This is a genomic window from Rhizobium sp. TAL182, assembly GCF_002117725.1.
GTDB classification, from domain to species: Bacteria; Pseudomonadota; Alphaproteobacteria; order Rhizobiales; family Rhizobiaceae; genus Rhizobium; species Rhizobium esperanzae.
Map to the genome: position 1 here is coordinate 1185671 of NZ_CP021024.1, position 450510 is coordinate 1636180.

Here is a 450510-nt window from a genome sequence, read left to right on the forward strand (position 1 = left end):
GCGTCGGGCCCGTATCGTCCGCATGTCGCCGCGCAGCATCGTCGTCGAGGGGATGACGCGCCGCGGGCCGGATCGGATGGTCTTCGCCAACCGGCGCGGTTGCCCGGAAATCTGACCGTACCTTCAGACAGTCGAACAGTGCCACCGGCTCGGGCCGTTCTGCCCGCGGGTGGGGAGCTTTCTACGATTGTGAACATTGCGCCCATTCAGCACTCCGGCCGGCGTGAACCCCCGGAGCACCACAGGAGGATTTCATCATGATGAGCGGTCAAATGAAGGCGCTTCTCGCCGTTCTTGCCGTTGCCGGTTACCAGAACAGGGACAAGATCCGGGAGCTCCTGCGGGGCCTCCAGAACCCGCAGCAGGCAGGCGCCGGAGGCCAGCCGTCAGGCGGGCTCGGCGGCATTCTCGGCGGACTGGCCGGCTCCGGCGGTCTCGGTGGCCTTCTCGGCGGCTTGAGCTCCGGCAGCATCGTCAGCGGCGGCATCGGCGACCTCCTGAAGACCTTTCAGCAGAACGGCCAGGGCGACAAGATGGAGTCCTGGGTGCGCCGCGGGCAGAATGCCGGCATCAATGACGGCGAACTTGCCACAGCCCTCGGCCCGGATGTCCTGGACGAGATCGCCAGGAATACCGGCCTCTCGCATCAGGAGATCCTCGGCCGGCTGAGCCGCGATCTTCCCAAGGCCGTCGACGATCTGACGCCGGAGGGGAAAGTGCCGAGCGCCGAAGAGGCGTTTTCATCGTCCAGCCAGGCGACGCCGTCAGGGGGGCCGAGCAGCGTTTAGTCCTGGTGCAAACGCACCGTCAGTGTTTGCCGGGAGATCACCGAAGCTTTAGTTCGCCAGGTACTTTCGAAGAAAGGCGTAAACGCTGCGCATGGACTTCGCCGCAGCGTCGGGGTCGTATTTTTCGATATGACCCAGCACCCTCCTTCCCACCGTGAACTCCGGCGCGTCGAAATTGTGATAAATGCCCTTGTAGACGTTGAGCTCGACGGGCGGGGCATTGTCGCTGAGGCGGGCAAGCCTCTTCTGGCATCGTTCGGCCCGGCTCCAATTGTCTCTCTCGCCGGTCATGATCAAGGTCGGCACCGTCGGATCGCCCCGATCTGCGTCACAGGCGGGATAATAGGCAACCGCCGCCCTGAACTTGCGCTCCATGAGCTGCTCGTATCCTTCGATTTTCGTCGCATCCAATGTCGTGGTGCCGCCGGCGGCGAAGCCCATCAAGGCGACGCGCTGCGCGTCGACAAAGCCTGATTTCGACAGGAAATCCAAAGCGCCATAGGCATCGAAGGCGCGGGCAGGAAGATGGCTTCGACACGGGTCGGCAAGGTTGCGGGTGGTGAAGCTGTCGACAACAAGCACGACATAACCCCATCTGACCAGCCGTTTGGGCCAAAGCTCCCTGACGCTCGAACGCAGGTGATCGCATCCATGCATGACGACGATTGCCGGGAAGGGGCCGTCGCCTTCGGGGCGGGACAAATATCCGAGCAACGGCGTGCCTTGCGGCTGAGGCAGAGTTTCCCCCAATTCCCGGGCTTTGCGGATGCGAAACGGGCTGAGTTTTACCGGCACGCTTTCGAACCGCACCAGTTCCTCGGCAGTGGCCGCGGCCTCAGGCACGGCGACGGCCAAGGCGACAAGGCACACCAAAAGTCTTGCGGTTTTCACAGGCTCCTCCACCCGTGTGATCGACAGTCTGCTGCCACTATAATCCTCGATCTCCATGGATGGTATTGCTTGCCGTCCGAGGATCCACGCTGGCTTTGCTGGGCGGGCATGGATCCCAGGCTCAAGGCCTGGGATGACGGAGTGTGGGGTAGCGTTTTGCCAAACCTGCCGGAGCAGCGCGTGGATTCTGGCGTCCACCTGGTCGCGCAGGGCTCGATTTCGCATGGGAGCGGGACCGACGATCTGGCCCTTGATCACCCCCCGGCAGATCATTTATCACTACCGCAAATCCAAGCTGCGAATATTGAATCAAGAGGTGATGTTGACGATTACGTCGATACCGCTCTTCGACCGCCTGCGTCATTCCGAAGGCTTTCCAGCCGGCTTTGCCGAGCAGGTTTGCCACAGAGCCTACCTCTTGCTCCGTCATCCCAGGGCTTGACCCTGGGATCCACCCATTCGATGGGGATCCGGCATGGATCCCAGGGTCAAGGTCTGGGATGACGGAGGGTGGGGTAGCGGTTTGCCAAACCCGCTTGATTGCGCCGGCTTGATACAAACTCCATTCCCCTCGGGTCAGGCCTGGCGGGGCGGAGGTCGGCGGGCAGGCCCGGCAAAATGCCGAGGCGGCGTGCTGCCGCGTTCCGATCGAAGACCCCTCACAAGGAGAAGTGCATGGACCCCTCGATTGCTCCGGCCTCGCGGGCCGCTGTGGTGACGCCGAACGATAGCGCCATTGTCGGCGCCCGCGCGCTCTATATCGGGACGGCCGGCGATGTGGCGATTGCGCCGCGGCGGGATGTGGATCCCGTCATCTTCAGGAGCGTGCCGGCCGGGACGATCCTTCCCGTTCATGCGGCGATCGTGGCGCTGACCGGGACAACGGCCTCCAACATAATTGCCTTGTTCTGAACGTTAGACCCCGACCGATGGGCAGGCCGACCAAGTTCAGCCAGGCGCTGGCGGAAAAAATCTGCGCGCGCATCGCCGACAGGGAGAGCCTGCGCTCGATCTGTCGGGATGAGGACATGCCGTCGAAATCGACGGTGCTGTCCTGGCTGGCGGACGAGGAGAAGGCGTCGTTCCGGGCGCGATATGCGCTGGCCCGCGAGATCATGGCCGACAGCTTCGTCGACGAGATGGTCGAGATCGCCGACAACAGCAGCGACGACTGGATCGAAAAGAAGAATGCGGCCGGCGAGACCACCGGCTGGCAGGAAAATGGCGAGGCGATCAGGCGTTCGCAGCTGCGCATCGCCACCCGCCAATGGGTCGCCGAAAAGCTCAGGCCGAAGAAATATGGCGCCAAGGTCGAGCCCGAACAGAGCGTGACCGGCGAAGTCTCGCAATTGCTGGAGGCGGTCAATGGCAGGACGCGCGGACTTCCAAACGGCGGTTGACCAGTTTTCCGACTGGCGCTGGCGGCTGAACAATCTCTACTGGATCACCGACAAGGCGGGCAGGCGCGTCAGGTTCGAGATGAACGTGATGCAGACGAGCCTTTTCGAGGAGATGCATTATCTCAACGTGCTCTTGAAGGCCCGCCAGCTGGGGCTGACCACCTTCATCCAGATCTTCATGCTCGATGCCTGCGTCTTCAACCGCGATATCAGGGCCGGCACCATCGCCCATACGCTCGGCGACGTGCAGACGATCTTCCGGGACAAGATCAAATATCCCTATGACAATCTGCCCGAAGGCATCCGCAACGCCGTGCCCGTCATCAGGACCAACCAGAGCGAATTGCTGCTCGCCAACAATTCGAGCATCCGTGTCGGCACCTCGCTGCGCTCGGGCACGCTGCAATATCTGCATATTTCCGAATATGGAAAGCTCTGCGCCAAATATCCCGACAAGGCGCGGGAAGTCAGGACCGGCGCCTTGAACACGGTACAGGCCGGCCAGATGGTCTTCGTCGAAAGCACGGCGGAAGGCCAGGAGGGGCATTTCTACGCGCTCTGCGAGGACGCCCAGGTCAAGCAGCGCCAGGCGCTTGGGCTGACCGAGCTCGACTTCAAGTTCCACTTCTTTCCCTGGTGGAAGGAGCCGCAATATTCGATCGCGCCCGAGGGCGTCATCATCGGCGACGCCTTCGTCAAATATTTCCGCCAACTTGCCGAGCAGGGGATCATGCTGACGGCGGGGCAGAAGGCCTGGTACGTCAAGAAGGCCGAGACCCAGCTCGGCGACATGAAGCGCGAATATCCCTCGACACCTGCCGAAGCTTTTGAGGCGAGCGTCGAGGGCGCTTATTACGCCCACCAGATGGCGATCGCCGACGCCGAGGAGCGCATCGGCGTCTTCCCGCATGTGGAAGGTTATCCCGTCCACACCATCTCCGACATCGGCATGGACGATGCCAACAGTGTCTGGCTGTTTCAGGTGCTGCCCGGTCGCGTCAGGATGATCGGCTATTTCGAGCATACCGGCACCGGCATGGACGGCATGCTCGACGAGCTGGAGCGGCGCGCGCGCGACAATGGCTATGTCTATGGCGTCCACAACATGCCGCACGATATCAAGGTGCGGGAATGGACGCGCGGCGGCATGACCCGCATCGAAATCATGCTGAAAGAGGTGAGGGCGCGCGGCCTCGGCACGGTCCGGAAGGTCGAGCGCGCCTATGTCCATGACCGCATCAACGGCACCCGGCGCATCCTGGCAAAAGTCGAGTTCGACCAGGCCGGCTGCGCCGACGGCATCAAATGCCTGCGCAATTACCGCAAGGACTGGGATGAGGATCTCGGCGTCTTCCGCGACGAGCCTCTGCACAACTGGGCCTCGCACGGCGCCGACGCTTTCGGCGGTCTGGCAATCATCTTCACCGGCCTGGCGCCCGAACCGCTGAAGCCCGAGCGTAAGCCGCTGCCGACCTTCCAGACGATGACCTTCAACGAATTTGTCGATTCCACCCCGAGACATAGCGAGCGTGTTTGATGGAAGACGAGACGATGGCCTTGGAAGGCGGGCAGCACTGGGATCCGGCCAAGGTCGGCGCCCATTGGCAGCAGGAGCTCGAACGCGCCCAGCGCTATTTCAAGTCCTGGCACGACCGCTGCGTCAAGATCGAGAAGATCTATCTCGACCAGCAGTCGGACCAGACCAGCGCGGCCAAGCGCCGCTTTCCGATGCTCTGGGCCAATACCGCGGTGCTGCAGCCGGCCGTCTATGCCCGGGTGCCGCAGCCGGTCGTCGAGCGCCGCTTCAAGGATGCCGAGCCGGTGGCGCGCATCGCCTCGGAAATCGTCGAACGCAATCTTGCTTACACAGGCGACGAGGCCGATCTCGACTCCATCATGCGGGCGGTGCGCGACGATTTCCTGCTCTGCGCCCGCGGCACGGTGTGGCTGCGCTACGAGGCCGATTTCGAGCCGCTCGACATGGGCGTCGAACCCTCGAACCCGCCGGCCGATGGCTTGCCCGGCGAGATGGGTGCAGCCCTCGAAACGATCGCCGACGAGCGCGTCTGCATCGATTATGTCCACTGGTCGGATTTCCTGCATTCGCCGGCCCGCCGCTGGAAGGATGTGACCTGGGTGGCGCGGCGCGTGCCGATGACCGGCGAGGAGATGGAAAAGCGCTTCGGCCGTGCGGCGATGGCCTCGGGCGCCGATGCTGCCGGCGCCCGCAAGGGCGAAAGCCAGGCCGAGCGCGCCGAGAATGAGGGCAAGACCCATGTCTGGGAGATCTGGTGCAAGAGCGAGAACTATACCGTCTGGATCGCCGACGGCTCGCCGGTCGCATTGGAGGTCTCCGAGCCGCCATTGGAGCTGACGCATTTCTGGCCATGCCCGCGCCCGGCCTATGGCACCATGTCGACGAGCTCGCTGATCCCGGTTCCCGACTATGTCTATTATCAGCAGCAATGCGATGAGATCGACCTGCTGACCAGGCGCATCAACAAGCTGACCGACCAGCTGCGCCTCAAGGTCTTCTATCCCTCCGGGGACGGCGCCATTTCGCCGGCGATTGAGAAGGCGATGCGGCCGGAAAACGACATGGTGATGGTGCCGATCCCGGAATGGGCCGCCTTCACCGACAAGGGCGGCTCCAAGGCGGTGGTGACGCTGCCGATCGACGAGGTGCAGAAGGTGATCGTCGCCTGCATGGCGGCGCGCAAGCAGCTGATCGAGGACGTCTACCAGATCACCGGCATCTCCGACATCGTCCGCGGCGACACGCAGGCATCGGAGACGGCGACGGCGCAGCGCATCAAGAGCCAGTGGGGCTCGATCCGCATCCGCGACCGCCAAGCCGAGCTTGCCCGTTTTGCCCGCGACATCATCCGCCTCGCCGGCGAGATCATCTGCGATCAGTTCCAGCCGGAAACGCTGATGCTGGTCAGTGGCATCAAGTTGCCGACGATGGCTCAGAAGCAGCAGGTCGAGATGCAGATGCAGCAGATGCAGATGGCGGCGCAGCAGACGGCGATGCGGGCCGAGCAGATGGGCCAGCCGGCCCAGTCGTCCCCAGGAATGGCGCCGCCCGAAATGCCGCCGCAGCTGCAACAGATGATGGGGCAGCCGACGATCGACGAGGTGGTGCAGCTGCTGCGCAATGACAGCATTCGCGGCTTCCAGATCGACATTGAAACGGATTCGACGATCGAGCCGGACGAAGATGCCGAAAAGCAGCGCCGCATGGAATTCGTCCAGATGGTCGGCGGCTTCATGCAGCAGGCCGGCGCGATGGCGCAGCAGAGCCCGCTGCTGGTGCCGGTCATGGTCGAAACACTGCTCTTTGCCGCCCGCGGCTTCCGGGCCGGCCGTCAGCTCGAGAGCATGCTGGAACAGGTGGGTGGCCAGCTTTCCCAGGCGGCAAACGCACCAAAACCGGAGCCGCAGCCTTCGCCCGCCGAGATGCTCAAGCTGAAGACCGCTGAAGTGAAAGCGGGCGCCGAACAGCGGAAAGCCGAGCTTGGCGTCGCGCAAGCCGAGATCGAGCATCGCGCCGCCGTCGAGCAGGCACGCGGTGAAATGGCGGCGCAGGCTTTGCAGCAGATCCCGCAGCGGCTCCAGGCTGAGCCGGCCTATCAATAGTTTCGAGGATCAGAGATGAGAGAACGCTATTGCCGCGTCTGCGGCGTGGCACGCACTCGACAGGTGGCCGCACAATTGCCTGCCGGCGCAGATCCTGGCGCGGTCGGATCTGCCGGCGCCGCATTTCGTCAGCGACAGCATCGAGATCCAGTCGATGCATGACGGCCGGCATTACACCTCGAAGGCCAAGCTTCGTTCCGCCTATCGGGAAGCCGGGGTGGTCGAGATCGGCAATGAGACGCCGCAGGCGATCGAAAAACCCAAAGCGGACCGGAAGGCGATCCGCAACGAACTGCGGCGGGTCCACGCCGAATACAACGCCTGACGCATGTCGCCCGGAAGTGTGCAGCGGTTCCGGGATAACGACATGCACAAAGGATGAAGCGGGCATCAATCCCCGAAATAGGAACTTTCCCCATGGATATGGAAGACTTCAACGAGGCCGGTAACGGCGGCGACGATTTTGACTCGTCCGGCGATAAGCCGGTCAGCATCCGCGACAGCCTGCAGGCGGCGATCGACACCGTCGACGGCAATGGACCGGGCGATCTTGCGGCCCAGCCGCGCGACGGCGAAAACGGCCGTTTCCTCGCCAAGGGGCAGGGGCAGGCCGGCGTCGACCGGCAGCAGACGCCACAGGCACAGAGCCGGGTGCAGGGCGACGAACAGCCGGCCGCCATGGCCAACCGGGTTCCGCCCGGCTGGTCGGCGGAGGCCAAGGCGCAGTTTTCAAGCCTGCCGAGCGAAGTGCAGGCGGCGATTGCCAAGCGGGAGCAGGAGGTCGATCGCGGCTTCCGCGTCCTGCAGGATTACAAGGGGCTCGAAGAATTCACCCCGATCGTCCGCCAGGCCGGCATGACCCATGCCGATGTCATGCGCCGGGCGATCGACTGGGAAAACGCGCTGATCCGCGATCCCGTCAACACCGTGCTTCATGTCGCCAAGGTGGCCGGGGTTAATCTTCACGCCCTGGTCAACGGCCGGGCAGGGGAGGCCCTGCAGCGACACGAGCAGGCAGCGCCGCAACCTCGGCCGATCAATGTCGAGGCCACGGTCGAACATGTTTTGCGCAAGAGAGACACCGAAACTCAGGTCGATGCCTTTCTTTCCGATCCGGCCAATGCGCATGCCGAAGACGTTCTCGACGACATGGTTGCCCTCATCAATGCGGGGCGGGCATCGACGCTTCAGGACGCCTACGACGCCGCATGCTGGATGCGACCAGACATTCGCCAGCAGTTGATCAGCCAGACTGCGCCGGCCTTAGTCCGAGAACAGCATGCCCAGAGGGTCGCAGCGGCAGATCAAGCCCGCCGCGCCTCGCGATCCATCTCTGGCTCTTCCGCCCCGGGCCCGACCCGCGATGCGGCAAGAGGCCAGCCCACCTCCATCCGCGACTCGCTGCGCGACGCCATGCGTTTTTCGCGCGGCCAAGTCTGATCACAGGCCAAGTCTGATCAAAGGAATGATCGATGCCCATTTCGCCCAACCTCTCTGAAATCGTCACCACGACGCTGCGCAACCGCAGCGGCACGGTCGCCGACGACGTGACGAAGAACAACGGTCTTCTCACTCGTCTCAACAGCCGCGGCCGCAAGAAGCCCGTCTCCGGCGGCCGCACCATCGTCCAGGAACTGCAGTATCAAGAGAATAGTACCTTCAAGCGCTATTCCGGTTACGACATCCTGAACGTCCAGCCCTCCGACGTCATCACCGCCGCCGAATACGACCTGAAGCAGGCCGCGGTCGCCGTCTCCATGTCCGGCCTCGAACAGCTGCAGAATTCCGGCGAGGATGCGATCCTCGACCTGCTCGAGCAGCGCATCGAGAACGCCGAAACGACGCTGAAGAACAACATCGCGCTCGACTGCTATTCCGACGGCACGGCCGATGGCGGCCGGCAGATCGGCGGCCTGCAGCTGTTGATCTCGACCTCGCCGACATCGGGCACGGTCGGCGGCATCTCGCGCGCCACCTGGGGTTTCTGGCGCAACCAGAAATTCTCGGCCTCGGCCGATGGCGGCGCGGCCGCCACCAACGCCAACATCCAGAGCTATATGAACCGGCTCTACATGTCCTGCGTGCGCGGTTCCGACGCGCCCGATCTCGTCGTCGCCGACAACAACTTCTTCCGCCTCTACTGGGAATCGCTGCAGGCAATCCAGCGCATCACCTCCGCCGACAAGGGCATGGCCGGCTTCCAGTCGCTGCAGTACATGGGCGCCGACGTGATCTTCGACGGCGGCTTCGGCGGCGGCGCGCCTGCCAACCAGATGTTCTTCCTCAACACCAAATACCTGTTCTACCGCCCGCATCGCGACCGCGACATGGCCCCGATCGGTGACGAACGCATGAACACCAATCAGGATGCCTTCGTGCAGCTGATGGGCTTTGCCGGCAACCTCACCATGAACAACGCCTTCCTGCAGGGCGTGCTGTTCGCCTGATCGAACGAAAGGATCAACATCCATGACCATCGCAATTTCCCAGACCGATCGTCTTGGCGCGAACCCGTTCGTCGTCGAAGGCCCGATCGTTGCCGGCTCCGGGATTCCGGGGCCGAACTTCGCCCTCGGCGCAGTCGCCGGCGGCGAGCGCGAATCCGAATGGGTCTATTGCCAGCTGGTGCTGGCGTCGCTGACGACCCTGCAGCCGGGCCAATGGTTTCAGTGGAGCCGGGATTATGTCGCTTCGCTGCTGACCACGGCCGCCGCCGTCGTCGGCCAGCGCTGCGGCGTCTTCTCCGGTGCGGCCCAGCCGCCGACGCTGACCGGCGGCCCGGTGGGCGCCGTGACGCTTCAGCCCGGCACCTATTACATCTGGCTGCAGCGCAATGGCCAGGCGCCGTCGCAGGTGGCGAGCGCAACGGCGGCCCTCGTCGTTGCCGAAACCACCACCACCGCAGGCCAGGCGAGCGCCCCGGCCTCCGCCACCGTCGGCACCAAGGCGATCGCCAACGTCAACTTCGCCGCCGCCAACCAGACGTTTACGGCCAACACCGTCAACGGCTCCAGCGTTTTGACCGGTTTCGCCGGTCTCAGCGCCGGTTCCGGCCCGTTCATCGGCGCGGCCGTCGCCGGCACGGGGATTGCAGGCGGCACGACGATTTCGGGCATCACCTACAGCCCGAACGGCGTCGTCCAGGCCATCACGCTCTCGGCCAATGCTACGGCCAACGGCACGGGTATCACCATTACGGCGACGGGCGTGCTCGAGGCGACGCTGATGCGGCCGTTTCTGTCGAAGGTGAACTAAAGCAATCGGCGGGCGTTTCGGCGCCCGCCATGGCTACTTTTCAACGCTTGCACACTTCTCTTCCGTCATGCTCGGGCTTGTCCCGAGCATCTGCTGCCGGTCGATGCGTAGCAGATCCTCGGCACAAGGCCTGGGATGACTAGGAGGGGATGCTTCCCCCGCCGACACCTCTTTTCCCCGCCATCAACAGCGAGACCAGCACATGCCCGACAACACCGGAATCTACGCCTCCTTCAGCCTCGAACCGGTCGAGCAGACCTTCCTGACCGAGAAGGAAGGCCGGCCGATCTTTGCCGACAAGGAATTCGTCCGCATCTTCATCGCAGGCGACAAGCACACCGAAGTCTACCGCGAGGTGACGGACAACGACAAACAGCGTTTTGCCGACGCCTATAAGCGCTTCAAGGACGGCGCTGCCGCCCGCGAGCAGCTGACCGGCACGCCGCTTGCGCAATGGCCCTATCTGAAGCCCAGCCAGATCAAGGAGCTGGAGGCGGTCAATATCTATACCGTCGAGCAGTTGGCGGCGCTCTCCGATACCGCCAAGCAGAAGATCGGCATGGGCGCCAACGAGCTGACCGCCGCCGCCCGCGCCTATCTGGCGACCGCCGAAAACTCCAGCGCCGCTTCCGCCTTTGCTGCCGAAAACGAGCGGCTGAAGGACGAGGTGAGCCGTCTGCAGGCGCAGATGAAGGAGATGGCCGCGCGCTTCGAGGCACTCGAAAGCGAGAGCGGCAGCAAGTCCCGCGGTCGCGCGGCCGCCTGAAGAGGCGCTAAAGCAAGCCGCCCCCTCATCCGCCTGCCGGCACCTTCTCCCTGCTGGGGCGAAGGGGTTATGCCGCGAGGTCTCGATTCCCTCTTCTCCCCAGCGGGGAGAAGGTGCCCGTAGGGCGGATGAGGGGGCGACACGGCACAACCATTAAGCAAATTCACCTTACGCCCACAGCACTGCTCTGAACCGGAGACCCCGCATGTCGCTCCTGACCATCATTCAGAACGTCTGCGCGGAGATCGACCTCGATCCGCCGACGGCCGTCATGTCCTCGGCGGATCCGCAGATCATGCAGCTGCGCATCCTCTCCACCCGCGCCGGCCGCGACCTGATGCGGGCCCATGACTGGTCGGCGCTGATGGTGCGGCGGCAATTCCAGGCGACCGGCGCCAACCCGGAGCCGGACGAGCCGCCCGGTGACTGGGACCGTTTCGCCGCCAATGCGCGGATCTGGAACGTCTCCCGCCTGTGGGCCCTCAACGGCCCGGTGGAGCCGCAGAGCTGGCAGCGCCAGGCCATCCTCAACGCCAACCCGGTGCCGCAGATCTGGCGCATGGCGGGCGGCAGGCTCGACATCTATCCGAACGTTGCCGGCGAGACGATCGAATATGCCTATGTCTCCGGCTTCTGGGTGGCGGTGAATGGCGGCGCCACCGCGGCCGGCAACTGGGCCAACGACACCGACACGGCGCTCTTTCCCGAAGAGCTTCTCGAACTCTCGCTGATCTGGCGCTGGAAGCGGGCCAAGGGCCTCGATTACGGCGAGGAGCTCGCCAGCTTCGAACGATCCAAGGAAGCCGCGATCGGCGCCGACCGCGCCGCTGGGCCTGTCGACCTCTCGCTGCCGGCGAGGGGACAAAGCCCTGAAAATTATTGGCCCGGCACGATCACGGTGACGCCATGACCCGCAGACCTGTCCCCCCGAACGGCCGCACCCGCCGCGTTTCGCCCGGCATAGACTGGATCGCGCCGATCGGCGGCTGGCGAACCGATGTCGAGATGGCCGATATGCCCGAGGATGCCGCCTTCCAGCTCGACAATTTCTTTCCCGAGGCAAACAGGGTGCGCGCCCGCTACGGTTTCCTCGCCTTTTCCACCGGCCTCGGCGCCGATGTGCAGACGGTCATTCCCTATTCCGGCGTGAGCAACCGGCTGTTTGCCGCCGCCGGCGACAAGATCTTCGACGTGACGGTGGGCGGTGCGGCCGGCGCGCCCGTCGTCTCGGGCCTGGCGAGCGCCCATTGGTCGGTGCAGCAATATACCAATCCGGCCGGCCAGGAATTCCTGCGCCTTGTCAACGGCCTCGACACGCCGCTGATCTTCAACGGCACCTCCTGGACGAACAATTTCCTGGTGGGCACGGCAGCACTCGCCACCCAGAATGTCGCGGTGCGCAACACGGCCTATACGCTGAGCTTCTTCGGCACCGGCTCGGTCACGCTTTCGGGCGCCTTCTCGGGCAGCTTGAACGGGACCGGCGCCGGCAACCGGGTGTCGCTCTCCTTCACGCCGGCGGCCGGCACGCTTGTCGTCACCGTCACGGGAACGGTCACCAATGCGCAGCTCGAAAAGGGCTCGGCCGCAACGCCCTATGTCGCCTCGACGATGATCACAGGCATATCCGACGCCTCGCTGCTTGCCGCCGTCACCGCCTATCGCTCGCGCCTGTGGTTCATCGAGAAGAACTCGACCAATGTCTGGTATCTCGCGACCGACGCCGTCAGCGGCGCGGCGACGGTGCTGCCGGTCGGCGGCACGATGAAATACGGCGGCACGCTGGTGGCGATCAATGTCTGGACGATCCCGGTGTCGACAGGCCTGCAGCAGTGCCTGGTGCTGATCTCCTCGGAGGGCGAGGCGATCGTCTTCCAGGGCTCCGATCCTTCGAACGCGGCGAATTGGGGCCTGATCGGCACCTTCAAGCTCGGCCGGCCGCTCGGCAGCGACCGCTGCCTGCTGTCGGTCGGCGCCGATCTGGCGATCATGACCACCGACGGCATCGTGCCGATCACCAAGGCGGTGCAGCTCGACCGCGGCGCCACCAGCCTCGGCGCCATTACCGCCAGGATCGGCCCGACATGGCGCGCGACCGTGGCGGCGACCGGAACCACCTCTGAGGAGTGGCAGCTTTCGAGCTTTCCGGCGCGGCAGATGGCGATCGTCAACCTGCCGTCTTCCTACGGCCCCTATCAATATGTGATGAACACCGAGACCGGCGCCTGGTGCCGCTTCGTCGGCATGCCCGCCTCCTGCTGGGCGACCTGGCAGGACCGGCTGTTCTTCGGCGCCGCCGACGGCACGCTTTACGAGGCGGAGGTCGGGGCCAACGACAATGGCGCGGCGATCGACGCGCTGATGGTCGGCGCCTGGAGCCGATATGGCGACGGGCTCTCGACCAAGCTTTCCAAGCTGATCGGGGTGACGGCCGAGATCGGCGTTTCGACGCTGATGTATGGCGGCATTTCGGTCGACTACCAGACCAAGGTGCCGACAGCACTGCTGTCGTCGGTCGAGAACAGTGCGGCGGCGAAATGGGGAACGGCGGTCTGGGGTGTTTCGAAATTCCCCGGCATCTCGCTGGTGCGCAAATTCGCCTCCGCCGGCGGCGCCGGTTCGGCCTTGGCGCCGACAATCCGGGCGCTGATCTCCGGCTCGTCGGGCTCCGTCTCGGAAGCCGCCGTCGTCGGCGGCTCGGTGCTTTACGAGAGGGGCGCGCCGATTTGATCGTCTCAGAACCCGGCGCCGAAATCGCCGCCTGGGTGGGCGCCAGGATCGGCGTCACCTTTCACCCGCCCTACACCACGCTTGCCCAGGTCGACCGCGGTCGGATTCTCGCCGGCTTCGTCTTCAACGTTTGGACCGAGCACGATATCGAGATCTCGCTTGCCGCCGACCGGCTGTCGCTGACGCTGATGCGCGCCGTCTCCGACTATGTCTTCAACCAGCTCGGCTGCCGCCGCGTCACCTGCCGCACCCGCGCCGACAACATCAGCGCCCAGAGACTGCTCGCCAGAGTCGGTGCTGAGCCGGAGGGCCGCCAGCGCGGCTATTTCGGCGATTGCGACGGCCTGCTTTACGCCATCATGAAGGAGGATTTTCCCTATGGTCTCCACGCCAAAGGCGCCTAAGGCGCCTGATCCGACCCAGACCGCGGCGGCGCAGACCGCCACCAACGTCGACACCGCCATCGCCAATGCGGGGCTCAGCCACACAAACCAGTATACGCCCGACGGCTCGCTGGAATACAAGGTCAGCGGCTATCAGACGATGACCGACCAGAACGGCAAGACCTACAAGCTGCCGACCTATTCCGCCTATCAGACCTATTCGCCCGAGAACCAGGCGATCTACGACCAGACGCAGCAGACGCAGCTCGGCCTTGCCAGGCTCGCCAACGACCAGACCGCCAAGGTCTCCGGCATCCTCGGCACCAATGTCGACCTCAGCGCCGGCAATGTCGACAAATATGTCAACGATCACTGGCGCTCCGGCTTCGACAATCAATGGAACCGCGACCAGGCGAGCCTCGAACAGAGCCTCGCCGATAAGGGAATCGCCATGGGCTCGGCGGCTTACGACAACGCCATGCGCGATTTCTCCACCCGCAAGCAGGCCGCCTCCGACCAATATCTCGGCGATATGTATTCCAATGCGCAGAATTCGATCCTGACCGAGCGCAACCAACCGCTGAACGAGATTTCGGCACTGATGTCCGGCTCGCAGGTGCACCAGCCGAGCTACGTCAACACGCCGACGACTGAGCTGCCCACCGTCGATCAGGCCGGGCTGATCAACGAGAACTTCAATCAGAAGATGGGCCTCTACAACCAGCAGCTCGCCCAGTCGAACGCCGCCTTGGGCGGCCTCTTCGGCCTCGGCGGCTCGCTGCTCGGCGGCTGGGCAATGAAATCCGACCGGCGGCTGAAGCAAGACATCAGCCGCGTCGGCACGCTGGATAACGGCCTGCCGGTCTACGCATTCCGCTACAAGGAGGGCGGCCCGATTCAGATCGGCCTGATGTCCGACGATGTGCGCAAGATTCACCCCGACGCGGTGTTCGAACATGCCGACGGCTTCGACCGCGTCGATTACGAAAGGGCATTGGCATGAGGGGTTTCCTCTTCGGCGGCGATACCGGCAAGACACAAAATAAGATCAGCGACGAGCGCAAGCGGCTGGCCTATGCCATGCTGCTGCAGGGCATGGAGACGAGCCCGGTGCAATCGCCGTGGCAAGGGGCGGCGCGTCTCGTCCAGGCCCTGATGGGCGGGCTGGCGCTCAGGCAGGAGGATAAGGAGCAGCGTGCGGGTGCGGCTGAAGCTCCCCCACCGATCATCTCCTCCGACGAAGCATTCGATCGCAATGACAAGCTCAACCCGGCCGGTGCCACTCCCGTAGGGTCAGGACAAGCGAAAGCGGTAACTCCGCCGGTCGCTGCCTCGGTCGTTCCGAGACAACAGGCTACCCCTGTCGCCATTGCCGGGACCACGCCTTCGCGCATGCGCAAAACACCGAACGGCACCTTGTGGAGCATTGAACAGTAATGGCGACAATCCAGGTTAATGGCCAGAATTTGACCGTCGACGACAGCTTTTTGAGCCTCTCTCCGGACGACCAGAGTCTTCTGGTTGATAAGCTATTGCGGAGCCTCCCTCAGCCCACAGATAGCGCCCCTCCACCTGTAGACAAGAGTCATATCGGCCAACTTTGGCCGATCAGCCGGGACCGCGACGGGAACAGATATTTCGATAGCGACGCCGGCATTCTGGGGATGGCAAAACGCGCCTTCATGCTTCCGGGTGACGTCTACAGCGGCAAGGTACAGATGTTTGGCCCGGATGGCAGGCCGACCATGGAGGGCATTGGCCGCTCGTTGGAATTTGCGTCGATCTTCACACCGGTAACGCCGGGGCTTCGCTCAGGAGAGGCGATCGTCCCAGGCGTGAGCAAGAGTTTGCGAAAGCCAGATAAGCTGGAGCCGCCATCCGGCGACGCTCTCCATGCCGAAGCAAATCGCAACTTCGAGATGATGCGTGACAGTCGTGTTGATTACTCAGCCGATGCCGTAAAAACAATGGCAGAGGCAGCCAAAACGAAGCTCGAAAAAGAGGGTTTCGACGCAGACATCGCCGGGAAGACTCATAAAATTCTCGCCAAGCTCTCCACTCCTCCGGAAGACAGCTTCGCGAGCATCGAGGGATTGGACGCAGCCCGCAAGACGTTCGAAAAAATAGTCCAAAACGTCAAAGATCCGAACGATCAAGCTGCAGCGTCGCGAGTTATTCGAGAATTGGACGAGTTCATTGAGGCTGCCGATCCGGCGACGGTCGTTGCCGGAAAGGCCACTGACGCGGCCGACGCCCTTAAGGCTGCAAGCGGCAATTCCGCAGCCGCAAAGCGTTCCGATATCCTGAACGGGACTGACAGATCCCCAGATTCCCGCGCTGTACCGCATAATTCGGCCGAGAATGGTGCCGATGCGATTCGTCAACGTGTGGCCTCGACGCTTCTTCAGGACCAGGAGATGTTCGGTTTTTCTCCCGAAGAATTGGCAGCGCTCAAAACCATTGCCGAGGGAAGCGCGGCCCAGAACGTCACGCGTCGGATAGGAAAATTTCTGGAGGGCGGAAGCGGTATGGCCAGGATGCTGGGGGCAGCGGCCGGCGGCGCCGCGGCAGCGGTGGCGAGCAAGACTGGCGGCGCCGGAGCCACCGCCAGCGGCGCGGCTGTGGGTGCTTTGGTCCCGACGGTCCTGGGCCAGGGCAGTAAGGAACTGTCGAATATCCTGACATGGCGGGCGTTGTCTGCCGCTGATCGAATGGTTCGGCAGCGTTCCCCGCTTTACGAGGCCACGCTGAATGCGGCGCCGAAGGAAGTCGTCCGCCAACCGAAGGCGGAGGCACTCGTAAGAGCTTTATTGCTTTCTCAGCAGCCGCAGCAGCAAAATGGCGGGGGTGGGTGGTGATGGGGCTATCCCCGCATATCTTCCCACAAAATGGCAACCCCCAATGCCATCACGCTTATCGGCATGGCCCAAATAATCATTTTGACCGGTTGGCTGGCATACAGGAACATGTAACCGCCGACTGATGCACCGCCAATCGCCATCATCGTCCCCAGTGTCATCGATATGAATTTCCTCATCAAAAATCTTTCCTGAGCGCTTGGGAGCCTGTGGAGTTCATAATGGCAGCCACCCGCAGGCGATCTGCATTGGGATGGCCATCGGCAGCAATGTTGCGAGCGTCATTATCAAACCAAGTGCGCCGCCCAAGAGTCAATTCCCGGGGCCCTTTTTGTTTGGAGATTCTCAGGGACAGGTCATCGACCCCGCGCCCTGAATGCGCTGACCACCGACTTCGGAATCGAAATCACCAACTTGCTGCCGCGCGACGGCTCGGCACCGATGGCCGCGCCGGAATAAACAGGCCACCTCGAAATAAGAGACTTGTTAGTACCTTAAATTGAGATCACGCAGAGGTAAAACTATTGGTGGCGGGGCGCCCGTTAGTGCTGTAGACGGTCAGTTTGTCCTCGACTGTCACTTGCCAATATTTGAAACGCAGGTCTTTATGCTCAAACGTCTCGTCAAAAAGGTTCTACCTGGTTCCGCAGTTGTAGCCGTAAATCACTGGCGGATGCGTGAGAGGTTATACAAATCATGGAACCAAGCAGCGACGGCGGCTCCCGCGTATGGGGATAAGCATCTGACAGCATTCCGGATAGAACGGTCGCGCCAGTTAGTTGGTCAGGAAGAATCCTATGTCCAACTTCCTGCGGATCTCCTGCCGGCTATGGATGTTCCGTCCGGCCGATTCGTTGATTTCGGCGGATCCGCTGGGGAGTTCTGCGCCGTTTTGCGCAAGCAGTTCCCAGCCTGGTCATTCACAATCGTGGAGACAAAATCCATGGCGGAGGCCGCGAAGGCCCTGAGGCCGGGGCTATCGTACTCTGACCAGTTGCCGGCCGAGTTTGACGTATTCTACAGCAGCGGGACGCTTCAATACCTTTCCGATCCGGAACAATTGTGGCGCGAGGCTCTGAGCAGGACAACTCGTTACGCTTATTTGGCGCGGAATGCCTTCTCGAACAGAAAACTTTTCACCGTTCAGTCGTCCCGGCTTTTCGATAATGGCGCCGGCCCGGTTCCTGAAGGATTCGACAACATAGAGATACGTTATCCGCACCAGACCATTTCAGAAGCATCATTAAGGGGAATTGCCGATGAGATGGGCTTCGACCTCGCTGCTCGCTTTGAAGGCCGCAACAGTGGCGTGATCGGTACCCGCGCGGACGTCTATGGAGCCGACCTCTTGTTCAAGAGACGATAGGCCGACGCAGTTTAGAAAGAAAGAAAGCCTAAAACAGGCGGTCTCTTTCGAGTCGTCTTTTCCCCGTTGGCGATCTCAACAACGGAGAAATTCAAGTGCAGGGAAGCGACTATATCCACGATCCTGAGGTGGCAGATCTAGACTGTCGATCTGCCGGGTTGATCAACCCGCGCAAAATGCGGCCGCCCATCAATCCTGTAGAGCTACACACACCCAAATGGCCTCGCAATCCGCGGGGCCATTTTCTTTTGGAGAAGACCAATGCCCAGAAACCCATCGACCGGCGTCTATTCGAAGCCAGCCGGCACGACCCCTGCTGTCGGCCAGGTCATCGACCCGGCACCCTGGAATGCGCTGACCACCGACCTCGGCAACGAAATCACCAACTCGCTGCCGCGCGACGGCTCGGCGCCGATGACCGCGCCACTCAAAGCGGCAAGCGGCACGGTTTCGGCGCCCGGCATCGGCTTCGCCACCAACCCCCAGACCGGCCTTTATCTGAAGGGCGGCGGGCTCTTGGGGTTCACGCAGAACGGCGTCGACGTCGGATTCGACAAGGCATTGGTTTATGCGGCGAAGTCAGGCGATTACACGGCGCTTGCGTCCGACGACAATGCGGTCCATCGCTTCACCCAGGCCGCGACGCTCACGCTCAGCACGGCGGCAGCGCTCGGCGCAAACTGGCACTATTGCGTCATTGCCGATGGTGGTGACGTGACGATTGATCCCACAGGCTCGGAGACGATCGACGGCGCGGCCACGCTTGTCCTCAAGAACGGCTATAGCGTCAACATCATATGTTCCGGTGCCGCCTTCTTCACCAATAAGCTCGCGGCCAGGATCGAGAGTAAAGCCGACAGTTCGGCTGTGGGCGATTTCGTCGTCGGCCTAATCCTTTCCAACAACGGCGCGAGCCCGAACACCCATATCGACTTCACCTCCGGCTCGGCCAGGTCGGGGTCGAGTTTCGTTTCCAGCCCAGCGGCGTTCACCAAGAGGGTGACGGGAACATTTGCGGCCGGAACGGGCTCCGGCGGCCTCGATGCCGGTGCCGTCGCAGCAAATGCGACATACTTCGCATATGCCTTACGCAAGGACGCCGATCTGTCTTTCGACGTGGTTTTCTCGACCTCGCCAATCATCGGCGGCATCACTACGACACTGCTTACCGGCTATACGATCGTGAAATGCATCGGCGTCGTGCTAACAGATGGAAGTTCGAACATTCGGCCATTTGTTCTGTATCCACGTGACGAATATACCTTTGTGACGCCGGTCAAGGATGCTGCCAATGCCGCTATCTCTACAACCTCGACATTCCTGGCACTGACAGTGCCGAATGGAGCGCGGGTGAAGGCAAAATTGAGATTCCAGTATACTTCCTCCGCCACGACGGCCGCCGCGCTTTTTTCAGATCCCTCACAGGGAATACTGGCTGCAAGCATCGGCAATGACGGTGGCAACGTCGGCTCTGTCCAGGTCGCCGGCAACTATGCCATCGGCTCAGCGGATATATGGACAAACACGAACAAGCAAATCCGCCAAGTCGCGGGCGCAGCCGGCAATATATGGATGTGGACCGATGGCTTCTGTTTCCCGTGTGGGAGGGCTGCATAGTGCCTTTTGCAATTCCGGCTAACGCTTCGCCAGGCCGATCCGCCGAGCTAGTGGTGTTATAAGTAGCCTAGCAGGACGCGAAACGCCGGATGCCTTCGACTATAGCGGAACCTTCGTCCAGGACAGCCACATGATGGCGGCGGGGTTTGCGGCATACGCTTCTCGGCGGCGCAGATCAGCGCATTTTTTCAGGAGGCGGCAAATTGTAAGCTTGAGACCGCCATTATTGATGCCACGTCTTTTGCAATGATTACTCTCGTTTCGGTTCGCGGTTCCGACACGCCGAGAGAAATCGTTCATCTGCTGAGAGGTCCGCTTCGGCCCCGGCTTTTACGCAGGACAACCGCACATCCGCGTTGAACCGCGTTGCCTTCCATCGTATAGCATAGGGATGAAATTAGCGATAGCGGTGATCAAGTGACTTCGATTTTAGAGCAGTTGTTGAGCGTGTTCTGGCTCCGGCCTGAGACCGCTATCTGGAGGTATTTGGATATCGAGGCGATGAAGGGCTTCGAATTCGAAGGGAGATCGCTAGACTTTGGATGCGGAGACGGCGTCTTTTCGTTCATTAGAGCGGGGGGGCGGTTTAGCGCAGGCTTCGATGCATTTCAAAAGACGGAGAAACTTGACCGATTTTATCAGAACGTAGACGTGTATGACTCCTATGATGAGAGTTACGATCCCCTCGTGGCGAGCTCTCCTTCGTACCAGATAAGCGTAGGCTTCGATCATAAAGCTAATCTGCTTCGAAAAGCGGCGGCGCTGAATTTCTATAAGGAAACGATCAAGGGAGATGGAAACGCGCCCCTACCTTTCGACAGTAATTCGTTTGGTTCGATCTTTTCTAACATCGTCTATTGGCTGGATAACCCGGCTGAGGTCATGTCTGAGCTGGGAAGAATTTTGGTGCCCGGCGGCAAGATCTGCCTGATGCTACCGAATGAAACCCTTCCACAGTTCAGCTTCTATAACTCCTTATATGCCAAGACCAAGGATGAGCAGTGGAAGTGGCTTGAATTGCTAGACCGCGGAAGACTGAGCGATAACATAAAGCAGTCAAAATCAGATGATGCTTGGCGGGAGATTTTTAGAAGCGCAGGCCTTTCGGTTTCTCACCATTCACAACACCTGCCCAAAGTGGTAATCCAAGCATGGGATATTGGCTTTCGACCGATGTTTCCGGCGCTCATGAGCATGGTTGCGAGCGTCGATCCTCAGAAGTTGCCAAGCATAAAAGCAGAGTGGGTAGATGCGCTCCGGATGTTTGCAAATCCTCTCACTGCTATAGGCCAAAAAAATGATAGCAGCAGTGCATTTCACTGCTATATCCTTACCAAGTGATCGATCCGTTAGCGGCCTTCCCAATTCAGCCGGCCAGTTCAGCAGTTTGGGCCATTTTGTGGGATCATACCTGCTGGTGAATGTTTGGCGCGATGAATTGTAGCTAGTCGGCGCAGCATTCTTCATTAGCTTGCGCTTTTACAGTTGCGTCAGTTTGGCATTTCGCTGCCGCAGGAATCGGTCCTCAGCACCTTCGAGCGACTACGCACCGTCCCTTATCGCGATTCCGTCGCGTTCTTCCAGGCGATGTCTGGCGGCTAGCTGCTCCATCTTTGCTTTGGCACGGCGTGCGGCGGCATGGCACGGCTTCTCGATCCATCGGTAGAACGGATAGGCGAGAGCCAGCGACAGGGCGCAAACGACGATCGGCGTCGTCACCAACCATCCAATTGCCGCGGCCGCGATGACGTGGACGAGGTAAATTGAAAAGCAGGCCTCACCGATGGTCTCCAAGACATTGATGGGGCCTCTTTCAGAGGCGTTCCTGATCTCCACCAGTATCCAGCAAGCGGCGAGCGCCGAGAACGGCACCATGGTCAGGTAAAAGCCGGCTGCGGTGTTCATCGTCGCCCAATAGAGAGCAGAAGCAGTTGCGGCAGTCGCGGCGCGCCAGCCCCAAACATTGCCTGGCAGCTTCAGACGGTGAAGATTTTCAGCAAGGTAGCAGCCGAGGAGCCATGCGGGGAGCCCGACAACCCAATTGAGTTGTGGTCCGTAGGCTTTGGCGTTTCCGAATTGGTCAGAGCCAACGCCTATCGCTACGCCATATGCGGCCACGACAGATGCCACGATGAGCAAGGGCCAACCAATCCGGCGAGAGATGGCTAGGATAAGGGGATAAAGGCAGTAGTAAATTGCCTCGCAAACGACGGACCAGAGAATATAGCCGTCGATCGGATTGTAGGCTCGCATACCCAGCGCTTGCGCCAGGATGAAGGCTGCGGCGGCTGGCGGCACTATCCGAATAAAGCGGCCGGCAAGGAATGGCCCGACCTGAAGCATGCGCGCCTGGTACGGATAGTGGATGCAGAAGCCCGAGACTACAAAGAAGGCAATTACCGCCGGATGGCCCGTGAAGAGGTATTTCGAAAGTCCGGGCATCGCCGGGCCAAGAAGGTGCGCGAATACAACAGACAGGGCGGCAACCGCTCTGACGGTATCGATACCTTCGACTTTGCCCGAATTTTGAAGTGAACGCATGCGGCCAAGTAACCTCGGCGCGAACACTTTATCAAGAGACAACTATTAGTGTACTTGCGAGTACTCTAATAAGCCGCAGACACTGAGGCAAAAACCCCATGAAATTGATCCGCAACAAGCGCCGCGGTGCTCACGTGGTCGCTGTCCATGTGGTGCGTCTACTTGGCTTGTTGGAGCTGCTGCCTTATGTCGTGCCGCACCTCGATGACTTCATCCCGAAATGGCTGTCGATCGGCATCCTTCTGATGTCCCCCATCGCGCGCGTCATCCACCAGAAGAATCTCAAAGATGAACAGGCTCAAGAAAGGTAGCGCCGCAGCCGCGATGGCCGTTGCATTTGGTCGGGTCCTTCGAAAGGCTCCCGCAGCATGCTTTATCCAGAACCCGGCCACTTAAGGTCAGCCGTGGACGATCTGCTATGGCAGCGCCCGCAATGCCTGGACAAAAGACCCGTCAATCTTCAAAATCAATCCGCACCAGCCAATTCCAAGACCAAACACCTAAGCAAATTGCGGACGCGTCCGATTTCATTGTAGGGGAAAACCGTTGAACCGGTACAGTTCCCACCCAAATGCGTCTTTCAGCAGCAAAGTCGATTCCGGCAACATTCGCGATATGGTTTTTTCCGCCAACGCAAACTTGGCGGCGCCGATGCGATCGGCCACTATATGCTGTTTCTCTGTTAACCGGATAAAGTACCGGATGTGATTGCGCTCGATAAAGGCGTCCACATCGTTTTCGGATTCAGGAAAGATATAAGGCGGCAGCAACCACCCTTTATCTCTGCCTCCCGTATAGGCGGCGGCAATTAAAGTACTACCCGTATCGAATGGTTGAAATACGATCCTCAAATCATTTGCCGCGACATAGCGATAGACGGTGTAACCTTCACGCTGGGCTCCCAGAAAATCATCGAGTTTTTGCCGGCCAATCAGGACATCCATGACGCCCTGCTCCATCCAGGAATAGGGTTGGCGTTTGGGGCGAGACATGTATTTAACGGCAGGATGACAGAACGCAACGACAGTAACGAGCGCCACCGCAAACGCGAACAAATGGCCGTTGACGGCCCTCTGTCCTTTCCGCAGACGTGCCGACTTTTCGAATAAAATTCCACCCGGCCGGGCAGCACTGCTCGCTGCAATTTTCTCGACTATCAAGCTCGCGCCGATATACGCCGTGGAGTAATACAATAGGTAAGCGGGCGTTGCCCATCGTATGTGGTTGAACATGACGGCGTACCAGATGATGAACATCGCAGCAGTCATCGCGACGAGCAGGAAAATCCTTCTAAACGACGCAATCAACGCACCGACGATAAGGATGAGAGCGACGATTGCATATTGGCGGCGATCCAGAAACCAATCATGCAGTATGAAGAAAAAGTCATGCCAGCCTTGAAGGGTTGTCAGATCGGTGACGAAAACCCGGTTTGCCGGATCGAATGCACGGCCGACTTCAATGCGATAAGCCGCCATCCACTGGTCCGAAAGTCCGGGATGCCCGAAGAAGAAAGGATAGATCGGATTCCCGAGCACAATGAGATTTTTGACGTACCAGTAGCCCGCAAGGGATAAAAACGCGGCCAGGCAAGTCAAAAAAAGCGAAAATGGCAATTTGCCGCGAAAGATCGAAGGCAAGAGCGCCAAGCCGATCAATCCAACCATCTGAAGCTCGGTATATTTGCCACCGACTGCCCCACCCAAGAGCAAAGCACAACAGACAATCTCTGAAGGCCTGCGGGTCTCAAGGTAACGCCAAAGATAAAGGACGGCGGCAACCGAAAAACAGGATCTGGGAAGGTCTGTCAGAGGAACTGCGGCGCCTGGCGTAAAAAAGGGCTGGAACGCGATCAGGAAGAAAACCAGCAATAATCCGGCCGCCCGCCAACGGTGCGCACAACTTGTGAGCAGCAGCAGGAATCCGAGGAATATCGCCACATTCATCAGACCCGCAGCGAGCCAATGGTCGACGAACAATAGTGCACAAGCAAAAAGTACATTGAAGAAAAGCGGTATGTTTCCGTAAAAATTGCTGTTCATCTGCGGCGAGACGAATCCGCCATGGGAAACGATGCTTTGGGCGAGTGGGATCTGAAAAGCCCAAACGTCAGCTGATCCTGCCGGGAAAAGCGCTGTAACCGACATTACCCCCGTCAAGGCAATAAATGCAGCTGAGGCCAAAAGCGGGAATGGATTGCCCTTGGCGGTCGCCCGCACACCCGTTACGGCCCAAATTGCGCAAATCGCCAAAGATCGCCCGCACATCATCCCGGCGCCAGATCATCAACATGGCAGCAAGGGGCAGCACGATTTCCGCGCGCAACAAATGAATTGCCCCAAGAGCAGTTGCCAAACCGCCGACGAGCGCAAGTCCCGGCAAGACGCCGCTGAGGAGCAGATCCGTCCCGTCACGAAAAGAAGGATTAATGCCGCGGTTCAACCGAAGCACAAGCGCACGATGAAGGGTCAGGCCGAATAGTAAAATCGCTGCAATGACAAGCCAGGCGGCGAGGACAGTCATGACCGGATGTTTCCCCTTGTGCGTTCCCGCTCATGGGCGGCACCGATGCAAGCTCGCGAACCATCAGATCGGAAATAAAAAACTCGTAGCAGCAAAGACCCGCCACGGAGCAGTCTCAACTCCGATCGCCAAGACCGGATAGGGATCGGTCTCCCTGCCGCCGCGGGCAACGCCCGGCATAAATGAAAATTTTTCCTCTTTGTCAATTGCCAGCGAGGATGGTTCGAAGACACGGCGTTGTGCGGGCGCTGCCGTGAAGAGCATTTCCCATAGTGCATCCTCTTCCAGACGGCTCAGGATCAATGATGCACTATCACACTCAGGAACTACACACCCCTTTTTCCGCTCGGCGGAAGACCACCACGTACCATTGAACGTAAAACTCTCGCTGCCGTCTCCACGCAGGGGCCGAGTGCCTCGCCACATTCAGAATCTGGAGCCTACCCCATGCTCGTCCATAACTGGCGCGCGGTGCTGAGGCGCGCCTGGAGCGTTCGCCTCATGGCGCTGGCGCTGCTCTTCATCCTCCTCGAGCCCGTCTCCAATGTCCTCGCGGCAACCTGGGTATCCGGCAATCTCTACATCCAGCTCGCCATGTCCACGGCATCGGGGCTCTTCGCCGCGGCGGCGATCGTCGCCCGCATCTTCGTCCAGCAGAAAATCTCAGGAGAACTGAATGGCAAACCGCCTGCAGAAAGGTAGCGCCGCGGCCGCGATGGCCGTTGCATTGGTCGGAAGCTTCGAAGGGCTCCGACAGCATGCCTATCCTGACCCGGCCACTCAAGGTCAGCCGTGGACGATCTGCTATGGCAGCACCAATGGTGTGAAGCCGGGCGATTATAAGACGGTGGGAGAGTGCAGGGCGCTGCTTTCGCTCGAACTGCAGCAGTATGCCAATGGCATAGAGCAGTGTGTCACGGCCCCGCTTCCGGATGCCCGCTTCGTGGCGCTGACCTCCTTTGCCTATAATGTCGGCGTCGGGGCGGCCTGCGGCTCGAGCGCGGTCAAGCTGATCAACCAGGGCAGGACGGCCGAGGGCTGCGAGGCTCTCCTCAAATGGAACCGCGCCGCCGGCATCACCTTTCCCGGCCTGACGCGCCGCCGGCAGAAGGAGCGCGCCTTCTGCCTGGAGGGCATCTGATGTTCGGCCTTCTCGACGCGCTGAAGATGGGCGCCGGCATCGCCGCAGGCCTCGTACTCTATCACCTCTATGCCGCGTCGATCGGCTATCCCTCGGCGGCGCGTCAGGCGCGCGCCGGTTACGTCCTCATGTCCGAAAAGACCGCGGCCGAAGCCAGGGCGGCCGAGATGGAGCGCCAGCGGAATGCGGCCGCAGGCGCCGGTGAGGAGCACCGCAGGCGCCTGGAGGCCGCCAAGGCCGCCGAGCAGGCCGCCAGAGACACATTGGAAAACGAGATCCGATCCTATGAATTCGAGCTTTCGCAAACGAACCGCGCTTGCGCTGTCACTGCTGCTGATCGTGACTGGCTGCTCCGCCACTGAGCGCCTGAACAAGGCGGCGGTCGCGAGCGGGCAGGCGGCGGCCGGCATCGTGCTGCCGCCGCTGCCCGACGATCTCAGAAAGCAGGAAGCGCATGCGCCTGTCCGCGAGGGCGAGCCGCTGATTGCGGTCCTCGCGCGCGAGCGCCAGGCGCTCGACCGCGCCAACGCCCGCCAGGAGCGTAGCGTCAAATTCTATGATGACCTCACCAGCCGATACGGAACACGCCGATGATGAATGCCATTTCGCTCGCCCTTGCCAATCCGATGCGGACCGGCGCGGGCGGCAGTGCCGGAGACCCCGACCGCTACATGTTTTTCGCCACCCGCAACCGCATGCCGTCGGGCGCGATCGTCACCGCCGCCTCCGGCACGAATTATGTCTGCACCAAGATCGTCGTCAACACGCCGCAATACAAGACGCGGACCTTCCGCTTCCATCTCTCCGGCTTCGCCTCGACCGAAGGCGGAAATTCGCCGCAGGAAACCGTCGTCACCAGCACGATCGGCACGCCAGGCAATTCCGTGATCACCGACGCCATGTTCATCCGCGTCGCCGGCGTCTTCTACCAGTGCAGCTTCGCCGGGGCGAACACGGTGACCGTCGCCGACCAGACGAACGGGGCCTGGACCGACGAGCTCACCATTCCCGATGTCGCGCCGGAAAGCGAAATCGAAATCTGGCTGTTTTATCACACCGCCGTCGGCGAGAAGATCTGGCCGGTCTACCGCATCCAGAAGCATCGCGGCGAACGCGTCTGGGGCGCCGGCGATCTCGCCACGCTTCTTGCCTTCAAGGATAGCCCGCTCGCTGACAGCACTGCCGCGCTCGATACCGGCTATGGCACACAGGCTCAGCCGCAATATTGGGGGGCCGATTTCATGGTCGCCAAGGGCGACTGGGATGGAAGGCCGGTCGCGCTGGCGTTCGTCGACAGCATCGGCGAGGCGCGACAGGAATATTCTTCCGCTGCCGATGCGCGCGGCAATCTCGGCTGGCTGCGCCGCTGGCTCGACAGGGACGGCGGCCCTGGCCGCATTCCCCATTGCCTGATCGGCATGCCCGGCGCCGGTTCCGTCCGCGAATACACCGGCAGCGGCTCTTCGATCGCCACCAGGCGCCGCGACATCATCCGAGAAATCCAACGCCTTCAACGGCAATAAATGGCCGTTCACGGTCATAACAAATCAGATGGGGCAGAACGACACGGCCTCGACCTATACGCAGTTCTTCACCACCAATTACCGCTCGCTGGTCACCCGCCTGCGCGCCGAATATGCCGGCGTCAGAATCGTCGCCTTCCCGCCGCTCGGGCGGACGACGATCACACGCAACGTCACGCTGACCTCGGTCGGCACGGTCGCCACGGCGACCATCGCAAGCGGCCTCAACGGACTGGCGACCGGCCAGACCGTCAGCATTTCGGGAGCGACGCCGACCGCTTACAATGGAAGCTATGTGATATCGGTCGTCGACGCCAACACCTTCACCTACAATTTCGCCGGCGGCACCTCGCCAGCGACCGGGACCATCACCTGCAACGATCTCGGCCTCAGGGCCGAGTATCAGGTCTATGGAACCAACAACAGCTGGCCGTCGGACGGAACGGACGCTTCGGGAAAATGGCGGCTTCGCGATGATATCCTTGCGCAGACATCGGCTTGCTGCGACGCGGCAATCGATACCTATGCAGCATGGGTCTCCCCCTCCAGAGGCGGTGTCTGGCCCGGCATGCTGGAGCTTGCGAGCACGACATTGACCGCGCAGGCCGGAACGGACGGCGTTACCACCTATAACCAGATCGTCGTCGCGGATGCGAGCATCTTCAGGCCCGAGCAGACGCTGCACATCTATTCCGGTCCGGACGGCCTGGCTCGCTTGAGCACGCAGGTCGTCGCCAGCATCGCCGGCAACCTTATCACCTATCAAGGCGTGAGCGCCGTCATTCTGCCGGCCGGCTCTGTGGTGCGTCCGGCGCCGTCCGTCGGGGAGCTTTCGCCGGTCTCCTTCATCCACCCGCAGCCGGTCATGATCGACCGGATATCGAACGGCGTTGCCCAGTCCGAGAAGCTCAAATTCAATTCCTGAGGTGGCCCCGCCATGACATCCAACGACGATATCCTGCGCGCTCTCGGGCGCGTCGAGGGAAGGCTGACCGGCATCGAGGAAAATGTCGCGCTGCTGCGCCAGGAGATGGGCGACGAAAAGGCCAATGCCCATGAGAGCCGTACGGTGATCCACAGACGGCTCGACGAACAGGCAAGGCAGATCGCCCATCTCGATACCAGGGTGGCAATCACAGGCGGCGCCGACGCGCAGATCCGCGCCGAGATCCTGACGCTCAAGGAAACCGTCGAGAAGAACCAGGAGACGGTCGGCCCGGCGCTCGAAGAGTGGAAACGGATGAAATCGATCGGCTATGGCATTTCCGGGCTGATTGCCTTCGCAGGCCTGACGACGGGCGGGGTCATTGCCTATGCGAGCGATGGGGCTGTGGCGGCGCTCAGGCATTGGTTGAAGATCAGTTGAGCGGTGCGCCACTTTGCGCTGTTTGGCGACTGACGGCGACTGCCGGCAGGTCAAACGCAGCAAACGGAGTCAGCTCGGCTGATATATTGCTCTCTCGCACGGCTTACTAAAATTAGACTTTTCTAACGAACAAAACCGCCGCCTGTTTGTTACCCTTTCAAGGAGGAAGCAGACATGAAGAGCATGAGCAATCGCCAAGTTCGTATTCCCGGGCCCCGGGAACATGATGTTGCCGAGCATTGCCGCAAGTTCGGGATTGGTCCGGCGGAGGAGAAGAAGCTGAAAAAGCTGCTCGGGTCTCATGCGCCGCTGCACGAGATTCAGGCCAACGCGCCGCCACGCCTGCCGAAATGGCGATAGCGCCGGAGCCGGAACTTCCGGCACTATCCGGCGTTTGGATCGCCGGGCCGCGCGGCTGGTCTCGTCTCCTGTACCCCTGCTACCCCGGCAGGCGCTGCGCGGTCCACTGATTCCCTGGCTACCGGCTATCGCACGCACTCAGAGCCTTCAATGGCGCAACTCGCGCGACAGCATCAGGATATAGTCGTCGGCGATGTCGGCGACCACCATGGCCGCTTCGGCCGGCGGATAGCCCCTGCCGACGGCCTCGGCAATGATCTTCATCACCTGCGGTTCAAGCGCTTCCCGACAGTCGGCCAGGCTTTTGTCGTCCGGGCATTTGGCACGAAATTCCACAATGTTATTCATGGCATACCCCTCCGTTTGATGTTGCGGCGCTCCTTGATGCATGAAGCCGGTCCCTCTCGGGAAAGGCGGGTCACCGTTCCGGGGCGCCGTGCCGGAACAAATTAGCGATCATGAAAATACGATGTCACAGGGCGGGATGTATTCAAGTTGATGCTGATATTAAGGTAAGGCAGTAGGGTTAATTCGTCCAGCGGCAGTTGACGGCCCGTCTGCGGGAATGTCATGCAATAAGGCAACGTCGTGGTTTTGTGTTGTTTCCCGGCATACAATGCAGGCGGTTTGTTTGGATTTTCGCGGGAAATGCTGCCTTTATATTGCGAGGTCCGGGCGCAGCTCTGTCCCGGAGCCGGACAGCCACGACGGGACGATCCTCGGCCTTGTGCCGAGGATCTGCGCACGTCCAATCGGGCATTTGATAATTAGCGCTTTTACGGCGGAACAATTGCGGTGGTCAGATGCTCGGCACAAGGCCGAGCATGACGGAAGAGATTTTGTCAGCAAAGTGAGCCCGCTTTCGCAAGCTTTTGCTGGATTGCTTCACGCCGCGGCAAAAGGCACGGCGACGAAGGTTTTATTCCCGTCGCGTTCGACGAGCAGCAGCACGGATTTGCGGCCGGCCTTGCCGGCTTCGGCGATTGCGGCCTTGACGTCGCGGGCATTGTGCACCGGCCGGTCGTTGACCGAGACGATGACGTCGCCCGACTGAATGCCGGCGGCAGCGGCCGATTTGTCCGGATTGACGCTGGCGACCACCGCGCCGCTGACCGAGCGCGGCAGGTTGAGCTGCTGGCGCACATCCGGCGTCAGCTCGGCAAGGCCGATGCCGAGGCTCGGCTGGCCGGAGGCCCGACCCGGCGCTTCCGGGCTTGTCGCTGCGGCCTGCTTCTGGCCGTCCGCATTGGCGCCGACGGTGACGTTGAGATCGATCGGCTTGCCGTCGCGCCAGACGCCGAGCGATTTCTGCGTGCCCGGCGAGAGATCGGCGACGAGACGCGACAGGTCCTTCGGCGTCTTGACGGTCTCGCCGCCGACCGACGTGACGATGTCGCCGGGCTTCAGGCCGGCATGGGCGGCCGGCGTATCGGCGGAGACGGCGGCCACCAGCGCGCCGCCCGTCTTGTCGAGGCCGACGGCATCGGCGACGTCTTTCGTGACCGGCTGGATCTGCACGCCGAGGTAGCCGTGATTGATCGAACCGTCCTTCTCGAGCTTGGCGACGATTTCCTTGGCCTCGTCGGAGGGAATGGCGAAGCCGACACCGACGCTGCCGCCGTTCGGCGAATAGATGGCGGTGTTGATGCCGACGACCTTGCCCTCACGATCCACCAGCGGGCCGCCCGAATTGCCGTGGTTGATCGGCGCATCGATCTGGATGAAATCGTCATATGGTCCGCTGTGCAGGTCGCGGCCGCGCGCCGAAACGATGCCCGCCGTCACCGTGGTGCCGATGCCGAAGGGATTGCCGATCGCCAGGATCTGGTCGCCGAGCTTCAGCTTGTCGGAATCGCCCCAGGCGATGGTCTGCAGCGGCTTGCCCGCCTGGATCTTCAAGACGGCGACATCGGATTTCGGATCGGTGCCGATCAGCTTGGCCGGAAGTTCCGTGCCGTCGTCGAGCGTCACCTTGATGCCGACGGCATTGTCGATGACATGGTTGTTGGTGACGATCACGCCGTCGGGACTGACGATGAAGCCGGAGCCGAGCGCCATCGCATGCTGGGAGCCGCGCTGTTGCGGCGCCGGGCGCGGCAGCGGAATGCCCTGATCCTCGAAGAACTGGCGGAACTGCTCGTCCATCGGCGATTGCTGATCGGCGCTGACATCCGTTGTCTTCATCGTCGTGGTGATGGTGACGACGGCAGGCTTGTCGGCGTCGACGACGGAGGCGAAGGAGCCGCTCGGGGCGAGAATACCGCCCGTGTCCGATGGCGCGGCAAAGGCGCTGGACGAATTGATGGCGTAGGGCAGGCAAGCCGCGCCGGCGATGATGGCGGCCCCGACAAGCGCTGCTGTGCGATGTTTGCTGAGAATATGTGACATGGTGGTGATCCCTTGCGAGAGCGTTGGCTTGTGATGGCGTCGTAGTTCCATGTCTGGGACCTGGCGTCGGATGAGGTGCGCCAATTCCTTCGCTCGCCGGCGCGGATCGTCGGGAAGCGACGATCGGGGAGGGCAAGAAGAATTCGCGCTCGGGATTAATATGATCGCGCCGAATGGCTTTACAAATTAAATATTGATCATGTTTATATTTCCGATTTGTAAGACATTACTGAAGTTTAACCTTCGTCGCCCGGTGTCGGCGCCGGCCGCCGCGCTCTCTGCCAAACTGCCGGTCGTTTCGCCTGATAAAGGCGATCCCGCTCTCTTCGGCAAGTCGGATCTGGAACCCGTTGCGGCCATAAAAGTTAGTAGACTCTAAAATATTTCTTCGTCAGGAAGTAATGACCGGGGAATCAGCCGCAGGCGCGTCTCGCCCACGGTATATGAGGGGCGATGAAGAATTCGGGTGAGCGGGGGCGGAAAGCCAAACGCGGGATGCAGGTGAAGCTGAGCGATGTGGCGAAGAAGGTGGGCGTCAGCCCGATCACCATTTCGCGTGCGTTGCGCAATCCGGAAATCGTCTCGGAGGATCTGCGCGAGGAGATTCTGCGCACGGTCGAGGAGATGGGCTATATTCCCAATCTTGCCGCCCGGGCGCTGGCCGGCCGCCACAACGGCATTATCGGCGTCATCACGCCCGCCCTGCATCAGTACGGTTTTGCCGGCCTGATGATCGGCATCGAGGATCGCTTCCGCGGCACCGAGTTCACTGTGCAATATTCCAGCACGCTGCACCATGCCGAGGGCGAGGCCGGCCTGCTGAAATCCATCCTGACCCAGAAGCCGGCCGGCGTCATCATCGCCGGCGCCGAATCCTATTGCAATCTTCTGCCGCTGATCGAGAACGCCGCCTGTCCCATCGCCCATATCACCGATCTCAGCCAGGAACCGCACAGGCTGGTCGTCGGCCTCGATCATTATGCGGCCGGCGCTGAGCCGACCCGCTTTCTGTTGTCGAGGGGCTATAGTCGGATCGCCTTCATCGGCCGCGGCGGCGACGTCCGCTCGCGCCGGCGCATTGCCGGTTATGAGGCGGTGATGCGGGAAGCCGGCCTTTTCCAAGAGGATCTCATCATCGGCGGCGATGCGCCGAGCCGTATCGGCCTCGGCAGGGAGTTGTTCTCCCGCCTGCTCGAGCGCGTGCCCGATGTCGATGCCGTTTTTGCCCAGAGCGATGAACTGGCCTTCGGCGTGCTGATCGAATGCAAGGCGCGCGGCATCCGCGTGCCGGAGGATGTCGGCATCTGCGGCTTCAACGACCTGGAATTTTCGCCCTTCATCGAGCCGTCGCTGACGACGGTGCACCTACCGCGCCAGGATATCGGCCACCGCGTCGCCGACATGCTGCTGCGCGCCATCCACGATGAGCCGCCCGGGGAAGACAGGGTCGATTGCGGCTTTTCGATAGTGCCGCGCGGTTCGACGCGGTGATCTGGCACGTGCCGGGCCTGGCCACAGTCAGGATTATTCCGTATATGGAGCGGATGGCGACCACTGTGCTGAAAAATGGATAACACGGGATTGTCTTTTGACAGGATGCGCACCTTTGTTCGGGTGGCCGAGCGCGGCAACCTGTCGATGGTCGCAAAGGAGCTCGGCTTCGGCCAGTCCACCGTGACGCGGCACCTCAATGAGCTTGAGGAGGCTGTCGGCGTGCCGCTTCTCAGCCGCACCACCCGCCGCGTCACCCTGACGGAGGAAGGCAGTCGCTATTATGCCAACTGCCTGCAGATCCTGCGCCTGGTCGAACAGGCTGCCGAGGAAGCCAGAGATGCCCGTCAGGCGCCGGCGGGCGCTGTCCGGCTTTCCTGTACGGCAGCGCTCGGTGTCATGCATGTCACGCGAATGATCTTTGACTTCCAGGACAGGCATCCCGACATCCGCATCGACCTCAACCTGACGGACGAGCGCATCGACCTGGTTCGCGAAGGCGTTGACGTGGCGCTTCGCCTTGGACCTCTCGCCGACAGCTCGATGAAACTCCACGCGGTCGGAGAGAGCCAGCGGCTGCTGGTCGGTGCTCCGGCCTATTTGTCCGCCCGGGGGCGGCCGGAGCGCCCGGCCGATCTGTCACGCTATGAAACCATCGTGATGTCCAACGTGGTTGGCAGCAATCAGCTCCTTCTTTCCTCTCCCGATGGCGCCAGCCTGGTCATCCCGGTCGGCGGCCGGCTGCGTGTCGATCACGGGCTTGCGGCGCGCGAAGCCCTTGCTGCCGGACGCGGCATCGGTCCAACACATCTCTGGCTGGTTCACGATCTGCTGGACGACGGCCGGCTGGAGGTGGTGCTTGGAGACTATCGGCCTTCGCCCGTTCCGCTGAGCTTGCTGATTGTTCCGGAGCGTTCAGCCATTGCCCGCGTTCGGCTCCTCGTCGACTTTCTTGCCGCCGAGATTGCCAAGCTGCCGGGAATCCGGCCGTCGTAAGACTTTGCTTTCAAGCATGTCGTTGCCACGCAGGCGCTGCGGCACTTGTGCGAGACAGCTTCAATCTCCGAAAGACCTCTTGTCGCCGCGCCATCCCGTCGTCCGCAGAAACTGCTCCCAGTTGAGCGTCTGGGGATTGAGCCGCCGGCTCCATTCGAGATCGTGCTCCTTGCCGAAATAGCCATATTCGACCGCATACTCGACCATCCCGAGAAGCTCTCGAACGAAAAATTCGTTGGCGGCAAATTCCGGAAAATGGCGCAGCAGCCCATCTCTGGTGAAAGCATTTCGATACTCGGCCTTGCGGCCGGTGACGCGCCGGAAGGTTTCGACCATCTCCCGCGGAGAAATGATATCGCCGACGATCGGCAGCGTTTTGCCGTTGTAGCGCTCGGGGTTCGAAAAAATCTCGAGGACAACAGGCCCGGTCGCCGTCAGCGGATCGACGAAAGGCGCCCGGAAATCTTCCGGAAGATAAATCGGCAAGAGCAGGGTGTCGCCTTCCATGCGCGGCGCATAATACTCGATAAGGTTTGTATAGAAGAATGCCAGCATGACGAAGGAATGAGAGATCGGCAGGCCGCGAATATGATCTGCAACGCGCGCTTTGTCGGTAAAATGCGGCGCATATTTCGTCCCACCGGTGATCTTGTCCACATTCTCCAGCGTGCTGAAGACAATGTGCCCGACGCCGGCCTCCACGGCCGCATCCGCCAGCTGCCGGCCGAGAGGCGCTTCGGTCGTCTCCGGCGGGGCGATCGGCGGCGTCATCAGAAACGCGCCGTCCGCGCCCTTGAATGCCGCAACGAATTCCTTCTGAAGGCCGAGTGCGAGGGGTGCGGCGACGATTTCCGCGCCGAGTTTCTCGAGACGCAAAGCTTCGGGCGAATCCCTTCTTCGAGTGAGAGCGCGGACGCGGAAACGCTGGCTTTCAAGAAGCGTCGCAACGACGCTGCGCCCCTGTTTGCTCGTTGCACCGGTGACCGCGATCAGTGGCTTGTTGTCTGTAGACATGTCTTTCATCCTTTTCCGTCACTTGCCGCCGGCCGGACGGGCCGGCGTCCTTACGAGGTGGCTCGGGCCGGTCCATTGCCGATCGCCCACCTGGCGGCAGTCTACCGAAACACGCTTTGTCGCTGTAGATAGACGGAATGGATAAGATAATGCCATTTTTCTGATAAGTGGGCTGCCGGATCGCCCACCCGGATCAGCCCGTCGAAAGCCGCCGCTCGGATCGGAGCGCAGGCAATCAAGGTATCAGCAGGATACTGCCCGCCGCGCGCCCCGATTCCATCTCTTCGTGCGCCTTGGCAACCTCGGACAAACGGTATTCGGCACCGATTTGCGAAACGATGCCTGTCTCCATCGCCCTGATCGCAGCGACTGCAGCCTCGCGATATTGTTCGACGTCGGCGCACCAGGCCATGATGCTCGGATGGCATAGCGCCTTGCCCGGGCGAAGTTCCTCGACAGCCACGGGTGGAATGGCGCCGGCCGCCTGACCGATGGTGACAGCCATGCCGAATGGGCGGACAGAGCGTATGCTTTTGAGAAGCGTCTCGCCGCCGATCCCATCATAGGCGACGTCGACGCCGAGCCCGTTCGTCAACCGCTTCACTTCAGCGACGATATCGGCGCCGCGTCCAACGATCAGATGATTGGCTCCACAAGATGCGGCGAGGGCTGCTTTTTCGGAGGAGCCGACCGTCCCGATGACCGTGGCTTGAAGCGATTTGGCCCAGCGAACCAGGATGCTGCCGAGCCCGCCCGCGGCCGCATGGATCAGAACCTGATTTCCTGCACGCACATTATAGGTCTTCTTCAACAGCATGTAGGCGGTCATGCCTTTGAGCAGCGAACTCGCGGCCGTTCTTGCCGAAATGGCGTCGGGCAGCTTGATCGCCCTTTCGGCGGCGATGTTGCGTGCGGAGCGATAGGCGCCAACCGGAGGCCCGGCATAGGCAACGCGATCACCTCTCTCGAACATCGAGACGCCGGGGCCGACGTCCTCGACGATGCCAGCCGCCTCGGCGCCAATCACCGTGGGGTAGGACGGCATCGGGTAGATACCTTTTCGGTGATAAACATCAAGGAAGTTCGTTCCGATCGCCTCATGACGGATTCGGATCTCGCCATCGCCGGGGCCCTCACACTGGTACTGCTCAATATGGAGCTGGGTGCTGTCGCCGGGGGCGTTCAGCCATATGATCTGGTCAGTCATCGCTCGTGCTCTCCTTATTTCGGACAAATTAAGCGATGGCGAAATGGGTGAAAATTCCCTATTACTGCACAATGATTGGGAGAGATTTCACAAAACTGGATTGGGACGACCTTCGGCATTTCCTGGCCCTCGCGCAATCGGGAACGTTGCTGAGCGCAGCAAAACAACTCGGCGTCGAACATGCGACCGTCAGTCGGCGCGTTTCGTCGCTTGAAGCCAGTCTCGGACGCAGACTCGTCGACCGCCGCGGACGCCGCATCATCTTGACTTCGGACGGAGAGCAGGTCGCCAGGCACGCGGCTCTCGTCGCCGTCCAGACAGCCGCAATCGAGCAGCTTGGTCGCAGCAGCGCCACGGAATTGCGCGGCCATGTCCGGATCAGCGCGCCTCCCGCACTCTCAAGCGTGCTGCTCGCAAAACCGATCGCGACCGTCAGGCGAGACCATCCCGGCGTCGAGATCACGCTTGTCGGAGAAAAGCGCCTCGCCTCGCTGAACAGGCGGGAGGCGGACGTCGCCGTGCGAATGTCGCGTCCGGAGGACGGAGATTACGCTATCGCCAAGCTCGGTGAGACAAGCTTTCATCTCTACGCATCGAAGGCCTATCTCGAAACGGTTCCACCGGCGGACTGGACCTTCATCGGTTACGACGAAACCATGAACGCCTCACCGCAACAATTGCGGCTTGTCGAACTGGCCGCCGGCCGGCCGATCACCGTGAGGTCGTCCGTTCTGGAGTTTCAGGCCGCAACTGCAAGCCTTGGTGCTGGTGTCGTCATGCTTCCCGATTTCGCCGCCCTGGAGTCGAGCGGTCTCCAGCGCATCGAGACCGAACAGCCGTTGACGAGAGAGGTCTGGCTTGTGGTCCATGCCGATATCAAAGACGTCCCCTCCGTCCGTGTCGTCGTCGATGCGCTGAAAAACGCTCTGGGCAGGTAGTCCCCGCGGTTGGATATCTCCCGAACCCGATCACTTTTCGCAAAGCCGTCGGCCGCCGGAATAGGGCTGATAGGTACAATCGGACGGGCGGAAGGATCGGTAACTGCGCGAGCAGGCGCTGATGTTGCAGGACTGCGGTGCGCCTTGACCATCGTCGACTATTTCGGTCGATCGCACGCCGTTCAGGCTTGGTGCGGTCGTCGCCTCGCGGATGAAGTCGCGCCAGATATGGGCCGGCAGGGCGCCGCCCGTCACTCCCTTCATCGGCGCGTCATCATCATTGCCGACCCAGACGCCGACGACGAGGTTGTCCGTGAAGCCGACGAACCAGGCATCACGATTGTTCTGGCTGGTGCCGGTCTTGCCGGCCGCAAAGGTGCCGGGATCTGCTCCACGTCCGGTGCCGCGCTCGACCACCAGCTGCAGCAGCCCGAGAAGATCGGACTGGTAAGGCGAAAGATCGACACTCGGCTTGGATTGCGCGCCAACGCGAAAGGCCTTGGGCTGCCCTGCCGCCTGGAAATCGATGATGCCCCAGGGCTTGACGGGGGCCTTGCCGACTTGGACGGACGCATAGGCGCTGGTGAGATTGAGCAGATTGACTTCGGAGGTACCGAGCGCCAAAGACGGCGTGTCGGCCAGTGGCGCATCGATACCGAGTTCGCGCGCCGCGGCAATCACATTGTCCAGACCGACCTCTTGGGTAAGCGCCACCGACGCGGCATTGAGCGATCGCGCAAATGCCTCAGCGAGCGTAACCCACCCACTATAGTTGCCGCCGGAATTTTCCGGCGACCAGCCGTCGATTTCGATTGGCGCGTCCAGAACCTGGTCGGACAAGGTGAGCCCAGCCTTCAATGCTGCGTAGTAGACGAATAGCTTGAAGGTGGAACCCGGCTGGCGCATCGCAGTGACGGCGCGGTTGAACTGGCTCGCCTTGTAGTCGCGCCCGCCAACCATCGCTACGACCGCGCCGTCCGGCGTCATCGCAACCAAAGCGGCCTGCGATGCCCCCACTGTTTTTCCTTCGCCGTCCAGGGACCGTTTCACGACGCGCTCGGCCATCTGTTGCAACTGCGGCACCAGCGTGGTGCGCACCGTCGTCGAACCTGGCGACGAGCCGGCGATTTCGCTCGCCTGCGGCGAAATCCAGTCGGCAAACCAGCTTCCCGAGCGCGGCGTCGGCGTCGTTGGATGCAGCTTGGCAAAGCTCCCCTTGGCCTCCGCCGCCTCCGGCGCGGTGATCTTGCCATTGGCCGTCATCGCGTCGAGAACGACCATGGTGCGCTGCCGGGCGCCTTCGAAATTATCGATGGGGTTCCATTGGCTGGGCGCCCGCAACAACCCCGCCAGCATCGCCGACTCCGGTAGGTTAAGGTCGCCGATATCCTTGTTGAAATAGATGCGCGCGGCCGCAGGCATGCCGGTAGCCCCCGCGCCAAGATAGACGCTGTTGAGATAGCGCGTCAGGATTTCCCGCTTGCCGAGCTTCCATTCCAGCCAGACGGCGATGACAACTTCCTGTATCTTTCGTTTTATCGTTCGATCGCTGTCGAGATATTGCAGCTTGATGAGTTGCTGGGTGATGGTGCTGCCACCCTCCACCACCGAGCCGGCCTCCAGGTTCCGCAGAAACGCCCTGCCGATGCCCCTGGGATCGACGCCGAAATGATCCATGAACCGGCGATCCTCGATCGACAGGACGGCGTCGATCAGATGGGGCGGAAACTGGTCGTAGCGCGCATATGGCCCTTGATAAGGTCCCTGCCTGACCAGAGGCGCGCCGTCGGCAGTTTCCAGCACCACGACCGGCTTTAACGTTCCATCCCGGATTTCGCTCCAGGGCACGTCTTTCAGTGCCCACACCAGCACGCTTCCGACGAGGAGGCAGACAAGAAGGGTCAGCCCGAGAGCGAATTTCCACCAGCCCGCCAGACGCGACCGGCGCTGGCTGCTTTGTGCCGGATTGATACGCCGAACGCGAGTTCCGCCTCCGGCTCTGGCTAGAGCAGTGGTCATCCACCTGATTGGAGCTGATGTGGCTGCCAGCCGCATCGACCGCCGCAGCTTCCGCCTCAAAACCGAAGCGGCCGTCCTGCTCTTCGCCAAGGCAGAACTTGCCTGCAAATCGTGACGTAGCGCCCGGAATAGATTGCTCGCGGCCCGTCTGGTTTGGCCGAAGGATCCGTGGGGCGGTTGCGGGTCGTTGACTTGGGCACTGTCTGGTGAATCCGAGGCAGCCGCTTGCGCCGCCAGATCTGCTGTCTGATTGCGACCCGAGATCGAGCTGCTAACGCTTTCACCTGAGGAATCGGGAGAATTGGGCATCGGTAACCGCTAAAAAGCCAACGCAGCATGACCTATATATCCGCGTGATGCGGAGTGTTCCACCTCAAAAGGCCGCAGCAGTTCCGCAACTCACTGAGCACCACCCGGGCGGTGGGCGTCGAGCCAGTTTTTCTCTCAAGGTGCGACCTGGGAAGCTACCGACATCAATTCCTGGGAATTCGGTGCCTTGAATGTCTGGAGCCCAGCCTCCAGCACCTCGGTGAAGCTCCAGCGCACGATTCCCTGCCGGTCTATGAGGAACTGACCGACAAGCTGCCCGTGGTCGGCGGTCATCATCCGCTCATCGGCTTCCGTCATTTGATATCCTTCTTTCTTGTTAAGAAATTCGCCCATTGCCACCACGCTCATGGGCTCGGGCAACTCGCCCGGAAGATCGATCCGTATCGCCATCACCGTGTCGATCCCGACCTCGCGTAAGCCGAAGGCTTGGTGCGAAGCCCGTACCGGGTCCGAAGCAGCAAGAAGATCGGGTATCGGATGGTAACGGAAATAGAGCCGCGCGCGTTCGACCGGGGTGTTTACAACAGCCAGGGATTGGACACCTTTCTCACGCAGCATCGGGTTGAGATATGCCATGGCGGCGACATGGCGCCGGCAGAACGGACAATGCAGGCCCCGAAACAAACCGATCAACAACGGGCTGCGGCCACGAAAATCGTCAAGTGCGATCTTCCCCTCGCGCGAGATTGCATCAAACACAACGTTCGGGACCGGGTCGCCCGGTTGTAGCGGGTGGTCGATATAGGGCGTGGACATGGACACCTCCTCGCTCGGGATCAGTCAAGCAAATGCGCCACGTGAAGTACTGCGAGGTCGAGATTGAGCGTTGCAGGCCTGACCTCTCGTCTTACCGCACCGCCAGGATCAAATTTAAGAATGTGCTCATATGAGCCCGCGGGCAAGCGGCAAACAGCGAATCGGAATTGAAAAAGTCCGTTTTCTGCAAACGCTGTTTTTTAGCGGCCAATCTGTGAATTATCGCACGCTGACCGGCCGCAAGCCTGTCAACGGCAGCGACCCCACCCGATTTCTCTGTAGAGTTTTAGCAACTCTGCGCATCGCGACCCCTTCGGGACGGCGAACGGTGCGACGGCCCTTACTTTACCGTGATGGCAATACCGCTGAGATCGGCGTTGACTTGCAGGCCTACCTGCTTGCCTGAGAGTTCGAGTTGGGCGCCCTTGTCATTGGTCATGACGATCACCTGGGCCCCCTTGCCGACGGCGCCGCCACCGCCCGCCGCACCGTAGACCCCCGTCACATCTCGAGCGCGGCGAATATGGCGAACGGTACCATGAAAATTGGTCTTAGAAGCCCCGAAGGCGAGGCCGCCCGAGATGCCGCCGACAGTGATGGGATAGCGGCGACCATGGAAGGTCAGCGTACCCTCGCCTCCGGAACCACCCACGAAGAAGGCAGCCTTGTAGACTGAGAAACTGATCGTACCGCTGTCGGCATGCGCGGAGCCGGCAAAGCTGATTCCCGCTGCAGCGATAACCGCAGCCGCGACTGAACGAATTGTGGACGAATTCTTCATGATGCAAGTCTCCTCAAAATCGAGGCTTACCCAGCCAGGAGGGCGTGTCAGCGTCATGCCAAAGTCACAGCTGAAACAGTCTCGCCCGTCATTAGTTCCAAGCACGCCGCCAGAATCCGGCCGGGAGAGGGCCGCCACGAAACGAGGCTGATAGCAAACATAATCTCGGTGACAGGGCAGCCGATGGCAGCCCGTCATGCACAAGGAAGGCGCAAGAAAGACAATCGCAGCGCCTTCAAAATCGATCTACCTAAGCCTAATTGCAATTCGCCTGAGTGACTGTTGGCCTTCTCAGCGGGGCTTCACGTTGGCGTGCTCGTTGGCGGCATCCGTGTCAGTGGCCGGCGTCTGGGTGTCGTGTCCGGTGAACGGACTTCCCTGGCCGGGCGCCAATGTACCGCTGTGACCGGCACTGTTGGTGGTAAAGGCGTGCGTCGTGGAAGCCGCCGTGCTGCCGGACTTCAATCCATGCTGTTCCGCCTGGAAAAGATGGTCATCCGCCTGGGCAACGCCGCAGGTGGAAATCAGCAAGAACGCCGCGGTAATCAAGTGATGGATTTTCATCGCAAGAACTCCTTCGTTTTCTGCCCTGGACGACAACACGCTAGCCACCGCCGATATTCGCCAATTCGTCATCACATCCTCGTGAGCCACCGCCTGCAGAACAGGTGTGACTATTTCTGGGAGTCAACTCTGAGAGCGGGTCTTGCGATTAATCTGGTCCCGCCTAAGTGGCTTGGAAAATGCCGGACAAGGCAATGCGCTTAAGCCCGAGGGCTTTGGCCGCTTCCGGCCGAAAGCGGGCGTGCAAAACGTCCGAGGATCGGATCGATTTCATCACTGAAGTTTGCGACAGCGCCTTTCGCGAGGAATCCGCCAGCCCTTAGCCAGCGGGTTCGGCCTCGCATAAGGGGCCAGTCTTGCTGGCCCCCTATCTCTTATCAGATATCGCTCGCAGCGCTCGACCAGAGGTCGGCCGCTTCGGCTGCCGTCATCCGCCGCACTTCGGCTTCATGGCTGCGGCTCGCGAAGAGTTCGCTCGCCATGATCTGCTCGGCAAGATCGGCCGGCAGCGAGAGGATGACGCGGGCGTCGCCGGTGTGCAGCCCGCCGAGCTCGCTACGCTTGCCGGTCACCATGCCGCCGGCGACCGTGTTGTTGGTCTCCGGATCGATCAGGATGAAGGAGCCGGACTGGCGGTTCTGCTCGTAGGGGTCGAAGATCGCCGCCTCGTCGAAGGAAAGCCGCACCTTGCCGATCGCATTCATGTAGAGCCGCTGGGCGGCGTTCCACGTGCCGGTCTTCAATTCGAGCTGGCTGAGCGGCTGAACCTGGACGCGCTGGCGGCGCGAGCCGCTCTTCAGCCAGTAGCGCTTGCCGGGCTCGATGCCCTCGGGCTGCAGCGCGACGATCTGCGCGTCGAAGGCAAGGCCGACCTGCGGCTGGGCGTCGATCGAGACGATCATGTCGCCGCGTGCCACGTCGACCTGGCGGTCGAGCACCAGCGTGATCGCGTCGCCGGCGACGGCGGCGTTGCGCACGAGATCGAAGGTGACGATCTTGGAGACATTGGCGACCATGCCCGACGGCAGGATCATGACGCTGTCGCCGGGCTTGACTGAGCCGCCGGCGACCGTGCCCTGATAGCCGCGGAAGCTTTCGCCCGGACGCGACACGCGCTGCACCGACAGGCGGAAACCGACCGTCTGCGACGAGCGCACGGTGGCAAGCTCCAGCGTCTCCACCAGCGTCGGGCCGCTGTACCAGGGCATGGCGGCCTGGCCGGAATAGACGACGTTTTCGCCCTTCAGCGCTGACATCGGAATGGCGGTGATCTGTTTGACGCCGAGCGACAGCGCGAATTCCCGGAATTCATGGCTGATCTTCTCGAAGCCGGCGCGGTCGTAGCCGGTCAGGTCGATCTTGTTGACGGCAAGCACGAACTGCTTGATCCCGAGCAGCGAAGCGATGGTCGCATGACGGCGCGTCTGTTCCAGAATGCCGAAGCGCGCGTCGACGAGCAGGATGGCGAGATCGGCGGTCGAAGCACCCGTCGCCATGTTGCGAGTATATTGCTCGTGGCCGGGCGTGTCGGCGACGATGAAGGAGCGCTTGTCGGTGGAGAAATAGCGATAGGCGACATCGATGGTGATGCCCTGTTCCCGCTCGGCCTGCAGGCCGTCGAGCAGCAGGGCGAAGTCGGGCAGGCCGAGATCGTTCTGCTTGCCGGTGGAATCGCGCTGCAGCGTGGCGGCCTGATCTTCCTTGACCGCCTTGGTGTCCCAGAGCAGGCGGCCGATCAGCGTCGACTTGCCGTCATCGACGCTGCCGCAGGTGATGAGGCGCAGCGGGCGCGAGTCGCGCTGAGCCTTCTGCGGCTCGGCCGCGGGCGGGCTGACGGCGGTTGCGGCCGAGACGGCGGTGTTGGCTGCGGTCATCTCAGAAATATCCTTCACGCTTCTTCTTTTCCATGGAGCCGGACTGGTCGCGGTCGATGGCGCGGCCCTGGCGTTCGGACACCGTTGCAATTTCGAGTTCGGCGATCACCTCTTCCAGCGTGGTCGCCTGTGAGCGGATGGCGCCGGTCAGCGGGAAGTCGCCGAGCGTGCGGAAGCGGATCATGCCTTCCTGGCGCACTTCGCCGGGCAGGAGTTCGAGGCGCGGATCCTCGGCCAGGATCATCATGCCGTCGCGCTCCACGAAAGGCCGCTTCCTAGCGTAATAGAGCGGCACGAGCGGAATGTCCTCGGCCTGGATGTAGCGCCAGATATCGACCTCCGTCCAGTTCGACAGCGGGAAGGCGCGCACGCTTTCGCCCTTGCGGATCATGCCGTTATAGACATTCCAGAGTTCCGGCCGCTGGTTGCGCGGATCCCAGCGATGGTCGGGCGTGCGGAAGGAATAGATGCGTTCCTTGGCGCGGCTTGCCTCCTCGTCGCGTCGCGCACCGCCGAAAGCGGCGTCGAACTGGCCGGCATCGAGCGCCTGGCGCAGGCCCTCGGTCTTCATGATGTCGGTGAAGGCGGCCGATCCATGGGTGAAGGGCGTGATGTTTTCGGCCGCACCGCGCGGATTGATGTGCTCGATCAGGTCGAGATCATACTTCTTCGCGGTTTCGTCGCGGAAGGCGATCATCTCGCGGAACTTCCAGCCAGTGTTGACATGCAGGAGCGGGAAGGGCACGCGGCCGGGATAGAAGGCCTTGCGCGCCAGGTGCAGCAGCACCGAGGAATCCTTTCCGATCGAATAGAGCATGACGGGACGCTCGAATTCGGCCGCGACCTCGCGGAAAATATGGATGGATTCGTTTTCCAGCGCCTTCAGATGCGGGTCGAGCGGCGCCTTGGCGCTCTGGGGATTGCTGAGTTCCGTATCCGGACGGCTATCGGGCATGTCTTACTCCAGACTGTCGATCTTTGCGGCTGCCCGCAAACAATTCCTTGATGTAGGCTTCCCCAAAGGCTGCAGCGGCCGCCGCGCCCTGATTGGGAAAGCCGTGAGGGTTGATTATTGTGCGGCGACCACCGCGGAGGCCTCTTCGGCCACGTGCAGACCGCATTCGCGCTTCTCGTCCTGCTCCCACCACCAGCGCCCGGCGCGCTCCGGCTCGCCGGGCTTGATCGCCCGGGTGCACGGCTCGCAGCCGATCGACGGATAGCCGCGCGCATGCAGCGGATTGACCGGCACGCCGTTTTCCGAAACGAAGGCCTTGATCGCCTCGATGTCCCAATCGGCGAGCGGATTGACCTTCACGAGGTGCCGCTCGGCGTCATATTCGGCAAAGGGCGTTTCGGCGCGGTTGGCCGATTGCCCGCGGCGCAGGCCGGTGATCCAGATCGTTGCACCCTCGAGAGCGCGCGCAAGCGGCTTCAGCTTGCGCACGCCGCAACAGGCATGCCGTGCCTCGACGCTTTCGTAGAACCCGTTGAGGCCGTATTTCGCTGCGTAGGCGTCGATATCGGCCTTTTCGGGAGTGAAGCGCTGGATATGGATGTCGTATTGGGCTTCGGTCTCGTCGATCAGCGCCAGCGTCTCGGCAAACAGCCGGCCGGTCTCGAGCGTCGCGATGTCGATCGGCAGGCGGTGCGTGCCGATCTCGGCGCTGATCACCTGATCTTCGATGCCGAGCGAGGTGGTGAACACCACGCGCCCGCCAAGGCCCGCCACCAGGGACAGACGTCCGGCAAGGTCGAGACCCGCCAGCTTGTCGTTCAGCGCCTTGGCTTCCGCAATCGGCCCTTCCGCAATCGTATCGATAACAGTCATGAGAATCCTGTCCTTTGTTGACCGGAGTATCGCAGTTCAGTCCCCGATCGGACAGAAAAAGGGATTTCGAAAGCTGCGGCCACAGGAGCAAATATCTCTCCGAAGCTGCCGCAATGCAAAAAAACAGCCGCCCGCGGATAAAGATCCCCGCCGCCAGCTTGTATGTCTATAAAAATAGTAGAGTTACACGCAGCCTGTCAATTCGAAATCTGAAGTGATGCCGAAAAAGGTGCGGAAGGCGGGGTTTTGGCGTAAATTGCAAGGGGTTGGCCAAGGGTGAAAAACAAGGCCAAAAATGCTTGTCCCTCAAGGCTTTCTCTAGCGCGTTCAAATTCCGTTCATGCTGGTTGTGCCATAGAGGCGAATGTACTCGTGAAGCGGCGCGGGAATACGCGCCGCCTGTGTGTTGACGGTCTGAGATGATTACGCAAAAGGCGAAATATGCGCTGCGGGCGCTCACGGCTCTGGCGGATGCCGATGCCGACGAACCGGTGATGATTTCCGATATTGCCGCGCAGCAGAAGATCCCGAAGAAGTTCCTCGAACAGATCCTGCTCGACCTGAAACATCACGGCATCGTCGTCAGCCGCCGGGGCAAGCAGGGTGGTTATCTCCTACTCAAGCCCGCCCACACCATCACCTTCGGCGAAATCCTGCGCATCATCGATGGTCCCATCGCACCGCTGCCGTGCCTGTCGATCACAGCCTATCGCAGGTGCGACGATTGCGACGGCGAACAGACCTGCGAAATCAGGCACGTCTTCGCCAAGGTGGCCGACGCCACACGCAAGGTGCTGTTCTCGACGACCATTGCCGATGCCGTCGGCCCGAGGCAAGGCGCCGAAGTCACCCGCCTGCTTGCCTGATCAGCTCTCAGCCGTTTCCCTGGCGCGCCGGGCCCGGATCGCCGCGGCGATGAAGACGCGCGACAGGCCGTGATAGAGCGGCTCGCGCGACAGAATGCGCGAGGTGATGTAGCCGATCATCGATACCGCCATGATCGGAATGACGGCCTGATGGTCGCCGGTCATTTCGAGGATGATAACAAAGGCGGTCATCGGTGCCTGCACCACGCCGGAGAAATATCCAGCCATGCCGAGAATGGCCGCAAGCGCGATACTGCTGCCCATGATCTGGCCGATCGTGCTGCCGAAGCCGGCGCCGACGGAGAGCGAGGGCGCGAAGATGCCGCCTGGAATGCCCGACATCATCGACAGAAAACCGGCAAGCAGCTTTTCGAGGAAGAACAGCAGGGGCAGGGGATTGCCCTCGACGGCGCCTTTCGCCTGGACATAACCCGTTCCGAAGGTCATGCCGCACGAAAGGATGCCGATGACCGCGACGGCGAGGCCGCACGCCGTTGCCAGCAGCATCATCCGCCGCAGCGGCTGCGGATGCGCCCATCGGCGAACGTGCTGACCGAAATGGAGCGCAAGCCCGCTGAAAGCCGCACCCAGTGCGCCGCCGCCGATGCCGCAGACGAGCACCAGTTCCCAATCGCCTACCGAGGCGGGGGCGACGGCGGTGGAGCCGAAATAATTGTAGCTGCCGGCAAGCCCGAGGGCGGCAAGGCCTGAAAGGATGACGGCCGTCAGCACCAGCCCGTTCGCACGGGACTCATAGGTCCGGCTCATTTCCTCGATGGCGAAGACGATGCCGGCGAGCGGCGTGTTGAAGGCCGCGGCGATGCCGGCCGCCGAGCCGGCGAGGATCAGGCCGCGCGCCTGCGCCATGCCGCCGAAGCTGGCGACGGCCAGCATGATCGATGCGCCCACCTGCACGGTCGGTCCCTCGCGGCCGATCGATGCGCCGCTCGCGAGCCCGAGCACGGTCAGCAGGATCTTGCCGAAGACGAGCCGCAGCGACAGCAGCCGCGAGCGGTCCTCCGGATCACGCAGATGCCGCGCGGCGATCGCTTGCGGAATGCCGCTGCCCTGCGCGTTCGGGAAGAATGTTGCGGCGAGATAGGCCGACAGTATGAAGCCGAGCGGGGTGATGACGAGCGGCAGCAGAAAGCCCCATTGCCCAGAAGCGGTCACGCCGGCAAAGCCGCGCTGCGCCAGATCCGCAAGCCTGGCGAAGCCGACGCTGATGATGCCGATCGCAAAGGCGCCGAACCAGAAGATCAGCCGCGGACGCCAGAGGGAGAAGGAGCCCCAAAGGACACGCGATCTACGGAGAAGTCTGGATTTGCGATGAAACACTGGCGGGCCGGATCCGATGCGAGATAGGAGCTCTTCCTAACCCCGTTCGAGTGAAAAGGACCACCCCTTTCTTCAAAAATGGCTTCCTTGCCGCGGCATGCGCAGCCCGCCCGTCCAACCGGACAGGGGCATCGGTTTCAGCGGTGACCGGCGCCGATGCACTCCGCTATATCATGGAGGAGCGGAGCCTTGGCCAGGCCGATCTCCCGGAAGTGGGCGCTCAGTCCGTCGTGTCTGAGATCTTGAGCGGTAAACGGCAAATCAATGTCCGACAAGCTCGCGCGCTGAGTGAGCGGTTTCTGACCCCGGCATCCGTATTTCTATCTTTCTGACGATAGATGTTCACCCCGAATATCACCGGTCGCTCACCGCCGCCCGCGGGTTGATCCACGGCTCCTGGTTGGAGCGCGCCAGCGGCTGCTTGCCGAGAATATGATCCGCCGCCTTCTCGCCGGTCATGATCGACGGGCCATTCAGGTTGCCGTAGGTGACATGCGGAAAGATCGAGCTGTCGGCGACGCGCAGGCCATCGACGCCGATCACCCGGGTCTGCGGGTCGACCACCGCCATCGGATCGTCCTTCGCCCCCATCTTGCAGGTGCCGCAGGGGTGATAGGCGCTTTCCAGATGTTCGCGCAGGAAGGCGTCGATTTGCTCGTCGCTCTGGACGCTTTCGCCCGGCTGGATCTCCGGGCCGCGATAGGCGTCGAACGCCTTCTGCCCGAAGATCTCGCGGGTCAGCCGCACGCAGTGGCGAAACTTCTCCCAGTCTTCCGGATGGCTCATATAATTGAAGCGCAGCACAGGATCGGCCTTCGGGTCGGGCGATCGCAGCGTCACGCTGCCGCGCGATTTCGACAGGTTGTAGCCAACATGCACCTGGAAGCCGTGGCTCTTGGCCGCCGCCTTGCCGTCATAGCTGATCGCCACGGGGAGGAAATGATACTGGATGTCGGGCTGCTTCAGCCCAGGTGCGGAGCGCAGGAAGGCGCAGGCTTCGAACTGGTTTGAGGCGCCGAGCCCGCCCTTCGATAAGAGCCATTGCGCGCCCGCCACCCCCTGCCAGAACCAGGGCAGCCAGGAATAGAGCGACACCGGCTTGGTGCTGACCTGCTGGAAATAGAATTCCATATGGTCCTGCAGATTGGCGCCGACACCCGGCCGGTCGGCCTTCACCGCGATGCCCATTTCCTTCAGATGCTCGCCCGGGCCGATGCCGGACAGCATCAGAAGCTTCGGCGAATTGAAGGAGGAGGCCGCGACGATCACCTCGCGGTTGGCCTTCACCACCTCTGTCCTGCCGCCGCGTTCGATCTCGACGCCAGTCGCCCGCCCGTTCTCGATGACGATCCGGCGCGCCATACCGTAGACGATCCCGACATTGTCGCGCTTCAGCGCCGGTTTCAGATAGGCATTGGCGGCAGACCAGCGGCGCCCGGCAAAGATGGTCTGCTCCATCAGCCCGAAGCCTTCCTGCTTGCTGCCGTTATAATCCTCGGTCGTCTCGAAGCCCGCCTGCTTGCCGGCCTCGACGAAGGCCCGGAACAGCGGATTGGTGAAGCCGCCGCGCTGCACGTGCAGCGGCCCGTCCGTGCCGCGCCAACCCTCTTCGCCGCCATGCGAATGTTCCATCCGCTTGAAATAGGGAAGAACGTCGGCATAGGCCCAGCCGCTGGCGCCGAGCTCTTCCCAGCGGTTGAAGTCTTCGGCATGGCCGCGCACATAGACCATGCCGTTGATCGAGGAAGAGCCACCGATCACCTTGCCGCGGGGCGCGGTGATGCGCCGGTTGTTGAGATTCGGCTCCGGCTCGGAGAGATAACCCCAATTGTAGCGCTTCATGCTCATCGGCCAGGCAAGCGCTGCCGGCATCTGGATGAACGGCCCGAAATCGCTGCCGCCCGCCTCGATGACGAGCACGCTGTTCTTGCCGTCCTCGGAGAGGCGGTAGGCAAGGGCGGAGCCGGCCGAGCCGGAGCCGATGATGACGAAATCTGCTTGCATGGTTTTTCTCTCGTGTTTTGCTTCAGCCGTCGCGCCGCGTCGCCCCCTCATCCGGCTGCCGCCACCTTCTCCCCGAGGGGAGAAGGGACGTGCCGCGGCCTCTCGACTCCCCTTCTCCCCTGGGGGAGAAGGTACCCGGAGGGCGGATGAAGGGGCTGCTTGCGCCGACTTAGTAAGGCGCCGCCACCGGCCCCAGGCCGACGTAAACCGTCTTCAGCTCGGAATAATGCTCGAGCGCCGCCAGCGAATTCTCCCGGCCGAAGCCCGATTGCTTCGAGCCGCCGAAGGGGATTTCCACCGGGCAGAGATTATAGGTGTTGATCCAGAGCGTGCCGGCCTCCAGCCGGTCGACGACGCGGTGGGCGCGGGTGAGATCGGCGGTGAAGACGCCGCCGGACAGGCCGAATTCGCTGGCATTGGCGCGTCTGATCACCTCGTCCTCATCGTCGAAATCGAGCACCGACATGACAGGCCCGAAGATCTCTTCGCGGGCGATCGTCATCTCGTCGGTGACATCGGCAAACACGGTCGGCTGCACGTAATAGCCTTCGCCCGAGACATTGTTCGGAATGCCGCCGCCGGCAATAAGCGTTGCACCCTCGGCCTTGCCCTTCTCGATATAGCCGACCACCTTCTCGCGCTGCGCCCAGGAGACCATCGGGCCGATCTGCGTCGCCTCATCAAGCGGATCGCCGATCAGCATCGCCTCGGTGCGCCCTTTCAACCGCTTCAGGAATTCGGCCTTGATCCCCTTCTGCACGAAGACGCGGGTGCCGTTCGAGCAGACCTGGCCCGTCGAATAGAAATTGCCGAGCATCGCGCCGCCGACCGCCGAATCGAGATCGGCGTCGTCGAAGACGATCAGCGGCGACTTGCCGCCGAGTTCCATCGTCACGTGCTTGAGATTGCCGGCGGCAGCCGCTGCCACCCTGCGTCCGGTCGGCACCGATCCGGTCAGTGATACCTTGGCGACATCGGGGTGGTTGACGAGCAGCGGCCCAGTGTCGCGGTCGCCTTGGATGACGTTGAAGAGCCCCTTCGGCAGCCCCGCCTCATGCAGGATCTCGGCGATCTTCAGGGCGCCGAGCGGCGTGTTCTCGGAAGGCTTGAACACCATGGCATTGCCGCAGACAAGCGCCGGGGCAGCTTTCCAGCAGGCGATCTGCTGCGGATAGTTCCAGGCGCCGATACCGACGCAGACGCCGAGTGGTACGCGCTTGGTATAGGCAAAATCCTGGCCGAGCGGGATATGGGCGCCGTTGAGGCCGGCGGGTGCGACGCCGCCGAAGAATTCGAAGGCATCCGCACCCGAGGTCGGGTCGGCCACGATCGTTTCCTGGATCGGCTTGCCGGTGTCGAGCGTCTCCAGTTCGGAAAGCTCGCGGTTGCGTTGGCGCATGATCTCGGCGGCGCGCTTGAGAATGCGCCCGCGCGCCATCGGGCTCATCGCCGCCCATTCCGGCTGGGCGCGCTTGGCCGCAGCAATCGCCTTTTCGACAATTGCGGGCGTTGCCGCATGCAGCCGGGCGATGACCTCGCCGGTGGCGGGATAGAGGCTCTCGATGACGGTGCCGTCGGTATCCTCGACATATTCGCCGTCGATGAAGTGCGAGGCTTTCGGCTGGGCTTTCATATCATTTGTCCTTGGGGTGTTCGATGTGGTCGTCCCTTCTCCCCTCGGGGAGAAGGTGGCCCGCAGGGCCGGATGAGGGGGTGGCAATCTCGGCCTTTCGGCCGTTCGCTCCTGCGTCGCTCACCCCCTCATCTGTCCTTCGGACATCTTCTCCCCGCTGGGGAGAAGGAGAGGTGGCGGCTAGAAGCGCGTTCAGATAATCCTCCGTCAGCGCGATCGAGGCATCAATGCCGATCGGCGCCGATTTCAGACTTTGCCTGATATAGAGCCCGTCGATCATCGCCGCAGCGCCCTCGGCGATGCGTTCTGCGGCGTCGGCCGGCAGCAGCGCCTTGAGATCGGCAAGCAAGTTCGAACGCAGCCGGCTGGCATAGATCACCAGAAAGCGCCGCGTCTCCTCGGAGCGCTGCGCTTCGGCATAAAAGGCAAGCCAGGCGGCAATCGTCTCCGGCGCGAACTGGTCGGCGTGGAAGCTGACACGGAGCACCGCCGAAAGCCGTTCGCGCGGTGTCTTCGCTGCCTTCAGCGCTGCCACCGTATCGCTGCGCAACTGCCTCAGCAGCGAGCGGATCGTCTCGATCAGCAATTGTTCCTTGCTGCCGAAATAATGATGGGCAAGGGCTGGCGAGACGCCGGCCTGGCGGGCGATGTCGGACATGGTGACGGCAAGCGAGCCGTGATCGCCGATGACCCGCAGCGCCGCATCGACAAGCGCCTTGCGGCGCACCGGCTCCATTCCGACTTTCGGCAAGGCCGCAACTCCCTGAAAACGGCGCCATGTTACTTCTGGCCATATTATCTCTACCCATATTATTTTTGATTGACTGATCAATCAATAAAAATCTTTCTTGCGTGCCGCCCGCGGCCGCATCTTCCCCCGGGCCATTGCTGCAACATATTCAAAGCTACGGGGAGGTGCGTTTATGGCCGATGTCTTCAACGAAACGCCGGCATCCCAGTTGCAGTCGAAATGGATCTGGTTCGTCGGCCTCGGCGTGCTGCTCTTGGTCTGCGGTCTGATCGCGCTCGGCAACCTGATGTTCGCCACTGTCGTTTCAGTCTATTACGTCGGCATGCTCATGCTGTTCGGCGGCGTGACCTATCTCGTCCATGCCTTTCAGGTCCGTGGCTGGGATCATGTGCTCTTCTGGACCCTGAGCGGCCTGCTCTATGTGTTTGCCGGCATCGCAGCCTTCGTCAATCCGATCCTGACATCGGCGGCGCTGACGCTGTTTCTATCGCTCGCCCTCGTCATCGCCGGCGTCTTCCGCACCTGGGTCGGAAGGCGCATGAAGCCGGCCAAAGGCTGGGGCTGGATCGTCGCAAGCGGCGTCATCACCGCGCTTGCCGGTTTCGTCATCGCGCTCGGCTGGCCGGTCAACAGCCTCTGGGTCCTCGGCCTTTTCCTGGCCGTCGATCTCATTGTCCAGGGCTGGACGATGATCGCCTTCGGCCTCGGCATCCGCAGCTGAAACGGTGGAAAGCCGTTTCTTTTTTGACAAGGACATGACGGGGGATTAGACTTTAGGGATTAGGGCCGATCCGGGTTATGCGGACGGTTTCCGTGCGAATGCACCACAGCACCGGCGCACTCGCCGAGATGCCGAAAATGGTCATGCGTCCCCCAAAGGCAGGGTACTGCCTGAAGAAAAAAAGGGAGGAAGTTCATGCCGATGGTCACCGTTTCCCTCTCTCCGCAACAGGCGGCGGGCATCCGTGCCGCCGTCGACACGGGTGGTTACGCCTCGAGCAGCGAGGTCGTCCGCGAGGCGCTTCGCCTCTGGGATACCGCCCGCAAGCTCGGCGAAATCAAGGCAGATCTCCTCGACGACGAGAGCGTCGCCTCCGGCGGCAGATGCGTCGCCGACATGTTTGCCGATCATGAAGCGCAGCGCCGTCGCTCCGCCTGAACAAGCGCCTGATTGTACTGGATAATTCGAATTCACGCGGAACGCGTGTCGGGGATTCGCGTCTTTCACAAAACTTTCATATTGGCGAAAGGGTTCATTGATCCTTCTGCGGCAAGTTCCTGAGCAAGAAGAACAAGTCGCAGTGGAGATCGGCCCACAATGAAGACTGCAATATCTTTGGCTGGCGCCGTCGAGCCGGGCGTGCTCCGCCGTTATGCGAGCGATCAGATGGTAACCCTTGCCAAGCTCGTCCTCGAGAACGCCTTCCAGCCGATAGTCGAAGCCGGCACCGGTACTGTCTTCGGTTACGAGTCCCTGATGCGCGGCCAGGAGCGCATCAGTTACGAAACGCCGGCCGACATTCTGGACGAGGCGCATCGGACCGGTCAGCTGCTGCAGCTCGAACAGATGGTTGCCAGCCGCGCGCTCGCCAAGTTCGCGACGCTGTCGAATTTCTCCACCGCGACGCTGTTCCTCAATCTCGATGTCCGGCTGATCCCCGATGGTGAGCGCCTAGTCGAGAGCCTGCTGCAACACCTGCGGACGGCCAATATTCCGCCGTCCTCCATCTGTTTCGAGTTCTCCGAACGTTTCGACAATACCAGCGTGCCGGAATTTGCCGCCCTGGTTTCCACGCTGCGCAAGGCCGGCTTCAAGCTGGCGATCGACGATTTCGGCGTCGGTCACGGCGAGATGAAGCTGCTTTGCGATCATGCCGTCGACTATCTGAAGATCGACCGGCATTTCGTCGCCGAGATCGACCGCAGCCCGCGCAAGCGTCATCTGCTGAAGAGCATCGTCAACATTGCCCATGTGCTCGGCACCCGCGTCATCGCCGAAGGCATCGAGACCGAGGCCGAATTCATCGCCTGCCGCGAATATGGCGTCGATCTCGTTCAGGGCTGGTTCGTCTCGCGGCCGACCACGCATATGTCGGAGCTGGCGCCATCCTTCCCGCATCTGCAGGAGCTCGGCAAGAGCAAGCGGGCGAGCCAGTCGCTCGACGAAATCCTGATCCGCAAGCAGATCGAGCTCCTGCCGACGGTCTACGAAAACGACAGCATCGACAGCGTCTTCGAACTCTTCCGCCGCAATCCGCGTCAGGCCTTCTTTCCGGTCCTCAACGCCAATGACGAGCCGCGCGGCATTATCCATGAGCATCACCTCAAGGAATATATTTATCAGCCCTTTGGCCGCGATCTCTTGAAGAACAAGATGTACGAGCGCTCCATTTCGCATTTCGTCGAGATGGCGCCGATCGTCGGCCTCGACAGCGATGCCGAGCAACTGATGGCGATCTTCGCCAATATGGAGGGCAGCAACTGCCTGATCCTGACCGACAATATGCGTTATGCCGGCGTTGTTTCCGCCGCTTCGCTGATCAAGGTCATCAACGAGAAACAGCTGAAGACCGCCCAGGACCAGAACCCTCTGACCGGCCTGCCGGGCAATCGCGCCATCCGTGATTTCATGCGCCAGTCCGGGCGCGACGGCGATGAGGTCCGCCATTTCTGCTATTGCGACTTCGACAACTTCAAGCCGTTCAACGATGCCTACGGCTTCCATCTCGGCGACCACGCGATCTCGCTGTTTGCCGCGCTGATGCGCCGCTATTTCTTCGCCGAGCGGCATTTTCTCGGGCATGTCGGCGGCGATGATTTCTTCATCGGCGTCGTCGGCTGGACGAAGGAGGAGCTGACCGAGATCCTCGACCGGCTGATCAGCGATTTCCACGACGACGTGCTCGATCTCTATTCCGACGAGCACCGCGCCGCCGGCCGCATCCTCGGCCACGACCGCACCGGCACTGAGGCCCTATTCCCGCTGATGCGCTGCTCGATCGGCGTTCTCGAACTGCCGGAAGGCCTCGTCATCGACGATATCAACCGCGTCAGCGCCGAAATCGCCGTCATCAAGTCGGCCGCCAAGGAGAGCGAGGAGGGCCTCGCCTTCCATTTCCTGGGCGAGGCGAATTGACGCCCTTGCCGCTTCCAGCCTTCCCAAGCCGGCCGGGCTGATCTATTCCGAACCTTCTGGATCAGGAGGGTCGCGCCATGTCATTGCCTCAGGAAATGCGTTTCGTCGATCTCAAGTCCTTCGGCGGGCCTGATGTGATGGTGATCGGCAAGCGTCCGCTGCCGGTGGCCGGCGAAGGCGAGGTCCTCGTGCGCGCCGAGGCGATCGGCGTCAACCGTCCCGATATCGCCCAGCGGCAGGGCAGCTATCCTCCACCCAAGGATGCGAGCCCGATTCTCGGGCTGGAGCTATCCGGTGAAATCGTCGGCATCGGGCCTGGCGTCAGCGGCTATGCGGTCGGCGACAAGGTCTGCGGCCTCGCCAATGGCGGCGCCTATGCCGAATATTGCCTGCTGCCGGCCGGTCAGATCCTGCCCTTTCCCAAGGGATACGACGCTGTAAAGGCCGCGGCGCTTCCCGAGACCTTCTTCACCGTCTGGGCAAATCTCTTCCAGATGGCCGGGCTGACCGAAGGCGAGAGCGTGCTGATCCATGGCGGCACGAGCGGTATCGGCACCACCGCCATCCAGCTCGCCCGCGCCTTCGGCGCCGAGGTCTATGCCACGGCCGGCTCGACGGAAAAATGCGAGGCCTGCGAAAAGCTCGGCGCCAAACGAGGGATCAACTATAGGAGCGAGGATTTCGCCGCGGTGATCAAGGCCGAAACCGGCCAGGGTGTCGATGTCATCCTCGACATGATCGGCGCCGCCTATTTCGAGCGCAACATCGCCTCGCTTGCCAAGGACGGCTGCCTGTCGATCATCGCCTTCCTCGGCGGGGCCGTCGCCGAAAAGGTCAATCTCTCGCCGATCATGGTCAAGCGCCTGACGGTCACTGGCTCCACCATGCGCCCGCGCACCGCCGAAGAAAAACGCGCCATCCGCGACGACCTGCTTTCCGAAGTCTGGCCGCTGCTGGAGGCCGGCACGGTCGCCCCCGTGATCCACAAGGTCTTCGCCTTCGAGAATGTCGTCGAGGCGCACCGGCTGCTGGAAGAGGGCAGCCATGTCGGCAAGGTCATGCTGCGCGTCAGCCGAGCATGATGCCGAAAAGTGTGAACGGTTTTCGGGCAACATCATGCTCTAACTCTTTTAATCTAGAACAGGATTCAGGTTTTAGGCCGACTCGGCCTAAAATCATCCTGTTCTGAGGGTCAGCGAGACGCCGACGGCGAGAATGCCCGGCAGTGCCATCAGCAGATAAAGCCAATGCGCCGCCGACAGCGCGCCCGACATGCCGCCCGAATCGACGAGGCCGGCGCCATTGGCGATGACGCCGGCGAAAGCCGCACCGAAGGCGCCGCCAAGCGAGCTCATCGTCGGGATTGCCGCCGAGGCCTTGTCTTGTTCGTTGCTGGCAACAAGCTTCAGCACCATGGCGACGAGATGCCCCCAGCCGAGACCGATACCGAAGCCCATCATCAACATGGCGGCCGCTGCCGGCAGGATGAGCGGCAAATCCCCCTGCGGATTTTCGTTGGCGAGAAACACCGCCAGCGAAGCGGTCGCCGCCGCCTCGATCAACGCGCCGGCGACGATCGCCAGATAGGCCTGTCGGCCACTCAACGAACTGCCGAGGAAGGCGGCGAAGGTCCAGCCGACGGCGACCAGCGCCACGAGATAACCGGAGATCAGCGGCGTTACCCCGTGCAGCACCTGCAGGAAATAGGGAATGAAGACGTCGCTGACGAGCACGACGGTCATGGCGAGCATTGCCAGGTAGACGCGGCAAATCGGCCGGGAAAGGCTGACGGCGCCGGACGGCAGCAGCCGGTTGCGGCTTCGGCCCTCGATGCCGAGCATGGCCGAGACCGCGATGACCGAGGCGATGATCAGCAGGGCTTTGATGGCCGTCACGTCGATCGCGCCGGCCGCACTGACCATCAGCACGGCGGTAAGCAGCAGCCCGATCTGCAGGACCGGTGTTCCCGCCTGGTCGCGCTCATCCCTGACCTCGGGCAAAAGCCGCGGCGCCAGCGCCGCCATCGCAAGGCCGAGCGGTACGAGCACGATGAAGGCGTAGCGCCAATTGCTGCCTGACGAAAAGAAGCCGCCGAGCGTCGGCCCGATGACGGTCGCCACACCCCAGATCGCCGCATACAGCGTCGAGGCTTTCGGCCATAGTGGTTCCGGGTAGACATAGCGGATGAAGGCATAGCCGAGGGCAGCCAGCGCGCCCGTCCCGAGGCCCTGGACGGCGCGGCCGATCAGCACCACCGGCATCGAAGGACCGATTGCCGCGACCATGCTGCCGACGCCGAAGACCAGCGCCGCGATCACATAGACCACGCGGAGCCCGATTCCCCGCGGGCGCATGGCGACGAAGATCGAACCGAGAATGGCGGCCGCCACGAACAGGCTCGTCACCCAGGAAATCAGGGCAAGGCCGCCGATATCGCGCACGATCGAGGGGGTGATGGTGGCGGTGATATAACTCTCGACAGCATAAAGCGTCACGCCGCCGGCAAGCATGAAGGTCGCCGGCAGGTGTGCGGGCAGGAACAGGCGGAAGACGGAACTGGCGTTCGGAATGGCAATGGTCTGGTCGATATCGGACATGGGATGCTCCCGATGTTTTTGCTGGCGGATTATTATTTTCCAAGTTATAAATTGGAAAATTGCATGTCGCTGCGATTAAAACAAGACTTCACTTGGAGAAATATGCGTCAGTCCCCGGCCAACCGAATTCTGATCCTGCTCAAGACCGAGGGCCCGCAGCTTGGCTCGGCAATCGGCGATGCGCTTGGCATTTCCGGCGAGGCCGCCCGCCAGCAGCTGGCGAAGATGGCAGAGGAGGGGCTGGTGGAGCCGGTCACCGTTGCCGCTGCCGGCAGGGGCAGGCCGCGTCAGCTCTGGCACCTGACTGCGGCCGGCAATCGCCGCTTCCCCGATGGCCATGCCGAACTGACGGCCAATCTCCTCGGCACCCTGGTCGATCAGCTTGGGGCGGGAGCGCTTGACACCGTCATCTCCGCCCGCGAGGCCGAGACGCTGAAGCGCTATCGCCACGAGCTCGAAAACGCCGGCGACCTTGCCGCGCGCGTCGAGGGCCTGGCCGCGATCCGCACCCGCGAGGGTTATATGGCCGACAGCTGGCAGGAGGCGGACGGCTCCTTCATGCTGGTTGAAAATCACTGCCCGATCTGCGCGGCTGCCACCGCCTGCGCCGGCTTCTGCCGCTCCGAACTCGAAACCTTCCGCGCCGCCCTCGGCGCAGACGTCGAGCGTAGCGAACATATCCTCACCGGCGCCCGCCGCTGCGCCTACCGCATCAGGGCGCGTTAAGGCATGGCGAGTGAACGTTGATCTTCCTGCGCCGCCTGCAATCAGGCCGGCTGCCGCGCCTGCCGCCTGCTGCTTTCCAGATGGAGCAACGCCCCAATCGCCCCCAAACCCGCGCCGGCGCCGACGAAGGCGGTGCCGGAATAATCGGTGAGCGATGTGCCGAAGGCGAAGAGCCCGGCGGCGATGCCGGTGCCGATGAAGGTGTTGAGCGAGAGCAGCGAGGTTCCGAGCCCCGGCCGGTCGGCGATCAGATCCTGCAGATAGGTGATCGGCACGCTGAGAATTGCCGCCGCGCCGCAGGCGTTGACAAGCAGCAGCGCATAGATGTGCCCGGGCGCGGAAGCAAATCCGAGCAGCAGCAGATAGGCGCAATAGATCAGCGCGCCGAAGGCGAGCACATGCGCGGTGCGGAAGCGCCGCTGCGCCATGCCCCACATCATCATGAACGGCATTTCGAGAAACGCCGTCAGCCCGGCGATGAAACCGACGTCGGCGACGTTTCCGCCCGCCGCACGGGTGATGATCAGCGGCAGAAGCATGCCGTTCAGCCGCTGCAGCGCGAAAAGCAGCGACATGATGACGACGCGGATCAGCACGTTCGGCATGAAGATCCGTTTCAGCGAAGCGAGGAAACCCACCGGATCGGGAGCAGGGCCGGTGCTGCCGTTGCCGGGGGCGAAGAAGAAATACAGGCAGAAGCAGGTGCAGCTGGCGAGTGCCGCGATCCCGTAGGCCGGCGTCATCGATGACGAATTGACGAGATAAAGGCCGATCAGCCCCGGCGCCAGCGCCCAGGAGCCGGAAAACAGCGCCCGCACCGTTGCCGTCACCGCCGCGCCCTCGCCACGCTCCATCTGGTTGGTCCTGGCGCGCAGGCTGGCGAAGAGCAGCGAATAGGTCGAGCCGCTCATCGGCACCAGCAGCAGCGTCGAAAAGATGAAGATTGCCGGGCTGTGGATGATTGCGATCGATCCGAAGCCGAGCATGCCGGCGACCGAAAGCGCCAGCACCAACGGCCGGCGCTCCTTCAGCCTGTCCGACCAGATGCCGAGCGTCAGGCTGGTCGTGACGTTGACGATCGCCGAGAAGAACACCAGCGCCGAATAGGCGCCGTTGCTTAAGTCCAGCTCGTTGATCCCGATGATCGACTGGTACGGCACGGTCGAGGCGTAGGTAAAAGCAAGCGCGACGAGCGTCACGGCGGGAATGCGGATCCTGTTGTCGCGCAGAATCAAGGAAAGAGTGGATGGCATTGGGGCGATTCCTGACGCACCATCTTTAGCCGCGTCCGATGCATCAGAAAAACGATAGTTTTCGATCTGTTCAGTCAATTCCGGTGATGATTGTCTGCGTCAGATCTGCGCTGTCAAACTGGAGAGCCAGAAATCGATTTGCCCCATGGGAAGAACGTTTCCGAGGAAACCGGTCAGAATTGACGCGATCGACATCAAAGCCAACCCCAGAAGCGCTCCGAGGATGATTCCAACGCTTGTCCTTTTGGGCCGGCGCGCCAACCAGCACGCCAGACCGAGAGAGGCGAGCGTGAAAAATACCCACAATATGGACGCTGAAATAGATAGACTTGATTGCAAGATGATACCTTCGAATGTGACTCGGTTGCAGGATAGCGTCGCTACGCGTCCGATCTCAAGGCTTGGGTTCACACCGGGCGCGGACATCAATACGGTTGGAGCCAGGCTCAAGATCTGGGATGACGGAGGTCAAGGCCGAATTGGCATGCGCAATTATCCTCCTCCGCCCGGCATTGCGGTTCTGCTCCACAAGCCGTCTCACCCTCCGTCATGCTCGGCCTTCAGCCGAGCATCCATGCTGGCCCCCGTTAGCAACGGACATGGATCGCCGGCTCAAGGCCGACGATGACGGAATGCGACGTGACGTCTTCGCCGAACATCCGCCGCCGCGTCGCGGCACCGTCAGCAGCCCTAACCCCGTTGGCTTTCGCGCCCTGACGCGTTATGCCTGCCGCATCCCGCCAGCACCAGGATGAGAGCCCATGACCAATCCCGTCGCCGTTGAAGTCACCCGTGGCCTGCTTGTGGAAAGCCGTCATCGCGGCGCGGTGGCGGTCGTCGATGGCGACGGCAGACTTGTCTTTTCGCTCGGCGACATCGACGCCGCGGTCTTCCCGCGCTCGGCCTGCAAGGCGATGCAGGCAGTGCCGCTCGTCGAGAGCGGCGCGGCCGATGCCTATGGCTTCGGCGACAAAGAACTGGCGCTCGCCTGCGCCTCGCATAATGGCGAGGAAGAACATGTGGCGCTTGCCGCCTCGATGCTGTCGCATGCCGGCCGGAATGCCGAAGCGCTGGAATGCGGCGCCCACTGGTCGATGAACCAGAAAGTCCTGATCCATCAGGCCCGCACGCTCGACGCACCGACGGCGCTGCACAACAATTGCTCGGGGAAGCACGCCGGTTTCATCTGCGCCTGCTGCCACCGCGATATCGACCCGAAGGGTTATATCGGCTACGAGCATCCGCTGCAGGTCGAGATCCGAGCAGTGATGGAAAGTCTGACCGGCGCCGTGCTCGGCGCCGAGAGCTGCGGCACCGACGGCTGCTCAATCCCGACCTATGCCGTGCCTTTGCGCAGCCTGGCCCACGGCTTTGCTAAAATGGCGACCGGCATCGGCCTGGAGCCCCTGCGCGCCAAAGCATCCCGCCGCCTGATCGAAGCCTGCATGGCCGAGCCCTTCTATGTCGCCGGCTCCGGCCGCGCCTGCACCAAACTGATGCAGATCGCTCCCGGCCGCATCTTCGTCAAGACCGGCGCCGAGGGTGTCTTCTGTGCCGCGATCCCGGAAAAGGGCATCGCCATCGCGCTGAAATGCGAGGATGGCGCCACCCGCGCCGCCGAGGCCATGGTGGCGGCCACACTCGCCCGCTTCTTCGAGACGGAAGAGACGGTGCATGCCGCTCTGATGGCCTTTGCCGCAATGCCGATGCGCAACTGGAACGGCATCCATGTCGGCGATATCAGAGCGACCTCCATCTTCTCGGCATGATGCCAAAAACTGTGTGCGTTTTCGCACGATGATTAGGCTGCAGTGATTGTGCCATTGAGATCGCGATAGGGCTTCAGCCGCTCGGCCGGCATCTCGGCCGGCACGATCAACCCGGCCACCTCGGCAACGCCGAGCACCGGGCAGGGCGAGACGAGGTCGAACTTCTCCTCCGTCAGCAGCACATGCGTTTCGGCCGCGCAGCGGGCGATATGGCGTTTGATCGCCGCTTCCTCGAAATCGCCGGTAGAAAGGCCATGCACGGGATGGGCGGCGGTGACGCCGAGGAAGAAGAGATCGGGGCGCAGCTGCGAAATCGCCGCCATCGCCGCAGCGCCCGTCGCCACCATCGAATGTTTGTAGAGCCGTCCGCCGGCCAGGATCACCTCGGCCGGATGGTGCTCGAGCTCGGCGGCGATCGTCGGACTGTGGGTCGCGACCGTCAGCGCCATGTCACGCGGCAAATGCCTGGCGATCTCCGCTGTCGTCGTGCCGCCGTCGAGGAAGATCATCTGCCCCGGCTTGATCATCGCCGCCGCCGTGGCTCCGAGCCGCGCCTTGACCTCGGACGAGACGCTACGCCGCGCGGTGAAATCGGGCAAGTCGGGCGAAAGCGGCATCGCCCCGCCATGCACCCGTTTCAAGAGCCCTTCCGCTGCCATTTCCCTGAGGTCGCGCCGAATCGTGTCTTCCGAAAGCGAAAAATCTTCGGCGACGCGCTTGGCGATCACCTGGCCGTCACGGCGCAGAATGTCGAGGATCAGAGTCTTGCGTTGCGTCGTTAGCATTGTCTTTCCGCACGAAAATTCACGAGATGGCATGATATTGCACGAAATGACTCGACATTCAAGAAATATCGTGCATTTTCGGGAAATCCCGTGCATGAGGCCGGGAGAGTGATGGAGTGGATCATGTTGATTTTGATTGCCGGGCCTTATCGGTCCGGAACGGGCGACGACCCGGAAAAAATGGCCGCCAACCTGAAGCGGCTGGAGGAACCCTCCCATAAGCTGTTTGAAGCCGGCCATGTGCCGATGATCGGCGAATGGGTGGCCCTGCCGATCTGGCACGCCGCCGGCGGCAGATCGGTCGGCGATGCGCTCTACGAGCAGATCTTCCACCCGGTCGCCGGCCGGTTGCTGCAGCTCTGCGACGGCGTGCTGCGCTTGGCCGGCGAGTCCAAGGGCGCCGACAACGACGTGCGCATCGCAAGAGAACGCGGCATCCCGGTCTGGCATCGGCTGGAGGATGTGCCGGGTTGCGGCTGAGCGGCGAGCTTGTGCCGGTGATTTGCCCCTCACCCTAGCCCTTGCCGGGGTCGAGCCGCTGGTCTCGACCCGTCCTGCGGACCCCCGTTTTGACGGGGAGAGGGGACGTGCCCTGCGAGAGGCCCGAGGGGACCGAGAGGTCGCGGCATATTCCCTTCTCCCCGTCAGAACGGGGAGAAGGTGGCGGCAGCCGGATGAGGGGCGACTCCGACGCAAGCAAACCCATCTCCCCCGTTCCGGCGCAGCCATCCCTGCGCTATATCTCGTGCCGAACGGGAGACGACAACCATGCTGACATTATATTACGCGTCCGGAACCTGCGCGCTTGCAAGCCTCATTGCCCTGGAAGAATCCGGCCTTGCCTTCGAAACGAAGAAGCTCAGCTTCGCCAATGGCGAGCAGCGTTCGCCGGACTATCTGAAGATCAATCCGAAGGGCCGGGTGCCGGCGCTCGTCACGGATCGCGGCGTGCTGACGGAAACGCCGGCGATCCTCGGCTTCATCGCTGAAAGCGCCCCGACCGCAAAGCTCGCGCCGCTCGGCGATGCCTTCGAAATGGCGCGGCTGCAATCCTTTAACAGCTATCTCTGCTCGACCGTACATGTGAACCATGCCCATCGCCGGCGCGGCTCCCGCTGGGCCGACGAGCCGGCGGCACTCGAGGCGATGAAGGCCAAGGTACCGCAGAATATGGCCGATTGCTTCACGCTGATCGAAGAGACGATGTTCAAAGGCCGGTGGGTGATGGGCGAGACCTATTCGCTCGCCGATCCCTATCTCTTCGTCATGACCGACTGGCTGCCCGCTGACGGCGTCGACCCAGCCCGTTTTGCAAAAGTCAGCGACCACCACGCCCGCATGCTGCAGCGCCCCGCCGTTCAGCGGGCGCTGGCCTTCGACCGGGGCTGAGGCGGGGTCAGCCCCATCAGCCGCCCGCACCCTGGTACTTGCGGGTGGCGTAGCGCCAGTGGGCCATGGCAATGAGCACCCAGACCGGGCCGGCGGCGAGCGTTACGGGCGCGGCCCAATCGCCGAGGATAGGGATGGTTTTGCCGAGCAGGGCGCCGACCGGGACCGAGCTGGTCAGGGCCAGGGGAACAGCGGTGATCAGCGTCAGCTGGATGCTGCCGGGAAAGATGTTGAGCGGATAACGCGTCAGCTCCCAGAAGCCGAAGAAGATCGAAAACAGGTGGTTCGACCGCACCCACATCAGTGCGGTCGCACCGATCATGGCGATCATCGCGCCGGTCAACAGCGTCGCGCTGACGATTGCGGCAAGCAGGAACGCCACGGACGCGGCAGACCAGGCGAAGTCGACCGACAGGACGGCCCAGCAGAGCAGCGGCACCGCCAGGATGATGTGGCCGGCATAGCCGATATTGAGGCCGGAGAAGACGAGATAGGCCCAGGGGCTGAACGGCTTCACCAGGAGCGTATCGTAGGTGCCGAGCCGCACCAGCTCCTCGAGGTCGCGCAATTGCACGAAGCTCATCGCTGCCCCCAGCGAATAGGCGAGCAGCTGGAAGCTGAAGAGCAGCGCCAGCTCCGGCCAGGTCCAGCCGCCGAGCGTCTGAAAGCGGGCAAGCAGGATGCCGATCGTGGCAAAGACGCTACCATAGGAGAGGATCTGCGCAAGCCGGTCGAGCCAGAAGGCGCCGCGATATTCCATTTGTGAGCGCACATGCATGCGCACCAGGAGCGGAATGACGCGGAGGTGATGGATGAACACGATCAGCCTCCCTGCACGGTGATGCGGCGCGACGCCAGGCGCCACAGCCAGAGCACGCCCAAAAGGAACAGTCCGGCCCAGCCGAGGCCGAGGCCGAGGTGTAGCCAGGTGTCGGGCACCGAAAGCCTGCCGAGATAGACGGCATTGGGATAATAGACGACCCAGGCGAAGGGCAGGTGGCGGGCGATCGTCGCTAAGGGCTCGGGGAAGAACCAGAAGGGCACCAGCAGGCCGGAGAACAGATGCAGCAGGGCGCCGAGGATCCAGTCGAGCGAGAAGCTCGTCATCAGCCAGAAGGCGATCAGCCCGAACAGCGCCGACATCAGGAAGATCAGCACGAAAGACAGCGCCCAGAAGACGGCGAACATCAGGCCATGGAACAGGCTTGCCGGCGCCAGCATGCCGTAGATCAAGGCGGTAAAGGCGACGGTCGGGATGACCTGCGTCGCCAGGCGATAGGAAAAGCTGCCGCATTCATTGGCGAAGAGATAGAGCGGATAGGAAAGCGGCTTCAGCAGCCAGACGGCGATATCGCCTGTTTTGAGCGACCGGCCGATCTCCCCGATGACCCTTTCCGGACGGGTGGCGCCCATCACAGCCCCGCCGAGCAGCGCATAGGTCACCATCTGCTGCAGCGAGACGCCGTCGACCACGGTCGCGCCGGCGCCGCCATAGACGGCGAGCCAGATGGCGACGCGGGCGACGACCTGCACCAGCTTGCCGAAAATATTGGCCCAGACCTCGTTGCGATAGGCGAGCTGCGCGTGGAAGGCGCTGCGTGTAAAGGCAAGATATGCGCTCATAGCGTGGGCGCCCGGGCCTTGCGTGTGAAGGCGAGATAGGCGCTCATGAGGCCCGGGCTCTGGCATTGCGACGCTGGTAGAAGGTGCGGATGACCTCTTCGATGTCGGGCTCGTGCAGCGCCACGTCCTTGAGGTCGCGGTCGCTGCCGACCTCCGAAAGGATTTTGACCAGCGACACGTCCTCGCGCTCGATCAGATATTCCTTGCGCAAGCCCTCGTCGTTGACGAGCGACGCGGTGCTGAGCCGCAAAGGGCCGGGGTCGCTGGCAAATTCCAGCGTCAGCCGCCGGGCCGAGCCGAGGGCGGCTCGCAGGCTGCGCAATTCGCCGTCGAAGATCAGCCTGGCGTGATCGACCATGATCAGCCGCGGGCAGATGGTCTCGATGTCCTGCAGGTCATGGGTGGTGAGGATGATGGTGACGCCGCGTTCGCGATTGATCTCGGCGAGGAAGCGCCGCACGGCATCCTTGGCGACCACGTCGAGCCCGATCGTCGGTTCGTCGAGAAAGAGGATCTTCGGATCGTGCAGCAGCGACATGACGATCTCGGCGCGCATGCGCTGGCCGAGGCTGAGCTGGCGCACCGCCCGGTCGAGGAAGGGTGAAAGATCGAGCAGCTCGCTGAAGTGACGCAGGTTGTCCGCATAGCGAGAAGCCGGGATATCATAGATGCGCTGGTGCAGGGTGAAACTGTCGATCAGCGGCAGATCCCACCACAGCTGGCTGCGCTGGCCGAAGACGACGCCGATCTCGCGCGCATTGTCCATGCGGGAGAGATGCGGCGTGCGGCCGAGCACCGAAAGCGTGCCGGCGCTCGGCACCAGAATGCCGGTCATCATCTTGATCATCGTCGATTTGCCGGCGCCGTTCGGGCCGAGATAGCCGACGGCTTCGCCGGCGGCAATATCGAAGCCGATATCGGAAACCGCCTGAACCTCGGTATATTCGCTCGTCACCAGCGTCTTGAAGGCGCCGAGCAAACCCGGAAATCTCTTGTGCTGCCGGAAGCGCTTGCTGACGCCCCGTGCTTCGATCAAAGCCGGCATATCTATTCCCTCGGATGTGAAGCGAGCCGACTCGGGCGCCGATGGGGCTTGCGAACGCAGGCTAGCGCGAAGTAGGATTCGTTCAAGCTGAAGTTGCGTTTCGGCCGTCATCTCGGCCTTATGTCGCCACCACCTCTGACCGATTTCCGCCTGCGCTACATTGAAGGCATGGGCAAAATCTATGCCTTGCTCATCATCGCTGCGGACATCGCGATCATCGCTCTTGCCGGTCGATGGAACACCTCGGATGCCGATCACTATCTGGGCTTCCACAATCTTCGTTCGCGCGGCAAGCCGCAGGCCTCTTCTCCACAGCTGCGGGTTTCAGCTTGTCGGCCGTGACGGGAACAAACCAGGCCGTCTGGATGTTTGACGCATACTCTGCTGCATCTGACGAGTTGTGCGACATGGCCAAATTTGCTCGGGGAGATCACGTCACCTGGAATTCAGAGGCCGGGCAGGTCTCCGGCCGTATCATCGCGATCCACACCCGGGATTTCGATTACAAAGGCCATCGGCGCCGGGCGACGGAGACATCGCCCCAGTACGAGATCAAAAGCGACAAGAGCGATCATATCGCTGCCCACAGGCAAGACGCATTGAAAAAGGTCGGAGGACAATAGGATGAACCCGAAAAGCACCTTGAGCATTGCCGGTCATCCGATCCATCCGATGTTGATCCCGTTCCCGGTCGCCGCCTTCGTCGGCACGCTTGTTGTCGACATCGTCTACGCCAGATCGGGCGATCCGGCCTGGGCAGTAGCGACCAACTGGATGCTCGGCGCCGGCCTTGTCATGGCGGCGCTGGCGGCAGTTGCCGGATTGACCGACTTTCTCGGCGACAGCCGCATTCGCGACCTGCGCGCCGCCTGGTTCCATATGATCGGCAATGTCGTCCTCGTCCTGATCGAGGCCGTCAACCTCTGGCGCCGATTGGCCGAAGGTGGCGACTTCATCGTGCCGACCGGATTGGTGCTGTCGTTGATCGCCACCGCCCTTCTTCTGTTCAACGGCTGGAAAGGCTGGGAAATGGTCTATCGCCACCGCGTCGGCGTCAGCGAGGATCCGGCCAATCCGACGAGATCATGAACGGCATGCATCCCCGCCGCACGACCCAATCATACACCAACGGCAACGTACAAGGATGAGGCTCTCGAGGCGCTGCGTTCGGTGATTTGCTGGCAGGCATCTGCCGTTTAACGGGCGCCGGCATAACGCAAAACCAGCAAAAGCGCGGGAGCGGTGCTCACGCGCATTTCGCCAGCGGCGGCCTGGCCTCGGCATGAAAACCGGTCTCCGCTCCCAGCGGCAGATCGGCGATTTCGCGTAGCGACATGCGCTGGACCTCGGGATGCCGCAGCGGGTCATCCTTCCAGTCCGGGTCGATCTGCGTCCCCGCGGCAGACCTCAAGAAAAACTTCAGCCATGACATGGCAAGCCTCGCATTCTCCAGCGGCGCGGAAAGGTGGTCAAACGGCGGCTGGTGCCGAACAAGCTCTCCCGCTCATCGTGCCATAGCCGGTCGAGTGGGATCCTGTATGCTTGCAATGTCTGCCTGCGCCGGTGCTTTTTCAATTGAGATTACCACGGCGACATTATAGAAAAACTATATGAAGAACCTGAATAGCGTCCATCTCAACGGCCTCAGGGCGCTGGAGGCCGTCGGTCGTCTCGGCTCATTGCAGGCGGCCGCCGACGAGCTCGGCGTCTCGGTCGGCGCCGTCAGCCAGCAGGTGATCAAGGCCGAAGCCCAACTCGGCCAGGTGATCTTCGAGCGCACCGCCCGGGGTATGATCGCCACCGAAGCCGGCCGGCCGGTGCTCGCAGCGCTCGACGAGGGCTTCGCCCGCCTTTCGGCGGCGGTTTCGATCGCAAGCCGCAAGGACGATACGATCCTGACCATCTCGGTGGCGCCGGTCTTCGCCGCCCGCTGGCTCGTCTGCCGGCTCGATCGCTTCGCCGAGCGTTACCCCGATATCAAGCTGCGGCTTGATGCAACAACCAATCTCGTCAATCCAGCGCTCGGCGACGTCGATATCGGCATCCGCGTCGGGAATGGCCGATGGCCCGACGTGAAGGCTGAACTGCTGCTGGAACAGGAGGTCTTTCCCGTCTGTTCGCCTGAGATGGCGGCGAAACTATATGAACCCGCGGATATCCTGCGATTGCCAGCGGTTATCGACGGCCGCGCCATGTTCAGCTGGGAAGTCTGGATGCGCGCGGCCGGCCTTTCGGGCGCGACGCTGTCGACCCGCCACGTCTTCAACGACGCCTCGCTCTGCCTCGATGCGGCGATCGCCGGCCAGGGCGTGATGCTCGCCTGGCAGACGCTTGCGCACTTTGCGCTGGCGGAAGGCCGGCTGGCGGCGCCCTTCGGCATTCGCGCAAAGACCGGCTTCGGCCATTATTTCATCACCGCCGAAGGCGCGCGCGAACCGAAGAAGGTCAAGAATTTCAAGGCCTGGATCCGCGAGGAGATGGCCGGAACGGTGGCGCTTTTCGAGTAGGTGTTAAACCTCGACCGGCTCCTTGCTGCGGGCCGCCTGCATCGCTTTGTAAGCCGGGCGGGACTGGCAGCGTTCGATCCAGGCCTTGATGTTCGGATGCGCGTCGAAAAGATCCGTCTCGCTCTGGGCATAGCGCAGCACCTCGGCGATGTTGAGATCGGCGACGGTGAAGCGATCGCCGACGATCCACTGCCGGCCGGAAAGATGACCTTCGAGCGCCGCAAATGGCCGGCGCAGCCCGTAGCACGCGGCGGCGATCGTCTGCTTGCCATCGTCGCTGTTCTCAAGCTCGTTATCGTAGGTCAGGACGATCCGCACCGAATGCGGCTCGACCTGCGAGGCCGCCCAGATCGTCCACATTGTCAGCAATCCGTCTTCCTCGACGGTTTGGCCGGAAAGCGGCCCGCCATGCTTGCGCGCGAGGTAGAGATTGATCGCCAGCGACTCGTGCATGACGAGGTCGCCGTCGCGAATGCTGGGGATCTGCGCCATCGGGTTGAGGGCGGTAAAATCGGGCGAATGCGTGTTGAGCGGCGCCTCTTCGGCGAGCGGGTCGGCGAGCCGCCTGGCCTGCAGCACGGGGATCGAGCGGAATTCGAGCCCGAGTTCCTCCGCCATCCAGTAGACGCGCGAAGCGCGCGATCGATAAACCCCATAGATTGTCAGCATGACGATATCCCTCGCTGTGTCGCAGAAACCGTAAACGCCGGATCACCCTCGGAAAAGTCCTCGCCGCTGATGGGACGATGAAAGCTTTTGATGCGGCCGGGGCCTTCCCGACCGGATCGAGCACAATTGGGAACAATGAGAGAGCCGGCGGGTTGGACCCTGAGATTGGCGCCGTCCAAGCGCCGAAAAGCGATGAGCCGCGTGCGCAACGCGGGCCAGGCAAAGGAGGAACTCATGACGGGCAAGAAGACGCATGAACAACAGCTTCGTGTCATCGAGAAACGCGAGAAAACCGCAAGTGCCGGCAAGGATTTCGACGCCAAGGCAGATCTGCAACGCAATGAGCAGGCGAAGGAAGCCTATCGCAAAGGCAATGATCTGAAGGCCGACCCGGACCCCCACAATGACGACAGGGCCATAATGCGCGGCCGCAATCAGGAGAGCGAGCATAAAAAGGGGGGTGGTCGTCCATGACGATGAAGGAGCCCCGAACATCAAGGAGCTCCCGATCAGAAAGGAGCCCCGATTAGAAAGGAGCCCCCTTGGAAAGGAGCCCGCTTAGAAAGGAGAATGTCATGACTTTGACATTGATCAGCAAGGCTTTTGCCCAGGATCAGCCGATCCCGAAGAAATATGCGCGCGCCGGCGAGAATCTCTTTCCGCCCCTGACCTGGAGCGGCGCGCCCGAGGAGACCAGGAGCTTTGCTCTGATGGTTGAGGATCCGGATGCTCCGCATGGCACGTTCCGCCATTGCGGCATCGCCAATATCCCGGCTGAGTGGTGCGCACTTGCCGAAAGCGTCGATACGGCGCCGGAGCAGGCGCCGCGCTTCTACAAGAACGATTTCGGCAATGCCCGTTACGATGGCCCGCAGCCGCCGGCAGGCGATCGCCCGCATCACTACATCTTCCGCCTCGCGGCCCTCGACGTGCCGAAGCTTTCTACGCCGGATGCCGCCGGTATCAGCGCGATGTGGGCGGAGGCAAAGAAACACGCATTGGCGGAAGCGACCGTCACCGGCACCTATCAGACGCACTGAGCAAAGACGGAGCCGCGTGTCAGGACACGCGGTTTCGCTCGACGGTCAGCTGCGCATAGGGCGCGTTGCCGCCCGCCATTTCGGCCGAGACTTGTCTGTCCCACTCAAAGCCGAGGACCGCCCCTTCGCCAACCTCCTGGAAGATGTTGTCGGTGATGATGGCCGTGCCGGCCCCCTCGGCGACCGAGACCGCGCATCCCACAGGAGCCTTGCGCACCACATTGCCGCTGACGACGACATTTCTGAGATAAGCCCCCCATCCGATCTGCAGGCCCCAGCGTGGCGCGCCCTCGATCACATTGCCGGACACCAGCGTATCGGCTTCCGCCGCAATGCCGATGCCGAAGCCGACCTCGTGCTTGTAGGGGCCTTTCAGCGTCAGGTTGCGCACGACATTGCCGGTGACGCTCGCGAGCCGCCCGCCCTCGTCGAAATTGGCGATCGAAATGCCGTTCGCCGCCCCGTCGATCATATTGGCGGAGACCACGGCACCCTCGAAGGCGAATTCGACATAGATCGCCGTCTCGCCTGAGCGCCGGCACTGATTGCTGCTGATCTGGATGTCCGAGGCCGAGTTAGCGCGGATCGCCGTAAAGGCGCAGTCGGAAATCTGGTTGTTCACCACCATCACCCCGTCGGCGCGAAAGACATTGATGCCGTTGCCGTTCTGGCCGGTGCCGCCGTCGTTGGCGCGGATGTTGAAAATCCGGTTGCCGGAAACGACCGTGCCGTCCTCGGCCTTCTTCCAGCGATGCACGAGGATGCCGCCATTGCCGCAATCCGAGACGGTATTTGCAACGATCGAAAGATTGGTGGAATCGACGGCGTAGAGGCCGGATTGGGCCGCGCCCGAAATGCGGCTGCGTTCGATCCGCCCGCCGCAGCGCTCCAGCTGCAGGCCGTGCTTGCGGCTGCCGCCGATCTCGCAATTGTCGATCAGCACCTCGTCGATACCGGTAAATTGCAGAAGCCCGCCGGCATAATCGCCGAGCCAGCGGTTGCCGCCGTCGATGACGAGATTGGAAAGCTCGATGCGCCCGATGTTTTCGGCCGCAAACAGATGGCCGTCGCCGGTATAGACGATCCGCGAGGCGCCGGGCACCCCTGATATGCGCGTATTGTCGGGCAGGGTGAGGTTGGAGACCTTATAGGTGCCGGGCGGCAGGAAGACCGGCACGTTCTCGGCCGCCGCCTGTTTTATCATCTGCTCCAGGTTGCGGGTCTTACGGTCGCCGCCTTGGGGAACGGCGCGATATTCCACCGCGTCGATTGCACCGCGCAGATTGGGCTGGCTGGCAGCCGTCAGGGGCGAGGCAAGCGCACGCGACGTCCCGCCCGCCAGCGCCGAGGCGGCGAGAAAGAGAAGCATGTCGCGGCGAAAGGGCAGTCCGGGCTCTCCTGTCATGACGCGCCCGTAGCAGAAAACGTGCCAGCCCGCCTGTCTTCTTTTGGCACAGGCCCTACAAATCAATCGAAAATTCTTGCTGGGACAGGGGCCGATGGCAGGATCTCGCCGCTTATATTGGTGTGTCGTTCACCCTTTCATTTAAGCAACCCGAAGGGAATGCGGACTACTTTGACGTGAAAATACATTGGGTGTTGCGGAATGGGCCTTCAGCCGCTGGAGGAGAATGGCGTCATGCAAGAAGCGAGTGCCAGGCAACGGGAATCGGTCGATTCCCTGACGGCCGAAACGCGGCGTTTCGTTGCTGCGACTGAGGCGATGATGGCGTCGACCGCTCATCACCTCTCGGAAGGCGTTGAGAACCTGCGCCTGAAAGCAATCATCCACGAACTTCCGGACTTCCTCTATGTCAAGGATCGTGACAGCCGCTTCGTTTTCGCCAATGCCGTCACCGCCAGCCACCTTGGCTTTACGCGCGCCGAAGAGATTACCGGCAAGCGCGATTTCGACCTCTTCGATTTCGAGGTGGCGCGCCGGCATTTCGATATTGAGCAGCAGATCATGGCGAGTGGTCAGGCCCGGATCGACATGGAGGAAACTGTCGTTCTTCCAGGCAGCCCCAGGCCGGTCTGCCGGCTGACCTCGAAGATACCGCTACGCAACGATCGCGGCGAGGTCGTCGGCCTGATCGGCGTTTCCCGCGATATCACCGAGCGCAAGCTGCAGGAGGATCTCCATCGCGGCCAGGCGAAACTGCTCGAGATGATCGCCCGCAACGAGCCGCTGCCGATGATCCTCGAGGCGCTGGTGCTGATGATCGAGGCGCAGCTGACCGGCATCGACGGATCGGTGCTGCTGCTCGACAGCGAGGGCACCAGGCTCTATCACGGCGCGGCGCCGAACTTGCCCGGCGGCTACAGCCGCCTGATCGACGGCGTCACGATCGGCCCCAAGGTCGGCTCCTGCGGCACCGCCGCCTGGCGCGGCCAGCCTGTCATCGTCGAGGACGTGATGAGCGACCCGCTCTGGGAGGATTTCCGGGGCCTGGTCGCCCCCTTCGGCTTCCGCTCCTGCTGGTCAACGCCGATCGCTACCTCTGAGAATAATGTGCTCGGCACCTTCGCCCTCTATTCCAGGGAGGTGCGTCGTCCGACGGAGCATGAAATGAGGCTGGTGGCGCTCGCCACCCACATCGCCGGCATCGCCATCGAACGAAAGCTCGTCGACGATCGCATGCATTTCATGGCTCATCATGATGATCTCACCGGCCTGCCGAACCGCGCCTTTCTGAAGGAAAGGCTGGCCGGCATCCTTGACCAGGCCCGGCGCAACAACCGCAAGGTCACCGTCGCCTATATCGATCTCGACAATTTCAAGGACATCAACGACGGCCGCGGCCATGCCGCCGGCGACGAGGTGCTGAAAGAGATCGCCACCCGCATGGCCAACAGCATCCGTCCCTCGGATATGGTAGTGCGGCTCGGCGGCGATGAATTCCTGGTCGTGCTGGTCCACCAGTCGAGCCACGATGCCGGCATCACCCGCCGCCTTCGCGATCTGCAGAAGGCGATCACTCGGCCGATGCGCGACGAGAGTGGTGACATCACCATCACCTCGAGCATCGGCGTCGCCGCCTTTCCCGTCGACGGCGTCACCTCGGAAGAGCTGCTTGCCAATGCCGACCGCGCCATGTACCGCGCCAAGCAATTCGGCCGCAACACGCTGCAGCATCATGATGGCGACAGCAGCGGGGTCGGCATGCCGCGCGGCGAGCAGGACGAGCTCCACCAGGCGATCACCGGCGATCAGCTGTTCCTGGAATATCAGCCGCAGGTCGATGTCGCCACCGGCCGCATCACCGGCGTCGAGGCCTTGGTCCGCTGGAACCATCCGGCCAAGGGCAGGGTGCCGCCCGTCAATTTCATTCCGCTCGCCGAAGAGACCGGCCTCATCGTTCCGCTCGGCCTCTGGGTCCTGAACGAGGCCTGCCGCCAGGCCCGCAGCTGGCAGGATATGGGCCTGACGCCGCTGACAATCGCCGTCAATGTTTCGGCCAAGCAGTTCGCCGATCCGGATTTTGCCAGCCACGTCGCCGAGGCGCTGGAGCGCAACCGCCTCCAGTCCCGCTGGCTGGAGCTGGAGGTCACCGAAAGCGTGGTGATGCAGGATGCCGAGCGTGCGCTCGCCATGATGGAGCAGCTGAGGGCGCTCGGCGTGCGCCTGTCGATCGACGATTTCGGCTCCGGCTATTCCAGCCTTGCGGCACTGAAGACCTTCCCCTTCGACAGGCTGAAGATGGACCGTTCGCTGGTCGAGGCCCTGCCGGGCGACAAGACGGCCGTCGCCATCGCCTCGGCGGTCATTTCGCTGGCGCAGACGCTGAAGCTCTCGGTGCTTGCAGAAGGCGTCGAGACCGACGCTCAGATGGCTTTCCTGCGGCAGGCCCACTGCGAGCAAGCGCAGGGCTACCGTTTCTCGAAGCCCGTTTTACCGGAGGAGGCTACTCTGTTGCTGCAGGCGCAGCTCCTCTGACTTGTTTCTTTGGCCTGCCGAGTTCGTCGACCGGCCCTCAAACCCGAATGATATTGAGACGCAGAGCGCTGACCACTGCCTGCGTTCTCGTCGTGCATCCCAGCTTCCTGACCACGCTGCCGATCTGATTGTTGACCGCGTTTTCCGACAGATCGAGCAGCTTCGCAATTTCGCTGCTCTTCCTGCCGCCGGCCGTCAGCCTCAGGCAATCCAGCTCGCTCTCAGAGAAGGCAACCGGCTTGTGTTTCTCGTTTAATGTCAGCTGGGAGAGCCGATCATAGATGTGCGTGGCGATGAACAGGATTTTCGCCATTTCCGGCATGCTGAAATTCCGAGCCCCCGAAATCGACATCGCACCGCGTCCGCCCGCGGCATCATGGACGGGAAAATAGGCCCCCTTTTCCATGCCGTACCGCTTGAACAGATCGATGACGGTGAGCTTCTTGCCTTCTCCGCGATCGATATTGATCGCCTCGACATCATAGTTGAACGGGCTTGTCGATCTCAACATCCGGCGAATGACCGGACTATCGACCATCAGGTTATGGCTGTCATAATAATCGACCATCTCCGCCGGCCAGTTGGTGATAATCTTTGTTGCGCCGATTTCAACGAGCTCGACCGCGGGCAGCATCATGATCAGGAAAGCGCTCATCCCCAGATCCTGAGTGAGGCCCTTCATATATTTGAAGACTTCGTAATGCGTATTAAAGCCTGCGGCGATTTTCTCAATTCGATTGCACTCGGCCTCGAGCTTCATGTCCTTCTCCGATCCCCGGCAGCATCCGGCGCTTGGCGGCTGATGTGTCCAGCTTGTCCGCTCGTATCGGAAGTTGATTCTACACGCTCGAAGGACAGTGAAATCTGCCTGCAGAGGAAAGACAGTAAAGCCCTCCGGCTGCCGGGCACGCGAGCATAACCGGCAATTGATGCTTAATAAAGAGTAAACCTATTGTGGCGCCTCCCGGGTAGGCTGCGGTAAAAAAAGCTATGCTGACGGCTGGAAGTCTGCGCCGGAAGATATTCTCCCGACGCGGGAGGCTCATTCAAGTGGCTGATTCTATTCGGTTATTTGTTTGCTCGGCCCAAATGGGAGGAAGCAAATGCCGCAATGACCCGGTTAAAGGAAGCTTAAAGAATTTATCGGATTTTATTTTCGGGGTGCCCGTCCAGCGCAAGCCCGCGGTGGGTGGCGGCAGTCATGCGCTCGATTTGAGCTAGGGGGAACAGCATGAAGAAGATAGGATTCGGCTTCGGTTCGGATGCCAAGGCCGTAATGGCCGCGATGAGCAGGTCGCAGGCCATTATCGAATTCGACCTTACCGGCAGGATTCTCACGGCCAATGCCAATTTCTGTGCTGCCCTTGGTTACGAATTGTCTGAGATTGTCGGCCAGCATCACCGGATGTTCGTCGAGCCGGCAGAAGCCTCGTCTGGCGATTATCGCGAGTTCTGGGCGAAACTCAATCGAGGCGAGTTCGATCAGCGCCAGTACAAACGCATCGGCAAGGGCGGCAAGGAAATCTGGATCGAAGCCTCCTACAATCCTGTCTTCAGCGGCGGGAAACCCTACAAGGTGGTGAAGTTCGCGACCGATATCACCAAGCAGAAGCTGCAGAGCGCCGAGGATGCCGGCAAGATAGGCGCACTGTCGCGCGCCCAGGCGGTTATCGAATTCACACCGAAGGGCGAGATTCTGACGGCGAACGAGAATTTCCTGTCGGCGCTCGGTTATCAGCTTGCCGAGATCCAGGGGCGCCACCATTCGATGTTTTGCGACAGCGCTTACGTTAACAGTGACGATTACAGGCGGTTCTGGACGCGCCTGTCAGGTGGCGAATTCGTGGCTGATGAGTTTCTGCGCATCGGCAAGGGCGGCAGAAAGGTCTATATCCAGGCCTCCTACAACCCGATCTTCGATATGAACGGCAAGGTGTTCAAGGTCGTCAAGTTCGCGACCGACGTTACTGCCCGCGTCAATAATGTCGATCAGTTGGCGGCATCGTTGATGGGCCTCTCTGGCGGCGATTTGACCCGGGAAGTCGCAACCCCGTTCATTCCGACCCTGGAAAAACTCCGAACCGATTTCAACGCCGCTGTCGGCAAGCTGCGCGCAGCAATGCAGGCCGTGGCCGAAAACGCAACCGGCATCGCGGCCGGAGCTCAGCAAGTTCGCTCCGCCTCGGATGATTTGTCGAAGCGCACGGAACAGCAGGCGGCCTCCGTCGAGGAAACCGCCGCCGCCCTGGAAGAGATCACCACAACGGTCTCCGATTCCAGCAACCGCGCTCAGGAGGCCGGCCAACTGGTGAGAAGGACGCGCGAGAATGCCGAGCGTTCCGGGGCGGTGGTCCGCAGCGCCGTCGAAGCCATGGGAAAGATCCAGACATCGTCGGCCGAGATCGGCAATATCATCGGCGTGATCGACGAAATCGCGTTTCAGACCAATCTGTTGGCGCTGAATGCAGGCGTCGAGGCGGCACGCGCCGGCGACGCCGGCAAGGGTTTTGCAGTGGTCGCGCAGGAAGTTCGCGAGCTTGCTCAGAGATCGGCCAAAGCGGCGAAGGAGATCAAGGAGCTCATCAGCGCCTCCAACGAGCACGTGAAGAGCGGAGTGACGCTGGTCGGCGAAACCGGCAAGGCTCTGGAAGAAATCGTCGCCCAGGTTCAGCAGGTCAACGGCAATGTCCTTGCGATCGTCGAAAGCTCCAAGGAGCAGGCGACGGGATTGAAGGAAATCAACACCGCGGTTAACACCATGGACCAAGGCACGCAGCAGAATGCGGCCATGGTGGAGGAATCGACGGCTGCCGCCCACAGCCTTGCCAAGGAGGCCGATGCACTCTTCCAGCTGCTGGGGCAGTTCAACATCGGAAGCGCGGCCTTGCGCCAATCACGCCCCGCCGCGGCTACCGCTGCTTCCAGACCCGTCCCATCGGCACCGCGGGCAATGGCCGCGAAGGTGAGCGCGGCCTTCCACGGCAATGCGGCAGTCGCCGGCGGCGATTGGGTGGAGTTCTGAGGCGCGCGAAGACTCCGCCTCATTTCATGAGCTTGCCGATCGTCTCGATCTCATTGGTCCATAGCCCTGCCGCATAATCCTGCGGCAGCCGCGCCAGTTGCGCGGCATCGTCGATGCCGGTGGAAAAATCGGCGCCGCGATAGGGGCCGAGCACGAAAACCTCAGTGCCGGCATCCTGCATCCGGTTGAGAAAACGGTCCGGCCAGCCCCAGAGCCAGGGTGCGATATTGATCGGCACCAGCATCATTCGGTGTTTGCAGGCCTCAGGCAGGAGGCCGGTCCAGCCATAGCCGATATAGCTGAACAGGCAGCCCTTCAGGCTCTTGCGCGAGGCGGTTTTGATATCGGGTGTCAGCCGGCCGAGCACGTCGATCGGCTCGTCGCCGCCATAGACGATGACGCCGGCCCGCCGTGCGGCCGGAAGCCCGTTCAGCACGGCGGCGAGCTTTTCCCCCTCGGACGGATCGCGGCTCTTGATGTTGATGAGGAAGCGCCGATCCGGAAAGGTCGAAAGCACTTGCGCCAGCGTCGGCATCATGCCGACGCCCCGGCCGCGAAAGGGAAAGGTCTTGCCGCCATCGGCGGTATAGCCGTAGCCGATGTCGAGCCTCCTCATCTCAGCCATCGAATGCTCCCGCGTCACGCCGTGTCCGTCGGTGCGGCAGTCGAGCGTCCAGTCGTGAAAGACGGCGAATTCGCCATCCGTCGTCGGATGCACGTCGATCTCGACGATATCGGCGCCGGCGGCAAAGCCCGCCCGCATCGAGGCAATAGTGTTTTCCAGATAGTCGTGTTTCGGCGGCAGCATGCGGCTTGCCGTGCATGTGTCGTTCTTCAGATCGGTCTCGTCGAAGCGCTGGGCGATGCCGCGATGGGCGAGCAGCACCGGCTTTCCCGGCCGATGCTCGGCAATGAGGCTGGTATTGTTGAGATAGATGCCGGCGGCTGCGAGCGCGATCGCCGCCGCGCAATAGAAAAGCTTCCTGCCCATCTCTCTGCTCCTCCTGATTGCATCGAAGGAGGCAACAGCTAGAAAGCGATTCTGGTTGTTCTTGGACTGTTTTCCGGCTTTTCTATGCGCGGGGTTATTCGCTGGAAAGGATTGGCATCGCGATGGAACGACAGGACGACGAACTCATCCATTTCGAAGCGCAGGGGGCCGCGCCGTTGCCGCCGGCTTCTGTCGAAGGCCATGTCGGGCGGGCCGGCGCCCGCATCTGGTATGCGAGCTACGGGACGGGCCCTGCCGTCATTCTGCTGCATGGCGGTCTCGGCCATAGCGGCAACTGGGGCTACCAGGTCCCGGCGCTGCTCGGCCGCGGCCGCCGCGTCGTACTGATCGACAGCCGCGGCCATGGCCGAAGCACTCGCGATGACCGTCCCTACACCTATGAGCTGATGGCTGCCGACGTGCTGGCGGTGATGGACGAACTGCGGCTGGAAACGGCGGCGTTCGTCGGCTGGAGCGACGGCGCCTGCATCGCGCTGATCCTCGCCATGACGGCGCCGTCGCGTGTCGAGGGCGTCTTCTTCTTCGCCTGCAACATGGATCCGAGCGGCACGCTTGAATTCGTTCCGACCCCGATCATCGACCGATGTTTCGCTCGCCACGCCAAGGATTATGCGGCATTGTCCACCACCCCGGACGATTTCAATTCGTTCGTCGAGGCGGTCGGCCTGATGATGCGCACCGAGCCGAATTATGGGGCGGAGGACCTCGGCCGCATCGGCGTTCCGGTCGCGATCGTGCTCGGTCAACACGACGAATTCATCAAAGCCGAACATGCCGAATATCTTGCCGGCAGCATCCCGGACGCTCAGATGATCTACCTGCCCGGCGTCAGCCATTTCGCGCCGCTGCAGCGGCCCGCGCAGTTCAACGCCGCAATCATATCGTTCCTCGACGGGATCAGGTGATGACGATCGCTTCCTCTGGCCTCGCGCCCATTTCCCGCTATCTCTCGGTCTATGAGAGCTGATGCGCTGCTTTATCCTACCCCGGAAGGGCTCTATTGCCCGGAAGGCGGCTTTTATGTCGATCCGGTGCGGCCTGTCGAACGGGCGCTCGTCACCCATGGACATTCCGATCACGCAAGACCGGGTCATGTGAACGTGCTTGCCACCCGCCAGACGCTCGACATCATGCGCCTGCGTTACGGCGAGGGCTTCTGCGCCAGCGAGCAGGTTGCCGATTTCGGCGAGGAGCTGCTCATCAATGGCGTCAAGGTGAGTTTTCACCCCGCCGGCCATGTGCTCGGCTCGGCCCAGATCGCCATCGAGAAGAACGGCACCCGCATCGTTATCTCCGGCGATTACAAGCGCCGCCCCGACCCGACCTGCGCACCCTATGTGCCGGTCGCCTGCGATGTCTTCATCACCGAGGCGACCTTCGGCCTGCCGGTCTTCCATCATCCAGATCCGATCGACGAGACCGGCAAGCTGCTGGCCTCGCTCCGGCAATTTCCCGAACGCACTCATCTGGTTGGCGCCTATGCGCTCGGCAAGGCTCAGCGCGTCATCCGACTGCTGCGCGATGCCGGTTATGCCGAGCCGATCTATATCCACGGCGCCATGGAAAAGCTCTGCGACTATTATGTCGGCCAAGGCATCGATCTCGGCGAGTTGCTGCCCGCAACGATCGAAAGCCGCGACAAATCCACCTTCCGGGGCGCCGTCGTCATCGGCCCGTCCTCGGCCTTTGCCGACCGCTGGGCCCGGCGCTTCAACGAGCCGCTGCCGGCCTTCGCCTCCGGCTGGATGATGGTGCGCCAGCGCGCCAAACAGCTCGGCGTCGAACTGCCACTCGTCATCTCCGACCATTGCGACTGGCCGGAACTAACCGAAACGATCCGCGAACTGCGCCCGGCCGAGGTCTGGGTGACCCATGGCCGCGAGGAGGCGCTGGTGCGCTGGTGCCAGCTGCAGGGCATCAAGGCGAAACCGTTGCATCTGGTGGGCTATGAGGATGAGGCGGATTGAGATGAGCTATGTGCTGGATCAAAACCCCTCCCCAACCCCTCCCCACAAGGGGGAGGGGCTTAACGCGTCGCACCGTCCCACCGCAAAATCTCTGCTGCGAACGCTGAGGTCGAAAGAGGGCAGGGCAGCGCCACGAGTTAGTCCCTCCCCCTTGTGGGGAGGGGTTGAGGAGGGGTCATCTTCCCTGGATCGGAGGCCCACATGAAAGCCTTCGCCGACCTCCTCGACCGCCTGGTCCTGACCCCCAGCCGCAACGGCAAACTCAAGCTGCTGACCGATTATTTCCGCGACACGCCCGACCCGGACCGCGGTTACGGCCTTGCCGCCATCGCCGGCACGCTTGACGTGCGCAATGTCAAGCCCGCCATGCTGCGCGACCTGGCGCTGGAGCGTATAGACGAGGTGCTGTTCCATTATTCCTACGATTATGTCGGCGATCTCGCCGAAACCATTTCGCTTGTCTGGGACAATGAGCGGGATATCGACCGCTCGGCCCTGGCTCAGCCGCGCCTGGGTGAGGTCGTCACCCGCATGAACGGGCTCGGCCGTACCGAAGTGCGCGGCTATGTCCGCGATCTGCTCGACCGGCTGGATTCCTCAGGCCGTTTCGCCTTTATCAAGCTTGCAACCGGCGCGCTGCGCATCGGCGTTTCCGCCCGTCTTGCCAAGCAGGCGCTCGCCGATCTCGGCGGCAAGGATGTCACCGAGATCGAGACCCTCTGGCACGGCCTGCAGCCGCCTTACGAGGCGCTGTTCCAGTGGCTGGCGGGCGACGGCGACAAACCGGCGCTGACGACACCGGCGATCTTCCATTCCGTCATGCTCGCCAATGCGGTGGAGGAGGGGGATCTGGCAGGTCTCGACCCGGCCGACTACGCCGCCGAATGGAAATGGGACGGCATCCGCGTCCAGCTGTCGCGCTCCGGCGACAGGCGCAAGATCTATTCGCGCTCCGGCGACGACATATCGGGCGCCTTTCCCGATATTCTCGAGGCGATCAATTTTTCCGGCGTCGTCGACGGTGAGTTGCTGGTCGGCGGCACTGCCCGCTCCAACAGCCCGACCCGCACCTTCTCCGACCTGCAGCAGCGCCTGAACCGCAAGACGGTGACGGCGAAGATGCTCGACGACTACCCCGCCTTCATCCGCGCCTATGACATGCTTTTTGACGGCGAGGAGGATATTCGCGGCCGCACCTACGTCGAGCGCCGCGGGCGTCTTTCCGAGATCATCGACCGCGCCCCCCATGACCGGTTCGACCTCTCGCCGCTCGTGCCTTTCTCCTCATGGGAGGAGCTCGACGCTCTGCGTGCCGCCCCGCCCGATCCGGTCATCGAGGGCGTGATGATCAAGCGGCGCGACAGCATTTACCAGGCCGGTCGGATGAAAGGCCCCTGGTTCAAGTGGAAGCGCAACCCCTATAATGTCGATGCGGTGCTGATGTATGCCCAGCGCGGCCACGGCAAGCGCTCCAGCTATTATTCCGATTTCACCTTCGGCGTCTGGGCCGATGACGAGGACGGCGAACAGTTGGTACCGGTGGGAAAGGCCTATTTCGGTTTCACCGATGCCGAACTCGAGCTGCTCGACAAGTTCGTGCGCAACAACACCACCGAGCGTTTCGGCCCGGTGCGCGCCGTGCGCGCCGACAGGGATTTCGGCTTCGTCGTCGAGGTGGCCTTCGAGGGCATAAACCGCTCGACGCGGCACAAATCGGGGGTCGCCATGCGCTTCCCCCGCATCGCCCGCCTTCGCCCCGACAAGCCACCTTACGAGGCCGACCGCCTGCGCACGCTGGTCGCCATGATCGATGCAAAGCCCGGCTGACCGAAGGCATGTTCCAACGCTTGCAGCGGCTTGGGAAAGTCATCGGCCGGCCCACTACTCATCCCAGGGGACGATTTGAAGATCCGGCCACAGTTTGCGCCAGCGCGCGATCTTCCTTTCGTATGTCTCCCGGCCAATCTGTTTCTTGTTGGCGCGGACGAGCGGCGCCAATAGATCGGACAAGCCGTAGGGCGCGTATAGATCCAGCCTGTTGTCCACCGGCCGAATGCCGACGGCAGCGGCCGTCGTCGGGAAGGTGGTGATCGCATCGTCCGTGGATGTGTAGGGCGCGATCGAATGTCCGAATTTTTGCCCATACCAAAGATGAACTCTGGCCTGGTTCTTCACATCGATCCAGACAGGCAGATCGGAGAATAAGCTCCGGATACGGACCGAGTGGTCTGCTTCCGCGCTTTCGGACAGGTCATTGTCGTCGAAATAGAAAGATCGATGTCGTTGATGCCGTGATCATGGGCGAAGTCGAAGGCGTGGTTCCAGACTGTTTGAGCGATCGCGCCGGCGACAAGGCGCCCATCCGGCAAGCCGATTTCGTCCCAGTGTCCGAGCACTGTCGAGAGCAGCGGACTCTGCGAAATGATGGCCTGCAGTTCCATCTGCGGCTTCGGCATTGATTCCCTATTTCGCTTGCGACCGGACTTCGGGTGCAGACTGCTGCGATAAGCCTTGCGTTGCAACCTGTGCAACAATGACGCAGGGCAATATTTTCAACATCATTTGTATTGGCGGCGCCGATTTTCCGATGCAAATCTGGCGTGCCGGGGAAATGATTTAGGTGCTGCGTCATGAGCTCGCATGAACAAAATTCTTTTCTCCGCCAACGCCGCGCCGTCCTGGCGGGGCTCGCCGGCGCACTCGTCCTGCCGCGCATGGCGGCCGCCTTCGATGTCCCGGACGAGCCGCGCCTTGCCAAGCACGACTATGCCGCGGTCCGCCGCCGGTTCCGCACGAAACTCCTGCAGAAGGGGCCGGCGCCGGACAAATACGAACCGCTGACCGCGCCTGCCGACGCCGAGAAGATCTTCTACCGCTCCGGCTATGGCGGCGAACTGGAATTGGCGGCCTGGGTCTCCAGATACAAGCGCGAGCGTACCGCCAGGCCGGCCGTGCTCTTCCTGCACGGCGGCAATGCCATGGGTGTCGGCCACTGGCAGCTGATGAAGCCCTATATGGATGCGGGTTATGTTGTGATGATGCCGTCGCTGCGCGGCGAGAACGGCCAGAGGGGCAATTTCTCCGGCTTCTACGATGAGGTCGACGATGTGCTTGCCGCCACCGAGCGCCTGGCGCATCTGCCGGGCGTCGATCCCGGCCGCCTGTTCATCGCCGGCCACAGCATCGGCGGCACTCTGACCATGCTGGCGGCGATGAGCACCCAAAAATTCCGTGCCGCCGCGCCGATATCGGGCAATCCCAACGCCTTCCGCTTCTTCAGCCGCTATCCCCAGGACATCCGTTTCGACGACAGCAATGCGCATGAATTCGAGGTGCGTTCGGCGCTCTGTTACGCCCACAGCTTCAAATGCCCCATCCGGGTGGTTCACGGCACGGAAGAGTCGCATTTCAACGACCGCGCCGATCTGCTCGCCCGCCGCGCCCGCGCCGCGGGCATCCATATTGAAACCGACACCGTCGCCGGCAACCACACTTCGGCGCTGCCGGCCGAGATCGAACAGAGCATCCGCTTCTTCCACGGGGTGGCGGCGTAAGCTCTGCCGATGCCGGCAAGGCTGGCGGAGCATGATGGACGGTTGATTTCGCATGAGCGCGCCGTCCCCGATCCTGGTAGCGGGTTGATCATTCACTCGTCTTGGTCTTTTTCGCTCCAACGCCAGCCTCGCGCCAGCCGCGGGTGCCATCTTGACGGCAGATATCGCTGTCTTGCCGATCGTTGATAGGGTGGTCCCATGAATTTTCTGCGCCGGGTTTTCCCGATTGCCGGGCTTATGATTGCTGTCGCGCCGCTCAGTGGCTGCAACATCCTGATCCCCGATGTCGCCGCAGATTCGCCCGCCCGCTTCGTCCAGGAAACCTCGCCGGTCTTCTACCAGCCGCCGGGCGTCGATCCGCGCCGGGTGCGGCCGATCCCCGATCAGCCGGTGCCGCAGACGCGCGAACTCTACAAGACCCAGTTCCACCAGACCTACGGCCTGCCGGTCACGAACCCGCTGCATATGGCGATGTATGGCGAGCTGCGCGACGAGGATTTTACCCTGCCGGCGATTCCTGTCAGCCGCGTTCAGCCACAATTCCTGCGTCAGGAGGTCGACTACCAGACGACCGAACGCCCCGGCACCGTCGTCGTCGATACCAAGGCGCGTTTCCTCTATTTCGTCGAGGCGAACGGCAAGGCGATGCGCTACGGCGTCGGCCTCGGCCGCGACGGTTACGCCTGGTCGGGCCGCGGCGTCATCCAGTGGAAGCAGAAGTGGCCGCGCTGGACACCGCCGGTCGAAATGGTCTCGCGTCAGCCGGAAGTTCGCGTCTTTTCGGCGGAAAACGGCGGCATGAATCCCGGACTTCAGAACCCGCTCGGTGCGCGCGCCATGTATATCTTCAGGGACGGCCAGGATACGCTCTATCGCATCCACGGCACGCCCGACTGGCAGTCGATCGGCAAGGCGACGTCGTCGGGCTGCGTGCGCATGCTGAACCAGGATGTCGTCGATCTCTACGACCGGCTTCCCCCCAAGGCTGAGATCGTTGTGATGTAGCGCTGCAACAGCGCTCTTCATATCGTCGGCTCCATCAGGAACACGTCTGCGTGAAGCTATGGTTTATTTGGCGCAAGCCGATAGATTTCCTCATGTCGCCACCCCGGCGTCACGCATCAAAGGAAATCAGTCCCGCGTCATGAGCTTCGATAGACATCTTTCCCGCCGCAGCTTTCTTTCCTTTTCGGCACTGACCGCAGCCTCGGCGCTCACCGGCTGCGCCTCCACGGTCAACACGGTCACCTCGGGCGACACGTCGATCATCTACCGTTCGCCGGGCCGCCTGTTCCAGTCGCCGGCAGCCTCGAGCGTGCCGAGCGGGCCTGAGCTTGCCGTCATGTACGGCCCGATTGAGGACGGCGGCTTCCTCATTCCCGCCGTTCCCTATGAACAGATTGATCCGCGCTACTATCGCCAGCGTGTCCTCGACCCCACCGGCCAACCGCCCGGCACCATCGTCGTCGATACGCCGTCGCGCTTCCTCTATCTCGTCCAGGCCGATGGCATGGCGATGCGCTACGGCGTCGGCATCGGTCGCGAGGGCTTCGCCTGGCAGGGATCGGGCGTCATCCAGTGGCGTCAGAAATGGCCGCGCTGGAAGCCGCCGAACGAGATGGTCGCCCGCCAGCCGGAACTGGTCAAATATTCGATCGATAACGGCGGCATGGAGCCGGGCCTGAAAAACCCGCTCGGCGCCCGCGCCCTCTATATCTTCTCGAATGGAGAGGATACGCTCTACCGCCTGCACGGCAATCCCGACTGGCGCTCGATCGGCAAGGCCGTTTCCTCGGGCTGCGTCAGGTTGATGAACCAGGACATCATCGATCTCTACGACCGCGTTCCGACAAAGGCGCCGATCGTCGTCTGGCAGTGATGCTGCCGGGGCGGTCGCCAGCCGGCCGCCTCAGGCAATTTTTCTCGGCAAATGCTTTCTCTTTCGCTGCCTGTAAAGGAATTTATTTTCGAAAATCCATTGCTTAATTCGATAAACCCCCTACATGGGGCGTATCGAATATTGCTTGTGACCCTTTGTCCATGCGCTTCCGTGCGCTTCGTCAGATCTCGTCTCAACATCGATATTGCCCGCGGAATCGGTCCCGGGCGCACTCAAACGGTTGAAAAGGAGATCGTTATGAATTCAGGCGTCGTCAAGTGGTTCAATGGCACCAAGGGTTTTGGCTTCATCCAGCCCGATGATGGTTCCACGGACGTTTTCGTCCATATTTCGGCAGTCGAACGCGCCGGCATGCGCGAACTCACCGAAGGTCAGAAGGTCCGTTACGATCTGGTCCGCGACAAGCGGTCCGGCAAGAATTCGGCCGATAACCTTCAGGCCGCATGATTGTCGTTCGCCTGGGCTGACCAGAGATTGCGGCGAGCTGACCACGGATGTACTGGCAGCGCGCTGACCATCAAAGGCAGCTTTGTGGCTGAATGACTGAAAGAGGTCGGGTTCAAGCCCGGCCTTTTTGTTTTGAAATTGAGCAGCCGAAGAGTTGAGGGACGCTGAATGAGCAGATCAAGCTATAAAGTCGGCGACATGATCGTGCTGAAGTCCGGCCTGACCCGCACGGCAAAGGCAGACAAGCGGTGCCGGATCGCCAGCATCCTGCCCAACGATCATGGGCACGTGCAATATCGCGTTCAGTTCACCGGCGAGAATTTCGAGCGCCGCATCACCGAGGACGATATCGACATCGGGGAATCGCCACGGCGGGCGTCACTCGAGGCGGCTGCCAAAGCCGATGACGCCGAGCCATGGCTGAAATTTTCGGGAATCCGCATGGGCAAGTAGCCCGCCATTTTCATCACATGACAGCGGCCTCGCCGCCAACAGGAAGGATATTCGTTTGCAGGTACTCGTCAGGGATAATAATGTCGATCAGGCGTTGCGCGTGCTTAAGAAAAAGATGCAGCGCGAAGGACTTTTCCGGGAAATGAAAGCGCGCAGCGCCTATGAGAAGCCGTCGGAGAAGCGTGCCCGCGAAAAAGGGGAGGCCGTTCGCCGCCAGCGCAAGCTTGCCCGCAAGAAGCTGCAGCGCGAGGGCCTGCTGCCGGCGCCGAAAAAGGCTGTCCGCGCTCGCTGATCCGGCCGTGGCATGCCGGCCGTGATGTCACGGGCCGGTCGCCACATCTCGGCTTTGTCGAATCGCGTCCTGGCCGTAAAATGATGTTGGCAGCCGCAATGCAAGGATCAAACGCCGCCATCATCTGAGAAAGGGGGCACATGACCGCCACCAAGGGAGAATTCTTCAACCCCGCCAAGCTGTCGTCCCGCGACAAGGCGGAGGCCACCGATCACACGGCGCGCGCCATTATCGCAGCCGAAGCATCGGCCCGTGACAAGAAGACGGAGAAGCTGAGGGCGCTGCGTCTGCAGCAGGCCGCCGAAGAAGCGGAAGCCTCACCTACGCCTGCAAAAAAGCGGCGCTCAACTGCGAAGATCGCCAAGCGGCGCTCCTGATCCCGCCATAGCCGCCAATGGGCTCGGGGCAGGGGCTTTCAGCCCTCGCCGGCCCGGCCGAGATTGGCCCGCAGCCGGTGCAGCATGTCGCGCATCTCGGCCATTTCCTCGATCGTGCAGCCGGCGGCTTTCCCGATCGCCGTCATGATCTTATCGACCTCTCCCTTCATCGCCTCACCTTTCGGCGTCAGCGACACGATCACCTGTCGCTCGTCGCGCAGATCGCGGATGCGCTTGATCAGCCCGCTCTGTTCCAGCCGCTTCAACAGCGGCGACAGCGTGCCGGAATCGAGGTCCAACTGCTCGCCGATCGTCTTCACCGGCAGCGCACTGCGCTCCCACAGCACCAGCATCACGAGATATTGCGGATAGGTGAGGCCGACCCTGTCGAGGATCGGTTTATAGGCGCGTGTAAAAGCATGCGCTGTCGCATAGACCGCAAAGCACAGCTGCTTTTCCAGCCGCTTCTCCTCCTCAGGTATCTCCATCGTCTTTGCCGTTAGCGCTTTCATATCCGTCATCCCCGAGGCTGCGATTGTCTTCTTTCCATCCGTGAAATGCAATTCGCAAAATTCACTTGTGTGCAATTTAATTGTGCGATAGTAAAACCCCAGCCCGATCGAAGGGCCAACCAAAGGAGATCGTCATGCCTATTCTTTATACGACCAAAGCCTCCGCCACCGGCGGCCGCGCCGGCCGCGCCGCTTCCGAAAACGGCGTTCTGGACGTGACGCTGACCGTTCCCAAGGAACTCGGCGGCGACGGCGCGACCGGCACCAATCCCGAACAGCTCTTCGCTGCCGGCTATTCCGCCTGCTTCCTCGGTGCCTTGAAATTTGTTGCAGGCCAGCAGAAGGTCAAGATTCCGGAAGAGACCACCGTCTCGGCCAAGGTCGGCATCGGCCCGCGCGAAGACGGCACCGGCTTCGGCATCGAAGTGGCCCTGACAGTCAATATTCCCGGCCTCGACCGTGAAACCGCCGAAAAGCTCGCCGCCGCGGCCCACATCGTCTGCCCCTACAGCCACGCCATGCGCACCTCGACCGAAGTTCCGGTCACGGTCGCCTGATCCCGGCGATTCAGCGCCTTGGAATTGCCCCTCACCCTAACCCTCTCCCCGTTCTGACGGGGCGAGGGGACGTGCCCTGCGAAAGGCCGGCATGGGACGGAGAGGGTGTGGCATATCCCCTTCTCCCCGTCAGAACGGGGAGAAGGTGCCGGCAGGCGGATGAGGGGCAGGTCGCCCTAAGCGCCCCTTACCCGCCCGCTATAACGCCGCCGGCGCGACCCCTCAGCCGGTTTCGGCGCTTCCACCCCCGACAGCGCCTGCAGATCCTGCCGCAGCCGCGTAACGCCGCCGCCCGGCAATCCGTCGTCGAGGGCCGCATGCGTGCTTTCCCAGATCGGCAGTGCCTTTGCCAGCACCGCCTTGCCTTCCGCCGTAAGGCTGAGCAGGCGGCCACGCCGGTCCCTCGGGTTCTCCACCACCGTCACCCAGCCCTTCCGCTGTAAGGGCTTCAACGCCGCCGTCAGCGTCGTCTGGTCCATGGCGAGCAGGGCGGCGACCGGCCCCATCGGCGGCGGTTCCGGCCGGTTCAGCGACATCATCAGGGAAAACTGCCCGTTGGTGAGGCCGGCCGGCCGCAGCGCATCGTCGAACAGCCGGGCAAGCGCGCGGGCTGCCCGCTGCACATGCAGGCAGAGGCAGGTGTCGCGCACCAGCAGCGTCGTCGAAAACGGAATCTCGATCGAATTTGACATGCGCAATTTATATTGATATCAATGTAATTAGTCAAGGAGAAGGAGATGAGCCGGCTTCACCGGCAGGCGCCGGAGGAGGGCGCATTCCATGCAGAATGAGGTTGTGTCCCGCGAGGAATGGCTGGAGGCCCGGCGTGCCCTGCTCTTGAAGGAAAAGGAGGCGACGAAGCTGCGCGACAGCATCAATGCCGAGCGCATGGCGCTGCCCTGGGTGAAGGTCGACAAGGATTATGTCTTCGAAACGCCCGAGGGAAAGAAGTCGCTCGCCGATCTCTTCGATGGCCGCAGCCAGCTTTTGATCTATCATTTCATGCTCGGTCCCGACTGGCAGGCCGGCTGCCCCGGCTGCTCCTTCCTGTCGGATCACGTCGATGGCGCCCTGCCGCATCTCAACCATCACGACGTCACCTGGGTCGCTGTTTCGCGTGCCCCGCTCGAGAAGATCGCCGCCTACAAAAAGCGCATGGGCTGGAAATTCCCCTGGGTCTCGTCCTTCGGCAGCGATTTCAATTTCGATTATCACGTCTCTTTCAGTCCGGAGGACCTTGCCAAAGACAAAGTCTTCTACAATTTCACTTCTATCGAGCCGGCTGAGGCCCATGACGAACTGCCTGGCCTCAGCGCCTTCTACCGCAGCGACAAGGGCGAGATCTTCCATACCTATTCGAGCTATGCCCGCGGCCCGGAGGAACTGATCGGCACCCTGATGATCCTCGACCGCGCGCCGAAGGGCCGCAACGAGGAAAGCACGATGAATTTCGTGCGCCGCCATGACGAATATGAGGATGCTCCGAAGACATCGTCCTGCTGTCACTGAGCCATCAAACATCTGGAATATCGTCACTCGAAGGGAGAAGAGAATGATGAAGACGGCCGAAGTGCTGAAAGAGCATTCTTTTTTGGAAAGACTGGTCGGCGACTGGAGCGTCACCGCACCCGAAATGTCCGACGGCAAGGACTGGACGGAGACCGTCCGTTCGCTGCACGGCATCTGGTTCGTCGCCGAAGGGACCGGACCCATGCCGAATGGCAAGCAGGCCTCCACGATCCTGACGCTCGGCTACAACGCCGGAAAGGGCAAATATGTCGGCAGCTGGATCGGCAGCATGATGGACTATATGTGGGTCTATGAGGGCGAGGTCGACGCCTCCGGCAATGTGCTCGACCTCTATACGACTGGACCCGACTTCAGCGGCGATGGCTTCGCCGATTACCGTGAGCGCATCACCTTCGTCGACGACAATCACCGCACTTTCACCTCCAGCGCCAAGCAGGAGGACGGCTCGTGGAAGCAGTTCATGGAAGCACAGTACATCCGCAAAATCTGACAATCACGGCGCCCCCAAGCGAAAGGGCGGCGTCAGAAGAGGGAGAGCATGATGTCCAAGACGCACGGAAAGTTCATCTGGTGTGAGCTGATGACCCCCGACACCTCAGCCGCCGCAAAATTTTACAGCTCCGTCGTCGGCTGGACCACCTCCGAAATGAAGGTGGAAGGCATGCCGACCTATACGGTCTTCGAAGCGAACGGTATTGGCGTTGCCGGTCTGATGGAGTTTCCGCCCGAGCTCGCAGGCAAGGGCATACCGCCGAACTGGACGGGCTATGTCGGCGTCGACGATGTCGACCAGACGGCAAAGGATTTCGCCGCCAATGGCGGGGCGGTGCGCCGTCCGCCGCAGGACATCCCGACGATCGGCCGCTTCGCCGTGGTCGCCGATCCGCATGGCGCCGTCATTTGCATCATGACGCCGGCGCCGATGGAGCAGACCCGGCCGGAACTGGCCCCCGACGCGCCCGGCAATATCGGCTGGCGCGAGCTCTACGCCGGCAACGGCAAAGAGGCGCTGGACTTTTATTCCAAGCGATTCGGCTGGACGAAGGACAGCGAAATGGACATGGGGCCGATGGGCGTCTATTACATCTTCGCCCATGAAGGCCGGCAGACCGGCGGCATGATGACGAAGCCGGACAACCTGCCGACGACCTTCTGGTGCTACTATTTCATCGTGCCGGCGCTCGATGCCGCGATCGAACGCGTCACCTCAGGCGGCGGCAAGGTCGTCAACGGCCCGATGGAGGTCCCCGGCGGCAGCTGGATCATCCAGGCCACCGACCCCCAGGGCGCCTTCTTCTGCCTGGTGGCGCCGAAGCGGTAGTGTTTGGGCTGCTTTTGGGGTCGTGCCGCCGGCCCCCTCATCCGCCCTACGGGCACCTTCTCCCCGCTGGGGAGAAGGGGGGTCGCGGATGCTGTCCCGCGGCATAGCAACGAGTCTCTTCTCCCCAGGGGGGTCCGAAGGACGGGCCGAGACCCCTGGCTCTACCCAGGCAAAGGTGGCGGCAGCCGGATGAGGGGGCTGCACGGCACGCCGCCGCCATCCATCACCCCGCCACAGAAGCAAAAAACCCCTCCGGGCTCTCCACCTCCACCAGCCGCTTCTTCTCGATCAGCCAGAAGCGGTTTCCCACCGCCCGCACGAAGCTGCGGTCGTGCGAGACCAGCAGGCAGCTCGCCTCGTGCGCCATCAGCTCGTTCTCCAGCGCTTCCTGCCCCTCGATATCGAGATGGTTGGTCGGCTCGTCGAGCAGATAGAAGTTCGGCTCCGTCAGCCTCAGCACCAGCATGCCGAGCCGCGCCTTTTGGCCGCCGGACAGCTGGCCGATCGGTTTTGACTGCATGTCGATCGTTATGCCGGCTCCGGCGAGCAGCGCCCGCGCCCGCTGGTCGCCGACATCGAAGCGGCGGATGATCGTGCCGATCGGCGTGTCCCTGTCGGCAAGATCGGCAAGCGCCTGGTCGCCATAGCCGAGAACCAGCGACGGCGTCGCCTTGATCCCGCCCGGCGCCGCCTCCGGCCTTTCGATCGCCTGCTTCAGCATCGTCACCAGCCGCGACTTGCCGGCGCCGTTGTGGCCAAGGAGTACGATGCAGTCATCCTGGCAGATAAATTGCCGGCCGGTCCTGAAGAGCAGCGTTCCATCCGGCGTCGTCACCGCGGCGTCCTCCAGCGTCAGCAGCACCTTGGCATGCGTGCCGCGGTTGGCAAGCCGGATGGCGCCGGCCGAGCGTTCCAGATGTGCCGGTTTTACCGCATCCTCCAGCTTCTCCGCCCGCTGCTTCAGCTGCTTCGTCTTGACGACGAGCAGGTCGCTGCCGGAATTGATCCCGATGTTCTTGAGCTTGGCCGCCTGCTTGCGCAATTGTTCCGCCGTTTTCATGTCGCGCTCGTAACGCCGCGCCTCCGAGGCATCGATCTCGTCGAGGGCGGCGCGTGCGCTGCTATAGGGGAGCGCAAAGACCGGCGATTGCTCCGGCCGCAGGAACAGCGTCCTGTTCGTCGTCGCATCGAGGAAGGCGCGGTCGTGGCTGGAGAGGATGACCGGCACCTCACGCGGCAGCGCATTCAGCCAGCTTTCCAGCTGCGCGATCTTTTTGAGGTCGAGATGGTTGGTCGGCTCGTCGAGGAGCAGCACGTCTGGCTCGGTGACCCAGCTGCGGGCGATCATCGCCAGCCGCTGCCAGCCGCCGCTCAACTGCTTCAGCGGCCGGCCGCGCATCATCTCCGGCACTTCGAGCGATTCCAGCACCACGTCGACGCGCCAGCTCTCGCTTTCGGCCTGATCGGCCGGCAGCGCCTGCAGCACCGCATCATAGAATGGCGTGTCGAACAGGGCGGCCGGCACATTCTGCGCGACATGGCCGATCGTGAGCCCGCGGGCCTTGGTGATCTCGCCCTCGCTCGGCTCCAGCGCGCCGGTGATACAGGCAAGCAGGGTGGATTTCCCGCGGCCGTTGGCGGCGACGAGACCAATGCGGTCGCCTGAATTGACGACGAGATTGAGGTTGGAAAACAGCGGATTGGCGAGCGTCACGCCGAGATTGCGGATAGCGATGAGGGTCATGTTCGTTCTCTGGTCCTGACCGGGGGCAGGCGCAATCGGCGGCATCAGCCCATCACGGATTGCGTCCTTGAGGTCCGGGAATAAAAGGAATGCGCGCTGTCATCTGACGGCGGCGCATCGGCCACGAAGGGCAGACCAGGAAGAGATGTGAAAGCGTCTCTGGTCAGCCCTGCAAACGCATTTGCAGGGCGTCGACGGGACCACGCTGGCGATGATGCCGGAAATAATACTGCATGACGTGATCCTCCTTTCTCGAAAGAGTTGCAGGAGGGAAATACCATTGCCGGCAAAATAAGGCAAGGGAGGCGACGTCGGAGGGATGCAGGAAGCAATGTTGCGGCGTGCTTCGAGGCTACGCCTCTCGGGCTTCGCACCTCAGCATGAGGGACGTTGGAGGATGCCGCGCTCCTGAAAGGCGGGCGGGAATGGGGAAAGGCAGCTCCCCCTAAAATCACCCACCCACATAGCCGCCCGGCAATTCCAGCCGCCGCGTTATGCCGATGTTTTCGAGAAACGTCTCGTCGTGGCTGACGACGATCAGCGCCCCGTCATAGGCGCCGAGACCCGCCTCGACCGCCGATATCGAGTCGATGTCGAGATGGTTGGTGGGCTCGTCGAGGATCAGCAGCGGCGGTGGTGCGGCGCCGAGTGTGCAGGCAAGGCCGGCGCGCAGCAATTGGCCGCCGCTGAGCGTCGAAACCGTCTGTAGCGCCGCATCGGCCCTGAACATGAAGCGGGCCAGCGCGGCCCGGCAGGTGTTTTCATCCGCTTGCGGATTGATCCGGCGGAAATTGTCGCGGATCGAGGCTGACGGATCGAGAAGGCCGACCTTCTGGTCGAGCATCGCAAAACCGGTCATCACCGCGACCGTGCCGGCCCAGGCTTTCAGCTCGCCGGTAATGAGTGCGAGCATCGTCGTCTTGCCCGAGCCGTTCGCCCCGGTAATGGCGATGCGTTCCGGTCCCGTCACGTCGAAAGAGAGATCGCAGATGACGGGTTCATCAGGCCGGTAACCTGCCGTCACGCCGTCGATCTTCAGCACGATCTTGCTGGTCGGCAGTCCCGTCGGCGGCAGGCGCACCGATAGCGGCTGCAGGATCTCGATCTTCTCGCGCGCCGCCTTGGTCTCTTCGAGGGCCTGGGCGCGCCGGCGTTCGGCAAGACGTGCATTGTCGCCGCCGGTGGTTTCGCTCCGCTCCTTCATGCCGCCGAGCATGATGCGCGGAATGCCGCCCTTGGCGGCCATTTTTCGCCCGGCGCTGTCCCTGTGTGCCTGACGCTCCACGTTCGCCTGCGCCTTCCTGGCAATCTCCGCCGTGCGCTTTTCGGCATCGGCAAGATCATGCCGGGCGGCGGCAAGCTCGAGGGCCTTGCGCTCGCGGTAGTGGCTCCAGTTGCCGCCGTAGCGTGTCGCGCCGAGCGAGGTCAGTTCGATGATCTGATCGACGCTTTCGAGCAATTCCCGGTCATGGCTGACGATCACCGCGCCGGCCCGCCAGCCTGAAATCAGCGTGATCACCGCTTCACGGCCTTCGCGGTCGAGATTGTTTGTCGGTTCGTCGAGCACCAGGAAATCCGGCTCGCTGAAGATGAGCGCGGCAAGCGCGGCGCGTGTCCGCTGCCCGCCGGAGAGTGCGGCAAGCAGCGTCTGCGGCTCCGCGTCGAGTCCCGTCCGGTTGAGCGCGGTTGCGATGCGTGGCTCCAGCACCCAGTCCGCCGAGGCAAGCTCGTCGGCCGTTGCCGCGCCGGCTTCGGCACGACGCAGAAGCTCGAGCGCCGCGGCCACGCCGAAGAGATCGACGATGGTTTCGTCAGCCGCGACCTGAACGCTTTGACGCAGCACCCCGACGCTGCCGCTGACGGCTACCGTTCCAGACTGCGGCCGGATCTGACCGGAGATGAGCTTCAGCAGCGTCGTCTTGCCGACGCCGTTGCGCCCGACGAGACCGCTGCGGTCCCTGCCGAAACTGAGATCGAGATCGGAAAAAAGCGGCCGCCCGTCAGGCGTGGCCCAGGAAATTTGCGAGAGGGTGATAGATGCAGGCATGGATATGGATTTCCCCGTTGGCAAGGCGAACTGGCATTGCGATCGGGTTGAAATCCATTGCGGCACACATCCTGTTGAATGGTCGATGCCGGGTAATTTAGGGAAGAAAGGCTGAAGGTTCAAGGCTGGGCAGGTGCCTTACACCAGGGCAAGGAAGCGCAGGAATTCGGCGCCCCCTCATCTGCCTGCCGGCATCTTCTCCCCGATGGGAGAAGAGAGATGTGGCGATGTTCTGCCCTGTTAAACCACCTGTCGTCTACACAAAAGCTCTCGGCCTGCTTCCCTTCTCCCCAGCGGAGAGAAGGTGCCGGCAGGCGGATGAGGGGGGGCGCGGCGCAGATGGAGAACCGGCCCTCAAAACAGTCAGGATTGCAATTCTACCGCTTCAGGCTCCCCAATATCCCCCGCACCAGCGCCCGGCCGACCTGGGTGGCGACCGTGCGCGCCACGCTCTTCATCGCCGCTTCCACCACCGTTTCCCGCTGGTAGCCGGATCGACCGCGCGATGTGCCGCGGCCCTGACGGTTGTCGTCATCGCCGCCGAAGCCCGGCAGGGTCCAGCCGGAGGTCGTGCCCGGCTGTTCGGCCGCGTCTTCCTGCGCCCGCTTGGCGGCCTCGGCATCTGCCGCCTTCTTGGCACGCGCCGCCAAGATCTCGAAGGCGGATTCGCGGTCGACGTCTTCGTCATAGATGCCGAGAACCGGGCTCCTGTCCATCACCTGCTGGCGTTCGCCGTCGCTCAGCGGGCCGACGCGGCCCGACGGCGGGCGGATCAGGGTGCGCTCGACGATCGACGGCGCGCCCTTGGCTTCCAGCGTCGAGACCAGCGCCTCGCCGGTGCCGAGATTGGTAATGACGGTGGCGCAATCGAAGGCCGGGTTGGGGCGGAAGGTTTCGGCCGCCGTCTTCACCGCCTTCTGCTCGCGCGGCGAATAGGCGCGAAGCGCATGCTGGGCGCGGTTGCCGAGCTGGGCGAGCACCGTTTCCGGCACGTCGAGCGGGTTCTGCGTGACGAAATAGACGCCGACGCCCTTGGAACGGATCAGCCGCACCACCTGCTCGACGCGTTCGACCAGAACCTTCGGCGCGTCGTTGAACAGCAGATGCGCTTCGTCGAAGAAGAAGACGAGCTTCGGCTTTTCCGGATCGCCCACCTCAGGCAGTTCCTCGAACAGCTCCGACAGCAACCAGAGCAGGAAGGTGGCGTAAAGGCGCGGATTCATCATCAGCTTGTCGGCGGCCAGCACCGAAATCTGGCCGTAGCCATTATTGCTGGTGCGCATGATGTCGGAGATCTTCAGCGCCGGCTCGCCGAAGAAGTGCTCGGCGCCCTGCTGTTCGAGCACGAGCAGCGCCCGCTGGATCGAGCCGACCGAGGCCTTGGAGATCAGACCGAACTGGCTGGAAAGCTCGGTGGCATTCTCGCCCATATAGTTGAGGAGCGAGGTGAAATCCTTGAGATCGAGCAGCGGCAGGCCGGCCTGGTCGGCGATCTTGAAGGCGATGTTGATGACGCCTTCCTGCGGCTCGGAAGCGTCCATCAGCCGGGCGAGCAGCAGTGGCCCCATTTCGGCGACGGTGGTGCGCACCCGGTGGCCCTTCTGCCCGAACAGATCCCAGAAGATCACCGGAAACTGGTCGAATTCATAATCGCTGAAACCGATCTGCTCGGCGCGCTTGGTGAGAAAATCCTTGGCCTCGCCTTTTGCGGCGATGCCGGAAAGATCGCCTTTGATATCGGCGGCAAAGACCGGAACGCCGGCCCGGGAAAAGCCTTCCGCCAGCACCTGCAGCGTCACCGTCTTGCCGGTGCCGGTGGCGCCGGTGACGAGGCCGTGGCGGTTGCCGAATTTCAGGTCGAGATATTCCGGCTTGTTGATGCTGTCGTCGGGATTGCGGCTCGCGCCGATGAAAATCTTGCCGTCCTCGATCATCCCCATGCTCCCTTCGGCTCTGCCGCCGTTTGTTGAGAAGGTCCGGCTTGCGCCGCCTTCATCGAACCATCGTTTCCCTGTTATAAGCAGGCAGGCAGATGCGGACAACTGTTCGCATGGGAAGCGAAACCGCTGGCTTGAGTTGCACTCGAATCTCGAATAACGTTGACGTTAACGTCAAAATATCAGGAGGCTGACAATGAATGAAATTGTGACGGAGATTGCTGATCGCGTGGGTATTCCCCCGGAGCAGGCGGAGAAGGCGCTCGGCATGATGCTCGGCTTCCTGCAGCGCGAGGCCGCCGACGGCCCGGTCGCCCGGATGATCGAGGCGATCCCGGGCGGCGCCGATCTCGTCGCCCAGTTCAATGGTGCAGGTGCCGGCGGCGGCGGTTTGCTCGGTGGGCTGATGAGCTCGCTCGGCGGCGGCGGCATCATGGGTCTCGGCCAGCAGCTGATGGGCGAGGGCCTCGGCATGGGCGAGATCACCTCGCTCGCCAAGGAAACTATCGCGATTGCCAAGCAATATGCCGGCGAAGAGGTCGTCGACGAAGTCGTCGCCTCCGTCCCCGGCCTCAGCCAGTTCGTCTGAACGACGGCCGAAAACAGGAGCCTCGCGGTAATCGCTGCGAGGCTCTTCTATTTGTCCGCGCCCAGAAGGAGAGCCGCATGACCGTCTGGCGCCCGCCGCAGCAGATCAGGGTGAAAGTGATCGGGCTTGCCTGGCGAGAGAACCGGTTGCTCGCTGCAGAAGTGGAAGATGACAGCGGCCGCATCAAGGGTGTCCGGCCGCTCGGCGGCTCGATCGAATTCGGCGAGACACGCGAACAGGCCCTGCACCGCGAAATCCGTGAGGAGATCGAGACGGAAATCCGCATCGTCGGCCCCTGGCATCTTCTCGAAAACATCTTCGAACACCATGGCGCAATCGGCCACGAATTCATCTTCGCCGCCGATATCGAGCTGGCCGACAAAACCCTCTACGATCGCGATGAGATCCGCTATTCCGAGCTCGACGAGACGGCGGCGACGGCACGCTGGTTCGGCCGCGACATGCTGCGTGATGCCGGGCTCGATCTTTATCCGACTGGCCTCGAGAGGGTGCTGTCGCGCTGGCTTGATTGAGTCCCGGGGACGTTTTTAATCTGCTCGCCAAACTTTGAACGTCCGGGCCTGCCCGATAGGGAACAAGGGGCGTAGAATGGCTGTTTCTGCCGCATTGCCGACATCAGAAGGAACAGCATCATGCGCAGGTTCATTGCAGCAACGTCGATCGCTCTCCTCAGCCTTTCCGCCCCGGTTCTGGCCCAGTCGAACATGGGCATGGATGCCAGCGGCCGCATCGACGGCACGCCGCCGCTCGGCACCGCGCCGGGCGCCGAGCCGCAGACCGGGCTGGTCATCCCGCTCGACTCGATAGAAACCGGCAGCGTCGTCAACAGTGCTCCGAGCGGCCGTGTCGACTGGGCGCGCTGCCCGCCGCGCAAGGCCCGCGGCGCGCTTGCCACGCAGGGCGGCAATAGCGGCGCCTCTGTCAGCCCGGCATGCCGCGAAGGTCAGTAATTCAGGCAAGCCTCTCTTTGCCGTTCTGGCCATCCTGGTGCAGGACGACGCCGAGTTCGTGCCATTTGCGCCCGTCGCGCTCGATGAGCGCGTCGGCGCAGGCCGGCCCCATGCTTCCCGGCGCGTAAGCTTCGGGTGTGCTCGTATCCCCAGCCCAGATGTCGAGGAAGGGCTGCACCGCCGCCCAGCCGGCCTCGATGCCATCGGCGCGCTGGAACAGCGTTTGGTCGCCGATGAAGAGATCGTAGAGCAGCGATTCGTATCCGGTGGTTTTGCCGATGTCGAATTTGTCGGCATAGCGGAAGTCGAGGGAAACAGGCGTCGTATCGACCGAAAGCCCCGGTGACTTGATCGAGATTTCCATGCTCATGCCCTCGTCCGGCTGCACCTGGATCACCAGCCGGTTCGGCGGCAGGCGGCGATTGACCTCGGTCTCGCGAAACTGAGCGAAAGGCACCGGCTGGAAGGTGATGACGATCTCGGTGTCGCGCGCCGTCAGGGCCTTTCCGGTTCTCAGATAGAAGGGCACGCCGGCCCAGCGCCATGTATCCGCATAGAGCTTCAGCGCCACATAGGTCTCGGTGCGGCTGTCGGGCGAAACATCCTTGGTGTCGGGGTAAGCGGGAAGATCGACGCCGTTGAGCGGGCCGGCCGTGTAGGCGCCGCGCACACCATGCGTCTTTGCCTCCTCGGGCGTATAGATGCGCAGCGCCTTCAGCACCTTGCTCTTCTCGTTGCGGATCGCTTCGGCATCGAAGCTGTTTGGAGGTTCCATCGCGATCATCGCCAAGAGCTGGAAGAGATGGTTCGGCACCATGTCGCGCAGCGCACCGGTGGCATCGTAGAATTTGCCGCGGCTGCCGACATCGACGATCTCGGCGGCGGTGATCTGCACGTGGTCGATATAGCGGCTGTTCCACAAGGACTCGATGATCATGTTGGCGAAACGCGCCGTCATCAGGTTCTGCACCGTCTCCTTGCCGAGGAAATGGTCGAGCCGGTAGACTTGGCTTTCGTCGATCTGCGCGAGGATTTGCGCGTTGAGCGCGCGGGCCGAGGCGAGATCGGTGCCGAACGGCTTCTCGATGGCGACGCGGCGGAAGACGCCCTCGCTTTCATCGGTCAGCCCATGAGCGGCAAGCTTCTCGACGATGGTCCCGAAGAAGGACGGCGGCACCGCCAGATAGAAGGCCGCATTGGCGTTCGGCCCCAGCCGCTTGCCGATCTCGACGAAAACATCCTCCTTGGTGAAATCTCCGGCCATATAGGAAATGCGTCCGCGCAGGCTTTCCCATGCCTCGTCCTTGACCGTCTGCTCCTCGCCGTTCAGATGCTCGAGGAAGGCATCGAGCCGGCCGCGCAGGAACTCGTCGTCGCCCGCTTCGATGCCAATGCCGAGAATGCTGAGGTCCTCACCAAAGAGGCCCTGGCGCGTCAGGTTGATGATCGCCGGCACCAGGAGACGACGCGTCAGATCGCCGGTGGCGCCGAAGATGACGAGGGTGACCGGCGGGGTAGGGGCAGCGTGCATATGTGTCATCTCCGAGATTGTGCGGCCGACTATAATGCCTGCCGGCTTCGCCGCAACATAGGCGGCGAGAGGTAACGCCCATTTGACACACTGGGGCGGCGGGAGTGCCGAGAACCGGCGAGTTGCAAGGGGCGTGGCGATGTCAATGTGGGCGCTCAGCCAAGCAGCCTCAACCCATACTCAGTTGCGGACTAGCGAAGCATAGAACCACTCGATGAAGACGCGGACGATTGGCGTCGCTTGAGCCTCGGATCGGCAGGCCACATAGACCGCGTCATTGGCCGGAACCGTAAGGTCGAATGGCGCGATCAGTTCGCCACGCGCGATCATGTGCGCGGTGGTGATATTGTCGCCGAGCGCCACGCCATGGCCGTGCATGGCCGCCTCGATCGACAGGCGCGCGTCGCTCATCATGTGCTGGCGCGCCGGCATCGCAACGCCGGCGGCGGCGAGCCAGGTGTTCCATTCATTGCCGCGATCGGCGTTCAGGAGCATGTGGTCGCGCAGATCGCGCAGGGAACGCAGCGGGCGCCTGTTCATGAGTGCCGGGCTGACGACAGGGAAGAGCTCCATCCGGCTCCACAGGCGCGACCAATAATTGGGCCAATTGCCGCTGCCATAGAGAATGCACAGGTCGACATCCGGGGAGCTCAGATTGTTCGGGTCATTCGAGGCGCGCAGGTCGAGCTGGATGTCGGGATATTGATCGGTGAACTCCTGCAGCCGCGGCATCAGCCAGAGCGACAGCACTGCCGCAACGCAGGTCACCCGTAGCGTGCCGCCGGTCGCTGGCCGGGTCATCGCGGCTTTCGCTGCTGCGATCTCCGAAAACGCGTTTGAGACGACCGGCATCAATAATGCGCCCTGGCTTGTCAGCTTCAGCCATTTGCCGCCGCGCTCGAACAGGCGCACGCCGAGAGATTCCTCCAATGTGCGTATCTGATGGCTGATAGCGCCGTGGGTGACATTCAGCTCGCGGCTCGCGGCGGAAACGGATCCGTGGCGGGCAGTGGCCTCAAAGGCGCGTAGCGGGTTGAGTGGCGGAAGGCGGCTGGACATGATGGACCTGTGAGAAAAACTCGCACGAAACTGCATATTAATATCAATTGATTTTCCAGCAAGCTTGCCATTCAATAACGAAAGAAGCCGTCGGAGCTCTGCCGCAGAGCTGCAGCCGAGGACCGGCTTGCCACGCACCTGATAGCAGCATCGTCACCGTCAAGAAGGCCGGCCATGTCCTGGAATGAAACCAAGCTTTCCGAACTGCGCACCAAATATGGCGAGAGCCACGGCGGTGAGCTGCACGACCCCGAGTTCCGCAAGGTGGCCGAGAAGATCTTCAACAAGAGCGGCACCCGGCTCGCGCCCTATTCCGGCATCCCGACATTCCTTTCGGCCCCGCTCATGCAGGTCGACAACGACAACCCGGATTTCGGCGACCTGCAGGTGGCCATCCTCGGGGTGCCGATGGATCTTGGCGTGACGAACCGCCCGGGCTCGCGCTTTGGACCGCGCGCGCTACGCGCCATTGAGCGCATCGGGCCTTACAATCATGTGCTCGGCTGCGCGCCGGTTCAGGAACTGCGCGTGGCAGACATTGGCGACGTAGCGTTTCAGAGCCGCTATCGGCTGGAATTGTCGCACGAGGATATCGAAAAACGCGTGGCGCAGATCGTGGCGGCAGGCGTGCTGCCGCTCTCCGTAGGCGGCGACCACTCGATCACCCATCCGATTCTGCGGGCCGTCGGCAAGGAGCGGCCAGTCGGCATGATCCATATCGACGCCCATTGCGACACCGGCGGCGCTTACGACCTGACCAAGTTCCACCACGGCGGACCGTTCCGCAACGCGGTGCTGGACGGTGTGCTCGACCCGACGCGCGTGGTTCAGATCGGCATTCGCGGCTCGGCCGAATATCTCTGGGAGTTTTCTTACGCCTCGGGCATGACGGTGATCCATGCCGAGGAGATCTCAGGGATGGGCATCCCTGCGATTATCGCAAAGACGAAGGCCATCGTCGGCGACGGGCCGACCTATCTTTCCTTCGATATCGACAGCCTCGATCCGTCCTTTGCCCCGGGCACCGGCACGCCGGAGATCGGCGGCTTCACCACCCGCGAGGCCCTGGAGCTGATACGCGGCTTCAAGGGCGTGAACCTGGTCGGCGGCGATGTCGTTGAGGTCGCGCCGCAGTATGACGCGACCACCAACACGGCCCATGCCGGCGCGCAGATGCTGTTCGAAATATTGAGCCTGATGGCATTCAGCCCGGCAATCCGCCGCGCCGCCTGACAGCCTTGGCCGCAGCTCAAGGCGGCCACAATGACAAGAAGGCTGCAAAGGCCACGGTTACATTGAAAGAGGGAAGCGGCGGCGCCGCATCGGTGAGGAGAAAGACCATGACGAAGTTGATAATGAACCGCCGCACCGTGCTCGGCGTCGGCATCGGTGCTGGTGTAGCCATGCTGGCAATGCCGAATGTGCTGCGCGCCCAGGACAAGTCGCTGAAGGTCGGCGTTTATGGCGGCTACTTCAAGAACTCGTTCGACAAGAACATCTTTCCGGAGTTCACCAAGGCGACCGGAATCGCGGTCGAATCCGTCGCAGAGCCGACCGGCGAGGCCTGGCTGGTGCAGATGCAGCAGGCAGCCCAGGCAGGCCAGGCGCCGGCAGACGTTTCGATGATGTCGCAGGTGGCGATGCGCAAGGGCCAGGCCACAGAATTATGGGCTCCGCTTGACCTTGCCAAGATCAAGAATTCCAGCAATCTGCTTGAGCGCTTCATCAACAAATATCCGGATGGCCGCGTTGCCGGCATCGGGGCTGTCTCGTGGTTCATCACCCTGGTAACCAACACCGATGTTTACAAGGAAGCGCCGACAAGCTGGACAGCGCTGTGGGATCCCGCCAATGCCGACAAGCTTGGTCTGCTGGCGCTCGTCTCCAATTCCTTCTTGCTCGACGTGACGGCAAAGACCTATTTCGGCGGCGCGCAAGCGCTCGACACCGAGGAGAACATCCTCAAGGTGTTCGCCAAGCTGGCCGAGCTGAAGCCGAATGTCCGCCTGTGGTATCGCGACGAGGCGCAGTTCGAACAGGCGCTAAAGTCGGGCGAAATCCCGATGGGACAGTATTATCATGACGTGACCGGCCTCGCCGCCGCGGACGGCCAGCCCGTTCGCTCGACCTTCCCGAAGGAGGGCGGCATTCAGGACGCAGGCTCCTGGGCGCTGTCGAAGGCGTCGAAGAAGACGGAAGAGGCGCATATCTTCATCGACTATATGTGTCAGCCGTCTGTCCAGGCTGTGCTGTCACGCAAGGTAGGCACGTCGCCAACGGTCAAGCGCGAAACGACCGACCTGAACGAGAAGGAATTTGCGGCGGTTTCTTCCGACATCGAACCGATTATTCCGCACTACGATATGTACACCTCCAAGGCCGACTGGCTGAACGAGAAGTGGACGGAAATGATCGCCGGCTGACACTGATCGTTCTTTCGCGGGCCTCGTCGGGGGCCCGCCCATCCGGTTAGGAAGAGGCATATGTCGGGACTCACGCTACAAAATATCGTCAAGGAATTCGGCGCCTTTCGCGCCGTCGACAATGTCGACCTGACGGTGCCGCACGGCGCGTTCGTCTGTCTGCTCGGCCCTTCCGGCTGCGGCAAGACAACCTTACTGCGCATGATCGCAGGTCTCGATCTGCCGACAGCGGGCCGCGTCACGCTCAATGGGAACGACATCACCAGGACGCCGACGCACCAGCGCGAGCTTGGCATGGTCTTCCAGTCGCTGGCGCTGTTCCCGCACCTGACTGTTGGCGAGAATATTGCCTATCCACTGCGGATTCGGGGCCGTTCCAAGGAAGAGCAGGCGAAGCGGGTCGAAGAGCTGCTGGCGATGATCTATTTGCCGGGTTACGCTGATCGCGCCGTGTCGAAACTGTCTGGCGGCCAGAGGCAGCGCGTGGCGATCGCAAGGGCACTGGCGATTTCGCCAAAACTCTTCCTGCTCGACGAGCCGCTATCGGCGCTCGACGCCAAGTTGCGCGAAGCGATGCAGGTGGAGCTCCGCCAGCTTCATCAGCGGCTCGGCATTACCACGATTGCCGTGACGCACGACCAGCGCGAGGCGATGACCATGGCCGATACGGTCGTGGTCATGAACGGCGGTCAGATACGCCAGGCGGCGTCGCCGACCGAAATTTATCGTCGACCGGCAGACAGCTTCGTCGCTGATTTCATCGGCCAGACAAATCTGGTCGAAGCCAGGCGAGAGGGCGGCGCGGTCAATATACTGGGGCAGCCAGTCGCCGCCCTGTCGCTGTCGGCGGGCGTCGAGCGCGCCACGCTCTCGATCCGGCCGGAAGATGTACGCCTGGGCCCGCCGAAGGCCGGTGCACTGACGGGCGAGGTCACCTTTGTGCGCGATCTCGGCGGGGTCATCGAAACCTTTGTCAATGTCGGCGGTCAGCAGTTCATTGCGGTCTCTACGCCGCGCGAGCGCCCTGACGTCGCGGTGGGTCAGAAGGTGGGCATTGTGCTCACCGACAAGGACTGCGTGGTGCTCGAGCAATGAGACGCGATGCCCCGCGGACACTTGGCGACTATGCCCCACTAGCCTTCCCGGCGATCATGCTGATCGTCTTCTTTGTCGTGCCTTTCGGCACGATGATTTCCGTCAGCTTCTTCAAGCGCCAACAGGGCGGCTTCTACACGCCTGATTTTGTCTTCGACAATTATGTCCGCTTCCTCTCGACCTTCTTCGGCGGCGTGCTCAGCTTCTCGCTGATCCTTGCGATTGCGGTGGCCGTTATGTGTGTCGTTCTGGCCCTGCCTTTCACATATCTGCTGATCCGGATGAAGCGGAGCACCCAGGTGGTCTGGCTGGTCGCACTCCTTTCGATCCTGTCCCTGTCCGAGGTAATCATCGGTTTCGCCTGGTCGACGCTGTTTTCGCGCACGGCCGGCATCACCAACCTGTTCGTGTGGCTCGGCCTCATGCAGCAACCAGTCGCCCTGACGCCGAGTGTCGGCGCCGTATTCACCGGCATGGTCTATCAGGCCTTCCCCTACACGGTTCTGGTGCTCTATCCGGCGCTGGTGCGGCTTGATCCGACGCTGTCGGAGGCCGCCCGCACACTCGGCGCTTCGCCTATCAGGGCCTTCTTCACGGTCGTTGTGCCTGCGCTGCGTGATACGATCCTCGCTACGCTGATCATGGTGTTCATCTTCGCGCTCGGGTCCTATTTGTTGCCGCAACTGCTCGGCCGCCCGCAGCACTGGACCCTTTCCGTGCACATTACCGACCAGGCGATCTATCAATCGAACATGCCCTTCGCGGCTGCGATGGCGGTGTTCCTGGTGTTGGTGACGCTGGCTCTGGTAGCGCTGACTCTGCTCGTTGGCCGCCGAGGAGGGGCCATCGCATGACCAATCTCCGTAACGTTTTTTTCGGGCTGGTCGGGCTGTTTCTCGCTCTGCCGCTGATCGTTGTCGCCGGCGTGTCGGTCAATGCCAAGCAGAGCCTCACCTTCCCCCCGCAAGGCTTCTCGCTCGGCTGGTACGGTCAGATATTTCTCGACATGGAATGGCGCAACGCCCTGATCGCATCACTTGTGCTGGCGCTGTCGTCGGCGGCGCTGGCGGTGCTGATCGCCTTGCCACTGGCCTGGTTCCTTTGGCGCCGCTACGCGCCCTGGGCCAATATCTTCCAGTTGCTCGGCGTGGCGCCCTTTACCCTGCCGCCGGTTATCACGGCGCTCGGCCTGCTGACTTTTTGGGCCACGACCGGATTTTACGGCCAGCCCTGGACGGCGGTGATCGGCCACGCCATCTTCTTCGTCACGCTGCCGCTGGTGACCATTTCGCTCGGCTTTTCGGCGATCGACCGCTCGCTGGTAGAGGCCGCCTCGACCTTGGGAGGCGACGACCGTACGGTGTTCCGAACCGTCGTTTTGCCACTGATCTCGCCTTACATCGTGTCGGGCTACGCTTTTGCCTTTGTGCTGTCGCTCAACGAATACATCGTTGCCTACATGACGATCGGTTTCACGCTGGAAACGCTGCCGATCAAGATCTTCAATTCGCTGCGTTACGGCTACACGCCGACCATGGCGGCGGTGACGGTCCTGTTCGTGGCGACGGCAGCGATCGTCTTCAGTCTCGTCGCGCGGTTCGGCGACCTTCCAAAACTGCTAGGCGCGATGACGTCAAACGAACCCTGATCGAAGCAACCAGTCCCCGCCACGCAACGCCAGGACGATCAGCCGTCCCTTCCTCCTGAACATCGAAGCACCGAGATGGACCTAGCGCTAGAACGACGCTTTCCCTGCGTCGCCGACATGGAAAAAGCCGCGCAAAGACGCATGCCGCGTTTCGCTTGGGACTATCTCGCCGGCGGGCTCGGGCGCGAAGCTTCCGTGCGGCGCAATCTGGCCGCTATGGAGGAGGTGGTGCTTATGCCGCGCTACCTCGCCGACGGTGACGAGCCCGATATTTGCGCGAGCCTGTTCGGTCATCGTTTCAACGCCCCGTTTGCCGTGGCGCCGCTCGGGCTGGCCGGCCTTCTGTGGCCCGGATCCGAGTTGCCGCTGGCAGAGGCTGCCATGCAGCATAATGTTCCCTATATCCTCAGCACGTTCGCCAATACCTCGCTTGAGGCGATCCGTCCTGCGGGCGGTGAGCACAGTTGGTTCCAGTTCTATCCGCCCAACGATCCCGCCATGGAATACGACATGCTGGATCGGGCGCGCAAAGCGGGCTACGACGTTCTTGTCGTGACCGTCGACATTCCCGCGTCCACCCGGCGCGAGCGCGATATCCGCAATGGTTTGACCATCCCACCGGTCTATGGCCTTTCAACGATCATGCAGGTGGCGATGCGGCCGTCATGGGCGATGGGCATTTTGCAAAACGGCGTTCCCGACTTCGCCAATCTCTCGCCTTACTACCCGAAGGGCTCGAGCCTCTCCGCAGCCGCCGAATTTGTCGGCAGGGTGATGACCGGTGACGTCACGCGCGAGCGCTTCAAGAAAATCCGGGACGCATGGCCAGGCAAGATCCTGGTCAAGGGCGTACTTCGCCCCGACGAAGCGGAGGAGTATGTGTCCATGGGCGGGGATGGCCTGATCGTCTCCAATCACGGTGGACGGCAACTCGACGCCGCGCCATCGGCGACGGAGGTCATCGGTGAAATCCGCGCACGACTGGGCCCTGAGACCTTGCTGCTGGCAGACGGCGGCGTGCGCTCCGGCCTCGATATCGCCCGGATGCTGGCGCTCGGCGCCGATTTTGTCCTGATTGGCCGGGCCTTCCTGTTTGCCTCCGCCGCCATCGGGCGTCGCGGCGGCGATCATTTGATGAACGTCCTCAAAGCCGAACTGACGGCAACGATGGCGCAACTGGGCTGCAGGACGGTTGAAGACTTGCCCGCGTGTCGGTGGCGAGAGGCAGGCGGGCGAAGGCCGAACTTAACCTCGGATGGAGATTCGCGTGACTGAAGCCGTTACGATCAGCGTCGAAGCCCTGCAAAATCGAGTCGTCGCCATCTTCGAGCGCGCAGGGTTGAACAAGATCCAGGCGGCGGCTCTGGCGCATATCATCGTGGCCGGAGAACGCGATGCTTGCAAGTCGCACGGCATTTACCGCATCGAGGGTGCGCTGCGCACGGTAAAGGCGGGCAAGGTGATGCCTGATGCCGCTCCTGTCCTTGCACCGGATGACGGCAGCGCCATCGTCAGGGTCGATGCGCGGGGCGGTTTCGCCAGCGCGGCGTTTGAACTCGGCGTACCCGCCCTGGCGGAACGCGCCAAGCGGCTTGGCATCTCCGCGATGGTCATCAACGATTGCTCGCACTTCTCGGCCCTGTGGCCCGAGGTCGAGGCGCTGACCGCGCACGGCCTGGCGGCATTGGTGATGTGTCCGAGCTATGCGACAGTTGCCCCATCCGGAGGCAGCAAGCCTCTGCTCGGCACCAATCCACTTGCCTTCGGCTGGCCTCGCAAAGACCGGCCGCCCTACGTGTTCGATTTTGCGACGTCGGTGGCGGCGCGCGGTGAGATCGAACTGCACCGCCGCGCCGACAAGCAACTGCCGGAGGGTTGGGCGATCGACGCTGACGGCAATCCCACCACTGACCCGACTGCCGCGCTTGAAGGCGCAATGATGCCTTTTGGCGGCCACAAAGGGTCCGCCATCGCCACCATGATAGAGCTGCTCGCCGGCATCATGATCGGCGATCTCACCAGTCCCGAGGTCTTAGACTACCTCGGCACGACGACCTTGGCGCCGTTCCATGGCGAACTGATCATTGCGATGTCACCCGAAGCCTTCGCCAGGGGCCGCCCCGGCGATCCGTTCGCACGCGCCGAAGCGCTCTTTGAAACGATCGTCGGGCAAGGCGCGCGGCTTCCGTCGCAGCGCCGCTTCGCCGCGCGCTTCAAATCGGAAGCCGAAGGAATCAGCCTGACCGCAGCGGAGATTGCCCAACTGGATGCGCTGTTGGCTGGCGGACTGGCCGCCGTCAAATAAAGCACGTCGTTCGGAAATGTGCAGTGGTTTCGTGGCCACGACAGAATGATCGACACAAGCTTCGAAACCATTGGTGCGAAGTCATCATCGGGCCGCAGTCGGTCATTTCTTCACCGCTACGATGAAAATCCGTGGGAACCGCAGCAGCACCCGACCGTCCGACAGCTTCGGATAGGCCTTTTCCACCCGTTCTAGATATTCGGCGAGAAAAGCCTCGCGATGTCTCTCGCCGGCATGGGCGAGATAGGGCATCAGCCCGGTTCCCTTAACCCATTCGACGATCGCCCCCGCATCGGCCATCGGGTGATTGTAGATGGTGTGCCAGATATCCACGCGCGCCGCCTTGGCAATCAGCCTGGAATAATAGGTGGACGGCGGTGCCAGCGGCTGGCGACGCACGCTCTTTGCCTCGAAAGCGGCCTTCCACGGGCCAGCATGGGCAGTCTCTTCCATCGCCAGGTGCGAGGGTTCGCCGAGATTGTCGGGCATCTGCACGGCAAGGACCCCGCCTTCGGAAAGTCCGTCCATCAGCCGCTCGAAAATGTCGAGGTGATCGGGCAGCCATTGGAAGACGGCATTGGCAAAGAGCAGATCGGCGGGTTCCGTCGGCTGCCAGCTGCCGAGATCCGCCTCGACGAAGGCGGTGCCGGGAAGCCGCTTGCGGGCCGCCTCCAGCATGTTGATGTCGCTGTCGAGGCCGGAGACGCCGCCAGCCCCATAACGCGCGATGATAAGCTCGGTCGAGTTGCCTGGGCCGCAGCCGAGGTCGACGGCGCGGCGAAGGCTTTGCAGCGGCACCTGCGCCAGAAGATCGCGCGCCGGCCGCGTGCGCTCGTCCTCGAACTTCACATATTGGCTGGCGGACCATGCCATGGCGATACCTCCTGATGTCGAGCCACGTCTTCCATGTGGCGGATGCGGATCGTGTCGATGTTGCGCCCCGTCGAGCTCAGTCGCGCACTTCAGAGACAAGGATTTTGTCCACGCGCCTGCCGTCGAGATCGACGACCTCGAAGCGCCATCCATCTCTCGTGAAGCTCTCCCCCAGGTCCGGCAGATGTTTCAGCTCCTCCAACACCAGGCCGGCCACGGTCTGATATTCGAGATCGTCCTCGAGCTTGAGATTCAGGAATTCGGCGAATTCGTCGATCGGCGCCCAGCCGGAGACGAGATAGGAACCATCGTCTCGGCGAGCGATGGCCTGCTCGTCGACCGGTCCCTCCTGCAGCGCGCCCATGATCGCTTCCAGAATGTCGCCCGACGAGACAATTCCCTCGAAATGGCCGTATTCGTCAAACACCAGCACCATGTGAACAGGCGATTTCCTGATCGCTTCAATCACACTGGTAGCAGTTGCAAGGTCCGAAACGACGGGGACATCCTGCGTCAAAGCCTTGATGTCGGCGCTGCCGTGTTCGGATATCGAGTCGTAGAAATCCTTGACCGGAAGGATGCCGATCACCTCGTCGGAGCTGCCTTTGCGAACCGGCAATCGAGACCGTTTCGTCCGGTGCAACTGCGCCCGGATTTCATCGAGGCTGTCATCGATATCGATAATTTCGACGTCCCGCCGCGGCGTCATCAGCGCCCGGGCGGTGCGGTCCGCCAGCCGCATGACGCCAGAGATCATCGCGGACTCTTCGCTCTCGATGACGCCCGCCGACTGCGCCTCGGCCAGAACGGTCTTGATCTCTTCGTCCGAGACGTTATCGCCGGCTTTTCCTGTCTGGCCGAGCAGCTTGAGCATCAGATTTCCCGAGGCGTTGAGAAGCCAGACGAGAGGCAGCGCAATCTTTGAAAGCATCGCCATGGCGGGTGCGACCCTCGCCGCAACCGCTTCGGGTTCCCGCAATGCGATCTGCTTTGGAACAAGTTCGCCGACGATCAGGGAGAGATAGGTGATAGCCACGACGACGGAACCGACGCCGATGGCGTCAGCAGCCGTCGATGACATCCCCTGCGCCTCCAGCCATGCTGTCAGGCGGCCGCCGAGCGTGGCCCCGGAGAAAGCGCCGGAGAGAACACCGACCAGCGTGATGCCGATCTGAACCGTGGAGAGAAAGCGACCGGGGTTTTCGGCAAGTTTGATGGCTTGAGCTGCACCCTTGCTCCCATTGTCGGAGAGAACCTTCAGGCGTGCCGTTCGAGAAGACACGACGGCGAGCTCAGACATGGCGAGCACACCATTCAGGATGGTGAGAAACGCCACAATGCCAATTTCCAGAAACACAGGGACCCTATTCGTTGAGGTTTTAATGCCGCATAAGGCAAGGCGGCGGGGCTTTCGCAGAGACGCTATATATGCGCATCACCCATCGGCAAAGCTTTCTGTGCGAGCCCGGCTGGGTGCGAGGCGGACATCGCCACACCGTCTACAGTCAGCGCCGGCATCTTCTGCCGCGGCTTTCCGGCTTGAGCGGGCGGAGCTTGTACTGGATGGGTCGCTATCGGGCATGGCGCAATTTTGGCGGTGAAACGGGTCCGGCGCAAGAGGCGCTGGGCGAATTCCCTATAGCGTCTTGATGTGACAGTTTCGAAAACGGCGGCGAACATGGCTTCCGGCTGGGAATTTCGGGGCGATTCACATGTCTGCGTGATGCCGAAGATGCTCGAACGTACCGGCATCACGCGCTCGAACCGTCAGGCCGCCAGAATGGTGATCCCATAAGCATTGGCGGCGGCCGTCATCCGGGCGATGGTCTCGGGCGAGGGGGCTTTCAGCGGCTCGCTCGTGCCTTCCGCTTCGATGAATTCGGCCATGTCGCGATCGACGATCGCCGAAAACACCGCCGGAACGGTTCCCCGGTTGGCATAGCCATGCACCATGAAGGGCGCGATCGTGACGATGTCGCCAGCACCGGCCTCGATCTCTTCTGGGCCGCTGTCGGTCAGCCGCCAGATCGTCAAAAGACCCTCGAGAATGCGGAATACTTCCGGGCTTGCATGCGCGTGTTTCGGCGTCCGGCTGCCGGGTGGTACGGTGACGTCGAAAATATTGAGCCAGGTTCCGCGGATACGGACCTGTCGTTCGATGCGGTCGCCGAGGACGAAAAAGCGCTTCGCCTCTTCGCCCGCAGGCTTTGTCACAAATGAGTTGGACATCATGTCTCTTTCTTCTTCTTCTTATAGGCTTTTTCCAGCGGGCGCAGCCGTTAGACCTTTGCGCGGCCTTTGACAACCGCCCCGTTGTGGGGGCAGATCGCCGGATCACGCGACAACATACGCCTTATGAGGGCGTCGCGGCTGATATCGGTGTGCCCGGCCACTTCCGCAAGGCCCGGCAACGCCTCGCCGGCTGCGTGGAAATGACCCGGATCCCGTAATGCCGCCGACACAGAAGCGGCGCATAGACCAAGGCGACCCTTCCGGCCGCCACCGGCAGGCAGGGCCCCGTTCCCTCACGAAAACCGCGTAATCACGCTGATCCCCGTGCCCTCGGCCTTGTCGAGCGCCATCAACGCCGGTACGGCCTCTTCCAGGCTGATCCGCCGTCCGATCAGCTTCTGCGGCGCGATCTTGCCGGCGGCCAGCATCGACAGCATGGCGTCGTAGCGCCAGGCCTGCATGCCGTGGCTGCCGTAGATCTCCAGTTCGTTGCTGATCACCTGCGCCATCGGGATTTGCGGCGTCGCATATTCGCCGAGCATCAGCCCAACCTGCACATGCCGGCCGCGCCGGCGCAGATTCTTGATCGAGTTGAAGCAGGTGGCGGGATGGCCGAGCGCGTCGATCGAGACATGCGCGCCGCCTTTGGTGATTTCGCGCACCGCCTCGGCCACATCGGCAACGCTTGCGGCATTGACCGTCGCCACCGCGCCGCACTCTCTGGCGAAGGCAAGTTTCTCCTCCGATATGTCGATGCCGATCGCATTGGCGCCGAGCGCGGTGGCGATCATGATCGCCGACAGGCCGACGCCGCCGCAGCCATGCACGGCGATCCATTCGCCGGGACCGGTGCGTGCATGGTCGGCGACGGCGCGAAACGAAGTGGCGAAGCGGCAGCCGAGGCTTGCCGCCGTCGCATCGTCGATCGTCTCCGGCAGGTGCACCAGATTGGTGTCGGCATAGTCGATCGCCACATATTCGGCGAAGGAGCCCCAATGGGTGAAGCCCGGCTGAAACTGGTTCGGGCAGACCTGCTGGTTGCCGGAATGGCATTCGCTGCAATGGCCGCAGCCGGAAACGAAGGGCACGGTGACCCGGTCGCCGACCTTGAAGCGCATCACGCCGCGGCCGGTGGCGACGACCCGCCCGGCAAGCTCGTGTCCAGGCACATGCGGCAGCCGGATATCGGGATCGTGTCCCATCCAGCCGTGCCAGTCGCTGCGGCAGAGGCCGCTGGCGCCGACGGAGATGACGACGCCATCCTCAGTCGGCGTCGGATCGGGCAGGGTGCGGATTTCGGGCGCCTGCTCGAAGGCTTCATAATACATGGCTTTCATCGGCGTTCTCCCTTGCTGCTGTCCGGCGATTTCTCCTCATGATCGCATGCGCCAGCCCGCCATTCCAACAGAGATTCGATCATTTTTGCTGATGCACCCATCGCACACGCCGCAGGTGTCGCGCACGAATATTGCGGCCGGACGCTGTCCCCCGGCATTTTCTTGCTTCCGTATTTCCGGCCGGGATTTGTCCTTGACCCGGCTTGCCACCGGGGTTTTTGCTTTCCCGGATTCTGAAGGGAGAACAGCAATGGCCGTCGATACATCACCGCGTTCCACCACCTGGACTCATGTCGACGGGGAATGGCTTCCCGGCAATCCGCCGCTGATCGGGCCGACCTCGCATGCCATGTGGCTCGGCTCGACGGTCTTCGACGGCGCCCGATGGTTCGACGGCATCGCCCCGGATCTCGACCTGCATTGCCAGCGCGTCAACCGCTCGGCGCTCGCCATGGGGCTGAAGCCGGTGAAGTCAGCCGAGGAGATTGCCGCGCTTGCCTGGGAAGGCGTTGGCAGATTCGATGGCGCGACGGCGATCTACATCAAGCCGATGTATTGGGGCGAACATGGTTCGGCCGGTAGCATCGTCTCCGTCGATGCGGAATCGACCCGTTTCGCGCTCTGCCTGTTCGAGGCGCCGATGGGCGGTCATGCCGGCACCAGCCTCACCGTCTCGCCCTATCGCCGTCCGTCGCCGGAAACGGCAATGACCGAGGCGAAGACCGGCTCGCTCTATCCCAATAGCGGCCGCATGATCGCCGAGGCCCGCAGCCGCGGTTTCGACAATGCGCTGGTGCGCGACCTCAACGGCAACGTCGTCGAAACCGCCTCGTCGAACGTCTTCCTGGTGCGCGACGGCGTGGTGATGACGCCGGCCGCCAACCGCACCTTCCTCGCCGGCATCACCCGCGCCCGCGTCATCGGCCTGCTTCGCAAGGCCGGTTTCGACGTCGTCGAAGCAACCCTCTCCGTCGAGGATTTCCTCGCCGCCGACGAAATCTTCACCACCGGCAACTACTCCAAAGTCGTCGGCGTCACCCGCCTCGACGACCGCAACCTCCAGGAAGGCCCGGTCACCCGCAAGGCGCTGGAGCTCTACATGAACTGGGCCCACGGCAGAACCGAGAGCGAGGAGTGAGGAATGGTCCCGCGCAGCGGGAGCAATCGATCCAGTGAATCGATTGCAATGACGAACGCCCGGAGCGCAAGCGCAGGGCTGGCGCGGTCGTTCCCCTTGGAGCCATCTGTAAAGCCACCAATGACAACTTCAAACCGATGGGGCGTCACCAGTACTCATCTCGCCTGTAGAAATTGCCGTAGAGGTGCGTCAGCACCGAATTGGATGCCAGTTTTTCTTCATCGCTGTCGCTATAAACATGTTTGTGTGGATCGCCTTCGCTGTAAATGAGAGCGACGAAATGATTGAGACTCACGCCGGCGATACCCGTCGAAACGTCGCGCGCATCGATGATGGCAAACTTTGGACTGTTCTGTGAAGAAGCACTCGTGGCTGCGGCAGCTTCGAAACTCGATTTATTGAAAATGGCGTACCACAGCCAAGGATCGAAGAGTGGCACGGTGACGATCGTCCCAAAGCAAACCGGAACAATGATGATGGCGATGAAGCTACTCGCCGTCCCACGGAGTCGACGTCGACATAGGGCAACAATGGCGCTAATAAACCAAACGAGCAGTATGCCCACGACCGAAAGAACGAGCAGCGGACCGCCCAACAGATCAAAGAGTCCTCGTAGCCCATTGGCAAAACCAAGCGGCCAAAAATCCAAGGCGCGATCGTAGGCGGCATATGCGGTGCCAAGAAAAGCGGCGATGACCATTCGCCGAACATTCCAAATGTCTATGTGCTCAACCGACACATTCACCTCGTTGTTTCTAAACGTCGAATGATGTCCAGCGAGTCGAGGCATTTTGATGTCCGATCGGCATTGCTGCCGAGCTCCGCTGTGTTGAATCACCCCGTCACGTCATCCACTTCCGATGTTCCGCAAATCTCTCCGCCAAGAGATCGATAAACAGCCGCACCTTCGTCGGCAGATGGCTGCGGTTGGGATAAACGGCGTTGATGGTGAATTCCACCGGCCGATAATCCGGCATGATCTTTATCAGCCGCCCTTCGGCAATGTCGTCGAACACTACGAAGCTCGGCGCCAGGAAGAGGCCTCGTCCGTTCAGCGTCAGGAAGCGCAGCATCTCGGCATTGTTCGAGACGACATTGCCGCCGATCTTGACGCTCTCCTGCCGGCCGTCGCCATCCTCGAAGCGCCATTCATCGCCATAAGGGTAATAGGCATATTGCAGGCAATTGTGATCGGCGATTTCGGCCGGCTTCAGCGGGATCGGATGGCTGTCGATATAGGCAGGGGAGCAGACGAGCATATGGCGCCACGGCGTTAGCTTGCGGGCGATGAGCGACGAATCCGGCGGCAGGGTGCGGATGACAAGGTCGTAGCCATCCTCGATCATGTCAACCATCCGCTCGCCGACGCTGAAATCGACCGAGATCGACGGATAGAGCTCCATATATTCGCTGAAGACGGGCAGCAGGAAACGCACGATGGAGCCGCTGGTATAGACCTTCAGCGTGCCGCGCGGCGTCGTGCTCAGCGCGCTCGCCGTCCGGTCCGCTTCGTCGAGTTCGGCGAGAATCTGCGCCGAGCGCTCATAATAATATTTGCCGGTTTCGGTGAGGCTGACCTTGCGCGTCGTGCGGTTGAGCAGCCGCACGCCGAGCCGCTCCTCCAGCGATTGCACATGATTGCCGACCATGGTGACCGACATGTTCAGCCGGCGCGCGGCCGCGGAAAAACCGCCGCATTCCACGACGCGGCCAAAAACTGCAAGGCTTGTCAGCCGATCCATATTGCCCTCGGATTATCCGCTGAGAGTTGATGATCCTTCCTGATTTAAGCAGATTATCAAAGTGAATGGCAGAGCGCATTTTCCTTCGCATTGAACAGGCCTCGCCTAAGCAGGGCGACAGACGAAGGAAAAGGACGATGGTCGAGCTACCCCGCAAGCAGGTTTTCGAAAGTGCTGGAGAGGCCGAGCGCATCTTGGCCGAGGAGGCCGCCAGGGCGCCCGCCGCCGAGGCACCCGCAACACCCATGACCGGAACCCCGGTCGCGCAAGCGCCTGAAAAGACCGGCCGCCGGATGCTCAAGCGTGCGGTCATCGCCGCAGCACTGTTTGCCGGCGCCGCGTTCGCGGGCGATTTCGGCTATCGCTACTGGACGGTTGGCCGTTTCATCGAATCCACCGACGACGCCTATGTGAAGGCCGACTATACCACTGTCGCGCCAAAAGTTGCCGGCTATATCAAGCAGGTTCTCGTCAACGACAACGACGTGGTCAAATCAGGCCAGGTTCTCGCCCGCATCGACGACCGCGACTTCCAGGCGGCGCTCTCGCAGGCGAGAGCCGACGTCAAGGCAGCCGAGGCCGCCATCACCAACATCGATGCCCAGATCGCGTTGCAACAGTCGGTCATCGCGCAGGCCAAGGCCACGATCGACGCTTCGCAGGCCTCGCTGGACTTTGCCGTCTCCGATGCCGCTCGCTCCGCCCGCCTGATCACCAACGGCGCCGGCACCCAGTCGCGCGCCGAACAGACCCAGTCGGCACGCGACCAGGCCGCTGCCGCCGTCGAACGCGACCGGGCAGCGCTCGTCGCGGCAGAGAACAAGGTGCCGGTGCTCCGGACTGAGCGGGAACAGGCGGCGGCCCAGCGCGATCGGGCTGCGGCCGCCGCTCGCCAGGCCGAACTCAACCTCTCCTACACGGATATCGTCGCCGCCGTCGACGGCACGGTCGGCGCCCGTTCGATCCGCGTCGGCCAATATGTCACCTCGGGCACCCAGCTGATGGCCGTCGTGCCGCTGCATTCGGTCTATGTCGTCGCCAATTTCAAGGAAACGCAGCTGACCTATGTCCGTCCCGGCCAGTCGGTCGAGATCAAGGTCGACAGTTTTCCCGATATCGCCATCAAGGGTCATGTCGACAGCGTTTCGCCGGCAAGCGGTCTGGAATTCTCGCTGCTGCCGCCGGACAATGCCACCGGCAACTTCACCAAGATCGTCCAGCGTATCCCCGTCAAGATAGTCATCGACGACGAGGCTTTGAGCGGGCTGCTGCGCTCGGGCATGTCGGTCGAGCCCCAAGTCGATACCAAGGCTGTCCAGAGCGAGGCTTCCCAGGCCTCTGGACAAGCCGAGGAGGAATTGTCCAGCCACGCTGGATGATCCTTCTCCTCCCGAAAGATCGCAGAACCCATCGTCAGAAAGTTTCCGCAACAGCCGGAAGGAGATAGGGCATGGCCACGCTTCAGATCGCCGCAAACGGCAATTCGCTTGCGCGCCCCGCCGCGGCAGCGCCCGCGACGCCTGCCGTCACGAGCCCGCTCCGCATATGGTCGGCCGTGGTCGGCTCGACACTCGGCGCCTTCATGGCGGTCCTCAACATCCAGATCGTCAATGCCTCGCTTGCCGATATCCAGGGCGCCATCGGCGCCGGCACCGATGACGGCGGCTGGATCTCGACCTCCTATCTGATTGCCGAAATCGTTGTCATTCCGCTCAGCGGCTGGCTGGCGCGGGTCTTTTCGCTGCGCAACTATCTGCTGGCCAACGCCATCCTCTTCCTGATCTTCTCGGTGGCCTGCGCCTTCGCGGCCAATCTGCAGCAGATGATCGTCCTGAGGGCGGTTCAGGGTTTTGCCGGCGGCGTGCTGATCCCGATGGCCTTCACCATCATCATCACGCTGCTGCCCAAGGCCAAGCAGCCGATCGGCCTTGCCCTCTTTGCCTTGTCGGCCACCTTCGCACCGGCGATCGGCCCGACGATTGGCGGGTACCTCACCGAGAACTGGGGTTGGGAATATATCTTCTATGTCAATCTGGTGCCCGGCGCCTTGATGGTCGGCCTGCTCTGGGCCTCGCTCGATCGGACGCCGATGAACCTGAAACTGCTCGCCAAAGGTGACTGGCCGGGCATCGTCACCATGGCGATCGGCCTGGCCGCCTTGCAGACCGTGCTGGAAGAGGGCAACAAGGAAGACTGGTTCGGCTCCGATTTCATCCTGCGCCTGTCGGTTATATCAGTCGTCTCGCTGACCCTGTTCATCGTCATCGAGCTGAGAGCGGCTCATCCGCTCTTGAACCTCCGTCTGCTGCTGCGCCGTAATTTCGGCTTCGGCATCGTCGCCAATTTCCTGCTCGGCATCGCGCTTTACGGTTCGGTCTTCGTGCTGCCGATCTATCTCACCCGCATCCAGGGCTATAATTCCGAGCAGATCGGCATGGTTCTCGCCTGGACCGGCATTCCGCAGCTGCTGCTGATCCCGCTGGTGCCGCGCCTGATGAAGCGTTTCGACGTCCGCCTGCTGATCGTCGTCGGCTTTGCCCTCTTCGCCGCCTCGAATTTCATGAACGTGCACATGACCGGCGATTATGCCAGCGACCAGCTCTTCTGGCCGAACATCGTCCGTGCCATCGGCCAGGCGCTGGTCTTCACCCCACTCTCGGCGATCGCCACTGCAGGCATCGAGCAGGAGAATGCCGGCTCGGCGTCGGCGCTGTTCAACATGATGCGCAATCTCGGCGGCGCGGTCGGCATCGCCTTGCTGCAGACCTTCCTGTCGAAGCGCGAGCAGTACCATTCGAACATCCTCACCCACTCGGTCTCGGTTTTCGAGGAGGCCACCCGCGATCGTATCGCTCGGCTGACCGCCTACTTCATGAGCCATGGCGTCAGCGACCAGGCGCTCGCCAGCCATAAGGCCATGGTCGCCATCGCGCTCAAGATACGAAAGCAGGCCAATATCATGGCCTTCAGCGACGCTTTCTTCCTGCTCGGCGTTGCGCTCGTCGTCGCCTTGCTTGCGATCCTGCTACTGAAGAAACCCGGTCAGCTCTCGGGCGGCGGCGCCCATTAGCGCCACCGGGTCAAGGAGAAGAAGCCATGACAACCGCAATCTATGCTCCAGCCGCCGAACAGCAGACCAATGCCGTCGGCACCGGCGCGCTGCTTGCCATCATCGAATGGCTCTCCGGCGATGAATGCCACGCGCTCGACGAAGCAGGCCTCGTTTCCGGCCTCGGCCGCAGGCTTCAGGCGCTCGGCCTGCCGCTCGACCGGCTGACCTTGCATCTGATGACGCTGCATCCCGAGCTCGTCGGCCGCACCATTGCCTGGGCGCCGGGCGAGCCGGTCGAGATCCACGACCGCGAACATGGCGCACGGGTCGCGATTTCAAACACGCCGCTGCGCAAGGTCATGGAAACCCGGGAGCCGCTGGTGGTTGGCCCCGGCGAAAGCGTGCACGGCCGCTGGCAGCATATCGACGTTTTCGCCGATCGCGGTCTGATGCAGCTTGTCATCGCGCCGCTCTGCAATATCGACGGGCCGGTCGGCGCCGCCGTCTTCGGCACGAGGCGGCCGGCCGGCTTCACAGCCTCCGAACGTCAGGTGATCGAGCGCATTCTGCCGGCGCTGCGCAACACCAGCGAGCTGCGCATTCTTCGCCAGGTCGAGCTCAGCCTGCTCGACACCTATGTCGGTCCGCTGACCGCAAGCCGGATTCTGGCCGGCCGCATCCGCCAGGGTGAAATCGAATCGATGGAGGCCGCCCTGCTGCTCTGCGATCTGCGCGGCTTTACCGAGCTGTCGAATAAACTCGCCGGCAGCACCGTGCTTGGTCTTCTCAACGCCTATTTCGATCGGGTTGTCCCGGCCATTACCCGGGAAGGCGGCGAAGTGCTGAAATTCATGGGCGACGCCGTGCTTGCCTTCTTTCCCGGCTACGCTGCGGCCCATGCCTGCGGCGCGGCCCTGGCATCGGCCCGCGCCATCCTCGATGAGATCGACCGTTTCCAGTACAACGGCATCGGCGTGAAGGCCGGCATCGCCCTGCATTACGGCGAGGTCAGCTACGGCAATATCGGCTCCGGCCGCCGCCTCGACTTCACCCTGATCGGCCGCGACGTCAACCTGGTCAGCCGCATCCAGACCGCCTGCAGTGAATTGGGCGAGGCCTTGCTGATGTCTGAGCCATTCCGCGAAAAAGCCGGGGCAGGGGATGTGATGTCGGTCGGGGCACAGGGGCTGAAGGGGTTTGCCGAGCCAGTGGAGCTGTTTACGATTGTACGGTAGGTGTGCGGTAGCCGGCGAAACCAGTCTATCCGTCTTTGACCTGTTCGAGCCTCGCCGCCCACTTGCATAAAACGCATGGCAGGTCTGCCGGAAACGGCTTCGTCTTCCCCCATCTTTTCGCCATAGTGGCGCCGGAATTCCGTAAGCCGGGAGGAGGAGCTTAATGACTGTGCTGTTCGACGAACAAGCCGAGATCATCCGCGAACTGGGTGTCGCCACCGAGATCGATCCGGAGCGGGAGATCCAACGGCGAACCGCTTTCCTCAAGGATTATCTCGTCGGCTCGGGCATGCGCGGCTACGTCCTCGGCATCAGCGGCGGCGTCGATTCGCTGACGGCGGCTTTGCTGGCTCAGAAGGCGGTGCGCGAGCTGCGTGATGGCGGCCATGCGGCCGAATTCATCGCTGTACGCCTTCCCTATGGCGTCCAGGCAGATGAGGCCGATGCGGCGAAGGCGCTTGCAACGATCGACCCTGACCGCTCGATGGTGGTCAACATCAAGGCGGCGGCGGATGCGATGCTGGCCGCCGCTCAAGATGGCGGCCTTGCCTTTGCCGATGCCGGCCGGCAGGATTTCATTCTCGGCAACATCAAGGCCCGCCAGCGCATGATCGCCCAGTTCGCTTTGGCCGGCGCGCTCGGCGGCCTCGTCATCGGCACTGATCATGCGGCCGAAGCGGTCATGGGTTTCTTCACCAAATTCGGTGATGGCGCCGCCGACATCCTGCCGCTCGCCGGCCTCAACAAACGCCGCGTCCGCCTGCTGGCAAAGCGGCTCGGCGCGCCCGACGAGCTGATCTTCAAGGTGCCGACCGCCGATCTCGAAGACCAGCGGCCGCTGCGCCCCGACGAGGAGGCCTATGGTGTCAGCTACGACGAGATCGACGATTTCCTCGAAGGCAAGCCGGTCGGCGAGATCGCCCGCCGCCGGATTCTTGCCGCCTATCGGGCAACCGCCCATAAGCGCGCGCTGCCGGTGGCCGTCAACGCGCTCTGAGGCGCGCGTTCAGGGCTGCACCGGCGAACCCGTCCAATTCGACGAGGCGAGATAGGCATTCGGCGCAAAATAAACGCCGTCGACGTCGAAGGCCTGGAGATCTTCGGCCCGCAGTGCTTCGCGCACCTTCGGGCGGGCCGCCACACGGGCCATGAAACCGTGCAGCGCCGGCCATTGCTTGAGATTGATCTCCGTCCAGGGCGACCAGTTCAGGCAGACGAAGAGATAGGCGTCCGCCACGGTGAAGGCCTCGCCGGTCAGATAGGGTCCGGCAAAACGGCCACTCAGCCAGGAAAGCCGCTTTGCGACCTGGGCGCGGATCTGCGCATGCACGCTGGCATAAGCCGGCTCGAACAGCAGCACCATCGGCTTGTGCAGTTCGGAGGATATGAAATTCAGATAGGATTGCACCTCGTTGCGTCTGAGGTTGCCGACCTCGGGCAGCATCGCCGCGCCTTGCGGCACGCTGTCGGCGAGGAACTGTGCGATCGCCGGTCCCTCGGTCAGCACCTTGCCGTCGTCGAGCACCAACGCCGGCACATAGCCGTTGCCGTTGATGGCGAGATAGTCCTTGCCGTCGCTTGCCCGGTGGGTCTCCCTGTTGACCTCGACAAGCTCGATGTCGAGCCCCAGCTCCCGGCAGACGATATGCGGTGAAAGCGAGCAGGCCGCGGCGTTCATATAGAGTTTCATGGCAATTTCCTCTCTCCTGCAGGCGGTCGACGCCGCCTGCGCGATATCATTGAACATCTGTACTGTTTCGCATAAAATAGCCTTCGTCAAGAATTTAATGCGAAACGGTACAGAATATGAAGGATGAGAAGAAGCGCGGCCGCCCGAGGGCTTTCGACGCCAAGGCAGCGCTCGGCAAGGCGCGCGACGTGTTCTGGGACCGGGGCTTTGCCGCCGCCTCGCTCGATAATCTGAGTGCTGCGACCAAACTCAACCGCCCGAGCCTCTACGGCGCCTTCGGCGACAAGGAGGATCTCTATCTCGATACTTTGGAGGCTTATCGCCGAGACGGCATGGATGCTCTGGCCGAAGCGCTCGACCCGTCGCTGCCGCTGCGCGACAATCTCGCCCGCGTCTATGAAAGCGCGCTGGCGATCTATCTGCACGGCGAAACCGCCGCCCGCGGTTGTCTGCTGATCGGCACGGCGACGGCCGAGGCGGTCGAGCGTGAGCGGGTGCGCGAGGTGCTTGGCCGCAGCCTCAGCGATTTCGATGGCGAGATCGAAAAGCGCATGCGCCTTGCCGTCGAACGCGGCGAGCTTCCCGAGAGCGCCGATCCGCAGATGCTGGCAAGGCTCGCCTCCGCCGTCATGCATTCGCTCGCCGTGCGCGCCCGCGCCGGCGACAGCCGCGAGACGCTGGAGGCAATCGCCCGCTCAGGCGTCGAGCTGATCTGCGGACGCTCCTAAGCTGAGCCTGGTGTCTTCTGATCGCGCGGCCGCACTATCCAGGCATAGGCCGCCCCGGCGAGAAGCAGCACCGCGGTGCCGAGGAAAACCGCCCGCATGCCGATATGGCCGCCGACAAAGCCGCCGAGGACGGGACCGGCCACCTGGCCGATATATTGCGAGGAGACGGACAGGCCGAGAACGCCGCCGGCCGCGCTGTCCGGCACGCTGTGACGGATGACGGCGGTAATACAGGGCAGGAGCCCGCCGAGCGCGGCCCCCATCAGGAAGCGCAGGACGATCAGCTGCCAGGAACTGGTGACGAATGCCTGCGGAATCAAAAGCAGCCCGGCGACGGCGAGCGCGCCCGATATGACCGGCCAGTGGCCGATCCTGTCGGCGAGCCTGCCGAGCCGGGAGGCGGAAAGAATGCTGCCGAGTGCGGCGGCCGACATGACGAGACCCGAGATCTTCGTCACTTCAGTGGCATCAGGCACGATCTGCGCGACATAGACGGTGATGATCGGTTCGATCGACATATTGGCGAACATCAACAGCATGCCGGTCGCCAGCATGGCAACGACAGGGCCTTTATCGGGAATGGATTTCCAGCCGCCGCTTGCCTTGGCCGCCTGTTTACGGGCCGGCGACTTCTCCTCCTTGATCAGCAGGGCGGTGGCGAGAAAGGCGAGGAAGATCATCGCTCCGGCAGCGAGAAACGTGCCGCGGATGCCGATAACAGGCGGCAGCAACCCGCCGATCAGCGGCCCGACGAGATTGCCGGCCATGATGCCGCAAGAAAGCACGCCGAGCGCCCAGGCCGAGCGCTCCTTCGGCGTCTGCGTCGCCACCAGCACCATCGAGCCGGAGGAGTAGCCCCCGGCGAGCCCGACGAAGAGGCGCAGCGCCACCAGCTGCCAGACATTGCCGGCCATGCCCATCAGTGAAATCGCCAGCGTCATGCCGAGGCTGGCGCGCACCAGCATCAGCTTGCGGCCGTAAATATCGCCGAGCCGCCCCCAGAGCGGGGCCACGAGGGCGGCGGCCAGGAAGGTGGCACCATAGGCGATGCCCGACCATTGCACGATCGCCGCATGGTCGGCCACGCCGAGCTCCTCGATATAGAGTGGCAGGAAAGGCAGCAGCAGCGTCATCGCCACGATGGTGGTGAAGGATCCGATCAGCGAGACGGTGAGGTTGCGCTTCCAGTGGATCGAGCCTGCCTTGACGCTCACCGCGTCCAATTGCGTATCGGTCATTCCCTGCCTCGACTTCGATCACGGGGCGCAATTGCGCCGAAACTGGATCATTTGAGGTAAATGTGCTAGAGGTACTGATTGCGTGATGCAATCGGTTAATCGGAGGATATGCCATGAACGATATGCGCACGAGGCAGCAGACCGTCCGTGATCTCTACGCCGCCTATCTGGATGACCGCAAGGATATTGTCGGCGCCATGCTGACCGAGGATTTCACCTTCTCCAGTCCGCGTGACGACCATATCGACCGGGCTGTGTATTTCGAGCGCTGCTGGCCGAAGGAGCCGTTGTTCCGCCGTATCGACATCGAGTTCCTGGCTATCGACGGGAATGAGGCCGCTGTTCGCTACCGCGCCGAAAAACTGGACGGCGCAAGCTTCGGCAACATGGAGAGCCTTCGCTTCCGCGGCGGCAAGATCGCCTCGGTCGAGGTTTATTTCGGGCGGGATCTGTAGTTAGAAAATTCGTAGCGCCGACGTCGTGATGATGACCATCGAGACCGCTACCATCAGCGGCCGCACCGGCAGCCGCTTGACGAGGATGGCGCCGAAAGGAGCGGCGATGACGCCGCCGATGATCAGGCCGATCGCCGAATTGAGTTCCGACCAGCCGAGCGTCAGGATGAAGGTCAGCGAAATCGTCAGCGTTACCGCAAATTCGGTGAAGTTGGTCGAGCCGATCACCCGCTTCAGATCATGGCCGCGCCCGATCAGCGTGCTGGTGACGACGGGTCCCCATCCGCCGCCGCCGATCGCATCGAGCATTCCGCCGCAAAGTCCGACAGGCGGCACCGCCCAGTCGCGCACTTCGCGCCTGGATGGCGGCCGGAACGCCTTGTAGAGGATCAGCAGGCCGATGGCGAGCAGATAGGCCGACACGAAGGGCGCGATCACCTTGCCGTCGATATTGGCCAGCAGATAGGCGCCGACCGCCCCGCCGATCATGCCGGCAGGCGCCAGCCGCGCCACCAGCCGCCAGTCGACATTGCGATGATAGGCATGCGAAATGCCGGATGCTGCCGTTGTGAACATTTCCGTCACATGCGTCATGGCGCTGGCATTGGCCGCAGGCACTCCGAAGGCCAGCAGGCTCGTGGTCGACAGTACGCCGAAGGCCATGCCAAGCGCGCCGTCGACGATCTGCGCGCAGAAGCCGACGGCGATGAAGAAGAAGATATCCGATGTCATATAGTCCCCTCAGACGAACGATAGCATCAGAATCCGCGATGCGTGAGAAACTTTTGACCTCAGGCCGAAAGTCCGCGCTGCTTCAGCCGGACGATCTTGAAAAACCCGTTCGGAAAGACCGGCAGAATATCGGTCGTGGAAAAATCGCCGCGACGGTCGGCCCAGGCGAGGATGCGGTGGATGCGGAAGGCGGAGGACCAGCCGATGTGACGCACCAGCGGCGCCACCGCCGCCTCGATCGCCCCCTGCAGGCCGGCGCCGTCGCCGAGCTTGCTGGCGAGAATGATCTCGCCGCCCGGCCGCAGCACCCGGGCGCATTCGTCGAGCGCCCGCTCCGGCTCGGGAATCAGCGTAATGACGAAGGGCAGGCAGACCGCGTCGAATGACTGGTCGGCGAAGTTCAGCGCATGGGCATCCATCACCTCGAGCGCCTGCACATGCTGGAGCTTCTCGCGCTGCACCTTCTCTCGCGCCCGCGCGATCATATGTTCGGAAATGTCGATGCCCGTCACCCGGCAGCGGCTGGGATAGTGGGTAAGCGTCAGACCGGTGCCGACGCCGATTTCAAGAATATCGGTGCCGGCCGCGGCGGCAAGCGCGGCCAGCTTGTGGTGGCCGTCGCGCAGAATGCCGCGATAGACGCGATCATAGACCGGTGCCCAGCGCTGATAGATTTTCTGCTGATCTTCCGCCCGGTTGCGAAGCTCCGACATGCCTGAACCTCCCTGCGCATGAACCCGAGAATCGGAATCGATTCTCGGCAAGGATCATGCGTTTATCGCAAACATAGAGCGCCTTAGCGCCCCTCACAGAGGCGCGGCGCTCTAAAAACCCCGGACTTCAACTCCTGAGAGCGGATTTGGGTTCCGCTCGGAATGTGACTGAAGTCACAAAACGCCACGGTGGGCGGCTATTTCGCCGGCGTGAACCCGAGCTTCTCAGCATCCATCGCGCTGCCGATCTCGACCGATTTCTCCTGCTTGTCATAGACGCAGATCTGGACGATGAGCCCCTTGGCCCCCTTCGGCTTCCCCGTCATTAGGGCCAGCCCGTAATGCAAGGTGCCGAAGGGATCGACGACGGCCTTCGGCTTCTCGATCGCGACCGCCGCTTTCCTGCACTTGGCTTCTACGTCGGCGGCCAGCTGTTTCCACGCTTCGTCCGAAGAGGCATGCGCCGCAGGGACAAGAAACGGAAGCGCGGCAATGGCGAGATGCGGGATTATATTCCTGTTCATATCGGATCTCCATTGGTGTCGGTCGCCGGTGAAGCGGTTTTCGGGGCGGTATGCCGGGCGATTTTCCACGCCCGAATCCCGCCCTGAAACTGAGGCAAATTTTCCTCCGTCCGGTCGTTTTTTGATATTTCGCCGGTTGCCTCTCCCCCGTTCCCCTCCTATGTTCCGCCTCACCTGCCGATGACGCAATCTATTGCCAAGAGGAGATCTGACATGGCTTTCGAATTGCCTGAACTTCCCTATGATTACGAAGCCCTTGCCCCCTTCATGTCGAAGGAAACGCTGGAGTTTCACCACGACAAGCACCACAAGGCCTATGTCGACAACGGCAACAAGCTCGCCGCCGAAGCCGGCCTTTCGGATCTGTCGCTCGAAGACGTCGTGAAGAAGTCCTTCGGCACCAATGCCGGCCTCTTCAACAACGCCGCGCAGCACTACAACCACATCCATTTCTGGAAGTGGATGAAAAAGGGCGGCGGCGGCAACAAGCTGCCGGGCAAGCTGGAAGCGGCTTTCGCCTCCGATCTCGGCGGCTACGACAAGTTCAAGGCCGATTTCGCCAATGCCGGCGCCACCCAGTTCGGCTCCGGCTGGGCCTGGGTTTCCGTCAAGAACGGCAAGCTCGAAATCTCCAAGACCCCGAACGGCGAGAACCCGCTCGTCCACGGCGCCACTCCGATCCTCGGCGTCGACGTCTGGGAACACTCCTATTACATCGACTATCGCAACGCCCGCCCGAAATACCTCGAAGCCTTCATCGACAGCCTGATCAACTGGGACTACGTCCTGGAGCGCTACGAAGAAGCCACGAAGTAAGCGGTGCGAGGCTGCCGCCATCGGCGGCGATCTCTCAGCTACCTTGATTTGCACCCGGCGTTCCCCGAACGCCGGGTGTTTGTTTTCACATCCCGGCGTCACATTCCTGTCACGGGCCGATCCTAACCACGCCTCATGTCCATGTCCGCTCATCCTGTCTTCCGCTTCGGTATCATTGCCGATCCGCAATATGCGGCCATTCCTCCGCATGCGGCCATGGACCGCTACTATGCCAACAGCCTCGCCAAGGTCGCCGAGGCGATCGAGGTCTTCAACGGCTGGGAGTTGAGCTTCGTCATGACGCTCGGCGATGTCATCGACCGCAGCTTCCAGAGCTTCGACGATATCCTGCCGGTCTATGAGAGGCTCCGGCACGAGGCGCTCTTCCTGCTCGGCAATCACGATTTTTCCGTCTCCGCGGGGCATCTGTCCGAAGTTGCCGCACGTCTCGGCATGCCGTCGCCCTATTACAGCTTTTCTCGCCACGGCTGGCGCTTCATCGTGCTCGACGGCAACGAGGTCAGCACCTTCGCGCCGCCCGAAGGCCATTCGCACCGCGCCCTTGCCGCGCAAATGCTGGCCGCGCTGGAGGCGAAGGGCGCCAGGAATGCGCATCGGTGGAATGCAGCGCTGAGCGACGCGCAGTTCGCCTGGCTTGGCGATCAAATCGCAGAGGCGGCCGCGACTGGCGAGAAGGTGATCGTCATGAATCACTATCCCGTGCATCCGCCGAGTGAGCACGGCATGTGGGACAGCGAGCGCATCGTCACGCTGCTCGCCTCGCACGACAATGTCGTCGCCTATCTCAACGGCCACGACCACGTCGGCAATTACGGCAAGGCCGGCGCCTGCCACTTCGTCAATTTCAAGGGCGTGGTCGACACCGAGAACGAAAACGCCTTCGCTATCGTCGAGGTCCATACAGACCGCATCGCTGTCCGCGGCTTCGGCCGGGAAGAGAGTCGAACGCTGGTTTATTAGGCTGGGAGAGACTGCCGATAAAGGTCGGCCAACTCCCCCTTATCTCATGCTCGGGCTTTACCGGCTCTATAACAGAAATTGACCGAGATATGCGGAGTGCCTCCGCGAAGAAGCGCCCAACCCGCCAACGGTGAGTTTGGCGGAACGCACCCCCATTCTCCGTCATCCTCGGCCTTGAGCCGAGGATCCATGCCCGCTGCTAATAGGGGTCGGCGTGGATCCTCGGGTCAAGCCCACTGCTGTCCGGTTTAAATTCGTTACCATTGGAGGCTCATCTGGTGGAGATGGTGTGGCGGAGTGGCGGTGGGTTGCAGCAGGCGGTCGATCCTGCGGCGGTGCATGAGATTGGCGCGCACCAGGCGGGCGAAAGCGAGCGGGCTTGTGACGGTGGTCTGGTCAGCCTTGGCCATCTGCAGCAGCAGGTAGGCGATCAGGGCAACGGCGATCTGGATGCGCACGGCATTCTCGCTGTTGCCGAGGAAATGGCGGATCTTCAGCGTCTGCTTGACCCAACGGAAGAACAGCTCGATCGCCCAACGGCGCTTGTAGAGCGCGGCGATCTCCTCTGCCGGGGCATCGAGATCGTTGGACAGGATGCGCAATATCTTGCCGGTTTCGATCTGCACGCAGATCTCCCGCACCGGCCCGCTCATCGGATTCCTGCGGCTTTTCGCCATGCGCTGCGGCAGGAGGCCGACCCGATCCGACATGATGGTTCCATCCGGGCTGACCGCTTTTTCCTCTGTGACGGCCAATCTGGTATGGGATTTGAGGCGCGTGACGATGCGGCAGCCGGCGGCATTGAGCTTCGCCCACCAGCCGAAATCGTAATAGCCGAGGTCGAAGACATAGGTGGCGCCCGCCTCGATCGGCATTACCTTGGCGGCGGTGATGTCGTTGACATTGGCCGGCGTCACCGCCGCATAGATCGGCCGTTCGGCATTGGCATCGTAGACGACGTGAACCTTGGCGCCGCAGGCCTGATCGGAAAAGCGTGCCCAGTCCGATCCCGCTCCGGAAAGGCGCAGACTGCTGCTGTCGATCAGATGGACCGCCTCGCCGACGGCCCGCTTGAGCCCACGCCCGGCGCGTGACACCATCTGCGCGAACAGCTCGGCGAAAACCGCACTCGAGCGCCGGCCATTGGCGTCGGCAAGGGTCGAGCGTGACACCGGTTGGGCGCCGAGATGGTAAAGACCGCTGCGGTGGCTTTGCAGGCCGCCGACGATTTCGCGCAGGCTGACAGCCCCGGAAAGCTGGCCGTAGAGCAGCGCGACCAATTGGCTCTTCGTCGACAGCCGCCGCACGTGCTTGTCGGCCTGATGCTCCTCCACAAGTCTTTCGAAGGCCGCCCACGGAATCCGCTTCAACAGATCATGAAAGACGCTATTCTGATGCCGCACGGTGTTGTTCCTCTTTCGTGTCCGGGATTGTCGCCAAACATCCGAATACGAGTAGAATCAACACCGTGCGCCATGTCCACCAAATTTAAACCGGACAGCCGTGGGTCAAGCCCGAGGATGACGGAGGAGGGGGCAGATGTCGGCGGTCCTTTGGCGGCGTCGAGGATTGCGCCAGGCAAGAATGCGCCTTCCCGGGCCGCATAGCGCTGACTTCTTGCTCGTGCCTCAAGGGTTGCCAGACCTGTTCGCACAAACGCCCAATATTACCCCACCGCCGCCTTCTCCGCCCACCCACTCGTCCACAGCTCCCGCAGCCGGTCGCCGTCGCCCTTGAAGAAAGCCTCGGCGGCCGTGCAGCGCTCCACCCGGTCGCTGCGGAAATTGCGGATCGCCTGGCGCAACTCGCACCAGGCGACGATATTGGCGGTCTGCGAATAGTAGATCAGCGCGATTGGCTGGATCGTCCGCTCGCTCGCGCGGCCGAGTTCGTCGCGATAGCCGAGCGTCAGCTTGCGTTCGTCGCGGATCGCCCGGCGCACGATTGCAAGGTCGAAACCGGCCGGCTGCGCGGTCGAGCCCCAGGCATAAAGCGCCTTGGTGTCCATTGCCTGTCGCAGCGGCGGCGGCACGGCGCCTGATATCTTCCGGTTGACGCGGCGCGCTGCCTGCTTCAGTTCCTCGTCGGCCGTGCGTTCGAGCAGCGCCAGCGACAGCACGATCGCCTCCATCTCCTCGATCGAAAACATCAGCGGCGGCAGGTCGAATCCCGGCCGCATGATATAGCCGATGCCGCGACCGCCCTCGATCGGCACGCGCATCGCCTGGAGCGCGGCGATATCGCGATAGATCGAGCGGACCGTCACTTCGAGCGTCTCGGCCATAACAGCCGCCGTCATCGGTTTTCTGGCGAGCCGCAGGATCTGAATGATCTCGAAAAGCCGTGAGGCCTTGCGCATTTTGCCTCTCCCATCCCTCACGCTCCTGACAATACACTGTCAGTTGGGTTTGCGTATAGAGCCGCTTATCGATTTGAAATCTATCAGGGTCTTTGGAAACGACCCCGAGACGAAAAGGCGGTAACTGACATGAATTACCACGAAAACCTCTGGCTTTTCTTTACCCTTCTCTTCGGCATCATCATCGTGCCGGGCATGGACATGCTTTTCGTGCTCGCCAATGCGCTGACCGGCGGTATCCGCCGGGGACTGGCGGCAACCGGCGGCATCATGGCCGGCGGGGCCGTGCATTCGGCCTATGGCGCGGCCGGCGTCGGTGTGCTCGTCACCATGCTGCCGCAGCTCTTCAATGTGCTGCTCTTTGCCGGCGTCGCCTATATGATCTGGATCGGCATTTCGCTGATGCGCAGTTCGATCACCGTCGAGGCGGTCGGGCCGGCAACAGCGCACTCCGGCTGGCGCGCCTTCCGCCAGGGCGCCGTCACCTGTCTGATCAATCCCAAGGCCTATATCTTCATGTTTGCCGTCTATCCGCAGTTTCTGAGGCCGGAATTTGGCCCGGTCTGGAAGCAGGGCCTGATCATGGGCGCCATGACTGTTGCCACCCAGTTCGCCATTTACGGCACGCTGGCGATGACCGCCGGCCGCAGCCGCGATCTTCTCGTCGCCAATCCCGATGCCACGGCCTTTGTCGGCCGCTGCGCCGGGCTGCTCCTGGTCGCAGTCTCCGCGCTCAGCCTCTGGCAGGGGTGGAAAAGCGCCTGAGCCGGCTGTCCTGATCGTCGTCACTGATATTGGAAAGCAAACTTCGCTCACGGACGCCTCCACGGCGGCCACGGCGGGACTCGCGGCTCGGATCAGCCGCGAGTCCCGTTGTTGTCACTGCCAGGTCATCTCGCCCTTGGCGACTTTCGCCCCAAGTTCCAGCGAAATTGGCATGGCGGCGTCGGGATAGAGCTTTTTCATAGCTGCGATCAATGCCTTGGAGTCTGCGGCCTTGGCCACCTCGGCGTCAAATGCGATCAGGTAATCGCGCGTGTAGCTGACGCCGGAAGCATCCATCGGCCAGCTGGGAGTGCCGTGACCCGGTACGACGATCTTGGGCTTGCGGGCGAGGATGGCGTCAAGCGCCGCCACCCAGGCTTTTCGTTCTTCGACGGTCGGGAGATCGGCGACCCAGGGATACATCCCGCCGAAGACAGGCACACCGCCGAACACGGCGCTGAGCGACGGAACCCAGATATAGCGGCCGCGATCCTTTAGACCCGGCGCGGTGACGATTTCGAGCTTCTCGCCGTCGACCGTCAGCGTGTCAATGTCGCTTGCTTCCGGGAAAATGAGCTCGGAGACCGCCTTCGGACCGTTGTCGCCCAGAACAGGCGACCAAGCCTTGATCTTGCCTTCGGCCTTCTCCCGCATCAGGTCGACGGTGTCGCGCGCTGCGAGGATGCGGGCATCAGGGAAGGCCTGATGGACGGGTGCGAGACCGAAATAGTAGTCGGGATCGTTGGTGGTGATATAGATCGTGGTGAGGTTTTTGCCGCTGGCCTTGATGGCATCGGCGACGAGCTTGCCGTCCGAATAGCTGAAGCTCGAGTCGATGAGGACGGCCTGCGTCTTGCCGGTCACAAGGACCGGCGCGCGCAGGAAGCCCGCCTCAGTCGTCCTGAACGCCGTCCATGACAGTGGAGACTTCTCCTGCGCCACGCCGGATGTGGCGAGCGGGATCATGATGGCCGCGGCTGCTGCGATCGTCTTGAGAGTGGTGCGTCTGGTGATCATCGTAGGTTTCCGAGGTTTTGGGATGAGTCTAATTCCGCCTTCGAGGCAGAGAGGACCTGCCGCAGCCGGCACCCGAACGGTGTCGACCACGCTGCGGCAAGGAATTCGGTCTGGGGAGATCGGATTAGTAGCCGACGGTGAACCGCTGCCTGACGTGGGCCGGAGCTTCGATTTCGTCAGCCAGCGCAATGGCGAAGTCTTCGAAGGAAATGCTGCTGCCCTGTTCGTTCGTCAGCAGTTCGTCCTTGCCGAGGCGGAAGGCGCCGGTCCGTTCGCCGGGGCCGAACGCGGCCGAAGGGGACAGGAAGGTCCAGTCCAGGTCTTTTTCACCCTTGAGCTTGTTGAGGTAATCGACGCCGCCCCGCGCTTCGGATTTGTAGATCTCCGGAAATTTGGGCGTGTTCACGAGGAGAACACCCGGAGCGACTTCGAGGCTGCCCGCCCCGCCCACCACATAGTAGCGGCGAACGCCGGAGGCCTTGACTGCGCCAAGCAGCTTGTCCGGATCGCTGGCGGAGAAATGCACCGAGCTGATGACGGCGTCATGCCCCTCCAAGAGTTTTGCCAGAGCGTCAGGCGCCTCGATGTCGCCGGCGGCGGCGGTGACATCAGGCAGAGAGGCGACCTTGGCGGGGTCTCGGGCAATCGCGGTGACGCTATGGCCGCGAGCCGACAATTCGGACAGGATGCGGGAGCCGGCCTGACCGGAGGCTCCGATGAGAGCGATTTTCATGATGGTGCTCCTGGTTGGGATTGATGTTTCAGGCGACGGCGCAGAGCTCGTCGAGTGCCGCGACGAGATGAGCCGGACCTTGATAGAGCACCTCGCCGCTCAGCACGTGCGCATGGCCGTTGATGCGGGCGACGAGCTGCGGAACGCCGCGAATGCCGAGGATATTCATCCGACGCTGGGTCTCTTCCATCCGCTCCAGCGTGCGCTCGCTGAGAGCCGGGTCGTTCCGGAGCTTCTCGGCAAAGATCTCAGCGCTTAGTTCGACGCCATGCCCGGCAGCCACCTGAACGGCGACCGTCGCCACTTCCTGAACGTTGGAAGTGTCGCGTCCGTCGACATAACGCGCGATCTGGACGGCATGCAGGAAACGAGGCTCGAGGTGCGTGGCGTGCTCGCCAAGTGCGGTGAGCGCAAGCGTCGCGGGTCCCGAGTCGAAAACGCCGTTCGGCGCCAGCAGGACGTTCTGGTGGTACTCCTTGGAGAAGCGCTGTCCGGTGAGAACCTCAATCCTCTGGTCGTTGCGCCAGGCATGATCTGATATCGACGAGATCGGCCTTGCTCCGACGAAAAGGCCGGAGGGGAGCATCCTGAGGCGATCTGGAAATCTGTCGGCAAGACCAGCCAGGGCCGGGGCGCTTGCGTAGCACCAGCCGCAGAAAGGGTCGAAGAAATATTGAAGTTCGATATCGGTGGTCACTGCGATCTCCCTGTGTTTGAGAGAGATATAATGTTGCGCGGATCAAAGATAAACGTCACTATGGTCGACAGAATGTTGCATAAATCGAGCGAATAGATGGATCGGATCATTGCCGCGAAAGTGCTCTTGAAGACTGTCGAGCGCGGCAGCGCTTCGGCTGCAGCCGAAGAATTGGGCATGTCCCGAGCGATGGCCTCGCGCTACATCGCGGCCATGGAAGACTGGTCGGGAACACGGCTGCTCCACCGCACGACGCGACAGCTCAGCCTGACATCGGCGGGCGAACGCGTTCTCGACATGTGTCGGGACATCGTCCGTGTTGCCGACGCAGTGACGGAGGTCGCAACTCATGCGGAGACGCCGCACGGTCTTCTCAGGGTGACGGCGCCCGCCATCCTCGCCGAGGCGCAGCTCATTCCCCTTCTTTCCGATTTTGCCGACCTCTATCCGCGCATCAAGGTCGACTTACAAATTTCCGATCGAGCGATCGATCTCGTGCAGGACCGCATCGATCTGGCGATAAGGATCGCCAACCGCCTGGATCCATCCTTGATCGCAAAGCGGCTCGGACAGTGCTCGTCGCTGCTCTATGCCTCGCCGCAGTATCTCGAGAAATACGGAATTCCGACAGGACCGGAGGATCTCGACCGCCACAGGTGCCTCACTTACACCCATCTTGGAGGGAGCGAATGGTCGCTGAGGAGTTCCGAATCTCAGATCGTTATTGCGGTAGAAGGAACCTTCCAGACAAATGACGCTGTCGCCCTGCGCCGGGCCGCTCTGTCCGGTCTCGGCATCGCCATGCTGCCGCGTTTTGCCGCCGATCAGGAGGTTCAGGCCGGCAAGTTGATTGTCGTCCTGCCGGCATGGCAGCCGGCCACGCTTGGCATCCATGCCCTGTATGTTTCCCGTAAGCACCTGCCGATGGCTGCCCGAGTCCTCATCGACTTCCTGGCAACGAAGCTTGCCGATGGGTAGGGTTGCCGGGCGCGAGACTATTCGTGCCGGTGTCGGTCTGTCCGGCTCGCCCCGCCACGGGTCTGTTCGCTGGTTATCACATTGTTTTTATGATGATCCGGCAAAACGTGACTGTCTTGCGCCATGGATTTTGTCATGCTCCCGGTGCAGATTGGCCAGCGGCCGCCTTGGCCTTCAGAAAATTGGAGAGGAACAAATGAATTGGAAAGCAGTAGCTGCCGCCGCAGCGATGGCAGGAATAGCCTTCGGTTCGGTGACCGCCGCCGATGGCACCCATGATTCGCGCATTGCGCTCATGAAGAAGATCGGCGGTTCGGCGGGCGCACTGGCCGCCATTGCCAAGGGCGAGAAACCCTATGATGCCGAGACGGTAAAGACGGCGCTGACGACGATCGCCGCAACGGCCAAGGTTTTCCCCGATCAGTTCAAGCCGGGCAGCGATATGAACGATCCCGAGGTCAGCCCGAAGGTCTGGGAAAACATGGACGACTTCAAGGCGCGCGCCGCGAAGCTCTCCGCCGATGCCGAGACCGCGCTGGCGCAGCTTCCGGCCGATCCCGCCGCCGTCGGTGCTACGCTGAACACCCTCGGCGCCAATTGCGGCGGCTGTCACAAGGCCTATCGTATCAAAAAGGACTGATAGGGCGTCCACAGCAATTCCAGCAAGGGCGATCCGTGCCCGACTTGCCGGCGGCGCGGATCGCCTTATGTGGGATCGACCGGCGCGGGTGTCGGCAAGAGGGGAGGCGGCGCATGGTCCGCAGGTTCATCCGGTTACTGCTTTGTCTGATCGGCGTCGCGGTCCTCGGCGGCGGCGCTTTCTATCTCGTCACCGCGCCAGATCCGCTGCCGGAGAGCCATTGGGCCGGGCTCGGCGCGCCGGATCCGGCAAATGGTCAGATGGTGTTCTGGGCGGGCGGCTGCGTCAGCTGCCATTCGGCCCCCGGTTCCGAAGGCGATGCCCGGCTGACGCTTTCGGGCGGTCTGGCGCTGAAGAGCCCTTTCGGCACCTTCCACGTGCCGAACATCTCGCCCGATGAAAAGGCCGGCATCGGCGGCTGGACGCTCGCCCAGTTCGGCAACGCCATGAAGCGCGGCGTCGGCCCCGGCGGCGAACATCTCTACCCGTCCTTTCCCTATGGATCCTATAGCAGGATGAGCGACAAGGACGTCAACGATCTCTTCGCCTTCCTGAAGACCCTGCCGAAGAGCGCCAACGTCGCGCCCCCGCACGAACTGCCCTTTCCCTACAACATCCGGCCTGCACTCGGCGGCTGGAAATTCCTCTATTTCAATGATCAGCCGCGGGTCGCGCTCGCCAAGAACGATGACAAGATCAAGCGCGGGCAATATCTCGTCGAAGGCCCGGGCCATTGCGGCGAGTGCCACACGCCGCGCAATGCGCTCGGCGGCTTCCAGGCAGATCAGTGGCTTGCCGGCGCGCCCAATCCGGAAGGCAAGGGCCGCATCCCCGATATCACCCCGGCTTCGAAGAGCACAAGCAGCTGGAGCGCGGCGGATATCGCCAACTACCTCGAAACCGGCTTCACGCCCGATTTCGATTCCGTCGGCGGTTCGATGGTCGACGTGCAGCAGAACATCGCCCGCCTGCCGGCTGCCGACCGCGAGGCGATCGCCGCCTATCTCAAGGCCGTGCCGGGGCGTTAGCACCTTTGCAAAACCGACGCCTCTTTACAGGGAGGTGGGGCCTGGCATCAGATCATAGGGATGGCGCCAGCCGGGCATGTTGCTGATCCGGTCTTTCCAGGCTGCGATGGCCGGATAAGCGCTGTGATCGATCCCGGTTTCCTCCGGCATGAAGACGTAGCCTGCCAAGGAGAGGTCTGCGATTGTCAGCCGGTTGCCGACCATAAAGGCCCGGTGGGCAAGGTGGCCGTCGACAATTGCATAGGCAGCCTTGGCCCGCAGCCTCAAAAACTCGACGACCGGTGTCTCGCCGCTCTTCTGAAGGCCGTAGATGAACCGCAACGTCGCGTAATAGCTCGTGAATTTATGGTTGTCGAAAAGGATCCAGCGCATGATCTCGCGCCGTTCTTCGGCTGTCTGCGCCCCAAACTGCCCCGTTACCTCTGACAAGTAGTCGAGAATGACCCCCGATTGGCTGATCTTCGTTTGCCCATGTTCGAGCACGGGTGCCTCGCCCTGTTCGTTGATGGTTTCTCGCCATTGTTCGGTTCGCGTTTCACCGCCGAGATAATCGACGAAAATGCTCTCCCACTCGATGCCGGCAAGGGCAAAGAAGAGGGCGACCTTGTAGGCGTTCCCCGAGAGAGCAAAGCAATGGAGTTTGAAGTCAGGCATGAAATCTCCTCGTAACAACAAAGACTTAGACCCGCAACGCGGTTAAGCGATCGACTGCATGTAACGCATGCCGGTCACCGGCCTCGGCGTGAAATCCATCTGTTCGTAGAAGCGGTGGGCGAGCACATTGCCGGTCGCGGCGCTGACGGAGAGGTAGCCGCAGCCGGCATTGCGCGCCGTCTCGCGGGCGCGGTCGACGAGCAGCTGGCCGGTGCCGTGGCCGCGATGGCCGTCGCGCACGAAGAGATGGTGCAGGTCCATGCCCCGTTTGCCTTCCTGCGCCCTGTAGAGCGGCACGAGAATCGCATAGCCGATCAGCCCTTCGCCGGTTTCGGCGACAAGCGCGGTGATCCACGGCAGCGGGCCGAACAAGTCGCGCTCCAATTGCTCCGGCGTCGCGGCGGCCGCATCGCCGTGATGGGCAGCAAGCAGGGCGATCATCTCGTTGAGCTCGGGCAGATCGCGCGGCTTGGCGGCGCGGATCGTCACTACCGATGGGCGCATCAGTGAGATTTCGCTGTCTTCAATTTCGGTCATGGTCTTCGCGTCCTTTGATAATCTGCCGTCAGGACGCTGCCGATACAACAAAGCCGCCTGACGGCGGCTTGTTGACAATATGATCTGTCCGGCCGCCCTTTACAGGTACAGCCAAAAATACGAGCGGCTCTGGTGCACGTTTTTGATCATGGAGCATCCATCGCCGCAAACGCGGCATTTGTCAATGGCGTGAGCGCATGACGCTGAAACATGTCAGACCCTTGAATCCAGCCGAGAGCCTCAATAGGATACCCCCCTATGCTACACGAAGGTCTGCGATGTCTCACACCAGCCTGCAGAAGAAGAAGCTTGTTGCCCGCGTCAGCCGCCTGAAGGGGCAGCTCGAAGCAGTCGAGCGGGCGCTCGAGGCTGAACGCCCCTGCGGCGAAATCCTGCAACTGCTCGCCTCCATTCGGGGCGCGCTGACCGGGCTGACTGGCGAGGTTCTGGATGATCACCTGCGCGAGCACGTGCTCAATGCCGAGGACGACAGAGCCCGGGGCGAGGCGGTCGAAGAAATATCTGAAGTGCTGAGAACCTATATCCGCTGATGAGAGAAGGACCCTGGGAATGAATGCCGGGATCGGGAAAGTCGAAGTGAAAACCCTCGAACACGATCATGTGTTCCTCGGCGCCGATCATCTGCGCAATGAGCGGCGTGTCTGGCTGGTGATTGCGCTGACGACGGTGATGATGGTGGCGGAAATCGCCGCCGGCACCGTCTACGGCTCCATGGCCCTCGTCGCTGATGGCTGGCATATGTCCACCCATGCCAGCGCTCTTTTGATTTCCGCGCTCGCCTATCTCTTTGCCCGCCGGCAGGCGCGCAATCCGCGCTTCACCTTCGGCACCGGCAAGCTCGGCGATCTCGCCGGCTTCGCCAGCGCCATTGTCCTTGCCCTGATCGCCTTGCTGATGGCCTGGGAGAGCCTTCTGCGCCTGTCCAATCCGGTGCCGATCGGCTTTGCCCAGGCGATCGCCGTCGCCGTCATCGGCCTTGCCGTCAATCTCGCCAGCGCCTGGCTGCTGGCGAGCGGCGGTCATGCCGCGCATGCTCATCATGCGCACGCGAATGGGCACCACGCGCATCACCACGGCCATGGCAGCCACGGCGACCATGCCCACCACGGCGAGACCGGCGACAACAATATCCGCGCCGCCTATCTGCATGTGATGGCCGATGCTCTCACGTCAGTGCTCGCCATCGCGGCACTCACTCTCGGCAGCCTCTATGGCTGGCTCTGGCTCGATCCCATCATGGGCATCGTTGGCGGCCTGGTGATCGCCAACTGGTCCTGGAGCCTGCTGAAATCATCCGGCGGCGTCCTTCTCGACGTCGTGCCCGGAGGCGAGACGCTGCCCAGCGAAATCCGCCGGGCGATCGAGACCGAGGAGGATCGGATCACCGATCTGCATGTCTGGCAGGTCGGCCCCGGCAATCATGCGGCAATCGTCGCCGTCGTCACCTCGCAGCCGCGCGACCCGGCCTTCTACAAGGGCCGGCTTTCAGCGCTGGAAGAATTGTCGCATGTGACGGTCGAGGTCACGTGCGCCGCCTGATCGGCTGCGGTGGAGCACGAAATCGCCGCCACCCAACAAGGCTGCAGCGGCTGACAACAAGTTGCAGCGGCTGACAACAAGTTGCAGCGGGGACGAGATGCCGCCGCAATCGGTCCTTAGCTCTATTCTCCGAATCGTCGGAGGAATTCATGGATCTCAGCCTTACCCGCCGCACGCTGATCGGCACGGCACTCTGCCTGCCTGCTTTGGGCCTGTCCACGCTGGCGCTTGCGGCCAATGCACAGGAAACTGCCGGGGAGGGCGACGACAATATCGAGCATCGCTTGGCCGCGCTGGAAAAACGCACCGGCGGACGTCTCGGCGTCTCGGTGCTCGACACCCAGACGAGCATTTCCTTCGGCTATCGCGGCAGCGAGGCCTTTCCGATGTGCAGCACCTTCAAGGCGCTGGCCGCAGGCTTCGTCCTTGCCCGCGTCGACAAAGGGCAGGAGAGCCTCGAGCGGCGGGTGACCTATGGCAGGGACAAACTCGTCGACTATTCGCCGCTCAGCGAAAAACACGCCGATACCGACGGCATGACGATCGCCGAACTCTGCGAGGCGGCGGTGACGGTCAGCGACAACACCGCCGGCAACCTGCTGCTCGAGAGCTTCGGCGGCCCGCCGGCGCTGACCGACTGGTTGCGCTCGATCGGCGACGGCACGACCCGTCTCGACCGCACCGAACCGACACTGAACGAAGGCCGGAAGGAGGATCCGCGCGACACGACGGCACCCGACGCGATGCTCGATACGCTTGGCAATCTGACGCTCGGCTCAGTGCTTGCCGAACCCTCCTCGGAGAGACTGATCGCCTGGCTGGTGGCAAGCACAACAGGCAAGGAGCGGCTGCGGGCCGGCCTGCCTCAGGACTGGAAGGTCGGCGACAAGACGGGTACCGGCCAAAACGGCTCCCTCGGCGACATCGCCGTCATCTGGCCGCCCGACCGCGGCCCGATCGTCGCGGCCGTCTATATCGCCGAGGCGACCGCGCCGGTGAAGGATCTCAACCCGATCTTTGCCGAAGTCGGCAAGATGATCACCGAGATGGTGTGACGCCGGAAATCGCTTCAGCAGCAATCGATTACCGCATCGACATCAAGTTCGTGATCAGACCCGCTTTGATGTCGAGCACCGGCCGATTGGCCTCCGGGTGACCGATGTCTCTCAGCTGATAGGGTGTCAGCTCTGCCAATTGTCTCCGACTCGCGACCGCCCGTTGCCATGTCCTCAGGGCAGCCAACAAAATCGTTATGACGTTCATGAGACCAGCCATCCGCCTTGTCGGCGCGCTGACGATGGTCTGTGTTTCCGTATGGGCCATTTTCCGATCTCCCATCTGTGATGTGTGGGTGGAAATCTGCCATGCGGGCGTTTTCGGCCTGTTCGGCTGAGCGTGAAAGGAGAAGAAAACTTCGATACGCCGCCGCTAAATCGGTGTTAAATCCGTCTTCCCAAATGTTATTCTGCCAGCGGCGGTCCAAAGCTGGAGGCTTTCTGTGCGCATCAGGTTGCTAGGCGGTCTCGAGGTTACCTCCGGAGAAGACCGGCAAGTCCGCTTCGCCACGCGCAAGGCGTCGCTGCTGTTTGCGGCCCTGGCCCTGGCAGGCCGCCGCGGCTGTCGCAGGGAGGTGCTTTCCGAAGTCTTCTGGCCGGCACGAAGCGATGAGCAGGCCCGCAATAGTTTGCGGCAGGCGCTGGTCGATATCAGGCGGTCGTTCCCGGCAGGCAGTGACGCCACCGCCTATATCGAAGGGGATCAGGAGACCGTGGCGCTGATTGTCGCTCCTGCTGAAGTCGACATTTCACTCTTCGACCGGAAGCTGGGGACGGGCTCGAGCGCAGATCTCGCCTCCGCGGCGGATCTCTACCGCGGCGACCTGCTTGAAGGCGAGTCCATTCCGGATGAGTTGGGTGAGTGGTTCGCACCTTACCGGAGCACATATCAGCGCAAGGCGCTGCAGCTCGTGGAACGTTTGAGCCTTGCCCTCTTGGAACCAGGCTCCGCGGAAGAGTTGACCTGTGAAGGACTTGCCGAGAGACTTCTCGCCTCCGACCGCACGGCGGAGGCTGCCCACAGGGCGCTGATGCGGATCCACACTCTCCGCGGCCACGAGAACATGGCCTTGCGCCAGTTCGAGACCTGCCGAGCTCTCCTGAAGAAGCATTTGGATGTCGAACCCGAAGCGGAGACGTCGTCCCTGGCCGCCTCGCTGCAACCGCGGCAGCGATCCGGTGATCCGCGGGCCACGCCCGCAATCGAGTTGCCGCTGCAGAGCTTCTTCGCTCCGGCGAAACATCATGATCGGCCATCCCTCGCGGTGCTGCCGTTTCAGAATTTGAGCGGCGATGCGGAACAGGAATATTTTGCCGACGGCATCGTGGAGGATATCACCATCGCTCTCGCGCAATTCCGCCACCTCTATGTCATCGCCCGCAATTCGAGCTTCACTTACAAGGGGCAGGCCGTCGACATAAAGCGGGTCGGGCGCGAGCTGGACGTGGATTATGTGGTCGAGGGGAGCGTGCGCCGCGCGGGTGACCGGCTTCGTATCGCCGGACAACTCATCGACACCTCGACCGGCGCGCATCTCTGGGCAGACCGTTTCGACGGGACGCTGGCGAACCTGTTCGATCTGCAGGACCAGGTCGCATCGAGTATTGTCGGCGCAATAACCCCGAAGGTGGAGGAGGCGGAGATCGAGCGCGCCAAACGCAAGCCGACCGAAAGCCTTGACGCCTATGACTATTATCTCCGTGGGCTGGCGGCCTTCGACCGGACGGTGACCAACAGATCGGTCGTCGACGAGGCCTTGCGGCTGTTCATGAAGGCGATCGAGCGCGATCCGGATTTTGCCATCGCCCATGCCCGGGCTGCGCGCTGCTACGCGACCCGCAAGAGCAATGGCTGGATGGTCAATCCCGCCAGCGAGATTGCCGAAGCGACCCGACTGGCGAGAAGAGCCGTTGAACTCGGCTGGGACGATGCAGTCGCGCTCTCCTACGGCGGATATGTGCTCGGTTATGTCGGTGGCGACCTCGATGACAGCGCGGCTTGTATCGATCGCGCTCTCTTCCTCAACCCGAACCTGGGCGCTGCGCTCGGCGTCAGCAGCTGGGTGCGAGCCTGCCTGGGCGAGCCGGACATTGCTATCGAACACGCCGCCCTCGCCATGCGCCTGAGCCCCTTGGATCCGCGCCTGTTTGCCTGGCAATTCAACACCGGGCTGGCTCACTTCTGTGCCGGTCACTACGACGATGCCGCCGCCTGGGCGGCAAAATCCCTGCGTCACCAGCCAAACTACCCGAGCGCGATACGCGTGATGGCGGCCGGCCAAGCCATGGCCGGGCGGAGCGCGGAAGCAGGGGAAACGATTGCGCGCCTGCGCCTGCTGGATCCGGCGCTTCGGCTTTCGAATCTCGCCGACATTCTCCCACCGTTCCGGCGACCGGATGACCGCAACCGCTATATAGAGGCCCTTCGTATGGCGGGGTTGCCGGAGTAGGCATGCGGCGAAGGAGACCTCGCCATCACGGCAGCGTATAAGCAATCACATAATCACCGGGCTTGGTGCCGACCGAGCCGTGGCCGCCGGCGACCATGACGACATATTGCTTGTTGTCGTCGGTCGTATAGGTCATCGGCGTTGCCTGGCCGCCGGCCGGAAGGCGTGCCCGCCAGAGTTCCCGCCCGTTGGTCACATCATAGGCGCGCAGGTAATTGTCGACCGCAGCACCGAGGAAGGCGACGCCGCCCTTGGTCAGCATCGGGCCGCCGATGCCCGGCACGCCGACCTTGAAGGGCAGCGGCAGCGGCGTCATGTCGTGCACGGTGCCGTTCTTGTGCATATAGGCGATCTTGCCGGTGCGCAGGTCGACGCCGGCGACATAGCCCCATGGCGGCGCCTGGCAGGGGATCTGCATCGGCCCGAGGAAGGGGCCCATGAAGACGCCGTAAGGGGCGCCGTCATTGCGGTTCAGCCCCTGTTCGCTGCCCTTCTCGTCCTGGCCTCGCGGCGGAATGTCGGCGGCCGGCACCAGGCGCGAGGTGAAGGCGAGATAGGTCGGCATGCCGAACATGATCTGCCGCTCGGGATCGACCGCCACCGAGCCCCAGTTGAAAGTGCCGAAATTGCCGGGATAGACGATCGTCCCTTTCAGCGACGGCGGCGTGTAGCGGCCCTCATAGCGATAGCGGTGGAAATCGATGCGGCAGAGGAGCTGGTCGAACAGCGACACGCCCCACATGTCCTTTTCCTTGAGCGGCTCGGGCGAGAAGGTGAGGTCGGAGATCGGCTGCGTCGGCGACGTATGATCGCCCGTGACCGCGCCGCCGGGCGCCGGAATTTCCTTGACCGGGATGATCGGCTCGCCGCTGCGCCGGTCGAGCACATAGAGATCGCCCTGCTTGGTGGGGCCGATGAGGGCGGGAACCACGCTGCCGTCAGGCTTGGTCAGGTCGATGAGCGCCGGCTGCGCCGGCACGTCCATGTCCCAGAGGTCGTGATGCACCGTCTGGCGCACCCAGCGCAGTTGGCCGCTGGCGATATCGAGCGCGACGATCGAGGAAGAGAATTTCTCGACATTGTCGCTGCGGTTGATGCCGAGCTGATCAGGCACCTGGTTGCCGAGCGGGATGTAGACCATGCCGAGCGCCTCGTCGACGCTGAAGACCGACCAGCTGTTCGGCGAGTTGGTCGTGTAGGTCTGGCCTGCGGCGATCGGCGTCGTCACGTCGGGTTTGCCGGAATCCCAATTCCAGATCAGGGCGCCGGTCTTGATGTCGAAGGCGCGGATGACGCCGGATTGCTCCTCGGTGGAATAATTGTCGTTCACCGCCCCGCCGACGATGATCTTGCCGGCCACCGCCACCGGCGGCGAGGTGGAATAATAATAGCCGGCCGGATTGAAGCGCATGCCGGTTTCCAGATGCAGCACGCCCTGATCGGCAAAGCCGGTGCAGACCTTGCCGTCGGCCGCATCGAGGGCGATCAGCCGGGCGTCCGAAGTCGGCAGATACACGCGTTCGGCGCAGGGCTGGCCGGCGGCGACATCAGGATCGGCGTAATAGGTGACGCCGCGGCAGGTCTGGTGCTGCCGGTTGGGGTTCATGCCGGAATTGGCGTCGTATTTCCATTTCTCCTTGCCGGTCTTGGCGTCGAGCGCGATCGCCCAGTTATGCGGCGTGCAGAGATAGAGCGTGTCCTTCACCTTGAGCGGCGTCACCTGATAGGTCGTCTCGCTGATATCCTCCGGCCGCTTGACGTCGCCGGTCTGGTATCGCCACGCTTCCGTCAGCGTCGAGACGTTCCCGACATTGATCTGATCGAGCGGCGAGTAGCGCTGGCCGAAGGGCGTGCGGCCATATTGGTGCCATTCGCCATCCGGCACGCTGCCGCCGAAAGCCGGATTGGCGGCGACCGCATCCTTCGGCAGATCGCCGGCCAGATCATGCGGATCCGTCGTCATCGAATAGACGGCGACGAGGATGGCGAGAATGACGGGCACGGCGAGCGGCCAGGGATTGGCGCCGTAGACGATGCCGGTTGGGCTGCGAAAGCCGAGCGGCCGGCGGATCCAGGGCGTCAGCAGCCAGAGCCCGAGAAGAATGATCACCCCGCCGCGCGGGCCCAGCTGCCACCAGTCGAATCCCACCTCCCAGATCGCCCAGGCGAGTGCGGCGACGACGAGCACCGCATAGACCCAGAGCGCCACCGCCTTGCGCATCAGCAGCAGCGCTGCGGTGACGAGGAACATCAGCCCGGCAAACAGATAGAAGACGCTGCCGCCGAGCGTGACGAGCCAGAGCCCGCCGCCGCCGAGCGCAACCCCGATGATGATGAAGAGAATGGAGGTGATGACGAGCGCCATAAGGCTGTCTCCCGCGTGGGTTAGCCGGGTGGGAACGGCGGGAAAAGGCCCGCCGGTCAGGCAGATAGAGCGAGGGAGATGCCTTTCAACGGCCGCATTTGCCGCAGCCGGGCGTCACGGTACGGTTGTATTGAAGCCGCTTACGTCCCGCAGAAAGTCTGCAGCACCCGTTCCTCCGGCTTCGGCGGCTCCATATAGGCGGCCAAATCCGGCTGGTCTTCGTAGGGCTTCGACAGCACGGTGAGCAGCGCCTCGAACAGCGAGAAATCGCCGTTCTCGACCGCCGCCTCGATCGCCTGTTCGACCCGGTGATTGCGGGGAATGAAGGCTGGGTTGACGCGGCGCATGGCGCCGGCGCGTTCGACCGGCGTCTGCGGATCGCGCGACAGTCTCTCGCGCCACTGCATGAGCCAAGGGCGACAGGCCTCCGGCTCCTGGAAGCTCCCGGCAAAGGCAGGCTCTGCATCGTCGTTGCCGGCAAGATCGGAGAGTCGCCGGAAGGCCAGGGTGAAATCGGCGCCCTGTGCCTGCATCAGTGAGAGCAGCGCTTGAACCAGCTCGAGATCGCCATCCTCTTGCCCGGCAAGGCCGATCTTTGCCCGCATGCCGGCCAGCCAATGCGCCTGGAACCGCTCGCCATAGGCGCGGATCACCGCATTGGCCTTGTCGACCGCCTTGTCCGGTTCGGTATCGATCAGCGGCAATAGCGTTTCGCCGAGCCGCGCAAGGTTCCACTGGCCGATGGCCGGCTGATTGGCATAGGCATAACGGCCGTGCTGGTCGATCGACGAGAAGACGGTTGCCGGATTATAGGCATCCATGAAGGCGCAGGGACCGAAATCGATCGTCTCGCCGGAGATCGTCATATTGTCGGTGTTCATCACGCCATGGATGAAGCCAACATGCAGCCAACGGGCAATCAGCGCAGCCTGGCGCTCCGAAACTGCCTCGAACAGGCGGAGATAGGGTGCCTCGGTCTCCTTCAGCGCGGGATAGTGCCGCTCGATCACGTAATCGGCGAGCGCCCGAACACCGTCCGTGTCGCCCCGTGCCGCGAAATACTGGAAGGTGCCGACCCTGATATGGCTTGCCGCGACCCGGGTGAAGACCGCACCCGGCAGCACTTCTTCGCGGTAGACCGGTTCGCCCGTCGTCACCGCCGCCAGCGCCCGCGTGGCGGGAATGCCGAGCGCGAACATCGCCTCGCTGATGATATATTCTCTGAGCACCGGCCCGATTGCGGCCCGGCCGTCGCCGCGACGCGAAAAAGGTGTCGGCCCCGCGCCCTTCAGCTGGATGTCGAAGCGCTTGCCGTCGCGGTCGACCACTTCGCCGAGCAGGATCGCCCGCCCGTCGCCGAGCTGCGGCGAGAAGCCGCCGAATTGGTGCCCGGCATAGGCCATCGCCAGCGGCTCGGCCCCTTCGGGAACGAGATTGCCGGAAAAGATCGCCGCGCCGTCGCGGCGCAGTGCCTCGACGTCGAGCCCGAGCTCGGCGGCCAGCGGCTCATTGAGCTTGATCAGCCATGGCTCGGCCACCGGCGTCGGCGTTTGCGGCGCAAAGAAGCGCTCGGGCAAGCCGACATAGCTGTTGTCGAACGGAAAGGCCGCACCGGACCGGATTTTCTGCGGGGTCGAGGTCATTGTTCATAGGTAGGGTCGGGGTGCCCCGCGCGCAAGCCGGTCTTGCGCGCCGGATCCATCGGCCGTCACGCAGATCGCGCCGATGCAAGGAATCGTGATCCGCTTTTACCTCTCGTCAAAGCTGCTTTGCCATAAAGGACATAGCCCCGCCATGATCTCGGGCGTATAGCAGATCGTCTCCCCTTGGCCTTGCGCCATGTCATCCCCGCGGCCTTGCTGCTTCCTCTGCTCCGCCGCGCCACCGCGAGTGATTCCGCACGATGTCGGATCAGATTTACCAGGCGCCGATGGTTCGGCGCGCCGCGCCCAATTTTCGGGTGATCGCGATGATCGTCGCGAGTGCGATGCTGATGGAAAATATCGACGCGACCGTGCTGGCGACCGCGCTGCCCACCATGGCGCGCGATTTCGCCGTCAGCGCCCCGGCCATGTCGATCTCACTGACCTCCTATCTCCTCAGCCTGGCGATCTTCATTCCGGCCAGTGGCCGGATCGCCGACAGTTTCGGTTCGCGCACCGTCTTCCGCGCCGCCATCGCGGTCTTCGTCATCGGCTCCATTCTCTGTGCGCTCGCACCGACGCTGCCCTTCCTGGTGCTGGCCCGGCTGCTGCAGGGCATGGGCGGCGCGATGATGATGCCGGTCGGCCGGCTGGTGCTGATGCGCAGCGTCGCCCGCAAGGATATGGTCAGCGCCATGTCCTGGCTGCTGGTGCCGGCGCTGATCGGTCCGATCGTCGGTCCGCCGCTCGGCGGCTTCATCGTCACCTATCTCGACTGGCGCTGGATCTTCTACATCAACGTGCCGATCGGCATCATCGGCATGATCTTCGTCTCGATCTACATCGACGAGGTGAAAGGCAAGGCCACCGGCCCCTTCGATACGGTCGGCTTCATCCTCTCGGGCATTTCGCTCGGCTCGCTGCTCTTCGGCTTCGAAATGTCGAGCCATGACGGCGAGGGCGCCTTCTCGATCTTCCTGATCGCTGTCGGCCTGCTCTTCGGCATCGGCTATTTGAGGTATGCCCGCCGGCATCCGTCGCCGATCATGGATTTTTCACTGATGAAGGTGCCGAGCTTCGGCACCTCCGTTATCGCCGGTTCGCTGACGCGCATCACCCAGGGCGCCCAACCTTTCCTGCTGCCGCTGCTGTTCCAGATCGGCTTCGGCCTTTCCGCCGCCGCAGCCGGCCAGATCGTCATCGCCACCGCGCTCGGCGCGCTCGCCATGAAGCCGATGGCGCGGTTCGTCTTCAGCCGGCTCGGCTTCCGCAGAAGCCTCGTTCTCAACGGCATCCTCGGCACGGCTGGTTATGCCCTCTGCGCCGCCTTTCGGCCGGATTGGCCGATGCCGCTGATCTTCGTCGTCCTGGTGCTCAGCGCCTTTTTCCTGTCGTTCCAGTTCACCGCCTACAACACCATCGCCTATGACGAGATCGAAAAGGAGCGGATGAGCTCGGCCACCAGCTTCTACACCACTTTCCAGCAGCTGATGTTGTCGCTCGGAATCTGCATCGGGGCCTTGGCGCTGCACGGTTCCATGGCCTTGTCAGGCACCGAAACGCCTGATCTCGGCGATTTCTCCGCCGCCTTCGTCGTCGTCACCCTCATCTCGATCACCGCTACCGTCTGGAACCTGCGTTTCTCGCCGACAGCAGGCGAGGAGATCAGCGGCTATAAGGCCAGACGCACGAAGGTGCCTGGAGAAACAAAGGCTTGACGCGCGTCGCTTGAATCAAATTCTGCGCGTCGCACTCAGTCCTTGTTCTCCATGTCGGCCGCCATGTCCGCGAGCTTGCGCACGGTGTTGAGATTGCGCGAGGTCCCGGGCTTCAGCGCCGGCAGCTTCAGCTTCGAGCGGCCGGATCCATTCGGATAATGCACATAGATCTCCCGGCCGGTGAGCTTCGCCTCCTCGCCATCGGGCGCCGCCATTTTATCAAGCGCATCGGCGGGCGGCTTTTCGGGCAGGAAATAGACGAGCAGGAAGTTCGGCTTGGCGTCCGGGAAGGGCGCGTTGGCGGCAATCGCGTCGAGCTCTTTCCGGCTGCGCACCATCACGCCCGGGCGCTTGCCCATCTTCTGTCCGAGCGCCTCGTCGAGCTTTTCCTCAAGGGTTTTCTCGGCTTCATCCGAGCGGAACAGCACATTGCCGCTCTGGATGTAGGTTTTCACGTCGGTAAAGCCGAGACCTTCGCAGATCGCCTTGACTTCAGCCATCGGCAGCGAGCCGGTGCCGCCGACATTAACGGCGCGGAGGAGGGCGATATAGACGGGCATTTCTGTCTCCCTTGACCTTGTGCCGTGCGGCACCCCCTCTGCCCTGCCGGGCATCTCCCCCACAGGTGGGGAGATTGGCTGGGGGCGATGGCTTCCCCAAACAATCAGCGTTCAGCACGGCGAAACACTAGGTGGACGGCAAGGTTAAGCCACTTGTGATCTCCCCCCTTGTGGGGGAGATGCCCGGCAGGGCAGAGGGGGGTGCCACACGGCACGCCTCACCCATTCAGCCCCACCAAATCCACTCCCTCACATCTTCCCCGCCACCTTGATCGCAAACGCATACTCGAACGCAATCTCCTCCAGCCGCTGGAACCGCCCCGACGCCCCGCCATGGCCAGCGTCCATATTGGTCTTCAGCAGGATCGGCGCTTCGCCCGTTGTCTTGTCGCGCAGTTTCGCTACCCATTTGGCCGGCTCCCAATAGGTGACACGCGGGTCGGTCAGGCCGCCGAGCGCCAGAATCGGCGGGTAGGGTTTTGCGCCGACATTGTCATAGGGCGAATAGGCGGCGATCTGCTCGTATTCTTCGCGGCTTTCGATCGGATTGCCCCATTCCGGCCATTCCGGCGGCGTCAGCGGCAGGGTGTCGTCGAGCATGGTGTTGAGCACGTCGACGAAGGGAACGGCGGCGATGATGCCGGCGAACTTTTCCGGCGCCATGTTGGCGACGGCGCCCATCAGCATGCCGCCCGCCGAGCCGCCCTCGGCGATGATCTTCGCGTAAGAGGTGAACTTCTGTTGATTCAGATAGTCGGCCGCGGCGACGAAGTCCTTGAAGCTGTTGGTCTTCTTGTCCATCTTGCCGTCTTCGTACCAGGCAAAGCCCTTGTCCTTGCCGCCGCGGATGTGAGCGATGGCATAGACGAAGCCGCGATCGGCGAGCGACAGGCAATTGGTGTTGAAACCGGCCGGAATGGTGATGCCGTAGGCGCCGTAGCCGTAAAGCAGGCAGGGGACGCTGCCGTCGAGCGGCGTATCCCGACGATAGAGCAGGGTGACCGGCACCGTCTCGCCGTCCCAGGCCGGGGCGAAGACGCGGCGGGTGACATAGTCATCGGGATTGTGGCCGGACGGCACTTCCTGCGTCTTCAACAATGTGCGCTCGCGCGTCACCATATTGTAGTCGTAAAGCTGCGACGGTGTCGTCATCGAGGAGTAGGAGAAGCGGATGACATCCGTGTCGTATTCCGCCGCGCCCGAAAGCCCCAGCGAATAGGCTTCCTCGGCAAAGGCGATCGCGTGTTCCTCGCCGGTCTTCCGGTCGCGGATTATGATCCGCGGCAGCCCGTCCTTGCGCTCCAGCCACAGGAGATGGCGGGCATAGGCCATGTGGCTGATGATGAGCGTGCCGGGCTTGTGAGCGACGACTTCGCGCCAGTTCTCCTTGACCGGATTGTCGACCGGCGCTTCCATGATCTTGAAATCCTTGGCGCCGCCGTCATTGGTCAGGATGTAGAAGACGTCGCCGCCCTCGGTCAGCGAATATTCGATGCCTTCCTCGCGCGCCGCCACCAGCTTCGGCTCGGCCGTCAGATCCTTGGTCGACAGCAGCCGGTATTCGCTCGTCTCATGATCGTGAATGTCGATATAGATGAAGTCGTCGAGCAGCGAGCCGCCGACGCCCATGAAGAAGCCGGCATCGGCTTCCTCATAAACCAGGCGGTCTTCAGACTGAGGCCGGCCGACAATGTGGTGGAACACCTTCGAGGGCCGGTGGTTCTCGTCGAGCGCCGAATAAAAGAAGCTCTTGCCGTCCGGCGCCCAGACGCCGCCGCCGCCGGTATTCTCGATTCGATCCGCAAGGTCCTCGCCGGTCGCGAGATCGCGCACCTGCAGCGTGAAGAACTCCGAGCCCTTGTCGTCATAGCCCCAGATGCCGCGGCTGTGGTCGCTCGAATGGTCGAGACCGGCGAGGCGGAAATAGGCCTTGCCTGATGCCTCCTTGTCGCCGTCGAGCAGCACGGTGCGGATCGCCTCGTCGGCAACGTCGCCGTCGCGGGGAATGCGGAAATAGCGCGGCTGTTCGCCGCCGGTCACAAAGAACGTGCCGTAGGCATAGCCGCCGTCCTTCATCGGCACCGAGCTGTCGTCTTCCTTGATGCGGCCGCGCATCTCGGCAAACAGCGCCTTCTGCAGCGGCTTGGTGTCCTCCATCGCCGCGTTCATATAGGCGTTTTCGGCTTCCAGATGCCGGCGGATCTCGGGATCGAGGATCGACGGGTCCTTGAACATCGCCTGCCAGTTGTCGGCGCGCAGCCAGGCGTAATCGTCCGTGCGGGTAATGCCGTGGCGCGTATCGGAGAGAGGCTTTTTCGGTGCGGCGGGCGGCGTCGGCAGGCTCTTGAAAACGGACAAAGGAATTGGCTCCGGTGGGAATGTCGGGTTGGCAACAGATAGAGGCGCACCGCCGCCGGATCAAGCGCCAAGGGTGCAGGTGACCGTCCACAGTCGAGGAGACGGCAGCGCCCGGCTTGCCTTGATGTCACCACAATATTTAAGGAGGTCCGCTATCACAGAGCGAATTTTGCACGTGCCCAGCCCCCGGCAAGCCGCCGGCGGCAGGATGAAGACTGTACAACAGTAAGGGATTTCCTCCGCAATGCCGAAACGTCTGCTCCTGTTTGTATCTCTGGCCGGCTTGGCTGCCCCCGCTTTTGCCGTCGACCCGGCCATCAAGAAGCAGCTGGAAAAACTCGATCCCTCCACCCGCCTGGAACAGAGCTGCGACACGGAAGCGATGAGCCGGATCAACAACGACAGCACCGGCTTCAAGCCCGATAAGGTGATCGCCTATACCTTCAAGGACCCGATCGCCGGCGACAATTCGCTGAAGGCGCCGGGCGCGGTCTTCCGCAGCAAGGGCGACTGGTACCATCTTTCCTACAATTGCATCACCGGCCCACAGCATATCAACGTGCGCGAACTCGACTATCAGATCGGCGAGAAGGTGCCGCGCGAGAAGTGGGACAAGTACTATCTCTACGATTGATGCTGTTGCATGTGCCCGGGCGGCTGCGGTGACATCCGGCCACATGGCGTGTGGCAAGGCGAGCGACTAGAGTCGCGGCGCTCGAATCGTAAAGTTGATGACATGAACCGCATCCTACTCACATCGGCCCTGCTTCTGGCCTCGGTCTCCGCTGCATTGGCGGACGAAATGCCGCCGCCGATCGCTTCGGCCCCGGCCGCAATTGGTCCGGCCAAGGCGCCGCCGATCAAGCTCGTCGAACCGCATCTGCATATCGGCCGTTCCAACATACCGGGCCATGCCCGCATCGCGTTGACCTTCGACGCTTGCATGGGTCAGGCGGATGAACGCATCCTGTCGACGCTCGTGCGCGAGCGCATTCCTGCAACGATCTTTGTCACCGCCCGATGGCTGAAGCGTAACCCGCAAGCCCTTGCCGTCTTCCTGCAGAATCCGGATCTCTTCGAGCTCGAAAACCATGGCGAGAACCATATTCCGGCCGTCGATACGCCGACGCTCGTCTATGGCATTGCCTCGGCCGGTTCGCCGCAGGCGGTGAAGCAGGAGGTCGAAGGCGGCGCCGCGGCCATGGTCGCATCCGGCATTCCCGCGCCTCACTGGTTCCGCGGATCCACGGCCAAATACGATCTTTCCGCCATCGGCGAGATCCGCACCATGGGCTATCGCATCGCCGGCTACTCGGTAAACGGCGACGGTGGCTCGCTGCTCGGCGCAGCAATCACCGAAAAGCGCATCGCCTCCGCCAAGGACGGCGATGTCGTCATCTCCCACATCAACCAGCCCACCCATGCCGCGGGCGAGGGGGTGGCGAAGGCGCTGATCGATCTGAAAGCCAAGGGCACGGAGTTCGTTCGTCTGCAGGACGTCGAGGATATGGGCGACGATCAGACGACGGAGTAGTTCTGCGGCCACGGCACGACAGCAAACGCAAGGCCTCTACCGCAACTCATCCGCAGCCCGCACTGCATCCTCTCCGAACCGCCGCATCCCCGGCCCCTCCCTGTCGAGCGCGAAATCCTCGAACCAGTCGCGATGCATGCCGGCAATCATTGCACCGATCATCTGGGCTGCGAGATAGGAAAAGGTGATGCCGTTGCCGCCGTAGCCATAGGCGGCGAACACATGCGCCACACCAGGCATCGGGCCGATCAGCGGCAGGCCGTCGGCCGTCTCTCCGAAGGTTCCGCCCCAGGCATGGGCGACGCGGGTATCGGCTGCCGGCCATAACCGCTTCATCTTCTCCCGAATCGCACTGATCTTGGCCGGCAGCTTGTGATTTCGCCCCGCGGGATCCGTCGTGCCGTCATCCTCGCCGCCGGCGACGATGCGGTTGTCCGCGGTTGTGCGCATGTAGAGATAGGGATGGCTGTTCTCCCAGATCAGCGCCCTGTCGCGCCAGAGCCGCGCCGGGTCCTGAGGCACGGTGGCGAGCGCCCAGCTTGAACTGACGCGGTGCAGCTTCGGCATGTTAAGCCCCGGCATCGAATAGCCGGTCGCCAGCACCGCATGTCGCGCTTCGATGGCGTGCCCCCCAGCCGTCTCTGCCGTGACGCGATCGCCTTCGCTGTGCAGCGCGGTCACCGAAGCGCTGACGAGCTGCGCTCCGCGTCCCACAGCCATCGCGATCAGCGCCCAGGTGAGCAGCAGCGGATCGGCCTCCGCCGAACCCGGCGAATAGATCGCGCCGTCGCGATCGAGCTCGAACTGGGTGAAGAGATCGGGATGTTCGAGATAGACGCCGGGCAGCCCCGCCCGCCGGCGCAGCTGGCGCTCCTCCTGCAGGTCGCGCGCACCTTCCCGATTGGCGGCGAGGTAGAGCGTGTTGCGCGGCCGGAAGCCGCAGACGATGCCGTTTGCGGCGATCAGCTTGGAAAGGCCGGCGACGGCAGCGGCGCTGCGGCGATAGATTCCGGCCGCTCGTTCGAAGCCGTAATAGGTCTCGAGCTCGCTGAGCGTGCTGTCGATTTCCCATTGCAGCATCGCGGTGCTGGCGGCTGTGCTGCCGAAGCCCGGCTCCTCCCGGTCGATGATAACAACGGAAAAGCCGCGCGCCGTCAGATGATCTGCGATCAGCGCGCCGGTGATGCCGCCGCCGATCACCGCGACATCGGTGGAAAAGCTCTGCGCCATCGGCCGCCATTGCGGACGTATGGCATTCTTCCCCCAGAACGAACGGCCACTGACCATCTGGTCATGATCGGATTCGTCGAGATCGAGATCGGACGCCACTGATGTCTCCTCGCTTGATCACTTCGGCAATTGCGGCTGCGGTTTTTCCTCGATCAGCAGTTCCTCGATGATGGTCATGACGATCAGCGACAGCGGCAGCGCCAGCATTGCGCCGACGGCGCCCCACATCCAGGTCCAGAACAGGATGGCGAGAAAGACGATAAAGGGATTGATTTCCAGCCGCCGCCCCATGACCGCCGGAAAGATCAGGTTCTCCATGACGAGATGCACCGTGAAGAAGGCGGCCGCCGGCACCAGACCGACGATGAAGCCGTCATAGGTGATGATGCCGGCAATGGCGACGGAAAGCGTCATCAGCGTGATGCCGAGATAGGGAATGAAGCTCGACAGGAAGGCGAAGAAGCCCCAGAGCACCGGCGCCGACAATCCGCCTGCATAGGCGATGATCGTCATGACGACGCCAAGCCCGACATAGATCAGCGAGGCGGTGGCGAAATAGAAGCCGAGCACCTGCTCGACCGCGTTGATGACACGGATCGCCGCCAGCCGTTGTGGGCGGGTGCGGAAGGTCATGATGATCGTCTTGCGAAGATTGACCCGGCTGGCAAGGAAGAGCAGCAGCGCGGCGAAGAAGATTAGCCCCTGTACCAACGCCGGCGTCAGGCTTGTCGTTACCACATGCAGCACGTTACCGGTGTTTTCGAGCAGCGCGCCGATTGACATCGGCCCGCTTTCGAACGTCGCCGGCGTGATGTGCAACCATTCGATGCGCTCCAGATAGGGCATGATGCGGCTGATCATCCGCTCGACGAAAGCCGGGGCTTCGTTGGCAAGCGTCGCCAGCGGATCGGCAAGCGAGCTGACCAGCAGGACGATGACCAAGGCGACGCTGCTTGACAGAAGGAAGGCGTTGGCAAGCCTTGGCACGCCCATTTTGCTGAGGTTTTCAGCGGCAAGGCCGAGGATCATGCCGACGACGACGGCCAGGGTGATCGGAATGAGGATCAGTGACATCATGTAGACGGCGGCAAGGCCGAGGATGGCGAAAATGCCGATGATCGCCCAGGCCATGCTGATGTCGAGCCCGTCCTTCTCGAGTCGATGCACCGGCGGGGACGGTAGCTCCTCCGCCGTCTCCTGCAACGACTTAGCCCAGGCGCTGGTTTGGCGTTCGCCGATGGCGATCTTCTTTGCGTGTTTGCGGATGCCGTTGGCGATGCCCATGCGGTGAGGTCCCCGAAGCCAGATTGCTTCGCCACAAAAACGCGCTGATGCGGTTCCGGTTCCGCCGGCCCATGGCGCTGTCGTAGAGACATCGGTCAGCCTGCGGGCAAGGACGCTGAAGCGCCCGCCCTTTCATCGGCTCGCGCGCCGATTTGATCCTGCCGCCGGAACAAGCTCGCCGTCACTGGCGTTCGACCTCGGAAGGAGAGTGCTCATGATTGCAGATCCCGATCAGATGAAAACCACCGAGACCTATTCGACCGATCCCCCCTATGCGGACGAGGCGAGGCTGAAAGCCGCCGATCAGCGGCGTTGGTGGGTTTGGACCGTTCTTGTGGCGGGCGCGGCAGTTCTCATCGTAGCCGGCGTGAGCGTTGCGATCTGGCCCAATCCCAGCAACAATGATCCGGCGGCAACGGCTTCGACCAAGCCGGATCCGATCAATACGCAGCCCTCCGGTCCCGGCGCGTTCAACAACGACCCGGCCTCCGGCCCTGCACGGCCGCCCGAAGCGACAGACCGGTCGCCAACGCCGAGCGGAAACGGCGGCGGACCGACGCAGGTGACGACGCCCTCAGGAACCGAGAAGGTCCAATAGCAGGTTCAGGCCGAAAGCGTCAGGCCAATGCCCCAAGGATCCTTGAGGAAAACGCCGCCATCGCGCTTCTCGCTGTTGATCTCCAGCGCGTCGAACCTGGAGACCGCCGCGTCGAGCGTCGCCTTGTCGTTGAAACGGATCCGGTAATCCGACAGCCCGGTCATATTGTCGGCGCGGGCAGTGGCGCCCCGGCTGTTCCAGATGTTGGCTGCGAGATGGTGGTGATAGCCGCCGGTGGCAAAGAAGCTCGCGCCGGGATAACGGGCCATCAGCTCGAGGCCGAGCACGTCCCGATAGAAGGCGTCGGCCTGCGGGATATCGCCCACCTGCAGGTGCAGATGGCCGATCGCTGTTCCCTCAGCCATGCCGTCCCAGCGATCCTCCGATGCGCTGTTATAGAGCGCCTGCAGGTCAAGGCGCTGCGTCGCCATTTCGACCATGCCGTCCTCAAGGAATTTCCATCCCTTGTGCGGCCGGTCGGCATAGATTTCGATGCCGTTGCCCTCGGGGTCGGAAAGATAGATCGCCTCGCTGACGAGATGGTCCGAGGCGCCGTCGAGCACGACGTTGTTGTGGGCGGCATGGCGTAGCCATCGCGCCAGTTCGGCGCGGTCGGGCATCAGGAACGCGGTGTGGAAAAGGCCTGCGGCATTGCGTGGCGCGACTGCCGCGTCCTTTGTCGTCGTCAGCGTCAGCAGCGGATGCCCCCCGACACCCAGCACTTCGCCGCTCGTCGTCTTCTCGATGACCTTCAGGCCGAGCATCGATTGATAGAAGCCGGAAACCAGGCCGAGGTCGGTAACGACGAGATGCGACTGGTCGATATAGGCAGGCCGCGTCAGCGCATAAGATGTTTCTGTCGTCATCAATGGGTCTCCTGCCTTGGCAGTTGAAGGCGTACCGGCGGGGGCGGCAACCCTGCCGCCTGTAGCAAATCCGAGGAGGTGACGCCGTTCATGCGCCTGGTCTCCTCGGTGCCGTACTTGGTCTCTATATGGCCCATCCCGATTGTTCACAGAAGGCTTGTTTTTGAGGATGAAGCGTTGAGCAGATGTTGACGATGACCTGCACCGGCTTGATCGCAGTCAATGCGTGCATATCTTCATCAGAGCAAGCTTATGCATCGCAGTCATGGAGGGAAGCCATGTACAGGAAAATCATCGTGGCGGTCGCGCTCGGCAGCCTCGACAGGGGAGAGAACATTCTCCGCAAGGCCGCCTCGCTGCTCGACACGGGCGGCCAGATCGTCGCGCTCAACGTCGTCGAGGATGTACCGACCTATGTCGCGATCGAACTGCCGGCCAATATGCTCGAAGACGCGATGAAGGACGGCCGCGACAAGCTGGAAGCGCTGGTCGCCGCAACCGGGGTCGCGGCAACGATCGACATCCGCAACGGCCCGCCGGCCAAGGCCATCATCGCGGCCGCCGAAAGCCACGGCGCCGACCTGATCATCCTCGCCTCGCATATTCCGGACTTTTCCAACTACTTTATCGGCGCCACGGCCGACCGCGTCGTGCGGCACGCCAAGTGCTCCGTGCTGGTCGAGCGGCAGAAGATCTGAATCTGTGCCGCCGTCGAGGGGGCGGGGCCTGTGCGGTCTGTCACGAAGATTTACTGCCCGCACGATGCGCCGCAGTTGCGCCCCCGCCGGTTCGGTGCGACCATCGCGATCGGGTACGAAACGGGTTGGCGTGCATGGCCGAGTTCAACGGTATTCGCTGGGCTTACGACAGATATGAGCTGATCGCCGACGGCATCGTCCATGGCGTCGGTCTCGTGCTGGCGCTGATCGGCGCCACTGCTCTGATCTTCTACGCCACGGTCTGGAGCTCCCACGGGGCGCTCGCCGCCGCCTGGATCTATGGCGTCGGACTGGTGCTGACGCTTGCCATCTCCTTTTCTTACAATGTCTGGCCGGTCTCGCGCACCAAATGGTTCCTGCGCCGCTTCGATCATTCGGCGATCTTCATCCTGATCGCCGCCACCTATACGCCATTCCTAGAACGCGGCGCCGACGATCCGCTGATCTCCTTCATGCTGGTGGCGATATGGCTGTTCGCTGCCGTCGGCATCGTCCTGAAATGCGCCTTTCCAGGGCGATACGACCGTCTCGCCATCCTGCTTTACCTCGCCATGGGCTGGAGCGGCGTGCTCGTGGCGGGGCCTGTCGCCGCGCGCATTCCCTCCGCTTCGATGCTGCTGATCGTCATCGGCGGCGTCATCTATTCGCTCGGCGTCATCTTCCATGTCTGGGAGAAACTGCGTTTCCAGAACGCCATCTGGCACGGTTTCGTCGTCATCGCCGCGGCCGTGCATTATTCGGCCGTTTTCACCTGTTTCAGCCTGCCGATGCCAGAGTTCTGAGCTGCCGCCCGCCCGAGGCGTCCCGCAAGCCTTTCTCTGCTGTATCAGCAGTTTACATCTTTTGAACCGCGGCGTATGCCAACCCGCGCAGTCAATCCGAACCGGGCCATCATGACAGACGCCATCCTTCTCCGCGACGCCACCGAAGCCGATCTTCCCGCCATCCGGGATATCTACAATCATGCCGTCGAGCACACGACGGCGATCTGGAACGAAACGCTCGTCGATCTCGAAAACCGACGGGAATGGCTGAGTGCGCGCAAGGGCCGCGGCTTTCCGGTCATTGTCGCCGAGATGTCGGGCAAGGTTGCGGGCTACGCCTCCTATGGCGACTGGCGCGCCTTCGAGGGCTATCGCCACACGGTCGAACATTCCGTCTATGTCGACAAAGATCATCGCGGCGCCGGCATCGGCGAGGCCCTGATGCGCGAATTGATCGCGCGTGCGGCGGCCGCCAATATCCATGTGATGATCGCCGGCATCGAGGCCGACAACGCTGCTTCGATCCGGCTGCACGAAAAGCTCGGCTTCCGCATCGCCGGCAGATTTTCCGAGGTCGGCACCAAGTTCGGCCGCTGGCTGGATCTGACCTGCATGGAACTCCGTCTGCCCGGCGAGGCCGATTGACCTGCCTGCTCGGGCAAGGCCGACGGCCTACCGGGGCAAGGAGGATGAGCGCTCGCCGGATGGAGTGAACCGGCAAATCATTGCCGGAGCGGTCACTATCTTTTTATTGTATTCTGAGCTGTGTAGAAAAGAGAGGCCGCCTGCTTCGCGAGAGGCGGCGTGATAAGCGTCATGGAGATCAACAGTTCAATGGCAATGCATCGATCGCCGCTCGGCCTCCTTGCCCTCATTCTTCTCGCCTCCGCTCCGATCTCCACACGCGCTGCCGACTGCAGCAGCACGGCCTCACCGAAGCTCGACTGGCAGGAATGCACGAAGAAAAACCTGATGCTGCAGGGCAGTGATCTCCAAAGCGCCAACCTCTTCAGCACCGATTTCTCGCTGACCGATCTCAGCGGTTCGAATTTCAAATCCGCCAATCTGGAAAAGGCGAGCTTGGTGCGTGCCTCGCTTGAGGGGTCACATGCCGAAGGGGCCAACTTCGCCAAAGTGGAGGCCTATCGCGCCAGCTTCGCCAACATTGCCGCCGAAGGCGCTTCCTTTGCCGGCGCCGAGCTGCAGCGGGCCAATTTTGCCGGCGCCCGGCTCTCCGGCGCGAGCTTCGAAAAGGCCGAACTCGGCCGCGCCGATTTCGACAAGGCGGTGCTGACGGGAGTGAAATTCTCTTTCGCCAATCTCTCCCGCGCCGATCTCTCCAGCGCCGTCTTCGAGGGCCCGGCAACGTTCGAGCGCGCCTTCATGTTCTTGACCCGCATCGAAGGCCTGGACCTCTCGGCTGCCGCTGGGCTCGAACAGGCGCAGATCGAGCTCGCCTGCGGCGATGCCTCGACCAAGCTGCCGTCCGGCCTCTCGACACCGGCAACTTGGCCATGCCCTGCCGAGCACGAGTGATTACCCGGGCGACATCGTACGTGTTGAAAAAACGCTATGGCAACTGCGCCCGGCTGGCTTGGGAATGTCGGGTTCGACCTAGTGCAATTTGAACTCGCCCATGACGCGACGCCATTCGTTCGGTCCGATCAGCCGCTGGTGAGTGTAGCGGACAGAATGCAGCGGCCCGTCGAGCGTGGACTGCCAGAAATCCAGGAACTTGTGCATTTCCGGAAAGTCCGGAGCGAGGTCGTAATCCTGCCAGACATAGGTCTGCAGCACGGATTCAAAATCAGGAATGCGATAGAGGATATGGGCGGTGGTCAGTCCATAGCCGTTCAGCTGACGCTCCAGATCTGATGAAAATTGCATGCTTCATCTCCGTTTCATGACGCTCGAAAGGTGGCGCAAAATTTGGCGGCCATCAACGGATTTCTGAACGCGTCCACCCCGTTTATTGTTCCTTTACAGGATGTTAGCAGCCACTTCGAGTGAGTGCTAATTTTTTTATGGTGCCCTCTTGAAATGGAAAAAGCGCAAAACCAGATCATTGCGCGCAGAACGCTCGATCGAGGTTTTGCACCCGCCCGGACTGGTCATCCGGTCCGGCCAGGGGAACAACATCATTATTGTTTGTCCATTGGAGGAAAACATGTCGTTCCGACCGCTTCATGATCGCATTCTCGTCCGCCGCGTCGATTCCGAAGAAAAGACCAAGGGCGGCATCATCATTCCCGACACCGCCAAGGAAAAGCCGCAGGAAGGCGAGGTCATTGCCGTCGGCCCCGGTGCCCGCAACGATGCCGGCCAGATCCAGCCGCTCGACGTCAAGGTCGGCGACCGCATCCTGTTCGGCAAGTGGTCTGGCACCGAGATCAAGATCAATGGCGAAGACCTGCTGATCATGAAGGAAAGCGATGTCATGGGCATCATCGAGGCCCGGGTCGCCGAAAAGATCGCCGCCTGAGGCGATTTCCGCGCATTAGTCAAAAAAGCTACCTATCGAAGGAGTAACAGAATGGCTGCGAAAGAAGTCAAATTTCATAGCGATGCCCGTGAACGCATGCTGCGTGGGGTCGACGTGCTGGCCAATGCAGTGAAAGTGACGCTCGGCCCAAAGGGTCGCAACGTGGTGATCGACAAGTCCTTCGGCGCGCCGCGCATCACCAAGGACGGCGTTTCGGTCGCCAAGGAAATCGAACTCGAAGACAAATTCGAGAATATGGGTGCCCAGATGCTGCGTGAAGTAGCATCCAAGACGAATGATCTCGCCGGCGACGGTACAACGACGGCGACCGTTCTCGCCCAGGCAATCGTCAAGGAAGGCGCCAAGGCAGTCGCCTCCGGCATGAACCCGATGGATCTGAAGCGCGGTATCGATCTTGCCGTCGACGCTGTCGTCACGGAGCTGAAGAACAACGCCCGTAAGATCTCCAACAATTCCGAAATTGCCCAGGTCGGTACGATCTCCGCCAATGGTGATTCCGAGATCGGTCGTTACCTCGCGGAAGCCATGCAGAAGGTCGGCAACGAAGGCGTCATCACCGTTGAAGAAGCCAAGACCGCCGAAACCGAACTCGAAGTCGTCGAAGGCATGCAGTTCGACCGCGGTTATCTCAGCCCCTATTTCGTCACCAATCAGGACAAGATGCGGGTCGAGCTTGAGGATCCCTATATCCTCATCCATGAGAAGAAGCTGTCGAACCTGCAGTCGATGCTGCCGGTTCTCGAAGCCGTCGTTCAATCCGGCAAGCCGCTCCTCATCATCGCTGAAGACGTCGAAGGCGAAGCGCTGGCAACGCTCGTCGTCAACAAGCTACGCGGCGGCTTGAAGATCGCTGCCGTCAAGGCCCCTGGCTTCGGCGACCGCCGCAAGGCCATGCTCGAAGACATCGCCATCCTGACCGGCGGCACCGTCATCTCCGAAGATCTCGGCATCAAGCTCGAGAATGTGACGCTCAATATGCTCGGCCGCTCCAAGAAGGTGGCGATCGAGAAGGAAAACACCACCATCATCGACGGTGCCGGTTCGAAGGCGGAACTTGACGGTCGCACCGCTCAGATCCGCGCCCAAATCGAAGAGACCACCTCCGACTACGATCGCGAGAAGCTGCAGGAACGTCTTGCCAAGCTCGCCGGCGGTGTGGCCGTCATCCGCGTCGGCGGCTCGACAGAAGTCGAGGTGAAGGAAAAGAAAGATCGCGTCGACGACGCGCTGCATGCAACAAGGGCAGCGGTCGAGGAAGGCATCCTGCCAGGTGGCGGCGTGGCGCTGCTGCGCGCGGTCAAGGCGCTAGACAATGTCAAGACCGCCAATGACGACCAGCGGGTCGGAGTCGACATCGTCCGCCGGGCGATCGAGGCACCGGTCCGCCAGATCGCCGAAAACGCCGGCGCGGAAGGTTCGATCATCGTCGGCAAGCTACGGGAGAAGAGCGACTTCTCCTATGGCTGGAATGCCCAGACCGGCGAATATGGCGATCTCTACGCGCAGGGCGTCATCGATCCGGCAAAGGTCGTTCGCACAGCACTTCAGGACGCAGCTTCGGTTGCCGGCCTGCTGGTGACGACAGAGGCGATGATCGCCGAGAAGCCGAAGAAGGAAGCTGCTCCGGCCATGCCGGCCGGCGCCGGCATGGACTTCTAAGCGATCGCTCGGCCCGCTCTGCCATCGGGGCGGGCCCCACGCTATCGAATGAATCAAGTTCCATCGGTCGACATCAATGGAGCCAAGCTATGAGAAAGGAAAACATCAGCAATTCCATACAGCAGAATGCCGTGGCAGCCATCAGCGCGGCGCATCTGCTTCATCCGGCGAAGCATTTCGGTCACCCGCGTGACGTGCTTGCCACCGCCGAGATCGACAACGACGAGAAGCGGGCAATTCTCGCTTCATGGGCATCCGATATCTTCGCAGTCGAATCCGTACCAGCCCTCCGCCTTTACCCCGGGGCCGAAAGAGCTGTATCCTACGACGAGATCCTTGAAGCGCTGAAGGCTTTGGATAATGGCGATCAACCATCCGCGAGGCAGGATACGTCCGCTTCCCTGAGTTGCCATAGGATCCGCCGTCGAAAACCGCCCGCACGCCGGCTTCCCGGCCTTGGCTTGTGCAGCTACTGGAAAGGAGGACGGCGTCGACCGCTGTTCGAAACCTGACCCTCGTCTGGCCTGCCGTGTGCCTCTCGAGGACGCGGGCATGATTTTTGCCGACGGCTCTTTGCTCAACTGAGGAGGTTTGCCGATGAAGATCGCTCAGATTGCACCGCTCGCCGAAAGCGTTCCGCCGAAGCTCTACGGGGGAACCGAGCGGATCGTTTCCTACCTTGCTGAAGAACTCGTGGCCCAGGGGCATGAGGTCACGCTCTTTGCCAGCGGCGATTCCGTCACCCAGGCGACACTCGTGTCGTGTGCGGACGTCGCCTTACGGCTCAATCCGGCGGTCAGGGACCATCTTCCACATCAGGTCTTGATGTTGGAGGAGATCCGACAGCGGGCGCACGAGTTCGACGTGCTGCATTTCCACATCGACCTGCTGCATTTCCCGCTGATCCGCGATTTCGCCGATCGGACGGTGACAACGCTGCACGGGCGACTCGACTTGCCGGATCTCAAGCCGTTCTACGGGACGTTCCCCGATATTCCACTGGTGTCGATCTCCAATGATCAGCGCCGTCCGATGCCTCCGGTCGACTGGCGCGGAACGGTCTATCATGGTCTGCCGGCCGATCTTCTTCCCTTCACGGAGAATCCAAGGGGCAATTACCTTGCTTTCCTTGGTCGGATTTCGCCAGAAAAACGCCCGGACCGCGCCATTCAGATCGCGACAAGGGTCGGAATGCCGCTGAAGATCGCCGCCAAGATCGATAATGTCGACAAGGCCTACTGGGAAACGGTCATCGAGCCGATGGTTAAGAGCCATCCGCATGTGGAATTCATCGGCGAGATCGATGAACGTGAGAAAGCTGACTTCCTTGGGAATGCAGGCGCTCTGCTTTTCCCGATCGACTGGCCGGAACCGTTTGGGCTGGTGATGATCGAAGCCATGGCCTGCGGCACGCCGGTCATTGCTTTCGGCTGTGGCTCGGTTCCCGAGGTCATTGACAACGGCATCTCCGGCATCCTGGTCGACAGCGTCACCGAGGCGGCCGAAAACGTCGAATGGGCACTCCGCCTCGATCGTCGCAAGGTGCGTGCCGCGTTTGAAAAGCGCTTCACCGCACAGCGAATGGCGTGCGATTATCTCGACATCTATCGCAACCTGCCTGGCGTTCGCATCAAAGCCGCGCCGACCCGCCGGTCGAATGGTCAAGCGCTCGACCTGCAGGCTGTCGCCTGAGGCAAGGAGGAGACCATGTCGAAACTGTCTGCGGACAGCAACCCCGCCACAGCATCGTCAGGCCTGGCAGCGCCGGTCGCTCAGTTCTTCATTCCGGCCGCCGCATCGCTGCAGGAGCGCCGGCCGCGTACCTTGAAGCACGGCGATACTTTCGCCGTCTTCGACCATAATGGCGATGCTCTTTCCGGTCCCGGCAGCCCGGAAGGCCTTTTCCACCAGGACACTCGTCATCTCTCGCATCTTTATCTGACGATCAACGAACAGCGGCCGATGCTTCTGTCGTCGACGCTGCGGGATGACAATGCCACGCTGACCTGCGATCTCACCAATCCTGATCAGTTCGATGAGAAGGGAAGGCTGGTTCTGGGCCATGACGTGATTCATCTGCGCAGATCGCGCTTTCTCTGGAATGCCTGTTGTTATGAACGGCTGGCCGTGAGGAATTATGACGAGCGGCGGCAACATGTTCGCATTCAGATCTCTTTCGGGGCCGATTTCGCCGATCTTTTTGAAGTCCGCGGCACCGCAAGAGCAAGAAAAGGGCGCCATCTTCCCGCCGTCGTGGAACAGGATTGGATCCTGCTTTCCTATATTGGCCTGGACGATCGCAAGCGGTCGACGCGCCTTTCCTTCATGCCCGAACCGGCCGAAATTCGTAGCGATCTGGTTACTTACGACCTCCACCTGGAGCCGCACGAGACCAAATCGCTCTTCATGCAGATCGGCTGCGACCATACCTCCGCCGATCGACTGAGCCGCCTTTCCTTCTTCCTTACCTTGAGGGATGCCCGCCGTGCGTTGCGCGCCTCCTCCTCGCGCGCGGCGTCGGTCACAACCTCCAACGAGATCTTCAACGAAGTCGCGCGACGAAGCGCCTCCGACCTCTATATGCTGATCACCGACAAGCCGGAAGGCCCCTATCCTTATGCAGGTATTCCCTGGTTCAGCACCGTTTTCGGCCGCGACGCCCTGATCACGGCGCTTCAGACACTTTGGCTCGATCCGGAGATCGCTCGCGGGGTTCTCGGTCATCTTGCCGCCAATCAGGCGACGAACGTCGATCCTGCTTCAGACGCCGAGCCGGGCAAGATCCTGCACGAAGTGCGTTGCGGCGAAATGGCCGAGCTCGGCGAGGTTCCATTCCGGCGTTACTACGGCAGCATCGACTCGACGCCACTCTTCGTGATGCTGGCCGGCGACTATCTTAAACGAACCGGTGATCTTGCGACCATCGACCGTATCCTGCCTCATGTCGAAGCGGCACTGACCTGGATCGACGAACATGGGGATCGCGATGGTGACGGCTTCGTCGAATACGGGCGGCTGACGGAAGAAGGACTGATCAATCAGGCGTGGAAGGATAGCAACGACTCGGTTTTCCATGCCGATGGCACGTTGGCCCGGGGCCCGATCGCGATCGCCGAAGTCCAGGCCTATGTCTACGGCGCTTGGCAAAGTGCTGCCGAAATCTTCCGGTGGAGGGGCAAACCGGAACGCGCGGCGAGCTTTCTCGCGCGCGCGGAGGGACTGCGCCGCGCCTTCGACATGAGCTTCTTCGATGAGGAACTGGGCACCTATGTGTTGGCTCTCGACGGGGATAAACGGCCTTGCCGGGTCCGATCCTCCAATGCCGGCCATGCTCTGTTCACCGGAATTGCTTATCCTGAACGGGTCGCACAGGTGACCCGCACCCTTATGAATGCTTCGTCCTTCTGTGGCTGGGGCATCCGGACCATTCCCTCGACCGAAGCACGTTACAATCCGATGAGCTACCACAATGGCTCGATCTGGCCACATGACAATGCCATGATTGCCAGTGGTCTTGCCCGCTATGGCTATCGCGCCGAAGCCGCACGAATCTTCGAGGGGCTGTTTGCCGCTGCGACCTATATCGACCTGCGGCGGCTTCCCGAACTCCTCTGCGGCCTGCCACGTCAACGCGCACGCGGACCGACCTCTTATCCGGTTGCCTGCTCGCCGCAAGCATGGGCAGCAGCTGCCCCTTTGTCGCTGCTGCAATCCTGCCTCGGCCTCGACTTCGATCCGAATAGTTTGCAGATCAGCTTCAGCGTGCCGCGGCTTCCCTCGTTTCTCGACGAGGTGATCTTGCGGCGTCTGCTGATCGGCAATTGCTCGGCTGACGTGGCTATCCGTCGGTCTCGACACCAGGTCGTGGTCGATGTCATCAATCGACAGGGCAATGTCAGCGTGCTCACCACGGCCTGATGAAGGACGGTGCAGGGAAGGCGGGTCAACCGCCTTTTCTAATCCGGTTCCTCTTCGTCCGACCTCAGCAGGTCAACAAGCGCAGCAACCCTGCCGGTCGGTAGATGCCGCCCTTCGCCCACCAGGGCCTCGTCGTTGTTGGCCCATGCAAACGCCTCGGCAAGCTCGGCTTGGGTTGCACCTGTCGCGATGATCTCGGCCACAAGCGTTTTGTCGGCGGGCCCAAGGACGGCGACGACATCGTGTGAAGTCAGTGTCATAACCATTGCTCCTCGCTCAAGCTCCAAAACATATGGTGGCGTCTTCGAAAAGATCAATTTTTCTCGTTAAGAAATTCGATCCCCTTGAAACTGTAAGACACTGAATTATATCAGTATTGTCGATCGCCCAAAAGGGGTCGACAGAAAGTCCAGGAGACGCCGGTCGCTCTTGGCGTCTCCTTGTGTCCATGTTGCTTGCAAGGAGGATATGGCTATGAGGACAAACCTCGATTTCTCTCCCCTGTTCCGGTCGAGCATCGGCTTCGAGCGGATGTTGAACGCGCTTGAGGCTGCCGGCCGCGCCGAGACAATCGACAACTGGCCGCCCTACGATATCGTCAAGGCTGGTGAGAACGACTACCGCATTGCCATGGCTGTGGCGGGCTTCTCGCAGGACGAGCTGGCAATCACGCAAGAGCAGAACATGCTCATGGTATCGGGGCAGAGGGCAGACAGCGAAGATGTTCAATACCTACATCGCGGAATTGCCGGACGCTCGTTCCAGCGCCGGTTCGAACTGGCCGATCATGTCAAGGTTGTCGACGCCGGTCTGGTCAACGGTCTGCTGACCATCGATCTGAAGCACGAAATTCCTAAAGAGATGAAGCCGCGCCAAATCGAGATCGGAACTGGTCACGCAATGCCGAAGGCCGAGACCAAGCAGATCGAGGGTGGGACACAGGCGGCCTAAGCGTGGCGCCAGGCGCCGTCTAGCGCCCATGAACCATCAGAAAGGAGTAGAGCCATGAGTGTTCGTGATTTGATTCCCTGGGGCCGCAACAACGGCAATCAGATGCCGAGTGTCCTTCGCGACGACGACCGCGATCCTTTCCTGTCGCTCCACCGCGAGGTCAACCGGCTGTTCGACGACGTTTTCCGTGGCTTCGGTTCCAGCTTGCCGTCACTTCGCGGCGCCAGCGGCTTTGGTGCCGGCTGGCCGAGCGTGGAGATCTCGGACACCGACAAGGACATTAAGGTGACGGCCGAAATACCCGGCCTTGAGGAAAAGGACATCGAAGTCTTTCTCAATGACGGCGTACTGACCCTGAAGGGTGAGAAGCGTTCGGAAACGGAAGACAAGGAAAAGCAGTTCTCGGAGCGCTACTACGGCCGCTTCGAACGACGCATCCCGCTCGGCACCGAGGTCCAGGAAGACCAGGTTGACGCCACCTTCAAGAACGGCGTCCTCACCGTCACTTTGCCCAAGACCGAAAAGGCGCAGTCACAGGTCAAGCGCATCGCCATCAGAAGCTGACGAGCGCGGCGGCCGACACTTGGCCGGCCGCCGCTCATCCTTCACCAGGTTGGGAAGGATAAACGATGAAGATTATCGGACGTACACAACGCGAAAACACAGCACCGATCTCCCGCTTCCGCGCCTCGAACGACGACCGGCAGCCGTCTTCCTTTCACAGTTCCGCAGTTCCAAGGGAACGGCGTCGCCCGCATCTCATTTCTGGCGTCCCACTACACGATGACCGAGCTTTGCGGCGATGGTGGTTCGAACCGCTGCCGCCGCAACCGTCTTCTGCCCGCAGGAGGCGGCCATTGATGATGCAACCAACTAAGAAGGAGAAATGATCGATGCTGAAGTCTCTGTCTTCCAACAACCGGACGGCTTTCGATATCGTCAATATCGTTGCCGGTCTTGGCCTTTTCATCTCGCCCTGGCTGTTCGGTTTCGCCGCTGAGACCTATGCCGCCTGGAACGCGTGGATCGTTGGCGCGGCCATCACCCTGATCGCCGTTGCCGCTCTCTACGCTTTCTATGAGGCCGAGGAATGGTGCAACCTGGTCCTCGGGCTATGGGCTGTGATCGCTCCGTGGCTCCTTGGCTTTTCAGCCGTGACAGCGGCCATGTGGGCGCATGTGATTGTCGGCCTGGTCGTCGCTGCCCTCGCAGCGGGCAGCATCTGGTTCAGTCATAACCATCCGTTGTCGACCGCATGACTGAGTGCGAACGGGCTCGGACGTCCGGGCCCGCTCGCCTTATTTCTTCGCCAGCCGCCCCCGAAGGAGAGGCCCGGCGGCCGATCAGACTGGTTGACGACCGCGACGCAATGATCGCCATGAATGGGTGCGCGGTCGCGGCAGGACTAACCTCGCAGCCAGCAGCCGCCTCGACAGCATAGCCCTTGCCCCAATGGTCGCGCCAAAGATGATATCCGATCTCCGGTTCCAGGCCCCGCGAGGTTTCCTGCAGCGTAACGCCGCAATCGCCGAGCAGTGCACCGTTCTGCCGGTCCGTTACCGCCCAGAGGCCGAATCCGTGACTGGCGTAGCTGTCGAAGGCAAGCCATTGAAACCAGCGGGCGGTTTCGTCAAAGCTCTTAACCCTGGGATAGTACTGCATACATTCAGCGTCGCCGAAAATGCGGTGGAGAAACGGCAGGTCGTCAGGCGTGATCTCTCGTAGAGTGAGCCGGTCGGTCTCCAGGACGGCGCGCGCCATTGGATCCTCCTGTCTGCAGGTCGGCGGATAGCCGATCATTGCCTCAGCGCCTATTCCCCCGGCTCGAACACCATGGCATGACCGTTGATGCAGTAGCGCAGGCCGGTCGGCGGCGGGCCGTCCGGGAAGACGTGGCCGAGATGGGCATCGCAGGTGCCGCAGCGGATTTCAGTACGCACCATGCCGTAGCTCGTGTCGCGATGCTCGGTCACGGCATCGGGAGAGACCGCTTCGAAATAGCTCGGCCAGCCGCAGCCGGCGTCGAATTTCGTGTCGGAGCGGAAAAGCGGCGCGTTGCAGCCGACGCAGCGGTAGAGCCCCGTCTCGAAGGAATCCCAGTAGGGGCCGGTGAAGGCGCGTTCGGTGCCGTGCTGGCGGGTGATGCGGTATTGCTCTGGCGTGAGCTGCTCTTTCCATTCGGCGTCTGACTTATGGATCTTGGCGGTGGTTGCAGTTTCGGACATGACGTGCTCCTTTCGCCGAGGGGCGGTTCCGTTTCGCGAGAAATGTGGTGCGCCATCTTTGTTTCATCAAGCCTCCGGCGCCGGGCCGCGGAATCGCGGCATGCAGCTATCAGGGAGGACGTCTGCTTTTACATCTATTAAGGGTTTTCTGTTAGGGTTAATGTTACGTGCATTGAGGAGCCATTGGTGTTTGAAGCCGCAATCGTCCTGCTCTACGGCCTCGTGGCCGTGACCGCCATGGCGGTCACGCTGCTGGAGGGCTGGGCCAATCATGCCGGTTTGACGTTCCATCGTCTCGCCGGACTTCTCGCCTGCCTGCTCTGGCCGCTGACGCTTCTGCTCTTCGTCCTGCACGGCTCGGTCGTCCGGCTGCTGACGCGTCTCTCCCGATCGCCGGCCTGAGCACGGCAACTCTCTGAGCCCATGCTATTGGCGTCTTAACCTGTTTTACGCCGCACTTATGCACAGGAAGCTGTGAGTAAAGCTTGGCCTAAAGTCCTATAATTCTTCATCAGCCATTTTTTCTCAAGAAAAACGACAAATAATAATTGGCCTTTCGGCCAAACGATGGTATTTGAAAATGCAAGTAGAATTCTGATTGTGAATTACAATCGTACTGCTTCCAAGTCCCTCAGTTTTGATTTTTCAATGTCTAACTGGGGCCATCGCCTGGAGCAAGACGGTAGTGGTTTTCGGTCAGGCAGTATAAGAACAGGTCTCGGACTTCGGAATCTAGGGGTGGATTTCACGTTTTTCGAAACAGAAGATTGCTTCCTGTGCTTTTGCTGTTCGCTTCTACGAGGCGGGTCTTTGGCGTGACAGTCAAAGATCGTTTGAGCATGCTAACAGGAGAAAAAATATGACGGATATGGCGACCGGCAATGGGCCGGAGCTGCTTGTGGAACTGACGGCCGACATCGTCGCGGCTTATGTCAGCAACCATGTTGTCCCGGTCAGCGACCTGGCAAATCTGATTTCCGACGTGCATTCGGCACTGAGCAACACGTCCGTACCGCAGCCCGCTGCGGCTGTCGTCGAAAAGCAGAAGCCTGCAGTCTCTGTCCGCAAGTCCGTACAGGACGAGCAGATTACGTGCCTGGAATGCGGCGGCAACTTCAAATCCCTCAAGCGTCACCTCATGACGCATCACAGTCTCTCGCCGGAAGAGTACCGTGAGAAATGGGACCTGCCGACCGACTACCCGATGGTAGCGCCCGCCTATGCCGAAGCGCGTTCGCGCCTGGCGAAGGAGATGGGCCTGGGTCAGCGCCGCAAGCGCGGCCGCGGCTGAGCTTCTCGGAGCAGTCAACGACAAAAGCCGGGTCTTGTGCCCGGCTTTTCTGTCTGTACCGCAAACATGATGCCGAAAACCGGAAGCGTTTCCCGGCGCTGTCTGTCCCGGCCTGTTAAAAGAAAGCACGATTCAGACTTTGGTCCGAACGGCCCAGAGTTCATCCTGTTCTGAATGAGGATAATACCTCCCTGACTATTCCGCCGCTATCGCAAGTCATGCACTGGGGGAGACGGGATATTATCAGGAAGCCTCTCTTACGCTTGGGAAGGCGGCGTAGAATGTATTCCTATACTATAAGCAAGTGTTAATATAGTCGATTAGCCGTTTCCGCAAATGCGCAATCGGCCGCGCTCGCCGACCGAATCAATCGCGTTCAGGCCGCGGCGCGGACTTTCGCCTCTTCCCGGATTCGCTTCACCATCGAGCGCAGCCCGTTGGAGCGCTGCGACGACAAGTTCTCCACCAGACCGATCTTCGAGAAGATCTCGAAGGCATCGAGCGCAGCGATCTCGGAAGCCGGCTTGCCGGAATAGGTGGCAAGCACGATGGCGACGAGGCCGCGCACGATATGCGCGTCGGAATCGCCCTCGAAACTCATGATTGGGTTTTCCGGATCGCCCGACGTATGCGTCACCAGCCACACCTGGCTGGCGCAGCCCATCACCTTGTTCTCCGAGGTGCGTTTTTCCTCGGCGAGCTCGGGCAGCGCCTTGCCGAGTTCGATGACATAGCGGTAGCGGTCTTCCCAATCGTCCAGGAAGGCGAAGTCATCGATGATCTGGTCGAGGGATGCCATAAAAAGCCTTTCACGTTTTGGCATGCTGGCAAAACGACACGGCAATTTTGCGTCCGGACATGCTCTAGGACTGCATATAGGTGATAGACCTGCAGATTTGAACCGCTAAAGCGAGCCATCTTAGTGATGCCGCGCTCCGGCTTTTGTTTTTACGCATGTCGTTATCGAAAACCACTGCACATTCTTGTGCGACATGCTCTCAAAAAGAAACGCCGTGAGGGATGGGCATCCTCACGGCGCAGCAATCTGCAGATTAAACAGGGCAGGCACGTCAGGCATGGGGCATTTCCGCGTCATGCGGACCACCGATGCAAGCTGTAGAATTCTAGTGAGACGCGTCCGATCGTTGCTTATGTGCGGCGGGCCGGTTGCCCGCGCAATTTCGTCAGATCGCCGGCTTCGGCGTCGGCAGTGGGATCGCGCCGGTTACCACGGTCCCGGCTTCATCGTCGACCGGCGGACGATAAGGCATCGGTTGGTTGAGCGCAGCCTTTGCCTCGCGGTCCTTCTCCTGGACGGAAGGAGAGGCGAGGGAGGGGGCGGCGGCTGCCACCCGGTTCGCCCGTTCGGCGGGGCTTGCGGTCGTCGTCGGTTCGTTCGTGAATTGGCTGTCGAGAAGTTCGTAAGCGACGCGGGCGCCCTCACGGGCCCGATAGCCGAGCGCCGTCAAGGTCTCGGCGCCTTTGGCGCAGACCTCCGGCTTTTCCGAGCACATGCCGGTGAGATAGTCATAAGCGCCGCTCGCCGCCGTAAAGGCGTCGGAGAGCTGCAATTGCGGGCCGCCGGCGAGCTTGTCGGATCCCTCCGTGCTGAAGACGGAAAGAAGCACGAGCACAAGGCCAAACCAGAAGGATCCTTTGATCAGAAACCACATTGTCGTTGCCCATCCTGTTTTCCCGTCCGGTTCTTATCGCCGAATCAGGCCGGTTGTCCGGTGTGCTTTCACCCTATCGGCAAGTTGCGAATGCCGCTTTTCGAAACTCGTGCGCATTTGCGGCAAATTTAATTCAAATTTTAGCGAAGCGCATTTGAGCGGCATTCAAGTCGAATGCGAGCGATTGTTGTTAAGCATCAGGGCAGCACCTGCCTGCAATTGCAGGGCTTTTGCCGGCTCGCCTTGCCACAGGAGTTAACGCGATGCTGAAATATGAAGGAAATCCGCCGCTTACCCGCCATTAACCACAAAAAGCAAAGGGGCTCTCGGATGCTCCAAAACGGGAATTTCTGCTCTTTCTGGCTGTGAACAGCGCCTTTGCCTTATCCTTTCCTTAAGTCGCGGGGGCCTATTGTCCGGATCGACAGACAGCCTCTTTGGGCGGGTATTGCGTGCGAGTATTGAGTGACATTGGCGGCTGGGTGACGACCCTCGTAGACCGGGCGGCGACAAGCTGGCTTTCCCGGACGGGTGGCGGCGAAGCCGTGCGCCAGCGCGAGCTTGCGATTCTGCGCCGCCTCGTGCTGCTCTCCTCGGCCGCTCTCGTCGCCGCGCCTATCGGCCTCTCGGCGGTCACCAGCCCGGCCGTCGCGCTGCCGGCCGGCGTCGCCATGGTCTGCGCCGCCTTCCTCTTTTCCGCCGTCGGAAGCATCGCGTTGGCCCGCCAGGGCTCGTCCGCCGGCATTGCCACACAGTCGGCCGAGGATTTCTTCCTCGCCGTCACCCCCGGCCTCGTCTTCTTCCTGGATCCGCACGGCAGCGTCGCCACCATTGGCGGCCGCGACCGGCGCGATTTCCTTGGCTGGATGCGCGATCCGAAGGGCAGGGGCTTCCTGGAGCAGGTGCATGTCTCCGACCGTATCCTGTTCTTGCAGGCGCTCGATGAGATCAGGCGCGGCGAAGATGCTGCAAGCGTCGATCTGCGCCTCGATCGGCCTTCGGTCTCGCGCGATCAGCGCCAGTTCGCCTATCTGAGAATGGACATGACGGCGCGACGCGATGCCGATGGCGAGCTTGCCGCCGTCATCGCCCAACTGCGCGATGTCTCCGTCGAGCAGCAGCTGCGGGCCGAAGCCCAGAACCGTGCGGCCGACGCCGAATCGGCAAATGATGCCAAGTCGCGCTTCCTCGCCGCGGTCAGCCACGAGCTGCGCACGCCGCTGAACGCTATCCTCGGCTTCTCCGATATTCTGATCGGCGAATATTTCGGCAAGTTCGAAAACGATCGCCAGCGTGAATATGTCGGGCTCGTCCGCGAATCCGGCGCGCATCTGCTCTCCGTCGTCAATACCATGCTCGACATGAGCAAGATCGAAGCGGGGCGCTACGAGCTGATTCTCGATGCCTTCGATATCTCGAGCTCCGTCAGATCCTGCGAATCGATGCTGGCATTGCAAGCCAAGACCAAGGGCGTCACGCTGACGAGCCGGATTCAGCGCGGGCTTGGCGAGATCGTCGCCGATCAGCGCGCCATCCAGCAGATCCTCATCAATCTCGTCGGCAATGCCGTGAAATTCACCGAAGCCGGCGGCGTCGTCTCGGTCGATGCGGCTGCGCGTGACGGCATTCTGAAGCTGACGGTCAGCGATACCGGCATCGGCATTGCCGCCGACAAGCTGGCGATGCTCGGCCAGCCTTTCGTCCAGATCCAGAACGATTACACCCGCCGCTTCGAGGGCAGCGGTCTCGGCCTCTCGCTGGTCAAGGGGCTGGTGGCGCTGCATGGCGGCAATTTTGCCATTGCCAGCCAGCCGGGCGAAGGTACGATCATCACCGTCGAGATCGCGGTGGATGGCTCGGGCGCCCGGCGCGCCGATAATGCCGGCCATGGCGCAACCGTCGAATTTCCGCCGCGGCTGAAGGACGCGGTCGGTACCGGAGCAGAATTGGAAGAGGGGCTTTTCGATGGCCGCGCGCAAGCGAAAATCGCCTAAGGGAAAGCGGCGGCGGCAGCAGCCGGGCCTTGTCGTGTCGGGTGCGGCCGCTCTCGGCGGCCTCGGTCTGCAGGGCGCATCCGCGCTGGGTGGGCTCGGGCTGCAGGGGGCGTCCGCGCTCGGCGGCGTCATCGGCCGCAATCCGTCGGTCGCCGGCGGCGCGATCGCCTTCTTCGTCATCTTCTCCTTCGTTGCGGCCAACGCCCTCTGGTATCAGCCTGGCTTGCATCCGCACCCGATTTTCCGCACCCGCGACCCGCAGTCTCCAAACGTGCTCGGTGCGCGCCGTCCAGCCGACGAACAACCAGGCGATGTCACCACCTTCCGGATCGAACGGCCGGAGGATGCCGCCGCCACCACCAGCGGGACGCCGGCGCCGGCCGCACCCGCTCAGCAGCCGAGCGAGCTGGTCATGGACATCCAGCAGCAGCTGGTGCGCCGCGGCCTCTATAACGGCACCGCCGACGGCATCATCGGCCCCCGCACCAGCGCTGCCATCCTGTTCTTCCAGGAGACCGTCGGCATGGCCCAGACTGGGGAAGCGACGCCGGAGGTGCTGGCCGCGCTGAAAACCGAAGCTGCCGGCCCCTCGACCGTGCCCGTGGAAAAACCGCGTGAGGATGTCACCTCGAAGGCGGCGGCGGAAGACCCGGTCGCCGCTGCTATCCGTAGCGCCGAAAAGACCGTCAAGACGGCTCCATCCGCGGCAAAGCAGCTTCCATCAAGCGAGCTCGCCACCGTCGACCTGGTGCTGAAGATCCAGAAGGGCCTTTCCAACATGGCCTATGCCAATGTCGGCGTCGACGGTGTGGCCGGCGAGCAGACCCGCGCTGCCATCCGCCATTTCCAGAAGCACTACAATCTCCCCGAAAACGGCGAGCCGAACGAGGCTGTGCTGAAGAAGTTGAGGGAAATCGGCGCGATTTAAGGCATACGCGCCAAGCGGCGCAGCCGCAGGGTCGGTCTTTGGGTTACAACCTAAGTCTAAGATGCCGGCGCCGTTTGCAACTTGTTAACCATGTTGTCCGAAGCTTTGCCCATTGCGGCGGGGGAATGTCGGTCATGCATGCGCTGAAGGCGATAGACGATCTGGCCGCAGAACCGGCGGTCGAAGCGGAAAGCCCGGATCGCGAGGCATTGCGCCACATCCTGCAGCGCCTTGCCGAAGAAGCCTCCACTCTTGGGATCGATCTCGTCGACATTGCCGGCGCCATTCAGGACATGGCGGCGATGTCGGCGCGCCATGCGTCAGCCTTCGATCATGTCACCAGCACCGCACTTTCCATCGCCGAGACCAATCGCTCGGTCGCCCTGTCGCTGCGAGAGACAGACCGGACGGCCGCCGAAGCTCGCCAGATGCTCAAGGAATCGGCCGACCGCCTGTCCGGCTCCGTTGCCGAGATCGGCCATATGGTTCAGGCTTCAAATGTCATCGGCGCCGAAATCGCCGGCTTCTCGAAATCGCTTGCCGATGTCGACAAGATTGCCGACGAGATCAGCACCATAGCCCGCCAGACCAACCTCCTGGCGCTGAACGCCGCGATCGAGGCGGCGCGTGCCGGCGATGCGGGCAAGGGTTTCGCCGTTGTCGCCGCTGAAGTGCGCGCACTTTCGCTGCAGACGTCAAAGGCGACCGGCTCCATTCAGGACACGCTGGATGAGCTGCGGGTGAAGATCGACCGGCTGTCGGCGGTCGGCGGCGATGCCCACGACAGTGCCGCCGGCGTGCGTGACAAGTCGGACGCGATGCGCGGCGCCTTCGATAGCATGGAACATGTCATCACCCGCATTCTCGACAGTTCGACGGTCATGGCCAACACCACCGAGGCGGTCGACCAGCAATGCGCCGGTTTCGTCCAGAAGCTCGGCGAGATGTCCGGCGAGGTCGCCGGTTCGAATGTCAGGCTGCAACAGGCGGCAAACCGCGTCGACAGCGTCGTCGGCCTCTCGGAAACGCTGATCCAGCTGACGGCGAGCGCCGGCGTCAAGACCGCCGACAGCCGTTGGATCGAGGAAGCACAATCGGTGGCAAGGCAGATATCAGGCGCTTTCGAACGCGCCGTCGCCGAGGGTCAGATCGGTTTCGATGCCCTCTTCGACCGACGCTACCGGCCGATGCCTGGCACCGATCCGGTTCAGATGATGGCCGCTTTCACCGAACTCACCGACCGTCTGCTGCCGCCGATCCAGGAGCCCGTCGTTGCCCTTGACGAGCGCGTCGCCTTCTGCGCGGCGATCGACGAGAACGGCTATCTGCCGACCCATAACCGGAAGTTTTCGCAACCGCAGCGGCCTGGCGATATCGTCTGGAACACTGCCAATTGCCGCAATCGCCGTATCTTCGCCGATCGCGTCGGTCTTGCCGCCGGCCGCAGCACTGCGCCTTCCCTCGTCCAGACCTATCGCCGCGACATGGGCGGCGGCAATTTCGTGATGATGAAGGATATCTCCGCTCCCATCACCGTCAGGGGCCGCCATTGGGGCGGCTTGCGGCTGGCGATCAAGGTCTGACGTATCCGCCAAAACTTGGCTGCCGATTGCCGGCGCCCGCGCGCCGGTTTATATCGCGCCGATGAGATTACGCGCTGACATCTTCGTTTCTTCGCTTCTGCGCCGCGTCTTCGCAAGCGGCGATTTCGCGGCTGTGGAGAAGAAGGGCGCGGAGGAGGCGGGCGCGATCTTCATCCGCCAGCACTTTCGCGACGGCCTGGAGACGCTCTATGCGCCGGCGCCGCAGACCGCCTTCGATGAAGACGAGATCCGCGACCGGCTGTTCGAAGTCCGTCTCGCGCGCAGCGAGCCTGAAGCGGTGCGGGCGATGCTGGATCGCGAACGCCGCTTCGACCCCGACCTCTGGATCGTCGAGCTGGAGGCGGAGGAATTGGGGGACATGATCCCCTTGGCGGGGGATCGCTGAGTTCAGGTCTTGTTCAACTCAACGTGACCGCCGCCCTAGCGCGCGCATGTCGCGCCGCGCCGGCGCCTGGCGGGCGAAACGGTGCGTTTCAGTCTCCCGAGATGTGCGCGAATCGGATGCCTCGGCCTTATAGGTGTAGCGATCGGCGCGCCGCCAGGCCTCCACTCTTTCGTGGCATTCTTCCGGATCGAGCGCATCGAGCACCATCCAGCCGCGCGTCACATTGTGCTGTTGTTCGGCAAGATGCGGATAGAATCGTTCCAGCACGAAGACGGCGTCGAGAAAGCCCATGCCGAGGCTCGTCAGCGTCGTGGCGAGTTGCTGGCCGGAGAGGTCGAGCATGATGCGTTCGGCAAGCCAGCGGCTGGCGGAAAGCGCATCGGCGAGTGCGGTGGCGAAATGCGTCGCCTCATGCGAGCGGGCGAAGCGCACCAGCAGCGCCTCCTGAATGTCGGTGAGGGTGCGCAGGCCGAGCCTGTCTTGATCGTCACGGCCGAGATGGCCGGCAAGATCCAGAATGCGTCCGCGCAAGGCTTCCTCATTGGCGATGCGCTGTTCCTCCAGCGCTTCGGCCTCGTTGCTCTCCACCTGGACTGGCGAAAGCGGGACGGCCACCGATTCCGTGATCGGCGCCGAAGCGGTCGCGGAACGCGGCTGGGTCTGGCGCAACGCCACCAGCGCGTCGATGACCTTCGGCGAGAGCGAGTCGCGGCTGACGATCGCCTTGACATGCGCCGCACCCTGCATGCGCGCGATGGTGATCAGCGTGTCGTCGGCAATGGCCTTCGAGGCGATAAGGAAAGGCGCGGCGATCTCGATCGGCTGATTGCCGATGAACAGCGCCACGGCTGCCGGCATGGTCTGGCATTGGGAAAGGGCGGCGACTGCCTGGCGCTTGGCCTCGTCGGAGGAAGCCTGGAACAGCGGTGTGAAAAGCTCGGCGAATTGGCGCAGCTCGGATCGTGTCGGATGAGACAGGCTCTCGAAACTGCTCACAGTCGCCATTAACACCACGTCCTTTTTCCTGACGGCCAACGGGCCCTCTAGGTCTCGAAACCGGTCACGCACAAGCACACCCTGAAAACGCAGAACCAAGGGAAACCACGGGCCGATAGCGCTGGCGGGGACGCCTCTCGGACCACACGGATATGAACAAATCCTACACCGGTACGGTTAATGGATGCTGAAGATTTTATTAAAATGATACAGAAATATACCTGCGGAACGCGCGGCGAATGGTTAGCCGGCAATGGAAAGGCGATCGGTTTTAAAAAGGCGCTGCGGCAATTTCCACCGCCGGTGCGGCGGCTGAAGCAGCTCGTTGCTTCCTCCGGATCGGGTCCGGCGCTTCGAACATGCCGCATCGAGAAAGATGAAAATCGGGCCGCTGCAGCCGTTTCAAGTGTGGCGGGAACTGCAATCGGTCCCTCTCCCGAAACGCGTGGCCGACGCAGGACAGACCAAAGCCGATCCAGATCTGCCGCAACGAATATTTTTGTGCCGCATATTTGCAACACCGGCACTGCCCGCGGCAGACAGATACCGTCAACCGTATGAATTGTTTCTAATTTTATATTATCGGCCGCCTTCCGTTCTTTCAGCGGAGGCATGAAACCAAATCGACTCCTCAAGCGTTGAAGAGGAAGTTACGGAAACTGTATTTGGCATCCGCCGAATATTAGTAAACTGTTAACTGTCATGTGTCTCAATTCGGACAGGAACGACGCGATTTGAGTGTTTGGATCGTCGAAACTCCGCATCACGGTATTTCAGTCAGGTGCCGTGGGAAAGGCGCGAATGCCCTCGGTTCGGCCATGCCGGCACTGCAGGACGCGCCGGCCCGCAGATTGGCGGGCAGGGTGAAATCCGTCGCAAGTTCATCCGTCTCGGGCAGTGCATGGAGACGAGAATGGCAATAGTAGTCGCATTGGCGGATCGGCGGCCGCGGGCGCCGCGTCGCCCGGACAAGGAACCGCGCGAAGCCAAGATCCTCTGGTTCACCGGGGTCCGCTACGAGCGGCTCGCCGAGAATCCGAAACATCGTCCGACGCCCTCGCAGCGCGCCAGGAAGAAGTAAGCGCTTCTTCAACCCCAGAGCGTGATGCCGAAATTGAGAACAGACATCCCGCTTAATTGCCGGGGGTGAATTGCTCGCAGCCCGCTTCCGTCAGGAAGCTGCGCGCTGCTTCGTCGAAGCTTGCCTGCGGTGCCAGCGTCCGTAGCACGGCATAACCGTCCGGCCGCGCCATTTCCACCAGGATCGCTTGATCCAATTCCTTCGGCAGGTTCTTGCGCAGGTCCGTCAACTGGATCGGGCCGCCGGCCAGGACGTCGAGCGCGCCGCCGACAGATGTCCGGTCGTTCATGCTGAACACCTCATTGGAGGCGCTGTCGTAAATGGCGATCGACCAGAAGGGCACATTCCCCTTGGCGGTGAAATGCACCGGCGCATCCTCGACATCGAAGGAGCAGACGGCGGTCCGCAGGAAGGGGTCGCCATTGGCAAGGCCGGCCTCGTCGTACTGCTCGCCGAGCAGATAGAAATTGTTGAGATCGCCCTCTGCCGCCACGCGGGTCGCCGCATCCCTGCCGGTGAAATGCGGCAGCGACAGGATGATGACGAGATGCAGCAGCGCCGCACCGAAAAGCCCGGTCAGGACGGCGAAGAAGATCCTAAGCATTGCCGCACCCGGTCTTGGTGAGCTTCGGCATGGCGAGATCGATCACGCCGGAGCTGCCGGCGGTCGGCGTGTCGAACAGCGTCAGCACCAGTCGGAAGGTGCCGGCCTGCGGCAAGGCCAGCCAGTTGCCCGGCTGAGCGGCGGCAGAGATCTCGATCGAAAAGCTGCTGTCGGGCTGGCGCAGCACCGTCCAGGAATTGAGCGCCGCCGGAAGCCCGGTTTTCACCGCCGCCGGATTGCCGCCATTGTCGGCGGTAAACAGCGTCCAAAGCCGGGCGGGCGGGGTCTGCCCGCTGAGGCGGTAGCGGCAGCCGGCATTCAGCCGCGCCCCGTCGTCGTCGACGCTCGCCGTGAAGGTCAGCCCCTCCGCGCTGCCGTAGAGCAGCTTGCCGGCGCGCGCCCGGTGCGACTTGGCGTAAGGGTCGGCATCGACCGTCTGCAAAGCCGGAAAGGCCTCCCAGGCGCCAAGCTTGATCGCCCCGAAACCCTGCGTCGCATCCAGCGCGTAAAGCGAGATCATGATCCCGCCGCCAAAGGCGACAATCAGCGTGATCAGGATGAAAAGGGGGAATCGAAACACGTCATGACCTTGGAAACCGGGATGACAGGGTTAGCATTGATTCTGGCAGGGTGGAATGCCGGGTGGCGAATGAACGCCGATCTGTCCAGAGGCGGTGGTCTCGTCTGCATGCTCGCGGAGAGAGAGAGAAAGCGACACTTCCACGCAGCGTCTATTCCGCGCTCGCCACCTTCTGCGGCGTCAGCGGCGTGGCGGCCTTCAGCTTCTCTCCGAGCTTCTTGAGGATGTTTGTCGATTGCACCGAGAGCATGCGGGGCCGGATGAGCTGCGGCGGTCCATCCTGCGGTTTGGCGGCGGCGGTCTTGGCGACATCCTTCTCCGAGGGCAGGGGGTTTTCGACGCCGGGGATGGGGCGCAACGTCACACCCTGATGGGCGTAGTCCATGGCGCGCTTGAAGGTCATTGCCGGCAGTGAGCCGCCCGTCATGTTGTTGGTCGAGGTATAGTCGTCATTGCCGAACCAGACGGCGCAGGTGTAATTGCCGGTAAAGCCGACGAACCAGGCATCGCGATAGGCCTGGGTCGTGCCGGTCTTGCCGGCGGTCAGGATGCCGTTGTCGAGTGCCGCCTTGCGCGCCGTGCCGACATAGGGGACGCGCGACAGCATCTGGTTCATATAGGTATCGGCCTGTTCGGACAGCACGCGTTTCGGCGCCGGCTCGTCGCGGTCGAAATCGTAGAGCACATCGCCTTCGTAATCGAGGATCTGGGTAATGCCGTGGCGGCGCGACTGATAGCCGCCGGCCGGGAAGGTGGCATAGGCCGTCGCCTGGTCGAGCACCGTCACCTCCGATGTCCCGATCGGGATGGTGACGTCGTCGCGGATCGGCGTTTCGACGCCGAGGTTCTTCGCCATTGCCCGGATCGGCTGGATACCGAGCTTCTCCTTGGCGAGCCGCACCGGCACGGTGTTGATCGACTGGGCGATGGCGGTCTCGAGCGTGATGCGGCCGACATAACGGTTGGCGTAATTGTGCGGGCTCCAGTTGCCCCAGGAAATCGGCGCGTCGACGATCGTCGTCTGCGGCGTCATCCCGCTCTCCATCGCCAGGGCATAGGTATAGACCTTGAATGAGGAGCCCGGCTGGCGCAGCGCCTTGGTGGCGCGGTTGAACTGGCTTTCGCCATAATCCCGCCCGCCGACCATGGCGCGTACGGCGCCGCCATTCTCGATCATCACCATTGCGCCCTGCTTGGCGTGATAGGCCTCGCCATATTCGCGCAGCGACGTCTCGACCGAATCCTCGGCCGCCTGCTGGATGCCCATGTCGATCGTCGTGCGCACGATCAGCGAATGCTGGTGGAAACGCGGCGAAAGCCGCTGCACTTCGTCGAAAGCCCAGTCGAGGAAGAAATCCGGGGATTCTACCTCGTTGCGGTCGACGACGGTGGCCGGATTGCGTCGGGCGGCGATCACCTGGCCCTCTGTCATCAGCCCGCTTTGCACCAGGTTGGTCAGCACTTCGTTGGCACGCGCACGCGCGGCCGGCAAGTTGACATGCGGCGCATATTTGGCCGGCGCCTTGAACAGGCCGGCAAGCATCGCGGATTCGGCAAGGTTCACATCGGTGATATTCTTGCCGAAATAGAACTGCGCCGCTGCCGCCGCACCAAAGGTGCCGCCGCCCATATAGGCGCGGTCGAGATAGGTGGACAGGATCTCCTTCTTGGAAAGGTTGGCTTCGAGCCACAGCGCCAGGAAGGCCTCGGTGATCTTGCGGTCGATCGAGCGCTCGTTGGAGAGGAACAGATTCTTGGCGAGCTGCTGGGTCAGCGTCGAGCCGCCCTGCACCACTTCGCCGGCCTGGGCGTTGGTGACCATGGCGCGGAAGAGGCCGATCGCATCGATGCCGAAATGGTCGAAGAAGCGCCGGTCTTCGGTGGCAAGGACGGATTTGATCAAGGAATCCGGCAGCTCGTCGATCGGCACGGAATTCTGGTGGATGACGCCGCGATGGCCGATGACGTTGCCATAGCGGTCGGTGAAAGTGACGGCGAAATCGCCGCGATTGCGCCAGTCCTCCTTGGTCGCCTCGAAGGCCGGCTGGGCAAGCACCAGCATCAGCACCGCGCCGACCGCCCCCAGGGTCAGCCCTTCGCCGGCGAGTTCGAAGACCATGCGTTTCCAGCCGCGCACGCGGAAGCGGCGGAAGAAAATGGTGGTGTCTTCCCAGATCTCGGCGGCGCGGAAGCCGGCATTCCAGACGGTCGAGTCGATCCAGGAATCGATGCGCAGCAGAATATGACGGCTCTTGGCCGGCCGCCGGTTCGCTGGGTCACCCGCCTCTTTTCCTGGCCCCTTTTCTGGCTTGTCCGGATCCTGCACGTCCTGTATTCCCGCCTGATCGCGCGTCATTCATGTCCGGTCGCCGGAAAGCGATGAAAGCGCGAGGCCCGATGGGCCTGTAGCGCTCCAATACCAGGAGCATGCTGAAGAATTGATTGATTTTGTCGCGGATAACAAGAGAGATAGAGTGGCGGTCACGTGAATTTGCGGGCCGCTGTTGCAAGAAACGGACGATGAACGATCTGCCCTTCTGGAAGAGCAAGACGCTTGCTGAAATGACCACCGCCGAATGGGAAAGCCTCTGCGACGGCTGCGGTCTCTGTTGCCTCAACAAGCTCGAGGAATGGGAGAGCGGCGATATCTATTTCACCTCGGTCCGCTGCAAACTGCTCGACGGCCAAAGCTGTCGCTGCTCCAGCTATGAGAACCGCTGGGATTTCGTGCCGGACTGCGTGCAGCTGACCAAGGAGAACGTGCCCGAGATCGCTTGGCTGCCGCCGACCTGCGGCTATCGGCTGATAAATGAGGGCCGCGATCTCTACTGGTGGCATCCGCTTGTCTCCGGCGATCCCGGGACCGTTCACGCCGCCGGCATTTCCGCCCGCGGCCGCACGATCAATGAAAACGAGATCGATATCGACGATCTCGAGGATTACGTCGTTGACTGGCCGCTGACCGTGGGCGCGGAAAAGGATGAAGAAGAAGCGTGAGCGGCGGTCATAATTCCACTGCTGACAGGAAGCGCCGCAATTCCGTCTCCACATAGGCTGCCACCGGGCCGCCTGCGCCAAACCCCCACCAGGTGAGCGATCCCTGCCATTGTGACAGCATCAGCCGGGCGATCGTTTCCGGCGCCTTCGCCGAGCCGAAACATTGTGCGACCGCCGCCGTCAGCGTCGTTCCCCAGGCCGCACCTCGGGCGCGCAGCACCGGATCGCGAAAATCCTCGCGCAGCACCAGCAATCCCTCGCCATAGGCGGCGGCATCGTCGCCGTAATCCTGCGACAGGCCGACCAGCAGCGCGACGGCGCCCTCCGGCGTTTTCGCCACACTGTCGGCGAGATGCGCCGTCTGTGCATCCAGCCGGTCCCAGGCATGGAGCAGGGCGGCGCGCAGCATGGCGGCCTTCGTCGCGAAGCGCTGCACCAGCGTCGAACCGGAAAGCCCGCTCGCTTTCGCCACCGCGGCAAAGGTCGCCGCATCCGGCCCTTCGGCATGGATCAGCGCCAGCACCATGGCGAGAAGCTGTTCGTCAGAAAGGGTGCGGCGGCGCGGCATGAAATTCCTCTTGCGTTCATTTTGAATATGAACGAACATTCGTTTATATTCAACTAGGGCCAATCACAGTCGGCCGGCTCTCGGTTCTAGCGTGGAGGATGGAGACGTGACAGCGGATTTGCGGGGGAAGGTGGCCTTGGTAGCGGGCGCGACGCGCGGTGCCGGTCGAGGCATTGCGGTCGAACTCGGCGCTGCCGGCGCCACCGTCTATGTCACCGGCCGCACGACACGCGCCGAGCAGTCCGATTATGCCCGGCCGGAAACGATCGAGGAGACGGCCGAGCTGGTGACGTCGGCGGGTGGCAAGGGCATTGCCGTGCAAGTGGATCATCTCGTTCCGCATGAGGTCGAGGCGCTCGTCGCGCGCATCCGGGCGGAAGCCGGCCGGCTCGACATCCTCGTCAACGACATCTGGGGCTGCGAGAAGCTGTTCGAATGGGACAAGGCGATCTGGGAGCATTCGCTGGACAAGGGCCTGCGCATGCTGCGGCTCGGCATCGAGACGCACCTGATCACGGCCCATTACGCGCTGGCGCTGATGATCGAGCGGCCGGGCGGGCTGCTGGTGGAGGTAACCGACGGCACGGCTGAATACAATGCCACGCATTACCGGCTCTCGCCCTTCTACGACCTCGTCAAGACGGGCGTCACCCGCATGGCCTGGGCGCATGCCCAGGACCTGGCCAAACACGGCGCCACCGCCGTTTCGATCACGCCCGGCTGGCTGCGCTCCGAAATGATGCTGGAGGCCTATGGCGTTGGCGAGCAGAATTGGCGTGACGCGACCAGGGCACAGCCGCATTTCGCCATTTCCGAAACCCCGCGCTTCGTCGGCCGTGCGGTCGCGGCCCTGTCAGCCGATCCCGACCGCGCCCGCTGGAACGGCCAGTCGCTGTCGAGCGGCGGACTGGCCGAGGCTTACGATTTCGACGACATCGACGGTTCGCGGCCGGATTGCTGGCGCTATCTGGTGGAAGTGCAGGAGCCGGGCAAACCGGCTGATGTAACCGGCTACCGGTGAGGCTGACCGCCGCTCTTGGGCGCGCTGCTGCCGTGAGGCGCGGTTTGGGCCGCCGTCTTCATCTGTCCGGCGAAGCTGGTTTCCGGCTTTGTCGCCAGCTTGTCCTTCTTCGGCTTGCGGGCCTCGCGATTGCTTCTCAATTGTCCCTTTGCCATGGATAGATCTCCCTTTGGATCGGAATTGAAAGCCGCGCGCTACCGGCCCGCGGAATTGCCCCGCCGCGTCGTTCGGCGCTCGCGCGGCAATCCCTGGATCGCATAGCGGTTACAGACGGGGGTGACCGGTTTCGGTTGCTTCTTCGGTTTACCGAAATGGTATTCGAGCGCCCGCAAGAGCATGGCCGGCGAGGTGACGCCGTCCTGGAACAGCTTGATCAGCAGCATGGCTGCGGCGTTGCAGGTCTGTTCGTCGCCGGCCGGGATTCTTGCTTTGTAGCCGGCGGCATCGAGCACGCCCTGAAGCATGTCGAGATCGGATGACGTCAGATAGGGCTTATCGGAAGTGGAAGACATCGAAGTCCTCCTTTCGTCGGGGCGGGGTTATGAAACCCTCAGTCGGCAGCGCCCCTGCGATGGCTGCCGAAGCTCAGACAATGCGCCTTTCGCCGGGGCAACGCAACGGGATTTTTGCGGCTGGCGGACGGGCGAGGGCTGCCCTCGGACCGACGGCCGCAGGCAGGTGATGGCGATCCCAGAGCTGCGGCCTGACGGCCGTTATATCTCGCCTTTGTGGAAGTAGGCTTCGAGGCGGTAGCCGTCCGGATCGATGACGAAGGCGGCGTAATAGAAGCGGCCGTAATCCGGCCGGATGCCCGGTTCGCCGTTATCCGTGCCGCCGGATTCAATCGCGGCCGCAAAAAACGCGTCGACCGCGGCCTCGTTCGGGGCGACGAAGCAGAAATGCAGCCCGGACCGCATGTCGGCGACAACGGGATGCGCAACCTGCATCACCCAGAGGCCGACCTGTTCGGAACCGTAGCCGATCATGCCGTCGGAATTCGACAGGCGCTCATATCCGAGCGGCGCCAGCGCCGCGTCGTAGAAGCGGCGGGCTCTTTCGAGATCTTTGACGCCGATGGAGATATGATCGAACATGGACCGCAGACTCCGTTCATCCCAGGATTGCCGGCAGCATCTTTCAACGGCCGCTCCAAGTCAACGAACGAACTTGCCTCGTTCATAGGTGCGCCGGATGACCGGCCCGGCCTGCGAAGCAGCCGTGATTTCAGCCTTCGACGGCAGTCACGCGATACGGCCCTACTGCAGTTGCGGCTTTTTCAGAAAACTGTTGCGGTCGGCGGATTTGATCCGCAGCCAGGCTTCCCGGCCGTTGCGCAGAATTCGCATCGGAATCTCGGCGCCGGCCGGGCCGCTGCTCCAGAGCTTGCGGTAGAAATCGGCCAGGCCATCGACCTCTTCGTCGCGGATTTCCGAAATGATATCGCCCTGACGCAGGCCGGCCTCGGCGGCCGGGCCGCCTTCGGCGACGCTCATCACCACCACGCCGCCACTGCTCTCGGCGGAGAATGCGCCGAGCCAGGGCCGCGGCGGCTTGTTGACCTGGCCGCGGTTCAAGAGATCGTCGAGGATCGGCGGCAAAAGATCGATCGGAACGATCATATTGATATCGGCGACCTCGCCGTCCTGGCTCATTTGCAGACGAAGCGAACCGATGCCGAGAAGCTTGCCATCCGCGCCGATCAGGGCCGCGCCGCCCCATGCGGGATGAGCCGGCGCGGTAAAAATCGCCTCGTCCAGCAGATATTCCCAATAACCGGCGAATTCCTGCCGGGCAACGATATTTGCCTGGACATATTCGCCGTCGCCGTCGGCAAGCACGACGGGATCGCCGGGCTTGGCCGCGGCCGCATCGCCGAAATCCACCGCCGGAGCGTTCAGCACGCCGAGCGCCTGCAGCAGCCCGAAACCGCTCTCCTGATCATAGGCAAGCGGATGGGCGGGAACCACCCGGCCGTCAAGGGTCGTCAGCCAGACTTCCTCGGCCTCGGTGATGAGATAACCGATGGTCAGCACCAGCCCATTGTCGCGAATGACCACGCCGCTGCCCTCGCGGACGGTACCCAGCGTCTCCGCCGTGAAGGCATCTTCCGGAATGGTGGAACGGACGGCCACGACTGACCGCAAGATCGGATCGATATTCATGCTTTCATCCCGATGAGTGCCGCCGCGCAACGCCGAAAGCCGGCACTTCTCCTTCCATAGGTAAGGAGATGAAGGGGCGGCGGCAAGGTTGGAGCGGCGGGAATTTCCGCAACCGCATCTGCTGGCGTGAAGGAATACCGGAATATGCGGGGTGGTGGGGCGCTGCGCAACAATATACAGTCAATCCAGGAATCAGACGTGCACGGATCACGACATGAAGGACTGGCATCCCGATCTCAGCCGCAGCAGCAGCCCGCGTTACATGGCGATCGCCGATCTGATCGAAATGGATCTGCGCAGCGGTCACCTGGCGGCAGGTGACCGGCTGCCGCCGCAGCGAGAACTCGCCAAACGGCTGAACGTCGATTTCACCACGGTGGCGAGAGGTTATGTCGAGGCGCAGAAGCGCGGCCTGGTGGATTCCCACGTCGGCCGAGGCACCTTCGTCACCGGCGCTGCGGTCAGGCGGCGCCAGGATTTGAGCGCCGATGCCGCGCCCGATCCCCGCCGTGCATCGGTTGTCGACTTCTCGATGAACCTGCCGCCGGAACCGGACGATCCGGAATTGATCGCCCGCATGCGTGAGGGCATGTCGGCGGTGGCGGCGAGCCTGGTCCCGCTTCTTCGTTATCAAGGCTTCGGCGGCGCCGGCATGGACAAGGAGGCCGCCGCCGCCTGGCTCGGCCGCCGCGGTCTCACGCCTTCGCAGGAGCGGATCTTCGTCACGCCGGGCGCCCATCCGGCCCTGCTGGCGATCTTCGGCCTGCTGGCAAAGCCCGGCGAGACCGTGCTTTCGGAAATCGTCACCTATCCCGGCATGCGCTCGATCGCAGCCCAGTTGCGGCTTAATCTTGCCGGCCTGCCGATGGATGGGGACGGGATCAGGCCGGATGCTTTGGCCAGTGCCTGCGAGCGGTTGAAGCCGAAGGCGCTCTACCTCAATCCGACGCTGCAGAACCCGACGACGCTGACGATTTCGTCTGGTCGCCGTGAGGAAATCGCAGCCGTCGCCCGCAAATATCATCTGCCGATCATCGAGGACGATGCCTACGGCTTCATCCCGCCGGAAGGGCCCGCGCCGCTTGCGGCAACGGCGCCCGATCTGACTTGGTATATTGGCGGCCTGGCGAAATGCCTCGGCGCCGGCCTGCGCCTTGCTTATGTGGTGGCTCCCGACACCAGGGCAGTGTGGCCCTTCGTCAGCGCCATGCGCGCCAACACCGTCATGGCCTCGCCGTTGAATATGGCGCTCGCCACCCGCTGGATCGAGGACGGCACGGCCGATGCGATCCTGCGCTTCATCCGCGCCGAGGCCGGCGCCCGCCAGCAGATGGTCGCCGCCATCCTGCCCGCCGGCAGCTACCGCGCCGATCCGATCAGCTTCAATATCTGGCTGCCGCTGAGCAACGGCTGGACCCGTTCCACCTTCGGCAGCCATATGCATTCCTCCGGCATCGGCGTGGTGGCAAGCGATGCCTTCGCGGTCGAGGGCGCCGCACCCGAGGCAGTCCGGGTCTGCCTCGGCGGTCCGATCGCACGGGCGAAGTTGCAGGGCGCATTGGAGTTCATGGCCCATGCGCTCGACGGTCCGCCGGAAATGGCGAGTTCGTTCTTCTGATCCGCCGACGTCGCGGCTGGGCCTGCCAGGCGGGGCCGTCCTTCAATGGATTTGCGACATCTGCGACCGGTCCTTGACCGGCGGACTTCTGCGGCAATCTGACAGATTGATTGGCGCCTTCCATATAATGTATCTATATTGAATGCATACATTGCGCGGCATTGAATGAGCCGCAAGATAGGACGACATCGTCATGGACACCGAATACCCCCCGCTTCCTCCGATGCAGACCGGCATCAGGGGACGCTGCCCGCGCTGCGGCCAAGGCCATATGTTCAAAGGCTTCCTGACGCTGCAGCCGCAATGCGAGGCCTGCGGCCTCGATTATTCCTTCGCCGACCCGGCTGACGGCCCGGCCTTCTTCGTCATCTGCTTCGCCTGCATCCCGAGCGTGTTGCTGGGCGTCTGGCTGGAGGTGGCATTCTCGGCGCCGATTTGGGTGCAGCTTCTCGTCACCGGCCCCTTCATGCTCGCGACCTGCATTCCGCCGCTCAGGCCGCTGAAAGGATGGCTGGTCGCCAGCCAGTATTTCTACAAGGCGGAAGAGGGCAGGCTTGCCTGACGCTATTTCAGCGTTGCGCGCAGGCGCGGGGTTGCGAAATCGATGAGGGCGCGCAGTTTCAGCGGCACCAGCCCCTGCGAGGGATAGACGAGATGCACCGGCGCCGGTTGCGGTTCGAAATCAGCAAGCAGCGGCACCAGCAGGCCTGCCTTCTCGGCGCGGGCGGCCTGATAGGAGAGCACGCGGGTGATGCCGAGGCCGGCGACGGCGGCATCTACGGCCGCCTCGGCGGTGTTGACGGCAAGCCGTGAGCGGATCGGCACGACGAGGTCGCGTTTGCCCTCGACGAATGTCCAGCTTCGCGTCGAGGCCATGCCCTCGAAGGTGATGCAGTCATGCGCGGAAAGATCGCTGGGGTGGCGGATTGCGCTTTGGGCAATATAATCCGGGCTTGCATAGACCGTGCGGCGGATGGCGCCGAGCCTTGTGGCGATCAGGTTGCTGTCGGCCAGATTGCCGATCCTGAGCGCCAGGTCGATATGATCCTCGACGAGGTTTGCCAGCCGGTCGCCGAGCATCAGCCGCAGATTGATATCGGGATAGGCCTTCAGGAAGTCCACCACGACGGGCAGGACATGCAGCCTCCCGAAGACGATCGGCGCCGTCATCGTCAGCTCGCCCTTCGGCGCGCTGTATTCGCCGGCCGCCGCCCGTTCCGCCTCTTCCACGCGGTCGAGAATCTCCCGCGCCGCCTCGACATAGGCGCGGCCGGCCTCCGTCAGCGCGACCTTCCTGTTGGTCCGTTGCAAAAGCCGGGCGCCGAGATGTGCTTCGAGTTCCGAAACCTTGCGGCTGACGGTGGCAAGCGGCGAGTGCAGATGCCGTGAGGCGGCCGACAGGCTGCCTTGTTCGACGACGGTGAGAAGCACGGTCATGGCTTCAAGGCGGTCCATCCTATCCTACCATAAAGTGGAAATCCGTCTCTCAGATTAGCATTCTACTGCATCTCTGTGGAAGGCCGTAGATTCACTGCCGATGGTTCCGAGCAGCCATCGCCAATCGCCTTCGTTCGCAGAGGAGCCATCATGAAACTCTACCATCACCCGCTGTCCGGCCATTCGCATCGCGCCCATCTTTTCCTGTCGCTGCTTGGTGTGCCCTATGAACTGGTCGAGGTCGACTTGGCGGCAGGCGCCCACAAGGCGCCGGATTTCCTCAAGCTCAATCCGTTCGGCCAGGTGCCGGTTCTCGATGATGATGGCACCGTCATTGCCGATTCCTCCGCCATCCTCGTCTATCTCTCGCGCAAATACGGCCGCTCCGATTGGCTGCCGGAGGACGCGGTTGCGGCGGCGCGAATACAGAAATGGCTGTCGGTCGCCGCGGGCGAGATCGCTTACGGACCGTGTGCGGCCCGCCTGGTCACCGTCTTCGGCGCCGATTTCCGCACGGAGGAGGTGATCGCCCGGGCGCACCGCATCCTTGCACTGCTCGAGGCGGAGCTCGGCGCCCGCAGCCTCCTGCTCGGCGACAGGCCGACGATCGCCGATATCGCGCTTTACAGCTACATCGCAAATGCGCCCGAGGGCAATGTCGATACCTCGGCCTATCCGAGCGTCCGCGCATGGCTAGCGCGTGTCGAGGCGCTGCCGGGTTTCGTCGGCTTTCGCAAGACGAAGATCGGCCTTGCCGCATGATGAGCCGCCGGGGCGGAACACCGTCCCGGCCTCCCGATGATCCCGCAAGGAGGCCATGATGCTGAACGAGACAGGACAGGATGCCGCATCGCCTTGGCATGAGGGCGAACTTGCCATGCAGCGCAGTATCGGCGTCGTCGAACGCATGGACGGGCCGGGGCGCAATTTCATCCGCAAGGCCATGCCCGAACAGCACCGCGCCTTCTTCCCGATGCTGCCTTTTGTCGTGCTCGGCGCGGTCGATGCCAAGGGCGATGTCTGGGCGACGATGCGGGCGGGACGGCCGGGATTTATGTCCTCGCCGGTGCCGGAGGCTCTCGACGTCGATCTGCGGCGCGATCCGGACGATCCTGCCGATGCCGGCATGGAAGATGGAGACGCGATCGCGCTGCTCGGCATCCAGCTCGAGACCCGCAGGCGCAATCGGCTGAACGGCGTCATCCGCAGGACGGGTGCCGAGGCTTTCCGCCTGCGGGTCGGCCAGAGCTTCGGCAACTGCCCGCAATATATCCAGCCGCGCGCGGCCGCCTTTGTTCGCGATCCCGATAAACCGACCGCGATGCGGCCGGTTCACTCCGTCATCCTCGACGACCGGGCGAGGCGCGTGGTCGAGGGCGCCGATACGTTTTTCGTTGCCTCCTATGTCGATCGTGATAATGGCGAGCGGCAGGTCGATGTCTCTCATCGCGGAGGCAATGCCGGCTTCGTGCGGCTCGGCGCCGATGGCGTGCTGACCATCCCCGATTTTCCCGGCAACCGGTTCTTCAACACGCTCGGCAATCTTCTCGTCAATCCGAAGGCCGGCCTGGTCTTCGTCGATTTTGAAACCGGTGACATGCTGCAGATGACCGGAAGAGCTGAAATATTGCTGTCTTCGCCTGAGATCGCCAGCTTTGAAAGGGCCGAAAGACTCTGGCGTTTTACTCCTGAAAACACAGTGTTTCGCCCGGATGCCCTGCCGTTGCGCTGGAGCCGCAATCTCGGCCTCTGAGAAAATACCTCATCGTCCCGCTTGCTGATCTTTGTACTGATCAGTACAAAGAAGGCAGATCAGTACAAGGAGAAGACCATGTCCAGCCTCGTCCCGCCGTTCACTCTCGAGACTGCCACCCGGAAGGTTCGGCTTGCCGAGGACGGCTGGAACAGCCGTGACCCTGAGCGCGTCTCGCTCGTCTATACGCCGGACAGCCGCTGGCGCAACCGCGCCGAATTCATCACCGGCCGCAGCGAGATCGTCGCTTTCCTCACCCGCAAATGGGCCAAAGAGCTGGATTACCGGCTGATCAAGGAGATCTGGGCCTTTACCGATAATCGCATTGCCGTGCGCTTTGCCTATGAATGGCACGATGACAGCGGCAACTGGTTTCGCTCCTACGGCAATGAGAATTGGGAATTCGACGCCACCGGCTTGATGCAGCGCCGTTTTGCCTGCATCAACGATCTGCCGATCCGGGAAACGGAGCGCAAATATCACTGGCCGCTCGGCCGGCGGCCTGAGGACCATCCCGGCCTGACCGAGCTCGGCCTGTAGAATAGGATGAACTTGGGCCGGTGAGGACCGTCTATGAACGCGCCGATATCGTACCGCTGCTGGCGGAAACCTTCCGCGAGCTCGGCTATGAGGGCGCCACGCTCAGCCGCATCACCGAACGCACCGGCATCGGCAAGGGCAGCCTTTATCACTTCTTCCCCGGCGGCAAGGAGGAGATGGCCGGCGCTGTGCTGGCCGATATCGATGCCTGGTTCGAACAGGCGATCTATCGGCCGCTGAGGAATGACGACGCCCGTCAGGCGATTGCGGCGATGTGGGTCAATGTCAATGACTACTTCCGCGCCGGCGGCCGCATCTGCCTTGTCGGCGCCTTCGCGCTCGACGACACCCGCGTGCGGTTTTCGTCGGAGATCGCCGATTATTTCATCCGCTGGATCGAGGCGTTGAGTTCGGCGCTGATGCGGGCTGGCTGTGCTGAGACGGAGGCGCAGACGCTCGCTGAGGAAGGCGTCTGCGGCATTCAAGGCGCGTTGGTGCTGTCGCGCGCACTCAGAGATGGAAAGGTCTTCACTCGGTCGCTCGAAGCGCTGGCGAACCGGCTTGAGGCTGCAACACGATGAGGTCAGGCCTTACATCCGCGCCGCCTTGCCTGTATCAATCAGCGCTGCTGTTGAGGCTGCCGGTGCCGGGCGGGTATTCTCGCGCTCAAGGCGAATCTGGCGCCACTCATTTTCCATCTGGTCGACGACATGCTGGGGAATGGTGGTCTGCGTGTTGGCGGGCGTCTGCATCGGAAGTCTCCTCTTGTGGTGGTAAGGCTTCAGGGCGTGAAAAATGCATTGCACAAGACAAAAGGCGTGTAAATCAGGGGCTTAGACACTTCAAACGATTAAGTTTATTTTAATCGATTAAGACCGTTTTAACCACAAGGCCTGCGGGAAGCGCGGAATGGTTGTTCACATGAACCGGGTATTCTTTTTTGACGCTGTACGGCGCGAGCTCTTCAGGGGAGAGCTGACTCATCCTCAGGTAGTGGGGATGACGGCGATTCTCGACGCCTGGGAAAAGCGGTCTGCGCCGACCGACCGCCGATGGCTGGCCTATATCCTCGCAACCGCCTATCATGAGACCGCCTATACGATGCAGCCGGTGCGCGAGACACTGGCTGAAAGCGATGTGCGCGCGGTCGAGATCCTGGAGGCAGCCTTTGCCGCAGGCCGACTCTCATGGGTGAAGACGCCCTACTGGCGGCCGGACGAGGATGGCCGCTGCTGGCTCGGGCGCGGACTGGTGCAGCTCACCCATAAGCGGAATTACGAGGCAATGAGCGCGCTGACAGGCATCGATCTGGTTGCCGATCCCGATCGGGCGATGGGAATGGAGGCGGCGGTGACGATCCTGATCGAAGGCATGCTGCAGGGTAGCTTTACCGGCCACAAACTCGCCGATCACCTGAATGCGACGACCGAGGATTGGGTCAACGCGCGCCGCATCGTCAACGGTACCGACCGGGCGGAAAAGCTCGCGGGTTACGCCATGGCCTTCCATGCGGCACTGCGTCCGGATGCCGCGCAGGGCAGGCCGCGCGGTTGAAGGCCCACGCCGCGCGTGTTATCGCGCGGGCCACCCCCTCTGGAATCTGACAGGAGCTTCCGCGTGATCCGCCATATCGTCTTCTTCACCGTGCAGGAGGAACATCTGGAGGAGGTGAGGGCGGGACTTTCGATCCTGACCGCCATTCCATACGCGCGCCTGTTGGAAATCGGCTCCAATGTGAAGACCGATCAGCTGGGCACCGAGATCGATCTTGTGGTCTATGGCGAATTCGACGATGAGGCGGCTCTCGCTGCTTATAAGGCGCACCCCGATTACCAGCGTTCGATCGAGCGCGTGCGCCCGCTTCGGGAAAAGCGCATCGCCGCCGATTACGACAGCCGCACGGCCGTGACGCGGCCGCTCTGACGCCGGCCATCCTCCGGTAGCCGCGCTTGGGGCATGGGGAAATCGCCTTTTTTTCAGAGAGATGAGCGATTTTTCGGATTTAGGTCGTTGCGACACGGATCGACCTTCTGAGACACCGGAATCACTTTTCGAGAAACCCGCCGCAAGGGACTCAAAAGACTCGCCGATCACGACGGATCATGGCTCGTCGGAACAGCTGCAGCGGCCTGAAGATGCTGATCGAGAGATATTCGGAACCGCTGACGTCCAGGCCCGAGCCTCACGAAACGACCGGGCTCGGCTCCGGTGCCCCGGCGTCCCGCACCAGCGCCATCAGCATCAGCACGAGAGTGAACGCCAATGCTGAGAAAACGGCGCAGGCGAGCAGCGCCGGACCGGTGCCGGCGCGATCTAGAATGGCGGTGAAGACGACGGGAGCGATGGCATTGGCGAGGTTCTGCGGTAGTGACAGCCGGGCCGAATGCAGGCCGAATTCGCTCGGCGAGAACAGCGCCAGCGGTAGCAGGGCCCGGGCGACGGCCATGACGCCCGAGCCGAAGCCGTAGAGCAGGATGAAGGTGACGAGGACCGGCGTCGATGGGCCGGCTGTCAGCATGATCAGAAAGCTGACTACCGTCAGGCTGGTGCCCATGACGGCGCTGAGGATGGGGTTGCCGCGGCGGCCGAACAGCATGTCGAGGAAACGGGCCGAGATGCCGAGGACGCCGCGCGCCGAGCCGAGCTGCAGCGCGAGCGCCGGTGAAGCCCCGGACTGGCGGAAGATTTCGAGCAGCGATGGGGCGATGCCGAAGGTGACGAAGGTCGAGATCGTTGTCACCGCGGCAATCAGCAGGAAAGCCTTGCGCCGAGCCGTCTTCGACAATGGCACCGGCGGAATCTCCGCCGCGCTGCTCTCGGCATGCGTCACGATCGGCTTCGGCAGAGCGAAAAGGTGCAGCGGCAGGCAGACGAAGAATTGCAGCGCCGCGCAGAAAACAAAGGTTAGCCGCCAGCCGACCGCCTCGTTGAGCAGGCTGAGGATCGGCCAGAAGATGGTGCTCGATAGCCCGGTGAACAGCATGAGGATGGCGATGACGCGTTTGCCGTTTATCCCTTCGCGTTCGACGACGGCGGTATAGGCCGGTGCCGAGAGACCCAATGCGCCGCCGATGCCGATGACGAGCCAGGCGGCGGCGTAGAGCAGAATGCCGTTTGCCACCGCCAGCAGAGAGAGGCCGAACGCGAAGATCAGCGAGGCGGCCGAAAGCACCCGGGCGGCGCCATAGCGGCCGAGCCAACGGCCGGTCGTCGGACCGGCAATGGCGCTGACCACCATCATGATCGTCAGGCCGGCAAAGATAACCTCGTTCGCCACGCCGAGAGCCGGTGCCACGTCGCGGCCCATGACGCCGAGCATGTCGAACGTCGTGCCCCAGCCGATCAGCTGGGTAGCGGCAAGCACGGTGACCGTCTGCGCTGAACGGAAGCGGAAGGAATTTGGCATTGGGGCTGAAAAGGCTCTGAAATGCGAGGCCAGCAAGGGATAGCAGTTTCAACCAGCCGGCGAAAGCCGCGATCGGCAATTCCGCTATGCCTGACGCCTGCGTTTTTCTCGAACGGATGAAAAGATGAGCGAACGACATGAGAGAGCGGTACAATTTGAGGACGACCCGCTGCGCCTTAATGCGTGCCGCTGTCGGCCGGCCTGACGTAATTGCTGTTCGGCGCGAATCAGAACGACGCGGCCGATTCGGAAACGATGACCGCGGTGGGATCACCCCGGATTTGCATGCTTGCCGGAGGAACTGGCCAGCATCCGGATTCCAGCGGCGGGACGCCTTGTTTCCAGGCGCAAGGCGGACCGCCGGCACTTGTGGCGGCCGCCGATTCCAAGGGCTGAAATCGATTGCCCCAAACAGTCGAGAACGGTTCTAAATGCCCTGTATTACAGCGCATTCATTTGCCATTCAGGTCGCTTGAGTACATATTCGCAGCAAGTTGGAATTACCTTGAAAGCGTAAGACATGGCCTTTCCTCTGAGCGTCGCAGTAGTGGCCGCCGGACTGGTGGCATCGGCGCCCTCACCGGATGGCGCAGGCACCCTCGTTCTGCACGTGGCTGGCGATTGCAGCGCCGCCGCAGCCCAGGTCGTCGAACAGACGGGCGGGCAGCTCCTGTCCGTGCAACCGGTGGGCGATAGCTGCATCATTACCGTTCTCGTGTCGGGCAATGGCCAGCGTCCACGCAAGGTAACGGTAAAGGTTCCGATGTAAGCGGAATCGGTCTATTCAAACACGATCGATTTAAAGTGGACGAAGGCGGACCGATGCGCATCCTGGTAATCGAAGACGACGTCAACCTGAACCGGCAGCTGACCGACACGCTGAAGGAGGCGGGTTATGTCGTCGACCAGGCGTTCGATGGCGAAGAGGGCCATTTCCTCGGCGACACCGAACCCTATGACGCCATTATCCTCGATATCGGCCTGCCGGAGATGGACGGTGTGACCGTGCTGGAAAAATGGCGCGGCGCCGGCCGCGGCATGCCGGTTCTGATCCTGACGGCGCGCGACCGCTGGAGCGACAAGGTCGCCGGCATCGATGCCGGCGCCGACGATTACGTCACCAAGCCTTTTCATGTCGAGGAAGTGCTGGCGCGCATCCGGGCGCTGATCCGCCGCGCCGCCGGGCATGCCTCCTCCGAGATCGTCTGCGGGCCGGTGCGGCTCGATACCAAATCCTCGAAGGCGACGGTCAACGGTACAGCGCTGAAGCTGACCTCGCATGAATATCGCCTGCTCGCCTATCTCATGCATCACATGGGCGAGGTCGTCTCGCGCACGGAGCTGGTCGAGCACATGTATGACCAGGATTTCGACCGCGATTCCAACACCATCGAGGTCTTTGTTGGCCGCCTGCGCAAAAAGATGGGCGTCGACCTGATCGAAACGGTGCGCGGTCTCGGCTACCGCATCCAAGCGCCGAAACATGCGAATTAAGTCGCTCACCGCACGCGTGCTGCTGCTGACCACGGTCTGGTCGACGGTGGCCCTGGTGGTGATCGGCTTGCTGATCTCGACGCTCTACCGCAAGAGCGCCGAACGTGGTTTCCAGGATCTGCTGCGGGCCCAGCTCTATAATGTCATCAATTCCGTGACGATCGGCGATCAGGGGGCATTGAGCGGCAGCCCGCAGCTCGGTGATCTGCGCTTTGCTCAGCCGAAGACCGGCTGGTACTGGGTGGTGGAGCCGCTCGGCACCTATACGACTGCGCCGCTGGTCTCCCCCTCGCTCGGCTCGGCGCTCATTCCGGTACCCTCCGTCGTCGAGGCGCCTTTCGACAAGAATTACGAGCGCTACTACCAGGTGATGGATGCCTCCGGGAACCGCGTGCAGGTGGCCGAGACCGAAGTGGTGCTCGACACCGACGGGCGCGCGGCGCGCTTCCGCGTCACCGGCAATGTCGACGTCGTCGAGGACGATGTCCGCACCTTTTCCCACAGCCTCTATCTGGCGCTCGCCGGTTTCGGCGTCGGCAGCCTGATCGTCAATGCGCTGGCGATCCTCTACGGCCTGAAGCCGCTCGACAAGGCGCGTGCCGCCCTGGAGCGCATCCGCGCCGGCGAGAGCGAGCAGCTGAAGGGTGACTTCCCGCGCGAGATCCTGCCGCTCGCCAACGAGGTCAATGCGCTGATCGACAGCAACCGCCGCATCGTCGAGCGGGCGCGCATGCAGGTCGGCAACCTGGCGCATTCGCTGAAAACGCCGATCGCCGTTCTGCTCAACGAGGCGCGGGTGCTGGAAAAATCCCATGGCGAACTGGTGCGCAGCCAGGCGGAATCGATGCAAGGGCAGGTGCAGTCCTATCTCAACCGGGCCCGCATCGCCGCCCAGCGCGAATCCGTGCTGGCCCGCACCGATGCCGAACCGGCGCTGGAGCGGCTGGTGCGCGTCATGCGCCGGCTGAACGTTGATACCGAATTCGATCTTGTCGTCTCGCCGCCGCATCTTGCCGTCGCCATGGAACAGCAGGATCTCGAGGAAACCGTCGGCAATCTCCTGGAAAATGCGGCGCGTTTCGCTAAGAGCAGGGTGCGGCTTTCGGCCGTCGAGGCTGGCGAGGACGTGAAGGGGGCGGAGGCGAGCGCCCGCCGGCGCTGGGTGGAGCTTGCCGTCGAGGATGACGGGCCCGGCCTTGAGCCCGACCAGATCCGCGAGGCGCTGAAGCGTGGCCGCAGGCTCGATGAAAGCAAGCCGGGAACCGGGCTCGGCCTTTCGATCGTCACCGAGATTTCCAACGAATATCAGGGAAGGCTTGAGCTCTCCCGCGGCGAATGGGGCGGCCTGAAGGCGAAGCTTATCCTGCCAGGCGTCACAAAGGATGTTGCATGACCAACTGCTTGATGTCACAAGGATAGTGGCAAACGTATAGCATGCTTTGCCATAATGCTGACACGGGGACGCTGCACTTCGATCGGCTTGAATTTGACCTCTGATCGCGGTTCGACGCAATGATTCTACGCTCGCAAGGCATGATGGTTTCCATCCTTCTTATCGCCGTCGCGCTCACCGGCTGCACGACGACGAAGGGTGCCGCTTCGCGCGGCATTTTTTCGAGCAAACCCTCCGCGTCGGCCGCGTTCATCACCGCGCTCCAGGGCGGCATCGTCGGCCGCAGCGGCGTGAGCTTGAGCGACAGCAACAAGCAGCGGGCCCTTGAGGCAGAATATCGGGCGCTGGAAGGAGCGGCGGTCGGCCAGCCGGTAGTCTGGAGCGGCAAGGACGTCACAGGCAAGGTCGTGGCGGCCGCGCCCTATCAGGTCGGCTCGCAGAATTGCCGGCAATATACCCATACGCTGACCGTCGATGGCAAGGAAACCGTGGCGCGGGGTGCAGCCTGCCGCAACGAAGACGGCAGTTGGTCGCCGCTCGGCTGAGAAATCCGGCTCTAGATTGCGGCGAATAGCCTCAAATCTTCGTCATTCCGGCTTTGGCAGTTGGAATAGGCGTATGCTTCACGTATTTGGGCCGATATGCTGTTCTGGATTCTCGTTGCCGTTTTGACGGCAGCCGTCGCCGTCATCCTGCTCTACCCCCTTCTGCGTGGTGCGAAGGCGGCGCAGAACAGCCGCGCCGGCGAGGCGGCAGTCTATCGCGACCAGTTGCGCGAACTCGACCGCGATCTTGCTGGCGGGCTGATCACGCCTGAGGAGGCTGATTACGCCAGAGCCGAAATCGGCCGGCGGCTGATCGCCGTCTCTGCCGGAGAGGCGGAGATGACGCAGAAACCCGCACGGCATCATCGCCTTGCCGAAGTCTTCGTCCTCTTGATCCTGCCGGCGCTCGGGCTCTGTCTTTATCTGACGACAGGCAGGCCGGATCTGCCGTCGCAGCCGCTGGAAGCGCGGCTGGAAAATCCCGGTGACGACGTGGCGGTGCTGATCGCCAAGGCGGAACGGCATCTGGCTCAAAATCCCGACGACGGCAAGGGTTGGGACGTGCTGGCGCCGATCTATTTCCGCACGATGCGGGTGACCGATGCTGAGGTGGCCTACCGCAACGCGATCCGGCTTCTTGGCCCGAGCCCGATCCGGCTCGACGGTCTTGCCGAGACGTTGATGGCGGTCTCCGACGGCGTCGTGACGGAGGAGGCCCGCCAGGCGCTGGAACAGTCGCTGACGCTGGAGCCCGATAATCCTCGTGCCCGCTTCTACATTGCGCTCAGCATGGAACAGGCGGGACGGGCCGACGAGGCCCGCCGGGCCTTCGAGGCGCTGGCGCAGCAATCGCCGGCCGATGCGCCCTGGCTGCCGCTGGTCAATGAACATATCGCCAAGAACGGCGGCGCGGCCGCCCCGCCGGCGACGCCCGGTGGACCGACGTCGGAAGATGTGGCGGCGGCTGAAAACATGAATGCCGGCGACCGTCAGCAGATGATCCGTGGCATGGTCGAAAGGCTTGATGCCGAGCTCAGCGAGGATCCCGACAATTTCGAGGGATGGATGCGGCTCGTCCGCTCTTACGCCGTATTGAACGATAAGAATCGCGCAGCCGACGCCCTGAAGCGAGGGCTTGCCGCCTTTCCGCCGTCCGGCGAGCAGGGTCGGCAATTGCTGGCGCTTGCCAGGGAACTTGGCATTGCCACGGAGGGAATGACACAATGACGCGCAAGCAGAAGCGCCTTGCGGTGATTGCTGGCGGGATGAGTTTCATCCTTGCGGCGGTGTTGTTGGTGATGTTCGCCTTCAGCCAGTCGGTGGCCTATTTCTACATGCCGGCCGATCTTGCCAGGACGCCGGTGGCGCCGGAGACCCGCATCCGGCTCGGCGGCCTGGTCGGGGCCGGCAGCGTCGTGCGCGGCGCCGGTTCGACGGTGGAGTTTTCCGTCACCGACGGCAGCGCCAATGCGGTCAAGGTCCACTTTACCGGCATCCTTCCCGATCTGTTCCGCGAAGGGCAGGGCGTCGTCACCGAAGGCATGTTTGCCGCCGGAACGAACGTCTTTACAGCCGACACGGTGCTGGCCAAGCATGACGAGACCTATATGCCGAAGGAGGTGGCCGACAAGCTGAAGGCGCAGGGGCTGTGGCAGGAAGGCCAAGGGCAGGGCCAGAGGCAGGGCCAGAGCCAACAAAATCCGGGGCAGGGGCAGGAGGCGAAGGCGACGCCATGATCATCGAGATCGGCCATTACGCTTTGGTGCTGGCGCTGGCGACGGCGCTGATCGTCTCGATCGTGCCTGTGATCGGCGCCCGCCGCCATGACCGGGCGATGATGGATGTGGCGAGCGTCGGTTCGCTTGTCATGTTTGCGCTCGTCGCCTTCGCCTTCGCCGTTTTGACCTATGCCCATGTCGTCTCCGACTTCTCGGTCGAGAACGTCTGGGAGAATTCGCATTCGCTGGTGCCGCTGATCTACAAATATTCCGGCGTCTGGGGCAATCACGAGGGATCGATGATGCTCTGGCTGTTGATCTTGGCGCTGTTCAGCGCCCTGGTCGCGATCTTCGGCGCCAACCTGCCGGAGACGCTGAAGGCCAATGTGCTTGCCGTCCAGGCCTGGATCTCGCTCGCCTTCACCCTGTTCATTCTCTTGACCTCCAATCCCTTCCTGCGGCTCGATCCGGCCCCGGCCGAAGGCCGCGACCTCAATCCGGTGCTGCAGGATATCGGGCTCGCCATCCACCCGCCGCTGCTCTATCTCGGTTATGTCGGCTTTTCCGTCTGCTTCTCCTTTGCCGTGGCGGCTCTGCTGGAAGGCAGGATCGACGCCGCCTGGGCCCGCTGGGTGCGGCCCTGGACGCTGGCTGCCTGGACCTGCCTGACGCTCGGCATCGCCATGGGCTCCTACTGGGCCTATTACGAGCTCGGCTGGGGCGGCTGGTGGTTCTGGGATCCGGTGGAGAACGCCTCGTTCATGCCGTGGCTGGCCGGCACCGCGCTGCTGCATTCGGCCCTCGTCATGGAAAAGCGCGAGGCGCTGAAGATCTGGACGGTGCTGCTCGCCATCCTGACCTTCTCGCTGTCGCTGATGGGGACCTTCCTGGTGCGCTCCGGCGTGCTGACCTCGGTGCATGCCTTTGCCAGCGATCCCACTCGCGGCGTCTTCATCCTCTCGATCCTCTTGATCTTCATCGGCGGGGCGCTGTCGCTGTTTGCCCTGCGGGCGCCGAAGCTTGCGGCCGGCGGGCTGTTTGCACCGATCTCGCGCGAGGGCGCGCTCGTCCTCAACAATCTGATCCTGACGGTCGCCTGCGGCACGGTGCTGACCGGCACGCTCTATCCGCTGCTTCTGGAGACGATCACCGGTGACAAGATCTCGGTCGGGCCGCCCTTCTTCAACCTGACCTTCGGCCTGCTGATGGCGCCGCTGCTCGTCATCGTGCCGTTCGGACCGCTGCTGGCCTGGAAGCGCGGCGATCTGCTCGGCGCCCTGCAGCGGCTCTACCTTGTCGCGGCTCTCGCCTTCGCCACCGCTCTGGTCTTCTTCTATCTCCAACATGGCGGGCCGGTGCTCTCCGTGCTCGGGCTGGCGGCCGGGCTGTTCCTGATCCTCGGCGCCATTGCCGATCTCTGGTATCGGGCCGGCATCGGCAAGGTGGCGGGCTCTGTCGCCTGGCGCCGCCTGTCGGGCCTGCCGCGCTCGGCTTTCGGCACGGCGCTTGCCCATGCCGGGCTCGGCGTCAGTGTGCTCGGCATCGTCGCCGTCACCACCTTCCAGAGCGAACATGTCGTCGAGATGAAGCCGGGTCAGACGGTCGAAGCCGGCGGCTACAGCCTTGAGTTCGACGGCATGCGGGCGGGCAGGGGGCCGAACTACACCGAGGAGCGCGGCCACTTCACCATCCGGCGCGCCGGTGTCACCATTGCCGACACCTGGTCGGCCAAGCGGCTCTATACCGCCCGGCAGATGCCGACGACGGAGGCGGGCATCCTGACCTTCGGCCTCAGCCAGCTCTATGTCTCGCTCGGCGACGCCACCAAGGACGGCGGCATCGTCGTGCGCATCTGGTGGAAGCCGTTCATCCTCTGCATCTGGGGCGGCGCGCTGTTCATGGCCGCCGGCGGCTGCGTCTCGCTCTCCGACCGGCGCCTGCGCGTCGGCGCCCCGCGCCGGAAGGCGAAGGCAAAACCGGCCGCGCCTGTGATGGAGGCGGCGGAATGATGCGCTCGCACCTTTTTTCCGCTTCTCCCCACCGGAGAGAAGATGTCCGAAGGGCAGATGAGGGGGCCGAACGGCAGAGCCGCGAGGATTTTGAGCGCAAGCGAAAGGTCGTTATTGCTGCGAGGGGTCGCCCCCTCATCCGCCCTGTCGGGCACCTTCTCCCCGAGGGGAGAAGGGGAATGCCGCTTCTCTCCCGGCTTCTCGTCATTCTCTTCATCCTCTTCGCGCCCGTCTCCGCCTTCGCTGTCAATCCCGATGAGGTGCTGGCCGATCCGGTGCTGGAGGCGCGGGCCCGCGCCCTGTCGGCCGAACTGCGCTGCATGGTCTGCCAGAATCAGTCGATTGACGATTCCAATGCCGAGCTCGCCAAGGATCTCCGCTTGCTTGTGCGTGAGCGCATCAGCAACGGCGACAGCGATGAGGCTGTACTCAACTACATCGTCTCGCGCTACGGCGAATTCGTCCTGCTGAAACCGCAGTTCAGCTTGAAGACGGTATTGCTGTGGGGAACGCCGGCGCTGCTGGTGCTCGCCGGGGGGCTGTCACTGCTGGTCTTTGCGCGTCGGAGGGCCGGCAAGCCGACGGGCAGCAAGCTGACGCCGGAAGAACAGGCGCAGCTGCGCGAACTTCTAAAGAAATAGCGCTCGGACGAGGCGGTAGCGACACTATTTCCGCATGCTCTGAGCGGGCCTGAGACATGGCCGGGCGCGTCCGACCGTCAGAAACATCACAAACATTACGAACTTTTCATTGACCGGACAGTTCGCAGTAAGGTGCGCCATCCTATATCTTAAGTCATCGACTGATCCGGCGTCGCCGGTCTGAAGATCCAAGAACAAGAGAAGGTGCTCCAATGCTGCAGAATTTCAACGGACGTCCGTCCCTCGCCACTGTGCTCAAGGCTTCTACCGTCGCCGGTATCGCAGCCGCTGTGCTCGCAACCGGCGTTCCGCTCGAAATTACCCGGTCCTACGCTGAAGCGGTCAAGGTTCAGGCCCCCGCCGTCCCGAGCTTCGCCAATGTCGTCGATGCCGTTTCGCCCGCCGTTGTTTCCGTTCGCGTTGAAAACCGCGTCAATCCCGTTGCCGACAACAATGACGGCTTCTCCTTCGATTTCAATGGCCGCGGCTTCGACGATCTGCCCGACGATCACCCGCTGAAGCGCTTCTTCAAGCAGTTTGGCCAGGATCCGAACGACCAGCAGGGCCACCAGCGCCGCTTCGGCCAGAACGGCCCCGGTGGTCCGGGCGGCCCGAACGGTCCGGGCGGTAAAGGACGCCTGCGGCCGGTCGCTCAAGGTTCCGGCTTCTTCATCTCCGAGGACGGCTACATCGTCACCAACAACCACGTGGTTTCGGATGGCCAGGCCTTCGTCGCGGTCATGAATGACGGCACCGAACTCGATGCCAAGCTGATCGGCAAGGATCCGCGCACCGATCTCGCCGTCCTCAAAGTCGACGGCAAGGGCAAGAAGTTCACCTATGTCAACTGGGCCGACGACAACAATGTCCGCGTCGGCGACTGGGTCGTCGCCGTTGGCAACCCCTTCGGCCTCGGCGGCACCGTCACCGCCGGCATCATCTCGGCCCGCGGCCGCGATATCGGTTCCGGTCCCTATGACGATTACCTGCAGGTGGACGCGGCCGTGAACCGCGGCAACTCCGGCGGTCCGACCTTCAACCTCAACGGCGAAGTCGTCGGTATCAATACCGCGATCTTCTCGCCCTCGGGCGGCAGCGTCGGCATCGCCTTCGCCATTCCCGCCTCGACCGCCAAGGATGTCGTCGCCGATCTGATGAAGGATGGCCAGGTGTCGCGCGGCTGGCTGGGCGTCCAGATCCAGCCGGTGACCAAGGATATCGCCGAATCTATCGGCCTTTCCGAGCCGAGCGGCGCTCTCGTTGTCGCCCCGCAGCCCGGATCGCCGGGTGACAAGGCCGGCATGAAGGCCGGTGACGTTGTCACGGCGCTGAATGGCGAAACGATCAAGGATGCCCGTGATCTCAGCCGCCGAATTGGTGCGATGCAGCCGGGCAGCAAGGCCGAGCTTTCGGTCTGGCGCGCCGGCAAGGCCCAGTCGCTCACGGTCGAACTCGGCACGCTGCCGGCCGATCAGAAGGATGCCAATGCCGATGACAACAACAATCAGCCGCAGCAGCCTGAGGCACCGGCTTCCGAGAAGGCCCTTGCCAATCTCGGTCTGACTGTCGGTCCCTCTGATGACGGCAAGGGCCTTGCGATCACTGGCATCGATCCCGACTCCGATGCCGCCGACAAGGGCATCAAGGAAGGCGAAAAGATCACCTCGGTCAACAACCAGGAGGTCTCCACCGCCGCCGATGTCGTCAAGGTGCTGAACCAGGCCAAGAAGGACGGCCGCACCCGCGCGCTGTTCCAGATCCAGTCCAGCGAAGGAAGCCGTTTCGTCGCGCTTCCGATCAACGGCCAGGGCTGATCCGCAAAGAAAGCAGGAGCCGTGCGGACCGAGGTCCGCGCGGCTCGTTTCTTCTGACCTTTCAAGGATGATCGCGATGAGCGCCGCCCCGCAGCAAGATGCTTTGAGCCTTGCCGAAACGCAGCCGGTGGGTAATGTCGGCCGCATGAAGATTCTCATCATCGAAGATGATCTCGAAGCCGCGGCCTACCTCACGAAAGCCTTTCGCGAGGCGGGCATCGTCGCCGATCACGCCAGCGACGGCGAGGCCGGCCTGTTCATGGGGTCGGAGAACACCTATGACGTCATCGTCATCGACCGCATGCTGCCGCGCCGGGACGGACTTTCCGTCATCAGCGAGTTGCGCCGCAAGGGCATCCACACGCCGGTCCTCATCCTCTCGGCGCTCGGCCAGGTCGATGACCGCGTGACCGGCCTTCGTGCCGGCGGCGACGATTACCTGCCGAAGCCTTACGCCTTCAGTGAGCTGCTGGCGCGCGTCGAAGTGCTCGGCCGCCGCAAGGGCACGCCGGAACAGGACGTCGTCTATCGCGTCGGCGATCTTGAACTCGACCGACTCTCCCACGAGGTGCGCCGCGGCGGCAAGGAAATCCCGCTGCAGCCGCGCGAATTCCGCCTGCTCGAATATCTGATGAAGAATGCTGGCCAGGTGGTCACCCGCACCATGCTGCTCGAAAATGTCTGGGACTACCACTTCGACCCGCAGACCAACGTCATCGACGTCCATGTCTCGCGCCTGCGCTCGAAGATCGAGAAGGACTTCAGCCAGCCGCTCCTGAAAACCATCCGGGGCGCGGGGTACATGATCAAGGACGAGGGATGAGCCGCTTCAGGGTTCTCTTCAAGTCCACCGCAGTCCGCCTATCGGCACTCTACATCCTGCTATTCGCCATCTGCGCCGCGACGCTCGTCTTCTATGTGACGGCGATGTCGGAACGGCTGCTGACCGGCCAGATCCGCGACGCCGTCCGGCAGGAGGTGGAGCAGGTGCAGCGCGCCTATGACACCGGCGGCATGAACCTTCTGCTGCGCACGATGGAGCGGCGTGCCCGCCAGCCGGGCGCCAATCTCTACATCATCGCCGGTCCCTCGGGGGATATTCTCGCCGGCAATGTCGCTTCGGTGCAGCCTGGTGTCTTCGAGGAGGTCGGCTGGACCTCGGCTCCCTTCGCCTATCAGCGTTATACAGACGGTGGTGGTGTCGAGCGCCGGCACAAGGCGATCGCCAACATTTTCGTGCTCGACAACGGCTTGAGAATTCTGGTCGGCCGAGACCTCGGCGATCCCGAGCGTTTCCGCCTGCTGGTGCGCCAGGCGCTGATGGTGGCTTTGGCGATCATGGGGCTCGGCGCGATCATCATCTGGTTCGGCATCGGCCGCAACGCGCTCAAACGCATCGACCGCATGTCGGATGCGAGCAAGAAGATCATGGCGGGCGATCTGTCGCAGCGCCTGCCGGTCGGCGGATCCGGCGATGAATTCGATCGGCTGTCTATGTCGCTGAACACCATGCTGGAACGCATAGAGAAGCTCAATGAAGGCCTGCGGCAGGTCTCCGATAACATCGCCCACGATCTCAAGACCCCGCTGACGCGGCTGCGCAACAAGGCCGCCGACGCCCTCGATATGGCCGATGGCGAAACGCGACGAACGGCGCTCGAAGGCATCATTTCCGAATCGGATCAGCTGATCCGCACCTTCAACGCCCTGTTGATGATCTCCCGCGTCGAGGCCGGATCGGTCGCGGCGGAGATGTCGCCGGTCGAGCTTTCGGCAATCGTTTCCGACAGCGCCGAGCTTTACGAACCGGCGGCTGAAGAAGCCGGTCTCGGTCTCAGTGCCAGCGTCGAGCCTGGCATCGAGGTGCAGGGCAATCGCGAGCTGATCGGCCAGGCGATCTTCAACCTGCTCGACAATGCGATCAAATATTCCTCCGATACGGAAGGGGCGGGCGAGGTGTCGCTCAAGCTTGCCCGCGATCCGGACGGCATCTGCCTGTCGGTGGCCGACCATGGCCGCGGCATTCCGGCCGACAGGCGCGACGATGTGGTGAAGCGCTTCGTTCGCCTCGATGAAAGCCGTTCGAAGCCGGGCACCGGGCTTGGACTCTCGCTGGTCGAAGCAGTGATGGAACTGCATAACGGCCGACTGGAGCTCTCCGACACCAATCCCGACAAGCCCGAACAGCGCGGACTGACCGTCAGCATGATCTTCCCGGCCAAGGCTGCCTGAAGGTCTTGTCCGAATTGCGATAGGCTGAATCGCGTATTGGCGGTTTTCCGCCTGGGCCCTAAGTTAATTCGGAACGGAGGCGGCGAGCGCGATTCCGGGTAATCGTCACTTCTTTTGCAGAGCCAGGGAGAGCGCATGCTGACGAAATCGACGCATGGCCTGAAGGATGTCGCCGAAGGGTTGCTGCGTCCGCTGAGCCAGACGGAGCTGAAGCTGGCGGTGGCCGATCTTCAGGAGGCCGGCAAAAGCGAGCCGTCAGTCGCGGCGATGCTGAAGACGGGAGGGCGGCTGCGCGATTTCATCGCCGCCGTGCTGTCGCTGTCGCCCTACCTGCGCGAAATCGTCAGTCTCGATCCCGCCATCCTCGCTGGCGCCATCAATGAACCGCTGGAGCCGCAGATCGAGGCACTGATCGCCGAGGCGCGTGGCTGCTGGCGGCCGGACGGCGAGGGCACCGCACCCGCGGAATCTGTGGTGATGAGCAGGCTGCGCATCATCAAGCGCAAGGCTGCTTTCCTCGTTGCCGTTGCCGATCTCTCGCGCATCTTGGACGGACGTGCGACGACGGCCTGGCTCAGCCGGCTTGCCGAAGCGTCGGTTGCGGCCGCGATCGACCATCTGCTGCTTTCGGCGCATGAGGGTGGGAAGCTCAGGCTGCGCGATCCGGCGCAGCCAAGCGAGGGCTCGGGCCTGATCGTGCTCGGCATGGGCAAGCTCGGCGCGTCCGAACTCAACTATTCCTCCGATATCGATCTCGTCGTCTTCTTCGACGAAGAGGCCGGCATCGTGCCCGACCCGGATGATGCGATCGAGATTTTCCCCAGGCTGATGCGCCGGCTGGTTCGCATCCTGCAGGAGCGCACCGCGGACGGTTACGTCTTCCGCACCGATCTCAGATTGCGTCCCGATCCCGGCTCGACGCCGCTGGCGATCCCGGTTGACGCGGCGATGATCTATTATGAGGGCAGGGGCCAGAACTGGGAGCGGGCGGCTTTCATCAAGGCGCGCGCCGTGGCCGGAGACCTTGCGGCCGGCGGCGAGTTCCTGCGCGGGCTCGGCCCTTTCGTCTTCCGCAAATATCTCGATTACGCGGCAATCGCCGATATCCACTCGATCAAGCGGCAGATCCACGCGCACAAGGGCCATGGTGCGATCGCGGTCAAGGGCCATAATGTCAAGCTCGGCCGCGGCGGCATCCGCGAGATCGAATTCTTCGTCCAGACGCAGCAGCTGATCGCCGGCGGCCGCATGCCGGCGCTGCGCGGCCGGGCGACGGAGGAGACGCTCGGCGAACTCACCAAGGCGAAATGGATCGATTCGCAGACGCGGGACGAACTGACGGAGGCCTATTGGTTCCTGCGTGATGTCGAACATCGCATCCAGATGGTGCGCGACGAGCAGACTCACCTTCTGCCGGAGACCGATGCCGACCTGAAGCGCATTGCCTTCATGATGGGCTTTTCCGACACGCCGAGCTTTTCCGAAAGGCTGGTCGGCGTACTGAAGACGGTGGAGCGGCGGTATGCCCGCCTTTTCGAACAGGAGACCAGGCTTTCCACTGAAACCGGAAACCTCGTCTTCACCGGCCAGGGCGACGACCCGGACACGCTGGAGACGCTGAAGAAGCTTGGCTTCACCAGGCCATCCGACATTTCCCGCATCATCCGCACCTGGCACTATGGCCGCTATCGCGCGACGCAATCGGTAGAGGCGCGCGAAAGGCTGACGGAGCTGACGCCCGAGTTGCTGCGTGTCTTCGGCGAAAGCAAGCGCGCCGATGAGGCGCTGCTGCGCTTCGACAGCTTCATCTCCGGCCTTCCCGCCGGCATCCAGCTCTTCTCGCTGCTCGGCAGCAATCCGGCGCTCCTGTCGCTGATCGTCAACATCATGTCCTCCGCACCCCGGCTTGCCGAGGTGATCGCCGCCAGGCCGCATGTCTTCGACGGCATGCTCGACCCCGGCCTGATGGCCGAGCTGCCGACGCGCGACTATCTCGGCGAGCGCCTGAAGGGCTCGCTTGCTCAGGCGCGCCATTATGAGGAAGTGCTCGACCGGCTGCGCATCTTTGCTGCCGAGCAGCGCTTCCTGATCGGCATCCGCCTGCTCACCGGCGCAATCAATGGCGCAATGGCCGCCCGCGCCTTCACCCATCTCGCCGATCTCATCATCGCAGCCGCACTCGATGCCGTGACGAGCGAGATGCGGGCCGCACACGGCGATTATCCCGGTGGTCGCATCGCCATCTCAGGCATGGGCAAGCTCGGCAGCTTCGAGCTGACGGCAGGTTCCGACATCGATCTGATCCTGCTCTATGATTATGACGACGCGGCTTCCGAATCCGATGGGCCGAAGCCGCTCGATGCGACGCGTTATTTCACCCGTATCACCCAGCGACTGATCGCCGCCTTGTCTGCGCCGACCGCCGAGGGCGTGCTTTATGAGGTCGACATGCGGCTGCGCCCCTCCGGCAACAAGGGCCCGGTCGCCACCCGCATCAATGCCTTCGGCAAGTACCAGCGCGAGGAGGCCTGGACCTGGGAGCACATGGCGCTCAGCCGCGCCCGGTTGATTTCGGGCGATGAAAGCCTGATCGCCGAGGCGGAGCATATTATCCGCGAGGTGCTGACTTCAGATCGCGACATCGCCAAGGTGGCGCATGACGTTGCCGAGATGCGCGAACTGATCGACAAGGAAAAGCCGCCATCCAGTCTATGGGACTTGAAGCAGATCCCCGGCGGCGTCATCGATCTCGAATTCATTGCCCAATATCTGGCGTTGATCGCGCCAACAAGGGACGTCGGCATTGCCGTGAACGGCAAGAGCACCGGCGAGGCTCTTAAGCTGCTCGGCGACCGACTGATGTCGGCGGCCGACCTCGACATCTGCCTCGAAGCCTTTGCGCTCTACACCAGTCTTTCGCAGCTCATCCGGCTCTGCATCGAGAGCGAGTTCGACCCGAACGATGCGCCGGCCGGCCTCATCGAGCTCGTCTGCCGTGCCGGCGACTGCCCTGACATCAGGACCCTGGAAGGAGAGGTGAAGCGGCTTTCGAAAGCGGTGAGAAAGATATTCGTCAATACCGTGAAAGCTTAGACATCATCCGGAATGCGCAGCGAGATTACCGTGCCCACCGCCTCCCGGGAGCGGATCTTCATGCGGCCGCCATGCAGCGAGGTCAGCGAGCGCGAGATGGCAAGTCCGAGGCCGGAGCCGCCCTTGCTCTTGGCGTACTGGCTCTGCACCTGTTCGAACGGCTGGCCGATTTTCGAGAGCGCCGAGCGGGGAATGCCGATGCCGGTGTCGGCGATGGTGACGAAGACGGCGCCGTCGACGCGGCGCGTGCGCACCGCGATGCGGCCGCCATTGTCGGTGAATTTCACCGCATTGGAGAGCAGGTTGAGCAGCACCTGTTTCATCGCCCGGCGGTCGGCCGTCAGCGTCAGGCCCGACGAAATGCGCTGTTCGATGACGATGTTCTTTTCGGCGGCCGGAATGGCGGTGAAACGCAGGCTTTCCTCGATCAACGGCACGAGGTCGATGCGCTCGCGGTGCAACTTCAGGTGGCCGGCCTCGATCTTCGACATGTCTAGAATGTCACTGATGACGTTGAGCAGATGTTTGCCGCTGTCATGGATATCGCGGGCGTATTCGTCGTATTTCAGCGAGCCGAGCGGCCCGAACATCTGGTTCTGCAAGATCTCGGAGAAACCGAGGATGGCATTGAGCGGGGTGCGCAGCTCATGCGACATGTTAGCGAGGAATTCCGACTTTGCCTTGTTGGCGGCTTCGGCGCGCTCCTTCTCCGCCTGATAGTTGGCGTTCGCCGTCGAAAGCTCGGCCTTCTGCAGCTCCAGCGTCTGACGCGAGGCGGAGAGGTCGCCGATCGTCGCCATCAGCCGGCGTTCGGATTCCCGCAGCCGCTCCTGATGACGTTTCATCAGCGTGATATCGGTGCCGACCGAAACGCGGCCGCCATCGCGCGTGCGCCGCTCATTGATCTGCAGCCAGCGCTCGTCGGCAAGCTGCACCTCCGTCGTGCGCCCCGAGCCGTCGGCATCGGCGACCCGCCGCTCGATGACCGGGCGGGCGGCGGCGGCATTGACGATCGAGCGTTCGGTGCCGGGCACCAACACGTTGTCCGGCAGGCCGTAGGCTTCCTGGAAATGCGTGTTGCACATGACGAGCCGGTCGTTCTTATCCCAGAGTACGAAGGCTTCGGAGGTGCATTCGATGGCGTCGGCGAGCCGCTGGTCGGCTTCGGCATAGCGCTGGGCGAGGCGATGCTGTTCGGTCACGTCCATGGCGATGCCGATCAGGTGCATGCGGCCGGAATTGCTGCGGATCACCTGGGCGCGGGCGCGCATCCAGACATAGTGGCCGCCGGCATGGCGCATGCGGAAGATCTGGTCGACCTGGCCGGAATGGCCGTTGGCGATGGCGCGCGCGATTTCGTAGAGACCGCCGTCATCCGGATGCATCAGTCGCGCGGCCTCGCCGAACCCCAGTGTCTTGTCCGAACCCGGCAGGCCGAGCATGTCGTACATCGAGCGCGACCAGAAGAATTCGCGGTTCTCGAAATCGAAATCCCAGAGGCCGCAACGGCCGCGCGACAGCGCCGTCTCGACGCGCAGGTTCGACTCCAGGAAGATATCGTCGGCGTCGCGGGCGCGTTTCACCTGGGTGTAATAGGCGTAGAGGATGACGAGCAGGATCGAGGATATGCCGGCAAACAGCGTGACGTTGAGCGCCAGCTCCTCGCGCCAGACCTGACTGATCTCCTCAAGCGAGGTGGCGGCGACGATATAGCCGCCGGCATTGCCCATCAAGGTGATCTCGGCATAGTGCGGCACGCCGCCGATCGTGGTTTCGATGACGCCGGCACGATCGCCGAAACGCCGGATCGCCGAGACCTCCGGGAAGAAATCGCCGACATTGCTGCCGACATGCGGGAGCCCGGCGGTCGTTGCGGCAAAAACCTTGCCGCTGGCCTGCACCAGCAGCACGAAAGCACCGCTGTCCAGCCGGTCCTGCGGCAGGTACTTGATGAGGCGGGTCTGCGCCTGGCCGACGTCGCCGCTGTCGAAGATCTGGGCCGCATCGGCAAACACGGCCGAGGCAGTGGCCGCCGAGAGCGCGGTGGCATGGCGGGCGGAAGCCTCAAGTCGGGCATACTCGCTCGCCATGCCGAAGAAATGCGAGGCGGCGACGACGGAGAGGAAGGCGATGATCAGCGCCGGAATGGTGCGCTTCAAGATGAGTTCCGCCTTCGGCAGATGACGAAGGAGCGGTTCCGATGCCGCATGACCGGAAAGGCTGTTTCGCCAAGCTTTCAGCCCGTCAAAATCGACACGCAGCCGTCCTCCGGCCACGGTTGCCCGTCGCACGTCCATCATCTCTTCGCCTTGTCCCTCGTGTGATTCGCGCGCCGCTCGCCCGAACCTGACCTAGAGAATCATGGGTGATTCGCCTTGTCTAGAGGCAAAGGTAAAAATCCGTTAACTATTTATATTTCTGTATTTTTTGCGCGATTCGAATCACGGGCGGGCCGGCCGCCACGTCCTGCGCGGCGGCCGGTTCGGCAAATTACCCTTTAAGCGTGCGTTCCACGATGTCGCGGACGTCAGTGGAAAGGTTGGGCGCCTGTTCGATCCTGCTCAATGCGGCGCGGGCGTGATCGGCGCGCGTCGGCTCCAGCGAGCGCCAGGAGCGCATCGAGGTCAGAATGCGGGCGGCAAGCTGCGGGTTGCGCTCGTCGATTTCGAGAATTTCGCCCGCGAGAAAATGATAGCCTTCGCCGTCGGCACGGCCGAAACCGGTCGGATTGGCAAAGGCGAAGGTGCCGACCAGCGCCCGCATTCTGTTCGGATTGGTCCGCCTGAAGAGAGAATTCTCCATGAGGGCGCGCACCCGCTCCAGGGTCTTGGCGCCTGGAATGCCGGCCTGAATGGAGAACCATTTGTCGATGACGAGCGCGTTTTCTGCAAAGCGGTCGCGGAAGGCGGCCAGCGCCTGACCCGTCTCTGCACTCTCGGGGAAATGATGGACGAGAAGCGTCAGCGCATGGCTGAGAACCGTCATATTGTTGGCCGCATCGAAGGCGGCCTTGGCGCGAACCGGTGTCTGCTCGGCATAGGAGAGGTAGGTGAGGGCGCTATTGCGCAGCGCGCGCAAGCCGGCGCTTTTGGCATCCGGGCTAAAATCGCCTGATGTCGTCATCGATGCGTAGAGGCCGGCAAAGATACTCTTTCCGGCATCGGCGATTTGCTTCAGAATCGCCTGCCGGCCGGTATGGATGGCGTCGGGATCGTTATTGCCGCCGAGTTCGCGGGCAATATCGGATTCGCTTGGCAGAGCCAGCGCCTGGGCGCGAAAGGCAGGCTCGAGGCTCTCGTCGGCGGCAGCCGCCACCAGGGTCTCGACGAAGGTCGCCTCGCAGGCAACCGGCTTGCCCTCACGCGCGTCACGGGCGGCTTTGAGAAGGTTCGGCAGCGCCAAATCGGTCAGCGCCTGCCAGCGGGAGAAGTGATCCGTCTCGTAACGGGCGAGGCGAGCAAGATCGGCCGGGCTCTGATCGAAATGCAGGTTGATCGGCGCCGAGAAGCTGCGGTTGATCGAGACGACCGGGCGTGAGCCGACGCCGTGGAATACCGCCGTCTGTGCGCGGCTGGTCAGGTGCAGCACCTCGCCGGAATATTCCGCGCCGCTGACCGCGCTCGGCTCGATCTTGCCGCCATTTTCGCCGAAGAGCGCGAGGCTGAGCGGAATATGCATCGGTTCCTTGCTCGACTGGCCGGGTGTTGCCGGGATCATCTGTTCGAGCGACAGGGTGAAGGTGCCGGCTGCCGGATCATAACCGCCCGATGCGGTGACCAGCGGCGTGCCGGCCTGATGATACCAGAGCGAGAATTGCGTGAGGTCGCGCCCGCTTGCATCCTCGAAGCATTTGACGAAATCCTCGATCGTCACGGCCTGGCCGTCATGGCGGTCGAAATAGAGGTCCATGCCCTTCTTGAAACTGTCTTTGCCGATGAGCGTGGCGATCATGCGCGTGACTTCGCTGCCCTTCTCGTAGACAGTCCGCGTGTAGAAATTGTTGATCTCGCGATATGTCGTCGGCCGCACCGGATGGGCCAGAGGGCCGCCATCCTCCGGAAACTGCTCGGATTTCAGGTGGCGCACATCGGCGATGCGCTTGACCGGGCGCGAGCGCTGATCGGAGGAAAATTCCTGGTCGCGATAGACCGTCAGGCCTTCCTTGAGGCACAGCTGGAACCAGTCGCGGCAGGTGATGCGGTTGCCCGTCCAATTGTGGAAATATTCATGCGCGATGACCGCTTCGATATTGGCGTAGTCGGCATCGGTCGCGGTCTCGGGATCGGCAAGGACATATCTGTCATTGAAGACGTTGAGACCCTTGTTCTCCATCGCGCCCATGTTGAAGTCGGAGACGGCGACGATCATGAAGATGTCGAGATCATATTCGCGCCCGAACCGCTCTTCGTCCCACTTCATCGAGCGCTTCAGCGCATCCATCGCATAGGCTGCGCGGGTCTCCTTGCCGTGTTCGACATAGATCTTCAGCACCACTTCGCGACCGGACATGGTAGTGAAGGTGTCTTCGACGACGCCGAGATCGCCGGCCACGAGGGCGAAGAGATAGCTGGGCTTCGGATGCGGGTCGAACCAGGCGGCGAAATGCTTGCCGGGGCCATAGCCGGCGCCGCCGAGGAAATTGCCGTTCGACAGCAGCAGCGGGTTGGCGTCCTTGTCGGCGATGATGTTAACCGTGAACGGCGCCAGCACGTCCGGCCGGTCGGGGAAATAGGTGATGCGGCGGAAGCCTTCCGCCTCGCACTGGGTGCAGTAGATGCCGCCGGTGCGGTAAAGGCCCATCAGCTGGGTATTGGCTTCAGGATTGATGATCGTGGTGATCGTCAGCTCGAAGGGAGCGCTCTCCGGCAGGTCGCGCACTGTCAGGCTTTCCGGCGTCGCGTCATAACGTGAAGGGTCAAGCTCGACCTGGTCGAACAGCAGCCCCGCCAGCGTCAGCTCGTCGCCGTCGAGCACGATCGGCGCCGCAATGTCGGCGCCCGGACGACGATGAAAGATGAGCCGCGCTTCGACCTTCGTCTCCGTCGGATCAAGTTCGAATGTCAGGTCCACGCGTTCCAGCACGAAGTCGGTGGGACGGTAATCTGCCAGATGAATGACCTGGCCGGTATCTGTTCGCATGGTGTTTCCTGAAGACCGTTATTTGACAACCGCGGATACAGAGGCGGGCGCACTCTGCCTAAATTGCCGGGCATGATTACATTAAAGTCTGAACTAAAGTTAAAGCAAATTGCCGGCAAACGCGAAGTTCGCAGGCAAAATATCTATTGGAAGCGGATGAACGTGGCTGTCGGCCGAAGGTGCTATATCGGATCGAGCGCCGCAGCGTCGCTCTCCCGCCTGACCAGTCGGATTGGATGCGAAAAGTGATAAATTTTCGCCCATCTCGGATTTTCTTTAGCTAGGATGACAGACGTCACTCGCCGCGTCCCCGAGTCGGACGCGTCTCCCCGTTCCTGTTAAGTCAGCATCAGAGCCAGGATCATGCACTCGGTTCTCAGAAACCCGATGAGAGGCATTGCGCTGAAAGTCTCGTCGGTCGTGGTCTTCCTGGCCATGCAGACCTTCATCAAGCTGGCCGGCCCGGACATCCCGCCGGGCCAGGTCACCTTCTGCAGGTCCTTCTTCGCGCTATTCCCGATCATGGCCTACCTCGCTTATATCGGCCAGCTGCGCGCCGCCTTCCACACCGCCAACACGGTCGGCCACCTGAAGCGCGGCACGATCGGCATCCTGTCGATGGCTTTCGGTTTTTACGGCCTGCTGCATCTGCCGCTGCCGGAGGCGATCGCGCTCGGCTACGCCTTGCCGCTCGTCGCCGTTATCTTCGCCGCGGTTTTTCTCGGCGAGACCGTACGCATCTATCGCTGGAGCGCCGTTCTGGTCGGCATCGTCGGCGTCGCTATCGTCTCCTGGCCGAAACTGACGCTGTTGCGTGACGGTGGCATGGAAGCCGAACAGGCAGTCGGCGCACTTTGCGTGCTGCTCTCGGCCGTTCTCGGCGGCATGGCGATGATCCAGGTGCGTCGTCTCGTCGAGGAGGAGAAGACTGCGACGATCGTGCTGTATTTTTCACTCACCGCGTCGGCCTTCTCGCTGGCTTCCCTTCCTTTCGGCTGGCTCGTCCTGCCATGGCCGTCGGCGCTTTATCTGGTCGCTGCCGGCTTTTGCGGTGGTGTCGCCCAGATTCTGCTGACGGAAAGCTATCGCCATGCCGATGTCTCCACCATCGCGCCCTTCGAATATACCTCGATCCTGCTCGGCGGTATCGTCGGCTACTTCGTGTTCGGCGACGTGCCGACCGTCACCATGCTGATCGGTACCGTCATCGTCGTTGCCGCCGGTATCTTCATCATCTATCGCGAGCATCAGCTGGGCATCGAACAGCGCGAGGCGCGCAAGGCGACGACGCCGCAAGCCTGACGCTCTGACCGGCATTAACGCGAAGATTGCCTCCGTGCGAGGCTTGCTTCCGGTGAGCGAAAGGAATGGCGAATTCTTGGGATGGCGTCGACCCGCGGAATATGATTGTTGAACATGAGAAACTATCATTTATTCAACACTATGCATGTCTGATAGGCCGCTTTGCGGCTTCGATATTACTGCTCCGAACGCTGGCCTGCGAGCGGAGGTGGAGAAAAGCATAATGGCATTCACGGCGGAGCAATTGGCGGGGAACTGCTCCTTTCTGATGAGCATCCGCTTTCTGGCTGGGCAGACGCGCGGCATGTTCGACGCCGGTCCACGTTTGGCGCGACTGCTCGCCTCGCATCAGCGCTGGCTCCTGACTCAGACCGCCTATGCCCTCCACCTGGAATTTGATCCGCGCGACCCGACGTCGGGTTTCACCGCCGTTCGGCTGACCGGTCGCATCACCGCACACAAGGTTGCGAGCCGCAACACCGTGCTCGCCTTCATCGAAGAACTCTATACCTACCGTTTCATCACCCACACACCTGGCGACGAGCGGCGCCGGCCACGACATTTTGAACCGGCCAGTGTCAGCCACCAGGCGATGTTCGGCTGGATCTACGCCAATCTGGCCGCCCTCGACCTGCTCGACGGCGGCGAAAGGGCGACCTTTTTCCAGGCAAATCCAGCATTGATGAAGCTCGTTCAGCCGCGCATTGCCCGCCATTGCCTGGAAGATGCCGCCTGGCGGGAGCCGCCGGAGCAGGTGGCACAGTTTCTCTGGACGGAAGCCGGCGGCCTCGTCGTCGACAACTTCATCAGCCGGATGGATATCGAGAACACCGAGTCCGACAGGTTTGTCGTCGGCCGCGTCGAAACTCGCGCGCTCGCCGCCGATTTCATGATGTCGCGCACGCACCTGCAGCGGCTCTTGGCAAAGGCGGCGCAGCGCGGCTGCGTCGGCTGGCATGACGAGCCGCGCAAGACGCGGCTCTGGATATCGCGGGATTTTGTCGAAGAATATTGCGCCTGGCAGGCCGTCAAGTTCGCCTATGTCGACGAAGCCTTCGAATGGGCGAAAACCCGGATCCAAGAATTGGCGGTCTGATCAGAGAACGATCGCCGCTGCACTCGCGCCGAAATCGGAGACGCCATCGACAGGCCTTAGCCGCTCGCGCTCATACTCCCGCGCGGCGCAGACCGCGGCGCGGATATGCTCGAAGGTTTCAATGTTGCGAAGAATGGATAGCAGGATCGTCGACATGTTGGCTTACTCTGATACGGAGCGCACGCTTCGTTAAATCGAAGCCGTTGCGCCCGCGAAAAGACGCACGGGGCTGTAGTGCCCGCCACTCAATATTGCTGGAAGTCGGAAAAAATAGCGTTCGGACGCGCTGTGCGGCCGTTGACGCCGGTGCCGCGGGCAACCATCTGCTCGTTCGCGGCAAAGCCGAAACGGCTATAGCCCTGGGTGGAACGAATCTGGTCGCCGGCGAGGCGAAGGGTTTCAAACCCGCAATGGATAGGACGAAATCGCTTGTTCATGGCCTTGGTTCCTGTAATTCCTCCCAAGACACCCCTTTATATTGCAGTGCAGCATCGATTCTGCAATGCATCGTGACGCGATGCAGCCATGCGGAAAACGCATGGATCATTTCATGAATTATTCACTTCGACTAATTTCTAAGCAAAGCGAGCGAGTTAAGCTTTGCTTGAAAGACCAGCAGGTCGTTCCAGGCCAGCCGTTTGTTGACAGGTGCGGTTAACAGATCCTGAGGATGCAGGCTGGCAATGGCGGGGATGACGCGCTCGGCGACGGCAATTTCTCTCCAGCGGCCGCGCAGGCCGTGAATCGTATCGTTTTCTCCGAAGAAGAACCGCGCCGCGAAATTGCCGAGCAGCAGGATCGCCTGCGGCTCGGCGAGCGCAATCTGCCGCTCGATGAAGGGTCGGCAGATATCCATTTCGGCCGGCGACGCCGCGCGGTTGCCGGGCGGCCGCCAGGGAATGACCTGCGTCAGCAGGACGCCGGAACGGCTAAGCCCGATCGCCGCCAGCATCTTGTCGAACAGCTGGCCGGATTTTCCCGAGAACGGCGTGCCCTCACGATCGTCTTCGGCACTCGGCGCCGAGCCGATCACCATGATGCCGCTGTCGGCGTCGCCGCTGGCAACGATCGTCGAGCGGGCGCTGTGCTTGAGATTGCAGCCGTTGAAGGCCTCGATCGCGGTCTTGAGCTCACCGAGCGACCGCGCCGCTTCGGCGACGAAACGCGCCTGCTGCACGGCCTCGCCGTCCGGGATCGCCGGTTGCGGCCCGGAGGCCGGGGCCGGACGCGCCGCTGCACTCGGACGAGGCGATGTCTGGCGCTGCCCCGGGAGAGGACGTTCCTCAGCAATGGGCCGTTCCTGCTGCGCCTGCGCCGCCGGACGGCGCGCGGCCTTCATCGCCTCGAATTCGGCGAAGCGGTCGACCGCCTCTTCTTCCAGCGGCCATTCCACACCGGCATCCGCATGGAAATGCAGAAGCGCTGCAAGCTCGGCGGGGGAAAGGTCGTTGGCGGAGATCATGCGGCAAATCTAGCGAAGAGATCGTGGCATTGAAAGGGCGGGCGGCACATTGGCCGCGCTTGCCGGCTTTATTGCACAGTCCATTGCGTGATGTCGTCGCGTTCGCCGATCAGCGCCAGTCCATGGGCGATCGACAGCAGTTCGCCGCCGCTTTCGATCCGGCCGCGCTCGAAGCGCTCGGTGAAGATGCGGCGCACCGCCGGCACGAAGGAGGTGCCGCCGGTCAGGAACACCTTGTCGATGTCGGCAGGCTTCGTCTCGGTCTTGACGAGCACCTCGTCGAGCGCACCTTCGATGCGGGCGAGATCCTCGGCGATCCAGCCTTCGAAGTCGCGGCGCTTGATGCTGCGCTGTCCGCCGCGGCCAAGGGGCGCGAAGTCGAAATGCGCCTCGTCGGCAGTCGAGAGCGCCATCTTTGTCGCCGACACCGCCTGGTAGAGCGGATATCCCTCGTCATGGTCGATGAGGTCGATGAAGATTTCGAGCTTTTCCGGCTCCAGGCTGGTGCGCACCAGTTTCTTCAAATCCTCGAACTCCCGCGTGGTCTTGAAGATCGACAGCTGGTTCCAGCGACCGAAGCTGGAATAGTAGTTGGACGGCACTTCGAGAATCTTGTCGAAGCTCTTGAAATGGCTTCCCTTCCCGATTAGCGGAGCGACGATGTTGTCGATCATCCGATAGTCGAAATGATCGCCGGCGACGCCGACGCCGGAATGGCCGATCGGCGTTGCCGTCAGCCTGCCGGCGACGGTTTCGAAGCGGATCAGCGAATAGTCGGTCGTGCCGCCACCGAAATCGGCGACCAGCACCGTCGCATCCTGCTTCAGATTCTGCGCGAAATAGAAGGCGGCGGCGACCGGCTCGTAGACATAGTGGATTTCGGGAAAGCCGAAGCGCGACAGCGCCTCGTTGTAACGTTCGGTCGCCAGCGCCGGATCGGGGCTGGCGCCGGCGAAATGCACCGGACGGCCGGTGACGATGCGGCTGACATCCGAGGGCCAGCTGTCGCCGGCATAGTTGCGCAGGCGCCGCACGAAGATCTCCATCAGGTCCTCGAAATTGTGCCGCTTGGCGAAGATCAGCGTGCCCTGGAACAGCGCGCTTGCCGCGAAGGTCTTGATCGACTGCAGGAACCGGCATTCGCCGGGATTGTCGATGAATTGCCGGATCGCCGCATGGCCCGCCTCCACCTTCAGCGCCGAGGCGCCGAGCTGGGAGTCCTTCATGAAGGAGAGTGCCGTCCGCATGCTGTCGGCCGTGCCGGCCGCGCTTGTGAACGTCATCGAGCCCGTCGCCCCGCCATCCGCCATGGCGAGAACCGTATTCGTCGTGCCGAAGTCGAAACCCAGCGCCTGAGCCATGCCCGCACCTCTTCATGCCGATTGTTGATGGAGACGGAGCAGCGCTCCGCAAGGGCGTAAGGACGCCCGGATCAAGGAGGGCGGTTGATGCCATAGCGGCGTGACACATTCAAGTGGATTGAAGATCGAGGCGCGCTGCCATGTCCGCTTCTTCGCCGCTCGGGCAAGAAGCGGACCGGCAAGGCCCGGTATCGTCAGAACGCCTTACTCGGCGGCCAGCGCCCTTGTCTCCTGCAACACCGGCTCCTCGACCTTCTTCTGGCCCATCAGCCTGCCGAGGAAGCTTCCGAACCGGTCCATCTCGACGAAGATGACGGGGGTGATGAACAGCGTCAGCAGCTGCGACACGACGAGGCCGCCGACGACGGCGATACCGAGCGGCTGGCGTAGCTCCGAGCTGGCGCCGGTGCCGAGCGCGATCGGCAGGGCGCCGAGCAGGGCGCAGAAGGTCGTCATCATGATCGGCCGGAAGCGCCGCACGCATGCCTCGTGGATCGCGGCCGTCGCTTTTTCGCCGGTCGTGCGCATGGTCTCCACCGCCACGTCGATCATCATGATCGCGTTCTTCTTGACGATGCCGATCAGCATCAACAGGCCGATGAGGGCAATGATCGACAGGTCGAAGCCCGTGATCTTCAAGGCGAGCAGCGCACCGAAGGCCGCCGCGGGCAGGCCGGACAGAATGGTGAGCGGATGGATGAAGCTCTCATAGAGGACGCCGAGCACGACATAGATGGTCAGAATGGCCGCCAGGATCAGATAGGGCGTATTGCCTTGCGACTGTTCGAAGATCTCGGCCGTGCCGCCATAGGAGGTGAAGACATCGGCCGGCAGGCCGATCTCCTTCTTGATCTGGTCGATCGCTGCCGTCGCGTCGCTGAGCGAAACGCCCTCGGGCAGGTTAAAGGAAACGGTGGTCGAGACGAGCTGGCCCGTCTGATTGATCGTCACGGGGCCGGTGGTGCGCTGGACGTGCGCGAAGTTCGAAAGCGGCACCAGACTGCCATTGGACGAGGCTACGCGAATCTCCGACAGCTTCTGGTCGTCCCAGAGCTTGCTGGTGTCGTATTCGACGATGACGTCGTAGCTGTCGCCGGTCGACTGGATCTCCGCCGCTGCATATCCGCTGAAGGATTCCTGCAGCGTCGTGCGCAGCGTATCATTGTCGATCCCATAGGCGGCCGCCCGCTCGGTATCGATGACGATATTGGCTTGCAGGGCGTTGTTCTGGGCATCCGATGTCACATCGGTGAACAGCCCGCGGTCACCACGCATCGCCGCCTGGATCTTGCCGGCCCAGAGGTTGGTCTGGTCGGCGCTCAGCGCCTGGATGACCAGCTGATACTGGCTGGCGGTCTGGCGGCCGCCGAAGCGCAGGCTCTGGTTCGGCGTCACGAAGGCCTGCAATCCGGGAATCTTGTTGATTGCAGTGCGCAGCTCACGCAATGTCTGATCAAGCGGCGGGCGCTCCTTCTTGTCCTTGAGTTCGACGAACATCGAACCATTGTTCTGCGGTTTGTTCGGGTTGCCGCCGATTGTCGACATCACGTGATTGACCGCCGGGTTCGCCTTGACGGCGGCTGCCGCCTGCTGCTGGAGCGCCTCCATGGCGGAATAGGAAATGTCCTGCCGGGCCTGCGTGCTGATCGACAGGCGGCCGATATCCTCCTGCGGGAAGAAGCTCGTCGGCAGCGTCATGAAGAAATAGAACGTCAGTGCGACGGAGCCCAGGAAGATGCCGAGGATCGTCAGACGATGGCGAAGGCACCAGCCAACTGCCCTGTCGTAGCCGTTGAGCGTCCGCTCGAAGCCTGCATCGAAGAGGCGAATGAGGAGCGGCGGCCGGCTGTGATTGTTGGAAAGACGCGAGCCGAGCATCGGCGTCACCGTCAGCGAGACGATCGCTGACGATATGATGGCGATGGCAACGACCATGCCGAATTCGTTGAACACGCGGCCGACGACGCCGCCCATCAAGAGGATCGGGATGAAGACCGCGATCAGCGAAACCGACATGGAAATGATGGTGTAGCTGACTTCGCCCGCTCCCTTGATCGCCGCTTCACGCACCGGCATGCCTTCTTCGACGTGACGCAGGATGTTTTCGAGCATGACGATCGCATCGTCCACCACCAGACCCACCGCGAGCGTCAGCCCCAACAGCGAGATATTGTCGATGCTGTAGCCGAGCACATACATCATCCCGAACGTCGAGATCAGCGACAGCGGAACGGCAAGCCCCGGAATGATCGTCGCGGTCGCATGGCCGGTGAAGAGATAGATGACGAGAACGACGAGGCCGATCGTCAGGAATAGTGTGAACTTCACATCGGCGATGGCGGCGCGAATGGGTTTTGCGGCGTCGTTCATGACCACGGTCGTCACCGAAGACGGAATTTCGGCGTGCAGCTGCGGCAGCTTGGCGTTGATCGCATCGACGACATCGACCGTATTGGCATCCGGCTGACGCTGGATGGCGAGGATGATGCCGCGCTGGCCATCATACCAGCTGCCGGTATACTGGTTCTCGACCCCATCCTGCACATCGGCGACATCACCCAGATGGATCGGCGCTCCATTCGGATTGGCGATGACGAGCGAGCGGAATTGGTCGGCATTGGTGCGCTGCGTGTTGGCGGTGATCGTCATGCTCTGCGAATTGTTCTGCAGCGTCCCCACAGGCTGCTGGCTGTTGGCGGCAGCAAGCGCCTTGTTGACGGTGTCGATGCCGATGCCGCGGGTGAGCAGCCTGTTGGGGTCGACTTCGACGCGCACGGCATAGGTCTGCGCACCATAGACGCTGACCTGGGCAACGCCGGGCAGCGTCGAAAGCGATGGCGAGATGATGTCCTCGGCGATCTCGTCGAGCTTGCTGCGCGGCATGGTGTTGCTCTGCACGGAGAGCAGCATCACAGGCGCATCGGCTGGGTTGGTCTTGCGATAGCTCGGTGGTGTCGTCAAGTTGTCGGGCAGCTGCCGGGTCGCGTGCGAGATCGCCGCCTGCACGTCGGCTGCGGCCGCGTCGATATCGCGGTTGAGATCGAACTGCAGCACGATGCTGGTGCTGCCGAGCGAGCTCGAGGCGCTGATTTCGCTGATCCCGGGAATGGTCTCGAACTGTTTGATCAGCGGCGTGGCAACCGAGGTCGCCATGGTCTGCGGCGAGGCGCCGCTCAGCTGGGCCGAAACGTTGATCGTCGGAAAATCGACCTGCGGCAGGGCTGCAACCGGCACGAGCCGGTAGCCGGCAAGACCGGCCAGAATGACGCCGATGGCAAGCAGCGTCGTCGCGACGGGGCGCTGGATACAAAAATTCGGGATCATTGCTGAGCTCCCACCGCGATCGTCTCGGACTGCTGCGGTTGCCGAGGCTCTTCGGCAGAGGCGACATCAAGGGTCTTGTCGTCGAACTGCTCGTTGATCGCCTGCTGGTCGCTGAGCTGGCCCTGGCCTTCGATGACGACATGGTCGCCCGGCTGAAGACCCGATTCGATGGCGGTAAAGCCGCCATTGGCGCGGGCGACGGTGACCGGCGTCAGATGCGATTTGCCGTCCTTGACGACAAAGGCGAAGAACCCGTCCGGGCCGGGGCTGACGGCAACCGTCGGCACCACCACCTGCTGTTGGTCGTTGTTGAAATGCACGATGATGTTGATCGATTGGCCAGGCCAGAGCGCACCGGAGGCATTCTCGAACTTTGCCTTGGCCAAGATCGTGCCCGAGGCGGTATCGACCGTGTTGTCGTAGAAGCTGATTTCGCCCTTGCGGATCTGCCCCTTGGTGGAAGCGGGAACTGTGCTGACCTCGACCGGACCGACTGCCAGCGCCTTCTTCAGGACGCGCAGATAACGTTCCTGCAGGTGAAATTTCACATAGATCGGATCGTATTTCGCGATGGTGACGATTGCCGAGCCGGCATTGAGGAAGGCGCCCTTGCTGACGGCAATATCGCCGAGCCGGCCGTCGAAGGGCGCCCGGATATCTGTATTCTCGAGGATGACTTGATCCGAGTCGAGGGTGGCCTTGTCAGCCTCGACCGTGGCCGCGGCGGTGTCGCGGGCAGCTCTTGCCTGGTCGAGGCTCTGCTGCGTGCCGGCCTTCTGGTCGAACAGGTCCTGCGCGCGAACCAGCGCTGTCTCTGCTTCCGAAAGCGTTGCCGTATCCCGGACGATCATCGCATTGTCTTTGTCGACCGCCGCCTTCGCCGTCCGGTCGTCCAGCTTGGCGATAAGGTCGCCGGCTTTGACGGTCGCTCCATCCTGCGCATTGATGCTGACGATCAGGCCCTGTTCCTGTGCGGCCATGGTCGTATTGTCGTCGGCATCGGCCCAGCCGGACGCGGTGACATCCGTCGGCAGCGTCGTTTTCACCGCAGCGACTGTTTTGACGACAGTTGGACCGCCGCCGCGTCTGCGCCCGCCACCCTGGTGTTGCCCGCCATTCTCGGCCTGATCGGTCGGCGCCTGATTTGCCTGCGTTTGATCGCCCTGTGCCTGCCTGCTGCCGCCATTGCCGCCGGCCGGCTGCTTGATGAGCTCGGAGAGGTAGGGAATGCGCGCCGCATAAGGGACCAGATTCCCGAATTGCCAAACGCCGACCGCGGCGATTGCGACAAAGCTGACGGTGATCCAAAATTTCTTCATGGGCTAGACCGGGGTTTGAGCAAGGGTGCAAATTTATGCTTTGATTGAGCCGCTTATATTGCGGCGCAAAAAAGACATAATTCCGGTGTCGCGATCACTAAGTGGTTATAACGGCTTAAATTTTTGTAATGAATATTCCGTAATATTCAAATTATACTAATATAGTGCGGGTGCCACTTGGCGCGGCTTCGGCGGCTGGACGCCAACGGGTTTCGACAGGCCGATGCTGCTCGCCTGCATCCAAAGAACAGGGAAAACAGAAAAGGCAGGTCGTCATGACAGAGTTGAACGTCAGCGAATTTCGCTCTCTCATCACAAGTGTATTTCCGGAACTGACGGCCTCCGTTTTCAAGCTCGCGGCGAAGGGCTGGGATTCGATGGCAGTCGACGTCGACGACACGCTGATCTTCAAGTTTCCCCGCCATCTCGGCGCCGAAAGAGCGCTCGTGAAGGAAGCCGCTTTGCTCGATATCGTTCGACCCTCGCTGTCGATGGCAGTTCCCGACATGCGCATTCACGACGGGCCGCCGATCTTCTCCAGCCACGCCAAGCTCGAGGGCGAACACCTCATTGCCGAAGATTACGATGCGCTGGGAGAGGGCGGCCGTCAGCGCCTGGCGGATGACCTCGCGCGTTTCTACGCCGAACTGCACGCGCTCGATGCCGATCGCCTGCGGGCGGCCGGCGCCGGAGCGATCCAGCCATGGCAATCGCCGGAGGCGGTTCGGACGAAGGCTTTGCCGCTGCTGCCGGCTGATATCAAGGGCTTTGCCGAAACCGTTGTTTCGGATTTCGAAGCCTTGCCGCCGGATCCCTACGGCAACGTCTACGGTTTCTTCGACGGTCACGGCTGGAATATGGCCTTCGACTATCGCCAGGGTAGGCTCAACGGCATTTACGATTTCGCCGATTCAGGTTTCGGTCCGTTGCACCAGGAGTTCATCTATTCGAACTTCATCTCGCCCGATCTGACCGCGCGCATCGTCTCGGCCTATGAAATCCTGACCGGACGCAGGCTTGACCGGCGGCGCATTGCGATCCTGACGGGCTTCCATCGGCTTTCCGAACTCGCCGAACTTGCCGACGATCCTGCCAATGTCGAACAGATGATCCGGAGCGCGGCGACCTGGGCCGCTGCGGCGGCCCGTGCGGCCTGAGCGGCTCTAGACGGACCGTGCGGCGCCGCCGTCGCAGCGGATCAGCGAGCCGGTAATGTAGCTTGCCGGCTGGCTGCACAGGAAGGCGGCCGTTGCGGCAAATTCCTCGACCGTGCCATAGCGGCCGACGGGAATGCGCGCCTCTTTGTCGGCGCGAATTTCCTCGAGGCTTTTGCCCGTCCGCTTTGCCGCGGCGCCGTCGAGGTCGTCGAGCCGCCTCGTCAGGATGCTGCCCGGCAGAAGCAGGTTGGTGGTGATACCGAAGCTCGCCACTTCGGAAGCAAGCGTCTTGCTCCAGCCGGCAAGCGCCGGGCGCAGCGTGTTCGACAGCGCCAGGTTGGCGATCGGTTCGATCACGCCTGATGAGGCAACCGTCAGGATGCGGCCCCAGCCTTGCGCCTTCATATCGGGCAGCAGCGCATTGGTGAGCGTTATCACCCGCGCAACCATGGAGAGGAAGTAGGTTTCGAGCTTTTCGGCCGTCATCTCCTCCGTCGTACCGGGCGTTGGTCCGCCGGTATTGTTGATGAGGATGTCGATGCCGCCGAACTTCTCCTTCACCGCCGTTGTTGCCGTCTCGACGAAGCGCTCATCGCCGAGATCGGCCCAGATCCAGTCGGCCCGGCCATTGCCTTCGCTGTTGATCGCCGCGCAATTGGCCCCCAGCTGTTCGCCACTGCGTCCGCAAAGCAGCACGTTTGCACCTTCGCGTGCGAGTGCTACGGCGATGCCGAGGCCAAGCCCGCGCGAGGAGGCGAGAACGAGCGCCCGTTTGCCCTTGATGCCGAGATCCATGATTTCCTCCGATGTCTTCGAGGGATGTATAAGGCGCGGGCGACAAAAAAGGAAAGAGAGGGCCGTGGTCTCACAGGTTTCGCATTTGACGTTAACGTAAGCGGTACTGTAAGTCTCGCATCGGCTGAAATGTCTTTGTGCGAATTGAGGATTGGCTGTCGCATCCCGGCTCGACAATGCTTCGCGGTTTTGACAAGACAGTGGCCATGGGATGATGGCCACTGGCCAAGCGGAGACGAATGAATGACCGAGACGACTGAGCTGCCCGAACGCGAGAGCATGGAATTCGACGTTGTGATCGTCGGCGCCGGTCCTGCCGGTCTGGCGGCGGCGATCCGGCTGAAGCAGGTCAATCCGGAACTGTCGGTGGTGGTGCTGGAGAAGGGGGCCGAGGTCGGCGCCCATATCCTCTCCGGCGCCGTCGTCGATCCTATTGGCATCGACAGGCTGCTGCCCGGCTGGCGTGAGGAAGCCGATCATCCGTTCAAGACGGAGGTGACGGCAGATCACTTCCTGGTACTCGGCCCGGCCGGCTCGATCCGTCTGCCGAATGTGCTGATGCCGCCCTTGATGAACAATCACGGCAACTACATCGTCTCTCTCGGCAATGTCTGTCGCTGGCTGGCGACGAAGGCCGAGGAACTCGGTGTCGAGATCTATCCGGGTTTTGCCGCCGCCGAAGTGCTTTACGATGACGAAGGTGCGGTAATCGGCGTTGCCACCGGCGACATGGGTATCGACAAGAATGGCGAACCCGGCCCGAACTATACCCGCGGCATGGAGCTGCGCGGCAAATACACGCTGATCGGCGAGGGCGTGCGCGGTTCGCTCGCCAAGCAGCTGATCGCCAAGTTCGACCTGCAAAAGGATCGTGAGCCGCAGAAATTCGGCATCGGCATCAAGGAGCTCTGGCAGGTCAAGCCGGAGAACCACAGACCGGGCCTTGTGCAGCATTCCTTCGGTTGGCCGCTCGGCATGAAGACCGGCGGCGGCTCCTTCCTCTATCACCTCGAAGACAATCTGGTGGCCGTCGGCTTCGTCGTTCACCTGAACTACAAGAACCCCTATCTCTATCCCTTCGAGGAGTTCCAGCGTTTCAAGACCCATCCGGCGATCCGCGGAACCTTCGAGGGCGGCAAGCGGCTCTCCTATGGCGCGCGCGCCATTACCGAGGGCGGCTACCAGTCGGTGCCGAAGCTGTCCTTCCCGGGCGGGGCGCTGATCGGCTGTTCGGCCGGTCTGGTCAACGTGCCGCGCATCAAGGGCAGCCACAATGCGGTGCTGTCGGGCATGCTGGCCGCCGAGAAGATTGCTGCGGCGATTGTATCAGGCCGCAGCCATGACGAGGTGGTCGAGATCGAGAATGAATGGCGTGGCACCGACATCGGCCGCGACCTGAAACGGGTGCGCAACGTCAAGCCGCTGTGGTCGAAGTTCGGCACGGCGCTCGGCGTCGCGCTCGGCGGTCTCGACATGTGGACCAACACGCTGCTCGGCTTCTCCTTCTTCGGCACGCTGAAGCACGGCAAGACCGATGCGCAGTCCCTGGAGCCGGCATCCCAGCATAAGCCGATCGCCTATCCGAAACCCGACGGCGTCCTGACCTTCGACCGTCTGTCCTCGGTGTTCCTGTCGAACACCAATCACGAGGAAGACCAGCCGGTGCATCTGCAGGTCAAGGACATGGGGCTGCAGAAGAGCTCCGAGCTCGGCATCTATGCCGGGCCGTCGACCCGCTACTGTCCGGCCGGCGTCTACGAATGGGTGGAGAAGGATGGCGACAAGACCTTCGTCATCAACGCCCAGAACTGCGTGCACTGCAAGACCTGCGACATCAAGGACCCCAACCAGAACATCAACTGGGTGCCGCCGCAGGGCGGCGAGGGGCCGGTCTATCCGAATATGTGAGGCGCATCGCGGACATCGGCGGTGATTTCGACCGCTGACGTCTTCGTGATCGCCTGCCGTTAGCCGTTCGTTAACCATAAATTCCTTAGCTTGCGACATCTTGTTGACGCACTAAGGACACATTCATGACGATCTCCCGTCGGGGTTTTCTGATCGCTCTGCCGCTTTTTGTCGCCGGCTGCTCCTCGACCGGCCTCAACAGCCAGACGAATTATGCAGCACTTCCGGATGAAAAGTTTCCGTTGAGGCAGGTGCCGATCGACAAGATCAAGCCGGAACTTCGCCGCCAGGAAGTGGCCTATGAAAGCACGCATGCGCCGGGCACGATCGTCATCGACACGCCGGCGCGTCGCGCCTACTACGTCCTCGATAACAACAGGGCGATGCGATATGGTGTCGGTGTCGGCCGCGAGGGACTGGCATTTGCCGGCAACGCCTATATCGGACGCAAGGCCGAGTGGCCGAGCTGGACGCCGACGGAAAACATGCAGCGCCGCGAAGAACGCTATCGCAGGCTTGCCGGCGGCATGCCGGGCGGCCCGAATAATCCGCTCGGCGCGCGGGCGATGTATCTCTATCGCGGCGGCAACGACACGCATTTCCGCATTCATGGCACCAATCAGCCGGAATCGATCGGCCTCGCCATGTCGAGCGGCTGTATCCGCATGATGAACCACGATGTGATTGATCTCTATAGCCGCGTCGAGGTCGGAGCCAGGGTTGTCGTCATTCAGGCCTGAGCGACCGAGAACACGCTGAAAAGCCGCCGCAGCGATGGCTGCCGGCGGCTTCGTAATGTCGGTCGCGGCTGATGGTCAGCGTCGCGCGGCAATTCCCGTCGAAAGTGCGACGCCGATGCCGGTGACCACCGCGGCACTGATTTCGGCAAGGCCGATCGTTTCGCCGAGCAGGAGACCGCCGCCGAGGGTCGCAAGAACAGGCGTCAAAGCCGTAAAGGCGGCGGCCTGTGTTCCGCCGAGGATGCGGACCGCCGTGCCATAGGCGACCATGGCGACGAGGCCTGACAGAATGCCCTGGCTCAAAACCTGCAGGCCGATTTCGGCAAGCGGGGCCTGCGGCAGCGAGATTCCGAAGACGAGTGCGAGCACCGCCATGATCAGGAAAGACCAGGCGGCAATCAGCGCGCTGGCCTGAATGGCCGTCAGACCCGAGCGGCGAAAGGCATGGGTGTAGCTTGCCCAGAGCACGGCGCCGACCGGCAGCATGACAAAGCTTGTCCAGGGCAGGGAGGCATCGGCAAGGCTGCGGGCAAGCAGGATCAGGACGCCGCCGACGATTGCCGCCAGCCCGGCAATGCGTGTGGCATCCGGCCGTTCCCGAAACAAGAGAATGCCGATCAGTGCGGTGGCAAGCGGCATGGAGCCGCCGAGCAGGATGCCGGAGGAAGCTGCCGGTGTGGAGTGAATGGCAAGCGTCGTCACCAGAAAGAAGATCGCGCCGCAGCCGGCGACCATGATCGCCAGCAGATAGAGCGGCACGCCCTTCGGCAGCAGGCCGATGCGAAGCCAGACGGGCGAAAGCGCGAGCGCCGGAATGCCGAAGCGGATGAGGCCGATATCGATGGAGCCGAGCGACGTCGCCGCGCTGTGGCGGGTCGCCAGAAACCAGGTCGCCCAGATCAGCACGGTGATACTGCCGGCGGCATAACCGAACGTCTGCGAAGGTGATTTGTCGTTTGAAAATACAATCGTGCTCATCGTCCCTAATCCTTTCCTCCATCCGGATCTTGTCCGGTCGAGGAAGAGATTAGCGCCGGGAGCCAGGGCATGTCCTTGCTATCTATGGCTCGAAAAGCGTGCTATACGCAATCTTCTGCCAAATCATGCCCAAGGGTTTCACGAAAGTGCCAAATCTCGATAAATTCGATATTGCCATCCTGAAATGCCTGCAGGAAGATGCGCGCGCCACTAACGTCGAGATCGCCGAGAAGGTGAACCTCTCGCCGTCGCCCTGCCTGCGTCGCATCCGTAATCTCGAACGCTCCGGTATCATCCGCGGCTACACCGCCGATATCGATCGCAAGGAGGTCGGTCTCGGCCTGACGGTCTTCGTCGAATTCAAGGTGGTGCATCACAGCCGCGAAAATTCCGAGGCACAGCAGAAGGCATTGCTCGCCATCCCCGAAATCGTCTCCTGTTTCCTGATTTCGGGAACAGCCGATTTCCTGGCCGAAGTGGTAGTGGAAGATCTCGCCGCCTATGAACGGCTTCTGACGGACACGCTGCTGACCTTGCCGAACGTCAGCGACATCCGCTCGAACTTCGCCATCCGCAGTATCAAGACGCATGGGCCGTTGAAACTGCCCGAGGGAAGATAATTTCCCAATAGTTTTTCTCGCTAATAAAAGCCCCTCCCCAACCCCTCCCCACAAGGGGGAGGGACTAATCTGGGGCACCGTCTCGCTCCCATCAAAGGTCAATAGTTGGGATGCGGGTGCGGCAGTCTAAGCTCCTCCCCCTTGTGGCCCCTTGTGGGGAGGGGTTGGGGAGGGGTCTTGGGTGCTACAGCAGCGTCCCGCTGAGGATGAGCAGCGCCACCGAGAAGTAGATGACGAGGCCGGTGACGTCGACCAGCGTGGCGACGAAGGGGGCCGAGGCGCTGGCCGGGTCGAGCCGGAGCTTCTGCAGCACGAACGGCAGCATCGAGCCGCAGATCGAGCCGAACGTGACGATCCCGATCAGCGCGGCAAACACTGTGACGGCGACCATCGGCCAGTGCGGGCCGTAATTGTAGAGCCCGGCCGATTGCCAGAAGACGATGCGGATGAAGCCGACGAGGCCGAGGATCGCGCCGAGCACGATGCCGGTCGGCAGCTCGCGGAAGAGCACTTTCCACCAGTCCGAAAGCTTCAGCTCGCCGAGCGCCAGCGCCCTTATAATCAGTGACGTCGCCTGCGAACCGGAATTGCCGCCCGAGCTCATGATCAGCGGGATGAACAGCGTCAGCACCACGGCCTTTTCCAGCTCGCCTTCGAAATGCTGCATGGCGCTCGCCGTCAGCATCTCGCCGAGGAACAGGGCGGCGAGCCAGCCGGCCCGCTTGCGGATCATGCCGGCAAAGCCGATCTTCATATAGGGCTGGCCGAGCGCCTCCATGCCGCCGAACTTCTGGGCTGCTTCCGTCGTGTCCGAAATCATCGTATCGATCACGTCGTCGACCGTGACGATGCCGAGCACCTGCCCATGTTCGTCGGTCACCGGCAAGGCGAGCAGGTCGTGTTTGCGGATCAACCGGGCAACATCCTCCTGCTTCATCAGCGGATCGGCCGAAACCGGAACGCCTTTCTGGGCGACCGTGAGGATGGAGGCGTCAGGCTCGCCGGTGATGAGGCGGCGCAGCGTCACCACATGCATCAGCGCATGGCTGCGCTCGTCGAGCACATAGATGGCGTAGACGGTCTCGCGCGAGCGTTCGACCTGGCGCACATGATCGAGCGTCTGGGCAACGGTCCAGCTGTCGGGCACGCTGACGAACTCCGTCGTCATGATGCCGCCGGCCGTGCGTGGCGGATAGCCCATCAGATGCTGGATGGCGACGCGCACCGGCTCGTCGAGGCTGGAGAACAGCCGGGCGCGGGTCTCGCCGTCGAGTTCGAGCAGCACGTCGGCGACGCGGTCGTTGGACATGCCGTGCAGCAGCCGTGCGGCGTCCTCGGCGCTGATCAGCGCGAGGATCTGTGCGGCGTTGCGAAGCTCCGGCCGGTCGAAAATGTTGACGGCATAGTCGAGCGGCATGGCCGACAGCACCCGCCCGGCGTCTTGGATGCTGAGCGCGTTCAACGCGTCGACGCGTTCGGCGATCGTGGCGCCGCGGCTGTTGTTGATGAAGGCGCGGGCGGCATGGCCTGCCCGAAGAGGGAAGCGATTGATATTCATGAGGCTCGCCTTTCCGTCGATCCGCCGTAGCGTCCGATCGGGCGAGCCGACAGGAGTCGGTCAGCGCACGAGGGCGGCCGCGTACGGCAAAGGCAATCGACTGCTACTGTCGCTTGGCATCGCTAAGATGACTCCGTTGAAATCCGTGGCCGACAGGTGCCGTCCACATGTATGCTAGGTGGTCCCGAACGCGGAAAAAGTCAAGCCGGCTAAATGCTTAACGCCAGAATGTCGCACCTGTGCGCGTTGCAGGCGGAGATGCGCTACGCCACCTGCGTGCTGCGACGCTCCAGGCGGGCGGAGGCGGCGAAGACGAACAAGCCGAGGAAGGAGAGTGCCGCGCCGACATAGCCCGTTGCCGCAAACCCATAGCCCCAGGCGATGACGAGACCACCAAGCCAGGCGCCGATCGCATTGGCGATGTTGAAGGCCGAATGGTTGGAAGCCGCCGCCAGCGTCTGAGCATCGGCAGCGACATCCATCAGCCGCGTCTGCAGCGCCGGCCCGGCGGCAAAGCCGCAGCCGACGAGGAAGACCGAGAGGCCGAGCATATAGGGGTTGGCAGCAGTCAGCGAGAAGGTGGTCAGCACGACGATGTTATAGATGAGCGAGCCGCCGATCGTGCCGAGCAGCGACTTGTCGGCGAGCCACGAGCCTATGAAATTGCCGGCATTCATGCCGACGCCGAAGAGCACCAGCATGATCGGAACGGCTGTTTCCGGCAACATCGCCACCTCGGTCGTCGTCGAGGCGATATAGCTGAACATGGCAAACATGCCGCCATAACCGACGGCGGCGATGCCGAGCGTCAGCCAGACCTGCGGTCGGCGGAAGGCGCCGAGTTCGCGTGAGAAACTCGCTTCTTCGGAAACCCTGTCCCTTGGAACATAGAGCCAGATCAAGGCCACTGTCAGCAGGCCGACGACGCCGACCGACAGGAACGCCACCTGCCAGTCGAGCGATTGGCCGAAAAATGTCGTCAGCGGCGTGCCGAGGAGAGTTGCGACAGTCAGCCCGAGCATGACGCGTCCGACAGCGCGTGCCCGCCGATGAACCGGCACCATCGAGGCGGCCACAAGCGCGGCGACACCGAAATAGGCGCCATGCGGCAGACCGGTGATGAAGCGCAGCACGGTGAAGGCCTCGAAGGTCGGCGCCATGGCGCTCGATATATTGCCGATGGCAAAGACCAGCATCAGCGTCAAAAGCAGTGTGCGGCGCGCCATCTTCGCGGCAAGAACGGCGATGACGGGCGCGCCGACGACGACGCCGAGCGCATAGGCGCTGATGACATATCCCGCCTGCGGCGTCGTTACCGAGAAGGTATCGGCGACATTGGGCAGCAGCCCCATGATTGCGAATTCGCCGGTGCCGATGCCGAAGCCGCCGCAAGCGAGCGCCAGTTGAACCAAGGCCACGGTCGTTGCCGATGGCAGTTCGTCACCCGGCCGGGTACCAATGGAATCACTGATGGCGATCTCAGTCATGAGAGCTCCGTGGAAAGGTTTTCTGCTTGGCAATGACCCCTGGCGTCGCCGCGAGGCGATCGGGATAAATGGCGGGAAGTGGACGATCTCTCCGATATCCGATCTATCCGCAATGCAGCGGCCGGCGTCGAGTGCAATTTTCGCAGTGCAGCGTCCTGCTATGTGCATATGTCCGTTGCAATATTTGCATTTCTGTCATTTCCTGCCGTGAAGGGGCGGCGCTTGAAATCGCCGGGGGCGCAACCATCTGAGGAGCAAGGCAGGACCATTTCCGCGCCAGGAACGGGAGCCCTCATGAAGCTTGTAGGCTTTTTCAATCGCGACGGCGGTACCTTCAAGACCACCGATATGCTGGCCTACGAGAAGAGGGCGGAAGCAGCTTTCCGCGACGCCGGACACGATTTCGAGGCGATCGTTTTCTCCGGCAAGGAAATCATTCCCGCCATGGAGCGGGCGGCCAAGCGCGACGATATCGACGGCATCGTCGCCGGTGGTGGCGACGGCACGATTTCGGCGGCGGCCTCGATCGCCTGGAAAAACGGCATCGCGCTTGGCGTCGTGCCGGCCGGCACCATGAACCTCTTTGCCCGCTCGCTGCGCGTGCCGCTCGATATCTGGCAGGCGCTCGATGTGCTTGCATCAGGCGAGATCGACAACGTCGATATCGCCAGCGCCAATGGCCGCCCCTTCATTCACCAGTTTTCCGCCGGCTTGCATGCCCGCATGGTGCGCTACCGCAACGCCTACAGCTATCGTTCGCGGCTGGGCAAGATCAGGGCGAGCATGAAGGCTGCTCTCGGCGTGATCTTCAATCCGCCCGAGTTCGAGGTCGAGTTCGAAGCAGCCGGCATGCGTGAGCGCCGCAGGGTCTCGGCGGTCTCGGTCTCCAACAATCCTTTCGGCGAAAATGCGCTGCTTTATGCCGATAATCTCAGAAGCGGCGAGCTCGGCTTCTATACGGCAAATCCGCTGAAACCCCTTGGTGTCGCCCGCCTTGCCATCGACATGCTGCGCGGAAAGGTGCGCGAGAATGCCGATGTCATGGTGATGCATCCGGCCGAGGTGCGCCTGCATTTCCCGAAGCTGCGCTCCAAGGCCAATTGCGTCATGGACGGCGAGTTGCTGCCGCTCGAACGCGACGTTTTGATCCGTCTGCATCCCGGCGAACTGAAGGTTCTCGTCAAGCAGGGTCTGGCAGCTCAGATTGATGCGGACGAACGCCGCGAACCCGCGGCGTAAGGGCCGAAGACGTCAGACACGCGGCAGGTAGGTGCGGTAATCGAAATCGGAGACCGCGCGCAGGTGCGCCAGCGCTTCCTTGCGTTTGGTGTCGCCGTAGAGCGCCTGATAGCGTGTGCCGAAGATATCGGCGACGAAGGGTGAGGCGCGGAAAACATCGACCGCGCTCAGGAAATCATGTGTCAGTCGCGTTGTATTGGGGGGCGTATGCGCTGGCGTCGTCTCCTCGCCGGGGTTGAGTTCGTGATCGAGCCCCGTGAGCATGCCGCCGAGGATCGCCGCCAGCAGCAGGTAAGGATTGGCGTCGGCGCCGGCGACGCGGTGTTCGATGCGCGCGGTCGGCCCGTCCTTGTCGGGGATCCGGATCGCCGTGCCCCGATGGCCGCTGCCCCAGGTCAGATCGACGGGCGCGAACGAGCCTGGCTGGAAGCGCCGGTAGGAATTGGCGAAGGGGGCGAAGATCAGCTGCGCCTCGCGCATGCTGTCGAGCATGCCTGCGGTGACCGATTTCAGCAGCTTCGGCTCGCCGCCTTTGGCGTCGAGAATGTTGCGGCCTTGTTCGTCGATGACGCTTACATGCACATGCAGGCCGGAACCGGCATGGTCGGTATAGGGCTTGGCCATGCAGGTCGATTTCAGCCCGTGGCGGCGCGCCGCCTGTTCGGCGATGCGCTTCAAGTAGAGGCAGTCGTCGGCCGCCGCCAGCGCATTGGCGCGGTGCATGAGGTTGACTTCGAATTGACCGGGCCCGAATTCCGCTGTCGTCGCATCCGCCGGCAGGCCCTGCGCCTTCGCATAGGCCCTCAGCGTCTGCAGATAGGCGTCGAGCGCATCGACGGCGCTCATGTCGTAAAGCTGGAAACCGTTCGGCTCGCCGCGATAGGTGAGGCTTTCGGGCGGGGAAGGGCGTCCGGTCTCGCGCCAGTCTCCAGACATCACATAGAATTCCAGTTCGGTCGCGACGACGGGCGTCAATCCGCGCAGCCTGTAGCGCTCAACCACCGAGGCAAGGATGGCGCGCGGATCCATGAAGCTCGGGCTGCCGTCGAATTCGCACATGGTGGCCAGCACCTGCATCGAGCCCTCCGGCGCCCAGGGCATCGGCGCGAGGCTGCGTCGGTCGGCAACGACCATGCCGTCGGGATCGCCGATCGTCAGCGACAGGCCAGTGATATCGTCATTGTCGTCGCCCCAAATGTCGAGCGATTGCGTCGAGGTCGGCAGGCGGATCTCGCCGGTCCAGATCTTACCTTCGCTGTTCTGAGGAAGCTGCTTGCCGCGCAACTCACCGTTCATGCCGACGATCAGGATTTCGAAACGCGGCTCTCCATCGGCCTTGCCGTCCATCCTGTCGCTCGCCATGACCTTGAAAATCCTCCGGGACAAGGCCAAGCTCCTATCCCATCGACAGCAGCCTTTCAATCCGCGAGGGTCTTTTACCAGTCATGCCCGATACTTACCCGCCCTCCAACCTTGCTGCTATCGACGCCGCGCACCATCTGCATCCCTTCGCCGACATGAAGAAGCTGAATGCCGAGGGAACGCGCATCATTCAGCGCGGCGAGGGCGTCTACATCTTCGATAATCACGGCAGGAAATATCTCGATGGCTTCGCCGGTCTCTGGTGTGTCAATATCGGTTACGGCCGCAGGGAGATCACCGAGGCCGTCGCAAGGCAGATGAATGAGCTGCCTTATTACAACACCTTCTTCGGCACGACCTCGACGCCGGCGACGCTGCTGGCTGAGAAGGTGACGTCCCATGCCGGCGAACGGTTCAACCATATCTTCTTCACCGGCTCGGGCTCGGAGGCGAACGACACCTGGTTTCGCATGGCCCGCGTCTATTGGAGCGCCGTCGGCAAGCCGTCGAAGAAGGTCGTGATCGCCAGGAAGAACGGCTATCACGGTTCGACCGTTGCCGGCGCCAGCCTCGGCGGTATGAAATACATGCACGAACAGGGCGACCTGCCGATCCCGGGCATCGTCCATATCGGCCAGCCCTATTGGTACGGCGAGGGCGGCGATCTCTCGCCGGCCGAATTCGGTCTCAAAGTCGCGCGTGAGCTGGTAGCGAAGATCGACGAGCTCGGCGAGGAGAATGTCGCCGCCTTCGTCGCCGAGCCCGTGCAGGGTGCTGCCGGCGTCATCGTCCCGCCGGAGACCTATTGGCCGGAGATCGACCGCATCTGCAAGGCGCGCAATATTCTGCTGGTGACCGACGAGGTGATCTGCGGTTTCGGTCGTCTCGGCGCCTGGTTCGGCCATCAGCAATTCGGCGTCGAGCCGGATCTCGCGCCGATCGCCAAGGGGCTTTCCTCCGGCTATCTGCCGATCGGCGGCGTGCTGGTCAGCGGCCGCATTGCCGACGTGCTGATCAACGAGGTCGGTGACTTCAATCACGGCTTCACCTATTCCGGCCACCCGGTCTGCGCCGCCGCCGCCCTCGAAAACCTGCGCATCATCGAGGAGGAAAGACTGGTCGAGCGCGTGCGCGACGATATCGGTCCCTATTTCGGCAAGGCCTGGGCAGCGCTGGCCGAACACGATCTTGTCGGCGAGGCAGTCGGCATCGGCCTCATGGGCGGCCTGCAGCTTGCTGCCGACAAGAGCACGCGCACTCGCTTCGACAAGCCCGATCAGATCGGCGCGCTGGTGCGCAACCATGCACTGGCGAACGGCCTGGTGCTGCGCGCCACCGGCGACCGTATGCTCGCCTCGCCGCCGCTTGTCATCAGCCACGCGGAGGTGGACGAGATGGCGAGGATTACCAGGTTGGCGCTGGACCTGGCCTGGAAGGAGCTGAAATCCTGATTTCGCTCAGCCCGGCTGGTTGATCCAGGCATAGCCGAAACGATAGCTGTCCTTGCCGCGGCCGTAGAAATAGGGAACGTCGATCACCGACGTCTCAGGCGCGGAGGCGCCGAGATTGGCCTGGAGCCATTGAACCATATCAGGCGGGAGCGCTTCGCTGCCTCCCTTCGGCGGTATCAGCCAGACGAGGAGAAGCGGTCGCCGGCCGGTCAGATCGGGATGGAAGCCTGGATAATCGACGGAAAGGACCGGTACCCCGGGAATATCCTGCCTGAGATTGCCAGCAAGAAGGCTGTCGCCGGCAAGGATTGCGGCCGGTTCCGCCTGTTGACGCAGGTTTTTCAGCATCGTGGCATAGGGCCTGTTCAATCGTTCGTAGTGCCCTGAGAAGCTCGCGCTCGCCACGCTGCCGTAAAGGGCGGCCGGCACGCCGATCATGATGACGGCAACCATGGGCATGAAACGCCGGAAAGCCCTGTCGGTCTCCACGCCCGCCGCCTCGATCTTCAAGCAGAGATAGAGCGGCACGATGAAGAGCATCGGCACCAGCCAGCGATCCTTGATCCCGGCCGCGCCGCCGAAGACGATCAGGAGCAGGATGCCGATGACGAAGACGAGCATCATCCGCTCGAGAAGCCCAGTCCATTCCGATCGGGCGGCGAGCGCCGAGCGAAGCTTCTTGCCGAAGACGGCTGCAAACACCGCCACCGTCAATCCTGCGAAGCTGATGACCGCGAGAGCGAGCGAGCCGATGCCCATGGCCACCTGCATGGGATAACTCGCATGGCCGCTCGCGGTCATCTTCTCCAGCGTGCGCGCGCTTGCGAAATCGAGATTGTCCTTCAGCCAGAAAAGATGCGGTAGGATGATGACGAGCGCCACGACCGTGGTCAGCGCCAGCCGCCGGTCGAAGATCCGCGGCCGCAGGCGCGCATCCGCCAGCGCGGCAATCAGGGCCGCCGCCGGCAGGATGGCGAAATTATACTTGGCAAGCAGGCCGAAACCGATGCCGATGCCCGCGATCAGATAGGAGAGGGCGCTCGGCTGTTTCAGACTGCGAACGAAGCCGTAGAAGAACAGGCTGGCAGAAAAGAAGACCGCGACTGTGTGTGTCAGATCCCGTTGCATCTCGAAAACCATCTGCGGGATCGTCAGCAGCCCGAGCGTTGCGATCGCCACGAGCGCCTTGTCGCGCAGGATGAGCCGCGCCGTCAGGCCGTACAGCAGATAAGAGCTGAACAACAGAAGGTTCTTGACGACGGACAGGGCAGCCAGCGAAACGCCTGTAAACTGGAAGACAGTATATTGCAGCCAGTTGTAAAATGGCGGCTGCGGGCCGTAACCGGCGGCGAGCCATTGCGAGCGGAAGACCTGTTCGGCCTCATCGAGATCGAGCGAATGTGAGGTTGCAAGCCGCACGCCGACCTGAAGCACGAAATAGGCGGCCAGCAGGACGAAAATCCACCGGATGTCGCGAAGCCTAGTCTCGGTCATTATCGCGCCCCCGGCCGAACCCAGGCATAACCGAGGGCGAAATTATCGCCCTGGCGGCCGAAGGCATAGGGAAGCGACAGGGCGCCGATCTCCTGCGGCGTGATATCAGCCGCCGTCAGCGCCGATGAAAACCGCTCCGGCATGACGGCGTCCGCAGCCGTCGCCGTCTTCTTGCCGCGCCAGACGATCAGCACCGGTCCGCCTGCTGTTGTGTAGGCCGGGATGCCGACAACGGGAAAATCGGGGATGACGACGGGCACATGGGGAAGCTGCAGGCGCATGTTGCCGGCGACATAGGGATCGGAGGCAATCACCAGCGCGGGCTCGACCTGTCGGGTCATATCGCGCACGAGATCAGCCATCGGCACATTCGGCCTGCTGTAGGTGCCGATCAGCCCGGCGCCGACGACGCGGAAACCGAGCGCGACCAGGACGCAGGCCATCAGCACCGGCACCACAGGCCGGAAGCGGCGCAGTCCGGCGGAAAGGTCGAGCCCGGCCGCCTGCATCTTTGCCAGGAAATAGATCGGCAGCACCAGCAGGAACGGGTCGAGCCAGCGCTCACGCACCGTCGTGGAGCCGGTGAGCAGCACGATCAGAAGAATGCCGGCGAGGCTCGCGAGCATCATTCGCTCCAGCATCCCCGTCCAGCGGTTTCCGAATGAGAGCGCCTGGATGAAATCCCGGCGGAAGGCGGCGGCGAAAATGGCGACGGGCAGCGCTGCAAAGGCGATGATGGCGATGAGAAAGGCAAGAATGCCCTTGCCGATCCGCACCGCGCCAGCCGGTTCGTTGCCGGCGGCCATCTTGACCAGAGTATCGGAGGAGGCGAATTCGAGGTTGCTCCGCAGCCAGATCGCGTGCGGCAGCACGATAATGAGCGCGATGACGATCGCTGCCAGGATACGCCAGTCCAGTGCCCGGCGCCGCCACTCGGCATCGGGCAGGATGGCGAGCAGCGCCACGATGGGCATAAGCGCGAAATTATACTTCGAGATCAGCCCGATGCCTGTCGCAAGCCCGAGCAGGAGGTAGCTGCCGATGCCGGGCCGCTCGAGCGTGCGGAAGAAGCCATAGAGGAAGAGCGAGCTTGCAAAGAGCAGCGCCGTCGTGTGGGTCAGATCCTGCTGCGCCATATAGGAGACCTGGGGCAGGGTGATCAGCGCCATCATCCCGACGGCTGCAAGCTTCTGGTCCTTCAGTGCCTCGCGCCCGGCAAGGCCGTAAAAGAGGTAACACAGGAAGAGCAGGATGTTCTTCGGGATGATAAGCGCGCCCATCGACAAGCCGGTCACCGAAACGACGGCATATTGCATCCAGTTGTAGAAGGGCGGCTGCGGACCGTAGCCCGCCAGCAGATATTGCGAGAAGAAGGACTGCTCGGCCTCGTCGAGTTCCAGCGCGTGCGGAAGCGCGAGCCTGAGCGCGATGTTCAGCACGAAATAGGCTGCAAGCAGCAGCGCCGCGGTTCTGATCGTCCTCGTCGCGCGGTCCAGCATCATGCTGCCGGCTTACGCTTGGCTTTGATCGTCGAAGATCTGCCGCACGATATAGTTCGGGGAGGCGTCGTCACGATAATAGGTACGCGCGATCATCTCCGCCAGAATGCCGGTGGTGATCATCTGCACCGACGAAAGGAGGAGAACGACCCCGACCATCAGCATGGGTCTGGTGCCGATATCGTTGCCCAGGATGAACTTGTCGAAGCCGAGATAGAGCAGGATCAATATGGCAACCGCGCCGAGACCGAGACCGAGCGAGCCGAAGAAATGGCCGGGCCTTGCCTTGTAGCGCATGAAGAACATGACCGACAGCAGGTCGAGGATGACGCGGAAGGTGCGCGAAATGCCGTACTTCGAAACGCCGTGTTCGCGAGCATGGTGGGTGACGGCCATCTCGCCGATGCGCGAGCTCGGGACGACACCCGCCACCCAAGCCGGGATGAAGCGGTGCATTTCGCCCATCAGCTTCACCTGCTTGATGATCGAGGCACGGTAGATCTTCAGGCTGCAGCCGTAATCGTGCAGCTTGACGCCGGTGATGCGGCCGATCAGGTAGTTGGCGCACCAGGAGGGGATCTTGCGCAGGAACAGACCGTCCTTGCGGTTCTTGCGCCAGCCGACCAGGAGGTCGAGTTCGCGCCGCTCGAGCTCGGCGACCATTGAAGGAATATCCTTCGGATCGTTCTGCAGGTCGCCGTCCATCGTCGCGATCAGGCGGCCCTGGGCGGTGTCGATACCGGCCTGCATGGCGGCGGTCTGGCCGAAATTGCGCTGCAGCTCGACAATCCGGAGCGCCAGGCCCTCGTGTCCGACGAATTTGCGGGCGTTGACGAGCGTCGCATCCGTGCTGCCGTCGTCGACGAGGATCAGTTCCCAGCGATGCGGATACTCGGCCATCGCCGCAACGATGCGCTCGACCAGCGGGCCGACGCTTTCCTCTTCGTTGAAAACGGGCACGACCAGCGACAGCTCAAGCGATTGTACCGGATCATTCGTGCCGCGAATGGGCTCTACCGTTGTCTGCAACTTTGCATCTCCAAAAGGCCGAGCGGCCTTGCAATCTTACTGCCGCCGCCGCGCTTGCGGAAGCCTACTACATGAAGTGTCCGCCCGTTGCCAGCGGGCAATGCCGCTTTCCCGCAATCGGCCGACTTGCCGAAACCTACTTCGCGCCGCCTTCCACCCAGGAATAACCAATCGAGAACGTATGTTTGCCGTCACCGAAAAGATAGGGAAGGGTCAGCGTCTTCACCTCCTGCAGATGAATACCCGATTTCACGAGATCATCGGCAAAGTCGGGAGAAATGGTGGGGTCATTTGCGGTTTCTCCGCGCCAGACGACGAGCACAGGACCCTTCGCAGTCGCATATTCAGGCACTCCGGGGCCTGGAAAGAATGGGATCACGACGGGAACGTCGGGGAATTCCAGCTTCATGTTGCCGGCCACGAACTTGGTTCCCGCCACGATGAGAACCGGCTTGCGGGCCGCGGTCAGTTCGGCCACGTAGCCGGAGAAGGGCACATTCGTTCTCGTATAAACGCCGGTATATTGCATGGCGACGATCCGTAGCAGAAGGATCGCCAGGATGACGACCATGAAGACCGGCACCACAGGCCGGAAGCGTACAAGGCCTGCGGAAAGATCGAAGCCTGCGGTTTCCAGCTTCAGGAACAGATAGATCAGCAGGACGAGCAGGCACGGGTCGAGCCAGCGCTCGTGGATATCGCTTGCGCCGGCGACGATGACGACACCGACGAAGGCAAGCAGGCTGACGACCATCATCCGCTCAATGACCCGGATCATCGGGCTGGACGCGGAAAGCGCACGGAAGAAATCCCGTCGGAAGGCTGCCGCGAAGACAACGATCGGCAACGCGACGAAGCCGAGGACGGCGATGACGAGGGACAACAGCCCCTGTCCGATACGGGGAAGGCCAGCGGCGGCCTCGTGCTCGGCGGTCATCCGCTCCATGGTCGGGGCCGAAGCACTGACGAGATTATCGGGCAGCCAGAGCGCATGCGGCAGAACGATCAGAATGGCGATTGCGAACGCCGGCAGCAGACGCCAGTCCAACAGACGGCTGCGCCACTTTCGGTCCACCAGGACTGCGACGAAGGCGGCAAACGGCAGAATGGCGAAATTATATTTGGAGATGAGGCCAATGCCGGTGGCGATGCCGATGACGAGATAGCTGCCGATCGTCGGCTGCCGAAGTGTGCGAAAAAAGCCGAAGAGGAAGAGCGAGGTCGCAAGCAGCAGGGCAACGGTATGGGTCAGTTCGCGCTGCGCCATCAGGCCGACTTGTGGCAGGGTAATCAGGCTGAGCATGGCGACGGGCGGGAGCAGACGGCTCTTCAGCACCTCGCGGGCAGCCAGCCCATAGAAAAGATAGCAGCCGAAGAGAATGATGTTCTTCGGAACCGAGAGCGCCCACATCGTGATCCCGGTGACCGAGACGATGGCGTATTGGATCCAGTTGTAGAAGGGCGGCTGCGGGCCGTAGCCGGCCAGAAGATATTGCGAATAGAACGATTGTTCCGCCTCGTCGAGATCGAGCGTATGGGGCAGCGCGATGCGGAGCACGATGTTCAGCAGGAAATAGACTGCCAGAAAAATGCTCGCGCTCGTGATGTTTTTGGTAATGCGCTCCAACATCGATCTCCAAGTCAAGCCGGCAAGGCGCCGTGATCTGTCGGTCTGCCACGGCGGTTGTCGGCCTTAAAGCGATCTCGCCGCCGTCGCTTCAACTCCGCCGTTGTGCCCAACCTTCATTTCTCCTAAAACGCCTGGCAATGGAGCCGAGGCTCATGCCGACGCCAAGCGAGGAATGCCTACTACATGAAGAGTTCGATCGTTGAAAGCCAGCAGTCCTGGTTTATGCGCAATCGCATGACGGCGCTGACGGTCGTAATTGTCGCAGCCTATGCGCTCTTCGTGCAATGGTTCTGGGGTTGGCCCGTCATCATCAGCCAATGGGCCGATGTCGGGGCAGGCCCGGTGATCGGCGCGCTCGTGGCATTGACGAGCACCTATTTCCTGCGCACCTGGCGCATCTACGACTATTTTCCCAAGGAAACTGCGGGCCGGTTTGCGACCCTCTTTCGCGTCACGCAGATCCACAATCTCCTGAACATTATGCTGCCCTTCCGCACCGGCGAGACCAGCTTTCCCTTGCTGATGCGCACCGAGTTCGGCATCCCGCTGACCCGCGGAACCTCGGCGCTCCTGGTCATGCGGCTGCTCGACTTGCACGCGCTCCTGGCGGCGGCCGGTATCGGCTTTGCGCTCGCCGCGGCCGATGCACTTGTCGCATGGTCGCTTTGGGCAGTCTTCCTGCTGCTGCCGGTCGCAGCTTTCGCCGCGCGCAAGCCGCTGTTCCGGCTCGCTGCCAGGCTGTTGCCTGATAGGGCGCAGAAATTCGTCGTCGAGATCGAAAACGGGCTACCGCTCGATGCCGCAGCCTTTGCGCGCGCCTGGGTGATGACCATCGTCAACTGGCTGGTGAAGGTGATCGTGCTAGCATGGGCGCTCGGCCTGATGGGGGTGCTGCCGATGGCGGCAAGCTTCGGCGGCGCGCTCGGCGGCGAACTCTCCTCCGTTCTGCCGGTCCACGCGCCGGGCGGCGTCGGCACCTATCCGGCCGGCATCACCGCCGGCGCCATTGCGCTCGGAGCCTCGAGCGAGCGGATGGCTCTGGCCGCGCTGGCGCAGGCAAGCGTCAATGCGCATCTCTTGATCATCGTCTCGGCGCTGACGGGCACCGCAATCTCACTGCCGCTCGGGCGCCGCGGCAAGCTCTGAAATCCGGTTCCGCAAAAAAGCCTGCTCCGGCTCCTGCCGGCAGAGCGACAGCGCCGTTTCATAGGCCGCGATTGCCTCTTCCCGCCGGCCGAGACGGCGCAGGAGATCGGCGCGGGCCGAATGGGCGAGGTGATAGGCCGTGAGCTCCTGGCGGCCCAGAATGGCATCGATCAGATCCAGGCCTGTCGCCGGTCCTTCCGCCATCGCGATCGCCACGGCGCGGTTGAGTTCGACGACCGGTGAGGGCTGGGCCGCCAGAAGGAGGTCATAATAGAAGGCGATGCGCCGCCAGTCGGTTTCCTCGGCGGTCGGCACCTTCGCATGTTCGGCGGCGATCGCCGCCTGCACCGTATAGGTGCCGATCTCTCCTGTCCGCATTGCCTCGGCTAGGAGTGTCAGACCTTCCGAGATCTTGGCGCGGTCCCAGAGCGAGCGGTCCTGATCGGCAAGCAGCACCAGTGCTTCCTCCTCGCTGCTGCGCGCGCTGCGACGGGAATCCTGCAGCAGCATCAGGGCCAGAAGTCCGCAAACGTCGGGATGCGGCAGCAGTGCCAGCAGCAGCCGCGCCAGCCGGATGGCCTCGCCGGTCAGATCGGCGCGAACGACCGCGTCTCCCGAAGAGGCGGAATAGCCTTCGTTGAAGACGAGATAGATGACATGCAGCACTCGGTCGAGCCGTTCGGGCAGCGCCTCGCGGCCCGGCACTTCATAAGGGATGTTCGCAGCCCGGATCCTGCCTTTGGCGCGCACGATCCGCTGGGCGACCGTCGGCGCCGGAATGAGGAAGGCATGGGCGATCTCTTCGGTGGTCAGCCCGCAGATTTCCCGAAGCGCCAACGCCATCTGCGCATCGGCGGGAATAACGGGATGGCAACAGGTGAAGACCAGCCGCAGCATATCGTCTTCGATCGCTTCCATGTCGCCGATCTCCATTTCGTCGAACGTGTAGAGACTGTCCTCGATGTGCTGCTGCGAGGCATCGAAGCGCGCCCGGCGGCGGATTGTATCGATTGCCTTGAAGCGTCCCGTCGAAACGAGCCAAGCGAAAGGGTTGCCGGGAATGCCGTCAGCCGGCCAGGTCCGCGCCGCCGCGGCAAAGGCGTCGTGCAGCGCTTCCTCGGCCCGGTCGAAATCGCCGAGCAGACGGATCAGCGTCGCCAGAACCCGGCGCGATTGCGATCGGTAGATTTCCTCGATCACGCTTTCCAACAGGCGATCCTCACTCTGGCAGGGTGAGCAGCCTCACCGGACGCAATTCGATCGATCCGACGCGGACGCTTGGAATGCCCGCGACGACCTTGCGCGCCTCTTCGAGATCGGCTGCCTCGATGATGTAGATGCCAGCCAGATGTTCCTTGGTCTCGACGTAAGGGCCATCGGTCGAAGACAGAATGCCATGGCGCACTCTCAGGACCGAGGCGCTGTCGGGACCTTCCAATGCATCGGAATGGATCATGATGCCTTTGCGCTGAAGCTCCTCGTCATACTGGAAATGCGCCCTCACGAGCTGGTCGCCCTCGGCCTGACTGAGCGTGCCATCCATATCGGCGGGATTATAGATGAGGCAGACGAAGCGCATGGCTATCTCCCATCCTTGATCGAATAGGCGGGTCTGATTTCGATCGACGCATATTTGAGGATCGGGAAGGTGGAAATGATCGCTTTCGCTTCTTCCATGTCCTTGGCCTCGATCACCACGAAGCCACCGAGATGCTCCTTGATTTCGGCGAAGGGACCATCTGTAGCGGCGACAGTGCCGTTGCGAATGCGGAGCGTTACGGCTCGCTCCGGTTCATAAAGCGCCAGGGCGCTCTGCATGTGACCGCTGTCGCGCCAATGGTCGTCGCTGACGATGCACTCCTGCGTGACCGCGTCCCATTCCTCCTGCGTGACTTTGCTGCTCTTTTCGGTATCGAACCAGACCTGACCCAGAAACTTCATTGTGTGACCTCCTCAGCCGAATTCATGGATGGGGCGAATTTCGATCGCGCCGAGTTTCGCTAGCGGAATGCCAGCCGCAACCCGGATCGCATCATTGAGATCCTTGGCCTCGATCAGGATGAAGCCGCCGAGCGCCTCCTTCGTCTCGGCGAAGGGGCCGTCCGTCACCGACATCTCGCCATGGCGCACCCTGACGGTCACCGCTGATTTCGGCGACTGCAGCGCCTGGGCGACGATCATATGTCCGCTTCCGACGAGATCTCTGTCGTAGCTCAAGGAGTTCGCGTCGAGTTCGGCCTTCTCCTCTTGCGTCATGGCGTCGAGTATCGCGCCATCGAACCAGACCTGGCAGAGATATTTCATCGCAGGCAGCCTCCTTTGCTGTCTCCATATCCCTGGACGAACGATCGCCGCGCATTTCGACAGCGGCGGGAAAAATAATTTGTGCCGGTCCGGTGTCGAAATCGCAAGGCAGCACTCGACAAGGCTTCATCGAAACCCGTCGAGGAGAACGGCAATGAGTATTCTTGAAATCGCGCTCGCAAGCCAGATCTGGGCTCGCCGCCATGAAAAGCGTCGTCAGGCGTTCGACGAACGCGATGGGCTGACGATTCTCTCACGCACCGCTTTCGCCATCGTCGGCTTCACCCTGTTGATCGCAGGGCTGAACGCTGCTGCCGGCAGACCGCAGGTGGTTGCGCAGCACGCGGCACCCGTCGTCGCAGGCAGATGAGGAAACGGCCTATTGGAAGGCCGTTTCGAAGAAGCTGCGCAGCTTGCGCGAATGCAGGGCTTCCTTCGGCATGGCGGCAAGCTTCTGCACGGCGCGGATGCCGATCTGCAGATGCTGGTTGACCTGCGTGCGGTAGAAGGCCGTCGCCATGCCCGGCAGCTTCAATTCGCCGTGCAGCGGCTTGTCGGAGACGCAGAGCAGCGTGCCGTAGGGCACGCGGAAGCGGAAGCCGTTGGCGGCGATCGTTGCCGATTCCATGTCGAGCGCGATGGCGCGCGCCTGCGACAGCCGCTTCACCGGCCCGAGCTGGTCGCGCAGTTCCCAGTTGCGGTTGTCGATCGTCCCGACGGTGCCGGTGCGCATGATGCGCTTCAGTTCGAAGCCCTCGTAGCCGGTGATTTCGGCGACGGCGGCCTCCAGCGCCACCTGCACTTCGGCGAGCGCCGGGATCGGCACCCAGACCGGAAGGTCGTCGTCGAGCACATGGTCCTCGCGCATATAGGCATGGGCAAGCACATAATCGCCGAGCCGCTGGCTGTTCCGCAGGCCGGCGCAGTGGCCGAGCATCAGCCAGGCATGCGGGCGCAGCACGGCGACGTGGTCGGTGATCGTCTTGGCGTTGGAAGGGCCGACGCCAATATTGATCATGGTGATCCCGGCATGGCCCTTCTTTTTCAGATGATAGGCCGGCATCTGGGGCAGGCGGGCGAGCGTGGCATCGGTTTCAGGCACGCTCGAGCCGGGCAAGGTGACGATGTTGCCAGGCTCGACGAAGGCCGTATAGCCATCGCCGCCTTCCGCCATCAGCTTGCGCGCCCAGCTGCAGAATTCATCGATATAGAACTGGTAGTTCGTAAACAGCACGAAGTTCTGGAAATGCTCGGCATGGGTGGCCGTATAATGCGACAGCCGGGCGAGCGAATAGTCGATGCGCTGCGCGGTGAACGGCGCAAGCGGCGAGGGCTCTCCCGGCGGCGGAATATATTCGCCGTTGGCGATCTCGTCGTCGGTGGTGTTGAGGTCCGGTGTGTCGAAAATATCGCGCATGGGAACGTCGACGAAGGCTGAGGCCGATGCTTCGACATGCGCGCCCTCGCCGAAGGCGAAGTGCAGCGGGATCGGCGTCGAGGATTCCGAGACGACGATCGGAACATTGTGGCTCCTTATCAAGAGCGACAGCTGCTCCTTCAGGTAATGCTTGAAGAGCTTCGGCCGGGTGACCGTCGTCGTGTAGATGCCGGGCGCCGTGACATGGCCGTAGGAGAGGCGTGAATCGACATGGCCGAAGCTCGTCGTCTCGATGCTGACCTGCGGATAGAAGGCGCGGTAGCGCGAGGCGATCGGAGCGCCCTGGGCAAGGTCGGTGAAGCTCTGGATCAGGAACGCCGTATTGCGTTCATAAAGCGCTGTCAGCGTCTCGACGGCCTTGGCCGGATCATCGAAACTCTCAGGCTGGAAAGGAGGCGGAGAGGATATGTCGAGGGGCGACAGAGGGGAGATTCGTTTGTTCATGAGGCATTATAGAGAGTTGTTTTTGACAAGCAAACGACGCGCGCCGGCGGAATCCGATTTTTTATCCTCTCGCGAGTCTGATGCCGGTCATCGCACCGTGGGTGCGCAGAAGGTTCCGCTTCTCTCCAGGCAGGTATAGCTCGCACCGAAATGCGACTGCGTGCCGCCGCCGCCATTGTGCACGACGACCGCCGAAAATGTGACGGCGAAGATCGCCGCGAACAGCGTGATGATGGTGAAACGTCTTGCCAGAATATAGAAGTTCATCCCAGGCCCCCGATACGCAACCTAACCGTGACATGAGTTTTGCCACACCTCGGCTGAACGAGTGCTGAGATGCCGGTTCATCAGCCGTTCAGCTTGCGGGGCAGGCTCGGGCGATTGCAGTGAGGATCGGCAAGCCGGAGAAGGCCATGAGGCATGCCGGCATTTTGGCCGGCATGATTATACGTTTGGGATGATTGTTGCGTCGGCCTTATCGTGTCAGAGCCGCGTCCAGGTCTGCGTCTTGCAGAGGATATTCATCACGCAGCCCTGCATCTTCAGTGAATTGCCGGAAATCTTTCCTGAGCCGCTATAGGTCTTGTCGGCGGCGGGGTCGGTGATCTCACCGGCATAGCTGCCGCCGGTCCCGGCAAGTGTGCCGATCTTGCGGCCGGTATATTTGCCGGTTTTCAGCGTCACGCAATAACTCCCGCCGCATGCCGCGATCACCGCCGTTTCGCCGGAAGCCGTCTTCCACTTGCCGACGATAGGTTCCTCGGCATGGGCTGTACCAGCGATCACGGCGATAGCGCCGGCAAGAATGAGACTGCGGATCATCTTTTCCTCCCTGATGTCCTCTGACCGGCCGCGAAAATAACTGACGCGAACGTAAAGGTAAATAGAGCCGGCTGTCCGTTCGCCGCTCGCTGAAAGCAGCCGAAAAGCCGACCGTAGAGCTTTTAAACCCGTCGCTTGCTGATTTCATGATGAATGATCCGTTTATTTACGAATCTGAATCTTTTGTAAAATTTGAGCGAAAATGCCTAAATCCCAGGGAATCCGATGTTTAACAAAAACCCAATTTTACCAAGCGTTTGCAGTTTGTTTGTCTCAAATTAATCATGCATTTTAGGCGTTTTTTGAAAGCCGTTTGGCATAGTCAAGCCATCAGACGAGCGGGGCAAACCCGCCGGACCGGAAGGGCCGCAAAGCCGCGATAGACGGCGGGTCCGAAGGTAAAACAGGGTAAGTCGTAAACAGGCTAACAGGGATAAAACCGATGGCACGCTTTGAAATGCACAATGCTGAAACGGCCACCATGGGTGGCGACAACAACAGCGCCGATGTCTTCTGCGAAATGGGCCTGATGTACGCAACCGGCCGCGGCTGTGCCGTCGATCTCGTTGCCGCCCACAAGTGGCTGAACATTGCCGCGATCAAGGGCAACGACCGCGCCGCCGAGCTTCGCGCCGACGTGGCCGCTGCCATGAACAAGATGCAGCTCGTGGAAGCACTGCGCGCTGCCCGCGAATGGATGACGGTCCACTAACGCATCGACCGAAAATCCGAAACGATTCCCGGACAGAACGATAGCTCAACTCGACGTGTTGGAGCGCCGCGTGTCCAAGGGACGCACGGTGCTCCAACAGACGTTTGAAATCGGAATGGCGATTTGAGCGGGTCCATGATTCAAATTTCTGAGGTTGTCGGTGTTGGGACGCCTCAGACGTCCTTCGTTAGACGAGGCAAGACCTCGTCGATTGCAACGACACCTTGGAGATCAAAACATGGCGCTCAAGCGAATGGACAATGTCGGAATCGTCGTCGAAGACCTCGGAGAGGCGATTGATTTCTTTCGCGAGCTCGGCCTCGAATTGGAAGGGCGGGCCACGGTCGAAGGCGAATGGGCCGGACGTATCACCGGGCTGGGAGATCAGCGTGTCGAGATCGCCATGATGCGCACACCGGACGGCCATAGCCGGCTTGAGCTCTCCCGCTTCCTGGCGCCGCCTGTCGTCGCAGATCACCGGAACGCCCCGGTCAACGCCCTCGGCTACCTCCGCGTCATGTTCGCAGTGGATAACATCGACGAGACGCTTGAGAGCCTCCGCGGGCGCGGCGCGCAGCTCGTAGGGGAAGTCGTTCAGTATAAGGATGCGTATCGGCTCTGCTACATTCGCGGACCTGAAGGGATTCTGATCGGCCTCGCCCAGGAACTCAGCTGATCGCAATACGCAGGCAAATGGCGAAGACCCGAGCATGTCGGCGAACGGACAGGAATGACAACCTCAGGTAAGCGTCTTCAGGACTTGCGGCAGCGCTTCCTCGAACAGCGCCATCTCGGCCTCCGGTCCGGCGCTGACGCGGATGCAGCGATTGAGCGGCGCAACACCCGGCATGCGGACGAAGACGCCGTGCTCCATCAGGCCATCGACGAGCGCCCGCGCATGGGCGCCGTCGCGGCCGGTATCGATCGCCACGAAATTCGTTGCCGAGGGCAGCGGCTCAAGACCGTTTGCCCGGGCGATGCGGCCGATCCGCTCCCGTGCTGCATGGATTTTCCCGACCACCTCGGCCAGATAGGCCTGATCCTTGAGCGCGGCCAGCGCTGCAGCCGTCGCCAGCCGGTTCATGCCGAAATGATTGCGGATCTTGTCGAAGGCCTGTGCCGTGCCTGAGGTCGAGATCACGTAGCCGGTGCGTGAGCCGGCAAGCCCGTAAGCCTTGGAAAAGGTGCGGGTGCGCACAATGTTCGGCAGCTCGATGAGCGAGGCGATCGACGGCAGCGAATGTGCCGGCCCGGTTTCGCTATAGGCTTCGTCCAGCACCATCATCGTGGTCTCGGGCAGCGCCCGGGCGAAAGCGACAATGCTGTCGGCGTCCCACCAGCTTCCCATCGGATTGTCGGGATTGGCGAAATAGACGAGGGGCGCATTCTCGCGCCTGACCGCGTCGAGCAGCCCGTCGAGATCCTCGCGGTCGTTTGCGTAGGGGACGGTCACCAGTCGGCCGCCAAAACCGGCGACATGGAAATTGAATGTCGGATAGGCGCCGAGCGAGGTAACGACGGGTGCCCCCGGTTCGATCACCAGCCGGACGATCTGGCCGAGCAATTCGTCAATGCCGCCGGCGATGGCGATATTGGCGGCCGTCACACCAAGATGCGCGCCAAGCGCTTCCCTCAGCGCGAAATTTTCCGAGTCGTTGTATTTCCAGATGTCGCGTGCCTCTTCGCCCATCGCGGCGAGCACGCAGGGGGCCGGGCCGAAGCCGTTCTCATTGGCGCCGATGCGCGCCAAAACGGCACGTCCGCGCTGGCGTTCGATGGCTTCGGGGCCGACGAAGGGAACTGTGGAGGGCAGGGCGCTGATGAGGGGCGTGAAGCGCGAGAAGGCGGACATGCGAAGGCGGTTTCCCGGACATGTTGAGATCAGGCGCAACAATAGGCCCGGGCACGGCCAAGGCAAGCAAGATTATTCTGCAGCCGCAGCGCTCACACAGTGCGTCCTTTTCAAAGCGGCGGGGGCGACGTAGCGCTTTGAATTGCCGAACAATTGTCCTTGGGTCATTTCCATCCAAGGACTTATGCGGGACCGGCGGCGAGCCTCGTATCGCGGAACATCGGTGCACGCCGGGCGTCGATCGCTTCCATATTGCCGACAAGGAAATCGGCGCGCACGACGCGGCGCAGAACCTCGGGGTCCAGGAGGTTGATGAACCGTACGCCGATGCGTTCTTTATTGCGATAGACCTCGGCGCAACCGATGCGATAGGCCAGGCCGAGAATGTTGAGATAATAATGTTTCGGCAGACCGGCGGTGGTCGACACGATGAAGGTTGCGCCGCCCTGCGATATGTCGATGATCTCGGCGCTTCGCATCGAGACGCCGGTGAGGCACGGCCGGACGGCGACGATACGGGCCGGGCGCTTGACGTTGAACTCTTCCCAGCGCAGGTCGTAAATGGCGGACTTGACCGTCGCAAGGTGTGTGGCGCGGAGCATAGTCATCTTACATTCTCCGTCAGACAGGGCACAATTGGGGGTTCTTGCTCTCGAGCAAGCTGATCTTGCTTCAGCCACGGTCACATGAATGTTTTGCACATTCGTCAAATATAAAAAGACAATTTTAACGAGTTCAAATTTTGTTTCCATGCGGGACGCCGAATGTTCACAATCGGTACGCAGACTATGCTGCCGAAACGCATTACGGATGTGCCCCTACCGATTTCGGCGCAGTTTTCCCGAACTCTTTCAAAGGCCGGGCGTTCTGCCTAAAGCATGTCGCGCACAAGTGTCAGCGGTATTGCGGTAACGACATGCGTAAAAACAAACAGCGAAAGCGCAAGGAGCGAATCTGAAAGATCGCGACGCATTTTCGATCGATGAAGCAAGGGCGCTTCGATGACGACAGCGAGGAGTTGAAGATGACCGACATCAGAATCCCCGGGAAATCATGGGTCGTAGTCTGCAATGGAGCCAAGGCCCTCATCATGCAGAACGCCGGCGATGCCCAGCTGATGAACCTGAAGGTGTTGGAAACCCTGACGCAGCCGAACGAGCCCGATCGCGAGCTCGGCACCGACAAGCCTGGCCGCAGCCATGCCGCTGATGGATGGAGCCGCAGCGCTGTCGAAGAGACCAGCTGGCAGGAGCAGGCCGAAGCGCAATTTCTGAAACATGTGGCGGAGCGAATGGACGAACTGACGCAGGCAAAGGATGCACGCCGTATCGTCCTTATCGCGCCGCCGAAGGCGCTCGGCACCCTGCGGCCGGCGCTGAGCGCCGAGACGCAGGCGGCGATATCGGCGGAACTGGCGAAAGACTATACCAATCTGCCGATAGACGAGATCGAGCGGCATCTCGCCGCGTGATGAAACCAACCGATGAGCTAACGCGGGCCCGTTGGCCCGTGTTCTTGTTCGCTTCAGACCAACGGTCTCTCTCCGGCAAACAGATCTTCATGATCGGCAAACAGTGTGGCCAGGCGATCGATGACCGTCCTGACTTCAGGCCTTTGCCGCTCGTCGTCATGCGCGACGATCCACATCTCGTAGGTCAATTCATCGATGACAGGTCCGGCGCGGACGAGCTTGCGCTCCTGGTCGCCGATGAAACAGGGCAGCACGCCGCGGCCGGCGCCGCCTCGGATCAGGTAAAAGAGCATATGCGGCGTGTTCGTCCAGCTGGTGATCCAATAATCCGGCTGTTCGAAAGTCCACTTGTCCGCCGGTGTGATGGCGATGTCCGTTCCGAGCGAGATCCAGTTGCAATTGGTCTCGTCATAATCGACCGCCTGATAAACCGCATGCGCCACCTTGACTGAACGGCGGATCGCGACGTTGCCGCCGTCCGGCCGGCTGTGGCGAATGGCGATATGCGCCTCGCGATAGGTGAAATCGACGCTCGCGTCACAGGTCTTGTAGCACATGCGAAAGCAGTCTTTCGGCGTCCAGACACTGGCCAGGTGGTCGGCGATGAAGCGCGACGTCCAGCTGTCGACGACCGTCGACACAATCGGCAGCGTCAGAACTTCACCGCGCCAGTCGGAGATCGCCCGCGCTGCATCCTGCATCCGCCGCACGCGATCGAGCAGTTCCTGGCCGTCCTTGGCAAGCAGGTAGCCTGTGGGGCCGCGGTTGAATAGCGACCGGCCGGTCACCCGTTCGAGCGCCAGCATGCGCCGGCCGATCGTCGGCGCACTGAGCCCCGTCCGCGCCGCCGCCGCCGAAAGCCCGCCGCCGGTCGCGACATGGAAGAAAAGCTGCAGATCGTCCCAGCTCGCCTCTTTCATGGATGAAAACCCCCTTTCCCCCATGCCTCTACATAGTGGGGGCGTGAAGGCCTAGCTCAACTACTCCAGCAATAGATGGAGGATAGGTTATGCTTCTCAACTGGGTAGTTTTCTTCAACGAAGTCGCTTCCCGCAATTGCCGGATGCGCCGCGATCCCATGGCCGATCCGCTCGATGGCCCGGAATGGCGCGGACTTCTCTGGATCATACCGATCATCGCGCATCTCTCAGCAAGAAGAGGCGAGACGAGGAGGCCGCGCCCCGATCGGGCGGCGATTGGAGGCGGCCTCAGTTTTCGAAGCTCAATCTTAGCACGTGGTGCAGGAATGCCGGATTGAGCAGCATGTTGAAGCTGATCGTCACCAGTTCGTCTTCGCGTTTGACCACGGTGGCGCCGATCTCGTCATGGATGCCGAGTATTTCGAGAAAGAAATGACTCGGCATCTCCAGGCTCGGACTGACTTCGAGCACGGCGCCGGCAAGTGTGATCGTGCGGATCAGGCAGCGTACCTGCGTACCGGTGCTGAGGTGGTGGCCGACGAAGATGATATTGCCCGGCCTGTCGAGATTGAATTCCCGGTAAGCACGTTCCGGCTTGGGGTGTTCTGTGTCGAGGTGCATCTGAAAGGCCCTTTTAGCCTCCGCTCATCGTAAGCAGAGAATAATGCAAGAGTACTGACGATTGCTGAAGATCATCGTTAAGATTGAAGGCTGTTGCTGTGAATCGCTGAAAATCGCACCGATTCCGTCCAGATCTGCTCCAAATTCGCGCAATTCCGCGGGCAATCGCGCCATTCTTGACATGCCGACGGCGATCGCGCATACAAAGCCCGGTTCGAGGCACCGGCCGCTCGCGGATGAAAATCCATGGTGAAGCCTTCGCGATCATGGTCACGGCCCCTTGTGCATGCTGACTGACGGCAATGCGAGCTCCCATTTGCAGTCGAAGCGCATGCCTTGCGAAGGCTCACTCCATGACGACCTATCCCGGCATTGAAGAACTGAAGGCCCAGGCCAAGCGCTTGCGCCAGGCGATGAACGATCGCGGCACCGCGCTGACCCACAGTGCGGCCTTGGAAATGATCGCCCGCCAGCACGGCGCGCGTGACTGGAACACGCTTGCGGCTCTGGCGGCAAGGCCCAATGCGGCTGCGAAAACGCCGCTCTTCGTCGGCGCCCATATTCGCGGACGCTATCTCAACCAGCCGTTCACTGGCGAAATTCTCTCGCTTTCGGCTCTGCCGGGCGGACTCCACCGGATCACTATCCATTTCGACGAAGCGGTTGACGTGGTCACCTTCGAGAGCTTTTCAGCCTTTCGGCGGCGCGTGACTGCGCAGATCGATGCCGACGGCGTCTCCCCCAGGAAGACCTCGAACGGCGTGCCTCATCTGGTGCTCGATCTCTGATTTGCTCCTCATCCTTTCCAGGCTGCCCGCATGCGCTTGTTCAAGCCGCAGCGGATGTCGCCCGATATCGCGCGGATTTCCCCATGACCGATCCTTCCAAAGGCAATGCCTTCCTCACCGGCTGGCTGCCGGGCGTATTCATCAGGACTGCGGCGCCGATCGTCGCGATCACCACCGTCAACGGCCTCTTTACTGTCGTCGACGCCTATTTCCTGGGCGCCAATGTCGGCCCCGACGCGCTCTCAGCCGTCAGCCTGATCTTCCCGGGGTTAATGCTGCTGGTCGCCCTGCAATCGCTCGTCTCGAACGGCATGGGAAGCATCCTCGCCCGCCGGCTCGGTGCCGGCGATCGCCAGGGTGCGCGTCGGGTATTTTCCGGCGCCCATACGCTGGCGCTCGCCGTCATCGTGATCCTCATCATGGTCTACTGGACCCTCGGCGGGCGGATCATCAATGCCGGCGCCGCCGAAAACACCGCTGTGGCCGACGACGCCACACTATTCATGGGCGCGATGATCGCCTCGACGCCAGTGAGTTTCTTCCTGTCGCTGCATCTCGACGGGCTGCGCTGTGAAGGCAGGATCGGTTTCATGACGGCGGTCACGCTCTCGGCCTCGCTGCTCAACATCCTCGCCAACTGGCTGTTCATGGCAGTGATGCATTGGGGCGTGCTCGGTTCGGCTGCAGGCTCCATCGCCTCGCAATTCGTCTGTCTCGTGGCCGTGCTCGTCTATCGCTGGCGCCGGCCGGCGACGCTGAGACCTGCTCCCGCATTCGCCCTTGTCGAATGGCGCGGCATCGTCGCCTTGGGCGCGCCCATGAGCCTCGGTTTCATCGGCATATCGCTTGCCTCGGCCGCGATTCTGGTCAACGTCTCGCTCTGGAGCACGCGTGATTATACCGCCACCATTGCCGCCTACGGCATCATCACCCGCATCCTGACCTTCACCTATCTGCCGCTGCTTGGTCTCAGCATCGCCCTACAGACGATCGCCGGCAACAATCACGGCGCCGGCCTTGGATTGCGCGTCGGCCGTAGCCTGCAGATCGCCATGCTCTCGGCGCTCGTCTATTGCAGCCTGGTGGAGATCACGGTGGAATTGCTGGCCGGCCGCATCGGCGCCGTCTTCGTCGGCGATCCCGCCATTATCGCCGAGGTCAGGCGAATTCTACCTTGGACGATCGGCGCCTATTTTCTCTTCGGGCAGATGCTGATCCTGTCGTCCTATTTCCAGTCGATCGGCGATGCGCCGCGCGCGGCGATCTTCGGTCTGTCACGACCCTATCTTCTCACCCTGCCTCTCACCTTCCTGCTTCCCTTCGTCTTCGGCGAGCAGGGAATCTGGATGGTGCCTGTCTTTGCCGAGGCAGGCATGGTGGCGCTTGCCTTGCTGGTGCTGTCTGAGAATGCCAGGCGCCGCGGCTGGCGATACGGGCTTCTGCCCGCCTGAGATGTGGGAGCCGCGCCTCCCTGGCGCGGCCTCCGTCGATTGCCCTTTATTCCTTGCTGCTCTGAGCGGCCGACGTCGACGCTTCCGCCTCGTTCAGCGCCTCGGCGCATTCCTGACAGCAGACTTCGACGGTCCTGCCGCCGAGCTTGACGGTGATGATCTCGGCGCCGAGTTCGCAGTCGCAGGCAGCGCATGTGGTCTTCTTCATCGGGTAATCCTCCATTGATCGTCCCCGGATCGGGACAGCGTCATGAGAGCATCGAAGACCGCATCACCGCTGTCGAAAACTTTAGCGATTATCAATGCGGAAAAGCTCTACGGTCGGCGCCGCAATTGCGCCGAGCGCTGAAATTCGGCCGGAGTCTGACCGAAGGCCTGTTTGAAGGAAGCGCTGAAATGACTATGGCTGGAAAAACCGAGATCGAGGCCGAGTGAGGTCAGATCGTCATACTGGCCGAGCAGATCGAGCGCCCGGGCAAGCCGCAGCCTCAACTGATAGCGATAGAGCGGCGTGGCCTCGACCTGCTGGAAGACCTGGGTGAGGTAAACAGGGGAAACGCCGACTTCCGAGGCGATTTCCGCGAGCGTCCAGCGTCGCGCGAGATCGGAGGAAAGCACCAGCTTTGCCCGGTCGACGAGTTTCTGCCGGCCGACGCTGGCGCCGGCTGCGTGCGACGTACGCTCGCCGAGCGAGCGGCGAACCAGCGTCAGAGCCAGCGTTTCCGCCTCGAGCGTTTCTGCGATATTGCGCCTGAGGCCGTGACGCAGCAGCGCGACCAGCGCCTGCGCGCGCGGGTCGATCCGCCGGCGCTGGCGGCGGAAGGAAAAGGCCGGGCCGGGCTGCGCCTGCTCCTTCGGCGCCAGCTCTTCCAGCATGGATTCGTCGATCGACAGGTCGATGCATGCGTCGCCGCCCGCGATCGGATGACTGATCCGATAGCCCTGAGCGGCATTGAAGAACAACACCTGATTGGCTTCAGCCACAGTATCCGTGCGGCCGACATGGCGCATGAAGACGCTGCGATAGGGATAGACGAGGCTTGTCTTGTGCGCACATTCCTCGTCGCTCTTGTGGCGGCACTCGCCATTGCAGACGACGTCACGAATGGTGACGGTCTTCGTTTTCAGGAGCAGTGCTGTTGAAAACTGCGACATCGTATCGTCCGGGTTCAGGCCGGCAGCCCGACAAGGCTGCTCAGGGGCACAGTACCACAGTGAGTTTGATGTTTCAGTAGCGGCTGTAAACGTGCACGTCGCTTTCTGTCTGCCCCCGGGAGAGGCCGACATCCTTCAACTGAGCATCGGAAAGTTCCATCAGCGCATTGTAGTTGCGCCGTTCGCTGATCTTGCGCCCCAGCCAGCGGACCGCGGTGCCGACTGCAGAAAGAAGGCCGGGCCGGATGCGCCGCGAAGAGCGGATATTGCGGGCCGGTATCGTGAAATTCGAGCTGTGCATGATGATCCTCCATCCTCATTGGATGGAGGCAGTGAACCATCACCGACAGTTTGGCGCTGTCAGATTATTTAGCGATCGAGCACGGCGTTCATGCCTTCAGCAGCCATTCGTGCTCGACGGCATTGTGGAATTTCCAGATCCGCTTCGGCCCGGCCATGACATTGAGATAATAGAGATCATAGCCATGCGTTGCCGCGCAGGGATGATAGCCCTTCGGCACCAGTGTGACGTCGCCGTCCTCGATCGCCATCGCCTCGTCGAGCGAGCGGTCGTCGGTGTAGACGCGCTGGAAACCGAAACCCTGCGGCGGGTTGAGGCGATGATAGTAAGTCTCTTCCAGGAAGCTCTCGTTCGGCAGGTCGTCCTGATCGTGCTTGTGCGGCGGATAGGAGGAGGTATGGCCACCTGGCGTGATCACCTCGACGACGAGCAAGGAATGCGCCGAATTATCGTCCTCAGGCATGATGTTGTTGACGTAGCGCACATTCGTGCCCTTGCCGCGCGTCACCTGCGGATGCGTGCCGGGCGGGATCGCCTTTGCCTCATAGCCGCCGCCGCCGGGCGCCGAGCAGACAGCCAGTTCCAGATCGGTCTCTGCCGTGACGGACCATGTCGAGCCCGTCGGGATATAAAGCGCATGCGGAGGCCCGTCGAAGGGGTTCATGCGGCCGCCGAGTGTGCCGAAATCCTTCGTCCCGGCCGAGGCCTTGCCCTTGCCGGTCACCCAGACCAGGCAGACTTCGCGATTGCCGGTTTCCCCAGAAACGGTCTCACCCGGTTTGATTCGATGCAGATCGAAGCCGACATAGGTCCAGCCGGCATTCTCCGGGGTGACATGCGTCACACGACCATGCGTGCCGGATGGTTTCACCTTGAGGTTTGGCATTGGTGTTTCTCCTGGTAACGTTAGCGGGCGCGGGGGAGAAGGGATGTGCCGTGCCGTCTCCATTCCCCCTTCTCCCCATCGGGGAGAAGGTGCCCGAAGGGCGGATGAGGGGGCGCCTTGCCCCGACGATGCTATTAAGCCCCCTGGCGACGTTATCCCTTCGGGAAACCTTCGGTTTCCACAGTATAACCAGCCGCGGTCATGACGCGCATCAGTTCGGCATGGCCGATCTCGGCCATTTTCTGCGGCGGCGCCTTGCGCGGATCCTGTTCGGCCTCGACGACGAACCAGCCTTCATAGCCATGGTCGGCGAAGCGCTGGACGATGGCGCCGAAATCGAGCGAGCCGTCGCCCGGCACGGTGAAGGCGCCAAGCGCCACGGCGTCGAGGAAGGATTGCCGGCTGCGGTCGAGCCCATCCACCACGGATTGGCGAATATCCTTGACGTGGACGTGGTTGATGCGGGCGTGATGATTGTCGATGGCGCGCAGCACATCGCCGCCGGCAAAGGCCAGATGCCCGGCGTCGAGCAGCAGCGGAATACCTTCGCCCGAATTGCGCATGAAGGTGTCGAGTTCCGGCTCGGTTTCGACCACCGCCGCCATGTGGTGGTGGTAGGAGAGCGGCATGCCCTGGTCGGCGCACCATTCGCCGAATTCGGTGACGCGGCGCGCATAGGCCTTCATCTCGTCTTCGGCGAGGCGCGGCTTGGTCGCGAGCGGCTTGGAGCGGTCGCCCTGGATGGAGCGGCCCACTTCGCCATAGACGATGCAGGGCGCATTGACCGCCTTGAAAAGCTCGATCATCGGCGCGATGCGGTCCTTGTTGGCCGCCAGTTCCTCATTGACAAGCGTGCCGGAGAACCAGCCGCCGCATAGCGTCACGTCGGCAGCGCGCAGGATCGGCAGCATCTCTTCCGGGTTGCTCGGGAAACGGCGCCCTTGCTCCATGCCGGTGAAACCGGCGCTGCGCGACTGCCGCAGGCATTCTTCGAGCGACACATCGTCGCTAAGCTCAGGAAGGTCGTCGTTCCACCATGCGATGGGCGACATGCCGAGTTTGGCCTTCATCAATATTCTCCTTAAAGACATTGCGGAGGAGCGGGTCCGCTCCTCCGGAAAAATGGGGCTAACCTGTTCAGCCGATGCGCTGGGAGCCGCGGGCTTCGACATAACCCTTGCGCGCCTTGTTGACCTCTTCGCGCGGGCTGACTTCCGGCACCGCGACATCCCACCAGTGGCCGCCGGCCTCAGTGGTGATCAAGGGATCGGTGTCGATGACGAAGACGGACGTGCGATCGTTCTTCTTCGAATCGACGATCGCCTGCTCGAGTTCGGCGATGGAACTGACCTTGACGGCGATGGCGCCCATGCTTTCGGCGTGTGCGCGGAAATCGATCTCCGGCATCACCTCGTGATAGGAGTCCTTGAGCAGATTGTTGAAGTTGGCGCCGCCGGTGCCCATCTGCAACCGGTTGATGCAGCCATAACCGCGATTGTCGAGCATGACGATATTGATCTTGAGGCCGAGCATGACCGAGGTCGCGATCTCGGAGTTCATCATCATGTAGGAACCGTCACCGACCATAACGACGACATCGCGTTCGGGGCGCGCCATCTTGGCGCCGAGCCCGCCGGCGATCTCGTAGCCCATGCAGGAGAAGCCGTATTCCATATGATAGCTGCCGGGCGCCGTCGCCGGCCAGAGCTTGTGCAGCTCGCCGGGCAGACCGCCTGCGGCGCAAAGCACCGTCGTGTTCTCACCGCCGAGAGTGCGCGCCACCGCGCCGATCACCTGCGCATCGGAGGGCAGGGCGGTGTTGGTCGCCGCCATAGCCTTGGTGGCAGCCTCCATCCAGATTTTCTTTTCCGCAACTGCCTTTTCGGCAAGTGCCGCCGGCGCCTTCCAGCCGGAAAGGCCTGCCGAAAGCGCCTTCAGCCCTTCGCGGGCATCGGCCACCACAGGGTGGCTGTCATGCTTCACCGCGTCATAGGCGGCGATGTTGAGGCCGACCAACTTCAGGCTGTCGTTCTTGAAGAGCGCCCAGGAGCCAGTCGTGAAATCCTGGCAGCGCGTGCCGACGGCGATGACGAGATCCGTCTCTTCGGCGATCGCGTTCGCCGCCGAGGTGCCGGTGACGCCGACCGAGCCGAGAGCCAGCGGATGGGTCTCGTTGATCGACGACTTGCCGGCCTGAGTGACGACGACGGGGATGGCGTGAGCTTCGGCAAAGGCCGCGAGTTCCTTCGTCGCCTGCGAATAGAGCACGCCGCCGCCGGCAACGATCACCGGCTTCTCTGATGCCTTGATAAGGGCGATGGCATTTGCCAGCTCGTCCGCATCCGGCTGCGGCCGGCGGCTCGTCCAGACTTTTTCTTCGAACAGGCTTTCCGGATAATCGAAGGCCTCGGCCTGAACGTCCTGGCAGAGCGACAGCGTCACCGGCCCGCAATCGAGCGGATCGGTCAGCACCTGCATGGCCCGCTTCAGCGCCGTGATGATCTGCTCCGGCCGGGTGATGCGGTCGAAATAGCGCGAAACCGGACGGAAGGCGTCATTGGCAGAGACCGTGCCGTCGCCGAAATCCTCGATCTGCTGCAGCACCGGATCCGGCGCGCGGTTGGCGAAGACATCGCCCGGTAGGAAGAGAACGGGAATGCGGTTGACATGCGCCACACCGGCGGCCGTCACCATGTTCAGCGCGCCGGGGCCGATCGAGGTCGTGCAGGCCATGAAGCGCGTGCGGAAATTCGCCTTGGCATAGGCAATCGCGGCATGCGCCATGCCCTGTTCATTGTGGGCGCGATAGGTCGTCAGTTCGCCGCGCACCTGATAGAGAGCCTCGCCGATGCCGGCGACGTTGCCGTGGCCGAAGATCGCCCAGACGCCACCGAAGATCGGCACCTTTTTGCCGTCGACAATAGTCATCTGTACTTTCAGGAAATGCGCGACAGCCTGCGCCATCGTCAACCGTATCGTCTTGCCCATCGGGGCCTCCCGAACTTTTAACTTTTTGTCTGGTTTCCCCTCCCCAACCCTCCCCACAAGGGGGAGGGGCTAACCTGCCGTGCCGTTTCACGCCTATTGCAGCGCTTCTTCCAGCAGGACGGTTGCCGCCTGGTTCGAGGCGGCGCCTCAGGTTAAGTCCCTCCCCCTCGTGGGGAGGGGTTGGGGAGGGGTCTAAATTTTATGCTACTGAAGCCCACGCGTCTTAAGCCAGGCCTCTGTTAATTGCCGGAAGCGGTCGGCCATGTCGGCGATCGCCTCCTCGTCGTTCATGTTGCCCGAGAGCCAGGCGCGCGCCGGATCGGCAAAGATCGTCCGGCCGACGGCAAAGCCTTTCACGGATGGAGCTGCCAGCGTCGCCTCGAAGCAGGAGATCAGCTCGTCGGCGGGCGCTTCGAGTCCCAGGAGCACGATACCACGGCACCATGGATCATTTTTGGCGATGATCGCATCGATCTTCTTCCAGGCTTCGCGGGAGGCTTGCGGCTCCAGTTTCCACCAGTCCGGCTTGATGCCGAGCGCGTAGAGCTCCTCCAGCGCGGTCGCGATCGTATCGTCGGTGAGCGGTCCGTTCTTGCCGGCGATGATTTCCACCAGGAGCTCGCGACCGACCTTGCGCGCGGCTTCGAACAGCGTCCGCAGCTTCTCCTGCTGTTCCGTCTTCAATTCGGCCGGATCATCGGGATGATAGAAGCACAGGCACTTGATGCAATGGCCGAGCGGCCATTCGACAAGCTGTGAGCCGATATCCTGGCTGAATTCGAAGCGCAGCGGCTTCGAGCCCGGCAGTTCGACAGGCCGGCCGATCCAGGAGAAATTCTTCGTCGCCGCATCGAAGAAGGCGTCGCGGCCGAAGCGCTCGTCGATCAGCATGCCGTAGCCATCGCGGCCGTTCGAAACGCGCGCTGCCGCCTCGACCGCCAGCCGCTTGAAGGCAACGATCTTGTCATGGCCGACGCCGAGTTCGTCGGCGACGCTGACAAGCTGCGAGCGGTGGTCGATCGCCAGCGCCATCAGAAGCGGGATTTCGCCGCGCCGGGTCGATGCCCAGTGGATATGGTTGATTGCCTCGTCCTTGCGCAGCGCCCGATGTTTGCTGCCGGATTTCAGGAAGAAGTCGAGCTCCGCCCAGGTCGGATATTCCGGCGAGCAGAGCAGGCGGGACACGGCGAAGGCGCCGCAGGCATTGGCCCAGGTGGCGCAGGTCTTCAGCGGCTCGTCGCGCAGGAAGCCGCGCAGGAAACCGGACATGAAGGCGTCGCCGGCACCGAGCACGTTGAACACCTCGATCGGGAAGCCCTGGCCGACGATGCCGGCTTCGAGGTCATCGGCGATCGGCCCGTCATAGACGATGCAGCCCATCGCACCGCGCTTGAGCACGATCGTCGCCGGCGTCAGGCGGCGGATTTCCTTCAGCGCGCCGAGCACGTCGTCGGCGCCTGATGCGATCAGGATTTCCTCTTCGGTGCCGACGATGAGATCGCAATCGGGCAGCGTTTCCTTCATCTTCGATGAGACGCGGTCGGATTTCACATAGCGTTCGAAGCCTTCCGCATGGCCGGCAAGCCCCCAGAGGTTCGGCCGGTAGTCGATGTCGAAGATCACCTTGCGGCCGTTCTCCTTGGCGATGCGGATTGCCTTGCGTTGCGCGGCTTCGGTGTTGGGCCGCGAGAAATGTGTGCCGGAAACGAGAACGGCGCGCGACGATTTGATGAAGTTTTCGTCGATATCGCCTTCCTCGAGCGCCATGTCGGCGCAGTCGGAGCGATAGAAGATCATCGGCGACACGCCCTCTGCCTCGACCGCCAGCAGCACCAGCGCTGTCAGCCGTTCCTTGTCGGTGACGATGCCGTCCGTCGCCACGCCCTCGCGCGCGGCCTGCTCGCGGATGAAGCGTCCCATCTGCTCGTCGCCGACGCGGGTGATGAGCCCGGACTTGAGGCCGAGCCGCGCCGTGCCGATGGCGATATTGGACGGGCAGCCGCCGACGGATTTGGCGAAGGAGGCGATATCCTCCAGCCGCGAACCGATCTGCTGGCCGTAAAGATCGACCGAGGACCGGCCGATGGTGATTACATCAAGCGCCGGCTCCGGCTGTGAACCCGGATTCGTTTGTACCATGATGTCCTCCCGCTAGATTTTGCGCGGCTTCCAGTGCCTGCGAATGTCGATAATGAAACATTGGTTCCGATATTTTGTCAATTCGGAATGTTTATTCCATTTTCTCTTTTCCAGCTTTGTGATGTTGACGCTTGCGACGCCGCTCGGCGATCGCAACCGGCAGCGCCATGGTGAGCGCCATCGAGGCCGAAAGCGAGCGGAAGCCGGCGAAATCGGCTTCCGCCACCTCGAACCAATGCGTGGCGCAGGCGGCAAGCGGCGAAAAGGCCGAATCGGTGATCGCAATGACCGGGACGCCGCGGTCGGCAAGCTCCTGGCTCTGGCTAAGGCTGTCGGCTGCATAGGGCGAGAAGCTCGCAGCGATCGCCGCATCCCTCGGCGATGCGAACTGCACCATTTCAAGATCGACTCCGTTCGGCGAGGCGACGATCTGGTGGCGGATGTTGAGCTTGGAAAATGCGTAGCTCATATGCGCCGTCAGCGGATAGGAGCGGCGCTTGGCGATCAGATAGATCGTTTCGGCGGCGGCGAGGATATCCACCGCCTTCGTGAATGTCTCGCTCTGCACCGTCGCGGCCAGCCGATTGACCGACTGGTTCGCCGCGGCAATGAATCCGGAGAGTAGATTGGCGTCTTCGTTGTCGCCGCTCGTTTGCTCCAGCGTGACGAGCCGCTCTTCATAGCTCAGCGTTCGGTCGCGCAGCCTTTCACGGAAGATGCTCTGCAGATCGGAAAAGCCGTCATAACCAAGATGATGCGCCAGGCGCACCAGCGTCGACGGCTGGACCTCGGAGGCGGCCGCGATGCTCGCCGTCGTGCCGAAGGCGATCTCGTCGGGATTGCCGAGCGCGAAAGCGGCGACCTGCGCCAGCCGCTTCGGCATGTTCGCCTTGCGCTCGATGATGGTGCTGCGCAGGCTTTCGAAATCGCGCGGCACGCGCGCGTGCCTTTGGGGGTCATTATCCATGCTTGCGGCTCACGGGATGAAACAAATATTCCATATCCCCGAGCATAGACGATTTCAAACGGTGCGCCTAATTGTTTTTAATCGCCTGTAATTGAAGGGTTTTGGACAATCGCACCGAGAGAATGAAGCCATATGCCTGCCAACGGTCTCTTGTCAAAATGATCCAAATATTCCAAAAATCCGCGCACACTTCTGGAGGAGACGGAAAATGAAGCCACTTGGCATCGGTTTGATCGGCACCGGTTATATGGGCAAGTGCCACGCGCTGGCCTGGAATGCGGTAAAGACCGTGTTCGGCGATGTCGAGCGTCCGCGGCTCGTGCACCTGGCTGAAGCCAATGCCGGGCTTGCCGAGGCCCGTGCCGGCGAGTTCGGCTTCGAGAAGGCAACGGCCGACTGGCGGGCGCTGATCGCCGACCCCGAGGTCGACGTCGTTTCCGTCACCACGCCCAACCAGTTCCACGCCGAGATGGCGATTGCAGCCCTGGAAGCCGGCAAGCATGTCTGGTGTGAGAAGCCGATGGCGCCCGCCTATACCGATGCCGAGCGCATGCTGGTGACGGCGGAGCGCTCCGGCAAGGTTGCCGCTCTGGGCTATAATTACATTCAGAATCCCATCATGCGGCACATCAGGACGCTCGTCGGCAACGGCGTCATCGGTACGGTCAATCATGTCCGCGTCGAAATGGACGAGGATTTCATGGCCGATCCGGACATCTTCTTTTATTGGAAGAGCGAGCTTTCCGCCGGCTATGGTGCGCTGGACGATTTCGCCGTGCACCCGCTGTCGTTGCTCTGGTATCTTTTCGGCCATGTCGAGGCCGTCATAACGGACATGGTGAAGCCCTATGCCGACCGTCCGCTCAGCGAGGGTGGTCGCCGTGCCGTCGAAAATCACGATGCCGCCAACGTGCTGATGCGGCTCGGCGGCGGCCTCTCCGCCGTGTTGATGGCGAATCGCGCCGCCTGGGGTCGCAAGGGGCGCATCGCCCTGCAGATTTACGGCTCGAAAGGCTCGATCCTCTATGACCAGGAGCGCATGAACGAGTTTGAACTCTATCAGGCAGAAGGGCCTGGTTCGGAGCAGGGCTTCCGCAAGATACTGGCGGCGCCTGCCCATCGGCCCTATGATCGCTTCATCCCGGCTCCTGGCCATGGCCTCGGCTTCAACGATCTGAAGATCATCGAGTGCCGCGAGCTGATCCGGGCAATATCAGGCGAGCCGTCGTCGATCGTGACATTTAAAGACGGTCTCAGGATAGAGAAGTCGGTGCATGCCATGGCACAGTCGTTCCACGAGCGTCGCTGGATCGAGATCGGCTGAATGTAAGAAGCCGCTTTCCGTTGACGGCGCATGGGGCAGGGGATAGGCCTTGGCGTAAGTGTCAAGCCTGGTTTTAGGAGTGAGATCGTGACGGATAGAGTGGTGATCATCGGCGCGGGACAGGCGGGCTTCGCCTTGGCGGCCAAACTGCGTGCTTTGAAGGATACGCGCCCGATCACCCTCATCGGCGCCGAGGATGTGGCTCCCTATCAGCGTCCGCCGCTTTCGAAGAAATATCTGCTCGGTGAAATGAGCTTCGACCGCCTGCTGTTCCGCCCGGAACACTGGTATGCCGACAACGACGTTGATCTTCGCCTTTCGACCTGGGCCGAGGAGATCAAGCGGGACAGCAAGCAAGTTCTGCTGCAGGACGGCTCCGTTCTCGACTACGGTACGCTGGTGCTCGCCACCGGCTCAACGCCGCGCCGGCTGCCGGCCGCCATCGGCGGCGATCTCGAAGGCGTCTATGTCGCCCGCGACAAGCGCGATGCCGATCTGCTGGCGGATGAAATGCGCCCCGGTCGTCGCGTCCTCATCATCGGCGGCGGTTACATCGGCCTCGAGGCTGCGGCCGTCGCCCGCCATCGTGGTCTCGAAGTCACGGTCATCGAAATGGCCGATCGCATCCTGCAGCGCGTCGCGGCGAAGGAAACGGCCGACCTCATGCGCGCCATCCACGAGAGCCACGACGTGGTGATCCGCGAGAAGACCGGCCTGAAACATCTGATCGGCAAGGATGGCCGGGTCTCCGGCGCCGCCCTTTCCGACGACTCGGTCATCGATGTCGATTTCGTCGTCGTCGGTATCGGCGTCGTGCCGAACGACCAGCTTGCCAAGGAAGCCGGCCTCGAGGTCGCCAACGGCATCCTCGTCGATGAATTCGCCCGCACCTCCGATCCGGCGATCTTTGCTGCCGGCGATTGCGCCGCACTTCCATGGCAGGGTGGGCGCATCAGGCTCGAATCGGTGCAGAACGCCGTCGACCAGGCCGAAGCTGCGGCAGCTCTCATCGCCGGCGGCGACGAGCCTTATGAACCGAAGCCTTGGTTCTGGTCCGACCAGTATGACGTCAAGCTGCAGATTGCCGGCTTCAATCTCGGCTATGACGACACGCTTTTGCGTCCTGGTGTCCGCGAAGGGGCTCATTCAATCTGGTACTTCAGGGAAGGCCGGCTGATCGCTGTCGATGCGATCAATGATGCGAAGGCCTATGTGACCGGCAAGAAGCTGCTGGAATCCGGAGCCAATCCCGATCGAGCGATTCTCGCCGACCCCTCGGCCGATCTGAAGAGCCTGTTGAGCTGAGTCCGCGAGCGCGCGCGCCGTAAGGCGTGTGCGCCTGAAGGATCGATCGGCAGAGCTTTTGGGGGTGGGCGCAGACGAGCGATTGTTCTCGTCCGTCCGTCAAAAGCCAAAACGCCGGCCCCTGCATTTCTTCTGGTGAAAACTCAAAAAACCCTTGCATTCACAGATCGCTCACCCTAGTTAGGCCGCACCGGAGAGGTGGCCGAGTGGTCGAAGGCGCTCCCCTGCTAAGGGAGTATACGTCAAAAGCGTATCGTGGGTTCGAATCCCATCTTCTCCGCCACTTCGATTTCCGCAGCGTATCTCTGGTCTCACTTTCCATTGGCGAATCACGGCCGCTTAGAGCGCCGTACGTCCTGTCGGACGCACGAGGAGGCTCTAACGCTACGAATCTACGCATCATGCTTACGGAAAATCGATTCCGATTTTCGGGCCGATGCGCTGGTCGGCTATCTCTGCCGTCGCGCGAGGTAGAATCGCTTCGCTTCGAAGAGGGAGAATCGCCGGCAGGAATCACGTCCCGCGCTTCTGCGCCCAGGCGGTAGCGAGCGGATCCGTGAACGTGCGGTTACGCTCTCGGGAGCTGCCGTCTTTCCCGCAACTCCCCGAACTTGTCAAAAAAGTGTCGCGAATGCGTCGGAAAGCGACTGTCCAGCTCTTTATCGACTTCGGCTAAGCAGCGGCAAAATCAGGCTTTTCTTAACAAAGCATAAAGGAAATCGGGGCCGGTTGCCCGACTTGTGTCCTTTCGGCAACAGAATGCCGGGAAGGCTCCCGCAAACCACCCATTCGAGTAAGTTGGTGATTGCGTGACGGGCGCCGTCTTGTATTTTCACCCTCGGAAGCAAGGGCGACGGATCGTCCACTTCTTGAAACACGGGGATGGGGCAGGGAACGCTGCTCAGCGAAAGATCTCAAACCCGATCGAAACTTTGAATTGGAGGTCATTTATGAACATCAAGAGCCTTCTTCTCGGCTCCGCTGCTGCTCTCGCAGTAGTTTCCGGTGCTCAGGCTGCTGACGCTATTGTTGCTGCTGAGCCGGAACCGGTTGAATATGTTCGCGTCTGCGACGCTTACGGCACCGGCTACTTCTACATCCCGGGCACGGAAACCTGCCTGAAGATCAACGGCTACATCCGTTTCCAGGTTAACGTTGGCGATCGGGTTGGCAATTCGCTGACGCGCGCTAACGACTCCGACTGGGATGCCGTCACTCGCGGCCAGGTTCAGTTCACCGCCAAGAGCGACACCGAATACGGTCCGCTGACCGGCGTCATCGTCATGCAGTTCAATGCTGACAATGCCACCGACCAGAACGCCAAGCTCGACTCCGCTTACCTCGACATCGCCGGCTTCCGCGCTGGTCTCTTCTACAGCTGGTGGGACGACGGCCTCTCCGGCGAAACCGACGATATCGGTTCTCCGGTAACGCTGCATAACTCCATCCGTTATCAGTACGAAACCGACGCCTTCTACGCTGGCATCAGCGTCGACGAACTCGAAGACGGCTTCTTCAAGTCTGACGAAGATCCGAACAACGTCGGCGTTGCCGTCGGCCTCGGCGGCAAGGGTGGTATCTTCAGCTACCAGATCACTGCCGGCTACGACGTCGACAACGAAGAAGGCGCTATCCGCGCAATGGGTACGGTTGACATCGGTCCCGGCACGCTCGGCCTCGCAGCCGTCTACGCCACCGGCCCGAGCTCCTACTACACCGCAGCTGAATGGGCTATCGCTGCCGAATACGCAATCAAGGCAACCGACAAGCTCAAGATCACCCCCGGTGTCCAGTACTACAGCGACTACGGTGTTGACGGCAACGACTTCGCCGACGGCGATGCCTGGAAGGTTGGTCTGACGGTTGATTACCAGATCGTCGACAACTTCTACGCCAAGGCTTCGGTTCAGTACCTCGATCCGGAAGACGGCGACGACTCCACCTCGGGCTACTTCCGCCTGCAGCGTTCGTTCTAATCTGGTTTGACTTCGGTCGATCAGGAAAGCCCGGCTCTCGAGCCGGGCTTTTTGCCTTGTGCAGGGTAGTGTTTGAATCTCGCAGCCCTCGGAAGCGAGACGATCGCATGATCGCGGAGCCCACCATGCCGGTGTGGCCGGCGACAGATCACCTCAGGCATAGGCAAAACCCTTGGTTACGCTCACCGCCGGAACATTTCGTGCCATGACTTTCAGATCTTCGCGGACCATCTCCGTAACCAGCTGATCAAGACTGGTCTCGTGTTTCCAGCCAAGCTTCGTATGCGCCTTCGTCGGATCACCGATCAGAAGGTCAACTTCAGTCGGGCGGAAATAAGCCGGATCGATCTCCACCACGCACCGACCGGATGTCTTGTCATACCCCTTTTCCTCAACTCCGGTCCCACGCCAATCAATCGGCATGCCCACCTTGGCAAAGGCCTTGTCGACAAAGGCACGGACCGAGTGCGTTTCGCCGGTTGCAAGGACATAGTCCTCCGGTTCGTCCTGTTGCAGCATCAGCCACATCCCACGGACATATTCGCGCGCATGTCCCCAGTCGCGCTGTGCATCCAAATTGCCGAGATAGAGCCTTTCCTGCAGTCCAAGATGGATCGCAGCCGCTGCCCGAGTGATTTTACGGGTCACGAATGTTTCGCCGCGAATCGGACTTTCATGATTGAACAAGATGCCGTTCGAGGCGTGCATGCCATATGCCTCGCGATAGTTGACCACGATCCAATAGGCGTAGAGCTTGGCCGCTGCGTAGGGTGATCGAGGGTAGAAAGGCGTCGTTTCGCTTTGCGGAACTTCCTGCACTTTGCCGTAGAGTTCCGAGGTGGACGCTTGATAGAAGCGAGTCTTCCTGGTCAGTCCCAGGAGGCGAATTGCTTCAAGCAGCCGAAGTGTGCCGGTTCCATCCGCGTTGGCCGTATATTCCGGCGTCTCGAAGGAGACTTGAACGTGGCTCTGTGCTGCGAGGTTATAGATCTCATTCGGCTGCGTTTCCTGAACGACACGGATGAGGTTCGTTGAATCGGTCATGTCCCCGAAATGCAAGATGAACCGGGGATTCTCGACATGGGGATCCTCGTATAGGTGCTCGATGCGGCTGGTGTTGAATGACGATGAGCGTCGCTTGAGGCCGTGAACAATATAACCCTTCTCCAAGAGAAACTCGGCCAGGTAAGCACCGTCCTGACCTGTTATACCCGTAATCAGCGCAACCTTGTTTTTATTCTTCACTACGGTCTCCGTAATTTGTTTCGGCAGAACCAGATGTGAATGCACTCCCGGTTCAGGTGAATTCGTGGTATTTCCTCAGTGATTTCACAAACAATTCCGAATCGCTGAAGTTGTACATGGCGTGTTGTTTCGGATTGACGTTGTTTATCGCAACGCAGAGCTCTGCGTTGCGTGCGGTCCTCAGCTGATGTAAGCAAAAATCGACGGCGCGACGGCTCGTCTTACCCCATTTAACGACCACGAGCGTTCGTTCTGCTAAGGCCGTCAGATGCATCGTATCAGCCGAGGCGAGCACAGGTGCGCTGTCGAAGATCACGACTTGGCCCAGCGAGGCGGCCATCGAGACGATGTCGGCCGCATCCGTCATGCGGGCGCGCCGATGGAGAGTGGCATTGCCGGCCGGAATGAAATCGATGCCGCTCGGATGGTGATCGATGATGTCCCGGATTCCAGCCTGTCCACACAGGAATTCGTTCAACCCCTGCTGTAGCTCTGACCTGAAAAACGAGTCGAGATTTCCGTGTCTGAGGTCGCCATCAACAAGCAGCACCGGAATTCCGTTTGCGGCGAGATCGATTGCCAGTGATCTGGCGACAAGCGACTTGCCCTCTCCGCTGTGAGCCGACGTCACGACAATACTGTTAGGCAGCTTTCCACCGTTGGACTGTTTGAGCGAAGTTATGACCGAGCGAATTGCTTCGTCAAACATTCCATCTTGAATGTACCCAAAGAGCATAGATGGATCCCCCCGGTCCTTCCGTTTCAGGCGCGGGATGAATCCGGCTGGCGCTATACGAGGCATTCCGGCAATCTGATCGAAGCTGCGGACCGAGTTATCCAGCATCTCGACCACGAAAGCGGCTGTTACCGCGATCGATATCGAAGCCAGGAGGGCGCCGACCAGATAGAAAAGTCGTCCGCGCCCCTGCGGTGCCAGCGGCACTGCTGCCGGTGACAAAACTTCCAGTTCCGCTCCCGGCAGCATGGCTTGCGCAGCCAGGCCACGGCGCTGCTCCTCGAGCTTATCAAGCGCGGTCTGCTCCTTGTCAGCCATGCGTTGGAGTCGCGCCAGCTCCGTTTGCGCCAGGGCAGAGCGAGCGCGCTTCTCATGAGCAACCGCCAAGGCCGACCGGACCGCGTCATCCTCATGATCGAGCGCCGCAAGCTTGGAGCGGATGGATTGAAGATATCGATCGACCGCAAGGCTGAGATCGGTGCGGGATTTGAGAATTTTCGCCCGCATATCGACAACGGCTTCGGCGGTGTTGCCATATATCTCGAGAAGGCGCTCGAGATCTTGCTCTTGCGTACGAAGCTCCCGTTGCGCCGTGCCAATGCTGTCGGGAATAACGATATTCTGCAGGGCAAGCGAGAGGTCGTCAGCCGCTTCCAGTGCGGATATCGTTGCTCTCGCTTCAGTACGGCTTTGTTCGATTTTTGTTTGCCGCTCGCCCAGCTCCATTATTGACTTGATCTGTTCAACCTGATCGTCGTCATTTGAGACGACGTCCATCGTTTTCTGATACGCGTCGGCGGCATCGCGTGCTGCCGCAGCGCGGTCCTTCTGTTCGGCGATGCGCTGCAGAACCCATTCTTCTGCCGCGTCCAGGCGCCCCCGCAGACCGTCCTTTCGCTCTTCGAGATAGATGCTGATGAGCCGGTTCGGGACTGAGGCTGCCAGTTGGGGATCGCTCGCATCGAAGCCGATCTGAATAACGTCGCTCTGGCCATCACGCCATACGCGCAATGCCTTGTAGTACTTCGGGATGATTGGCTCGATGCTGTTTCGTACCGGCGAGAATGGTTTTTCTCTGTCGACCAGACCGCGCAACATTGCTCGGATCCTGTCGATAGGCGAGCTCTCTTGCAGCGCCGGATTGAATTCCGGCCACTGATCGAGCCGCAGGTCGCGGATTACCCGCTCTGCAATGCTTCTGGAAAGAAGCCGTTCGGTCTCCGATGCGGCGTCCAGCGGATCGTTGCGGCCGGAATCCTCCGGGCCGAGTTTCGTCGCCAGAGGCGTGTGGATTATCAGCCGGGACTCGGCATGAAAACTCGGCTTCAATCCCGAAACCATGATCGCGGCGATCGCCATAAACAGCGTGATGATAGCCGCGATCATCGCCATCCTTCGCCGGATAAGACGCAGGCCCGATGTGAGGTCAAAGTCGTCCGACCTCGTTTCTACCTGAAACCGGGGATCGTAGCGCATCGACGAGAGCGAGGTGTTGCGGTCTGGCGGGATAGTTGAAATGGTCATCGTTCACCAACCGACGTTTGAGGTTGCGCGGAGACGGCGTCGTAGAGTTTTTCCAGCGATCGCATATAGGCCTTCATACTGAACTGATCGAGATAATGAGCTCGGGCCTTTGCCGAGAGTCGGTTGCGGATTTCCGGATCGCTGACGAGTTTCGCCAGCGCCGCAGCCAGGGCATCCTTGTCTCCGACAGGCACGAAGACGCCCGTTTCACCGTCGGAGATGACCTCGCCGTGCGCGCCGACGCGCGTGGTAATGACCGCAAGCCCGTGGGCGAGTCCTTCGACCACAGCCATTGCCAAACCCTCGGCATGCGAAGGTAGGACCAGGATATCTGCCCGTGCACACAAGGCTTGCGCCTCGTCGGCGCCGAGCCAGCCCGGCATTTTCACCAGATCTGAAAGGCCCAGGGCTGCGGCTTGGCGTCGGTAGTCTTCCACGGGTCCGTCGCCTGCCAGCACGGCTCGCCACTGGAGCGCCTTCATAGTCGGATGACTTAAGGCGAGCAGAAGCTCCCCAACGCCTTTGCGTTCGCTCAGTCGGCCGAGAAAGACGATCAACGGCATCTTGCCGACGTGAACACTGCGCGCCCCGGGGTCGGGAACACAATTGCGGATGACGACCACGCGGCGCTCGTCCACGCCCAGAAGCGTCGTTAGCGTCATACGGTCGCGCTGCCCCAGCGCTACGACCTGGTCGGCATGTTGGAACATCCGGCGTATGAGCATTTGTTGCCGTGGCGAGCGCGCGGCAAAGTCACTCGCATAGTCGTAATCGTGCAGGTGCAATATGTGAGAGCATCCGAGGAGGCGGGCAGCCTCGGTGAGGATCAGTTTTCTTGCGGTGCTGCCGCGACCGGCGATATGGATATGGTGAATGCGCGCCGGAGCAATTATCCGATCCTTGGCCATCATCAAGATGGCGCCGAGCATGCGGATCGGCGACGTAACCAGGGACCAGCGCGGTCCTCTGGTGTCGGTGACGAGGTGCGTTTCGCCCGCCTCCTTCGCCGTGCTCGATATATAGCCGACCAGCCTGCCAATTCCGCCGCCGTTCTCGCATCCACCCGGGACATAGTGGCGCACGGTTGCTGCTGCATTCCGCACCGCTATCCGATTCCCCTCTGTGAGCGCCGTCATTCGCATGCTCCGACCACCTCGCGATAAACGGCCGCAGCCTGCGCCCCGACCTGTTCAGGCGAATTCGGACCTGTGGCCCAGGCGAGCGCGCTGGTCCCGAAGCTGCTTCTCAGTTCGCTGTTATCAGCCAGTGTCCGGATGGCGCTGGCGAGCTGTTCGACGTCCCCTGGCCGAACCACCATTCCCAGTCCGTTCGGCAGAACGGTGGCGCGCAATTCGCCGACATCGGTCACGATGACTGGTTTGCCAAATGCCGCGGCAAGGTTGAGTACACCGCTTTGCGAGGCTTCCGTGTAGGGAAGAACAACGATATCGGCATCCAGAAAAAGCTGGGCGACCTCCATGTCCTCGATAAAACGGTTGCGAATATCATAGCGGCCGGCTTCGCCCATAAGAGGCTGGAAGATCCAGGGATCATCGCCGCGGCCGGCGACCGTGATGCGCAGATTGGGGAGCTGGTCCTTCAGCAGCGCCTCGGCGCGGACCAGATGCTCCAACCCCTTGTAAGCAAAAATCCGCCCGAAAAGCAGGACGCGCAAGGTTCCATCTGCGCGGCGCCGCGCCATCTTGTGCTGCCGAGCGAGTTCTGCGTAGCGATGAATGGCCGGATGCGACAGGACATGGACGCACTCGGGCGATTTTGAATATCGCTCGAGAACCATTCGTTTCAGCCCCTCGCCATGGACGACGACATGACCCGATTGCCGCACGATCAATTGCGGAGCCCAGGCCGGCAGCGTTCGGGTGTCGGAATCGCCGGGATGCACGTCAACGTCATGGACAGTCGTCACGAGCGGGATCGGCCGCCAGAATGGCGCAGCAAAGTTCAGCCAGAGCGTTGAATTGCTTAGAAGGTGAATGACGTTCGGCCGCTCGTGCCGGATGAGACGCGTGAGTTGGTGCAGGAACCAGGGATTGGAGAGCGAGCGGTGCCGTGGCCAGTCCAAAAGGCGCAGATCGACAGCCGGATCGAAAGAGGAGACAAGGTTGGCGTAGCGCCGACGCGGGACTGCGAGCACGACCTGCAGGTGTTGCGCAACACCGCTGGCGAAGGAGATGGTGTAGTCTTCGAGTTCGGAAACCAGCATCAGCGCCTTCATCGTGCCGACTCCGACAAGCTACCGGCCTGACCGCGTCGAGGAAGGTCGCGGGCTGTCCGCAATGCCTCACGCATACGCCTCAGCAAGTTTGGTTCTCCGGCGAAAAAAAGTCCTTCGGCGGCAAGTCTGAACCGGGTGCGTGCATCTGCGCCCTCCAGTCTGGCTGAGGCCACCCGATACGGAAAGTGATCGGCCAGACGCAGCCTTCCGGCTAAGCCGTGCACGGAAAGAAACTGGTTCGTCGCGTCAACGACAGTCCGCCAATGGGCCAGCCGCTTTCGCAGCATGGCGGCGTCATCGACTGGCCGATACCAGTTATTGTTGTGAATCCGGTAGAATCCGAGTGAATCCGACAGGGCGACAACATCCCCCAGAAATGGGTAGATGCCCGTGAGCCAGGCATCGGCGGAAATGTGGAACTGCTCGGGAATATCTCCTGCCGCTTTCCAGGCGCTACGTCTTACTGCGATGGCTGATGTCAGTGGGAAGGGCCACCAGCCAGCCGATCTCGCAAGGCGCAGCGACAAATCTCCCGAACACAGGGTTCGAGGAATTGGCTTGAAGGCCATTGAGCCATCGGTCTGCGTTGGCTGAAGTCGGTGATAAACAAGCGATGCATGAGGATTCGACTGGAAAGCAGCGGCTGTTGCCGACAGCTTGCCCGGCGCCCACCAGTCATCGGCATCCAGAAAACAGAGGATGTCACCACTGCTTGCCTTCACAGCAGCATTAATGGCGGCGGCCTGCCCCTGGTTCTCCTGGAAGAGCACCTTCACCCGCTTTTCATAACCTTCGAGAACCGAGCGCGACTGATCGCTCGAGCCGTCATCGACGACGATGATCTCGGCATCAGACGCCCTTTGGCGCAAGGCGCTCTCGATCGCCCGAGGAAGAAAACAACCGTAGTTGTAGTTGTTGATGAGGACGCTGATCGTCGGCCGCTCCATGACACCCCCTCTCAAGCGCGTTGCTGCGCGACACATCGGTACGCCGGAGTTGCGAACGCTCGTTCGTTCGGCAACGCGAATTGATGGAAAGAGATGAGAGGCGGACAGGCATGATTCTGCGCGATTAGGCTTCCGCCCTGAGCTCGTAGGGTCACCACCGCAACGCGTGACGCTTCCGTTATAGTGCATACGAAACCAGGACCATGACGCAGAACCATAAGAATCCCAACCCTTCTAAGCGTCACTGCCAACAGCCAGCTGCGCCAGAATTATTGCCTCACTTCACCACCAACTGCGGCTCAGCGCGATCTTCGCGGTATGTTTTCATCGCCAAGCTACCGGCGATTGGTCACGGGTGACATCTGCTCTTATGGGCAATGCCGTTGGCCCAAGCACCAACTTTTGGGGGAGGGGGTGACCGTGAGCTTAACCCAACCAACGTCCTTGGACGGTGGGTATGCGCGTTAGGCTTAGCTCCGTCTTCGTTTGCGTCAGTTGACTGGGGATGTGGCGGGATGTTCGTTGGTAAGCAGCGCAGCTGTGAAAGGGGACCCATGTCTTTCCAAATTGCCGCGATCAACAGCCTCTCATCTGTCCAAGCAAATCGGGACCGATGATGAGAGCCGATACGCTTAGAGCCGCGAATGGGCCAACCGTCAGTTGGCGAGCGATAGAATGCTGGGGCGCGGGCTTCTGCCTTTTCCTTCAGACAGGCGCCCTTTTCCCGCTCATGCTGGCGGACGCCGACGGAGCCCTTAGCGATCACGCCCGGTCTATATTGCGTCTGCTTTGCCTACCCGTATACGGCTTTACATTGTTGATGCTGGTCAGGAATTTTCCGCAATTTCTAACGGCGCTCAAGCGAAATTGGTTTGTCCCCCTGATGGTCGCCATGCCGTTTGTGTCCGTCTTCTGGTCGGTAGGCCCATCAACGACATTCAGGCGCGCCATCGGCCTGCTCTTTACGGTGCTTCTGGCTTACGTGCTGGCGATACGCTTCACACCACGGCAGTTGCTTCTCCTGGCATTTGCCACCTTCGGAATATGCATCGTCCTCAGCCTGCTGGTCTTCGTGGCGTCGCCGGGGCTCGCTCGCATGCCGATGGACGGCGCCGTGCGTGGCATATTCATCCACAAGAACAGTCTCGGTTGGTATGCCGCCATGATGATACTGGTGTCGACGGCCGTTTTAATGGACGGTAACCGGGGTTTGCGGCGAACCGCTTTGCTTTTCTTGATCGCGGGTGGGGCCTGTCTCATGGGCTCCGGATCGATGACCGCGATCATTGCGACGGTATCTGCCTATTGCTTGATCGGGTTCTATTCCCTGTTGCGGCGGATCGGTGGCATCAGTCGCATCGTCCTCATCCTGTTTTTTGTTCAAATGTTCATCGGGCTCCTCCTTTTGCTTCACGAATTCCTGGTTCCATTCCTGGAGGCGCTTGGCAAGGATGCCACTTTAACGGGCCGAGTGCCCTTGTGGGAACTGGTCGATGGTCAGATTGCCGATCATCTGCTGCTCGGCTTCGGCTACCAGGCGTTTTGGACAGAGGCGAATCCCGAGGCCTGGATTATCTGGTCAAAGATCCAATGGATGGCTCCCCACGCCCATAACGGATTCCGCGATACGCTGCTGAACTTCGGAATAAGCGGAATGATTTTGTTCGCTCTGATGCTTCTACAGGCATTGCGCCAAGGGGCGGTCCTCCAATGCCGGGACCCGCGCTATTGCTGGCTCTGGCTGAATGTCTTCACAGTCGTCATTTTGGTGATGAACATGACCGAGACCATCTTCCTAATTCAGAATGACGCGATTTTCGTTCTGTTTATGTCGGGCATCATCATGTTCTCTCTATACGAGCCCGTTGTTTCAATGACCCCCGGCCAGCAAATGCGGACATCGGCGCGCAGCAAAACGGCGGAGATGCAGATTTGAGGCTGCGTTTCGCACCAATCTTGAGCATTCTCTTTACGACGCTCTTTCCGCAGCCGAGCAACCCGGCCTCAGTGACTTCGGACGCAGATGCGCCCGATAAGCTGCAGACGGCGCTCAGGGAAGCGACTTGCGCGGAAGCGTCGCCGGCTATCTTTTCCGACAGGTTGAAGGGGACTTCACTGAGCAAAGTACTGACGGGCACATCTGCGGCCCGGGCGGTATTCTATGTTTCTCCTAATGGCAAGGACAGTTGGAGTGGGCGTCTTCCCAAACCCAATCCTCAGCATACCGACGGTCCTTTTGTCAGCATCGAGAGAGCTCAGAATGCTGCGCGCGAGAAGGGCGGCCAAAACATGATCGCAATGGGCGGCGGGGACTATTATCTCTCTGAACCGATCGTCTTCGACGCGCGCGACGCGGGCCTTGTCATCGCGGCGAGGTGCAACGAAGCGCCGGTTCTGCACGGCGGTCCGCTTGTACGCAATTGGACGGCACAGGCCGATGGCCGCTGGACGGCATCACTGAAGCTGCCTGCAGGCAGGGAGGTGGGCGACCTTTTCGTCAAGGGGGCGCTGCAGACGCAGGCACGCTTTCCCAACGCCCCGCTCGATGGAGATCCGCGCAAAGGATGGCTTTTTGCGGCCAAGTGTACTGAGGATGATGACATATGGCATGGCAACACGCGTTTTTGCTTCCATGCCGGCGATCTTGCGATCTCGAAAAATACAGCGGGGCTTGTCGCCCATATTGTCGGTGGTTTTCGCCCCGGCAGCCAATGGGGCAGTGACACCCTCCCAGTGGTCTCAATCGACACCGCGAACCGGGCCATCAACACAAGAGGCACTGCCTATTTCTTCACCGCGGAAGGCAGCCGCTATTTCCTGGCCGGGGCGGCGGCCCTGCTCGATGCTCCCGGCGAGTGGTGGTATGACCGCGCCAAGGAGCAACTTGTCTACCTCCCGACCGATGGATTGCCAATCAGCTCTACGGCTGTCGCCGGCATCCTGCCGACATTCTTCAGGCTGGATGGAGCCGATGGAATGGTTGTATCCGGGCTCCAGTTCCGGGATGGGGATCCGCGCGGCAGCGGCAAGTTCGGTACCGACACCAGGAGCTTCGGCGCCATACGGCTCGACCGGGCGGACGGCGTCCGGCTGCTCGGCAATTCCATCGACAATGTCGGCGTCGGCATCCATGTTTCCGAGAGCAAAGATGTCCTGATTGCCGGCAACGTGATTGCGGATGTGGCCGGCAACGGGATTTATGTCGGCACGACCTACGGCACCTTCCTCAAATCCCACGGTGCGACAATCCTGTCGAACCACATCCATGACATCGGCAGGGTCTATTTCGAAACGGCCGGGATCTGGTTCCAGGCTGCCGACAATGTCAGGATCGCTGATAATCTCATCGAAAACGCAGCCCAGTTCGGTATCGCCGGTGGCTCGCTGTGGGGAGATCAGGACGCAGTTCATGACGCGGTCATCGAGCACAACGTGGTCCGAAACGCCAATCAGCAAACGGCAGATGGCGGTGCCATCAAGATGATGGGTGAGCAGACGGACCCTTTGAACAGCAGCATTCGCTACAATCTCGTCACCGGAACAGGTCAGCTTATGAACAGGGTCGATGGGACATTCTGGCCTCCTGGATATGAAAATACCAGTGAATGGCCTTCTCCCATCAGTTGGGCGATCTATACCGACGGCAAGGCGAGTGGAGTGCGCATCGAAGGAAATACGCTTTCGGATAACATATCGGCGATCGGCATAAACGGCGGCTGGAGCAACCTGGTGACGGGGAACATCATTACAGGCGGGTCTGGGGCTGCCTTTCGCGTCGATGACGGTACGGGCCGGGGGTGGCGTCCCCCTTGGGCAGGCCCCAATCGTATCGAGGACAATATCGTGTCGGTCGACAGCGGTAATGGGCTGGCGGCATACATCTACGTGCCTGACCACAAGCTCGGATCGGTGCAATTTGCGCGTAACCGCTACAGCGGCAATCTGAACGACAAGAGCTTCAGGATACATCCGGAGACCATGCCGTCGGGAGAGTTTGGCAGTCTAAGCGATCTTCAAAAGGCTGGGATCGACATAGGCAGCGTAGCGTCGCACCCCAAATAACAAGGCCGCAACGCGACGGAAATGACTGCTGCCGGCAGGAGTTATGGCGTCATGGCCTCAGCGAACCGGCCCAGAGCGAAAATTTGAACGGATCCTGCGTCAGGTTCGAATGCATACGCCGACGGAGCTATACGCATCAAGTTCCCGGGCCGGAAACCTGCTGGGGTGCGACCGGCTTGCCGATAATGGGCGGGCTGATGTTATTGGCAGCGAGCTGTTTCAGAGCCTCTGCACTCAGCATTCCCCGAACGCCGGGATGGCGATTGCAGCCTTCTTCGGCATAAGAACGGGTCCATGGATCGGACGGACCAAAGGTCATGAAAAGCGCCATGCGGTCACCGGTCCCGACCATCCGTCGGAGGGCTGAACGTGTCAGGGTGAAAGCCTTTTGCGAGTCGAGGCGAAGTCGCGGCCCGATCCGCTCAAAGAACTTGCGTAGGCTTCTGTCAACGAGTGTCGGCATTTGACCGGCATGTTCGATGCGCACGTCGAAGATGATGGCATCGCCTGCCCCTATACCCAAGCCCTTCTCCGGCATGCTCTCAACCAGGCCCTTGAGGTGAGATCTTGGTCGAACCTTCAATGTCGCCGGCGAGTTTTCGTCCTGATCCTGTAGATAGAATGCGATCTTGTAGACCCTGAAAGACTCGTCCGCGAAGATGGTTCCGTCGATGCAGCCAGGGTGGTGGGGAACGTCGTTATGCCATGACGATGTCGTGTTGATCATCATATCGCATTCGCCCGTGAGAATGACGTCAAGCGGTCGCGTGATTTCCTTGAGGCGACTGAGGATCACATCGGAAGTCAGAAACTTGGCGATTTCCTCTGCGACATACATGGCATGAAGCTGGAGTTTGCCGCCGTACTGGTAGCGACCTCCCGACTTCAGGTGCTGCTTGATAATCAGCCGTAAGCGCTCCACCTGATCGGGGGACAATAGTTCTCTGATGACGATATACCCATGAGAGCTCAGGTCTTTCTGTAGCTGGTTAGTTTTGCCGGGCAGCTCTGAAGGCTCGCCAGCCGGGCCTGTCATCTCGCCTGTTGGGTTAACCATCTCTCCCCCCGCTTTATTCGCGCGCAGGTCCGCCCAGGCTTGGCGCGAGAGTGACTATCTTCCGCGGCTTTGTGAAGGTCAAACCGCTCTTTCGGGATCGTACTCATCAAAAAGAGCAACGTGGCAAGCCGTGGGGGTACGCCGCCTTACTTCGAACATTGTAACTTATCTCGGCCGAAGGCGTAGGAATATGAAGTGTCTTCTACGTCCAATAGTTGGAACTGAAAGTATGGAGGCAATCGCTCTGCCGGCATATTCTGGTGACAGTTTAAATCGCGAAAGCGTAGGTCATGGGAAAGCAACCAGCAGACAGAGGCCAAACTTCAGTTCTTAAGCAAAAGGACTCCCTGGAATGGACTAATGTCCTTGGTGTTCGCATTTCGGCAGTTAATCTTAAAAGCGCGACCGGTTTTATTCAAAAAGGGATTGAAGACGGCAGGAGGGAATATGTGTGTGTTCGCGACGCACACGGTGTCGTCCGATGTCAAGATGACCCAGAGCTCCGGTCGATACATAACCGGGCGTTCCTCGTGACCCCCGACGGCATGCCGTTGGTATGGGCGTTGAAGCGTGCTGGCCATGTGGACAGCGACAGGGTCTACGGACCTGATCTGATGTTGTCTGTTTTCGAGGCCGGCACATCGAAGGGTATACGCCACTTCCTTTATGGCGCAACGCCCGAGACGCTGCAGCACTTGCAGGCGCGGCTTCTCGCGAAATTCCCGGAAGCTGAGATAGCCGGCTCCTATGCACCGCCTTTTCATAAACTGTCGCCGCAAGAGGAAGCCGATATTGCGGACCGGCTCAATCGATCCGGCGCCGATATCATCTGGGTGGGGCTGAGCAGTCCCAAGCAGGAACTCTGGATGGCGCGCATGCGTGACCGTCTGGATGCATCGATGCTTATCGGCGTCGGAGCTGCATTCGATTTCCACGCCGGCCTCAAGCGGCAAGCTCCAAGGTTCATTCAAAGAAGCGGCTTCGAATGGGCCTTTCGTCTTTTATGCGAGCCGCGACGGCTGTGGCGGCGCTATGCGCTCGTCGTGCCGACCTTCATCTCACTGACAGCATTCCAGAGACTGGGGCTTCGGAAGTTTCCGATCGAAGACCAGGTTTTCGGATCGAGTGCGCCAAAAGCAACAGCCGTAAAGGTGTGAAGCGATCATGTCCCTATTTGCGCCGTCAGCAATCACGTCCGACCTGCGGAAGGCGAACCCTTTCGTGGCAAACCCCACGCCGACCGACGAATTCAATAAGCGGGCAGGGCTGAAGATACCGGTTCCATTCAGGCGCAGGTTGCCTCGGCTTGCTACGTCGTCATTTCTGATTGCCGGCGACATCGCAAGCTATCTGATAGCCTATCTTCTTCTGCTGCCGTTTCTTCCGCACGGTTCGGAGAATATGGTGCCGGAGCGCGCTTTCGCCCTCGCAGCGCTGGCAGCGATCGTTCTTTATGCATCGAACGCGCTCTATCCCGGATATCGTCTCCACGACCACGAACATCTGCGCCGCCGCACGATAGCGTCCTTCAAGGTGGGGGTCATTGCAGCGTTTGGGGCGATTCTTCTGCCGGAAGGGCTAGGAGTGCTGCTTCCGATCATCGGCTTCCTGGGTCTCGGACTGGTTGTTCAACCTCTTATGCGTGGGGCCGCACGAGGACTGTCCTGGAGGATCGGTATCTGGGGTGAGCGGGCAGTGATCGTCGGTGCCCGCAATCGCATCCCCGCGCTCATGGCGTATTTCTCAGAGCATTGGCACTACGGCATTCGGCCGGAATCCTTTTCTCCCGATACTTCGGAAGCATTAGCCGACAATGGACCGTCGATTGCCTTGATCGCTGATGATACGGGCTCATTTATCGCCGAGTTGGCAACGATGCGTCGGCAGTTCGCCGAAGTCATCCTCCTCTCCGACACGCCGAACCTCAAGATAACCGGATTGCGACCCGCGGACGTCGGCGGAGAGATCGGTGTTCGTTTGGCCGTCGGCGGGAGATCGGCAAGCTCGAACCTGGTTCGTCGAGTCCTCGATCTCGTGATCGCTATCCCTGCGACGCTGGTGCTGATGCCCTGCATTCTGGTTGCCGCCGCCGCGATCTATGCCATCGATCCGGGCCCCGTCTTCTTCAGACACGCCAGGGAAGGCTTGTCTGGCAAACCGGTGCGCGTCCTGAAACTGAGAACGATGTACAGAGATGCGGAGCAGCGGCTCGAAACATTGTTCCGGGACAATCCGGACATACAGGCCGAGTGGTCGAACCACTTCAAGCTTCGGCAGGATCCGCGCATCCTGCCGGTGATCGGGCATGTCCTTCGCTCATCGAGTTTCGACGAACTCCCGCAGTTGGTGAACATCATTGCAGGAGAGATGTCCTTCGTGGGACCGCGCCCCTTCCCGGAATATCACCTTTCGGCGATGGATAGCGAGTTTCGTGCCAAGCGGCGCTCGGTAACGCCGGGGCTGACTGGGCTTTGGCAGATATCCGAACGAAGCAATGCGGATATCGAACTGCAGCAGCAACTCGACGAGTTCTACATCGACAATCGATCCTTGTGGTTCGACTGGCACATCCTTCTCAGCACAATTCCTGCGGTCCTGAAAGGCAAGGGAGCCTGCTGACATGTTCTCCATCCCTGTGGGCAAACATTAACAACGGAGCAAATCAATGCACGGACAGAAGCGAATTATGGTTACCGGCGGCACCGGATTCCTGGGATCATTCCTGTGCGAAAGGCTTTTGCGAGAGGGCAATGACGTCCTCTGCGTGGACAATTTCTATACCGGCTCGCGCGATAACGTGCTGCATCTTCTTGACGATCCTCGTTTTGAGATACTCCGCCACGACATCACATTCCCGCTTTATGTGGAGGTCGATGAGATCTACAACCTTGCCTGCCCGGCATCTCCGGTCCACTACCAGCACGATCCGGTGCAGACCGTGAAGACCAATGTGCATGGAGCAATCAATATGCTCGGCCTGGCCAAGCGCACCAAGGCAAAGATCTTCCAGGCATCGACAAGCGAGGTCTATGGCGATCCGGCGGTTCACCCGCAGCCCGAGGAGTATCGCGGAAGCGTCAGTCCCATAGGCCCGCGGGCATGCTACGACGAAGGCAAGCGGTGCGCCGAGACGCTGTTCTTCGACTATCACCGTCAATATGGCGTGGAAATCCGGGTGGCACGGATCTTCAATACCTACGGGCCACGAATGCAGACCAATGACGGCCGCGTCGTCTCCAATTTCATCGTTCAGGCGCTTCAAAACGAACCGATCACCATCTTCGGCAACGGCACGCAAACGCGCTCCTTCTGCTATGTCGACGATCTGATCGAGGGCTTCATCCGCCTGATGGGTACGCCGGCCGGCGTAACCGGTCCGATCAATCTCGGTAACCCGGGAGAATTCCAGGTCCGAGAACTGGCCGAAATGGTCATCGACATGACCGGATCGAAATCAAGCATCGTCTTCAAACCCCTGCCGATCGACGATCCGACCCAGCGCAAGCCCGATATCAGCCGGGCAAAGCAGGAACTGGGCTGGCAGCCGACGGTGAGCCTGCGCCAGGGGCTCGAGAGAACGATCGCCTATTTCGAGTGGAAGCTTTCCGGCGAGGCCAGAAGCATGCCCGGCGTCAGATTTCCACAGATGGCCTACACCAATCCGCCTGCTCCGGCCGTCGGCGTTCCCGTTCCGCACGCTGCGCCCTTGGGAACGTGATCGGCAACGTCAAAGCGCAAATCATGGCTCGGTTTGGGTTTGCTGAACCGAGCCCATATCGCGGTTTGTAAAAAGGGGCGGCGATCGTCGGATGTGCAAATCGCCGCAAAAAAACACCGAGGACATGGGCAATGCGCGTTGCTGTTATTACACCATATTACAAGGAGCCTAACGAACTCCTTGAGCAGTGCCGGGCGAGCGTTGTCGACCAAACCGTTGCATGCGACCATGTCTTTGTTGCCGACGGTTTTCCGAACAGTTCCGTCGGTCGCTGGGGCGCAAAACATTTCATCCTGCCCAATGCTCACGGCGATGCGGGCAACATGGCTCGCGTGATCGGCAGCCTCAGCGCCTTCGCTCAGGGTTATGACGCGGTGGCGTTTCTCGATGCGGACAACTGGTACAGATTCGACCACATCCAGCGTCTGCTTGAACTTCACCACCGTACCGGTGCTACGGTTTGCTCATCGAGACGTTCGATGCATCGCGCAGACGGCACCTACATGTTCGACGACTCAAAAAGCGACGGCCGCACGCACGTGGATACGAACTGCTTGTTTCTCACGCGGCCGTGCCTGCCGATCATCGCGCGTTGGGCTCACATGCCGAGGGAACTCTATCCAGTAGGAGATTCTGTCTATTGGAGCTCGATACGGAGCTCTGGGCTGTCGCGCGCTCATGAGCCGATCTCGACGGTCTGTTACCGCACGACTTGGGAAGCCGACTACAAGCGGATGGGTGAACCTGCCCCCGCGGGCAGCAAGACCCTCGCATTCACTGATCAGCCCTACTACTGGCTCAAGTCCCTTCCGGTTCGAGACCGCTGGCGCATCTGGCAGGATTTCGGCTTTCCGCTCAGGCGACGCACGGTAGCAAAGCTGATCGGTCAATATGCGCTGTCAAGACTTTCCCCGTACTCCTATCTCGGAGCCAAAATATGAGTGCTGAGGCGGAAACATCTCTCAACGCACCTGCGAGCGGGAAACAAACGCCACTGAACAACAAGACGATGCCGCCAGCGGAAGATCTGTCGAACCAAGCGTGGCGCTGTGCCAGCGGAGGAATAAGTTTGCAACGTGTTGATGTCGTCATTCCCTGCTATAACTACGCTCATTTCCTGCAGGAGTCTGTTGAGAGTGTCCTTTCACAAGCAGGCGTCGATGTGCGCGTGCTTATTCTGGATGACTGCTCGCCGGACAATACACCGGAAGTCGGAAAGGCGCTGGCGTCCCGGGATGACCGGGTCACTTATCGGCGGCACACGACAAACATGGGCCACATCGCCACCTACAATGAGGGAATCGATTGGGCAGGCGGTGACTTATTCCTGCTTCTTTCTGCGGATGATTATCTTTTGCCGGGCTCGCTGGGCCGCGCGGCGGAACTGATGCGCACCTATCCAAATGTGGGGATGGCGTTCGGGAACGCGCTCATAGCTGAGCCGGACGGTAATACGAGCCGCGCTGATCCTCTCGGCGATAACGTGCGTCCCATGCAGGTCTTGTCCGGTCCGCAATTCATGCGGTTGAGCGGGGCAAGCAATCTCGTTCCAACGCCGACGGCTGTCGTGAGGACGGCGCTGCAAAAGCAGGTTGGCGGCTATCGTAAGGAGCTGCCGCATGCCGGCGATATGGAAATGTGGCTGCGGCTCGCATCACATGCCGATGTAGGCTTCATCAAAGAGGATCAAGCAGTATATCGCCGACATGCTTCGAATATGTCGCTGCAATACTACGGCGAAAACATTCTTTCCGACCTTCTGCAAAGAAAAAAGGCTTTTGATGCGCTGTTTAGCCAAGCGACAGATAGCCTCAAAGAGGATCAGACGCTGAGACGCTTTCTTGCCAGGGAGCTCGGAAATAAGGCGCTTCAACAGGCTGGCATCGCCTTCAACAACTTCGACCTCGCAACGGCCGCTGCCATTCAGCGTTTTGCACTGGAGGTCTCTCCTGAGCTGCGAAATTCGGTGCCCTGCTTCAAATTGGCCTGCAAGCAAATGATCGGGCCAAAGTATTGGTACGCCTTGAAGTCCATCGCGCGACGAGTTGCAGGATGCATGCGCAGGAACCGGGTTAGTTCATCTGCAAGTACGGGAACAACGGTCGGCAGCTGAGCGCTCGATCGCTCTTCACGCCATACGAGACAGACCTGCCCGGTATCAAAAAAACCGGTGACGCATTTCGCGCCACCGGGGTGATTTGAGCACAAATGTGCTGCAAAATACGAAAAGATTGACCCCAAGAATTGTATCAGCGCATCGCTGTATCTCACGCCGGAACACCACTTTGGAACAAGTCGTTGAGTTTGAAAACAACTTCCGTCCTGTTGGTCGCTTTGACCTTTTTCATGATGTTGCGAACATGCACCTTGACGGTGCTCTCTCGGAGATTGAGCTCGTAGGCGATGATCTTGTTCGCCTTTCCGCGTCGGAGCGCCTCCACCACTTCTGCCTGACGATCGGTGAAGATGCCGGAGAGCGGGCGGGCCGTCGAGTTGCTCGAGTCCAGCAGGTGACGCATGGCGAACAGGGCGCTTGCAGGCACAAATATTCCTCCTGCCACCGACAGCGCGATCAGCTCCATGCAGACGCTGACGCTGACTGAGGCGGGTATGAAGCCTTTGGCACCGTACTCAAGAGCCCTGACGATTTGGCCAAAATCGTCGCTATCAGCCAATACGATAAGGGGTGTAGAGGCGAATTCCGACGAAAGCTTCCGGATTTGTTCCGAAACGGCCGGTTCATCGACCTTCTTGCCGCCGACGTTCAAGAGGATTGCCGCAAGCGGAGCGTATTCGTCGCGCTTCTGCTTCCACTCCTCAATCGATCCAAACGCCAGAATCTGCAAATCCGCCTTTTGGGCAGCCATGCATTGCGCCAGGCATTGACGATCAAGTTCGCGATTATCGAGAATGACAAGCGAATGCGTCTGTCCTGCCGACAGGGCAAGTGTGTGCGCGTTATTAAGGGGAAGAGCTACGTTTTCCTGCCTGAGGTCCAAATTCGGTATAAGTGCTGAATTCACAGCTTCACCCTCCCTCTAACACGTTACGCTTCACTACGACCCGAGTACCGACCCCTCTCAATACGGGGGTTTAGGAAACTCTAAAGTAGGAATCGAATACCACAATTCGCGGAACGTTACAGTAGCTAATATAGGCTAAGTACAGCACAACTTCCTTAAATCGCTTGAAATTTGAAGGTAATCATGAGTATAGACTTAGGTCTTACTGGATTCATCGCACAGATAGTCTCTGTTTTTACATATCAGTTTTATGGCAAGCCACTAAATGCATGGAAACAATCGCTGTCTCCGGCGTAGGCCGCATTGCGTACGGGAGGTGACTCCTGCCACCAGTGCTGGTCGATAGCATGAGCCGGGGCGTAAGTCGTCATAAGTAGATACGCCTTTAGGTGAGTAAGCTTAACCGTTTTGTTTCTTTACTCGAGTGACGAAAACAATTCTCTTTGAGGTGTAGAGAAATATTTGTCCTGTTGGTTTGAAACCTTGGACGCAATCGCCCGATTGTTTGTTTCAACTGAAAATCGGGCCCTGTTAGGAGTAGTAGGGGTTTTCAGGGATGATTGCATCAAATGTCAAGCTGGGCGACGGCAGCGTCATCCACCATCGAGATCTCGTAAATCTGTATGGCTGCACGATCGGCGCAGGAACGCGCATCGGCACCTTTGTCGAAATTCAGAAGAATGTCGTGGTCGGGAGAGACTGCAAAATTTCCAGCCATTCCTTCCTCTGTGAGGGCGTGACGCTGGAAGACGGCGTGTTCATCGGCCACGGGGTCATGTTTACGAACGACACCTACCCGCGCGCCATTAATCCGGACGGCAGCCTGCAGACGGAGGCCGACTGGATCCTCATCCCGACACTTGTCAAGCGCCACGCGTCGATCGGCAGCAACGCCACCATTCTGCCCGGCGTGACCATCGGAGAGGCTGCGCAGGTCGGCGCCGGGGCGGTTGTAACGAAGGACGTGCCTGACGGCGCCATCGTCGCGGGCGTTCCGGCTCGGGTGATCGGCCGCGTCAATGACGGACCGGTAGACATGTTTGCGTTGGGAGAAATGGAATGATCGGTATCGCTGTTGTCGGATATGGGTATTGGGGTCCGAATCTGGTTCGTAACATCTCGGAAGCGGCCGGCGCCCACCTTGTTTCAGTCTGTGATCTCAATGTCGAACGGTTGGGCGCTGTCAAAAGCCGGTACCCCGCAATAACGGTCACCGACAATTTCGAGGAAGTCTTGCGCGATCCGAGAGTCGACGCGATTGCTATCGCGACGCCGGTCTCGACACATTTCAAGCTTGCAATGCAGGCGATGATGGCCGGAAAGCATGTCTTTGTCGAAAAGCCGATGGCAGCGACGGCGGAAGAAGCCTCGCGAATGGTCGACGAAGCTGCGCGCCGGCGCCTCGTGCTGGCCGTGGATCATACCTTCGTCCACACCGGCGCCGTCCGGAAAATGCGCGAACTGGTCGAAAGCGGCCTTGGCGACATGTATTATTATGACTCGGTTCGGGTCAATCTCGGGCTCTTTCAGCATGATGTCAGCGTCATCTGGGACCTCGCCGTGCACGATCTTTCCATCCTGGACCACGTCCTGCAGGAAAAACCGGTGGCTGTTTCTGCGACGGGCATGAGCCACGTGCTCGGCGAGCCGGAGAACATCGCTTATCTGACGCTCTTTTTCGAGAGCAAGCTCATCGCGCACATCCACGTCAATTGGCTTGCGCCGGTCAAGGTGCGCCGCACGCTGATCGGCGGCAGCAACAAGATGATCGTCTATGACGATCTCGAGCCCAGCGAAAAGATCAAGGTCTATGACAAGGGCATCACCATGTGCCCAAATTCCGATGCGTATGGCGAGAAGGTGCATCAGATGCTGGTCGGCTACCGCAGCGGCGATATGTGGGCGCCCAAGCTCGATATGACCGAGGCATTGAAGCGCGAACTGGATCACTTCGTCGAGTGCATCGAGCAGAATTCCCGGCCCATTACGGACGGGCATGCCGGGTTGCGTGTCGTTCGAGTCCTTGAAGCCGCAAGCAGGTCGCTCGCACAGCGCGGTCGTATCGTCGAGCTCGAAGAGGCGAGGCGCATCGCATGATCCCCTTTCTGGACCTCAAAGCACAATATCAATCGATCAAGAGCGAAATCGACGCCGCCGTGCTCGGCGTGCTCGCCTCTGGGCAATACATACTGGGCGAGGAAGTCATCCGCCTCGAGCAGGAATTCGCGGATTATTGCAACGTCAAACACGCGATCGCCGTCAACACCGGGACGAGTGCCCTGCATCTGTCTTTGCTTGCGGCGGGCATTGGTCCCGGCGATGAAGTCATCACAGTGCCACTCACCTTTGTCGCGACTGTGTCGGCGATCTGCTATACGGGCGCAACACCCGTATTCGTCGATGTCGAGCCGGTGACGCTGACCATGGATCCGGCTCAGCTCGAGGCGAAGATCACCTCCCGGACCAAGGCCATCATCCCCGTCCATCTCTATGGTCAGATGGCGGATATGGATGGCATTATGGCAGTCGCCGATCGCTACCAGATCCCGGTCATCGAGGACGCTTGCCAGGCACATGGCGCCCGGTATAAGGGCGCGCGCGCCGGCAGCATCGGCGCATCTGGCTGCTTCAGCTTCTATCCGGGCAAGAACCTCGGCGCCTGCGGCGAGGGCGGGATCGCCGTCACGAACAGCGATGAGCAGGCCAAGACAATGCGCATGCTGCGAGATTGGGGTCAGGAGCAGCGCTATCACCATCTGCTGAAGGGCTTCAACTATCGCATGGACGCCATCCAGGGAGCCATTCTGCGTGTCAAGCTCCGGCATCTCGAAGCCTGGACCGAAGCCCGTCGTTCGCATGGTCGCCGCTATTCCTCGCTGCTTGCAGGATCGCCGCATTTGCGAACGCCTGTCGAAGTGCCGGAGCGGCGGCATGTCTACCATGTCTACGCCATCAGAAGCCATGATCGGGACGGCCTGCAACGTGTGCTCACAGCAGAGGGCATTCCATCCGGCCTGCACTATCCTATTCCCGTTCATTTGCAGAAGGCCCATGCCGACCTCGGTTACCAAGCAGGCGACTTCCCGGTCTCGGAAGCTGCCGCACGCGAGGTTCTCTCCTTACCGATCTATCCTGAAATGCCCGTACAGCACGTCGATCAGGTCGCGGCTGCGCTGGAGTATGCCTATGTCAGCTAGTCCACGCGAGGCTCGCGTCGTGCAGGCCGTCCACGGCCGCAGCCAGAAGCCGGCAGATCCAGCCTATCAGGCGGGGCTCGTCGAAGAGCTCAGGCAATCATATGGGCGCGCCGGCCTGATCGAACTCTACGGCCGCTTCTCGACAGGCGACGGCATCGTCGATGCGCTGATGCGCAAAGCCATCTGGCAGGCTATCACGCGGAGCTGCGGCGAAGGTCTGCAGGTCGCAAGCGGCGCTGGTTTCAAACATCCGGAAACGTTCGAAATCGGCAATGGCGTGTTCATCGGTGCTCAGGCCTACATCCAGGGACGCTACGATGGCACTTGCGTCATCGGCGACAATGTCTGGATCGGCCCGATGGCCTATTTCGACGCGCGCGACCTCGTGATCGAGGATTCTGTCGGGTGGGGGCCGGGCGCCAAGGTGCTTGGCTCGACCCACACCGCACTGCCGATAGACGTGCCGATCATCCGTACGGATCTTGAAATCAAGCCGGTACGCATCTGTGCAGAGGCCGATATCGGAACGAATGCGACCATTCTTCCCGGCGTGACCATCGGGAAGGGGGCGATCGTTGGAGCGGGAGCAGTCGTCGTTTCCGACGTCGAGCCGTTCTCGGTTGCCGCCGGTGTACCGGCGAAATTCATACGTTGGCGTTCGGAGAATGATCCGATGACGAACATGTCGCGTGAGGGAAGATCATGAGAAACAAACGAGTGCTCATCACCGGCGGTGCCGGTCTGATCGGTTCGCATATTGCCGATCTTGTTGCATTGGAAAAACCTCGCGAGATCATCGTCCTGGACAATTTCGTGCGTGGGCGCCGGGACAATCTCAGCACGGCAATATCAAGCGGCTCCGTCAACATCATCGAGGGCGATATCCGCGACAGGGCATTGCTGGCGAAAACCTTCGAAGGCGTCGACATCGTCTTTCACCAGGCGGCGATCCGCATCACCCAATGCGCGGAAGAACCGCGGCTCGCCTTCGATGTTCTGGCCGAGGGCACGTTCAACGTCCTCGAAGCTGCCGTGAAGGCCGGCGTGTCGAAGGTCGTTGCTGCTTCCTCCGCCTCCGTGCTGGGGCTTGCCGAAAGCTTCCCGACGACCGAGCAGCATCATCCCTACAATAACCGGACGATCTACGGCGCGGCCAAGACCTTCAACGAGGGTCTATTGCGCAGTTTCGCGGAAATGTACGGCCTGCGCTATGTGGCGCTGCGCTATTTCAACGTCTACGGGCCGAGAATGGACGTTTACGGCGCCTATACAGAAGTTCTGATCCGTTGGATGGAACGTCTGGCGGCCGGAATGCCGCCGCTCGTCTATGGAGACGGCAGCCAGACGATGGACTTCGTCGATGCACGCGATATCGCGCGGGCAAACATGCTGGCGGCAAAGAGCGACGTTACGGACGAGGTGTTCAACGTCGCGAGCGGCAGGGAAATAAGCCTGCTGGAACTCGCGCAGATGCTGAGCGATATCATGGGATCCTCACTCGAGCCGCAGCACAAAGAGGCGCGCGCCGTCAACGGCGTCACGCGTCGTCTTGCCGATATCAGCAAGGCCGAAAGGCTTCTGGGCTTCAAGGCGGAAATCTCGATGGAGCAGGGGCTTCGTGATCTTGTCGCGTGGTGGCAGTCGAAGACTGCTTCGGCAGGAGGCCAGGCTGCATGAGCCCGTTGTTATCGACGATTCCCGTCGCCAAACCCGTTCTCGGAGAGGAAGAGGCTGAAGCCACGCGCCGCGTCATCCTGTCGGGGTGGGTGACGCAAGGGCCGGAAGTCGCGGCATTTGAGAAGGAGTTCGCAGCCTTCGTCGGCACCGAGCACGCTTGTGCCGTTTCCAACTGCACGACCGCGCTTCATCTCGCCTTGATGGCGGTCGGCATCGGTACCGGCGATGAAGTCATCACGGTCAGCCATTCGTTCATCGCCACCGCGAACGCTGTTCGGTACTGCAATGCGGTGCCCGTCTTCGTCGACATCGAGCCGGATGGCTACAATATCGACCCCAGCTTGATCGAAACGGCAATCACGCCCCGCACCAAGGCAATCCTGTGCGTGCATCAGCTCGGCATGCCCTGCGATCTCCGTTCGATCGTGGAGATCGGCAAGCGCCATTCGATACCGGTTATCGAGGATGCTGCCTGTGCGACGGGAAGCGAAATCCTTTGGGACGGGCGTTGGGAAAAGATCGGCAAGCCGCATGGCGACATTGCCTGCTTCTCCTTCCATCCCCGAAAGGTCGTCACGACGGGTGACGGCGGCATGCTGACGACTGTGAATCCGGAATATGACCGAAAATTCCGGCTGTGGCGCCAGCATGGCATGAGCGTCACCGATGCCGTCCGCCACGGCTCGAAACAGGTGATTTTCGAAGACTATGATGAACTGGGCTACAACTATCGCATGACCGACCTCCAGGCCGCGGTCGGACGGGTGCAGCTCCGGCGGCTGCCGGAGCTGGTTGCAGAGCGAAGGCGGATTGCCGCTCAATATTGCGAGCACCTGTCGACGATCGGCGGCCTAAAGCTGCCGATGGAGCCTGATTGGGCCCGCAGCAACTGGCAGAGCTTCTGTGTGAGATTACCTGATGCCGTCGACCAACGGGCAGTCATGCAGGTACTGCTCGATCAAGGGATATCGACCAGGCGCGGCGTGATGAACATTCATCTGGAAGGAGCCTATTCCGGCCTAAGCGTCCATCGAGCCGCCACTGGCCTGGCGCGAAGCGTGTCAGCGCAGCAGCAAACGATAATCCTGCCGCTCTTCGCCCAGATGACGGACCTCGACATCGTCAGGGTTGTTGAGGCACTTCGCGCAGCCCTTGAGGAGGCGACCGTCGGAGCCGCCAACGTCCAACGTCCCATGGATATCGCTGTCGCCTGAACGCCATCTCCTGATACGGCAATTGCATAACAAACGATGCGCGGATCCGAGGATGCGCGCATTGTTCGTTAGAGCACCAGGAAAGTGCGATGCGGTTTTCCCAGGCAAACCGCGAAGCGCTGTTGCCGGGGATTGCGGTAAATACAAAAGGTTAGAGCGGCCCTGCGTTTCCGTGAAGAGCTGAATCGCTCTAGGCTGACTTCGTGATCCATCCGCGAATCATGGCCGGCACGGACTCCGGCGGAAGCAGGTCGACCAGCATGCGCAGTGAATACAACCCACAGACAAGGACGGCGACGAAGCCGATCACCGTCGCCGGCCACAGCGGCAAAATCGAGAACATCAGGAATACCAGCCCCGATGCGGGCAAGAAAAGCAACGCGTGTCGGCGATTGGCGGCGGACCAGCGAAAACCGGTCAATTTGCGGACGATCACATAGATCAGGATGCCGTGCCACACATAGAGGCCAAAAAATGCCATGCCGGCTCCTTGGGTACCGAGCAGCGATACCAGGAGCCAGGCAAGCCCAACATGCACGACTGCAGCCGCAACCTCAGTCCAGAAGAAAAGCGCCTGGGTGTTCTTCGCCACAACGATGAAACCCATCGGCCAGGAAATAATGCGCAGCATCATGCCGAGACAGATCCAGCGCAGAAGTTCGACTGCCCCGTGGAATTCTGCCGAATAGAACAGGCTCATCATGAGCGGCGCCAGCGTCAGCGTGCCGAGCAGGCCGGGGCCGGCGAGCAGCATGCTGGCTTCGGCCTGTTCGTTGACGAGCCGGTTGCATTCGACATCGTTGTCGATCATTGCAGTCAGGCGAGGATAGAAATCCGTCCCCATGGCCTGCAGGATGAAGCCGGCGTAGAGACCGCCGAGACCCCAGGCAGCTTGATACAATCCCGCCGCCATGACGCCGCCTTCCTTCAGCACGATGAGGCGGATGGCATAGGCCGCGCCGAAGGTCAGAAGCCCGCTTGCCATAAAGACGAACCCGAGCCGGAGCAGCGCCGACACCTGCCGGCCGAACTGGCGCGCCGACATCGGGTAGGGATTTGGAAAGATCCGCCGGCTGTACCACCACGTCGGAACGATTGAGGCAGCTGCAATGAGCACAAGCGACGGTGCGATCGCCTGCACCCCGAAGAGATAGATCAGAGGGATACTCACCGCTGTACCGAAGAGCCCGGCAAGCACGTTAATACGGGCAAGATCCGCAATTCCGCGCATACCCTGAATCAATGCGCCTTGTCCCGCAGACACCAGCCGGAAGAAAACGGCGAGCGACAGCAGCACAATGCCCCCGACGTGCTGGTAATCACCGAAGGTGAAACTTGAGACAGGATACGCCAATGCGGCAAGAAGGAGCGCCCCAAAGAGCGCCAGCACCACTGATATGCGTCTCAGTACGGTCGCCGATTGGGCAATCCTGGTTGTATCGCCAGTGCCGGCTGCCTCAGCGACCTGACGCACGCCACTGCCGCCGACGCCCAGGCCGGCGAGGGACTGCGCCATGTCCACGATCGAGCTGTAAAGGCCCATCAGCCCGATGCCTTCCGGCCCGAGCAGAACGGCCATGGCTTTGTTTCTGACGATGCTAAGTGCGACGTTGACGAGCGAAGAGCCGCCCATCAGCATCGTCGATTTGAGGATCTGGGTGTAGGTCTGGCTTGGTGGGATCATTCTGAAAGTCATCGAAAGCCCCAGCCCGTGATCATCGGCTTACCTGACTGACATTCGCCCCTGTCTGGACAGGCAGCGCAGCGGCGTCTTCGGATGACGCATCGGCGGTGCGTACCCGAGTCACCTTGACCACGTCGCCCGGTGCCAGCTCCGTCATTTCGGAAGCCTGGAATTGACTGACCTCACCCTTTTCCCGCCGGCTCACAATGAACGTCAGCGGCAGTTCTTCATTGTAATTCTTCACGCTGGCGCCGCTCGACAGTTCCTCGAGAAGCAGCTGTTGCGTGGTGTCACGCTTCAATTTGAGCTGATCGAGGTTGGCCTTTTCCGCCTGTAGCTCGGTAGCGAGCTCGTTGCGGCGAGTGTCGGAAAGTCCCTCGAGACTGCGCGTCGTCTCGTTGATTGCCTGGCGTCCCCGCATGATGGCAGTCACGAGATCGAGCCGATCGGAGCGATAGGTGGTGAGCAATCGTTCCAGATCCATCTGACGTGAGGAGATCGTCAGGCCCTTTTGGACCAACGTCTTCACGCTCGTCAGTTGTTCCTCCACTGACTGGATATTGTCATCCGAGCCTTTCAGTTTTTCTTGCAGCGTTTCGACTTCCGCAGTCAAGAGATTACGCAATTCGACGAGCGCTACCGACTGTCTGTCCAGCGCGCTTGCACGGGCCTGAAAAATGACCCGCTCCTCCTGGTAGATACTCTCGGCATATTGCCGATCGGCGGCGGGGGGCTGATCGAAGACTATCTCCTTCGCGTCGGCCATCTCCGCCTGCAGCCGCGCGAGCTTTGCCGAACTGCGCAGCAGCGAGTGGTCAATGTCCCGCAAATCGCCGGCAAGCCTGATCGCCTGCGATTGCTGCTGCGCCGCAGCCCGCAACGGGCCGCCGCTCATGGCGAGGGATTGCAAGACACTGAGGCCGGAGCGAAACTTGTATTCTCCCGGCGCCATCACGTCTCCCACCACGTAAATGGAGGAATAGTCCAGAACGTCGATGGTCACTGCAGGTGCCTGGGTCAGACCCATCTTCGCCTGAAGGCGCTTGGCAATCTCGATGGTAAGGCCCTCATTGTCGAGATTGGCGACGGCCAGCGACCCCAGGAAGGGCAGGGAGATTATACCTGAATCCGAAACAGTGTATTCCCCACTGATCCCATCCAACCGATCAAACTGACCCTTGGACGGTATCCATTGCACGACGCTCAGACGGATTTTCGTTTGTGGAGCGAAGAACGCGCTATCGGCGAGAGCCGGCGACACCGCTCCGGCAAGAAATGCGAGTGCACCGATGACAAACGTCATGCGAAAGAGCAGCTGGGGGATGCGGTGCGATGAATTCATATACATATCTCGTCTGCGAAACATCCTTGAACGGATGCCGATCCAATGCCTTCACGCTGTTCGACCGCCGGCCGGCAGGTCCGAAGCCGCATCGTTAGTGTGCCGTCTGGCGAAGGCTTGAGGAAGGTGAAGGTCGTTTGCTTTGCCTCATCACTATTGATGAGATGGGGTGGGTGCCTCAGTCTAAATCGAGCAGGAGCGTATATCTCAGAGAGGTATCGTCCTGAAAAGTCACGAGATCATGCACGCAGGAATAGGTGCGCTCGCCCTGAAGGACCGCGATCGCATAGGCGTGCCGGATCGAAGGTGCCCCGATGCAGACGGCCTTTGCATCGCTTGGTCGACCCGGTCCGTTGCTTCCTGCTTGGGCGTTTCCAGCGTCAGTGCCGCCAAGTGGCGATGGTGGACTAAGCCGCCGCCGCGGCTTGAGCCCCTGCACCGGACGCGGCGCAGCTTCACGGCCCGTCGCACCCGTCACTAGTTCATACAACACGGCTGTTGCCCAAAGGATGGCGCCCGTAGAGCGAAAGGCGTAGGATATACTCGCTTATTTTTCGACTATACTTCCCAGAGTCGTGTCAAACGATCCTCATAGATTTGATCCTGATAGATATAGCGAGAGGTACCCGCCATGTATCGCAACGCTCGCCGGTGGATTTCGCACTCACTTCTGGTGGATTCGTTGGTACCCCAATGGTTGACCGTCGGCGGAAAGGAAAGATCGCGCAAACCTGCCGAAAAGCATAAGGATAGTGCTCAACTTGCGGCATCTGTTCAAACCGTCGATGGACACAAGCAGGGCACCCTTGTCGACGGTCCCTATAAGGATGCGGCCCTCAACGAGCATGATGGCGGGCCGAGAGCGCAGGTGAACGACGACGCGGTCAACAGCCTCGAAGAGCGGCCGTTGCCTGACACTTTCGCAACGCCTGGCGAAAAGGGAATTCGAAGCGGCGATGTGGCCGCGCTGTCGGCGCTTATGCCGGATTTTGCACGTTTCCAGTGGCACGCGGATGGAGTTGCGTTCGGGGCCGCATCGTCCCTTCAGCGCACCGATACGGCAATGAGCTCCATGGGCGACGATCCTCTGGCTCCCTATCTGCCGCAAAGCCCCGCACCGACAGCTTCGGGGCATGGAGCTCCTAACGTGGCGGCCGGGCGTGCTCATTCGGGCAAGGTCGTCATTCTCGAATCGAGCCCGTCAGGGCAGGCGACTGCGCACGACGTCGGCGCGAATTCGCTGGCCTTCGGCATGCCCTTTGGCGTGTGCGGGTGCGGCTATTTTACCTCCCCCACGCGGATTCTCGATTGGGCTCATGGCGGCGCCCTGCTTCAACAGGACGGTCAATTGCCGGGGACCAGGCTGACCGAAGGGCCGGACTATGTGGCGACGATCAAGCCGGCCATCGGCGCCTCGGTCAGCGATCCGCTTCTCGATCGTGACGTGTCCCCACTCTCGGGCTGGACCGGCACTGCAATATGGTCGGACGCGGCGCTCACCAATGGAACCCTGCCAGGCGGGGGAGAGACGGGAACGGGAACAAAATCCAAGGATATCGGTATCCTGTCCGGCTCTGTGACGAAGCCACCTAAGCCTTCTACGCAGGGGTCTTCGACGACGCAGAGTCTGGCGGCTGCGGCGGCGGTCAGCAACGCGATCGTGCTGGAAAACCAGAAGCAGGGCAATCCGGAGAGCGAGTGGGGCATCGACGGTGCCGGCAGCTCCAACATCGAAGGGTTTGCGACCGATATCAGCGTTGATAATGGCAAGACGATCAGCTTCAAGATCAATACCAATTCCACCAACTACCGGATCGATATCTATCGGCTCGGCTATTATGGCGGCATGGGGGCGCGCAAGGTCGCGACGATGCAGCACACAGGATTGCAGACCCAACCTAGTCCGTTGCGCAATTCCACGACCGGCACGGTGGACGCCGGTAACTGGGCCGTCTCGGCGTCGTGGACCGTTCCGGATGATGCCGTTTCAGGCGTCTATATCGCCAAGCTCGTCCGTCAGGATGGCACCTCCGGCGAAAATCACATCCCGTTCATCGTGCGCGACGACGACAGCCACAGCGACGTCGTGTTCCAGACCGCGGATGAGACCTGGCAAGCTTACAATGGTTGGGGTGGCGCAAACCTCTATGGCGGCAACGGTCCGGCGACAGGGCAGGGTGCCGGTCGCGCCTATGCCGTTAGCTACAACAGGCCGATCGCGACGCGCGGCGGGGTCGGCACTTACGCCGGTCCCCAGGACTATCTGTTCGGTGCTGAATATGCGGGCATCTACTGGCTGGAACAGAACGGCTATGACGTCTCCTACCTGTCGGGTGTCGACGCCGACCGCTATGGCAGCCTGTTGCTCAATCACAAGACCTATGTCGATGCCGGGCATGACGAATACTGGTCCGGACAGCAGAGAACCAATGTGGAGGCCGCGCGCGATGCGGGCGTCAACCTGATGTTCTGGAGCGGCAACGAAGTCTATTGGCGCACCCGCTGGGGCAACGCCTATAGCGCCGACGGCACGCCCTACCGCACCCTGATCACCTACAAGGAGACATGGGCGGGCGGCGATATCGATCCTTCCGACCAATGGACAGGCACCTTCCGCGACCCACGCTTCAGCCCACCTGCCATCGGCGGCGGCAATCCGGAGAATTCGCTGACCGGCCAGCTGTTCAAGGTCGACGATGTCGGCAGCAACCTCGGTGCGATCACCGTTGGCTATGATGATGCCAACCTTCGCTTCTGGCGCAATACGAGCGTTGCCAATCTCCAGCCGGGGCAGACGGCAACGCTCACCAAAAACTATCTCGGTTACGAGTGGGACGAAGCGCCCGATAACGGCTTCGATCCGGCTGGCCTGGTGAAGCTGTCGTCGACGACGCTTCCGGTCAGCAGCTATTTGTTCGATTACGGAAACACGACCGGCAATGCGACGGCGACCCACAATCTGACGCTCTATCGCGCGCCCAGCGGCGCGCTGGTGTTCGGCGCCGGCACGGTCTACTGGACATGGGGTCTCAGCGACAATCACGACCTCACGGCGACCCGGACGGACTCGCGCGTACAGCAGGCGATGGTCAATTTGCTTGCTGACATGGGCATTCAGCCTGGAACGCTACAGTCCGGGCTCACCGCCGCGACCGCTTCGTTGGACCACACTGCGCCGACATCGGTCATCACGGTGCCCGCCACGGCGACCGTTGGATCCACCGTGACGATTACCGGCACCGCTGCCGATACCGGAGGCGGGGTCATCGCCGCGGTCGAGGTTTCGACCGACAACGGTGCGAGCTGGCATCCGGCGACGGGCGATGAGAACTGGACTTATACCTGGCAGCCGCAAACCGCGGGCACCTATAGCATCCGGTCTCGCGCAGTCGATGATAACGTCAACCTGGAAACGCCCTCGGCGGGACGAACGGTCACCGTCAGCGGGCCGAGTTACACCTCTCTCTTCGGTTCGGGGACGCCAGCGGTCGTCAACACCAACGATACCTCGGCGGTTGAACTCGGCTTCAAATTCCAGACGTCCGTGGCAGGTACGGTCACCGGCATTCGTTTTTATAAGGGCAGTCAGGATACCGGCACGCATACCGGTTCACTGTGGTCGAGTACCGGCACGCGGATTGCGACCCTCACCTTCACGAACGAGACTGCCAGCGGCTGGCAGACCGCCTATTTCACCAGTCCGGTATCGCTGACGGTCGGACAAACCTACACTGCATCTTACCATACCAATACCGGTCACTATTCGTCGACGACCGGCTACTTCACCTCAAATGTAACCAGCGGTCCGCTCACGGCGCCGGCCAGCGGCAACGGCGTTTATGCCTATGGCAGCAACAGCCTATTCCCCACGAGCACCTTCCAGTCGACGAACTATTGGGTCGATGTGATGTTTACGACGCCGAGCTCGAATACGACGCCGACGGCGGTTGCCGATACAGGGGATGCGACCGAGAAGGGTGGTGTGGCGAATGGTTCGGGCGGCGTGGTTGCGAGCGGCAACGTGCTGACCAACGACACCGATCCGGATACCGGTGACACCAAGACCGTTACGGCAGTCCGTTTCGGGACGACGTCAGGCACGCTCGGCTCGGCGCTGAACGGCACCTATGGCAGTCTCGTGCTCAATGCATCGGGTGCCTATAGCTATGCGGTCAACGAGAACAATGCGACCGTCCAGGCGCTGCGACAGTCGACCAACACGCTGAGCGATGTCTTCAGCTACACGATGCGCGACAGCGCTGGCGCCACGGCCACGGCGAACCTGACGATCACCATCCATGGCGCTAACGATGCGCCGGTGCTGGCCGTCCAGACGACGACCCAGAACGCCACCGTCGGCTCTGCCTTCTCCTTCACGCTGCCGACGACCACCTTCACCGATGTCGACAGCGGCGACACGCTGGCCTATGCGGCAACTTCCGCCGATGGCACGGCGCTGCCTTCCTGGCTGAGCTTCAACGCCTCGACACGCACCTTCTCCGGCACGCCGACGACGTCAGGCACTTACGGCGTCAAGGTGACGGCAACCGATCTCGGCAGCCTTGCTGCCAACGAGACCTTCAATATCGCCGTGTCGACGGCGCCGACGACCTACAGCCTGTTCTCTGCTTCCAGCACGCCGAGCCGGACCTTCAACGATGGTCAGCAGCTCGAACTTGGCGTCAAGTTCACGTCGAACGTTGCCGGAGATGTCACCGGCATCAGGTTCTATCGCAGCGCCAATGACAACGCCCAGAATGTCGTCGACCTTTGGACCACGACAGGCACGAAGCTTGCCACCGCCACCTTCACCACCACCACCGCGAGTGGCTGGCAGACGGTGAACTTCACAAAACCAGTCACCATCGCCGCCAATACCACCTATGTCGCCTCCTATCACACGACCGGCGCTTATGTGGCGACCAGCAATTTCTATACCAGCCCCGTCACCAGCGGGCCGCTGACGGCACCGGCCAGCGGCAATGGCGTCTATGCCTATGGCGGTTCCGCCACCGCAGGTCTTTTCCCGACCAACAGCTACAATTCAACCAATTACTACGCCGACGTCGTCTTCCGGCCGCAACTGGTCGCGTGATGCAAAGGATAAGATTAGGATCGGTTTCGAATGAGGCTGACACGACGCAAATGCGGATCGCAGAGAGGGACGCCGCCTCCGCTCCCATTCAAGCGACAGTGATGAACAAGGGCGAGCGGCTCCCGGTGACAGTGCTCGCCGGCTTTCTCGGCGCCGGCAAGACGACGCTTCTCAGCCACGTCCTGACCAATCGTCAGGGCCTCAGGGTCGCCGTCATCGTCAACGATATGAGTGACGTGAACATAGACGCCAGCCTCATTCGCGACGGCGGCTGCAACTTGTCGCATACGACGGAGGCATTGGTTGAGCTCAGCAATGGCTGCATATGCTGTACCCTGCGCGATGACCTCCTGACGGAAGTGCGGCGACTGGCCGAAGAGGGGCGATACGACTATCTGCTGATAGAGGGAACCGGTATTGCCGAGCCGCGCCCCATCGCTGCCACCTTTTCCTTCCGCGACGAGAACGGCGTTTCGCTCTCCGATTTTGCCAGACTTGACACGATGGTGACTGTTGTCGACGCCGCCAGCCTTCTGGCTGATTACAGCAGCGCCGATCTGCTTCGCGATCGCGGCATGCAGCGGGACGGCGAGGACCGGCGGACACTCATCGACCTTTTGGTGGACCAGATCGAGTTTGCCGACGTTGTCGTCATCAACAAGATCTCGGACGCGACCGAGGAGAGTCGCGCGGAAGTCCGCAAGACAGTGGCTGCGCTCAACCCGGATGCGCACCAGGTGGAGACGGACTTCGGCAAGGTTTCTCTTGCAAGCATTCTCAGTACGGGCCTCTTCGACGAAGCAAAGGCCGCCGCTCACCCGTTATGGCACAAGGAACTGTACAGCCCGGGTGCTCATGTTCCGGAGACGGAGGAATATGGGGTATCGAGCTTTGTCTATCGCACCAGGCGTCCCTTCGACCCGACGCGGTTTCGGGCGTTCCTGGACGAGCCCTGGCCGGGGGTCATCCGCGCCAAAGGTCATTTCTGGCTGGCCACGCGACCGCGTCACGTGGGTCTGATGTCGGCGGCCGGAGCGCAGCGGCGCTGTGAACCCATGGGGCTCTGGTGGGCGGCCGTTCCCCGGCAGGACTGGCCGAGCCACCACCAGTTTCGCCAGCAAATCGAGCGTCGATGGGACAGCGCTTGGGGCGATCGTCGGCAGGAACTCGTGTTCATTGGTGTTGACATGGACGAGACAGGCGTCCGCAGTGCGTTGGACGACTGCCTGGCCAGCTCGGATCCTCGGGACTGGTCGGCCCTCGAAGATCCCTTTCCGACCTGGTAGCACGGAGCGGCGCAGGAGTTTACCGGCTCGACCAGCCGGACCGGAAAAACAAGGCCGACCAGTTTCCTTTCACCCAGCATCTGCGGCTTAGCGGAAGCACCAGACAGCTCCAGAACCTGTCGGTCGGATATGCGGTGAGGATCATCATATCGGCGTATGGAGTACCACCCACATACCCAAGATTGCTGTCGTACGTTCCGCTCCGAAAGCTGGCAGGATGAAGTCATTCAATGCTGGTCGAGGGGAAATGGGGACGCCGCTCTTGCTGAGATTTCATGTGAGGAATCGCAAATACCTGACCGCTGCCGGCGGCACGCCTTGCGTCAGTCACGCAACCTCGGCCTGGGCCGCACTGCTTGGAACTCCAACCGTAGTGTCTTCGAGCACTCAGGGTTCTTCCGGCTTTGCCAATCAAGGCAACGCAACCGTTCAATCCTCTTTCATCGGCACGGTTACATCTTCCTTGATATCATCAGGCGACATGCAGTCGTCGACGCCGATGCCAACGCCTGCCGCCGATGGCGGCGCGCAGGACACATCCACGAAGACGGCGTCGGCTGCGACGGTCTTCGACACGACCTCCTCGACGTCGCAAGACACCGTACTTGGCCCGGATCCGTACGAAGAGGCTGCGACACTGCCTGCCGCTCCCGCGCTGACGGGTATTACCAGCGATGCCGACACCGGAAGCGCCACGACGGCGGCGCCGGTGATGTCTTCCAGCAGTCTCGACACGACTTCGTTGCGGCTTCAGACCTCGATAGCATCCCTCTCGGTGGAACCCAGTCAGGACGCTTCGGCTGAGACGACCGCGGTCTCATCGCTGGCCGCACCGGCGGCGGCTCCGGCTGCGGTGACCCTCAACAAGATCGCATTGGAAAACCTGAAACAGGGCAACCCGATCAGCGAGTGGGGCCTGGAGGGCGATGGCAATGGCACCATTCAGGGCTTCGCCACTGAAATCAGCACGAATATCGGCCAGACGGTCGATTTCAAGATCGCCACCGATTCCACGCATTACCGCATCGATATCTACCGAATGGGTTATTACGGCGGGGCCGGTGCGCGCAAGGTCGACTCGATCGAGCAGCAGCTGACCACGGCGCAGATCCAGCCGCATCCGATCGTCGACATGTCGCTCGGTCTCATCGACTGCGGCAACTGGTCGGTCTCGGCGAGCTGGCAGATTCCGACCGATGCCGTCTCCGGCGTCTATTTCGCCAAGCTGGTGCGTGAGGACGGCACCGAGGATGCCAGCATCATCCCCTTCGTCGTGCGCGACGACTCCTCGCACAGCAATATTGTCTTCCAGACCTCGGACACGACCTGGCAGGCCTATAATGCCTGGGGGGGCGCCAGCCTCTATTACGGCGATGTCCCCGTCGATCCCGCCGACATGATCGGCTACCTGCCGCCGAACTGCAGCTGCGGCCTGACCGCAATCGGTCGCGCCTCGGCGATCAGCTATAACAGGCCGATCATCACCAATACGAGCCCGGTCGGCGGCTCGCACGATTTCATCTTTGGCGTGGAGCATTCAGCCATCCAGTGGCTGGAGCAGAACGGCTACGACGTTTCCTATATTTCCGGCGTCGATGCGACGCGCAGCGGCAATCTGCTGCTCAACCATCAGGCCTTCCTGTCGGTCGGCCATGACGAATACTGGTCGGCCGAGCAGCGCACCAATGTGGAGGCCGCGCGCGATGCCGGCGTGAACCTCGCCTTCTGGAGCGGCAACGAAGTCTATTGGAAGGTTCGCTGGGAAAGCAGCATCGACGGCAGCGGCCAGGCTTACCGCACCATGGTCTGCTACAAGGAGACCTACGGCACGAGCACGGACCCGAGCAATATCGGCACCGGCACCTGGCGCGATCCGCGTTACGCCGATCCGGGGCAGGAGCCGGAAAATTCGCTGACGGGCACGATGTTTCAGGTGGACGGCTACCGCCAGGATACAATCTCCATCCCCTACGACTATTCGAACCTTCGCTTCTGGCGCAATACCGATGTGGCAGAGCTGCAACCTGGCGAAAACTACAATCTGGTGCAGAACCTGCTCGGCTATGAATGGGATTCGGATGTCGAGAATGGATTCCGTCCGGCTGGACTGATCGACCTGTCGCTCTCCTCGGTCGCGGTCAACACCTATCTCCGCGATTACGGCTCGACGATCGGCGATGCGGTGGCGACCCACAGCCTGACGATGTACCGGGCGGCGAGCGGCGCGCTCGTCTTCGGCGCCGGCACCGTCTTCTGGTCCTGGGGGCTGAACGATCAGCATCAGGGGCCGGCAACGCCAACCGATCGCAACGTGCAGCAGGCGATGGTCAACATGTTCGCGGACATGGGCATCCAGCCGACGACGCTCGACGCGAGCCTGATCCTCGCGACCCAATCGACCGACACGCTGAAGCCCACCTCGTCGATCACCTCGTCGATATCAGGCGCAAGCTTTGTCGAAGGGCAGCATGTGACGATATCAGGAACGGCGCATGATTTCGGCGGCGGCATCATTGCCGGCGTCGAGGTCTCCACCGATGGCGGCCAGCACTGGTTCAAGGCCACGGGCCGCGAGAACTGGAGCTATAACTGGGTCGTCCAGGCGAGCGGCACCTATACGATCCTGTCACGCGCCGTCGACGACAGCGTCAATCTGGAGGCGCCATCTGCTGGCAAGCAGGTCACCGTCACGCTGCCGGGCACGCAGGGCCTGTGGACGCTCGCCGAAAAGCCCGCGACCGAAGTAGCGGTCGATCGCGATTCAGTCGAGCTCGGCCTGCGCTTCCAGGCGACGACGGCAGGCTCGGTGGAGGGCATCCGCTTCTACAAGGGCTTCTATAACATCGGCGAACACGTCGTCAGCCTCTGGAGCAGCACCGGAACGCTGCTGGCGACCGGCGTAGCGACAGGGGAATCGCTCTCAGGGTGGCAGACGGTGATGTTCTCCAGCCCGATCCAGATCGCGGCCGGCACGACCTATGTGGCCTCCTATCACAGCAATGGCTACTACTCGCTCACCCAGAACTATTTCAACGAGCCCTATGCCAGCGGCCAGCTGAAGGCCGTCGATGGCGGCGGCGTCTTCGCCTACGGCACCACGCCCAGCACATTCCCCGGCCAGAACCCCGGCGGCAGCAATTACTGGGTGGACGTGGTCTTCGATGCCGGCCCCAACAGCCAACCGGTCGCGACCGACGACAGTGGGCTGATCGTCGGCCACAACGGAACGCTTGTTATCTCCATTGCCGCGCTCCTGGCAAACGATACCGATCCCAATGGCGATGCGATGACCATCACGGCCGTCGGCAATGCCGCCAACGGCACGGTCGCTCTCAACAAGCAGACCGGCACCATCACCTTCACGTCGGCCAACGATTATTCAGGCCCGGCGAGCTTCACCTATACGCTGTCGGACGGACGCGGCGGCACGGATCAGGGCAATGTCAGCCTGACCGTCCAGACGGGTTCGGCTGGCGAGACGCTGTTTACGGCAAGTGAGGGGCCGACCGGCGGCAGCTTCAACGACAATACCGCGTTGGAACTCGGCATGAAGTTCGTCGCTTCCTCGACCGGCACGATCTCGGGCATCCGCTATTACAAGGCTGCCGGCGATACCAGTGTGCATACCGGCTCCATCTGGAGGGCCGACGGCACGCTCGTCGCCGCAGTCACCTTCACCAACGAGTCGCTTTCCGGCTGGCAGACCGCGAATTTCGCCACGCCGCTGCAGATCACGGCGGGCGCGACCTATGTCGCCTCCTACCACACGACCGGCACCTATGTGGCAACCTCGAACTATTTCAACACGGCTCATACCAACGGCTCGCTGACGGCGCTTGCAGGCAGCAACGGCGTCTACGCGGTCGGATCGGGCTCGACCTTCCCGACGTCAAGCTACCAGTCGACGAATTACTGGGTCGACGTCGTCTTCAACCAGTCGACGGGCAATACGGTGCCGGTCGCCGCCAATGACAATGGCTATACGACCTATACCAATACGGCTCTGTCGATCGCCGCAGCAAACCTGCTCGCAAATGACAGCGACGCCGATGGCGACCCGCTTGTCATCACCGGCGTCAGCGGCGCGGTCAACGGTTCGGTGTCCTACAACAGCCAGACGCAGACCGTCACCTTCACGCCGACAGCAGGATATACCGGGCCGGCGAGCTTCAGCTATTCCATCACCGACGGTCAGGGCGGCACGGCATCGGCCGAGGTTGCGCTTACCGTCAACGCCCAGGGGAGTGAGCAGAACCTCTTCAGCGCCAATGAAACGCCTGCAGTCGTCTCGGTGAACGACAATCACCCGGTCAATCTCGGCATGAAATTTCAGGCGGACACGGCAGGCTGGGTCACGGGCATCCGCTTCTATAAGGGCGCCGACAATACGGGCCCGCATAACGGTTATCTTTGGACCGCCTCGGGCACGCTGCTTGCAAGCATCACCTTCAGCAACGAAACAGCAAGCGGCTGGCAGACTGCCGCGCTCACCCAGCAGGTCGCGGTCGAAGCGGATACGACCTACGTCGTTTCCTACAGCACGAACGGCAACTACTCGGCGACGGGCAATTATTTCAGCGCCGAGAAGACGAGCGGCGACCTCAGGGCGCTCAGCGGTGACAACGGCGTCTACGCCTATGGATCGAGCGGGTTGTTCCCGACCAGCAGTTACAACAGCACAAACTACTATGTGGACGTGGCGTTCAAACCGCAGCTCGCGGCGTAAAGGCGAGCGGGGGTATCGATGACGGGTGCAGACAATCGACTTCCGGTAACAGTCCTGGCGGGGTTTCTCGGCGCCGGCAAGACGACGGTCCTCAATCATGTCCTGAACAATCGCGAGGGACGTCGGATCGCCGTGATCGTCAACGACATGAGCGAGGTGAACATCGATGCCGATCTCGTCCGTGACGGCGGCGCCAACCTCTCGAGGACGGACGAAACCCTGGTCGAGCTTACCAACGGCTGCATCTGCTGCACATTGCGCGACGATCTCCTGAGCGAGGTCCGCGGGCTCGCCGCCGCCGGCCGTTTCGACTATCTGCTGATCGAGGGCACGGGGATCGCCGAGCCCCTGCCGATAGCGGCGACCTTCTCCTTCCGCGACGAGAGCGGAGCGGCCCTTTGCGATGTGGCGCGGCTCGATACCATGGTCTGCGTCGTCGACGCGGTCAATCTGCTTGCCGATTACCGGAGCGACGAGTTCCTGGCCGATCGCGGCGAAAGGCGTGACGGGGACGATGATCGCAAACTCGTGGAACTGCTCGTCGAGCAGATCGAATTTTCTGATGTCGTCATCATCAACAAGGCGGGCGACGTGCCCTGCGCCGATCTTGCCGAGGTTCGCCGGGTCGTCGCAGCGCTCAATCCGGATGCCCGCGTCATCGAGGCGGTTTTCGGCCAGGTGCCGCTCGGCGCGATCCTGGATACCGGCTTTTTCAGCGAAGCCAAGGCCGCCCGCCATCCACTCTGGCACAAGGAGCTTTACGGCTGGGGCGATCATGTGCCGGAGACCGAGGAATACGGCATAACAAGCTTCGTCTATCGCAGCCGCCAGCCCTTCGATCCGGCGCGGCTGGGCCGCATGCTCGAGCAGCCATTGCCCGGGGTCATCAGGGCGAAAGGCCATTTCTGGCTGGCGACCCGGCCGGACGAGATCGGCTTGCTGTCGATTGCCGGCACGCAATGCCGCATCGATACCAGAGGGTTCTGGTGGGCCTCGGTGCCGCGGGCGCACTGGCCGCGCCATCCGCAATTCCGCCAGTTGCTCGACCGGCATTGGGACGATGTCTGGGGCGACCGCCGCCAGGAGCTGGTCTTCATCGGCTCCGGCTTCGACGAGGGCGCCATCCGCACCGCGCTCGACGATTGCCTGACCGGGGAGGAGACGGGTTTCGATCCACAGACGGCCGTCGGCCTTCGCGATCCGTTTCCGGCATGGCGGCACGATACGCACGCATCGGACCGAAAAGTGTGAAGCGGTTTTTCGGATAATCCGATGCGTCGGCCCAAAGGTGAACAGGTTTTGATTATCAACCAGAGGAGAGAACAATGAGCAGCGAACTTTATGCCGACGGAATCGGCGAAATCACCGTCACGGGAACGATCGTGCGCATCGACCTGATGTCGCTCTCGGCCACCGATCGTGACGCCAACAACAATCCGAAGCCGGTTTTCCGCCAGCGCATCATCATGCCTGTCGACGCCTTCGCCAATGCGGTCGACCTCATGCAGAAGGCGCTTGGCGGTTTGGTCGAGGCGGGCGCGGTCCGTCGCATCGGTGACATGTCGGCTGCAGCCGCCACCGATATCCAATCGGTGCAGGGCGGCGCTTCGAACGCCTCGCCGAATTTCAACTGACAACGGGGACAGCCTCGGTCTCGTAGTGTTTCGGGTGGGCCATGAGTGGTTTTCTGCATACCAACCTGCATTGTCTTGCGCTCGTCGCGCGTCACCACGGCGTCGACCTTTCTCCTGAGCGATTGCAGCACGATTATTCCGTCGGCAACGATCCGGTGGCCGTGCGGCAAATGCTCAGAATGGCCAAGGATGCCGGCCTCAGGGCCAGGCATCTGACCCTCGACTGGCGAAGCCTGTTCCAGCTCGGCGAGGCTTTCCCGGTGCTTGCCGAACTTTCGAACGGCAACTGGGTGGTCATCGCCGGCGCTCTCGGGGAGGGCGAGGATGAGCGGATCCGCGTTCTCGACCCGCTCGCCACGCGCCCCGAAGTCATGCTGCTGAGCGAGGAGCAATTCGCCAAGGCCTGGCTCGGATCGGTTGTGCTGATGAAGCGCAACTATCGCATGTCGGATGAGGACCGGCCCTTCGGCTTCCGCTGGTTCGTCCCCGAAATCATCCGCCAGCGCAGCTTCTTCCGTGACGTGGCGCTCGCAGCCTTCGTGCTTTACGGCCTGGGGCTGACGACGCCGATGTTTTTTCAGCTCGTCATCGACAAGGTGCTCGTGCATCAGAGCTACGCGACATTGACGGTTCTGACGGTCGGCATCGCGGTGGCGCTCGTCTTCGACGCGACCTTCAGCTTCCTGCGCCGCTATCTGCTGCTCTACGCCACCAATAGGATCGACATCCGGGTGGCGACACGCACCTTCGGCCACCTGCTCAACCTGCCGATCGCGCTCTTCGAACAGGCCTCAGCCGGTGTTCTCGTCAAGCATATGCAGCAGACGGGGCGCATCCGCGAATTCCTGACCGGCCGGCTGTTCCTGACGCTTCTCGACGGTGTTTCACTCTTCGTCTTCTTGCCGATCCTGCTTCTCTACAGCGTCAAGCTGACGCTCGTGGTGTTGGGTTTTGCGGCGCTCGTCGGGCTCGTGGTGATGCTGCTCGTCGGGCCGTTCCAGCGTCGCCTGCAGGCTCTTTATCAGGCCGAAGGCGACCGGCAGGCCCTGCTGGTGGAAACCGTGCATGGCATGCGCACCGTCAAGTCACTGGCGCTGGAGCCGCGCCAACGCAAGGTGTGGGACGATTATTCGGCCCAGTCGATTTCGGTGCGTTTCCGGGTCGAGAAGATCTCGACTATCGCCCAGTCGATGACCGGGCTTCTGGAGAAGCTGATGAGCGTGGCCATCATCGGGCTCGGCGCGCTCGATGTCTTCAGCGGTTCCATGACGATCGGCGCGCTGGTCGCCTTCAACATGCTGGCCGGCCGCGTCTCGGGACCGCTGGTGCAGATCGTCACCATGGTGCACGAATATCAGGAAGTGGCTCTGTCGGTGCGCATGCTCGGCGAGATCATGAACCAGCGGCCGGAACAGGCAGGCCGCGGGCGAGGGGTGCGGCCGCATCTGCACGGACGTATCGAATTCGACAGGGTCACTTTCCGCTATGGTCCGGATGGGCCGCCGGCGCTCGACAATGTGTCCTTCGCCATTCCGGCGGGCTGCGTTTTCGGCGTGGTCGGCAAGAGCGGCTCGGGCAAGACGACAATCACGCGGCTCATCCAGGGGCTCTATCAGAGCCAGGAAGGGCTGGTGCGCATGGACGGCTATGACAGCCGCGAGATCGACCTCGTGCACCTGAGAACCAGCATCGGCGTCGTGCTGCAGGATAATTTCCTCTTCCGCGGAACAGTGCGCGACAATATCGCCGCCGCCAAACCCGATGCCAGCATCGAGGAAATCATGGAGGTCGCCCGCATCGCCGGCGCGGAAGAATTCATCGAGCGCCTGCCGCGCGGCTTCGACACGATGCTGGAAGAAAACGCCGCCAACCTCTCCGGCGGCCAGAGGCAGCGGCTTGCCATTGCGCGGGCGCTGATCACCGATCCGAAGCTCCTGATCTTCGACGAGGCGACGAGCGCGCTCGACCCCGACAGCGAGGCGATCATCCGCGAGAATCTAAGCCGTATCGCTGCCGGGCGCACCGTCGTCATCGTCTCGCACCGGCTTTCGACGCTCGTCGATGCCGATGCCATTCTCGTTATCGATCGGGGCAAGGTCGCCGATATCGGCCGGCACGACCAGCTGGTGTCGCGCTGCATGACCTATCGCCACCTGTGGGCACAGCAAATGAGGCAGGTCGCATGAACGCGCGTGTCAGAAAATCCGGCGAGAACCTGCCCGTAGCCCCAGACCATGGTCCCTCAGACAAGGGGCCGCCAGGCAGAGGTGGGCAGCTCGTCGCCCGCCTGCCGCTGCCGCCGGCAATTGCGGAATTTCAGTCCGACGCCGTCGAGCTCGAGGAACGTGCTCCGCCGCGTGTTGCGCGCATGACGCTCTATTGCGTGACGGCGCTGATTGCTGCGACCATCATCTGGGCCTCCGTTTCTGATATCGACGAGGTGGTGATTGCGCCCGGCAAGCTCGTCACCACCCAGCCGACCATCGTCGTCCAGCCGCTCGAAACCTCGATCATCCGCACGATCGATGTGAAGGCCGGCGAGGTGGTGCATGCCGGACAGACGCTCGCAACGCTCGACGCCACTTTCAGCCAGGCCGATGTCGACCAGCAGCAGGCGAAGTTCTCGGCACTCGACGCCCAGGTGAAGCGCATCGAGGCGGAACTTGCCGGCGACGACTACACGATGATGGCGGGAACAACGCCCGACGAGATGCTGCAGGTGCAGCTCTTCGGCCAGCGGCGGGCATTCTACACGGCGCAGTTGCAGAATTTCGAGCAGCAGATCGCCGGCCAGTCGGCAGCGCTTGCCGCGGCCAAGAACCAGGAGGCCGTGCTCATCGACCGACGCGACACGCTCTCGCAGATCGAAGGCGCGCGCGAGCGGCTCTTTAACACGCAGAGCGGCTCGCTGATCACTATGCTCGGCTCGCGCGACGCCCGCCTCGACGTCGAGTCCGATCTGACTGCCGTGCGCGGCAAGGCCGACGAGGCCGCGCATGCCTTTGCCAAGCTGAAAGCCGATCGGCAGGCCTTCATCGAGGATTTCCGCCGTGCCGCGATGGAACAGCTGGTAGAGCTGCGCGGCCAGCGCGACATGGCGGATGAAGAGCTGAAGAAGATGGAGCTGCGCCGCAACATGGTGTCGCTGACAGCACCTGCCGACGCCGTCGTGCTCGATCTCGCCCAGCGCTCCATCGGCTCCGTCGTGCGCGAAGCCGAACCCATCGTCACGCTGGTGCCGATCAACGTGCCGCTCGAAGCGGAAGTCTCGATCAACACCCGCGACATCGGCCGCATCGCCGTGGGTAAGGAGGCCCGCATCAAGCTGGACGCCTATCCCTTCCAGAAATACGGCACCGCGTCGGGCGAGGTTCGCACCATCAGCCAGGACACGTTTATGACCGGCCAGCAGCCGGAACAGACCGCCACTCCGAGCCAGCCGGCCGCGCCCTTCTTCAAGGCTCGCATCCTGCTTGCCGATACGAGGCTGAACGCCTCGGACGTGCCGGTCAGACTGCTGCCGGGCATGACCGTCTCGACAGAGATCAAGGTGGGCAACAGGACGGTAATCTCCTATTTCCTCTACCCGCTGCTGCGCGGCCTGGATGATGCCATCCGGGAACCGAACTGAGAAAGCCGCAGACGAGGCGGAGGCGAGGGCCTTCGGCACAGGCCGGGGGAGGGGATGGCGCGCCAGGATTCCAGGCAGCCGCCCCCAAGGCGTTTGGGTAGCAGCGGGAGCCGCATTCGATTCCGATTAATCAGCCTACCGGGAAAGTGGCGAGAAAAGCGCGAATTGCTGCAGGGATATTGCCGAGATGGAGGAGGGGCGCATGTCCTTGCCCTCCGGCGGTATGAAGGATCAATCCGGGATGCAGTCGGGCCATTTCGCCCGCGGTTTTTTGGGAAAGAAGCGGTGAATTTTCGCCGCGGATCAGCATCAGCGGAAAGCGGCTCAGGCTTTCGAATTGTGCCCAGAGATCGGGCAGCGGCTGGCTGAAATCGATCGATCTCAGCGCCTCGGCGATCGCCGGATCGAAGTCGGCGACCGGCCTTCCGCCGACGTCGCGATATAGCGCAAGCGCCATTTCGCGCCAGTCCTCGCCTGTAAGCGCGGTAAACGAGGCGCCGTGATTTTCCCGCAATAGATCGGCCGCCTCTTTCCAGTCGGCCGGCGCCTTGCCGCTGTTGAGGTAGTCGCGAATGAGCGCCAGCCCTCTCGCCTCGATCGCCGGTCCGATATCGTTCAGGACCACGGCTTCGAGAAGATCCGGCCGTGTCGCCGCGATCAAATGCAGGATCAGGCCGCCACGCGAGGTGCCGATGAAAATCGCTCGCTGTATGCCGAATGCCGTGCAGGCGGCAATGATGTCGCCGGTCTCGACGGCAAGATTGTAATTGGCCTTGTTCTCATCCCATGCAGAATTTCCGCGCCCGCGCGAATCGAGCGCGATCACCCTGCGCGGGCCTGTTCTGTCGCGGCTGAGAAGCAGCGCAAGCGGATGAAAGTCCCGGGCATTGCGGCTCAGGCCGGGCAGGCAGATCACCGGCAGCCGTTCGGCGGCTGCCGCCTCCTCCGGCCGGTAGTCGCGTGCATAAAGCCTCAGCCCATCGGGGGAAGAGTAAAATCGTTCCTGGAAACCGCCTGCATCCATATCCGGCATCGCATCCTCGAGACCTGTCTGATCCAGAAGGTGTAGAGCATGTCTCGCAAAAGTGTGCAGCGGTTTTGCGATAAAAACATGCGCAAAACAAAGACCAGCCTGCTTTTCAAGCCGCGCCAAACGGCTTCAGGAGGCGCTGCGTCCGCCGATCAGGTCGCGCTCGATATCCGCCGGCTGGCCGAGGCGGGCTTTGTAGACTTCGTAATTCTCCATCACCCGCTGCACGTAGTTGCGCGTTTCGGGGAAGGGGATGCGCTCGATCCAGTCGACGATCTCGTCGACCGGCCTGCCACGCGGGTCGCCGTAGCGTCCGATCCATTCCGGCACCCGCTTCGGCCCGGCATTATAGGCGATGAAGGTGAGGATGTAGGAGCCGCCGAAGGCTTCGATCTGCTCGCCGAGATAATGCGCGCCGAGGGTCGCATTATAACCGGCATCGGCCGTCAGCTTGTCCTTCGAAAAGGTGATGTTGTGGCGCTTGGCCACCGCCTGGGCCGTGCCGGGCAGAAGCTGCAGCAGGCCGCGAGCATTCGCCGCCGAAACGGCGGCCGGGTTAAAGGCGCTTTCCTGCCGGGCAATCGCGTAGGCGAGCGCCTTGCCGGAGCCGGAGATATTGGCATTCGCCGGGATTACGCCGACGGGAAAGGCGAGCGCGGCGACGTCGATGCCGCGGCCATAGGCGATCTTGCCGACCTGCAGTGACAGATGATGATTGCCTGATTGCTCGGCTTGCGCCGCAAGGATCGCCAGTTCACCGGGACTTTGCAGCTGATCGGCGAGCGCGAGATAGAGGATGTCGGCCCGCCATCCATGGCCGGCTGCCTCGAGCCGGGCGATTGCCTGCACGGCCTCGCGCGCCTGGAAACTCTGGCGGTCGGCTGCGCTCGGGGTGGGATAGCTGACGTTGAGCGTCTTGCGTCCAAGCCTTTCGGCCGCGAGTTGCCCATAGAAGGTGCCGGGAAAATTCGCGGCCTTGCCATAGAATTCGCTGGAGTTGCCGGGGCCGCCGGCCTCGGCTGCCCGCCCGAGCCAATACCAGGCGCGCGACACCGAGATGGGGCCGTTCGATGTCGCCAGAATCTTGCGGAAATGCTTTTCTGCCGTTGTCGGATCCTGCAGTCCGCGCAGCGCATACCATCCGGCATGGAACTCGGCCTCGACGATATCAGTCGGGCTGGTTGCCGCGGAACTTGCGACGACGCGGTAGGCCGGTCTGAATTGTCCCTGATCGACGAGGCCGCGGCTGACGATCCGCTGCTCGTTCCACCATTCTCCGGAATTGACCAGTTCGCCCGGCTCGCGCGGCATCTTTTCCAGAAGCGCCGCTGCTTCGGCATACTTGTCCTGCTTGCGCAGATATTCGATGCGCGCGAACAGCAGGCCGGCATCGCCACGCCATTTCGGCTCGACGCTATTGAGCAGCGCGTCGGCATTGGCAGCTTTGGCGTCGACGGCGGCCCAGGCCTTGTAGAGGGACTGCACCTCGCCCATATCGCCGAAGCGCTTGGCCTGCGCCACCCGGCCACGATACATCAGATAGTCCATCCGCGCCTTGTGGTCGGCTGGCGTCAGCAGGGCGGAAAACTCGAGGAGGATCTTGTCTTCGCTCGCCTTGTCGAGCGCCTCGGTGCGCCAGACCTTGCGGATATATTTTGCTGCCTGCGCCTGCTTGCCTAACGCAGTCAGCGCCCGCCCGAGGATGACGGCGCCCTGCACCGTCTCCGGCGCGGTATCGCCGAAAGCGGCGAGCACGGCCGACGGGGCGGGGTTTTCGTCGTAGAGCGCACGTTCGGAATAGGCGCGCAGCCTGGAAAGGCCGGGCCACCCCTTGAGCTCCTGCGCGGCACTGGCGATTTCATAGGAGGGAACGCCCTTCAAGCCGGAGACGGCGATCGCCCAGGTGAGGATATGGCGGTCGAGCGTATCGTCGCGCAGGCTGTCGCGGATCGAGATGGCCAGTTGCGGATTCTTGGCGGAAAGCGCGTCAAGGCCGCTTTTCAGATCATTGGCGACCGGCGCGACGGCCGGATTGCGCGGGATGGCGCCGGTGGTCAGCGCTTCCGGTATCGAGGTCTCGGGAACGAAGCCGATCGGCTTGATGCCAGGCGTCGGAACGCTTTCGCCGGGAAGCGGCGACGCGAGGCTGCCCCACGCGGCGGCAACAAAGCCGAAGGCGGTCAGAATCAGCACAGCTTTCTTCATCCGGGATCTCGCAACGAAAACACGCCCCGCCCATTTGGCTAGAGGCATCTTAACGAAACCTTACCGTACCAGGTAAAATTCATTCACATCTGCTATCGGAATTTGCCCTAAACCGAACTCTCCGCGCTTGTCGCGATGATTTCGGCGCTCTATGGTGCGCAAAATATTCATGGAATGCGGCCGAAGCAAGGATTTGGTCGTGAGGAGCTTTGCATGTTCAATGGGTCCATTCCCGCCCTCGTCACCCCCTTCACCGATGCCGGACTGATCGACGAAGCGAGCTTCGCCGCCCATGTCGACTGGCAGATCAAGGAAGGCAGCAGCGGTCTCGTTCCGGTCGGCACGACCGGCGAATCGCCGACGCTGTCTCATGCCGAGCACAAGCGGGTCGTGGAACTCTGCATCGAAGTGGCGGCAAAACGCGTTCCGGTCATGGCCGGCGCCGGTTCGAACAATACGCGTGAGGCGGTCGAACTCGCCCAGCATGCCGAAAAGGTCGGCGCCGACGCCGTGCTCGTCGTCACGCCCTATTACAACAAGCCGACGCAGAAGGGTCTGATCGCGCATTTTTCCGCGATCGCCGAGGCCGTCGCCCTGCCGATCTATATCTACAATATTCCCGGCCGTTCGGTGATCGACATGACGCCGGAAACGATGGGTGCTCTCGCCAAGGCGCACAGCAACATCGTCGGCGTCAAGGACGCGACGGGCAAGATCGAGCGTGTCTCCGAGCAGCGCATCACCTGCGGCAAGGACTTCAGACAATTGTCCGGCGAGGACGCGACAGCCCTCGGTTTCAACGCCCATGGCGGCGTCGGCTGCATTTCGGTGACGGCCAATGTTGCCCCGCGCCTCTGCGCCGATTTTCAGGCCGCGACGCTGGCCGGTGAATACGCCCGCGCGCTCGAATATCAGGACCGGCTGATGCCGCTGCACAAGGCGATCTTCCTTGAGCCCGGTCTCTGCGGCGCCAAATACGGCCTGTCCAAGCTCGGCCGGATGAGCCGCAATGTCCGCTCGCCGCTGCTTTCGACCCTGGAGCCGGCAACCGAAGCAGCGATCGACGCCGCCATGCGTCATGCAGGATTGCTGAACTGAGGAGACCGGCCACCTTCACAAGGCCGGGTCGTTCCCTTACATAAGGACAGTCAATGAGGGCGCGGCTTTTCGCGCCCCGAAGGGAATATCGTCATGGCCCCCAAAGGCAGCCAGCGTGTGGTGAACAAGGTCGTGGCCGAAAACCGCAAGGCCCGCTTCAACTACGAGATCATCGATACTTATGAGGCAGGTCTCGTGCTGAAGGGCACGGAGGTCAAGTCGTTGCGCGAAGGCAAGGCCAATATCGCCGAATCCTATGCGTCGGATGAGGATGGCGAGATCTGGCTGATCAACTCCTACCTGCCGGAATATCTGCAGGCGAACCGCTTCAATCACGAACCGCGCCGGCGCCGCAAGCTCTTGCTGTCGGGCCGTGAGATCCATCGCCTGCGTTCAGCTGTCAACCGCGAAGGCATGACGCTGGTCCCGCTGAAGATCTATTTCAATGATCGGGGTCGGGCGAAGATGGAGCTTGCGCTCGCCAAGGGCAAGAAATTGCACGATAAGCGCGAATCCGAGAAGGAGCGCGATTGGAACCGGCAGAAGAGCCGCTTGTTGAAGGATAACGGCTAACCCATCGCGCCGCAGCCGATCGGCTCGCGGCGCTTTCGATTACTCCCCGAAATCGCTGGCCGGGGCGACTTCGACCGGGCGCGGCGCCCGCTCCGCGGGATCGCGACCGATTTCAGCCTTCAGCGACAAGAGGTCGATGAAATGATCGGCCTGCCGGCGCAGGTCGTCGGCGATCATCGGCGGCTGCGTCGCCATCGTCGAGATCACCGAGACCTTGCGGCCTCTGCGCTGCAGCGCCTCGACGAGGTTCGTGAAGTCGCCGTCGCCGGAGAAGATGACGAGATGGTCGACGGTTTCCGACTGCTCCATGGCGTCGATCGCAAGCTCGATGTCCATGTTGCCCTTGATCTTCCGCCGGCCCATGGAGTCGGTGAATTCCTTGGCAGGCTTGGTGACGACCTTATAGCCGTTATAGTCGAGCCAGTCGATCAGAGGACGGATCGATGAATATTCCTGGTCCTCGATCAACGCCGTATAATAGTAGGCGCGCAGGAGGTAGCCGCGTTTCTGGAATGCCTTCAAGAGCTTGCGGTAATCTATGTCGAAACCGAGGCTCTTGGATGCAGCGTAGAGGTTGGCGCCGTCAATGAAGAGTGCAATTTTTTCGCGTGGGTCAAACATCGCTTACCAATTCCAATGAGAGAAATCGAAATTCGCGGGGCATCAAATTTCAATAAATACAATGGCTTATTGTGATTTTTGATCTGATGCTTACTTTACCATCTGTTCATATAAGAGAGATTTAGGGCACGATTCCGCATATTCCAAGCAACCTTTGGTGGAATTGTCACATTCTCCATGGAAATTTAGCTCGGCCGCGGATAAAGACGAGGGGAGCCGGAACGAAAAACTTGTATTTGCCCGGTTTTAATTGTATCGGGCGTGCTAATCCCGAAATGACGACCGTAAAGGACAGGCAATGGCCCGTGTCACAGTTGAAGATTGCATTGACAAGGTGGAGAACCGCTTCGAGCTGGTTCTGCTCGCCAGCCACCGCGCCCGGCTGATTTCCCAGGGTGCCTCGATCACCATCGATCGCGACAACGACAAGAATCCTGTCGTGGCGCTGCGCGAAATCGCCGACGAGACGCTTTCGCCCGATGATCTCAAGGAAGATCTGATCCATTCGCTGCAGAAGCATGTCGAAGTCGACGAGCCCGAGCCCGATCCGGCCAGCATGATCGCCGCCGGCGGCGCTGCTGCCGCTGACAGCGAGGAGCAGGACGACCTGCCGGAGACGATCACTTTCGACCAGATGTCGGAAGAAGAGCTGCTTGCCGGTATCGAGGGCCTCGTGCCGCCGGAAAAGAGCGACGATTATTAAGCGTCTCGACCGGATCTGATCCGGAAAAGAGCGACGATTACCAATCGTCAATCTTGCGCCTTTATTGCTTAGGCATATTATTGCCCATGTGTGCGCCAATCGTTGATTGGCGCGCTTTTATTTTTGTCGGAGTGGCTTTGGAATGATGCGGCAGTACGAGCTCGTGGAGCGGGTTCAGCAATACAAGCCCGATGCCAATGAAGCACTGCTGAACAAGGCCTATGTTTACGCCATGCAGAAACATGGCCAGCAGAAACGCGCGAGCGGCGACCCGTATATTTCCCATCCGCTCGAGGTCGCCGCCATCCTGACCGATATGCATCTCGATGAATCGACGATCGCGGTTGCCCTTCTGCACGATACGATCGAGGATACGACGGCGACGCGCGCCGAGATCGACGAACTCTTTGGTGAGGATATCGGCCGCCTGGTCGAGGGGCTGACGAAGATAAAGAAGCTCGATCTCGTCACCAAGAAGGCCAAGCAGGCGGAGAACCTGCGCAAGCTTCTGCTCGCCATATCAGATGACGTGCGGGTGCTGCTCGTTAAGCTCGCCGACCGCCTGCACAATATGCGCACCCTCGATCACATGTCGGCCGATAAGCGTGCCCGCATCTCCGAGGAGACGATGGAAATCTATGCGCCGCTCGCCGGCCGCATGGGCATGCAGGACATGCGCGAGGAACTCGAGGAGCTTTCCTTCCGGCACATGAACCCGGAGGCCTACGAGACCGTCACGAAAAGGCTGGAAGAGCTCTCCAAGCGCAACGAAGGCATCGTTAAGAAGATCGAGGCCGAATTGCGCGACCTGCTGGTCGCAAGCGGCCTGACGAGCGCCTATGTCAAGGGCCGGCAGAAGAAGCCCTATTCGGTCTTTCGCAAGATGCAGTCGAAGTCGCTTTCCTTCGAACAGCTTTCCGATGTCTACGGCTTCCGTCTGATCGTCGAGGACATCCCGTCCTGTTACCGGGCGCTCGGCATCGTCCACACGCGCTGGCGCGTGGTGCCCGGCCGGTTCAAGGATTATATCTCGACGCCGAAGCAGAACGATTACCGTTCGCTCCACACCACCATCGTCGGCCCCTCCAGCCAGCGCATCGAGCTGCAGATCCGCACGAAGCGCATGCACGAAATCGCCGAGTTCGGCATCGCCGCCCACACGCTCTACAAGGACGGCGCCACCAATGCCGATGGCGACATTCTTTCGCGCGAATCCAATGCCTATTCCTGGCTGCGCCATACGATCGAGGCGCTCGCTGAAGGTGACAGCCCTGAGGAATTCCTTGAGCACACCAAGCTCGAACTCTTCCAGGATCAGGTCTTCTGCTTCACGCCGAAGGGCAAGCTGATTGCCCTGCCGCGTGGTGCCACCCCGATCGATTTCGCCTATGCGGTGCACACCAATATCGGCGACACGACGGTGGGCGCCAAGATCAACGGCCGCATCATGCCGCTGGTGACGCGGCTGGCAAATGGCGACGAGGTCGAGATCATCCGCTCCGGCGTGCAGGTTCCGCCGGCCGCCTGGGAGGAGATCGTCGTCACCGGCAAGGCGCGGGCGGCCATCCGCCGCGCCACCCGCATGGCGATCCGCAAGCAATATGCCGGCCTCGGCCACCGCATTCTCGAGCGCACCTTCAACCGGGCCGGCAAGATTTTCTCGCGGGAGGCGATGAAGCCGGCACTGCACCGCCTGGGCCAGAAGGATGTCGAGGATGCGATCGCCGCCGTCGGCCGCGGCGAGATGTCCTCACTCGACGTGCTGCGCGCCGTCTATCCTGACCACCAGGACGAGCGTGTCACCGTCAAGCCTTCCGGCGATGATGGCTGGTTCAATGTCCGCAGCGCCGCGGGCATGATCTTCAAGATTCCTGGCAAGGCCAAGGCAGGGGCCGAAGGTGCCCATTCGGAACTCGATGCCGATGTCGATGTCGGCCCGATCCGCGGTCTGTCCGGCAACGTCGACGTCAAGTTCGCCTCGACCGGCGCCGTGCCCGGCGACCGCATCGTCGGCATCATGGATCAGAGCAAGTGCATCACCATCTATCCGATCCAGTCGCCGAGCCTGCAGCGTTTCGACGATCAGCCCGATCGCTGGATCGACGTGCGCTGGGATCTCGACGAGGCCAACAAATCGCGTTTCATGGCGCGTATCATGGTGAATGCGTTGAATGAGCCCGGCACGCTTGCCAAGGTCGCCCAGACCGTCGCCGGGCTCGACGTCAATATTCGCATGCTGAATACTGTGCGTGTGGCCGCCGATTTCACCGAGATGATGCTCGAAGTCGAGGTGTGGGACCTGCGGCAACTCAACCAGCTGCTCGCCCAGATGAAGGAACTGGATTGCATCGCCACGGTCCGACGACTCTATGAGTAGGCTTTTGTTAAGCCTGCCATGGGCCTGATCGACAAAAATGCACATTTTATGATCGGTTTATAATTGTGACGGCGCAGCAATAAGGCAAGGAATGCGCTGAGTGCATAGCTGTGTCCATGTTGCGGCGGTGGTAATTAACCTCCGGCACGACTATCTTCTGGTCATCGAAAACGCAAACAGAAGATGAGACAAGGTAATGTTTGATCCTATCAGGAAAATTGCTCGCGCCTTTCGCGCTCCGACCACACAGGAACGTGAAATTGCCTATCTGAACGGCTCGCTGGATCGTATCGATCTCGAGTTTCGTCAGCGTCAGGTCGATCGCGGTCTGTTCCGCAATCGCTGATACCGCCTTTATACTTGGTCGAGTGAGGGACGTTACGTATAGCGAGCGCCCCTCGGTATGAAGACGCTCCTTTGCAAGAAAGATGAGGGGGCTGTTTCGGGCGGTACCATTTGCCGCTCTTGTCATGGTCCGGTGCACTGCACTAAATAGCGGCCATGTTGTTTCGCCGTCGCAAGCCTGCTGGTTTCAAGGAAAAGATGCGGGAGCTTCTATGGCCCCGAAAAGGTTTCCTTCGCCCGATCCGTTACCTGACAATGCGCATCCTGCGCCTGAGCGCTTCGCCGCATGCGGTTGCGGCCGGCGTCGCCGCGGGGGTCTTCGTTTCGTGGACGCCGTTCATTGGCGTGCATTTCGTCATGGCTTTCGTCATCACCTATTTCCTCTCCGGCAATATGGTGGCCGCGGCTCTCGGCTGCGCCGCCTTCGGCAATCCGCTGACCTATCCATTCATTTGGGGTATCACCTGGGAGATCGGCCATCTGCTGTTGAGCCGTGAGGATCATCTGGCCGGTCAGGCGGTGGATCTCGCCGCGCTCTTTCACAAGCTGAACTTCACCGAATTGTGGAGGCCGGTGCTGGAGCCGATGCTGATCGGTGCCATTCCGCCGGGAACCGTGACCGCCGTTGCGCTCTATGCGCTGACGTTCTACACCGTCAAGGGTTTTCAGGCGCGCCGCCGCACGCGGCTGATGGAGCGGGCGCGCCTGCGCCTGGCGGGTCCGACCGGCGACATGCCGAGCGTATGAACCGGTGCAGAATTCTTAGGCGACGGAAGGTTCCGGCATGATCATCGGCATTGGCAGCGATCTGATCGACATTCGTCGTGTCGAGAAATCGATCGAGCGCTTCGGTGAGCGCTTCACCCATCGCTGCTTCACCGAGATCGAGCGTGCCCGTTCCGACCACCGGGCAAACCGCGCCGCATCTTATGCCAAGCGTTTCGCCGCCAAGGAGGCCTGTTCCAAGGCGCTCGGCACCGGCATAGCCCAGGGCGTCTTCTGGAAGGATATGGGCGTCGTCAACCTGCCGAGCGGCAAGCCGACCATGCAGTTGACCGGTGCCGCCGCCGTACTCCTCAAGTCGATGCTGCCCGCGGGCCATCGGCCCGCCATTCATTTGACAATAACCGATGATTATCCGTTGGCGCAGGCCTTCGTCATCATCGAGGCGTTGCCCGAGAGCCTCTGATCGTGACCTCGGGAGCGTTGATCGCGACCTCGGTAGCGTTGATCGCGACCTCTCGTCGCTTTTCATGTTGTCGCCATTGCCGCAACCGGCCGAAGCCGCTAGAGAGAACGGCAGAAAGAATTGCGCCTTTACGGCGTCTTGAAGGAATGAGACTGCGTGTCCGAAAAAGTCGATACCAAGCCGAACGCCCTCTGGGAAAATATCAAGGTCATCATTCAGGCGCTGATTCTGGCGATGGTGATCCGAACCGTGCTGTTCCAGCCCTTTACCATTCCGTCCGGTTCAATGATGCCGACGCTGCTCGTCGGCGATTATATCTTCGTCAATAAGTTCGCTTACGGCTATTCGAAGTATTCGCTGCCCTTCTCGCCTGATCTCTTCAGCGGCCGCATCTTCGGCTCGGATCCGAAGCGCGGCGAAATCGTCGTCTTCCGCTTCCCGCCGAATCCCGATGTCGATTATATCAAGCGCTGCATCGGCCTGCCCGGCGATCATATCCAGGTCACCGACGGCGTCCTCTACGTCAACGGCAAGCCTGTTCCGAAGGTGGCGGATGGCAGCTTCACCTCGGACTACAAGCTCGATCCGGGCGAGGACGTGCCGGTATTCCGCGAAACGCTTGATAACGGCAAGACCTACGACACGCTCGACCAGTCGCCGGTGTCGCGCGGCGATAACACCCGCGAATTCATCGTGCCGGAAGGCCATTATTTCATGATGGGCGACAACCGCGACAACTCGCTCGACAGCCGCTTCGACGTCGGCTTCGTGCCGGCTGAAAATCTTGTCGGTCGCGCCAGTGTGATCTTCTTCTCGCTCGGCAACGACACGTCTTTCCGCGAAATCTGGAAGTGGCCGACCAACATGCGCTGGGACCGCCTTTTCAAGGTCGTTGAATGAGCAAGGCGCAGACGCTTTCTGCGGCGGACCGCGCAAAGCTCGAAAGCCTGATCGGCCATGACTTCGCCGAAAAGGCACGCCTGGACCGGGCGCTGACCCATGCCAGCGCGCGTACGGAAAAGGGCGGCAACTACGAACGGCTGGAGTTTCTCGGCGACAGGGTCCTCGGGCTCTGCATCGCCGAGCTTCTGTTCCGCACCTTCGGCACGGCGGGTGAAGGCGAGCTCTCGGTTCGTCTCAACCAGCTCGTCAGCGCCGAAACCTGCGCCGCGGTGGCCGACGAACTCAATCTCCACCTTTATATCCGCACCGGCGCCGATGTGAAGAAATTGACCGGCAAGCGCATGATGAACGTGCGCGCCGATGTCGTCGAGAGCCTGATCGCCGCGATCTATCTCGATGGTGGTCTCGAAGTCGCCCGGCGGTTCATCCTGCGCTATTGGCAGGGCAGGGCGGTCAGGGCCGACGGCGCCAAGCGCGACGCCAAGACCGAGCTGCAGGAATGGTCACACGCGAAATTCGGCGTCACGCCGATCTACCGGGTTGATGAACGCAGCGGACCGGATCATGATCCGCGTTTCAAGGTGACGGTGGAAGTTGCTGGCATAAGGCCGGAAACCGGCGTAGAGCGGTCGAAGCGTGCCGCCGAACAGGTTGCGGCGACCAAGATGCTCGAGCGTGAAGGCATTTGGCAGCAATCGTCTGCCGGAAACTGACGGGACAATGACACAAGAAGAAGATATCGCGGCCGACGCTGCTGCAGAAAGCCATGGCCCGACGCATTCGGGCTTTGTCGCGCTGATCGGGCCGACCAATGCCGGCAAGTCGACACTGGTGAACCGCCTCGTCGGCGCCAAGGTCTCGATCGTCAGTCACAAGGTGCAGACGACGCGCGCGATTGTCCGCGGCATTGCCATTCACGACAATGCCCAGATCGTCTTCATGGATACGCCCGGCATCTTCAAGCCGCGCCGTCGGCTCGACCGGGCCATGGTAACCTCTGCCTGGGGCGGCGCCAAGGATGCCGATCTGATCATGCTGCTGATCGACAGCGAGCGCGGTTTGCGCGGTGACGCCGAAGCCATCCTCGAGGGCCTGAAGGAAGTTCAGCAGCCGAAGATCCTGGTGCTCAACAAGATCGACCGCGTCAACCGCGAGGATCTGCTGGCGCTGGCCGCAAGCGCCAACGAGAAGGTCGCTTTCGAGCGCACTTTCATGATCTCGGCCGAAACCGGTTCAGGATGCGACGACGTCATGGACTATCTGGCAAGCACCCTGCCGGAGGGGCCGTGGTACTATCCGGAAGACCAGATCTCCGATCTTCCCATGCGTCAGCTCGCCGCCGAGATTACCCGCGAAAAGCTGTTCCTGCGCCTGCACCAGGAGCTTCCCTACTCCTCGCATGTCGAAACGGAAAAGTGGGAGGAGCGCAAGGACGGCTCGGTGCGCATCGAGCAGGTGATCTATGTCGAGCGTGACAGCCAGAAGAAGATCGCCCTCGGCAAAGGTGGCGAAACCATCAAGGCAATCTCGACCGCCTCCCGTAAGGAATTGTCGGAAATATTGGAGCAGCCGGTCCATCTCTTCCTGTTCGTCAAGGTTCGCGAAAACTGGGGAGATGATCCCGAGCGGTTCCGCGAAATGGGTCTCGAATTCCCCAAATAAGGATGGCAACGATTTTACCGGGCGACCTCCAGTCCCTTGTTTCTTAGGAAAAAATCCGTGTCGTTGCGGAACGAATCCGAGCCTTGCGCATTCCTCGGTTGACGGCGCGCGCCGGACGCGTCGTCGTTTGCGCGACTGCAGGGCAGGCATGGCAACGTCGAAACGCATCCATTCTTTCAAAACTCCTTGCGAGCTATGTCCATTGCGGCCTCTGCCGCACTTCAGGGAGTTTAGCCGCGACGAGCTGGAATTCGTTTCGCGTTTCAAGCGCGGCGAACTTGCCGTCGATGCCGGCTCCACCATCCTCGTCGAAGGCGCCCACAGCGCTCATCTTTTCACCGTGCTGTCCGGTTGGGGCTTCCGCTATAAGATGCTGGAGGACGGTCGCCGGCAGATTCTGAATTACATCATGCCTGGTGACCTGATCGGTCTGCAGGGAACGATCGCCGGCGAAATGCAGCATTCCATTGAAGCGCTTTCACCCGTTTCCCTTTGTGTCTTCGAGCGTGATCGTTTGATGACGCTCTACAACAAACATCCTTCGCTCGCCTTCGACATTACCTGGATTGCCGCGCGCGAAGAACGAATACTGGATGAGCATCTCCTGAGCATCGGTCGCCGCACTGCATTGGAAAGAGCGGCCTATCTGATCGCTTTCCTGTATGAGCGCGGCAGGAAGCTCGATCTCTTCAACGGCCGCAAATTCATCCCCATCACTCAACAGCATATCGCCGACACTCTCGGTCTTTCCATCGTTCACACCAACAAGACCCTGAGAAAGCTTGGAGAACGTGGTCTGATCCGCTGGCAGGAACGCGGCTGCGAAGTTCAAAACGGTGAGGAGTTGATGGCGATCGCCGGCTGGGAGGGGCTTGGAGAGGGCAAGCGTCCCTTCATTTAGCAGAAGCGTCTATGTCTTTTTTAAATGCAGTTTAGCATTTGAGAAAATAAGGTCGGTCGTCATCTTTCCTCCGATTTTGATTCTTATCGACCGGGCAGAAAAATGGTTTATTCAGAACTGGTGGCGGAATTCACCGATAGCGTGCCATGCGGGGCACCGGAGGGCAATGATGTTGGCGAAACGACCGGGGCGCTGCGAAAGGCGCACCACGAGGGGCATGGAATCATGAACGCGTTGCGTGTTTTGGTTCTCGAGGACAGTCTGATCATTGCGATGGAGGCGGAGGATATCCTGCGGCTGGCCGGCGTCGAGAGCATCGATATCGTCGGCAGTCTCGAACAGGCGAGAGCTGCCATCGCCGCGGAGAAATACGATTTCGCCCTTCTCGACGTCAACCTGGGCGAGGGTACGAGTTTCGGATTTGCCCGTCATCTCCTCGATGTCGGCATCCCCTTCGGTTTCGTTAGCGGCTATTCCGACATACGGGACTTCCCGTGCGACCTTCAGCACATACCGCTCCTGGTGAAGCCGTTCGACGAAAAGGCAATGAGCGACTTCCTGCAGAGGCTTCTGCAGGCTGCGGGCTGACGCGGTCCATGACAAATGCCAGACCTGCTTGAGCACTCTCGATCGACATCGTGCTCTTCTGATATCGATTCCGATTTTCGGTCCGATCGGCTAAGATGAGCCAATCGGCCGCAGGGACTTTTTTATGCAGTGGCAGGACCACGCAATCATTCTGGGCGTCAAACGCCACGGCGAGACGAGCGTCATCGCCGAGGTGATGACGCGCGGTCGTGGTCGTCATCTCGGCCTGGTGCGTTCCGGCCGTTCGCGCGCCATGCAGCCGGTGCTGCAGCCGGGCAATGCCGTCGAGGTCGTCTGGCGCGCCCGGCTCGACGAACATCTCGGCGAATTCCGCGTCGAGCCTGTGACGCTGCGCGCCGCCCGTCTGATGGAAACGGCGACCGCCGTCTACGGCGTCCAGGCGATGGGCGCTCTGCTGCGGCTGCTGCCGGAGCGAGACCCGCATCCGCACCTGTTCGACGCGCTGCAGGTGATCCTCGATCACCTGCATAACCCGGCCGATGCCGGTGAGCTTTTCGTACGTTTCGAACTGGCGGTGCTGAACGATCTCGGCTTCGGTCTCGATCTTGCCGAATGCGCGGCGACGGGCGCCCGCTCCGATCTCGCCTATGTCTCGCCGAAATCCGGCCGCGCCGTCAGTCGTAGCGCCGGCGCGCCGTGGGCCGACAAGATGCTGATCCTGCCGCCCTTCCTCGGCGTCGAAGGCAATCACGCGGCGGACTTCGACAGCCTTGCAGCCGCGTTCCGTCTGACCGGGTTCTTCCTGCATCGCCATGTTTACGAGCCGCGCGGCATCGAGGCTGCGGCAGCCCGTGACGGTTTCGTGCGGGCCGCGCTCAGGGCGCTTGATCCAGCCTCGCGGACGCTTTCCGGTCCGAACGGCGTCCCCGCCTGACCTGGTTTTTTACTGCTGCAAAACATTCTCCGGATTTGGCGGTTTACCCGCCGATGGGCGGCACCTATTTCTTGAAAAATGCCAATCAAGGAGGATCCCATGCTGACCAAGACCGCATCACCGACGACGATTACGCTCTGGAACGGCCGTGAAATTCCGCGCCTCGGCATGGGATGCTGGGCAATCGGCGGCCCTTTCTACGCCGGTGACACGCCGCTTGGCTGGGGCGAAGTCGACGACAATGAATCCGTCGAAGCGATCAATCGCGCTATCGCCCTCGGCATCCGCTTCTTCGACACCGCCTCGAACTACGGCGCCGGCCATTCGGAAGAGGTGCTCGGCCGGGCGGTCGGCAATCGTGACGATATCATCGTCGCCACCAAATTCGGCTTCGCGACCGATCCGGAGACGAAGCAGGCAATCGGCGCCTTCGCCGATGAGGCTTTCATTCGCCGCTCGGTCGAGACATCGCTGCGCCGTCTCAAGCGCGACCGTCTTGATCTCCTGCAGTTTCACATCAATGACTTTCCGCTGGAAGAGTCGGTTGCCGTCTTCGATACGCTGGAGGCGCTGCGGACCGAAGGCAAGATCGACGCGTTCGGCTGGAGCACCGATTATCCCGATCGCGCCGCCCGCCATGCCGGCCGCGCCGGCTTTGTCTCGGTCCAGCATACGATGAACGTCTTCGATCCGGTGCCGGAGATGATCTCTGTGATCGAAGGGAAGGGCCTGATCTCCATCAATCGCGGTCCGCTGGCCATGGGGCTGCTCACCGGCAAGTTCACCGCCGATAAGGCAGTGGGCGCCAAGGATGTCCGCGGCGCGGCACTCCCCTGGATGGTCTATTTCAAGGACGGGCGCATGGCCCCGGAATTTGCCGCAAGGCTCGATGCCGTCCGCGATCTCCTGACGTCGGGCGGTCGCACGCTGACGCAGGGGGCGCTCGCCTGGCTCCTGGCGAGGTCGCCGCGCAATTTTCCCATTCCGGGCTTCCGCACCGTCGCCCAAGTCGAGGAAAATGCCGGTGCGCTGGAAAAGGGACCGCTCTCGGCCGAGATCATGGCCGCGATCGACGCCGCACTCGGACATGGGTGAGAGCCGGTGAAACTCTCCCCACGCTCCCTCATTCCTGTGACATCCCTCGGGTCAAGCCCGAGGACAGGAATGAGGGAGAATGTTGCGATATAAGGGACAAAGCGCCCTCAGCCCTTCCGCAATTCGACCTACCCTCATGCGCGAACCTTTATCGCCCAGCCCTCCGGTCGAGCCTCGATGATCCTCACCTCGTCGCCGATCGTAATCCGTCCGCTGCCGCGTGGCGTGACATTCCAGCCGAAGAGTGGCCCGGGCACACGCCGGTCGGCAGACATGCGGATGCGGCCCATGGCCGGCATCGGGTTCGGCCCCTCGCGTGAACCGGTCCACTGGTCCTGCGTGGTCATGATGCAGCGGGAGCAAGGTTTGACGAGATCGAAACGGACGCCTGATATTTCGATCGCCGCCCAGCGATCTTCCGGCCAGGCCTCATCGGTGTCGATGACGATGTTCGGACGGAAACGCTCCATGCCGACGCTGCCTTCGCCATGCGCGGCGAGATCGGCGTTCAGTGCCTTCAACGAGCCCGTCGTCGTTATCAGAGTCTGGTAGCCGTCGGTAAAGGTGACGGGCGAGCCTTCGCCGGCCCATTCGGCGCTCGCCGTCCGCCGTGCCTGCCCGTCGAAGAAGACCAGCCGCACCTCGCGACCAAGCCATTCGGAAATCTGCCTGTTGCTGTCGGGATCGGCGACGGCAGCGCTGACGGTCGATTTCCAAACGGTCACATCCATACGGAATCCAGGCCGAGGCGGCGGCACCGACAGTTCAATCTTTCCTTCCATCAGCAGCCGAAAGGTGCCTGGTTCCGCTCGTACTGCGATGCGCGCGAGATCCGGCATTTCGCGCTGAGTGATGAAGTGACCCTGCGGGTCGGTGATCATCACCCGCCGGTCGCCGGCAAGCCCATAGGCGTCGACCTCGGCGGCAGGCAATGCAATGCCGCGGGCGCTCTTGAGCGGGTAGATGAAGAGGTCGCTGATACGCATGCTGTTCTCCTGGATCTCGTTCCCTAAACTAGATCTCATCCATGAAGGCCGAAAGGAAGTCGCGCAGGCTCTTGTCGCGCGCGGCCGCGATCCGGCGGCCGGTCTCGGTCTGAAATCCTTCCGCCAGTTTGAACAGCTTCGTCTGGAAGTGGTCAATGGCATAGCGCTTGTCGTCGAGGGGCCGGTTCGCGCCCGCGGGGTCGAACGGATCGTAGAGCCCCGATCCCATTCGCCCGCCGATATAAAAGCAGCGTGCGACGCCGACCATGCCGATCGCGTCCAGCCGGTCGGCATCCTGCAGGATCTTCGCCTCGAGCGTCTGCGGCGCCACCGCGGAAAAACTATGAGCGGTGATGGCGTGGGCGGCGGCTTCGATATCCGCTTCGCTCCAGCCGAGTTCGGAAAGGATCACCGAAGCCTTTTCCGCCGCCAAGGCCGACGCTTTTGCCCGCAACGGTGAATTCTTCTCGACGGCGACGCAGTCGTGCAGCAGCACCGCGGCGGCAAGGATCCGTCCATCTCCGCCTTCTCCCGCATGGATGCGCATGGCGTTCCTGAAGACGCGCAGGATATGGGCAAGATCGTGTGAGCCGTCGTCGCCTTCGGCCGCGTGTGCGATCAGCGCCGCTGCGAGCGTTTCATGAGGGGAGAAGGCTTCGGCCTCGAACATTGCGCCACCTCTTGTCGGAAGGAAAAACGTCGAAGAGCGCCGGCCGAAAGCGAAGGGAGCTTCACAGGAAGCAACTCCGCTACGAAACCCAGGGATCTCGAAGCCGGTTTGTAGCGGCTTAACGTGCGAGTCGCAATCGAAGGAGGTCAGCGCTCGAGCGTCGGAAAAGCTGTCGCGCCGCCGCTCTTGGGCGGCAGGCAGAGAAGATGGGGCACGTCACGGACCGGGCGCGGCGGACTGATGTGATAGCCCTGGATCTCGTCGCATTCCTCGCATTCGAGCAGCGCCAACTGGGCGGCCGTCTCGACACCTTCGACAGTGACGCGCATGCCGAGCGCATCACCGAGCAGGATGATTGCGCGCATGATCGCATGCGCCTCCTTATTGTCGACGATGTCGTTGACGAAGGATTTGTCGATTTTGATCTTGTCGAAGGGGAAGCTCGAGAGATAGCTCAGAGAGGAATATCCGGTGCCGAAATCATCCATCGAGATGCGGATGCCGCTGTCCCTCAGGGCATGCAGAATCGGCAGCACCTCGCTGAGGTTCTCCATCAGCACGCTCTCGGTGATTTCCAGTTCGAGCCGCGATGGCGACAGCCCGGCGGCGGCAAGCGCTTCGCTGACGTCCTGCATCAGGTTGCCGCTGCGGAACTGGATCGCCGAAACATTGACTGCGACCTTGATGCTCTCCGGCCATTGGGCCGCATCCCTGCAGGCCCGGCGCAAAACCCAGCGGCCGATATCGACGACAAGGCCGACCTCCTCGGCAAGCGGAATGAAATCCATCGGCGGCACGCGGCCTCGCACCGGATGGTTCCAGCGGATCAATGCTTCGAAACCGCAGGTTCGCCGCTCGGCAAGATCGTAGAGCGGCTGGTAATGCAATTCGAATTCCTCATTCTCGACCGCGGCTCGTAGATCTGCCTCCAGCGCATGGCGCAACTGCATCTGCGCTTCCATTTCTCCGGTGAAGAAGCGCTCGCGTTTGCGTCCGTCCGCCTTGGCATGCGACAGCGCCACGCCGGCATTTTTCAACAGGATATCGGTTTCCCCGCCGTTCTCGGGAGCGATCGCAATACCCATGGAGACGCTGAGCGTCACCCGTTTCTCGCCGTTCAGAAATGGCTCGGAAAGCTCGCGGCGGATCTGGTCGGCCAGCGCCGTCGCGTTTCTAGGCTGCTGCTTGCCCGTCTGCAGGATGGCGAACTCGTCCGAACCAAGGCGCGCCAGCATGTTTTCCGACCCGGCCGAGGCTCGGATCCGCTCCGCGACCTGCTGCAGGATCTTGTCGCCGACCGACACCCCGATCGTGTTGTTGATCGATTTGAACCGGTCGAGATTGAGATGGATGAGGGCGATCTGCTCGTGCGGCTTGCGCTCGGCGAGCGTCGCATCGACCTGCTCGCGGAAATACATCCGATTGGGAAGACCGGTCAGGGGATCGTGATGGGCGAGATAGGTGATGCGCTGGGCCGCCTTTCGATCCTCGGTGATATCAGCATGAATGGCGATGCTGCTGCCGTCGGAGAGGATGGTCACCACGCTCTGAATGATGCGGCCATCATGCATCTGCCATTCGCGCCGGCGGATGCTGCTGCTTCCTGTCTTGGCGAGAGAAGGTCGTGCTGTCTGCCGGACGGGTTTGGAGGCAGTGCGTTCGTTGCCGCGCATTTTGCCGATGAGTTCGGCGATCGTCGCGCCCGCGGCGACGTCTTCCGGTGTCAGGCCGAAGAGGTGAGGAAAGCGGAGATTGTAAAGCGTCAGCCGCTGGCCGGCATCGAAAACGCTGAGGCCGAGCGGCAGGTTATTCAGGACGATCTCGAAGAGTTTTTTCTGTCCGTCGAACGCTTGACTGAGCGCCGATAGATTCCCTTTCAGCGTCTGGTTTTCCCTCAGAAGCGTTTCCGCGCTTCTCTCGATTGCCTCATAATCGCTTTCATAACTGTGATACGTTGCGATCACCAGCTCCATCAGACGCTGCGCGTCGATTGATCCGTCGGCCATGACAGCCTCCGTACATTGCCGCCAGAAGAGCGCTTCAGCCTTCATGGAAAAGCATCTTGGCTGACGGCAATAGCAAAAGCCGTCATCGTCTGATGGACGTGCCTCAAAATATTGGACATGAAAACCTTTCTGAGAGAAACCATTGAAATTAATTTTTATGAGTGACGTATGGGGTAATGCCTGATGACTATTTTGAAGCGGGCGGATTAATATTCGGTTGCAGTGCAGCAGAGTTGCACGTCGTCAGACAGGTTGCTTTCTATATTGAAAATTACTGAAATACCAAGGCGGGCAGCGGCGGAAACCCGGTCCGAGCACGCTCCGTTAATTTCTGTCAACCATTGTTAATGAGAAGTTAACAACTTATTGACGCACTGCGCAAATCAGTTTAACCACCGAGTCAACAGTGATTTCCCACCTCGTATTGCGTACAAACACCACCGGTAAAAGGCGGTGAATGGAGGTTTGTATGACCCGCACCACATCCGTTTCAGACACTTCATATGCGTATCTTGCGACGCTTTCGCGGCTTGATCTAAACGGCGACGGCGTATTGAGCCGCGGCGAGCGTGCCGCCGATGAGAAGCCAGGCATCATCAAGGAACTCCTGGAGGAAGACATGGGCAGCGAGACTCAGCCCAAATTTTCCGGCAGCCTGATTGCGCTGATGATGGATACCCACGATAGCGGCACGACAAGCAGCATCGCCGTGCCCTATCCGCTGCAGCAGAGCGCGTCTGCGACCGGCAGCCAATCCGACGATCTCTATCGCAACACCTACGGCCAGTTCGATTTCGACGCCGTCGCCTGACGATATCATCATTCACGTGATCTGAAGCCGGCCCTTTGGCCGGCTTTTCTCTTTGGATGCTCCCCAGAGGAACAGCTTTCGGACTGAGACGTTCAGAAGGACAACCGGACGGAAGGAGATCTCCATGAAAGCCATGCGCATCATCGCCGCCCTGAGCCTGTCCGCCCTTGCCTTGCCGGCAAGCGCCCAGGATAAGCAGACGGCAGTCGCCAATTTCGTCGGCAAGGACGGTAAGGAAAACGGTCGGGCGCAATTGACGGCTGCCGCTAATGGCGGCGTCCTGATCGAAGTGGAGATATCGGGGCTGCCGGCGAATAAATGGGTGGCCTTTCATGTTCATGAAACCGGCCGCTGCGACGCGGCGGCCCATTACGAGTCGGCAGGCGGCCATTTCAACCCGGGCTCGGCCGAGCACGGCATCCTCGCCGCCAAGGGGCCGCATGCCGGCGACATGCCCAACCAGTATGTCGGCCAGGACGGCGTGCTCAGAGCCCAGATCTTCGATGGCATGGTCACGCTCGACGGCAAGAAAGATGGCATTCGCGGCCGCGCATTGATGGTGCACGCCAATTCGGATGATTATCGCAGCCAGCCTTCCGGTGACGCCGGGGAAAGACTTGCCTGCGGAGTGGTCCAATAGGTCGACGATGGCCCCCGCGCTGCAATGTTTCACTGCCGTGTCGGCTTTTCCCTCGCGGTCCCGTTGGACCTTTCTCCCAGGGCGGAATTTCCACCGTCCCGCACAGCGGCCGGATCGCCCTTTTCGTCGAAGGCAAGTTTTACTCGCTTCACCATGTCGCGGCTGACCTGCCACCAGTCACCGGTCTTTGCCCAGTAGCGCAGCGTTAGCGATATCGTGCTGTCACCCAGGGTGTCGATGAAAACGCTGGGTGCCGGTGACTGCAGCACCCTTGGGTTGCCTTTGGCAATGCCCATCAACGTCTCCATCGCCAGATCGAGGTCATCCTCACGAGAAATGCTGATTTTCAGGTCGTTCTGCCGCGTAGGTTCACGGCTGAAGTTGGTGATCGGCGTGTTCCACAGCGTTGAATTTGGCGCCAGGCGATAGAGCCCGTCGCCGGTTCTGAGTTCTGTCGCAAACAATCCGACCTCGCGCACCGTGCCGGCGACGCTGCTGGTTTCGATATATTCGCCGACCCGGAACGGCCTGAGGATCAGGAGCATGATGCCGGCCGCGATATTCTGCAGTGTCCCTTGCAGCGCCAGCCCGATCGCCAGGCCGGCTGCGCCGAGGGCGGCGATGATCGATGCGGTCTGGACGCCGAATTGGCCGAGCACGGTGATGAACACCAGAATCAGCAGCGCATAACGCACCACATTGGTGAAGAAGCGCGCCAGTGTCTCGTCGATGCCATGGATGCGCGACAGGCCCTCAAAGGCCCAGCGGCTGACAAAGCCGGCCAACGTCCAGGCGATGACGAGCAGGATCAACGCCCCGAGGACGGAGAAGGAATATTGGACTGCAAGCGCGCTTGCCTGGCTGAGTGCCGTGCGGGTGGCGAGGAGGACATCGGCTGCTTGCTGTTCCATGATCAGGCCCTGTGGCTATTGCGGGGTCGAGGCCAAAATGGAGCAGGCGGCAGCAGCGTCAACCGCAGGCGTCGTCGCGGAGCCCAAGCAGGAAGGGCGCATTGCCGTCGGCATCGGCGCCGCGCCCGATTGCCTTTACGGCCGCAGCCAGCCGGCCGCCGCGGCCAAGCAATGTGTCGCCGATCTCGATCAGCCGGGCGTTCGGCGTCGCGAAAGGCGAGGCGGCGCGCAACCGACGGGCAAGCCCTCCCTCGTCCTGATCCGGCGCGATCGATAGCGCTGCGATGAGTGCGGCGGCCGGCGATCGCGACACGCCCATCCAGCAATGGATGAGCAGCGGTGTCTCCTGTCGCCACGATGCAGCGAACTCGATGATCGCCTGCACATGGGTTTCGTCAGGCGCCACCAGACCGCCCGTGCCCTTAAAGGTGATGTCGTTTATCGAAAGCGTCAGGTGACGATCGGGCGCGATCACACCCGGCCGATGAAAGCTCTGTTCTTTGGCGATCAGGCTGATCATGTCGCGCGCCTTGTGGCGCACCGCCATTTCGGCGATGCGTGACAGCGGCGAGACGACGATGAAGCTCACGATACTATCCCACGCTCGGCTTCAATCGCCGCAAAGCGTTGACAGAACAACCGCTGTGCTTCAAGCGCCGGCAAGGGTTCGATCAGCAACATCTCCTTGCTGATGCCGCGCGGCTGGCCGAAGAATTTCTGCGCCTCGGCCGGCGTGAAGCCGGCAAGTACCGTCGCCTCGAAATAGGCCGCGATCGTGTCGGCCCTCTTGATACGGTCCTTGAGATCGCGCGATGGATGAGGCGGCAGGCCGAAGCGCAGGTGCACGGCGGCCTCCAGCCGCATTTCCACCGCCTTATAGCCGCCGCCGACCACGGATTTGAACGGCGAGATCATGTCGCCGATCACATATTCGGGCGCGTCATGGAGCAGCGCCATCAGACATTCCTCCGGCCGCGCATTGTTGGAGCGGCGGAAAATATCTTCGACGACGAGGCTGTGCTGCGCCACCGAAAAGGCATGATCGCCTGATGTCTGACCGTTCCAGCGTGCCACGCGCGCGAGACCATGGGCGATATCGGCGAGTTCGACATCGAGCGGGGAGGGGTCGAGCAGGTCGAGCCTGCGCCCCGACAGCATGCGTTGCCAGGCACGCGGAGCTTTGGCCGTCACGCGCTGGCCTCGTCGGCGCTGGTGGGGAAGACAAGGCCGGACCATTGCGGCAGGGCGAGAGAAACCGGCGTTTGGCCGGCCAGCAGCGGCGTGCCTTCCGCCATCGCAGCACCGGCGCGGTCGATTCGCACGATCGCAAGCCCGCTGCCGCCTTCGACCGAACCGAGTGTCCCCACAGGCTTGCCCGCGGCGGTGATCTCTGTGCCCGCTTGAGGCAAGGCCGTTGCGGCGGACACGGTGACGACGCGCCGGCGCGCGGTGCCGCGGTGCTGCATGCGCGAGACGACCTCCTGGCCGACATAGCAGCCTTTCTTGAAGGAGAGGCCGTCGTTCAGATCCATCAGCACGTCATGCGGGAAGGCATCCTGCAAGGCGAAGTCCAATCCGGAGGTGACAATACCGTGGCGGATGCGCAGCGCCTCGTAGAGCGCGGGCGCGTCATCGCCATGCCTTCCTGCCCGGCGGCTGAGCAGGACACCCGCCTTGGCGAAGCGGCTGTCTCGGGCACCCCCGATGCGATCGGCATCCTCGCCCCAGCAAACGGTAATGCCATTCTCAGCAAGGGGCGTAAGTGTAATGGCGGCCCGCAGCCTGTACATCGTCAGGCGCTTCAGCAGCCCGTCGTTCTGGTCGGCATCCGTTTCGATCAGGTAGCCGTCGCCGTCCTGCGAGACCATGAAGTCGAACAGGATCTTGCCCTGCGGCGTCAGCAGGGCTCCCGGGCGTGCCTCGTCGGGCGCCAGCGAGACGATATCGGTGGTGATCAGGTTCTGCAGGAAGGATTGGGCGTCCGCACCGCCGACGGAGAGCAGGGAGCGGTCTTTCAGGAATACGGCTGGCATGGCGGAACCTGTCGCGTTGGTCGTCGCTCAGAGGTATGACTTCGTGAAGTGGATCGCAAGCGCCATGCGACATACGGAAGACGCATGCGAGGCGGCGTCAGTCGCCCGCCGTGAAGAACTTCCACTTGCCGTCCGGCGTAATGCCGAGGCGGTAGAAATTATAGCCACCGAATTCCTGCATGTCGGAAAGGTCGCCGGCGGTCACGATGCGCAGCAACTCGACTCGCTCCGGCGGCGTCAGCGACTTCAGATCCTTCTCGGCGAAATAGGGCCAGACATACATGTCGTCTGATGTGCCCTGGCCGACATGGACGAAACCGGTCGAAACGATATCGAGCATGATGGCGAGAATTTCATCTCCGTCGGGATCGCCGGAGATGTCTTTCAGCGTGCCGATCGGGTCGTCGGTCGCTTCACCCACCGTCACCTGCGTCTGGTCTTTGCCGGTGCCCACCAGCGGCCGCAACCGTTCGAGATCGCCGGAGGCAGCGGCCTCGACGATCTGTTGGCGCATTTTGCGAACCGGCTCGGGCGCCTTGTTGATGTCGTAAATCACCTCGACCGGCTTGGATGCGTCCTGGGCGCCCGGCGTTTTGTCGACGCCCTGATTGTTCTGGCTGTTGACCAGCGGTTCGGCCATGGGAACGCCGGGAGTGGTGCCCTGAGTCTGGTTCTGCCCCTCAGCACTCCCCTGTGCCGGCGGCGCATCGCTGGGAGCCTGGCCGGGGATTTTGTGGAGTTCGGAAAGTGCGTAGGCCGAGGGCGCGAGGAGGACGTTGCCGGCGGCAAAGCTCAGCGCAAGCAGCACCGGCGCGAGCCGAATTCGCGAAACTTTCTCTTTACCGATGCGCATCGAACTCTCTGATAATAGTTATTGCAGGGTGCGGTTGGCGGAGAATTCGCCGGCAAGCATACGGTCGCGCAGCGAATCGAGCAGAGCTTCGGCGCTGTTTTCCCCGTGCAATCGGATGGTTTCGCGCAGGGCATGCGCGATGGCGGCATCAGCGATGATCTCCGGCTCGATTCCATCGGCCATGCCGTCGGCCCAAGCCTCGTTCTGGTACTCCAGAGCCGCCTGCATCTTTTCGTGGACGATCATGTCGTCGATGTCGTTGAGGCTTGCTTCCATTGTCTTTTCCTCAGAACTTCTCATGTCTTACTGCACCGTTAATAACACTAGCAGCCTTTTCCCAAAACGACACGTCCGCATGCGAAAACAGGTTAATTAAACGTCAATTTCCAAAGCGCGAGGTAATTTCTGTGGCGAGTGTTGCACCTTCGTTACGGTAGCGCTCTTCTGCCACGATGGCCGCCGGGGTGCAATCCGTATAGACGGAAGCGAAGGCCCGGTAGCCGCGATTGAAGGCGGCGGTGAGCTTTTCCTTGCGTTGCGGCTCGTTGCCTGTCTCCGAATCGAGCAGCTGCTTCATGCCTTCCCGCCACTCATCCCCGCCCGGCGCTTTGCAAAGCGTTCTCAGATAATGCACCGAACCCAGCACTTCGGCGAGCCGCGCCAGCTTGTCGTCATAGGGCACGGTCGCGACCGGCGGCGCAATCTCCTCCTGCACAGACGCCGTATTCTTGCCCTGAGCCATGGCGGGGCCGGCAAGCACGAGCAGGGACAGGACAACGCGTCGAACGGGAATCATGCTGCCAGTTGATACTTTGAGCGTGACGGCAACAAGGCGCGCCTGAACGTTTCCACTTCTATTCACCGCCCGCCAGCCGTTCCGCGCATTCGAGCACGCTTTGCGGCACAGGCAGCCGCCGGATCTCCTCCACCGTATACCAGCCGAGCGCCGCCGCATCGTCGGCGGCTTCTGCCACCATTTCCCGGTCGGCGTCGACGCAAAAGACCGACAGGAAGAAATGGCTCCTGATGCTGCCATCCGGACCATGCGTCTTCAGGTCATAGGTCGAAAACAGCCGCGGATTATGCGCCGAGATGCCGGTTTCCTCGCGGAACTCCCGCAGCGCCGTCTGCTCCGGCGTTTCGCCCGGTTCGGCGCGGCCGCCGGGAAAGGCATACATGTCGGCAGAGGGCGGGTTGCGCCGCAACACCAGAAGGAATCGCCCGTCGCGTTCGAGAATGGCGGAGGAGGCGGCTTTGGCGGTGGAGGTCATGGCTGCTCTTGCTGTGACGGCTATTCGATCCGACGGGCTGATGATTGCGGGCCGCGGCAGCGGGCCTGCCCGATTTTCGTGTGGGATAGCTCCCGAGACAAGTCCCAAAATCCGCGCAGCGGCTCCCGAGATAACGACATCTGTGCAACAAGGAGTCAAAATATTCGAAAGGGCTTTGCGTGAGCTATCTCATTTACGCCTTTGCCGCCGTTTTCGAGATCGTCGGCTGTTTCGCCTTCTGGGTGTGGCTGAAGCTTGAAAAGCCCATCTGGTGGCTGGCGCCGGGCATGATCTCGCTCGCGCTTTTCGCCTGGCTTCTGACGCTGGTGCCGAGCGAGGCCGCCGGTCGAACCTTCGCAGCCTATGGCGGCATCTACATTCTTGCCTCGCTGTTCTGGCTGTGGCTGATCGAAGGCCGTGTGCCCGATCGTTATGATATCGGCGGCGGACTGATCTGCCTTGCCGGGGCGAGCGTCATCCTCTTTGCGCCGCGAGCCTGAATCACGTCACGCAAAGCATGCAGTGCGCCTTGACCGGACTCGGACCGGGTGCAAAGACAGGCCGATGTGTGGACGTTTCGCCCTGACAAGTTCCAGCGCCGACCTGCGCAACTTCTTCTCCGGTCTCGATCTCGACGATTTCCCGGCGCGCTACAACATCGCCCCGACGCAGCCGATCCTCGTCGTCATCGCAGGCGAGGGCAGGGAGCGGGGCAGCAACCTGCCCGACCGGCGCGCCGTGCTCGTGCGCTGGGGCTTCACGCCGGGCTGGGTCAAGGACCCGAAGGATTTCCCGCTGCTGATCAATGCACGCGCCGAGACGGCGATCGGCAAGGCTTCGTTTCGGGCGGCGATGCGTCATCGCCGTGTGCTGATTCCGGCCTCAGGTTTTTACGAATGGCATCGCCCGTCAAAGGAGAGCGGCGGCAAGCCGCAAGCCTATTGGATCAGGCCGCGCCAGGACGGGGTCGTCGCCTTCGCCGGACTGATGGAGACATGGTCCTCGGCCGACGGTTCGGAGGTCGATACCGGTGCGATCCTGACGACGTCAGCCAATGCGGGCATCTCCGCGATCCACGATCGCATGCCTGTCGTCATAAAGCCGGAGGACTTCTCGCGCTGGCTCGATTGCAAGACGCAGGAACCACGCGAGGTGGTCGACCTGATGCAGCCTGCTCAGGGTGCTTTCTTCGAGGCCATACCGATTTCCGACAAGGTCAACAAGGTTGCCAATATGGGACCGGACCTGCAGGAGCCGGTCGTCATCGAAAGACCGCTCGAGGCGCCTGCGAAACAAAAGCCGGATCACGGCCAGCTCAGCTTTTTCTAAAAACGGGATCGGCCGCTTCCGGCACGGCCGCCTGTTCGGCTCAGCTGCGATGCTGAAGGCATGTCACGAGAGCCATGCCGCAGTCTCGGGATGACGGCATGCCGGAAACCGGATGGCTACTGTTCGAAGCTCGGCGCTTCAAGCGGATTTCTTGACACTGTCCGGCTTGTTCTTTGCCATCAGCGATGCCGCGGCAACGGCCTTCAAGCCGACCGGGCGATAGTTGGCGGCGAGGTCTGGCTTGGCCGCCTGTTGTTCGCCGGTACTGCTCTTCTTCGAAGTCACGATACTCTCCTTGCGTGTTGCTTCCCTGGGTATTTTGTATTTTTGCTTTTCGTCGGAAATAGCGACAAAACGGCGGCGTCGCTTATCAGGATTTGTGAACGCCCACCATAATTCGCGAGGCTTAACTGAAGCCTACGTTGGTTAATACTTACTGAAGGGAGCGGTTCCAAAAAAAACGCAAAGCGGTTTTCCCCGGGAAAACGCGTGGGCATATATTCGGGAGGTGACAACAGGGAGAGAAGCAATTCCGTGGCCCGGGAGAATCCGGGAGCGCGCGGAGGTCAGATGTGCCGGCCAATATCGTCGTCGCCGACGCCGGGTTCCTCGATCGTCAGCGTCCCATATTTGCGCCGCCATCTGCGTGCGCCGAAGGGAAGGGAGACGAGATAGGCGGCAACGGTAAAGACCATCACCTCCCAGGTGTAGCTCATCAGCAGAGCCACATAGAGCACGACGCCGAGCATCATCGGCAGCACCAGATCGCGCCGCAAGCGGTTGCCTTCCGATTTGCCCGACCAGACCGGCAGCCGGCTGATCAGCAGGAAGGCGATGGCGACCGTATAGACCGAAGAGAGATAGGCGAAGGTGCGGTCCGTCGCCAGACCGAGGAAGCCGAGATAGACCGGCAGCAGCACCAGCATGGCGCCGGCCGGCGCTGGCACTCCGACGAAATACTCCGATTGCCAGCTCGCCTTGTTTTCGCGCTCGGCCATGACGTTGAAGCGGGCAAGGCGAAGCCCGGCGGCGATCGCATAGATCAAGGCGGCGATCCAGCCGAGCGAACGAGCCTGATCGAGGGCAAAAACGTAGACGACGAGCGCGGGCGCGACGCCGAAATTGACGATATCGGCAAGCGAATCCATCTGCGCGCCGAACTTCGAAGTCGCCTTCATCAGCCGCGCTACGCGCCCGTCGATGCCATCGAGGAAGGCGGCGAGCAGCACCATCGCGACGGCGAGCTCGTAACGGTTCTCGAAAGCGAGCCGGATGCCGGTCAGCCCGGCGCAGATCGCCAGAATGGTGATGAGGTTCGGAAAGACGAGGCGGAACGGAATCTCGCGCAGGCGTGGGCCGCGGGCGGAATCATCCGGCCCGTTTGGTTCGAAAGGCGGAAAGGGTGTTTCCATGTCGCGTTCCAATCGTTCCTAGAGCAATTCCGGCAAGGGCTCGGAGGTTCCGCGCCTTAGCTGCGGCGGCTGATGACCGGACCCTTGGCCGAGGCGAATTCGGCGATGACCGTTTCCCCCGCAATCGCCGTCTGGCCGAGCGAGACGCGGGGCGCCGCACCGGCGGGCAGGAACACGTCGAGCCGCGAGCCGAAGCGGATCAGCCCGAAGCGTTCGCCGGCGTCCAGCGGCTCGTTGGTGTTTGCCCAGCAAAGGATACGCCGCGCCACGAGGCCGGCAATCTGTACGACGCCGATCTGGCCGTGCCGCGTTTCGATCACCAGTCCGTTGCGCTCGTTGTCCTCGCTTGCCTTGTCGAGTTCGGCGTTGACGAAGCTACCGGAGCGGTAGTTGATGCTGACGATGCGCCCGCGCATCGGCGCCCGGTTCACATGGCAGTTGAAGACGTTCATGAAGACGGAGATGCGCAGCATCGGCTCGGAGCCGAGGTCGAGCTCTGCCGGCGGGGTCACCATCTGGATCGCCGAGACCTTGCCGTCGGCGGGAGAGATCACGAGATCGTCGTCCTGCGGGGTCACCCGCTCGGGATCACGGAAGAAATAGGCGCACCAGAGCGTGAAGATCATGCCGATCCAGAAGAGCGGCTTGAAGATCCAGCCCAGCACCAGCGATGCGACGAAGAAGGCGGCGACGAAGGGATAACCCTCCTTGTGCACGGGCACGATCGTGTTGCGAACCGTGTTGAACAGGCTCATGGCTGCCGGTCTCCTTGCTTTTCGGTTTTTGCTGGTTAGCGAAAAACCAGCTCCTGAGCAATGCTGCGACCCTGGCCCTGGTTCCGCTGTCGTGGTTCTGAACAACAAAAGCCGGTAACGCTACCCAGCCGCTAGCGTAAATGTGGAATCGCTAAGGTTTTATGATCGCACTTTGTAGCTTTTGATCGCCTTCGGCCCGATGCGGACATCGTCTAGGATTTCCGCAGCAACAGAAAGCTGCCTCGAAACAGCTTGCGAATCGCATAAGTATGTGCTTATGTGTCCGCATGATCGAGAATGACTTTTTCCGCGCTTTGGCAGACCCGACCCGCCGTGCGATCTTTGAGAAGCTGGCGTCTGGGAGGATGAACGCTAGTGCCTTGCGCGAGGGCATGGAGATTAGCCAGCCGGCGATGTCGCAACACCTCGCAGTTCTGCGCAGTGCAAAGCTCGTGAGGGAAGAACGACAGGGGCGTTTCGTGAATTACGAAGTCGACTCCGAAGGGTTGGCTCTCATCGCCCAGTGGCTCGCAATATACCGGGCCTACTGGCCGGAGCGAATCGCAGCACTCAAAGTCTTGCTGAAGGACATGGATCAATGAACGAAGGGAAGACCAAGGAGCAGGATAGCGGCGTCGAGTTGGAGTTTGACTTGGGCGATCCGCCGCAAAAGGTCTGGCGTGCCGTCACCATTCCGGAACTTCGGGAAAGGTGGTTGCCGAAGGAAGCATTGTCTGATCCCGATGCGATCACCGTCACCCCCGGCCAGGAAGTTCGCTACAAGCTGCGTGACGATAACCCGCCTTTCCTTGAAAGCACCGTGACGTTCACGATCACCCCGAATGCCACTGGCGGCACCTGCCTTCGGATCGTCCACGAACTGACGGACGCAAGAATGGCAAGAGCGCCGGCGAACAGCAACAGCCCGCCCCTCATGCTCGCCGCCTGACACGGCGAGCCTTCCCCTTAAATTCTGAAAGTCTGGAGGTCGCCGATGCGCGAAGCGATGCAACTCGTCCCTATGGTGGTCGAACAGTCCAGCCGGGGGGAGCGATCCTTCGATATCTATTCCCGGCTTCTGCGCGAGCGGATTATCTTCCTCAATGGCGAGGTGAACGATACCGTTTCGGCCCTCGTCTGTGCGCAACTGCTGTTTTTGGAAGCGGAAAACCCCAAAAAGCCCATCAACCTCTATATCAATTCGCCGGGCGGCGCCGTGACCAGCGGCCTGGCCATGTACGACACCATGCGCTTCATCCGTGCGCCGGTTCATACACTTTGCATGGGGACGGCCCGTTCAATGGGGTCGTTTCTGCTGATGGCAGGTGAATCTGGCGAAAGAGCCGCATTGCCCAATGCCAGTATCCTCATTCATCAGCCCTCCGGCGGCTTTCAAGGGCAGGCTTCCGACATGCTGATTCATGCCGAGGAAATTCTAAAGACCAAGCAACGCATGACGCGGCTCTACGCGGACCATTGCGGACGTTCCTACGAAGACTTTGAGCGCGGGATGGATCGCGACCGCTTCATGACGGCGGAGGAAGCGCTTGAATGGGGTCTTATAGACCGTATTCTGAAAGTTCGGGAAGACACGAGCAGCTTATAAGCCTTGCCGCAAAAAACCCGATTGCTGAAGATCGTTCCAACGATTCCACATTTGCGTTAGTGGCGGGGTAACGCTACCGCCTGCCGCTTCAGCTTGCCGGGGCAAGCCGCGTGATCACGCCCATCTCGTCGCTGTCGCGCACCTGCTTCAGATGCTCCTCCGCCTGCGTCGCCTCGCGCTGGCGGTTCCACATCGAGGCATAGAGGCCGTTCCTTTCGAGGAGGGCGGCATGGGTGCCGCGCTCGGCGATCTCGCCGCTTTTGAGCACGATGATCTCGTCGGCGCCGATGACGGTCGAAAGCCGGTGGGCGATGACCAAGGTCGTCCTATTCTTTGAAACCACGTCGAGAGCGGTCTGGATCTCCCGTTCCGTCGTCGTGTCGAGAGCCGACGTCGCCTCGTCGAGGATCAGGATCGGCGGCGCCTTGAGGATGGTGCGGGCGATCGCCACACGCTGTTTCTCGCCGCCGGAAAGCTTGAGCCCGCGCTCGCCGACCTTGGTATCGAAGCCTTCGGGCAGCGCCTCGATGAAATGGGCGATCTGCGCGACCTCGGCCGCTGCAAACACCTCGCCGTCGCTGGCCGACGTGCGGCCGTAGCGGATATTGTAGGCGACCGTGTCGTTGAACAGCACGGTATCCTGCGGCACCATGCCGATCCCTGAGCGCAGGCTCTTCTGCGTCACGGTGCGGATATCCTGGCCGTCGACCGTGATGGTGCCGCTCTGGATATCGTAGAAACGGTAGAGCAGGCGCGACAGCGTCGATTTGCCGGCGCCCGACGGCCCCACCACCGCGACCGTCTTGCCGGCCGGCACCTCGAAGGAAATGCCCTTCAGGATAGGACGGGCCGGATCGTAAGCGAAGTGCACATCCTTGAAAGAGATCGCGCCCTGGCGGATCCGAAGCTCGGCAGCGTCGGGGGCGTCCTTGACCTCGGCCTTCACCTCAAGCAGGTCGAACATCTGCTCGATATCGGTCAGACCCTGGCGGATTTCGCGGTAGACGAAACCGATGAAATTGAGCGGCACGGAAAGCTGCAGCAGCATCGAATTGACGAAGACGAAATCGCCGACCGTCTGCTCGCCGCGCTGCACCGCCAGCGCCGACAGCACCAGCATGATCGTCGTGCCGATACCGAAAATGACGCCCTGGCCGAAGTTCAGCCAGCCGAGCGACGTCCAGACGTCGGTCGCCGCTTTCTCGTAGCGCTCCATCGATTTGTCGAAGCGTTTGGCCTCCATCTCCTCGTTGCCGAAATATTTGACGGTTTCGAAATTGAGAAGAGAGTCGATCGCCTTGGTATTGGCGTCGGTGTCGCTGTCGTTCATCGACCGGCGGATCGCGATGCGCCAGTCGGATGCGCGGATCGTGAACCAGATATAGGCCCAGACGGTGAAGGCGGTGACGGCAAGATAGGAAAAGCCGTAGCCCCACCAGAAGATCACCGCCGTCAGCAGGAATTCGATGACGGTCGGAACGGAATTGAGGATCGTGAAGCGCACGATCGTTTCGATGCCCTTGGTGCCGCGCTCGATGATGCGCGACAGCCCGCCGGTCTTTCGCTCCAGATGGAAACGCAGCGACAGCTCGTGCATATGCACGAAGGTCTTGTAGGCGAGCTGGCGCACGGCATGTTGCCCGACGCTGGCAAAGAGCGCGTCGCGCAGCTGGTTGAGACCGAGCTGGATCAGCCGGGTGACGTTATAGGCGATGACAAGGGCGATGGCTCCGGCAAGGAGCGGCGGTACGGTGCCGGCGAGGTCCATTCTGCCGTTCAGCGCATCGGTGGACCACTTGAAGAAATAGGGGACGAGCAGCAGGACGAACTTGGAGATCAGCAGATAGACCGACGCCCAGACGACACGCATCTTGAGGTCGGTTCGCCCGGCCGGCCACATATAGGGCCAGAGGTTGAAAAGCGTCCGCAGCAGGTGTGATTCCGAGACTGTCTTGCCGTTTGCCATGCCGTATCTCCAGTCCGGATGATTTGCTTCGATGTCCGGCAAGGCGTGGGGCAGGGCGCATCTGGCGCGCTTCCCTGAATCCCGAACGCCACCGGCAGATAGGGCGTCGGGCCGAGGAATGCAACACGTGCAGTAGCCGGGAAAAGTGAGGCCAGGCGTTTCTCCCGCCCGGCTTCATCATGTCGCGTTGCGCTTAAGCTGCCGCCTTTTCAGAGGTGCTGCTTGGAGAGCCGTTTACGGTGCAGTTCCTCGGCGTTCGGCAGCGCGTCCTTCGGCAGGCCGAAAATCTGGCCGGGACGAATGCGATCCGGGTCGACGATTTTGTCCTCGTTGGCGATGTAGATCGTCGTATAGCGCACGCCGAGGCCATAGGTCCGGCGCGAGATCTGCCACAGCGTATCGCCGCGGCGGATGATGACCGCCGCATTGTTTGCCGTCAGCGGCGCCTGTTCGATCGTCTTCGGCTGATTGCTCGCAGCATCGTTTGCGGCGGGCGCGGCCGGTGCGGGCGTGTCGGTCAGTTCACCGATGATTGCGCCCAGCCCGTCGAGACCGGCGCCGACCGATTTTGCATCCTTCGGCAGATCCTGCAGCACCTTCAGCGCCTTGGCGGCGGTTTGCGAGGAGGCGCCGGAGGCCTGCTTGAAGCTGTCGGACGCATCCGCCGCGGGGCGGAAGTCGGCGACAGAGCGCAGCGCGAATTCCGTTGCCGAGCGCGCCGCCGCCAGCTGTTCGGCACCTGGCAGCTTACCATCGGCAAACAGCCCCTTCAAAAGCCCGAACGCCTTGCCGGCTTCGGCCTTGAGCTTGCCGAGTTCGCCTTCGTCGAGCGGTACCATCGAGGAAGCGCCATTTGCATCGGCGGGGCCGGCTTGAGCAGCAACCCGCACCTGGTCGCCCGCCGGGCGGTTGAAGTTCACTGCGGCCCGCACGATCACCTTGCCCGCTGGATCGACGACGTCGACGCGAATCTTATGATCGCCGACCGAAAGCGCCGCGACACCGTCGATGACGAAATGGCCGTCGGGTCCGGCCGTGTCCTGGCCGACAAGGCTGTCGTCGGCATAACCGAGGACCTTGGCGTTGGCCCGCGCCGTGCCGGCAATGAAGATCTTGTTGCCCTCGATCTCGACGGCGTTGACCATCACATCGGGCGCAGTGGCCTTGTCGGTTTGGCCCGCACCGGGTACGGCCGGCGCCGCATCTGTCCCACCGACGGAGGCGTCGGGCAGGCCAGGCGTCTGCAGCGCCAGCTCGCCGGTCGGTGCTGCTGTTGCGGCAGGCGCGTTGGCTGCAGCGGGAGCAGTCGCGGTCTCGCCAGTTGCCGGCTTGTCCGCAGCCGGCGCCAACGGATTGGAGGCATCGGCGACTTCGGTGTCCCCTGTCGGTGCAGTGATGATGCGGCTCGCCGCGCCAGGCTTGGAGACCATCGCGAGTAGGTTTGCGGCATTGCCGTCCTTCGGCACGGAAACGGTGGCGACTTCTTCGGAAAGCGCGGTCTTGCCATCCTTGCCCGTCACCTTGAGCACGAGCTGGTGGTCGCCGGCCGGAAGCGGATCGTCGAGGACGGCGGCGAAATCGCCGCTCGGGCCAATATCGGCCGTCGTCACCACCTTTTCGCCATCGAGTACTTCGAGCTTGCCGTTCGGCTCGGCGGAGCCGGCGATGACGGTCGATCCATCAGGCTCGACCCGCAGGACGTCGAAGGCTGGAAGCTTCGGGCCGGCTGCCGTTGTCGCGGCGGAGGCTGGTTCGGGCGCACCGGTCAGCGCAGCTTCGGCCCTGGCAATCGCGGCAGGCGCATCCGCCATGTTTTCCGGCAGCGACTGCACGATGGCGAGCGCCTTGGCGCCGCCTTCCTTAACCTTGACGGCAATTGCTTGTGTTGCGGGATCGATGCCCTCGGGAACGGTGAAGCCGACAAGTGCGGTGAGCGCATTGATGGCCTTGGTCTTGGCGGCGGTGAAGACATCGATGGCCGGTCCTTTGCCGTCGGCAAACAGCGCCTTCAGCTCGCCGAGCGCCACGCCGGCGTCGGTCGATAGGTGTCTGACCTGATCGACGACCGCAGCCGAGTCGGCCACGGCAGAGCGTGATGTCTTTGCCGCTTCGTTAACCGTGTTCTTGAGCTCCGTGCCCGCCTGGTTGATGGCGTCGCCGACTTTGGATGCATCGCCGTCGATGCGCGGCATGACGAAGAATACCATCAGTAGGATTGCGATTACGAGCACTGCAAGGGCCAGCAAGCCGGCACGGTTCTTCATCATTATGTCTCCCAAGGCGGCAATTTGCCGTAGTAACCGAAATTGCTAGCGATTTCCGATGCTTTTCACAAGCATTCAACGCAATTTCGCAAGCTCGGCACGCTGCTTTTCAGTCAATTTTCTTGACTGCATTGAAATGGAATAGTTGTTTTGCCCTATGACCGAACAATCTGTATCGATTCGATCCATCTGCGTTTACTGCGGCTCAAGGCCGGGACGCGATCCTTCTCACATGGCGGCCGGGCGTGCTCTCGGAAGAGAGATCGCCGAATACGGCCTGCGCCTCGTCTATGGCGGAGGTACCAAAGGCATCATGGGCGCGGTTGCGAGCGGGGTGCTTTCAGGCGGCGGTCAGGTCACGGGCATCATCCCGGAATTTCTGATCGATATGGAAGCGACTCGCCATTCGCTCGGTCAGCTCAACGAACTTATTGTAACCCCTGACATGCACGCGCGCAAACACACGATGTTCGAGCGTTCCGATGCCTTCGTCGCGCTGCCCGGCGGCATCGGCACGCTGGAGGAAATCGTCGAGATCATGACCTGGGCGCAGCTCGGCCGTCATGAAAAGCCGATGGTCTTTGCCAATATCAACGGTTTCTGGGATCCGATGATGGAGCTGATGCGCCATATGACGGAAGAAGGCTTCCTGCACACCGCTCATCGGGTGCAGCCGCTCGTCGTCGACGACGTCGCCGGCATCATTCCCGCGATCATGGCCCAGGCCGCCCAGCTCGCCGCCGATCGCGGTGGCGAGGACGAGGTAATTTCGAAGATGTAGGTCGGCAAGAGACCTGGACTGCCCAGCCCTGTGGCCGGCAAATTCAGCTGTAGGCCGAAACAAGCTGCGTCACCTGAGATCGCATCCATTGATTGGCGGGATCATTGTCACTTGCCGCCGACCAGACCATCGATATCGGGCTCACCGTTAAATCGAGGGGAACCTCTGCTGTCGCCAAGCCGAAAAGGCCGGCGTACCGCTTCACGATCCTGGTCGGCAGGGTCGCGATCAGGGGCGCTTCCAGGACGGCGGTAAGCACGGTCAGGAATTCCGGCGCTGCCACCGACACGTCCAGTCGCACGTTGATCCGCTTCAACGCGTCATCGATGCAGCCTTCGATGGCGTCCTTCTGGGAAACGAGTGCATGCCTCAGCCCGACATAGCTGTCCCGGTCCAAAGTTTCGGGAAGATCGAGAAGCTCAGGATTGTAGCAACACATTAGCGATTGCTCGAACAGCAGGGTCCGCCGGTGTCTGTTGTTGCCGTCATCGTAGCAACCGACGCCGAGGTCGATGACATTGTCGTCCAGAAGCTTGTGGACCAGCTCCGGGTCGACCGCTCGCGCAAGCACTTTAATACCCGGGGCTGTCTCGTTTAACATAGCGGCGAGGCGCGGCACGAGCAGCACCTCAAGCTCGCTGGAAAAGCCGATGCGGAATATCTGCTCGGCCTGATCGGGCTCGAAGACTGCCGGCGTTACGATCGCCTGCTGCGTGCGGCTGAGTATCTGCTCTACGGCTTCGGCGAAACGCAGCGCCCGATGAGTCGGCTGCATGACCTGGCCGACACGCACAAACAGCTCATCTTGCAGCAATGTCCGGAGAGTGCCGAGATTGTGGCTCATAGCGGGCTGCTGGATTTTCAGGCGAACAGCAGCTTTCGTCACGCTCCGCTCCTTCATGAGCGCATCGAACGCGACCAGCAGATTGAGGTCGAAAGACCACAAATTGAAATGATCAATGGAGACAATTTCATTCATCGATTTGATCGTTACATGAATCGTTCTTACTGTCCATAGCCATCAGACAGCGCTGTCCCGGTTCCAGTTCAACTCGAAAGGAATTCCATGAGCGATCTTGGAAAGGAATATCGTATTGCCGGCGTGACAGTGAGAAAGGTGCAGGAGCAGTACCTTCACGACGTTCCGCCCTCATTCCTCTACCCGACTGCCGGATCTGAGGAGATCAAGGCGGTCGAGCCGCGGCTTTCCGCCGTCGATATGGAAGAGGGCCGCGATGCCCTTGTAGTGAGCATTCATAGCTGGCTTGTCATCACGCCCGACCACGTCATCCTCATCGACACGGGCTCGGGGAACGACAAGGAGAGACCGCGCAATTCCGGCTTCCATCGTCAGACCATTCCGTTTCTCGATAGGCTGCGTCAGGCGGGTGTCGAGCCCGAAGATGTCGACTTCGTCATCAATACCCATCTCCACGTCGATCATTCCGGCTGGAATACCGTGTTTCAGGACGGACGATGGATCCCGACTTTCAAAAACGCCCGCTACGTCTTCCCACGCGCCGAGCAGGAATATTACGCGTCGACGGCGAGTCACAACGACGTCAACATTCCCAGCCTCGGCGTCTATGAAGACAGCGTAAGGCCGGTGATCGAGGCGGGGCTTGCCGATTTCATCGACAGCGCAGGCGGTCCTTTCCTCGATCGATTCATCTTCTTGCCGACGCCTGGGCACAGCATCGGCCATATGTCCGTTATGCTGGAGGCGGACAATGAAGCGGCAATCTTCGCCGGCGATGTCATGCACCATCCGATCCAGGTGGAACGGCCCGATCTCAACACGGTCTTCTGCGAATTCCTGGATCAGGCTGCCCAGTCCAGACAGCGCGTCCTCGAACTCGCAGCTGATAATCGCGCCATGTACTTCTCCACGCATTTCCCCGGTTCGTCTGCTGGTTATGTCACCCGCGACGGTGAAAAATTCAGGTGGTCCTATGTCTAACAACGAGCTCGCATCGTCAGCTTTTGACGCCAGTCAGATCGTATTCGACGAGCATTACGTCGACAGCGGAACCGAGGGCATCAAGCTCTATCTGCGCAACAAGCGAAGGAAGGACCACAAAGTCTTTCTTGCGGAGAAAACAATCGTGATGGTGCATGGAGCGACCTTCTCGTCCGGAAGTCTTTACGACGTTCCCTTCAATGGAATGTCCTTCATCGACTTCCTCGCGCATCATGGGTTCGACGTCTTTGCCGTCGATGTCCGGGGCTATGGAAAATCGACCCGTCCACCGGAAATGCAGGCGCAGCCCGATCTCAACCCGCCCCTTGTTTCCACCGACACGGGCGTCACCGACTTCGCAACGGCTGTCGAGTTCGTGCATCGACTTCGGGGCCTGAAGGCTGTCAACGTGTTCGCAATGTCGTGGGGCGGTACCGTAGCCGGCGCATATGCTGCTCGCAACGCCGACAAGGTCGTCAAGCTCGCGCTGCTCGCGCCACAATGGCTGAGTGACGTTCCCATTCCCATCGACCAGGGCGGTTCCCTCGGCTCCTACAGGCTTGTTCCCGTCAAAGCGGCCCTGGCGCGTTGGCTGGGCACCGCACCCGAATACGCGCGTGAACGTCTTGTGCCCGAGGGCTGGTTCGATCTCTGGTCGGAATTGACCCTCTCGGAGGAGACGTCGCAAGACGATAGGGAGCAAGGCAAACTTCGCGCCACCAACGGGCCGATCCAAGACATCCGCACCTACTGGAGAGCTGGAACCCCATATTATCAGCCGAGCGAGATTCGCGCGCCGGTGCTGCTGTTGCACGGCGAATGGGACATCGACGTTCCGCTTGATCTGGCGCGGGCCTATTTCGAGCAGCTGACCGGCGCCTCCTACAGGCGATGGGTGGAAATCGGGGAGGCGACACATCTGGCCCTGATGGAGAGCCACCGCATGCAGGCCTATGCCGAGGTCGTCCGCTTCTTCGATGAAGCTTTCAAACCGGAATAGAGTCTGAACGATCAGGCTCCGGCATCGAATCCGGAGTCTGCTTCCTCCATCAAGCCGGCCGCGCGTTCACCCGGCCATCGAGCCATTCGTTTCCATGACAATTCTGATAACCGCCATCCTGGATGCCGGGCGAAGTGCCGTCGACATCGCGATATTCACCTTTCTGCCTCTCATGATCGTGACATTTTCGCTGATGCGCTACCTCGAGAGCGTGAGCGCGTTGCGATCAATCGCCGGCAAGGTAAACCCGCTGTTCAGACCTTTCGGTCTGGACGGTTTTGGGGTTTTGGCAATCATCCAGCTCAGCCTCGTGAGTTCGGCTGCCCCGGTCGCTGCCCTGACGCTGATGGCGCATAAAAGAACGTCGGAGAAATTTATGGCCGCGGCCTTTGCCGCGGTGCTTGCGGCGGCGCCGGCGAATGCCAGTTTTCCGCTCGCAAGCCTCGGTGTCGATCCGGGCTCGATCATAATGAACGGCATTTGCGGGGCGCTCGCTGCGTCCACTCTCGCCGGTTGGATCGTCGGCCGCCGTTCCTTGCCTGGAAAGATCTGTTCCTGCGACAGGGCGGATGACGACGACGTCGGCAGGCGCGATCTGCTGGCCGCGATCAATCGCGGTGGCGCAGATGCCATTGGCGTCATTGCTGCGATCCTGCCGGTGCTCGTGATCTCACTTGCCCTGGTAAGGCTGACCCAAAGTACAGGCGCACTTTCGGCTTTCACGTCCGTTGCGCAGCCATTGCTTCAGCTGCTCGGCGCCTCGCAGCAGGATGTGCTGTTCTTCCTCACAAAGTGCCTGGCAGGATCGAGCGCAACGGTCACGCTGTTACTCGACGCCCACAAGGAACTGAGTCTTCCGCCAGAGAAAATCATTCACGGATCCGCATTTCTGCTAAACCCTCTCGACCTTCCCGGCCTCTCCATTCTTATCGCATCGGTACCGGCGCTCCGCTCGGTTGCAGGCGTCGCAGTCTTCAGCGCATTGGCCGGAATCCTGGTCCGCACAGCGCTGCTATCCTGGCTTTGAACCAAGTCGGTCGGGTTGCGACCAGCGCAACGGCTACCTCCTTCCGCGGCTTCCCTTCAGCATCGACCAGCTATAGAGAAACAGCCCCGCCCAGATCAGCGGGAAGGCGATCATCCGCGCCGTGCCGAGCGGCTCATGAAAAGCGAAGACGGCGATCAGGAAGATCATCGTCGGCGCGATATACTGCATGATGCCGATCGTCGAGAGCTTCAGGAGCTTGGCGCCATTGGCATAGATCATCAGCGGTACGGCGGTGACGACACCGCAGCCAAGCAGCAGGCTCGTGTCGGCAAGGCCGGTACGGTAGAAATGGCCAAGGCCGCTGCCATATTCGAGATAGAGGATGTAGACGAGGGCCGGCCCGCTGAGGATCAGAACCTCGAGGAAGAAGCCCTGGTTGGGGCCGAGCGGCAGCGTCTTGCGGAGCAAGGCATAAAAACCCCAGCTGACAGCCAGCGTCGCCGCCACCCATGGAATGCCGCCGCTGTCCAATGCGAGAATGGCGACGGCAAGCGCCGCCAGCGCGATCGCCGCGATCTGCAGCGGCTGCAGCTTCTCGTTGAGCAGCACCGCGCCGAGGAAGATGCTGAACAGCGGATTGATGAAATAGCCAAGTGCTGCATCAAGCGAATGGCCGGCGCCGATCGCCCAGACATAGGTGCCCCAGTTGACGGTGATCAGCGACGCCGTCAGCGCCCCCATCGCCAGCATGCGCGGCGAGCGCAGTGCCGCGCGGATATCCGCCGTGCGCCCGAGCACGATCAATACCATGCCTGCCAGCGGCAGCGACCAGACGATACGGTGGGCGATGACTTCGGCCGGCGGAATATGTGCCACCGCCTTCATGTAGAAGGGCAGGAAGCCCCAGAGCAGATAGGCTGTCAGCGCAAAAGCGAAACCGCGCGGACTATCTTCGTTCTTGATCAACGGAACGGATGCATCGGTCGACATCGGGTGTTTCCATCTTTGTTCTTCTTCTGATCCGGCCTAGCTTAAGCGCCGTGAATAGGCCAATTCATTTCGTTGAACCGACCCTCGATGGATATGGGACGAGATGAAGCGATGGACAGCCGATGGCGGCAGAGGCCGACATCGGCTCGCGGCATCGGCGGAATGGGGTTATTCCGCCGCGATCTTGCCCGCCAGCTGCCGGTTCTTCATCAGCTTGTAGATGACGGAATCCATCAGCGCCTGGAACGAAGCATCGATGATGTTCTCCGAGACGCCGACCGTCCACCAGCGCACGCCGTCGCTGTCGGTGGATTCGATCAGCACGCGGGTGATCGCCTCCGTGCCGCCATTAAGGATGCGCACCTTGAAATCGGCGAGCACCAGATCGTCGATCTCGTGCTGGTACTTGCCGAAATCCTTGCGCAGCGCCAGGTCGAGCGCGTTGACCGGACCTTCGGCATCGGCAACCGACATCAGCGTCTGTCCGTCGATGGTGATCTTGACCACCGCTTCCGAGACGATTTTCACGCGGCCGAGACTGTCGAAGCGGCGCTCGATCATCACCCGGAAGCCTTCTATGGTGAAGAATTCCGGGATGGTGCCGAGTGTGCGATGCGCCAGGAGCTCGAAGCTCGCATCGGCGCCCTCATAGGCATAACCGATGGATTCACGTTCCTTGACGATCGAGATCAACAGGTCGAGCTTCGGATCGTCCTTGGCGACGGTGATACCTCGCCGCTTCAGCGCATTGATGAAGTTCGCCTTGCCACCTTGGTCGGAGACCATGACCTTTCGGAAGTTGCCGACGCTTTCCGGGGGCACATGTTCATAGGTCTTCGGATCCTTCAGCAGCGCCGATGCGTGAATGCCGGCCTTGGTGGCGAAGGCGGAAGCGCCGACATAAGGCATCTGGTGATCGGGCGAGCGGTTGAGCAACTCGTCGAAGGCATGCGAGAGCCGGGTGAGGTTGAGCAGCCGCTCCTCATCGATCGCCGTTTCGAAACGTGTATTGTAGGCGCTCTTCAGCGCCAGGGTCGGGATCAGCGTCACCAGATTGGCGTTGCCGCAGCGCTCGCCGATGCCGTTCAAGGTGCCCTGGATCTGCCGGGCGCCGGCTTCGACCGCAGCAAGCGAATTGGCGACCGCCTGGCCGGTATCGTTGTGAGCGTGAATGCCGAGACAGCGGCCGGGAACGCCTGACGCGATCACCGCTTCGACGATGGCGCGGACCTCCGGCGGCTGCGTCCCGCCATTGGTGTCGCAGAGCACGACCCAGCGGGCGCCGCTTTCATAGGCCGTCTTCGCGCAGGCGATCGCATAGGCCGGATTGGCCTTGAAGCCGTCAAAGAAATGTTCGCAGTCGACAATCGCCTCCTTGCCGGCGCCGACCGCCGCCTTGACGCTTTCGGCGATGCATTCGAGGTTCTCCTCGTTGGTGCAGCCGAGCGCCACGGCGACATGATAGTCCCAGCTCTTGGCGACGAAACAGATAGCGTCGCTTTTGGCCTGCAGCAGCCCGGCGATGCCTGGATCGTTCGAGACAGAAACGCCCGCCCGCTTCGTCATGCCGAAGGCGACGAAGGTCGCGTGGTTCGTGCGCTTCTCGCTGAAGAAGGCGGTGTCGGTCGGATTGGCGCCGGGATATCCGCCTTCGACGTAATCGAGGCCGAACTCATCCAGCATGTCGGCGATCGCAATCTTGTCCTCGACGGAAAAGTCGATGCCGGGCGTCTGCTGCCCGTCCCGGAGCGTCGTGTCGAAGAGGTAGATGCGTTCTTTCATGTCGTTTCCTCCCGCCAGGCGGGTGTTGTTGTACTGCGGATGCTGCCCTCATCCGGCTGCCGCCACCTTCTCCCGGTCTGACGGGGAGAAGGCATATGCCGCACCGTCTCGCAGGGCACGTCCCCTCTCCCCGCGAGCGGGGAGTGGGCTTGGGTGAGGGGCTGCCCCAAATGATCAGTCCGGCTTCCCGGCGAACTTATCCGTCGCCCGGATCAACTGGTCGAGAATGCCCGGCTCCGAATAGGCATGGCCGGCACCCTCGATCAGGTGGAATTCCGCCTTCGGCCAGGCCTTGTGCAACCGCCAGGCATATTTTGCCGGGCAGGGCATGTCGTAGCGCCCATGCACGATCACGCCTGGAATGTCCTTGAGCCGGCCGGCATCGCGGATCAATTGTCCCTCGTCCATCCAGCCGGCATTGACGAAGAAATGGTTCTCGATGCGGGCAAAGGCATAGGCGAATTGCGGCTCCTCGAATTTGCCGCTGGTCGACGGTTCGGGCAGCAGCGTGATCGTTTCGCCTTCCCAGATGCTCCAGGCCTGCGCGGCTTGAAGGCGCACGGTTCTGTCCTCGTGCGTCAGGCGGCGATGATAGGCATGCATCATCTCGTGCCGCTCTTCCGGCGGAATGGGAGCGATGAAGCGTTCCCATTTATCCGGGAACATTTCCGAGACGCCGAACTGGTAGTACCAATCGAGCTCGGCCTTGGTCAGCGTGTAAATGCCGCGCAGGATGAGCTCGGAGACGCGCTCCGGATGCGTTTCGGCATAGGCGAGCGCCAGCGTCGAGCCCCAGGAGCCGCCGAACACCTGCCATTTGTCGACTCCGGCCATTTCGCGCAGCCGCTCGATGTCGGCGACGAGGTGCCAGGTCGTGTTGGCATTCAGTTCCGCATGCGGCGTCGACCTGCCGCAGCCGCGCTGGTCGAACAGCATGACGTCGTAGAGATGGGGATCAAAGAGCCGGCGGTGCGCCGGCGAGAAGCCGCCGCCCGGGCCGCCATGCAGGAAGACGGCGGGTTTGGCGCCAGGCGTTCCCGAGCGCTCCCAATAGATCACATGGCCGTCGCCGACATCGAGATGGCCGGAGGCATAGGCTTCGATCTCGGGATAGAGCGTGCGCAGTATCTCGGTCATATTTTCACGCCTTTCGCGGGCCACGCCCGGGTGTCGTGGTCGGGATGCTGAAAGGAGATGATCGCCTCCTGTCGGGCGTAGAAATCCGCGTCCTTATGAACAGGGGCGTCGAAGATTTCCTCGACCCAGGGCAGGCGGGCCTCGTAATTGACCTGGATCTGCGGCGCGAGATCGCTGCGGTCGTCGAAGGTGCCGATCGCAAGCTCCAGCCCGCCTGGATGCCGGTAGGTCATCGGCGTGCCGCAATTGCTGCAGAAGCCGCGATCGATATTGACCGAGGATTGAAAATAGCTCGGCTCGCCGCGCGTCCATTCCATTCCTTCCTCCGGTGCTGTGACCAGCGCGGAGAAGAAGCCGCCGAACTGCTTCTGGCACATGCGGCAATGGCAGATCGACGGCCGCCCCAACTGGCCCGATATGCGGAAGCGCACGGCGCCGCACTGGCATCCGCCTGTTCTGATCTTATCCGTCATGTGTTTCTCCGAGTGGCCAATGGGAAGTGTCCTGATCCGGGTGCTGGTTGTTGCTTGCCGCGATCGCCTCCTCGCGGTCGGGCGTTTCAGGCTCTGATTCCACCGGCAGGCCGTCGAGTGCGTGGAACCACGACATCTTGCGCACGGTGTTTGATTGCATCACGGGCTTGACCGCATCGGGCTCGTCAAGCGTGCCGAGCGCGATGTTGATGAAGTCCGCGTCCGGAATATCGTAAAATAGCGGCGTGCCGCAATCACCGCAAAAGCCACGCCGCACGAGGTCGGAGGAGCGGAACCACTTCGGTTCGCCGCGCGTCAGCTCGAAATGTTCGCGCTTGGCCGCTGCGAGCGGCAGGAAATAATTGCCGGCCGCCTTTTGGCACATGCGGCAGTGGCAGATATGTGGATAACCGAGTTCGCCCAGCGCGCGATAACGAACCGCGCCGCACTGGCATCCGCCGGTCTGTCTCGCCGTTTCCATCAGGTGCGATCCTCCGGCGGCCAGACCGGCGTATCGTGGTCGGGGTGCTGATAGGAAATCAGTCCGTGCAGGAAGGAGCCTGCCGTCAGATCCGCCTCGGTCCGTTCTCCCGGCAGTTCGTGCAGATGATCGACGAAGCCGATCTTGCCTTCCACGCCCCATTGAATGGTCGGCGGCAGCTGCGACGGATCGTCGAAGGCACCCGCCGCAATCGCCATTCCATCAGGCGCCTCATAGGTCAGCGGCGTACCGCAATCGCCGCAGAAACCGCGGAGGACGAAATTCGAAGACCGGAACGTCTTGCGTGCTCCCCGCGTCCATTCGAAATCGGCGCCGCGCACCGAGACCAGCGGCGCATAATAGGCGCCGAACGCCTTCTGGCACATGCGGCAATGACAGATCGACGAATCCTTGAGCTCGCCGCTGACGCGGAAACGGATCGCGCCGCACTGGCACCCGCCGGTATAGGTCTCGGTCATGGCAGGTCCTTTCCGATGATGCGGATGATATGGCTGCACACGTTGTCGATATCCCGCAGGATATCTTCGTTCCAGAAGCGCAGAACGGTCCAGCCGTCCGCCTGAAGACGTTGGGTCCTGATATGATCGTAGGAGACGTTCGGGGCGAGGGCGTGCTGCGAGCCGTCTATCTCTACGATAAGGCGATGGCTAGGGCATGCGAAATCAACGATATAACCGGCGATCGGCATCTGTCGACGGAACCTGAGGCCCATCAGACGATGGGCGCGAAGCTCGTTCCAGAGTTTCAGCTCAGCCTCGGTCAGAGCTTTGCGCATGCGCCGGGCGTTCGCCCGCCGTTGGGCTGGTGCATGCGGCATGGCTTGCCTCTCGCGATGACGTGACGGGGCTGCGGCGGCACCCCCCTCTGCCCTGCCGGGCATCTCCCCCACAAGGGGGGAGATCGGATAGGAGCGGCCGCTCACCCTAATCAAACGCCTCAGTTGGCCAAAGCCACGTGGTGCGCGGTCGATATCTTGGCAAGCGGGCGCGTCTTGCCGATCTCCCCCCTTGTGGGGGAGATGCCCGGCAGGGCAGAGGGGGGTATATCTGGCCGCCCAACCCATCCTACCGCTTCACCTCCCACGTCGTCACCCGCTCGCCCGTCGCCGCATCCTTGCCGTCCTTCAGCTGGATCCCTTTCGCCGTCAGCTCGTCGCGGATCTTGTCGGCTTCGGCAAAATTCTTCGCCTTCAGCATTTCGAGACGCATGGCGACCAGTGCATCGACCGCTGCGGCGACGGCTTCATCGATTTCGGCCTTCTTCGGCAGCACGCCGAGGAGGGAAGCCGTTGCGGCGAAGGTGGCGCCCGCTGCGGCATCGGTATGGGCAGCCTGCGCCAGCGCATGCAGGGCTTGCACGGCCGCGACAGTGTTGAGATCGTCGGCCAGCGCGTTCAGGACGGCCTCGTCCGGCTTGGCGTCGCCTCGTTCCGTCGCCGGCCACTTGGCAAGCAGCCGTTCGGCCTCTTCAAGCCGCTTGATCGAGAAATCGATCGGCTCGCGGTAATGCGTCATCAGCATGGCAAGACGCAGCACTTCGCCCGGCCATTTGCGGCCGGCGAAGGTTTCCGTGTGCAGCAGCTCGTGGATGGTGACAAAATTGCCCTCGGACTTCGACATCTTGCGGCCCTCGACCTGCACGAAGCCGTTGTGCATCCAGACATTCGCCATCACCTCGGTCCCGTGGGCGCAGCGCGACTGGGCGATCTCGTTTTCATGATGCGGGAAGATCAGGTCCAGCCCGCCGCCGTGAATGTCGAAGACATCGCCGAGATAGCGCCGGCTCATCGCCGAGCATTCGATATGCCAGCCCGGTCGGCCGCGGCCCCAGGGGCTCTCCCAGCCGGGTTCGTTATGGCTCGACAGTTTCCACAGCACGAAATCGCCCGGGTTCTTCTTATGCGCGTCGACGGCGACGCGGGCGCCGGCCTGCTGCTCGTCGAGCGGGCGCTTCGAAAGCTGGCCGTAATCGGGCATGGATCTGGTGTCGAACAGCACTTCGCCTGCCGCCACATAGGCATGCCCATTGCCGATCAGCTTGTCGATGATCTGGATCATCTCTGCGATATTGTCGGTGGCGCGGGGCTCGACATTCGGCTCGATGCAGCCGAGCTCGGCGACATCGGCGTGAAACTGCGTCTCGGTCTTTTCGGTGACAGCGCGGATCGCTTCATTCAGCGGCAGACCGGGATGATCTTTCAGCGCCCGCGCATTGATCTTGTCGTCGACGTCGGTGATGTTGCGGGCGTAGGTGACGTGATCTTCGCCGTAGACATGGCGCAGCAGCCGGAACAGCACGTCGAAGACGATGACCGGCCGGGCATTGCCGATATGGGCGAAATCATAGACGGTCGGGCCGCAGACATACATGCGGACATTGTCGGGGTCGATTGGCGCAAAGACCGATTTTTCCCGCGTCAGCGTGTTGTATAGCTTCAGTTCCGGCGTGCGGCCCATTTCACTCTCCCAAATGCACGATCAGAAAATATCGCGACCGGCAGGCCGGGGCGTTTCGCATCTTGACTATTGGGGAGACGAAAACGGCCAGGCCAGCGCGTGCGCTAGCGAATAATCTTTCCGCAGATAATGCAGATAACCGTTTTCATGCCGCGTTTTATGGCGCGGGAACGACGTTTGGTCAAGAGGGGCGAGGAAGGATCGGCGGCAACTGCAGTGACCTATCCGGTGCGCTGCGTCCCCTGAGGCTCGTCTGCCATTTTCGTGGCGCAAATCGCGTATAGGCGGTTCGGAAGCTGCTGAAAATACGGGAGGAATGAGTGGGGAGCGTTGTTCGGTGGACGATCGGTGCGGCAGCAATTCTGGTGGTCGCATCCGCCGCATATTTCGCATACGATTTCGGCATGCTTCGCTTCAACAATCCGTCCTTATCGCGCTATCCGATCCAAGGCATCGATGTCAGCCATCACCAGGGCGACATCGATTGGAGGACGGTGGCCGCGCAGCCGAATGTGCGTTTTGCAATCATGAAGGCGACCGAAGGCGGCGATCACAAGGATTCCAGATTTGCCGAGAACTGGCAGCGTGCCGGAGATGCAGGGATCGTGAGAGGCGCCTACCATTTCTTCACCTTCTGCCGCCCGGGCAGGGATCAGGCGCAGAATGTGCTGGCGACGGTGCCGAAGGCGCCGCGCACCCTGCCGATCGCCATCGATCTGGAATTCGTCGGCAATTGCAACAAGGTCCCGACGGTCGAGGAGATGGCGACGGAGGTGAATGCCTTCGTCACCGAACTGAAAGCCATCTTTCCGGAAAAGCCGATCTTCTACGTCACGCAGGAATTCTTCGATCAATATCTGAAGGGCAATGAGGCCCGCTTCCCCGAGCACTACCTCTGGCTGCGAAGCGTGTTGAATGAGCCGACGCAGGAGGGGTGCAGTCGCTGGTCGATCTGGCAATTTGCCGACAATGGCGCCCTGGACGGCATCCGGGGACTAGTGGACCTCAATGTCCTATGCCCCGCCGAAACAGGTTTCTCACATCTGTTCCCGGCCGTTGCCGCGAACTGAAGCGTCCGTTTATTCCGGCAAGCGGTAGTCGGCGAGCTTGTTTTCGCGCACGATGAACAGCTTGCCCGTTTCGGTCACACCAGGACCGAGCAACGGCAGGATCGCCTTGGCGACCTGCGAAGGATGCGGCAGCGTCTGCGGATCTTCGCCCGGCACGGCCTGCGCCCGCATCGCCGTGCGTGTGGCGCCCGGATCGACGCTGGTGATGCGCAGCGGCGTCGATTGGCTCTCGCCGGCCCAGGTGCGCGCCAGCGCCTCGACAGCGGCCTTGGACGCGGAATAAGCACCCCAGAAGGGTCTGCATTTGTGGGCCGCACCCGAGGACAGGATCACGGCGCGGCCGGCATCCGAGCGGGCGAGCAGCGGATCGACCGAGCGGATCAGCCGCCATGTCGCCGTCACATTGATCGTCATCACCTTCTCGAACACCTTCGCCTCGATATGGCCGATCGGCGAAATGACGCCGAGCACGCCGGCATTGGCGACGAGGATATCAAGCTTGCCCCAGCGTTCGAAGATCGAGCCGCCGAGCGCGTCGATCGCATTCATATCGGCAAGGTCGAAGGGCACGAGGGTCGCGCTGCCGCCGACGGCTTTGATCGCATCGTCGAGCTCCTCGAGCCCGCCGACCGTGCGTGCGCAGGCGATCACATGGGCGCCGGCTTTGGCAAGTTCCAGGGCTGTGAAGTAGCCGATGCCGCGCGACGCACCGGTGACGAGTGCGATCCTGCCCTCAAGATTGATGTTCATCTGTCCGGTTCCGGATTTGCTTGCGAAGGTGAGGGGCGCAATAGGCCCCTCGGAAGCGAAAGTCAAAGCGGCAGCGGCTCAGCCGTTGCTGGCAAGCATCGAAAGCTTGTTGCCCATCGACTCGCCGTTCTTGTCGAGCAGGCGGGTCGGATAGTCACCTGTGAAGTAGTGGTCGGTGAACTGCGGACGGGCCGGGTTGCGGTCCTCGCCGCCGACGGCGCGGTAAAGCCCGTTGATCGACAGGAAGGCAAGCGAATCCGCACCGATATATTTGGCCATGGCTTCGACGTCGGCATATTGGTTGGCGAGCAGCTTGTCGGCGTCGGGCGTATCGATCCCGTAAAAATCCGGGAAGAAGATCATCGGGCTTGCGACGCGGATATGGACTTCGCGCGCACCGGCCTCGCGGATCATCTGCACGATCTTCAGCGATGTCGTGCCGCGCACGATGGAATCGTCGACCAGCACCACGCGCTTGCCTTCGATCATCGCCCGGTTGGCGGAATGCTTCAGCTTGACGCCGAAGGCGCGAATCTGCTGCGTCGGCTCGATGAAGGTGCGGCCGACATAATGGTTGCGGATGATGCCGTATTCGAAGGGGATGCCGCTTTCCTGGGCATAGCCTAGCGCCGCGGGCGTGCCGCCATCCGGCACCGGCACGACGACATCGGCATCGACAGGCGATTCCTTGGCGAGATTCATGCCCATGTTCTTGCGCGTCGTATAGACGTTGCGGCCGCCGACGACCGAATCCGGACGGGCGAAATAGACATATTCGAACAGGCAGAGACGCTCCGGCTGCGGCTTGCTGGGCTTGCGCGCATCGATGCTGATCGAGCCGTCAGGCTGGATTTCGCATATGATGACCTCGCCGTTTTCTACGTCGCGGATGAACTTGGCGCCGATGATGTCGAGCGCGCAGGTTTCCGAGCAGAAGATCGGCTTGCCGTCGAGTTCGCCCATGACAAGCGGGCGGATGCCGGTGGGATCGCGCGCGGCAATCAGCTTGGTGCGGGTCATGGCAAGCATCGAATAACCGCCTTCCATCTGGCGGATGGCGTCGATGAACCGGTCGGACGTGGAAGCATGGCGCGAGCGGGCGATAAGATGCAGGACGACTTCGGTATCGGAGGTCGACTGACAGATGGCCCCGGTTGCGATGATCTGGCGGCGCAGCGTCAGGCCATTGGTGAAATTGCCGTTATGGGCAATGGCGATGCCGCCTTCCTCAAGTTCGGCAAACAGCGGCTGCACGTTGCGCATCGCCACTTCGCCTGTCGTCGAATAGCGTGTGTGGCCGATCGCTATGCTGCCGGGCAGGCGGGCCAGTGTCATCGGATTGGTATAGTGATCACCGACCAGGCCCATATGGCGCTCCTGATAGAAGCGTTTGCCGTCGAAGGAGACGATGCCGGCTGCCTCCTGTCCGCGGTGCTGCAGGGCATGCAGCCCGAGAGCCGTGAGAGCCGCGGCATCGGGATGTCCCAGAATTCCGAAAACACCGCATTCTTCATGCAGCGTATCTCCGTCGAGCGGATCGTCGATTGGGAAGGAATGGGACTGGTTCATTTCTGCGGGCCTCTGCTCTCACAAGAATGGATCGGCATTTCCAATATCATATATCGGAAACCTGACAGCTTTCCGATAACGTCATGCTGAACGACATCTGCTTTCAAAGCTCGTTTGCCGGCTCTGAAACAGCTGAGGCCCGGCGGAGCTGGAATGCCCGGCCGGACCTTGACTTTACGTCCCGCTCAAATGGCAATTGCCGGACGGCGGGTCAAGCTCTTGAACACTGCGTCAATTCGCCGGCTGCTGCGCGCTGCCTGCAGGCGCGTCTTCCGCCGGCGCTTGATCGGCCGCCGGCGGCGTGGCGCCTTCGCTGCCCTGTGCCGGCGACTGCATCTTATCACGGAAGCTCGCCTGTATCATCTGGGCGAATTGCTCCGGCAGCACCGCCTTCAGCTTCACCACCATCGAATCCAGAAAGGGCTTCGACTTGGCCTCGTTGACCCAGGCCGGCCGGTGTTCGACATCGACCAGCCAGTTCCAGAAGGCGACGGCGACAACCATCAGCAGCAGGCCGCGGGCCGCGCCGAACAGGAAGCCGAGCGTGCGGTCGAGGGCGCCGATGCGGCTGTCGATGATGAAATCGGCGATCTTCATGGTGATGAAGGAGATAACGATGAGCGCGATCAGGAAGACGACGGCTGCCGAACCGGCGATCGCGATACGGTCGTCATCGGTGTACTTCTTCGCATAGGGCAGCAGGTACGGGTAGAGATAGTAGGCAGCGGCGGCCGAACCGCCCCAGCTCGCGATCGAAAGGATTTCCCGCGAAAAGCCGCGGACCATCGCCAGCACGGCGGAGAAGAGCACGACGCCGATGACAATACCGTCGAAAATCGTAATGGGCATGTAAATTCAACTCCAGGACTGCCGCTGGGCGGCCGTGTCGCGCCTTATCGTGTGCCTCCTATATCATCACCGTTCCCGGCAATGAAAGGATCAAACCTCGTCTTCCACACGCAGCGCTCCCTTCGACCCGGCGATGCGCGCCACCAGATCCGGCAGGCTTTCGACCTCGCTCCATCGTCCGGAGCCCTTCGGCAGCTCAGCGGAGGCGGAAGGAAGCAGCGCTGCGGAAAAGCCCAGCTTCTCGGCTTCCTTGAGGCGCTGGGCGGTGTGCGCAACCGGCCGGATGGCGCCCGACAGGCTGACTTCGCCGAAATAGACGCAATCGGCGGGAAGGGCAATACCGGCGAGCGAGGAAACCAACGCCGAAGCGACGGCGAGATCGGCCGCCGGCTCGGAAATGCGGTAGCCGCCCGCGATGTTGAGATAGACGTCGTGCTGGCCGAGCCTGACGCCGCAATGGGCCTCCAGCACCGCCAGGATCATCGACAGCCGGGCCGAATCCCATCCGACCACGGCGCGCCGCGGCGTGCCGAGCGAGGTCGGCGCCACCAGCGCCTGCACCTCGACGAGCACGGGCCGCGTGCCCTCCATCCCGGCGAAGACGGCAGCGCCGGGGGATTTTTCGTTGCGCTCGCCGAGGAAGAGTTCGGAGGGATTGGCGACCTCGCGCAGTCCTTTGTCGGACATTTCGAAGACGCCGATCTCGTCCGTCGGGCCGAAGCGGTTCTTGACCGTGCGCAGGATGCGGTAATGATGGCCGCGGTCGCCTTCGAAATAGAGAACGGCATCGACCATGTGCTCGACGACGCGCGGCCCGGCGATCTGCCCGTCCTTGGTCACATGCCCGACGAGCACCATGGCGGCTCCCGTCTGTTTGGCGAAACGGATCATCGACTGCACGCCGGTGCGCACCTGCGTCACCGTTCCCGGTGCGGAGTCGGCAAGCTCGCTCCACAGCGTCTGGATGGAATCGATGATGACGAGATCCGGGCGTTTGCCCTCGGCAAGCGTCGCCAGAATATCCTCGACATTGGTTTCGGCCGCCAGCATCACGTCGGTATCGGCTGCGGCAAGACGTTGCGCCCGCAGCCGGACCTGCGCCACCGCCTCCTCGCCGGAGACATAGATGATCTTGTGGCCGCGCCGCGCCAGGGCGGCGGCGGCCTGCATCAGCAGCGTCGATTTGCCAATGCCGGGATCGCCACCGATCAGCACCGCCGAACCGCGCACGAATCCGCCGCCGAGCGCCCGGTCGAGCTCCGACATGGCGGTATGGATGCGCGGTGCCTCCTCGATCTCGCCCGACAGCGCCGTCAGCGTCACCGGCCGGCCCTTCTTCGGCGTCTTGCCCGGACCGGAGCCGATGCCGCCCATCGGGTCTTCCTCGACGATGGTGTTCCACTCGCCGCAATTGTCGCATTTGCCGGCCCATCGGTTATGAACCGCGCCGCAATTCTGGCAGATGAACTGTGTCTTGGCCTTCGCCATCGATCTTTCTTTCAGTCGCGTTCCACAAATGAAGCCGTCGAAGGCTTCACCGAATCATTGTCGTGCTCGAGATAATGGCTATCGCGATGGATCAAAACTAATGATTTCCCCATCAGCCTTCCCCGTGCCTATGCTTTTCGCCTCTGATCATCAGAAACGGTGGAAGATGTTCGACTATTCGCTCACGCACTGGCTTGCATTTCTGTCGGCGGCGGTTTTGCTCAACCTCTCGCCAGGTCCAGACATCGCCTACATCCTCGGCCATACGATGAAAGGCGGGAAACGCGCCGGTTTTTCCGCATTATTCGGCGTCTGGTCAGGCGCCTGCCTGCATGTTCTGATGGCGGCATTGGGCCTTTCCGCCGTGCTTGCCGCTTCTGCCTTGGCATTCTCTACGGTCCAATGGCTCGGTGCCGCTTATCTCGTCTGGCTGGGCATTCAAGCTCTGCGCACCAGCGGCGACGGTGGCCTGATCAACGCCACTGGTGAGGAAATCCCAGCCGCAAGGATCTACCGGCAAGGAATCCTGGTGTCGCTGCTCAATCCGAAAGTGGCGATATTTTTCCTGGCATTCCTGCCGCAATTCGTTGTCGAGGGGGCAGGGCCGGCATGGGCCCAGCTGATGCTGCACGGCGGGCTCATCATCGCCGTCGCCGCCTTCATCGAGCCGCCGCTCGTGCTTCTCGGAGGACGCCTTGCCGATGCGCTCAGGCGGAATGCGAAAATCGGACGATGGCTCGATCGCAGTCTCGGCGCGCTTTTTGTGGCGCTCGGTGTGCGTCTTGCCCTGAGCAGTCGATGATAACGAGGCCTACTCCTCGGCCACATAGCGCCGTTCGTGACGCAGCCCCATGCTGGTGAGGATCTCGTATCCGATCGTGCCCGCTGCCCGCGCTACGTCGTCGAGAGGCATGTTCTTTCCGAACAGCTCGACATAATCGCCGGCGCGCACCGCGTTCTCTGGCAGGTCGGTGATGTCGAAGATCGTCAGGTCCATGGTGATCCGGCCGGCAACCGGTACCTTATGCCCGGCGATGAAACCTTGTCCGCCTTGCGGCACATGCTGGCGCAGCGGCACGCCGCCGCTCGATTGGCTGCGCATATAACCGTCGGCGTAGCCGGCTGAGACGATCGCCAGCCGACTTTCACGGCCAAGCTGCAGCGCCCGTCCATAGCTGACGGTCTCACCGGCCTCGACGGTCCGAACCTGGATGACGCGCGCTTCTGCGGTGGCGACCGGCCGCATCGGGTTCGCCATGCCGCTGACCGCCTCGCCGCCATAGAGCGCGATGCCCGGCCGGGTCAGGTCGAAATGATAATCCTCGCCGAGAAAGATGCCGGCCGAGGCGGCAAGACTTGAATCGATGCCTTCATAGGCGGCCGTAACCCTACGGAACGATTCGAGTTGCTGCCGGTTCATGGCATGGCTGGGATCGTCGCCGCAGGCGAGGTGGCTCATGACCAGCACCGGCGCGAAGCTTGCAGGCCGCGAGACGTCATTGGCGAGAGCCACCGCGTCGTCGATGTGCAATCCCAGCCGATTGAAGCCGGTATCGACATGCAGCGCGCAGGGATAATCGCCGTAATCGGCAAGCACCGCCATCCAGAAGGCGAGCTGCTCGTCGGAGGAAATCACCGGCACCAGATCATTGTCGAAGAACCGCCGTTCCGTGCCCGGCCATATGCCCGAGAGCACGAAGATGCGCGCCTCGGGCGCATAGAGGCGAAGCGTGACGCCCTCATCGACGGTCGCGACGAAGAAATCCCGGGCGCCTGCGAGGTAGAGCGCTTCGCCGGCATCCTCGATGCCTGTGCCGTAGGCGTCCGCCTTGACGACGGCTGCGGCGCGCGCTGCACCTGAGCGGCGCGCCATGTCGCGCCAATTTTCCGTGAGCGCGCTCAGGTCGACGGTCAGCCGCAGGCCTGCGGAAGTGAAGAGATCGTCGTCTTCGGAGAGGATGGGAAAATCTGTCATGAATCGCCGTGAAGAAATGAAGGAGCCGTGTCGCCCAGTCTAGAGAGCATTGTGGCCAAGGAAAAGCGCAGGCGGTCACATATCACCCTTTGCCTGTCGTCCGATCACTTTTGTTCAAGACGCATGCCGGCTTCCGCGCTAATTCTATTGGATGCACAACGTATCGCAAAAAGAGGCCGCGGAGGCCATGCCGCTGGCCAATGTGGAATCGGCCCGCTTCTGGCGGGATACCCGTTTCCGCGGCATGGAGTGCCTGAGCGCTACCTTTCTCACGCATGAGTACGCGCCGCATGCGCACGATACCTTCAGCATCGGCGCGATAGAAAGCGGCACCCAGATCGCGACGCTCAGCGGCAGGCGGGAGGAAACCGGGCCCGGCGACCTTTATCTGATCGACCCCGGTGTCATCCATGACGGCGCTCCGGGCGGTGAAGGCTACCGCTACCGCATGATCTATCCCGACACGAAGCTGTTCGTCGATATTCTGGAGGATGTCACCGGCAAGGCCTTCCACGCGACGCCGTCCTTCGCCGGCGCGCTTCCACGCGATCTGCAGCTTGCCAATGCCTTTCATGCGGCCCATCGCACGCTCGAAAGCGGCGCAGGCGCTCTGGAGGCGGATGAAGGCATGTTCTCGGTTCTGGCGGCGATCTTTGCGCGTCACGGCAGCACGATTGTCGTGCCTGTCGATACGCAGGAGCGAAGCGCCGTCGCCCGCGCCCGCGAATACCTGGTCGAGAATTTCGATAGCGACGTCGGCCTCGAGGAATTGGCCGGAGTGGCGGGTTTGAGCCGTGCTCACCTCATCCGCGCCTTCCGCAAGGAATATCACATCACGCCCCATGCCTTCCTGACGGATCGGCGCGTGCAGGTCGCCCGCCGGCTGCTGCGGCAGGGGCGCATGCCGGCCGATATTGCGCTCGAATGTGGTTTTGCCGATCAGGCGCATTTCACCCGGCATTTCAAAGCGCGCACGGGCGTGACCCCCGGTCAATTCCGCACGGGCTGATCACTTTCGTTCAATACGGCCGTGGCGTGCTGGGCTACTCCTCCGCGATCTTGATCAGGAGGTTGCCATGTTGCAGCACAGCCGGCCATCCGGCGAATTTCGTCTTGGCGAATTTCTCGCCGGTATGCGCACCATCTTTCCGCTCGTCGTCGCCGTCTTGCCCATCGGCCTGGTCTTCGGCGCGGTCGCCGCCACCAAGGGCCTTTCGCCGCTGGAAACGACATTGATGAGCGCGCTGGTCTTTGCGGGTGGTTCGCAATTCGTGGCGATGGACATCTGGACGCATCCGGCAAGCTGGATCGGCGTCGGCTTCGCGGCGCTGCTGGTCAATATTCGCCACGTGCTCATGAGCGCGTCGATCGGCACGAAGATGCAGTCCTTCCCCGGCGTCAAACGTTATATCGCCATGCTCTTCCTCGCCGATGAGCTCTGGGCCATGGCGGAATTCCGAGCCGGCAGCACAAGGCTGACACCCGCCTGGTATGCCGGCATCGTCACGCCCTTCTACCTCACCTGGGTCGGTTCCTCGCTGACAGGCGCACTGCTCGGCGCCTTCCTCGGCAATCCTGCCGTCGTTGGCCTTGACTTCGCCTTTCCGGCTGTCTTCGTCGTGCTGGTCATGGGCTTCTGGAAGGGGCCGGAAACCGGCGCCGTGCTTGCCGCAAGCGGTGCCGCCTCCGTTGCAATCCACCATTTCGTGCCGGGGGTCTGGTATATCGCCGCCGGTGCGCTGGCAGGGCTGGCGATGGCCCTCTGGCAGGGCAGGGCGCGGGAGCAGGCGGCATGACGCTGGACAGCGATATCTTTTTCGCCATCCTCGCGATGGCTGCCGCAACTGTCTTCACCCGCGTCAGCGGTCTCGTCCTGATCCGGCATGTCGAGATCGATGAGCGCCGGAGAACGGCGATCGAAGCCATTCCGCCGGCCGTGCTGATGGCCGTCATCGCCCCGACCGCCTTTGCGACCGGCTGGGCGGAGACGCTGGCATGCGCAGCAACCGCAATCGCCGCGCGCCGCCTGCCGATGCTTGCAAGCGTCGTGGTCGGCGTCGCGACGGTTGCACTGTTGCGGGCTGCAGGGCTCTGAGGAAAATCGACGCGGGAAACCGCGTCAATGTTCCTCGTATTGTATGAAGGAAGGATCTGCGAGATCGGCGAAGCGCGTGAATTCCGCCTGGAAGGCGAGCTTCACGGTGCCTGTCGGTCCGTGACGCTGCTTGGCGATGATGACGTCGGCGGTGCCCTTCACCTTGTCGAAGAGTGCTTCCCATTCCGGATATTTCGGATCGTGAGGATCGCGTGGCTCCTGGTTCTTGACGTAATATTCCTCGCGGAACACGAAGAGCACGACGTCGGCATCCTGCTCGATCGAACCGGATTCACGAAGGTCGGAGAGCTGCGGGCGCTTGTCGTCGCGGCTTTCGACCTGACGTGAGAGCTGCGAAAGCGCGATGATCGGGACGTTGAGCTCCTTGCCGAGCGCCTTGAGGCCAGTGGTGATCTGGGTGATTTCCTGGACGCGGTTGTCGCTTGATTTGCCGGAGCCGGTCATCAGCTGCACGTAGTCGACCACGAGCACGTCGAGGCCACGCTGGCGCTTGAGGCGGCGCGCCCTCGCCGAAAGCTGGGCGATGGAGATGCCGCCGGTCTGGTCGATATAGAGCGGCACCTTCTGCATCATCATCGAGCAGGCGACGAGCTTTTCGAAATCGGCATCGTTGATGTCGCCGCGGCGGATCTTCGAGGAGGAGACTTCCGTCTGTTCGGAGATGATACGGGTGGCGAGCTGTTCGGACGACATTTCGAGTGAGTAGAAGCCGACGACGCCGCCGTTCTTCGCCTTCATGCTGCCGTCCGGCTGCACCTCGCCCTCATAGGCGGCGGCGATGTTATAGGCAATGTTGGTGGCAAGCGAGGTCTTGCCCATGCCGGGACGCCCGGCGAGGATGATCAAGTCCGAACGTTGCAGACCGCCCATCTTGGCATCGAGCGAATGGATGCCGGTGGAAATGCCGGAAAGGCCGCCGTCGCGTTCCTTGGCGACGGCCGCCATGTCGATCGCCAACGCCACGGCGTCGTTGAAGGACTGGAAGCCGCCGTCGTAGCGGCCATTTTCGGCGAGCTCGAACAGCCGGCGCTCGGTATCCTCGATCTGCGACTGCGGCGGCATGTCGAGCGGCGCGTCATAGGCGATGTTGACGACGTCCTCGCCGATGGTGATCAGCGCCCGGCGCAGCGCGAGATCATAGATCGCCCGGCCGTAATCCTCGGCGTTGATGACGGTGACGGCATTGCTGACGAGGCTCGCCAGATATTGTGAAACCGTCATGTCGCCGACCTTCTCGTCGGCCTTCAGGAAGGTCTTGATTGTTACCGGATTGGCGATCTTGCCCATGCGGATGATGTCGCCGGCGACCTCGAAGATCTTCCGGTGCAGGGGTTCGTAGAGATGGATCGGCTTCAGAAAATCCGACACCCGGTAATAGGCGTCGTTGTTCATCAGGATGGCGCCGAGAAGCGCCTGCTCGGCTTCGATATTGTTGGGTGCTTCGCGGTAATGCTGCTCCGACGGAGCAACAGCTGCAATCTTTCGAGCGGCGTCGTTCATCATCATCCGTTCTGTCTTTTTCCAACTCCGGATTTGCAATTCCGGATGGAGAAAATCAAGGGGCTGCGAAAGGAGCGGGGCTCGTCTCGCCTAAATCCTGAACGCTGTGCCCATTGTTCGACTTCTCCACAGTCGCGGGCGCCACAAATGCGAAATACTGGCAGTGTCACCCGCAGGACACGGTACGGAGCCGACTCAGCTCATCCGTTCCGGAGAAGGATATGTTAGCCCGATGACATTGGGCACGCAGCAAAAACATCCGGGTAATCCCCCGCTAAAAAAGCGACCCGCTGCGCGAACCCGGAACGCACGGAAAAGAAAAAGCCCGGCGCAACGGCCGGGCTTCCCTCACGCGGATCGTACCGGCGAGACTTATGCTTCGTCTTCGTCGAGGCCGTCGGCTTCCGGATCGAAGAAGTCTTCGGGACGCAGCGCGTCTTCATCGACACCGTAGATCGCGTCGACCGAGGTGAGTTCTTCACCCTTGGCCTGACGCTCGGCCTCTTCGGCGGAACGGGCAACGTTCAGCTCGACATGGATTTCGACTTCGGCATGCAGCTGCAGCTCGACCTTGTGCAGGCCGATCGCCTTGATCGGCGTGTTCAGGTGAACCTGGTTGCGGCCGATGTTGAAGCCTTCGGCGGCGAGAACTTCGACGACGTCACGGGCAGCGACCGAGCCATAGAGCTGGCCGGTTTCGCCGGCGGAGCGCACGACGATGAAGGACTTGCCGTCGAGAACGTCGGCGACCTTCTGGGCTTCCGACTTGCGCTCGAGGTTGCGGGCTTCGAGCGTCGCACGCTCGGATTCGAAACGAGCCTTGTTGGCAGCGTTGGCGCGAAGCGCCTTGCCGAGCGGCAGCAGGTAGTTGCGGGCAAAGCCGTCGCGAACCTTTACGGTTTCGCCCATCTGGCCGAGCTTGGAGATGCGTTCGAGAAGGATGACTTCCATTTTCTTGTTCCTTTCTGGTGTCTCAGATTTTCGTGTCGGATTGTTTGGAGGTATCGGCATCTTTCGCCGGGGTGAGCGCGATCGCCTTGCGCGTATCGCTGAGACCCAGGACGAGGATGAGGAGAGCTGGCAGCAGCATGAGCATCGAAGCCAGGTAGCCAAGGATGAGGGCCGGTATGCGCCAGTCCTTTCCACGTGTGCGGAAATGCAGCGAAGCGAAGCCGGAGAGCATGAAACCGGCCCCGAAGGTGCCGATCACGGTGGCGCCGACGAGCGCCGGAACGCCGCCGAAGAAGCAGGCAGCAAGCCCGGCCAGGAAGATAAAGATCGAATTGCGGTTCATCCGCAGCGATGAGGGAATATCCTCGCGCGGCCGAAGGCCCTGGCCGGATGCGGCGACGATGCGCACGGCGAAGTAATAGGCGGCAAACAGCATGCTGACCCACATGCCGCCCTGCACGGCCGGCAGCATCAGCAGGATCAGCGATTTTGTCTGCGCGGTCGCCGCCGGATCGGGCATGAATTCCGGCTGCTGCTGCTTGACCGAGGTGATCAGCAGATCGACAATCGGGTCGGTGATATCAGGCCCATAGCCGATCATTACGCCGATGACGATGACGGCAAGCGTCACCAGTCCGCAGAGATGCAGCAGGATATCGGAGAGCGGATACCAGGCAAGCAGATGGTCGGGGCCGCCGAGTTCGGAGGCGGGACGCGCGAGATTGGCAAGATGGCTGAGCCAGCCGGCCGGCAGCAGCGTCACCAGCGTCATGATGAGCGCGAAAGACGGGGAGATGAGGACCGCACCAAGCGCCGCTCCCGTGACGACGGCCGAAATCCCGGCGGCATTGCCCCAGCCAAGCCCGACGATCAGGATCGGCAGCGCCGAGGCCGTGTAGAGGAGCGCGCTGAAAAACGACGGCTGCATGCTCGCGCCCAGCACAAGCAGGGCGGCGGTCAATCCGGCGAGTGCGCCGATCAGCAGCGTTTTAAGATCCGGTCGTTTCAAAGTCGCTGTCCTGCTTCATCAAGCAGTTAGAGGCTGTTGCTGAATCGAATTCAGAAACGTCTCAACATGGGTTTTAAAAATTCCGATCCGCGCCCATCGCGAAAGGGAGAAGGGAAGGCACGAATGCCTTCCCCCAAATCTGATTGCGTCGGCCGATTAAGCGACGACGTAGGGCAGCAGGCCGAGGAAACGGGCGCGCTTGATCGCCTGGGCGAGTTCGCGCTGCTTCTTCTGGGAAACGGCCGTGATGCGGGACGGAACGATCTTGCCGCGCTCGGAAATGTAGCGCTGCAGCAGGCGTACGTCCTTGTAGTCGATCCGCGGCGCGTTTGCGCCGGAGAACGGGCAAGTTTTACGGCGGCGATGGAACGGACGGCGGACCGGTGCGGAGGAAGCTTCAGACATTCTTATATCTCCTTATGCACGGTCTTCGCGGGGAGCGCGATCCGGACGCGGGCCACGCTGGAAGTCGCCGTCACGGCGCGGCGGACGGTCACCGAATTCGCGGCGCGGGCCACGGTCGCCGCCTTCGCGCGGGCCGCGGTCGTCGCGGTCGCGCTTCTGCAGCATGGCAGACGGGCCTTCTTCGTGCTTTTCGACGGCGATGGTCATGTAGCGAAGAACGTCTTCGTTGATGCGCATCTGGCGTTCCATTTCCTGGATCGCTGCTGCCGGTGCATCGATGTCCATCAGGGCATAATGCGCCTTGCGGTTCTTCTTGATGCGATAGGTGAGGGACTTGAGGCCCCAGTTTTCGATGCGCCCGACTTTACCGCCGTTAGCTTCGATCACACCCTTGTACTGTTCTACGAGGGCATCGACCTGCTGAGCGGAAATATCCTGCCGGGCAAGGAATACATGTTCATAAAGAGCCATGACAGCTTTGCCTTTCTTGCGTTTGGTTCAACCCGATATTCGGCGGCTAAGCCTCAACGACTGCTCCTGATTGGGCGGACCCAGGCAAGAAAAGCGTTTCCGAGACGGTCGAGAGCGGAGACACGGGAGGCTGGAACGCTTCCGTTCCGAACGATTTCCGAGAGGAAACCGGCCCTCCGTTCAGCCACCAGCCAGAAGACCGGGCTAACGAACAGGCGCGCTTATACGGATTTTTGCGCGAAACGCAAGGGACAGTCAGCATTGTTCTCGCGGCGAGTTCAACAAAGGTAGTCCTGCTTTGCGTAAACCGTCGACGAAATGGTCGTAGTGGTTGGTGGCGACATATGGTGTCAGAAACTTCCAGTAGTGTTCCAGGTCCGTCGGTGCATGTGCTAGAATTTCCGGTATTAGCCGCCGCGCTTCGTCGTGGCGATCGAGCTGTCCTAGACTTGCGAGGAGCACGAGTCGGTTGAAATAGGCACGGCGGAGCGACAGTCCGCGTTCGGAATAGTGAGTGGCCTCCTCGTAGTTGCCGAGATGGTAATGGGACAACGCTAGTCGGTCGAAAAAGAGATAGGTAAAGGGGTCATGCGGACTGAGCCGCAGGGCCATGTGGAGCGGGTCGCAGGCTTCGGCGAAATGGCCGACAAAAATGCGAGCCCATCCGAGCGCCATATGCGCTAGTGCAAAATTGGGGTTGAGATCGATCGCCTGCTGGGACGCCTCGACCGCGGCTGGAGCGTTATGGGCCGCAAAATGGCCAAGGCACATAACATAATGAGAGTAGGGATCGCGCGGGTCGAGCGCGACAGCACGCTCTGCCTCGAGGCGAAGTTCAGTACTGTCCCTGTCGACGTCGTCGCTGAAGCCGCGGAGACAGCGGGCGTAGAGCGAGCGGGCCAACATCATGTGGGCGCGCGCAAAGCTGGGATCGAGTTCGATGGCTCGCCGATGCCAGATGATGGCCTCGGTGAAATGCTCGGCCGTATCCTGTGCGTTATGCAGCCAGGTGCCGCGCATGTGGCTCTCGTAGGCATCCAGGTTGTCCGTGGTTCGCAGCAGCGCACGGCGGCTCTCGCCGATAAGGATTTCAGGCTCGATGGCCCCGACGACGTTTTGGGTGAGTTCGTCCTGAATGGCGAAGATATCGGCGATTTCACGGTCGTAGCGTTGTGCCCAGAGGTGCACGCCGCTTTCCGCCTCGATCAACTGGCCTGTGACGCGAATACGCATCCCGACCCTGCGCACGCTGCCTTCTACGATATAGCGCACGCCGAGATCGCGCCCGATTTGCTTCACATCGACCGCGCGCCCCTTAAACACAAAGGACGAGTTCTGAGCGATGACGAAAAACCAGCGATAAAGCGAGAGCGCCGTGATGATGTCTTCGGTCAAGCCATCGGCGAAGAACTCCTGCTCCGGGTCATCGGACATGTTGACGAAGGGTAATACGGCGATCGAGGGTTTGTCAGGCAGTCTGAGTGGTCCGCCGAGCACCCCCGCTTCAACAGGGTCCTCGCGGCTCCAGTCAACCCGATGCACGGGCACGGGGCGGGGAATGTTTTTCAGTGTGCGATCGCCCATCGACACGAGCGGAAAGTCCAGCTTGCCTTCGATCTGCTCCCGCAAAGCGCCGGAAATGCAGATACCTGAAGGCAGCGCCACTTCTTGAAGGCGGGCGGCGACGTTCACGCCGTCGCCAAGCAAGTTGTCTCCGGAGACGACGACATCGCCTAGGTTGAGCCCAAGGCGGAACTCCATGCGTCGATCCACAGGCAGGTCCGCATTTCGGCGATGGAGGGCGCGCTGGATCGCGACGGCTGCACGGACGCCTTGTACTGCGCTGTGGAATTCGGCGACCACGCTATCTCCGGCGCTGCCGAAAATCCGCCCGCCATGCTCGCGCACCAGATCACCGATGGTGGCGCCATAGACACTGAGTGTCGCAAGGGCGTCTTCCTCGTTGGCTGCAACAAGGCGAGTGTAACCGGCAACGTCGCCGGCAAGTATCACTGCTAGCTTTCGTTCCACGGGGTGAGCGCTCCTGCGGCGCCGCCAGAACTATATAAATCTAGCTGAAATGCCGAGAACGGAGAAGCGAAATCGCCTCGGGAGCGTGAACTCGTCGTTGCAGTTCGTCGAGGGCCAGGCGATGTTCGCTCGGCTGGGAGGGGATCCGACCGCGAATGGCCGCATCGATTGCGGGATGTCCGTTTGCCTCACATCGGCGTCGGGTACTGGCGGTGAACCTTTTCGATTTCAGCCAAAACCTCGATTGACAGCTTGAGATTGACGGAACTCAGGTCAGTATCGAGCTGTTTCATCGACGTCGCGCCGATGATGACCGATGTCATGAAGGGCCTCGATCGGCAGAAGGCGAGCGCCATGACTGCCGGATTGAGGCCGTGCCGTGCCGCGACCTCCAGATAGGCCTTGGTCGCCGGCTCCTGCAGTGGCTGGAGCCGGCCGCCGATATCGGGATTGATCGACGCGCGCGAACCTTTCGGTCTCAGACCATCGACATATTTGCCGGTCAGGATGCCACCGGCGAGCGGTGAATAGGCAAGCAGCCCGACATCTTCGTAGTGCGAGAGCTCGGCGAGATCGAGGTCGAAGTGGCGGCAGAGCAGGTTGTATTCGTTCTGAACGCTGGCGACCCGCGGCAGGTTCTTCTGTTCGGAGAGCGTCAGATATTTCTGGATACCCCAGGTGGTTTCGTTGGAAAGGCCGATCGCGCGGATCTTGCCTTCCTTCACCAGCGTGCCGAGCGTTTCCAGGATATCGAGCATATTGGCGACGGCCTTCTCTCGATCCTGGTTGAACGGATTGTAGTTCCAGTTCTGGCGGAAATGGAAATGGCCGCGGTTCGGCCAGTGGATCTGATAGAGATCGATATAATCCGTCTTCAGCCGCTTCAGGCTGGCCTCGAGCGCGAGGCGGATATTCTTCGCATCCGCGCCTTCGCCGCCGCGTATGTAGTCGCGGCCGCGGCCGGCGACCTTGGTGGCGAGCACGATGTCACCGCGCTTGCCTGATTTGCTGAACCAGCTGCCGATATAATCTTCGGTCCAACCCTGTGTTTCGGCCGAGACGGGGGTCGTCGGATAAAGCTCGGCGGTATCGAAGAAGTTGACGCCCTTCTCGACGGCATAATCCATCTGCGCACGGGCGTCCGCCTCGCTGTTTTGCGAACCCCAGGTCATGGTGCCAAGGCAAATTTCTGAAACGGAGATGCCGGTGCGGCCGAGTGGATTATACTTCATTGAAAAACCTTGGAAGCGATCTTGAGATGGTAGCCTTGGGAGGTGCCCGCGCAAATCTAGGCCGGATTTGACGGAGTGCAAGAGCAAACCGGGCTTTTGTACCGGTGCGAGGCTTTGCAGAGGGTGGGCCGCCACTTGACTCTACCGGAAAGAATGTCAATTGGAGGCAAAATAGCCTTAGGGGCGCAATCAGGGATACGAGAATGACCATCGCTTTCACTTTTCCCGGCCAGGGCAGTCAGGCCGTCGGCATGGGTAGGGATCTCGCCGAGAATTTCGCGGAAGCTCGCGCCGTTTTCGAAGAGGTCGACGAAGCGCTCGGTGAAAAGCTTTCCGACATCATGTTCGATGGTCCTGAGGAGACGCTGACATTGACGGCGAACGCCCAGCCGGCGCTGATGGCGGTGTCGATCGCCGTCGTCCGCGTTCTCGAGGCCAAGGGACTGGATCTGAAGTCCAAGGTTGCTTATGTCGCCGGCCACTCGCTTGGCGAATATTCTGCGCTTTGCGCCGCCGGCACCTTTTCGCTCGCCGACACCGCGCGGCTGCTGCGCGTTCGCGGTAATGCCATGCAGGCGGCGGTTCCCGTCGGCGTCGGCGCCATGGCTGCCATCATCGGCCTCGAACACGCCGATGTCGTTGCCGTCTGCGAGGAGGCGGCCGCCATCGGCGCCTGCCAGATCGCCAACGACAACGGCGGCGGCCAGATCGTCATCTCGGGCGAGAAGGCAGCCGTCGAAAAGGCCGCCGGCCTTGCGACCGACAAGGGCGCCAAGCGCGCCATCCTGCTGCCGGTCTCCGCTCCTTTCCATTCCAAGCTGATGGCGCCTGCGGCCGAGGCCATGCGCGCGGCGCTGGCAACGGTCGCCAAGTCCGATCCCGTCGTGCCTCTGATCGCCAATGTCCGCGCCGCGCCGGTGACCGGCGCCGGCGAGATCGCCAGCCTCCTGGTCGAGCAGGTGACCGGTCAGGTCCGCTGGCGCGAGACAGTGGAATGGTTTGCCGCAAACGGCGTCACGACGCTTTACGAGCTCGGTTCCGGCAAAGTGCTCACCGGTCTTGCCCGCCGCATCGACAAAATAGTGAATGGCATCTCCGTCAGCGGCCCGGCGGATATCGAAGCGGCCGTCGCCGCCCTCATGGCCTGATTGATATCTCCAGATATAAGGAACCTTTCCATGTTCGATCTTTCCGGCCGCAAGGCTCTCGTCACCGGCGCATCGGGCGGTATCGGCGAGGAAATCGCCCGCCTTCTTCATAAGCAGGGCGCCATCGTCGGCCTGCACGGCACCCGCGTCGAGAAGCTGGAAGCGCTGGCGGCCGAGCTCGGCGAGCGCGTGAAGATCTTCCCGGCCAACTTGTCCGACCGCGACGAGGTGAAGGCGCTCGGCCAGAAGGCCGAGGCCGATCTCGAAGGTGTCGATATCCTCGTCAACAATGCCGGCATCACCAAGGACGGCCTGTTCGTGCGCATGAGCGACGAGGATTGGGATGCGGTCCTCGAGGTCAATCTGACGGCGACCTTCCGCCTGACGCGCGAGTTGACGCATCCGATGATGCGCCGCCGCTATGGCCGTATCATCAACATCACCTCCGTCGTCGGCGTCACCGGCAATCCGGGCCAGGCCAATTACTGCGCCTCCAAGGCCGGCATGATCGGCTTCACCAAGTCCTTGGCGCAGGAAATCGCCACCCGTAACGTGACGGTCAACTGTGTCGCGCCCGGCTTCATCGAAAGCGCCATGACCGGCAAGCTGAACGACAAACAGAAGGAAGCGATCATGGGGGCGATCCCGATGAGGCGCATGGGCACGGGCGGCGAGGTCGCTTCGGCGGTTGCCTATCTTGCCTCCGCCGAAGCCGCCTACATGACCGGCCAGACGCTGCACGTAAACGGCGGCATGGCGATGATCTGAAACGACAAACTGTTGGCACGGGGATATTTCCCGCAATAGCATGTTGAGCAATCACGAAGCGTTGATTTTCTGGCTTTGCGGCAGACTTAAACCATGTTAAGCGGGCCAATGACTGTGAACAGTCGTCCCGAGAAAGCAGACGAACCGGCGGGCTTTTCGCAAGCCTCGGACATCTCTGAAGCCGGGTTAAACGAGTTTGCCGAGGATGTCTGAAAACATCGCAGGCTGAAACAGGGTAGGGGTGCCGCAACGGCATTCCGATCAGGACATAAGGTCGAGGAAACCGACATGAGCGATATCGCAGAACGCGTAAAGAAAATTGTTATTGATCATCTTGGCGTCGATGCCGACAAGGTCGTCGAGAGCGCCAGCTTTATCGACGATCTGGGCGCTGACTCGCTCGACACGGTCGAACTTGTCATGGCATTCGAAGAAGAATTCGGCGTCGAAATTCCTGACGACGCTGCCGACTCGATCCTGACGGTCGGTGATGCAGTGAAGTTTATTGAGAAGGCCCAGGCCTGATCCTGTACATTTGAGAAAGGGCGGGCCTGGAGTCCGCCCTTTTCTTTTCGGCATATTTCTCCATAGAACATAAGAGACGGGGGAAAGCACGCGATGAGACGTGTCGTCATCACCGGTACCGGCATGGTATCACCCTTGGGATGCGGAACTGAGGTGACGTGGTCGCGGCTGCTTGCCGGCCAGAACGGCGCTCGTCTGGTTACCGAATTCGAAGTCGACGACCTTCCCGCCAAGATCGCCTGCCGTATCCCGATCGGTGACGGTACCGACGGCACCTTCAATGCCGATCAGTGGATGGAGCCGAAGGAGCAGCGCAAGGTCGATCCCTTCATCATCTTCGGCATGGCCGCCGCCGATATGGCGCTTGCCGATGCCGGCTGGCATCCCGAGACCGATGAGGATCAGATTGCCACCGGCGTATTGATCGGCTCCGGCATCGGCGGCATCGAAGGCATCGTCGAGGCGGGTTACACCTTGCGCGACAAGGGCCCGCGCCGCATCTCCCCTTTCTTCATTCCTGGCCGCCTGATCAACCTCGTTTCCGGCCAGGTTTCGATCCGCCACAAGCTGCGCGGACCCAATCATTCGGTCGTCACCGCCTGCTCGACGGGCGCGCATGCGATCGGCGATGCCGCGCGGCTGATCGCGCTTGGTGACGCCGACGTCATGGTCGCCGGCGGCACGGAATCTCCCGTCAGCCGTATTTCGCTGGCAGGATTTGCCGCCTGCAAGGCGCTGTCGACCCAGCACAATGACGATCCGCAGAAGGCTTCGCGCCCCTATGACCGTGATCGCGACGGCTTCGTCATGGGCGAGGGCGCCGGCATCGTGGTGCTCGAAGAGCTGGAGCATGCCAAGGCCCGCGGCGCCAAGATCTACGCTGAGGTCGTCGGTTACGGCCTGTCGGGCGACGCCTATCACATTACCGCGCCTTCCGAAAACGGCGAGGGTGCCGGCCGCTGCATGGCGATGGCGCTGAAGCGCGCCGGGCTGACGCCGGCCGATATCGATTACATCAACGCCCACGGTACCTCGACCATGGCCGACACGATCGAACTCGGGGCGGTCGAGCGCCTTGTCGGCAACGCGGCGTCGAAGATCTCCATGTCCTCGACCAAGTCGGCGACGGGACACCTTCTCGGTGCTGCCGGCGCGATCGAGGCGATCTTCGCCATGCTCGCCATTCGGGACAACATCGCGCCGCCGACGCTCAATCTCGACAATCCCGAACGCGAGACGGCGATCGATCTTGTTCCGCACAAGGCGCGTGAGCGAGAGATCAACGTGGCCCTGTCCAACTCGTTCGGATTCGGCGGCACGAATGCATCGCTCGTGCTGCGCCGCTACGCGCAATAGAGGGTCCGCCGTAGCCGGCCGGGTGAAAGCACAACGGCCGGTAGCGGCTTCGTTGAACGGTGGCAGAACCTGCTTTTGCCGCATTGCTTCGCGAAATAGCGGAATGAGGGCTGAGTTATAGAGGATTGCCGGTGAGCGATACGACGAACCAGAGCAGCGATACCCAGGCGCAGAAGGGACCGATCATCCCGAAGTCGCCGAGCGAAGCCCTGCGTCCGGAACGTGTTCCGGAGCCGCCGAAGCGCTCCAAGAATGCCCGCAGCCAGATCGTCCTTTTCCTGAACTTCATCATGACGATGACGGTGCTGGTCTGCGTCCTCGCCGTTATCGGCTTCTACTACGCGACATCGACCTATCAGAGCCCAGGCCCGCTGCAGACCAACACCAATTTCATCGTCCGCAACGGCGCGGGTCTCGCCGAAATCGCTTCGAACCTCGAGCGCAACGCGATCATCTCCGATGCCCGCATCTTCCGATATCTGACGGCAACGCATCTTTCCGCCGGCGAGAGCCTGAAGGCCGGCGAATATGAGATCAAGGCGAGAGCCTCCATGAGCGATATCATGGAGCTGCTGAAATCGGGCAAGTCCATCCTCTATTCGGTGTCCTTTCCGGAAGGCCTGACGGTCCGCCAGATGTTCGACCGCATGCTGCAGGATCCGGTGCTGGAAGGCGACTTGCCGGCCGCACTGCCGGCCGAAGGCAGCCTGCGTCCGGACACCTACAAATTCTCGCGCGGCACCAAGCGCTCGGAAATCGTCGAACAGATGGCGGCTGCACAGCAGAAGCTGGTCAATCAGATCTGGGATAAGCGCGACGCCTCTCTGCCGCTGCGATCCAAAGAAGAATTCGTGACGCTCGCTTCGATCGTCGAAAAGGAGACCGGCATTCCCGACGAACGCGCCCATGTCGCTTCCGTGTTTCTGAACCGGCTTGGCAAGGGCATGCGCCTGCAGTCCGATCCGACAATCATCTACGGGCTGTTCGGTGGCGAGGGAAAACCGGCCGACCGGCCGATCTATCAATCGGATCTGAAACGGGACACGCCTTATAATACCTATGTCATCAAGGGCCTGCCGCCGACGCCGATCGCCAATCCCGGCAAGGATGCGCTGGAAGCCGTCGCCAATCCTTGGAAATCCCAGGATCTCTATTTCGTCGCCGACGGCACCGGCGGCCACGTTTTTGCCGCTACGCTTGAGGAGCACAATGCCAACGTCAAGCGCTGGCGCAAGCTTGAGGCCGACAAGGGCTCGGACCCGAACATCGCCGTCGACGGCCAGCCGGAAGAGCAGCCGGGCGACAGTGGCGCGACTGTCGTGCCGCCGAAGAAAAAGAAGATCAACTGACAGTTTTCGGGAGGCTCGCATGGCTTTGCAGTCCATGACCGGTTTTGCGCGGCGCGAGGGAACAAGCGGCCGCTGGCGTTGGGCATGGGAGCTGCGCTCGGTCAACGGCAAGGGTTTCGACCTGCGCCTGCGCCTGCCGCCCGGCCTCGAACGCATGGAGGCGGAGGTCCGCCGCCTTGCCGGCGAAAGCTTCAGCCGCGGCAACCTGCAGGCTTCGCTTTCGGTCACCGCTGACGAGAACCGTTTCGAGGCGGTGCTGAACAGGGAAGCGCTTGCCGCCGTGCTTGCCATGCGCGAGCAATTGGCGGGCGTGATCGATCCGGCGCCGCTGAAGCTCGACACGCTGCTTCTGGTGCGCGGCATCGTGGAGTTCCGTGAGGGCGAGGACGCTGAGGAGGCGCTGGCTGCCCGGGATGCCGATATTGCCGCCGGACTCATGGCCGCGCTTGCCGACCTCCGGGCGATGCGCGAACAGGAAGGGGCGGCGCTCTCCCGCATTCTTCTCGATCACGTCGCAACGATCGAGGGTCTGACCCGGACGATCGAGATGGATCCTTCGCGCTCGCCGCAGGAGATCGCCTCCCGGCTCGTGGCGCAGGTCGCCTTGCTGATGGACGGCATGGCCGCGCTCGACCGCGACCGGTTGCATGCCGAAGCCGCGCTGTTGGCGACCAAGGCGGATCTGCGCGAGGAAATCGATCGCCTGAAAGCACATATCGCCGCCGCGCGCGATCTCCTGGTGAAAGGCGGGCCTGCCGGGCGCCGGCTGGACTTCCTTGCACAGGAATTTAACCGCGAATCGAATACCATCTGCTCCAAGTCGAATGCCTCGGCGGTCACTGCCGCCGGCATCGAGCTGAAAGTCGTGATCGACCAGTTCCGCGAGCAGGTCCAGAATTTGGAGTAGGACATGAAACCGGCGAAATCCTCGCCCGTACAGATCGCCCGCCGCGGTCTGATGCTTGTCATTTCGTCGCCATCGGGCGCCGGCAAGTCCACCATCGCGCGCACGCTTCTGGAAACGGACAAGCATATAGGCCTCTCCGTCAGCGTCACTACGCGCCAGCGCCGCCCGAGCGAAGTCGAAGGCGTGCATTACCATTTCAAGAGCGTGCGCGAGTTCGAGCGGCTGCGCGATAGCGACGCACTGCTCGAATGGGCCGAAGTGCATGGCAATTTCTACGGCACGCCGCGCGAGCCGGTCGAGCAGGCCATGGCCGAAGGCCGCGATATGCTGTTCGATATCGACTGGCAGGGCGCCCAGCAGTTGCAGGAGAAGATGTCGGCCGACGTCGTCTCGATCTTCGTGCTGCCCCCGACCATGACGGAACTCCAGTCGCGGCTGCACCGCCGTGCCGAGGATTCCGAGGAGGTCATCCAGACGCGTCTGGCCAACAGCCGCGCCGAGATCGGCCACTGGCGCGAATATGATTATGTCATCGTCAATGACGATCTCAACACCGCCTTCGACGCCGTCCAGTCGATCGTCAAGGCCGAACGCCTGCGCCGCGACCGCCGCCACGGCATGTTCGATTTCGTTCGCGAGCTGCTGGAAGAGACGCCGTCTCTTTGAGGCGCGTCCTTTGTGCGTCCACAGGAAGTGTAGCGCTAAAGGCTATTTGCGAGAAGGCAGAATTCTTCGACTGAGAGGGTCTCCGCCCGCCGCGCTGGATCGATTCCCGCCTTGATGAGCAGGCTCTCGCCGCCGAGTGGCTTCAGGCTCTGGCGCAGCATCTTGCGGCGCTGGCCGAAGGCGGCCTGCGTTACTTTTTCCAGATTGGCGACAGCGCACTGAATGGGGTTTTCACGAGGAAGCAAGTGCACGACCGTTGAGGTCACCTTCGGCGGCGGCGTAAATGCCTGCGGCGGCACGTCGAAGGCCATGCGTGCGTCCGTCCGCCAGCCGCAGAGAACGCCGAGGCGCCCGTAATGGTCGTCGTCCTCGCCCGCGACGATACGCTCGCCGACTTCTTTCTGAAACATCAGCGTCAGCGACTGCCAAAACGGCGGCCAGGCTTTCGGCAGCAGCCAGTTGACCAGCAGTTGCGTGCCGACATTATAAGGCAGGTTGGCGATGATCTTGACGGGGCCTTCCGGCGCCAATGCTTCGAAATCCGTCTTCAGCGCATCGCCTTCGATGACCTCCAGTCGGCCGGGATAGTGATCGGCGATCTCGGCAAGCGCCGGCAGGCAGCGCGCGTCCCGCTCGATGGCAATGACCTTCTTTGCGCCGAGCGCCAGAATCGCGCGGGTCAGCCCGCCGGGACCGGCGCCGACCTCGAAAACGGTGGCCTCTTCGAGCGCGCCTGCCGTGCGGGCGACCTTCTGCGTAAGGTTGAGGTCGAGCAGGAAGTTCTGCCCGAGCGCCTTACGCGCATCGAGGCCGTGACGCTGAATGACGTCGCGAAGCGGCGGCAGGCCGTCGAGTGCTGCCATCAGCGGCGGCCTTCCCAAGCGCGGCCGAGCTGGGCGGCAAGCTTCAGTGCCGCAACCAGGCTCTGCTCACGCGCCAGACCCTTGCCGGCAATGCCAAAAGCGGTGCCGTGATCCGGCGAGGTTCGCACGAAGGGAAGTCCGAGCGTGACGTTGACGCTGTCGTCGAAACCGAGGGCCTTGGCGGGGATCAGCGCCTGATCGTGATACATGCAGATGGCGACGTCGTATCGCGCCCGCGCCTCGTCATGGAACATGGTGTCGGCGGGCAGGGGGCCGATCGCATCGATACCCTCGTCACGCAGCTGCTCGATCGACGGGCGGATGATGTCCTCATCCTCCGTCCCGATCGCTCCGCCTTCACCCGCATGAGGGTTGAGACCGGCGACGGCAAGCCGTGGCGCGTCGATTCCGAAACGCTGCCTGAGATCCGCATCGGCGATCCGGCAGGTTTCGATGATCAGGTCACCGGTCAGCGCTTGCGGCACATCGCGGACAGGAATGTGGATGGTAACGGGAATGGCCCTCAGTTTCGGTCCCGACAACATCATGACCGGCGTCACCGGCCTGCCGGTTGCCCTGGCAGCAAGATCGGCGAGAAATTCGGTATGGCCTGGAAACCGGAAACCCGCCTCGTAGAGCACGGCCTTGGCGATCGGATTGGTGACGACCGCGAGTGCCTCGCCGCCGATGACAAGCGAGACTGCTTTCTCGATCGCCGCGATCGTGCCCTTCGCCGTTGCCGCATGTGGCTCGCCGGCCACCACCTCAATGCCGGCCGGGACGCTCATCACGGGCAGCGCATCGGCAAATATGCCGGTGGCCTCGCCGGCCGTGTCGATCTCACGAATGGAAACCGCCAGATTGAGCTGGCGGGCCCGCAGAGCCAGGACATCCGGATCGCCGATCAGGAAAAAAGGCGGGAGCCCGAGTTCACGCCGCCGGAGCCAGGCCATCAAGGTGATATCCGGTCCGATGCCGGCGGGATCGCCCTGGCTCAGCGCAAGCGGTCGTGAAAAGGGTATCGCCATCGTCGGTCAGCGATAGGCGATCTGCGCCTTCTTGCGCAGTTCGTCCAGGTATTTCTTGCTGTTTTCGTTTTCCGGTGGGCCACTCTTGCCCGCCTTGGACTTGTCGAGATCCTCCTGGCGGAAGACCATTTCGGCGGCCTGGTCGTCGGAGACCTGGCGCTGGCTGCAGATCGCCAGATATTCGACGCCCTTCTCGGTAACGCGGGTGCCTGTGGTGTTGCCCTTGGCCTGCTCGACCAGAGGCTTCCAATCCGGCGGGATCTCGGGAGCGAGCATGCGGCCGAGATCACGCACGGAAACATCGCGCATCGTCGCGGCAAAGGTCTTTGCCTGATCACAGCCGGGGAATTTCGACCGCGATGCCTCGGCCTCGCCCTTGCGCTTGCCGGTGATGGCGCCGCGCTTGGCCTCGGGAATGACGAAGATGATCTGCTGCAGCATATATTCCGTCGTCACCGGCTTCTGCTTGTTGTTCTGCATCATGCGCGAGACGAGATCATAGTTCGACAGCCGCGACGTCGAGCCGTAGCGCGCATTGACGACGCGCGGCCAGCTCATCTGCACGGCGATGAAGCCTTTGAAATGGTCGACGCCGACGCCGGCGCGATCGAGGATCTGCGACATCTGTTCGACGGAAAGTTTGTTGCCGGCTGAAAAGCGTGCGAAAGACGCGTCGACGTCCTGCTGCGAAACCGACATATGGACGCGGGCGACCTCCTGGCGCTTGAGCGTCTCGTCGATCAACTGCTCCGTGGCGGTCTTGGCGTCGGCCTTGGTATGCTGCAGGCGCAGGAAGGCCTGACGCTTGGCGACATCGCCGCTGGTGATGGCTGTGCCGTTCACCACGGCCTGGACTCCGCTTACTGCAAGCGCCGGGCCGGCAAGGCCTGTCAGCAAGGCAATCGCTGCGCCGGCGAGAAAGGCGGTTATGGCTTTTTTCGCGTCAATCATCTGTTGACCTCCCAATAGCGCCGCGAGACGTTGATCGCGGCGTCCTTACCACAGTGCGAGACACGCGGAAATCGCTTCCATCGCGGCGCGAAACTCCTAATGCCTCGGATATCGACTGGCGGCAATGTCCTGCACAGGCTTACGGCGAAAGAATGACTTGAGGCCATGTTTACGCCGTCGCCCGCTAGTTGGAGAGAGTGTCGGAGCCGATCTTAATGTCGCCGAGCGTGCGGAACGTCAGCCGCGCGCCGATCGTCCAGTCGCTTGCCGATTCGTCGTCGGAATCCCTGCTATCCGTATAGGCGATCGTGAAGATCGTGCATTCGTCCTCATAGGAAAGGCCGAGGGTCCGGCGGCTGATCACATCGTTGTTCAGATCCCAGGCGATGCCGCCGAAGATCGACCAATAGTCCTTGAACTTGACCTTGCTGCTGGTCTGGATCTCGTCATTGTCCTCGGCGAAGCCATAGGCCGGCTGGGCGCTGAGATGCGTGTAGGTCACCTGCGTCTGGAAGGTGTCGTTCTGGTAGCCTGTTGTCAGGTCGCCACGGCGAAACTCGAAATCCTTCTCGTCGAGCCGGTAGGAGGCCGCAACGGAAACACCGTAGGGTGTTTCGATGCCGCCGAGGCCGACATAATCTGAGCGGTCGGTTTCGAGGCCCGAATCCGCGCCGACATTGACGAGGTCATCGGTCGCGAACGAGTTCTGGCCGGCGATCTGATAAGACTGGCCGAAAATGCCGTGCAGCTTGTAACCGCTGTCAAAAGTCCCGGTATACTGGAAGCCGACATTGGCGCGGGTGCCGCCCTCGACGCGGTCATAACCTGAGAATTTATCGCGGTCGAAGAGCGAGGTGGCATCGAAGACGAAACTTTGTGCATCCTCGTTCGGCAGCCGTCCGGCGAGCTGCTCGTCGGGGCGCGCATAGATCTGGACCATCGGCTCCAGGATATGGGTGCTGTTATCAGTCGTCATCAGGATCGGATACCGAATCTCCAGCCCGGCGGTGAGCATCGAGCGGGTGGCGGATTCGTCGTCAAGATAATTGCCGGCGTAACCTGTGGGGTCATTCATATTAAGCGCGAAAGCGTCGCCGCGCGCGGCCAGAAGCGGCGTGATCACCAGACCGGTCGGCGTGACATAGGTGCGTTTCCATTGAAGTTCGGCCGTCAGGCGCGACGTCTGACCTTTCAGGCCGCGGAAGCGGTCGAATCCGTCGACGGTATAGAAGTCGTCGTGTGTGCGCGAAATATTCGTCAGGTTGACGTCCGCAGAAAGTTCGCCGCCTGCAAGCGGCTGAGGCGCGACATAGTGGTAATCAAGCGCGGGGTAGACGATGGCCTGCTGTTTTTCGGCCGTGTTCGTCCGATCGGCATCCTGGACGTCGAAATAAAACGCCCGCATGTCGAAATAATTCCGTTTCCCAAGTCCCGTCAGGTAGATCTGGTTCGTGCGATCGGTGCCGCTCAGGCCGCGGAGCTTGTAGGTTTTCGAGAAATTGTTGTCGCTCTGCACCATGACATCCCAGCCGAACGTCCAGCGCGGATTGATGCGGAACTCCGCCTTTGACGCCACCATGCCGCGCTGCTCGGCTTCGGCATCGCTGGTGCCGGAGCTGAAATTGCCCGGCTTTGCCTGGTCGATGCCGGCGACGCGCAGGATATGCGTGCCGTTCTCGAAGCGCTGACGAAATTCGCCTTCGACGAGGAAGCCCTGGGCCGTGTAGCCGGTCGCCGTGACCGTCGCATCCATGCTCGGCGAGATCACATAATAATAAGGAATGGAAAGACCGAAGCCGAGGTTCTGCGACAGGCTCATCGTCGGGAACAGGAAGCCGGATTTGCGCTTCACCGTATTGTCGGGAACCTCGATGAACGGCACAAAGGCAATCGGGTAGCCGAGCAGCTCGAAACGCGCCCGTTCCAGACGGATCGTATGGGTCTCGCCGTTCTGGATCACGCGCTTGGCCTTGACCTGCCAGAACGGTGCGCGCTTCGGATCTTCGGCGCAGGGAAGGCAGGCGGTATAGACGCCCTTGTTGAGAATCATCTTCGTGCCGCCGATCCGCTCGCCGCTTTCGGCGACGATACGCGTATTGTCGGAGGTTTCGACGCGCAGCGAGTTCAGGAACCCGTCGGCAAAATTGTCGGTCACGTCAAGGTTGTCGGCATAGATGCGGTTGCCGTCCGGGCTGACGAGCTCGACATTGCCCATCGCCATCATCCGGCCGGTCTTCTGATTGTACTCGACCTTCTGCGCGACCATTTTGTAGCCGCCATAGTTGATCTGCACGCCGCCGACCGCCGAGACGAGGTCGGCGTCACGATTGTAGACGAGTTCATTGGCCGAAAGCAGCAATTTGGCGCCTTCGGGAATCTTGTTCTGAATATTTTGCTCAGGCGTGCTGGCCTGGCCGTGGGAGGCCGGGACGCTGCCGAAATAGGAACATAGAGCCGCACCGACAAGCAGGGCAACCGATTGTTTACTAAAATACTTGCGGTCGCCTACCGCCACTAGCCGTCCTCCTGATGAAGCAAAATAGTCGCGCCCAAGGCCAGCGCGACAACAACCGGTATCCAGGTCGCCACGAAGGGAGGCACGACTCCACTGCTTCCGAATGCTTTTACAAGCACGGTGATGACATAAAGCATGAAGCCTGACAGGATTCCACCCAGAATCACGGAGCGGGATTGGTTGAACCGGCTAAATTTTAGGGACACTGTTGCAGCAATGAGAGTCATGGCCACCAGCAGCAATGGCTGAGACAACAGAGAGTTGAATTGCGTCTCCAAGGCCTTGGTCGAGATGCCGAAGGACTTGGCCGCCGCAATGCGATTGGAAAGGTCAAAGAAACCAATTGTTTCCGGCGCTGTCAGCCGCTCCTGAACGAAATCCTGTTTCAGATTGGTGCGAAGTTGGACCGAAGCTTTGCGCAACGGGATTTCGCCAGGCTTGCGCTCGACGACACCGTTAAGCTGCCAGTAACCATCTTCCAACTTAGCCGTGGCGGCATCCTGTCTCAGAATGACTCGACCGCTTGAATCGAAATGGATCAACACGGCGTCGATCAGCTTGGTGCCGTTCTCCTGGACCGTCTGGGCGCCGATGATGACATCGTCGCGGCCGCTGATCTGGCGCAGCCATGGAATCTGTGGCGCCTTGCGCAGAACCGCGTTTTCGCCGCGCCAGTCGGACTCGACCAGCAGCGCCTGGCGCTGTCCCCAGGCGGCAAGCGGGTTAAGCGCCGTCGTCGTCAGTACGCCGAGCACCAATGAGCCGGCGATGAAGGGAAACATGAACTGCCAGACCGAAATGCCGGCTGCGCGGGTGACGACGAGCTCATATTTGCGATTGAGCCCGATCAGCACCGTCATGCCGACGAAGAGGGCAACGAAGGGGATTGTCTGCTGCAGGATGAGCGGCAGGCGCACGGCGGTCATCACGATGCCGCCGCCGATCGTGTAGCCGGGCAGGCCGGACATACGTCCCGCCGTCTCGCTGAAATCAAGAAGAAAGGCGATCGCCGACGCGCCGATCAGAAACCAGCCCGTCGTCGCCAGGTAGCGGCGAAAGAAATAACGCGACAATGTCCCGAACATCATTGGGCCGCGCCCCCGCCGGACCTGCTGGTCGCGGTAAGCAGTCTTTCCTGCATGCGTCTCCAGGAAACCGATATCCGGTCCCAGACGAACGAAGGCATGACCAGTCGCTTGTGCAAGCCGAGGAAGATGATCGAGACGATGCTGCTGACGATCGGGAGAGCGTAGAGAACCGCGATATATTCCGGATCGGTGTCGATTTGGTTTGCCGCGTAGAAGGCAGCCCACCGTAGTGCGAAAGCATAGCCGAGCGCGCTCACCATCGGATGCAGCCGCGCTTCGCGGTGCGAGCGGGCGTCGCCGGCGATCGCCAGCGAAAACAGGGCAAAGACGACAGGAAGGATCCAGTCCGTCAGCCGTCGATGCAGTTCGGCACGGTAGCTCTGCGGACGGATCGTATAATCCTTGTCGTTCGGATCCGGATTGAACAGGAACCACAGGTCACGGTCGCTGGCTTTCAGCGTCGCCTGACCGCGGCTCTCCGTCATGTCGGAGAGGTCGAAGGAATAGGAATCGAAATTGATGACCGAGACGTTGCCGTCGGGCGTTTTGCGATGCACCTCGCCGTCGTGCATGATCAGCGTCGTGCCGGTATCGTCGACGGCGCCTTCCTTGGCGTAATAGATCAGCTCGTAGGCCGGGTCCCGCTCGTCGGCGACGAACAGGCCCTTCAGCATGCGCCCCGCCAGGCGCTGCGAGATCTGCACATAGAGACCCTCGTCGAGCTTGCGGAAGGTCTTTTCCTCGATGACCGAGGAGAGGAGATCGGCATAGGTTTCGGCGATCATCTGACGCGCCACGGTCTTTGCGCGCGGCTCGACGATGTTGTCGACGAAAAAGGAAAAGACGCTGATGACGGCGGCGAGCAGCAGGATCGGCCGGACCAGAATGGTGCGCCGTGCCCCGGCCGCGTCGATGACCGTCAGCTCGGAATCGTTGTTCATCGTCGTCAGCGTCTGGGTGATGGCGATGACGAGGGCGAAGGGCAGCACCACGGGAATGATCGACGGCAGGATCATCGTCGCGAGCTTGGCGAACGAGCCGATCGACTGGCCGCTGTCGGTGACGAGGTTGATGCGCTGCAAAACCTGTGTCGTCCAGATGATCGCCAGCACGGGCAGGAGCGCCACGAGAAACATCTGGCCGACGCGCCGCAATATGTATGTCTCGAGTAGTTTCATGCCGGCCCTTGAAAGCACCTGCACGCCCAAACGGCTTGCAGGAGAATCCCTCTACGCTCTTTGTCGCGCTTTTGCGACAAGCAGGTGTCAAAAATTCATTCAAATTTCAGAATTTTTTTGGTGCTGTTGCGACTCAGTTAACGCCAGCAGCGCTGCGAAGACCACAAGCGACGAGAGCCATCCGAGCGTGACGTCGGAGAGATAATGCGCGCCGAAGGACAGCCGCATTGCCGGCGTCAGGATCGAGATCGCGGCAACGGGCGGCACCAGCGCATAGCGTAGCGATTTCGGGACAAAGAGCAGCAGGCAGAACAGCCAGCCGGCGCTCGCCGCCTCGCCGGAGACGAAGGAGCAATTCGACACGCATTTGCCGGCAAGCGAGCCGGCCTCGACGAAATGCAGGCTCCCGCCGAAAATATCCGTCTGCACCGGCCGCGGCCGACCCCAATGTTCCTTCAGGATAACATTGACGAGCAGCACCGGCCCGATCAGCATCGTTCCGAGTGCGACTTTGAGCTTGCGCGCCCGCTCGGCGTTGAAGGTCGCGCCGTGCTGCTGGTAGCATTCGATCAGTTTCCAAGCCATCACGATCGCCACGACATAGGGGAGGCGGAAGAAGATGGTGCGCAGCAGGTCGAAATTGCCCGAATCGCGATAGGGAAAACCGCCGCAGATGCTCCCGGCAGCGGAGGTCGCGTCACAATCAGTGCCCAGGAAAAAAAGCTGGGAAAAATAGATGTCTATTCCGGGGAAGGCGCGAAAGATGGCAAGCAGCGCCCACCACGCCCAGAACAGAAACAGGAATGCACCGAAAGTCGTTTTCGGCAGGCGGATCACAGGGCCCTGCCATCGATTTTTCGAAAAAACTGTCAACGCGAATATCTACGAAAGTGACGAAACACGAGAGCCTGGACGGACGCGGGCGACCATAACAAGTGTCGCGAGCCATTGACAGACCCGCCAAACGCGAAATTATCCGCCAGGGACGGATTTCAAGAATCCCAGCGGAGAAAACATGTCAGCAAAGTTCGAAATTTCATTCTCGAAGTCGGTAAAGCTCAATGGCGGGCTGGCGATCCTGTTGAAGACTGCCGAGGCCGACAGCGCCGCAGGCACCGAAACGGCTGATCCGGCAGGCGTGATCGCCAAGGCTGCCAAGATCGCTCGATTCTCCGCTAAATCAATGGCCGCGCTCGATATTGTCGCCCCGGAAGGCGCCCCCGTCGATCGCATCGTCGTCATCGGGCTTGGCAAGGTCGGCGAACTCGCCGCCCATGACTGGCTGAAGGCCGGCGGCGCTGCGGCGTCGAAAGTCAAGAATACTGACAAGGCCGCCATCTTCATCGACGTGCCCGGCCTTGAGACGAACGCACGCGCCGCCGCTGATTTCGCGCTCGGCATGCTGCTGCGCGCCTACAGCTTCGATGCCTACAAGACAAAGAAAAATGATGACGAGGAGAAGCCGGCAAAATCCGTCAAGGTGACGATCGTCACCGCGGATGCGACCGGTGCCAAAAAGGCGTTTTCCGATTCCGAAGCGATCGCCGGCGGCGTCAATCTCGCCCGTGACCTCGTCAATGAACCGCCGAACGCGCTGGGACCCGTCGAGTTCGCCGCCAGGGCAAAGGAACTGGAAAATCTCGGCGTCGAGGTGGAAATTCTGACCGAGAAGGAGATGCGCCGTCTCGGCATGGGCGCGCTGCTCGGCGTCGCGCAGGGCTCCGTGCGCCCGCCGCGTCTGGCGGTCATGCAGTGGAAGGGCGGCAAGAGCAAGGACCGTCCCGTCGCCTTCGTCGGCAAGGGCGTCGTCTTCGACACCGGCGGCATTTCGATCAAGCCGGCCGCCGGCATGGAGGACATGAAGGGGGATATGGGCGGCGCCGCCGCCGTGACCGGCCTGATGCACGTGCTCGCCGCCCGCAAGGCGGCCGTCAACGCTGTCGGCATCATCGGCCTGGTCGAGAACATGCCGGATGGCAATGCTCAGCGTCCGGGCGACATCGTCACCTCCATGTCCGGCCAGACGATCGAGGTGATCAACACCGATGCCGAAGGCCGCCTCGTGCTCTGTGATGCGCTCTGGTATTGCAATGATCGCTTCAAGCCGCAGTTCATGATCAATCTGGCCACCTTGACTGGTGCAATCGTCGTGGCGCTTGGCAATGTGCACGCCGGTCTGTTCTCCAATGACGACGAGCTTTCCGCCCAGCTGACGGCGGCCGGCCTTTCGACAAACGAGAAACTCTGGCGCATGCCGCTCGGCAAGGATTATGACAAGCTGATCGACAGCAAATTCGCCGACATGAAGAACACCGGCGGCCGTCAGGCCGGCTCGATCACCGCGGCGCATTTCCTCAAACGCTTCGTGCAGGACACGCCCTGGGCGCACCTCGACATTGCCGGCACGGCGATGGGTTCGCCGCAGGATGAGATCAACCAGTCCTGGGGTTCCGGTTTCGGGGTGCGCCTGCTCGACGAGCTCGTTCGCGCCCACTGTGAATCCCGATGACCGACATTCTCTTCTATCATCTGACCGAAACCAGGCTGGAAGACGCGCTTCCGCCGCTCCTCGACAAAAGCATTGAGCGCGGCTGGCGCGTCGTCGTCCAGACGAGCGAGGCCGCGCGGCGCGATGCACTCGATGCGCATCTCTGGACGTTTCGCGAGGAGAGTTTCCTGCCACATGGGATCGACACGGCTGATTTCGCTCAAAACCAGCCGGTGCTTTTGACGGTCACGTCGGACAATGCCAATGCGGCGACGGTTCGTTTCATCGTCGACGGCGCCGAGCCGCCGCCGGCCGATGCCTATGAGCGCGTCGTCTTCATGTTCGATGGCCACGATCAGGAGCAGTTGGAAGCTGCCCGCGCCCAATGGAAGAAGCTGAAAGGTGAGGGGCATAACCTCACCTATTGGCAGCAGACGCCGGAAGGGCGGTGGGAAAAGAAGGCTTGAGCGAGTCCTTGCCGTCGGAGCCGACCGGCAAGGACCCAAATGACTCAGTCGTGGAAGGCCTCGACGAATTTCCGCTTGCCGAGCATGAAGGCGTCGGCGACGTGGCGCAGCGGGGCGAGATCGACATCCGATTTACCTGCCTTGATGATCTCGGCGAAGCGGCGATAGAGCGAAGGATATTCCTGTTCCGGTTCGGCGAATGTCAGCCTACCATCGATGGAAAGCTTGGCGCCGCCCTCGGAGAGGACCATTTGGCCGGCTGCCGTTTCCGCGACGATGTCCCAGCTCTGCTTGCCGGTCTGGCGCCAGTCGAATTCGGCATGAACGGGCAGGCCGTCTGCATCGCGGAAGTGAATGTCGGCGGCGATCGGCGCATCACGATTTTCCGGGAATTCCAGCACAGCCCCGGTGATGAAGACCTGCCGCGGCAGGATATGGGTGACAATCGACAGCGCATTGATGCCGGGATCGAAAACGCCGAGGCCGCCGGCCTGCCAGATCCAGTCCTGGTTCGGATGCCAGTGGCGGACATCCTCTTTCCAGATCACATGCACGCTTTTGATCCTCGTCGAGGCAAGAAAGGCTTTGGCGGCTTCGACGGCCGGGGCATAACGCGAATGCCAGCTGGCAAAGAGCGACGCCCCCTGCTTGTTCGCCAGCGTCTCGAGGTCGGCCACTTCGCTCAGCGTTGCACCCGGCGGTTTTTCCAGGAAGACATGCTTGCCGGCAACGAGCGCCTTATAGGCTGCTTCATAGCGATATTGCGGCGGCATGCAGAGCGAAACGGCATCGATCGTGGGCTCGGCGTCGAGCATCGCGTCGATCGTTGTGTAGCTGTTGATGCCTTCGACCGTGCCGTGACGGCTTGCCGTGGCGACGAGCTTGAAATCCGGGTTCTTGGCGATGGAAGGAAGGTGCTGGTCGCGGACGATCTTGCCGACGCCGACGATGGCGAGATTGATAGGAGACATGGTGTTTCGCTCGTGCCTGTATGAAAAGTATGATTTATTGAGCCTGTTGTAGCAGAAAGAAGAGCGCCGACAAGCTCTGCTCCTCTATCCTATCGCATGATGGTCTCGCGAAGGAAGCTGTAACCCATCGCCGCGCGGGCGGCGCGCTCCTCGGAACTGCCGTCGCCGCCATGCCCGCCCAAGCCGAATTCGTGGAAGAGCAACTGATGTCCTTCTTCCTCCAGCCTCGCAGCAAAACGGCGTGCGTGCGAGGGATGCACGCGATCGTCATTGCTGGAGCTTTCAATATAGATTGGCGGATAAGTGACCTCGCTGGCCGGCCTGATATTGTGAAGCGGTGAATAGCCGAGCATGAATTCCCGGTCCGCCGGCGTCTCCGGATCGCCATATTCGTCCATCCACGCCCGGCCGGCGCTGAACAGGTGGAAGCGCGTCATGTCGAGCACCGGCACCTGGCACCAGACCGCGCCGAAATCGTGCGGGTAGCGCGTCAGCATCACGCCCGTCAGCAGGCCGCCATTGCTGCCGCCCTGGCAGGCGATCCGCGATGGCACAGTGTAGCCGCGAGCGACGAGATCGCGGGCGATGGCGACGAAATCGGCAAATGCCCGGTCTCGCCCCTGCCGCTTGGCGCTTCGATACCAGTCAGGGCCGAATTCACCGCCGCCGCGGATATAGGCCTGCACATAGGCGCCGCCTTGCTCCAGCCAACGGCCGGTTACGCCGGAATAGCTTGGCGACAGCGAGACATCGAAGCCACCATAACCGTAGATCAGCACCGGCAGTGCGCCTTTGGTCCACTGTCGCGGCAGCACCAGCCGGTAGGCGACCCTGGTTCCGTCCTCGGACACGGCCTCCAGCAGTTCCGATGACATATCGGTCGCATCGAAGTAGCTCGGCGCCGCCGCTACGAAAATCGGCTCCGGCTCTCTGCTGCGATCGGAGAGTTCGAGGCGGTAGCAGGTCGGCGGCTGCAGGAAACCCTGGCCGACGATGTGAAGCGTGTCGTCGCCAAGATGCAGATCCGCATGGAGCGGCCTGACATAAGCCGTCTGCATCTCCGCCGGCAGCGCGATTTCCCGCTGTTCGGCATCGGGCTTTGTCAGGTCGAGCACCAGAAGACGCGGCCGCAGCCGGTCGGAAACGATGAACACGCACCATTCGCGCATCAGCATCATCTGCGAAATCGACTGGCCCTCACCAGGCTGAAACAGGATCCGTTCCGGCCCGAGCAGCGCCTGCGAGGCGGGATCGAAAGATTGCAGTACGAGGCTGCCGGTCGCAACGCGCTCATCGGTCTTTGCCCGCCAGAGGCAATGATTATGATTGAACTGAAAATCGGCTTCCTTGGGCAGATCGATGTGCCGTTGCGCGCCATCTTCGGCGATGAGGAAAGCGCTGGCCACGCCGATTTCGTGGGTGGTGACGAAAATGTCGATCAGTCCGGCATCCGCCGAAGCGCCCGATAGGGCAGGGTCGATGACGAGATTGAAGCCATAGACATCCTCATCGGCGGCTTCGAACATGATGGCGGCATCTTCCGGCCGCTTTCCGCGCGTCAACCGCCGCCCGACGCGCGGCCATCCCGAGCGGGTCGCCGAAAATCGGTCGATCGAGCCGAAATAACAAATTTCGTCGCGGCTCAGCCAAGTGGCATGCGACCGCACGGCGGGCGTGTCGAACCCGCCCTTCACGATCTGTTTGCGCTCCGCGTCGAATTCGAGCAGGCGGATGAGATCTGAGCCGCCGTCCGAAAGCATCAGTAGGACGCGCGTCGGCTCCCACGGGCAGGTGACGGCGCCGCGCCAGCTCCAGCGCTTGCCTTCGGCGAGGCAGAAGGCGTCGAGATCGAAGACCGGCTCCCAATCGGCCTCCGGCAACGGCTGCTGGCTGGCTGCCAGGCGCAGCCAGACCCCGAGCGGATTGTCCTTGCTCTGCCGGAAATCGAACAGCCAACCGCCGCGGCGCATCGGCACGATCAGCCTGTCCTGACGCTCGATCAGCGCCTTGATCGCCTCGCGATCTTCGCCAAATTGCGGCGTTCTCAATGCCGCGTCGGAGAGCGCATTATGTTCGGCGATGAACTGGCGGGTGCGTGGATCTTCGTCCGTTTCGAGATGAAGGTTCATGTCTGAGCTGCCGCTTGCATTGATGTCGCTGAGATCTAGGCAGCCGGTCCTCGCTTGGCAAGCCGCCTTAGCGGGTCATCACCAGATCGGCCGAGGCGACGAGGTTGCTTGGCGCCGCCGGCTTCTTGAACTTCAGCGTCACGACTTTGTAACCTTCGGCTTCGAGTTTCGAAAGCAGGGTCGGCAGCATCGTCGCGGTGCGCTTGTGGATGTCGTGCATCAGAACGATGCCGCGGCCGCGCTTGTGCAGCAGATTCATCGTCCGCTGCGTTACGGATACCGGTGTGGTTGTGAAATAGTCCTTGCTGTCGATGTCGACATCCATGACGACCATGTCGCGCATGGCGATGGCGGCGCGCAGCCTGTGGCTCTCGGCGAGATAGGGGAAGCGGAAGAACGAGACGTCTGTTCCCGTCGCCTTGGTCACCGCCAGTTCGCCCTTCACCACCTCGTCCATTGCCGCATCGAAGCTCAGCGCAGTCAAATTGGCATGGTCATAGGTGTGACTGCCGATCGCATTGCCCTCCATTGCCACCTTGCGCGCCAGCGCCGGATGCATCTCGGCCATCTCGCCGACCATCATGAAGGCGCCCTTGACACCGAATTGGTCGAGGATCGCCAGCACCTTGTCCGTCCGGCCGGGGATCGGGCCATCGTCGAAGCTCAGGATCACTTCCTTGTCGTTGAGCTTGAGATCGGCGAGCGAGGAGATCTCCAGCGTCCTACCGGAAAGATGATGCGGGCCGACGAAGAGCGGCGTTGCATCATCATCCTTGGCGGGCTTGCCTGAAGGCGTCCGCCCCTCGGGCGCAACAACCGAGGCGGTTTTGATCGAGGTGTCGGGAGCTTGTCTGGTCGTGCTGCAGGCGGAGAGGGCGGCCGCAAGGGCGATGCAGGAAAGAACGAAAAATCGATGCATGGAAAGGGCTCAACAAATCAGTAATGTTGAGACAACCTTTCGAATTATGGTTAACGATCGGTTGAGATCGGCAGGAATTCTCGTTAACGCGTGGCAGTCCGCCGCGTTTCCTCGAAGACTGTGGCTATCCTGCCATTGCCTCTTCGTATTCGGACGACAGCATCAGCCATTCTTCCTCGGCAGCAGTGAGTTTTGCCGCAGCCTCGCCGCGCTGTTTTGCCTTTTCGGCGGCTTTGGCGGGCGTCTTCTCATAAAGGGCCGGATCCGCAAGTTCCGCATCAAGAGCCTGAATCTGTTTCTCCAGCTTGGCCGTCAAGGATTCGATTTCGTTGATCTTTTTCTTCAGCGGCGTCAGCGAGGCGCGTCTCTCCGCATTGAGCTTGCGCTGGTCAGCCTTCGAGGTCGTATCGTCGCTGGTCTGCGGCCTCTCTTCCTTTTTCTTGCCGGAACTGACGATGAGGTCGCGATACTCGTCCATATCGCCTTCGAAGGTGGTGACAGTGCCGCCGTTGACCAGCCACAGCCGGTCGACGGTCGCCTCGATCAGGTGGCGGTCGTGCGAAATCAGGATGACTGCACCGTCATAATCGTTCAGCGCCTCGATGAGGGCACGGCGGCTGTCGATGTCGAGATGGTTGGTCGGCTCGTCGAGGATCAGCAGGTTCGGCGCATGGAAGGCGGCAAGCCCCATCAGCAGGCGTGCCTTCTCGCCGCCGGAAAGGTCTTTGGCGGCCGTTGCCATCTTCTCGGTCGCCAGTCCCATCTGCGCAACGCGGGCGCGCACCTTGGCCTCCGGTTCGGCGGGCATCAGCCGCCGCACATGCTCCACGGCCGACTGCTCGGGGATCAGATCGTCGAGCTGATGCTGGGCGAAGAAACCGATCTTCAGGCTCGGCGCAAGCTTTACTTCGCCACTCTCCGGCGACAGTCGCCCTGAGATGAATTTGGCGAAGGTCGACTTGCCGTTGCCGTTCGACCCGAGCAGAGCGATGCGATCGTCGTTGTCGATGCGCAGGTTGAGGTTCTTCAGGATGGGCTTGCCGGGTTCGTAGCCGACGGCGCCGCCCTGGATTGCGACGATCGGCGAGGCCGGCTGCTTCTCCGGTTCGGGGAAGGTGATCGGCTGCACATGATCCTCGATGACGGCAGCGACCGTTCCCATGCGCTCGAGCGCCTTGACGCGCGACTGTGCCTGCCGGGCCTTGGAAGCCTTGGCCTTGAAGCGGTCGATGAAGCTCTGCAGATGTTTGCGCGCTGCCTCATTCTTGGCCCTGGCCTTCGTCTGCAGCTCTTCGGCCTCCGCCTTCTGCCGCTCGAACTGATCATAATTGCCGCGGTAGAAGGTGAGCTTCTTCTGGTCGAGATGGACGATGGAATTGACCGCGTTGTTCAGGAGATCGCGGTCGTGGCTGATGATGATGACCGTATGCGGATAACGGCGGATATAGTCCTCCAGCCACATCGTGCCTTCGAGGTCGAGATAGTTGGTCGGCTCGTCAAGCAGAAGGAGGTCCGGCTCGGCAAACAGCACGGCGGCAAGGGCAACGCGCATGCGCCAGCCGCCTGAGAAGGAGGAGGCGGGACGGGCTTGCGCCGCCTGGTCGAAGCCGAGGCCGGCGAGGATGCTCGCAGCCCGCGCTTCGGCCGAATGCGCATCGATATCGACGAGGCGCATCTGGATTTCCGCGATGCGGTGCGGATCGCTTGCGGTTTCCGCCTCGGCAAGCAGAGCCGCGCGTTCCTTGTCGGCGGCAAGCACGATCTCGATCAGGGAATCCTCGGTTCCCGGCGCTTCCTGGGCCACCTGGCCGATACGCGCCGCCTTTGGGATCGACACTGACCCGGTCTCCGAGCCGAGATCGCCGGTGATGACGCGAAACAGCGTGGATTTGCCGGCGCCATTGCGCCCGACGAGACCGGCCTTGGCGCCCGAAGGCAGCGAGAGGCTGGCATTGTCGAGAAGCAGGCGTCCGGCGATGCGGGCGGAAATATCGGTAATCGTGATCATGGCCGGCGTTTTGGCCGAAACTGCCCGCCAAGGCAAGACCGCTTATCCCCCGGCGAGCTTGCTCGTCCGGCGGCGAGCCCGTTCGTCCGGCGAGCTCGCTCGCCCGCGCCGACAGCGGTCATACGCCTCAGCGGCCGAAAGCTTGCACCGGCAGACGGCGGTTCGATTGCGCGGCAAGCAGCGCTACCCGGGCGTTGGCCTGGAGCTGCCCCGGTGTTGCCGCATCGGCGCTGAGCGCCAGGCCGACCGAGATGGTCAGCCTGCCGCTGTCAGCCCTGTCGGAGGTGGCGAAGACGAGATTTTCCTCGACGGAGGCGCGCAGACGCTCGGCGATCGCAATCGCATCCTGCATACCAACATTGGCAAAAAGCAAGGCGAATTCGTCGGCCTCGGTGCGGGCGACGAAGTCGTTCTTCTTCACTGATTTCCGAAACAGGGCGGCAAGCTTCTTCAAGAGCTTGTTGCCGGCCTGAGTGCCGTATCTGTCGTTGATCTCGGTGAAATCGTCGATATCGACCATGATCAGCGCGCTGCCGGCGGCACCCTCTTCACGTTCGTAGAGTTCGGCGATCTGCCGGTTCAGCGCGATCCGGTTTGCAAGGCCGGTGATCTTGTCGGCGACGGTGGCCGATTGCATCGCCGAAATGCCGCGCTCCAACGTTTCCAGCCTGTCGATGTCGTCCTGCAGTCTGGCGCCGATTTCCATCTCCGCCGACATCACCGTTGCAAGCGAGGCTGTGAGGTAATCGACCTCGCCGATGAAGGCGGCAAGGCTCTGGTCCTCATGACCGGCGACAGATCTCAGGATCGTGCCGCAGGCGCGGGCAAAGGCGTCTCTGTGCCGCAATCCTTCGGCAAGCCTTTCCGCCAGCGCGCGCAGCGTCCGGCTGGCCTCGTTGCGCGACGTCTCGCCCGCCAGCCCGCAATGGCCGACGAGGCGGTATTTCAGTCCGAGTTCGTCGAGCATCGCCTGTTGCGGCTGCGATCCGAGCGCGGCGATATCCTGCGCAAGACCAGGATTGTATCCGATGATCGCCTCATGAAAGAGTTCATAGTTGCGCGGCAGCGCGGCGACGTTGAGCCGCGCCATGTGCTGGGCAATCTTCTGGATATCGGACATTGGCCCCGGGCGCACGGCCTCGCGCGCCACCAATGCGTTTGTGCTTGCATTCTGCATGACGATCCCTCGCGGCGCGATCTCGTTTCTCGCCTTCTGCTATGCTCGCAAGCTTTTAAAAGAGGCTGAATTTGCGAAGGGAAGCGGCGGATCGGCGATGGGAACCGGCGAAGGCGGTTAATTCAGTCTTGATGCAGGCCGCTGCCTCACATCCACTCGCGGCCTTCGCTGCGCAGAAAATAGATAAGGTCCAGCCCGAGGCTCGGTTTGCCTAGCGCCGTCAGCGTCATGTGACATTGGCCCCGATGATGAGTCTGATGGTTGAAGAGATGCGAGAGCGCTGTCCACAACGGCTGGCTGATTTCGATAGGCTGCGTCACCGGCATGTAGGTGAAGTCACCGGCAAGGCTCGCCTCATCGAGCGTACTTGTCCAGGCAATGATGCGCTCGTCCTCCGCCTTGCGCGCGGCGGCAAGCGCGTCCAGCTCTTCGAAAAGCACGGCATCGAGGGTCACCGGCGCTTCGCCGATGCCGGTGAAGCGTTTCATCCATATGCGGTCGGCGACGAGTAGGTGATTGAGCGTGCGATGCAGCGAGCCGAAGAAGGCGCCGAGGTCGCTGCGGAACTCCGCCTCGCTGAGTTCGGCCGCAGCCGCATAGACTTGGGCATTGGCCCAGCGGTTATAGGCCGCGAACATCCTGAAATGTCTAAGCATATGTTTCCCCTGACGTTGCTGGCGCAGTCTAGCCGGTTTCCCGAGAAGTCCGAGTGATGGCGCCATGAAATTTCCTGATTTGATCACGCTCGCTTTCTGTCGTCGAATGCAGGCAGATCAGACCTCGAAAGGATTATCATGACCAGAGCCCTCTATTCCCTCTGCGGCGCCGACGAAGGGCGCTTCTTTTCGCCCCATTGCTGGAAAGCGGTGATGGCGCTCGCGCATAAGGGGCTCGATTTCGAGGAGATCCCGACAACCTATGCCCGCATCCGTGAAATCGGCGGCGGCGTCTCGTCGACCCTGCCCGTGCTCGACGATAATGGCCGGCTGATCTCGGACAGTTTTGCCATCGCCCTCTATCTCGAAGAGGCCTATCCGGAGCGGCCGTCGCTGTTCAATGGCGAGGGCGGCAAGGCGCTGTCGCGCATGGTGGAGGGCTATTCGCAGATGATCATCCACCCGGCGATCATGCGGATCGCCCTCCCCGATATCCACGCGATCCTGGACGAAGGCGACAAGGCTTACTTTCGTCAGAGCCGCGAGGTCAGGCTCGGCAAGCCGCTGGAAGTCTTTGCCGCCGACAGCGAGGCGGAGAAGGCTGCCTTCGGCGCCAAGCTGGAGCCGCTCCGTCACATGCTGAAGTTCCAGCCCTTCATCGGGGGGCAATCGCCGCTCTTTGCCGATTATATCGTCTTCGGCGCGCTGCAATGGCTGCGCGTGTCCGCAGGGCTGGCCATGCTGGCCGCCGACGATCCCGTGATCGCCTGGTTCGATCGCTGCCTCGATCTCCACCAAAGCCGCGGCCGGACTGTGACAGCGGCGTGAAATTGCCGCCGACCTCTTGTTTTCGAGCGTTGGGGCGGGTAAAGACCGCCCACTTTTCCCGAGAAAACAGAGGATTTGACTATGGCGATTGAACGCACCTTCTCGATGATCAAGCCGGATGCAACCAAGCGCAACCTGACGGGCGCCATCACCAAGATGCTCGAAGATGCCGGCCTGCGCGTCGTCGCCTCCAAGCGCGTCTGGATGAGCCGCCGCGAAGCTGAAGGCTTCTATGCGGTTCACAAGGATCGTCCCTTCTTCGGCGAACTCGTCGAAGGCATGACCTCCGGCCCGACCGTCGTCCAGGTTCTGGAAGGCGAAGGCGCGATCCTGAAGAACCGCGAGATCATGGGCGCGACCAACCCGGCAAACGCTGATGAAGGCACGATCCGCAAGGTCCATGCGCTGTCGATCGGCGAAAACTCCGTGCACGGCTCTGACGCTCCGGAAACGGCTGCCCAGGAAATCAAGTACTGGTTCTCCGACACCGAAATCGTCGGCTGAGGCCGCGCTTCGGCATTGCCTCGCAATACCTTGAATTGACTCTCGAAAGCCGGGGCCTCGCCCCGGCTTTTTCTATGATGGGCACTTGTCGGTGTTCGAGAAATCGACGCTGCCGTCAGGCTTGAAGACTTCCGGGTTCTTGTCATAAAGCGCGCCGACGACGAGCGGCTTGCTCGACAGCACCGTCTGGTCGAGGTCGGAGCGGAACTCAGTCTTCAATTGCTGCAGCACCTTGCCGTCCTTGTCGACCAGCCGGACGCTGACGGAATAGGGACGGTCCTTGCGCACGCAGTGCAGGTTTTCGCTCTGCAGCGCGATCTTGTCGTCGATCGGGTAGATTTTCTGGTTCAGCACCAGCGGCGCGCCGCCTTGAGGATTTTCGAATTCGGCGATGATGACCGAGCCGTCGGGAATGGGACCGGTCTTCTTCAGTGTCAGCAGATAGGTGGCGCTCGCCACCCGATAGTTGAAGACGAAGAGATGGCCGGTGACCTCGACCAGGTTTTCGGCCTGACGCTGGCAGGCGGATAGCGCAAGGCCGATTGCCGCCGCTGTGACGATCAGATGTCTTCTCATGGCGTCTCCTCCTTCTTGCGGCGATAGTGACGGTTCGCCTTGGCGCGGTTGCCGCAGACCGCCATGTCGCACCAGGCGCGGCTCCTGTTCTTGCTGCGGTCGATGAACAGCCAGCCGCAATTGCCGCAGATCTTCATGCGTTCGGGATCCGGCATGGCGATCAGCCTGAGCACCGAATGGGCGGTCGCCGCGGCCAGATTGCCAGGACTGGCTCCACGCAAGATCTTGGCCACCGCTTCCAGTAGTCCGGCCAGCAATTGGTTGTCGCTGCCGTCCAGTATACGCTTGCGGAAATAGAGGTCGATCGCATCCCTCAGCGCGAAGAAATCCGCCTCGTCTTGTGCTGCCAGCGGTGCGATCTCGCCGAACAAGGCGCGTTCGGCGCAGAATTCGGCGGCGGCGCGCGGGAAGTTCCGCATCTGCTCGCGGCTCGCGAAGCGGTCGATCCGCCGTTTTGGGTCGTCGCGCAGCACGACGCTGTTGGCGACATCGAGCGCCAGCGCGCCGCCGGCAAAACGGTGAGGGGTCCAGGAAAAGCTCATGATGAAATTATAACTGGCGAAATAGGTTTTACCAGTTATAATTTGCTGACGCGGAGTCCTCGGAATGGCTTATCTTCTGCAGCAGATGGCGAATGCGGTGCCGCTTGCCGCCCTCTATGCCGCGCTCGCCTTCGGTTATGCCGTTGCCTTCGGCGTGACCAAGCGGGCCGATATCACCTATGGGGCGATCTTCGCCTTCTCGGGCCAGATCCTGCTGCTTTTTACCGAACTCGCCTATATCAGGTTCTGGCTGGTGCTGCCGGCCGCCCTTGCCATCGGCGCCTGCGCTGCACTTATCTATTCGCTGGCCGCGGGCATCTGGATCGGCCGCTCGATCATGCTGCCGCTCGCCAGCAAATCGCCGAATACGGTGATCGTTGCCGCCCTCGGCATTATGATCGTGCTGATGGAGACCGCCAGACTCGCCGCCGATACGCGCGCCATCTGGCTGCCGCCGTTCCTGAACGATGTCGTCGTCTTCTGGAACGACGGTTCATTCAAGGTGACGCTCACTTACATCCAACTGATCGACACGGCGCTGATGTCAGCCATCGTCGCGGTCGGTGCGCTGATCCTCAGGCGCACGGCCTGGGGCCGCCTCTGGCGCGCCGTCACCGACGATCCGCTGGCCGCCGAGCTCTGCGGCACCAGCGCCAGTCGCGTCTTCCTTGTCGCCTATGCGGCAGCCGCGCTCGTCGCCACCCTCTGCGGCATCCTCGCCACCTTCTATTACGGTTCTATGGATTTCGGCGCGGGTCTGATGTTCGGGCTCAAGGTGCTGCTGATCGCAGCCGTGGGCGGCTATTCCGATCCGCTGCGCTCGGCTGGCGGCGCTGCCGGGCTTGCCGTCGTCGAAACCCTGTGGAGCGCTTATGGTCCCTTTGTCTGGCGGGATCTCGTCATCTTCTCACTGCTCGTCCTGCTGCTGGTTATGAGCCGCAGGGAGCGCGTGGTGCTTTAGAAATGGCGCATGATGTTATCCGAAAACCGCGCACACTTTTCGGCATCGTGCTCTGATCACTTCCACTTGTCGCGCGCCGCATCGTCGGCGTCTTTCGCCGCGACCCAGTCGCCCTCGGCGCCGTCCTTGCCGTGCTCCTTCTTCCAAAAGGGAGCTGCGGTCTTGAGGAAATCCATGACGAAATTGGCGCCGTCGAAGGCCGCCTGTCGGTGCGGGGCGGTTGCGACGACGAGCACGATATTCTCGCCGGGAGCGATCTTGCCGTAGCGGTGGATGGCGGTCAGCCCGAGCAGCCCGAAACGGGTGATGGCGAGTTCGCCGATGCGGGTCATCTCGGCTTCGGCCATGCCGGGATAATGCTCGAGTTCAAGCGCCACCAGCGTGCCGCCTTCGTCACGGCAGAGGCCGGAGAAGGTGACGACGGCGCCGACGCCGGCTTTGCCCTTGGAGAGGCGATCGACCTCGGCTTGCAGGTCGAAGTCCTCGCGCTGGACGCGGATGGTGGGGGTCACAGCGAAATCCTCCGCTGCTTTGATGCCGCTGTGAAGAATGCGGAAAGGCTGTGCCGTGTCCGCCCCCCTCTGGCCTGCCGGCCATCTCCCCCACAGGTGGGGAGATTACAAGTGGGGTGCTCTTCCCACCCGTTTACCGTTTCGTTGGGCTGAAACGTTGATTGTTTGGAGAGACCGGTGCGCCCAGCCGATCTCCCTCCTTGTGGGGGAGATGCCCGGCAGGGCAGAGGGGGGTAGCGACATGGCACCACCGTCACCGTCTCATCCCCCCGTCATCGGCGGAAAGATCCCGATCTCACGGGGAGCTCCAATCGGCTCATCATGCTCGACATGCTCCATATCCAGCGCCACACGAATGACCTCTGGATATTGAAGTGCGGCTTCATATTCCTCGCCCAGCGTCTTCAAATGATTCAGAAGATCGGCGACGGTGACGACGGAGGAGGGGAGGTCGATCTCCTCCTCGCCCTTGCCGATGCGCTCGCGCACCCAGGCGAAATAGACAAGCCGCGTCATTCCTCGTCATCCACGATATGTTTCAGCCCGGCACGGAAATAGTCATAGCCGGTATAGATGGTCAGCAGTGCCGCGATCCACAAGAGCGCGATGCCGGTCTGCGTCGTATAAGGGAAAATCTCGTCGCCGGCCGGGCCGGCGAGCAGGAAGGCGATGGCAACGAGCTGCAGCGTCGTCTTCCACTTGGCGATCCGCGTCACCGGCACGCTGACCTTCAGCGCCGCCAGATATTCGCGCAGGCCGGAAACCAGGATCTCACGGCAGAGAATGATGATTGCCGCCCAGATCGACCAGCCGGCGATGGTCTGGTCGGCCGCGACCAGGAGTAGGATCGAGGCGACCAGCAGTTTGTCGGCGATCGGATCGAGCATCCGGCCGATATTCGACGTCTGGTTCCAGATCCGCGCGAGATAGCCGTCGAGAAAATCGGTGATCGAGGCGATGATGAAGATCCACAGCGCCACCCAGCGCGCCGTATTGCTGATCGACAGTCTGCCCTCGACGAAGAAGCAGAGAACGATCAGCGGCACGGCGAGGATGCGGCCGTAAGTCAAAAGGTTGGGAAGGCTGTACGCACGCGATGCCATGGATCGTTTCTCTGAATTGATGCGCCGCTGCAGCGCCGCGTCTTTACGAAAACCGATTCCGATTTTCGGGTCGATGTAGATGACGGCTTTGGCCAGGGACCGTCAACATTCTTTCTGTCTTTTCACCGCCATTGCGTGGAATTTGCGACGGCCGCCGCTTATTTCGCGGCGTCGTCGTGGAAATGGTTATAGACCTGCTTTGCCACGGCTTCCGAAATACCTTCCACCGCCATCAGATCGGACAAAGCGGCACGAGAAACCGCCTTCGCCGTGCCGAAATGCTGGAGCAGCGCGCGTTTGCGTGACGGGCCGATACCGCCGATCTCGTCGAGCGGGTTCTTGACCATTTCCTTCTTGCGCCGCGCCCGGTGCGAGCCGATCGCAAAACGATGCGCTTCGTCGCGCATGCGCTGGATGAAATAGAGCACCGGATCGCGCGGCGGCAGTGTGAAGCTCTCGCGCCCGGGCGGAAAGAAGCGCTCCCGCCCGGCGTCGCGATCGACACCCTTGGCGACGCCGATCGCCGTCACGCTGTCAGTGATACCGAGTTCGGCCAGGATGGCGCGCACCGCCGTCATCTGCCCCTGGCCGCCGTCGATGAGGATCACATCCGGCCAGGCGGGGAAGGGCATGTCAGCGGCGTCGGCAGCTGCTGCCTGCGCCGTCCGGTCGGGAATGCCTTCCTCCTTGATCAGCCGCGAGAAGCGCCGCGTCATCACCTCCTTCATCATTCCGAAGTCGTCGCCGGGGGTGATGTCGGTCGATTTGATGTTGAACTTGCGGTACTGGTTCTTTACGAAGCCTTCCGGCCCCGCCACCACCATGCCGCCGACGGCATTGGTGCCCATGATATGCGAGTTGTCGTAGATTTCGATGCGTTGCGGCGCATAGGCGAGCCCAAACGTTTCCTTGAAGCCTTCCAGCAGCCGCGACTGCGACGCCGTCTCGGCGAGCTTTCGCCCATGCGCTTCGCGCGCATTGCCGACCACATGCTCGACGAGATCGCGCTTCTCGCCGCGCTGCGGCACGAGAATGGAAACCTTGTGGCCGGCCTTTTCGCTGAGCGCTGCGGCGAGCAGTTCCAGTTCCTCGACGGTTTCCGACAGCATGATCTGTTTCGGCACCGGCTTATCGTCGTAGAATTGCGCGAGGAAGGCATTCAGAACTTCGGCGCTTGATAATTGCGGATCGGCTTTCGGGAAATAGGCGCGGTTGCCCCAGTTCTGGCCGGTGCGGAAGAAGAATACCTGAATGCAGGAGACGCCGCCTTCGTGGTGGATGGCGAAAACGTCAGCCTCCTCGACGCCGGCCGGGTTGATGCCCTGGTGGCTCTGCACATGCGACAGTGCTGCCAGGCGGTCACGATAGATCGCCGCCCGCTCGAAATCGAGATCCTCGGCCGCCTGGTTCATGGCCTCCGCCATATGCGATTTCACCTTCTGGCTCTTGCCGGACAGGAAATCTTTCGCCTCCTGTACGAGCTCGGCATAACCCTCATCGCTGACCTCGCGCGTGCAAGGCCCGGAACAGCGCTTGATCTGGTAGAGCAGGCAGGGTCGCGTGCGTGTTTCGAAGACGCTATCGGTGCAGGTGCGGATCAGGAAGGCGCGCTGCAACGAATTGATCGTACGCCCGACTGCGCCGGCCGAAGCGAAAGGCCCGAAATAGTCGCCCTTTCGCGCCCTGGCGCCGCGATGCTTGAAAATCGCCGGTGCCCGGTGATCACCGGTGATGAGGATGTAGGGAAAGGACTTGTCGTCGCGCAGCAGCACGTTAAAGCGCGGCCGCAAGCGCTTGATCAGATTCGCTTCCAGAAGCAGCGCTTCGGTTTCCGTGCGCGTCGTCACGAACTCCATGTTCGCCGTCTGTCGCACCATCTGGGCGATGCGGTTGGAATGGACGCGGCCGACGGCGTAGTTGCCGACACGCTTCTTCAGGCTGCGCGCCTTGCCGACATAGAGCACGTCTCCCTCGGCATTGAACATGCGGTAGACACCGGGGCTGTTCGGCAGCCGCTTGACGAATTCGGCGATCAGTTCGGCGCCGACAAGCCCGGTCTCGTTGAGGCTGCCCACATTCCAGTCGACCGCAGCCGCCAGAGGGGCGGCGGAAACCTCGCCTTCCACCTCGATATCGTCTTCGCTCTCATCCGTATCGTCGTAGAGAACGCCGCCATCCGGCAGCTTTCGTCCGTTCATTCCGTAATCTCCGCCACGTCGGGCGTCTGCCAGGCAAGGTGCTGGCCGCCGTCGAGGGCAATCATCTGGCCGGTGATCGAGGGCGTGTCGTAAAGGAAGCGAATCGTTTGTCCGAATTCTTCCAGTGCCGGCCCTCGCTGCAAGATAAGGGCTGAGACCTGCGCTTGGAAGTCCTCCAATGCTTGCCGCTCGCTCGGCATCGAGGGGCCGGGGCCGATCGCATTGACGCGAATGCGTGGCGCCAATGCCTGGGCGAGCGTCTGCGTTGCCGTCCACAGCGCGGACTTGGAGAGCGTATAGGAGTAGAAGCTGGGCCTCAGTGCCCAGACCCGCTGATCAATGATGTTGACGATCATCCCCGCTGCCTCGGCGGGCACCTGCTGCGCGAAGGCTGCCGCAAGGATCGACGGCGCACGCACATGCAGGTCGAAGTGCAGAGCCCATGTGTCGGCGTTGAAACTACGCGCGGAATCATGCTGGAAGACCGACGCATTATTGACGAGCAGATCGAGAGGCCCAAGCGCTTCCGACGCCTTCGCGACCAGTTCGCCCGCCTCGCCGATATCGGTAAGATCGGCCTGCAACGCGACCGCTCTTTGTCCCTTTCGCCGCAATTCAGCCGCCAGCTCTTCCGCTTCGCGGACGGAGCTGTTGGCGTGGATCGCGACGGAAAAGCCATTTGCAGCAAGGTCTTCGGCGATTGCCCGGCCTATTCTCTTGGCCGCCCCTGTTATCAGGGCTGAGCGAAGTCTTTTGTGGTTCAAAATCTTGCCTTCTGATCCCGCGAGTCTGTGTGCAACCTATATAAGGGCGGGCGGAGATTATATAAATAGGCGGCCACGGTTGCATCCATGGCCGAGATATTCTATGTATTATTTAATAATGTGATTTCTTAAAATCGATATTTTAAGTTTAACCATTCGGTAGGGTTAATGAAACCTATGTTGCTCGCAAGCAACATCGAATTTCCGCCATCCGGCAGCCACAATGATATCACAATTTGGCTCTTTCAAATCCGCAATTCAGTTCCAATTTCAGTCTCGATCCGGAAGGGACATCTGGCAATTTCCCCGCCAATGCTTCGCTGAGAGGCAGATGATAAGCGGCGCGGGACTGAAAGGAGAAAAGTATGCGTGTACTCATTGCTGGCCTCATGGCCTCCACTTTTGCGATTGCGGGCGTTTCGGTAGCTCAGGCGGCTGATGCCGTCGACCAGGTTCCGGAAGCACCGGTTGCTCAGGAAGCCCCGGTCAAGCCGGCCGGCAACTGGGAGGGCTTCTACCTCGGCGGCGCCGGCACCTACAACATGGGTGATTTCGGTTCCGACCGCCACACCTACGGTTTCGGCGGCCAGGTCTTCACCGGTTACAATTGGCAAGCAGGCCAGATCGTTTACGGCGTTGAATCCGATCTCGGCTACAGCGGCGATGACGTCTCCTCGGGCGGCGTCAAGAATAAGTATGGCTGGAACGGCTCCGTCCGTGGCCGCGTCGGCTACGACATGAACCCCTTCCTGCTCTACGGTACAGCCGGTCTTGCCCTCGGCAACGTCAAGGTTTCCGACGGCACCTCGGACGAAAGCAAGACGAACTACGGTTATACGGTCGGCGCCGGTGTCGAAGCCTTCGTGACCAACAACATCACGACGCGCCTCGAATATCGCTACACCGACTACCAGAGCAAGGACTACGACCTCGACTCCGGCAGCTTCTCGCGCGGTTACGACGAGAACAGCGTCAAGCTCGGTATCGGCGTGAAGTTCTAAGCCGATTGAACATCCCAATATGCAGAAGCCGGGCTCATCGCCCGGCTTTTTGCTGTCCGGCGCTCCGTTTCAGCTCCGGATCAGGCTCAGGCGCTGGCTTTGAGCTCACGATGAGCAGGGAATTTCTTTTCGAATTGCGCCAGCCAGTCGACAAGCGGCGCGTGATCGGCTTCCCACTGGTCCTTGAAGCGCAGGTCGAGATAGTCGAGCGTGGCGGCCAGCGCGAAATGCCCGCCATTGAGCTTCTTGCCGAGTTTCGGCGGCTTGGCGCCGAGATGGGCGAGCCCGGCCGTCACCTTCTTCCATTGCCGGTCGATCCAGGGCTGGTGAACCTTTTCTTCCTCGCGGAAGCGGCGCTCGTAGACAATCGTCAGCAGGCAGTCGCAGATACCGTCGCAGAGCGCTTCGAGAACTTCCGCATCCGTGCGCTTGCCCTTCTTGGAGGGGTAGAGCCGGCCCTTCGTCAGCCTGTCGAAATAATGCATGATCGCGACGCTATCGAAGATCGAGGCTCCGTCGTCGGTCAGAAGCGTCGGAATCTTGCCGAGCGGATTGTTGTCCACCAGGATCGCCGGTCCGGTATTGGTATCGACCCGGATGGCGTCGATCTCGATATCCAGAAAGTGCGCGGCCATCCGCACCTTGCTGGAATAGGGCGAGGCGGGTGAGCAGAGGAGCTTCATGGGACACCTGATGAGGCTGTGGGGCTGTGGGACGGACTATCCCCGATGCGGATTACCCGGTCAATCGCCCTTGACCGTCTTGTTCTCGCCGCGCAGCCAGAAGGCGCGGTGCGAGGCGAAGCGGTCCTGGGCCAGGTGATCCTTCAGCGCCGGAAGCATCTGGTGCAACTCATCCTTTAATGTGAAGGGCGGATTGACGACGACGAGGCCGGAGCCGGTCAGTCCAGTAATGCCGCGGTCGCTGCGAACGGTGAGTTCGGCGCAAAGCATCTTCGGGATGTCGAGCGCCTGCAGAGTCTCGTGGAATTCCTTGATCGGCGCGCCCTTCTTCAGCGGGTACCAAAGGCAATAGGTGCCGCCGGGAAAGCGGCGATAGGCCTTTTCCAGCCCTTCGGCCAGGCGTTCATATTCGTCCTCTTCCTCGAACGGCGGATCGACCAGCACAATGCCGCGCTTCTCCTTCGGCGGCAGGTGCGCGCCGAGCGCCAGCCAGCCGTCGAGCTCGGTGATGCGGGCATGGTGATCGCCCTCGAACAGCCGGTGCAGCCGGGCGTAATCCTCCGGATGCAGTTCCATGGCCGACAGCCGGTCTTGCGGCCGGAACAGCATGCGCGCAAGTTTCGGCGATCCGGGATAGAAACGGATGCCACCCTCGGGATTGAGTTCACGGATCGCCGAGAGGTAGGGCTCCAGCAGCTCGGAGACCTGAGGCCCGAGTTCGGCCTCCATCAATTTGCCGATGCCAGCCTGCCACTCGCCGGTTTTCTGCGCTTCCTCGGAGGAGAGGTCGTAGAGGCCGATGCCGGCATGCGTGTCGAGCACGCGGAAGGCGCCCTCCTTCTTCTGCATGTAGCGGATCAGCCGCGCCAGCACGGCATGTTTCAGCACATCGGCAAAATTGCCCGCGTGGTAGATATGGCGGTAGTTCATTTTCGCTGATGCCCGTATGAATTCGTATCATGGGGAGTTTTTCTGGCTTTTGGCCATGCAGGCCTTGGCATATACAAATGCCATGAATAATGCGACCCCCATCGACGCCAAATCCCCGAAGCTGGACAGCAAGATCGGCCACACAGCCTGTCCGCACGACTGTCCCTCCACTTGCGCGCTGGAGGTTGAGATATCGGAAGACGGCCGCATCGGCCGCGTGCGCGGCGCCGGCGACCATTCCTATACGTCGGGCATCATCTGTGCCAAGGTCGCCCGGTATGCCGAGCGGCTCTACCATCCTGACCGCCTGATGCACCCCTTGCGCCGCGCCGGCCCCAAGGGGGCAGGGCAATGGCAGCAGATTTCCTGGGACGATGCGCTGGATGAAATTGCCGAAGCCTTCTTAAAGGCCGAGGCGAGGGACGGCAGCGAGGCGGTCTGGCCCTATTTCTATGCCGGCACCATGGGCTGGGTGCAGCGCGACTCGATCGATCGCCTGCGTCACGCCAGGCGCTATTCCGGCTTTTTCTCGTCGATCTGCACCAACCCGGCCTGGACCGGCTTCACCATGGCGACCGGCGTGCTCCGCGGGCCTGATCCGCGTGAGATGGGCCGCACCGATTGCGTCGTCATCTGGGGCACCAATGCGGTCTCGACCCAGGTCAATGTGATGACCCATGCCATCAGGTCGCGCAAGGAACGCGGCGCCAAGATCGTCGTCATCGATATCTACGACAATCCGACGATGAAGCAGGCCGATATGGCGCTGATCGTCAGGCCTGGCACCGACGCTGCACTCGCCTGCGCCACCATGCACATCGCCTTCCGCGACGGCTATGCCGACCGCGACTATATGGCGAGATATGCGGATGATCCGGGCGGTCTCGAAGCGCACCTGAAGACGAAGACGCCGCAATGGGCCGCTGCCATCACCGGCCTTTCGGTCGAGGAGATCGAGGCCTTTGCCCGCCTCGTCGGCACGACGAAGAAGACCTTCTTCCGCCTCGGTTACGGTTTCACCCGCCAGCGCAACGGCGCGGTCGCCATGCATGCGGCCGCCTCGATTGCTACCGTTCTCGGCTCCTGGCAATATGAGGGCGGCGGCGCCTTCCATTCGAACAGCGATATCTTCCGCATGAATAATGCGGAATTGACCGGCCGATCGATGAAGGATGGCGATATCCGCATGCTCGACCAATCGCAGATCGGTCGCGTGCTGACCGGAGATCCGGTGGCGCTGCGCCATCGCGGTCCGGTGACGGCGATGCTGATCCAGAACACCAATCCGGCGAACATCGCTCCCGAACAGCGCCTCGTCAGACGCGGCTTTGCCCGCGACGACCTTTTCGTCGCCGTCCATGAGCAGTTCATGACCGAAACGGCGGAGATTGCCGACATCGTGCTGCCTGCGACCATGTTCGTCGAGCATGACGATATCTATCGCGCCGGCGGCCAGAATCACATTCTTCTGGGACCGAAGCTGGTCGAGCCGCCACCGACCGTGCGCACCAATCTCTTCGTGATCGAGGAATTGGCAAAACGCCTCGGCGTCGCCGATCGCCCCGGTTTCGGCTTTACCGCCCGCGAGATGATCGACCGCATCCTCCAATCGAGCGACCTGCCGGACTACGACCATTTCCTCGAACATAAATGGTTCGATCGCCAGCCGGCTTTCGAGGACGCCCATTTCCTGAACGGCTTTGCCCATCCGGACGGCAGGTTCCATTTTCGCCCGGACTGGATCAATCAGCCGGCGCCAAACAAGCCGCCGGCCGCGATCGGCGCGCTCGGCCCGCATGCCGAACTGCCGGCCTTCCCCGATCAGGTCGATGTCATCGAAGTTGCCGATCCAGAGCATCCCTTCCGTCTCGCCACGTCGCCGGCGCGCAACTTCCTGAATTCGAGTTTTTCCGAGACCAAGACCTCGCGTCAAAAGGAAGGTCGCCCGGAGGTGATGATCAATCCTGTTGATGCCGAGGCCAATGGCATTGCGCATGGCGAGCTCATTCGCATCGGCAATAGCCGCGGCGATCTGCGCATCCATGCCCGCATCACCATCGAGGTCAGGCCGGGCGTGCTGATCGCCGAGGGCCTCTGGCCGAACAAGGCGCATGTGGACGGCGAGGGCATCAACGTTCTGACGGGCGCCGATCCGGTCGCTCCTTATGGCGGCGCGGCCGTGCACGACAACAAGGTCTGGCTTCGCAAGGACACGGTATGATGCAGCCGAAATCGCGGGTGAAGATCGTCGGCGAGGAAATCCTGTCGAATGGGTGGACGCGGCTGAGCAGCTATCTGCTCGACTATATCGACCGAAAGGGCGCGACACAGCGGCTGAAGCGGGAGGTCTACCACCGCACGCCGGCCGCTTGCATCCTGCTTTATGATCCGAAACGCGATCTCGTCGTTCTCGTCCGCCAGTTCCGTCTCGCCGTTCATCTGAACGGCGATCCCGCATGGATGATCGAGGTGCCGGCCGGCCTTCTTGATGACGACCATCCCGAACAGGCGATCCGCCGCGAGGCGATGGAGGAGACCGGCTATCGCCTGCGCGAGGCGCGTTTCCTCTTCAAATGCTACATGTCGCCGGGCGCAATCAGCGAAGTCGTCCACGTCTTCGCAGCCCTGATCGACACCGCCGATCGCGTGGCCGAAGGCGGCGGTCTGGACGAGGAACACGAGGATATCGAGGTCCTGGAAATCCCGCTCGACGAAGCCGCGCGGATGATCGAGACCGGCGAGATTTTCGACGCCAAAACGATCATGCTTTTGCAATGGGCCGCGTTGAACCGGGATAGGATCAGATAGCGAGGTGAGCGCGTCGGAGGACGTGCGGTTGCAGCCATGACGTTCCCGAAAGGAGCCGTCGGCGCTCGAGAATTCATACGCTTGTTACGAAGCGGTTCTATCCGCTGCGGTTTGTCGATCATCGGATGCGGTCAGGAGAAAGCCCATGTGGCTCAGCAATTTCACCCTCGTTCTCCCCGACGAGGCGGTGAGCGAAGGTTCCGTGCGTGTTGAGGACGGCGCCATCGCCGAGATCCGGCCGGAGCCGGTTTCCGGCGCGGCGATCGATGGCGGCGGGCGGCTGCTGATGCCGGGCTTCGTCGACCTGCACGGCGACATGATCGAGCGCGAGATCGCGCCGCGGCCGAACGCGACCATGCCGATCGATTTCGGCATCCACGAACTCGACAAGAAGCTTGCCGCTGCCGGTGTGACGACAGCCTTTGCCGCGGTCTCTTTCGCCACCGAAAGCGTCTATGGTCACGTCCGTTCGCTGGAGACGACGTCGGCGGTGATCGAGGGCATCAACCGGCTGCGCGACGATCTCCTGATCGACCACCGCGTCCATGCCCGTTACGAAATCACCAATGTCGGCGCCGCTCCCGCACTCGAGCGCCTGCTGAATGCCGATCAGATCGACATGGTTTCGCTGACCGACCACACGCCGGGTCAGGGCCAGTACAACAACCTGCAAAGCTACATCCTCAGCATTTCCGAGCGCCGCGCCATCTCCGAGGAGATGGCCGCCGAGATCGTCGCCAAGCGCATCGCCATGCGCAGCAATCCTGAGATCGAGGCGAAGCTCAGGGAGATCGTCGCGCTGTCGCTGAAACACAAGCTCTCGCTTGCCTCGCATGACGATGACAGCGTCGAGAAAGTCGCCGAAATGCATGATCTCGGCGTCACCATCAGCGAGTTTCCGGTCACCGCACCTGCGGCCGAAGAGGCGCGCCGCCGCGGCCTCTGGACGCTGATGGGCGCACCGAACGCTCTGCGCGGCCAGTCGATGTCGGGCAATCTCAGCGCCCTCGACGCTGCAAGGGCCGGGCTGCTCAGCGTCATCGCCGCCGATTATCACCCGGCTGCCTTTGTGCCCGGCATCTTCAAGCTCGCCGACATGGTGGAAGGCGGCCTGCCTTCAGCCGTCGCCATGGCGACCGGCAACGCCGCCCGCTCCGCCGGTCTCTTGGACCGTGGCGAAATCGCCATCGGCCAGCGCGCCGATCTGGTCGTCGTCGAGCCGGGCGACATCCACCGCATCCGCGCCACCTTCCGCTCCGGCCGCTTCGTCTACAGCGACGGCACGCTGCATCAGCTGCGGGCGCTGGCGGCTTAAGCGCGATCGCCGATCAGCGAAATCAGCTGGGCTTTGGGTGCAGTGCCCGAAGCCTCGACTCCGACGGCTTTGCCGCCTTGCATCGTCACGCGGCCTTCAGCGAAGAGCCGCAGTGCCTGTGGATAGATCTGGTGTTCGACGGTGAGCACGCGCGCAGCAAGGCTTTCGGCCGTGTCGCCGGAAAGAACCGGAACGGCCGCCTGGCCGATGACCGGGCCTTCGTCCATGCCCTCGGTCACGAAATGCACCGTGCAGCCGGCGATGCGCATGCCGGCGTCGATGGCGCGCTGATGGGTGTGGAGGCCGGGAAACAGCGGCAGCAGGGAAGGGTGGATGTTGAGCATCCGGCCTTCGTAACGCTGGATGAAGGTCGGCGTCAGCAGCCGCATATAGCCGGCCAGGCAGAGGATGTCGGGGGAAAGTTCGTCGAGCGCCGAAAAGATCGCCGCTTCATGCGCGTCTTTGCTGGCATAGTCCTTGCGGGGAAAAGCGAAGGTGGCGATGCCTTCGGCGGCCGCCTTGGCAAGCCCGCCGGCCTCAGCCTTGTCGGAAATCACGCCGACGATTTCGGCCGGATAGTCGGCGGCTTTTGCCGCCGCGACCAGCGCCATCATGTTGGAGCCGCCACCTGATATGAAGACGACGACGCGTTTGCGCGGCGTGCTCATATGGCAAGCGTACCCTTGTAGACCGTGCCGGCAGCGCCTTCGGCGCGGGCGATCATGCGGCCGAGCGTGACGACCTTCTCGCCTTCAGCCTCAAGCGCCTGCGATACCGCGGCGACATTCTCTTCGGCGACGACGACGATCATGCCGATGCCGCAGTTGAAGGTGCGCAGCATTTCCTTCGCTTCGACGCCGCCCGTCCGGGCGAGCCACGAGAAGACCGGCGGAACCTTGACGGCCGCAAGCTCGATCTCGGCCGCCAGATGCTTCGGCAGGACGCGCGGAATATTCTCCGGGAAGCCGCCCCCGGTAATATGGGCGAGCGCCTTCAGCGCACCGGTTTCGCGGATCGCCTTCAACAGTGGCTTCACATAGATGCGGGTCGGCTCCAGCAGCGCTTCGCCAAGCTTCCTGCCTTCGGCGAACGGCGCCGGCGCGTCCCAGCCGAGGCCGGACAGTTCCACGATCTTGCGGACCAGCGAGAAACCGTTGGAGTGGACGCCGGAGGAGGCGAGACCGAGAATGACGTCGCCTTCGGCAATGTCGCCGGAGGGGAGCAGCTTGCCGCGCTCGGCGGCACCGACGGCAAAGCCGGCAAGATCATAGTCGCCGGAGGAATACATGCCGGGCATCTCGGCGGTCTCGCCGCCGATCAGCGCGCAGCCGGCCTGCCGGCAGCCGGCGGCAATGCCGCCGACGATCGCAGCACCCTGGTCGGGATCGAGCTTGCCGGTGGCGAAATAATCGAGGAAGAACAGCGGCTCGGCACCCTGAACGACGAGATCGTTGACGCACATGGCGACGAGATCGATGCCGACCGTGTCGTGATAGTCCGCGTCGATTGCGATCTTCAGCTTGGTGCCGACGCCGTCATTGGCGGCGACGAGGACCGGATCGGTAAAGCCCGCCGCCTTGAGATCGAAGAGCCCGCCGAAGCCGCCGATCTCGCCGTCGGCGCCCGGACGGCGCGTCGAGCGCACCGCCGGCTTGATCTTCTCGACGAGGAGGTTGCCGGCATCGATGTCGACGCCCGCGTCGCTATAGGTCAGGCCGTTTTTTCCAGACTGGCTCATGCTGGTCTCCGATGGCTATTTCCAGGCGGCAGACGCGCCGCGTCATCTGCCGGTCGCAATTGCATGACAGGGGCATTTATGCAAGCGCTGCATGGGAAAAGCCCCCAATTTCCCGCGTCTTTAACCGGCCTATCCGGGATTTGGCGTGATAGGGTTGACCATCTTTGCGCCTGCATCCTATGTGCTGAATGGCCGCGTCGGACAAGAGGTGGCGTTCGGCGGCGGCGAGTGAAACGGGGAAGCAATGCCACAGCATGTCAGCGGCAACAGTCTGAAGCGCCAGATCTTCTTCTGGCTGGCCGTGCTCGTCTTCTTCATCGCCTTTCTCTATGTCTTCAGCTCTATCCTCTTGCCGTTCATCGCCGGTATGGCGATCGCCTATTTCCTCGATCCCGTCGCCGACCGGCTGGAGCGCCTGGGCCTCAGCCGCATGATGGCGACGGTCGGCATTCTGATCGCCTTTGTCATCGTCTTTGCGCTGGCGCTGATGATCCTCATTCCCGTGCTGATCAGCCAGTTCAACGATTTCGCCGAGCGCCTGCCGAGTTACATCAGCCAGCTGCAGAAATTCATCGCCCAGTCGCAGCATTCGCTGCTGCCGCAGTGGATCAGGAGCCAAGTCGGCACGATCAAGGATAATTTCTCAGGAATCCTCTCCGAAGGCATGGGCTTTCTGACCGGGCTCTTCGCGCAGATCTGGAATTCCGGCAAGGCGATTGTCGACGTCATCTCGCTGCTCGTCGTCACCCCCGTCGTCGCTTTCTATATCCTGCTCGATTGGGACCGCATGGTTGCCAAGGTCGATCAATGGATTCCGCGCGATTATGTGAATGATGTCCGCCAGATCGCCAGTGAGATCGATCAGGCAATCGCCGGTTTCATCCGCGGCCAGGGCTCACTCTGCCTCATTCTCGGTATTTATTATGCCGCCGGCCTTTCCCTCGTCGGATTGAATTTCGGCCTCTTGATCGGCCTCTTCGCCGGTATGATCAGCTTCATTCCCTATGTTGGCTCGCTGGTCGGCCTCGTTCTCGCCGTCGGCGTGGCGATCGTGCAGTTCTGGCCGGATTATCCCTGGATCGGCCTGGTGCTGGTCGTCTTCTTCAGCGGCCAGTTCCTCGAAGGCAATATCCTGCAGCCGAAGCTCGTCGGCTCTAGCGTCGGCCTGCATCCGGTCTGGCTGATGTTTGCGCTGTTTGCTTTTGGCGCGCTCTTCGGCTTCGTCGGTCTTCTGGTCGCCGTGCCGGCTGCCGCCGCCGTCGGCGTCCTTGTTCGCTTCGCGCTTTCGCGCTACCTTCAGAGCGATCTTTATTTTGGCGGGTCGCCGAGCGCCCGCGCTCAGAAGACGAAATCAGTTCCCAATGAGTGACGTGAAGAACGCTGATCCGAAGCGCAAGGCCGGAGAGCAGCTGCCATTGGCCTTTTCGCACGACGCCGCAAGCGGCCGCGACGATCTTCTGATTTCGGAGCGGCTGGCCGCCGCCGTGTCGATCGTCGACGCCTGGCCGGCATGGCCGTCGCCGGTAGTCGTGCTCGCCGGCCCGGTCGGTTCGGGGAAATCGCATCTCGCCCGCATCTGGCAGGAGTTGAGCGGCGCCGTCAGCATTCATCCCGAACTCGGTTCGGACGCGGCTGTCGCTGCCGCTGCCGGTCCGGTGCTGTTCGAAGATGCCGACCGCCTCGGCTTCGACGACAATGCGCTTTTCCACGTCATCAACAGCGTGCGCGAAAACGCCACCAGCCTGTTGATAACAAGCCGTCTCTGGCCGATCTCCTGGCCGGTTTTGCTGCCCGATCTGCGCTCGCGTCTGAAAGCTGCGACCGTCGTCGAGATCGGCGAACCCGACGAGGCCTTGCTGTCGCAAGTGATCGTCAAGCTCTTCGCCGACCGGCAGATTTATATAGATGACAAACTCGTGCTCTATATCGTCAACCGGATGGAGCGCTCGTTGAACGCGGCCCAGACGATTGTCGAAAGGCTTGACCGGCTGGCCCTGTCGCGGGGCACGAAAATCACCCGAGCTCTTGCTGCCGAAGTATTGAATGAATTGGGAAATTCGGAACCGGCCGATTGACTGTCACAGTTCCGTCGTGAAACTGATATAATTGCCGTCGCGATTGAAAACGGGGTAAGCCGACCATGGACAGCGCAGTCGCAGAACATCAGGAACTCACTCCGGAAACCAACGACAACGTGCCCCCGCTGGAAGAGTTGCTGGCAAGCCCCGAGCGCTTCATCAACCGCGAATTCTCCTGGCTGCAGTTCAACCGCCGTGTCCTGGAAGAGACGCTGAATACCGAACATCCGCTGCTCGAGCGCGTCCGCTTCCTGTCGATTTCGGCCGCCAACCTCGACGAGTTCTTCATGGTGCGCGTCGCCGGCCTCGAAGGTCAGGTGCGCCAGAACATCGCCATCCGCAGCCCTGACGGCAAGACACCGGCCGAACAGCTCGATTCGATCCTGCAGGAGATCGACCATCTGCAGATGGAGCAGCAGGCCTCGCTCGCGGTGCTGCAGCAGTATCTCGCCAAGGAAGATATTCTGATCGTGCGCCCGGGCGCCCTGAGTGATGCAGACCGCCAGTGGCTGGCGGCCGAATTCGAACAGGCGATCTTCCCGGTGTTGACGCCGCTATCCATCGATCCGGCCCATCCGTTCCCCTTCATTCCCAATCTCGGTTTTTCGATCGGGCTGCAGCTCGTCAGCAAGAATGGCCGCGAACCGATGACGGCACTGCTGCGCCTGCCGCCGGCGCTCGACCGCTTCGTCCGCCTGCCGGATGACGCGAACACAATCCGCTACATCACGCTGGAAGACGTCGCCAATATCTTCATCCACCGTCTCTATCCGGGCTACGAGGTGCAGGGTTCCGGTACGTTCCGCGTCATCCGCGACAGTGATATCGAAGTCGAGGAAGAGGCCGAGGATCTCGTGCGCTTTTTCGAGACGGCACTGAAGCGGCGCCGCCGCGGCAAAGTCATCCGCATCGAGACCGATTCGGAAATGCCGGCCTCGCTGCGTCAGTTCGTCGTGCAGGCACTCAGCATCCCCGACAATCGCGTCGCCGTTCTGCCGGGGCTCCTGGCGCTGAACACTCTGTCCGAGATCACCAAGGCGCCGCGCGACGATCTCAGGTTTCAGCCCTACAATGCGCGATTTCCTGAGCGCGTCCGCGAACATGCCGGCGACTGCTTCGCCGCCATCCGCGAGAAGGACATGGTCGTCCATCACCCCTATGAATCCTTCGATGTGGTGGTCCAGTTCCTTCTCCAGGCTGCGCGCGATCCTGACGTTCTGGCGATAAAGCAGACGCTTTACCGCACGTCTAACGACAGCCCGATCGTCCGCGCTCTGGTCGATGCCGCCGAAGCCGGCAAGTCGGTGACGGCGCTGGTGGAACTCAAGGCCCGTTTCGACGAAGAGGCGAATATCCGCTGGGCGCGCGATCTCGAACGCGCCGGCGTGCAGGTCGTATTCGGTTTCATCGAGCTCAAGACCCACGCCAAGATGTCGATGATCGTCCGCCGCGAGGAAGGGAAGCTCAGAACCTATTGTCACTTGGGAACCGGCAACTACCACCCGATCACCGCCAAGATCTATACGGATCTCTCCTATTTCACCTGCAATCCCGTCATCGCCCACGACATGGCGAACATCTTCAACTTCATCACCGGCTACGGCGAACCTGAAGAGGGCATGCAGCTCGCCGTCTCGCCCTATACGTTGCGCTCGCGTATCCTGCGCCACATCGAGGAAGAGATTCAGCATGCCAGGAACGGTGGGCCGGCGGCGATCTGGATGAAGATGAACTCGCTTGTCGACCCCGACATCATCGATGCGCTCTATCGCGCCAGCCATGCCGGCGTCGAAATCGATCTCGTCGTGCGCGGCATCTGCTGCCTGCGTCCGCAGGTGCCCGGTCTCTCGGAGAAGATCCGCGTCAAGTCGATCGTCGGCCGCTTCCTCGAACACAGCCGTATCTTCTGCTTCGGCAACGGCCATGGCCTGCCGTCGGACAAGGCGCTGGTCTATATCGGCTCGGCCGACATGATGCCGAGAAATCTCGACCGCCGCGTCGAGACCATGGTTCCGCTGACGAATCCGACTGTTCATGAGCAGGTCTTGTCACAGATTATGCTCGGCAACGTGATTGACAATCAACAAAGCTACGAGATATTGCCCGACGGTACGTCGCGGCGCATGGAAGTGCGCAGGGGCGAGGAACCGTTCAATGCGCAGCAGTATTTCATGACCAATCCGAGCCTGTCGGGCCGTGGTGAAGCTCTGAAATCAAGCGCGCCGAAACTGATCGCCGGTCTGCTCGAAGGCCGCAACAACAAGTAAAACTGGACCATATGGTTGAATCTGAAGCCCAGGGGCGCCTTCCAGGGATCGCCCCGGTCTCCGTCGTCGACATCGGATCGAATTCCATTCGTCTTGTCGTCTACGAAGGCCTGTCCCGTTCGCCTACGATCCTCTTCAACGAAAAGGTCCTCTGCGGCCTCGGCAAAGGCATAGCCGTCACCGGCAAGATGGATGAAGAGAGCGTCGCCCGGGCTCTGGCGGCGCTCCACCGTTTCAAGGCCCTGTCCGATCAGGCGCGGGCCGCCACCATGTATGTGCTGGCGACGGCCGCCGCCCGCGAGGCGAGCAACGGTCCCGACTTCATCCATCAGGCCGAGACGATCCTGCAGCGCCACGTCCGGGTGCTGTCAGGTGAGGAGGAGGCTCGCTTCGCCTCGCTCGGCATCATCAGCGGCTTCTTCAATCCTGACGGCATTGCCGGCGACCTCGGCGGCGGTTCTCTTGAACTGATCGACATCAAGGGCAAGGAGGTCGGCAAGGGCATTACGCTGCCGCTTGGCGGTCTGCGCCTGTCGGAATATGCCGGCGGCTCGCTCCCCAAGGCGCGAACTTTTGCCCGCAAGCAGGTGAAAACGGCAAAGCTCCTGGCGAAAGGCGAGGGGCGCACCTTCTACGCCGTCGGCGGCACCTGGCGAAACATCGCCAAGCTGCACATGGAGATTACCAATTATCCGCTGCACATGATGCAGGGTTATGAAGTGTCGCTCGAAGCGATGATGCTGTTCCTCGATCAGGTGGCCACCGCGCGCGATTCCAAGGAGCCGGCCCTTCAGGCGGTCTCCAAGCATCGCCGTTCGCTGCTGCCCTTCGGCGCCATCGCCATGAAGGAAGTATTGAGCGTCATGAAGCCGTCGGTGATTTCCTTCTCGGCGCAGGGCGTGCGCGAGGGATATCTCTATTCGCTGCTGTCGGAGGCCGAGCGCCGCGCCGATCCGTTGTTGGCTGCCGCCGGCGAACTGGCGATCCTGCGTGCCCGTTCGCCGGAGCATGCCCGCGAGCTGGCGGAATGGACCGGTCGGATGATGCCCTTGTTCGGCGTCCAGGAAACCGAAGAGGAAAGCCGCTATCGTCAGGCCGCCTGTCTGCTTGCCGATATCAGCTGGCGCGCCCATCCCGACTATCGCGGCCTGCAGGCGCTGAACGTCATCGCCCACTCCTCCTTCGTCGGCATCAGCCATCCCGGCCGCGCCTTCATCGCGCTCACCAATTATTACCGTTTCGAGGGCTTGCATGACGACGGCGCCACCGGTCCGCTGGCGCAGATCGCCACCCCTCAGTTCATCGACCGCGCCAAACTGCTCGGCGGCATGCTGCGGGTCGTCTATCTCTTCTCGGCCTCCATGCCCGGCATCGTCAAGAACCTGACCTTCCGCAAATCGTCAAACCCGGACTTCGACCTCGAATTCGTGGTACCGCCGGAATACCGGGACTTCGCCGGCGAGCGCCTGGACGGCCGCCTGCAGCAGCTGTCGAGGCTGACGAACAAGAGGCTGGCGTTTCGGTTCGAGTAGGTTGATTTGCGGCGGTTGGGCCATGGGCACCCCCTCTGCACTGCCGGGCATCTCCCCCACAAGGGTGGAGATTGGCAGGAGGTGATCGCTCGGTCCCTTTCCAGCAATCTACTGATGCTAAGCAGTATTGTTTGGTGGAATCGTTGCGCCCAGCCAATCTCCTACCTGTTGGGGGGAAATGCCCGGCTGGGCAAGGGGCGCGCACGGCACAACCGCCGCAACAAGGGCGGCACTGACGCACCGCCCTCTCAATCTCACACTAGAACCCCCAATTACTTCGCATTCAAAAACTCGCCAACCTCGAGCAGGCTGAACTCGTTGTCATCAGCCTTGTCGACAGAGCGGCCGGCCGAGAAGGGCAGATTGTTGTCGTTACCGATGATGATGTGCGTGGCGTCGACGCGGTCGACGTTTTCGATGGTGACGAACGGCATGTCATAGACGCCGTCCTTGCTGCCAGCCTTCTTTTTGTTGTCGGGGTCCTGAATATCAAGGAGATCGATGTAACCGATCTTGCGTACAGCCTTGCCGGCATTGGCATCGTTGAATTCGATCTTGTAGACGCGCTTCAGCACGGCCGGAGCTTCGAAGCAATCCGACTTCGGCTGCTTCGGGTCGGCACAGGCCTTGTCGCTGGTACCGGCGCCGCTGTCGCGCTCGATGACGAGAGCGGTGGCGTCATCGAGCATGTTGAAATCGCCGATCGACACGCCCTTGCCCTCGAACGGATAAAGCCAGCTGCGGCCGGTCCACTTCTTCGCGGCGACGTCGAATTCGATGACGCGGATGGCTGTGTGGCCGTCGGCTGTTTCCATCGTGCCGTCATCCTTGTAGATGGCGCCTTCCAGCAGGCCGTAGAGCTTGGATCCGTCCTTCGACATGGCAAGGCCTTCGAAGCCGCCGGAGCGCTTCAGGTTGAAGACCGGCATCTTGGCGGCCGGATTGCCCGGCAGCTGGATCAGCGGATTGTCGGGCGAGAGCACCGGCTTGCCGTCGAGCGTGGTCGGGATCACGTCCGTCAGGCGACCTTCGGTATCGACCTTGAGGATATAGGGACCGAATTCATCGCCGAGCCAGAAGCCGTCGGCAACCGGCTGAATCGACTCGATGTCGAAGTCGGCACCGGTGAGGTAGCGCGTATCCGTGCCTTCGAGCACGATCGGGAAGGGGGCGATCTTGTTCGGATCGGAGAGGAAGAGGTTCTTGACGACCTCAGCCTTGTTGACAGTCCAATCGAACTTCATCTGGTGCAGGAACAGCATGGAGTCGGACGAGTTGGCCTTGGAACCGAAGCCATTATCGGAGAGCGTCCAGAAGGTGCCATCGGCCATCGTCTTGATGCCCGAGAAACCCTGGATCGGTTGGCCGTCGAACGGAAGCTTCAGATCGGTCACGCGGGCGCCGTCCTTGCCGGGAACGGTGCCGAGCGCTTCGGTGCGCTTGCGGTCCGGCGTCGTGAACTTGCCGGAATGCTTGAGGAAGTCAGGCGCGTCGGCCGGAGCCGGGACCATGGTGTTGGCAGGCAGGATCGCCTGGCCAGCGAGCTTGGCCGGGAACTGCTGCTGGTCGGCCGAAACGGGGCCGGCAATCAGCATGAAAAGCGATACGGACGCAAAAAGGAGGTTCTTCATAATATCCCCATGAAACGGATGCGAATGGCTTCCGCTTAACAGGGCTTCCGTATCAGCGAATTGACGGTTGGGTGAAGCTTTGGTGACGCGTGATAAATGGACTTGCTCAGCCGTGCAGAACGACTGCGGGCGTGTTCAGAACGGTCACCGCACGCGAGGACAGTGCCATGACGCCGAGTGCCTGGCCGCGTCCCTTGACGGCATGGATCCCGAGATCTTCGCAGGAAATGTCGTCGGGAAAAGTCATGCGCCGGGCCAGCTCCGCGGAGATCAGCACCTGCCGGTTCAGGCTGCGGCAGAGCGTCTCCAGCCGGGCGGTCGTATTCACCGTATCGCCGAAATAGCTGATCTTGTGGTGGTCGACGCCGACTTCCGCCGTGATGATATCGCCGCCATGAAGGGCAACGCGAAGCTTCGGCACCTGGCCGTAATTTTTCCGCCAGCCGGCGGCATTGGCTTCGATATCGGCGAGGATATCGAAGATGCAGCGAACGCAGCGCGCATCCTTGACGCCGCGGGCAAGCGGCCAGGTAATGATCGCCGCATCGCCGACATAGTCGTTGATCATGCCCTTGTGGCGCCGCACTGGTTCCGCGAAGGTCGCAAACAGTGAGCTCAGCAGCTGCTGTGCTCTGAGGTCGCCATGTTTTTCGGCAAAAGCTGTCGAATCAACGAGATCGATGAAGAGGAAGACACGCTCTTCCTTGACCGGATTGCGATAGCGGCTGATGAGCATGCTGACGAATACTTCGCGGCCGAGCAATTCCCGTACGCGCAGGATGAAGATCAGTGCCGAGCAGACGGCAAGCGCATAGAGGAAGACCTCGAACGGCATGATGACGAGGTCGAGGAACGACGACGGCTTCAGCATGCCGAGCGACCAGAGCAGGAGGCCGGCGCAGGCGAAGCCTATGCTCATCAGGATCTCGTAGATCACCAGTTCCGTGATGATGAACACGAAGGTCGGCAGCCTCTGGATGCGTCTGTAGAGGGTGCGAAACAGAACTTTGCGCTCGAAGGCGAGAATCGGCATGCCGATGAAGAGCGCGAAGATCGCCCCGATGACGGGCGTCTGATTGGAGTAGAACATCAGATCGTAAACGACGCCGCTGGCAGCCAGCACGATCGCGATCAAAATCCAGTTCTGCGTTGGAGATATTTCCCGCATGCCGCCTCTTCGCCTGAGGTTTCCTCCAGTCATTGTTTCAGCTGGGAAAAAAGCGTCAAGCGAATTCGATTTGCTTTCAGAGGCTGACGGTTTCAACCTTTCGGCCGGCGAAACGCAGCCCGATCTGGCCTTGGATCAGCTGCAGCGCCGGCTCGCCGAAAAGATCACGCCGCCAGCCGTGCAGGGCAGCAACATCGGCCTTCTCGCCATCGGCGGCAATCTTATCGAGATCCTCGCTGTTGGCGATCACTTTCGGCGCCACGCCATGTTTCTCCGAGATCAGCTTCAGCAGCACCTTCAAGAGTTCGACGGCGGCAGCTGCGCCTTCCGGGGCCTGTGCCTGACGAGGCACATGCGGCATCTCGGCTTTCGGAAGGGCGAGCGCCGCATTGACCGCCTCGACCACCGCCGTCCCGGCGGCCGAACGCTCCCAGCCCTTCGGAATGGTGCGCAGGCGGCCGAGCGCTTCGGAATCCTTAGGCTGCTGCTGGGCGACCTCATAGATCGCATCGTCCTTCAAGACGCGCGAACGCGGCACATTGCGGGCCCGCGCCTCGCGCTCACGCCAGGCGGCGACATATTTCAGGACCGCCAGCTCCTGCGGCTTGCGCAAGCGCATCTTCAGACGCTGCCAGGCGTCGTCGGGATGCATGTCGTAGGTTTCACGCGCTTCGAGAATGTCCATTTCCTCGCGCAGCCACGATGTGCGGCCTTCCCGATCGAGTTCGGCCTTCAGCGACAGGTAGACATCGCGCAGATGCGTGACGTCGGCCAGCGCATATTCCAGCTGCTTCTCGGAGAGTGGTCGGCGGCTCCAGTCGGTGAAGCGCGACGACTTGTCGATATGGACGTTCTTGATGCGGCTGACCAGCTGGTCATAGGAGACGCTGTCGCCGAAACCGCAGACCATGGCTCCGACCTGCGTGTCGAAGATCGGATGCGGAATGAGATTGCCGCGATTAAAGATGATTTCGATGTCCTGGCGCGCCGCGTGAAAGACCTTCAACACCTTCGTGTCCGCCATCAGCTCGAAGAAGGGGGCGAGGTCGATGCCCTTCGCCAGCGGATCGACGAGAACTTCCAGTGTCGGGCTTGCCATCTGGATCAGGCAGAGCTCCGGCCAAAAGGTCGTTTCGCGCAGGAATTCGGTGTCAATGGTGATGAAGTCGGACTTGGCCAGCTCTTTGCAGGCGGCCGCCAAATCGGCGGTGGTTTCGATCATATCAATTCATTCGCAAGGAAAAGGTTGGTTGAACCTTCCTTCTCCTTTCGCTTCGATATGTCAATACAACAGCACAGGCTTCGCGCATTGCTGAAGAAGAATCACGTCCAAACTGAGGCAAGGCGAATGCTTCAGCTCACTCTGATATAGCTGGTCATTCCCGTCTTCTGATGTTCGATGATATGGCAATGCAGCACCCAGTCGCCGGGATTGTCGGCGACAAGGGCCAATTGTACCTTCTCATCCGGTTGGACGAGGTAGGTGTCGGACACCAGCGGCATCACCTCGCGCGTCGAGGAGGAGATCACCGTGAAGCTCATTCCGTGCAGGTGGATCGGATGCGCGTGCGGCGTGGTGTTCTCGAGGTTGAAGACATAGCTCCTGCCGAGCTTCAGTTCCGCCAGCGGCGCCGTCGGATCGGGCGTGTCTCCGGGCCAGGGCACCTTGTTGATCGCCCAGAAGCTGTAGCCGAGCGTGCCGCAGATACTTTCCACGGCGGCATTTTCCGCTGTGGCGCTCAACACGAGCGGGATCTGTTCGGCAGCGGAAAGATCGGCCTTCGGAACAGGATTTCGGCCAAGAGGTCCGAGATCGCCGATATGGCGCTTCAGCGATGCTCCGACCGCACGCAGGCTGGCGATCGTTTTCGGCGCCGTGCCGCGAATGTCTTCCAGCGTCGCGACGGCGCCTTCGCCATCTGGCATGCGTACGGCAAGATCGAGCCGCTGGCCCGGCCCGATCTGCAGGAGCTCGAGGGGAAAGCGTTTCGGCACCGGATTGCCGTCGATGGCGATGACGGTCGCATCTGCGCCCGCCATCGTCAGCGAGAAAATGCGCGTCACGTCGGTGATGGCGATGCGCAGCCGCACCAGCCCGCCGGCCGGCGCATCATATTGCGGCTCCTGGCGCCAGTTGGCCGTGCGCACCGTGCCGTAGGTGCCGCTCTTGGCAGCGTCGCGCGGCCGGAAGGGCGCGATGAACTGCCCGTCGCCTCCGAGCCGCCAGTCGCGCAGATTGAGCAGCACCTCCGTGTCGAACTCCGGATCGGCCGGATCCTCGACGACGAGCATGCCGGTCATGCCGTGTCCCATCTGCGTCAGCGTGTTGCAATGCGGATGATACCAGAAGGTGCCGGCATCGGGCGGCGTGAAGACATAATCGAAGCTGTCGCCGGTATAGATATAGGGCTGCGTCACGAAGGGCACGCCATCCATGCGGTTGTCGATGCGAAGCCCGTGCCAGTGGATCGTCGTCGGCTCGTCGAGCCCGTTTTTCAGCCTTGCCGCGTAGGGCCGCCCCTTGGTCATCCTCAGAACCGGCGGCATGCCGTCATGGCCCCAGCTCATGACATCTCTGGTCGGCCCCGCCTCGGTCAGCAAGGCCTCGGTTTTCACAGCCGTCAGCAGCTGCGGCTCCGGCGCCGCCTCGGCAAGCCCGAATTTGCCTGCAACGGCGATGCCGGCGCCATAGGCGCCGGCGACGGCGGATGCCTTCAGAAGGTTGCGGCGGGTCAGCAGAGGCATGCAGAGGCTCCAGGACGAGAATGCCGATCCTTTTAAAGTTGAGCCGCATCTTCATCAATATGGGAAACGCGACCAAACTGCCGCAGCCTGCGGGTCGCAGCCTCGCCACAAACGCATGCCAAACCCAGGGGCTGGGCGCGCTAAGCCTTGACAAATCGGAGCGTCCATGCGCTTTTCCGCCCGATTTTCTTGTCGGCGCGGGAGGATCTTCGAACCCCTGCTGCCGTCTTCAGCCACATGCCAGGATTTGAGATCATGCATCGCTACCGCAGCCACACATGTGCCGCCCTCCGCAAGACGGATGTCGGCTCGACCGTCCGCATCGCCGGCTGGGTCCATCGCGTTCGCGACCATGGCGGCGTTCTGTTCATCGACCTTCGCGATCATTACGGCATCACCCAGGTCGTCGCCGATCCCGACAGCCCGGCCTTCAAGCTGGCCGAGACCGTGCGTGGCGAATGGGTCATCCGGATCGACGGCCTCGTCAAGGCCCGCACCGAGGACACCGTCAACAAGACGATGGCGACCGGTGAAATCGAGCTCTACGCGCAGGAAATCGAGGTGCTCTCCGCCGCCAAGGAATTGCCGCTGCCGGTCTTCGGCGAGCCTGAATATCCTGAAGACGTTCGCCTCAAGTATCGCTTCCTCGATCTTCGCCGCGAAACCCTGCACAAGAACATCGTCAAGCGCACCCAGGTTATTTCGGCCATGCGCCGTGAAATGGGCAGCGCAGGCTTCACCGAGTATGCCACGCCGATCCTGACGGCCTCCTCGCCGGAAGGCGCGCGCGACTTCCTCGTGCCGAGCCGGATTCATCCCGGCACCTTCTACGCTCTGCCGCAGGCGCCGCAGCTGTACAAGCAGCTGCTGATGGTCGCAGGTTTCGACCGCTATTTCCAGATTGCGCCGTGCTTCCGTGACGAAGACCCGCGCGCCGATCGCCTGCCGGGCGAATTCTACCAGCTCGACCTCGAAATGAGCTTCGTTACCCAGGAAGACGTCTGGAACACCATGGGTCCGCTGATGACCCAGATTTTTGAGGAGTTCGCCGAAGGCAAGCCGGTCACCAAGGAATGGCCGCGCATTCCCTATGACGAGGCGATCCGCAAATATGGTACGGACAAGCCGGATCTGCGCAACCCGATCGTCATGGAAGCGGTGACCGAGCATTTCGCCGGCTCCGGCTTCAAGGTCTTCGCCGGCATGATCGCTTCTAACCCGAAGGTCCAGGTCTGGGCGATTCCGGCCAAAACCGGTGGCTCGCGCGCTTTCTGCGACCGCATGAACGCCTGGGCGCAGAGCCAGGGCCAGCCGGGCCTCGGCTACATCTTCTGGCGCAAGGAAGGCGAGAAGCTCGAAGGCGCCGGACCGCTCGCCAAGAACATCGGCGAGGAGCGCACCGATGCGATCCGCACCCAGCTCGGTCTCGGTGACGGCGACGCCTGCTTCTTCGTCGCCGGCGAGCCGGAAAAATTCTACAAGTTTGCCGGTGAGGCCCGCACCAAGGCCGGCGAAGAACTCAACCTCGTCGACCGCGACCGCTTCGAACTCTGCTGGATCGTCGATTTCCCGTTCTTCGAATGGAGCGAGGAAGAGAAGAAGGTCGATTTCGCCCATAATCCGTTCTCGATGCCGCAGGGTGGCCTCGACGCGCTGCAGAACCAGGATCCTTTGACGATCAAGGCCTTCCAGTATGACGCCGTCTGCAACGGCTTCGAGATCGCCTCCGGTTCGATCCGCAACCAGTCGCCGGAAACCATGGTTGCCGCCTTCGAGAAGATCGGCCTCAGCCAGCAGGACGTCGAGGACCGCTTCGGCGGCCTCTACCGCGCCTTCCAGTATGGCGCGCCCCCACATGGCGGCGCTGCCTTTGGTATCGACCGCATCATCATGCTGCTCGTCGGCGCGAAGAATCTGCGCGAAATCTCGCTCTTCCCGATGAACCAGCAGGCTCAGGACTTGCTGATGGGCGCACCGAGCCCGGCAACGCCGACGCAGTTGCGCGAACTGGCGATCCGGCCGATCCCGCCGGTCAAGAAGGACTGAGTTCGGTTCGTTTTCGAATGAGAAAGCCCGGCGATCGCAATCGCCGGGCTTTTCATTTGTGCCGATGCCTGCACATGCCTAACGCTCGGCGGCGGAACTGCCGAGCCTGCTCTCATGAAGAAAGCCAAACGATCAGTCGTTAGCCGAAACCTTGACGCCGAGCACCTGCGGCAGCGTGTTCGGAGCGCCCATGGCAGCACCGACGATCGTTGGGAACGGCACCGGCTTTTCGGGAGCGGCCTTGACGGTCAAGCTCTTCGGGTCGTCGAGGAAGGTGTTGACCGCGGCCGAAACGGCGTTCTGCAGTTCCGGGATATTGAGCTGCGCCAGCATGATCGGCGTCATCGCCTTCAGCGAATCCGCCATCTGCTTGCCGGACATGTTCTGCTGCGAGCCGGCGTAATCAAGCGCGCGCTTGGTGATCGACGCATCTTCGAAACGCACCTGTGCGGCCTCGAAGGACAGTTGCTGCATCAGGCCGAGCATGGCAAGGCCGAGCGCCTGCTGCGACTGTTCCTTGTTCGGATTGGCTTCGGATTCCTTCATCGCATCCTGCATCGATTTCATGAAGGCCATCGTGTAACCCGAGATCTTGAAGCCAAGATTCAGCTTGCCGATATTGGTGAAGTCGAAGGCGAATTCCGAAATATCGATCGTGCCGGGCGCGAGTTCCCAGGCGCCCTTCATGGTAATGTCGCCCTGGACGTGCTGCAGGGCGAGCTTCTCGATCGCGTCCTTGCTCTGCGCGTCTTCGGCCTTGCTGAGATCGGCCTTCATGCTTTTGAAGGCGCCGTCGAAATCGAAGCCGGATTCGTCTTCGCGCAGCGTCAGGTTCATGTCGGTTTGGAGCAGCGAGAACACTTCCGCACCGTCCTTGACCACCTTCAGCGGGCCGGTATGGGCGGTTTCGTAGAGCATCATGGTGTCGAGCGTGTCGCCGCCAGCCGTTGCCGGCACGGAGATGCCGCCGAGCGTCAGCTCCTGCGCGGTCAAAGTCACGCCGTCTTGGGTCTTGTTGATGTCGGGGAAGGCAGCTTCTTCGATGTAATAGCCGCCGTCTTCGTCTTCTTCGACGCCGGAAAGGGTGATTTCGCCGATGGGCAGGCTTTCGCCGCCGGTCGGCTTGAGGGTGACATTCTTCAACGTCACGGTCGTGCCGTCGATGTCGATGTTCTCAGCTGCAATCGTCCCACCCTGTGCGGCATAAGCGGCATTGATCTTGTTCAGCAGATCGGTGCCATCGAGAGCGAAGGCCGAGCCGGCGAGCGAGAAAAAGGCTGCGCTCGACAGCATCAGCCGCGTTGTCCGGTAAAAGTTCATGGGGTGATTCCTCTGGTGGCGTGTGGCGGTTCTAAAATCTGCAGTTACGCTACTACGGATTGGGCCCGCTTTATATTTACGGACTTCTAAATTTCTGTTGAAAGGAACGGCAAACGAAGTCCAAATTGCGGCGGAACGTTTGTCTCATCCTTTGATGTCGGTGCCAAGACTTCATCCACAGCTGCAATGGCCCGGATTCCTTGCCCGCCGGCCACTTCTGGGCTAGTCAGGACCCATGGGACAAGAGATTTTGCCGCCTTCCGGCGGAGACGACGACAACATCCAGCCGGTCGACCTCAAGGCGGCGCTCGAGCAGCGCTATCTCGCTTATGCGCTGTCGACCATCATGCATCGCGCCTTGCCTGACGTGCGCGACGGGCTGAAGCCCGTCCATCGCCGCATCGTCTATGCCATGAACGAGATGGGGCTGAGGCCGACCTCGGCCTTCCGCAAATGCGCCAAGATCGTCGGCGAGGTAATGGGTAACTACCATCCGCACGGCGACCAGTCGATCTATGACGCGCTTGCCCGTCTCGCCCAGGATTTCTCGCAGCGCTACACGCTGGTCAACGGCCAGGGCAATTTCGGCAATATCGACGGCGACAGCCCCGCCGCCATGCGTTACACCGAATCGAAGATGACGGCGGTCTCCGAACTGCTGCTCGAAGGCATCGATCAGGACGCCGTCGATTTCCGCGACACCTATGACGAATCGAATTCCGAGCCGGTTGTCCTTCCGGGCGCCTTCCCGAACCTGCTCGCCAACGGCTCCTCCGGCATCGCCGTCGGCATGGCGACCTCGATCCCGTCGCACAATGCCCACGAGCTTTGCGACGCCGCCCTGCATCTGATCAAACATCCGGATGCGACGGTCGAAAAGCTCGTCGAATTCATTCCCGGCCCGGATTTCCCCACAGGCGGCATCATCATCGACAGCCGCGACAGCATCATCGAGAGCTATCGCACCGGCCGCGGCGGTTTCCGCGTGCGGGCGAAATGGCAGACGGAGGATTTGGGCCGTGGCGGTTACCAGATCGTCGTCACCGAAATCCCTTTCCAGGTGCAGAAATCGCGGCTGATCGAAAAGATCGCTGAACTGCTGATCGCCCGCAAGCTGCCGCTGTTGGAAGACATCCGCGATGAATCGGCCGAGGACATCCGCATCGTCTTGGTGCCGAAGTCGCGCAGCGTCGATCCGACGATCCTGATGGAATCGATGTTCAAGCTGACGGAGCTCGAAAGCCGCTTCCCGCTCAACATGAACGTCCTGTCCATGGGGCGCATTCCCAAGGTCATGGCGCTGAACGAGGTGCTGAAGGAGTGGCTGGACCATCGTCGCGAGGTCTTGCAGCGCCGGTCACGCTTCCGTTTGGCCGCAATCGACAAGCGTCTCGAAATCCTCGGCGGTCTTCTGATTGCCTACCTCAACATCGACGAGGTGATCCGGATCATCCGCGAGGAAGACGAGCCGAAACCCGTCATGATGGCGCGATGGGATCTGACCGACAATCAGGTCGAGGCAATCCTCAACATGCGGCTGCGCGCCTTGCGCAAGCTGGAAGAGTTCGAAATTCGCAAGGAGTTCGACGAACTCACCAAGGAAAAGAGCGAGATCGAGGCGCTGCTTGCCTCCGATGACAAGCAGTGGCAGACGGTCGCCTGGGAAATCGGCGAAGTGAAGAAGAAATTCGCCAAGGCGACCGAGGTCGGCCGCCGCCGCACTCAGTTCGCCGAAGCGCCTGAGGCCGATGAAGAGGCGATCCAGCAGGCGATGATCGAGAAGGAACCGATCACCGTCGTCATTTCCGAAAAGGGCTGGATCCGCGCCCTGAAGGGCCACATCGCCGACACGGCGACGCTGACCTTCAAGGAAGGCGACGGCCTGAAGGTCGCCTTCCCGGCGCAGACAACAGACAAGATCCTGATCGTCACGACAGGCGGCAAGGCCTTCACGCTCGGTGGCGATAAGCTGCCTGGCGGTCGCGGCCATGGCGAGCCGCTGCGCATCATGGTCGACATGGACAACGACCAGGCGGTGCTGACCGCCTTCGTCCACGATTCCTCGCGCAAGCAGCTGATCGTCTCGACGGCCGGCAACGGATTCGTCGTTCCAGAGGCGGAACTGGTCGCCAACACGCGCAAAGGCAAGCAGATCATGAATGTCGCGCTTCCGGAGGAAACGCAGCTGCTGGTGCCCGTCAGCGGCGATCATGTCGCCGTCGTCGGCGAAAACCGCAAGCTGCTGGTCTTCCCGCTCGCGCAGGTGCCGGAAATGTCGCGCGGCAAGGGCGTGCGCCTGCAGCGCTACAAGGATGGCGGCATTTCCGACGTCCGCTGCTTCGCGATATCAGACGGCCTCGTCTGGGAAGACAGCGCCGGCCGCACCTTCACGAAGAACAAGGACGAGCTCGCCGAATGGCTGGGCGACCGCGCCAGCGCCGGCCGCACCGTGCCGAAGGGCTTCCCGCGCAGCGGCAAATTCGCGGGCTGAGGCTTTACAGCGCCGCGTGTCTGTTCAGGCGCACAAAGGACTTGCCGTAACGCCTTGATTTTGTACCGAATTAAATTGCGCGCTCGGCTCTTGGCGGGCGCGGGAACTTCTCTATCTCATTGCTGTTATCAAAAATAAGAGAAGGCCGGTTGCGTGGGCGGACGGAACGGCTGTGGTTCGTTGCGCTTCGGGAAGGCGCGCGTGCCCCTACCGGAGGAAAATCGATGCCCGCCAGCACCATCAAATTGCATGTCAGCCAGACCTACAAGGCCCCGCCCGCTGTGGTCTACGACGCCTGGCTCAACCCCGAAATTGCCCGCCGCTTCCTGTTTGCGACCGATGATGGTCACGTCATCCGTGCCGACATCGATCCGCGCGTCGGCGGACGTTTCTTCGTCGTCGACCGTCGCCCGACCGGCGACGCCTTTCATCAGGGCGTCTTCCTGGAATTGAAGCGCCCGCAACGCATGGTCTTCAGCTTTTCCGTCGAGGAGCACGACCACAATTGCGATCGCGTCGAAATCGACATCGAGCCTCTCGGCGGCGGCAGCCGCCTGACGTTGACCCATGAAATGTGCGCCGAATGGGCCGCACACGAGGAGAAAACACGGAAAGGCTGGGCGCATGTCGTCGAAGCGCTCGGCAGGGAACTGGAACAGCAGCAGTTGAAGGCTACCGGTTGAGCGGCACTCTGAAGTCACGCAGAAAGCGCGTCGCGCCTTCTTCCTCCATCTCTTCGGCGGCGACGCCGAGGACGAAAGCCTAGAGATTGGCATCGGTGGTCTCAATCTCTTACCCATTTTCGAGCAGGAATACACCGGCGGCGACGATCTCGATGCTTTTGTTGCCGTCGACGAATGCATGCTTGCGGGCAAGGCCAAAGCTATGCGGCGGCGAGTCGACGACATGGTCGCAACCGTAATTGGCCTTATGCATCAGCCGGCCGCGGGAAGGTGCCTGCGCCGAGCAGGCGACAACGTCACATCACGAGACTTGCCTGGCGCTCTTGCGTCGCGCCATCCAGAGGGAATGCACTGCGATTGTCGCCGTGAGGATGCCGCCACCGACGAGCGTCGTCGTTACGGGCGTTTCGGCAAAGATCAGCCAGACCCAGATCGGCGCGAGCACCGTTTCCAAGAGATAGAACATGCCGACTTCAGGCGCGGACAGATAACGTGGCCCGGTCGCCAGGCACCAGAAGGCGACCGGCATCACGATGGCGCCGTTGAAGAGGATCCAGCCGGGATGGGCGATAGAAAGCCCTGAGGGCAGAGCCTGCGTGAGGCCGAGTACAGCCGGCAGGATGGCGGCAAGCAGCGGCACGAAGCCCATTTGCCGGCGCGAGGCCCGTCCGACGGTGATGGCTGCGGCAAGAATAAGCGCGCTGAGAAGCGCCATGGCGTCGCCAAAAACATGGCCGCTGGAAAGTCCTCCGCTCACGATCAATCCAACGCCAAGGATCATGAACAGCATGGCGATCAACGTTGCGGCCGGGGGCTTCTCCTTGAGGAAAATCCAGGAAAGAAGAGCCCCGAACATTGGGTTGAAGGCGACGATGAAGACGACATTGGCGGTGGCCGTGTTGAAGACGGCCAGCACGAAGGTGAGGGAAGAGAGACCGTAGAGCAGACCGGCGATCAGACCGGGTCGCCCTGGAACGAGCACCGGCCACTTGCCCGAAACAAGGCGCATTGCTCCGAGGATGACGAGCGTGGCGACAACCGTTGCTGCGCTCCGCACTCCGAGAATCGACCAAATGTCGCCGTCGCCAAGGCGGACGAGCGGGATATCCATGGAAAGCGCCAGCCCGCCGATCGCCGTCAGCAACAGGCCTTTCCGATGTTCGGAAAGAGCAGTGGGGAACATTCAGTCGTGGGTGCTTTCGGGCATGGAGGAGGGGTCGAAACGCTCCCAGCCGCGCGGGCTCAGATGCTCCTGCGGCTGGAAACGAGTCTTATAGTCCATTTTCCGTGATCCCTGAACCCAATAGCCGAGGTAGACATGCGGCAGGCCGAGCGCTTTCGCGCGCCTGACATGGTCGAGAATCATGAATGTGCCGAGCGAACGACGCTCGAGCGCCGGATTGAAGTAGGAATAGACCATCGACAGCCCGTCGCTCATCGTGTCGGTCAGTGCGGCGGCAAGCAGCTCGCCCTTCGGCCGCTCTTCCAGCCCGGAGCCTTCCTCGCGCCGGCGGTATTCGATGATTCGCGTGTTCACATGCGTGTCTTCCACCATAATCGCATAATCGAGCACGGTCATGTCGGACATGCCGCCCTGCTGGTGACGGAAATCGAGGTAGCGCCGGAAGAGTGAATATTGCTCGCTGGAAGGCTGGGCTGCGAATTCGGTGGCGATGACGTCGGAGTTGGCGGCAAGCGCCCGTTTCATCGATTTCGTCGGTTCGAATTCCTGAGCGAGAATCCGCACGGAAACGCAGGCGCGACAGGATTCGCAGGCCGGACGGTAAGCGATGTTCTGCGAGCGGCGGAACCCGCCCTGGGTGAGGATGTCGTTCATTTCGGCGGCCCGCGGGCCGACCAGATGGGTGAAGACCTTGCGCTCCATCTCATGCGGCAGATACGGACACGCAGCCGGAGCCGTCAGATAAAACTGCGGGGATGGCGTCGTCTGCGTATTCATGTGTCGCGGAAATTTCCTTGTCGAGACAGTGCCGTTTTCTGACAGCATGACCTAAGAATAGAAAACGTCAACAGCGCGGCGGCCGTCGCCGTACATTTCAGTCTTCTAATCTTGGATATGGAGCGTCGTCATCCCCGGTACAGGGGAAGGCGGAGACTTTTTCGTCTCCGCCAGGATCTCAGACAGGCAGGTCTCAGGCAGTGCGTACCGTCACCGTGCCGACCAGGAGGTCGTGGATGAGACGGCTGCGCTCGATAAACAGGCCGGCAAGCAGGATGAGCGGCGTCAGCACCGAGTTGAGGATCCAGAACAGCGCCAGATGCACGATCGCCGTCAGGAAATCCATCGGCCGTCCATCGACGCGCACGATCGCGATCCCCATTGCCCGCATGCCGAGCGAAGCCTGGCTCGGCCCGCCGACCGTCAGGCCGAAGTAAAGGCCGGCGACGATGACGAAGAGGGCAGGGTAGAGGAAGAAGCCGAGGCCGAGCGTGACGATCGACAGGAAGAACAGAACGATTGCGGCGGGAATGCACAGCAGCGCCACGATGAGGTAATCGAGGATGAAGGCAAAGACACGGCGGCTCAACACGCCGCTATAGGCGCGCCAGTCCTCCGGTGCGGCATAAAGCGGATTGGGGTTGTAGCTCATCTCAATCTCCTCTCGCAAAAGCGACGCCGCTGATATGGTGTCGGCGGGGCGAAATACAATCATTCGCCCCGAAATCACCTCTTTGCGAGAATTTTCGCCACCTCGACCGCGAAATAGGTAAGGATGCCGTCGCATCCCGCTCGCTTGAACGACAGCAGCGTTTCGAGCATCGCCCGTTCGCCGTCGATCCAGCCGTTCATCGCCGCTGCCTTGATCTGCGAATATTCGCCGGACACCTGGTAGGCGAAGGTCGGCAGGCCGAAGGCCTCCTTCATCCGCCAGCAGATGTCGAGATAGGGCAGGCCGGGCTTGACCATCAGCATGTCGGCACCTTCCTCGACGTCGAGGGCGGCGTCGCGGATCGCCTCGGTGCCGTTAGCCGGGTCGATATAATAGGTCTTCTTGTCGCCTTTCAGCAGCCCGCCGGTCGAGATCGCCTCGCGATAGGGGCCGTAAAAGGCGGACGCGAATTTCGTTGCATAGCTCATGATGCCGACGCTCTGGTGGCCGGCCGCATCGAGCGCCCTGCGGATGGCGCCGATGCGCCCGTCCATCATCTCCGATGGGGCGATGATGTCGGCGCCGGCATCGGCCTGCACGACGGCGGCGCGCGCCACCTGGTCGACGGTCTCGTCGTTGACGATCTCGCCGTCTCTCAGGATTCCGTCATGGCCATGGCTGGTGAAGGGATCGAGCGCCACGTCGGTGATGACGCCGATATTGGGCACCGCCTTCTTGATCGCCACTGTTGCCCGATTGATCAGATTGTTGGCCTCGAGGCTGTTCGAGCCGGTCTCGTCGCGCAGCTCCATCTCGATATTGGGAAAGGTCGCCAGCGCCGGAATGCCGAGGTCGGCCGCTTCGCGCGCGGCCTCGACGGCCTTGTCGATGCTCATACGGTTGACGCCGGGCATGGCGGGGATCGGATCGATGATACCGGAGCCCGGCACGATGAAGATCGGCCAGATCAGGTCGTCGACCGTCAGCCGGTTCTCCTGCACCAGCCGGCGCGTCCAGTCTGCCTTGCGATTGCGCCGCATGCGGCGATGGCCGGTGATGTCGTCGACGAGATGCGTCTTATCCTGCATGATATCTATCCCTGGCCCATTCCATTTATCGGAGCGCTCATTATCATGGCGCCCGGAAAATCCAAACCGGACGATTGGCCGCGGCGGAAAAACTGCTTGTAACGATCCGATCCCGAACCGATGTTTGCGCCATGGAAACCGATTCCCCGACAATACCGAAACGCACTCTGGCGGATCTTCTCTTCATCCTCTTCCTGAGGTTGGTGGCCGTATCCTGCTTCTGGTTCGGGCTGCAATATTGGGCGATGCTCGTCGGCTATTCCTTGGTCGGAGCCGGCCGCTTCGATCTTTTGAGCCTGCCGTGGAAGGTGGCGAGCACCAGCCTTGCCGTGCTTTTTCCCGTCGCCTCGCTCGGCCTCTGGCTCACCGTCTCCTGGGGGCCGGTTATCTGGGTGCTGGCCGCAGGCGGGCAGATCCTGATGTATGGTCTGCTGCCTGACATTTTCGGGCCCAACAAGCTGATCATCCTGCTGCATCTCATGGTCGCCGCGGTCTACTGCATTTTCCGCCTGTTGCTCTGGCTGGAAAAGCGCCGGCACCGCCGCCAGGTAAGTGTTGATTTACCCTGAGACAACGTGGAGTTTCCGGTAAGGCTCCATTAAGCCTGCGGTTTAAGTCGAATTTTATATGTATTCGATAGGGTCTCACTCAAGGCGGGAAGAAAACGACACCGCCAAACAAACAGTGAGGCAGTCAATATGAACACGAAAATCAAGCCGCAGGCGGTATCCAACTTCCGTGACCAACAGGATCAGGGCATCCGTGATCTTTACATGGAATCCCTTCATCTTGTCGAACGTCTTCACCGCCGTCTTCTCGACGTCATCAAGGACGAGTTCGACCGTCAGGGTCGCAGCGACGTCAACGCCATCCAGGCGCTGCTCCTTTTCAACATCGGCAATTCCGAGCTGACCGCCGGCGAGCTGCGCTCCCGTGGCTACTATCTCGGCTCCAACGTTTCCTACAACGTCAAGAAGCTGGTCGACCTCGGCTTCATCAACCACCAGCGCTCGCGCATCGACCGCCGCTCGGTTCGCATCAGCCTGACCGAAACCGGCCAGGACATAGCCGAAACCGTCGCCAAGCTCTACGAACGCCACATCGCCTCGATCGACAAGGTCGGCGGGATCGGCACCGACGAGTTCACCCAGATGAACAAGCTGCTCCAGCGCCTGGATCGCTTCTGGAACGACTCGATCATGTATCGCCTCTAAGACCCTCGACCTCCTTTCAGGGTTGAAGAAAACCGGATGTGTTCCCTGCGCGTCCGGTTTTGCCGTTTGCGCTCCGCGTGGCATCTTTGCAACGCATAGCGGCCAAGCGTAAGGGCCGGTATTCAAGCCGTTTTTTAGCCGTTATTAACCGGCACGATTTACCTCGTCACATGGTTCGTTGCGTGATGACTCGGCCATCGGCAGCTATCTGCGGTCCAGGCAACACGAATTGGCCATATTGGTGTGGCAGCGGAAGTTAGCAACCGGCGCTTTCAATGGACCAGGAACGTTCAGACTTTCGCATCGCAATCTTGTGATGCGACGGGCGGAATATTCCGATGTGCCGGGAGAACGAATGGATAGGGATCTGCGTTGCGGCGCAGTGATATCGCAAAGCGCCGCGCTTCCTTGCATGCGGCATTCAGTGGTTGGGACTATGTCGAAGAAAAACGGAAATGAAGCTCTCTCGCGCCGCGCTTTCCTTGCGTCCGCGGTAACGATTGGCGCCAGCGCGATGGCCGCGCCGGCATTGGCGCAGTCGGCGCTCGATACGCTGATCAACGCGCCGCGCCGCGGCAACTGGGACGACCAGTTCGATGCCAAGGCGGCTTCGCGCACGGCGACCGCCGTCGTTTCCAACACGCCGATCCTCGGTCCCCAGTCGGTCGCGAGTGCCCAGCAGGCGATCATGCAGTATCAGCAGATTGCGGCCGCCGGCGGCTGGCCTGAAGTCAATCCCGGTGATCAGCGCCTGCAACTCGGCGTTTCCTCTCCCGCCGTCCAGGCGCTGCGCCAGCGCCTTGCGATCACCGGCGACCTGCCGCGCGAGGCAGGCATGTCGAACGCCTTCGATTCTTATGTCGACGGCGCCGTCAAGCGCTTCCAGGCGCGTCACGGCCTGCCGTCCGACGGCGTTCTCGGCGAGTTCACGCTGAAGGCGATGAACATTCCGGCCGATGTCCGCCTGCAGCAGTTGAACACCAACCTGGTCCGCCTGCAGACCTTCCCGGAAGATCTCGGCCGCCGCCATCTGATGGTCAACATTCCGGCCGCCTATGTCGAGGCTGTCGAAGACGGCAGCGTTGCCACCCGCCACACCGCGGTCGTCGGCCGTCTGAGCCGCCCGACGCATCTCGTCAACTCGAAGATCTACGAAGTCATCCTCAACCCATACTGGACCGCGCCGCGCTCGATCGTCGAAAAGGACATCATGCCGCTGATGCGCAAGGATCCGACCTATCTCGAAAAGAACGCGATCCGCCTGATCGACGGCAAGGGCAACGAGGTTTCTCCGGAGACTGTCGACTGGAACGGCGAGGCGCCGAACCTGATGTTCCGCCAGGACCCGGGCAAGATCAACGCCATGGCGTCGACGAAGATCAACTTCTACAACAAGAACGGCGAATACATGCACGACACGCCGCAGCAGGGCCTGTTCAACAAGCTCATGCGTTTCGAATCGTCGGGCTGCGTCCGCGTTCAGAACGTGCGCGACCTGTCGACCTGGCTGTTGCGCGAGACGCCGGGCTGGAACCGCCAGCAGATGGAGCAGGTGATCGCAAGCGGCGTCAACACGCCAATCAAGCTCGCCACCGAAGTTCCGGTCTATTTCGTCTACATCTCCGCCTGGGGCATGCCCGACGGCATCGTCCAGTTCCGCGACGACATCTATCAGATGGACGGCAATGCCGAGCTCGCGCTCGACACCACGGCCGGCATGGAACAGCCGGTTCAGTAAGCGGCGATCCCAGCATCGTGATTTTGAGAACCGCGCCTTCGGGCGCGGTTTTTTATGCCGGGAGGGGCTGCGTCATCTGGCCACCATTCATCGGTGCCGCGCTGTCGCAAAATGACCGGAGCGCGCTGTTTGCTCAGCAAATGTCGTTCTTCGTATTGCCCTTGCCACAGCGGAAGGCTAATACCTCAGCGCATTCCAGTTGAGGAGCCCGCCCATGACCAATGCTTCCACCGAATCCTTCTTCAATCGCTCGCTTGCGGACGTCGATCCGGAAATCTTCGGCGCGATCGGAAAGGAACTCGGTCGCCAACGGCACGAGATCGAACTGATCGCTTCCGAGAACATCGTCTCCCGCGCCGTGCTGGAAGCCCAGGGCTCCATCATGACCAACAAATATGCCGAGGGTTACCCCGGCAAGCGTTATTACGGCGGCTGCCAGTTCGTCGACATTGCCGAGGAGCTGGCGATTGAGCGCGCCAAGAAGCTGTTCGGCGTCAATTTCGCCAACGTTCAGCCGAATTCCGGCTCGCAGATGAACCAGGCCGTGTTCCTGGCGCTGCTGCAGCCGGGCGACACCTTCATGGGTCTCGACCTGAATTCGGGCGGCCACCTCACGCATGGTTCGCCGGTCAACATGTCCGGCAAGTGGTTCAACGTCGTTTCCTACGGCGTGCGCGAAGGCGACAACCTGCTCGACATGGATGAAGTCGCCCGCAAGGCCGAAGAGCACAAGCCGAAGCTGATCATCGCCGGCGGCACCGCCTATTCCCGTATCTGGGACTGGAAGCGTTTCCGCGAGATCGCCGACTCGGTTGGCGCCTATCTGATGGTCGACATGGCCCACATCGCCGGTCTTGTCGCCGGTGGTCAGCATCCGTCGCCGTTCCCGCATTGCCACGTCGCGACGACGACGACCCACAAGTCGCTGCGCGGCCCGCGCGGCGGCGTCATCCTCACCAATGAAGAGGATCTGGCCAAGAAGTTCAATTCGGCCGTCTTCCCCGGCCTGCAGGGTGGTCCGCTGATGCACATCATTGCCGCCAAGGCCGTCGCCTTCGGCGAGGCGCTGCAGCCGGAATTCAAGGAATATGCCGCCCAGGTCGTCAAGAATGCCCGGGCGCTTGCCGAAACGCTGATCGCAGGCGGCCTCGATGTCGTTTCCGGCGGCACCGACAACCACCTGATGCTCGTCGACCTGCGCAAGAAGAACGCCACCGGCAAGCGCGCCGAGGCAGCGCTCGGCCGCGCCTACGTCACCTGCAACAAGAACGGCATTCCCTTCGACCCGGAAAAGCCCTTCGTCACGTCAGGCGTGCGTTTGGGTGCACCGGCCGGCACGACGCGCGGCTTCAAGGAGGCCGAATTCCGCGAAATCGGCAACCTGATCGTCGAAGTTCTCGACGGCCTCAAGGTCGCCAATTCCGATGACGGCAACGCCGCCGTCGAAGCCGCCGTGCGCGGCAAAGTGGTCAACCTCACAGACCGCTTCCCCATGTATGGCTACATGGGGTAAGGAGTAGCGATGCGCTGCCCCTATTGCGGTTCGGAAGATACCCAGGTCAAGGATTCGCGTCCGGCGGAGGACAATACGTCCATCCGCCGGCGGCGTATCTGTCCGGATTGCGGCGGCCGCTTCACCACCTTCGAGCGCGTTCAGCTGCGCGAGCTGATGGTCATCAAGAAGACCGGCCGCAAGGTGCCCTTCGATCGCGACAAACTGGTGCGCTCCTTCGAAGTGGCGCTGCGCAAGCGCCCCGTTGAGCGGGATCGCATTGAGCGCGCCGTCTCCGGCATCGTCCGCCGGCTCGAAAGTTCCGGCGAGACCGAAATTTCCTCCGAGCAGATCGGGCTGCAGGTGCTGGAAGCGATGAAGAGCCTCGACGATGTCGGCTTCGTGCGCTACGCCTCGGTCTACCGGGATTTCTCGCTTGCCGAGGATTTCGAGAAGGTCATTTCCGAAATCAACGCCAAGATCGCCCGCGACCCGCTGGATAGATGAGCCATGAGCGTCACGGCGGATGACGAAGGTTTCATGGCGGCTGCGATCCACCTCTCGCGTCAGCATCTCGGCCGCACTGCCACCAACCCTTCTGTCGGCTGCTTGATCGTCAAAGATGGCATCATTGTCGGCCACGCGGTCACGGCGCTCGGCGGCCGCCCGCATGCCGAGCCGCAGGCGCTCGCCGAAGCCGGCGAACTCGCCCGTGGCGCTACCGCTTATGTGACGCTCGAACCCTGCTCGCATCACGGCAAGACGCCGCCCTGCGCCGAAGCGCTGATCGCCTATGGCGTGGCCCGCGTCGTCATCAGCGTCACCGATCCCGATCCGCGCGTCTCCGGCCGCGGCATCGCCATGCTGCGCCAAGCCGGCATCGAGGTGGATGCCGGCGTATTGGAGACGGAGGGCCGGCGTTCGCTGGCCGCCTATCTCACCCGCCAAACGAAGAACCGCCCCTATGTGACTCTCAAGCTTGCCGTTTCCGCCGATGGCATGATCGGCCGTGAGGGGGCCGGGCAGGTGGCGATCACCGGTCCGGAGGCTCGCGCAGAGGTGCAGGCGCTCCGCGCCGAAACCGATGCGATCCTGGTCGGCATCGGCACCGCTGTAGCAGATGACCCGCTGCTGACGGTGCGGACCCCGGGGCTCGAAGCCCAGTCGCCGATCCGCATCTTGCTCGATCCCGCGCTGGCATTGCCGCTGACGAGCAAGCTGGTTCAGACGGCGCGGGAGGTGCCGGTCATCGTGGTGGCGAGCGAGGACGTTTCGCCGTTGGCGGCGGATGCTGAGGGATTACCCCCCTCTGTCCTGCCGGACATCTCCCCCACAAGGGGGGAGATCGGCAAGGAGCGCGATCCGACGTCCCAAGCAGATTCAGCATCACCAGCAACAGAAGATGTAGGGCAGGGAGCTAACCCCCAGCCAATCTCCCCCCTTGTGGGGGAGATGCCTGGCAGGGCAGAGGGGGGTACCCCAC

Annotated in this window: 432 protein-coding genes, 1 tRNA gene and 5 pseudogenes (2 of these 438 only partly in view); 234 read left to right on the forward strand and 204 right to left on the reverse strand. The window is 61.8% G+C overall.

From position 1 onward, the window contains the following. Positions 1-115: the 3' end of a hypothetical protein gene (locus tag Tal182_RS06050; RefSeq protein WP_085858616.1), read on the forward strand. It extends 218 nt beyond the left edge of the window; the window shows 115 of its 333 coding nt (coding positions 219-333); the start codon falls outside the window, past its left edge; its stop codon occupies positions 113-115. Positions 116-257: 142 nt separating this feature from the next. Next, positions 258-788: a YidB family protein gene (locus Tal182_RS06055; RefSeq protein ID WP_064801036.1), complete on the forward strand. Its 531-nt coding sequence runs from the start codon at positions 258-260 to the stop codon at positions 786-788. A 48-nt stretch (positions 789-836) separates the two neighbouring features. Here the strand turns inward: Tal182_RS06055 and Tal182_RS06060 are convergent, their stop codons facing one another. Continuing rightward, a complete protein-coding gene (locus Tal182_RS06060; protein WP_170965887.1) occupies positions 837-1736 on the reverse strand; it encodes a dienelactone hydrolase family protein in 900 nt (299 codons plus the stop codon). A gap of 618 nt (positions 1737-2354) precedes the next feature. Between Tal182_RS06060 and Tal182_RS06065 the strand changes: the two genes are divergently transcribed. The 15 genes and pseudogenes from Tal182_RS06065 to Tal182_RS06135 all read left to right on the forward strand — a co-directional run bounded on the left by Tal182_RS06065 (position 2355) and on the right by Tal182_RS06135 (position 16710). Beyond that, a complete protein-coding gene (locus Tal182_RS06065; RefSeq protein WP_085858619.1) occupies positions 2355-2591 on the forward strand; it encodes a hypothetical protein in 237 nt (78 codons plus the stop codon). Between the two features lie 17 nt (positions 2592-2608). After that, entirely contained in the window at positions 2609-3079 is a 471-nt protein-coding gene (locus Tal182_RS06070) for a terminase small subunit protein (protein WP_085858621.1), read from the forward strand. Beyond that, positions 3045-4616, forward strand: a complete 1572-nt coding sequence (locus Tal182_RS06075) for a terminase (RefSeq protein ID WP_085858623.1) — start codon at positions 3045-3047, stop codon at positions 4614-4616. The genes Tal182_RS06070 and Tal182_RS06075 overlap by 35 nt, the downstream gene beginning before the upstream one ends. Further along, positions 4616-6718 carry a hypothetical protein gene (locus tag Tal182_RS06080; protein WP_085858625.1) on the forward strand — a complete coding sequence of 701 codons (2103 nt, stop codon included), beginning with the start codon at positions 4616-4618 and terminating at the stop codon, positions 6716-6718. Before Tal182_RS06075 ends, Tal182_RS06080 begins: the two co-directional genes overlap by 1 nt. Positions 6719-6733: 15 nt before the next feature. Further along, positions 6734-7043: pseudogene (locus Tal182_RS06085) on the forward strand (hypothetical protein). Positions 7044-7135: 92 nt separating this feature from the next. Further along, complete coding sequence (locus Tal182_RS06090) at positions 7136-8158, forward strand: hypothetical protein (protein ID WP_085858627.1); 1023 nt, start codon at positions 7136-7138, stop codon at positions 8156-8158. Between the two features lie 32 nt (positions 8159-8190). Continuing rightward, a complete protein-coding gene (locus tag Tal182_RS06095) occupies positions 8191-9165 on the forward strand; it encodes a phage major capsid protein (RefSeq protein WP_064681819.1) in 975 nt (324 codons plus the stop codon). A gap of 22 nt (positions 9166-9187) precedes the next feature. Next, positions 9188-9973: a hypothetical protein gene (locus Tal182_RS06100; protein ID WP_085858629.1), complete on the forward strand. Its 786-nt coding sequence runs from the start codon at positions 9188-9190 to the stop codon at positions 9971-9973. 202 nt (positions 9974-10175) lie between these two features. Continuing rightward, positions 10176-10739: a hypothetical protein gene (locus tag Tal182_RS06105; RefSeq protein ID WP_085858631.1), complete on the forward strand. Its 564-nt coding sequence runs from the start codon at positions 10176-10178 to the stop codon at positions 10737-10739. A 205-nt stretch (positions 10740-10944) separates the two neighbouring features. After that, on the forward strand, positions 10945-11649 hold the full coding sequence (locus tag Tal182_RS06110; RefSeq protein ID WP_085858633.1) for a hypothetical protein: 705 nt from the start codon (positions 10945-10947) through the stop codon (positions 11647-11649). Then, a complete protein-coding gene (locus tag Tal182_RS06115) occupies positions 11646-13469 on the forward strand; it encodes a hypothetical protein (RefSeq protein WP_085858635.1) in 1824 nt (607 codons plus the stop codon). Before Tal182_RS06110 ends, Tal182_RS06115 begins: the two co-directional genes overlap by 4 nt. Further along, positions 13466-13873: a GNAT family protein gene (locus Tal182_RS06120; RefSeq protein ID WP_085858637.1), complete on the forward strand. Its 408-nt coding sequence runs from the start codon at positions 13466-13468 to the stop codon at positions 13871-13873. Before Tal182_RS06115 ends, Tal182_RS06120 begins: the two co-directional genes overlap by 4 nt. Beyond that, entirely contained in the window at positions 13848-14855 is a 1008-nt protein-coding gene (locus Tal182_RS06125) for a tail fiber domain-containing protein (protein ID WP_085858639.1), read from the forward strand. The genes Tal182_RS06120 and Tal182_RS06125 overlap by 26 nt, the downstream gene beginning before the upstream one ends. Beyond that, complete coding sequence (locus Tal182_RS32645) at positions 14852-15289, forward strand: hypothetical protein (RefSeq protein WP_245344824.1); 438 nt, start codon at positions 14852-14854, stop codon at positions 15287-15289. The genes Tal182_RS06125 and Tal182_RS32645 overlap by 4 nt, the downstream gene beginning before the upstream one ends. Next, positions 15289-16710: a hypothetical protein gene (locus tag Tal182_RS06135; RefSeq protein WP_085858641.1), complete on the forward strand. Its 1422-nt coding sequence runs from the start codon at positions 15289-15291 to the stop codon at positions 16708-16710. Before Tal182_RS32645 ends, Tal182_RS06135 begins: the two co-directional genes overlap by 1 nt. A 5-nt stretch (positions 16711-16715) precedes the next feature. Here Tal182_RS06135 and Tal182_RS32140 read toward each other — a convergent pair whose 3' ends face one another. Continuing rightward, positions 16716-16889, reverse strand: a complete 174-nt coding sequence (locus tag Tal182_RS32140) for a hypothetical protein (protein ID WP_164517766.1) — start codon at positions 16887-16889, stop codon at positions 16716-16718. 428 nt (positions 16890-17317) lie between these two features. Between Tal182_RS32140 and Tal182_RS06140 the strand changes: the two genes are divergently transcribed. The 3 genes from Tal182_RS06140 to Tal182_RS06150 all read left to right on the forward strand — a co-directional run bounded on the left by Tal182_RS06140 (position 17318) and on the right by Tal182_RS06150 (position 21034). Next, positions 17318-18076, forward strand: coding sequence for a hypothetical protein (locus Tal182_RS06140; protein WP_085858642.1), 759 nt, complete (start codon positions 17318-17320; stop codon positions 18074-18076). A 261-nt stretch (positions 18077-18337) separates the two neighbouring features. Continuing rightward, positions 18338-19693 carry a hypothetical protein gene (locus tag Tal182_RS06145; protein WP_085858644.1) on the forward strand — a complete coding sequence of 452 codons (1356 nt, stop codon included), beginning with the start codon at positions 18338-18340 and terminating at the stop codon, positions 19691-19693. A gap of 396 nt (positions 19694-20089) precedes the next feature. Then, the gene (locus tag Tal182_RS06150; protein ID WP_164517812.1) at positions 20090-21034 is read left to right on the forward strand and encodes a methyltransferase domain-containing protein; all 945 of its coding nucleotides are present in this window, start codon (positions 20090-20092) and stop codon (positions 21032-21034) included. 201 nt (positions 21035-21235) lie between these two features. On the opposite strand, the gene Tal182_RS06155 is transcribed toward Tal182_RS06150, so the two are convergent. Then, positions 21236-22234, reverse strand: a complete 999-nt coding sequence (locus tag Tal182_RS06155; protein ID WP_085858646.1) for an acyltransferase — start codon at positions 22232-22234, stop codon at positions 21236-21238. Positions 22235-22332: 98 nt separating this feature from the next. Between Tal182_RS06155 and Tal182_RS06160 the strand changes: the two genes are divergently transcribed. Then, on the forward strand, positions 22333-22545 hold the full coding sequence (locus Tal182_RS06160; protein WP_011424451.1) for a hypothetical protein: 213 nt from the start codon (positions 22333-22335) through the stop codon (positions 22543-22545). A 216-nt stretch (positions 22546-22761) separates the two neighbouring features. Here Tal182_RS06160 and Tal182_RS06165 read toward each other — a convergent pair whose 3' ends face one another. The 3 genes from Tal182_RS06165 to Tal182_RS06170 all read right to left on the reverse strand — a co-directional run bounded on the left by Tal182_RS06165 (position 22762) and on the right by Tal182_RS06170 (position 25060). Beyond that, positions 22762-24381 (reverse strand): hypothetical protein, encoded by a 1620-nt coding sequence (locus Tal182_RS06165; protein ID WP_245344827.1) that lies wholly within the window; start codon positions 24379-24381, stop codon positions 22762-22764. Further along, a complete protein-coding gene (locus tag Tal182_RS32650) occupies positions 24344-24757 on the reverse strand; it encodes a hypothetical protein (protein WP_245344828.1) in 414 nt (137 codons plus the stop codon). Before Tal182_RS32650 ends, Tal182_RS06165 begins: the two co-directional genes overlap by 38 nt. Positions 24758-24820: 63 nt before the next feature. Continuing rightward, positions 24821-25060 carry a hypothetical protein gene (locus tag Tal182_RS06170; protein ID WP_125461460.1) on the reverse strand — a complete coding sequence of 80 codons (240 nt, stop codon included), beginning with the start codon at positions 25058-25060 and terminating at the stop codon, positions 24821-24823. Between the two features lie 144 nt (positions 25061-25204). Between Tal182_RS06170 and Tal182_RS06175 the strand changes: the two genes are divergently transcribed. The 7 genes and pseudogenes from Tal182_RS06175 (at position 25205) to Tal182_RS06205 (ending at position 29147) form a co-directional block, all read left to right on the forward strand. Then, complete coding sequence (locus Tal182_RS06175) at positions 25205-25459, forward strand: hypothetical protein (protein WP_085858651.1); 255 nt, start codon at positions 25205-25207, stop codon at positions 25457-25459. Next, entirely contained in the window at positions 25434-25898 is a 465-nt protein-coding gene (locus Tal182_RS06180) for a lysozyme (RefSeq protein ID WP_085858653.1), read from the forward strand. The genes Tal182_RS06175 and Tal182_RS06180 overlap by 26 nt, the downstream gene beginning before the upstream one ends. After that, positions 25898-26260: a hypothetical protein gene (locus tag Tal182_RS06185; protein WP_085858655.1), complete on the forward strand. Its 363-nt coding sequence runs from the start codon at positions 25898-25900 to the stop codon at positions 26258-26260. The genes Tal182_RS06180 and Tal182_RS06185 overlap by 1 nt, the downstream gene beginning before the upstream one ends. A 4-nt stretch (positions 26261-26264) precedes the next feature. Further along, a complete protein-coding gene (locus Tal182_RS06190; RefSeq protein WP_085860860.1) occupies positions 26265-26492 on the forward strand; it encodes a hypothetical protein in 228 nt (75 codons plus the stop codon). Continuing rightward, positions 26489-28346, forward strand: a pseudogene (locus Tal182_RS06195) (hypothetical protein). The gene Tal182_RS06190 and the pseudogene Tal182_RS06195 overlap by 4 nt, the downstream one beginning before the upstream one ends. Positions 28347-28358: 12 nt before the next feature. Further along, entirely contained in the window at positions 28359-28787 is a 429-nt protein-coding gene (locus Tal182_RS06200; protein WP_085858657.1) for a DUF1515 domain-containing protein, read from the forward strand. A 174-nt stretch (positions 28788-28961) separates the two neighbouring features. After that, positions 28962-29147, forward strand: coding sequence for a hypothetical protein (locus tag Tal182_RS06205; protein WP_020920687.1), 186 nt, complete (start codon positions 28962-28964; stop codon positions 29145-29147). A 147-nt stretch (positions 29148-29294) separates the two neighbouring features. On the opposite strand, the gene Tal182_RS06210 is transcribed toward Tal182_RS06205, so the two are convergent. Next, complete coding sequence (locus tag Tal182_RS06210) at positions 29295-29495, reverse strand: hypothetical protein (protein WP_085858659.1); 201 nt, start codon at positions 29493-29495, stop codon at positions 29295-29297. Positions 29496-30032: 537 nt separating this feature from the next. Further along, the gene (locus Tal182_RS06215; RefSeq protein ID WP_085858661.1) at positions 30033-31535 is read right to left on the reverse strand and encodes a DegQ family serine endoprotease; all 1503 of its coding nucleotides are present in this window, start codon (positions 31533-31535) and stop codon (positions 30033-30035) included. Positions 31536-31988: 453 nt separating this feature from the next. On the opposite strand from Tal182_RS06215, the gene Tal182_RS06220 reads away from it, so the two are divergent. Next, complete coding sequence (locus Tal182_RS06220; RefSeq protein WP_085858663.1) at positions 31989-33026, forward strand: LacI family DNA-binding transcriptional regulator; 1038 nt, start codon at positions 31989-31991, stop codon at positions 33024-33026. A 75-nt stretch (positions 33027-33101) separates the two neighbouring features. Next, the gene (locus Tal182_RS06225; RefSeq protein ID WP_085858665.1) at positions 33102-34022 is read left to right on the forward strand and encodes a LysR family transcriptional regulator; all 921 of its coding nucleotides are present in this window, start codon (positions 33102-33104) and stop codon (positions 34020-34022) included. A gap of 60 nt (positions 34023-34082) precedes the next feature. Here the strand turns inward: Tal182_RS06225 and Tal182_RS06230 are convergent, their stop codons facing one another. Further along, entirely contained in the window at positions 34083-35036 is a 954-nt protein-coding gene (locus Tal182_RS06230) for an NmrA/HSCARG family protein (protein WP_085860861.1), read from the reverse strand. 235 nt (positions 35037-35271) lie between these two features. After that, positions 35272-36243, reverse strand: coding sequence for a quinone oxidoreductase (locus Tal182_RS06235; protein WP_085858667.1), 972 nt, complete (start codon positions 36241-36243; stop codon positions 35272-35274). Between the two features lie 71 nt (positions 36244-36314). On the opposite strand from Tal182_RS06235, the gene Tal182_RS06240 reads away from it, so the two are divergent. Next, complete coding sequence (locus Tal182_RS06240) at positions 36315-37181, forward strand: LysR family transcriptional regulator (RefSeq protein ID WP_206426546.1); 867 nt, start codon at positions 36315-36317, stop codon at positions 37179-37181. Positions 37182-37211: 30 nt separating this feature from the next. Here the strand turns inward: Tal182_RS06240 and Tal182_RS06245 are convergent, their stop codons facing one another. The 7 genes from Tal182_RS06245 to Tal182_RS06275 form a co-directional block, all read right to left on the reverse strand. Continuing rightward, positions 37212-39047 (reverse strand): PBP1A family penicillin-binding protein, encoded by a 1836-nt coding sequence (locus Tal182_RS06245; RefSeq protein ID WP_245344830.1) that lies wholly within the window; start codon positions 39045-39047, stop codon positions 37212-37214. A gap of 597 nt (positions 39048-39644) precedes the next feature. Continuing rightward, positions 39645-40286, reverse strand: coding sequence for a peroxiredoxin-like family protein (locus Tal182_RS06250; protein ID WP_085858671.1), 642 nt, complete (start codon positions 40284-40286; stop codon positions 39645-39647). Positions 40287-40626: 340 nt separating this feature from the next. Next, positions 40627-41067 (reverse strand): hypothetical protein, encoded by a 441-nt coding sequence (locus Tal182_RS06255; protein ID WP_064801094.1) that lies wholly within the window; start codon positions 41065-41067, stop codon positions 40627-40629. Between the two features lie 291 nt (positions 41068-41358). Next, complete coding sequence (locus tag Tal182_RS06260) at positions 41359-41631, reverse strand: hypothetical protein (protein ID WP_164517767.1); 273 nt, start codon at positions 41629-41631, stop codon at positions 41359-41361. 377 nt (positions 41632-42008) lie between these two features. Next, positions 42009-43505 carry a sulfate adenylyltransferase subunit CysN gene (cysN, locus tag Tal182_RS06265; protein ID WP_085858675.1) on the reverse strand — a complete coding sequence of 499 codons (1497 nt, stop codon included), beginning with the start codon at positions 43503-43505 and terminating at the stop codon, positions 42009-42011. A gap of 1 nt (position 43506) precedes the next feature. Next, complete coding sequence (gene cysD / locus Tal182_RS06270) at positions 43507-44460, reverse strand: sulfate adenylyltransferase subunit CysD (protein ID WP_010034611.1); 954 nt, start codon at positions 44458-44460, stop codon at positions 43507-43509. Positions 44461-44574: 114 nt separating this feature from the next. Further along, positions 44575-45333 carry a phosphoadenylyl-sulfate reductase gene (locus Tal182_RS06275; RefSeq protein WP_085858677.1) on the reverse strand — a complete coding sequence of 253 codons (759 nt, stop codon included), beginning with the start codon at positions 45331-45333 and terminating at the stop codon, positions 44575-44577. Positions 45334-45752: 419 nt separating this feature from the next. Between Tal182_RS06275 and Tal182_RS06280 the strand changes: the two genes are divergently transcribed. Beyond that, on the forward strand, positions 45753-46199 hold the full coding sequence (locus tag Tal182_RS06280) for an Rrf2 family transcriptional regulator (RefSeq protein WP_085858679.1): 447 nt from the start codon (positions 45753-45755) through the stop codon (positions 46197-46199). On the opposite strand, the gene Tal182_RS06285 is transcribed toward Tal182_RS06280, so the two are convergent. The 4 genes and pseudogenes from Tal182_RS06285 to betI all read right to left on the reverse strand — a co-directional run. Further along, positions 46200-47537, reverse strand: a complete 1338-nt coding sequence (locus Tal182_RS06285) for a chloride channel protein (RefSeq protein WP_245344831.1) — start codon at positions 47535-47537, stop codon at positions 46200-46202. It abuts the gene before it with no gap. A 354-nt stretch (positions 47538-47891) separates the two neighbouring features. Then, complete coding sequence (gene betA / locus Tal182_RS06295; protein WP_064809861.1) at positions 47892-49541, reverse strand: choline dehydrogenase; 1650 nt, start codon at positions 49539-49541, stop codon at positions 47892-47894. A gap of 169 nt (positions 49542-49710) precedes the next feature. Continuing rightward, entirely contained in the window at positions 49711-51174 is a 1464-nt protein-coding gene (gene betB / locus Tal182_RS06300; RefSeq protein ID WP_085858683.1) for a betaine-aldehyde dehydrogenase, read from the reverse strand. A gap of 160 nt (positions 51175-51334) precedes the next feature. Continuing rightward, positions 51335-51910 (reverse strand): annotated as a pseudogene (gene betI, locus Tal182_RS06305) (transcriptional regulator BetI); the annotation flags it as partial. 187 nt (positions 51911-52097) lie between these two features. On the opposite strand from betI, the gene Tal182_RS06310 reads away from it, so the two are divergent. The 4 genes from Tal182_RS06310 to Tal182_RS06325 all read left to right on the forward strand — a co-directional run bounded on the left by Tal182_RS06310 (position 52098) and on the right by Tal182_RS06325 (position 56143). Next, entirely contained in the window at positions 52098-52646 is a 549-nt protein-coding gene (locus Tal182_RS06310; protein ID WP_085858687.1) for an HdeD family acid-resistance protein, read from the forward strand. A gap of 195 nt (positions 52647-52841) precedes the next feature. Continuing rightward, positions 52842-53084: a type II toxin-antitoxin system ParD family antitoxin gene (locus Tal182_RS06315; protein ID WP_064801122.1), complete on the forward strand. Its 243-nt coding sequence runs from the start codon at positions 52842-52844 to the stop codon at positions 53082-53084. Between the two features lie 228 nt (positions 53085-53312). After that, positions 53313-55061 (forward strand): EAL domain-containing protein, encoded by a 1749-nt coding sequence (locus Tal182_RS06320; RefSeq protein ID WP_245344852.1) that lies wholly within the window; start codon positions 53313-53315, stop codon positions 55059-55061. 77 nt (positions 55062-55138) lie between these two features. Next, positions 55139-56143, forward strand: a complete 1005-nt coding sequence (locus tag Tal182_RS06325) for an NAD(P)H-quinone oxidoreductase (RefSeq protein WP_085858691.1) — start codon at positions 55139-55141, stop codon at positions 56141-56143. A 93-nt stretch (positions 56144-56236) separates the two neighbouring features. Here the strand turns inward: Tal182_RS06325 and Tal182_RS06330 are convergent, their stop codons facing one another. Beyond that, positions 56237-57658: an MFS transporter gene (locus Tal182_RS06330; protein ID WP_085858693.1), complete on the reverse strand. Its 1422-nt coding sequence runs from the start codon at positions 57656-57658 to the stop codon at positions 56237-56239. Positions 57659-57760: 102 nt separating this feature from the next. On the opposite strand from Tal182_RS06330, the gene Tal182_RS06335 reads away from it, so the two are divergent. Then, positions 57761-58384, forward strand: coding sequence for a metalloregulator ArsR/SmtB family transcription factor (locus tag Tal182_RS06335; protein WP_085858695.1), 624 nt, complete (start codon positions 57761-57763; stop codon positions 58382-58384). A 41-nt stretch (positions 58385-58425) separates the two neighbouring features. Here the strand turns inward: Tal182_RS06335 and Tal182_RS06340 are convergent, their stop codons facing one another. After that, on the reverse strand, positions 58426-59637 hold the full coding sequence (locus tag Tal182_RS06340; protein WP_085858697.1) for an MFS transporter: 1212 nt from the start codon (positions 59635-59637) through the stop codon (positions 58426-58428). Positions 59638-60398: 761 nt separating this feature from the next. On the opposite strand from Tal182_RS06340, the gene Tal182_RS06350 reads away from it, so the two are divergent. Next, on the forward strand, positions 60399-61406 hold the full coding sequence (locus tag Tal182_RS06350; RefSeq protein ID WP_085858699.1) for an asparaginase: 1008 nt from the start codon (positions 60399-60401) through the stop codon (positions 61404-61406). Positions 61407-61438: 32 nt separating this feature from the next. Here Tal182_RS06350 and Tal182_RS06355 read toward each other — a convergent pair whose 3' ends face one another. Beyond that, entirely contained in the window at positions 61439-62191 is a 753-nt protein-coding gene (locus tag Tal182_RS06355; protein ID WP_085858701.1) for a DeoR/GlpR family DNA-binding transcription regulator, read from the reverse strand. Between the two features lie 123 nt (positions 62192-62314). Between Tal182_RS06355 and Tal182_RS06360 the strand changes: the two genes are divergently transcribed. Both Tal182_RS06360 and Tal182_RS06365 read left to right on the forward strand, forming a co-directional pair. Further along, positions 62315-62671: a DUF4406 domain-containing protein gene (locus tag Tal182_RS06360; RefSeq protein ID WP_085860863.1), complete on the forward strand. Its 357-nt coding sequence runs from the start codon at positions 62315-62317 to the stop codon at positions 62669-62671. A 288-nt stretch (positions 62672-62959) separates the two neighbouring features. Next, entirely contained in the window at positions 62960-63580 is a 621-nt protein-coding gene (locus tag Tal182_RS06365) for a glutathione S-transferase family protein (RefSeq protein WP_085858703.1), read from the forward strand. 16 nt (positions 63581-63596) lie between these two features. Here Tal182_RS06365 and Tal182_RS06370 read toward each other — a convergent pair whose 3' ends face one another. Genes Tal182_RS06370 through Tal182_RS06380 form a run of 3 tightly spaced genes read right to left on the reverse strand, consistent with a single transcriptional unit; the run spans position 63597 to position 66248 of the window. Then, positions 63597-64400 carry an ABC-2 family transporter protein gene (locus Tal182_RS06370; RefSeq protein ID WP_085858705.1) on the reverse strand — a complete coding sequence of 268 codons (804 nt, stop codon included), beginning with the start codon at positions 64398-64400 and terminating at the stop codon, positions 63597-63599. A 2-nt stretch (positions 64401-64402) separates the two neighbouring features. Beyond that, positions 64403-65203: an ABC-2 family transporter protein gene (locus Tal182_RS06375; protein ID WP_085858707.1), complete on the reverse strand. Its 801-nt coding sequence runs from the start codon at positions 65201-65203 to the stop codon at positions 64403-64405. 43 nt (positions 65204-65246) lie between these two features. After that, positions 65247-66248, reverse strand: a complete 1002-nt coding sequence (locus Tal182_RS06380) for an ATP-binding cassette domain-containing protein (RefSeq protein WP_085858709.1) — start codon at positions 66246-66248, stop codon at positions 65247-65249. Positions 66249-66341: 93 nt separating this feature from the next. Here Tal182_RS06380 and Tal182_RS06385 point away from each other — a divergent pair, with 93 nt between their 5' ends. The 3 genes from Tal182_RS06385 (at position 66342) to Tal182_RS06395 (ending at position 67337) form a co-directional block, all read left to right on the forward strand. Then, positions 66342-66590 (forward strand): hypothetical protein, encoded by a 249-nt coding sequence (locus tag Tal182_RS06385; RefSeq protein ID WP_125461461.1) that lies wholly within the window; start codon positions 66342-66344, stop codon positions 66588-66590. A 65-nt stretch (positions 66591-66655) separates the two neighbouring features. Further along, the gene (locus tag Tal182_RS06390; RefSeq protein ID WP_085860864.1) at positions 66656-66871 is read left to right on the forward strand and encodes a DUF2945 domain-containing protein; all 216 of its coding nucleotides are present in this window, start codon (positions 66656-66658) and stop codon (positions 66869-66871) included. A gap of 1 nt (position 66872) precedes the next feature. Then, positions 66873-67337, forward strand: a complete 465-nt coding sequence (locus Tal182_RS06395; RefSeq protein WP_085858713.1) for a DUF2231 domain-containing protein — start codon at positions 66873-66875, stop codon at positions 67335-67337. Between the two features lie 157 nt (positions 67338-67494). Here Tal182_RS06395 and Tal182_RS06400 read toward each other — a convergent pair whose 3' ends face one another. Continuing rightward, positions 67495-67680, reverse strand: a complete 186-nt coding sequence (locus Tal182_RS06400; RefSeq protein WP_085858715.1) for a hypothetical protein — start codon at positions 67678-67680, stop codon at positions 67495-67497. 178 nt (positions 67681-67858) lie between these two features. Here Tal182_RS06400 and Tal182_RS06405 point away from each other — a divergent pair, with 178 nt between their 5' ends. After that, on the forward strand, positions 67859-68755 hold the full coding sequence (locus tag Tal182_RS06405) for a LysR substrate-binding domain-containing protein (protein WP_085858717.1): 897 nt from the start codon (positions 67859-67861) through the stop codon (positions 68753-68755). A gap of 3 nt (positions 68756-68758) precedes the next feature. Here the strand turns inward: Tal182_RS06405 and Tal182_RS06410 are convergent, their stop codons facing one another. After that, positions 68759-69424, reverse strand: coding sequence for a glutathione S-transferase family protein (locus Tal182_RS06410; protein ID WP_064809879.1), 666 nt, complete (start codon positions 69422-69424; stop codon positions 68759-68761). 234 nt (positions 69425-69658) lie between these two features. Here Tal182_RS06410 and Tal182_RS06415 point away from each other — a divergent pair, with 234 nt between their 5' ends. Together Tal182_RS06415 and Tal182_RS06420 are read left to right on the forward strand one after the other, a co-directional pair. Then, the gene (locus tag Tal182_RS06415; RefSeq protein WP_085860865.1) at positions 69659-69898 is read left to right on the forward strand and encodes a hypothetical protein; all 240 of its coding nucleotides are present in this window, start codon (positions 69659-69661) and stop codon (positions 69896-69898) included. A 101-nt stretch (positions 69899-69999) separates the two neighbouring features. After that, a complete protein-coding gene (locus Tal182_RS06420) occupies positions 70000-70464 on the forward strand; it encodes a YbhB/YbcL family Raf kinase inhibitor-like protein (protein WP_085858719.1) in 465 nt (154 codons plus the stop codon). A gap of 19 nt (positions 70465-70483) precedes the next feature. Here the strand turns inward: Tal182_RS06420 and Tal182_RS06425 are convergent, their stop codons facing one another. Continuing rightward, the gene (locus Tal182_RS06425; protein WP_094299103.1) at positions 70484-71851 is read right to left on the reverse strand and encodes a TIGR03808 family TAT-translocated repetitive protein; all 1368 of its coding nucleotides are present in this window, start codon (positions 71849-71851) and stop codon (positions 70484-70486) included. Between the two features lie 252 nt (positions 71852-72103). On the opposite strand from Tal182_RS06425, the gene Tal182_RS06430 reads away from it, so the two are divergent. Then, positions 72104-74401 (forward strand): EAL domain-containing protein, encoded by a 2298-nt coding sequence (locus tag Tal182_RS06430; RefSeq protein WP_085860866.1) that lies wholly within the window; start codon positions 72104-72106, stop codon positions 74399-74401. 37 nt (positions 74402-74438) lie between these two features. Here the strand turns inward: Tal182_RS06430 and Tal182_RS06435 are convergent, their stop codons facing one another. After that, positions 74439-75161, reverse strand: a complete 723-nt coding sequence (locus Tal182_RS06435) for a LuxR family transcriptional regulator (protein WP_085858722.1) — start codon at positions 75159-75161, stop codon at positions 74439-74441. A 471-nt stretch (positions 75162-75632) separates the two neighbouring features. Here Tal182_RS06435 and Tal182_RS06440 point away from each other — a divergent pair, with 471 nt between their 5' ends. Continuing rightward, positions 75633-77423 carry a PAS domain-containing methyl-accepting chemotaxis protein gene (locus Tal182_RS06440; RefSeq protein WP_085858724.1) on the forward strand — a complete coding sequence of 597 codons (1791 nt, stop codon included), beginning with the start codon at positions 75633-75635 and terminating at the stop codon, positions 77421-77423. A 19-nt stretch (positions 77424-77442) separates the two neighbouring features. On the opposite strand, the gene Tal182_RS06445 is transcribed toward Tal182_RS06440, so the two are convergent. Then, positions 77443-78414, reverse strand: coding sequence for a glycerophosphodiester phosphodiesterase family protein (locus Tal182_RS06445; RefSeq protein ID WP_085858726.1), 972 nt, complete (start codon positions 78412-78414; stop codon positions 77443-77445). Positions 78415-78536: 122 nt separating this feature from the next. On the opposite strand from Tal182_RS06445, the gene Tal182_RS06450 reads away from it, so the two are divergent. The 3 genes from Tal182_RS06450 to Tal182_RS06460 all read left to right on the forward strand — a co-directional run bounded on the left by Tal182_RS06450 (position 78537) and on the right by Tal182_RS06460 (position 82229). Next, complete coding sequence (locus Tal182_RS06450) at positions 78537-79340, forward strand: alpha/beta hydrolase (RefSeq protein ID WP_085858728.1); 804 nt, start codon at positions 78537-78539, stop codon at positions 79338-79340. Positions 79341-79391: 51 nt separating this feature from the next. Then, complete coding sequence (locus tag Tal182_RS06455; RefSeq protein WP_085858730.1) at positions 79392-80402, forward strand: ligase-associated DNA damage response exonuclease; 1011 nt, start codon at positions 79392-79394, stop codon at positions 80400-80402. A 201-nt stretch (positions 80403-80603) separates the two neighbouring features. Continuing rightward, complete coding sequence (locus tag Tal182_RS06460) at positions 80604-82229, forward strand: cisplatin damage response ATP-dependent DNA ligase (RefSeq protein ID WP_085858732.1); 1626 nt, start codon at positions 80604-80606, stop codon at positions 82227-82229. Between the two features lie 54 nt (positions 82230-82283). Here Tal182_RS06460 and Tal182_RS33175 read toward each other — a convergent pair whose 3' ends face one another. After that, positions 82284-82652, reverse strand: coding sequence for a nucleotidyltransferase family protein (locus tag Tal182_RS33175; RefSeq protein ID WP_348628993.1), 369 nt, complete (start codon positions 82650-82652; stop codon positions 82284-82286). Continuing rightward, complete coding sequence (locus tag Tal182_RS33180; RefSeq protein WP_348628986.1) at positions 82574-82858, reverse strand: nucleotidyltransferase family protein; 285 nt, start codon at positions 82856-82858, stop codon at positions 82574-82576. The genes Tal182_RS33175 and Tal182_RS33180 overlap by 79 nt, the downstream gene beginning before the upstream one ends. 174 nt (positions 82859-83032) lie before the next feature. Between Tal182_RS33180 and Tal182_RS06470 the strand changes: the two genes are divergently transcribed. The 7 genes from Tal182_RS06470 (at position 83033) to Tal182_RS06500 (ending at position 87425) form a co-directional block, all read left to right on the forward strand. Next, positions 83033-83956, forward strand: coding sequence for an alpha/beta fold hydrolase (locus Tal182_RS06470; RefSeq protein WP_064801166.1), 924 nt, complete (start codon positions 83033-83035; stop codon positions 83954-83956). Positions 83957-84154: 198 nt separating this feature from the next. Beyond that, the gene (locus Tal182_RS06475) at positions 84155-84961 is read left to right on the forward strand and encodes a L,D-transpeptidase (protein WP_085858734.1); all 807 of its coding nucleotides are present in this window, start codon (positions 84155-84157) and stop codon (positions 84959-84961) included. Between the two features lie 139 nt (positions 84962-85100). Further along, positions 85101-85835, forward strand: a complete 735-nt coding sequence (locus Tal182_RS06480; RefSeq protein WP_064801170.1) for a L,D-transpeptidase family protein — start codon at positions 85101-85103, stop codon at positions 85833-85835. Between the two features lie 258 nt (positions 85836-86093). Further along, positions 86094-86303, forward strand: a complete 210-nt coding sequence (locus tag Tal182_RS06485) for a cold-shock protein (RefSeq protein ID WP_011424508.1) — start codon at positions 86094-86096, stop codon at positions 86301-86303. Positions 86304-86471: 168 nt separating this feature from the next. Further along, positions 86472-86756, forward strand: coding sequence for a hypothetical protein (locus Tal182_RS06490; protein ID WP_064801172.1), 285 nt, complete (start codon positions 86472-86474; stop codon positions 86754-86756). A gap of 55 nt (positions 86757-86811) precedes the next feature. After that, positions 86812-87048, forward strand: a complete 237-nt coding sequence (gene rpsU / locus Tal182_RS06495; RefSeq protein ID WP_011424510.1) for a 30S ribosomal protein S21 — start codon at positions 86812-86814, stop codon at positions 87046-87048. A 140-nt stretch (positions 87049-87188) separates the two neighbouring features. After that, a complete protein-coding gene (locus Tal182_RS06500) occupies positions 87189-87425 on the forward strand; it encodes a hypothetical protein (protein ID WP_085858736.1) in 237 nt (78 codons plus the stop codon). Positions 87426-87463: 38 nt separating this feature from the next. Here the strand turns inward: Tal182_RS06500 and Tal182_RS06505 are convergent, their stop codons facing one another. Next, a complete protein-coding gene (locus Tal182_RS06505; protein WP_085858738.1) occupies positions 87464-87946 on the reverse strand; it encodes a MarR family transcriptional regulator in 483 nt (160 codons plus the stop codon). Positions 87947-88071: 125 nt separating this feature from the next. Between Tal182_RS06505 and Tal182_RS06510 the strand changes: the two genes are divergently transcribed. Beyond that, positions 88072-88494, forward strand: a complete 423-nt coding sequence (locus Tal182_RS06510) for an organic hydroperoxide resistance protein (protein ID WP_085858740.1) — start codon at positions 88072-88074, stop codon at positions 88492-88494. 176 nt (positions 88495-88670) lie between these two features. Here the strand turns inward: Tal182_RS06510 and Tal182_RS06515 are convergent, their stop codons facing one another. After that, complete coding sequence (locus tag Tal182_RS06515; protein ID WP_085858742.1) at positions 88671-89186, reverse strand: MarR family winged helix-turn-helix transcriptional regulator; 516 nt, start codon at positions 89184-89186, stop codon at positions 88671-88673. 88 nt (positions 89187-89274) lie between these two features. Here Tal182_RS06515 and Tal182_RS06520 point away from each other — a divergent pair, with 88 nt between their 5' ends. The 3 genes from Tal182_RS06520 to Tal182_RS06530 are packed head-to-tail and all read left to right on the forward strand — an operon-like array spanning position 89275 to position 91345. Further along, positions 89275-90003 carry a thioredoxin family protein gene (locus tag Tal182_RS06520; protein WP_085858744.1) on the forward strand — a complete coding sequence of 243 codons (729 nt, stop codon included), beginning with the start codon at positions 89275-89277 and terminating at the stop codon, positions 90001-90003. 43 nt (positions 90004-90046) lie between these two features. Next, entirely contained in the window at positions 90047-90514 is a 468-nt protein-coding gene (locus Tal182_RS06525; RefSeq protein ID WP_085858746.1) for a DUF1579 domain-containing protein, read from the forward strand. A gap of 51 nt (positions 90515-90565) precedes the next feature. Further along, on the forward strand, positions 90566-91345 hold the full coding sequence (locus Tal182_RS06530) for a VOC family protein (protein WP_085858748.1): 780 nt from the start codon (positions 90566-90568) through the stop codon (positions 91343-91345). Positions 91346-91568: 223 nt separating this feature from the next. On the opposite strand, the gene Tal182_RS06535 is transcribed toward Tal182_RS06530, so the two are convergent. From Tal182_RS06535 to Tal182_RS06545, 3 genes are all read right to left on the reverse strand, one after another. After that, positions 91569-93089, reverse strand: coding sequence for an ABC-F family ATP-binding cassette domain-containing protein (locus Tal182_RS06535; protein ID WP_085860867.1), 1521 nt, complete (start codon positions 93087-93089; stop codon positions 91569-91571). Between the two features lie 451 nt (positions 93090-93540). Beyond that, positions 93541-95136, reverse strand: a complete 1596-nt coding sequence (locus Tal182_RS06540; protein WP_085858750.1) for an ABC-F family ATP-binding cassette domain-containing protein — start codon at positions 95134-95136, stop codon at positions 93541-93543. A gap of 377 nt (positions 95137-95513) precedes the next feature. Continuing rightward, the gene (locus Tal182_RS06545) at positions 95514-97070 is read right to left on the reverse strand and encodes a helicase HerA-like C-terminal domain-containing protein (protein WP_085858752.1); all 1557 of its coding nucleotides are present in this window, start codon (positions 97068-97070) and stop codon (positions 95514-95516) included. Positions 97071-97269: 199 nt separating this feature from the next. On the opposite strand from Tal182_RS06545, the gene Tal182_RS06550 reads away from it, so the two are divergent. The 3 genes from Tal182_RS06550 (at position 97270) to Tal182_RS06560 (ending at position 98633) form a co-directional block, all read left to right on the forward strand. Next, the gene (locus Tal182_RS06550; RefSeq protein ID WP_085858754.1) at positions 97270-97662 is read left to right on the forward strand and encodes a hypothetical protein; all 393 of its coding nucleotides are present in this window, start codon (positions 97270-97272) and stop codon (positions 97660-97662) included. A 77-nt stretch (positions 97663-97739) separates the two neighbouring features. Continuing rightward, positions 97740-98195 carry an NUDIX domain-containing protein gene (locus Tal182_RS06555; RefSeq protein ID WP_064801190.1) on the forward strand — a complete coding sequence of 152 codons (456 nt, stop codon included), beginning with the start codon at positions 97740-97742 and terminating at the stop codon, positions 98193-98195. Between the two features lie 120 nt (positions 98196-98315). Beyond that, positions 98316-98633 (forward strand): hypothetical protein, encoded by a 318-nt coding sequence (locus tag Tal182_RS06560; protein ID WP_064801192.1) that lies wholly within the window; start codon positions 98316-98318, stop codon positions 98631-98633. Position 98634: 1 nt separating this feature from the next. Here Tal182_RS06560 and zwf read toward each other — a convergent pair whose 3' ends face one another. Together zwf and Tal182_RS06570 are read right to left on the reverse strand one after the other, a co-directional pair. Beyond that, positions 98635-100164 carry a glucose-6-phosphate dehydrogenase gene (gene zwf, locus Tal182_RS06565; RefSeq protein ID WP_085858756.1) on the reverse strand — a complete coding sequence of 510 codons (1530 nt, stop codon included), beginning with the start codon at positions 100162-100164 and terminating at the stop codon, positions 98635-98637. A 180-nt stretch (positions 100165-100344) separates the two neighbouring features. After that, entirely contained in the window at positions 100345-101223 is an 879-nt protein-coding gene (locus tag Tal182_RS06570; RefSeq protein ID WP_085860868.1) for a LysR substrate-binding domain-containing protein, read from the reverse strand. A gap of 174 nt (positions 101224-101397) precedes the next feature. Between Tal182_RS06570 and speB the strand changes: the two genes are divergently transcribed. The 7 genes from speB to Tal182_RS06605 all read left to right on the forward strand — a co-directional run bounded on the left by speB (position 101398) and on the right by Tal182_RS06605 (position 108694). Beyond that, complete coding sequence (speB, locus tag Tal182_RS06575) at positions 101398-102456, forward strand: agmatinase (protein ID WP_085858758.1); 1059 nt, start codon at positions 101398-101400, stop codon at positions 102454-102456. A 116-nt stretch (positions 102457-102572) separates the two neighbouring features. Then, the gene (locus Tal182_RS06580) at positions 102573-103646 is read left to right on the forward strand and encodes an extracellular solute-binding protein (protein WP_094299104.1); all 1074 of its coding nucleotides are present in this window, start codon (positions 102573-102575) and stop codon (positions 103644-103646) included. A gap of 60 nt (positions 103647-103706) precedes the next feature. Further along, entirely contained in the window at positions 103707-104741 is a 1035-nt protein-coding gene (locus tag Tal182_RS06585) for an ABC transporter ATP-binding protein (protein WP_085858762.1), read from the forward strand. Beyond that, positions 104738-105595 carry an ABC transporter permease gene (locus Tal182_RS06590; RefSeq protein ID WP_085858764.1) on the forward strand — a complete coding sequence of 286 codons (858 nt, stop codon included), beginning with the start codon at positions 104738-104740 and terminating at the stop codon, positions 105593-105595. The genes Tal182_RS06585 and Tal182_RS06590 overlap by 4 nt, the downstream gene beginning before the upstream one ends. After that, positions 105592-106389 carry an ABC transporter permease gene (locus tag Tal182_RS06595; protein ID WP_085858767.1) on the forward strand — a complete coding sequence of 266 codons (798 nt, stop codon included), beginning with the start codon at positions 105592-105594 and terminating at the stop codon, positions 106387-106389. The genes Tal182_RS06590 and Tal182_RS06595 overlap by 4 nt, the downstream gene beginning before the upstream one ends. A gap of 117 nt (positions 106390-106506) precedes the next feature. Continuing rightward, positions 106507-107664, forward strand: coding sequence for an alpha-hydroxy acid oxidase (locus Tal182_RS06600; protein WP_164517768.1), 1158 nt, complete (start codon positions 106507-106509; stop codon positions 107662-107664). Continuing rightward, positions 107657-108694: an Ldh family oxidoreductase gene (locus Tal182_RS06605; RefSeq protein ID WP_085858771.1), complete on the forward strand. Its 1038-nt coding sequence runs from the start codon at positions 107657-107659 to the stop codon at positions 108692-108694. The genes Tal182_RS06600 and Tal182_RS06605 overlap by 8 nt, the downstream gene beginning before the upstream one ends. Before the next feature lie 102 nt (positions 108695-108796). Here Tal182_RS06605 and tam read toward each other — a convergent pair whose 3' ends face one another. From tam to Tal182_RS06625, 4 genes are all read right to left on the reverse strand, one after another. After that, positions 108797-109567, reverse strand: a complete 771-nt coding sequence (gene tam / locus Tal182_RS06610) for a trans-aconitate 2-methyltransferase (protein ID WP_085858773.1) — start codon at positions 109565-109567, stop codon at positions 108797-108799. Between the two features lie 76 nt (positions 109568-109643). Next, positions 109644-110924 (reverse strand): hemolysin family protein, encoded by a 1281-nt coding sequence (locus tag Tal182_RS06615; RefSeq protein WP_064801198.1) that lies wholly within the window; start codon positions 110922-110924, stop codon positions 109644-109646. A 410-nt stretch (positions 110925-111334) separates the two neighbouring features. After that, on the reverse strand, positions 111335-111799 hold the full coding sequence (locus tag Tal182_RS06620; RefSeq protein WP_085858775.1) for a cupin domain-containing protein: 465 nt from the start codon (positions 111797-111799) through the stop codon (positions 111335-111337). A 293-nt stretch (positions 111800-112092) separates the two neighbouring features. Beyond that, entirely contained in the window at positions 112093-113136 is a 1044-nt protein-coding gene (locus Tal182_RS06625; RefSeq protein WP_085858777.1) for a zinc-dependent alcohol dehydrogenase family protein, read from the reverse strand. Positions 113137-113386: 250 nt separating this feature from the next. Between Tal182_RS06625 and Tal182_RS06630 the strand changes: the two genes are divergently transcribed. Continuing rightward, positions 113387-114274 carry a branched-chain amino acid aminotransferase gene (locus tag Tal182_RS06630; protein ID WP_085858779.1) on the forward strand — a complete coding sequence of 296 codons (888 nt, stop codon included), beginning with the start codon at positions 113387-113389 and terminating at the stop codon, positions 114272-114274. Positions 114275-114419: 145 nt separating this feature from the next. Here Tal182_RS06630 and Tal182_RS06635 read toward each other — a convergent pair whose 3' ends face one another. Both Tal182_RS06635 and Tal182_RS06640 read right to left on the reverse strand, forming a co-directional pair. Then, positions 114420-114974, reverse strand: coding sequence for a hypothetical protein (locus tag Tal182_RS06635; protein WP_085858781.1), 555 nt, complete (start codon positions 114972-114974; stop codon positions 114420-114422). Positions 114975-115116: 142 nt separating this feature from the next. Beyond that, the gene (locus Tal182_RS06640) at positions 115117-116016 is read right to left on the reverse strand and encodes a LysR family transcriptional regulator (protein ID WP_085858783.1); all 900 of its coding nucleotides are present in this window, start codon (positions 116014-116016) and stop codon (positions 115117-115119) included. A gap of 137 nt (positions 116017-116153) precedes the next feature. Between Tal182_RS06640 and Tal182_RS06645 the strand changes: the two genes are divergently transcribed. The 4 genes from Tal182_RS06645 to nadE all read left to right on the forward strand — a co-directional run bounded on the left by Tal182_RS06645 (position 116154) and on the right by nadE (position 121300). Further along, positions 116154-117395, forward strand: a complete 1242-nt coding sequence (locus Tal182_RS06645) for an HlyD family secretion protein (RefSeq protein WP_085858785.1) — start codon at positions 116154-116156, stop codon at positions 117393-117395. 71 nt (positions 117396-117466) lie between these two features. Then, positions 117467-119086 carry an MDR family MFS transporter gene (locus Tal182_RS06650; RefSeq protein WP_085858787.1) on the forward strand — a complete coding sequence of 540 codons (1620 nt, stop codon included), beginning with the start codon at positions 117467-117469 and terminating at the stop codon, positions 119084-119086. A gap of 26 nt (positions 119087-119112) precedes the next feature. Next, complete coding sequence (locus Tal182_RS06655) at positions 119113-120303, forward strand: adenylate/guanylate cyclase domain-containing protein (RefSeq protein WP_085858790.1); 1191 nt, start codon at positions 119113-119115, stop codon at positions 120301-120303. Between the two features lie 163 nt (positions 120304-120466). Beyond that, entirely contained in the window at positions 120467-121300 is an 834-nt protein-coding gene (gene nadE / locus Tal182_RS06660) for an ammonia-dependent NAD(+) synthetase (protein ID WP_085858792.1), read from the forward strand. Between the two features lie 9 nt (positions 121301-121309). On the opposite strand, the gene Tal182_RS06665 is transcribed toward nadE, so the two are convergent. Next, positions 121310-121993, reverse strand: a complete 684-nt coding sequence (locus Tal182_RS06665) for a glutathione binding-like protein (RefSeq protein WP_085860869.1) — start codon at positions 121991-121993, stop codon at positions 121310-121312. 116 nt (positions 121994-122109) lie between these two features. Here Tal182_RS06665 and Tal182_RS06670 point away from each other — a divergent pair, with 116 nt between their 5' ends. Beyond that, complete coding sequence (locus Tal182_RS06670) at positions 122110-122721, forward strand: TetR/AcrR family transcriptional regulator (protein ID WP_085858794.1); 612 nt, start codon at positions 122110-122112, stop codon at positions 122719-122721. Here the strand turns inward: Tal182_RS06670 and Tal182_RS06675 are convergent. Beyond that, on the reverse strand, positions 122718-123959 hold the full coding sequence (locus tag Tal182_RS06675; protein ID WP_085858796.1) for a multidrug efflux MFS transporter: 1242 nt from the start codon (positions 123957-123959) through the stop codon (positions 122718-122720). The genes Tal182_RS06670 and Tal182_RS06675 overlap by 4 nt on opposite strands. 113 nt (positions 123960-124072) lie before the next feature. Between Tal182_RS06675 and Tal182_RS06680 the strand changes: the two genes are divergently transcribed. Next, a complete protein-coding gene (locus Tal182_RS06680) occupies positions 124073-124414 on the forward strand; it encodes a nuclear transport factor 2 family protein (RefSeq protein ID WP_085858799.1) in 342 nt (113 codons plus the stop codon). On the opposite strand, the gene Tal182_RS06685 is transcribed toward Tal182_RS06680, so the two are convergent. From Tal182_RS06685 to Tal182_RS06695, 3 genes are all read right to left on the reverse strand, one after another. Further along, on the reverse strand, positions 124415-125146 hold the full coding sequence (locus tag Tal182_RS06685) for a sulfite exporter TauE/SafE family protein (RefSeq protein ID WP_004672902.1): 732 nt from the start codon (positions 125144-125146) through the stop codon (positions 124415-124417). Between the two features lie 59 nt (positions 125147-125205). Further along, positions 125206-125859: a class I SAM-dependent methyltransferase gene (locus Tal182_RS06690; protein WP_085858801.1), complete on the reverse strand. Its 654-nt coding sequence runs from the start codon at positions 125857-125859 to the stop codon at positions 125206-125208. Between the two features lie 197 nt (positions 125860-126056). Further along, positions 126057-126383 carry a hypothetical protein gene (locus Tal182_RS06695; RefSeq protein WP_085858803.1) on the reverse strand — a complete coding sequence of 109 codons (327 nt, stop codon included), beginning with the start codon at positions 126381-126383 and terminating at the stop codon, positions 126057-126059. 213 nt (positions 126384-126596) lie between these two features. On the opposite strand from Tal182_RS06695, the gene Tal182_RS06700 reads away from it, so the two are divergent. Both Tal182_RS06700 and Tal182_RS06705 read left to right on the forward strand, forming a co-directional pair. Beyond that, positions 126597-127199, forward strand: coding sequence for a superoxide dismutase (locus tag Tal182_RS06700; RefSeq protein ID WP_004672907.1), 603 nt, complete (start codon positions 126597-126599; stop codon positions 127197-127199). Between the two features lie 135 nt (positions 127200-127334). Continuing rightward, entirely contained in the window at positions 127335-128180 is an 846-nt protein-coding gene (locus Tal182_RS06705; RefSeq protein WP_085858805.1) for a metallophosphoesterase, read from the forward strand. A 257-nt stretch (positions 128181-128437) separates the two neighbouring features. Here Tal182_RS06705 and Tal182_RS06710 read toward each other — a convergent pair whose 3' ends face one another. Together Tal182_RS06710 and Tal182_RS06715 are read right to left on the reverse strand one after the other, a co-directional pair. After that, positions 128438-129583: an IS4 family transposase gene (locus tag Tal182_RS06710; RefSeq protein ID WP_085858327.1), complete on the reverse strand. Its 1146-nt coding sequence runs from the start codon at positions 129581-129583 to the stop codon at positions 128438-128440. Between the two features lie 263 nt (positions 129584-129846). After that, a complete protein-coding gene (locus Tal182_RS06715; RefSeq protein WP_085858807.1) occupies positions 129847-130539 on the reverse strand; it encodes a YafY family protein in 693 nt (230 codons plus the stop codon). A gap of 129 nt (positions 130540-130668) precedes the next feature. On the opposite strand from Tal182_RS06715, the gene Tal182_RS06720 reads away from it, so the two are divergent. Then, on the forward strand, positions 130669-131304 hold the full coding sequence (locus tag Tal182_RS06720) for a LysE family translocator (RefSeq protein ID WP_004680390.1): 636 nt from the start codon (positions 130669-130671) through the stop codon (positions 131302-131304). 114 nt (positions 131305-131418) lie between these two features. On the opposite strand, the gene Tal182_RS06725 is transcribed toward Tal182_RS06720, so the two are convergent. From Tal182_RS06725 to Tal182_RS06735, 3 genes are all read right to left on the reverse strand, one after another. Further along, positions 131419-132321 (reverse strand): MBL fold metallo-hydrolase, encoded by a 903-nt coding sequence (locus Tal182_RS06725; RefSeq protein WP_085858809.1) that lies wholly within the window; start codon positions 132319-132321, stop codon positions 131419-131421. A 124-nt stretch (positions 132322-132445) separates the two neighbouring features. Next, on the reverse strand, positions 132446-133054 hold the full coding sequence (locus tag Tal182_RS06730; protein ID WP_085858811.1) for an NAD(P)-dependent oxidoreductase: 609 nt from the start codon (positions 133052-133054) through the stop codon (positions 132446-132448). Positions 133055-133082: 28 nt separating this feature from the next. After that, positions 133083-133751: a protein-disulfide isomerase gene (locus Tal182_RS06735; protein ID WP_085858813.1), complete on the reverse strand. Its 669-nt coding sequence runs from the start codon at positions 133749-133751 to the stop codon at positions 133083-133085. Positions 133752-133847: 96 nt separating this feature from the next. Here Tal182_RS06735 and Tal182_RS06740 point away from each other — a divergent pair, with 96 nt between their 5' ends. The 3 genes from Tal182_RS06740 (at position 133848) to Tal182_RS06750 (ending at position 136397) form a co-directional block, all read left to right on the forward strand. Next, on the forward strand, positions 133848-134729 hold the full coding sequence (locus Tal182_RS06740; RefSeq protein WP_085858815.1) for a LysR family transcriptional regulator: 882 nt from the start codon (positions 133848-133850) through the stop codon (positions 134727-134729). Between the two features lie 196 nt (positions 134730-134925). Next, positions 134926-135369: a cytochrome c gene (locus Tal182_RS06745; RefSeq protein WP_085858817.1), complete on the forward strand. Its 444-nt coding sequence runs from the start codon at positions 134926-134928 to the stop codon at positions 135367-135369. A gap of 113 nt (positions 135370-135482) precedes the next feature. Then, positions 135483-136397 carry a cytochrome c gene (locus tag Tal182_RS06750; RefSeq protein ID WP_064801243.1) on the forward strand — a complete coding sequence of 305 codons (915 nt, stop codon included), beginning with the start codon at positions 135483-135485 and terminating at the stop codon, positions 136395-136397. Positions 136398-136421: 24 nt separating this feature from the next. Here Tal182_RS06750 and Tal182_RS06755 read toward each other — a convergent pair whose 3' ends face one another. Then, positions 136422-137051, reverse strand: coding sequence for a glutathione S-transferase (locus Tal182_RS06755; protein ID WP_064809903.1), 630 nt, complete (start codon positions 137049-137051; stop codon positions 136422-136424). Between the two features lie 42 nt (positions 137052-137093). Further along, positions 137094-137588: a GNAT family N-acetyltransferase gene (locus Tal182_RS06760; protein WP_064801253.1), complete on the reverse strand. Its 495-nt coding sequence runs from the start codon at positions 137586-137588 to the stop codon at positions 137094-137096. Positions 137589-137866: 278 nt separating this feature from the next. Between Tal182_RS06760 and dmeR the strand changes: the two genes are divergently transcribed. From dmeR to bla, 3 genes are all read left to right on the forward strand, one after another. Beyond that, positions 137867-138139 (forward strand): Ni(II)/Co(II)-sensing transcriptional repressor DmeR, encoded by a 273-nt coding sequence (gene dmeR / locus Tal182_RS06765; protein WP_085858819.1) that lies wholly within the window; start codon positions 137867-137869, stop codon positions 138137-138139. Between the two features lie 19 nt (positions 138140-138158). Further along, a complete protein-coding gene (gene dmeF / locus Tal182_RS06770; RefSeq protein WP_085858821.1) occupies positions 138159-139148 on the forward strand; it encodes a CDF family Co(II)/Ni(II) efflux transporter DmeF in 990 nt (329 codons plus the stop codon). 149 nt (positions 139149-139297) lie between these two features. Beyond that, positions 139298-140203, forward strand: coding sequence for a class A beta-lactamase (bla, locus tag Tal182_RS06775; protein WP_085858823.1), 906 nt, complete (start codon positions 139298-139300; stop codon positions 140201-140203). A 28-nt stretch (positions 140204-140231) separates the two neighbouring features. Here bla and Tal182_RS06780 read toward each other — a convergent pair whose 3' ends face one another. Then, complete coding sequence (locus tag Tal182_RS06780; protein ID WP_064809906.1) at positions 140232-140471, reverse strand: DUF1127 domain-containing protein; 240 nt, start codon at positions 140469-140471, stop codon at positions 140232-140234. 175 nt (positions 140472-140646) lie between these two features. On the opposite strand from Tal182_RS06780, the gene Tal182_RS06785 reads away from it, so the two are divergent. Then, on the forward strand, positions 140647-142653 hold the full coding sequence (locus Tal182_RS06785; protein ID WP_085858825.1) for a BTAD domain-containing putative transcriptional regulator: 2007 nt from the start codon (positions 140647-140649) through the stop codon (positions 142651-142653). A gap of 25 nt (positions 142654-142678) precedes the next feature. Here Tal182_RS06785 and Tal182_RS06790 read toward each other — a convergent pair whose 3' ends face one another. Together Tal182_RS06790 and Tal182_RS06795 are read right to left on the reverse strand one after the other, a co-directional pair. After that, positions 142679-145018, reverse strand: coding sequence for a glucose/quinate/shikimate family membrane-bound PQQ-dependent dehydrogenase (locus Tal182_RS06790; RefSeq protein WP_085858827.1), 2340 nt, complete (start codon positions 145016-145018; stop codon positions 142679-142681). 140 nt (positions 145019-145158) lie between these two features. After that, entirely contained in the window at positions 145159-146661 is a 1503-nt protein-coding gene (locus Tal182_RS06795) for a protein adenylyltransferase SelO (RefSeq protein ID WP_085858829.1), read from the reverse strand. Positions 146662-146921: 260 nt separating this feature from the next. Here Tal182_RS06795 and Tal182_RS06800 point away from each other — a divergent pair, with 260 nt between their 5' ends. After that, positions 146922-148379, forward strand: coding sequence for an MFS transporter (locus Tal182_RS06800; protein ID WP_085858831.1), 1458 nt, complete (start codon positions 146922-146924; stop codon positions 148377-148379). 35 nt (positions 148380-148414) lie between these two features. On the opposite strand, the gene Tal182_RS06805 is transcribed toward Tal182_RS06800, so the two are convergent. Further along, positions 148415-148939 (reverse strand): DUF1697 domain-containing protein, encoded by a 525-nt coding sequence (locus tag Tal182_RS06805; protein WP_085860870.1) that lies wholly within the window; start codon positions 148937-148939, stop codon positions 148415-148417. Positions 148940-149188: 249 nt separating this feature from the next. Next, positions 149189-151297: a S9 family peptidase gene (locus Tal182_RS06815; protein ID WP_085858833.1), complete on the reverse strand. Its 2109-nt coding sequence runs from the start codon at positions 151295-151297 to the stop codon at positions 149189-149191. A 244-nt stretch (positions 151298-151541) separates the two neighbouring features. Here Tal182_RS06815 and Tal182_RS06820 point away from each other — a divergent pair, with 244 nt between their 5' ends. Next, a complete protein-coding gene (locus tag Tal182_RS06820) occupies positions 151542-151931 on the forward strand; it encodes a DUF930 domain-containing protein (protein ID WP_085858835.1) in 390 nt (129 codons plus the stop codon). A gap of 102 nt (positions 151932-152033) precedes the next feature. Next, complete coding sequence (locus Tal182_RS06825) at positions 152034-152831, forward strand: polysaccharide deacetylase family protein (protein ID WP_085858837.1); 798 nt, start codon at positions 152034-152036, stop codon at positions 152829-152831. A gap of 36 nt (positions 152832-152867) precedes the next feature. Here Tal182_RS06825 and Tal182_RS06830 read toward each other — a convergent pair whose 3' ends face one another. Together Tal182_RS06830 and Tal182_RS06835 are read right to left on the reverse strand one after the other, a co-directional pair. Continuing rightward, the gene (locus Tal182_RS06830; protein ID WP_085858839.1) at positions 152868-154160 is read right to left on the reverse strand and encodes an FAD-dependent oxidoreductase; all 1293 of its coding nucleotides are present in this window, start codon (positions 154158-154160) and stop codon (positions 152868-152870) included. 18 nt (positions 154161-154178) lie between these two features. Then, positions 154179-155345 carry an AI-2E family transporter gene (locus tag Tal182_RS06835; protein WP_085858841.1) on the reverse strand — a complete coding sequence of 389 codons (1167 nt, stop codon included), beginning with the start codon at positions 155343-155345 and terminating at the stop codon, positions 154179-154181. 214 nt (positions 155346-155559) lie between these two features. Here Tal182_RS06835 and Tal182_RS06840 point away from each other — a divergent pair, with 214 nt between their 5' ends. After that, the gene (locus Tal182_RS06840) at positions 155560-155943 is read left to right on the forward strand and encodes a hypothetical protein (RefSeq protein ID WP_085858843.1); all 384 of its coding nucleotides are present in this window, start codon (positions 155560-155562) and stop codon (positions 155941-155943) included. A gap of 5 nt (positions 155944-155948) precedes the next feature. Here the strand turns inward: Tal182_RS06840 and Tal182_RS06845 are convergent, their stop codons facing one another. Next, complete coding sequence (locus Tal182_RS06845) at positions 155949-156809, reverse strand: VOC family protein (RefSeq protein WP_085858845.1); 861 nt, start codon at positions 156807-156809, stop codon at positions 155949-155951. 278 nt (positions 156810-157087) lie between these two features. Between Tal182_RS06845 and Tal182_RS06850 the strand changes: the two genes are divergently transcribed. From Tal182_RS06850 to Tal182_RS06865, 4 genes are all read left to right on the forward strand, one after another. Next, on the forward strand, positions 157088-157507 hold the full coding sequence (locus Tal182_RS06850) for a universal stress protein (protein ID WP_064801283.1): 420 nt from the start codon (positions 157088-157090) through the stop codon (positions 157505-157507). A 134-nt stretch (positions 157508-157641) separates the two neighbouring features. Beyond that, on the forward strand, positions 157642-158310 hold the full coding sequence (locus Tal182_RS06855) for a hemolysin III family protein (protein WP_064801285.1): 669 nt from the start codon (positions 157642-157644) through the stop codon (positions 158308-158310). 75 nt (positions 158311-158385) lie between these two features. Beyond that, positions 158386-158937, forward strand: a complete 552-nt coding sequence (locus tag Tal182_RS06860; RefSeq protein ID WP_082240279.1) for a GNAT family N-acetyltransferase — start codon at positions 158386-158388, stop codon at positions 158935-158937. A 189-nt stretch (positions 158938-159126) separates the two neighbouring features. Beyond that, positions 159127-159828, forward strand: coding sequence for a pentapeptide repeat-containing protein (locus Tal182_RS06865; RefSeq protein WP_085858847.1), 702 nt, complete (start codon positions 159127-159129; stop codon positions 159826-159828). A gap of 78 nt (positions 159829-159906) precedes the next feature. On the opposite strand, the gene Tal182_RS06870 is transcribed toward Tal182_RS06865, so the two are convergent. Continuing rightward, entirely contained in the window at positions 159907-160179 is a 273-nt protein-coding gene (locus tag Tal182_RS06870) for an usg protein (protein ID WP_011424576.1), read from the reverse strand. A 280-nt stretch (positions 160180-160459) separates the two neighbouring features. Between Tal182_RS06870 and groES the strand changes: the two genes are divergently transcribed. The 5 genes from groES (at position 160460) to Tal182_RS06895 (ending at position 166372) form a co-directional block, all read left to right on the forward strand. Further along, positions 160460-160774, forward strand: coding sequence for a co-chaperone GroES (gene groES / locus Tal182_RS06875; RefSeq protein WP_085858850.1), 315 nt, complete (start codon positions 160460-160462; stop codon positions 160772-160774). A gap of 51 nt (positions 160775-160825) precedes the next feature. Beyond that, complete coding sequence (gene groL / locus Tal182_RS06880) at positions 160826-162454, forward strand: chaperonin GroEL (protein WP_085858852.1); 1629 nt, start codon at positions 160826-160828, stop codon at positions 162452-162454. An 89-nt stretch (positions 162455-162543) separates the two neighbouring features. Beyond that, positions 162544-162966, forward strand: coding sequence for a hypothetical protein (locus Tal182_RS06885; protein ID WP_085858854.1), 423 nt, complete (start codon positions 162544-162546; stop codon positions 162964-162966). A gap of 85 nt (positions 162967-163051) precedes the next feature. Beyond that, the gene (locus tag Tal182_RS06890; RefSeq protein ID WP_085858857.1) at positions 163052-164146 is read left to right on the forward strand and encodes a glycosyltransferase family 4 protein; all 1095 of its coding nucleotides are present in this window, start codon (positions 163052-163054) and stop codon (positions 164144-164146) included. A 15-nt stretch (positions 164147-164161) separates the two neighbouring features. Continuing rightward, positions 164162-166372: an amylo-alpha-1,6-glucosidase gene (locus Tal182_RS06895; protein WP_085858860.1), complete on the forward strand. Its 2211-nt coding sequence runs from the start codon at positions 164162-164164 to the stop codon at positions 166370-166372. Positions 166373-166410: 38 nt separating this feature from the next. Here Tal182_RS06895 and Tal182_RS06900 read toward each other — a convergent pair whose 3' ends face one another. Further along, positions 166411-166632, reverse strand: coding sequence for a hypothetical protein (locus tag Tal182_RS06900; RefSeq protein WP_064801295.1), 222 nt, complete (start codon positions 166630-166632; stop codon positions 166411-166413). Between the two features lie 214 nt (positions 166633-166846). Here Tal182_RS06900 and Tal182_RS06905 point away from each other — a divergent pair, with 214 nt between their 5' ends. From Tal182_RS06905 to Tal182_RS06915, 3 genes are all read left to right on the forward strand, one after another. Continuing rightward, positions 166847-167323 carry an Hsp20 family protein gene (locus Tal182_RS06905; protein WP_085858863.1) on the forward strand — a complete coding sequence of 159 codons (477 nt, stop codon included), beginning with the start codon at positions 166847-166849 and terminating at the stop codon, positions 167321-167323. A gap of 54 nt (positions 167324-167377) precedes the next feature. Continuing rightward, positions 167378-167887 (forward strand): Hsp20/alpha crystallin family protein, encoded by a 510-nt coding sequence (locus Tal182_RS06910; protein ID WP_085858865.1) that lies wholly within the window; start codon positions 167378-167380, stop codon positions 167885-167887. 329 nt (positions 167888-168216) lie between these two features. Further along, positions 168217-168582, forward strand: a complete 366-nt coding sequence (locus tag Tal182_RS06915) for an SPW repeat protein (RefSeq protein WP_064801301.1) — start codon at positions 168217-168219, stop codon at positions 168580-168582. On the opposite strand, the gene Tal182_RS32655 is transcribed toward Tal182_RS06915, so the two are convergent. After that, positions 168551-169084 (reverse strand): GNAT family N-acetyltransferase, encoded by a 534-nt coding sequence (locus Tal182_RS32655; RefSeq protein ID WP_245344832.1) that lies wholly within the window; start codon positions 169082-169084, stop codon positions 168551-168553. The two genes, Tal182_RS06915 and Tal182_RS32655, sit on opposite strands and share 32 nt — an antisense overlap. A gap of 50 nt (positions 169085-169134) precedes the next feature. Then, on the reverse strand, positions 169135-169548 hold the full coding sequence (gene msrB / locus Tal182_RS06925) for a peptide-methionine (R)-S-oxide reductase MsrB (RefSeq protein ID WP_064801305.1): 414 nt from the start codon (positions 169546-169548) through the stop codon (positions 169135-169137). Positions 169549-169734: 186 nt separating this feature from the next. Here msrB and Tal182_RS06930 point away from each other — a divergent pair, with 186 nt between their 5' ends. Together Tal182_RS06930 and Tal182_RS06935 are read left to right on the forward strand one after the other, a co-directional pair. Then, entirely contained in the window at positions 169735-169950 is a 216-nt protein-coding gene (locus Tal182_RS06930; protein WP_064806030.1) for a hypothetical protein, read from the forward strand. A 457-nt stretch (positions 169951-170407) separates the two neighbouring features. Beyond that, positions 170408-170839, forward strand: coding sequence for a MucR family transcriptional regulator (locus Tal182_RS06935; protein WP_010060045.1), 432 nt, complete (start codon positions 170408-170410; stop codon positions 170837-170839). 376 nt (positions 170840-171215) lie between these two features. Here Tal182_RS06935 and Tal182_RS06940 read toward each other — a convergent pair whose 3' ends face one another. Further along, positions 171216-171638, reverse strand: a complete 423-nt coding sequence (locus Tal182_RS06940) for a SufE family protein (protein WP_064801307.1) — start codon at positions 171636-171638, stop codon at positions 171216-171218. 385 nt (positions 171639-172023) lie between these two features. Then, complete coding sequence (locus Tal182_RS06945; RefSeq protein WP_085858867.1) at positions 172024-172512, reverse strand: DUF5330 domain-containing protein; 489 nt, start codon at positions 172510-172512, stop codon at positions 172024-172026. 452 nt (positions 172513-172964) lie between these two features. Between Tal182_RS06945 and Tal182_RS06950 the strand changes: the two genes are divergently transcribed. The 4 genes from Tal182_RS06950 (at position 172965) to Tal182_RS06965 (ending at position 177423) form a co-directional block, all read left to right on the forward strand. Further along, a complete protein-coding gene (locus Tal182_RS06950) occupies positions 172965-174506 on the forward strand; it encodes a HAMP domain-containing sensor histidine kinase (protein ID WP_085858870.1) in 1542 nt (513 codons plus the stop codon). Continuing rightward, entirely contained in the window at positions 174478-175434 is a 957-nt protein-coding gene (locus Tal182_RS06955) for a peptidoglycan-binding domain-containing protein (protein ID WP_085858873.1), read from the forward strand. The genes Tal182_RS06950 and Tal182_RS06955 overlap by 29 nt, the downstream gene beginning before the upstream one ends. A gap of 134 nt (positions 175435-175568) precedes the next feature. Beyond that, positions 175569-177017: a methyl-accepting chemotaxis protein gene (locus tag Tal182_RS06960; protein WP_085858876.1), complete on the forward strand. Its 1449-nt coding sequence runs from the start codon at positions 175569-175571 to the stop codon at positions 177015-177017. Positions 177018-177078: 61 nt separating this feature from the next. Continuing rightward, positions 177079-177423 carry a DUF1491 family protein gene (locus tag Tal182_RS06965; protein ID WP_064809929.1) on the forward strand — a complete coding sequence of 115 codons (345 nt, stop codon included), beginning with the start codon at positions 177079-177081 and terminating at the stop codon, positions 177421-177423. A gap of 18 nt (positions 177424-177441) precedes the next feature. Here the strand turns inward: Tal182_RS06965 and Tal182_RS06970 are convergent, their stop codons facing one another. Continuing rightward, positions 177442-178491: a DUF2336 domain-containing protein gene (locus Tal182_RS06970; RefSeq protein ID WP_170965905.1), complete on the reverse strand. Its 1050-nt coding sequence runs from the start codon at positions 178489-178491 to the stop codon at positions 177442-177444. A 108-nt stretch (positions 178492-178599) separates the two neighbouring features. Between Tal182_RS06970 and Tal182_RS31625 the strand changes: the two genes are divergently transcribed. Further along, the gene (locus Tal182_RS31625) at positions 178600-178980 is read left to right on the forward strand and encodes a hypothetical protein (protein WP_125461463.1); all 381 of its coding nucleotides are present in this window, start codon (positions 178600-178602) and stop codon (positions 178978-178980) included. Positions 178981-179332: 352 nt separating this feature from the next. Next, positions 179333-179500 carry a hypothetical protein gene (locus Tal182_RS32145; RefSeq protein ID WP_164517769.1) on the forward strand — a complete coding sequence of 56 codons (168 nt, stop codon included), beginning with the start codon at positions 179333-179335 and terminating at the stop codon, positions 179498-179500. 52 nt (positions 179501-179552) lie between these two features. Here Tal182_RS32145 and Tal182_RS06975 read toward each other — a convergent pair whose 3' ends face one another. The 3 genes from Tal182_RS06975 to Tal182_RS06985 form a co-directional block, all read right to left on the reverse strand. Then, a complete protein-coding gene (locus tag Tal182_RS06975; RefSeq protein ID WP_085858881.1) occupies positions 179553-180104 on the reverse strand; it encodes a DUF1254 domain-containing protein in 552 nt (183 codons plus the stop codon). Further along, the gene (locus tag Tal182_RS06980) at positions 180097-180684 is read right to left on the reverse strand and encodes a DUF1214 domain-containing protein (RefSeq protein WP_064801320.1); all 588 of its coding nucleotides are present in this window, start codon (positions 180682-180684) and stop codon (positions 180097-180099) included. The genes Tal182_RS06975 and Tal182_RS06980 overlap by 8 nt, the downstream gene beginning before the upstream one ends. A gap of 151 nt (positions 180685-180835) precedes the next feature. After that, positions 180836-183040: a transglycosylase domain-containing protein gene (locus Tal182_RS06985; RefSeq protein ID WP_170965906.1), complete on the reverse strand. Its 2205-nt coding sequence runs from the start codon at positions 183038-183040 to the stop codon at positions 180836-180838. A gap of 164 nt (positions 183041-183204) precedes the next feature. Between Tal182_RS06985 and Tal182_RS06990 the strand changes: the two genes are divergently transcribed. Then, on the forward strand, positions 183205-183681 hold the full coding sequence (locus tag Tal182_RS06990; protein WP_085858884.1) for a YcgN family cysteine cluster protein: 477 nt from the start codon (positions 183205-183207) through the stop codon (positions 183679-183681). A 7-nt stretch (positions 183682-183688) separates the two neighbouring features. Here Tal182_RS06990 and Tal182_RS06995 read toward each other — a convergent pair whose 3' ends face one another. Beyond that, positions 183689-184249, reverse strand: coding sequence for a TetR family transcriptional regulator (locus Tal182_RS06995; protein WP_085860872.1), 561 nt, complete (start codon positions 184247-184249; stop codon positions 183689-183691). Between the two features lie 106 nt (positions 184250-184355). On the opposite strand from Tal182_RS06995, the gene Tal182_RS07000 reads away from it, so the two are divergent. Continuing rightward, a complete protein-coding gene (locus tag Tal182_RS07000) occupies positions 184356-185270 on the forward strand; it encodes an SDR family oxidoreductase (RefSeq protein ID WP_085858886.1) in 915 nt (304 codons plus the stop codon). Here Tal182_RS07000 and Tal182_RS32150 read toward each other — a convergent pair. From Tal182_RS32150 to Tal182_RS07015, 4 genes are all read right to left on the reverse strand, one after another. Continuing rightward, positions 185261-185425 carry a hypothetical protein gene (locus tag Tal182_RS32150; protein WP_164517770.1) on the reverse strand — a complete coding sequence of 55 codons (165 nt, stop codon included), beginning with the start codon at positions 185423-185425 and terminating at the stop codon, positions 185261-185263. The genes Tal182_RS07000 and Tal182_RS32150 overlap by 10 nt on opposite strands. A gap of 39 nt (positions 185426-185464) precedes the next feature. Continuing rightward, positions 185465-185782 (reverse strand): hypothetical protein, encoded by a 318-nt coding sequence (locus Tal182_RS07005; protein WP_064809932.1) that lies wholly within the window; start codon positions 185780-185782, stop codon positions 185465-185467. Between the two features lie 201 nt (positions 185783-185983). After that, entirely contained in the window at positions 185984-186364 is a 381-nt protein-coding gene (locus tag Tal182_RS07010; RefSeq protein WP_064801328.1) for a VOC family protein, read from the reverse strand. Between the two features lie 162 nt (positions 186365-186526). Next, a complete protein-coding gene (locus Tal182_RS07015; RefSeq protein WP_064806038.1) occupies positions 186527-187432 on the reverse strand; it encodes a S1C family serine protease in 906 nt (301 codons plus the stop codon). A gap of 214 nt (positions 187433-187646) precedes the next feature. Between Tal182_RS07015 and Tal182_RS07020 the strand changes: the two genes are divergently transcribed. Then, positions 187647-189050, forward strand: coding sequence for a PLP-dependent aminotransferase family protein (locus Tal182_RS07020; protein WP_085858889.1), 1404 nt, complete (start codon positions 187647-187649; stop codon positions 189048-189050). Positions 189051-189243: 193 nt separating this feature from the next. Further along, positions 189244-189612, forward strand: a complete 369-nt coding sequence (locus Tal182_RS07025) for a DUF983 domain-containing protein (protein WP_064801332.1) — start codon at positions 189244-189246, stop codon at positions 189610-189612. Between the two features lie 2 nt (positions 189613-189614). Here the strand turns inward: Tal182_RS07025 and Tal182_RS07030 are convergent, their stop codons facing one another. Next, positions 189615-190505, reverse strand: a complete 891-nt coding sequence (locus tag Tal182_RS07030) for a LysR family transcriptional regulator (protein WP_085858892.1) — start codon at positions 190503-190505, stop codon at positions 189615-189617. A gap of 132 nt (positions 190506-190637) precedes the next feature. Here Tal182_RS07030 and Tal182_RS07035 point away from each other — a divergent pair, with 132 nt between their 5' ends. The 4 genes from Tal182_RS07035 (at position 190638) to Tal182_RS07050 (ending at position 193361) form a co-directional block, all read left to right on the forward strand. Continuing rightward, positions 190638-191249, forward strand: a complete 612-nt coding sequence (locus Tal182_RS07035) for a glutathione S-transferase family protein (RefSeq protein ID WP_085858895.1) — start codon at positions 190638-190640, stop codon at positions 191247-191249. Positions 191250-191307: 58 nt separating this feature from the next. Continuing rightward, positions 191308-192240 (forward strand): pyridoxamine 5'-phosphate oxidase family protein, encoded by a 933-nt coding sequence (locus Tal182_RS07040; protein ID WP_085860873.1) that lies wholly within the window; start codon positions 191308-191310, stop codon positions 192238-192240. 78 nt (positions 192241-192318) lie between these two features. Further along, positions 192319-192780, forward strand: coding sequence for a nuclear transport factor 2 family protein (locus Tal182_RS07045; protein ID WP_085860874.1), 462 nt, complete (start codon positions 192319-192321; stop codon positions 192778-192780). A 20-nt stretch (positions 192781-192800) separates the two neighbouring features. Beyond that, positions 192801-193361, forward strand: a complete 561-nt coding sequence (locus tag Tal182_RS07050) for a TetR/AcrR family transcriptional regulator (protein ID WP_085858898.1) — start codon at positions 192801-192803, stop codon at positions 193359-193361. A gap of 9 nt (positions 193362-193370) precedes the next feature. On the opposite strand, the gene Tal182_RS32155 is transcribed toward Tal182_RS07050, so the two are convergent. Continuing rightward, the gene (locus Tal182_RS32155) at positions 193371-193532 is read right to left on the reverse strand and encodes a hypothetical protein (RefSeq protein ID WP_164517771.1); all 162 of its coding nucleotides are present in this window, start codon (positions 193530-193532) and stop codon (positions 193371-193373) included. A gap of 157 nt (positions 193533-193689) precedes the next feature. Here Tal182_RS32155 and Tal182_RS07055 point away from each other — a divergent pair. After that, a pseudogene (locus Tal182_RS07055) lies at positions 193690-194384 on the forward strand (hypothetical protein). A gap of 13 nt (positions 194385-194397) precedes the next feature. Beyond that, positions 194398-194703: a Dabb family protein gene (locus tag Tal182_RS07060; protein WP_064801342.1), complete on the forward strand. Its 306-nt coding sequence runs from the start codon at positions 194398-194400 to the stop codon at positions 194701-194703. A gap of 259 nt (positions 194704-194962) precedes the next feature. On the opposite strand, the gene Tal182_RS07065 is transcribed toward Tal182_RS07060, so the two are convergent. Next, on the reverse strand, positions 194963-196186 hold the full coding sequence (locus Tal182_RS07065) for an MFS transporter (protein WP_085860875.1): 1224 nt from the start codon (positions 196184-196186) through the stop codon (positions 194963-194965). Positions 196187-196706: 520 nt separating this feature from the next. Here Tal182_RS07065 and Tal182_RS07070 point away from each other — a divergent pair. From Tal182_RS07070 to Tal182_RS07130, 12 genes and pseudogenes are all read left to right on the forward strand, one after another. Next, positions 196707-196955 (forward strand): hypothetical protein, encoded by a 249-nt coding sequence (locus tag Tal182_RS07070; protein ID WP_085858901.1) that lies wholly within the window; start codon positions 196707-196709, stop codon positions 196953-196955. A gap of 53 nt (positions 196956-197008) precedes the next feature. Beyond that, the gene (locus Tal182_RS07075; protein ID WP_064682001.1) at positions 197009-197680 is read left to right on the forward strand and encodes a response regulator transcription factor; all 672 of its coding nucleotides are present in this window, start codon (positions 197009-197011) and stop codon (positions 197678-197680) included. Beyond that, complete coding sequence (locus tag Tal182_RS07080; protein ID WP_064801348.1) at positions 197670-199073, forward strand: HAMP domain-containing sensor histidine kinase; 1404 nt, start codon at positions 197670-197672, stop codon at positions 199071-199073. Before Tal182_RS07075 ends, Tal182_RS07080 begins: the two co-directional genes overlap by 11 nt. Positions 199074-199192: 119 nt before the next feature. Beyond that, positions 199193-199618, forward strand: a complete 426-nt coding sequence (locus Tal182_RS07085; RefSeq protein WP_064801350.1) for a hypothetical protein — start codon at positions 199193-199195, stop codon at positions 199616-199618. Between the two features lie 65 nt (positions 199619-199683). After that, positions 199684-200845: pseudogene (gene ccmI, locus Tal182_RS07090) on the forward strand (c-type cytochrome biogenesis protein CcmI). Beyond that, entirely contained in the window at positions 200842-201354 is a 513-nt protein-coding gene (gene ccmE / locus Tal182_RS07095; protein ID WP_085858903.1) for a cytochrome c maturation protein CcmE, read from the forward strand. Before ccmI ends, ccmE begins: the two are co-directional and overlap by 4 nt. Then, complete coding sequence (locus Tal182_RS07100; RefSeq protein ID WP_085858906.1) at positions 201351-203345, forward strand: heme lyase CcmF/NrfE family subunit; 1995 nt, start codon at positions 201351-201353, stop codon at positions 203343-203345. Before ccmE ends, Tal182_RS07100 begins: the two co-directional genes overlap by 4 nt. Positions 203346-203524: 179 nt before the next feature. Next, the gene (locus Tal182_RS07105; RefSeq protein ID WP_064809942.1) at positions 203525-203986 is read left to right on the forward strand and encodes a cytochrome c-type biogenesis protein; all 462 of its coding nucleotides are present in this window, start codon (positions 203525-203527) and stop codon (positions 203984-203986) included. A gap of 212 nt (positions 203987-204198) precedes the next feature. Next, the gene (locus Tal182_RS07115; protein ID WP_085858908.1) at positions 204199-205800 is read left to right on the forward strand and encodes a Do family serine endopeptidase; all 1602 of its coding nucleotides are present in this window, start codon (positions 204199-204201) and stop codon (positions 205798-205800) included. Positions 205801-205876: 76 nt separating this feature from the next. Continuing rightward, positions 205877-206623, forward strand: coding sequence for a response regulator transcription factor (locus Tal182_RS07120; protein ID WP_064706671.1), 747 nt, complete (start codon positions 205877-205879; stop codon positions 206621-206623). After that, entirely contained in the window at positions 206620-208032 is a 1413-nt protein-coding gene (locus Tal182_RS07125; RefSeq protein WP_085858910.1) for a HAMP domain-containing sensor histidine kinase, read from the forward strand. The genes Tal182_RS07120 and Tal182_RS07125 overlap by 4 nt, the downstream gene beginning before the upstream one ends. A 135-nt stretch (positions 208033-208167) precedes the next feature. Beyond that, a complete protein-coding gene (locus tag Tal182_RS07130) occupies positions 208168-211125 on the forward strand; it encodes a bifunctional [glutamine synthetase] adenylyltransferase/[glutamine synthetase]-adenylyl-L-tyrosine phosphorylase (protein WP_085858914.1) in 2958 nt (985 codons plus the stop codon). On the opposite strand, the gene Tal182_RS07135 is transcribed toward Tal182_RS07130, so the two are convergent. Next, positions 211122-213425 (reverse strand): ATP-binding protein, encoded by a 2304-nt coding sequence (locus tag Tal182_RS07135; RefSeq protein ID WP_085858916.1) that lies wholly within the window; start codon positions 213423-213425, stop codon positions 211122-211124. The genes Tal182_RS07130 and Tal182_RS07135 overlap by 4 nt on opposite strands. Positions 213426-213615: 190 nt before the next feature. Further along, on the reverse strand, positions 213616-216264 hold the full coding sequence (pepN, locus tag Tal182_RS07140; protein WP_085858918.1) for an aminopeptidase N: 2649 nt from the start codon (positions 216262-216264) through the stop codon (positions 213616-213618). A gap of 363 nt (positions 216265-216627) precedes the next feature. Between pepN and Tal182_RS07145 the strand changes: the two genes are divergently transcribed. Both Tal182_RS07145 and Tal182_RS07150 read left to right on the forward strand, forming a co-directional pair. Then, positions 216628-217566, forward strand: coding sequence for a DMT family transporter (locus tag Tal182_RS07145; RefSeq protein WP_085858920.1), 939 nt, complete (start codon positions 216628-216630; stop codon positions 217564-217566). A 223-nt stretch (positions 217567-217789) separates the two neighbouring features. Continuing rightward, on the forward strand, positions 217790-218662 hold the full coding sequence (locus Tal182_RS07150; protein ID WP_085858922.1) for a hypothetical protein: 873 nt from the start codon (positions 217790-217792) through the stop codon (positions 218660-218662). Here the strand turns inward: Tal182_RS07150 and Tal182_RS32160 are convergent, their stop codons facing one another. From Tal182_RS32160 to Tal182_RS07175, 6 genes are all read right to left on the reverse strand, one after another. Then, positions 218663-218818, reverse strand: coding sequence for a hypothetical protein (locus Tal182_RS32160; RefSeq protein ID WP_164517772.1), 156 nt, complete (start codon positions 218816-218818; stop codon positions 218663-218665). It lies immediately after the preceding gene. An 89-nt stretch (positions 218819-218907) separates the two neighbouring features. Beyond that, complete coding sequence (locus Tal182_RS07155) at positions 218908-219099, reverse strand: hypothetical protein (RefSeq protein WP_085858925.1); 192 nt, start codon at positions 219097-219099, stop codon at positions 218908-218910. A gap of 131 nt (positions 219100-219230) precedes the next feature. After that, positions 219231-220124 carry a uracil-DNA glycosylase gene (locus Tal182_RS07160; protein WP_085858927.1) on the reverse strand — a complete coding sequence of 298 codons (894 nt, stop codon included), beginning with the start codon at positions 220122-220124 and terminating at the stop codon, positions 219231-219233. 68 nt (positions 220125-220192) lie between these two features. Then, entirely contained in the window at positions 220193-221485 is a 1293-nt protein-coding gene (locus Tal182_RS07165; protein ID WP_085858929.1) for an Hsp70 family protein, read from the reverse strand. A 204-nt stretch (positions 221486-221689) separates the two neighbouring features. Further along, the gene (locus Tal182_RS07170) at positions 221690-224809 is read right to left on the reverse strand and encodes an efflux RND transporter permease subunit (RefSeq protein ID WP_085858931.1); all 3120 of its coding nucleotides are present in this window, start codon (positions 224807-224809) and stop codon (positions 221690-221692) included. After that, entirely contained in the window at positions 224806-226128 is a 1323-nt protein-coding gene (locus tag Tal182_RS07175; RefSeq protein WP_085858934.1) for an efflux RND transporter periplasmic adaptor subunit, read from the reverse strand. Before Tal182_RS07175 ends, Tal182_RS07170 begins: the two co-directional genes overlap by 4 nt. A 275-nt stretch (positions 226129-226403) precedes the next feature. Between Tal182_RS07175 and Tal182_RS07180 the strand changes: the two genes are divergently transcribed. Continuing rightward, complete coding sequence (locus Tal182_RS07180; RefSeq protein WP_064801389.1) at positions 226404-227285, forward strand: aminoglycoside phosphotransferase family protein; 882 nt, start codon at positions 226404-226406, stop codon at positions 227283-227285. Between the two features lie 6 nt (positions 227286-227291). Here the strand turns inward: Tal182_RS07180 and Tal182_RS07185 are convergent, their stop codons facing one another. Continuing rightward, positions 227292-228080 (reverse strand): SDR family oxidoreductase, encoded by a 789-nt coding sequence (locus tag Tal182_RS07185; RefSeq protein ID WP_085858936.1) that lies wholly within the window; start codon positions 228078-228080, stop codon positions 227292-227294. Between the two features lie 243 nt (positions 228081-228323). Between Tal182_RS07185 and Tal182_RS07190 the strand changes: the two genes are divergently transcribed. After that, positions 228324-229988, forward strand: a complete 1665-nt coding sequence (locus Tal182_RS07190; RefSeq protein WP_085858938.1) for an electron transfer flavoprotein-ubiquinone oxidoreductase — start codon at positions 228324-228326, stop codon at positions 229986-229988. A 125-nt stretch (positions 229989-230113) separates the two neighbouring features. Beyond that, on the forward strand, positions 230114-230728 hold the full coding sequence (locus Tal182_RS07195; protein WP_085858940.1) for a L,D-transpeptidase: 615 nt from the start codon (positions 230114-230116) through the stop codon (positions 230726-230728). A 75-nt stretch (positions 230729-230803) separates the two neighbouring features. On the opposite strand, the gene Tal182_RS07200 is transcribed toward Tal182_RS07195, so the two are convergent. Further along, a complete protein-coding gene (locus Tal182_RS07200) occupies positions 230804-231706 on the reverse strand; it encodes a DMT family transporter (RefSeq protein ID WP_085858942.1) in 903 nt (300 codons plus the stop codon). A gap of 98 nt (positions 231707-231804) precedes the next feature. On the opposite strand from Tal182_RS07200, the gene Tal182_RS07205 reads away from it, so the two are divergent. After that, positions 231805-232326: an Lrp/AsnC family transcriptional regulator gene (locus Tal182_RS07205; RefSeq protein WP_011424650.1), complete on the forward strand. Its 522-nt coding sequence runs from the start codon at positions 231805-231807 to the stop codon at positions 232324-232326. Between the two features lie 184 nt (positions 232327-232510). On the opposite strand, the gene mgtE is transcribed toward Tal182_RS07205, so the two are convergent. After that, positions 232511-233884, reverse strand: coding sequence for a magnesium transporter (gene mgtE / locus Tal182_RS07210; RefSeq protein WP_064809958.1), 1374 nt, complete (start codon positions 233882-233884; stop codon positions 232511-232513). Between the two features lie 263 nt (positions 233885-234147). After that, positions 234148-235371, reverse strand: coding sequence for an MFS transporter (locus Tal182_RS07215; protein ID WP_064801397.1), 1224 nt, complete (start codon positions 235369-235371; stop codon positions 234148-234150). A 294-nt stretch (positions 235372-235665) separates the two neighbouring features. Between Tal182_RS07215 and Tal182_RS07220 the strand changes: the two genes are divergently transcribed. Then, positions 235666-236610, forward strand: a complete 945-nt coding sequence (locus Tal182_RS07220; protein ID WP_064801398.1) for a diacylglycerol kinase family protein — start codon at positions 235666-235668, stop codon at positions 236608-236610. Positions 236611-236622: 12 nt separating this feature from the next. On the opposite strand, the gene Tal182_RS07225 is transcribed toward Tal182_RS07220, so the two are convergent. Beyond that, positions 236623-237972: a glutamine synthetase family protein gene (locus Tal182_RS07225; RefSeq protein WP_085858944.1), complete on the reverse strand. Its 1350-nt coding sequence runs from the start codon at positions 237970-237972 to the stop codon at positions 236623-236625. Positions 237973-238055: 83 nt separating this feature from the next. Here Tal182_RS07225 and Tal182_RS07230 point away from each other — a divergent pair, with 83 nt between their 5' ends. Next, entirely contained in the window at positions 238056-239423 is a 1368-nt protein-coding gene (locus Tal182_RS07230; RefSeq protein ID WP_085858947.1) for an aspartate aminotransferase family protein, read from the forward strand. A gap of 6 nt (positions 239424-239429) precedes the next feature. On the opposite strand, the gene Tal182_RS07235 is transcribed toward Tal182_RS07230, so the two are convergent. The 4 genes from Tal182_RS07235 to Tal182_RS07250 form a co-directional block, all read right to left on the reverse strand. After that, entirely contained in the window at positions 239430-240917 is a 1488-nt protein-coding gene (locus Tal182_RS07235) for a glycosyltransferase family 39 protein (RefSeq protein WP_085858949.1), read from the reverse strand. Next, a complete protein-coding gene (locus tag Tal182_RS07240; protein WP_085860876.1) occupies positions 240917-242416 on the reverse strand; it encodes a glycosyltransferase family 39 protein in 1500 nt (499 codons plus the stop codon). The genes Tal182_RS07235 and Tal182_RS07240 overlap by 1 nt, the downstream gene beginning before the upstream one ends. Positions 242417-242428: 12 nt before the next feature. Next, positions 242429-243445 carry a glycosyltransferase family 2 protein gene (locus tag Tal182_RS07245; protein WP_085858951.1) on the reverse strand — a complete coding sequence of 339 codons (1017 nt, stop codon included), beginning with the start codon at positions 243443-243445 and terminating at the stop codon, positions 242429-242431. Positions 243446-243581: 136 nt separating this feature from the next. After that, positions 243582-245075 carry a glycosyltransferase family 39 protein gene (locus Tal182_RS07250; protein WP_085858954.1) on the reverse strand — a complete coding sequence of 498 codons (1494 nt, stop codon included), beginning with the start codon at positions 245073-245075 and terminating at the stop codon, positions 243582-243584. 183 nt (positions 245076-245258) lie between these two features. Here Tal182_RS07250 and Tal182_RS07255 point away from each other — a divergent pair, with 183 nt between their 5' ends. After that, the gene (locus tag Tal182_RS07255; protein ID WP_064809963.1) at positions 245259-246221 is read left to right on the forward strand and encodes a lysylphosphatidylglycerol synthase domain-containing protein; all 963 of its coding nucleotides are present in this window, start codon (positions 245259-245261) and stop codon (positions 246219-246221) included. Here Tal182_RS07255 and Tal182_RS07260 read toward each other — a convergent pair. The 4 genes from Tal182_RS07260 to Tal182_RS07275 are packed head-to-tail and all read right to left on the reverse strand — an operon-like array spanning position 246189 to position 248525. Continuing rightward, positions 246189-247430, reverse strand: coding sequence for an RNA polymerase sigma factor (locus Tal182_RS07260; protein WP_085858956.1), 1242 nt, complete (start codon positions 247428-247430; stop codon positions 246189-246191). The genes Tal182_RS07255 and Tal182_RS07260 overlap by 33 nt on opposite strands. Positions 247431-247440: 10 nt before the next feature. Further along, entirely contained in the window at positions 247441-247800 is a 360-nt protein-coding gene (locus Tal182_RS07265; RefSeq protein ID WP_085858958.1) for a YciI family protein, read from the reverse strand. 2 nt (positions 247801-247802) lie between these two features. Further along, positions 247803-248162 carry a YciI family protein gene (locus tag Tal182_RS07270; RefSeq protein ID WP_085858960.1) on the reverse strand — a complete coding sequence of 120 codons (360 nt, stop codon included), beginning with the start codon at positions 248160-248162 and terminating at the stop codon, positions 247803-247805. A 12-nt stretch (positions 248163-248174) separates the two neighbouring features. Continuing rightward, the gene (locus Tal182_RS07275) at positions 248175-248525 is read right to left on the reverse strand and encodes a YciI family protein (protein ID WP_085858963.1); all 351 of its coding nucleotides are present in this window, start codon (positions 248523-248525) and stop codon (positions 248175-248177) included. A gap of 154 nt (positions 248526-248679) precedes the next feature. On the opposite strand from Tal182_RS07275, the gene Tal182_RS07280 reads away from it, so the two are divergent. Continuing rightward, positions 248680-248895, forward strand: a complete 216-nt coding sequence (locus Tal182_RS07280) for a hypothetical protein (RefSeq protein ID WP_064801419.1) — start codon at positions 248680-248682, stop codon at positions 248893-248895. A 9-nt stretch (positions 248896-248904) separates the two neighbouring features. Here the strand turns inward: Tal182_RS07280 and amn are convergent, their stop codons facing one another. The 3 genes from amn to Tal182_RS07295 form a co-directional block, all read right to left on the reverse strand. After that, entirely contained in the window at positions 248905-250407 is a 1503-nt protein-coding gene (amn, locus tag Tal182_RS07285; protein WP_020920826.1) for an AMP nucleosidase, read from the reverse strand. Positions 250408-250494: 87 nt separating this feature from the next. Further along, positions 250495-250674 (reverse strand): hypothetical protein, encoded by a 180-nt coding sequence (locus tag Tal182_RS07290; protein WP_064809967.1) that lies wholly within the window; start codon positions 250672-250674, stop codon positions 250495-250497. Positions 250675-250890: 216 nt separating this feature from the next. After that, a complete protein-coding gene (locus Tal182_RS07295; protein WP_085858965.1) occupies positions 250891-251229 on the reverse strand; it encodes a DUF2147 domain-containing protein in 339 nt (112 codons plus the stop codon). A 442-nt stretch (positions 251230-251671) separates the two neighbouring features. Here Tal182_RS07295 and Tal182_RS07300 point away from each other — a divergent pair, with 442 nt between their 5' ends. Both Tal182_RS07300 and Tal182_RS07305 read left to right on the forward strand, forming a co-directional pair. Next, positions 251672-251941, forward strand: a complete 270-nt coding sequence (locus Tal182_RS07300; protein WP_011424668.1) for a sel1 repeat family protein — start codon at positions 251672-251674, stop codon at positions 251939-251941. Positions 251942-252179: 238 nt separating this feature from the next. Further along, a complete protein-coding gene (locus Tal182_RS07305) occupies positions 252180-252617 on the forward strand; it encodes a VOC family protein (RefSeq protein ID WP_085858968.1) in 438 nt (145 codons plus the stop codon). 63 nt (positions 252618-252680) lie between these two features. On the opposite strand, the gene Tal182_RS07310 is transcribed toward Tal182_RS07305, so the two are convergent. Together Tal182_RS07310 and Tal182_RS07315 are read right to left on the reverse strand one after the other, a co-directional pair. Next, positions 252681-253793 (reverse strand): pyridoxal phosphate-dependent aminotransferase, encoded by a 1113-nt coding sequence (locus Tal182_RS07310; RefSeq protein WP_085858970.1) that lies wholly within the window; start codon positions 253791-253793, stop codon positions 252681-252683. Between the two features lie 182 nt (positions 253794-253975). Further along, entirely contained in the window at positions 253976-254401 is a 426-nt protein-coding gene (locus Tal182_RS07315; RefSeq protein WP_064801427.1) for a hypothetical protein, read from the reverse strand. A 416-nt stretch (positions 254402-254817) separates the two neighbouring features. Between Tal182_RS07315 and Tal182_RS07320 the strand changes: the two genes are divergently transcribed. Next, the gene (locus Tal182_RS07320) at positions 254818-255264 is read left to right on the forward strand and encodes a host attachment family protein (protein ID WP_064806044.1); all 447 of its coding nucleotides are present in this window, start codon (positions 254818-254820) and stop codon (positions 255262-255264) included. Positions 255265-255317: 53 nt separating this feature from the next. Here Tal182_RS07320 and Tal182_RS07325 read toward each other — a convergent pair whose 3' ends face one another. Further along, on the reverse strand, positions 255318-256184 hold the full coding sequence (locus Tal182_RS07325) for a LysR family transcriptional regulator (RefSeq protein WP_085858972.1): 867 nt from the start codon (positions 256182-256184) through the stop codon (positions 255318-255320). A gap of 89 nt (positions 256185-256273) precedes the next feature. On the opposite strand from Tal182_RS07325, the gene Tal182_RS32660 reads away from it, so the two are divergent. Then, entirely contained in the window at positions 256274-256522 is a 249-nt protein-coding gene (locus tag Tal182_RS32660; RefSeq protein WP_085858974.1) for a hypothetical protein, read from the forward strand. On the opposite strand, the gene Tal182_RS07335 is transcribed toward Tal182_RS32660, so the two are convergent. Then, positions 256473-256805, reverse strand: a complete 333-nt coding sequence (locus Tal182_RS07335; RefSeq protein ID WP_085858976.1) for a hypothetical protein — start codon at positions 256803-256805, stop codon at positions 256473-256475. The two genes, Tal182_RS32660 and Tal182_RS07335, sit on opposite strands and share 50 nt — an antisense overlap. 353 nt (positions 256806-257158) lie before the next feature. Here Tal182_RS07335 and Tal182_RS07345 point away from each other — a divergent pair, with 353 nt between their 5' ends. Further along, positions 257159-257593, forward strand: coding sequence for a glyoxalase superfamily protein (locus tag Tal182_RS07345; RefSeq protein WP_206426545.1), 435 nt, complete (start codon positions 257159-257161; stop codon positions 257591-257593). Positions 257594-257676: 83 nt separating this feature from the next. After that, positions 257677-259044, forward strand: coding sequence for an MATE family efflux transporter (locus tag Tal182_RS07350; RefSeq protein WP_085858980.1), 1368 nt, complete (start codon positions 257677-257679; stop codon positions 259042-259044). 46 nt (positions 259045-259090) lie between these two features. On the opposite strand, the gene Tal182_RS32165 is transcribed toward Tal182_RS07350, so the two are convergent. The 8 genes from Tal182_RS32165 to Tal182_RS07385 form a co-directional block, all read right to left on the reverse strand. Further along, positions 259091-259252 (reverse strand): hypothetical protein, encoded by a 162-nt coding sequence (locus Tal182_RS32165; RefSeq protein ID WP_164517773.1) that lies wholly within the window; start codon positions 259250-259252, stop codon positions 259091-259093. 107 nt (positions 259253-259359) lie between these two features. After that, positions 259360-260199, reverse strand: a complete 840-nt coding sequence (locus Tal182_RS07355; protein ID WP_085858982.1) for a helix-turn-helix domain-containing protein — start codon at positions 260197-260199, stop codon at positions 259360-259362. A gap of 73 nt (positions 260200-260272) precedes the next feature. Beyond that, complete coding sequence (locus Tal182_RS07360) at positions 260273-260500, reverse strand: DUF1127 domain-containing protein (protein WP_085858984.1); 228 nt, start codon at positions 260498-260500, stop codon at positions 260273-260275. Positions 260501-260588: 88 nt separating this feature from the next. Further along, a complete protein-coding gene (gene iolB, locus Tal182_RS07365; RefSeq protein WP_085858986.1) occupies positions 260589-261386 on the reverse strand; it encodes a 5-deoxy-glucuronate isomerase in 798 nt (265 codons plus the stop codon). Between the two features lie 152 nt (positions 261387-261538). Next, the gene (gene iolE, locus Tal182_RS07370; protein ID WP_085858988.1) at positions 261539-262456 is read right to left on the reverse strand and encodes a myo-inosose-2 dehydratase; all 918 of its coding nucleotides are present in this window, start codon (positions 262454-262456) and stop codon (positions 261539-261541) included. A gap of 67 nt (positions 262457-262523) precedes the next feature. Beyond that, a complete protein-coding gene (iolD, locus tag Tal182_RS07375) occupies positions 262524-264374 on the reverse strand; it encodes a 3D-(3,5/4)-trihydroxycyclohexane-1,2-dione acylhydrolase (decyclizing) (protein ID WP_085858989.1) in 1851 nt (616 codons plus the stop codon). A 204-nt stretch (positions 264375-264578) separates the two neighbouring features. Then, positions 264579-266513 carry a 5-dehydro-2-deoxygluconokinase gene (gene iolC, locus Tal182_RS07380; protein ID WP_085858991.1) on the reverse strand — a complete coding sequence of 645 codons (1935 nt, stop codon included), beginning with the start codon at positions 266511-266513 and terminating at the stop codon, positions 264579-264581. 91 nt (positions 266514-266604) lie between these two features. After that, the gene (locus tag Tal182_RS07385) at positions 266605-267480 is read right to left on the reverse strand and encodes a MurR/RpiR family transcriptional regulator (protein WP_085858993.1); all 876 of its coding nucleotides are present in this window, start codon (positions 267478-267480) and stop codon (positions 266605-266607) included. A 208-nt stretch (positions 267481-267688) separates the two neighbouring features. Here Tal182_RS07385 and Tal182_RS07390 point away from each other — a divergent pair, with 208 nt between their 5' ends. From Tal182_RS07390 to Tal182_RS07405, 4 genes are all read left to right on the forward strand, one after another. Beyond that, positions 267689-268804 carry a Gfo/Idh/MocA family oxidoreductase gene (locus Tal182_RS07390; RefSeq protein WP_085858995.1) on the forward strand — a complete coding sequence of 372 codons (1116 nt, stop codon included), beginning with the start codon at positions 267689-267691 and terminating at the stop codon, positions 268802-268804. An 87-nt stretch (positions 268805-268891) separates the two neighbouring features. Further along, entirely contained in the window at positions 268892-270109 is a 1218-nt protein-coding gene (locus Tal182_RS07395) for an FAD-dependent oxidoreductase (RefSeq protein ID WP_085858997.1), read from the forward strand. Positions 270110-270301: 192 nt separating this feature from the next. Then, a tRNA-Ser gene (locus tag Tal182_RS07400) sits at positions 270302-270392 on the forward strand. Positions 270393-271059: 667 nt separating this feature from the next. Next, positions 271060-272085 carry a porin gene (locus Tal182_RS07405; RefSeq protein WP_085858999.1) on the forward strand — a complete coding sequence of 342 codons (1026 nt, stop codon included), beginning with the start codon at positions 271060-271062 and terminating at the stop codon, positions 272083-272085. Positions 272086-272238: 153 nt separating this feature from the next. Here the strand turns inward: Tal182_RS07405 and gmd are convergent, their stop codons facing one another. From gmd to Tal182_RS07430, 5 genes are read right to left on the reverse strand one after another with little or no spacing between them, the layout of a single operon-like run. Then, a complete protein-coding gene (gmd, locus tag Tal182_RS07410; RefSeq protein WP_085859001.1) occupies positions 272239-273330 on the reverse strand; it encodes a GDP-mannose 4,6-dehydratase in 1092 nt (363 codons plus the stop codon). A 52-nt stretch (positions 273331-273382) separates the two neighbouring features. Then, positions 273383-275590 (reverse strand): polysaccharide biosynthesis tyrosine autokinase, encoded by a 2208-nt coding sequence (locus Tal182_RS07415; RefSeq protein ID WP_085859003.1) that lies wholly within the window; start codon positions 275588-275590, stop codon positions 273383-273385. Continuing rightward, positions 275587-276732 (reverse strand): glycosyltransferase family 4 protein, encoded by a 1146-nt coding sequence (locus Tal182_RS07420; protein ID WP_085859005.1) that lies wholly within the window; start codon positions 276730-276732, stop codon positions 275587-275589. Before Tal182_RS07420 ends, Tal182_RS07415 begins: the two co-directional genes overlap by 4 nt. Continuing rightward, on the reverse strand, positions 276723-277826 hold the full coding sequence (locus tag Tal182_RS07425) for a glycosyltransferase family 4 protein (RefSeq protein WP_085859007.1): 1104 nt from the start codon (positions 277824-277826) through the stop codon (positions 276723-276725). Before Tal182_RS07425 ends, Tal182_RS07420 begins: the two co-directional genes overlap by 10 nt. After that, entirely contained in the window at positions 277823-278773 is a 951-nt protein-coding gene (locus Tal182_RS07430; protein WP_085859009.1) for a glycosyltransferase, read from the reverse strand. The genes Tal182_RS07425 and Tal182_RS07430 overlap by 4 nt, the downstream gene beginning before the upstream one ends. A 616-nt stretch (positions 278774-279389) precedes the next feature. Between Tal182_RS07430 and Tal182_RS07435 the strand changes: the two genes are divergently transcribed. Both Tal182_RS07435 and Tal182_RS07440 read left to right on the forward strand, forming a co-directional pair. Further along, on the forward strand, positions 279390-280709 hold the full coding sequence (locus Tal182_RS07435) for an O-antigen ligase family protein (RefSeq protein WP_064806046.1): 1320 nt from the start codon (positions 279390-279392) through the stop codon (positions 280707-280709). Then, positions 280706-282835, forward strand: a complete 2130-nt coding sequence (locus Tal182_RS07440; RefSeq protein WP_085859011.1) for a right-handed parallel beta-helix repeat-containing protein — start codon at positions 280706-280708, stop codon at positions 282833-282835. The genes Tal182_RS07435 and Tal182_RS07440 overlap by 4 nt, the downstream gene beginning before the upstream one ends. Before the next feature lie 136 nt (positions 282836-282971). On the opposite strand, the gene Tal182_RS32665 is transcribed toward Tal182_RS07440, so the two are convergent. Beyond that, positions 282972-283892 carry a phytanoyl-CoA dioxygenase gene (locus Tal182_RS32665; protein ID WP_245344833.1) on the reverse strand — a complete coding sequence of 307 codons (921 nt, stop codon included), beginning with the start codon at positions 283890-283892 and terminating at the stop codon, positions 282972-282974. Positions 283893-284182: 290 nt separating this feature from the next. On the opposite strand from Tal182_RS32665, the gene Tal182_RS07455 reads away from it, so the two are divergent. The 5 genes from Tal182_RS07455 to Tal182_RS07475 all read left to right on the forward strand — a co-directional run bounded on the left by Tal182_RS07455 (position 284183) and on the right by Tal182_RS07475 (position 289723). Continuing rightward, entirely contained in the window at positions 284183-285049 is an 867-nt protein-coding gene (locus Tal182_RS07455) for a WecB/TagA/CpsF family glycosyltransferase (protein WP_064809989.1), read from the forward strand. Positions 285050-285056: 7 nt separating this feature from the next. Next, positions 285057-286511 (forward strand): sugar transferase, encoded by a 1455-nt coding sequence (locus Tal182_RS07460; RefSeq protein ID WP_064801479.1) that lies wholly within the window; start codon positions 285057-285059, stop codon positions 286509-286511. A 46-nt stretch (positions 286512-286557) separates the two neighbouring features. Next, the gene (locus Tal182_RS07465) at positions 286558-287610 is read left to right on the forward strand and encodes a UDP-glucuronic acid decarboxylase family protein (RefSeq protein WP_064801481.1); all 1053 of its coding nucleotides are present in this window, start codon (positions 286558-286560) and stop codon (positions 287608-287610) included. 131 nt (positions 287611-287741) lie between these two features. Beyond that, positions 287742-288551, forward strand: coding sequence for a glycosyltransferase (locus Tal182_RS07470; protein WP_085859015.1), 810 nt, complete (start codon positions 287742-287744; stop codon positions 288549-288551). A 128-nt stretch (positions 288552-288679) separates the two neighbouring features. Continuing rightward, positions 288680-289723, forward strand: a complete 1044-nt coding sequence (locus Tal182_RS07475) for a glycosyltransferase family 2 protein (protein WP_085860877.1) — start codon at positions 288680-288682, stop codon at positions 289721-289723. A gap of 154 nt (positions 289724-289877) precedes the next feature. On the opposite strand, the gene Tal182_RS07480 is transcribed toward Tal182_RS07475, so the two are convergent. Beyond that, the gene (locus Tal182_RS07480; protein WP_064801485.1) at positions 289878-290633 is read right to left on the reverse strand and encodes a response regulator transcription factor; all 756 of its coding nucleotides are present in this window, start codon (positions 290631-290633) and stop codon (positions 289878-289880) included. A gap of 556 nt (positions 290634-291189) precedes the next feature. Between Tal182_RS07480 and Tal182_RS07485 the strand changes: the two genes are divergently transcribed. From Tal182_RS07485 to Tal182_RS07510, 6 genes are read left to right on the forward strand one after another with little or no spacing between them, the layout of a single operon-like run. Next, positions 291190-291696, forward strand: coding sequence for an acyltransferase (locus Tal182_RS07485; RefSeq protein WP_064801486.1), 507 nt, complete (start codon positions 291190-291192; stop codon positions 291694-291696). Continuing rightward, complete coding sequence (locus Tal182_RS07490) at positions 291693-292730, forward strand: Gfo/Idh/MocA family oxidoreductase (RefSeq protein ID WP_064801487.1); 1038 nt, start codon at positions 291693-291695, stop codon at positions 292728-292730. The genes Tal182_RS07485 and Tal182_RS07490 overlap by 4 nt, the downstream gene beginning before the upstream one ends. Further along, positions 292727-293830: a DegT/DnrJ/EryC1/StrS family aminotransferase gene (locus tag Tal182_RS07495; protein WP_085859017.1), complete on the forward strand. Its 1104-nt coding sequence runs from the start codon at positions 292727-292729 to the stop codon at positions 293828-293830. Before Tal182_RS07490 ends, Tal182_RS07495 begins: the two co-directional genes overlap by 4 nt. Beyond that, on the forward strand, positions 293820-294536 hold the full coding sequence (locus Tal182_RS07500; protein WP_085859019.1) for an acyltransferase: 717 nt from the start codon (positions 293820-293822) through the stop codon (positions 294534-294536). The genes Tal182_RS07495 and Tal182_RS07500 overlap by 11 nt, the downstream gene beginning before the upstream one ends. Further along, a complete protein-coding gene (locus Tal182_RS07505) occupies positions 294533-295507 on the forward strand; it encodes an NAD-dependent epimerase/dehydratase family protein (RefSeq protein ID WP_064801492.1) in 975 nt (324 codons plus the stop codon). Before Tal182_RS07500 ends, Tal182_RS07505 begins: the two co-directional genes overlap by 4 nt. Then, positions 295504-296721, forward strand: coding sequence for a DegT/DnrJ/EryC1/StrS family aminotransferase (locus Tal182_RS07510; RefSeq protein WP_085859021.1), 1218 nt, complete (start codon positions 295504-295506; stop codon positions 296719-296721). The genes Tal182_RS07505 and Tal182_RS07510 overlap by 4 nt, the downstream gene beginning before the upstream one ends. 190 nt (positions 296722-296911) lie before the next feature. Here Tal182_RS07510 and Tal182_RS07515 read toward each other — a convergent pair whose 3' ends face one another. Both Tal182_RS07515 and Tal182_RS07520 read right to left on the reverse strand, forming a co-directional pair. Continuing rightward, positions 296912-298417 carry an O-antigen translocase gene (locus Tal182_RS07515; RefSeq protein WP_085859023.1) on the reverse strand — a complete coding sequence of 502 codons (1506 nt, stop codon included), beginning with the start codon at positions 298415-298417 and terminating at the stop codon, positions 296912-296914. 19 nt (positions 298418-298436) lie between these two features. Continuing rightward, complete coding sequence (locus tag Tal182_RS07520; protein ID WP_085859025.1) at positions 298437-299753, reverse strand: polysaccharide biosynthesis/export family protein; 1317 nt, start codon at positions 299751-299753, stop codon at positions 298437-298439. Between the two features lie 625 nt (positions 299754-300378). On the opposite strand from Tal182_RS07520, the gene Tal182_RS07525 reads away from it, so the two are divergent. The 7 genes from Tal182_RS07525 (at position 300379) to Tal182_RS07555 (ending at position 316119) form a co-directional block, all read left to right on the forward strand. Beyond that, entirely contained in the window at positions 300379-304842 is a 4464-nt protein-coding gene (locus Tal182_RS07525) for a DUF4082 domain-containing protein (protein WP_085859027.1), read from the forward strand. A 101-nt stretch (positions 304843-304943) separates the two neighbouring features. Continuing rightward, a complete protein-coding gene (locus Tal182_RS07530) occupies positions 304944-306128 on the forward strand; it encodes a GTP-binding protein (protein WP_085860878.1) in 1185 nt (394 codons plus the stop codon). A gap of 217 nt (positions 306129-306345) precedes the next feature. Continuing rightward, positions 306346-310854, forward strand: coding sequence for a DUF4082 domain-containing protein (locus Tal182_RS07535; protein WP_085859029.1), 4509 nt, complete (start codon positions 306346-306348; stop codon positions 310852-310854). Between the two features lie 18 nt (positions 310855-310872). Next, positions 310873-312105: a GTP-binding protein gene (locus Tal182_RS07540; RefSeq protein ID WP_085859031.1), complete on the forward strand. Its 1233-nt coding sequence runs from the start codon at positions 310873-310875 to the stop codon at positions 312103-312105. Between the two features lie 74 nt (positions 312106-312179). Further along, positions 312180-312488 carry a hypothetical protein gene (locus tag Tal182_RS07545; RefSeq protein ID WP_064801506.1) on the forward strand — a complete coding sequence of 103 codons (309 nt, stop codon included), beginning with the start codon at positions 312180-312182 and terminating at the stop codon, positions 312486-312488. Between the two features lie 41 nt (positions 312489-312529). Next, positions 312530-314674 carry a peptidase domain-containing ABC transporter gene (locus Tal182_RS07550; RefSeq protein ID WP_085859033.1) on the forward strand — a complete coding sequence of 715 codons (2145 nt, stop codon included), beginning with the start codon at positions 312530-312532 and terminating at the stop codon, positions 314672-314674. Beyond that, positions 314671-316119, forward strand: coding sequence for an HlyD family type I secretion periplasmic adaptor subunit (locus tag Tal182_RS07555; RefSeq protein ID WP_085859035.1), 1449 nt, complete (start codon positions 314671-314673; stop codon positions 316117-316119). The genes Tal182_RS07550 and Tal182_RS07555 overlap by 4 nt, the downstream gene beginning before the upstream one ends. 130 nt (positions 316120-316249) lie before the next feature. Here Tal182_RS07555 and Tal182_RS07560 read toward each other — a convergent pair whose 3' ends face one another. Together Tal182_RS07560 and Tal182_RS07565 are read right to left on the reverse strand one after the other, a co-directional pair. Then, positions 316250-317152, reverse strand: coding sequence for an alpha/beta hydrolase (locus Tal182_RS07560; protein ID WP_085860879.1), 903 nt, complete (start codon positions 317150-317152; stop codon positions 316250-316252). Positions 317153-317278: 126 nt separating this feature from the next. After that, the gene (locus Tal182_RS07565) at positions 317279-319354 is read right to left on the reverse strand and encodes a lytic transglycosylase domain-containing protein (protein ID WP_085859037.1); all 2076 of its coding nucleotides are present in this window, start codon (positions 319352-319354) and stop codon (positions 317279-317281) included. Between the two features lie 213 nt (positions 319355-319567). On the opposite strand from Tal182_RS07565, the gene dapA reads away from it, so the two are divergent. Further along, entirely contained in the window at positions 319568-320452 is an 885-nt protein-coding gene (gene dapA / locus Tal182_RS07570; RefSeq protein WP_085859039.1) for a 4-hydroxy-tetrahydrodipicolinate synthase, read from the forward strand. Positions 320453-320545: 93 nt separating this feature from the next. Further along, complete coding sequence (gene smpB, locus Tal182_RS07575; RefSeq protein WP_004675044.1) at positions 320546-321025, forward strand: SsrA-binding protein SmpB; 480 nt, start codon at positions 320546-320548, stop codon at positions 321023-321025. Between the two features lie 39 nt (positions 321026-321064). On the opposite strand, the gene Tal182_RS07580 is transcribed toward smpB, so the two are convergent. Further along, positions 321065-321646 (reverse strand): NYN domain-containing protein, encoded by a 582-nt coding sequence (locus Tal182_RS07580; RefSeq protein WP_064801515.1) that lies wholly within the window; start codon positions 321644-321646, stop codon positions 321065-321067. Positions 321647-321944: 298 nt separating this feature from the next. Here Tal182_RS07580 and rpoZ point away from each other — a divergent pair, with 298 nt between their 5' ends. The 12 genes from rpoZ (at position 321945) to Tal182_RS07640 (ending at position 332304) form a co-directional block, all read left to right on the forward strand. After that, positions 321945-322349: a DNA-directed RNA polymerase subunit omega gene (rpoZ, locus tag Tal182_RS07585; protein WP_011424719.1), complete on the forward strand. Its 405-nt coding sequence runs from the start codon at positions 321945-321947 to the stop codon at positions 322347-322349. A 142-nt stretch (positions 322350-322491) separates the two neighbouring features. Further along, positions 322492-324726, forward strand: a complete 2235-nt coding sequence (locus tag Tal182_RS07590) for a bifunctional (p)ppGpp synthetase/guanosine-3',5'-bis(diphosphate) 3'-pyrophosphohydrolase (protein WP_020920869.1) — start codon at positions 322492-322494, stop codon at positions 324724-324726. 196 nt (positions 324727-324922) lie between these two features. Continuing rightward, entirely contained in the window at positions 324923-325072 is a 150-nt protein-coding gene (locus Tal182_RS07595) for a DUF3563 family protein (RefSeq protein ID WP_011424721.1), read from the forward strand. Positions 325073-325227: 155 nt separating this feature from the next. Continuing rightward, entirely contained in the window at positions 325228-325818 is a 591-nt protein-coding gene (locus tag Tal182_RS07600) for a DUF2062 domain-containing protein (RefSeq protein WP_085859041.1), read from the forward strand. Positions 325819-325855: 37 nt separating this feature from the next. Beyond that, positions 325856-326260, forward strand: coding sequence for a holo-ACP synthase (acpS, locus tag Tal182_RS07605; RefSeq protein ID WP_085859043.1), 405 nt, complete (start codon positions 325856-325858; stop codon positions 326258-326260). Between the two features lie 156 nt (positions 326261-326416). Next, positions 326417-327160, forward strand: coding sequence for a signal peptidase I (gene lepB, locus Tal182_RS07610; protein ID WP_085859045.1), 744 nt, complete (start codon positions 326417-326419; stop codon positions 327158-327160). Beyond that, the gene (gene rnc, locus Tal182_RS07615) at positions 327157-327876 is read left to right on the forward strand and encodes a ribonuclease III (protein ID WP_064801525.1); all 720 of its coding nucleotides are present in this window, start codon (positions 327157-327159) and stop codon (positions 327874-327876) included. Before lepB ends, rnc begins: the two co-directional genes overlap by 4 nt. Before the next feature lie 7 nt (positions 327877-327883). Next, positions 327884-328825 carry a GTPase Era gene (gene era / locus Tal182_RS07620; protein ID WP_064810005.1) on the forward strand — a complete coding sequence of 314 codons (942 nt, stop codon included), beginning with the start codon at positions 327884-327886 and terminating at the stop codon, positions 328823-328825. Between the two features lie 148 nt (positions 328826-328973). Further along, positions 328974-329726, forward strand: a complete 753-nt coding sequence (locus Tal182_RS07625; RefSeq protein WP_064810006.1) for a Crp/Fnr family transcriptional regulator — start codon at positions 328974-328976, stop codon at positions 329724-329726. 102 nt (positions 329727-329828) lie between these two features. Further along, positions 329829-330314 carry a response regulator gene (locus tag Tal182_RS07630; protein WP_064801528.1) on the forward strand — a complete coding sequence of 162 codons (486 nt, stop codon included), beginning with the start codon at positions 329829-329831 and terminating at the stop codon, positions 330312-330314. 124 nt (positions 330315-330438) lie between these two features. Next, on the forward strand, positions 330439-331209 hold the full coding sequence (gene recO, locus Tal182_RS07635; RefSeq protein WP_085859047.1) for a DNA repair protein RecO: 771 nt from the start codon (positions 330439-330441) through the stop codon (positions 331207-331209). Between the two features lie 99 nt (positions 331210-331308). Beyond that, positions 331309-332304, forward strand: a complete 996-nt coding sequence (locus tag Tal182_RS07640; RefSeq protein ID WP_085860880.1) for an aldo/keto reductase — start codon at positions 331309-331311, stop codon at positions 332302-332304. Positions 332305-332438: 134 nt separating this feature from the next. On the opposite strand, the gene Tal182_RS07645 is transcribed toward Tal182_RS07640, so the two are convergent. The 3 genes from Tal182_RS07645 to Tal182_RS07655 all read right to left on the reverse strand — a co-directional run bounded on the left by Tal182_RS07645 (position 332439) and on the right by Tal182_RS07655 (position 336011). Then, the gene (locus tag Tal182_RS07645; RefSeq protein WP_085859049.1) at positions 332439-333290 is read right to left on the reverse strand and encodes an MOSC domain-containing protein; all 852 of its coding nucleotides are present in this window, start codon (positions 333288-333290) and stop codon (positions 332439-332441) included. Between the two features lie 28 nt (positions 333291-333318). Then, entirely contained in the window at positions 333319-333960 is a 642-nt protein-coding gene (locus Tal182_RS07650) for an HD domain-containing protein (protein ID WP_085859050.1), read from the reverse strand. 146 nt (positions 333961-334106) lie between these two features. Continuing rightward, positions 334107-336011, reverse strand: a complete 1905-nt coding sequence (locus Tal182_RS07655) for an EAL domain-containing protein (protein WP_085859052.1) — start codon at positions 336009-336011, stop codon at positions 334107-334109. 424 nt (positions 336012-336435) lie between these two features. On the opposite strand from Tal182_RS07655, the gene Tal182_RS07660 reads away from it, so the two are divergent. Both Tal182_RS07660 and Tal182_RS07665 read left to right on the forward strand, forming a co-directional pair. After that, positions 336436-336777: a hypothetical protein gene (locus tag Tal182_RS07660; protein WP_085777601.1), complete on the forward strand. Its 342-nt coding sequence runs from the start codon at positions 336436-336438 to the stop codon at positions 336775-336777. A 124-nt stretch (positions 336778-336901) separates the two neighbouring features. Next, positions 336902-337417: a superoxide dismutase family protein gene (locus Tal182_RS07665; protein ID WP_085859053.1), complete on the forward strand. Its 516-nt coding sequence runs from the start codon at positions 336902-336904 to the stop codon at positions 337415-337417. A 29-nt stretch (positions 337418-337446) separates the two neighbouring features. On the opposite strand, the gene Tal182_RS07670 is transcribed toward Tal182_RS07665, so the two are convergent. From Tal182_RS07670 to Tal182_RS07705, 8 genes are all read right to left on the reverse strand, one after another. Then, the gene (locus Tal182_RS07670; protein WP_085859055.1) at positions 337447-338328 is read right to left on the reverse strand and encodes a mechanosensitive ion channel domain-containing protein; all 882 of its coding nucleotides are present in this window, start codon (positions 338326-338328) and stop codon (positions 337447-337449) included. A 58-nt stretch (positions 338329-338386) separates the two neighbouring features. Then, complete coding sequence (locus Tal182_RS07675; RefSeq protein WP_085859057.1) at positions 338387-338917, reverse strand: tyrosine phosphatase family protein; 531 nt, start codon at positions 338915-338917, stop codon at positions 338387-338389. Continuing rightward, positions 338914-339486, reverse strand: coding sequence for an HD family hydrolase (locus Tal182_RS07680; RefSeq protein ID WP_085860881.1), 573 nt, complete (start codon positions 339484-339486; stop codon positions 338914-338916). Before Tal182_RS07680 ends, Tal182_RS07675 begins: the two co-directional genes overlap by 4 nt. Before the next feature lie 29 nt (positions 339487-339515). Next, on the reverse strand, positions 339516-340361 hold the full coding sequence (locus tag Tal182_RS07685) for a folate-binding protein YgfZ (protein ID WP_085859059.1): 846 nt from the start codon (positions 340359-340361) through the stop codon (positions 339516-339518). 97 nt (positions 340362-340458) lie between these two features. After that, positions 340459-341214 (reverse strand): hypothetical protein, encoded by a 756-nt coding sequence (locus Tal182_RS07690; RefSeq protein ID WP_064801546.1) that lies wholly within the window; start codon positions 341212-341214, stop codon positions 340459-340461. An 18-nt stretch (positions 341215-341232) separates the two neighbouring features. Next, on the reverse strand, positions 341233-341490 hold the full coding sequence (locus Tal182_RS07695; protein ID WP_020920882.1) for a hypothetical protein: 258 nt from the start codon (positions 341488-341490) through the stop codon (positions 341233-341235). 103 nt (positions 341491-341593) lie between these two features. Then, complete coding sequence (locus Tal182_RS07700; protein WP_064810014.1) at positions 341594-342010, reverse strand: TIGR02301 family protein; 417 nt, start codon at positions 342008-342010, stop codon at positions 341594-341596. 58 nt (positions 342011-342068) lie between these two features. Further along, on the reverse strand, positions 342069-342485 hold the full coding sequence (locus Tal182_RS07705) for an NUDIX domain-containing protein (protein WP_085859061.1): 417 nt from the start codon (positions 342483-342485) through the stop codon (positions 342069-342071). Positions 342486-342664: 179 nt separating this feature from the next. Here Tal182_RS07705 and Tal182_RS07710 point away from each other — a divergent pair, with 179 nt between their 5' ends. Together Tal182_RS07710 and Tal182_RS07715 are read left to right on the forward strand one after the other, a co-directional pair. Then, positions 342665-342985, forward strand: a complete 321-nt coding sequence (locus Tal182_RS07710) for a YnfA family protein (RefSeq protein ID WP_085859063.1) — start codon at positions 342665-342667, stop codon at positions 342983-342985. A 64-nt stretch (positions 342986-343049) separates the two neighbouring features. After that, positions 343050-343814 (forward strand): SOS response-associated peptidase, encoded by a 765-nt coding sequence (locus Tal182_RS07715; RefSeq protein ID WP_085859065.1) that lies wholly within the window; start codon positions 343050-343052, stop codon positions 343812-343814. Positions 343815-343952: 138 nt separating this feature from the next. On the opposite strand, the gene Tal182_RS32170 is transcribed toward Tal182_RS07715, so the two are convergent. The 3 genes from Tal182_RS32170 to Tal182_RS07725 all read right to left on the reverse strand — a co-directional run bounded on the left by Tal182_RS32170 (position 343953) and on the right by Tal182_RS07725 (position 345981). Next, on the reverse strand, positions 343953-344099 hold the full coding sequence (locus Tal182_RS32170) for a hypothetical protein (protein WP_164517774.1): 147 nt from the start codon (positions 344097-344099) through the stop codon (positions 343953-343955). Between the two features lie 281 nt (positions 344100-344380). Further along, positions 344381-345226, reverse strand: coding sequence for a CDP-diacylglycerol--serine O-phosphatidyltransferase (pssA, locus tag Tal182_RS07720; RefSeq protein ID WP_064801555.1), 846 nt, complete (start codon positions 345224-345226; stop codon positions 344381-344383). Positions 345227-345282: 56 nt separating this feature from the next. Beyond that, complete coding sequence (locus Tal182_RS07725; RefSeq protein WP_020920887.1) at positions 345283-345981, reverse strand: phosphatidylserine decarboxylase; 699 nt, start codon at positions 345979-345981, stop codon at positions 345283-345285. Positions 345982-346268: 287 nt separating this feature from the next. Here Tal182_RS07725 and Tal182_RS07730 point away from each other — a divergent pair, with 287 nt between their 5' ends. Genes Tal182_RS07730 through Tal182_RS07740 form a run of 3 tightly spaced genes read left to right on the forward strand, consistent with a single transcriptional unit; the run spans position 346269 to position 347587 of the window. Continuing rightward, entirely contained in the window at positions 346269-346583 is a 315-nt protein-coding gene (locus Tal182_RS07730; protein WP_085860882.1) for a metalloregulator ArsR/SmtB family transcription factor, read from the forward strand. Continuing rightward, a complete protein-coding gene (locus tag Tal182_RS07735) occupies positions 346580-346930 on the forward strand; it encodes an SRPBCC domain-containing protein (RefSeq protein ID WP_064801559.1) in 351 nt (116 codons plus the stop codon). Before Tal182_RS07730 ends, Tal182_RS07735 begins: the two co-directional genes overlap by 4 nt. Positions 346931-346975: 45 nt before the next feature. Then, positions 346976-347587 carry an ATP-dependent Clp protease proteolytic subunit gene (locus tag Tal182_RS07740; protein WP_085859067.1) on the forward strand — a complete coding sequence of 204 codons (612 nt, stop codon included), beginning with the start codon at positions 346976-346978 and terminating at the stop codon, positions 347585-347587. A gap of 88 nt (positions 347588-347675) precedes the next feature. On the opposite strand, the gene Tal182_RS07745 is transcribed toward Tal182_RS07740, so the two are convergent. After that, positions 347676-349553 (reverse strand): ABC transporter ATP-binding protein/permease, encoded by a 1878-nt coding sequence (locus tag Tal182_RS07745; RefSeq protein ID WP_064801562.1) that lies wholly within the window; start codon positions 349551-349553, stop codon positions 347676-347678. 209 nt (positions 349554-349762) lie between these two features. Then, positions 349763-351820 carry a LysM peptidoglycan-binding domain-containing protein gene (locus Tal182_RS07750; protein ID WP_085859069.1) on the reverse strand — a complete coding sequence of 686 codons (2058 nt, stop codon included), beginning with the start codon at positions 351818-351820 and terminating at the stop codon, positions 349763-349765. Positions 351821-351974: 154 nt separating this feature from the next. Between Tal182_RS07750 and Tal182_RS07755 the strand changes: the two genes are divergently transcribed. Then, a complete protein-coding gene (locus tag Tal182_RS07755) occupies positions 351975-352598 on the forward strand; it encodes a TIGR00730 family Rossman fold protein (protein WP_085859071.1) in 624 nt (207 codons plus the stop codon). 43 nt (positions 352599-352641) lie between these two features. Here the strand turns inward: Tal182_RS07755 and Tal182_RS07760 are convergent, their stop codons facing one another. Continuing rightward, positions 352642-353577 carry a LysR family transcriptional regulator gene (locus Tal182_RS07760; protein WP_064810022.1) on the reverse strand — a complete coding sequence of 312 codons (936 nt, stop codon included), beginning with the start codon at positions 353575-353577 and terminating at the stop codon, positions 352642-352644. A gap of 87 nt (positions 353578-353664) precedes the next feature. On the opposite strand from Tal182_RS07760, the gene Tal182_RS07765 reads away from it, so the two are divergent. From Tal182_RS07765 to Tal182_RS07775, 3 genes are all read left to right on the forward strand, one after another. Beyond that, positions 353665-354558, forward strand: a complete 894-nt coding sequence (locus Tal182_RS07765) for an MBL fold metallo-hydrolase (protein ID WP_037137801.1) — start codon at positions 353665-353667, stop codon at positions 354556-354558. Beyond that, complete coding sequence (locus Tal182_RS07770; protein ID WP_085859073.1) at positions 354551-355558, forward strand: alpha/beta hydrolase; 1008 nt, start codon at positions 354551-354553, stop codon at positions 355556-355558. The genes Tal182_RS07765 and Tal182_RS07770 overlap by 8 nt, the downstream gene beginning before the upstream one ends. A gap of 94 nt (positions 355559-355652) precedes the next feature. Further along, the gene (locus Tal182_RS07775; RefSeq protein WP_085859074.1) at positions 355653-356585 is read left to right on the forward strand and encodes a hypothetical protein; all 933 of its coding nucleotides are present in this window, start codon (positions 355653-355655) and stop codon (positions 356583-356585) included. Between the two features lie 33 nt (positions 356586-356618). On the opposite strand, the gene rarD is transcribed toward Tal182_RS07775, so the two are convergent. The 8 genes from rarD to cysS all read right to left on the reverse strand — a co-directional run bounded on the left by rarD (position 356619) and on the right by cysS (position 363886). Then, a complete protein-coding gene (gene rarD, locus Tal182_RS07780; RefSeq protein WP_064810026.1) occupies positions 356619-357536 on the reverse strand; it encodes an EamA family transporter RarD in 918 nt (305 codons plus the stop codon). Positions 357537-357704: 168 nt separating this feature from the next. Further along, positions 357705-359318: a citramalate synthase gene (gene cimA / locus Tal182_RS07785; protein ID WP_085859076.1), complete on the reverse strand. Its 1614-nt coding sequence runs from the start codon at positions 359316-359318 to the stop codon at positions 357705-357707. Between the two features lie 174 nt (positions 359319-359492). Beyond that, positions 359493-360455 (reverse strand): prolyl aminopeptidase, encoded by a 963-nt coding sequence (pip, locus tag Tal182_RS07790; RefSeq protein ID WP_085859078.1) that lies wholly within the window; start codon positions 360453-360455, stop codon positions 359493-359495. After that, entirely contained in the window at positions 360452-360928 is a 477-nt protein-coding gene (locus tag Tal182_RS07795) for a GFA family protein (protein WP_064810029.1), read from the reverse strand. Before Tal182_RS07795 ends, pip begins: the two co-directional genes overlap by 4 nt. Next, positions 360918-361409 (reverse strand): GFA family protein, encoded by a 492-nt coding sequence (locus Tal182_RS07800; protein ID WP_085859080.1) that lies wholly within the window; start codon positions 361407-361409, stop codon positions 360918-360920. The genes Tal182_RS07795 and Tal182_RS07800 overlap by 11 nt, the downstream gene beginning before the upstream one ends. Continuing rightward, positions 361409-361888 (reverse strand): GFA family protein, encoded by a 480-nt coding sequence (locus Tal182_RS07805; RefSeq protein ID WP_064810031.1) that lies wholly within the window; start codon positions 361886-361888, stop codon positions 361409-361411. Before Tal182_RS07805 ends, Tal182_RS07800 begins: the two co-directional genes overlap by 1 nt. After that, on the reverse strand, positions 361885-362247 hold the full coding sequence (locus Tal182_RS07810) for a DUF559 domain-containing protein (protein WP_085859082.1): 363 nt from the start codon (positions 362245-362247) through the stop codon (positions 361885-361887). Before Tal182_RS07810 ends, Tal182_RS07805 begins: the two co-directional genes overlap by 4 nt. A 247-nt stretch (positions 362248-362494) precedes the next feature. Next, positions 362495-363886 (reverse strand): cysteine--tRNA ligase, encoded by a 1392-nt coding sequence (cysS, locus tag Tal182_RS07820; RefSeq protein WP_085859084.1) that lies wholly within the window; start codon positions 363884-363886, stop codon positions 362495-362497. A gap of 320 nt (positions 363887-364206) precedes the next feature. On the opposite strand from cysS, the gene Tal182_RS07825 reads away from it, so the two are divergent. After that, positions 364207-364956 carry a GH25 family lysozyme gene (locus tag Tal182_RS07825; RefSeq protein WP_085859086.1) on the forward strand — a complete coding sequence of 250 codons (750 nt, stop codon included), beginning with the start codon at positions 364207-364209 and terminating at the stop codon, positions 364954-364956. 9 nt (positions 364957-364965) lie between these two features. Here the strand turns inward: Tal182_RS07825 and Tal182_RS07830 are convergent, their stop codons facing one another. The 4 genes from Tal182_RS07830 to radA all read right to left on the reverse strand — a co-directional run bounded on the left by Tal182_RS07830 (position 364966) and on the right by radA (position 369612). Continuing rightward, entirely contained in the window at positions 364966-365706 is a 741-nt protein-coding gene (locus tag Tal182_RS07830; RefSeq protein WP_064801589.1) for an SDR family NAD(P)-dependent oxidoreductase, read from the reverse strand. Between the two features lie 78 nt (positions 365707-365784). Beyond that, complete coding sequence (gene purF / locus Tal182_RS07835) at positions 365785-367275, reverse strand: amidophosphoribosyltransferase (RefSeq protein WP_064801591.1); 1491 nt, start codon at positions 367273-367275, stop codon at positions 365785-365787. 231 nt (positions 367276-367506) lie between these two features. After that, the gene (locus tag Tal182_RS07840) at positions 367507-368124 is read right to left on the reverse strand and encodes a CvpA family protein (RefSeq protein ID WP_064801593.1); all 618 of its coding nucleotides are present in this window, start codon (positions 368122-368124) and stop codon (positions 367507-367509) included. Between the two features lie 90 nt (positions 368125-368214). After that, entirely contained in the window at positions 368215-369612 is a 1398-nt protein-coding gene (radA, locus tag Tal182_RS07845) for a DNA repair protein RadA (protein ID WP_085859088.1), read from the reverse strand. 166 nt (positions 369613-369778) lie between these two features. Between radA and Tal182_RS07850 the strand changes: the two genes are divergently transcribed. After that, positions 369779-370414, forward strand: coding sequence for a LysE family translocator (locus Tal182_RS07850; protein ID WP_085860883.1), 636 nt, complete (start codon positions 369779-369781; stop codon positions 370412-370414). 9 nt (positions 370415-370423) lie between these two features. Here Tal182_RS07850 and alr read toward each other — a convergent pair whose 3' ends face one another. Then, positions 370424-371587 carry an alanine racemase gene (gene alr / locus Tal182_RS07855; protein WP_085859090.1) on the reverse strand — a complete coding sequence of 388 codons (1164 nt, stop codon included), beginning with the start codon at positions 371585-371587 and terminating at the stop codon, positions 370424-370426. A 187-nt stretch (positions 371588-371774) separates the two neighbouring features. Here alr and Tal182_RS07860 point away from each other — a divergent pair, with 187 nt between their 5' ends. The 3 genes from Tal182_RS07860 (at position 371775) to Tal182_RS07870 (ending at position 373682) form a co-directional block, all read left to right on the forward strand. Then, entirely contained in the window at positions 371775-372596 is an 822-nt protein-coding gene (locus Tal182_RS07860) for an AraC family transcriptional regulator (RefSeq protein WP_064811666.1), read from the forward strand. A gap of 67 nt (positions 372597-372663) precedes the next feature. Next, positions 372664-373383 carry an AzlC family ABC transporter permease gene (locus Tal182_RS07865; protein ID WP_085859091.1) on the forward strand — a complete coding sequence of 240 codons (720 nt, stop codon included), beginning with the start codon at positions 372664-372666 and terminating at the stop codon, positions 373381-373383. Beyond that, positions 373380-373682, forward strand: coding sequence for an AzlD domain-containing protein (locus tag Tal182_RS07870; protein WP_064801599.1), 303 nt, complete (start codon positions 373380-373382; stop codon positions 373680-373682). Before Tal182_RS07865 ends, Tal182_RS07870 begins: the two co-directional genes overlap by 4 nt. 24 nt (positions 373683-373706) lie before the next feature. On the opposite strand, the gene Tal182_RS07875 is transcribed toward Tal182_RS07870, so the two are convergent. The 7 genes from Tal182_RS07875 to Tal182_RS07905 all read right to left on the reverse strand — a co-directional run bounded on the left by Tal182_RS07875 (position 373707) and on the right by Tal182_RS07905 (position 381302). Continuing rightward, positions 373707-375203, reverse strand: a complete 1497-nt coding sequence (locus Tal182_RS07875) for a replicative DNA helicase (protein ID WP_011424771.1) — start codon at positions 375201-375203, stop codon at positions 373707-373709. 372 nt (positions 375204-375575) lie between these two features. Further along, a complete protein-coding gene (gene rplI / locus Tal182_RS07880; RefSeq protein ID WP_010013418.1) occupies positions 375576-376154 on the reverse strand; it encodes a 50S ribosomal protein L9 in 579 nt (192 codons plus the stop codon). A 22-nt stretch (positions 376155-376176) separates the two neighbouring features. Continuing rightward, positions 376177-377163, reverse strand: a complete 987-nt coding sequence (locus Tal182_RS07885; protein ID WP_064801601.1) for a hypothetical protein — start codon at positions 377161-377163, stop codon at positions 376177-376179. A 156-nt stretch (positions 377164-377319) separates the two neighbouring features. Further along, entirely contained in the window at positions 377320-377568 is a 249-nt protein-coding gene (gene rpsR, locus Tal182_RS07890) for a 30S ribosomal protein S18 (RefSeq protein ID WP_004680498.1), read from the reverse strand. Between the two features lie 12 nt (positions 377569-377580). After that, positions 377581-378039, reverse strand: a complete 459-nt coding sequence (rpsF, locus tag Tal182_RS07895; protein WP_085859092.1) for a 30S ribosomal protein S6 — start codon at positions 378037-378039, stop codon at positions 377581-377583. A 255-nt stretch (positions 378040-378294) separates the two neighbouring features. Further along, positions 378295-380070: an adenylate/guanylate cyclase domain-containing protein gene (locus Tal182_RS07900; protein WP_085859093.1), complete on the reverse strand. Its 1776-nt coding sequence runs from the start codon at positions 380068-380070 to the stop codon at positions 378295-378297. Positions 380071-380258: 188 nt separating this feature from the next. Then, positions 380259-381302, reverse strand: coding sequence for an aldo/keto reductase (locus Tal182_RS07905; RefSeq protein WP_085859094.1), 1044 nt, complete (start codon positions 381300-381302; stop codon positions 380259-380261). A gap of 203 nt (positions 381303-381505) precedes the next feature. On the opposite strand from Tal182_RS07905, the gene fabD reads away from it, so the two are divergent. From fabD to gmk, 7 genes are all read left to right on the forward strand, one after another. Further along, positions 381506-382450 carry an ACP S-malonyltransferase gene (gene fabD / locus Tal182_RS07910; protein ID WP_085859095.1) on the forward strand — a complete coding sequence of 315 codons (945 nt, stop codon included), beginning with the start codon at positions 381506-381508 and terminating at the stop codon, positions 382448-382450. Between the two features lie 30 nt (positions 382451-382480). After that, positions 382481-383218, forward strand: a complete 738-nt coding sequence (gene fabG, locus Tal182_RS07915) for a 3-oxoacyl-[acyl-carrier-protein] reductase (RefSeq protein WP_064801607.1) — start codon at positions 382481-382483, stop codon at positions 383216-383218. Between the two features lie 288 nt (positions 383219-383506). Then, positions 383507-383743, forward strand: coding sequence for an acyl carrier protein (locus Tal182_RS07920; RefSeq protein WP_003547058.1), 237 nt, complete (start codon positions 383507-383509; stop codon positions 383741-383743). A 93-nt stretch (positions 383744-383836) separates the two neighbouring features. Further along, on the forward strand, positions 383837-385099 hold the full coding sequence (gene fabF / locus Tal182_RS07925) for a beta-ketoacyl-ACP synthase II (protein WP_085859096.1): 1263 nt from the start codon (positions 383837-383839) through the stop codon (positions 385097-385099). A gap of 131 nt (positions 385100-385230) precedes the next feature. Beyond that, entirely contained in the window at positions 385231-386448 is a 1218-nt protein-coding gene (gene mltG / locus Tal182_RS07930) for an endolytic transglycosylase MltG (protein ID WP_085860884.1), read from the forward strand. Between the two features lie 19 nt (positions 386449-386467). Then, on the forward strand, positions 386468-387355 hold the full coding sequence (locus Tal182_RS07935; protein ID WP_085859097.1) for a YicC/YloC family endoribonuclease: 888 nt from the start codon (positions 386468-386470) through the stop codon (positions 387353-387355). Between the two features lie 3 nt (positions 387356-387358). Further along, the gene (gmk, locus tag Tal182_RS07940) at positions 387359-388021 is read left to right on the forward strand and encodes a guanylate kinase (protein ID WP_004680508.1); all 663 of its coding nucleotides are present in this window, start codon (positions 387359-387361) and stop codon (positions 388019-388021) included. A gap of 35 nt (positions 388022-388056) precedes the next feature. Here gmk and rsmA read toward each other — a convergent pair whose 3' ends face one another. From rsmA to lpxF, 7 genes are all read right to left on the reverse strand, one after another. Next, complete coding sequence (rsmA, locus tag Tal182_RS07945) at positions 388057-388884, reverse strand: 16S rRNA (adenine(1518)-N(6)/adenine(1519)-N(6))-dimethyltransferase RsmA (protein ID WP_085859098.1); 828 nt, start codon at positions 388882-388884, stop codon at positions 388057-388059. Continuing rightward, on the reverse strand, positions 388884-389912 hold the full coding sequence (gene pdxA / locus Tal182_RS07950; protein WP_064810045.1) for a 4-hydroxythreonine-4-phosphate dehydrogenase PdxA: 1029 nt from the start codon (positions 389910-389912) through the stop codon (positions 388884-388886). Before pdxA ends, rsmA begins: the two co-directional genes overlap by 1 nt. Positions 389913-389918: 6 nt before the next feature. Next, entirely contained in the window at positions 389919-390863 is a 945-nt protein-coding gene (locus Tal182_RS07955; protein WP_085859099.1) for a peptidylprolyl isomerase, read from the reverse strand. A 184-nt stretch (positions 390864-391047) separates the two neighbouring features. Beyond that, on the reverse strand, positions 391048-393378 hold the full coding sequence (locus Tal182_RS07960; RefSeq protein WP_085859100.1) for an LPS-assembly protein LptD: 2331 nt from the start codon (positions 393376-393378) through the stop codon (positions 391048-391050). Next, positions 393378-394466, reverse strand: coding sequence for an LPS export ABC transporter permease LptG (lptG, locus tag Tal182_RS07965; RefSeq protein ID WP_011424786.1), 1089 nt, complete (start codon positions 394464-394466; stop codon positions 393378-393380). The genes Tal182_RS07960 and lptG overlap by 1 nt, the downstream gene beginning before the upstream one ends. After that, complete coding sequence (locus Tal182_RS07970) at positions 394463-395644, reverse strand: LptF/LptG family permease (RefSeq protein ID WP_011424787.1); 1182 nt, start codon at positions 395642-395644, stop codon at positions 394463-394465. Before Tal182_RS07970 ends, lptG begins: the two co-directional genes overlap by 4 nt. Positions 395645-395743: 99 nt before the next feature. Beyond that, complete coding sequence (gene lpxF / locus Tal182_RS07975; protein WP_064810049.1) at positions 395744-396517, reverse strand: lipid A 4'-phosphatase; 774 nt, start codon at positions 396515-396517, stop codon at positions 395744-395746. Between the two features lie 142 nt (positions 396518-396659). On the opposite strand from lpxF, the gene Tal182_RS07980 reads away from it, so the two are divergent. Both Tal182_RS07980 and Tal182_RS07985 read left to right on the forward strand, forming a co-directional pair. Then, on the forward strand, positions 396660-398153 hold the full coding sequence (locus Tal182_RS07980) for a leucyl aminopeptidase (RefSeq protein WP_064801621.1): 1494 nt from the start codon (positions 396660-396662) through the stop codon (positions 398151-398153). Then, positions 398150-398599, forward strand: coding sequence for a DNA polymerase III subunit chi (locus tag Tal182_RS07985; protein WP_064810051.1), 450 nt, complete (start codon positions 398150-398152; stop codon positions 398597-398599). The genes Tal182_RS07980 and Tal182_RS07985 overlap by 4 nt, the downstream gene beginning before the upstream one ends. A gap of 44 nt (positions 398600-398643) precedes the next feature. On the opposite strand, the gene Tal182_RS07990 is transcribed toward Tal182_RS07985, so the two are convergent. From Tal182_RS07990 to Tal182_RS08015, 6 genes are all read right to left on the reverse strand, one after another. Next, positions 398644-399570 (reverse strand): Gfo/Idh/MocA family oxidoreductase, encoded by a 927-nt coding sequence (locus tag Tal182_RS07990; RefSeq protein ID WP_085859101.1) that lies wholly within the window; start codon positions 399568-399570, stop codon positions 398644-398646. Positions 399571-399659: 89 nt separating this feature from the next. After that, positions 399660-401699, reverse strand: a complete 2040-nt coding sequence (locus Tal182_RS07995) for a prolyl oligopeptidase family serine peptidase (protein WP_085859102.1) — start codon at positions 401697-401699, stop codon at positions 399660-399662. A gap of 67 nt (positions 401700-401766) precedes the next feature. Next, positions 401767-402618, reverse strand: coding sequence for a polysaccharide deacetylase family protein (locus Tal182_RS08000; RefSeq protein ID WP_085859103.1), 852 nt, complete (start codon positions 402616-402618; stop codon positions 401767-401769). A 124-nt stretch (positions 402619-402742) separates the two neighbouring features. Continuing rightward, positions 402743-404626 carry an ABC-F family ATP-binding cassette domain-containing protein gene (locus tag Tal182_RS08005; RefSeq protein WP_064810055.1) on the reverse strand — a complete coding sequence of 628 codons (1884 nt, stop codon included), beginning with the start codon at positions 404624-404626 and terminating at the stop codon, positions 402743-402745. A gap of 127 nt (positions 404627-404753) precedes the next feature. Further along, positions 404754-405803, reverse strand: a complete 1050-nt coding sequence (locus Tal182_RS08010; protein WP_085859104.1) for a GGDEF domain-containing protein — start codon at positions 405801-405803, stop codon at positions 404754-404756. A gap of 146 nt (positions 405804-405949) precedes the next feature. Beyond that, positions 405950-406459 (reverse strand): DinB family protein, encoded by a 510-nt coding sequence (locus tag Tal182_RS08015; RefSeq protein WP_085859105.1) that lies wholly within the window; start codon positions 406457-406459, stop codon positions 405950-405952. Between the two features lie 138 nt (positions 406460-406597). Between Tal182_RS08015 and Tal182_RS08020 the strand changes: the two genes are divergently transcribed. Together Tal182_RS08020 and ndk are read left to right on the forward strand one after the other, a co-directional pair. Further along, complete coding sequence (locus Tal182_RS08020) at positions 406598-407287, forward strand: glutathione S-transferase family protein (protein ID WP_085859106.1); 690 nt, start codon at positions 406598-406600, stop codon at positions 407285-407287. 81 nt (positions 407288-407368) lie between these two features. After that, positions 407369-407791: a nucleoside-diphosphate kinase gene (gene ndk / locus Tal182_RS08025; protein ID WP_004680549.1), complete on the forward strand. Its 423-nt coding sequence runs from the start codon at positions 407369-407371 to the stop codon at positions 407789-407791. Between the two features lie 72 nt (positions 407792-407863). Here ndk and Tal182_RS08030 read toward each other — a convergent pair whose 3' ends face one another. Both Tal182_RS08030 and Tal182_RS08035 read right to left on the reverse strand, forming a co-directional pair. Then, positions 407864-408367: a hypothetical protein gene (locus tag Tal182_RS08030; RefSeq protein ID WP_085859107.1), complete on the reverse strand. Its 504-nt coding sequence runs from the start codon at positions 408365-408367 to the stop codon at positions 407864-407866. Next, positions 408364-408909, reverse strand: coding sequence for a CGNR zinc finger domain-containing protein (locus Tal182_RS08035; protein WP_064810058.1), 546 nt, complete (start codon positions 408907-408909; stop codon positions 408364-408366). The genes Tal182_RS08030 and Tal182_RS08035 overlap by 4 nt, the downstream gene beginning before the upstream one ends. A 64-nt stretch (positions 408910-408973) precedes the next feature. On the opposite strand from Tal182_RS08035, the gene Tal182_RS08040 reads away from it, so the two are divergent. After that, on the forward strand, positions 408974-409870 hold the full coding sequence (locus tag Tal182_RS08040; RefSeq protein WP_085859108.1) for a branched-chain amino acid ABC transporter permease: 897 nt from the start codon (positions 408974-408976) through the stop codon (positions 409868-409870). Positions 409871-409926: 56 nt separating this feature from the next. Here Tal182_RS08040 and Tal182_RS08045 read toward each other — a convergent pair whose 3' ends face one another. The 5 genes from Tal182_RS08045 to Tal182_RS08065 form a co-directional block, all read right to left on the reverse strand. After that, positions 409927-410382 (reverse strand): molybdenum cofactor biosynthesis protein MoaE, encoded by a 456-nt coding sequence (locus Tal182_RS08045; protein WP_085859109.1) that lies wholly within the window; start codon positions 410380-410382, stop codon positions 409927-409929. A 261-nt stretch (positions 410383-410643) separates the two neighbouring features. Then, positions 410644-410898 carry a molybdopterin converting factor subunit 1 gene (gene moaD, locus Tal182_RS08050; protein ID WP_064801643.1) on the reverse strand — a complete coding sequence of 85 codons (255 nt, stop codon included), beginning with the start codon at positions 410896-410898 and terminating at the stop codon, positions 410644-410646. After that, on the reverse strand, positions 410895-411485 hold the full coding sequence (pgsA, locus tag Tal182_RS08055; protein ID WP_011424811.1) for a CDP-diacylglycerol--glycerol-3-phosphate 3-phosphatidyltransferase: 591 nt from the start codon (positions 411483-411485) through the stop codon (positions 410895-410897). Before pgsA ends, moaD begins: the two co-directional genes overlap by 4 nt. A gap of 158 nt (positions 411486-411643) precedes the next feature. Further along, entirely contained in the window at positions 411644-413683 is a 2040-nt protein-coding gene (gene uvrC, locus Tal182_RS08060; protein ID WP_064801645.1) for an excinuclease ABC subunit UvrC, read from the reverse strand. Next, complete coding sequence (locus Tal182_RS08065) at positions 413680-414447, reverse strand: SDR family oxidoreductase (RefSeq protein ID WP_085859110.1); 768 nt, start codon at positions 414445-414447, stop codon at positions 413680-413682. The genes uvrC and Tal182_RS08065 overlap by 4 nt, the downstream gene beginning before the upstream one ends. A gap of 365 nt (positions 414448-414812) precedes the next feature. Here Tal182_RS08065 and Tal182_RS08070 point away from each other — a divergent pair, with 365 nt between their 5' ends. Continuing rightward, a complete protein-coding gene (locus Tal182_RS08070; RefSeq protein WP_085859111.1) occupies positions 414813-415448 on the forward strand; it encodes an outer membrane protein in 636 nt (211 codons plus the stop codon). Positions 415449-415534: 86 nt separating this feature from the next. Here Tal182_RS08070 and Tal182_RS08075 read toward each other — a convergent pair whose 3' ends face one another. Next, entirely contained in the window at positions 415535-416131 is a 597-nt protein-coding gene (locus tag Tal182_RS08075; RefSeq protein ID WP_085859112.1) for a glutathione S-transferase, read from the reverse strand. 60 nt (positions 416132-416191) lie between these two features. Next, a complete protein-coding gene (locus tag Tal182_RS08080; RefSeq protein WP_085859113.1) occupies positions 416192-417061 on the reverse strand; it encodes a 23S rRNA (adenine(2030)-N(6))-methyltransferase RlmJ in 870 nt (289 codons plus the stop codon). A 16-nt stretch (positions 417062-417077) separates the two neighbouring features. On the opposite strand from Tal182_RS08080, the gene Tal182_RS08085 reads away from it, so the two are divergent. The 3 genes from Tal182_RS08085 to Tal182_RS08095 all read left to right on the forward strand — a co-directional run bounded on the left by Tal182_RS08085 (position 417078) and on the right by Tal182_RS08095 (position 421184). Beyond that, entirely contained in the window at positions 417078-419282 is a 2205-nt protein-coding gene (locus Tal182_RS08085) for a molybdopterin oxidoreductase family protein (RefSeq protein WP_085859114.1), read from the forward strand. Beyond that, positions 419279-419869: an NUDIX domain-containing protein gene (locus tag Tal182_RS08090; protein ID WP_085859115.1), complete on the forward strand. Its 591-nt coding sequence runs from the start codon at positions 419279-419281 to the stop codon at positions 419867-419869. The genes Tal182_RS08085 and Tal182_RS08090 overlap by 4 nt, the downstream gene beginning before the upstream one ends. A 145-nt stretch (positions 419870-420014) precedes the next feature. Further along, positions 420015-421184 carry an alpha-D-ribose 1-methylphosphonate 5-triphosphate diphosphatase gene (locus Tal182_RS08095; RefSeq protein ID WP_085859116.1) on the forward strand — a complete coding sequence of 390 codons (1170 nt, stop codon included), beginning with the start codon at positions 420015-420017 and terminating at the stop codon, positions 421182-421184. On the opposite strand, the gene purN is transcribed toward Tal182_RS08095, so the two are convergent. Both purN and purM read right to left on the reverse strand, forming a co-directional pair. Next, complete coding sequence (gene purN, locus Tal182_RS08100) at positions 421181-421852, reverse strand: phosphoribosylglycinamide formyltransferase (protein ID WP_064842597.1); 672 nt, start codon at positions 421850-421852, stop codon at positions 421181-421183. The genes Tal182_RS08095 and purN overlap by 4 nt on opposite strands. After that, the gene (gene purM / locus Tal182_RS08105) at positions 421849-422922 is read right to left on the reverse strand and encodes a phosphoribosylformylglycinamidine cyclo-ligase (RefSeq protein WP_085859117.1); all 1074 of its coding nucleotides are present in this window, start codon (positions 422920-422922) and stop codon (positions 421849-421851) included. The genes purN and purM overlap by 4 nt, the downstream gene beginning before the upstream one ends. 244 nt (positions 422923-423166) lie before the next feature. Between purM and Tal182_RS08110 the strand changes: the two genes are divergently transcribed. The 4 genes from Tal182_RS08110 to ppx all read left to right on the forward strand — a co-directional run bounded on the left by Tal182_RS08110 (position 423167) and on the right by ppx (position 428799). Next, positions 423167-424291: an AI-2E family transporter gene (locus Tal182_RS08110; protein WP_064801663.1), complete on the forward strand. Its 1125-nt coding sequence runs from the start codon at positions 423167-423169 to the stop codon at positions 424289-424291. Continuing rightward, positions 424284-424997 (forward strand): DnaA regulatory inactivator HdaA, encoded by a 714-nt coding sequence (gene hdaA / locus Tal182_RS08115; protein ID WP_085859118.1) that lies wholly within the window; start codon positions 424284-424286, stop codon positions 424995-424997. Before Tal182_RS08110 ends, hdaA begins: the two co-directional genes overlap by 8 nt. Before the next feature lie 65 nt (positions 424998-425062). Then, on the forward strand, positions 425063-427267 hold the full coding sequence (locus tag Tal182_RS08120) for an RNA degradosome polyphosphate kinase (protein WP_085859119.1): 2205 nt from the start codon (positions 425063-425065) through the stop codon (positions 427265-427267). Positions 427268-427278: 11 nt separating this feature from the next. After that, a complete protein-coding gene (gene ppx, locus Tal182_RS08125; RefSeq protein ID WP_064801668.1) occupies positions 427279-428799 on the forward strand; it encodes an exopolyphosphatase in 1521 nt (506 codons plus the stop codon). Positions 428800-429071: 272 nt separating this feature from the next. Here ppx and Tal182_RS08130 read toward each other — a convergent pair whose 3' ends face one another. The 4 genes from Tal182_RS08130 to Tal182_RS08145 form a co-directional block, all read right to left on the reverse strand. Continuing rightward, entirely contained in the window at positions 429072-430430 is a 1359-nt protein-coding gene (locus Tal182_RS08130) for an esterase-like activity of phytase family protein (RefSeq protein ID WP_085859120.1), read from the reverse strand. Between the two features lie 106 nt (positions 430431-430536). Then, on the reverse strand, positions 430537-431598 hold the full coding sequence (locus Tal182_RS08135; protein ID WP_085859121.1) for an adenylate/guanylate cyclase domain-containing protein: 1062 nt from the start codon (positions 431596-431598) through the stop codon (positions 430537-430539). A 76-nt stretch (positions 431599-431674) separates the two neighbouring features. Continuing rightward, on the reverse strand, positions 431675-432820 hold the full coding sequence (gene rnd, locus Tal182_RS08140) for a ribonuclease D (RefSeq protein WP_064801674.1): 1146 nt from the start codon (positions 432818-432820) through the stop codon (positions 431675-431677). A gap of 131 nt (positions 432821-432951) precedes the next feature. Next, positions 432952-434343, reverse strand: a complete 1392-nt coding sequence (locus Tal182_RS08145; RefSeq protein WP_085859122.1) for a multicopper oxidase family protein — start codon at positions 434341-434343, stop codon at positions 432952-432954. 255 nt (positions 434344-434598) lie between these two features. On the opposite strand from Tal182_RS08145, the gene aspS reads away from it, so the two are divergent. Then, positions 434599-436389, forward strand: coding sequence for an aspartate--tRNA ligase (gene aspS, locus Tal182_RS08155; RefSeq protein WP_085860885.1), 1791 nt, complete (start codon positions 434599-434601; stop codon positions 436387-436389). A 132-nt stretch (positions 436390-436521) separates the two neighbouring features. On the opposite strand, the gene Tal182_RS08160 is transcribed toward aspS, so the two are convergent. Then, positions 436522-437709 (reverse strand): hypothetical protein, encoded by a 1188-nt coding sequence (locus tag Tal182_RS08160; RefSeq protein WP_085859123.1) that lies wholly within the window; start codon positions 437707-437709, stop codon positions 436522-436524. Positions 437710-437944: 235 nt separating this feature from the next. On the opposite strand from Tal182_RS08160, the gene parC reads away from it, so the two are divergent. Together parC and Tal182_RS08170 are read left to right on the forward strand one after the other, a co-directional pair. Continuing rightward, positions 437945-440200, forward strand: coding sequence for a DNA topoisomerase IV subunit A (gene parC / locus Tal182_RS08165; protein WP_064810072.1), 2256 nt, complete (start codon positions 437945-437947; stop codon positions 440198-440200). A 224-nt stretch (positions 440201-440424) separates the two neighbouring features. Then, complete coding sequence (locus tag Tal182_RS08170) at positions 440425-440883, forward strand: SRPBCC domain-containing protein (RefSeq protein WP_064801682.1); 459 nt, start codon at positions 440425-440427, stop codon at positions 440881-440883. A 109-nt stretch (positions 440884-440992) separates the two neighbouring features. Here Tal182_RS08170 and Tal182_RS32670 read toward each other — a convergent pair whose 3' ends face one another. The 5 genes from Tal182_RS32670 to hemB form a co-directional block, all read right to left on the reverse strand. Further along, entirely contained in the window at positions 440993-441136 is a 144-nt protein-coding gene (locus Tal182_RS32670; RefSeq protein ID WP_237350449.1) for a hypothetical protein, read from the reverse strand. A gap of 48 nt (positions 441137-441184) precedes the next feature. Continuing rightward, complete coding sequence (locus Tal182_RS08180) at positions 441185-442066, reverse strand: DMT family transporter (protein ID WP_085859124.1); 882 nt, start codon at positions 442064-442066, stop codon at positions 441185-441187. Continuing rightward, positions 442067-442843, reverse strand: a complete 777-nt coding sequence (locus tag Tal182_RS08185; RefSeq protein ID WP_085859125.1) for an arginyltransferase — start codon at positions 442841-442843, stop codon at positions 442067-442069. It abuts the gene before it with no gap. Between the two features lie 193 nt (positions 442844-443036). Continuing rightward, the gene (locus Tal182_RS08190; RefSeq protein ID WP_064801688.1) at positions 443037-443495 is read right to left on the reverse strand and encodes an RDD family protein; all 459 of its coding nucleotides are present in this window, start codon (positions 443493-443495) and stop codon (positions 443037-443039) included. Positions 443496-443569: 74 nt separating this feature from the next. Then, positions 443570-444583, reverse strand: coding sequence for a porphobilinogen synthase (gene hemB / locus Tal182_RS08195; RefSeq protein WP_085859126.1), 1014 nt, complete (start codon positions 444581-444583; stop codon positions 443570-443572). Positions 444584-444714: 131 nt separating this feature from the next. On the opposite strand from hemB, the gene Tal182_RS08200 reads away from it, so the two are divergent. From Tal182_RS08200 to ribD, 6 genes are all read left to right on the forward strand, one after another. Then, complete coding sequence (locus tag Tal182_RS08200) at positions 444715-445152, forward strand: DUF6163 family protein (RefSeq protein WP_064811669.1); 438 nt, start codon at positions 444715-444717, stop codon at positions 445150-445152. Positions 445153-445281: 129 nt separating this feature from the next. Continuing rightward, positions 445282-445797: a MarR family winged helix-turn-helix transcriptional regulator gene (locus Tal182_RS08205; protein ID WP_004673822.1), complete on the forward strand. Its 516-nt coding sequence runs from the start codon at positions 445282-445284 to the stop codon at positions 445795-445797. A gap of 436 nt (positions 445798-446233) precedes the next feature. Further along, entirely contained in the window at positions 446234-447535 is a 1302-nt protein-coding gene (locus Tal182_RS08210; protein ID WP_085859127.1) for a L,D-transpeptidase family protein, read from the forward strand. 214 nt (positions 447536-447749) lie between these two features. Beyond that, on the forward strand, positions 447750-449048 hold the full coding sequence (gene glyA, locus Tal182_RS08215) for a serine hydroxymethyltransferase (RefSeq protein ID WP_064801692.1): 1299 nt from the start codon (positions 447750-447752) through the stop codon (positions 449046-449048). Between the two features lie 9 nt (positions 449049-449057). After that, a complete protein-coding gene (gene nrdR / locus Tal182_RS08220; protein WP_003547190.1) occupies positions 449058-449534 on the forward strand; it encodes a transcriptional regulator NrdR in 477 nt (158 codons plus the stop codon). Positions 449535-449537: 3 nt separating this feature from the next. Further along, positions 449538-450510: the 5' portion of a bifunctional diaminohydroxyphosphoribosylaminopyrimidine deaminase/5-amino-6-(5-phosphoribosylamino)uracil reductase RibD gene (ribD, locus tag Tal182_RS08225; RefSeq protein ID WP_085859128.1), read on the forward strand. The gene runs 338 nt beyond the window's last position; the window shows 973 of its 1311 coding nt (coding positions 1-973); its start codon is at positions 449538-449540; its stop codon lies off the right edge, out of view.

What these genes read in the sequence shown, in the direction of transcription:
- Tal182_RS07040 (WP_085860873.1), top strand. Translation starts at nt 191,308, where the DNA reads ATGCTGAACGAGACAGGACAGGATGCCGCATCGCCTTGGCATGAGGGC.
- Tal182_RS06645 (WP_085858785.1), top strand. Translation starts at nt 116,154, where the DNA reads ATGGTCGAGCTACCCCGCAAGCAGGTTTTCGAAAGTGCTGGAGAGGCC.
- Tal182_RS06910 (WP_085858865.1), top strand. Translation starts at nt 167,378, where the DNA reads ATGAGTGTTCGTGATTTGATTCCCTGGGGCCGCAACAACGGCAATCAG.
- Tal182_RS07430 (WP_085859009.1), bottom strand. Translation starts at nt 278,773, where the DNA reads ATGGAGCGGCCGACGATCAGCGTCCTCATCAACAACTACAACTACGGT.
- Tal182_RS08030 (WP_085859107.1), bottom strand. Translation starts at nt 408,367, where the DNA reads ATGAGAAGACATCTGATCGTCACAGCGGCGGCAATCGGCCTTGCGCTA.
- Tal182_RS07680 (WP_085860881.1), bottom strand. Translation starts at nt 339,486, where the DNA reads ATGCTGTCGGGGCGCAGGCTCGACCTGCTCGACCCCTCCCCGCTCGAT.
- Tal182_RS06420 (WP_085858719.1), top strand. Translation starts at nt 70,000, where the DNA reads ATGACTTTGACATTGATCAGCAAGGCTTTTGCCCAGGATCAGCCGATC.
- Tal182_RS06110 (WP_085858633.1), top strand. Translation starts at nt 10,945, where the DNA reads ATGTCGCTCCTGACCATCATTCAGAACGTCTGCGCGGAGATCGACCTC.
- Tal182_RS06350 (WP_085858699.1), top strand. Translation starts at nt 60,399, where the DNA reads ATGACCAATCCCGTCGCCGTTGAAGTCACCCGTGGCCTGCTTGTGGAA.
- Tal182_RS07500 (WP_085859019.1), top strand. Translation starts at nt 293,820, where the DNA reads ATGTCAGCTAGTCCACGCGAGGCTCGCGTCGTGCAGGCCGTCCACGGC.
- Tal182_RS06675 (WP_085858796.1), bottom strand. Translation starts at nt 123,959, where the DNA reads ATGACCGATACGCAATTGGACGCGGTGAGCGTCAAGGCAGGCTCGATC.
- Tal182_RS07700 (WP_064810014.1), bottom strand. Translation starts at nt 342,010, where the DNA reads ATGATTCCCGTTCGACGCGTTGTCCTGTCCCTGCTCGTGCTTGCCGGC.
- Tal182_RS06715 (WP_085858807.1), bottom strand. Translation starts at nt 130,539, where the DNA reads ATGCGCAAGGCCTCACGGCTTTTCGAGATCATTCAGATCCTGCGGCTC.
- Tal182_RS06440 (WP_085858724.1), top strand. Translation starts at nt 75,633, where the DNA reads ATGAAGAAGATAGGATTCGGCTTCGGTTCGGATGCCAAGGCCGTAATG.
- Tal182_RS32660 (WP_085858974.1), top strand. Translation starts at nt 256,274, where the DNA reads ATGCTTCTCAACTGGGTAGTTTTCTTCAACGAAGTCGCTTCCCGCAAT.
- Tal182_RS06860 (WP_082240279.1), top strand. Translation starts at nt 158,386, where the DNA reads ATGCCAACCCGCGCAGTCAATCCGAACCGGGCCATCATGACAGACGCC.
- Tal182_RS07485 (WP_064801486.1), top strand. Translation starts at nt 291,190, where the DNA reads ATGATTGCATCAAATGTCAAGCTGGGCGACGGCAGCGTCATCCACCAT.
- Tal182_RS06380 (WP_085858709.1), bottom strand. Translation starts at nt 66,248, where the DNA reads ATGCCGGCTTTGATCGAAGCACGGGGCGTCAGCAAGCGCTTCCGGCAG.
- Tal182_RS07690 (WP_064801546.1), bottom strand. Translation starts at nt 341,214, where the DNA reads ATGCGCATCGGTAAAGAGAAAGTTTCGCGAATTCGGCTCGCGCCGGTG.
- Tal182_RS07385 (WP_085858993.1), bottom strand. Translation starts at nt 267,480, where the DNA reads ATGGATAATGACCCCCAAAGGCACGCGCGCGTGCCGCGCGATTTCGAA.
- Tal182_RS07225 (WP_085858944.1), bottom strand. Translation starts at nt 237,972, where the DNA reads ATGGCGAGCGACAGGATGGACGGCAAGGCCGATGGAGAGCCGCGTTTC.
- Tal182_RS06590 (WP_085858764.1), top strand. Translation starts at nt 104,738, where the DNA reads ATGAGACGCGATGCCCCGCGGACACTTGGCGACTATGCCCCACTAGCC.
- Tal182_RS06510 (WP_085858740.1), top strand. Translation starts at nt 88,072, where the DNA reads ATGCCTATTCTTTATACGACCAAAGCCTCCGCCACCGGCGGCCGCGCC.
- Tal182_RS07860 (WP_064811666.1), top strand. Translation starts at nt 371,775, where the DNA reads ATGCCGCTGGCCAATGTGGAATCGGCCCGCTTCTGGCGGGATACCCGT.
- msrB (WP_064801305.1), bottom strand. Translation starts at nt 169,548, where the DNA reads ATGTCCGAAACTGCAACCACCGCCAAGATCCATAAGTCAGACGCCGAA.
- Tal182_RS06360 (WP_085860863.1), top strand. Translation starts at nt 62,315, where the DNA reads ATGTTGATTTTGATTGCCGGGCCTTATCGGTCCGGAACGGGCGACGAC.
- Tal182_RS07980 (WP_064801621.1), top strand. Translation starts at nt 396,660, where the DNA reads ATGTCAGCAAAGTTCGAAATTTCATTCTCGAAGTCGGTAAAGCTCAAT.
- Tal182_RS07490 (WP_064801487.1), top strand. Translation starts at nt 291,693, where the DNA reads ATGATCGGTATCGCTGTTGTCGGATATGGGTATTGGGGTCCGAATCTG.
- Tal182_RS07220 (WP_064801398.1), top strand. Translation starts at nt 235,666, where the DNA reads ATGAAGCTTGTAGGCTTTTTCAATCGCGACGGCGGTACCTTCAAGACC.
- Tal182_RS07580 (WP_064801515.1), bottom strand. Translation starts at nt 321,646, where the DNA reads ATGTTTGACCCACGCGAAAAAATTGCACTCTTCATTGACGGCGCCAAC.
- Tal182_RS06260 (WP_164517767.1), bottom strand. Translation starts at nt 41,631, where the DNA reads ATGAAAATCCATCACTTGATTACCGCGGCGTTCTTGCTGATTTCCACC.
- Tal182_RS33180 (WP_348628986.1), bottom strand. Translation starts at nt 82,858, where the DNA reads ATGCCGAAGCCGCAGATGGAACTGCAGGCCATCATTTCGCAGAGTCCG.
- rnc (WP_064801525.1), top strand. Translation starts at nt 327,157, where the DNA reads ATGAGCAAGGCGCAGACGCTTTCTGCGGCGGACCGCGCAAAGCTCGAA.
- Tal182_RS07435 (WP_064806046.1), top strand. Translation starts at nt 279,390, where the DNA reads ATGAGAGCCGATACGCTTAGAGCCGCGAATGGGCCAACCGTCAGTTGG.
- Tal182_RS07150 (WP_085858922.1), top strand. Translation starts at nt 217,790, where the DNA reads ATGGCATTCACGGCGGAGCAATTGGCGGGGAACTGCTCCTTTCTGATG.
- Tal182_RS06315 (WP_064801122.1), top strand. Translation starts at nt 52,842, where the DNA reads ATGCCGATGGTCACCGTTTCCCTCTCTCCGCAACAGGCGGCGGGCATC.
- Tal182_RS06540 (WP_085858750.1), bottom strand. Translation starts at nt 95,136, where the DNA reads ATGCCTGCATCTATCACCCTCTCGCAAATTTCCTGGGCCACGCCTGAC.
- era (WP_064810005.1), top strand. Translation starts at nt 327,884, where the DNA reads ATGACACAAGAAGAAGATATCGCGGCCGACGCTGCTGCAGAAAGCCAT.
- Tal182_RS06215 (WP_085858661.1), bottom strand. Translation starts at nt 31,535, where the DNA reads ATGTCACATATTCTCAGCAAACATCGCACAGCAGCGCTTGTCGGGGCC.
- Tal182_RS07185 (WP_085858936.1), bottom strand. Translation starts at nt 228,080, where the DNA reads ATGGATCTCGGCATCAAGGGCAAACGGGCGCTCGTTCTCGCCTCCTCG.
- Tal182_RS06145 (WP_085858644.1), top strand. Translation starts at nt 18,338, where the DNA reads ATGCCCAGAAACCCATCGACCGGCGTCTATTCGAAGCCAGCCGGCACG.
- Tal182_RS07070 (WP_085858901.1), top strand. Translation starts at nt 196,707, where the DNA reads ATGGCCTTTCCTCTGAGCGTCGCAGTAGTGGCCGCCGGACTGGTGGCA.
- Tal182_RS07840 (WP_064801593.1), bottom strand. Translation starts at nt 368,124, where the DNA reads ATGCCCATTACGATTTTCGACGGTATTGTCATCGGCGTCGTGCTCTTC.
- Tal182_RS07145 (WP_085858920.1), top strand. Translation starts at nt 216,628, where the DNA reads ATGCACTCGGTTCTCAGAAACCCGATGAGAGGCATTGCGCTGAAAGTC.
- Tal182_RS07360 (WP_085858984.1), bottom strand. Translation starts at nt 260,500, where the DNA reads ATGCACAGCTCGAATTTCACGATACCGGCCCGCAATATCCGCTCTTCG.
- pgsA (WP_011424811.1), bottom strand. Translation starts at nt 411,485, where the DNA reads ATGGCATCGCGTGCGTACAGCCTTCCCAACCTTTTGACTTACGGCCGC.
- Tal182_RS06210 (WP_085858659.1), bottom strand. Translation starts at nt 29,495, where the DNA reads ATGAATAACATTGTGGAATTTCGTGCCAAATGCCCGGACGACAAAAGC.
- Tal182_RS06185 (WP_085858655.1), top strand. Translation starts at nt 25,898, where the DNA reads ATGTTCGGCCTTCTCGACGCGCTGAAGATGGGCGCCGGCATCGCCGCA.
- Tal182_RS07390 (WP_085858995.1), top strand. Translation starts at nt 267,689, where the DNA reads ATGAAGCCACTTGGCATCGGTTTGATCGGCACCGGTTATATGGGCAAG.
- Tal182_RS06375 (WP_085858707.1), bottom strand. Translation starts at nt 65,203, where the DNA reads ATGAGCGCATATCTTGCCTTTACACGCAGCGCCTTCCACGCGCAGCTC.
- Tal182_RS07325 (WP_085858972.1), bottom strand. Translation starts at nt 256,184, where the DNA reads ATGAAAGAGGCGAGCTGGGACGATCTGCAGCTTTTCTTCCATGTCGCG.
- Tal182_RS06705 (WP_085858805.1), top strand. Translation starts at nt 127,335, where the DNA reads ATGTCCATGTCCGCTCATCCTGTCTTCCGCTTCGGTATCATTGCCGAT.
- Tal182_RS07555 (WP_085859035.1), top strand. Translation starts at nt 314,671, where the DNA reads ATGAACGCGCGTGTCAGAAAATCCGGCGAGAACCTGCCCGTAGCCCCA.
- Tal182_RS06060 (WP_170965887.1), bottom strand. Translation starts at nt 1,736, where the DNA reads ATGGAGATCGAGGATTATAGTGGCAGCAGACTGTCGATCACACGGGTG.
- Tal182_RS06390 (WP_085860864.1), top strand. Translation starts at nt 66,656, where the DNA reads ATGGCCAAATTTGCTCGGGGAGATCACGTCACCTGGAATTCAGAGGCC.
- Tal182_RS06165 (WP_245344827.1), bottom strand. Translation starts at nt 24,381, where the DNA reads ATGTCGGTTACAGCGCTTTTCCCGGCAGGATCAGCTGACGTTTGGGCT.
- Tal182_RS07335 (WP_085858976.1), bottom strand. Translation starts at nt 256,805, where the DNA reads ATGCACCTCGACACAGAACACCCCAAGCCGGAACGTGCTTACCGGGAA.
- Tal182_RS07630 (WP_064801528.1), top strand. Translation starts at nt 329,829, where the DNA reads ATGGTTTATTCAGAACTGGTGGCGGAATTCACCGATAGCGTGCCATGC.
- Tal182_RS06685 (WP_004672902.1), bottom strand. Translation starts at nt 125,146, where the DNA reads ATGACATCGGATATCTTCTTCTTCATCGCCGTCGGCTTCTGCGCGCAG.
- Tal182_RS07115 (WP_085858908.1), top strand. Translation starts at nt 204,199, where the DNA reads ATGCTGCAGAATTTCAACGGACGTCCGTCCCTCGCCACTGTGCTCAAG.
- Tal182_RS06780 (WP_064809906.1), bottom strand. Translation starts at nt 140,471, where the DNA reads ATGGCCCATACGGAAACACAGACCATCGTCAGCGCGCCGACAAGGCGG.
- Tal182_RS06220 (WP_085858663.1), top strand. Translation starts at nt 31,989, where the DNA reads ATGAAGAATTCGGGTGAGCGGGGGCGGAAAGCCAAACGCGGGATGCAG.
- rarD (WP_064810026.1), bottom strand. Translation starts at nt 357,536, where the DNA reads ATGTCGACCGATGCATCCGTTCCGTTGATCAAGAACGAAGATAGTCCG.
- Tal182_RS07640 (WP_085860880.1), top strand. Translation starts at nt 331,309, where the DNA reads ATGCTGACCAAGACCGCATCACCGACGACGATTACGCTCTGGAACGGC.
- Tal182_RS07195 (WP_085858940.1), top strand. Translation starts at nt 230,114, where the DNA reads ATGACGATCTCCCGTCGGGGTTTTCTGATCGCTCTGCCGCTTTTTGTC.
- Tal182_RS06280 (WP_085858679.1), top strand. Translation starts at nt 45,753, where the DNA reads ATGATTACGCAAAAGGCGAAATATGCGCTGCGGGCGCTCACGGCTCTG.
- alr (WP_085859090.1), bottom strand. Translation starts at nt 371,587, where the DNA reads ATGACAGATTTTCCCATCCTCTCCGAAGACGACGATCTCTTCACTTCC.
- Tal182_RS06275 (WP_085858677.1), bottom strand. Translation starts at nt 45,333, where the DNA reads ATGACTGTTATCGATACGATTGCGGAAGGGCCGATTGCGGAAGCCAAG.
- Tal182_RS06865 (WP_085858847.1), top strand. Translation starts at nt 159,127, where the DNA reads ATGGCAATGCATCGATCGCCGCTCGGCCTCCTTGCCCTCATTCTTCTC.
- Tal182_RS07715 (WP_085859065.1), top strand. Translation starts at nt 343,050, where the DNA reads ATGTGTGGACGTTTCGCCCTGACAAGTTCCAGCGCCGACCTGCGCAAC.
- Tal182_RS07550 (WP_085859033.1), top strand. Translation starts at nt 312,530, where the DNA reads ATGAGTGGTTTTCTGCATACCAACCTGCATTGTCTTGCGCTCGTCGCG.
- Tal182_RS06720 (WP_004680390.1), top strand. Translation starts at nt 130,669, where the DNA reads ATGAATTACCACGAAAACCTCTGGCTTTTCTTTACCCTTCTCTTCGGC.
- iolE (WP_085858988.1), bottom strand. Translation starts at nt 262,456, where the DNA reads ATGAAGGCCAAACTCGGCATGTCGCCCATCGCATGGTGGAACGACGAC.
- Tal182_RS07805 (WP_064810031.1), bottom strand. Translation starts at nt 361,888, where the DNA reads ATGACCGAGACCTATACCGGCGGGTGCCAGTGCGGCGCGATCCGTTTC.
- nadE (WP_085858792.1), top strand. Translation starts at nt 120,467, where the DNA reads ATGACTGTGCTGTTCGACGAACAAGCCGAGATCATCCGCGAACTGGGT.
- Tal182_RS08190 (WP_064801688.1), bottom strand. Translation starts at nt 443,495, where the DNA reads ATGAGCTACAACCCCAATCCGCTTTATGCCGCACCGGAGGACTGGCGC.
- Tal182_RS06845 (WP_085858845.1), bottom strand. Translation starts at nt 156,809, where the DNA reads ATGACGACAGAAACATCTTATGCGCTGACGCGGCCTGCCTATATCGAC.
- Tal182_RS06935 (WP_010060045.1), top strand. Translation starts at nt 170,408, where the DNA reads ATGACGGATATGGCGACCGGCAATGGGCCGGAGCTGCTTGTGGAACTG.
- Tal182_RS06940 (WP_064801307.1), bottom strand. Translation starts at nt 171,638, where the DNA reads ATGGCATCCCTCGACCAGATCATCGATGACTTCGCCTTCCTGGACGAT.
- Tal182_RS07460 (WP_064801479.1), top strand. Translation starts at nt 285,057, where the DNA reads ATGTCCCTATTTGCGCCGTCAGCAATCACGTCCGACCTGCGGAAGGCG.
- zwf (WP_085858756.1), bottom strand. Translation starts at nt 100,164, where the DNA reads ATGCACGCTGCCCCTACCCCGCCGGTCACCCTCGTCATCTTCGGCGCC.
- Tal182_RS08000 (WP_085859103.1), bottom strand. Translation starts at nt 402,618, where the DNA reads ATGCATCGATTTTTCGTTCTTTCCTGCATCGCCCTTGCGGCCGCCCTC.
- Tal182_RS06065 (WP_085858619.1), top strand. Translation starts at nt 2,355, where the DNA reads ATGGACCCCTCGATTGCTCCGGCCTCGCGGGCCGCTGTGGTGACGCCG.
- Tal182_RS07025 (WP_064801332.1), top strand. Translation starts at nt 189,244, where the DNA reads ATGGACACCGAATACCCCCCGCTTCCTCCGATGCAGACCGGCATCAGG.
- gmk (WP_004680508.1), top strand. Translation starts at nt 387,359, where the DNA reads ATGAAACCGGCGAAATCCTCGCCCGTACAGATCGCCCGCCGCGGTCTG.
- Tal182_RS32655 (WP_245344832.1), bottom strand. Translation starts at nt 169,084, where the DNA reads ATGGCGCGCGCCGTCCTGGAGACCGACCGGCTCACTCTACGAGAGATC.
- Tal182_RS07990 (WP_085859101.1), bottom strand. Translation starts at nt 399,570, where the DNA reads ATGTCTCCTATCAATCTCGCCATCGTCGGCGTCGGCAAGATCGTCCGC.
- Tal182_RS06365 (WP_085858703.1), top strand. Translation starts at nt 62,960, where the DNA reads ATGCTGACATTATATTACGCGTCCGGAACCTGCGCGCTTGCAAGCCTC.
- Tal182_RS06325 (WP_085858691.1), top strand. Translation starts at nt 55,139, where the DNA reads ATGTCATTGCCTCAGGAAATGCGTTTCGTCGATCTCAAGTCCTTCGGC.
- pdxA (WP_064810045.1), bottom strand. Translation starts at nt 389,912, where the DNA reads ATGGCGATACCCTTTTCACGACCGCTTGCGCTGAGCCAGGGCGATCCC.
- Tal182_RS07240 (WP_085860876.1), bottom strand. Translation starts at nt 242,416, where the DNA reads ATGCTGGACCGCGCGACGAGGACGATCAGAACCGCGGCGCTGCTGCTT.
- Tal182_RS08080 (WP_085859113.1), bottom strand. Translation starts at nt 417,061, where the DNA reads ATGAACTACCGCCATATCTACCACGCGGGCAATTTTGCCGATGTGCTG.
- Tal182_RS06670 (WP_085858794.1), top strand. Translation starts at nt 122,110, where the DNA reads ATGAAGGATGAGAAGAAGCGCGGCCGCCCGAGGGCTTTCGACGCCAAG.
- Tal182_RS07565 (WP_085859037.1), bottom strand. Translation starts at nt 319,354, where the DNA reads ATGAAGAAAGCTGTGCTGATTCTGACCGCCTTCGGCTTTGTTGCCGCC.
- Tal182_RS07280 (WP_064801419.1), top strand. Translation starts at nt 248,680, where the DNA reads ATGAGTATTCTTGAAATCGCGCTCGCAAGCCAGATCTGGGCTCGCCGC.
- Tal182_RS06890 (WP_085858857.1), top strand. Translation starts at nt 163,052, where the DNA reads ATGAAGATCGCTCAGATTGCACCGCTCGCCGAAAGCGTTCCGCCGAAG.
- Tal182_RS32160 (WP_164517772.1), bottom strand. Translation starts at nt 218,818, where the DNA reads ATGTCGACGATCCTGCTATCCATTCTTCGCAACATTGAAACCTTCGAG.
- mgtE (WP_064809958.1), bottom strand. Translation starts at nt 233,884, where the DNA reads ATGAATATCAATCGCTTCCCTCTTCGGGCAGGCCATGCCGCCCGCGCC.
- Tal182_RS06090 (WP_085858627.1), top strand. Translation starts at nt 7,136, where the DNA reads ATGGATATGGAAGACTTCAACGAGGCCGGTAACGGCGGCGACGATTTT.
- Tal182_RS06100 (WP_085858629.1), top strand. Translation starts at nt 9,188, where the DNA reads ATGACCATCGCAATTTCCCAGACCGATCGTCTTGGCGCGAACCCGTTC.
- Tal182_RS06835 (WP_085858841.1), bottom strand. Translation starts at nt 155,345, where the DNA reads ATGGGCATCGCCAACGGCATCCGCAAACACGCAAAGAAGATCGCCATC.
- Tal182_RS07265 (WP_085858958.1), bottom strand. Translation starts at nt 247,800, where the DNA reads ATGCGCTTCGTCTGCCTCATCTATAATCCCGCCGATATGGATGGCACG.
- Tal182_RS08135 (WP_085859121.1), bottom strand. Translation starts at nt 431,598, where the DNA reads ATGCGGGAAATATCTCCAACGCAGAACTGGATTTTGATCGCGATCGTG.
- Tal182_RS06070 (WP_085858621.1), top strand. Translation starts at nt 2,609, where the DNA reads ATGGGCAGGCCGACCAAGTTCAGCCAGGCGCTGGCGGAAAAAATCTGC.
- Tal182_RS06405 (WP_085858717.1), top strand. Translation starts at nt 67,859, where the DNA reads ATGAAGAACCTGAATAGCGTCCATCTCAACGGCCTCAGGGCGCTGGAG.
- Tal182_RS07045 (WP_085860874.1), top strand. Translation starts at nt 192,319, where the DNA reads ATGTCCAGCCTCGTCCCGCCGTTCACTCTCGAGACTGCCACCCGGAAG.
- Tal182_RS06240 (WP_206426546.1), top strand. Translation starts at nt 36,315, where the DNA reads ATGATTGGGAGAGATTTCACAAAACTGGATTGGGACGACCTTCGGCAT.
- Tal182_RS06570 (WP_085860868.1), bottom strand. Translation starts at nt 101,223, where the DNA reads ATGTCCAGCCGCCTTCCGCCACTCAACCCGCTACGCGCCTTTGAGGCC.
- purM (WP_085859117.1), bottom strand. Translation starts at nt 422,922, where the DNA reads ATGAGCCAGTCTGGAAAAAACGGCCTGACCTATAGCGACGCGGGCGTC.
- Tal182_RS07525 (WP_085859027.1), top strand. Translation starts at nt 300,379, where the DNA reads ATGTATCGCAACGCTCGCCGGTGGATTTCGCACTCACTTCTGGTGGAT.
- Tal182_RS06805 (WP_085860870.1), bottom strand. Translation starts at nt 148,939, where the DNA reads ATGCCCGTCTATATCGCCCTCCTCCGCGCCGTTAATGTCGGCGGCACC.
- Tal182_RS07645 (WP_085859049.1), bottom strand. Translation starts at nt 333,290, where the DNA reads ATGCGTATCAGCGACCTCTTCATCTACCCGCTCAAGAGCGCCCGCGGC.
- Tal182_RS07080 (WP_064801348.1), top strand. Translation starts at nt 197,670, where the DNA reads ATGCGAATTAAGTCGCTCACCGCACGCGTGCTGCTGCTGACCACGGTC.
- Tal182_RS07740 (WP_085859067.1), top strand. Translation starts at nt 346,976, where the DNA reads ATGCGCGAAGCGATGCAACTCGTCCCTATGGTGGTCGAACAGTCCAGC.
- dapA (WP_085859039.1), top strand. Translation starts at nt 319,568, where the DNA reads ATGTTCAATGGGTCCATTCCCGCCCTCGTCACCCCCTTCACCGATGCC.
- Tal182_RS06075 (WP_085858623.1), top strand. Translation starts at nt 3,045, where the DNA reads ATGGCAGGACGCGCGGACTTCCAAACGGCGGTTGACCAGTTTTCCGAC.
- Tal182_RS07795 (WP_064810029.1), bottom strand. Translation starts at nt 360,928, where the DNA reads ATGACGGATAAGATCAGAACAGGCGGATGCCAGTGCGGCGCCGTGCGC.
- Tal182_RS07600 (WP_085859041.1), top strand. Translation starts at nt 325,228, where the DNA reads ATGTTGTTTCGCCGTCGCAAGCCTGCTGGTTTCAAGGAAAAGATGCGG.
- Tal182_RS06905 (WP_085858863.1), top strand. Translation starts at nt 166,847, where the DNA reads ATGAGGACAAACCTCGATTTCTCTCCCCTGTTCCGGTCGAGCATCGGC.
- parC (WP_064810072.1), top strand. Translation starts at nt 437,945, where the DNA reads ATGGGACAAGAGATTTTGCCGCCTTCCGGCGGAGACGACGACAACATC.
- Tal182_RS07750 (WP_085859069.1), bottom strand. Translation starts at nt 351,820, where the DNA reads ATGATGAAGAACCGTGCCGGCTTGCTGGCCCTTGCAGTGCTCGTAATC.
- Tal182_RS06585 (WP_085858762.1), top strand. Translation starts at nt 103,707, where the DNA reads ATGTCGGGACTCACGCTACAAAATATCGTCAAGGAATTCGGCGCCTTT.
- Tal182_RS07085 (WP_064801350.1), top strand. Translation starts at nt 199,193, where the DNA reads ATGATTCTACGCTCGCAAGGCATGATGGTTTCCATCCTTCTTATCGCC.
- Tal182_RS06250 (WP_085858671.1), bottom strand. Translation starts at nt 40,286, where the DNA reads ATGTCCACGCCCTATATCGACCACCCGCTACAACCGGGCGACCCGGTC.
- Tal182_RS08210 (WP_085859127.1), top strand. Translation starts at nt 446,234, where the DNA reads ATGTCGAAGAAAAACGGAAATGAAGCTCTCTCGCGCCGCGCTTTCCTT.
- Tal182_RS07730 (WP_085860882.1), top strand. Translation starts at nt 346,269, where the DNA reads ATGATCGAGAATGACTTTTTCCGCGCTTTGGCAGACCCGACCCGCCGT.
- Tal182_RS06655 (WP_085858790.1), top strand. Translation starts at nt 119,113, where the DNA reads ATGACAACCGCAATCTATGCTCCAGCCGCCGAACAGCAGACCAATGCC.
- Tal182_RS08010 (WP_085859104.1), bottom strand. Translation starts at nt 405,803, where the DNA reads ATGCAGAATGCAAGCACAAACGCATTGGTGGCGCGCGAGGCCGTGCGC.
- Tal182_RS07735 (WP_064801559.1), top strand. Translation starts at nt 346,580, where the DNA reads ATGAACGAAGGGAAGACCAAGGAGCAGGATAGCGGCGTCGAGTTGGAG.
- Tal182_RS07685 (WP_085859059.1), bottom strand. Translation starts at nt 340,361, where the DNA reads ATGCCAGCCGTATTCCTGAAAGACCGCTCCCTGCTCTCCGTCGGCGGT.
- Tal182_RS07535 (WP_085859029.1), top strand. Translation starts at nt 306,346, where the DNA reads ATGAAGTCATTCAATGCTGGTCGAGGGGAAATGGGGACGCCGCTCTTG.
- Tal182_RS07850 (WP_085860883.1), top strand. Translation starts at nt 369,779, where the DNA reads ATGTTCGACTATTCGCTCACGCACTGGCTTGCATTTCTGTCGGCGGCG.
- Tal182_RS07405 (WP_085858999.1), top strand. Translation starts at nt 271,060, where the DNA reads ATGAACATCAAGAGCCTTCTTCTCGGCTCCGCTGCTGCTCTCGCAGTA.
- Tal182_RS07300 (WP_011424668.1), top strand. Translation starts at nt 251,672, where the DNA reads ATGGCACGCTTTGAAATGCACAATGCTGAAACGGCCACCATGGGTGGC.
- Tal182_RS08170 (WP_064801682.1), top strand. Translation starts at nt 440,425, where the DNA reads ATGCCCGCCAGCACCATCAAATTGCATGTCAGCCAGACCTACAAGGCC.
- Tal182_RS06800 (WP_085858831.1), top strand. Translation starts at nt 146,922, where the DNA reads ATGTCGGATCAGATTTACCAGGCGCCGATGGTTCGGCGCGCCGCGCCC.
- Tal182_RS06395 (WP_085858713.1), top strand. Translation starts at nt 66,873, where the DNA reads ATGAACCCGAAAAGCACCTTGAGCATTGCCGGTCATCCGATCCATCCG.
- Tal182_RS32665 (WP_245344833.1), bottom strand. Translation starts at nt 283,892, where the DNA reads ATGGTTAACCCAACAGGCGAGATGACAGGCCCGGCTGGCGAGCCTTCA.
- Tal182_RS07020 (WP_085858889.1), top strand. Translation starts at nt 187,647, where the DNA reads ATGAAGGACTGGCATCCCGATCTCAGCCGCAGCAGCAGCCCGCGTTAC.
- Tal182_RS07545 (WP_064801506.1), top strand. Translation starts at nt 312,180, where the DNA reads ATGAGCAGCGAACTTTATGCCGACGGAATCGGCGAAATCACCGTCACG.
- Tal182_RS07320 (WP_064806044.1), top strand. Translation starts at nt 254,818, where the DNA reads ATGACCGACATCAGAATCCCCGGGAAATCATGGGTCGTAGTCTGCAAT.
- Tal182_RS06555 (WP_064801190.1), top strand. Translation starts at nt 97,740, where the DNA reads ATGACCGTCTGGCGCCCGCCGCAGCAGATCAGGGTGAAAGTGATCGGG.
- Tal182_RS06525 (WP_085858746.1), top strand. Translation starts at nt 90,047, where the DNA reads ATGATGAAGACGGCCGAAGTGCTGAAAGAGCATTCTTTTTTGGAAAGA.
- Tal182_RS07650 (WP_085859050.1), bottom strand. Translation starts at nt 333,960, where the DNA reads ATGTTCGAGGCCGAAGCCTTCTCCCCTCATGAAACGCTCGCAGCGGCG.
- dmeR (WP_085858819.1), top strand. Translation starts at nt 137,867, where the DNA reads ATGTCTCACACCAGCCTGCAGAAGAAGAAGCTTGTTGCCCGCGTCAGC.
- Tal182_RS08130 (WP_085859120.1), bottom strand. Translation starts at nt 430,430, where the DNA reads ATGAAGAACCTCCTTTTTGCGTCCGTATCGCTTTTCATGCTGATTGCC.
- Tal182_RS07530 (WP_085860878.1), top strand. Translation starts at nt 304,944, where the DNA reads ATGAACAAGGGCGAGCGGCTCCCGGTGACAGTGCTCGCCGGCTTTCTC.
- Tal182_RS08110 (WP_064801663.1), top strand. Translation starts at nt 423,167, where the DNA reads ATGCCACAGCATGTCAGCGGCAACAGTCTGAAGCGCCAGATCTTCTTC.
- Tal182_RS08185 (WP_085859125.1), bottom strand. Translation starts at nt 442,843, where the DNA reads ATGAATACGCAGACGACGCCATCCCCGCAGTTTTATCTGACGGCTCCG.
- Tal182_RS07255 (WP_064809963.1), top strand. Translation starts at nt 245,259, where the DNA reads ATGAAGAGTTCGATCGTTGAAAGCCAGCAGTCCTGGTTTATGCGCAAT.
- Tal182_RS07865 (WP_085859091.1), top strand. Translation starts at nt 372,664, where the DNA reads ATGTTGCAGCACAGCCGGCCATCCGGCGAATTTCGTCTTGGCGAATTT.
- Tal182_RS06330 (WP_085858693.1), bottom strand. Translation starts at nt 57,658, where the DNA reads ATGTCCGATATCGACCAGACCATTGCCATTCCGAACGCCAGTTCCGTC.
- Tal182_RS06750 (WP_064801243.1), top strand. Translation starts at nt 135,483, where the DNA reads ATGGTCCGCAGGTTCATCCGGTTACTGCTTTGTCTGATCGGCGTCGCG.
- Tal182_RS06745 (WP_085858817.1), top strand. Translation starts at nt 134,926, where the DNA reads ATGAATTGGAAAGCAGTAGCTGCCGCCGCAGCGATGGCAGGAATAGCC.
- fabD (WP_085859095.1), top strand. Translation starts at nt 381,506, where the DNA reads ATGACCATCGCTTTCACTTTTCCCGGCCAGGGCAGTCAGGCCGTCGGC.
- Tal182_RS07515 (WP_085859023.1), bottom strand. Translation starts at nt 298,417, where the DNA reads ATGACTTTCAGAATGATCCCACCAAGCCAGACCTACACCCAGATCCTC.
- Tal182_RS07315 (WP_064801427.1), bottom strand. Translation starts at nt 254,401, where the DNA reads ATGACTATGCTCCGCGCCACACACCTTGCGACGGTCAAGTCCGCCATT.
- lptG (WP_011424786.1), bottom strand. Translation starts at nt 394,466, where the DNA reads ATGATGTTCGGGACATTGTCGCGTTATTTCTTTCGCCGCTACCTGGCG.
- Tal182_RS06825 (WP_085858837.1), top strand. Translation starts at nt 152,034, where the DNA reads ATGAACCGCATCCTACTCACATCGGCCCTGCTTCTGGCCTCGGTCTCC.
- Tal182_RS07130 (WP_085858914.1), top strand. Translation starts at nt 208,168, where the DNA reads ATGCTGACGAAATCGACGCATGGCCTGAAGGATGTCGCCGAAGGGTTG.
- cysN (WP_085858675.1), bottom strand. Translation starts at nt 43,505, where the DNA reads ATGACCGCAGCCAACACCGCCGTCTCGGCCGCAACCGCCGTCAGCCCG.
- Tal182_RS07030 (WP_085858892.1), bottom strand. Translation starts at nt 190,505, where the DNA reads ATGGACCGCCTTGAAGCCATGACCGTGCTTCTCACCGTCGTCGAACAA.
- Tal182_RS07495 (WP_085859017.1), top strand. Translation starts at nt 292,727, where the DNA reads ATGATCCCCTTTCTGGACCTCAAAGCACAATATCAATCGATCAAGAGC.
- Tal182_RS07165 (WP_085858929.1), bottom strand. Translation starts at nt 221,485, where the DNA reads ATGGCTCAGGCGCTGGGTTTCGACTTCGGCACGACGAATACGGTTCTC.
- Tal182_RS07830 (WP_064801589.1), bottom strand. Translation starts at nt 365,706, where the DNA reads ATGAACATCAATCTTGAGGGCAGGATCGCACTCGTCACCGGTGCGTCG.
- Tal182_RS07105 (WP_064809942.1), top strand. Translation starts at nt 203,525, where the DNA reads ATGCCGCTTCTCTCCCGGCTTCTCGTCATTCTCTTCATCCTCTTCGCG.
- recO (WP_085859047.1), top strand. Translation starts at nt 330,439, where the DNA reads ATGCAGTGGCAGGACCACGCAATCATTCTGGGCGTCAAACGCCACGGC.
- hdaA (WP_085859118.1), top strand. Translation starts at nt 424,284, where the DNA reads ATGAGTGACGTGAAGAACGCTGATCCGAAGCGCAAGGCCGGAGAGCAG.
- Tal182_RS32645 (WP_245344824.1), top strand. Translation starts at nt 14,852, where the DNA reads ATGAGGGGTTTCCTCTTCGGCGGCGATACCGGCAAGACACAAAATAAG.
- Tal182_RS07270 (WP_085858960.1), bottom strand. Translation starts at nt 248,162, where the DNA reads ATGAAGTTTCTGGGTCAGGTCTGGTTCGATACCGAAAAGAGCAGCAAA.
- Tal182_RS08035 (WP_064810058.1), bottom strand. Translation starts at nt 408,909, where the DNA reads ATGAGCTTTTCCTGGACCCCTCACCGTTTTGCCGGCGGCGCGCTGGCG.
- Tal182_RS06530 (WP_085858748.1), top strand. Translation starts at nt 90,566, where the DNA reads ATGTCCAAGACGCACGGAAAGTTCATCTGGTGTGAGCTGATGACCCCC.
- Tal182_RS07920 (WP_003547058.1), top strand. Translation starts at nt 383,507, where the DNA reads ATGAGCGATATCGCAGAACGCGTAAAGAAAATTGTTATTGATCATCTT.
- Tal182_RS06740 (WP_085858815.1), top strand. Translation starts at nt 133,848, where the DNA reads ATGGATCGGATCATTGCCGCGAAAGTGCTCTTGAAGACTGTCGAGCGC.
- Tal182_RS06755 (WP_064809903.1), bottom strand. Translation starts at nt 137,051, where the DNA reads ATGCCTGACTTCAAACTCCATTGCTTTGCTCTCTCGGGGAACGCCTAC.
- Tal182_RS06355 (WP_085858701.1), bottom strand. Translation starts at nt 62,191, where the DNA reads ATGCTAACGACGCAACGCAAGACTCTGATCCTCGACATTCTGCGCCGT.
- Tal182_RS08085 (WP_085859114.1), top strand. Translation starts at nt 417,078, where the DNA reads ATGAATTCGTATCATGGGGAGTTTTTCTGGCTTTTGGCCATGCAGGCC.
- rpoZ (WP_011424719.1), top strand. Translation starts at nt 321,945, where the DNA reads ATGGCCCGTGTCACAGTTGAAGATTGCATTGACAAGGTGGAGAACCGC.
- cysD (WP_010034611.1), bottom strand. Translation starts at nt 44,460, where the DNA reads ATGCCCGATAGCCGTCCGGATACGGAACTCAGCAATCCCCAGAGCGCC.
- Tal182_RS08075 (WP_085859112.1), bottom strand. Translation starts at nt 416,131, where the DNA reads ATGAAGCTCCTCTGCTCACCCGCCTCGCCCTATTCCAGCAAGGTGCGG.
- Tal182_RS07755 (WP_085859071.1), top strand. Translation starts at nt 351,975, where the DNA reads ATGACCGAACAATCTGTATCGATTCGATCCATCTGCGTTTACTGCGGC.
- Tal182_RS07655 (WP_085859052.1), bottom strand. Translation starts at nt 336,011, where the DNA reads ATGAAGGCTGAAGCGCTCTTCTGGCGGCAATGTACGGAGGCTGTCATG.
- Tal182_RS08090 (WP_085859115.1), top strand. Translation starts at nt 419,279, where the DNA reads ATGATGCAGCCGAAATCGCGGGTGAAGATCGTCGGCGAGGAAATCCTG.
- Tal182_RS07175 (WP_085858934.1), bottom strand. Translation starts at nt 226,128, where the DNA reads ATGAAGAAATTTTGGATCACCGTCAGCTTTGTCGCAATCGCCGCGGTC.
- Tal182_RS06990 (WP_085858884.1), top strand. Translation starts at nt 183,205, where the DNA reads ATGAACGATCTGCCCTTCTGGAAGAGCAAGACGCTTGCTGAAATGACC.
- Tal182_RS07520 (WP_085859025.1), bottom strand. Translation starts at nt 299,753, where the DNA reads ATGTATATGAATTCATCGCACCGCATCCCCCAGCTGCTCTTTCGCATG.
- Tal182_RS07035 (WP_085858895.1), top strand. Translation starts at nt 190,638, where the DNA reads ATGAAACTCTACCATCACCCGCTGTCCGGCCATTCGCATCGCGCCCAT.
- radA (WP_085859088.1), bottom strand. Translation starts at nt 369,612, where the DNA reads ATGGCGAAGGCCAAGACACAGTTCATCTGCCAGAATTGCGGCGCGGTT.
- Tal182_RS06985 (WP_170965906.1), bottom strand. Translation starts at nt 183,040, where the DNA reads ATGACGCGCGATCAGGCGGGAATACAGGACGTGCAGGATCCGGACAAG.
- Tal182_RS06965 (WP_064809929.1), top strand. Translation starts at nt 177,079, where the DNA reads ATGAGATTACGCGCTGACATCTTCGTTTCTTCGCTTCTGCGCCGCGTC.
- Tal182_RS07350 (WP_085858980.1), top strand. Translation starts at nt 257,677, where the DNA reads ATGACCGATCCTTCCAAAGGCAATGCCTTCCTCACCGGCTGGCTGCCG.
- Tal182_RS06055 (WP_064801036.1), top strand. Translation starts at nt 258, where the DNA reads ATGATGAGCGGTCAAATGAAGGCGCTTCTCGCCGTTCTTGCCGTTGCC.
- Tal182_RS07725 (WP_020920887.1), bottom strand. Translation starts at nt 345,981, where the DNA reads ATGAGCCTGTTCAACACGGTTCGCAACACGATCGTGCCCGTGCACAAG.
- Tal182_RS07870 (WP_064801599.1), top strand. Translation starts at nt 373,380, where the DNA reads ATGACGCTGGACAGCGATATCTTTTTCGCCATCCTCGCGATGGCTGCC.
- Tal182_RS06140 (WP_085858642.1), top strand. Translation starts at nt 17,318, where the DNA reads ATGCTCAAACGTCTCGTCAAAAAGGTTCTACCTGGTTCCGCAGTTGTA.
- Tal182_RS07120 (WP_064706671.1), top strand. Translation starts at nt 205,877, where the DNA reads ATGAGCGCCGCCCCGCAGCAAGATGCTTTGAGCCTTGCCGAAACGCAG.
- Tal182_RS06460 (WP_085858732.1), top strand. Translation starts at nt 80,604, where the DNA reads ATGAAAGCCTTCGCCGACCTCCTCGACCGCCTGGTCCTGACCCCCAGC.
- Tal182_RS06135 (WP_085858641.1), top strand. Translation starts at nt 15,289, where the DNA reads ATGGCGACAATCCAGGTTAATGGCCAGAATTTGACCGTCGACGACAGC.
- hemB (WP_085859126.1), bottom strand. Translation starts at nt 444,583, where the DNA reads ATGCAGGATAAGACGCATCTCGTCGACGACATCACCGGCCATCGCCGC.
- Tal182_RS06790 (WP_085858827.1), bottom strand. Translation starts at nt 145,018, where the DNA reads ATGGCGCTCGTCATCACCTCCATTCTCTTCATCATCATCGGGGTTGCG.
- Tal182_RS06650 (WP_085858787.1), top strand. Translation starts at nt 117,467, where the DNA reads ATGGCCACGCTTCAGATCGCCGCAAACGGCAATTCGCTTGCGCGCCCC.
- pip (WP_085859078.1), bottom strand. Translation starts at nt 360,455, where the DNA reads ATGACCGAGATACTGCGCACGCTCTATCCCGAGATCGAAGCCTATGCC.
- Tal182_RS06310 (WP_085858687.1), top strand. Translation starts at nt 52,098, where the DNA reads ATGGCCGATGTCTTCAACGAAACGCCGGCATCCCAGTTGCAGTCGAAA.
- Tal182_RS06630 (WP_085858779.1), top strand. Translation starts at nt 113,387, where the DNA reads ATGGCCGTCGATACATCACCGCGTTCCACCACCTGGACTCATGTCGAC.
- Tal182_RS07665 (WP_085859053.1), top strand. Translation starts at nt 336,902, where the DNA reads ATGAAAGCCATGCGCATCATCGCCGCCCTGAGCCTGTCCGCCCTTGCC.
- Tal182_RS06520 (WP_085858744.1), top strand. Translation starts at nt 89,275, where the DNA reads ATGCAGAATGAGGTTGTGTCCCGCGAGGAATGGCTGGAGGCCCGGCGT.
- Tal182_RS06470 (WP_064801166.1), top strand. Translation starts at nt 83,033, where the DNA reads ATGAGCTCGCATGAACAAAATTCTTTTCTCCGCCAACGCCGCGCCGTC.
- pepN (WP_085858918.1), bottom strand. Translation starts at nt 216,264, where the DNA reads ATGCGAACAGATACCGGCCAGGTCATTCATCTGGCAGATTACCGTCCC.
- Tal182_RS07275 (WP_085858963.1), bottom strand. Translation starts at nt 248,525, where the DNA reads ATGAAATATCTCTGCCAGGTCTGGTTCGATGGCGCGATACTCGACGCC.
- Tal182_RS06455 (WP_085858730.1), top strand. Translation starts at nt 79,392, where the DNA reads ATGAGAGCTGATGCGCTGCTTTATCCTACCCCGGAAGGGCTCTATTGC.
- Tal182_RS06550 (WP_085858754.1), top strand. Translation starts at nt 97,270, where the DNA reads ATGAATGAAATTGTGACGGAGATTGCTGATCGCGTGGGTATTCCCCCG.
- Tal182_RS06415 (WP_085860865.1), top strand. Translation starts at nt 69,659, where the DNA reads ATGACGGGCAAGAAGACGCATGAACAACAGCTTCGTGTCATCGAGAAA.
- Tal182_RS07305 (WP_085858968.1), top strand. Translation starts at nt 252,180, where the DNA reads ATGGCGCTCAAGCGAATGGACAATGTCGGAATCGTCGTCGAAGACCTC.
- Tal182_RS07540 (WP_085859031.1), top strand. Translation starts at nt 310,873, where the DNA reads ATGACGGGTGCAGACAATCGACTTCCGGTAACAGTCCTGGCGGGGTTT.
- ndk (WP_004680549.1), top strand. Translation starts at nt 407,369, where the DNA reads ATGGCGATTGAACGCACCTTCTCGATGATCAAGCCGGATGCAACCAAG.
- Tal182_RS06435 (WP_085858722.1), bottom strand. Translation starts at nt 75,161, where the DNA reads ATGAAGCTCGAGGCCGAGTGCAATCGAATTGAGAAAATCGCCGCAGGC.
- Tal182_RS06335 (WP_085858695.1), top strand. Translation starts at nt 57,761, where the DNA reads ATGCGTCAGTCCCCGGCCAACCGAATTCTGATCCTGCTCAAGACCGAG.
- rpsR (WP_004680498.1), bottom strand. Translation starts at nt 377,568, where the DNA reads ATGTCTGAAGCTTCCTCCGCACCGGTCCGCCGTCCGTTCCATCGCCGC.
- Tal182_RS32140 (WP_164517766.1), bottom strand. Translation starts at nt 16,889, where the DNA reads ATGAGGAAATTCATATCGATGACACTGGGGACGATGATGGCGATTGGC.
- Tal182_RS06900 (WP_064801295.1), bottom strand. Translation starts at nt 166,632, where the DNA reads ATGACACTGACTTCACACGATGTCGTCGCCGTCCTTGGGCCCGCCGAC.
- rsmA (WP_085859098.1), bottom strand. Translation starts at nt 388,884, where the DNA reads ATGGCAGCACTCGACGGCCTGCCGCCGCTTCGCGACGTCATTCAGCGT.
- Tal182_RS06400 (WP_085858715.1), bottom strand. Translation starts at nt 67,680, where the DNA reads ATGTCATGGCTGAAGTTTTTCTTGAGGTCTGCCGCGGGGACGCAGATC.
- Tal182_RS32155 (WP_164517771.1), bottom strand. Translation starts at nt 193,532, where the DNA reads ATGCAGACGCCCGCCAACACGCAGACCACCATTCCCCAGCATGTCGTC.
- Tal182_RS08160 (WP_085859123.1), bottom strand. Translation starts at nt 437,709, where the DNA reads ATGAACTTTTACCGGACAACGCGGCTGATGCTGTCGAGCGCAGCCTTT.
- Tal182_RS07970 (WP_011424787.1), bottom strand. Translation starts at nt 395,644, where the DNA reads ATGAAACTACTCGAGACATACATATTGCGGCGCGTCGGCCAGATGTTT.
- Tal182_RS07005 (WP_064809932.1), bottom strand. Translation starts at nt 185,782, where the DNA reads ATGTCTTCCACTTCCGATAAGCCCTATCTGACGTCATCCGATCTCGAC.
- Tal182_RS07775 (WP_085859074.1), top strand. Translation starts at nt 355,653, where the DNA reads ATGACAATTCTGATAACCGCCATCCTGGATGCCGGGCGAAGTGCCGTC.
- Tal182_RS06760 (WP_064801253.1), bottom strand. Translation starts at nt 137,588, where the DNA reads ATGACCGAAATTGAAGACAGCGAAATCTCACTGATGCGCCCATCGGTA.
- Tal182_RS32165 (WP_164517773.1), bottom strand. Translation starts at nt 259,252, where the DNA reads ATGAAGAAGACCACATGCGCTGCCTGCGACTGCGAACTCGGCGCCGAG.
- Tal182_RS06490 (WP_064801172.1), top strand. Translation starts at nt 86,472, where the DNA reads ATGAGCAGATCAAGCTATAAAGTCGGCGACATGATCGTGCTGAAGTCC.
- fabG (WP_064801607.1), top strand. Translation starts at nt 382,481, where the DNA reads ATGTTCGATCTTTCCGGCCGCAAGGCTCTCGTCACCGGCGCATCGGGC.
- Tal182_RS07190 (WP_085858938.1), top strand. Translation starts at nt 228,324, where the DNA reads ATGACCGAGACGACTGAGCTGCCCGAACGCGAGAGCATGGAATTCGAC.
- Tal182_RS06915 (WP_064801301.1), top strand. Translation starts at nt 168,217, where the DNA reads ATGCTGAAGTCTCTGTCTTCCAACAACCGGACGGCTTTCGATATCGTC.
- Tal182_RS32145 (WP_164517769.1), top strand. Translation starts at nt 179,333, where the DNA reads ATGGCAATAGTAGTCGCATTGGCGGATCGGCGGCCGCGGGCGCCGCGT.
- speB (WP_085858758.1), top strand. Translation starts at nt 101,398, where the DNA reads ATGTCCTGGAATGAAACCAAGCTTTCCGAACTGCGCACCAAATATGGC.
- iolB (WP_085858986.1), bottom strand. Translation starts at nt 261,386, where the DNA reads ATGCCAAACCTCAAGGTGAAACCATCCGGCACGCATGGTCGTGTGACG.
- acpS (WP_085859043.1), top strand. Translation starts at nt 325,856, where the DNA reads ATGATCATCGGCATTGGCAGCGATCTGATCGACATTCGTCGTGTCGAG.
- Tal182_RS06340 (WP_085858697.1), bottom strand. Translation starts at nt 59,637, where the DNA reads ATGCCATCCACTCTTTCCTTGATTCTGCGCGACAACAGGATCCGCATT.
- Tal182_RS08020 (WP_085859106.1), top strand. Translation starts at nt 406,598, where the DNA reads ATGACCAGAGCCCTCTATTCCCTCTGCGGCGCCGACGAAGGGCGCTTC.
- Tal182_RS06105 (WP_085858631.1), top strand. Translation starts at nt 10,176, where the DNA reads ATGCCCGACAACACCGGAATCTACGCCTCCTTCAGCCTCGAACCGGTC.
- Tal182_RS06855 (WP_064801285.1), top strand. Translation starts at nt 157,642, where the DNA reads ATGGCCGAGTTCAACGGTATTCGCTGGGCTTACGACAGATATGAGCTG.
- Tal182_RS06545 (WP_085858752.1), bottom strand. Translation starts at nt 97,070, where the DNA reads ATGATCGAGGACGGCAAGATTTTCATCGGCGCGAGCCGCAATCCCGAC.
- Tal182_RS07765 (WP_037137801.1), top strand. Translation starts at nt 353,665, where the DNA reads ATGAGCGATCTTGGAAAGGAATATCGTATTGCCGGCGTGACAGTGAGA.
- Tal182_RS07425 (WP_085859007.1), bottom strand. Translation starts at nt 277,826, where the DNA reads ATGAAGGCGCTGATGCTGGTTTCCGAACTCGAAGACTACACCATCTCC.
- Tal182_RS07230 (WP_085858947.1), top strand. Translation starts at nt 238,056, where the DNA reads ATGCCCGATACTTACCCGCCCTCCAACCTTGCTGCTATCGACGCCGCG.
- Tal182_RS07310 (WP_085858970.1), bottom strand. Translation starts at nt 253,793, where the DNA reads ATGTCCGCCTTCTCGCGCTTCACGCCCCTCATCAGCGCCCTGCCCTCC.
- Tal182_RS06600 (WP_164517768.1), top strand. Translation starts at nt 106,507, where the DNA reads ATGGAAAAAGCCGCGCAAAGACGCATGCCGCGTTTCGCTTGGGACTAT.
- Tal182_RS07180 (WP_064801389.1), top strand. Translation starts at nt 226,404, where the DNA reads ATGACAGAGTTGAACGTCAGCGAATTTCGCTCTCTCATCACAAGTGTA.
- Tal182_RS06500 (WP_085858736.1), top strand. Translation starts at nt 87,189, where the DNA reads ATGACCGCCACCAAGGGAGAATTCTTCAACCCCGCCAAGCTGTCGTCC.
- Tal182_RS07465 (WP_064801481.1), top strand. Translation starts at nt 286,558, where the DNA reads ATGCACGGACAGAAGCGAATTATGGTTACCGGCGGCACCGGATTCCTG.
- Tal182_RS06665 (WP_085860869.1), bottom strand. Translation starts at nt 121,993, where the DNA reads ATGAAACTCTATATGAACGCCGCGGCCTGCTCGCTTTCACCGCATATC.
- Tal182_RS06480 (WP_064801170.1), top strand. Translation starts at nt 85,101, where the DNA reads ATGAGCTTCGATAGACATCTTTCCCGCCGCAGCTTTCTTTCCTTTTCG.
- Tal182_RS07875 (WP_011424771.1), bottom strand. Translation starts at nt 375,203, where the DNA reads ATGAACGACGCCGCTCGAAAGATTGCAGCTGTTGCTCCGTCGGAGCAG.
- betB (WP_085858683.1), bottom strand. Translation starts at nt 51,174, where the DNA reads ATGAAAGCCCAGCCGAAAGCCTCGCACTTCATCGACGGCGAATATGTC.
- iolC (WP_085858991.1), bottom strand. Translation starts at nt 266,513, where the DNA reads ATGGTACAAACGAATCCGGGTTCACAGCCGGAGCCGGCGCTTGATGTA.
- Tal182_RS06095 (WP_064681819.1), top strand. Translation starts at nt 8,191, where the DNA reads ATGCCCATTTCGCCCAACCTCTCTGAAATCGTCACCACGACGCTGCGC.
- Tal182_RS06155 (WP_085858646.1), bottom strand. Translation starts at nt 22,234, where the DNA reads ATGCGTTCACTTCAAAATTCGGGCAAAGTCGAAGGTATCGATACCGTC.
- Tal182_RS06410 (WP_064809879.1), bottom strand. Translation starts at nt 69,424, where the DNA reads ATGCTGACAATCTATGGGGTTTATCGATCGCGCGCTTCGCGCGTCTAC.
- groES (WP_085858850.1), top strand. Translation starts at nt 160,460, where the DNA reads ATGTCGTTCCGACCGCTTCATGATCGCATTCTCGTCCGCCGCGTCGAT.
- Tal182_RS06115 (WP_085858635.1), top strand. Translation starts at nt 11,646, where the DNA reads ATGACCCGCAGACCTGTCCCCCCGAACGGCCGCACCCGCCGCGTTTCG.
- Tal182_RS08070 (WP_085859111.1), top strand. Translation starts at nt 414,813, where the DNA reads ATGCGTGTACTCATTGCTGGCCTCATGGCCTCCACTTTTGCGATTGCG.
- Tal182_RS06640 (WP_085858783.1), bottom strand. Translation starts at nt 116,016, where the DNA reads ATGGATCGGCTGACAAGCCTTGCAGTTTTTGGCCGCGTCGTGGAATGC.
- Tal182_RS07415 (WP_085859003.1), bottom strand. Translation starts at nt 275,590, where the DNA reads ATGACCATTTCAACTATCCCGCCAGACCGCAACACCTCGCTCTCGTCG.
- Tal182_RS07015 (WP_064806038.1), bottom strand. Translation starts at nt 187,432, where the DNA reads ATGAATATCGATCCGATCTTGCGGTCAGTCGTGGCCGTCCGTTCCACC.
- Tal182_RS07215 (WP_064801397.1), bottom strand. Translation starts at nt 235,371, where the DNA reads ATGACTGAGATCGCCATCAGTGATTCCATTGGTACCCGGCCGGGTGAC.
- Tal182_RS32650 (WP_245344828.1), bottom strand. Translation starts at nt 24,757, where the DNA reads ATGACTGTCCTCGCCGCCTGGCTTGTCATTGCAGCGATTTTACTATTC.
- rpsF (WP_085859092.1), bottom strand. Translation starts at nt 378,039, where the DNA reads ATGGCTCTTTATGAACATGTATTCCTTGCCCGGCAGGATATTTCCGCT.
- Tal182_RS06430 (WP_085860866.1), top strand. Translation starts at nt 72,104, where the DNA reads ATGCAAGAAGCGAGTGCCAGGCAACGGGAATCGGTCGATTCCCTGACG.
- Tal182_RS07770 (WP_085859073.1), top strand. Translation starts at nt 354,551, where the DNA reads ATGTCTAACAACGAGCTCGCATCGTCAGCTTTTGACGCCAGTCAGATC.
- Tal182_RS06180 (WP_085858653.1), top strand. Translation starts at nt 25,434, where the DNA reads ATGGCAAACCGCCTGCAGAAAGGTAGCGCCGCGGCCGCGATGGCCGTT.
- Tal182_RS07810 (WP_085859082.1), bottom strand. Translation starts at nt 362,247, where the DNA reads ATGCCGCATGCACCAGCCCAACGGCGGGCGAACGCCCGGCGCATGCGC.
- Tal182_RS32670 (WP_237350449.1), bottom strand. Translation starts at nt 441,136, where the DNA reads ATGCATAAGGCCAATTACGGTTGCGACCATGTCGTCGACTCGCCGCCG.
- Tal182_RS07170 (WP_085858931.1), bottom strand. Translation starts at nt 224,809, where the DNA reads ATGATCCCGAATTTTTGTATCCAGCGCCCCGTCGCGACGACGCTGCTT.
- amn (WP_020920826.1), bottom strand. Translation starts at nt 250,407, where the DNA reads ATGAACAAACGAATCTCCCCTCTGTCGCCCCTCGACATATCCTCTCCG.
- Tal182_RS07560 (WP_085860879.1), bottom strand. Translation starts at nt 317,152, where the DNA reads ATGCCGGATATGGATGCAGGCGGTTTCCAGGAACGATTTTACTCTTCC.
- Tal182_RS07695 (WP_020920882.1), bottom strand. Translation starts at nt 341,490, where the DNA reads ATGGAAGCAAGCCTCAACGACATCGACGACATGATCGTCCACGAAAAG.
- Tal182_RS06485 (WP_011424508.1), top strand. Translation starts at nt 86,094, where the DNA reads ATGAATTCAGGCGTCGTCAAGTGGTTCAATGGCACCAAGGGTTTTGGC.
- Tal182_RS07235 (WP_085858949.1), bottom strand. Translation starts at nt 240,917, where the DNA reads ATGACCGAGACTAGGCTTCGCGACATCCGGTGGATTTTCGTCCTGCTG.
- Tal182_RS06680 (WP_085858799.1), top strand. Translation starts at nt 124,073, where the DNA reads ATGAACGATATGCGCACGAGGCAGCAGACCGTCCGTGATCTCTACGCC.
- rnd (WP_064801674.1), bottom strand. Translation starts at nt 432,820, where the DNA reads ATGATCGAAACCACCGCCGATTTGGCGGCCGCCTGCAAAGAGCTGGCC.
- Tal182_RS06205 (WP_020920687.1), top strand. Translation starts at nt 28,962, where the DNA reads ATGAAGAGCATGAGCAATCGCCAAGTTCGTATTCCCGGGCCCCGGGAA.
- Tal182_RS07905 (WP_085859094.1), bottom strand. Translation starts at nt 381,302, where the DNA reads ATGAAGTATAATCCACTCGGCCGCACCGGCATCTCCGTTTCAGAAATT.
- purF (WP_064801591.1), bottom strand. Translation starts at nt 367,275, where the DNA reads ATGAACCAGTCCCATTCCTTCCCAATCGACGATCCGCTCGACGGAGAT.
- Tal182_RS06125 (WP_085858639.1), top strand. Translation starts at nt 13,848, where the DNA reads ATGGTCTCCACGCCAAAGGCGCCTAAGGCGCCTGATCCGACCCAGACC.
- groL (WP_085858852.1), top strand. Translation starts at nt 160,826, where the DNA reads ATGGCTGCGAAAGAAGTCAAATTTCATAGCGATGCCCGTGAACGCATG.
- ccmE (WP_085858903.1), top strand. Translation starts at nt 200,842, where the DNA reads ATGACGCGCAAGCAGAAGCGCCTTGCGGTGATTGCTGGCGGGATGAGT.
- Tal182_RS06695 (WP_085858803.1), bottom strand. Translation starts at nt 126,383, where the DNA reads ATGAACAGGAATATAATCCCGCATCTCGCCATTGCCGCGCTTCCGTTT.
- Tal182_RS07160 (WP_085858927.1), bottom strand. Translation starts at nt 220,124, where the DNA reads ATGATCTCCGCCAACGACCTTTCCCCCGCCGAGCTTGCAGCGCTTCTG.
- Tal182_RS07290 (WP_064809967.1), bottom strand. Translation starts at nt 250,674, where the DNA reads ATGAACTTCTATATTCTGGCAAGACGTTTCACCATCATCACGCTGTTC.
- Tal182_RS07155 (WP_085858925.1), bottom strand. Translation starts at nt 219,099, where the DNA reads ATGAACAAGCGATTTCGTCCTATCCATTGCGGGTTTGAAACCCTTCGC.
- Tal182_RS06995 (WP_085860872.1), bottom strand. Translation starts at nt 184,249, where the DNA reads ATGCCGCGCCGCCGCACCCTTTCTGACGAACAGCTTCTCGCCATGGTG.
- Tal182_RS08180 (WP_085859124.1), bottom strand. Translation starts at nt 442,066, where the DNA reads ATGTTCCCCACTGCTCTTTCCGAACATCGGAAAGGCCTGTTGCTGACG.
- Tal182_RS06955 (WP_085858873.1), top strand. Translation starts at nt 174,478, where the DNA reads ATGGCCGCGCGCAAGCGAAAATCGCCTAAGGGAAAGCGGCGGCGGCAG.
- rplI (WP_010013418.1), bottom strand. Translation starts at nt 376,154, where the DNA reads ATGGAAGTCATCCTTCTCGAACGCATCTCCAAGCTCGGCCAGATGGGC.
- cysS (WP_085859084.1), bottom strand. Translation starts at nt 363,886, where the DNA reads ATGGGCCGCACGCCGGAACTGAAGCTATACAACACGCTGACGCGGGAA.
- Tal182_RS07355 (WP_085858982.1), bottom strand. Translation starts at nt 260,199, where the DNA reads ATGTCGCAGTTTTCAACAGCACTGCTCCTGAAAACGAAGACCGTCACC.
- glyA (WP_064801692.1), top strand. Translation starts at nt 447,750, where the DNA reads ATGACCAATGCTTCCACCGAATCCTTCTTCAATCGCTCGCTTGCGGAC.
- iolD (WP_085858989.1), bottom strand. Translation starts at nt 264,374, where the DNA reads ATGGGCAAGACGATACGGTTGACGATGGCGCAGGCTGTCGCGCATTTC.
- Tal182_RS07295 (WP_085858965.1), bottom strand. Translation starts at nt 251,229, where the DNA reads ATGATCCGCAGTCTCATTCTTGCCGGCGCTATCGCCGTGATCGCTGGT.
- Tal182_RS07660 (WP_085777601.1), top strand. Translation starts at nt 336,436, where the DNA reads ATGACCCGCACCACATCCGTTTCAGACACTTCATATGCGTATCTTGCG.
- Tal182_RS07075 (WP_064682001.1), top strand. Translation starts at nt 197,009, where the DNA reads ATGCGCATCCTGGTAATCGAAGACGACGTCAACCTGAACCGGCAGCTG.
- Tal182_RS06160 (WP_011424451.1), top strand. Translation starts at nt 22,333, where the DNA reads ATGAAATTGATCCGCAACAAGCGCCGCGGTGCTCACGTGGTCGCTGTC.
- Tal182_RS07760 (WP_064810022.1), bottom strand. Translation starts at nt 353,577, where the DNA reads ATGAATGAAATTGTCTCCATTGATCATTTCAATTTGTGGTCTTTCGAC.
- Tal182_RS32150 (WP_164517770.1), bottom strand. Translation starts at nt 185,425, where the DNA reads ATGGCAAAGGGACAATTGAGAAGCAATCGCGAGGCCCGCAAGCCGAAG.
- pssA (WP_064801555.1), bottom strand. Translation starts at nt 345,226, where the DNA reads ATGGAAACACCCTTTCCGCCTTTCGAACCAAACGGGCCGGATGATTCC.
- Tal182_RS08205 (WP_004673822.1), top strand. Translation starts at nt 445,282, where the DNA reads ATGAACACGAAAATCAAGCCGCAGGCGGTATCCAACTTCCGTGACCAA.
- Tal182_RS06635 (WP_085858781.1), bottom strand. Translation starts at nt 114,974, where the DNA reads ATGGTCATCGCCGCTTTTCTTGGCACCGCATATGCCGCCTACGATCGC.
- betA (WP_064809861.1), bottom strand. Translation starts at nt 49,541, where the DNA reads ATGCAAGCAGATTTCGTCATCATCGGCTCCGGCTCGGCCGGCTCCGCC.
- Tal182_RS07135 (WP_085858916.1), bottom strand. Translation starts at nt 213,425, where the DNA reads ATGATGGACGTGCGACGGGCAACCGTGGCCGGAGGACGGCTGCGTGTC.
- Tal182_RS08040 (WP_085859108.1), top strand. Translation starts at nt 408,974, where the DNA reads ATGGCTTATCTTCTGCAGCAGATGGCGAATGCGGTGCCGCTTGCCGCC.
- Tal182_RS07510 (WP_085859021.1), top strand. Translation starts at nt 295,504, where the DNA reads ATGAGCCCGTTGTTATCGACGATTCCCGTCGCCAAACCCGTTCTCGGA.
- Tal182_RS06175 (WP_085858651.1), top strand. Translation starts at nt 25,205, where the DNA reads ATGCTCGTCCATAACTGGCGCGCGGTGCTGAGGCGCGCCTGGAGCGTT.
- Tal182_RS06445 (WP_085858726.1), bottom strand. Translation starts at nt 78,414, where the DNA reads ATGGGCAGGAAGCTTTTCTATTGCGCGGCGGCGATCGCGCTCGCAGCC.
- Tal182_RS07955 (WP_085859099.1), bottom strand. Translation starts at nt 390,863, where the DNA reads ATGATTGACGCGAAAAAAGCCATAACCGCCTTTCTCGCCGGCGCAGCG.
- Tal182_RS06225 (WP_085858665.1), top strand. Translation starts at nt 33,102, where the DNA reads ATGGATAACACGGGATTGTCTTTTGACAGGATGCGCACCTTTGTTCGG.
- Tal182_RS06795 (WP_085858829.1), bottom strand. Translation starts at nt 146,661, where the DNA reads ATGACCTCGACCCCGCAGAAAATCCGGTCCGGTGCGGCCTTTCCGTTC.
- Tal182_RS07985 (WP_064810051.1), top strand. Translation starts at nt 398,150, where the DNA reads ATGACCGACATTCTCTTCTATCATCTGACCGAAACCAGGCTGGAAGAC.
- uvrC (WP_064801645.1), bottom strand. Translation starts at nt 413,683, where the DNA reads ATGAACGGACGAAAGCTGCCGGATGGCGGCGTTCTCTACGACGATACG.
- Tal182_RS07250 (WP_085858954.1), bottom strand. Translation starts at nt 245,075, where the DNA reads ATGTTGGAGCGCATTACCAAAAACATCACGAGCGCGAGCATTTTTCTG.
- Tal182_RS07065 (WP_085860875.1), bottom strand. Translation starts at nt 196,186, where the DNA reads ATGCCAAATTCCTTCCGCTTCCGTTCAGCGCAGACGGTCACCGTGCTT.
- Tal182_RS06960 (WP_085858876.1), top strand. Translation starts at nt 175,569, where the DNA reads ATGCATGCGCTGAAGGCGATAGACGATCTGGCCGCAGAACCGGCGGTC.
- Tal182_RS07010 (WP_064801328.1), bottom strand. Translation starts at nt 186,364, where the DNA reads ATGTTCGATCATATCTCCATCGGCGTCAAAGATCTCGAAAGAGCCCGC.
- Tal182_RS31625 (WP_125461463.1), top strand. Translation starts at nt 178,600, where the DNA reads ATGGATGCTGAAGATTTTATTAAAATGATACAGAAATATACCTGCGGA.
- Tal182_RS07595 (WP_011424721.1), top strand. Translation starts at nt 324,923, where the DNA reads ATGTTTGATCCTATCAGGAAAATTGCTCGCGCCTTTCGCGCTCCGACC.
- Tal182_RS06700 (WP_004672907.1), top strand. Translation starts at nt 126,597, where the DNA reads ATGGCTTTCGAATTGCCTGAACTTCCCTATGATTACGAAGCCCTTGCC.
- Tal182_RS07800 (WP_085859080.1), bottom strand. Translation starts at nt 361,409, where the DNA reads ATGGAAACGGCGAGACAGACCGGCGGATGCCAGTGCGGCGCGGTTCGT.
- Tal182_RS06535 (WP_085860867.1), bottom strand. Translation starts at nt 93,089, where the DNA reads ATGACCCTCATCGCTATCCGCAATCTCGGCGTGACGCTCGCCAATCCG.
- Tal182_RS06895 (WP_085858860.1), top strand. Translation starts at nt 164,162, where the DNA reads ATGTCGAAACTGTCTGCGGACAGCAACCCCGCCACAGCATCGTCAGGC.
- dmeF (WP_085858821.1), top strand. Translation starts at nt 138,159, where the DNA reads ATGAATGCCGGGATCGGGAAAGTCGAAGTGAAAACCCTCGAACACGAT.
- Tal182_RS06255 (WP_064801094.1), bottom strand. Translation starts at nt 41,067, where the DNA reads ATGAAGAATTCGTCCACAATTCGTTCAGTCGCGGCTGCGGTTATCGCT.
- Tal182_RS06625 (WP_085858777.1), bottom strand. Translation starts at nt 113,136, where the DNA reads ATGAAAGCCATGTATTATGAAGCCTTCGAGCAGGCGCCCGAAATCCGC.
- Tal182_RS06505 (WP_085858738.1), bottom strand. Translation starts at nt 87,946, where the DNA reads ATGACGGATATGAAAGCGCTAACGGCAAAGACGATGGAGATACCTGAG.
- purN (WP_064842597.1), bottom strand. Translation starts at nt 421,852, where the DNA reads ATGAGCACGCCGCGCAAACGCGTCGTCGTCTTCATATCAGGTGGCGGC.
- Tal182_RS06620 (WP_085858775.1), bottom strand. Translation starts at nt 111,799, where the DNA reads ATGATGTCCAACTCATTTGTGACAAAGCCTGCGGGCGAAGAGGCGAAG.
- Tal182_RS07420 (WP_085859005.1), bottom strand. Translation starts at nt 276,732, where the DNA reads ATGCGAATGACGGCGCTCACAGAGGGGAATCGGATAGCGGTGCGGAAT.
- Tal182_RS07995 (WP_085859102.1), bottom strand. Translation starts at nt 401,699, where the DNA reads ATGAACCTTCATCTCGAAACGGACGAAGATCCACGCACCCGCCAGTTC.
- Tal182_RS07625 (WP_064810006.1), top strand. Translation starts at nt 328,974, where the DNA reads ATGGCAACGTCGAAACGCATCCATTCTTTCAAAACTCCTTGCGAGCTA.
- Tal182_RS07505 (WP_064801492.1), top strand. Translation starts at nt 294,533, where the DNA reads ATGAGAAACAAACGAGTGCTCATCACCGGCGGTGCCGGTCTGATCGGT.
- tam (WP_085858773.1), bottom strand. Translation starts at nt 109,567, where the DNA reads ATGGCATGGTCCGCCAGCCAATATGTGAAGTTCGAGGACGAGCGCACG.
- Tal182_RS07100 (WP_085858906.1), top strand. Translation starts at nt 201,351, where the DNA reads ATGATCATCGAGATCGGCCATTACGCTTTGGTGCTGGCGCTGGCGACG.
- Tal182_RS07670 (WP_085859055.1), bottom strand. Translation starts at nt 338,328, where the DNA reads ATGGAACAGCAAGCAGCCGATGTCCTCCTCGCCACCCGCACGGCACTC.
- Tal182_RS08095 (WP_085859116.1), top strand. Translation starts at nt 420,015, where the DNA reads ATGTGGCTCAGCAATTTCACCCTCGTTCTCCCCGACGAGGCGGTGAGC.
- Tal182_RS06230 (WP_085860861.1), bottom strand. Translation starts at nt 35,036, where the DNA reads ATGTCTACAGACAACAAGCCACTGATCGCGGTCACCGGTGCAACGAGC.
- Tal182_RS07345 (WP_206426545.1), top strand. Translation starts at nt 257,159, where the DNA reads ATGACGACCTATCCCGGCATTGAAGAACTGAAGGCCCAGGCCAAGCGC.
- Tal182_RS06840 (WP_085858843.1), top strand. Translation starts at nt 155,560, where the DNA reads ATGATTGCAGATCCCGATCAGATGAAAACCACCGAGACCTATTCGACC.
- Tal182_RS06945 (WP_085858867.1), bottom strand. Translation starts at nt 172,512, where the DNA reads ATGTGGTTTCTGATCAAAGGATCCTTCTGGTTTGGCCTTGTGCTCGTG.
- smpB (WP_004675044.1), top strand. Translation starts at nt 320,546, where the DNA reads ATGGCCCCCAAAGGCAGCCAGCGTGTGGTGAACAAGGTCGTGGCCGAA.
- Tal182_RS06515 (WP_085858742.1), bottom strand. Translation starts at nt 89,186, where the DNA reads ATGTCAAATTCGATCGAGATTCCGTTTTCGACGACGCTGCTGGTGCGC.
- cimA (WP_085859076.1), bottom strand. Translation starts at nt 359,318, where the DNA reads ATGAAAGAACGCATCTACCTCTTCGACACGACGCTCCGGGACGGGCAG.
- Tal182_RS08005 (WP_064810055.1), bottom strand. Translation starts at nt 404,626, where the DNA reads ATGATCACGATTACCGATATTTCCGCCCGCATCGCCGGACGCCTGCTT.
- Tal182_RS08120 (WP_085859119.1), top strand. Translation starts at nt 425,063, where the DNA reads ATGGACAGCGCAGTCGCAGAACATCAGGAACTCACTCCGGAAACCAAC.
- Tal182_RS06870 (WP_011424576.1), bottom strand. Translation starts at nt 160,179, where the DNA reads ATGCAATTTTCATCAGATCTGGAGCGTCAGCTGAACGGCTATGGACTG.
- Tal182_RS07745 (WP_064801562.1), bottom strand. Translation starts at nt 349,553, where the DNA reads ATGGCAAACGGCAAGACAGTCTCGGAATCACACCTGCTGCGGACGCTT.
- Tal182_RS07590 (WP_020920869.1), top strand. Translation starts at nt 322,492, where the DNA reads ATGATGCGGCAGTACGAGCTCGTGGAGCGGGTTCAGCAATACAAGCCC.
- Tal182_RS06730 (WP_085858811.1), bottom strand. Translation starts at nt 133,054, where the DNA reads ATGAAAATCGCTCTCATCGGAGCCTCCGGTCAGGCCGGCTCCCGCATC.
- Tal182_RS06820 (WP_085858835.1), top strand. Translation starts at nt 151,542, where the DNA reads ATGCCGAAACGTCTGCTCCTGTTTGTATCTCTGGCCGGCTTGGCTGCC.
- Tal182_RS06080 (WP_085858625.1), top strand. Translation starts at nt 4,616, where the DNA reads ATGGAAGACGAGACGATGGCCTTGGAAGGCGGGCAGCACTGGGATCCG.
- aspS (WP_085860885.1), top strand. Translation starts at nt 434,599, where the DNA reads ATGCATCGCTACCGCAGCCACACATGTGCCGCCCTCCGCAAGACGGAT.
- ppx (WP_064801668.1), top strand. Translation starts at nt 427,279, where the DNA reads ATGGTTGAATCTGAAGCCCAGGGGCGCCTTCCAGGGATCGCCCCGGTC.
- Tal182_RS06475 (WP_085858734.1), top strand. Translation starts at nt 84,155, where the DNA reads ATGAATTTTCTGCGCCGGGTTTTCCCGATTGCCGGGCTTATGATTGCT.
- Tal182_RS06235 (WP_085858667.1), bottom strand. Translation starts at nt 36,243, where the DNA reads ATGACTGACCAGATCATATGGCTGAACGCCCCCGGCGACAGCACCCAG.
- Tal182_RS06975 (WP_085858881.1), bottom strand. Translation starts at nt 180,104, where the DNA reads ATGCTTAGGATCTTCTTCGCCGTCCTGACCGGGCTTTTCGGTGCGGCG.
- fabF (WP_085859096.1), top strand. Translation starts at nt 383,837, where the DNA reads ATGAGACGTGTCGTCATCACCGGTACCGGCATGGTATCACCCTTGGGA.
- Tal182_RS06200 (WP_085858657.1), top strand. Translation starts at nt 28,359, where the DNA reads ATGACATCCAACGACGATATCCTGCGCGCTCTCGGGCGCGTCGAGGGA.
- Tal182_RS06320 (WP_245344852.1), top strand. Translation starts at nt 53,313, where the DNA reads ATGGTAACCCTTGCCAAGCTCGTCCTCGAGAACGCCTTCCAGCCGATA.
- Tal182_RS07705 (WP_085859061.1), bottom strand. Translation starts at nt 342,485, where the DNA reads ATGACCTCCACCGCCAAAGCCGCCTCCTCCGCCATTCTCGAACGCGAC.
- Tal182_RS07125 (WP_085858910.1), top strand. Translation starts at nt 206,620, where the DNA reads ATGAGCCGCTTCAGGGTTCTCTTCAAGTCCACCGCAGTCCGCCTATCG.
- Tal182_RS06690 (WP_085858801.1), bottom strand. Translation starts at nt 125,859, where the DNA reads ATGTCGGAGCTTCGCAACCGGGCGGAAGATCAGCAGAAAATCTATCAG.
- Tal182_RS06850 (WP_064801283.1), top strand. Translation starts at nt 157,088, where the DNA reads ATGTACAGGAAAATCATCGTGGCGGTCGCGCTCGGCAGCCTCGACAGG.
- Tal182_RS07470 (WP_085859015.1), top strand. Translation starts at nt 287,742, where the DNA reads ATGCGCGTTGCTGTTATTACACCATATTACAAGGAGCCTAACGAACTC.
- Tal182_RS08015 (WP_085859105.1), bottom strand. Translation starts at nt 406,459, where the DNA reads ATGCTTAGACATTTCAGGATGTTCGCGGCCTATAACCGCTGGGCCAAT.
- Tal182_RS06560 (WP_064801192.1), top strand. Translation starts at nt 98,316, where the DNA reads ATGCGCAGGTTCATTGCAGCAACGTCGATCGCTCTCCTCAGCCTTTCC.
- Tal182_RS06885 (WP_085858854.1), top strand. Translation starts at nt 162,544, where the DNA reads ATGAGAAAGGAAAACATCAGCAATTCCATACAGCAGAATGCCGTGGCA.
- Tal182_RS06725 (WP_085858809.1), bottom strand. Translation starts at nt 132,321, where the DNA reads ATGATCACCAGACGCACCACTCTCAAGACGATCGCAGCAGCCGCGGCC.
- moaD (WP_064801643.1), bottom strand. Translation starts at nt 410,898, where the DNA reads ATGACGCGGCTTGTCTATTTCGCCTGGGTGCGCGAGCGCATCGGCAAG.
- Tal182_RS07200 (WP_085858942.1), bottom strand. Translation starts at nt 231,706, where the DNA reads ATGAGCACGATTGTATTTTCAAACGACAAATCACCTTCGCAGACGTTC.
- Tal182_RS08200 (WP_064811669.1), top strand. Translation starts at nt 444,715, where the DNA reads ATGGAAACCGATTCCCCGACAATACCGAAACGCACTCTGGCGGATCTT.
- Tal182_RS08145 (WP_085859122.1), bottom strand. Translation starts at nt 434,343, where the DNA reads ATGCCTCTGCTGACCCGCCGCAACCTTCTGAAGGCATCCGCCGTCGCC.
- Tal182_RS06595 (WP_085858767.1), top strand. Translation starts at nt 105,592, where the DNA reads ATGACCAATCTCCGTAACGTTTTTTTCGGGCTGGTCGGGCTGTTTCTC.
- Tal182_RS06450 (WP_085858728.1), top strand. Translation starts at nt 78,537, where the DNA reads ATGGAACGACAGGACGACGAACTCATCCATTTCGAAGCGCAGGGGGCC.
- Tal182_RS07935 (WP_085859097.1), top strand. Translation starts at nt 386,468, where the DNA reads ATGGCTTTGCAGTCCATGACCGGTTTTGCGCGGCGCGAGGGAACAAGC.
- nrdR (WP_003547190.1), top strand. Translation starts at nt 449,058, where the DNA reads ATGCGCTGCCCCTATTGCGGTTCGGAAGATACCCAGGTCAAGGATTCG.
- Tal182_RS07455 (WP_064809989.1), top strand. Translation starts at nt 284,183, where the DNA reads ATGGGAAAGCAACCAGCAGACAGAGGCCAAACTTCAGTTCTTAAGCAA.
- bla (WP_085858823.1), top strand. Translation starts at nt 139,298, where the DNA reads ATGGATCTCAGCCTTACCCGCCGCACGCTGATCGGCACGGCACTCTGC.